General features: G+C 47.9%; 415 protein-coding genes, 3 tRNA genes, 14 pseudogenes, 3 riboswitches and 4 other annotated features (2 of these 439 only partly in view). Of the genes and pseudogenes, 136 read left to right on the top strand and 296 right to left on the bottom strand.

Annotated elements, in window-relative coordinates; genetic code table 11:
- The 3 genes from NYR52_RS05640 to NYR52_RS05630 all read right to left on the bottom strand — a co-directional run.
- A protein-coding gene (locus tag NYR52_RS05640; protein ID WP_132219993.1) for a B12-binding domain-containing radical SAM protein crosses the window boundary here: on the bottom strand, positions 1-1,512 show its 5' portion. Its footprint begins 246 nt before the window's first position; 1,512 of the gene's 1,758 nt are visible here — the first part of the coding sequence; the start codon lies at positions 1,510-1,512; the stop codon falls past the left edge of the window.
- 236 nt (positions 1,513-1,748) lie between these two features.
- Complete coding sequence (locus NYR52_RS05635; protein WP_132219992.1) at positions 1,749-2,306, bottom strand: GNAT family N-acetyltransferase; 558 nt, start codon at positions 2,304-2,306, stop codon at positions 1,749-1,751.
- A gap of 125 nt (positions 2,307-2,431) precedes the next feature.
- The gene (locus NYR52_RS05630) at positions 2,432-3,376 is read right to left on the bottom strand and encodes a hypothetical protein (protein ID WP_246026828.1); all 945 of its coding nucleotides are present in this window, start codon (positions 3,374-3,376) and stop codon (positions 2,432-2,434) included.
- 189 nt (positions 3,377-3,565) lie between these two features.
- On the opposite strand from NYR52_RS05630, the gene yyaC reads away from it, so the two are divergent.
- Together yyaC and NYR52_RS05620 are read left to right on the top strand one after the other, a co-directional pair.
- Positions 3,566-4,120: a spore protease YyaC gene (yyaC, locus tag NYR52_RS05625; protein WP_132219991.1), complete on the top strand. Its 555-nt coding sequence runs from the start codon at positions 3,566-3,568 to the stop codon at positions 4,118-4,120.
- Between the two features lie 129 nt (positions 4,121-4,249).
- Positions 4,250-5,866 carry a M20/M25/M40 family metallo-hydrolase gene (locus NYR52_RS05620; protein ID WP_132219990.1) on the top strand — a complete coding sequence of 539 codons (1,617 nt, stop codon included), beginning with the start codon at positions 4,250-4,252 and terminating at the stop codon, positions 5,864-5,866.
- Between the two features lie 59 nt (positions 5,867-5,925).
- Here NYR52_RS05620 and NYR52_RS05615 read toward each other — a convergent pair whose 3' ends face one another.
- Both NYR52_RS05615 and metA read right to left on the bottom strand, forming a co-directional pair.
- Positions 5,926-6,138 (bottom strand): hypothetical protein, encoded by a 213-nt coding sequence (locus tag NYR52_RS05615; protein WP_132219989.1) that lies wholly within the window; start codon positions 6,136-6,138, stop codon positions 5,926-5,928.
- Positions 6,139-6,395: 257 nt separating this feature from the next.
- On the bottom strand, positions 6,396-7,313 hold the full coding sequence (metA, locus tag NYR52_RS05610; protein ID WP_132219988.1) for a homoserine O-acetyltransferase MetA: 918 nt from the start codon (positions 7,311-7,313) through the stop codon (positions 6,396-6,398).
- A 285-nt stretch (positions 7,314-7,598) separates the two neighbouring features.
- Between metA and NYR52_RS05605 the strand changes: the two genes are divergently transcribed.
- Both NYR52_RS05605 and hmpA read left to right on the top strand, forming a co-directional pair.
- A complete protein-coding gene (locus NYR52_RS05605; protein ID WP_132219987.1) occupies positions 7,599-8,285 on the top strand; it encodes a Crp/Fnr family transcriptional regulator in 687 nt (228 codons plus the stop codon).
- Between the two features lie 117 nt (positions 8,286-8,402).
- Complete coding sequence (hmpA, locus tag NYR52_RS05600; RefSeq protein ID WP_132219986.1) at positions 8,403-9,629, top strand: NO-inducible flavohemoprotein; 1,227 nt, start codon at positions 8,403-8,405, stop codon at positions 9,627-9,629.
- A gap of 331 nt (positions 9,630-9,960) precedes the next feature.
- Here hmpA and NYR52_RS05595 read toward each other — a convergent pair whose 3' ends face one another.
- Positions 9,961-10,260: a hypothetical protein gene (locus tag NYR52_RS05595; RefSeq protein ID WP_132219985.1), complete on the bottom strand. Its 300-nt coding sequence runs from the start codon at positions 10,258-10,260 to the stop codon at positions 9,961-9,963.
- A gap of 565 nt (positions 10,261-10,825) precedes the next feature.
- On the opposite strand from NYR52_RS05595, the gene NYR52_RS05590 reads away from it, so the two are divergent.
- Entirely contained in the window at positions 10,826-11,158 is a 333-nt protein-coding gene (locus NYR52_RS05590) for a hypothetical protein (protein WP_132219984.1), read from the top strand.
- Positions 11,159-11,254: 96 nt separating this feature from the next.
- Here NYR52_RS05590 and NYR52_RS05585 read toward each other — a convergent pair whose 3' ends face one another.
- Both NYR52_RS05585 and NYR52_RS05580 read right to left on the bottom strand, forming a co-directional pair.
- Positions 11,255-12,085 (bottom strand): aldo/keto reductase, encoded by an 831-nt coding sequence (locus tag NYR52_RS05585; RefSeq protein WP_259436483.1) that lies wholly within the window; start codon positions 12,083-12,085, stop codon positions 11,255-11,257.
- A 127-nt stretch (positions 12,086-12,212) separates the two neighbouring features.
- Positions 12,213-12,422 carry a cysteine-rich CWC family protein gene (locus NYR52_RS05580; RefSeq protein ID WP_132219983.1) on the bottom strand — a complete coding sequence of 70 codons (210 nt, stop codon included), beginning with the start codon at positions 12,420-12,422 and terminating at the stop codon, positions 12,213-12,215.
- 148 nt (positions 12,423-12,570) lie between these two features.
- Here NYR52_RS05580 and NYR52_RS05575 point away from each other — a divergent pair, with 148 nt between their 5' ends.
- Positions 12,571-13,488 carry a DUF4349 domain-containing protein gene (locus NYR52_RS05575; RefSeq protein ID WP_259436482.1) on the top strand — a complete coding sequence of 306 codons (918 nt, stop codon included), beginning with the start codon at positions 12,571-12,573 and terminating at the stop codon, positions 13,486-13,488.
- Positions 13,489-13,721: 233 nt separating this feature from the next.
- Positions 13,722-14,141 carry a hypothetical protein gene (locus tag NYR52_RS05570; RefSeq protein WP_132219981.1) on the top strand — a complete coding sequence of 140 codons (420 nt, stop codon included), beginning with the start codon at positions 13,722-13,724 and terminating at the stop codon, positions 14,139-14,141.
- 42 nt (positions 14,142-14,183) lie between these two features.
- Here the strand turns inward: NYR52_RS05570 and NYR52_RS05565 are convergent, their stop codons facing one another.
- Both NYR52_RS05565 and NYR52_RS05560 read right to left on the bottom strand, forming a co-directional pair.
- On the bottom strand, positions 14,184-14,432 hold the full coding sequence (locus NYR52_RS05565) for a hypothetical protein (RefSeq protein WP_029071755.1): 249 nt from the start codon (positions 14,430-14,432) through the stop codon (positions 14,184-14,186).
- A 317-nt stretch (positions 14,433-14,749) separates the two neighbouring features.
- Positions 14,750-15,590 (bottom strand): IS5 family transposase gene (locus NYR52_RS05560; RefSeq protein ID WP_375163144.1). Its coding sequence is split into 2 segments (ribosomal slippage): positions 14,750-15,253 and positions 15,255-15,590, totalling 840 coding nucleotides; the frame shifts between segments, so codons are not numbered across the junction.
- A 94-nt stretch (positions 15,591-15,684) separates the two neighbouring features.
- Between NYR52_RS05560 and NYR52_RS05555 the strand changes: the two genes are divergently transcribed.
- Positions 15,685-16,746 carry an endonuclease/exonuclease/phosphatase family protein gene (locus NYR52_RS05555; protein WP_259436481.1) on the top strand — a complete coding sequence of 354 codons (1,062 nt, stop codon included), beginning with the start codon at positions 15,685-15,687 and terminating at the stop codon, positions 16,744-16,746.
- A 64-nt stretch (positions 16,747-16,810) separates the two neighbouring features.
- Here NYR52_RS05555 and NYR52_RS05550 read toward each other — a convergent pair whose 3' ends face one another.
- From NYR52_RS05550 to NYR52_RS05530, 5 genes are all read right to left on the bottom strand, one after another.
- Positions 16,811-19,486, bottom strand: a complete 2,676-nt coding sequence (locus NYR52_RS05550) for a S8 family serine peptidase (protein WP_310795334.1) — start codon at positions 19,484-19,486, stop codon at positions 16,811-16,813.
- Between the two features lie 305 nt (positions 19,487-19,791).
- Entirely contained in the window at positions 19,792-20,643 is an 852-nt protein-coding gene (locus tag NYR52_RS05545) for a 1,4-dihydroxy-6-naphtoate synthase (RefSeq protein WP_259436480.1), read from the bottom strand.
- A complete protein-coding gene (locus tag NYR52_RS05540; protein ID WP_022735973.1) occupies positions 20,640-21,344 on the bottom strand; it encodes a futalosine hydrolase in 705 nt (234 codons plus the stop codon). Before NYR52_RS05540 ends, NYR52_RS05545 begins: the two co-directional genes overlap by 4 nt.
- 330 nt (positions 21,345-21,674) lie before the next feature.
- Positions 21,675-22,046: a hypothetical protein gene (locus tag NYR52_RS05535; RefSeq protein WP_259436479.1), complete on the bottom strand. Its 372-nt coding sequence runs from the start codon at positions 22,044-22,046 to the stop codon at positions 21,675-21,677.
- A gap of 42 nt (positions 22,047-22,088) precedes the next feature.
- Complete coding sequence (locus NYR52_RS05530) at positions 22,089-22,535, bottom strand: protease complex subunit PrcB family protein (protein ID WP_132219977.1); 447 nt, start codon at positions 22,533-22,535, stop codon at positions 22,089-22,091.
- 900 nt (positions 22,536-23,435) lie between these two features.
- On the opposite strand from NYR52_RS05530, the gene NYR52_RS05525 reads away from it, so the two are divergent.
- Entirely contained in the window at positions 23,436-24,341 is a 906-nt protein-coding gene (locus NYR52_RS05525; protein ID WP_259436478.1) for a PhzF family protein, read from the top strand.
- Between the two features lie 20 nt (positions 24,342-24,361).
- Here NYR52_RS05525 and NYR52_RS05520 read toward each other — a convergent pair whose 3' ends face one another.
- Positions 24,362-24,778 (bottom strand): GNAT family N-acetyltransferase, encoded by a 417-nt coding sequence (locus tag NYR52_RS05520; RefSeq protein ID WP_132219974.1) that lies wholly within the window; start codon positions 24,776-24,778, stop codon positions 24,362-24,364.
- A gap of 290 nt (positions 24,779-25,068) precedes the next feature.
- On the opposite strand from NYR52_RS05520, the gene NYR52_RS05515 reads away from it, so the two are divergent.
- Positions 25,069-25,224, top strand: coding sequence for a glycine zipper domain-containing protein (locus NYR52_RS05515; RefSeq protein ID WP_259436477.1), 156 nt, complete (start codon positions 25,069-25,071; stop codon positions 25,222-25,224).
- 4 nt (positions 25,225-25,228) lie between these two features.
- On the opposite strand, the gene NYR52_RS05510 is transcribed toward NYR52_RS05515, so the two are convergent.
- Positions 25,229-26,069, bottom strand: a protein-coding gene (locus NYR52_RS05510) for an IS5 family transposase (protein WP_375163144.1) whose coding sequence is annotated in 2 segments (ribosomal slippage) — positions 25,229-25,732 and positions 25,734-26,069 — 840 coding nt in all. Because the reading frame shifts where the segments join, the coding sequence is not laid out codon by codon here.
- A 320-nt stretch (positions 26,070-26,389) separates the two neighbouring features.
- On the opposite strand from NYR52_RS05510, the gene NYR52_RS05505 reads away from it, so the two are divergent.
- The gene (locus tag NYR52_RS05505; RefSeq protein WP_132219972.1) at positions 26,390-27,151 is read left to right on the top strand and encodes a MerR family transcriptional regulator; all 762 of its coding nucleotides are present in this window, start codon (positions 26,390-26,392) and stop codon (positions 27,149-27,151) included.
- Positions 27,152-27,241: 90 nt separating this feature from the next.
- Here the strand turns inward: NYR52_RS05505 and NYR52_RS05500 are convergent, their stop codons facing one another.
- Entirely contained in the window at positions 27,242-27,805 is a 564-nt protein-coding gene (locus tag NYR52_RS05500) for a GDYXXLXY domain-containing protein (RefSeq protein ID WP_259436476.1), read from the bottom strand.
- Positions 27,802-28,905 carry a DUF2157 domain-containing protein gene (locus tag NYR52_RS05495; RefSeq protein ID WP_259436475.1) on the bottom strand — a complete coding sequence of 368 codons (1,104 nt, stop codon included), beginning with the start codon at positions 28,903-28,905 and terminating at the stop codon, positions 27,802-27,804. Before NYR52_RS05495 ends, NYR52_RS05500 begins: the two co-directional genes overlap by 4 nt.
- Before the next feature lie 237 nt (positions 28,906-29,142).
- On the opposite strand from NYR52_RS05495, the gene NYR52_RS05490 reads away from it, so the two are divergent.
- Both NYR52_RS05490 and NYR52_RS05485 read left to right on the top strand, forming a co-directional pair.
- Complete coding sequence (locus tag NYR52_RS05490) at positions 29,143-29,850, top strand: N-acetylmuramoyl-L-alanine amidase family protein (protein ID WP_158283209.1); 708 nt, start codon at positions 29,143-29,145, stop codon at positions 29,848-29,850.
- Between the two features lie 820 nt (positions 29,851-30,670).
- Complete coding sequence (locus NYR52_RS05485) at positions 30,671-32,143, top strand: protein adenylyltransferase SelO (RefSeq protein WP_259436474.1); 1,473 nt, start codon at positions 30,671-30,673, stop codon at positions 32,141-32,143.
- Between the two features lie 207 nt (positions 32,144-32,350).
- Here NYR52_RS05485 and NYR52_RS05480 read toward each other — a convergent pair.
- The 20 genes and pseudogenes from NYR52_RS05480 to NYR52_RS05385 form a co-directional block, all read right to left on the bottom strand.
- Positions 32,351-32,440: pseudogene (locus NYR52_RS05480) on the bottom strand (LuxR C-terminal-related transcriptional regulator); the annotation flags it as partial.
- 44 nt (positions 32,441-32,484) lie between these two features.
- Positions 32,485-32,973 carry a hypothetical protein gene (locus tag NYR52_RS05475; RefSeq protein ID WP_259436473.1) on the bottom strand — a complete coding sequence of 163 codons (489 nt, stop codon included), beginning with the start codon at positions 32,971-32,973 and terminating at the stop codon, positions 32,485-32,487.
- Positions 32,974-33,121: 148 nt separating this feature from the next.
- Positions 33,122-34,648: a tripartite tricarboxylate transporter permease gene (locus NYR52_RS05470; RefSeq protein WP_259436472.1), complete on the bottom strand. Its 1,527-nt coding sequence runs from the start codon at positions 34,646-34,648 to the stop codon at positions 33,122-33,124.
- A gap of 15 nt (positions 34,649-34,663) precedes the next feature.
- The gene (locus NYR52_RS05465) at positions 34,664-35,113 is read right to left on the bottom strand and encodes a tripartite tricarboxylate transporter TctB family protein (RefSeq protein WP_132219961.1); all 450 of its coding nucleotides are present in this window, start codon (positions 35,111-35,113) and stop codon (positions 34,664-34,666) included.
- 56 nt (positions 35,114-35,169) lie between these two features.
- Positions 35,170-36,219, bottom strand: a complete 1,050-nt coding sequence (locus NYR52_RS05460) for a Bug family tripartite tricarboxylate transporter substrate binding protein (RefSeq protein ID WP_375163179.1) — start codon at positions 36,217-36,219, stop codon at positions 35,170-35,172.
- Between the two features lie 130 nt (positions 36,220-36,349).
- Entirely contained in the window at positions 36,350-37,051 is a 702-nt protein-coding gene (locus tag NYR52_RS05455) for a response regulator (RefSeq protein ID WP_259436471.1), read from the bottom strand.
- Positions 37,048-38,664 (bottom strand): ATP-binding protein, encoded by a 1,617-nt coding sequence (locus NYR52_RS05450; protein ID WP_259436470.1) that lies wholly within the window; start codon positions 38,662-38,664, stop codon positions 37,048-37,050. Before NYR52_RS05450 ends, NYR52_RS05455 begins: the two co-directional genes overlap by 4 nt.
- Before the next feature lie 124 nt (positions 38,665-38,788).
- On the bottom strand, positions 38,789-40,273 hold the full coding sequence (locus NYR52_RS05445; RefSeq protein ID WP_259436469.1) for a recombinase family protein: 1,485 nt from the start codon (positions 40,271-40,273) through the stop codon (positions 38,789-38,791).
- 131 nt (positions 40,274-40,404) lie between these two features.
- Complete coding sequence (locus tag NYR52_RS05440) at positions 40,405-40,593, bottom strand: hypothetical protein (RefSeq protein ID WP_259436468.1); 189 nt, start codon at positions 40,591-40,593, stop codon at positions 40,405-40,407.
- A gap of 186 nt (positions 40,594-40,779) precedes the next feature.
- Positions 40,780-42,084, bottom strand: a complete 1,305-nt coding sequence (locus NYR52_RS05435) for an amidohydrolase (protein WP_259436467.1) — start codon at positions 42,082-42,084, stop codon at positions 40,780-40,782.
- Between the two features lie 265 nt (positions 42,085-42,349).
- On the bottom strand, positions 42,350-42,814 hold the full coding sequence (locus NYR52_RS05430; protein WP_132219955.1) for a VOC family protein: 465 nt from the start codon (positions 42,812-42,814) through the stop codon (positions 42,350-42,352).
- Positions 42,815-43,400: 586 nt separating this feature from the next.
- Positions 43,401-45,491, bottom strand: coding sequence for a UvrD-helicase domain-containing protein (locus NYR52_RS05425; protein ID WP_259436466.1), 2,091 nt, complete (start codon positions 45,489-45,491; stop codon positions 43,401-43,403).
- 81 nt (positions 45,492-45,572) lie between these two features.
- Positions 45,573-45,974, bottom strand: a complete 402-nt coding sequence (locus NYR52_RS05420; RefSeq protein ID WP_132219953.1) for a DUF3862 domain-containing protein — start codon at positions 45,972-45,974, stop codon at positions 45,573-45,575.
- A gap of 335 nt (positions 45,975-46,309) precedes the next feature.
- The gene (locus tag NYR52_RS05415; protein WP_259436465.1) at positions 46,310-49,438 is read right to left on the bottom strand and encodes a type I restriction endonuclease subunit R; all 3,129 of its coding nucleotides are present in this window, start codon (positions 49,436-49,438) and stop codon (positions 46,310-46,312) included.
- On the bottom strand, positions 49,416-50,687 hold the full coding sequence (locus tag NYR52_RS05410; protein ID WP_259436464.1) for a restriction endonuclease subunit S: 1,272 nt from the start codon (positions 50,685-50,687) through the stop codon (positions 49,416-49,418). Before NYR52_RS05410 ends, NYR52_RS05415 begins: the two co-directional genes overlap by 23 nt.
- The gene (locus tag NYR52_RS05405) at positions 50,677-52,215 is read right to left on the bottom strand and encodes a class I SAM-dependent DNA methyltransferase (protein ID WP_259436463.1); all 1,539 of its coding nucleotides are present in this window, start codon (positions 52,213-52,215) and stop codon (positions 50,677-50,679) included. The genes NYR52_RS05410 and NYR52_RS05405 overlap by 11 nt, the downstream gene beginning before the upstream one ends.
- Positions 52,216-52,229: 14 nt before the next feature.
- On the bottom strand, positions 52,230-53,822 hold the full coding sequence (locus NYR52_RS05400) for a restriction endonuclease subunit S (protein WP_259436462.1): 1,593 nt from the start codon (positions 53,820-53,822) through the stop codon (positions 52,230-52,232).
- Between the two features lie 207 nt (positions 53,823-54,029).
- Positions 54,030-54,932 (bottom strand): restriction endonuclease, encoded by a 903-nt coding sequence (locus tag NYR52_RS05395; RefSeq protein WP_259436461.1) that lies wholly within the window; start codon positions 54,930-54,932, stop codon positions 54,030-54,032.
- A gap of 328 nt (positions 54,933-55,260) precedes the next feature.
- A complete protein-coding gene (locus NYR52_RS05390) occupies positions 55,261-55,455 on the bottom strand; it encodes a helix-turn-helix domain-containing protein (protein ID WP_259436460.1) in 195 nt (64 codons plus the stop codon).
- A gap of 285 nt (positions 55,456-55,740) precedes the next feature.
- Positions 55,741-56,937, bottom strand: a complete 1,197-nt coding sequence (locus NYR52_RS05385) for a M24 family metallopeptidase (RefSeq protein WP_132219947.1) — start codon at positions 56,935-56,937, stop codon at positions 55,741-55,743.
- A 139-nt stretch (positions 56,938-57,076) separates the two neighbouring features.
- Between NYR52_RS05385 and NYR52_RS05380 the strand changes: the two genes are divergently transcribed.
- From NYR52_RS05380 to NYR52_RS05355, 6 genes are all read left to right on the top strand, one after another.
- Positions 57,077-58,681: an alkaline phosphatase family protein gene (locus NYR52_RS05380; RefSeq protein ID WP_259436459.1), complete on the top strand. Its 1,605-nt coding sequence runs from the start codon at positions 57,077-57,079 to the stop codon at positions 58,679-58,681.
- Between the two features lie 92 nt (positions 58,682-58,773).
- On the top strand, positions 58,774-59,520 hold the full coding sequence (locus NYR52_RS05375) for a hypothetical protein (RefSeq protein ID WP_259436458.1): 747 nt from the start codon (positions 58,774-58,776) through the stop codon (positions 59,518-59,520).
- A gap of 156 nt (positions 59,521-59,676) precedes the next feature.
- Positions 59,677-59,982 carry a winged helix-turn-helix transcriptional regulator gene (locus tag NYR52_RS05370; protein WP_102991951.1) on the top strand — a complete coding sequence of 102 codons (306 nt, stop codon included), beginning with the start codon at positions 59,677-59,679 and terminating at the stop codon, positions 59,980-59,982.
- 33 nt (positions 59,983-60,015) lie between these two features.
- Entirely contained in the window at positions 60,016-60,261 is a 246-nt protein-coding gene (locus tag NYR52_RS05365) for a DNA alkylation repair protein (RefSeq protein ID WP_310795333.1), read from the top strand.
- A 198-nt stretch (positions 60,262-60,459) separates the two neighbouring features.
- Entirely contained in the window at positions 60,460-62,001 is a 1,542-nt protein-coding gene (locus tag NYR52_RS05360; RefSeq protein ID WP_259436457.1) for a fumarate hydratase, read from the top strand.
- A 281-nt stretch (positions 62,002-62,282) separates the two neighbouring features.
- Entirely contained in the window at positions 62,283-63,188 is a 906-nt protein-coding gene (locus NYR52_RS05355) for a DUF1002 domain-containing protein (RefSeq protein ID WP_132219942.1), read from the top strand.
- Positions 63,189-63,297: 109 nt separating this feature from the next.
- On the opposite strand, the gene sdhB is transcribed toward NYR52_RS05355, so the two are convergent.
- The 7 genes from sdhB to NYR52_RS05320 all read right to left on the bottom strand — a co-directional run bounded on the left by sdhB (position 63,298) and on the right by NYR52_RS05320 (position 71,102).
- Positions 63,298-64,050: a succinate dehydrogenase iron-sulfur subunit gene (gene sdhB, locus NYR52_RS05350; protein WP_132219941.1), complete on the bottom strand. Its 753-nt coding sequence runs from the start codon at positions 64,048-64,050 to the stop codon at positions 63,298-63,300.
- Entirely contained in the window at positions 64,047-65,804 is a 1,758-nt protein-coding gene (gene sdhA, locus NYR52_RS05345) for a succinate dehydrogenase flavoprotein subunit (protein ID WP_259436456.1), read from the bottom strand. The genes sdhB and sdhA overlap by 4 nt, the downstream gene beginning before the upstream one ends.
- Positions 65,805-65,819: 15 nt before the next feature.
- A complete protein-coding gene (locus tag NYR52_RS05340; protein ID WP_281275208.1) occupies positions 65,820-66,470 on the bottom strand; it encodes a succinate dehydrogenase cytochrome b558 subunit in 651 nt (216 codons plus the stop codon).
- 298 nt (positions 66,471-66,768) lie between these two features.
- Complete coding sequence (locus NYR52_RS05335) at positions 66,769-67,776, bottom strand: ABC transporter ATP-binding protein (RefSeq protein WP_259436455.1); 1,008 nt, start codon at positions 67,774-67,776, stop codon at positions 66,769-66,771.
- Between the two features lie 12 nt (positions 67,777-67,788).
- On the bottom strand, positions 67,789-68,712 hold the full coding sequence (locus tag NYR52_RS05330) for an ABC transporter permease (protein ID WP_132219937.1): 924 nt from the start codon (positions 68,710-68,712) through the stop codon (positions 67,789-67,791).
- 1 nt (position 68,713) lies between these two features.
- Positions 68,714-69,643, bottom strand: a complete 930-nt coding sequence (locus NYR52_RS05325) for an ABC transporter permease (protein WP_259436454.1) — start codon at positions 69,641-69,643, stop codon at positions 68,714-68,716.
- 229 nt (positions 69,644-69,872) lie between these two features.
- A complete protein-coding gene (locus tag NYR52_RS05320) occupies positions 69,873-71,102 on the bottom strand; it encodes an aspartate kinase (RefSeq protein WP_259436453.1) in 1,230 nt (409 codons plus the stop codon).
- Between the two features lie 224 nt (positions 71,103-71,326).
- Positions 71,327-71,513: riboswitch (Lysine riboswitch) on the bottom strand.
- A 226-nt stretch (positions 71,514-71,739) separates the two neighbouring features.
- Between NYR52_RS05320 and NYR52_RS05315 the strand changes: the two genes are divergently transcribed.
- The gene (locus NYR52_RS05315; protein WP_259436452.1) at positions 71,740-72,354 is read left to right on the top strand and encodes an AAA family ATPase; all 615 of its coding nucleotides are present in this window, start codon (positions 71,740-71,742) and stop codon (positions 72,352-72,354) included.
- A gap of 33 nt (positions 72,355-72,387) precedes the next feature.
- Here NYR52_RS05315 and NYR52_RS05310 read toward each other — a convergent pair whose 3' ends face one another.
- Positions 72,388-72,711, bottom strand: a complete 324-nt coding sequence (locus tag NYR52_RS05310; RefSeq protein ID WP_259436451.1) for an SCP2 sterol-binding domain-containing protein — start codon at positions 72,709-72,711, stop codon at positions 72,388-72,390.
- 82 nt (positions 72,712-72,793) lie between these two features.
- Between NYR52_RS05310 and NYR52_RS05305 the strand changes: the two genes are divergently transcribed.
- Positions 72,794-73,018 carry a twin-arginine translocase TatA/TatE family subunit gene (locus NYR52_RS05305; RefSeq protein ID WP_281275207.1) on the top strand — a complete coding sequence of 75 codons (225 nt, stop codon included), beginning with the start codon at positions 72,794-72,796 and terminating at the stop codon, positions 73,016-73,018.
- A gap of 7 nt (positions 73,019-73,025) precedes the next feature.
- Here the strand turns inward: NYR52_RS05305 and NYR52_RS05300 are convergent, their stop codons facing one another.
- The 5 genes from NYR52_RS05300 to uvrC all read right to left on the bottom strand — a co-directional run bounded on the left by NYR52_RS05300 (position 73,026) and on the right by uvrC (position 78,559).
- Positions 73,026-74,546: a phytoene desaturase family protein gene (locus tag NYR52_RS05300; RefSeq protein WP_259436450.1), complete on the bottom strand. Its 1,521-nt coding sequence runs from the start codon at positions 74,544-74,546 to the stop codon at positions 73,026-73,028.
- Positions 74,507-75,274 carry a lysophospholipid acyltransferase family protein gene (locus NYR52_RS05295; protein ID WP_132219932.1) on the bottom strand — a complete coding sequence of 256 codons (768 nt, stop codon included), beginning with the start codon at positions 75,272-75,274 and terminating at the stop codon, positions 74,507-74,509. Before NYR52_RS05295 ends, NYR52_RS05300 begins: the two co-directional genes overlap by 40 nt.
- Before the next feature lie 5 nt (positions 75,275-75,279).
- Entirely contained in the window at positions 75,280-75,876 is a 597-nt protein-coding gene (locus NYR52_RS05290; RefSeq protein ID WP_259436449.1) for a TetR/AcrR family transcriptional regulator, read from the bottom strand.
- A 287-nt stretch (positions 75,877-76,163) separates the two neighbouring features.
- Positions 76,164-76,658, bottom strand: a complete 495-nt coding sequence (locus NYR52_RS05285; RefSeq protein ID WP_132219930.1) for a DnaD domain protein — start codon at positions 76,656-76,658, stop codon at positions 76,164-76,166.
- A 119-nt stretch (positions 76,659-76,777) separates the two neighbouring features.
- Positions 76,778-78,559: an excinuclease ABC subunit UvrC gene (uvrC, locus tag NYR52_RS05280; protein WP_132219929.1), complete on the bottom strand. Its 1,782-nt coding sequence runs from the start codon at positions 78,557-78,559 to the stop codon at positions 76,778-76,780.
- A 283-nt stretch (positions 78,560-78,842) separates the two neighbouring features.
- Between uvrC and NYR52_RS05275 the strand changes: the two genes are divergently transcribed.
- Positions 78,843-79,829: a hypothetical protein gene (locus NYR52_RS05275; protein WP_259436448.1), complete on the top strand. Its 987-nt coding sequence runs from the start codon at positions 78,843-78,845 to the stop codon at positions 79,827-79,829.
- A 39-nt stretch (positions 79,830-79,868) separates the two neighbouring features.
- Here the strand turns inward: NYR52_RS05275 and trxA are convergent, their stop codons facing one another.
- From trxA to NYR52_RS05240, 7 genes and pseudogenes are all read right to left on the bottom strand, one after another.
- Complete coding sequence (gene trxA / locus NYR52_RS05270) at positions 79,869-80,192, bottom strand: thioredoxin (RefSeq protein ID WP_132219927.1); 324 nt, start codon at positions 80,190-80,192, stop codon at positions 79,869-79,871.
- A gap of 150 nt (positions 80,193-80,342) precedes the next feature.
- Positions 80,343-81,329, bottom strand: coding sequence for an electron transfer flavoprotein subunit alpha/FixB family protein (locus NYR52_RS05265; protein ID WP_132219926.1), 987 nt, complete (start codon positions 81,327-81,329; stop codon positions 80,343-80,345).
- Positions 81,330-81,348: 19 nt separating this feature from the next.
- On the bottom strand, positions 81,349-82,128 hold the full coding sequence (locus tag NYR52_RS05260; RefSeq protein WP_022735909.1) for an electron transfer flavoprotein subunit beta/FixA family protein: 780 nt from the start codon (positions 82,126-82,128) through the stop codon (positions 81,349-81,351).
- Between the two features lie 12 nt (positions 82,129-82,140).
- A complete protein-coding gene (fadR, locus tag NYR52_RS05255; RefSeq protein ID WP_022735908.1) occupies positions 82,141-82,746 on the bottom strand; it encodes a fatty acid metabolism transcriptional regulator FadR in 606 nt (201 codons plus the stop codon).
- Positions 82,747-82,870: 124 nt separating this feature from the next.
- Complete coding sequence (locus NYR52_RS05250; protein WP_259436447.1) at positions 82,871-84,562, bottom strand: AMP-binding protein; 1,692 nt, start codon at positions 84,560-84,562, stop codon at positions 82,871-82,873.
- Positions 84,563-84,716: 154 nt separating this feature from the next.
- Positions 84,717-86,188, bottom strand: a pseudogene (locus tag NYR52_RS05245) (spore germination protein).
- Positions 86,189-86,316: 128 nt separating this feature from the next.
- The gene (locus tag NYR52_RS05240; RefSeq protein WP_132219923.1) at positions 86,317-87,624 is read right to left on the bottom strand and encodes a purine/pyrimidine permease; all 1,308 of its coding nucleotides are present in this window, start codon (positions 87,622-87,624) and stop codon (positions 86,317-86,319) included.
- A 231-nt stretch (positions 87,625-87,855) separates the two neighbouring features.
- On the opposite strand from NYR52_RS05240, the gene NYR52_RS05235 reads away from it, so the two are divergent.
- The 5 genes from NYR52_RS05235 (at position 87,856) to NYR52_RS05215 (ending at position 93,121) form a co-directional block, all read left to right on the top strand.
- Complete coding sequence (locus NYR52_RS05235) at positions 87,856-89,124, top strand: BaiN/RdsA family NAD(P)/FAD-dependent oxidoreductase (protein WP_259436446.1); 1,269 nt, start codon at positions 87,856-87,858, stop codon at positions 89,122-89,124.
- Between the two features lie 435 nt (positions 89,125-89,559).
- Complete coding sequence (locus NYR52_RS05230; RefSeq protein ID WP_132219921.1) at positions 89,560-90,000, top strand: hypothetical protein; 441 nt, start codon at positions 89,560-89,562, stop codon at positions 89,998-90,000.
- Between the two features lie 194 nt (positions 90,001-90,194).
- Positions 90,195-90,833, top strand: coding sequence for a YhbD family protein (locus NYR52_RS05225; RefSeq protein ID WP_259436445.1), 639 nt, complete (start codon positions 90,195-90,197; stop codon positions 90,831-90,833).
- Complete coding sequence (locus NYR52_RS05220; protein WP_259436444.1) at positions 90,826-91,557, top strand: bactofilin family protein; 732 nt, start codon at positions 90,826-90,828, stop codon at positions 91,555-91,557. Before NYR52_RS05225 ends, NYR52_RS05220 begins: the two co-directional genes overlap by 8 nt.
- A gap of 238 nt (positions 91,558-91,795) precedes the next feature.
- Complete coding sequence (locus NYR52_RS05215; protein ID WP_259436443.1) at positions 91,796-93,121, top strand: helix-turn-helix domain-containing protein; 1,326 nt, start codon at positions 91,796-91,798, stop codon at positions 93,119-93,121.
- Position 93,122: 1 nt separating this feature from the next.
- Here NYR52_RS05215 and NYR52_RS05210 read toward each other — a convergent pair whose 3' ends face one another.
- Positions 93,123-93,773, bottom strand: a complete 651-nt coding sequence (locus tag NYR52_RS05210) for a YdcF family protein (protein WP_259436442.1) — start codon at positions 93,771-93,773, stop codon at positions 93,123-93,125.
- A 145-nt stretch (positions 93,774-93,918) separates the two neighbouring features.
- On the opposite strand from NYR52_RS05210, the gene NYR52_RS05205 reads away from it, so the two are divergent.
- Positions 93,919-95,304: an RsmF rRNA methyltransferase first C-terminal domain-containing protein gene (locus NYR52_RS05205; RefSeq protein WP_259436441.1), complete on the top strand. Its 1,386-nt coding sequence runs from the start codon at positions 93,919-93,921 to the stop codon at positions 95,302-95,304.
- Positions 95,305-95,425: 121 nt separating this feature from the next.
- Here NYR52_RS05205 and NYR52_RS05200 read toward each other — a convergent pair.
- The 3 genes and pseudogenes from NYR52_RS05200 to NYR52_RS05190 all read right to left on the bottom strand — a co-directional run bounded on the left by NYR52_RS05200 (position 95,426) and on the right by NYR52_RS05190 (position 99,004).
- Positions 95,426-96,310: pseudogene (locus NYR52_RS05200) on the bottom strand (RNA polymerase sigma-70 factor).
- Positions 96,310-97,611, bottom strand: a complete 1,302-nt coding sequence (locus NYR52_RS05195; RefSeq protein WP_132219914.1) for a phytoene desaturase family protein — start codon at positions 97,609-97,611, stop codon at positions 96,310-96,312. The pseudogene NYR52_RS05200 and the gene NYR52_RS05195 overlap by 1 nt, the downstream one beginning before the upstream one ends.
- Positions 97,612-97,813: 202 nt before the next feature.
- Positions 97,814-99,004, bottom strand: a complete 1,191-nt coding sequence (locus NYR52_RS05190) for an MFS transporter (protein ID WP_158283203.1) — start codon at positions 99,002-99,004, stop codon at positions 97,814-97,816.
- A gap of 357 nt (positions 99,005-99,361) precedes the next feature.
- Here NYR52_RS05190 and NYR52_RS05185 point away from each other — a divergent pair, with 357 nt between their 5' ends.
- Positions 99,362-99,601: a hypothetical protein gene (locus tag NYR52_RS05185; protein WP_132219912.1), complete on the top strand. Its 240-nt coding sequence runs from the start codon at positions 99,362-99,364 to the stop codon at positions 99,599-99,601.
- Between the two features lie 123 nt (positions 99,602-99,724).
- On the opposite strand, the gene NYR52_RS05180 is transcribed toward NYR52_RS05185, so the two are convergent.
- A complete protein-coding gene (locus NYR52_RS05180; protein ID WP_132219911.1) occupies positions 99,725-100,339 on the bottom strand; it encodes a hypothetical protein in 615 nt (204 codons plus the stop codon).
- A 289-nt stretch (positions 100,340-100,628) separates the two neighbouring features.
- A complete protein-coding gene (locus NYR52_RS05175) occupies positions 100,629-101,633 on the bottom strand; it encodes an aromatic acid exporter family protein (protein WP_259436440.1) in 1,005 nt (334 codons plus the stop codon).
- A 309-nt stretch (positions 101,634-101,942) separates the two neighbouring features.
- On the opposite strand from NYR52_RS05175, the gene NYR52_RS05170 reads away from it, so the two are divergent.
- The 4 genes from NYR52_RS05170 (at position 101,943) to NYR52_RS05155 (ending at position 106,574) form a co-directional block, all read left to right on the top strand.
- Positions 101,943-102,137: a hypothetical protein gene (locus NYR52_RS05170; RefSeq protein WP_022735890.1), complete on the top strand. Its 195-nt coding sequence runs from the start codon at positions 101,943-101,945 to the stop codon at positions 102,135-102,137.
- Between the two features lie 728 nt (positions 102,138-102,865).
- The gene (locus NYR52_RS05165) at positions 102,866-104,029 is read left to right on the top strand and encodes a S8 family peptidase (protein ID WP_259436439.1); all 1,164 of its coding nucleotides are present in this window, start codon (positions 102,866-102,868) and stop codon (positions 104,027-104,029) included.
- A gap of 88 nt (positions 104,030-104,117) precedes the next feature.
- The gene (locus NYR52_RS05160; protein ID WP_259436439.1) at positions 104,118-105,281 is read left to right on the top strand and encodes a S8 family peptidase; all 1,164 of its coding nucleotides are present in this window, start codon (positions 104,118-104,120) and stop codon (positions 105,279-105,281) included.
- A 165-nt stretch (positions 105,282-105,446) separates the two neighbouring features.
- Positions 105,447-106,574 carry a S8 family peptidase gene (locus tag NYR52_RS05155; RefSeq protein WP_375163178.1) on the top strand — a complete coding sequence of 376 codons (1,128 nt, stop codon included), beginning with the start codon at positions 105,447-105,449 and terminating at the stop codon, positions 106,572-106,574.
- Positions 106,575-106,732: 158 nt separating this feature from the next.
- On the opposite strand, the gene NYR52_RS05150 is transcribed toward NYR52_RS05155, so the two are convergent.
- The 12 genes and pseudogenes from NYR52_RS05150 to NYR52_RS05105 form a co-directional block, all read right to left on the bottom strand.
- On the bottom strand, positions 106,733-109,093 hold the full coding sequence (locus tag NYR52_RS05150) for an endonuclease MutS2 (RefSeq protein ID WP_259436437.1): 2,361 nt from the start codon (positions 109,091-109,093) through the stop codon (positions 106,733-106,735).
- Between the two features lie 93 nt (positions 109,094-109,186).
- The gene (gene sleB / locus NYR52_RS05145; protein ID WP_132219907.1) at positions 109,187-109,975 is read right to left on the bottom strand and encodes a spore cortex-lytic enzyme; all 789 of its coding nucleotides are present in this window, start codon (positions 109,973-109,975) and stop codon (positions 109,187-109,189) included.
- A 160-nt stretch (positions 109,976-110,135) separates the two neighbouring features.
- A complete protein-coding gene (locus tag NYR52_RS05140; protein ID WP_132219906.1) occupies positions 110,136-110,624 on the bottom strand; it encodes a hypothetical protein in 489 nt (162 codons plus the stop codon).
- Positions 110,625-111,028: 404 nt separating this feature from the next.
- On the bottom strand, positions 111,029-111,241 hold the full coding sequence (locus tag NYR52_RS16725; RefSeq protein ID WP_375163177.1) for a deoxynucleoside kinase: 213 nt from the start codon (positions 111,239-111,241) through the stop codon (positions 111,029-111,031).
- Positions 111,242-111,318: 77 nt separating this feature from the next.
- Positions 111,319-111,531 (bottom strand): annotated as a pseudogene (locus NYR52_RS16720) (deoxynucleoside kinase); the annotation flags it as partial.
- A gap of 49 nt (positions 111,532-111,580) precedes the next feature.
- Positions 111,581-112,421, bottom strand: a pseudogene (locus tag NYR52_RS05135) (IS5 family transposase).
- Positions 112,422-112,621: 200 nt separating this feature from the next.
- Positions 112,622-113,056 (bottom strand): NUDIX hydrolase, encoded by a 435-nt coding sequence (locus tag NYR52_RS05130; protein WP_106342022.1) that lies wholly within the window; start codon positions 113,054-113,056, stop codon positions 112,622-112,624.
- A 100-nt stretch (positions 113,057-113,156) separates the two neighbouring features.
- On the bottom strand, positions 113,157-113,390 hold the full coding sequence (locus NYR52_RS05125; protein ID WP_259436436.1) for an NUDIX hydrolase: 234 nt from the start codon (positions 113,388-113,390) through the stop codon (positions 113,157-113,159).
- 24 nt (positions 113,391-113,414) lie between these two features.
- Entirely contained in the window at positions 113,415-113,573 is a 159-nt protein-coding gene (locus NYR52_RS05120; protein ID WP_154986167.1) for an NUDIX domain-containing protein, read from the bottom strand.
- Between the two features lie 52 nt (positions 113,574-113,625).
- Positions 113,626-114,027 (bottom strand): NUDIX hydrolase, encoded by a 402-nt coding sequence (locus tag NYR52_RS05115; protein WP_259436435.1) that lies wholly within the window; start codon positions 114,025-114,027, stop codon positions 113,626-113,628.
- Entirely contained in the window at positions 114,024-114,686 is a 663-nt protein-coding gene (gene tmk, locus NYR52_RS05110) for a dTMP kinase (RefSeq protein WP_259436434.1), read from the bottom strand. The genes NYR52_RS05115 and tmk overlap by 4 nt, the downstream gene beginning before the upstream one ends.
- A gap of 12 nt (positions 114,687-114,698) precedes the next feature.
- Positions 114,699-116,303: a B12-binding domain-containing radical SAM protein gene (locus NYR52_RS05105; RefSeq protein ID WP_259436433.1), complete on the bottom strand. Its 1,605-nt coding sequence runs from the start codon at positions 116,301-116,303 to the stop codon at positions 114,699-114,701.
- A gap of 26 nt (positions 116,304-116,329) precedes the next feature.
- Between NYR52_RS05105 and NYR52_RS05100 the strand changes: the two genes are divergently transcribed.
- Positions 116,330-117,170, top strand: a protein-coding gene (locus tag NYR52_RS05100) for an IS5 family transposase (protein WP_375163157.1) whose coding sequence is annotated in 2 segments (ribosomal slippage) — positions 116,330-116,665 and positions 116,667-117,170 — 840 coding nt in all. Because the reading frame shifts where the segments join, the coding sequence is not laid out codon by codon here.
- 4 nt (positions 117,171-117,174) lie between these two features.
- Here NYR52_RS05100 and NYR52_RS05095 read toward each other — a convergent pair.
- The 5 genes from NYR52_RS05095 to NYR52_RS05075 all read right to left on the bottom strand — a co-directional run bounded on the left by NYR52_RS05095 (position 117,175) and on the right by NYR52_RS05075 (position 120,857).
- A complete protein-coding gene (locus tag NYR52_RS05095) occupies positions 117,175-117,957 on the bottom strand; it encodes a phosphoenolpyruvate carboxykinase (ATP) (RefSeq protein WP_259436432.1) in 783 nt (260 codons plus the stop codon).
- Positions 117,950-119,755 (bottom strand): tetratricopeptide repeat protein, encoded by a 1,806-nt coding sequence (locus NYR52_RS05090; RefSeq protein WP_259436431.1) that lies wholly within the window; start codon positions 119,753-119,755, stop codon positions 117,950-117,952. The genes NYR52_RS05095 and NYR52_RS05090 overlap by 8 nt, the downstream gene beginning before the upstream one ends.
- Before the next feature lie 79 nt (positions 119,756-119,834).
- On the bottom strand, positions 119,835-119,984 hold the full coding sequence (locus tag NYR52_RS05085) for a hypothetical protein (protein ID WP_158283201.1): 150 nt from the start codon (positions 119,982-119,984) through the stop codon (positions 119,835-119,837).
- Positions 119,985-120,444: 460 nt separating this feature from the next.
- Positions 120,445-120,642, bottom strand: a complete 198-nt coding sequence (locus tag NYR52_RS05080; protein WP_132219903.1) for a hypothetical protein — start codon at positions 120,640-120,642, stop codon at positions 120,445-120,447.
- A gap of 8 nt (positions 120,643-120,650) precedes the next feature.
- Positions 120,651-120,857, bottom strand: coding sequence for a hypothetical protein (locus NYR52_RS05075; protein ID WP_132219902.1), 207 nt, complete (start codon positions 120,855-120,857; stop codon positions 120,651-120,653).
- 319 nt (positions 120,858-121,176) lie between these two features.
- Between NYR52_RS05075 and NYR52_RS05070 the strand changes: the two genes are divergently transcribed.
- On the top strand, positions 121,177-122,568 hold the full coding sequence (locus NYR52_RS05070; protein WP_259436430.1) for a helix-turn-helix domain-containing protein: 1,392 nt from the start codon (positions 121,177-121,179) through the stop codon (positions 122,566-122,568).
- A 458-nt stretch (positions 122,569-123,026) separates the two neighbouring features.
- Here the strand turns inward: NYR52_RS05070 and NYR52_RS05065 are convergent.
- A protein-coding gene (locus NYR52_RS05065; RefSeq protein ID WP_375163144.1) for an IS5 family transposase occupies positions 123,027-123,867 on the bottom strand; the annotation gives its coding sequence in 2 pieces (ribosomal slippage) (positions 123,027-123,530 and positions 123,532-123,867; 840 coding nt in all).
- Positions 123,868-124,258: 391 nt separating this feature from the next.
- On the bottom strand, positions 124,259-125,983 hold the full coding sequence (gene polX, locus NYR52_RS05060) for a DNA polymerase/3'-5' exonuclease PolX (RefSeq protein ID WP_259436429.1): 1,725 nt from the start codon (positions 125,981-125,983) through the stop codon (positions 124,259-124,261).
- A 376-nt stretch (positions 125,984-126,359) separates the two neighbouring features.
- Here polX and NYR52_RS05055 point away from each other — a divergent pair, with 376 nt between their 5' ends.
- Both NYR52_RS05055 and NYR52_RS05050 read left to right on the top strand, forming a co-directional pair.
- Positions 126,360-127,334: an ADP-ribosylglycohydrolase family protein gene (locus tag NYR52_RS05055; protein ID WP_246026826.1), complete on the top strand. Its 975-nt coding sequence runs from the start codon at positions 126,360-126,362 to the stop codon at positions 127,332-127,334.
- 267 nt (positions 127,335-127,601) lie between these two features.
- Positions 127,602-128,930 (top strand): MATE family efflux transporter, encoded by a 1,329-nt coding sequence (locus tag NYR52_RS05050; protein WP_259436728.1) that lies wholly within the window; start codon positions 127,602-127,604, stop codon positions 128,928-128,930.
- A 58-nt stretch (positions 128,931-128,988) separates the two neighbouring features.
- On the opposite strand, the gene NYR52_RS05045 is transcribed toward NYR52_RS05050, so the two are convergent.
- The 6 genes from NYR52_RS05045 to NYR52_RS05020 form a co-directional block, all read right to left on the bottom strand.
- Positions 128,989-129,513: a CvpA family protein gene (locus NYR52_RS05045; protein WP_132219899.1), complete on the bottom strand. Its 525-nt coding sequence runs from the start codon at positions 129,511-129,513 to the stop codon at positions 128,989-128,991.
- A 9-nt stretch (positions 129,514-129,522) separates the two neighbouring features.
- Positions 129,523-129,771 (bottom strand): cell division protein ZapA, encoded by a 249-nt coding sequence (zapA, locus tag NYR52_RS05040; RefSeq protein ID WP_022735876.1) that lies wholly within the window; start codon positions 129,769-129,771, stop codon positions 129,523-129,525.
- A 73-nt stretch (positions 129,772-129,844) separates the two neighbouring features.
- Complete coding sequence (pheT, locus tag NYR52_RS05035; RefSeq protein ID WP_132219898.1) at positions 129,845-132,259, bottom strand: phenylalanine--tRNA ligase subunit beta; 2,415 nt, start codon at positions 132,257-132,259, stop codon at positions 129,845-129,847.
- Between the two features lie 15 nt (positions 132,260-132,274).
- Positions 132,275-133,276 (bottom strand): phenylalanine--tRNA ligase subunit alpha, encoded by a 1,002-nt coding sequence (gene pheS, locus NYR52_RS05030; protein ID WP_132219897.1) that lies wholly within the window; start codon positions 133,274-133,276, stop codon positions 132,275-132,277.
- A 47-nt stretch (positions 133,277-133,323) separates the two neighbouring features.
- Positions 133,324-133,555: a binding site (T-box leader), on the bottom strand.
- A 61-nt stretch (positions 133,556-133,616) separates the two neighbouring features.
- Positions 133,617-134,429: a TrmH family RNA methyltransferase gene (locus tag NYR52_RS05025; RefSeq protein ID WP_259436428.1), complete on the bottom strand. Its 813-nt coding sequence runs from the start codon at positions 134,427-134,429 to the stop codon at positions 133,617-133,619.
- Positions 134,426-135,088, bottom strand: a complete 663-nt coding sequence (locus NYR52_RS05020) for a potassium channel family protein (RefSeq protein WP_102991892.1) — start codon at positions 135,086-135,088, stop codon at positions 134,426-134,428. Before NYR52_RS05020 ends, NYR52_RS05025 begins: the two co-directional genes overlap by 4 nt.
- 102 nt (positions 135,089-135,190) lie before the next feature.
- Between NYR52_RS05020 and sspI the strand changes: the two genes are divergently transcribed.
- Positions 135,191-135,400, top strand: a complete 210-nt coding sequence (gene sspI, locus NYR52_RS05015) for a small acid-soluble spore protein SspI (RefSeq protein WP_022735871.1) — start codon at positions 135,191-135,193, stop codon at positions 135,398-135,400.
- Positions 135,401-135,471: 71 nt separating this feature from the next.
- Here the strand turns inward: sspI and NYR52_RS05010 are convergent, their stop codons facing one another.
- The 3 genes from NYR52_RS05010 to NYR52_RS05000 form a co-directional block, all read right to left on the bottom strand.
- Positions 135,472-135,654, bottom strand: a complete 183-nt coding sequence (locus tag NYR52_RS05010; RefSeq protein WP_132219895.1) for a hypothetical protein — start codon at positions 135,652-135,654, stop codon at positions 135,472-135,474.
- A gap of 92 nt (positions 135,655-135,746) precedes the next feature.
- Positions 135,747-136,184, bottom strand: a complete 438-nt coding sequence (locus NYR52_RS05005) for a disulfide oxidoreductase (RefSeq protein WP_259436427.1) — start codon at positions 136,182-136,184, stop codon at positions 135,747-135,749.
- A 20-nt stretch (positions 136,185-136,204) separates the two neighbouring features.
- On the bottom strand, positions 136,205-136,897 hold the full coding sequence (locus tag NYR52_RS05000; RefSeq protein WP_022735868.1) for a DsbA family protein: 693 nt from the start codon (positions 136,895-136,897) through the stop codon (positions 136,205-136,207).
- Between the two features lie 183 nt (positions 136,898-137,080).
- Between NYR52_RS05000 and thiD the strand changes: the two genes are divergently transcribed.
- The 3 genes from thiD (at position 137,081) to NYR52_RS04985 (ending at position 139,454) form a co-directional block, all read left to right on the top strand.
- A complete protein-coding gene (gene thiD / locus NYR52_RS04995; protein ID WP_022735867.1) occupies positions 137,081-137,896 on the top strand; it encodes a bifunctional hydroxymethylpyrimidine kinase/phosphomethylpyrimidine kinase in 816 nt (271 codons plus the stop codon).
- Positions 137,886-138,524 carry a thiamine phosphate synthase gene (gene thiE, locus NYR52_RS04990; protein WP_022735866.1) on the top strand — a complete coding sequence of 213 codons (639 nt, stop codon included), beginning with the start codon at positions 137,886-137,888 and terminating at the stop codon, positions 138,522-138,524. The genes thiD and thiE overlap by 11 nt, the downstream gene beginning before the upstream one ends.
- Before the next feature lie 507 nt (positions 138,525-139,031).
- The gene (locus tag NYR52_RS04985) at positions 139,032-139,454 is read left to right on the top strand and encodes a MarR family winged helix-turn-helix transcriptional regulator (protein ID WP_022735865.1); all 423 of its coding nucleotides are present in this window, start codon (positions 139,032-139,034) and stop codon (positions 139,452-139,454) included.
- Between the two features lie 138 nt (positions 139,455-139,592).
- Here the strand turns inward: NYR52_RS04985 and rplT are convergent, their stop codons facing one another.
- From rplT to nrdR, 12 genes are all read right to left on the bottom strand, one after another.
- Positions 139,593-139,946: a 50S ribosomal protein L20 gene (gene rplT / locus NYR52_RS04980; protein WP_022735864.1), complete on the bottom strand. Its 354-nt coding sequence runs from the start codon at positions 139,944-139,946 to the stop codon at positions 139,593-139,595.
- Between the two features lie 43 nt (positions 139,947-139,989).
- Complete coding sequence (gene rpmI / locus NYR52_RS04975; RefSeq protein WP_022735863.1) at positions 139,990-140,187, bottom strand: 50S ribosomal protein L35; 198 nt, start codon at positions 140,185-140,187, stop codon at positions 139,990-139,992.
- 19 nt (positions 140,188-140,206) lie between these two features.
- Positions 140,207-140,665, bottom strand: a complete 459-nt coding sequence (gene infC, locus NYR52_RS04970; protein WP_375163176.1) for a translation initiation factor IF-3 — start codon at positions 140,663-140,665, stop codon at positions 140,207-140,209.
- An 83-nt stretch (positions 140,666-140,748) separates the two neighbouring features.
- Positions 140,749-140,889: a sequence feature (ribosomal protein L20 leader region), on the bottom strand.
- Between the two features lie 165 nt (positions 140,890-141,054).
- Positions 141,055-141,948: a putative sporulation protein YtxC gene (ytxC, locus tag NYR52_RS04965; protein ID WP_132219891.1), complete on the bottom strand. Its 894-nt coding sequence runs from the start codon at positions 141,946-141,948 to the stop codon at positions 141,055-141,057.
- Positions 141,949-142,053: 105 nt separating this feature from the next.
- Positions 142,054-142,692 carry a metal-dependent hydrolase gene (locus NYR52_RS04960; RefSeq protein ID WP_102991886.1) on the bottom strand — a complete coding sequence of 213 codons (639 nt, stop codon included), beginning with the start codon at positions 142,690-142,692 and terminating at the stop codon, positions 142,054-142,056.
- 123 nt (positions 142,693-142,815) lie between these two features.
- Positions 142,816-144,288 carry a flavin monoamine oxidase family protein gene (locus tag NYR52_RS04955; protein WP_259436426.1) on the bottom strand — a complete coding sequence of 491 codons (1,473 nt, stop codon included), beginning with the start codon at positions 144,286-144,288 and terminating at the stop codon, positions 142,816-142,818.
- Between the two features lie 238 nt (positions 144,289-144,526).
- Positions 144,527-145,639: a cyclic dehypoxanthinyl futalosine synthase gene (gene mqnC / locus NYR52_RS04950; protein ID WP_132219889.1), complete on the bottom strand. Its 1,113-nt coding sequence runs from the start codon at positions 145,637-145,639 to the stop codon at positions 144,527-144,529.
- 161 nt (positions 145,640-145,800) lie between these two features.
- A tRNA-Leu gene (locus NYR52_RS04945) sits at positions 145,801-145,889 on the bottom strand.
- A 10-nt stretch (positions 145,890-145,899) separates the two neighbouring features.
- Positions 145,900-145,974: transfer RNA gene (locus NYR52_RS04940), tRNA-Gly, on the bottom strand.
- A gap of 3 nt (positions 145,975-145,977) precedes the next feature.
- A tRNA-Phe gene (locus NYR52_RS04935) sits at positions 145,978-146,053 on the bottom strand.
- Between the two features lie 118 nt (positions 146,054-146,171).
- Positions 146,172-147,626 carry a replication initiation and membrane attachment family protein gene (locus tag NYR52_RS04930; protein WP_259436425.1) on the bottom strand — a complete coding sequence of 485 codons (1,455 nt, stop codon included), beginning with the start codon at positions 147,624-147,626 and terminating at the stop codon, positions 146,172-146,174.
- Between the two features lie 93 nt (positions 147,627-147,719).
- The gene (gene nrdR, locus NYR52_RS04925) at positions 147,720-148,217 is read right to left on the bottom strand and encodes a transcriptional regulator NrdR (RefSeq protein ID WP_022735855.1); all 498 of its coding nucleotides are present in this window, start codon (positions 148,215-148,217) and stop codon (positions 147,720-147,722) included.
- 298 nt (positions 148,218-148,515) lie between these two features.
- Between nrdR and NYR52_RS04920 the strand changes: the two genes are divergently transcribed.
- A complete protein-coding gene (locus tag NYR52_RS04920) occupies positions 148,516-150,120 on the top strand; it encodes a peptide ABC transporter substrate-binding protein (protein ID WP_259436424.1) in 1,605 nt (534 codons plus the stop codon).
- Positions 150,121-150,247: 127 nt separating this feature from the next.
- Positions 150,248-150,718, top strand: coding sequence for a GyrI-like domain-containing protein (locus tag NYR52_RS04915; RefSeq protein WP_022735853.1), 471 nt, complete (start codon positions 150,248-150,250; stop codon positions 150,716-150,718).
- 140 nt (positions 150,719-150,858) lie between these two features.
- On the opposite strand, the gene NYR52_RS04910 is transcribed toward NYR52_RS04915, so the two are convergent.
- The 18 genes from NYR52_RS04910 to citZ form a co-directional block, all read right to left on the bottom strand.
- Positions 150,859-151,881, bottom strand: coding sequence for a glyceraldehyde-3-phosphate dehydrogenase (locus NYR52_RS04910; RefSeq protein WP_132219886.1), 1,023 nt, complete (start codon positions 151,879-151,881; stop codon positions 150,859-150,861).
- Positions 151,882-152,011: 130 nt separating this feature from the next.
- The gene (locus tag NYR52_RS04905) at positions 152,012-152,626 is read right to left on the bottom strand and encodes a lytic transglycosylase domain-containing protein (protein WP_259436423.1); all 615 of its coding nucleotides are present in this window, start codon (positions 152,624-152,626) and stop codon (positions 152,012-152,014) included.
- On the bottom strand, positions 152,596-153,198 hold the full coding sequence (gene coaE / locus NYR52_RS04900; RefSeq protein ID WP_259436422.1) for a dephospho-CoA kinase: 603 nt from the start codon (positions 153,196-153,198) through the stop codon (positions 152,596-152,598). Before coaE ends, NYR52_RS04905 begins: the two co-directional genes overlap by 31 nt.
- Positions 153,199-153,211: 13 nt before the next feature.
- Positions 153,212-153,874 carry a sporulation membrane protein YtaF gene (gene ytaF / locus NYR52_RS04895; RefSeq protein WP_132219883.1) on the bottom strand — a complete coding sequence of 221 codons (663 nt, stop codon included), beginning with the start codon at positions 153,872-153,874 and terminating at the stop codon, positions 153,212-153,214.
- Positions 153,875-153,937: 63 nt separating this feature from the next.
- Positions 153,938-154,762, bottom strand: coding sequence for a DNA-formamidopyrimidine glycosylase (gene mutM, locus NYR52_RS04890; protein ID WP_132219882.1), 825 nt, complete (start codon positions 154,760-154,762; stop codon positions 153,938-153,940).
- Between the two features lie 93 nt (positions 154,763-154,855).
- Positions 154,856-157,504 carry a DNA polymerase I gene (polA, locus tag NYR52_RS04885; RefSeq protein ID WP_259436421.1) on the bottom strand — a complete coding sequence of 883 codons (2,649 nt, stop codon included), beginning with the start codon at positions 157,502-157,504 and terminating at the stop codon, positions 154,856-154,858.
- Positions 157,505-157,676: 172 nt separating this feature from the next.
- A complete protein-coding gene (locus NYR52_RS04880) occupies positions 157,677-158,888 on the bottom strand; it encodes a GTP-binding protein (RefSeq protein ID WP_259436420.1) in 1,212 nt (403 codons plus the stop codon).
- Between the two features lie 218 nt (positions 158,889-159,106).
- Positions 159,107-159,757, bottom strand: a complete 651-nt coding sequence (gene phoU, locus NYR52_RS04875; protein WP_259436419.1) for a phosphate signaling complex protein PhoU — start codon at positions 159,755-159,757, stop codon at positions 159,107-159,109.
- A gap of 27 nt (positions 159,758-159,784) precedes the next feature.
- A complete protein-coding gene (gene pstB, locus NYR52_RS04870) occupies positions 159,785-160,543 on the bottom strand; it encodes a phosphate ABC transporter ATP-binding protein PstB (protein WP_054096083.1) in 759 nt (252 codons plus the stop codon).
- Positions 160,544-160,565: 22 nt separating this feature from the next.
- Positions 160,566-161,471: a phosphate ABC transporter permease PstA gene (gene pstA, locus NYR52_RS04865; RefSeq protein WP_035951616.1), complete on the bottom strand. Its 906-nt coding sequence runs from the start codon at positions 161,469-161,471 to the stop codon at positions 160,566-160,568.
- 17 nt (positions 161,472-161,488) lie between these two features.
- A complete protein-coding gene (gene pstC, locus NYR52_RS04860) occupies positions 161,489-162,418 on the bottom strand; it encodes a phosphate ABC transporter permease subunit PstC (RefSeq protein WP_259436418.1) in 930 nt (309 codons plus the stop codon).
- A gap of 99 nt (positions 162,419-162,517) precedes the next feature.
- A complete protein-coding gene (locus NYR52_RS04855; protein ID WP_022735841.1) occupies positions 162,518-163,450 on the bottom strand; it encodes a PstS family phosphate ABC transporter substrate-binding protein in 933 nt (310 codons plus the stop codon).
- A gap of 120 nt (positions 163,451-163,570) precedes the next feature.
- Complete coding sequence (gene pnpS / locus NYR52_RS04850) at positions 163,571-165,328, bottom strand: two-component system histidine kinase PnpS (protein ID WP_022735840.1); 1,758 nt, start codon at positions 165,326-165,328, stop codon at positions 163,571-163,573.
- Entirely contained in the window at positions 165,325-166,038 is a 714-nt protein-coding gene (locus NYR52_RS04845; RefSeq protein WP_022735839.1) for a response regulator transcription factor, read from the bottom strand. The genes pnpS and NYR52_RS04845 overlap by 4 nt, the downstream gene beginning before the upstream one ends.
- A 182-nt stretch (positions 166,039-166,220) precedes the next feature.
- Positions 166,221-166,694, bottom strand: coding sequence for a hotdog family protein (locus NYR52_RS04840; protein ID WP_259436417.1), 474 nt, complete (start codon positions 166,692-166,694; stop codon positions 166,221-166,223).
- 120 nt (positions 166,695-166,814) lie between these two features.
- Entirely contained in the window at positions 166,815-167,753 is a 939-nt protein-coding gene (mdh, locus tag NYR52_RS04835; RefSeq protein ID WP_022735837.1) for a malate dehydrogenase, read from the bottom strand.
- A gap of 21 nt (positions 167,754-167,774) precedes the next feature.
- Positions 167,775-169,070, bottom strand: coding sequence for an NADP-dependent isocitrate dehydrogenase (icd, locus tag NYR52_RS04830; protein WP_102991868.1), 1,296 nt, complete (start codon positions 169,068-169,070; stop codon positions 167,775-167,777).
- An 88-nt stretch (positions 169,071-169,158) separates the two neighbouring features.
- Positions 169,159-170,274, bottom strand: a complete 1,116-nt coding sequence (gene citZ, locus NYR52_RS04825; RefSeq protein WP_310795332.1) for a citrate synthase — start codon at positions 170,272-170,274, stop codon at positions 169,159-169,161.
- A 535-nt stretch (positions 170,275-170,809) separates the two neighbouring features.
- Here citZ and ytvI point away from each other — a divergent pair.
- On the top strand, positions 170,810-171,949 hold the full coding sequence (ytvI, locus tag NYR52_RS04820; protein ID WP_259436416.1) for a sporulation integral membrane protein YtvI: 1,140 nt from the start codon (positions 170,810-170,812) through the stop codon (positions 171,947-171,949).
- 82 nt (positions 171,950-172,031) lie between these two features.
- On the opposite strand, the gene NYR52_RS04815 is transcribed toward ytvI, so the two are convergent.
- The 12 genes from NYR52_RS04815 to NYR52_RS04760 form a co-directional block, all read right to left on the bottom strand.
- Positions 172,032-172,424 carry an FxsA family protein gene (locus tag NYR52_RS04815; RefSeq protein WP_259436415.1) on the bottom strand — a complete coding sequence of 131 codons (393 nt, stop codon included), beginning with the start codon at positions 172,422-172,424 and terminating at the stop codon, positions 172,032-172,034.
- A 5-nt stretch (positions 172,425-172,429) separates the two neighbouring features.
- Complete coding sequence (locus NYR52_RS04810) at positions 172,430-172,870, bottom strand: acyl-CoA thioesterase (RefSeq protein WP_022735832.1); 441 nt, start codon at positions 172,868-172,870, stop codon at positions 172,430-172,432.
- A 489-nt stretch (positions 172,871-173,359) separates the two neighbouring features.
- The gene (gene pyk / locus NYR52_RS04805) at positions 173,360-175,114 is read right to left on the bottom strand and encodes a pyruvate kinase (protein ID WP_259436414.1); all 1,755 of its coding nucleotides are present in this window, start codon (positions 175,112-175,114) and stop codon (positions 173,360-173,362) included.
- Between the two features lie 28 nt (positions 175,115-175,142).
- Complete coding sequence (gene pfkA / locus NYR52_RS04800; protein WP_022735830.1) at positions 175,143-176,102, bottom strand: 6-phosphofructokinase; 960 nt, start codon at positions 176,100-176,102, stop codon at positions 175,143-175,145.
- Between the two features lie 136 nt (positions 176,103-176,238).
- Complete coding sequence (locus NYR52_RS04795) at positions 176,239-177,207, bottom strand: acetyl-CoA carboxylase carboxyltransferase subunit alpha (RefSeq protein WP_259436413.1); 969 nt, start codon at positions 177,205-177,207, stop codon at positions 176,239-176,241.
- Positions 177,208-177,222: 15 nt separating this feature from the next.
- Complete coding sequence (gene accD / locus NYR52_RS04790; protein ID WP_132219871.1) at positions 177,223-178,065, bottom strand: acetyl-CoA carboxylase, carboxyltransferase subunit beta; 843 nt, start codon at positions 178,063-178,065, stop codon at positions 177,223-177,225.
- 69 nt (positions 178,066-178,134) lie between these two features.
- The gene (locus NYR52_RS04785) at positions 178,135-178,812 is read right to left on the bottom strand and encodes a FadR/GntR family transcriptional regulator (protein WP_132219870.1); all 678 of its coding nucleotides are present in this window, start codon (positions 178,810-178,812) and stop codon (positions 178,135-178,137) included.
- A 15-nt stretch (positions 178,813-178,827) separates the two neighbouring features.
- A complete protein-coding gene (gene ystJ, locus NYR52_RS04780; protein ID WP_132219869.1) occupies positions 178,828-180,066 on the bottom strand; it encodes an NADP-dependent malic enzyme in 1,239 nt (412 codons plus the stop codon).
- A 171-nt stretch (positions 180,067-180,237) separates the two neighbouring features.
- On the bottom strand, positions 180,238-180,639 hold the full coding sequence (locus NYR52_RS04775) for a hypothetical protein (RefSeq protein WP_132219868.1): 402 nt from the start codon (positions 180,637-180,639) through the stop codon (positions 180,238-180,240).
- Positions 180,640-181,018: 379 nt separating this feature from the next.
- The gene (locus NYR52_RS04770) at positions 181,019-181,480 is read right to left on the bottom strand and encodes a hypothetical protein (protein ID WP_132219867.1); all 462 of its coding nucleotides are present in this window, start codon (positions 181,478-181,480) and stop codon (positions 181,019-181,021) included.
- 202 nt (positions 181,481-181,682) lie between these two features.
- On the bottom strand, positions 181,683-182,228 hold the full coding sequence (locus NYR52_RS04765) for a phosphatidylglycerophosphatase A family protein (RefSeq protein ID WP_132220899.1): 546 nt from the start codon (positions 182,226-182,228) through the stop codon (positions 181,683-181,685).
- Positions 182,229-182,318: 90 nt separating this feature from the next.
- The gene (locus tag NYR52_RS04760) at positions 182,319-185,756 is read right to left on the bottom strand and encodes a DNA polymerase III subunit alpha (RefSeq protein WP_132220897.1); all 3,438 of its coding nucleotides are present in this window, start codon (positions 185,754-185,756) and stop codon (positions 182,319-182,321) included.
- Positions 185,757-185,932: 176 nt separating this feature from the next.
- On the opposite strand from NYR52_RS04760, the gene NYR52_RS04755 reads away from it, so the two are divergent.
- The 4 genes from NYR52_RS04755 to NYR52_RS04740 all read left to right on the top strand — a co-directional run bounded on the left by NYR52_RS04755 (position 185,933) and on the right by NYR52_RS04740 (position 187,426).
- Positions 185,933-186,262, top strand: coding sequence for a YtrH family sporulation protein (locus tag NYR52_RS04755; RefSeq protein WP_022735822.1), 330 nt, complete (start codon positions 185,933-185,935; stop codon positions 186,260-186,262).
- Between the two features lies 1 nt (position 186,263).
- Entirely contained in the window at positions 186,264-186,803 is a 540-nt protein-coding gene (locus NYR52_RS04750; protein ID WP_132219866.1) for a sporulation membrane protein YtrI, read from the top strand.
- Positions 186,804-186,850: 47 nt separating this feature from the next.
- Positions 186,851-187,039, top strand: a complete 189-nt coding sequence (locus NYR52_RS04745) for a YtzJ family protein (protein WP_106342030.1) — start codon at positions 186,851-186,853, stop codon at positions 187,037-187,039.
- 66 nt (positions 187,040-187,105) lie between these two features.
- Positions 187,106-187,426 carry a YtpI family protein gene (locus NYR52_RS04740; RefSeq protein WP_132219865.1) on the top strand — a complete coding sequence of 107 codons (321 nt, stop codon included), beginning with the start codon at positions 187,106-187,108 and terminating at the stop codon, positions 187,424-187,426.
- A gap of 149 nt (positions 187,427-187,575) precedes the next feature.
- Here NYR52_RS04740 and NYR52_RS04735 read toward each other — a convergent pair.
- From NYR52_RS04735 to NYR52_RS04675, 13 genes and pseudogenes are all read right to left on the bottom strand, one after another.
- Positions 187,576-188,925: pseudogene (locus tag NYR52_RS04735) on the bottom strand (IS1182 family transposase); the annotation flags it as partial.
- 125 nt (positions 188,926-189,050) lie between these two features.
- Positions 189,051-190,361 carry a DRTGG domain-containing protein gene (locus NYR52_RS04730; RefSeq protein WP_259436412.1) on the bottom strand — a complete coding sequence of 437 codons (1,311 nt, stop codon included), beginning with the start codon at positions 190,359-190,361 and terminating at the stop codon, positions 189,051-189,053.
- A 197-nt stretch (positions 190,362-190,558) separates the two neighbouring features.
- Positions 190,559-190,828, bottom strand: coding sequence for a hypothetical protein (locus tag NYR52_RS04725; protein ID WP_132219863.1), 270 nt, complete (start codon positions 190,826-190,828; stop codon positions 190,559-190,561).
- Positions 190,829-190,875: 47 nt separating this feature from the next.
- The gene (locus tag NYR52_RS04720) at positions 190,876-191,061 is read right to left on the bottom strand and encodes a hypothetical protein (RefSeq protein WP_132219862.1); all 186 of its coding nucleotides are present in this window, start codon (positions 191,059-191,061) and stop codon (positions 190,876-190,878) included.
- Between the two features lie 58 nt (positions 191,062-191,119).
- Positions 191,120-191,734: a DedA family protein gene (locus tag NYR52_RS04715; RefSeq protein WP_132219861.1), complete on the bottom strand. Its 615-nt coding sequence runs from the start codon at positions 191,732-191,734 to the stop codon at positions 191,120-191,122.
- Positions 191,735-192,162: 428 nt separating this feature from the next.
- Positions 192,163-193,104 (bottom strand): primosomal protein DnaI, encoded by a 942-nt coding sequence (dnaI, locus tag NYR52_RS04710; protein ID WP_132219860.1) that lies wholly within the window; start codon positions 193,102-193,104, stop codon positions 192,163-192,165.
- Positions 193,105-193,455: 351 nt separating this feature from the next.
- On the bottom strand, positions 193,456-194,043 hold the full coding sequence (locus NYR52_RS04705; protein WP_132219859.1) for a hypothetical protein: 588 nt from the start codon (positions 194,041-194,043) through the stop codon (positions 193,456-193,458).
- Between the two features lie 489 nt (positions 194,044-194,532).
- Positions 194,533-194,847, bottom strand: a complete 315-nt coding sequence (locus tag NYR52_RS04700) for a hypothetical protein (protein WP_259436411.1) — start codon at positions 194,845-194,847, stop codon at positions 194,533-194,535.
- 173 nt (positions 194,848-195,020) lie between these two features.
- Positions 195,021-195,983 (bottom strand): primosomal protein DnaI, encoded by a 963-nt coding sequence (gene dnaI, locus NYR52_RS04695; protein ID WP_259436410.1) that lies wholly within the window; start codon positions 195,981-195,983, stop codon positions 195,021-195,023.
- 296 nt (positions 195,984-196,279) lie between these two features.
- Positions 196,280-196,729, bottom strand: a complete 450-nt coding sequence (locus NYR52_RS04690) for a hypothetical protein (RefSeq protein WP_259436409.1) — start codon at positions 196,727-196,729, stop codon at positions 196,280-196,282.
- Positions 196,730-196,973: 244 nt separating this feature from the next.
- Positions 196,974-197,567, bottom strand: coding sequence for a hypothetical protein (locus NYR52_RS04685; RefSeq protein ID WP_022735808.1), 594 nt, complete (start codon positions 197,565-197,567; stop codon positions 196,974-196,976).
- Between the two features lie 903 nt (positions 197,568-198,470).
- Positions 198,471-199,040, bottom strand: coding sequence for a hypothetical protein (locus NYR52_RS04680; protein ID WP_054096088.1), 570 nt, complete (start codon positions 199,038-199,040; stop codon positions 198,471-198,473).
- Positions 199,041-199,619: 579 nt separating this feature from the next.
- Positions 199,620-200,300, bottom strand: coding sequence for a metal-dependent hydrolase (locus tag NYR52_RS04675; protein ID WP_022735806.1), 681 nt, complete (start codon positions 200,298-200,300; stop codon positions 199,620-199,622).
- Positions 200,301-200,703: 403 nt separating this feature from the next.
- Between NYR52_RS04675 and NYR52_RS04670 the strand changes: the two genes are divergently transcribed.
- From NYR52_RS04670 to NYR52_RS04650, 5 genes are read left to right on the top strand one after another with little or no spacing between them, the layout of a single operon-like run.
- A complete protein-coding gene (locus NYR52_RS04670; protein ID WP_022735805.1) occupies positions 200,704-202,140 on the top strand; it encodes a YheC/YheD family endospore coat-associated protein in 1,437 nt (478 codons plus the stop codon).
- Entirely contained in the window at positions 202,137-203,234 is a 1,098-nt protein-coding gene (locus tag NYR52_RS04665; RefSeq protein WP_259436408.1) for a YheC/YheD family endospore coat-associated protein, read from the top strand. The genes NYR52_RS04670 and NYR52_RS04665 overlap by 4 nt, the downstream gene beginning before the upstream one ends.
- Positions 203,235-203,244: 10 nt before the next feature.
- Entirely contained in the window at positions 203,245-204,612 is a 1,368-nt protein-coding gene (locus tag NYR52_RS04660; RefSeq protein WP_259436407.1) for a YheC/YheD family endospore coat-associated protein, read from the top strand.
- A 15-nt stretch (positions 204,613-204,627) separates the two neighbouring features.
- Positions 204,628-205,920 carry a YheC/YheD family endospore coat-associated protein gene (locus NYR52_RS04655; protein ID WP_259436406.1) on the top strand — a complete coding sequence of 431 codons (1,293 nt, stop codon included), beginning with the start codon at positions 204,628-204,630 and terminating at the stop codon, positions 205,918-205,920.
- Entirely contained in the window at positions 205,902-206,372 is a 471-nt protein-coding gene (locus tag NYR52_RS04650; RefSeq protein WP_132219849.1) for a GNAT family N-acetyltransferase, read from the top strand. Before NYR52_RS04655 ends, NYR52_RS04650 begins: the two co-directional genes overlap by 19 nt.
- Before the next feature lie 28 nt (positions 206,373-206,400).
- On the opposite strand, the gene NYR52_RS04645 is transcribed toward NYR52_RS04650, so the two are convergent.
- Positions 206,401-207,441, bottom strand: a complete 1,041-nt coding sequence (locus NYR52_RS04645; protein WP_259436405.1) for a C40 family peptidase — start codon at positions 207,439-207,441, stop codon at positions 206,401-206,403.
- A gap of 184 nt (positions 207,442-207,625) precedes the next feature.
- The gene (locus tag NYR52_RS04640; RefSeq protein ID WP_132219847.1) at positions 207,626-209,041 is read right to left on the bottom strand and encodes a SpoVR family protein; all 1,416 of its coding nucleotides are present in this window, start codon (positions 209,039-209,041) and stop codon (positions 207,626-207,628) included.
- 556 nt (positions 209,042-209,597) lie between these two features.
- Positions 209,598-209,760, top strand: a riboswitch (M-box (ykoK) riboswitch).
- Positions 209,761-209,855: 95 nt separating this feature from the next.
- On the opposite strand from NYR52_RS04640, the gene mgtE reads away from it, so the two are divergent.
- The 3 genes from mgtE (at position 209,856) to NYR52_RS04625 (ending at position 214,095) form a co-directional block, all read left to right on the top strand.
- Positions 209,856-211,205, top strand: coding sequence for a magnesium transporter (mgtE, locus tag NYR52_RS04635; protein ID WP_022735798.1), 1,350 nt, complete (start codon positions 209,856-209,858; stop codon positions 211,203-211,205).
- A gap of 365 nt (positions 211,206-211,570) precedes the next feature.
- Positions 211,571-212,845 (top strand): M14 family metallopeptidase, encoded by a 1,275-nt coding sequence (locus NYR52_RS04630; RefSeq protein WP_132219846.1) that lies wholly within the window; start codon positions 211,571-211,573, stop codon positions 212,843-212,845.
- A 260-nt stretch (positions 212,846-213,105) separates the two neighbouring features.
- Positions 213,106-214,095 carry a zinc-dependent alcohol dehydrogenase family protein gene (locus tag NYR52_RS04625; protein ID WP_259436404.1) on the top strand — a complete coding sequence of 330 codons (990 nt, stop codon included), beginning with the start codon at positions 213,106-213,108 and terminating at the stop codon, positions 214,093-214,095.
- A gap of 65 nt (positions 214,096-214,160) precedes the next feature.
- Here NYR52_RS04625 and kynB read toward each other — a convergent pair whose 3' ends face one another.
- The 5 genes from kynB to NYR52_RS04600 form a co-directional block, all read right to left on the bottom strand.
- The gene (kynB, locus tag NYR52_RS04620) at positions 214,161-214,781 is read right to left on the bottom strand and encodes an arylformamidase (RefSeq protein ID WP_259436403.1); all 621 of its coding nucleotides are present in this window, start codon (positions 214,779-214,781) and stop codon (positions 214,161-214,163) included.
- A complete protein-coding gene (gene kynU, locus NYR52_RS04615; RefSeq protein WP_132220895.1) occupies positions 214,782-216,062 on the bottom strand; it encodes a kynureninase in 1,281 nt (426 codons plus the stop codon).
- Positions 216,063-216,078: 16 nt separating this feature from the next.
- Positions 216,079-216,918: a tryptophan 2,3-dioxygenase gene (gene kynA / locus NYR52_RS04610; protein WP_259436402.1), complete on the bottom strand. Its 840-nt coding sequence runs from the start codon at positions 216,916-216,918 to the stop codon at positions 216,079-216,081.
- Positions 216,919-217,071: 153 nt separating this feature from the next.
- Positions 217,072-217,566: a hypothetical protein gene (locus tag NYR52_RS04605; RefSeq protein ID WP_259436401.1), complete on the bottom strand. Its 495-nt coding sequence runs from the start codon at positions 217,564-217,566 to the stop codon at positions 217,072-217,074.
- 103 nt (positions 217,567-217,669) lie between these two features.
- Positions 217,670-217,834, bottom strand: a complete 165-nt coding sequence (locus NYR52_RS04600) for a hypothetical protein (protein WP_259436400.1) — start codon at positions 217,832-217,834, stop codon at positions 217,670-217,672.
- Between the two features lie 139 nt (positions 217,835-217,973).
- Between NYR52_RS04600 and NYR52_RS04595 the strand changes: the two genes are divergently transcribed.
- Together NYR52_RS04595 and NYR52_RS04590 are read left to right on the top strand one after the other, a co-directional pair.
- Positions 217,974-218,381, top strand: coding sequence for a hypothetical protein (locus NYR52_RS04595; protein WP_022735790.1), 408 nt, complete (start codon positions 217,974-217,976; stop codon positions 218,379-218,381).
- 1 nt (position 218,382) lies between these two features.
- Positions 218,383-218,682 carry a hypothetical protein gene (locus NYR52_RS04590; RefSeq protein WP_022735789.1) on the top strand — a complete coding sequence of 100 codons (300 nt, stop codon included), beginning with the start codon at positions 218,383-218,385 and terminating at the stop codon, positions 218,680-218,682.
- Positions 218,683-218,777: 95 nt separating this feature from the next.
- Here the strand turns inward: NYR52_RS04590 and NYR52_RS04585 are convergent, their stop codons facing one another.
- Positions 218,778-218,963 (bottom strand): hypothetical protein, encoded by a 186-nt coding sequence (locus NYR52_RS04585; protein ID WP_022735788.1) that lies wholly within the window; start codon positions 218,961-218,963, stop codon positions 218,778-218,780.
- A 248-nt stretch (positions 218,964-219,211) separates the two neighbouring features.
- On the opposite strand from NYR52_RS04585, the gene NYR52_RS04580 reads away from it, so the two are divergent.
- From NYR52_RS04580 to fakB, 3 genes are all read left to right on the top strand, one after another.
- A complete protein-coding gene (locus tag NYR52_RS04580; RefSeq protein ID WP_259436399.1) occupies positions 219,212-219,988 on the top strand; it encodes an SDR family NAD(P)-dependent oxidoreductase in 777 nt (258 codons plus the stop codon).
- Positions 219,989-220,235: 247 nt separating this feature from the next.
- Positions 220,236-221,531 carry an ABC transporter substrate-binding protein gene (locus NYR52_RS04575; protein ID WP_132219841.1) on the top strand — a complete coding sequence of 432 codons (1,296 nt, stop codon included), beginning with the start codon at positions 220,236-220,238 and terminating at the stop codon, positions 221,529-221,531.
- Between the two features lie 176 nt (positions 221,532-221,707).
- Positions 221,708-222,550 carry a fatty acid kinase binding subunit FakB gene (gene fakB, locus NYR52_RS04570; RefSeq protein WP_132219840.1) on the top strand — a complete coding sequence of 281 codons (843 nt, stop codon included), beginning with the start codon at positions 221,708-221,710 and terminating at the stop codon, positions 222,548-222,550.
- Positions 222,551-222,744: 194 nt separating this feature from the next.
- Here fakB and NYR52_RS04565 read toward each other — a convergent pair whose 3' ends face one another.
- From NYR52_RS04565 to NYR52_RS04555, 3 genes are all read right to left on the bottom strand, one after another.
- A complete protein-coding gene (locus tag NYR52_RS04565; RefSeq protein WP_259436398.1) occupies positions 222,745-224,619 on the bottom strand; it encodes a terpene cyclase/mutase family protein in 1,875 nt (624 codons plus the stop codon).
- A 136-nt stretch (positions 224,620-224,755) separates the two neighbouring features.
- Positions 224,756-226,303 (bottom strand): asparagine synthetase B family protein, encoded by a 1,548-nt coding sequence (locus NYR52_RS04560; protein WP_259436397.1) that lies wholly within the window; start codon positions 226,301-226,303, stop codon positions 224,756-224,758.
- A gap of 388 nt (positions 226,304-226,691) precedes the next feature.
- The gene (locus NYR52_RS04555) at positions 226,692-226,991 is read right to left on the bottom strand and encodes a hypothetical protein (protein WP_022735782.1); all 300 of its coding nucleotides are present in this window, start codon (positions 226,989-226,991) and stop codon (positions 226,692-226,694) included.
- Between the two features lie 274 nt (positions 226,992-227,265).
- Between NYR52_RS04555 and NYR52_RS04550 the strand changes: the two genes are divergently transcribed.
- Positions 227,266-228,591 (top strand): helix-turn-helix domain-containing protein, encoded by a 1,326-nt coding sequence (locus NYR52_RS04550; protein ID WP_259436396.1) that lies wholly within the window; start codon positions 227,266-227,268, stop codon positions 228,589-228,591.
- 202 nt (positions 228,592-228,793) lie between these two features.
- Here NYR52_RS04550 and NYR52_RS04545 read toward each other — a convergent pair whose 3' ends face one another.
- Positions 228,794-229,381 (bottom strand): LOG family protein, encoded by a 588-nt coding sequence (locus tag NYR52_RS04545; protein WP_259436395.1) that lies wholly within the window; start codon positions 229,379-229,381, stop codon positions 228,794-228,796.
- 234 nt (positions 229,382-229,615) lie between these two features.
- On the opposite strand from NYR52_RS04545, the pseudogene NYR52_RS04540 reads away from it, so the two are divergent.
- Positions 229,616-230,965, top strand: a pseudogene (locus NYR52_RS04540) (IS1182 family transposase); the annotation flags it as partial.
- 136 nt (positions 230,966-231,101) lie between these two features.
- On the opposite strand, the gene NYR52_RS16715 reads toward NYR52_RS04540, so the two are convergent.
- From NYR52_RS16715 to NYR52_RS04530, 3 genes are all read right to left on the bottom strand, one after another.
- Positions 231,102-231,794: a YheC/YheD family protein gene (locus NYR52_RS16715; RefSeq protein ID WP_375163196.1), complete on the bottom strand. Its 693-nt coding sequence runs from the start codon at positions 231,792-231,794 to the stop codon at positions 231,102-231,104.
- Between the two features lie 574 nt (positions 231,795-232,368).
- Positions 232,369-232,893, bottom strand: coding sequence for a PolC-type DNA polymerase III N-terminal domain-containing protein (locus NYR52_RS04535; RefSeq protein WP_158283192.1), 525 nt, complete (start codon positions 232,891-232,893; stop codon positions 232,369-232,371).
- Positions 232,894-233,012: 119 nt separating this feature from the next.
- Complete coding sequence (locus NYR52_RS04530; RefSeq protein ID WP_259436394.1) at positions 233,013-233,315, bottom strand: hypothetical protein; 303 nt, start codon at positions 233,313-233,315, stop codon at positions 233,013-233,015.
- Between the two features lie 216 nt (positions 233,316-233,531).
- Between NYR52_RS04530 and NYR52_RS04525 the strand changes: the two genes are divergently transcribed.
- Positions 233,532-234,449 carry a sporulation protein gene (locus tag NYR52_RS04525; protein ID WP_259436393.1) on the top strand — a complete coding sequence of 306 codons (918 nt, stop codon included), beginning with the start codon at positions 233,532-233,534 and terminating at the stop codon, positions 234,447-234,449.
- A gap of 291 nt (positions 234,450-234,740) precedes the next feature.
- Here NYR52_RS04525 and NYR52_RS04520 read toward each other — a convergent pair whose 3' ends face one another.
- From NYR52_RS04520 to NYR52_RS04510, 3 genes are all read right to left on the bottom strand, one after another.
- A complete protein-coding gene (locus NYR52_RS04520) occupies positions 234,741-235,508 on the bottom strand; it encodes an ABC transporter permease (protein ID WP_158283190.1) in 768 nt (255 codons plus the stop codon).
- Positions 235,501-236,430 carry an ABC transporter ATP-binding protein gene (locus NYR52_RS04515; RefSeq protein ID WP_132220891.1) on the bottom strand — a complete coding sequence of 310 codons (930 nt, stop codon included), beginning with the start codon at positions 236,428-236,430 and terminating at the stop codon, positions 235,501-235,503. Before NYR52_RS04515 ends, NYR52_RS04520 begins: the two co-directional genes overlap by 8 nt.
- 151 nt (positions 236,431-236,581) lie before the next feature.
- Positions 236,582-239,518 (bottom strand): insulinase family protein, encoded by a 2,937-nt coding sequence (locus NYR52_RS04510; protein WP_259436392.1) that lies wholly within the window; start codon positions 239,516-239,518, stop codon positions 236,582-236,584.
- A gap of 362 nt (positions 239,519-239,880) precedes the next feature.
- Here NYR52_RS04510 and NYR52_RS04505 point away from each other — a divergent pair, with 362 nt between their 5' ends.
- The gene (locus tag NYR52_RS04505; RefSeq protein WP_022735772.1) at positions 239,881-240,012 is read left to right on the top strand and encodes a hypothetical protein; all 132 of its coding nucleotides are present in this window, start codon (positions 239,881-239,883) and stop codon (positions 240,010-240,012) included.
- A gap of 109 nt (positions 240,013-240,121) precedes the next feature.
- Here NYR52_RS04505 and NYR52_RS04500 read toward each other — a convergent pair whose 3' ends face one another.
- The 10 genes from NYR52_RS04500 to NYR52_RS04455 form a co-directional block, all read right to left on the bottom strand.
- Positions 240,122-240,562, bottom strand: coding sequence for a Dps family protein (locus NYR52_RS04500; RefSeq protein WP_022735771.1), 441 nt, complete (start codon positions 240,560-240,562; stop codon positions 240,122-240,124).
- An 82-nt stretch (positions 240,563-240,644) separates the two neighbouring features.
- Positions 240,645-242,537 carry an FtsX-like permease family protein gene (locus NYR52_RS04495; protein WP_259436391.1) on the bottom strand — a complete coding sequence of 631 codons (1,893 nt, stop codon included), beginning with the start codon at positions 242,535-242,537 and terminating at the stop codon, positions 240,645-240,647.
- The gene (locus NYR52_RS04490) at positions 242,512-243,282 is read right to left on the bottom strand and encodes an ABC transporter ATP-binding protein (RefSeq protein WP_022735769.1); all 771 of its coding nucleotides are present in this window, start codon (positions 243,280-243,282) and stop codon (positions 242,512-242,514) included. Before NYR52_RS04490 ends, NYR52_RS04495 begins: the two co-directional genes overlap by 26 nt.
- Positions 243,283-243,368: 86 nt before the next feature.
- Positions 243,369-244,370: a sensor histidine kinase gene (locus NYR52_RS04485; protein WP_259436390.1), complete on the bottom strand. Its 1,002-nt coding sequence runs from the start codon at positions 244,368-244,370 to the stop codon at positions 243,369-243,371.
- Positions 244,367-245,068, bottom strand: coding sequence for a response regulator transcription factor (locus NYR52_RS04480; RefSeq protein WP_132219827.1), 702 nt, complete (start codon positions 245,066-245,068; stop codon positions 244,367-244,369). The genes NYR52_RS04485 and NYR52_RS04480 overlap by 4 nt, the downstream gene beginning before the upstream one ends.
- A 202-nt stretch (positions 245,069-245,270) precedes the next feature.
- Complete coding sequence (locus tag NYR52_RS04475; RefSeq protein ID WP_259436389.1) at positions 245,271-245,963, bottom strand: copper homeostasis protein CutC; 693 nt, start codon at positions 245,961-245,963, stop codon at positions 245,271-245,273.
- 199 nt (positions 245,964-246,162) lie between these two features.
- Complete coding sequence (gene rsgA, locus NYR52_RS04470) at positions 246,163-247,224, bottom strand: ribosome small subunit-dependent GTPase A (RefSeq protein ID WP_375163175.1); 1,062 nt, start codon at positions 247,222-247,224, stop codon at positions 246,163-246,165.
- A gap of 57 nt (positions 247,225-247,281) precedes the next feature.
- Positions 247,282-247,458 carry a hypothetical protein gene (locus NYR52_RS04465; protein ID WP_158283188.1) on the bottom strand — a complete coding sequence of 59 codons (177 nt, stop codon included), beginning with the start codon at positions 247,456-247,458 and terminating at the stop codon, positions 247,282-247,284.
- On the bottom strand, positions 247,455-248,330 hold the full coding sequence (locus tag NYR52_RS04460) for an AraC family transcriptional regulator (RefSeq protein ID WP_259436388.1): 876 nt from the start codon (positions 248,328-248,330) through the stop codon (positions 247,455-247,457). The genes NYR52_RS04465 and NYR52_RS04460 overlap by 4 nt, the downstream gene beginning before the upstream one ends.
- A 160-nt stretch (positions 248,331-248,490) precedes the next feature.
- A complete protein-coding gene (locus tag NYR52_RS04455; protein WP_132219823.1) occupies positions 248,491-248,919 on the bottom strand; it encodes an RrF2 family transcriptional regulator in 429 nt (142 codons plus the stop codon).
- A gap of 413 nt (positions 248,920-249,332) precedes the next feature.
- Here NYR52_RS04455 and NYR52_RS04450 point away from each other — a divergent pair, with 413 nt between their 5' ends.
- Together NYR52_RS04450 and NYR52_RS04445 are read left to right on the top strand one after the other, a co-directional pair.
- The gene (locus tag NYR52_RS04450) at positions 249,333-250,241 is read left to right on the top strand and encodes a R2-like ligand-binding oxidase (RefSeq protein WP_246026822.1); all 909 of its coding nucleotides are present in this window, start codon (positions 249,333-249,335) and stop codon (positions 250,239-250,241) included.
- A gap of 224 nt (positions 250,242-250,465) precedes the next feature.
- Positions 250,466-251,281 carry a polysaccharide deacetylase family protein gene (locus NYR52_RS04445; protein WP_246026821.1) on the top strand — a complete coding sequence of 272 codons (816 nt, stop codon included), beginning with the start codon at positions 250,466-250,468 and terminating at the stop codon, positions 251,279-251,281.
- Positions 251,282-251,327: 46 nt separating this feature from the next.
- Here NYR52_RS04445 and putP read toward each other — a convergent pair whose 3' ends face one another.
- The 4 genes from putP to NYR52_RS04425 all read right to left on the bottom strand — a co-directional run bounded on the left by putP (position 251,328) and on the right by NYR52_RS04425 (position 255,057).
- Positions 251,328-252,794, bottom strand: coding sequence for a sodium/proline symporter PutP (putP, locus tag NYR52_RS04440; RefSeq protein WP_132219821.1), 1,467 nt, complete (start codon positions 252,792-252,794; stop codon positions 251,328-251,330).
- 192 nt (positions 252,795-252,986) lie between these two features.
- On the bottom strand, positions 252,987-253,337 hold the full coding sequence (locus NYR52_RS04435) for a chorismate mutase (RefSeq protein ID WP_259436387.1): 351 nt from the start codon (positions 253,335-253,337) through the stop codon (positions 252,987-252,989).
- Positions 253,338-253,538: 201 nt separating this feature from the next.
- Complete coding sequence (locus NYR52_RS04430) at positions 253,539-254,561, bottom strand: NADP-dependent oxidoreductase (protein ID WP_259436386.1); 1,023 nt, start codon at positions 254,559-254,561, stop codon at positions 253,539-253,541.
- Between the two features lie 166 nt (positions 254,562-254,727).
- Positions 254,728-255,057: a hypothetical protein gene (locus tag NYR52_RS04425; RefSeq protein WP_132219818.1), complete on the bottom strand. Its 330-nt coding sequence runs from the start codon at positions 255,055-255,057 to the stop codon at positions 254,728-254,730.
- Positions 255,058-255,229: 172 nt separating this feature from the next.
- Between NYR52_RS04425 and NYR52_RS04420 the strand changes: the two genes are divergently transcribed.
- Positions 255,230-255,787: a hypothetical protein gene (locus NYR52_RS04420; RefSeq protein ID WP_154986780.1), complete on the top strand. Its 558-nt coding sequence runs from the start codon at positions 255,230-255,232 to the stop codon at positions 255,785-255,787.
- A 414-nt stretch (positions 255,788-256,201) separates the two neighbouring features.
- Here NYR52_RS04420 and NYR52_RS04415 read toward each other — a convergent pair whose 3' ends face one another.
- The 4 genes from NYR52_RS04415 to NYR52_RS04400 all read right to left on the bottom strand — a co-directional run bounded on the left by NYR52_RS04415 (position 256,202) and on the right by NYR52_RS04400 (position 257,556).
- The gene (locus NYR52_RS04415; protein ID WP_132219817.1) at positions 256,202-256,582 is read right to left on the bottom strand and encodes a DoxX family protein; all 381 of its coding nucleotides are present in this window, start codon (positions 256,580-256,582) and stop codon (positions 256,202-256,204) included.
- A gap of 139 nt (positions 256,583-256,721) precedes the next feature.
- Positions 256,722-257,015 carry a hypothetical protein gene (locus NYR52_RS04410; protein WP_132219816.1) on the bottom strand — a complete coding sequence of 98 codons (294 nt, stop codon included), beginning with the start codon at positions 257,013-257,015 and terminating at the stop codon, positions 256,722-256,724.
- 11 nt (positions 257,016-257,026) lie between these two features.
- Complete coding sequence (locus NYR52_RS04405) at positions 257,027-257,245, bottom strand: hypothetical protein (protein ID WP_102991797.1); 219 nt, start codon at positions 257,243-257,245, stop codon at positions 257,027-257,029.
- 2 nt (positions 257,246-257,247) lie between these two features.
- Positions 257,248-257,556 carry a hypothetical protein gene (locus NYR52_RS04400; RefSeq protein WP_132219815.1) on the bottom strand — a complete coding sequence of 103 codons (309 nt, stop codon included), beginning with the start codon at positions 257,554-257,556 and terminating at the stop codon, positions 257,248-257,250.
- A gap of 245 nt (positions 257,557-257,801) precedes the next feature.
- On the opposite strand from NYR52_RS04400, the gene NYR52_RS04395 reads away from it, so the two are divergent.
- From NYR52_RS04395 to NYR52_RS04385, 3 genes are all read left to right on the top strand, one after another.
- Positions 257,802-258,419 (top strand): YczE/YyaS/YitT family protein, encoded by a 618-nt coding sequence (locus tag NYR52_RS04395; protein WP_132219814.1) that lies wholly within the window; start codon positions 257,802-257,804, stop codon positions 258,417-258,419.
- 68 nt (positions 258,420-258,487) lie between these two features.
- Positions 258,488-259,207, top strand: a complete 720-nt coding sequence (locus NYR52_RS04390; RefSeq protein WP_132219813.1) for a YqjF family protein — start codon at positions 258,488-258,490, stop codon at positions 259,205-259,207.
- 169 nt (positions 259,208-259,376) lie between these two features.
- Positions 259,377-260,138 carry a DUF3800 domain-containing protein gene (locus NYR52_RS04385; protein ID WP_132219812.1) on the top strand — a complete coding sequence of 254 codons (762 nt, stop codon included), beginning with the start codon at positions 259,377-259,379 and terminating at the stop codon, positions 260,136-260,138.
- A 260-nt stretch (positions 260,139-260,398) separates the two neighbouring features.
- On the opposite strand, the gene NYR52_RS04380 is transcribed toward NYR52_RS04385, so the two are convergent.
- Both NYR52_RS04380 and NYR52_RS04375 read right to left on the bottom strand, forming a co-directional pair.
- Positions 260,399-263,947, bottom strand: a complete 3,549-nt coding sequence (locus NYR52_RS04380) for a hypothetical protein (protein WP_259436385.1) — start codon at positions 263,945-263,947, stop codon at positions 260,399-260,401.
- Between the two features lie 142 nt (positions 263,948-264,089).
- Complete coding sequence (locus NYR52_RS04375) at positions 264,090-267,128, bottom strand: hypothetical protein (protein WP_132219810.1); 3,039 nt, start codon at positions 267,126-267,128, stop codon at positions 264,090-264,092.
- A gap of 529 nt (positions 267,129-267,657) precedes the next feature.
- Between NYR52_RS04375 and NYR52_RS04370 the strand changes: the two genes are divergently transcribed.
- The 3 genes from NYR52_RS04370 (at position 267,658) to NYR52_RS04360 (ending at position 273,536) form a co-directional block, all read left to right on the top strand.
- Positions 267,658-269,493, top strand: a complete 1,836-nt coding sequence (locus tag NYR52_RS04370; protein ID WP_132219809.1) for an ATP-dependent nuclease — start codon at positions 267,658-267,660, stop codon at positions 269,491-269,493.
- Positions 269,490-271,355: an ATP-dependent helicase gene (locus NYR52_RS04365; protein WP_132219808.1), complete on the top strand. Its 1,866-nt coding sequence runs from the start codon at positions 269,490-269,492 to the stop codon at positions 271,353-271,355. Before NYR52_RS04370 ends, NYR52_RS04365 begins: the two co-directional genes overlap by 4 nt.
- Positions 271,356-272,012: 657 nt before the next feature.
- A riboswitch (SAM riboswitch) is annotated at positions 272,013-272,122 on the top strand.
- Between the two features lie 94 nt (positions 272,123-272,216).
- Positions 272,217-273,536, top strand: a complete 1,320-nt coding sequence (locus NYR52_RS04360; RefSeq protein WP_132219807.1) for a Na+/H+ antiporter NhaC family protein — start codon at positions 272,217-272,219, stop codon at positions 273,534-273,536.
- Between the two features lie 53 nt (positions 273,537-273,589).
- Here the strand turns inward: NYR52_RS04360 and NYR52_RS04355 are convergent, their stop codons facing one another.
- Positions 273,590-274,912: a 6-phospho-beta-glucosidase gene (locus tag NYR52_RS04355; RefSeq protein ID WP_259436384.1), complete on the bottom strand. Its 1,323-nt coding sequence runs from the start codon at positions 274,910-274,912 to the stop codon at positions 273,590-273,592.
- A 416-nt stretch (positions 274,913-275,328) separates the two neighbouring features.
- Here NYR52_RS04355 and NYR52_RS04350 point away from each other — a divergent pair, with 416 nt between their 5' ends.
- Positions 275,329-276,720 carry a S8 family peptidase gene (locus tag NYR52_RS04350; RefSeq protein WP_259436383.1) on the top strand — a complete coding sequence of 464 codons (1,392 nt, stop codon included), beginning with the start codon at positions 275,329-275,331 and terminating at the stop codon, positions 276,718-276,720.
- Between the two features lie 168 nt (positions 276,721-276,888).
- Here NYR52_RS04350 and NYR52_RS04345 read toward each other — a convergent pair whose 3' ends face one another.
- Positions 276,889-277,671, bottom strand: coding sequence for a class I SAM-dependent methyltransferase (locus NYR52_RS04345; RefSeq protein WP_259436382.1), 783 nt, complete (start codon positions 277,669-277,671; stop codon positions 276,889-276,891).
- 358 nt (positions 277,672-278,029) lie between these two features.
- Positions 278,030-278,164 carry a hypothetical protein gene (locus NYR52_RS16665; protein WP_310795330.1) on the bottom strand — a complete coding sequence of 45 codons (135 nt, stop codon included), beginning with the start codon at positions 278,162-278,164 and terminating at the stop codon, positions 278,030-278,032.
- A gap of 521 nt (positions 278,165-278,685) precedes the next feature.
- Here NYR52_RS16665 and NYR52_RS04335 point away from each other — a divergent pair.
- Positions 278,686-279,618 (top strand): CobW family GTP-binding protein, encoded by a 933-nt coding sequence (locus tag NYR52_RS04335; protein WP_259436381.1) that lies wholly within the window; start codon positions 278,686-278,688, stop codon positions 279,616-279,618.
- A gap of 97 nt (positions 279,619-279,715) precedes the next feature.
- On the opposite strand, the gene NYR52_RS04330 is transcribed toward NYR52_RS04335, so the two are convergent.
- Positions 279,716-280,135 (bottom strand): YugN family protein, encoded by a 420-nt coding sequence (locus NYR52_RS04330; protein WP_259436380.1) that lies wholly within the window; start codon positions 280,133-280,135, stop codon positions 279,716-279,718.
- Positions 280,136-280,223: 88 nt separating this feature from the next.
- Complete coding sequence (locus NYR52_RS04325; protein WP_259436379.1) at positions 280,224-280,634, bottom strand: DoxX family protein; 411 nt, start codon at positions 280,632-280,634, stop codon at positions 280,224-280,226.
- A gap of 1,382 nt (positions 280,635-282,016) precedes the next feature.
- Between NYR52_RS04325 and NYR52_RS04320 the strand changes: the two genes are divergently transcribed.
- Positions 282,017-282,532: a DinB family protein gene (locus NYR52_RS04320; protein WP_259436378.1), complete on the top strand. Its 516-nt coding sequence runs from the start codon at positions 282,017-282,019 to the stop codon at positions 282,530-282,532.
- A gap of 27 nt (positions 282,533-282,559) precedes the next feature.
- Here NYR52_RS04320 and helD read toward each other — a convergent pair whose 3' ends face one another.
- Complete coding sequence (gene helD / locus NYR52_RS04315) at positions 282,560-284,893, bottom strand: RNA polymerase recycling motor HelD (protein WP_259436377.1); 2,334 nt, start codon at positions 284,891-284,893, stop codon at positions 282,560-282,562.
- Positions 284,894-285,099: 206 nt separating this feature from the next.
- Between helD and NYR52_RS04310 the strand changes: the two are divergent.
- Positions 285,100-285,684 (top strand): annotated as a pseudogene (locus NYR52_RS04310) (IS701 family transposase); the annotation flags it as partial.
- Between the two features lie 122 nt (positions 285,685-285,806).
- On the opposite strand, the gene NYR52_RS04305 reads toward NYR52_RS04310, so the two are convergent.
- The 3 genes from NYR52_RS04305 to NYR52_RS04295 form a co-directional block, all read right to left on the bottom strand.
- Positions 285,807-286,424, bottom strand: coding sequence for a LysE/ArgO family amino acid transporter (locus NYR52_RS04305; RefSeq protein ID WP_022738361.1), 618 nt, complete (start codon positions 286,422-286,424; stop codon positions 285,807-285,809).
- A gap of 22 nt (positions 286,425-286,446) precedes the next feature.
- Positions 286,447-287,181 carry a B3/B4 domain-containing protein gene (locus NYR52_RS04300; RefSeq protein ID WP_022738359.1) on the bottom strand — a complete coding sequence of 245 codons (735 nt, stop codon included), beginning with the start codon at positions 287,179-287,181 and terminating at the stop codon, positions 286,447-286,449.
- A gap of 132 nt (positions 287,182-287,313) precedes the next feature.
- Positions 287,314-288,309, bottom strand: coding sequence for a fatty acid desaturase family protein (locus tag NYR52_RS04295; protein WP_259436376.1), 996 nt, complete (start codon positions 288,307-288,309; stop codon positions 287,314-287,316).
- A gap of 381 nt (positions 288,310-288,690) precedes the next feature.
- Here NYR52_RS04295 and NYR52_RS04290 point away from each other — a divergent pair, with 381 nt between their 5' ends.
- Positions 288,691-290,127 (top strand): NAD(P)/FAD-dependent oxidoreductase, encoded by a 1,437-nt coding sequence (locus tag NYR52_RS04290; RefSeq protein ID WP_259436375.1) that lies wholly within the window; start codon positions 288,691-288,693, stop codon positions 290,125-290,127.
- A gap of 60 nt (positions 290,128-290,187) precedes the next feature.
- On the opposite strand, the gene NYR52_RS04285 is transcribed toward NYR52_RS04290, so the two are convergent.
- Positions 290,188-291,066, bottom strand: a complete 879-nt coding sequence (locus NYR52_RS04285; RefSeq protein ID WP_259436374.1) for a LysR family transcriptional regulator — start codon at positions 291,064-291,066, stop codon at positions 290,188-290,190.
- Positions 291,067-291,239: 173 nt separating this feature from the next.
- Between NYR52_RS04285 and NYR52_RS04280 the strand changes: the two genes are divergently transcribed.
- A complete protein-coding gene (locus tag NYR52_RS04280) occupies positions 291,240-292,178 on the top strand; it encodes a DMT family transporter (RefSeq protein ID WP_022738354.1) in 939 nt (312 codons plus the stop codon).
- Positions 292,179-292,267: 89 nt separating this feature from the next.
- Here NYR52_RS04280 and NYR52_RS04275 read toward each other — a convergent pair whose 3' ends face one another.
- From NYR52_RS04275 to NYR52_RS04265, 3 genes are all read right to left on the bottom strand, one after another.
- A complete protein-coding gene (locus NYR52_RS04275; protein ID WP_259436373.1) occupies positions 292,268-293,239 on the bottom strand; it encodes a DMT family transporter in 972 nt (323 codons plus the stop codon).
- Positions 293,240-293,385: 146 nt separating this feature from the next.
- Complete coding sequence (locus tag NYR52_RS04270; RefSeq protein WP_259436372.1) at positions 293,386-294,555, bottom strand: MFS transporter; 1,170 nt, start codon at positions 294,553-294,555, stop codon at positions 293,386-293,388.
- Between the two features lie 87 nt (positions 294,556-294,642).
- A complete protein-coding gene (locus tag NYR52_RS04265; protein WP_375163195.1) occupies positions 294,643-295,377 on the bottom strand; it encodes a M15 family metallopeptidase in 735 nt (244 codons plus the stop codon).
- 829 nt (positions 295,378-296,206) lie between these two features.
- On the opposite strand from NYR52_RS04265, the gene NYR52_RS04260 reads away from it, so the two are divergent.
- A complete protein-coding gene (locus NYR52_RS04260; RefSeq protein WP_259436370.1) occupies positions 296,207-297,397 on the top strand; it encodes a glycine C-acetyltransferase in 1,191 nt (396 codons plus the stop codon).
- An 86-nt stretch (positions 297,398-297,483) separates the two neighbouring features.
- The gene (locus NYR52_RS04255; protein ID WP_132219799.1) at positions 297,484-298,449 is read left to right on the top strand and encodes an L-threonine 3-dehydrogenase; all 966 of its coding nucleotides are present in this window, start codon (positions 297,484-297,486) and stop codon (positions 298,447-298,449) included.
- A gap of 57 nt (positions 298,450-298,506) precedes the next feature.
- Here the strand turns inward: NYR52_RS04255 and trhA are convergent, their stop codons facing one another.
- From trhA to ald, 3 genes are all read right to left on the bottom strand, one after another.
- Positions 298,507-299,169, bottom strand: coding sequence for a PAQR family membrane homeostasis protein TrhA (gene trhA / locus NYR52_RS04250; RefSeq protein WP_246026819.1), 663 nt, complete (start codon positions 299,167-299,169; stop codon positions 298,507-298,509).
- 89 nt (positions 299,170-299,258) lie between these two features.
- Positions 299,259-300,866, bottom strand: coding sequence for a PucR family transcriptional regulator (locus NYR52_RS04245; protein ID WP_259436369.1), 1,608 nt, complete (start codon positions 300,864-300,866; stop codon positions 299,259-299,261).
- 231 nt (positions 300,867-301,097) lie between these two features.
- Positions 301,098-302,231: an alanine dehydrogenase gene (ald, locus tag NYR52_RS04240; protein WP_259436368.1), complete on the bottom strand. Its 1,134-nt coding sequence runs from the start codon at positions 302,229-302,231 to the stop codon at positions 301,098-301,100.
- 380 nt (positions 302,232-302,611) lie between these two features.
- On the opposite strand from ald, the gene NYR52_RS04235 reads away from it, so the two are divergent.
- Positions 302,612-302,857 carry a hypothetical protein gene (locus NYR52_RS04235; protein ID WP_022738343.1) on the top strand — a complete coding sequence of 82 codons (246 nt, stop codon included), beginning with the start codon at positions 302,612-302,614 and terminating at the stop codon, positions 302,855-302,857.
- Between the two features lie 147 nt (positions 302,858-303,004).
- Here NYR52_RS04235 and NYR52_RS04230 read toward each other — a convergent pair whose 3' ends face one another.
- Entirely contained in the window at positions 303,005-303,925 is a 921-nt protein-coding gene (locus NYR52_RS04230) for a proline dehydrogenase family protein (protein ID WP_022738341.1), read from the bottom strand.
- A gap of 198 nt (positions 303,926-304,123) precedes the next feature.
- Between NYR52_RS04230 and NYR52_RS04225 the strand changes: the two genes are divergently transcribed.
- Together NYR52_RS04225 and NYR52_RS04220 are read left to right on the top strand one after the other, a co-directional pair.
- Positions 304,124-305,488 (top strand): sigma-54 interaction domain-containing protein, encoded by a 1,365-nt coding sequence (locus tag NYR52_RS04225; RefSeq protein ID WP_246026818.1) that lies wholly within the window; start codon positions 304,124-304,126, stop codon positions 305,486-305,488.
- Between the two features lie 143 nt (positions 305,489-305,631).
- Positions 305,632-306,582 carry a class I SAM-dependent methyltransferase gene (locus tag NYR52_RS04220; RefSeq protein ID WP_022738339.1) on the top strand — a complete coding sequence of 317 codons (951 nt, stop codon included), beginning with the start codon at positions 305,632-305,634 and terminating at the stop codon, positions 306,580-306,582.
- On the opposite strand, the gene NYR52_RS04215 is transcribed toward NYR52_RS04220, so the two are convergent.
- From NYR52_RS04215 to NYR52_RS04195, 5 genes and pseudogenes are all read right to left on the bottom strand, one after another.
- A complete protein-coding gene (locus NYR52_RS04215; protein WP_259436367.1) occupies positions 306,579-307,349 on the bottom strand; it encodes a DeoR/GlpR family DNA-binding transcription regulator in 771 nt (256 codons plus the stop codon). The genes NYR52_RS04220 and NYR52_RS04215 overlap by 4 nt on opposite strands.
- A gap of 267 nt (positions 307,350-307,616) precedes the next feature.
- Positions 307,617-308,129 (bottom strand): annotated as a pseudogene (locus NYR52_RS04210) (mismatch-specific DNA-glycosylase).
- Between the two features lie 91 nt (positions 308,130-308,220).
- Entirely contained in the window at positions 308,221-309,114 is an 894-nt protein-coding gene (locus tag NYR52_RS04205; RefSeq protein ID WP_132219796.1) for a dimethylarginine dimethylaminohydrolase family protein, read from the bottom strand.
- Positions 309,115-309,339: 225 nt separating this feature from the next.
- Positions 309,340-310,029, bottom strand: coding sequence for a response regulator transcription factor (locus NYR52_RS04200; protein WP_132219795.1), 690 nt, complete (start codon positions 310,027-310,029; stop codon positions 309,340-309,342).
- Complete coding sequence (locus tag NYR52_RS04195; protein WP_259436366.1) at positions 310,007-311,500, bottom strand: sensor histidine kinase; 1,494 nt, start codon at positions 311,498-311,500, stop codon at positions 310,007-310,009. The genes NYR52_RS04200 and NYR52_RS04195 overlap by 23 nt, the downstream gene beginning before the upstream one ends.
- A gap of 379 nt (positions 311,501-311,879) precedes the next feature.
- Between NYR52_RS04195 and NYR52_RS04190 the strand changes: the two genes are divergently transcribed.
- Positions 311,880-312,407, top strand: a complete 528-nt coding sequence (locus tag NYR52_RS04190) for a DUF420 domain-containing protein (protein ID WP_132219794.1) — start codon at positions 311,880-311,882, stop codon at positions 312,405-312,407.
- 45 nt (positions 312,408-312,452) lie between these two features.
- On the opposite strand, the gene NYR52_RS04185 is transcribed toward NYR52_RS04190, so the two are convergent.
- Positions 312,453-314,072, bottom strand: a complete 1,620-nt coding sequence (locus tag NYR52_RS04185) for an FAD-dependent monooxygenase (RefSeq protein ID WP_158283186.1) — start codon at positions 314,070-314,072, stop codon at positions 312,453-312,455.
- A 54-nt stretch (positions 314,073-314,126) separates the two neighbouring features.
- Positions 314,127-314,759, bottom strand: coding sequence for a TetR/AcrR family transcriptional regulator (locus NYR52_RS04180; protein ID WP_132219792.1), 633 nt, complete (start codon positions 314,757-314,759; stop codon positions 314,127-314,129).
- Positions 314,760-314,919: 160 nt separating this feature from the next.
- On the opposite strand from NYR52_RS04180, the gene NYR52_RS04175 reads away from it, so the two are divergent.
- From NYR52_RS04175 to NYR52_RS04165, 3 genes are all read left to right on the top strand, one after another.
- The gene (locus NYR52_RS04175; protein WP_246026816.1) at positions 314,920-315,522 is read left to right on the top strand and encodes a winged helix-turn-helix domain-containing protein; all 603 of its coding nucleotides are present in this window, start codon (positions 314,920-314,922) and stop codon (positions 315,520-315,522) included.
- The gene (locus NYR52_RS04170) at positions 315,515-315,766 is read left to right on the top strand and encodes a hypothetical protein (protein ID WP_132219790.1); all 252 of its coding nucleotides are present in this window, start codon (positions 315,515-315,517) and stop codon (positions 315,764-315,766) included. Before NYR52_RS04175 ends, NYR52_RS04170 begins: the two co-directional genes overlap by 8 nt.
- Before the next feature lie 74 nt (positions 315,767-315,840).
- Positions 315,841-316,437, top strand: a complete 597-nt coding sequence (locus NYR52_RS04165) for an ATP-dependent Clp protease proteolytic subunit (RefSeq protein ID WP_022738325.1) — start codon at positions 315,841-315,843, stop codon at positions 316,435-316,437.
- Positions 316,438-316,526: 89 nt separating this feature from the next.
- Here the strand turns inward: NYR52_RS04165 and NYR52_RS04160 are convergent, their stop codons facing one another.
- From NYR52_RS04160 to NYR52_RS04110, 11 genes are all read right to left on the bottom strand, one after another.
- Entirely contained in the window at positions 316,527-317,378 is an 852-nt protein-coding gene (locus tag NYR52_RS04160; RefSeq protein WP_022738323.1) for a ParB N-terminal domain-containing protein, read from the bottom strand.
- Entirely contained in the window at positions 317,366-318,601 is a 1,236-nt protein-coding gene (locus NYR52_RS04155) for a type III PLP-dependent enzyme (protein WP_375163194.1), read from the bottom strand. The genes NYR52_RS04160 and NYR52_RS04155 overlap by 13 nt, the downstream gene beginning before the upstream one ends.
- Positions 318,602-318,609: 8 nt before the next feature.
- Entirely contained in the window at positions 318,610-319,395 is a 786-nt protein-coding gene (locus tag NYR52_RS04150) for an HpcH/HpaI aldolase family protein (RefSeq protein ID WP_259436364.1), read from the bottom strand.
- Positions 319,382-321,220: an IucA/IucC family protein gene (locus NYR52_RS04145; RefSeq protein WP_259436363.1), complete on the bottom strand. Its 1,839-nt coding sequence runs from the start codon at positions 321,218-321,220 to the stop codon at positions 319,382-319,384. Before NYR52_RS04145 ends, NYR52_RS04150 begins: the two co-directional genes overlap by 14 nt.
- Complete coding sequence (locus tag NYR52_RS04140) at positions 321,217-323,004, bottom strand: IucA/IucC family protein (RefSeq protein WP_259436362.1); 1,788 nt, start codon at positions 323,002-323,004, stop codon at positions 321,217-321,219. The genes NYR52_RS04145 and NYR52_RS04140 overlap by 4 nt, the downstream gene beginning before the upstream one ends.
- Before the next feature lie 29 nt (positions 323,005-323,033).
- On the bottom strand, positions 323,034-324,278 hold the full coding sequence (locus tag NYR52_RS04135; RefSeq protein ID WP_259436361.1) for an MFS transporter: 1,245 nt from the start codon (positions 324,276-324,278) through the stop codon (positions 323,034-323,036).
- A gap of 4 nt (positions 324,279-324,282) precedes the next feature.
- Positions 324,283-326,118, bottom strand: coding sequence for an IucA/IucC family protein (locus NYR52_RS04130; protein ID WP_259436360.1), 1,836 nt, complete (start codon positions 326,116-326,118; stop codon positions 324,283-324,285).
- 126 nt (positions 326,119-326,244) lie between these two features.
- Positions 326,245-327,264 carry a 2,3-diaminopropionate biosynthesis protein SbnB gene (gene sbnB / locus NYR52_RS04125; protein WP_259436359.1) on the bottom strand — a complete coding sequence of 340 codons (1,020 nt, stop codon included), beginning with the start codon at positions 327,262-327,264 and terminating at the stop codon, positions 326,245-326,247.
- Positions 327,265-327,294: 30 nt separating this feature from the next.
- On the bottom strand, positions 327,295-328,281 hold the full coding sequence (gene sbnA / locus NYR52_RS04120; RefSeq protein ID WP_132219781.1) for a 2,3-diaminopropionate biosynthesis protein SbnA: 987 nt from the start codon (positions 328,279-328,281) through the stop codon (positions 327,295-327,297).
- A 215-nt stretch (positions 328,282-328,496) separates the two neighbouring features.
- On the bottom strand, positions 328,497-330,026 hold the full coding sequence (locus NYR52_RS04115; protein ID WP_259436358.1) for a multicopper oxidase family protein: 1,530 nt from the start codon (positions 330,024-330,026) through the stop codon (positions 328,497-328,499).
- A gap of 459 nt (positions 330,027-330,485) precedes the next feature.
- The gene (locus tag NYR52_RS04110; protein ID WP_259436357.1) at positions 330,486-330,917 is read right to left on the bottom strand and encodes a hypothetical protein; all 432 of its coding nucleotides are present in this window, start codon (positions 330,915-330,917) and stop codon (positions 330,486-330,488) included.
- A gap of 417 nt (positions 330,918-331,334) precedes the next feature.
- Here NYR52_RS04110 and NYR52_RS04105 point away from each other — a divergent pair, with 417 nt between their 5' ends.
- On the top strand, positions 331,335-331,964 hold the full coding sequence (locus NYR52_RS04105) for a competence protein CoiA family protein (RefSeq protein ID WP_132219778.1): 630 nt from the start codon (positions 331,335-331,337) through the stop codon (positions 331,962-331,964).
- A 412-nt stretch (positions 331,965-332,376) separates the two neighbouring features.
- Entirely contained in the window at positions 332,377-332,838 is a 462-nt protein-coding gene (locus NYR52_RS04100; RefSeq protein WP_132219777.1) for a hypothetical protein, read from the top strand.
- 535 nt (positions 332,839-333,373) lie between these two features.
- On the opposite strand, the gene NYR52_RS04095 is transcribed toward NYR52_RS04100, so the two are convergent.
- Complete coding sequence (locus tag NYR52_RS04095; RefSeq protein ID WP_259436356.1) at positions 333,374-333,622, bottom strand: hypothetical protein; 249 nt, start codon at positions 333,620-333,622, stop codon at positions 333,374-333,376.
- Between the two features lie 318 nt (positions 333,623-333,940).
- Between NYR52_RS04095 and sigJ the strand changes: the two genes are divergently transcribed.
- Both sigJ and NYR52_RS04085 read left to right on the top strand, forming a co-directional pair.
- The gene (gene sigJ, locus NYR52_RS04090) at positions 333,941-334,840 is read left to right on the top strand and encodes an RNA polymerase sigma factor SigJ (RefSeq protein WP_259436355.1); all 900 of its coding nucleotides are present in this window, start codon (positions 333,941-333,943) and stop codon (positions 334,838-334,840) included.
- A gap of 95 nt (positions 334,841-334,935) precedes the next feature.
- Complete coding sequence (locus tag NYR52_RS04085) at positions 334,936-335,388, top strand: carboxymuconolactone decarboxylase family protein (RefSeq protein ID WP_132219774.1); 453 nt, start codon at positions 334,936-334,938, stop codon at positions 335,386-335,388.
- 216 nt (positions 335,389-335,604) lie between these two features.
- Here NYR52_RS04085 and NYR52_RS04080 read toward each other — a convergent pair whose 3' ends face one another.
- On the bottom strand, positions 335,605-336,906 hold the full coding sequence (locus NYR52_RS04080) for a homoserine dehydrogenase (RefSeq protein WP_132219773.1): 1,302 nt from the start codon (positions 336,904-336,906) through the stop codon (positions 335,605-335,607).
- Positions 336,907-337,450: 544 nt separating this feature from the next.
- Here NYR52_RS04080 and NYR52_RS04075 point away from each other — a divergent pair.
- On the top strand, positions 337,451-337,801 hold the full coding sequence (locus tag NYR52_RS04075; protein ID WP_132219772.1) for an aminotransferase-like domain-containing protein: 351 nt from the start codon (positions 337,451-337,453) through the stop codon (positions 337,799-337,801).
- A gap of 134 nt (positions 337,802-337,935) precedes the next feature.
- Here NYR52_RS04075 and NYR52_RS04070 read toward each other — a convergent pair whose 3' ends face one another.
- From NYR52_RS04070 to fadR (NYR52_RS04050), 5 genes are all read right to left on the bottom strand, one after another.
- Positions 337,936-338,361 (bottom strand): hypothetical protein, encoded by a 426-nt coding sequence (locus tag NYR52_RS04070; protein ID WP_259436354.1) that lies wholly within the window; start codon positions 338,359-338,361, stop codon positions 337,936-337,938.
- 126 nt (positions 338,362-338,487) lie between these two features.
- Positions 338,488-339,183 carry a lysoplasmalogenase gene (locus NYR52_RS04065; RefSeq protein ID WP_259436724.1) on the bottom strand — a complete coding sequence of 232 codons (696 nt, stop codon included), beginning with the start codon at positions 339,181-339,183 and terminating at the stop codon, positions 338,488-338,490.
- Positions 339,183-339,467, bottom strand: a complete 285-nt coding sequence (locus tag NYR52_RS04060) for a hypothetical protein (RefSeq protein ID WP_132219769.1) — start codon at positions 339,465-339,467, stop codon at positions 339,183-339,185. The genes NYR52_RS04065 and NYR52_RS04060 overlap by 1 nt, the downstream gene beginning before the upstream one ends.
- Before the next feature lie 133 nt (positions 339,468-339,600).
- Positions 339,601-340,260 (bottom strand): sterol desaturase family protein, encoded by a 660-nt coding sequence (locus NYR52_RS04055; protein WP_132219768.1) that lies wholly within the window; start codon positions 340,258-340,260, stop codon positions 339,601-339,603.
- Positions 340,257-340,961 (bottom strand): fatty acid metabolism transcriptional regulator FadR, encoded by a 705-nt coding sequence (fadR, locus tag NYR52_RS04050; RefSeq protein WP_375163174.1) that lies wholly within the window; start codon positions 340,959-340,961, stop codon positions 340,257-340,259. Before fadR (NYR52_RS04050) ends, NYR52_RS04055 begins: the two co-directional genes overlap by 4 nt.
- A 369-nt stretch (positions 340,962-341,330) precedes the next feature.
- Between fadR (NYR52_RS04050) and NYR52_RS04045 the strand changes: the two genes are divergently transcribed.
- Both NYR52_RS04045 and NYR52_RS04040 read left to right on the top strand, forming a co-directional pair.
- Positions 341,331-342,101, top strand: a complete 771-nt coding sequence (locus NYR52_RS04045; RefSeq protein ID WP_132219767.1) for a sporulation protein — start codon at positions 341,331-341,333, stop codon at positions 342,099-342,101.
- A complete protein-coding gene (locus tag NYR52_RS04040) occupies positions 342,098-342,718 on the top strand; it encodes an NAD(P)-dependent oxidoreductase (RefSeq protein WP_132219766.1) in 621 nt (206 codons plus the stop codon). The genes NYR52_RS04045 and NYR52_RS04040 overlap by 4 nt, the downstream gene beginning before the upstream one ends.
- Before the next feature lie 321 nt (positions 342,719-343,039).
- On the opposite strand, the gene NYR52_RS04035 is transcribed toward NYR52_RS04040, so the two are convergent.
- A complete protein-coding gene (locus NYR52_RS04035; protein ID WP_132219765.1) occupies positions 343,040-343,360 on the bottom strand; it encodes a hypothetical protein in 321 nt (106 codons plus the stop codon).
- A 264-nt stretch (positions 343,361-343,624) separates the two neighbouring features.
- On the opposite strand from NYR52_RS04035, the gene NYR52_RS04030 reads away from it, so the two are divergent.
- Entirely contained in the window at positions 343,625-344,482 is an 858-nt protein-coding gene (locus NYR52_RS04030) for a DUF6612 family protein (RefSeq protein WP_132219764.1), read from the top strand.
- An 85-nt stretch (positions 344,483-344,567) separates the two neighbouring features.
- Here the strand turns inward: NYR52_RS04030 and brnQ are convergent, their stop codons facing one another.
- Positions 344,568-345,914, bottom strand: coding sequence for a branched-chain amino acid transport system II carrier protein (gene brnQ, locus NYR52_RS04025; RefSeq protein WP_259436353.1), 1,347 nt, complete (start codon positions 345,912-345,914; stop codon positions 344,568-344,570).
- Positions 345,915-346,065: 151 nt separating this feature from the next.
- Positions 346,066-346,313: a binding site (T-box leader), on the bottom strand.
- A gap of 64 nt (positions 346,314-346,377) precedes the next feature.
- Positions 346,378-346,626 (bottom strand) — a binding site (T-box leader).
- A 185-nt stretch (positions 346,627-346,811) separates the two neighbouring features.
- The gene (locus tag NYR52_RS04020) at positions 346,812-346,967 is read right to left on the bottom strand and encodes a hypothetical protein (RefSeq protein ID WP_158283181.1); all 156 of its coding nucleotides are present in this window, start codon (positions 346,965-346,967) and stop codon (positions 346,812-346,814) included.
- 200 nt (positions 346,968-347,167) lie between these two features.
- Between NYR52_RS04020 and NYR52_RS04015 the strand changes: the two genes are divergently transcribed.
- Positions 347,168-347,974: a Cof-type HAD-IIB family hydrolase gene (locus NYR52_RS04015; protein WP_259436352.1), complete on the top strand. Its 807-nt coding sequence runs from the start codon at positions 347,168-347,170 to the stop codon at positions 347,972-347,974.
- Positions 347,975-348,151: 177 nt separating this feature from the next.
- The gene (locus NYR52_RS04010) at positions 348,152-349,384 is read left to right on the top strand and encodes a threonine synthase (RefSeq protein ID WP_259436351.1); all 1,233 of its coding nucleotides are present in this window, start codon (positions 348,152-348,154) and stop codon (positions 349,382-349,384) included.
- A gap of 359 nt (positions 349,385-349,743) precedes the next feature.
- Here the strand turns inward: NYR52_RS04010 and NYR52_RS04005 are convergent, their stop codons facing one another.
- Positions 349,744-350,370, bottom strand: a complete 627-nt coding sequence (locus tag NYR52_RS04005; protein WP_259436350.1) for a Piwi domain-containing protein — start codon at positions 350,368-350,370, stop codon at positions 349,744-349,746.
- 491 nt (positions 350,371-350,861) lie between these two features.
- Here NYR52_RS04005 and NYR52_RS04000 point away from each other — a divergent pair, with 491 nt between their 5' ends.
- Positions 350,862-352,169, top strand: coding sequence for an amidohydrolase (locus NYR52_RS04000; RefSeq protein WP_259436723.1), 1,308 nt, complete (start codon positions 350,862-350,864; stop codon positions 352,167-352,169).
- 78 nt (positions 352,170-352,247) lie between these two features.
- Here NYR52_RS04000 and NYR52_RS03995 read toward each other — a convergent pair whose 3' ends face one another.
- The 5 genes from NYR52_RS03995 to NYR52_RS03975 form a co-directional block, all read right to left on the bottom strand.
- Positions 352,248-355,352: an MMPL family transporter gene (locus NYR52_RS03995; protein WP_259436349.1), complete on the bottom strand. Its 3,105-nt coding sequence runs from the start codon at positions 355,350-355,352 to the stop codon at positions 352,248-352,250.
- Between the two features lie 92 nt (positions 355,353-355,444).
- On the bottom strand, positions 355,445-356,773 hold the full coding sequence (locus tag NYR52_RS03990; RefSeq protein WP_259436348.1) for a sensor histidine kinase: 1,329 nt from the start codon (positions 356,771-356,773) through the stop codon (positions 355,445-355,447).
- Complete coding sequence (locus NYR52_RS03985; protein ID WP_132219755.1) at positions 356,770-357,474, bottom strand: response regulator transcription factor; 705 nt, start codon at positions 357,472-357,474, stop codon at positions 356,770-356,772. Before NYR52_RS03985 ends, NYR52_RS03990 begins: the two co-directional genes overlap by 4 nt.
- 116 nt (positions 357,475-357,590) lie before the next feature.
- Complete coding sequence (locus tag NYR52_RS03980; RefSeq protein WP_259436347.1) at positions 357,591-358,994, bottom strand: sensor histidine kinase; 1,404 nt, start codon at positions 358,992-358,994, stop codon at positions 357,591-357,593.
- Between the two features lie 2 nt (positions 358,995-358,996).
- Complete coding sequence (locus tag NYR52_RS03975) at positions 358,997-359,677, bottom strand: response regulator transcription factor (RefSeq protein WP_259436346.1); 681 nt, start codon at positions 359,675-359,677, stop codon at positions 358,997-358,999.
- Positions 359,678-359,989: 312 nt separating this feature from the next.
- Between NYR52_RS03975 and NYR52_RS03970 the strand changes: the two genes are divergently transcribed.
- The gene (locus NYR52_RS03970) at positions 359,990-361,630 is read left to right on the top strand and encodes a SulP family inorganic anion transporter (RefSeq protein ID WP_259436345.1); all 1,641 of its coding nucleotides are present in this window, start codon (positions 359,990-359,992) and stop codon (positions 361,628-361,630) included.
- Between the two features lie 243 nt (positions 361,631-361,873).
- Here the strand turns inward: NYR52_RS03970 and NYR52_RS03965 are convergent, their stop codons facing one another.
- The 5 genes from NYR52_RS03965 to NYR52_RS03945 form a co-directional block, all read right to left on the bottom strand.
- Positions 361,874-362,533 (bottom strand): CBS domain-containing protein, encoded by a 660-nt coding sequence (locus NYR52_RS03965; protein ID WP_259436344.1) that lies wholly within the window; start codon positions 362,531-362,533, stop codon positions 361,874-361,876.
- 295 nt (positions 362,534-362,828) lie between these two features.
- Entirely contained in the window at positions 362,829-363,179 is a 351-nt protein-coding gene (gene spoVAE, locus NYR52_RS03960; protein ID WP_029071947.1) for a stage V sporulation protein AE, read from the bottom strand.
- A complete protein-coding gene (gene spoVAD / locus NYR52_RS03955; RefSeq protein WP_022737228.1) occupies positions 363,179-364,198 on the bottom strand; it encodes a stage V sporulation protein AD in 1,020 nt (339 codons plus the stop codon). The genes spoVAE and spoVAD overlap by 1 nt, the downstream gene beginning before the upstream one ends.
- A gap of 1 nt (position 364,199) precedes the next feature.
- On the bottom strand, positions 364,200-364,688 hold the full coding sequence (gene spoVAC / locus NYR52_RS03950) for a stage V sporulation protein AC (RefSeq protein WP_102991709.1): 489 nt from the start codon (positions 364,686-364,688) through the stop codon (positions 364,200-364,202).
- A gap of 11 nt (positions 364,689-364,699) precedes the next feature.
- Positions 364,700-365,560, bottom strand: coding sequence for a DUF421 domain-containing protein (locus NYR52_RS03945; RefSeq protein WP_259436343.1), 861 nt, complete (start codon positions 365,558-365,560; stop codon positions 364,700-364,702).
- A gap of 142 nt (positions 365,561-365,702) precedes the next feature.
- Here NYR52_RS03945 and NYR52_RS03940 point away from each other — a divergent pair, with 142 nt between their 5' ends.
- Positions 365,703-365,909 (top strand): DUF1657 domain-containing protein, encoded by a 207-nt coding sequence (locus NYR52_RS03940; protein WP_022737225.1) that lies wholly within the window; start codon positions 365,703-365,705, stop codon positions 365,907-365,909.
- A gap of 225 nt (positions 365,910-366,134) precedes the next feature.
- On the opposite strand, the gene cdaS is transcribed toward NYR52_RS03940, so the two are convergent.
- From cdaS to NYR52_RS03915, 5 genes are all read right to left on the bottom strand, one after another.
- A complete protein-coding gene (gene cdaS, locus NYR52_RS03935; RefSeq protein ID WP_259436342.1) occupies positions 366,135-366,752 on the bottom strand; it encodes a sporulation-specific diadenylate cyclase CdaS in 618 nt (205 codons plus the stop codon).
- Positions 366,753-366,860: 108 nt separating this feature from the next.
- The gene (locus NYR52_RS03930) at positions 366,861-367,292 is read right to left on the bottom strand and encodes a GNAT family N-acetyltransferase (protein WP_132219746.1); all 432 of its coding nucleotides are present in this window, start codon (positions 367,290-367,292) and stop codon (positions 366,861-366,863) included.
- Positions 367,293-367,445: 153 nt separating this feature from the next.
- Positions 367,446-368,966 carry a class I adenylate-forming enzyme family protein gene (locus tag NYR52_RS03925; RefSeq protein ID WP_259436341.1) on the bottom strand — a complete coding sequence of 507 codons (1,521 nt, stop codon included), beginning with the start codon at positions 368,964-368,966 and terminating at the stop codon, positions 367,446-367,448.
- A 277-nt stretch (positions 368,967-369,243) separates the two neighbouring features.
- Complete coding sequence (locus NYR52_RS03920) at positions 369,244-370,011, bottom strand: dioxygenase family protein (protein WP_259436340.1); 768 nt, start codon at positions 370,009-370,011, stop codon at positions 369,244-369,246.
- Between the two features lie 138 nt (positions 370,012-370,149).
- Positions 370,150-370,689, bottom strand: coding sequence for a superoxide dismutase family protein (locus NYR52_RS03915; protein ID WP_259436339.1), 540 nt, complete (start codon positions 370,687-370,689; stop codon positions 370,150-370,152).
- Between the two features lie 213 nt (positions 370,690-370,902).
- Here NYR52_RS03915 and NYR52_RS03910 point away from each other — a divergent pair, with 213 nt between their 5' ends.
- Positions 370,903-371,403, top strand: coding sequence for an NfeD family membrane protein (locus NYR52_RS03910; protein ID WP_132219742.1), 501 nt, complete (start codon positions 370,903-370,905; stop codon positions 371,401-371,403).
- A gap of 8 nt (positions 371,404-371,411) precedes the next feature.
- Positions 371,412-372,935, top strand: coding sequence for a flotillin lipid rafts scaffold protein FloT (floT, locus tag NYR52_RS03905; protein WP_132219741.1), 1,524 nt, complete (start codon positions 371,412-371,414; stop codon positions 372,933-372,935).
- A gap of 57 nt (positions 372,936-372,992) precedes the next feature.
- Here floT and NYR52_RS03900 read toward each other — a convergent pair whose 3' ends face one another.
- The 4 genes from NYR52_RS03900 to NYR52_RS03885 form a co-directional block, all read right to left on the bottom strand.
- Positions 372,993-374,603: an MDR family MFS transporter gene (locus NYR52_RS03900; RefSeq protein WP_259436338.1), complete on the bottom strand. Its 1,611-nt coding sequence runs from the start codon at positions 374,601-374,603 to the stop codon at positions 372,993-372,995.
- 105 nt (positions 374,604-374,708) lie between these two features.
- Positions 374,709-375,134, bottom strand: a complete 426-nt coding sequence (locus NYR52_RS03895; protein ID WP_259436337.1) for a MarR family winged helix-turn-helix transcriptional regulator — start codon at positions 375,132-375,134, stop codon at positions 374,709-374,711.
- 168 nt (positions 375,135-375,302) lie between these two features.
- Positions 375,303-376,661 (bottom strand): MDR family MFS transporter, encoded by a 1,359-nt coding sequence (locus tag NYR52_RS03890; protein WP_259436336.1) that lies wholly within the window; start codon positions 376,659-376,661, stop codon positions 375,303-375,305.
- 222 nt (positions 376,662-376,883) lie between these two features.
- Entirely contained in the window at positions 376,884-377,504 is a 621-nt protein-coding gene (locus tag NYR52_RS03885) for an RraA family protein (protein WP_259436335.1), read from the bottom strand.
- 231 nt (positions 377,505-377,735) lie between these two features.
- On the opposite strand from NYR52_RS03885, the pseudogene NYR52_RS03880 reads away from it, so the two are divergent.
- From NYR52_RS03880 to NYR52_RS03840, 9 genes and pseudogenes are all read left to right on the top strand, one after another.
- Positions 377,736-378,379: pseudogene (locus tag NYR52_RS03880) on the top strand (response regulator transcription factor).
- Positions 378,372-378,779, top strand: a complete 408-nt coding sequence (locus NYR52_RS03875) for a hypothetical protein (RefSeq protein ID WP_259436334.1) — start codon at positions 378,372-378,374, stop codon at positions 378,777-378,779. The pseudogene NYR52_RS03880 and the gene NYR52_RS03875 overlap by 8 nt, the downstream one beginning before the upstream one ends.
- A 20-nt stretch (positions 378,780-378,799) precedes the next feature.
- Positions 378,800-379,765, top strand: coding sequence for a sensor histidine kinase (locus tag NYR52_RS03870; protein ID WP_259436333.1), 966 nt, complete (start codon positions 378,800-378,802; stop codon positions 379,763-379,765).
- A 63-nt stretch (positions 379,766-379,828) separates the two neighbouring features.
- Complete coding sequence (locus tag NYR52_RS03865) at positions 379,829-382,129, top strand: glycoside hydrolase (RefSeq protein ID WP_259436332.1); 2,301 nt, start codon at positions 379,829-379,831, stop codon at positions 382,127-382,129.
- Between the two features lie 142 nt (positions 382,130-382,271).
- Positions 382,272-382,580, top strand: coding sequence for an ArsR/SmtB family transcription factor (locus tag NYR52_RS03860; RefSeq protein ID WP_022737210.1), 309 nt, complete (start codon positions 382,272-382,274; stop codon positions 382,578-382,580).
- 14 nt (positions 382,581-382,594) lie between these two features.
- Entirely contained in the window at positions 382,595-383,545 is a 951-nt protein-coding gene (locus NYR52_RS03855; RefSeq protein ID WP_259436331.1) for a cation diffusion facilitator family transporter, read from the top strand.
- A 121-nt stretch (positions 383,546-383,666) separates the two neighbouring features.
- Positions 383,667-385,175, top strand: a complete 1,509-nt coding sequence (locus NYR52_RS03850) for a spore germination protein (protein WP_259436330.1) — start codon at positions 383,667-383,669, stop codon at positions 385,173-385,175.
- A 25-nt stretch (positions 385,176-385,200) separates the two neighbouring features.
- Positions 385,201-386,292, top strand: a complete 1,092-nt coding sequence (locus NYR52_RS03845) for a GerAB/ArcD/ProY family transporter (RefSeq protein ID WP_259436329.1) — start codon at positions 385,201-385,203, stop codon at positions 386,290-386,292.
- On the top strand, positions 386,289-387,383 hold the full coding sequence (locus NYR52_RS03840) for a Ger(x)C family spore germination protein (RefSeq protein WP_259436328.1): 1,095 nt from the start codon (positions 386,289-386,291) through the stop codon (positions 387,381-387,383). The genes NYR52_RS03845 and NYR52_RS03840 overlap by 4 nt, the downstream gene beginning before the upstream one ends.
- A 96-nt stretch (positions 387,384-387,479) precedes the next feature.
- Here NYR52_RS03840 and NYR52_RS03835 read toward each other — a convergent pair whose 3' ends face one another.
- On the bottom strand, positions 387,480-388,325 hold the full coding sequence (locus NYR52_RS03835; RefSeq protein ID WP_259436722.1) for a YitT family protein: 846 nt from the start codon (positions 388,323-388,325) through the stop codon (positions 387,480-387,482).
- Positions 388,326-388,868: 543 nt separating this feature from the next.
- On the opposite strand from NYR52_RS03835, the gene NYR52_RS03830 reads away from it, so the two are divergent.
- Positions 388,869-389,021 carry a hypothetical protein gene (locus NYR52_RS03830; RefSeq protein ID WP_157053376.1) on the top strand — a complete coding sequence of 51 codons (153 nt, stop codon included), beginning with the start codon at positions 388,869-388,871 and terminating at the stop codon, positions 389,019-389,021.
- A 155-nt stretch (positions 389,022-389,176) separates the two neighbouring features.
- Here the strand turns inward: NYR52_RS03830 and NYR52_RS03825 are convergent, their stop codons facing one another.
- On the bottom strand, positions 389,177-391,369 hold the full coding sequence (locus tag NYR52_RS03825; protein WP_259436327.1) for a DNA topoisomerase III: 2,193 nt from the start codon (positions 391,367-391,369) through the stop codon (positions 389,177-389,179).
- Between the two features lie 579 nt (positions 391,370-391,948).
- Between NYR52_RS03825 and NYR52_RS03820 the strand changes: the two genes are divergently transcribed.
- The 7 genes from NYR52_RS03820 (at position 391,949) to NYR52_RS03790 (ending at position 399,509) form a co-directional block, all read left to right on the top strand.
- Positions 391,949-392,728 carry a hypothetical protein gene (locus tag NYR52_RS03820; protein WP_054096147.1) on the top strand — a complete coding sequence of 260 codons (780 nt, stop codon included), beginning with the start codon at positions 391,949-391,951 and terminating at the stop codon, positions 392,726-392,728.
- Positions 392,729-392,854: 126 nt separating this feature from the next.
- Positions 392,855-393,112, top strand: coding sequence for a pilin (locus tag NYR52_RS03815; RefSeq protein WP_022737200.1), 258 nt, complete (start codon positions 392,855-392,857; stop codon positions 393,110-393,112).
- Between the two features lie 84 nt (positions 393,113-393,196).
- On the top strand, positions 393,197-394,195 hold the full coding sequence (locus NYR52_RS03810; protein WP_259436326.1) for a conjugal transfer protein TrbL family protein: 999 nt from the start codon (positions 393,197-393,199) through the stop codon (positions 394,193-394,195).
- A gap of 8 nt (positions 394,196-394,203) precedes the next feature.
- Positions 394,204-394,563 (top strand): hypothetical protein, encoded by a 360-nt coding sequence (locus NYR52_RS03805; protein WP_022737198.1) that lies wholly within the window; start codon positions 394,204-394,206, stop codon positions 394,561-394,563.
- Positions 394,502-396,910, top strand: coding sequence for a VirB4 family type IV secretion system protein (locus NYR52_RS03800; protein WP_259436325.1), 2,409 nt, complete (start codon positions 394,502-394,504; stop codon positions 396,908-396,910). Before NYR52_RS03805 ends, NYR52_RS03800 begins: the two co-directional genes overlap by 62 nt.
- A 15-nt stretch (positions 396,911-396,925) precedes the next feature.
- Positions 396,926-397,435: a hypothetical protein gene (locus tag NYR52_RS03795; RefSeq protein ID WP_132219726.1), complete on the top strand. Its 510-nt coding sequence runs from the start codon at positions 396,926-396,928 to the stop codon at positions 397,433-397,435.
- On the top strand, positions 397,428-399,509 hold the full coding sequence (locus NYR52_RS03790) for a chitosanase (RefSeq protein ID WP_259436324.1): 2,082 nt from the start codon (positions 397,428-397,430) through the stop codon (positions 399,507-399,509). The genes NYR52_RS03795 and NYR52_RS03790 overlap by 8 nt, the downstream gene beginning before the upstream one ends.
- Positions 399,510-399,557: 48 nt before the next feature.
- Here NYR52_RS03790 and NYR52_RS03785 read toward each other — a convergent pair whose 3' ends face one another.
- From NYR52_RS03785 to NYR52_RS03760, 6 genes are all read right to left on the bottom strand, one after another.
- Positions 399,558-401,132, bottom strand: a complete 1,575-nt coding sequence (locus NYR52_RS03785; protein ID WP_259436323.1) for a hypothetical protein — start codon at positions 401,130-401,132, stop codon at positions 399,558-399,560.
- Between the two features lie 559 nt (positions 401,133-401,691).
- On the bottom strand, positions 401,692-403,512 hold the full coding sequence (locus tag NYR52_RS03780) for a VirD4-like conjugal transfer protein, CD1115 family (protein WP_259436322.1): 1,821 nt from the start codon (positions 403,510-403,512) through the stop codon (positions 401,692-401,694).
- A gap of 114 nt (positions 403,513-403,626) precedes the next feature.
- Positions 403,627-405,051, bottom strand: a complete 1,425-nt coding sequence (locus NYR52_RS03775; RefSeq protein WP_375163173.1) for an RtcB family protein — start codon at positions 405,049-405,051, stop codon at positions 403,627-403,629.
- 446 nt (positions 405,052-405,497) lie between these two features.
- Complete coding sequence (locus tag NYR52_RS03770; protein ID WP_259436320.1) at positions 405,498-406,460, bottom strand: trypsin-like serine peptidase; 963 nt, start codon at positions 406,458-406,460, stop codon at positions 405,498-405,500.
- Positions 406,461-406,758: 298 nt separating this feature from the next.
- On the bottom strand, positions 406,759-408,222 hold the full coding sequence (locus tag NYR52_RS03765; RefSeq protein WP_259436319.1) for an erythromycin esterase family protein: 1,464 nt from the start codon (positions 408,220-408,222) through the stop codon (positions 406,759-406,761).
- A 173-nt stretch (positions 408,223-408,395) separates the two neighbouring features.
- Entirely contained in the window at positions 408,396-408,596 is a 201-nt protein-coding gene (locus NYR52_RS03760; protein WP_132220873.1) for a cation transporter, read from the bottom strand.
- Positions 408,597-408,849: 253 nt separating this feature from the next.
- On the opposite strand from NYR52_RS03760, the gene NYR52_RS03755 reads away from it, so the two are divergent.
- From NYR52_RS03755 to NYR52_RS03740, 4 genes are all read left to right on the top strand, one after another.
- Positions 408,850-409,413, top strand: a complete 564-nt coding sequence (locus NYR52_RS03755; RefSeq protein ID WP_158283176.1) for a TVP38/TMEM64 family protein — start codon at positions 408,850-408,852, stop codon at positions 409,411-409,413.
- 486 nt (positions 409,414-409,899) lie between these two features.
- Complete coding sequence (locus tag NYR52_RS03750; protein WP_259436318.1) at positions 409,900-410,391, top strand: MarR family transcriptional regulator; 492 nt, start codon at positions 409,900-409,902, stop codon at positions 410,389-410,391.
- Between the two features lie 214 nt (positions 410,392-410,605).
- Entirely contained in the window at positions 410,606-411,811 is a 1,206-nt protein-coding gene (locus NYR52_RS03745; protein WP_259436317.1) for an MFS transporter, read from the top strand.
- 91 nt (positions 411,812-411,902) lie between these two features.
- The gene (locus tag NYR52_RS03740) at positions 411,903-412,025 is read left to right on the top strand and encodes a hypothetical protein (protein WP_259436316.1); all 123 of its coding nucleotides are present in this window, start codon (positions 411,903-411,905) and stop codon (positions 412,023-412,025) included.
- Between the two features lie 570 nt (positions 412,026-412,595).
- Here the strand turns inward: NYR52_RS03740 and NYR52_RS03735 are convergent.
- Together NYR52_RS03735 and NYR52_RS03730 are read right to left on the bottom strand one after the other, a co-directional pair.
- Positions 412,596-413,138 carry a hypothetical protein gene (locus NYR52_RS03735; protein WP_259436315.1) on the bottom strand — a complete coding sequence of 181 codons (543 nt, stop codon included), beginning with the start codon at positions 413,136-413,138 and terminating at the stop codon, positions 412,596-412,598.
- 285 nt (positions 413,139-413,423) lie between these two features.
- A complete protein-coding gene (locus NYR52_RS03730) occupies positions 413,424-414,839 on the bottom strand; it encodes a helix-turn-helix domain-containing protein (RefSeq protein WP_259436314.1) in 1,416 nt (471 codons plus the stop codon).
- 454 nt (positions 414,840-415,293) lie between these two features.
- Between NYR52_RS03730 and NYR52_RS03725 the strand changes: the two genes are divergently transcribed.
- The gene (locus NYR52_RS03725) at positions 415,294-415,629 is read left to right on the top strand and encodes a hypothetical protein (protein WP_022737942.1); all 336 of its coding nucleotides are present in this window, start codon (positions 415,294-415,296) and stop codon (positions 415,627-415,629) included.
- A gap of 342 nt (positions 415,630-415,971) precedes the next feature.
- Here the strand turns inward: NYR52_RS03725 and NYR52_RS03720 are convergent, their stop codons facing one another.
- The 13 genes and pseudogenes from NYR52_RS03720 to NYR52_RS03660 all read right to left on the bottom strand — a co-directional run bounded on the left by NYR52_RS03720 (position 415,972) and on the right by NYR52_RS03660 (position 427,331).
- A complete protein-coding gene (locus NYR52_RS03720; RefSeq protein WP_259436313.1) occupies positions 415,972-416,850 on the bottom strand; it encodes a DUF4097 family beta strand repeat-containing protein in 879 nt (292 codons plus the stop codon).
- 2 nt (positions 416,851-416,852) lie between these two features.
- Complete coding sequence (locus tag NYR52_RS03715; protein ID WP_259436312.1) at positions 416,853-417,407, bottom strand: DUF1700 domain-containing protein; 555 nt, start codon at positions 417,405-417,407, stop codon at positions 416,853-416,855.
- Positions 417,394-417,723, bottom strand: a complete 330-nt coding sequence (locus NYR52_RS03710) for a PadR family transcriptional regulator (protein WP_132219714.1) — start codon at positions 417,721-417,723, stop codon at positions 417,394-417,396. Before NYR52_RS03710 ends, NYR52_RS03715 begins: the two co-directional genes overlap by 14 nt.
- Before the next feature lie 275 nt (positions 417,724-417,998).
- Positions 417,999-418,859: an ABC transporter permease subunit gene (locus tag NYR52_RS03705; protein ID WP_259436311.1), complete on the bottom strand. Its 861-nt coding sequence runs from the start codon at positions 418,857-418,859 to the stop codon at positions 417,999-418,001.
- Complete coding sequence (locus NYR52_RS03700; RefSeq protein ID WP_259436310.1) at positions 418,843-419,793, bottom strand: ABC transporter ATP-binding protein; 951 nt, start codon at positions 419,791-419,793, stop codon at positions 418,843-418,845. The genes NYR52_RS03705 and NYR52_RS03700 overlap by 17 nt, the downstream gene beginning before the upstream one ends.
- Positions 419,794-419,977: 184 nt before the next feature.
- Complete coding sequence (locus tag NYR52_RS03695; protein ID WP_259436309.1) at positions 419,978-421,153, bottom strand: anti-sigma factor family protein; 1,176 nt, start codon at positions 421,151-421,153, stop codon at positions 419,978-419,980.
- Complete coding sequence (locus NYR52_RS03690; protein WP_259436308.1) at positions 421,150-421,692, bottom strand: RNA polymerase sigma factor SigX; 543 nt, start codon at positions 421,690-421,692, stop codon at positions 421,150-421,152. Before NYR52_RS03690 ends, NYR52_RS03695 begins: the two co-directional genes overlap by 4 nt.
- Before the next feature lie 227 nt (positions 421,693-421,919).
- Positions 421,920-422,864 (bottom strand): siderophore ABC transporter substrate-binding protein, encoded by a 945-nt coding sequence (locus NYR52_RS03685; RefSeq protein ID WP_158283174.1) that lies wholly within the window; start codon positions 422,862-422,864, stop codon positions 421,920-421,922.
- A gap of 12 nt (positions 422,865-422,876) precedes the next feature.
- Positions 422,877-423,635: an iron ABC transporter ATP-binding protein gene (locus NYR52_RS03680; protein WP_132219709.1), complete on the bottom strand. Its 759-nt coding sequence runs from the start codon at positions 423,633-423,635 to the stop codon at positions 422,877-422,879.
- Positions 423,629-424,579 (bottom strand): iron chelate uptake ABC transporter family permease subunit, encoded by a 951-nt coding sequence (locus NYR52_RS03675; RefSeq protein ID WP_132219708.1) that lies wholly within the window; start codon positions 424,577-424,579, stop codon positions 423,629-423,631. Before NYR52_RS03675 ends, NYR52_RS03680 begins: the two co-directional genes overlap by 7 nt.
- On the bottom strand, positions 424,569-425,522 hold the full coding sequence (locus NYR52_RS03670) for an ABC transporter permease (RefSeq protein ID WP_259436307.1): 954 nt from the start codon (positions 425,520-425,522) through the stop codon (positions 424,569-424,571). The genes NYR52_RS03675 and NYR52_RS03670 overlap by 11 nt, the downstream gene beginning before the upstream one ends.
- A 394-nt stretch (positions 425,523-425,916) precedes the next feature.
- Positions 425,917-426,068: pseudogene (locus tag NYR52_RS03665) on the bottom strand (hypothetical protein); the annotation flags it as partial.
- A gap of 195 nt (positions 426,069-426,263) precedes the next feature.
- Entirely contained in the window at positions 426,264-427,331 is a 1,068-nt protein-coding gene (locus tag NYR52_RS03660; RefSeq protein WP_259436306.1) for a carbohydrate binding domain-containing protein, read from the bottom strand.
- Positions 427,332-427,648: 317 nt separating this feature from the next.
- Between NYR52_RS03660 and NYR52_RS03655 the strand changes: the two genes are divergently transcribed.
- Positions 427,649-428,449, top strand: coding sequence for a hypothetical protein (locus NYR52_RS03655; protein ID WP_259436305.1), 801 nt, complete (start codon positions 427,649-427,651; stop codon positions 428,447-428,449).
- Between the two features lie 418 nt (positions 428,450-428,867).
- Entirely contained in the window at positions 428,868-429,509 is a 642-nt protein-coding gene (trmB, locus tag NYR52_RS03650; RefSeq protein ID WP_259436304.1) for a tRNA (guanosine(46)-N7)-methyltransferase TrmB, read from the top strand.
- A gap of 91 nt (positions 429,510-429,600) precedes the next feature.
- Here trmB and NYR52_RS03645 read toward each other — a convergent pair whose 3' ends face one another.
- Complete coding sequence (locus NYR52_RS03645; RefSeq protein ID WP_259436303.1) at positions 429,601-430,668, bottom strand: glycoside hydrolase family 64 protein; 1,068 nt, start codon at positions 430,666-430,668, stop codon at positions 429,601-429,603.
- A 407-nt stretch (positions 430,669-431,075) separates the two neighbouring features.
- Here NYR52_RS03645 and NYR52_RS03640 point away from each other — a divergent pair.
- Positions 431,076-431,654 (top strand): annotated as a pseudogene (locus NYR52_RS03640) (lytic polysaccharide monooxygenase); the annotation flags it as partial.
- Positions 431,628-432,785 carry a polysaccharide deacetylase family protein gene (locus NYR52_RS03635; RefSeq protein WP_375163193.1) on the top strand — a complete coding sequence of 386 codons (1,158 nt, stop codon included), beginning with the start codon at positions 431,628-431,630 and terminating at the stop codon, positions 432,783-432,785. The pseudogene NYR52_RS03640 and the gene NYR52_RS03635, both read left to right, overlap by 27 nt.
- 88 nt (positions 432,786-432,873) lie before the next feature.
- Here NYR52_RS03635 and NYR52_RS03630 read toward each other — a convergent pair whose 3' ends face one another.
- A complete protein-coding gene (locus NYR52_RS03630; RefSeq protein ID WP_132219700.1) occupies positions 432,874-433,419 on the bottom strand; it encodes a hypothetical protein in 546 nt (181 codons plus the stop codon).
- A gap of 232 nt (positions 433,420-433,651) precedes the next feature.
- Here NYR52_RS03630 and NYR52_RS03625 point away from each other — a divergent pair, with 232 nt between their 5' ends.
- From NYR52_RS03625 to NYR52_RS03615, 3 genes are read left to right on the top strand one after another with little or no spacing between them, the layout of a single operon-like run.
- On the top strand, positions 433,652-435,178 hold the full coding sequence (locus NYR52_RS03625) for a spore germination protein (protein ID WP_259436302.1): 1,527 nt from the start codon (positions 433,652-433,654) through the stop codon (positions 435,176-435,178).
- Positions 435,162-436,262 carry a GerAB/ArcD/ProY family transporter gene (locus tag NYR52_RS03620; RefSeq protein ID WP_259436301.1) on the top strand — a complete coding sequence of 367 codons (1,101 nt, stop codon included), beginning with the start codon at positions 435,162-435,164 and terminating at the stop codon, positions 436,260-436,262. Before NYR52_RS03625 ends, NYR52_RS03620 begins: the two co-directional genes overlap by 17 nt.
- Positions 436,259-437,371, top strand: a complete 1,113-nt coding sequence (locus NYR52_RS03615) for a Ger(x)C family spore germination protein (protein ID WP_259436300.1) — start codon at positions 436,259-436,261, stop codon at positions 437,369-437,371. Before NYR52_RS03620 ends, NYR52_RS03615 begins: the two co-directional genes overlap by 4 nt.
- A 93-nt stretch (positions 437,372-437,464) precedes the next feature.
- On the opposite strand, the gene NYR52_RS03610 is transcribed toward NYR52_RS03615, so the two are convergent.
- Positions 437,465-437,992, bottom strand: a complete 528-nt coding sequence (locus NYR52_RS03610; RefSeq protein ID WP_259436720.1) for a PadR family transcriptional regulator — start codon at positions 437,990-437,992, stop codon at positions 437,465-437,467.
- Positions 437,993-438,116: 124 nt separating this feature from the next.
- Here NYR52_RS03610 and NYR52_RS03605 point away from each other — a divergent pair, with 124 nt between their 5' ends.
- Positions 438,117-439,325: a cytochrome P450 gene (locus NYR52_RS03605; RefSeq protein WP_259436299.1), complete on the top strand. Its 1,209-nt coding sequence runs from the start codon at positions 438,117-438,119 to the stop codon at positions 439,323-439,325.
- A gap of 92 nt (positions 439,326-439,417) precedes the next feature.
- On the opposite strand, the gene NYR52_RS03600 is transcribed toward NYR52_RS03605, so the two are convergent.
- The 13 genes from NYR52_RS03600 to NYR52_RS03540 form a co-directional block, all read right to left on the bottom strand.
- Positions 439,418-441,823, bottom strand: a complete 2,406-nt coding sequence (locus tag NYR52_RS03600) for a heavy metal translocating P-type ATPase (protein WP_259436298.1) — start codon at positions 441,821-441,823, stop codon at positions 439,418-439,420.
- An 82-nt stretch (positions 441,824-441,905) separates the two neighbouring features.
- The gene (locus tag NYR52_RS03595) at positions 441,906-442,106 is read right to left on the bottom strand and encodes a copper ion binding protein (protein ID WP_022737913.1); all 201 of its coding nucleotides are present in this window, start codon (positions 442,104-442,106) and stop codon (positions 441,906-441,908) included.
- 210 nt (positions 442,107-442,316) lie between these two features.
- A complete protein-coding gene (locus NYR52_RS03590) occupies positions 442,317-443,231 on the bottom strand; it encodes a sensor histidine kinase (protein ID WP_259436297.1) in 915 nt (304 codons plus the stop codon).
- Positions 443,161-443,958 carry a response regulator transcription factor gene (locus NYR52_RS03585; protein ID WP_259436296.1) on the bottom strand — a complete coding sequence of 266 codons (798 nt, stop codon included), beginning with the start codon at positions 443,956-443,958 and terminating at the stop codon, positions 443,161-443,163. Before NYR52_RS03585 ends, NYR52_RS03590 begins: the two co-directional genes overlap by 71 nt.
- 121 nt (positions 443,959-444,079) lie before the next feature.
- Complete coding sequence (locus NYR52_RS03580; RefSeq protein ID WP_259436295.1) at positions 444,080-445,312, bottom strand: cell wall-binding repeat-containing protein; 1,233 nt, start codon at positions 445,310-445,312, stop codon at positions 444,080-444,082.
- Positions 445,313-445,552: 240 nt separating this feature from the next.
- Positions 445,553-446,170 (bottom strand): DUF2306 domain-containing protein, encoded by a 618-nt coding sequence (locus NYR52_RS03575; protein ID WP_259436294.1) that lies wholly within the window; start codon positions 446,168-446,170, stop codon positions 445,553-445,555.
- 289 nt (positions 446,171-446,459) lie between these two features.
- Complete coding sequence (locus tag NYR52_RS03570) at positions 446,460-447,089, bottom strand: DUF2238 domain-containing protein (RefSeq protein ID WP_132219691.1); 630 nt, start codon at positions 447,087-447,089, stop codon at positions 446,460-446,462.
- A gap of 240 nt (positions 447,090-447,329) precedes the next feature.
- Complete coding sequence (locus NYR52_RS03565; protein ID WP_259436293.1) at positions 447,330-448,832, bottom strand: PH domain-containing protein; 1,503 nt, start codon at positions 448,830-448,832, stop codon at positions 447,330-447,332.
- Positions 448,819-449,298: a PH domain-containing protein gene (locus NYR52_RS03560; protein ID WP_132219689.1), complete on the bottom strand. Its 480-nt coding sequence runs from the start codon at positions 449,296-449,298 to the stop codon at positions 448,819-448,821. Before NYR52_RS03560 ends, NYR52_RS03565 begins: the two co-directional genes overlap by 14 nt.
- A 198-nt stretch (positions 449,299-449,496) precedes the next feature.
- A complete protein-coding gene (locus NYR52_RS03555) occupies positions 449,497-449,775 on the bottom strand; it encodes a hypothetical protein (RefSeq protein ID WP_375163172.1) in 279 nt (92 codons plus the stop codon).
- Positions 449,776-449,819: 44 nt separating this feature from the next.
- Positions 449,820-450,536, bottom strand: coding sequence for an MFS transporter (locus NYR52_RS03550; protein WP_259436719.1), 717 nt, complete (start codon positions 450,534-450,536; stop codon positions 449,820-449,822).
- A gap of 323 nt (positions 450,537-450,859) precedes the next feature.
- Positions 450,860-451,186: a YnfA family protein gene (locus tag NYR52_RS03545; RefSeq protein ID WP_259436291.1), complete on the bottom strand. Its 327-nt coding sequence runs from the start codon at positions 451,184-451,186 to the stop codon at positions 450,860-450,862.
- Between the two features lie 730 nt (positions 451,187-451,916).
- Complete coding sequence (locus NYR52_RS03540) at positions 451,917-452,549, bottom strand: hypothetical protein (protein ID WP_259436290.1); 633 nt, start codon at positions 452,547-452,549, stop codon at positions 451,917-451,919.
- A gap of 179 nt (positions 452,550-452,728) precedes the next feature.
- On the opposite strand from NYR52_RS03540, the gene NYR52_RS03535 reads away from it, so the two are divergent.
- Positions 452,729-453,569, top strand: a protein-coding gene (locus tag NYR52_RS03535) for an IS5 family transposase (protein ID WP_375163144.1) whose coding sequence is annotated in 2 segments (ribosomal slippage) — positions 452,729-453,064 and positions 453,066-453,569 — 840 coding nt in all. Because the reading frame shifts where the segments join, the coding sequence is not laid out codon by codon here.
- Here the strand turns inward: NYR52_RS03535 and NYR52_RS03530 are convergent.
- Together NYR52_RS03530 and NYR52_RS16710 are read right to left on the bottom strand one after the other, a co-directional pair.
- On the bottom strand, positions 453,566-454,075 hold the full coding sequence (locus NYR52_RS03530) for a pyridoxal-phosphate dependent enzyme (protein ID WP_259436289.1): 510 nt from the start codon (positions 454,073-454,075) through the stop codon (positions 453,566-453,568). The two genes, NYR52_RS03535 and NYR52_RS03530, sit on opposite strands and share 4 nt — an antisense overlap.
- A gap of 69 nt (positions 454,076-454,144) precedes the next feature.
- Positions 454,145-454,351 (bottom strand): annotated as a pseudogene (locus NYR52_RS16710) (hypothetical protein); the annotation flags it as partial.
- A 96-nt stretch (positions 454,352-454,447) separates the two neighbouring features.
- Here NYR52_RS16710 and NYR52_RS03525 point away from each other — a divergent pair.
- Entirely contained in the window at positions 454,448-454,789 is a 342-nt protein-coding gene (locus tag NYR52_RS03525; RefSeq protein ID WP_022737893.1) for a hypothetical protein, read from the top strand.
- Between the two features lie 261 nt (positions 454,790-455,050).
- On the opposite strand, the pseudogene NYR52_RS03520 reads toward NYR52_RS03525, so the two are convergent.
- The 4 genes and pseudogenes from NYR52_RS03520 to NYR52_RS03505 form a co-directional block, all read right to left on the bottom strand.
- Positions 455,051-456,400, bottom strand: a pseudogene (locus NYR52_RS03520) (IS1182 family transposase); the annotation flags it as partial.
- A gap of 172 nt (positions 456,401-456,572) precedes the next feature.
- The gene (locus tag NYR52_RS03515; protein WP_054095863.1) at positions 456,573-456,935 is read right to left on the bottom strand and encodes a hypothetical protein; all 363 of its coding nucleotides are present in this window, start codon (positions 456,933-456,935) and stop codon (positions 456,573-456,575) included.
- Positions 456,936-457,109: 174 nt separating this feature from the next.
- Positions 457,110-457,688 carry a WD40 repeat domain-containing protein gene (locus NYR52_RS03510; RefSeq protein ID WP_259436288.1) on the bottom strand — a complete coding sequence of 193 codons (579 nt, stop codon included), beginning with the start codon at positions 457,686-457,688 and terminating at the stop codon, positions 457,110-457,112.
- Between the two features lie 659 nt (positions 457,689-458,347).
- A protein-coding gene (locus NYR52_RS03505; RefSeq protein ID WP_259436287.1) for a helicase-related protein crosses the window boundary here: on the bottom strand, positions 458,348-461,373 show its 3' portion. It continues 904 nt past the right edge of the window; only the last 3,026 of its 3,930 coding nucleotides appear in the window; its start codon lies beyond the right edge, outside the window; the stop codon is at positions 458,348-458,350.

Here is a 461,373-nt window from a genome sequence, read left to right as displayed (position 1 = left end):
ATGCGTGGCCTTGTCCATGGTAAAATCCCACCAAACCTTGCGGGGACGTTGTTTGTGGTTCAGGTAATAATCATATTTCATCAAGCCGAGGATTACATCCATCCGCTTGGTTCCGCGCTGTTGCAAAAAATCCCGCAAACGCGTAAACAAATCCTCCAACTGATGGCCGATCTTCCGCCAGCCGCGCGCTTCCCAATAATCACCGAATTCCTGGAAAAAATCAAACGGCGACGGGAATTCATGCCGGATCAAATAACCAATGGTGTGATCCATGCGGTGGGCATTCCAATATTTCTCCAAAACATCCTCAACTCGCTTGATCCGGACAATATCCGAAAACGGCAGGTGATCATTGCCCAAAATTTCATAAGGGGCCCGCTCCATAAAGACGTAATTGTATTTTTCCGCATCATGGCGCAAGCCCGTCCCCCGTAACATCTTCAAGAAACCGAGCTGCAACTCCTCTGGCTCCAAGGCAAACACATCGTTAAAGGTCTTTTTGAATGTGGTGTAATCCTCCAACGGCAACCCCGCAATCAAATCCAAGTGTTGAGCAATCTTGCCACTCTCTTTCACTTTGGTTACCGTCCGGGTGAGTTTGGTGAAATTTTGGCGCCGCTTTACCAGCAAATTGGTAGGATCGTTGGTTGACTGAACACCGATTTCAAACCGGAAGATGCCCGGCGGCGCATGTTCCGCCAAAAAGTCGAGCACTTCCGGGCGCATGATGTCCGCTGTGATCTCAAATTGAAACACGCAGCCTTGATGGTTATCAATCAGGAACTGGAAAATTTCCATCGCATAGTCCCGTTTGATATTAAACGTACGATCCACAAATTTGATCAGCTTGGCACCATGGTTGATCAAGTAAAGCAAGTCTTGTTTGGTACGCTCTATATCGAAATAACGGACACCCACTTCAATGCTGGACAGGCAAAACTGGCAACTAAACGGGCACCCCCGGCTCGTCTCAAAATAGACGACACGATTGGGCAAGTGAGCCACATCCTCCGGGAAGCGATGTGGTGATGGCAAGTGATTCAAGTCTAATTTGGGGCGCGGGGGGTTGATCCGCACCTCATCCCCAGCACGGTAGGCCAAACCCAATACAAAATGGAACTTCTGCTCACCGCTCAATTCGGTCAATAGCTGGTGAAATGTAGCTTCTCCCTCTCCGACGACAATGAAGTCGACTTGGGGCAGACGCTTCATCCAATAATCAGTGTCATAGGAGACCTCTGGCCCTCCCAGTACAATCTTTACATCCGGCTTCACTTTCTTCAGCATGTCGATCACGGTGATCGTCTCTTCTATATTCCAGATGTAACAAGAGAACCCCACCACATCAGGTTGTCGTCCATACAGGTCGGACACAATGTTCATCACTGGGTCCTTGATGGTGTATTCTGCAATCTCAATCTCAAAATCCCGCTCACTGTACGCCTTCAGATAACGCAAGGCCAATGAGGTGTGGATATATTTTGCATTTAATGTAGCCAGCGCGATCTTCATTCGATTCAACCTCATCACTTTGTTCTTAATTCCATTGTCTCCCTGTCTGGAAACAATCCTGCCCCTATTCTACACTGTTCCCAGTCAAAAAGGGAATCTCCAGCCATTTTTCATCATCCGTCCCTGCCATGGAATTTGCAGCAGCATGCACATTGCTAAAGCAGAAATGAAAGGTACGGAGTGAAATCATCCCCTGCCGGTTATGGCAAGGGATTCTTTAATGCCCGAATCACACATCACTTATCTTCTCCCAGTTCCCAATCCTCTCGGGTCAGGGCATAGATGAGGTGATCCTCCCACACTTGATTGATATATAGATATCGTTTGGACAACCCCTCATAACGGAAACCCGTTTTCTCAAGAACTCGACTGGACCGCCGATTTCGCGGCATCACCGCCGCTTGCACCCGGTGCAAATCCACTTCATTGAAGGCGAAACGAAGTACCAGTCGCACCGCTTCGACCATCAACCCTTTTCCTTGTTGCTCCTCGGCGATAAAATAACCCAAAGTGCAGTTTTGCCAAGCTCCGCGCACGACATTGCTCAAATTGACCCTGCCTGTCAATGAGCCCGTCTCATTTAGAAATATGCCAAACCCATACCCTTGATCTTGATCCCACTTCGCTAAATCTTGCTCAATCACTTCCAGTTGTCCGGCCATCGTAAAATAACTATCGGGAAACCTTGGTTCAAACGGCTCCAAATACTGCCGATTGGCCACCCGCAACTGCAACAGCGCTTCAGCATCTTCCCGTTCCAAACGGCGAATCGTGATTCGTTCTGTTGACAGCATGATTTATCTCCGCCCTTTTTTTCGTATATTCCCAATCATAGGGTTTACAGTATAAATGGGAAATGGTGAGATAGTCAAAAAACCCGGGTGCTGGATCAACCCGGGTGTGATGCATAAGCCTAGCTTCATCGGTATGCGTTTTTCACATAATCGGTACTAAATTGGCCCAATCCATCAAAGTAACTATCGGTCAGTCGGGCGGGATCGGTAGCCATCGCCCCACGAGCGACGGAATCATCTTTGTCATCCCATCCCCATGCAGCGTTGGCCGCGTTATCCTTGCCATTGTCTCCGGCAAACGTTCCCCAGCTGGCGAAGGTTTGACTGTCTGAACGGTGATCCCACAATCCCCCGGCTTCAAACGTGTTCACCAACCGATATTTAACATGGCGGTCATTCCCATGTTCCGGCACCTCTGCCACTGAACGGTCCGGATAGTAGATCACACCATCTCCACCCGGGAATTCTCCACCGTTCCACGCTTTTAGTCCATGTCCCTTCGCTTCTTGGAATGTAGCCGGGTGCAACGCTCCATCATAACTTACCATTCGCAATTGGCCGTCAATATTCTCTTCCCCATCGGTAAGCGGACTGCCTGCCGGAGTGAAAGAATAGAAGTTGGTGTGGAAGACGGTGACCATGCCTTCCAATTTGCCATAGGCGCTTCCATCCTTCCGAACAATCGCCATGGCTCCCTCCATATCATTTTCATGTGTGTCCAGCCCGAAATCGGGATAATCCACCCAATCACGTGGATGATAGAAGCTGTAGACGATATACCAGTGTGTGCCAGTCTCCACGACAGAATAGTATACAGTCGCCCGCAGGCGGCTCAGATCATCGTCTTGGTTTTCCCAATTGTTTTTGGCATTCCAATCTCCGTCAAAGTCGACCGCTGTCAAGTAATCAGCGTCCGCATCAGTATCATCCGTATCCTGATAGTGAACAGGAGCCCAGCGATAAGCCAAGTCCAAATCGTCGGCCGCTTTTGCTGGTTGGGGCCATACGGCCGATGTACACACTACCACCGCCGCACAACAAATCCATCTTCTCCATCGGCTAAAAGCCATGTGTTCTCCTCCTCCAAATCAATTGTCGCACTTTTCAATCTTACTAATAAATTCTTATTTCAACAATAAAATATACTATAACCCACAAAAATTAATCCATTCCCAGAAGAACATGATAAACTATTACCGATATTTAGAAGCCTGATCCCATTGACTGCACGATAGATCAAGTTTTTGTTGGAGGTTTTCATGGAGAAAGAAAAGTGGCAAATCCCTTTTGATCACCCAGATGCGGTATCTCTCCTCACTCAACGCTTAAATGAGTTGCTGGCGCCGCATTCTCATCGGCCGCTTCTATGCCTGTGCATCGGAACAGACCGCAGCAGCGGCGACACCTTGGGTCCCTTGGTCGGCACATTGCTAACGGAAGCGCCTTCACCCAACATCCAAATCTGCGGCACGTTGGCCCAACCAGTCCATGCTTTCAGCTTGAATCAAGTAGTCGCGGAAATCACACAACTCCCCAAAACGCCACTCATTATCGCCATCGACGCCAGCTTGGGCAAACAGAAAGAAGTCGGCATGGTTGAAGTTGGGGAAGGTGCGCTTGTTCCGGGAAAAGGCGTCGGCAAACAACTGCCCGCAGTCGGGGACATCCATATCAAGGGCATCGTCAACGCCGCCGGTGCGATGCCCTCTCACATTCTGCAAACCACCCGATTCCATGTAACGTATGAGATGGCAATCAAAATTAGCCGCGCGCTGTTAACCGTGGCCGCAACCCATAGCACGCCACCCATTTGAGGTGGCGTCTGTTCAATCATTTGTCCTCGAGAATATTTCCTGATACATTGAAATTATCAGCTAGTACTTCATGCTTGGCCATGTGCAAACATTCTTTTTAACTATCGTCGAAAACGGAGCGGATGAATGATGAAAAAATGGGAAACTAAGGCGCAATTAATCGATCTTCTATGCGAGCTAGTCCATATTCCAAGCATCACTGGCAGTGCGGGAGAGATTATGCTCCCCCGCTTGGTGACACAACAACTACGATCCCTTGCTTATTTCCAAGCCCACCCCGATCATATCGAAACTCACCCGACCGGCGATGGACGCGAATTTGTGACAGCGCTGGTCAAACATCCAAGCAATGTGAGCAAAACGGTCATCTTGATCAGTCATTTCGATGTTGTGGATGTGATCGATTACGGGATATGGGAACCACATGCGTTTGATCCAAAGACGCTCACTTCCCTGTTTCGCGACAATCGAGAGACCCTGCCCGACACGGTTCGGGCCGACCTCGAAACCGGTCATTGGCTTTTCGGCAGGGGCATCATGGATATGAAATGCGGCTTGGCCTTGCACATGGCCATGATTGAACAAGCTTGCCATCAAGCTTTTGACGGCAACGTATTGTTGTTGACCGTGCCTGATGAGGAGATCAATTCGGTTGGGATGCGGGCGGCAGTTCCCAAACTTTTGGAATTGGCTGAACGACATGGGCTCGTTTACCGCGCTGTCCTAAACTCCGAACCCATGTTCACTCGCTATCCCGGCGATGAAACAAACTATATTTACACCGGCTCCATTGGCAAAGTGTTGCCAGGATTCCTGTGTTATGGCAAAGAAACCCATGTCGGTGAACCCTTTGCTGGGTTAAACGCCAACTTCATGGCCTCCAAACTCACCAACGCTCTGGAGTTGAACACCGACTTTTGCGAAAGAATCGGAGAGGAAGTGACACCTCCCCCAACCAACCAGATGCAAACGGATTTGAAAAAAGATTACTCCGTTCAAATCCCGCACCGAGCAGTCACGTTATTTAATCTGTTCTTATATGATAAAGGCATTGATGAACGCGTCACACAATTACTCTCTCTCGCCCGGGAAGTGGCGGCAGAGATCAAAGAAAACGTACTCATGCAGGCGCAGCGGTATGGCACGTTCACACCGGCAGAAACGGATATAAGCGTGCTCACTTATGAACAACTGTATGCCTATGCGGCGCGCACGCACGGCCAGGAACGCGTGGAACAAATCCTGCAAGAAGCATTACGCCGAAGCGATCCGGGAGACCAACGCCAAACCACGATCAACCTGGTTGATGAACTGGCTATTTTGTGCAAAGAAATGGCTCCCATGATCGTGTTGTTTTTCTCTCCTCCGTATTATCCGGCAGTAAACAAGAGCGACCATCCCTTGATCAAGCGAGTTGTTGCTCATATGATCGACACCGCCCAGAAGACGCATGGAGTGACGCTGAAACACCAGCATTATTTCGGAGGAATTTCTGACCTGAGTTATGTCGGATTGCAAAGACCCTTGTCCACCCTGCTCCCGCTGGTGAACAACATGCCCCTGTGGGAGCGCGGCTATGATATTCCGCTGGGCGCGTTGCAACAACTCGATGTGCCAGTGCTAAACTTTGGCCCTGTCGGCAGGGACGCCCATCAATGGACAGAGCGGCTCAATGTCGATTTTGCATTCGGTCCAATGATGGAATGGTTACCTGAATGTATTCAACAACTTCTAGCCGATGAATAACCACTTGCCTCACATCACTCTGAAAAAACAAGCGGTCAGCCATGGCTGACCGCTTGTTTTCAATATTCCCCTTTATCCACGATTTCGCCCAAATGTCGGGACATCAAATACTCCGTCGCCGCTTGCACATCCCTTGTCAAAAACGGGGGCTTGCCCGGCTCATATATAATCCATCCCAGCAGTTCCACATCGGCCACATAACGATCAATCGTAAACGGACCATAATGAACGGGCTCACCGATCTCAATCCATTCCAAGCTCCATTTTCTCATCGGCGCCAACTCCGTACACCCTTTTACAATATTTGACGGAACACCTTCCTGTTTTGTTTCATTTATCGCAAAAAAATCCTTATTTTTTATCTGTTGTTACCAGGGTGTATCTGATGAATAGGCCAGCGGCTTCAAAACCATTTCTCATTCGCTTCACGCGTGGCGAAGCGCTCATCTAGAAAAGGTTTTTCCGCCGCTTCTTCCTCACCAACTTGATTGATTTGCCAGACACACCCTAGTGAGGGTTGGGCGCAATCTCATTTAATTTGATTCAAATCATATGGCGTTTCTTGGTATACGTAATAATTGAGCCAATTTGAGAACAACAAATTGCCATGGGCGCGCCAACGTTGCAACGGTTGCTGGTTGGGATCATCCTGTGGGAAATAATGTTTTGGAAGCGGCACCTCGATCCCTTTGGCCCGGTCGCGTTCATACTCTTCTTTCAATGTGTACAGTTCATATTCCGAGTGGCCCGTCACAAAAATCTGGCGTCCATCTTTGCTGATTATGATATAAACACCTGCTTCTGGGGATTCAGCCAAGATCTCCAACTCCTCGACCTTCTCGATCTCCTCTCTGCGCACCTCGGACAAACGGGAATGCGGCGCATAGAAACAATCGTCAAACCCGCGCAACAGCTTCGTATTTTGTTTACATATCACATGTTCAAACACACCAAAACACTTTTCCTGCAGTCGGTGTTTGGGGATGCCGTAATGATGGTACAAGGCGGCATGTGCTCCCCAACAGATGTGCAAAGTGGATGTTACATGATGCAGTTTCCAATCCATAATCTGCCGCAACTCGTCCCAATAGTTGACCTCTTCGTAATCCAAATGGCCGACAGGAGCGCCCGTGATGATCATGCCATCGTATTTTTGGTGTCGAATTTCATCAAATGTCTTATAAAACATGGCCAAATGTTCCGGCGGAGTATGCCGGGTGGTGTGCGTCTTCGGATGAATCAGGTCAATCTCCACTTGCAGGGGCGAATTCCCCAAAAGGCGCAGGATCTGGGTTTCAGTTGTGATCTTGATAGGCATCATGTTCAAAATGACGATTTTCAACGGGCGAATATCCTGACGAAAGGCATCCCGCTCCCCCATGACAAAGATGTTTTCCTGATTGAGAATATCGATTGCCGGCAATTTATCCGGAATTTTGATCGGCACCAGCCTCTCCCCCCGTTTCTCCTCGAGCGCACTCTTTTCCTTGCTCGTGGGAAATTTTTTGTTATTTAAACTTGTAAACCAACATACCGCCTAACGCAAGAGGAATGAATAGATTGCGAATATTGAGAAACGATTCATAATTCGCTGAAGCAGATAACCAAAAATTAACTCCTCATCTCCGCCACGGAAAGTCAACCAGACTCCCCCCCATTCTCTTCTTCTGACCACCTTCACGGTGTATAATCGAGCATACGAGCGTCATTCCACTTCAGGAGGAACTCAACTATGAATCATCTCATCGAATTATTGCAAGCAATCCCCTTGTTTCAGGGCCTCACGGAAGCAGAGTTGGAAAAACTGTTGGAAATCGTAGACATCCGCCACTGCCACAAGAAAGAAGTCATCTTCAGAGAAGGTGCTGCGAAAACGGCGATTTACATCATTCAAAGCGGCATGGTGAAAACATACAAAACGGACGACCAAGGGCATGAGCAAATTGTTTGTTTGCTCAAACAGGGGGATATGTTTCCCCACACCGGCTTCTTCAACCAGCTCCCTTACCCAGCAACGGCTGAAACCATTGATCATACCGTGCTGATCTCCATCCCGGTGGCACCGTTTGAACAGGTCATGCTGTCTAATCCCACCATGGCAGTCAAGGTCATGCGGGTGATGGGTAACAAAATATTGGATCTACAAAAACAATTGCACGAGTATGTCGGCCATGATGTACAACAGCGTGCGGTCACCTTTTTGTTGGATCTGGCGGACAAATACGGTGAAAATCAAGATGGCGCGATCCAGATCAACATTCCACTCACCCATCAGGACTTTGCCAGCGCCATCGGCACTACCCGTGAAACGGTCAGCCGGCTTTTGAGTCAACTTCGCAAACAAGGGTTGCTCCGTATGGGTCGGAATCAGTTTGTCATCCTGGACCTGGATGCTTTGCGCCATTGGGCAGGTTCTTAAACGATCCGGATGTGCTGTTCACCTCTTGTTCACACGATTTGTGATATCTATCACATACTTTCCCGGCAAATCCCTTTACCATGAAAGGAGAGCACACATCAGAAGAGAGGGATTTCCATGTTACAGAAGGAAACGATTCGACTGATTCAAGAATCTGTCCCTTTATTACGTGAATACGGGCACAAAATCACCGCCAACTTTTACAAACGTCTGTTCAACGAACATCCCGAATTACTGAATATCTTCAACCACGCCAATCAACATAAAGGCCACCAACCACAAGCCTTGGCCAATGCTGTCTATGCTGCGGCCGCGAACATCACACAATTGGAACAAATTCTGCCGACAGTGAAACACATTGCCCATAAACATCGGAGCATCGGGGTGCTACCGGAGCATTATCCCATCGTCGGCCAAAATTTGCTGTTAGCCATGCGCGACGTGTTACAAGACAAACTGACAGAACCGATGCTGAACGCTTGGCAAGAGACGTACGGGGTCATCGCTGACCTCTTTATCCAAATGGAAGAAGAATTGTATCAGCAAGCAGAACAGCAACCCGGTGGCTGGCGTGGATTCCGGGATTTGGTCGTAACCAAAAAAGTGCGCGAAAGCGAGCACATCACGTCCTTTTATTTGGAGCCAAAAGACGGCCAACCGCTGCCCACCTTCCTGCCGGGCCAATATATTAGTGTCAAAGTAGAGATTCCAAGCGATCCCTACACACACATCCGGCAATACAGCCTTTCTGACGACCCCAATGCGTCACATTACCGCATCACGGTGAAGAGGGAAGAGAAAGGCAAAGTATCAACTTATCTCCATCAAGAAATCGAAGAAGGAAGTGTGCTGTCCGTCAGCGCACCAGCCGGTGTGTTTACACTGGAGCAAACCGACTCCCCTGTCATCTTGCTTAGCGCCGGCGTAGGCTTGACACCGATGTTGAGCATGCTTAAAGCATTAGCCCAATCTCCCTCTACGCAGCGAGTCATCCATATTCACGCCACGCGCAACAGCCAAACACATGCACTGCGGGAAGAGGTACTCCGCATCGCCAACAGCCATGCCCATATCGAAAACTATTTCTGCTATTCTCAACCTACGGACACGGATCGGTTGAACCGGCTATATGACAAAGAAGGGCTCATTGACGCTGAGTGGCTGAAAACGGTATTGCCTTCCACTGGTCATTTCTATTTGTGCGGGCCGTCGGCGTTCATGCGCGATTGCTACCAAGCACTTCTGTCACTGGGCATTGATCCAGCCGCGATCCATCATGAAATTTTCGGTCCAGCCGGAGCATGGACCCCGCCTGCTGCTGCACGGATGGGAGCAACGCAATAAATGCGGTCGGGAACTGACTGCTCCCATCTGCCAACATGACCCTGTTTTCTCCTTGCTATGCCACACACACTTGCATCGTCCTTGGCTATGCCCGAACGCATGGCCAAGGACGTTTTGTGTTAGCTATCAACAGCAAATCTCGCTGATGCCCGAATCGTCGATATCTACTATATAGCCTGAGACGCATACTTGCTGAGAATTGGCTTGCGAGTTGGAATCGATTCTTTCTTATTGGCCCATTGGTCGCTTTCAACAGGAAAAGCCTCTTTTTGCAAAACCTTGCTTCATTAGTAATTTGTCTGTCGATATATTGTTTGCTCTACAAACATGTTTACATAGATTTTGAACCAGAAGCACCCCTTGCCCGCATCACTTTCCTCTCCCCCCTGCTTTTTTTGGTGTTTGATCGCGTTTTGAGCGTGACATCATCATCATCGTCCTCATCATCCAGGATGGTTTGATTCGTTTCCTCCTCCGTTTGTTTTTCCTCTGACACGACCGCTGGCTCCCGCTTCATTTCAGCGACTCGTTTGCGCAGCGTCTCTATTTGCTCTTCTTTTTGATCTAGCTCTTTCTCCAACTGCTCCAGCTGCGCTTCCATTTTCATTGCTTTGTCTTGTTCATAACGCAATCGGGTATAGCTTGGCCCAATGATTCCCGACTAAATGACCGCAAGGATGAAAATGGCTACATTCCACTTCCTCCGACCCAGGTCTATTCGCCGCTTCCCCAAGGGGATAATCAGCTTCCGATGCCAGCGGCTCGGGTAAACCATGCCAATCAAAGTGTACAACCCCACACACGCAAGAACAAATTCCATTAGCGGCTTCCCAAATGTCCAAAATGCAGACAAAGCAACCCGGAAAGTATTGGCCCAGGGTAAAAACGCATCTCCGTCCCAACAGCTCGGCCCTGCTTGGTCTGAATTTTCATTTACCCGAAAATGAAAAAATCAACTCTTTATCCATTCACAATAAACCATTTATTTAAGGCTATTTTTCATGTCTATTGGTTCACGAAAGCTTTGTTTCGTAAACCATTTATTTTTAAAGCGCATGTGATGCTGTATTCTGCACACAAAATTTCCTTTTCGCACCCGCCAAACTGACTACTTGCCTGGGTACACCTCTTCGCAAAACTTAGCCTCTGTTCAGCTTTGATTCATCTGCCATTCAGCTTTAAAGAGATAAAATTGAATGGAATCATCAAGCAATAGGTGGCACCACTGTAAAGAAACGTTTATGGCGGGCATTGCGCAAATCATTCCCAATGACGCTTCGTTGGTTATGGCGCTGATTTCTCTCTTATATGGAGAGTTAAACTGGTCTTTGGACAATGGTGTTGGTCATCATGAACCTCGTGCTCTTGTGGATGGGCCGACGGAAACTGTTAATGTTTTTTTGGAAAAACATCCCTGCGGATCAAGCATCAGAGAAAAGAAGGGAAGTAGCATAACTCCATTTATCACGAACGCACTAATTATTCTGTGTGTGGTGATCACCTTTTTTACTTGGTCAAAGATGATGTAGAAGAAAAGAAGAAAACCAAATCCTGAACCCTCGGGTATACTTACCAAAAGAAAAGAATCCCCAGCCGATTCAACAGCTGGGGATGCATGCTTCACATTAAAATTTGAAATGGTCGGGATGTTGCCCAAAGCGGTGATTTTGATTTAATCCATCCAGTCGCGCCATATCCTCAGGCGAAATCTCGAAGTCAAAAATATCCGCGTTTTCCTCAATCCGACTTGGTGTAACAGACTTGGGGATGGTCACCACTCCATGCTGTAAATCCCAACGCAATACCAATTGCGCCGGCGTCTTGCCATATTTTTGGGCCAACTCCACAATCACCGGCTGATTCACAACATTGCCGCGCATCAACGGACTCCATGCTTCCAACTGAATCTTCTCCCTCTCACAAAAGGCGCGCAACTCCTCCTGTGTCAACAAAGGATGGAATTCCACCTGATTGACTGCTGGCGGCACTTCACAGGCAGCCAGCAACTCCTGCAAATGATGCGTTTGAAAATTGCTTACGCCGATTGCGCGCACCCAGCCATCCCGGTACAACTTTTCCAAGGCCCGCCATGTATCCCGGAACATCCCCGGCACCGGCCAATGAATAAGATACAGATCGAGGTAGTCCAAGCCCAACTTTTTGCGGCTACGGTCAAAGGCAGCCAGCGTGGCTTCATACCCTTGATCCGTGTTCCACACTTTGGTGGTGACAAACAGTTTATCCCTTGCGATCCCCGATTGTTTGAGCGCATGGCCCACGCCGGTTTCATTATGGTAGAAAGCCGCCGTATCCACACTGCGATAGCCTGCTTGAAGAGCCGTTTCCACCGCCTGCTCCACTTCTTTGCCTTCTTGTGCCTTATACACCCCCAAACCCAACCAAGGCATTTCCACCCCGTTGTTTAGCAAAACACAATCCGTAATTTGACGCACCATCCTTCTACTTCCTTTCCATTCTTCTGATTTATTCCGGTTCACCCACCAGGGATGGCAAGCAAGTACATTATACCTACCCTCCCCTGCCCATGAAAGGCGCACCGCAAGCACGATTGTGCGTTAACGCTCATCCCGGCAAGTTTCCACGCTTATATTGGTCTAGGCAACTTTTGCAGATGCATGCCTTGTTTTTGTACGCTGATGGTACCTGTTCGAGCAGACCCGCAGGAAACGCTTCTATTCTACACCAACAGTCACCGATGCGCTGCTCCGCCAGATTGCCGCACTGGTTGTGTTTGCCGCACAGCGGACAAGTTGCCGGATTCACACCGCCCATTTCTCCCCATCCCTTCTTATCTTTTCACATCGCATAAAGTTACTGCCTTCAACCTGTCACACAATATTTTGCAACTATTTCAGAATAAGACACGTCACAATTGAGCAACAACCTAATCACATTAAAAGAAAAACCGGAGGAAACAAACATGCATTCAGGTAAGCGCCGATCTCAAGCACTCTTGTTCGGCCTGGCTTTCACCCTATTGGTCGGTTGCAGCTCGCATAGCATACAGATGGACACCAGCCAACCGCTCCAACACACATCTGGCAGCATGGCAAACCACTCGTTCGACAAGACGGCGGCCAACAACGCTTCCACCACCTCCAACCAATTGCCATCGACGCAAAAAATGAGCAAAAAAATGATCTACACCGCGCGCATCAACTTGACTGTGCCCAATTACAAGGACACAAAAACCAAGCTGGAAGCGCTGGTGGAGCAACATGGCGGTTACATGATAAACAGCTCGGAAAGATCGAGCCACACGATCCGGGGCGACTTCACCTACCGTATTCCACAAGCGCAGTTTGACCCATTTATCAAGGAGATACCCAAATTGACAAAGGCCCCCTCTCCTTCCATTCAAATCAATGGAAATGATGTCTCCGAAGAAATGGTGGATCTAGCTTCGCGGCTGAAAGCGAAACAAGTGATGGAAAACCGTTTACTTGATTTCATGAATAAGGCTACCAAAACAAGTGATTTACTTAGCATCTCCACCCAATTGAATCAAACTCAAGAAGAAATCGAACAAATCAAAGGACGGTTAAACTATTTAAACAACAAAGTGGATTTTTCCACCGTCCACCTCACCATCGAGCAAGCGGTCGTCTCACCCACCGCATCCAACCCATCTTTGGGCAAACAGATGGCTGAAGCGTTTTCGCTAAGCATCGCCCGACTAAAGGCATTTGGAGAAAACTTGCTCATTTTCCTTGCTGCTGCTTTACCCATCTTGTTTGTCTTGGGAGTGATTACGGTTCCGGTGATTTGGTTGGTGCGCCGAATGAAAAAGAAAAATAACCAGCCGACCCCACCCCCTGCTTCAGATTCATCCTATTAACAGGCGGCATAGGTACGCATGGTGTCGGTCAGCAATGCAAAAGAGCGGGACACGTAATGTAGCCCGGCTTTTTGCGTCTTGTGGGAATGCCAAATCAAGTCCTTACTCGCCGGACACCATCTTCCATCCTTTTTCCTTTCTCGCCAATTTTATATACAATGGGTAGGTTGAAGGGGAATCAAAGAAAAAGTGGTAATTAGTACAAGACAAGCTGTGAAAGGATGGAGATGGCAGTGGCGACCAGATCAAATGAAGAATTGCAGTTATTGAGCATTCCTTTTCGGAGCAGACTGAACCAATTTATGAGCAGTCTGACCAAAAAGCGGATTGTGTTGAATTGGCACAAGGACAAAGAGCGCATAAAGCGCAAACTGTATAAGGATGATGTGGACTGTGACACCCAGTTCCTGTTGTGCTTGGCCGATTATTATCATGAGATTAAACCCATTTTGCTGCAATCTTACCGGGAGGAATATCCCGAAGAACCGCCCACGCCAGCCAAATTGAAAGAATGGATGGAGGACTGCGCCATCGCTTCCAGCGTACTTGGCCACAAAAAAGCCCGCAATGTGTGGTTGGAAATCATCCGTGTTTTTGAATGGTTGATGGAAGCCAACCTGATCCCGATGAATGAAAAAAACGTATTGATATAAAAAGGCTGAGGATCCCCCTCAGCCTAATAACCGGCCACCCCATCAGCGTTTCCGTTTTCCCCGATTGGCCAACTGGATGGCTTCAAGAATTTTGCGCTGATATTCATCCTCTTCGGATTGGCGCGCTTCTTGAAGCCGTTTCGCTTCTGCTTGCAACCGCTTTCTCTTTCTGTCTAAAATTTCAAGATACTTTTGATCAAAATCATCCCCGCTGTACCCCGCAAACAGGGACATTTTGCTCGCATCACTTTGCTTTCTCCTCTGCTGCTGATTCCCACTAAACAATCCCATGTCAAGCCCCCCATCATTTTTTCTGTTTGGGGTGTGTAATATGATCATGATTATTTCCTATATGACGGAATGATCGTTCAATTCATTCCCTTCCCTTCTTACTATGCGATAAACGACCAGCGCAATTCAATAGGCTTGCACAAATGACATGGATCATTCACCGTTTTGCCCTAGTAGCGCCAAAAAACGTTTTTTCATCAGACAAATAATTCAATTGCTTGTTGCAATTTAGTATTCTTAAGCATAGAGATCATATCTGACAAAAGAATAAAGATATGTAATCCACATCGAGCAACTAGGGCGTGTCTGGTGAATGATTAATTGAGCCACATGATCAAGGAAATCAAGGTAATGGCGGCACAAAAATAAACCGCCCGTTTTTCATAACGAGTGGCGAAGCCACGCCATTGCTTCAGGCGGTTAATACAGCGTTCAATCACGTTTCGGCGTGAATATTGTTCTTTGTTGAAGGTCAGAGGACGCCCCGGCTTTTTGGCCCGACGCTCCGCCTGATCTCTGCGTTCGGGGATGGTATGGGAAATCCCACGTTTTTGAAGAAATCGACGACAAGACGGATAACTGTAGCCGCGATCGGCAATCAGATGATCCGGCCTCTTGCGAGGCCTTCCTTTTCCCAAACAGGGAACGGAAATGGAATCGAGTAATGCTTGTAATTGGGTACAGTCATGCTGTTGACCGGGAGTGATTGTAAAAGCAAGCGGTCGACCTTTTCCGTCACAAGCAAGATGGATTTTGGTCGTCAGACCTCCGCGGCTTCGTCCGAGTGCCTCATTCTGGAAGCGAGGGTCCCCCTTTTTTCGGCGCGCCTGCGGCGTGCTGATGAGCTCGGACAATCGTGCTGTCAACGAAAACAACCCAATCGACATCGGAAACGGCGTGGGAGTAAGTCTGAACATGCTTAAGCAAGCGATCCCACGTCCCATCCTTTTGCCAACGTGTAAAACGATAGTAGCAAGTTTTCCAAGAACCATAACGTGCAGGCAGATCCCGCCAGGGAGCTCCCGTCCCAAACTTCCACAGGATTCCGTTCAAAATGGTTCGGTGGTCTTTCCACTGTCCGCCTCGTTTCCCATTCGAAGGCAATAAAGGCTCGATCTTTTCCCAAGCCTCATCTGTAATCTCATAACGCCGTCTCATCATGATGTCTCCTTGCTTTTGTTGTTATGAACATTCTAACAGGAAATCATGATGGATTCACCAGACACGCCCTAGACAAATGGGAGGATTCGCAATGGTAAAAAAGACATTATGGGGATTGGCTTTATTCAGTTCCCTGGTCTTGCTGTGTTTTGGCGCGTTTTTGTTGTATGTGACGCTGACCGATTATGAACCTGAACCGATCCTGCCTCTCACCGTCAACAATAACGCGAGCCAGAAATTGACTACTGGTATCCCGTTCACGGTGACAACGTTTAACATCGGCTACGCCGGTTTGGACAAAGACCAAGACTTCTTCATGGATGGAGGAACCCGCTCCCGTGCCGCCAGTAAAGAGCAAACTACAAAAAACTTAAACAAGATCCTTGCCTTTTTGAAAAAAGAAGCTTCTTCGTTCTATCTATTGCAAGAGGTGGATGTGGACTCGTCCCGAAGCTATCATATCAACCAACCGGCCGCCATGCGGCAACATCTTCCGGACTATGGATTGGTGTTTGCCCAAAATTATTTGGTGCCATGGGTGCCAATACCCATCTTCGACCCCATGGGTTCTGTCAACGGGGGACTGGTCACCTTATCCAAGTATCAGTTGAAGCAAAGCACCCGCTTCTCCCTGTATGGCAAGGAAGATTGGCCACAGCAACCATTTGACTTGGACCGGTGTATTATGGAAAATCGGATCCCCTTACAAAATGGGAAAGAATTGATCCTAGTTAACCTGCATCTGTCTGCCTTTGACAAAGGCGGAAAAGTCAGAAAGCAACAACTGGCCTTTTTGAAAGAATTTATGCAACGCCACGTGCAAGCAGGAAACTATTTGATTCTGGGCGGAGACTGGAACCACCTGATCCCTGGCACGGACCCAAAACGATTTAAAGCGAAAGAATCTTGGCCTGAGTGGATACAAACGATCCCGCCCGACTTTCTGCCCAAAGGGTTTACTTGGGTGGCAGATGGCAGTGTTCCCACATCCAGAACGTTGGCACTCCCTTTTAAACAGGGAATCAACTTTCAGTCCAACATCGACGGTTTCTTGGTCTCCTCCAATGTAGAAGTGAAACGTGTATATGGCCATTCGCTTCAATTTGAATACAGTGACCATAATCCCGTTACCGCCGAATTTGTATTAAAATAACAAGCATGAAAAAAGCCGCCGGCCCGCCTGATTGGCGGATGTCAGCGGCTTTGTCCTGCCTATGTCACTGCGGCAATGCAATTTCCACCTTTTTGGTGGTCACATGACCCACAGCATCTTTCACTCGAAGGGTGACCGAATTTTTGCCGGGTTTCAATTGGCCCTTTGTAAACGCATGATGGAACTCAAATAATCCATCTTCAACATAGTTCAAATCTTCGATAATCTGCCAATCTTTCTCTCCAGCGAGACGCCAGCTCACCTCTTCCAGCCAAGCTTCTTTCACTTTGCCTGACAGTTGATCAACGTCGGCTGTTAATTCGGTGATAACCGGGGCTTTGGTGTCGATGAGGACGAAGAAGTTGGCTTCTGCTTTTTTCCCCAAGTATTCACATTCGACGATAATCACGTAATCTCCATCAGGTAACTTCTTCCCTTTGCTGTCTTTCCCATCCCACATCCAATCCGTGTAGCCAGCGGCCGGATTGTTGGTTTGATATAGCAGATACTTTTTCCCGCCTTCCGAGCTTTCGGCGGTGATTTTCAACGAAGATGGCACCACAGCCAAATAGTACGTCAAGAGCGTAAATTTGTGTTCATCTTTGCCGTCGGGTGAGATGATGTATGCAGATTGTCCCAAACTGGTGATGACTTCATAGCCCTTCGGTTCATTCAAAGCGATAAAGGGAACCTTCAATTCTTGTTTTCCATCTTTCAAAAATACGGCTCCCGTGTAAATCCCGCGGGGCAAAGATGTGTTAAAGCTCATCGTCACCGGCACCTGCCCCTGTGATTTAGCACCGACTACTAGGGTGGACGGAACAGTCACGCGAATTCCTTTTTTGCCATTGTCTAGCTCCGCTCGTACGGCATAGCGTTTCGCTTTGCCAGACAGGTTTTCTACCCGTAAGGTTCGATCGATCTTCTTCACCCCAGTTTTGGGTTGTAACAAACCAAAGCTGAGGCGGTTTGAAACGACCAGGGATTGTGTAGTGATCGCCTTGGGCAAATCAATACGCCCAGCTCCCTGCGAAATGGGGGAATACTCTTTCTTCTCCGTATCCTTCAGCTTGACCGCCGTATTAGACAAGGCCGATTTTACTTGTTCCGGATTCCAGTCGGGATGCTTCTGCAAAAGCAATGCGGCAGCTCCAGCCACGTGCGGGGTAGCCATGCTTGTTCCGCTCATTTTTCCATATCCCGTTTTCTCTAAGGAACGGGGCAAGGTGCTTACAATGTCGACACCGGGTGCTGTCACATCCGGCTTAACATCCCAGATGCCATTGGCCGGTCCGCGTGAACTGAAGTCGACCATTTTTTCCCGTTTGACTGAGCTGAGCTTGATCTCTGTTTTGCCAGCAGCTAGCTGATTCTTGATGTGGGTACCAAAATCGCCGGAAATCGTCACGATTGGCACAAAGCGCTTTGTGTCCGGTTCGTCATTTTCATTTGTTTCCATCGGGATGGCAAACCAGTCACCTTTGAGGTGATTATAGATGATTACAGCCATCGCTCCAGCTCGTTTGGCGTTTTCGGCAACCTCCTGTACATCATCACCGCTCCGTTGAACCAATGCGATCTTGCCTTTGGCATCGTTTTTTTTGAAGTCAGACTTTTTACCTTTTCCTGCATCTACCAGCTGATAAGTTCCCTTCAATGGAAATTGGGGCGATGAAGTGATTAAATTGGTCTCCATTTTCTTGTTGTCCCCGACTACCTGCACAACCGGGGAAGGAATAATCTTCGTTGAAGCCCCGACGGAGATGATATTGGGGGATGCGGCAGGTGCTCCGACACTCCAGGTTGCGGGACCCGCATTGCCGTTGGCAACAACAACCACAATCCCTTTTTTGACCGCCCGTTCAAGGGATTGAGAGACAGCTTCATCCGGCACATTGACATCCATCCCCAAAGAGAGGTTCATCACATCGGCTCGGTCTTTGACCGCTTGCTCGATCCCACTGATAACCCAGTCCGTGGTTCCACCGCCATGCGCCCCCAATACCCGGTAAGCCAACAGGGATGCTTCGGGAGCCACCCCTTTGATTTTTCCGTTGGCCGCGATGGTCCCGGCGACATGGGTGCCATGCCCCACTTCATCCTGCGGAATCTTGTCATTTTCTACAAAGTCATATCCGCCAATCATATTCTTTTTCAGATCAGGGTGATTCATATCCACGCCCGAATCGATGACAGCAACTTTGATGCCTTTGCCGGTAACCGCCTGTTTTCGGCCATCGCGCATCTTCCAAACATCCGGTGCTCCGATCAGCGGGGCGCTTTTAGACATCAAGGCTTTGTAAGTACGTATAGGGTGGATGCGTTTCACACCGGGCAAAGCCGCCACTTTTTGTAAATCATCCCCTTTGAGGGTGACAGCCATACCTGAGAAAACCGTATCATAGGTACGTTTCACCCGCAGGCCCGGAGAGCGTTCTTTCATTTCTGCAATCAACTGCTTTTGTTTTTGGCCCAAGTATTTGCGATATTCCCCTTCGTTTTTCAGCGGCCCCTTCTTGGTTTTAGACAAAGAACTGTACACCACGGTTGGCGCTTCGCTCATCTCAATGATGACAGAAGCTTGTTTCCCTTTGCTGGCAACAACACCCGGCGCCAACTTGTTTTTTTGCGCAGTTGCCGCAACATGAGGAGTAGGCGATGCGGCAACAGCCGGACTCCCCCATCCTCCCGTTCCCAGCACAAGAGAGGCACACAATACATAAGGGATAAGCTTTTTCATAGTGAATCCCCTCCATATAATCAAACATTTTAATAAAATGAAAATGTTCATCCTACAGACAATTAATTCACCTTTTCCCTTTAATCACCACCATTATAAAATTTTTAAATTTAAATTAAGTATAAATCTATACCCGAGAAAAGTTGTTTCGAAATCGTTACATAAATGCTACGAAAGTTTGCCGTTAACAAATTTGTCGTTTTTTTCCTTCCTGACTCCCCAAACAGTCATAAGAACACCCCCGCCATGTATCGTTGACGGGGGTGGGTAACACGTCCTGTAAGCCAATGGAGGTACCGCTTCTATCAGACTCTTTGCGGAAATGATAGTACCGCCGGATCGACTTTGGGCACCAGTCCTTCTTGTGCGGCCCGGCCAAGCAAAGCATTGGTTGCTGCATATCCGGTCTCGCCCAAATTGGCCGTGTATTCATTTACATATAGATTGATGTGCGCTTGGGCCACTTCCGGATCCAACTCTTGAGCGTGGCGCAACACATACTCCCGTGAAGCGTCGGGGTGCGCCCAGCCATATGCGACCGACGCGCGGATCCAGCCTGCGATGGCCTCAACGTCGAGAGAGCGCCGGGCGATAATCGCCCCCAGCGGAATCGGCAAGCCCGTGTCTTCCTCCCACCATTGCCCCAAGTCGACCACCTGTTTCAAACCATATGACGGGTAAGTAAAACGGGCTTCATGTATCACCAAGCCAGCATCGACTGCGCCGTCACGCACTGCCGGCATAATTTCATGAAACGGCATGACTACAATCTCACCCACGCCTCCGGGCACCTGTTGCGCCGCCCATAGCCGAAACAAAAGATAAGCGGTTGAACGCTCACTGGGAACAGCCACCCTACGTCCTGACAACATCTCTGGCTGACAGGCATCTTCTTCACCAGCCGTCAACACCAATGGCCCGCAACCCCTTCCCAGGGCCCCCCCGCATGGCAACAAAACGTATTCTGACATCACCCACGGCAAAGCCGCACACGATATTTTCAACACATCCGGTCCGCCCGGCTCGGCGGCTAACCCGTTGGTGATGTCAATATCGGCATACGTGACGTCTAATTGCGGCGCGCCTGGCACGAATCCATGCACCCAGGCGTGAAATACAAATGTGTCATTGGGACAAGGAGAAAAAGCGATCTTCATGTCAACACCTCCCGTAGTACTGAGCTGGCGGCAGTCAACGCCTCCAACGCTTCACTGATTCGCCAAGCATCCCGGTCGCGCGGGCCGACAGGATTGGAGATGGCGCGCAGTTCAAGAATTGGCACACCGCAACGGCTCGCTGCGGCAGCTACACCAAATCCTTCCATCCCTTCAGCGGTGGCTCTCGGCACCCGTGCAACCAGCTCGGCGGCAGTCTCTGCCGTGCCCGTCACCGTTGACACAGTAAGTACCGCACCAGTGGTGACCGGCAATCCAGCCTTGTGCAAAGCCTCAACGACTTGTCTCATCCAGTCTTCGTCCGCCCGAAACCGGGTTGAACCAAAGCCAAGCTCGTCCAGGCTGAGGAACCCTTCTGGTGATTGCGCTCCCAAATCGGCGGCGATGATCTCATCCGCCACTACAAGCGAACCCAGTTCAGCTCTACCTTTGAACCCCCCAGCGATGCCAGCCGCAATCACCAGGTCATACTTGCCCGTAGCCAATGCCGTCGCTGTACCGATCGCGGCTGCAACGGAACCAACACCAGCAGCCATTACATGAAAATTTGCGGTGTCGCCAATCCCACGCAACACTGCTTCTTTTTCAGCTGAAACAGCGGTGACCACGAGCACACGCATTCCTGCTCCCTGCTTCTTCGCATGAAACACTGTAGGCGTTTCTTGCATCTGATCAAGATTCATTTGCACTATCTCCTTTATTTCGCTTTCCTAATTATAAAGGGGATCAGCCATGACATCAAATCATGCAAACCGCGTACGTGCATTTGCCGTACCAGCCCTTTCATCAGCTTTCACACCTGATATTGGGCAACAAAAAAAGCCCCGCCTCAGGGCGTGTCTGATGAGTAGTTCAGCAGTTTCAAAACCATTTACTCATTCGCTTCACGCGTAACGAAGTGCTCCTCAAGAAAAGGTTTTTCCTCCGCTTCTTCCCACCAATTTGATTTTCCAGACACACTCTAGTCAAGGCGAGGATCTTTTAGGTGTACCGTCACAGGCGCATCAGCTGATTCATTTTGAATAATTCATGCATTGGATGCTTTGCAGTTCAGAAGCATGGACATAACGGAAACCCATCAATGTGTTAAAGAAGTACCAAATATTTGACCCGTTTACCAAATCACCCTTTACCATCCCGTTAAAACCATGGGTGGTTCCCCCCGGCCACGTGAGTTCCACCTCCGCGTCTACGCGTGGTTCAAGGCGGACTGATGCTCCTCCATCAACTACTGACGCTTGTAGCCGTCCATTCACACAGGCGGCATCACCCGACTGGCCGGCTGCGGCTTGCATCGGCGCCACCTGCTCATGTGCTCTGACCATGGACGCTTGCCCCCATATGCTCACTAAAACCAACGCTACAGATACCAACCACTTATTCATGCTCTTTCCTCCAACGAATAAATAAGGCAAAGGTTATTCTATTTAATTAATCCATACGGAAACATGCTTAATCTTGTGGGAAGGATCAGGCATTGACAGAACTTGGACGGGGCTGGTCAATTGCGGAGAGACTACGGCATGAGGCTGCGGCTTAATTTCATTAGCCCAAATGAGCAACCGAGTGTCATTGATCCGGACAACACTATCAACCTCGATCGCATAGCCGGTTGTCGGCCGAATTCCCAAAGACAAAATCACATAAGCAATTCCATCTTTATGAACCAATGCATGGCCATCAGTAACCCGCCACTGAAGTTCTTGCACTTTGCTTTTCACTTCATCCGGAAAATAATTAATATTTTCTGCAATTTTAAACGAGGTTTCAATTGTTTCTTCTGCAGACGCGTAAGAATTGGACGGAATCACTCCACACAATGCGGTGACCATCAAGAAAGCGAGCAAACAAACTCCCATTCTTTTCCCATCCACATTTAAAACCCCTTTCTAAAATTTACTCCTTTTCTATAATAACATACTCATCTGTATTTTTGCATATAGAATATAATAAAAATAAATATTATTTTCAATATAAAAAGCAGGATAACCCCCTACCAATCACTAAAACCCCACTTTACCTTTGTATTCACTCAACATGATCGAGACTCACTTCCACACAAATTCGTTTAATAGTAAAAATCTATATATATTTTTTATACAAAAACCCATCTCTACACTGCTATTTATTCTCCCATTATACCAGTCGTTTTACACTGGCAATCGTACGCTTGGCAAATCCTCCTCATCAACATCACATGATTTGCGACACTGGAAAATGTTTTTTTGCCTCCTCCTTGTTGGCAACCAGCCATCGCCAAATACATGCTCGCTTTCAAACGCTCTTAAACAAAAAAAACGGACAAGGCGGTCCGCTCTTACTCCGTCGCGCTCAAAGCAAATGAAGTCAAGCGTCACAATCTCCTGTCCAAGGCACTGAAAGAACCACCGAAAGGAAATTACACCTTGCGCATCAAGATTCCCAAAGGCATGAAAATCGATTTTGAACTTAATTACGGCAACCAAACAGCCTAAGAGGCTACCACGGTGTGTGGTAGCCTCTTAGGCTGTTTGGTTGCAACAATAAATCGCTTATCTATTTTTTAATTACTTGCGTCTGTTCATAACAAATCGCATAATTTTAATAGATGTGTTTTGATTGGATCCGATCCACCATTTTGAAAAACCTACAGCACGCTCCTTAAGTGATATTGGAACAAATGTTAGCCATCAATATCCACAAAAAGAGATCGATCATGTGATCATCCAGCTACAGGGTGGCGCATCTGTCTCAACCTTGTTTTTTCAAATAAATTCCAGAAAGGAGCCACGCAGATGGCAACGGTGGTGCAAACCAATGTATTCGGCTTGACTGCGGATAGTGGTAATCCCTGTCCCTTGGTATTGGGTGGGGAATCCCTGACAAGTGAGCAAATGCAGCAGATCGCTGCTCGTTTTGGTGTTGAAACTGCCTTTATATTGTCTCCTGACCGTCCGACTTCTCTTTTCAAACTGAGATACTTTGTTCCCAACCATGAGATGTCCATGTGTGTTCATGCCACTGTAGGAGCAGTCAGTTATTGGTGCATGTCACAACAGAGGAGCCAAATACAAGGAACGATAGAAACACCGCTGGGCGAGGTAAAAGTGCGGGCTCAAGAGAAGCACGAACGTTTGCAGGTTACTGTGAACCAATTCCCCCCTGAGTTCAGCGAGAAAAATCCGACACTCGCAGAAGTGGCACAAGCCTTAAGGATCAGCGAGGAAGCATTCGATCTGAGCGTAGGGCCAATTCAATCAGTCTCCACCGCCCGCCTCAAGCTGATGATCCCCCTTCGCAACGGCAACACATTGCAACGATTAGAACCTGACTTCACATTACTATGGGAATTGTGTGACCGATATGGGACAACCGGCTTTTATCCGTTCACATTGCGCCCCCAATTCGCCCAATGTGATGTTGAAGCCCGACAATTTCCCAACCAAGTCGGATACAACGAAGATCCGGCGACAGGCGTGGCTGCTTGTGCACTCGGTGCATACCTTGCTTTTTATTCCCCTTCTCTCCATCAGCAGAATGGGCGATATGCATATACCGTCGGACAGGGATTTGCCATGGGAAGGCCCAGTTTACTCGAAACGGCAGGCATTGTGAGTAAAAACCAAATTATCCAAACATGGGTAGGTGGAACGGCAACCATTTCGCAAATGAAAAAGGTAGACTTGCAATCTCTCCTTTGACAAGCGACTAACTTCGTTCTTCAGCTGTTAACAGGTCTTTTGTCCAATATCTCCCGCCGTTGGAACCCAAACTGCTCATACAAACCGTGCGCATCGCGCGTAGCCAGTATCATATACGTGTGACGCACGGCGGGGTGCTCCCCCAACACTTGCATCATCCATTTTGCCAGCCCCTGGCCCCTGTGGCGCGGATCAATAATCACATCGCAAATCCATGAAAAGGTCGCGTAATCTGTCACCACTCGCATGAACCCGACTTGCCCTCCCTCTCCGTAAAGGCCAAAGCATAAAGAGTGTTCAATGCTCTTTGCCACCGTTTCCCGCGAACGTTTTGCAGCCCAATAACTTGTCTGCAACAAGTGATAAATGGTGTCCAGCTCCAACAACTCTTTGTTATCACTGATACGATATGGTAAACTTGCGTGCTTCCACTCCATCTTTTCTTCCTCCAAAAAACATTTTTTTCAGTATAATCGAACAGGACGTATAGAAAAATAGTTTATATTTTACCTATCTGCACAGACACAAAAATGTTAGAAATAAAGAAAAATCAAACACAAAACGAGGAACGATCATCACGTGGATATCATGCGCACAGCATATCACTTGATTATATCCGTCTTAAAAAGGGTATATGGGAAGTGTCAGGAGAGAGGGACAACGGGTTCCCCACTCCCCACTCCCCACTCCTTCTCATCATGAGTCAATACATAGGGAGGCGAACATCATGAATCATCGTCAATCATTTTTTGCCATAGGCGTCGGCACCGGCTTCTCTGTGGGCATGGCCATCGGCTTAGCCCTTGACAATTTGGCACTTGGTATTGGAATCGGCCTTTCCATTGGATGCTTGTACGGTGCATTCCTAGGGCGTGTCTGGTGAATGATTAATTGAGCCACATGATCAAGGAAATCAAGGTAATGGCGGCACAAAAATAAACCGCCCGTTTTTCATAACGAGTGGCGAAGCCACGCCATTGCTTCAGGCGGTTAATACAGCGTTCAATCACGTTTCGGCGTGAATATTGTTCTTTGTTGAAGGTCAGAGGACGCCCCGGCTTTTTGGCCCGACGCTCCGCCTGATCTCTGCGTTCGGGGATGGTATGGGAAATCCCACGTTTTTGAAGAAATCGACGACAAGACGGATAACTGTAGCCGCGATCGGCAATCAGATGATCCGGCCTCTTGCGAGGCCTTCCTTTTCCCAAACAGGGAACGGAAATGGAATCGAGTAATGCTTGTAATTGGGTACAGTCATGCTGTTGACCGGGAGTGATTGTAAAAGCAAGCGGTCGACCTTTTCCGTCACAAGCAAGATGGATTTTGGTCGTCAGACCTCCGCGGCTTCGTCCGAGTGCCTCATTCTGGAAGCGAGGGTCCCCCTTTTTTCGGCGCGCCTGCGGCGTGCTGATGAGCTCGGACAATCGTGCTGTCAACGAAAACAACCCAATCGACATCGGAAACGGCGTGGGAGTAAGTCTGAACATGCTTAAGCAAGCGATCCCACGTCCCATCCTTTTGCCAACGTGTAAAACGATAGTAGCAAGTTTTCCAAGAACCATAACGTGCAGGCAGATCCCGCCAGGGAGCTCCCGTCCCAAACTTCCACAGGATTCCGTTCAAAATGGTTCGGTGGTCTTTCCACTGTCCGCCTCGTTTCCCATTCGAAGGCAATAAAGGCTCGATCTTTTCCCAAGCCTCATCTGTAATCTCATAACGCCGTCTCATCATGATGTCTCCTTGCTTTTGTTGTTATGAACATTCTAACAGGAAATCATGATGGATTCACCAGACACGCCCTAGTAAAAAACGCTTCTAAATCGACCGAAAAGAATAAAATGGACTCATAATAAGCCATTATTTAATGAAAATAATAACGGTGCAAAAAGAAAAGAAGGGGAGAGGCTCTTCTTTTCTTTTTTTGGCTGATCCGCCGCCTGCGTCATGAGTAAACCCGGCACACCTCACGTATAGCACAACTCTCAAAAAAATGATTGACATTGACGTATACGTAAAGGTGTACAGTGAAGGTGTCAGGAGGTGAGCACATGGAATACACGGTACAGAAGCTAAGTCAGTTGGCGGGGGTAAGCACACGAACATTGCGGTACTATGATGAGATCGGGATTCTGAAGCCGGCCAGAATCAACTCCTCAGGATATCGCATCTATGGGTCAGCAGAAGTCGACCGCTTGCAACAGATTTTGTTTTACAAAGAATTGGGTGTCAACTTGGACACGATTAAAAAAATCGTCACTTCCCCCGATTACGATGGCACAACAGCGCTTCGAGAACACCATGAGCGGCTCCTCGACAAACGCAAGCAGCTTGACATGCTGATTGCCAATGTGGAAAAAACCATCGCTGCGGCGGAAGGGAGAACCATCATGAGCGACAAAGAAAAATTTGAAGGTTTTAAGCAAAAGTTAATTGAGGAGAATGAAGCAAAATACGGGGAAGAAATCCGTTCCAAATATGGTGACGATGTCGTAAACCGGTCGAACGAAATATTAAAAAACATGACCCCCGAAGACTTTGAAAGGGCGAATCGGTTGGCGGATGAAATCTTGACCACGCTGGCCGAAGCTTTCGCCAATGGCGACCCGGCAAGTGACCTCGCACAAAAAACGGCAGAATTGCACAAGCAATGGTTGCTGCATTATTGGGCTGAATACACCCCGGAAGCCCATGCAGGCCTGGCTCAGATGTATGTGGAAGATGAACGATTCAAAGCATACTATGAAAAACAGCCGGGCATGGCCGAATTTTTGCGAGACGCCATTCACATCTACACCGGCGCCGTGAAATGAATATGTCGCACAGATGCAAGAAACCGGCAGGCTTAGTCCGCCGGTTTCTTTTGTATGCATGCGATATGTTGGGGTCCCTCAGCGTCGTGTTCATTGAGCCGGCTTAAGCTCAAGCATGACGCCATATCCTCCCTTCACCTTCACATCAGCCCAGACCTTGCCTTGCCGGGCCAGCTTTTCCCACTCCAGACCGCTGTCTTCCTCAACATAATAGCGATCCAATTGGTAATCAATAGCGTACTTGGCTCGCCGTTGGCCGTTTTCCCATTGCCAAATCGGCATCAACTCGCCCTTAAGATACAGGGAAGTGCGAGGCCGCTTTTCTGACACATGGGCAACAACCGCTGTTTGCCCGTTCTTCCGCAGGGAAACATACACAGGATAACGGTCGGCTTCTGGATTCTTCACCATTTTTTGCACCAGTGCTTTGTCGACCACGGAACCGTCCACCTCTTCAATCGCAAATCGAAGTTGTACATAATCACCGTAAAATAGATCCCTGGGGTCAACCGGAACAGTCTGCAATGTGATCCGTTCCCCTGCGTACAATGCCAGCAACGGCTGAACCGTCATTGATAACAAAATCCCCACCGGAACAAGGAGCGCAATCCAAAACCACCGAGTTGGATAAATGTGGCTTACGTTATTATTCATACTCGCTCCTCCTTTTTCTTCCGGCTTCTTTCAATCCAAAATCCACAAACGATCAGCAATCCTCCCGCCAGCAAGAAATAGAGCGATTTGGGCAAAAAGTCGTAAGACAGATCAAGATAAAAACGGAAAATGAGTACACAAGTAATGATGACAGCCGGAAGGCTTCCTTTTTTAAGCGAATACAAAATCAGAGCCAGATAAGCGGCAGCCACAAGCACGCCCAACCCCGCAAAACCAAAGGTCCGTTCCCATACTTGCCAATATTCCGGAAATGTGAGAAAAACGGCAGCCAAGCCATGAACAATTCCTCCCTGCCACTTTAGTACAGCCGCATACCTCTGGCCAGGGAGCAAAGCCATCGTGACCCCAAGCACCAACAAAACCGCTGACATGACGCCCCCAGACAGATTGAAATAACCCATCGTCGCCCAAACCCAATAGATCGCCAACCCATTGGCAAAGAACAACACGAGCTTCGATTTTCCCAACACCCGTTCATTCAACCAATAGCTCAACGGAACCATCGCCAATGTCAATAATGGATAATCAACCCCCTCATTCCAAGCAGCTGACGTGTATACACCCATCAACACCATAGCAAACAGAGCCACCCATTTGTCTTTCAAGTAAAAGATCAGCGGGATCGCCCCGATGGCCCACGCCAGAAAAGCCTGGGAATAATGTGATGAGAAATGAAACATTTGTCCAATCAAAAAGATGCCTGCTCCAAAAATCGCCAAACCAATACAATACAAACTTTTTGCCGTTTTGGGATAGGGCCGCTCCAGGCGCCAACCCGCTACATAAGCCCCTACCAAGCCACACAAGATGAGCATGAACTTCACGATTCTGGGCAACTCACTCCAGTTGCCGGCAATGAAACTTAACACCCCGACCCCAACCAACAATGCGCCAATAACCAAAAGAACTCGAATGAAATTGAGCCCGCCCCGCACTTCATAACCCGACAGGATCGCACGCACCTGCTCCGCCTGGATCCGTCCTTCTCGTTCATGCCATGTCAACTCTTGTTTCAACCATGCAAATCGAGAAGGAGAAATCATCCTGTGTTCTTTTTGATTCACATCATTCTTTTCCATTCATCAAACTACTCCTTTCTCCGTAATAATTCCCATGCATACGCCAATTTCCCTTCACCCCCAATCTCAAACCTCTTCCGTCGGGAAAACCAATTGGCCGCCGCTCTTTTTTAAAAAACAATAGGAAATCGTCATTGATTTATCTAATATATACTTATTAGCCACACTATATCACCCATTGGATGTTGCCGTCATCTCGGGACTTTTCAGCTTAACCCATTTTTCAGAAAGGGGAGGGTGACCCTGAGCAAATATATCATCATTGATCCCGGCCATGGAGGGAAAGACACTGGTGCAGTAGGATTCGGACTGCAAGAAAAAGAGGTTGTACTTAACATTGCCAAGCGAATGAATAACCACTTTGGCCAATATGATGATGCAGTGGTTTCTCTGACAAGATGGGATGACCGCTTTCTTGAGCTGAATGAGCGAGCCGCATTCGCAAATAAACGGAATTGTGATTTGTTCATATCTATCCATAACAACTCCGCCAGTGGTTCAGCAAGCGGATTTGAATCATTTATCCACCCCAATGCGGCTTCTGTGACGGCGCGTTATCAAGGAATTGTGCATGATCGCGTGATGGAATATTTGACGAAACACAATATTAACGATCGGGGCAAAAAACGCGCCAACTTTGCAGTGCTCCGAGAAACCAACATGCCGGCGATCTTGCTTGAAAATTTGTTCATCTCCAACGAAAAAGAAAACCAGTTGTTGCGTGACGCACAATTTTTGGATGGGTTGGCTCAATCCATTGTCGAAGGAATCGCAAAAGCGCTGGGATTGAGCAAAAAAGATACAACCCCGAAGCCGATGTATCGCGTCACCGTAAACGGCGCCTTTGTTGTAGATACCGCTTACCCGGCTATCATCAAAGAGAAAGTCGAAAAAGCGGTACTTGATCAAGCCGATGAAATCATCATTAAAAAGCGAGATACCTGATTTTTATTTCAGGCCCTTGTCGTATGAAAACGACAAGGGCCTGATCAACTTATTAAACAGTAAAGATTTCCTGGGAAATATTGACGCCTTGATCACCTGTTCATTCGCCGTAGCCAATTCCATCCTGTGGCAGGTGGACATACAACATACTTACATATCTTGCCATCTGGCATTTCAACAGCAATCAGTAACCCATCGAGTACGGGAAGATGATAATGGATCTCCCCGTCCGGCAACGAGGAGTGACAAAATCGGGATGAACAACTCTTCCAGCCACACCGTTCTTCAAACCAGCGTGTGCAGAGGATATCCATCGACGGAAGCACCAACTGCTGTGCCAAGCCATCAGGATCACATATGATCTTATGCCCCAACCGCAGCAACACAGCGCAAACAAAGTTCAATGGTGTTCACAATTTCCTTGAAACAAAGGGGTCCTAGCATAATGAATCTCCACAGTACCGAAGTAAAACCAAGAAGCCAAATTAATGCCGCAACGCAAGATTGTGGGCAACCCGGGCGGAGACGCTTCTCAAAGCGCTTACGTATCTCCTGTGTGACCGGAGTACAGAAAATCAGGGGGAGCCCGGGATTAGCGGGGAATTTTTTCTGTGCATGATGCCTCTCCTTTTTACGAATTGGTTATTGATCATTCATCATCAAACTACTTCTCTTAAACCGCTTTTTTCTTACCCCAATTCCCATTTTCACGATCCCTATAAGATGAAAAAAGGTATAATCATTTGCCAGCAGTAGACAATAAAAAGGGTTGATTGAACGATATAATAGGTGTGAATACAAAATAAAAAAAGGAGACACTATGACACCGAAAAACGAAATGGTGGCAGCAGGATGGAACTTTGACAACAGTTACGCCCGCCTGCCACAATCTTTTTTCACCTTACACGAACCGACGCCTGTGCGCTCTCCGAAACTGGTTATTTTCAACGAACAGTTGGCAACTTCCCTAGGATTGGAGATCAAAGCGCTCCAAAGCGAAGACGGCGTGGCGGTACTAGCCGGCAATCGAATACCCGAAGGTGCTATGCCTCTCGCTCAGGCGTACGCAGGCCATCAATTCGGTCATTTCACCATGTTGGGGGACGGGCGAGCATTGCTACTGGGCGAACATATCTCGCCCACGGGTGTACGGGTCGATATTCAGCTCAAGGGGGCCGGCAAAACGCCCTACTCCCGCGGCGGGGATGGTCGGGCAGCACTGGGGCCGATGTTGCGCGAATACATCATCAGCGAAGCGATGCATGGGCTTGGCATCCCCACCACCCGAAGTTTGGCGGTAGTGACAACCGGGGAATCCGTGTTCCGCGAAACGGAACTTCCTGGCGCCATTCTGACCCGTGTAGCCAGTAGTCATCTTCGCGTCGGCACTTTTGAATATGTATCAAATTTTCGCACACCTGACGAGCTTCGAAGCTTGGCCGATTATGCGTTGCAACGCCATTTTCCAGAGAACAGCGAGGTTGAAAACCGCTACCTGTCCCTGCTTCAGGAAGTGATCAAGCGCCAAGCCGCGCTGATTGCCAAGTGGCAATTGGTCGGATTTGTTCATGGAGTGATGAACACGGACAACATGACCATCAGCGGAGAAACCATCGATTATGGGCCATGCGCTTTCATGGACACATACGACCCGGCAACGGTATTTAGCTCGATCGATCTTCAAGGTCGCTATGCTTACGGTAATCAACCGCACATGGCTGCATGGAATCTAGCACGATTTGCAGAAGCGTTGTTGCCCATCTTACACGATAATCCAGCACAAGCCGTCGAACTGGCTCAAGAGGCTGTATCGGACTTTGCCAAGCAGTATCACTATTACTGGCTTCATGGCATGCGCGCCAAGCTGGGGCTTTTTAATGAAGAAAAAGAAGACATTACCTTGATCAAAGATCTCCTTAACCTCATGCAAAAACACCGTGCAGACTATACCAACACCTTCCGCGCGTTAACTTTTGATGAGACAGAAGACACCGCCCTGTTTCGATCTCAGGAATTCACCCAATGGCGCGAACAGTGGCATAACAGGCTGACACGACAACCAGAACCTAAGTCCGCTTCTCACCAATTGATGCGAAACAACAACCCAGCGTTAATTCCTCGGAACCATCGAGTGGAAGAGGCACTTGAGGCCGCTGTCAATGGAGACAGGAGCGTGATGAAGAAGCTTCTTAAAGCTCTTTCAAACCCCTTCGCCCACTCACCTGAACAAGCTCATTATTGCACATTGCCTCCGGAATCATCCCAGCCTTACCGAACGTACTGCGGTACATGATATAAATAACACTGGTGTGATATTGACAGGCTCCTCCGGCTTAGCCAGACATAGCCGGAGTTTTCCCTGTCTTTACCCTTGCGAGAGTGACAAGCATGAAATGGAATGGAATCAATACCGAGATATGATATGTATCAATACTCAGCTGAAACTGGCAACCAGGGACAGACAAAAACACCCCCACTTCACCGCAGGGGTATCCATCGATTATATCTTTAGTTCGCCCAGGCGCACCAACTCGACGACCGCTTGGGAACGACCTTTGACATTAAGCTTCTGCATCACGTTGCTGATGTGTACCATTTGCAAAAAAAGGGACGAGAGCTGAAATTAATTTTGTTTTAAAACATCTCAAACTCCCGCCAATTTAATGTGGGATGAAGCTCACCATCATGATAAAAAAAGTGTTTGACCGCTTGGATCATATGGTCCCAGCAAACACATACATTTTCCGGCATAACGGTAAGCTGCGAAATCGTAATTTGGCATTCCTTATCTTCTGTTTTTGTGTCATCTACTAACTCATAATGCATATCATATGGATACAATTCCTCGATTCCCATTTCTTCTTCCTCCTGGAAGAGTTGATCCGTTAATTCATACCAATAGTTTACGTAGTATATTTTTTTACCATCTGAAAAGTTTCCACCATGAATAATGATTTCACCTTTGGCCTTCCTACGAAGCAGGATCATGGATAAACGTTGTCCATCCATCTCGATGAGACAGTTTTGAATCAAGTCCCAATTAGGATTTTCAATATACGGATCGCGATTGATTTTTAATAACCATTGACTCGTTTTTCTGCTTTTGTATTTCATCATCTTCATTTAACACTCCAATAGTCCGAAAAAATCGTGTTGAAACAATTCTCTCTTTCATTTTACCCTTATCTAATCATACACACGTAGCCTCTAAAGCAACAAAAGCACTCCCTAGCCATACACACTAGGAAGTGCTACTTTCTTGTCCGTACCATCAACCCTCTTCATTTATCACCACATTTTTGCCTCGTAGTTTCATGATAAAGGGAATGATTAGCCAGAGGGCGGCGATGATAAGAAAAGTCAGGGAGAGAGGATGGGTGACAAACACGCTCCAATCCCCGTTGGAAGCGGTTAGCGCGCGGCGCAAATTGTTTTCAATCATCGGCCCAAGCACCAAACCCAGCACCAACGGAGCAAGCGGATAATCATGCTTCGCTAAAAAGTATCCGATCACCCCGAATCCTATCAATAAATAGAGATCAAATGTATTCACTTGTACCGCATACACACCAAAGAACGAAATCGCAATAATGATCGGAATTAAGTATTTCGCCGGAGTTTCAATAATCTTGGCAAACATCTTCACCAACGGCATATTGAGAATCAGCAACATCACGTTTCCGATAAACATACTGGCGATAAGACCCCAAGCCACCTGCGGATGGTCATCAAATAATAGCGGGCCGGGTTGCACGTTGTACATAATCAAGGCTCCCATCAGAATCGCCGTTGTTCCCGAGCCTGGGATTCCGAGGGTTAACAAGGGAATCATCGCTCCACCAGAAGCAGCGTTGTTAGCCGACTCCGGGGCAGCCACTCCTTCAATCGCACCTTTTCCAAATTTGTCGGGGTTTTTGCTCAGTTTTTTCTCTAAAATATAGGAGAAAAAAGAGGCCAAGGTAGCACCAGCTCCGGGAAGCACACCGATAAAAAATCCCAACAGTGAGCCTCTTGCAATGGGGCCTGCGCTATCTTTCAAATCTGTTGCTGTGGGAGTCACTCGTCCGATCTTCACAATTTGGTCATCATTGCTTTCTTTCTCCAATATCGTCTTGAACACTTCACCCAAAGCAAACAACCCCACGGCCACCGTCAAAAATTCCAATCCCTGATACAGGATCGGCATATCATAAGTAAACCGGGCCACTCCCGAAACATTGTCAATGCCGATAGTAGCAAGCAGGAGCCCGGCCACGGTCATAATCAGTCCCTTTGTCATCGACTTGCCGGCGAGGCCGCTTACCGCACACAAACCCAAAAGCATCAACGAGAAATACTCAGCCGGGCCGAATCGGATGGCAACTTCAGATAGAGGGACAGCCAGAAAAACAAGTGCGATCAGCGAGACAATCCCCGCGACAAAAGAGCCAATCGCCGCAATGGACAATGCGGAGCCTGCACGTCCTTGCTTCGCAAGTTGATATCCGTCAAGCACGGTGACAACGGATGAAGATTCCCCAGGCGTGTTTAACAAAATGGACGTGGTTGATCCACCATACATCGCTCCATAATAAACACCCGCCAACAAAATGATTGCACTTGCCGCCGCCTCTTCAGGAGTTGCTCCCGCGGTAAGCGTGGAGGTGATTGGAATCAACAACGCCACCCCACTCATCGGCCCGATTCCGGGCAACACTCCCACTGCCGTTCCTATCAACACTCCAACCAAAGCGTAGATCAGATTCACCGGCTGCAAAGCAACCAAAAATCCGTTGTACAAAAATTCCCACGTATTCATCAAGTCATCGCCCCTCTATAACAACGGGAAAGCGGGAAGAGTTCCCTGCAGGACATGTACATATACATAATAAACCCCGCCTGAAAACAGAGCGGAAATCACTGTCGACTTCAGCCATTTGCCCCGCTCCATGGTTTGAAAGCCAATAAGCAAAAACAGAAAGGTAGCCAGCACATAACCGATCCATTCCAGAATTAACGCATAGCCAATCGCCGCAATGAGCAAAATGCCAAACCTCTTCCAATCTAGTTTTGCCTTGTTAACATTGCCCGGCGGATATTTGAATGTTTCGTAAAAAAGCCGGATACTTAATAAGACCATGATGATACCAAGACATGTCGGGAATAGATCAGGGCCCACTCCACTCCCATACGCTGCGGTGGAAAACGCTCTGCTTTCTACGATAAAAAAGATGCCAATGAGCAAAAACACGACACTTGCATATCGATCAAACAAACGACTCATCTTGAACCCCCCCTTGCCAGAGGAAGGGGCGTACCTCCTTCCCATGCTTAAATCCGTTATTTGCTCATTCCCAATGCTTTTAAGAGTTCAAGAACCTGTTGATCTTGCTCCTTGAGGAAAGCAGAAAATTGGTCTGAATTTTTGTACTCACTCTGCCAGCCTTTCGCTTTCAACTCTTTTTGCCATGCTTCATGTTCAGACAACGCTTTTAACTTCCCATCCCAAAACTTCTTGGCTTCCGGTGTCATCTCTTTTGGGCCAAACACTCCGCGCCAAATGGTAAATTCAGCATGTTGAATACCAAGTTCTTTGAGGGTTGGAACATCTTTCAATTCCCCGCCCAACCGCTCGGGAGAAGTGACAGCAAGCACCCGCACTTTGCCGGCCTTCTTATATTCACCCACTGCGGAAGCATCCGTTGCGATCATGTCCACGTTGCCACCCAACAGGGCCGCAATGGCCTCCCCTCCGCCATCATAAGAGACATACTTAAGTTTTTTCGCATCAATCCCCGACTGGTATGCGGGTAAAATCGCGATCAGGTGATCCATGGAGCCAGGTGCAGAACCTCCAGCCAAGGTATATTTCTTTGGATTGGCTTTTAGTTCAGTCAGCATGGAGGGCAGGTCTTTCACTGGCGAATCAGCTTTAACCACATAGACACCATAATCTTTGGTCAATTGGGCGAGCGGTGTCACATCTGTATAGCCAAATGGGCTGTTCCCTTCTTTTTTCAGATGATTGATTAACAAAGGCGGAGAATTGACAAACAGTTTGTAGTCATTCTTTGCCTCTTGGGTAGCATACTCCGCCAAGAAAACCGCGCCTCCACCACCCGGTTGATTTTCAACAATCACAGATTGATTCACCAATTTACTTTCTTGCAACACCTTGCTGATGGAGCGTGCCGTCTGATCCCAGCCGCCTCCAGCTCCCGATGGAGCGACCATCGTGACTGCTCTGCTTGGATAGTCGCCAGAACCAGACCCACTTCCCGCAAAGTTGGGCTTTTGTGAACAGGCAGCAAGACCAAGGGCCAACACTCCCGCAAATAAGGCGGTGGAGATTTTTTTCATCGAAACCCCTCCCCATGTGAACGCTTTCATCGTTGTGCAAAATGGATTGCGTGATATTTCTACTGTACACGGAGCAGGGTCAAAAGCCTAGTTAAGGAAAATAAAGAGAATAAAAAAAATAAGAAACATTTTGTTCATATTGTTCACCAATTGTTCAAATTCATTCAGCAAAATACTTCCGTTCCGGTCTGCCAATCGTTCCATAAGTGTGATCAGCGCGTATACGCTTGATTGACACTAAATACTCCAGATATCGCCGCGCCGTGGTACGACTGGCGCCCAAATGCTTGCCAACCTGTTCCGCTGTCAAGCCCTGCTCCGAATGTGCTTGCACCACTTGCACCACCTTTTCCAAGGTTACCGGATCGATCCCCTTTGGAAGCGCTTTGGACAAGCTTCTTTCCGGTATGGGTTCCTGCACATGGCCTAATAGTTGATCCACTTGTTTTTGATCCAATCTTTGATGGGAGGATAAGGTTTGTAAATGCAACCGGTATTTCTCCATGCTCTGTTTAAAGCGGTCGAAGAGCACAGGCTTTACCAAATAATCAAATACACCACCACGCAATGCGTCTTGAATAACCTCTATCTCCTCTGCTGCGGTAATCATGATAATATCGATATCTTTGCAGTGCTGCCGAATATACCAGACGAGCTCGATTCCTTTCATATCGGGGAGATAAACGTCCAGCAAAACCAACTGGGGCCGCATCTCCTCCAGCCACACTATGGCTTCTTGCCCATTTGCCGCAATTCCCACCACTTGAAAGCCTTCGATTTTCTCCATAAAACGCCGGTTCACGTTAGCCACTCGCGCATCATCTTCTACGATTAAAACTTCAATGGATTTCAACTTGCTCATATCCTTTCCCTTTCCTGTTTGGGAAGAGCGACCGCAAAGACGGCTCCACCCCAGTCTCCTTGTTCGATCGTAATAGCTCCGCCCAGCTCGTCCGCCAATTGTTTCACTTTGGCTAACCCAAAACCCCGCCGCATCCCATCAGCAGAAGGCTTGGTCGAAAATCCCTGGTCAAAAATGCGAGCAAGATGTTCCTCACGAATTCCCGCTCCTGAATCTTCTACTTCTATCCAGATCGAATCGCCTATATCCGTGATAAAAAGCTTTACTTTGCGTTCTCCCTCTGCCAAACTCTGCACCGCTTCAAACGCATTGGTGATCAGGTTGCCCAAGATGGAAACAAGAGACGAAGGGCTGATAGATGGTGGAATTCTGCCCATACTGCTTTCACGTTCAATGATGAGATCGATCTTTAGCTCGCGTGCCCGGTTGTAGAAACCGATTAAAATCGCACCCAACCAAGGATCCGCTATCTTCTCCAGCACCCATAACACATGATCTTGGTGAACTTCGCTCTCATGGTGAATCAACTCAATCGCTTCTTGATAAGACTTGAGTTGAATCAACCCAGAGATGGTATAGAGAGTGTTTTGGTATTCATGGGTTTGTGCTCTTAACGCTTCGACATACCGCTTCACTTGTGATAGATTCTCGTTTAACTCATCCAGCTCCGATTTTAATCGAAAGCTGGCTACAACTCCCACCACCTGCCCATTGTTGCGAATGGGCAAGCGGTTCACTACGATTTCCCTACCATTAATCACCATTTCCCGATCCAGTTCTGCTTCTCCCGTATGTAACACTTCCAAAAGTCTGGTATTGGGAAGGATCGTCTGGATCGGAGAACCAATGGCCGGTTTGGAATCGACGAAACCCAACATGTCGAGCGCCGCCTGATTGAACAGAGTTAGATTTCCGTCTCCATCGATCATGATAATCCCTTCTCTGACTGATTCAATCACTGTATCCCGTTGTTGAAACAACTCAGAAATCTTTTCGGGCTCCAAGCCAAAGATTGATCTTTTCAACCGCTTTGCCAAGTACATAGCGCCAATCATAGCAATCGCAAATACCAGAATGATCACCGTAGCAATCCTTGTGAAATAAGTGTGCGACATCTGATCAATATCGCTCAACAAAATACCCACCGACACGATTCCAATCACTCTGCCACGGTCATCCCGAATCGGGGCTTTCCCCCTCAAGGATGGCCCCAAACTCCCAATGGACTTTGATACATATGATTCCCCGCGCGATAAAGCCCGCTCATTATCCCCACCGATCATGTTTTGGCCGATCCGCTCCTGAACCGGATGAGAGTAGCGAATTCCTTTTTTATTGCCCACCACGATAAACTCCGCTTTGGTTTGTTTGCGAATTTTTTCAACCAATGGCTGAATGCTCTGCGATGGTACTTCATCATCAAAAGCACGTCGGATTTCAGGCATTTCCGCCACCGTCAGCGCTATCCCAAGCGCCCGTTTGCCCACTTGTTCTTGGATATAATCAACCATTAAAAAATAATAAGTGCCACCAAGCAAACTAATAACCAAAATCAGCAACAGACTGATCCACCAAACCATTCGCGCTTCCAAAGACCACTTCCGTTTGCCCATCGTCGCCTCCACTTATACAATAACAATTAAAACTTCTGCATTTTAGATCCAAAGCCATGGGTTTTATATCAACATATATTTTTCCATATCTATTTCACTAGGAAGATAGTCCAGTACCTAAGTACTACTTTCCACCAGGCTCTGCAAACGCGTACACCACATCGATTTTGCCATGAGGATGGATGATGACTTCATGTAACAGCTTTTTAAACAGCTGATGTAAATCCCTGTGTTCACTGTCTATCGCTTCAAACGCTTGTTGCACATTGCAAATCTGTTTATGAGGGTACTCCTTTTGACTAAGTTCGGAAATCTCGGCCTCAAGTTGATAAATGTGTTCATCCAGTTCCTTTCTTTTCTCTTCAAATTCTTCTTTGGAGATCAGCTTCTCCAACAACACATTCAAAAGATCTTTCTTTTTCATCACCAATTGCTTCAATTGTTTCTGCAACTGTTTGATCTGGCGTTGCTTTTTCTGCTCCATGTCGTTGACGAAATTACATGTGATCGATTCCCCTTTTTCTTTCAGTCGCTCAATCAGAAACTGGCGCACATCTTCATAAAATATGGGGTAATGATTGACACAACCATGTTCCTCACCACTGCGCCGGTAGGCGGAACACTTCAAATAATTATATTGCTTCTTCGAGCCATCGGCCAATTTCCGTTTGGATTGAATAATCACCATGTTGCACCCGCACTCACTGCATTTGCAGATCCCGCGCAAATCATTCCAAGGGGTGATGGCGTGTTTTTGATCCTTGATGTGATCCGAGTTGGCTTTTTCCCACATGGTTCTTGAAACGATTGGCACATGGTGGTCTTTAAAAACGATCCACTTTTGCCTCGGATTGCGGATTTGCTTTTTCTTGCCCTCCGCTTTCACCTTGCTAAACTGATTCAGAATAAAGTCACCACAATAGATGGGATTTTGAATCAGCCGTTGCACTGAGGTCACTTGCCATTTGTTTTTTTCTTTGGCAGGAATGTTGAGCCGGTTTAATTCATGCGTAATTCTTCTGAATCCCCATCCGTCATTTACGTACCAACTATAGATTTGGCGCACCACATCGGCTTCTTCCTCATTGATCTGGAGAAATCCGTCTACACGGTCATAACCATATGGGATTTTACCGATATGCTCGCCACGTCTCACCTTGGCGGCTAACGCGGCGGAAACGCTGGACGACAGCGTGCGGCTGTACTGCGCAGAAAATAAAGACCAAAGCTCAAACGCCATGTCATTTTTGCCTGCTTGCAAGGAATCATATCCCTCTTCGACGGAGATAATCCGGACATTATGAGCGATAAACACTTCCCTGATTTCCAACGAATCCTTTAAATCACGAGCCAAACGGCTGATGGATTTAAAGATGACCATATCGATTTCCTTGCGTTTGGCCTTTTCCAAGATAAGCTGAATGGCGTGCCGTTCAAGAAAAACCGTACCACTGATTCCATGGTCTTTATATACGCACTGTTCGTCCCACACAAATCCGTTTCGTTCCAGCCAGTTGCGGCATATGTCGATTTGGTTTTCAACAGAAGAGATCTGTTCATCTTTCTCTGTGGAAACCCGGACATACACTGCATATGTATTTCGACTCATGATCTCCTCCCATCTTATACACGCTTCTTGTAATGTAAGAAAGCGTCCATGCAAAACGTTCAGGCGCTGATCCAGACCCGTTTCGATCTTGATCTCCCTACGGCATCCTCCACCACCAAGTCAACTCATGTCTACTGCGTGATCTTTAAACCTCTTTTGCCGTCATATTTCACAGAGCTTCTGTGCAAACGGCTCAATCGTTCCCGCACACCGTCCTTCACTTCATCAACAAAATAAGGAGCGAACGCTTCGTGAAATGCTACCTCCGGATTCTTATTGCCAAACGTCTCTTTTCCCAGCACCAGAGTTACTTTCTTCACGATCATCACCTCTCTCTTCACTTTATGCATAAACAACGGTTGTACGAGCCTAGAACTTCTACTTGAATCCTGATATGTCTTGTTCTCGAAAGTATGTGATCATGAAAAAGCAACGCACTACCGTTAAAGGCCCTTTCCACGGAGAGAGCGAAAAACAAAAAAAAACGGGGACCCGTTGGCCCCCAATTAAACCCCTTCCACAATCCGCTTTGCTCGTCTTTGCGCCTCGTATATTAATTTCTCTTCATCAATCGTCAGCAATTGGCGATGTTTCATCAAGATTTTCCCATTTACAATTGTTGTATCCACGTCTTGCCCGAATGCAGAATACACCAGCAGGGAAACCAGATCATGATGCGGTACCAAATGAGGCTGATTGACGTTAACCAAAATGATATCCGCTTTTTTCCCCTTCTCGATGCTCCCTACTTGGTCATCAATCCCCAAGATTTTAGCACCATTTACTGTCGCCATTTGCAAAATCGCATGCGCATCAATGATCGCCGGATCAAAGTGTTCCAACTTCTGCAAACCTGATGCCATCTTCATTTCTTTAAACAAATCGAGCGAAGTGGCGCTACCCGCCCCATCTGTGCCCAAGCCAACCAAAATTCCTTGTTCAATGAATTTGGAAACCGGAGCAATGCCACAACCTAACTTCATATTGCTATAGGGATTGTGCGCAATCCCGCCCTTCATGTTTTTCAGTAATGTAATATCCTGTTCATCTAAATGAACAGCATGCGCTAACAAAACATGATGCTCCCCATCAAACAAACCCAGTTCAGCCAAATACTCGGTGGGGCTTTTTCCATATTTCTTGTTGATTTTCTCCACTTCTTCATGCGTCTCGGCCAAATGAATATGAATCGGCACGCCTAATTCTTTGGCGATTTCCATGATTTCTTTCAAGTTCTCCGGGGGACAGGTATACGGTGCATGTGGCCCCATCATGGTTGTGATGCGGCCATCCCCTTTCCCCGACCATGATTGATCTAAATCAATGCCCTCCTTTAAGCGCAGCCCTCCATCATCCTCCAAAAACACGAGTCCCCGTGTCAACGATGCACGGATTCCTGAATCGTAGACAGCTTGTGCGATTTGATCCATATGGATGTACATGTCCGCATACGCTGTCGTTCCTGATTTAATCATCTCGGCGATTCCCAACAGGGCTCCCCAATAGATATCTTCTTGCGTCATGTTCTCCTCCGCAGGGAGCATTTTTTTATCAAGCCATTCCATCAAGCGCAAATCATCACTGAATGATCGCAACAAACTCATTGGAGAATGGTTGTGGGTATTGATCAATCCTGGCAAAGCCACCAATTGGGACGCCTGAATGATCTCATCAAAACCAGACAATTCCTCTGGCAAATCGGTGGTGATATCAGAGATCATTCCATTCTCGATCATGATGTGAGCCCGATATGTAACGAATTTCTCTTCCTTAAAATCTAAAATCAATGGATCTTTGATTAGAATATTCATAACCATTCCTCTTTTGCTTTTTTATATAATTTTATTGCATTTCACACCGTAAAGTACATCCCACCTATCGTCTAGCAATCTTCTATTGAGACCAATCCAACGGTGAGAAGAACAAGAACATGATTATTTCTAATTACTACTTCGTTTTACAATCTAAAAACAAAAAAAGAGAGGACCAACAGGTCACTCCCCCTCTTCACAGCCTTCACAAAGATGGATCAGATATCCGTTTTTCTTTGTAACTTAATCAGACCTACACTATTATTTATTCTGTTTTCATCTTATTATACCACTCGGCCAACTCCATCATTTCAAATTCCTCTTCCACATCAAGTCTGAGAGGTGAGATCAATTCCAACAAATTGCCGTCAGGGTCTTGAAAATAAATGGCTGCATGTGCTTGTGGATTATTTGGAAGTACAAGAGGTTGTCGTTCCGGAGAAAAACGAAAAGCTTCTTTAACCTCTATTCCCTTTTCTTGTAGCCATTTTTTTGATTTGGTTATATCTTCCAGACTGACATAAAAAGCAATATGTCGGATAGAGGGATGATAGGGCAGAGTTACTTGATCCGTTTCCCATAAACCAAGCCAACTCTTTCCTTTCTCAACCCATACAAATGCAAGCTTTTCACCTTTATATGCTAGTTCCAAACCAAGTTTTTGATAAAACGCAATGGATCTATCGATATCACTGACAGGCAAATGCGCTTCATATAACCCTTTTATCATTAAAATACCTCCTGATTGTATGCTCAGAAGAATAGCAAAAGGATATCCAGGAAAAAGATGACCAGATTAAAAAAAATCACCTTGCATATGGTTGATTCAAGTAAGTATGATTATCAAAGCAAAATTGGATCAGTTGGATGTGCTGGAATCACCCGCAGGTAAATGAGCAACCACTACCCCCGTATAAAGCTGATGATCTTGATTACTATAGAGATCATGATCAATTGGTTTTTGTTTTTTCTTTAATTTCGGCATAATTAATAAGGCAATTGCGATTATTAAAACAACACCTAGTACATTGAAGCCTAGAACCATATCTTTATCTATCTATTCACCTTCTTTCATTTGATTTAAAATGATCAATCTTTAAATTATTTACCCATCCTCTCTTCATTCGACACGTTTTTTAGAACGCAATAAAACAGTGCGACAAATCCTCCCATCCGTTTGTTTCATTAATTCCTATCCAAAATACCTTCTTTGTAATCCAGATATTAATATTTAAATAATCGATATTCTCGACAGCCAAATATGATGAGTTTAAAAAAATTGAACACCGATTTTTGAATCCTGTCTCTGTAAGATCTTAATTTCTTAAAAATGGCGACATTTTCCCATATGAGGTAATAAACAATTTCTCTCGCGCTCTGGTACTTGCAACATACAAGAGAGACCTTTCTTGTTTGATTTTCTCTTCTCTTTCTTCAACATCTTCAATTTTAGTAAAAGCATCGAGGGGAACGACTTTTTCATTGACCCCAGCCAGGAAGACCACGCGAAATTCAAGCCCCTTACTTCGATGCATCGTGCCGCAATTAACCCCTTTATTGTTTAAATGAGATTCTGTGGTAAGAAGCGAGACAGCTATTCCATTCTCCTCCAAAAACTTTTGATACCTCTCAACCATTTTTTTCGTTCTCGCAAAGAGACCAATCTCATGAGGCAAAATTCCTTCTCTTAATAATTCCTTCATCTGTTTCAGAATAAATTGTCTCTCAAGGTTTACCTTTGCAAAGTTTACGCATACAGGTTCCATTCCTGACATAAGCGAGATATCATCTGCAAAATTTTGCCCTCCATCTAAGTCATCAAATGGAATATCTCCAATCACTTGTATTGCTTGTTTTCGAATTTGTTCAGTAGTGCGATAGTTAATGCGTAAGCGTCTGGATCTTTGTCCCCTGACATCGATTCCGCAACGTGAAAGAACCACAAATCGGGAGTAAATCCGTTGGTGGGGATCACCCACAATAAACAAGTCATTTCTGTTTTTAGGGACCAAAGCCCTCAACAATTTAAACGACTCTTCTGTAAAGTCCTGAGCTTCATCAACAATAGCCGCACGGTAATTCAATTGGCCTGGGTTCGTTTCCAACCATTTTCGGGCCATGCGAATGATATCAGGATATTCATACCAGCCTCTTTCCTCCATCTCACTGCGGACATACTCAACCACTTTCCATATTTCTTCCCGTTTCCTTTTGCTGATTTTTGTCTTCCCTCCTTTGCGCAGAAGAGTTAAATATTCTTCCTTTTCATCAATTCCATAGGGTTGGATAAACCGGTCATATTCTCTCTTGATGAGCAGCAGTTGACTTGGGTCTATGTTTAAACAGCTTCCAGCTTGCCGCCAGATGATCTCCCGGTCTTGATCACTCTCAATCATTTTATTGATTTGTACACCACAATAAGTTTTAACAATTTCTTTGGCCAACCGGTCGATGTTAATGATATCTATTCTTTGTAACTCCTCAGCTGTACACATGGTGTTTAAGTGGTCTTGTACGATTGCTGCCATATTAACGTTAAAGGTTGTGAAGAGAAGTTTCTCATCTGGAAGCAAAAAATCTCTCACCAGCTTCCTTGCCCGATGCAAAGCAACCACCGTTTTGCCTGTTCCGGCTCCACCAAGTACTTTTACCGAGCCACTAAAATCTTTCTCGACCAATTCCTTTTGAGTGGAATGCAAAAACAAACGCCAACGGTCAAAAGGATATTTTAAAATCTCCTGTAACTGTGTGTCGGATGAAATCACAGCTACTTGGCTTGATGTATTTAACATCGCCTGGAGAAAAGGTTGATCCGATTTTTCTTGATCTTTCATTTGTTCTGCCTGGATCTCGGTTACAATCTGAAGCACATCTTGGTACGGCTCACCCTGAGCAATCCATAAAAGGGGTTCAAACGTGTCTTCTGGAATTTCATCCGCATGCTTGTACAACTCATCGGCTGTTTGAATACTGTATATCACCGGAATAAGCTCTTCTGGTACACCTATGGCAATTAATTGTTTTTCAGTATAATCAGAAAATACCCCTTTCACTGCATTTGAACTGTTTTTTCCCAAGCTTGTCCACATCTGCAAAAGACCTGTCGCCTTGTTAACTTCAAATCTCTTCTTTTCCGCCCATGCATATGCCTGATCGTGATTGCCAATCCACAAAAACAAATTCACATCTTCTTTTTCCGGCTTGACAAGAATCGCCCGGTATTTTTGATTCACACGAACAGAATGGACTTTAGGGTCAATCGCTCCTTTCACTCGTTCAAAATTTAGGCCATGAGCTTCCGGATGTTCGGTCAACTGATGAATCATCTCCCAAGCCGATTTTTGAACATGTGGCGGTACCTGAGCAATTGCATCGGTAAAAGATTTATGAATGGAAACAATGGACATAGAAATTGCTCCTTTAAGATTTATAGATAATGGGCTGTAGTAGGCAGAAGCTTTCTAACTTCCGCCTACCTCTTCTATCCGTTACTTCAAACCAAATTGTGCCTTTGTATTCAGCTTGTTGTTTTGAAACATCGCATTCATATTCGAACCGTCGTCATTTTGCCAAGAGTACATAATGGTTTTGATGCCGCCAATTTCAGAAGAACTCATTTCTGTTCCCTCAAAACCGATAATTTTTACAACCTCTTCATAGGTCATTCCGTTTTTAATCTTATTGAATTCTTCCATCGTCACTTCATCATTCTCTTTCACCGCTGGTTCAGATGTAGACATTGCTGGAGTGTCCACCTTTTCTGAAATTGTTTTTTTATCTGCCTGAAGATTGTCTTTTTCTGTGTCTACACTTGACATGAGTGCCACACATGCTCCCAACAATAAGAACAGTCCCATAAGAGTACCGCATCCAATCATCCATTTTTTCATCTTTTGTTCCTCCCGAAGAATGAAATGTTGGACTTGACTTGAAGGGAGCGCAAAGAGTTCGTTACAATGATAGAAAGGTTAATTTAAAGGAAGCATAGGTTGAAGGGGTTGCACAAACGAAGCTCTTTGCGCGTAAAACCTATGGAGTGATCTCATCTATGCAGTCTTCCATTTGGCGGTGGAAAACTGCATCTATGACTCTGCTGATCCTGTTGGCGCAGGTTCAGCAGATCAGATTCCGGATCTGCAGTTGGAACTGGCACTTCCAACCACAAATATTGCTTAATCCTGCTTTCGGGCATCCCCCCTCTCACGTTTTCATTGCTTTACAAAAATTAATCCAGTTCTTCGCCTAGATCTTCTGCCTCATTCTGACAGCTTAATTCCGCCTGTTTCATCACCATTTCAACCGCACTTTTCTCTTTGTCTGGCGGATAACCGTATTTTCTCAACAATTTTTTAACTGTTACCCTCATTTTGGCTCGAACGCTTTCTCGCAGATTCCAGTCCACCGTTAAATTTCTTTTAATCGAATCGGTCAGATCGCGCGCGATCTGCTTTAATACTTCATCTCCTAGGACTTCTTTTGCCGATTCGTTATTGGCCAAAGCATCATAAAAGGCCACTTCATCATCAGATAACCCCGTTTCCTCGCCCCGCTTGTGAGCTTTATTCATCTCTTTCGCCAGCTCAATCAATTCCATGATGACCTGGGTTGATTCGATCGTCCGATTTTGATACTTGATAATCGATTCTTCCAGCATCTCAGAGAACTTTTTTGATTGAATCAGATTCCGTCTGGCGACAGCTTTTACTTTTCCTTTTAACAATCGTTTAAGCAGTTCTACAGCAAGGTTTTTCTGTTTTAATCCTTTTACTTCAGATAAAAACTCATCAGACAAAATGGCGATGTTGGGTTTATTGAGGCCAACAGCACCCAAAATGTCCACCACACCTTCCGAGATAATGGACTTGGATACCAATTGGTTGATCTCGGCATCCAACTGGGAAGCCGTTTTTTTCTTGCCTGAAGCAGGAATCATCTTGATAATCCCGGCTTTCACCGATTTAAAGAACCCGATTTCCAAGTTCAATTTTTCCGCTTCGGAAGTGGTTGAACACAAGGCATAAGCTCTCTCCAGCTCAGTAACCAGTTGCAGAAACTGTTTTTTCTTTTCTTCACCGAGCCCCAACACATAATCAACGGTGGCAACGATGGTTTGCATCCTCTCCGATGGGCTTTCGCTTTTAAACTTGCTGTAATCATGACCGTGAAGCAAATCCTGGATCAGATCATATTTCTCAAGCATGAGGTCAACTGCCAATTCAGTATCCACACCCGCCGTTTTGCGGTCATTTTCGGTATACTGTTGCAAAGCCTTTTTCAATGAATCGGCGATCCCGATATAGTCGACCACCAATCCACCTGGTTTATCTTTAAACACACGGTTAACACGGGCAATGGCTTGCATCAGGTTATGCCCTTTCATCGGTTTATCAATATACATCGTGTGCATACAAGGAACATCAAACCCGGTCAGCCACATATCGCAAACAATGACTATCTTGAGCTCATCATGGATATCCTTCATCCGGTTAGCGAGAAGCTCGCGCTGCTGTTTGGTGGTGTGATGAGGATGCATTTTTGGCTCATCGCTCGACTCTCCGGTCATCACCACCTTGATGGCACCTTTATCCAGATCGCCACTGTGCCACTCAGGTCTTAATGCAACAATCTCATCATAGAGGTCAACAGCAATCTTTCTGGACATGGTGACAATCATCGCTTTACCGAACATGGCATTCTGCCTGATTTCGTAGTGTTCCACGATGTCTTTAGCGATTTGCTTGAGCCGCTTTTCCGCTCCGACTAACGCTTCCAAACGGGCCCATTTAGATTTGAGCTTCTCTTTCTCATCCAGTTCCTGATGTTCGGTGATTTCTTCATACTCCACATCGATCTTCGGCTTTTCATCCTCTGACAAGGAGAGTTTGGCAATCCGGCTTTCGTAGTAAATCTTGACGGTGGTTCCATCTTCCACCGCACGAGTCATATCATAAATGTCAATGTAATCACCAAACACTGCCGGCGTGTTTCTATCCGCCAACTCAACAGGCGTACCGGTAAATCCGATATAGGAAGCGTTCGGCAAGGCGTCCCGCATATATTTGGCAAAGCCAAACTTGATTTTCGCTTCGTCTTTTCCTTTCACCACTTCCGCTTTAAACCCGTACTGGCTCCGGTGCGCCTCATCGGCGATTACCACCACATTGCGACGATCCGTCAATACCGGCATCTGATCTCCTTTTTCCTCAGGAGCAAATTTGTGGATGGTAGTAAAGATAATGCCCCCGGATTCCACATTGAGTAGCTCGCGCAGTTCTTTGCGATTTTGGGCCTGTTTCGGCGTTTGGCGCAACAACTGCTTAGACTTGCTGAAGGTGGAGAAAAGCTGATCATCGAGGTCGTTACGGTCAGTGATCACTACAATGGTCGGGTTATCCAGCTCAGAGACCAATTTTCCGGCATAAAAGACCATGGACAAACTTTTCCCGGACCCCTGGGTATGCCAAATCACTCCAATTTTGCGGTCCCCTTGCTCATCAGTTGCGCGAATCGTGCTCTCAATTGCTTTCACCGTCGCATGGTATTGATGATATCCGGCTAAAATCTTGTAGACATTTTCTCCGTCCGTTTGGAAAAAAATGAAATGCCTTAAGATATCCAGAAAACGTTTTCTTTCAAACATTCCCTTGATTAAAACTTCCAGTTGCGGAATGGCACCCGGAGCGACATCCTCTCCGTCGATCGTCCGCCACATCATGTACCGGTCTTCGTCAGCCGTCAGGGAACCTGCCCGGGCGTTCACCCCGTCACTAATCACAGAGAAAGCATTGTAAGTAAACAGGGATGGAATCTTTTTTTTGTAATTCTGGATTTGATTGTATGCCTTGGTAATGTCGGTCTCTTCATTGGAAGCACTTTTTAATTCGATCACCACGAGCGGCATTCCATTGACGAAAACGACCAGATCCGGGCGCTTCTCTACTCCGTTTTCGACGACGGTAAACTGGTTAACCACCAGCCAGTCGTTATTGTGGGGATCTTTAAAGTCGATGGGCCATACTTTTTCCGTTTTGAAACTGCCGTCGTCCCGCTGGACCTGGACATCAATTCCATCGGTGATCATTTGATGAAACGCTTGGTTATTGATCAGAAGATTGGGACTTTGTGGAATCGAAATCTTGCGAACGGCCTCGTCAATCGCAGACAGCGGAAGGTGAGAGTTGATGCGGGACAGGGCATCCCGCAATCTCTCTTCCAAAATGACATCGCTGTACTCGTTCCGTTCCGGATAATCGCCTTCAGGGGAAATTTCGGGGCCGTAGCTCACATCGTAGGCTAACTCTTGAAACCATTCCAAGGAAGCTTGTTCCAACTCATACTCGTTGAAGCTGCTCATCTTGATGTCTCCCTTCGTTTTCCAGAGGTACGCGAATCTCACCGGACATGAGTTTGGGTAGGAGGGTGTCGCGGAGGTTGGATAACAAATCATTTTCCACTACATTTTCACGAATTTTGTCAAAGATAGGCTGGATTAAACTATCAAATAAGCTTAATACTCTTCTTTCAGGGACTATAATTTCCATATTCTTTAAAATAGAGGTGTTTAAATTTTTTTGAACCGAACCATCTGCAATGGAAAATAACTTTCTATAATTGTTAAGCAGATAATGATAAAGGTAATTTCTTGATATCTCTTGATAATTGTTAAACGCTAACCAACCGTCATGAATACAACCAGAAATGTTTAATATTTTAGGTATACCTACTGACGCACTATTTGAAAGAATTAAGGTTCCTTTTTCTACATATCTACTTTTTGCAATGGCAAGTTTAGTACAAAATTCTTTGGTAGAATTGATGTAAATACTACTTGATGCTGTAGCATCAGAAATTTTAATCCAATGGATAGTGCCGTTTGAAAAATACTTAGGATCTGTTATTGGTCTGGGTGAAGCCCCTCTAACAACATTGCATTGTTCGCCAACCAATGCTACTTTCCATCCTCTAGGAATCTCACCGTTTTGTGTATTTTCAAATTCCCCACCACTTGATTTATAAGGATCACCTTTTTCATTTGGAAATTCAAAGTCGACAAACCAGGATTTAAAGATCGCTTGTGCCATTTCTTCAAGGTTTTTGTTGATTTGGTTATTGAGTTCGATTTTGTCATCCAAAGCTGAGAGAATGTCAGCAATAGCTTTTTGTTCTCGCAGAGGTCTATCAGCTATTTCCAGTTGTTCTAATACAGAGATATATAAATTTTTCTGAACACTACCTACCGCTAAATTTTGTATATAATTCTGTTGATTCAATAGCCAATAAAAAACATATCTCAGATTCATTTTTTCTTGATTTACTTCTATATTTATGATCGCTCTATTACCGCACATGTAATCTTTAAGTATTCCAATCCTACCAATAGTACCAGACTTGCTTATAGCAATTGTGTCTGGTTTAAACAGGATAGAACTTTTACCTGCACTTTTAAATCCTTCCTCTGTTAAAGTCCTTGAAGTATTGTATACATAGGAGTTATTTAAGTCAGTCGCTCTTAACCATTTAATAGGTCCATCAAAATAACTTGCAATTTTTTGTGAAGGATTAACATAACCCTCCTTAAAAGTGCAAAAGTCCTTAAACTTCATACCCAATCCCCCGCAAATTCTTTCTAATCTCCTCTTCCAGCTCCCGCGATTTTGCAAACTGCTCCGCCAACTCACTGGTCAAACGTGCCATCTTATCCGCAAACGCTTCTTCGTCTTCCTCCGTCTCTTCGATCCCCACATACCGTCCCGGAGTAAGGATATACTCATGCTCCCTTACCTCTTCCAAAGTGGCTGATTTACAGAAGCCTTTGACATCCTCATACTCTCCCGCTTCTTCTTGCCCCCGCCAAGCATGGAAGGTCCGGGCGATCTTTTGAATATCTTCATCGCTTAATTCCCTGCGGACACGGTCCACCATATAGCCCAGTTTGCGGGCATCGATAAAGAGGATTTCCCCTTTGCGGTTGCGGTGGTTTTTGGCCGCTTTGTTTTTGGTCATCACCCAGACGCAGACGGGAATTTGGGTAGAGTAAAAGAGCTGTCCCGGAAGAGTGACAATGGCTTCTACCAGATCATTCTCAATCAAATTTTTGCGGATGGCGACTTCTCTGCTTTGGTTGGTAGACATGGAACCGTTCGCCAGGATAAAGGCAGCCGTTCCGCTGGGAGCCAGTTTGGAGACAATATGCTGAATCCAAGCGTAGTTGGCGTTTCCAGCCGGCGGAACTCCGTATTTCCAGCGGTGGTCCTCGGTTAAGCGCTCGCCGCCCCAGTCGCTGATGTTAAACGGTGGATTGGCCAAGATGTAGTCCGCTTTCAGGTTTTTATGCAGATCATTATGGAAGGTATCTGCATGGTACTCACCCAGATTATTGTCGATCCCACGAATGGCTAGGTTCATTTTGCAGAGGCGCCAGGTGGTCGGGTTAGATTCTTGCCCGTAGACAGCCACATCCCCAATTCTGCCTTGATGGGCTTTGATAAACTCCTGGCTTTGGACAAACATGCCGCCCGAACCGCAACAGGGGTCGTAAATCCGCCCTTTAAAAGGTTGAATCAATTCAACCAACAACTTAACAACGGTACGCGGGGTGTAGAATTGCCCGCCGTTTTTCCCTTCGGCACTGGCAAAGTTATTGAGGAAGTATTCGTATACTCGTCCCAGCACATCGTGGGCCTGACTGTCTTTGTCCCCTACTTTGAACGAGAATAAGTCGATAATCTCCCCCAATTTGGTTTTATCTAATTCCGGGCGGGCGTAATCTTTGGGAAGCACACCTTTTAACGAGTTGTTGTCCCGTTCGATAGCCACCATCGCGTTATCGATGATTTGCCCAATCTCCGGCTTCTTAGCATTGGCTTTGATGTAAGACCAGCGAGCCTCTTGAGGGACCCAGAAAATATTGTTAGCAAGGTATTCATCTGGATCTTCAGGGTCTGCCCATTCATCGTTGGATAGGCGTTCGTATTCTTCCTCAAACGCATCCGATATGTACTTTAGGAAAAGCAAGCCCAACACCACATGCTTATATTCAGCCGCGTCCATGTTGTTTCTCAGTTTGTCCGCCATGCTCCACAGACGTTGTTCAAATCCCAATTCAGCGCTATTGTTGTTGGATACTGCCATCAGTTAAGGCCTCCTCAGTCCAATAATTGATCGTAAATCTGCTGTCTTTTTTTCTCCCATCGTTCTTTGGCTTTGCGGACAGTTTCGAAATAGAGTTGATGCTCTTTCCGATACTCTTCGACAATCTTCCGCTGTTCTTCTATATCCGGAAGTGGAATCTCCATCTCGCCCAGATCGGCCGGGTTAATATTCATCACAGTGCTTCCGCGCTGGAATGTTTTTACCAATTGGGTGCCAACCGGACTTTCCAAAAAAACTTTCACATATTCGCTCATCACTTCTTTCGAAAAACGGACTACAATAATATTCGCAGAAGCGATCACTTTTTTGGGTAATTCCCGAACCACTGCCACTTTATTAACCGTTCCCCGACAGGTGATCACCAAATCTCCCGGTTCCAATGCATAACGCCTTACTTTCCTGTACTCTTCATCGATTGTATCCATCCCTTCCCAGATAATCTCCCCGTCTTCGATATTGGAAATATTGAGAACCGATATTTCTCCGGGTTGGATATGGCTTTTCATAATCGACTTTCCACGAAAAAGTTCGGCGATCTCTTTTAACTTGACCACTTCCCGGTTGGGCCCGGCCAGTCCACCAAGGAGATCTTCCTGGTCATCGGCCAGTAAAAGCTCGATTCGCCAGTCTTCCCGTTCCTCAAGCTCTTCCTGAAAAATCTCCTTTTGAACACGGGGAAGAAATTGGCCTTTTTTCAGCTCAAGGCTTCCCAGTTGGATGGAATCCACCGCTTGATGGGAGATCGTGAGCAAGTACGTTTTCATCCCCGTATACGGCCGCAGGGTTCCTTCAGGCAATGTAAAAATTGACTTTATATTGAAATGTTGGAGAATCCAGGATCTCAATTTCGCAAAGGAACCACCTGAAAACGTAAATCTTGCGGGGACAACCATTTGCAACTCCCCGAATTCATTCAGCCAGTCAAGCAAGTTTTCAGCGGCAATCCCTTCCGATTCCCGTGTCATAAACCGTTCCGTGTTTACTTCCGGTTTAAAGCCAAAGGCGGGTATGGCGATAATCAGGTCGAATTCTTGATCCAAAGGTAAGAGGCTGTAAATGGAAACCTGAAGCACTTCCACATGGTTGCAGTGTGCAAAAAGAAACTTTAACACTTCTGCCAACCACTTTTTTTCAGCGGTCAGGACAAAGGTTTTATCCAAGTTGGTTTCGATCAGCTCTATCAAACCATTCAGATGTTTATGTGCTTCTGCAATCAATACCGTCTCAATATGCCCGTCCATCAAAGATCGCGAAAAATAATCCACAAGATATGCAGGGCTGACCATCACTCCAGACCGGTCTTTTTGGAAAATTTGCTTGAGAGCCTGAATGAAGTTGATCTCTTTGCCTGCCTGAAAAAGTTCATAAAACCAGCTCGGGTCTCCCGGAAAATAGCCGAGTCGTTTTTCGGTTGTTTCTTTCATCAATTCATACAGAGACGCTTCATCTACACCCTGCAAGTGGTTGTATTTTTGTTCATAAGCTTTTTGAGTCAGGTGGATGCGCAATAACTCAACGGTGATTTGATCACGGTCGATGATATTTCTCTGTCTGAGAAGTTCTTGGAAGTGAAAAAGTGTTGCCATGTTTTGTGCCTCCTTTTTCCACCGTTCCCTCCACCTGAGAATAGTATAAACCCACTCATATGATATTTGCAACAACAAATTTAGTATTCGATTACTAAATTTCGATTTGATCTTATTATACCGCGATTCTCTCGTCAATACCAAATAAAAAAAGGTGTGTCATTTCCACACACCTTTGAGTCAGTCCACCTGTTCTTTTCTTAAAAATCATTGTTCAAAAAAGTCGCTGTCAATTCGTTTAACAATATAGCGCTCCTCTTCAGATACCTCTATATTATAATCGATCATCAGTTCAGCCAGATTATCCCCATCAATTAAAACAATATTTTTCGGAACCTTTTCTGCAAAACTGATCGCGCTGGCAGTAAATCTGGAGGTAGTGATAAAGACCCCTTTTTCAGCGTTTTTAGCCGTCAAAGCTCCGGCAAACTGTTGAATTTCGGGACTGCCAACCGGCTTGTCCCACCTCTTTGCTTGAATGTAGATCTGGCTCAATCCAAGTTTATCTTCTTTAATCATCCCATCAATTCCCCCATCACCAGTGCCTCCAACTCTTTGGCCCGCATCTGCCAGAGATCCTCCATATCCCATCGCTACCAACAACTTAACAACAAGATCCTCAAAAAAATCTGGAGAACATTTCATAACTTGTTCTAACAACTCTTCAGCTAATTCTTTTCTAATCAGTTCATAACTCTCACTTAATGTTTCTCTCGGGGGTTTAACAAGCTCTTTGGTCTGTGTTTTTTCAATCGCCGAATCTGCTTTTCCTTTTGCAAAAAATCCCCTGAACTCTTCAAACTGCAATAAAAATTGATTGTTAATGTCACTTGGATGACTATTTAAAACCTTTCGCCCTCTATACGTAATTTTTATGATTCCACGTTTAGGACTTTCAATTAATTTCGCTTTTTTAAGATATGTACATGCCCAACCCACTCGGCTATCAAAAACAGGTTGTCTTCCGCTGGGCAACAGTTGTTTTCTCTCTTTGGTGGTTATCTTAAACTTCGTTGCCATCGCTTCTCTAAGGTCTTTCGTTGTATGCTCTTTTCCATTGGATAGATATTTCAAAACAGGTAACATCAATGTTTGATAATCTGGAATCACATTTTCACCTTCTTCATTATGTCGGCCAGAGCATGTTGCGGCAATTTGTTCTAACTGTCATAGACGTGCTCATTTTAGTAAGGATGGTAAAGAATATAGTGATATGCTGATAGAAAAAATCAAACTGAAGGAAAATGTAACGAGATAGTCTAACCTTTTCTCTAGTCGAGCAAGGTATTTGAAATCAATTATAAATCAAATTATTCACTGATTGATGGATTATTAAGATATACTATGTTAGAAATTGTTGAAAGGTTAATGGTTAATTTGATTGACGATAGTAAACTGCATATTTCTCCAAAAAACCAAAATGATTAGTAAAAATTGATTAACTCAACCACTCCATATGCTTGTCCCCTTTTTTGCAAATACACTGCATCACGTTGCTGATGTGGTTGCGGACAGTTTTCTCACTGATGAAGAGTTGTTGGGCGATTTCTTTGGTGGTCCTGTCTTGGACTAACAGCTCGAATACTTCCCTCTCCCGATTGGTCAATAAGGGTTTGCCTTTTTGGTTACTCAAATGTTGACACCCTTCCTTGCTCAAGCACTGGAATACAAGGGTCAGGGACCAGTCAAGTTATACTATGAGCAGGGAGGTTGCGTGGTGAGCGGTGGCGGAGAATTTAGGCAGGTTTGCTTGGTATTTCTTTCCTCTGCTCCACTTTTCTCCCCATCTTATGTCGCCAAAGCGGCGTTGGTTCCTGCACTCTCTCGTCTTTGTTTGGTGACCGCTTCTCACCGCATATGGGAGTATCAACAAGCAAGCCCAGCCATCAAGCAGGCTGGGCTGTGCATACGATAAGGGTTACTCAGGAATCCGGACGATGTCTTCCGGAGTGGTGGTGATGGCTTTTAATCCCTGCTCAGTCACAACATAGGTGTTTTCAATACCGACGACACCCCGACCCGGGAAGGTGAATTTAGGCTCGATGGCGATGACCATGTTTTTCTCAAGGGGTTGCGCAAATCCACGTGCCAAAACAGGCAATTCGTCAAACTCCAATCCGACGCCGTGGCCGAGGAATTTGGCTTGGTCGTTTCCAAAGCCCATGAAATGTTGTTGCAGGCCAGCGGCTTCGGCCATCTCCAATGCCTTGAGGTATAAGTCCTGCCAGGGGACGCCCGGTTTTCCCATGCGCTCTGCTTCTCTTATGATAGACACAGCTACTTCATAGGCACGGGTCAACTCCTCGTCCAATTCGCCGATTACGGCCATGCGCGTCTGGTCAATGATATATCCTTCTACCACCGTGCTGATGTCAAAGAGGATGGGCTCTCCCACCGAAAATGTTTTACGGCTTGCACCTTGTGGACTGGCAACGGACATACCTAAGCCACCTGCTGGGCCGTCGAAGTAAGTTGGGGTAGCAGCTGCCTCTCCCGATGCGACCATGCCCAAGCAAAGTTCCTGGTTATAGCCGCGCATGCGATAAATGCCAATGTTTCCTTTCAATCTGAGCGCGTGTTCGATTTGCGCGGACAGTTCGACCTCACTCATCCCCACGCGTATCTGTTGCGGCAACGTGGCTACCATCTCCTGCACATGTGCAGCGGCGATTCTCAGCTGGTTGAGTTCGTATTCTGACTTCACTGCCCGGACCAGTCGAAGCATAAAGGCGACATCCACAGCTTCGGCATCCGGGAAAAAGCCGAGGTACCTTACTGCCAAACCATAAGGCAACACATCCATCTCGATCCCGATCCGCTTCACGTTCCCGAATGTTGACCGCAACCGCTCGCCAAGCTGTTTCATCCGGCCCATTTCCTCCACAGGAACGGATGCCTCAAATTCGGCCCGAGCGACGCTTTTCTTCACATAAAAACGGGGCTCCCCCGACTGTGGCACAAATAGCAGGCCGTTTTGCATCGACCCGGTCAAATAATATAAGTCCACATTCTGCGTAATCATGGCCCCATCGATCTGATTCTCTTGCAGTTTCGCCTGAAAACGAGCAATCCGCTCTCTTACTTCCGTTTCTGGTACTTTTGGCAATGGGTGCATTGAAATCCTTCCTTTCTATATGACAAGCCTCTATACTTCCATTCTCTTTCTCTCTCACTTTACCCTTTCCATTTAGCATAAAAAAACCGGTCCCAAGGCACATTAAGGGTTGAATCTGCGAAAACAGAGGTTGAAACATATGATTTGGATAGGGTTAATTGGTTTACTTATCATCTTGTTTTTTCTTTTGATTGGATACATGGGCTCTCAGTCTTCCAGCAACAAAGAGACTTTTGCCAACAAGGAGGCATTGGCGGAGGCGCCGGTGAAACCCGTAATCTTATTGATTATTGATTCCTTGATGGATGCACCGTTGCGTGAAGCCATACAACTGGGCAAAACGCCCGCGCTCCGATTCCTCAAAGAGCGGGGCCAATACCATCCCCGAGTGGTGACTTCGTTTCCCAGCATGTCAGTCTCCATTGACTCGACATTGCTGACGGGCACTCCTCCCAATCAGCATCAAATATACGGATTAGTCTACATGGACCCACAAGAACAGCGCATGGTCAATTTCGGCACTGGCTTGAAGGAAACGTTTAAGTTCGGTACACGAACCGTATTAAAAGACAGCCTGCAACGTTTGAATCAAGTCTGTCTTAGCCCAGATGTAAAAACGATTCATGAAGCGTTCGACGGGCCGACCGCTTCCATCAATGCTTTGATTCATCGTGGTCCCCACGAGCAAACGCTGACCGCGCCCTGGCTAGGCCGTCTCTTTCGCCTCCTGCCCAAAACGATTGAAACGATGGCCACCCGTTATTTTTCGTTTGGGGCTTTGGCCAAGATTGATCACAACAGCAGACCGACGGGTCCTTTAAGCCGCTTCGGCTTCCATGACACCTTCACGCGCAACGAGATTGCCCACCTGCTGGAATCCGGTCAATTGCCCCCTCTCACCATCGCTTATTTTCCTCGCAACGATGACTATGTGCATCAAAAAGGAACATCGGAGATCAAGGGGATTGTAAAAGCAGATGAAGAATTGCAAGCGTTGTTAAATCTGTTTCCGAGCTGGGAAGAAGCGGTGGATGACGTGATCTGGATTGTCATGGGAGACAGCGGGCAAGCACCCATCATCCCCAACCGCAAAGAAGCATATATCGATCTGCGCAAAAGCTTGCATCCGTACCGCATCATGCCCATCAAACAGAAAAAGCCACGTCCCGATGATCAGCTCGTCATCTGTTGCAATGAGCGGATGGCTTATATCTATGTATTGGACGAACAGCTCGATCTTGCGGAAGTGGTCATCACGCTCAAACAAGAGCCCAAATTGGACATCATCGCTTGGAATAATCAAGGCCGTGTTTCCTGCGTAAGTGGGCAAATTGAGGGCCACCTAAGCTTTAAAGAAGGCGGTTCCCTCGTCGATGAGTATGATCAAACATGGGATGTGATCGGCGATTTGGCTATTCTCGATTTAAGCGTGGATGATCAGAACCGAATTACCTATGGCATCTTCCCCGACGTGTTAGCCCGGTTGGGCGGGGTGATGGGCACATCAGAGCGAGTAATCGTGGTGACGGTATCACCCGGTTATGAAATGATTAGTGAAGCATCGCCCACTCACAGCGGAGCCTGCCACGGTTCTCTGCATCACCTGGACTCCCTCGTGCCAATGATTATCTGCGGAACGGACTCCTGCCCTTCCCATATGCGGGTGATTGATTTGAAGCCTTGGTTGCTCAAATTGTTAACCACTCCTCTCAAGCAGAAAAAGGAAAACGAACAGAATCCATGACGCTAGCTCATGGATTCTTTGTCCAGTTTGGGAATGAGTCAAGCCCTTGTCGACATAGAAGTGAGATAAACATGTCGAAATGGGGAAAAAGCATGAAAACAAATGCAGGCAAACCGTTTCGCAAGCCATTGGCAGAGATTCATCTCGACCGTCATTGGCCGTCTGTGGACCCACAAACGCTCTTCCAACTTGAATTGAAGCAAGATGAGTATTATGAGCACATCCCCCCCGACGCACTCCCCTATTATGTGGAGCAAGCCATGGAGAAAGGGCAAACCGTAGCTTCCCTTCACGGCCGCCCATTGTCGTTGCGGACATTGCTGAACCAGTTGCTAAAAGAAGGCGTTTGCATTCGTTTTCGGGATGCGCACCCCCATGACCCCTTTATTCGCGCGCAATACAGAAAAAAGCCAAAAACGATCGAAATCTACCGCCGCTCACTCCAGCAGATCGACCAATTTTTTAATGCCATGGGCGAATCCGTGGCTGAAGAGGAAATCATGTTGCTTCATCTGTACCACGAGTGGTTCCACCATTTAGAGGAAACGCGGTGTGGACGAACTGACGCTGACCTAGCCAAAGTCGTGGTCAAACGGATGGGACCTTTCAAACAGCGAAAAGGGATTTTACGGACAAGAGAGATCGCCGCGCATACATTTACTCAAACGGTCATGAAACTTCCTTGGTCTCCTCTGCTCTTGGATTATTTATTGGATTTCCAGCTGCGCGGATGGTCCAAATCGGAAATCCGCAAACACTTTCAGAGCCTGAAACAATCATCCCCACCAAATTCCCCTCCCCTACCGCCGTCAGAACATGTTACAATCAACAATAATTAGCATACGGCACCATCACGAGCATGGGCCCTAACAACGGATCCATGCTCCCTCTCTTACAACCACCTGCAAGCTGTCAGGAAAAAATCGAAAATGATGTCATAGACAGATGCCAAGCATCCACAAGATTTGTTAAGATATGAAGAGAGGTGAAACAAAATGGATCGTTGCATCTGCCCCAAATTTGAATCGGCAATTGAAATATTGGCCAAAAAATGGACAGGTTTGATCATTCGTGTGTTGCTTGAAAAAACAAGTCGTTTTCGCGATATAAGAGAACAAATCCCATTGATGAGCGAACGGATGTTGGCAGAGCGCCTGAAAGAGTTAGAAGCCCATGGGATTGTTGAACGGACCGTTTATCCCGAAACGCCGGTGCGGATTGAATACGCCCTCACCGAAAAAGGGGAAGCCCTCGCTCCGGTGATCGACTCAATCCAAAACTGGGCGGAAGAATGGATCTAAATCGTTTGGGGCAAGGTAAGGATGGAGGTGTCTATGGTGTCGTATCCTTATCTTTGTCCCGTATGCGGTACCAACCGCAGTCGGTTTAACATCATCGAACAAATCCCATTTGCCGTGAAAAAAGATGCCCGCTCAGGCATCATCACTGAGCAAGTGTCAGAGAGCGACCCCTTGCACCATCACTACCGCGGTGATGAATATCGCGTGCAATGCGGCATTTGCGGAGTAATCGAAAATGAACAAGTGTTTATTAAAAGTGCCCAACGCAACCCGTTATAACCATCGGGTGTTTTATTCATGTAACAGCCGTCATTAAAACCGTTTATACCCGTTCTGAGGTGACAGAACGGGTATTTATTCTTTTTAAGTTGACGCAATCTTCCAACATTACGATCGGATGAGAAAAATGGCAACACCCGTTATAATATAAAAGAGAAGCGATCCAAATAATCATGTGGAATAAAAGAGGGGTTACCGATGCAATCTTTTAAAGACTCGATTTTAAAGCTAATCACCGAAACATCAACCAACTTGCCACCTGATGTCCGCTACGCCATCCAGCAGGCACAGTTGCGTGAAGATGCCGGCACACGCTCGGCACTGGCGCTTGGCACCATCACCGACAATATCAAAAGGGCGGAAGAAAACGTATCTCCCATCTGTCAAGATACCGGGATGCTTACATTTAAAATTAAAGTACCAGTTGGCGCCAACCAAATCGAAATGGCCAAACAGATTCGCCAAGCCGTAAAAGAGGCAACCCAATTGGGGAAACTTCGCCCCAACTCCGTCGATTCGCTCACAGGTGAAAACAGCGGCGACAACCTGGGTGAGGGTGTGCCGGTGATCCACTTTGAGCAATGGGAAAACGATTACATTGATGTGCGCCTGATTTTAAAAGGCGGCGGATGTGAAAACAAAAACATTCAATACAGCCTCCCTTGTGAATTGGAAGGCTTGGGCCGGGCTGGTCGTGACTTGGACGGCATCCGCAAGTGTATCCTGCATGCTGTGTATCAAGCGCAGGGTCAAGGATGCAGTGCCGGGTTTATCGGCGTCGGCATCGGAGGGGACCGCACAACTGGTTATGAGTTGGCGAAAAAACAGCTGTTCCGTTCTGTAACCGATACCAATCCGAATCCTGATCTGGCTCGCCTGGAAGAGTACATTATGGAAAAAGCCAATACCCTGAGCATCGGAACCATGGGCTTTGGCGGCAACACAACGCTGTTGGGTTGCAAGATCGGCTCCATGCACCGGATTCCAGCCAGTTTCTATGTTTCCGTCGCATACAATTGTTGGGCTTTCCGTCGCCAAGGCGTCACTATCGATCCAGAGACAGGTGCAATCCGGGATTGGATCTACACTGATGACGCAGTGCCTGCTGATGCAAAAGAAGCTTCCGCTGTTGAAAAAGCCGAGGAAAAACCGGGCGGACGTCAAGTCGTCCTCACCACGCCGATCACCGAAGAGCAGATCCGCGAATTGAAAGTCGGGGATATCGTAGTGATCAATGGGTTAATCCATACCGGACGGGATGCGTTGCATAAGCACCTGATGGATCATGATTCCCCGGTCGATTTAAATGGCGGCGTCATTTACCACTGCGGCCCTGTTATGCTTAAAGATGCGGATGGCAAATGGAATGTGAAAGCAGCCGGACCAACCACCAGCATCCGTGAAGAGCCTTACCAAGGCGACATCATTAAAAAATTCGGCATTCGGGCTGTGATCGGGAAAGGTGGCATGGGTGCGAAAACCTTGGCAGCGTTAAAAGAGCATGGCGCTGTTTATCTCAATGCAATCGGAGGAGCGGCCCAATACTACGCAGAATGTATTGAGAATGTGGATGGCGTTGACTTCATGGAGTTTGGTATACCAGAAGCGATGTGGCACCTGCAAGTCAAAAATTTTGCCGCGATTGTTACCATGGATGCCCATGGCAATAGTTTGCACGCCGATGTGGAGAAAACCTCCCTTGAAAAATTGGCGGAACTAAAAGAGCCTGTCTTCAAATAAACTGTCGCCCTGTCACGCCATCTATCACGACAACGTGACAGGGCTTTTTATCATCTATTAAACAAAGTCAATCAATCCCCGGCAATACCCGCCCCAATTTCATCATCCCTGACCCGTACGGAAGCAATTTGATCCAGTTTGGTAATTTACCTACTTTTTTACTGTTCACAGATGCGATAATACACGATACAATAAAATCTGATATGGACTTTCGACCTTTGGCAACTTCATCCATTGCCGGAGGCGATTCTTTTCTCTTCTATAAGGGGGTTTCATTTCTAATGAAACATTTGAAGAAATTTAGCTTGCTGGCCTTGGCTATGCTTACGGCCGTTGCGCTCGCTTTGCCGCTCAGCGCATCCGCCGATGCCATCGCCGGTCAAACTGTGGTGACGTTGGGTAAAGACCTGACAGGAACCCAACGCGATGCCATCTTGAAAGAGATGGGCGTTGACGAAACGCAGGCGAAAATTATTGAAGTCACTAACCAAGAAGAATATCAGTACTTGGGGAAATACTTGAAAGCGGATGTTATCGGTCGTCATGCTCTGTCTTCTGCCAAAATCGTCTTGACTGAATCCGGCAAAGGCATCTCGGTGAAAACCAACAACATCTCTACCATCACCGACAGTATGTATGCGAACGCAGCCATTACCGCGGGTATCAAAGATGCGGACATTTATGTAACCGCACCGATCCGCGTATCCGGTACCGCTGGCTTAACCGGGATCATCAAGGCTTTTGAAACGGCCACAGGCAAAAAAATCGATGAAAACACCAAGCAAGTAGCCAACGAAGAGATTGTTCGCACGCAAGAGCTTGCCCAAGAATTGGGCGACTCAAATAAAGCCGTGCAATTCATCAATGCCGTGAAACAGGAAGTGGCGCAAGAAAAACCGCAAACTCCCGAGGAATACAGAGATATCATCATCAACGTTTCCAACGATTTCAATATTAATTTGAACGAACAAACGATCAACCAATTGATCCAATTCTCTCAGCACTTCAGCTCTTTGAACATTGATTGGGACCAACTCGCTCAACAATTTGAAAACTTGCGCGGGGACATCAAAAACATTTTGAATGCCGAAGTAACTCGAGGATTCTTTGACACCATTTTTGAATGGTTAGGCGACTTGTTTAGCGCGATCGGTGACTTCTTCACCTCCGCTTCTTCTCAAAAATAAACTTTGGCATTTTAAAAGCAGAACCGGCTTAAAAAGCCGGTTCTGCTTTTTTATCGAATGATTGTTTCCAAACAAAAAAACTGCCGGCTTTAAACCGGCAGTCAGTGCATTAATTGGATAGCCACTTTTTGAACATATGAACCGTTGCATCCCGGTTGCTCTTGGCAATCGCTGTCGTGAGCGGAATCCCTTTGGGACAAGCTTGCACACAGTTTTGCGAGTTCCCGCACTCTTGCAACCCGCCGTCATCCAACAGCGCTTCCAGTCTCTCTTCTTTGTTCATCGCCCCAGTCGGATGGGAGTTGAACAGTTGTACTTGTCCCACGACAAACGGGCCGACGAAGTTGGATTTGGAGTTTACGTTAGGACATGCTTCCAAGCACACGCCACAGGTCATGCACTTGGACAGTTCATAGCGCCATTGTCGATCATTTTCAGCAATACGCGGACCAGGTCCCAGATCATGGGTGCCATCGATCGGAATCCAAGCTTTCACCCGCTTCAGGGCGTTGAACATCCGGCTGCGATCCACAACCAGGTCGCGAATCACAGGGAACGTGCGCATTGGCTCAATGCGGATCGGCTGTTCCAACCGGTCGACAAGCGCCGTACACGCTTGGCGTGGCTTCCCATTGATAACCATGGAACAGGCGCCACACACTTCTTCCAAGCAGTTAGATTCCCACTGAACCGGTGCGACTTTTTCACCTTTCGCATTAACGGGGTTCCGTTGGATCTCCATCATCGCAGAGATCACGTTCATGTTTTTGCGATAAGGGATTTTAAATTCTTCTTTATACGGTTGGCTGTCTGGACCATCTTGACGTGTCACAATCAGCTGTACATATTGTTGCTCGCTCATTTTTTGTCCCCTCCCTTATCCACATCGTAACGGCGCGGACGGGGTTTGATCAGAGAAGTGTCAACCGGCTCATACTCGAACACTGGACCGTCAGGAGTGAATTTCGCTTTGGTCGTTTTCAACCAATCTTTGTCATTGCGATCCGGGAACTCCGGTTTGTAATGTGCCCCACGGCTTTCGTTACGATGGTATGCGCCAAGCGTGATAACACGCGCCAATTGCAACATGTTCCACAGATGGCGGGTGAACGGCGCCGCTTGGTTGCTCCATTTGCTGGTGTCGATCATGTTGATATTTTGGTACCGCTCCATCAATTCTTGGATTTTTTCATCCGTTTTCTTCAGACGGTCATTGTAGCGAACCACCGTTACGTTATCCGTCATCCATTCACCCAGCTCTTTGTGCAACGCATAGGCGTTTTCGTTTCCGTCCATCTTCAGGATGTTTTCGTACTTCTCTTCTTCCAGCTTTTGCTGTTTGTCAAAGATGTCCGTGCTGAGCGAACCGACATGTTTGTCCAGTCCACGCACATATTCAATCGCTTTCGGTCCAGCAACCATACCACCGTAAATGCAGGACAAGAGGGAGTTCGCACCCAGGCGGTTCGCACCGTGGTATTGATAGTCACATTCACCCGCAGCGAACAAGCCGGGGATGTTGGTCATTTGATCATAGTTGACCCACAGGCCACCCATGGAATAGTGTACGGCCGGGAAGATTTTCATCGGGACTTTGCGTGGATCTTCACCCATGAATTTCTCATAGATCTCAATGATCCCACCCAGCTTGATATCCAATTCCTTCGGATCTTTGTGGGACAAATCAAGATAAACCATGTTCTCCCCGTTGATGCCAAGCTTATCGTCCACACACACTTTGAAGATGGCGCGGGTAGCGATATCGCGTGGTACCAAGTTCCCATAAGCTGGGTACATCTCTTCGAGGAAATACCATGGTTTGCCGTCTTTATATGTCCAGACACGGCCACCTTCACCACGAGCCGATTCGGACATCAGGCGGAGTTTGTCATCTCCAGGGATTGCAGTTGGATGCACTTGAATAAACTCACCGTTGGCGTAATAAACCCCTTGCTGATACACAGCAGCCGCCGCTGTTCCAGTGTTGATCATGGAGTTGGTGGACTTACCGAAGATGATACCGGGTCCTCCTGTCGCCAAGATCACCGCATCAGCAGGGAAAGCGACGATTTCGCCACTGCGCAAGTTTTGCGCGACGATCCCGCGGCAACGTCCTTCATCATCTTTGACAATGCTCAAGAACTCCCAGTTTTCATACTTGGACACTTTACCTTCGGATTCGTAGCGACGCACTTGTTCATCCAACGCATAAAGCAATTGTTGCCCTGTGGTGGCACCTGCAAAAGCGGTGCGGTGGTGCTTCGTTCCCCCGAAGCGGCGGAAGTCGATCAACCCTTCCGGCGTGCGGTTGAACGGAACCCCCATGCGGTCCATCAGATAAATGATCCCGGGCGCGGCTTCACACATCGCTTTGACCGGTGGTTGGTTGGCGAGGAAGTCGCCTCCATAAATGGTGTCGTCAAAGTGTTCCCATGGGGAATCCCCTTCCCCTTTGGTGTTTACCGCACCGTTGATGCCGCCCTGTGCGCACACAGAGTGAGAGCGTTTCACCGGTACGATGGAAAATAGTTGGACGTGGGCTCCAGCCTCAGCTGCCTTGAGCGTTGCCATCAAGCCAGCCAGGCCCCCACCGACAACGATTAGTTTTTCATTCATGAGAAAAGCTCCCTTCTAATGCTGTGCCATTTGACCCATAAAGTCAGCTTGCGCGAAGGCCAACAGCGCAGAAATGCCGAGATAAGAAACAAGGACAAACACAACCGCCCACACATAGGAAGAGACGCGTTGCGCACGCGGCCCCACTGTCACACCCCAAGTAATGAGGAACGTCCACATACCATTGGAGAAGTGGAAAACAGCCGCAACCAGCCCGATTATATACAACGCCAAATTGACTGGATTTTGCAGGATTTCATGCGTCAAATTGGCAAGCTGGGGAGCGGTCATGTCATAAAGCGCCACTTGCACGCGAGTCTCCCATACATGCCATACGACATAAATGAGGGTGGCGACACCTGTGATCCGTTGCAAGGTGAACATCCAGTTGCGAAACGTATTAAAGTTGCCAACATTGTTTTTGGCTTGCAAAGCAATATACAGACCATAGACGCCATGGTAAAGGAGCGGCAAGAAAATAAAAAAGATTTCCAGAACAGTGAGGAACGGGATTCCCCAAAGCCATTCTACCTGTTCAACAAATGCTTGTGCCCCTTTGGTAGCAGCATAGTTGGAAAATAAATGTTCCACCAAAAAAAAGCCCACCGGTATCACGCCTAGCAAAGAGTGTAACCGACGGTTGAAGAAACTGCGTTCTCTGCTCATCATTTGCCTCCAATCTTGGACATAGTCGCAGTAGAGTCAGTGGGTTTCAGCACTCTCTCAAACTGCTGACAAAAAAGTTGAGAAAGGGGTTTCAACTCGCTATTTATTTTACTCCCATCCGGATGGGGGCGTCAAGGAATGTCAACCTTCCTCTCTTGGCTTAAGCCGTCCGGAATGCGCTTTATCTCCCACTTTCGACGACCACATCCGCCAATTCGGGACCAGAGTCAATCGCACAGGGGAAAACGCAAGAAACTCCCTCCAGCAAAAGCGGGGGAGTTTCTTGCGTGGCGATCGCCTACCAAGCAAATGGCCGATCCCTCTCCACTGGCGGCGCTTCGGGGTCTTCCAGCCAGCACTTGACTTGATGGGTATCCGACAGCCGGGTCTCCGGAGGCGCTTCTTCAAAACAGACATGCATCGCGTAGGGACAGCGGTCAGCAAATGGACATCCTTGCGGCGGTTCATACAAGTCAGGTGGCGATCCTGGGATGGGTTGCAACTCTCGATCCCGCGGCTGATCCAACCTCGGCATCGACTGCAACAACCCCCACGTATACGGGTGACGGGCCTGACGGAAACATTCATTGACCGTTCCCGTTTCCACAACTTGTCCGCCGTACATCACACAGACGCGATCAGCTGTTTCAGCCACCACGCCTAGATCGTGCGTAATCAGGATGATAGAAGTTCCCGTCTCCTCTTGCAGCATTTTCATCAATTCCAGGATTTGCGCCTGAACCGTCACATCCAAGGCCGTGGTCGGCTCATCCGCAATCAGCACCTTCGGGTTGAGGGCCAAGGCCATCGCAATCATCACCCGTTGCCTCATCCCGCCGCTGAATTCATGCGGGTATTGCTCCAATCTGCGTTCAGCTTGCGCAATGCCTACCCGTTTCAACATCTCGGTTGCACGCGCTTTGGCCTCATCCGTTCCCATCTTCCGGTGCCAGCGAAGCCCCTCGATGATTTGCTCACCAACTTTCATCGTCGGATTGAGGGAAGTCATGGGGTCCTGAAATATCATCGCGATTTCCGCACCGCGGATGCGAAACATCCCTTTCTCTTCCATCCGCGTCAACTCAATGCCATCATAGCAGATCTCCCCGCCCTTGATCCGGCCCGGGTGTTGGAGCAGCCGCATCACAGCCAAGGCTGTCACACTCTTTCCGCTTCCCGACTCTCCCACAATCGCCAACGTTTCCCCGCGGGCCAGCGAAAAAGAAACGCCTCGCACCGCTTGTACTTCCCCTTTGTCCAGCTGAAAAGACACTTCTAATCCGTTTACTTCAAGCAGCTTCTCCACCTTTTTCCCTCCTTATTTACGCAATTTCGGATCAAGTGCGTCGCGCAACCCATCCCCAAACGCATTGAAAGCCAACATGGTCAGGCACAGGAACAGTGCCGGGAAAAAGAGGCGCCACCACTCCCCTGACAACACCGTTACCAGCGCATCATTGATCATCGTACCCCAACTGGCTACAGGCGCTTGCACTCCCAACCCCAAAAAGCTTAAAAACGCTTCTGCGAAAATGGCGCTCGGCACCGTCAGCGTCAACATGATCAGGATAGGCCCCATCGCGTTTGGTATCAGATGTTTGACCAGCAGACGGGAAGTGGAGGCCCCCAGCGCTTGCGCGGCCAGCACATACTCCTGTTGTTTCAACTGAAGCACTTGTCCCCGCACGAGCCGCGCCATGTTCAACCAACCGGTCACGGTGAGCGCGAGAATAATCGTCCCCAATCCCGGCGGCAAAATAACCATGAGCAAAATCACAGTCAATAGATAAGGAAGACCCCACAGGACATCCACTATCCTCATCATCACTTCATCCATCCGGCCACCACGAAGCCCGGCAATGCCTCCATAAACTACGCCGATGCCCATGTCGATCATAGCGGCCGCCAATCCGATCGCGAGTGAAATGCGCCCACCTTCGCACACCCGCACAAACACATCTCGCCCCAAATCATCCGTACCAAACCAATGCTCAGCCGACGGCGGCAAATTACGACCCGTTTGCAGGTTTTGCTCATTGTATTCATATTCGGACAGCATCGGCCCGACAATAGAAAGAATCGCGATCAAGACAATGGTAATGAGACCCGCCATAGCTAACGCATTTTGACGCAACCGTCGCCAACTCTCCCGCCAATACGACACCCGGGGGCGACGAATCGCCTCCATCGCCGGCCTTGAACGGCTCACACGCTGAAAACGGGGATGATACACCGGTTCCATGTCACTCGCCTCCTTTGGCCAACTGAATCCGTGGATCAATCCAGCCATAAGCCAGATCAACCAGGAAATTGACGATAATCAACAGCGAAGAGTAGAACAGGGTGATTCCCATGATCAAAGGATAGTCACGGTTGGTGATGCTTTCCACAAAATACTTGCCAATGCCCGGTATGGAAAAAATGCTCTCAACCACAAAACTGCCCGTCAACACTCCGACCGTGAGCGGCCCCAATACAGTAACCACAGGCAAAATCGCGTTGCGGATCGTGTGACGGGCGATCACGAACAGAGGAGGCAACCCTTTGGCTCTGGCCGTACGCACATAATCTTGTGTCAAAACCTCAACCATGCTCGACCGCATCAGCCGAGTCACGCTAGCCAGAGGGAATGCTGCCAGTGCGATTGTCGGCATCACAGTAGACGCAAATCCTTCCCACGTGGCCACCGGCAAAAGTTCCCACTCGACCCCCAAATATTTTTGCAGTATCGGGGCCAGCACAAAGCTAGGCACAGAAATCCCTAACACCGCCACCATCATGGAGAAATAGTCCAGCAACCTGTTTTGTCTGAGTGCAGCCAAGACACCCAAAGCAAGACCCGCCACAACCGCTACCAACAACGCTTGCGCCCCCAACTGGGCCGAGACAGGAAAGCCTTCCGCCACAATCTCATTAATCGTGCGGGTTTCATATTTGAAGGAAGGGCCCAAATCCAGCATCACCAGATTTTTCATATAATGGATATACTGAACGGGCAGCGGATCATCCAATTGGTAGTATGCATACAAGTTACGCAACACTTCTTCGGGAAGTTTCTTTTCATTGCTGAACGGATCACCTGGAATCGCTTTCATCATCATGAATGTGACCGTCGCGATCACCCAGAGTGTCAACACCATCTGTAACAATCGGGACATCACATATTTGACCAACACCAACACCCCCTAAAACAAAAATAGATAGATCGATTCAATTATTTTAATCATCACCTAAACAATGATTTTCAGTCAATAAATAATTTTATCATTAATCAGTTTATTATAATTCCACTTAGCTTTCTCAGCGGAATAGGGATACTGATCTACTCCGGTCTATTATATGAGATGAAATTACAGAATAGAAAAGGCAGTCCGCCCTCCCCAGACAGACTGCCTCGCTTGTCTACACCTTCACTTCGATCCGGTCCAAACCAAACGCCGAATGTAGGCGGCGCGCCCCTTCCAGAGCCTGCTCCCGCTCCACTACGCAGGAAATTTTAATCTCGGAAGTGGAAACCATTTTCACCCGAATGCCCGCTTCGCTTAACGTGGCAAACATCTTGGCCGCTACGCCCGGGCGAGCCATCATCCCCACGCCCACCGCGGAAACCTTGGCCAATCCCCCTTCATACAAAATCTTGGCAAAGTCCAACTCACTTTGCGCCGCCTCCAATACCTGCCGCGCTTCCAAGCCTTCTTCTTCATTCACGCTGAAAGCCACATCAACCCGTTCATGATCATGTTCGCTCTGAACGATGATGTCCACATTGATATGCGCCTCGGCCAACAATCCAAACAGCCGCGTTAACGTTTCTTCATGATTCGGCAATCCCAACACCTTGATTCGTGCTACTTGCAGGTCGTGTGCGATGCCGCTGACATGATGCGAGGTTTCCATCTCATTTTCCCCCTTAATCCAAGTGCCTGATTCATTGACAAAGCTAGAGCGCACCACTAATTTCACCTTATTCCGCAACGCGGCTTCCACCGAACGGGGATGAAGCACGCCCGCCCCCAAGTGAGCCAGTTCCAACATCTCTTGGTATGAAATCTCATCCATCTTCTGCGCCGCCGGAATTACGCGGGGATCTGCCGTATACACGCCTTCGACATCTGTGTAGATTTCGCAATAATCGGCTCCCAGAGCAGCCGCCAATACAACGGCCGTCGTATCTGAGCCGCCCCTTCCCAATGTCGTGATCTCCCGTTGAGAAGAAATCCCTTGAAACCCGGCGACGACCACAATTTCCCCTTGATCCAACGCAGTAGTGATCGTCTCCGTATCCACATCATGAACCATCGCCCGGCCATGGACACAATCGGTGGTAATCCCTGCTTGCCAGCCAGTAAGCGAACGAGCTTTCAATCCTTTCCGATGCAAGGCCATGGTTAATAACGCGATGCTCACTTGTTCGCCTGTCGCAAGCAACATATCCATCTCACGGGGAGAAGGGTGTGGATGAATCTCTTTGGCCATCCCAACCAATTGATCCGTGGATTTTCCCATCGCCGACACCACTGCCACACAACGCTTCCCTTGTTCATAGGTACGAGCTATGATCTCTGCCACGGCTTGAATCCGTTCAATGCTTCCTACCGAGGTACCGCCAAACTTTTGCACCACGATGCTCATGCTTACTCTCCTCTCGATTCTGCATAGTCGGCTGGGGCTTGACCGGCAAAGCAAACTGACCCCTAAAAGCGGCGGACAAACCGGTTTTCCATAAACCGATGGCTAAAAAAACCGCAGATATGAATCAGACATGACCCAGAAAGGCCTGTAAAAAAACAGAAAAGGCCACAGCAGAGAATCGCTCGCTGTCGCCTTTGTTTTTTTTGCTCCAGCTCGCTCATCTACTGCGGATTAGCGCTTCACAAAAGCAACCCATGTACTTTTGTGACAGTCCTGTTCCTGTTCGGATACAGTCCCAGCCTGCTTTCTGTCGGGTCTTCCAGCAAACTTCGGCGGCGTTTCCCTTTCCTTGTCCATCAACGGCCCGTCCTCCGAACAAGTACTCATGAAACCCGCGCCTCTACTCCACAATGAGTGGCGAGAATTCAAATAAAATATTAATTTTTATGATATTAACACAGCTCGATCCAAATTGGCAAGGGCGAAAAAAACATTTGCGCAAAACATTTTCACACTGATTCTTTATGATAAACATATAAATCACAATATATTTGAGGGATGAAGCGGATGATCAAATATCCTCGCACACGCCATTTGTCGGGACTGCAACCCGAACTGGCTTGGCGGGAAGCGGGAGATGTTGGTGCAACTCGTCCGGCATAACGGTTTGCCACTATGTTTTTTTGAAAAGCCTGACCCCGAGAAGGCGGTGGTTGGCACCAGCTGGCAGATCCGCCTCGATTGGGTTGCCATGTTGACCGAAGCTGATGTGCGCGGGCGAATTTGCCCGGACCAAGCGGAATTATTGGATCGGATCGACGACTTGCTATATGACGATACTGACTTTGAAATCATCCGGATCTCCCAGTCGTTTCTTTGGATCGCATTCGGCAGCCGCATCCCCCCTACAGCCAATCAGAGGGAAGTGGTTCGCCTTGCCAAAGATGAAGCCAAATACCGGCTACGACGAAAACAACCATTTATCTGGAACGCCACCAATCTTTGTCGGCATTTGCGCGTACCACTTGTAGATCTATTCGCATCCTATAGTGCGCATGTTAGCATCGTGTATATCGTGTATATCGTGTATATCGTGTATATCGACGCGTCGCTTGCGCTGTTGTTGTCCCGTAATCGCGACCGGAAACAGGCCGTTCCCGCAGCAACGATCCGCAAGCTGATGCAAAGATTAGAGGTTTCTGCAGCCGAAGAAGCGCACCAAGTAAGGTGGATCGAAAGCAAACAAGCCTGACTCCCTATGGAAGCCAGGCTTCTCTTTCACCCGTTAGCTGGCATAATGCTTTAAAACCTTTTGCAAACGGAGCGAAGCTTCAATCGAGCCTTTTACTTTCAGCTTGCCCATCATCACTGCTGTCGTCGCTCCCAATTTTCCCGTGACGAGCTTCAGCAAATCCTCATCTTTGATCTGCAACGAACAAGTCGGCTCCCATTTGTTTCCTTCGGCCCACTCCGCTTGTCCATCTGCAAACCGCACCTGATACGTCCCACTGGTCACTTCCAACTGATATACATCGTTCAAATGACTGATTCCCGTTGGATCTTGATTGATTTTCTCCGCCAATGAAGTGAAAACCTGGATTAGTTCCACACCTGCCACTCCTTTTTGTTATGATAAATTGATTATAATGCAAAAAAAGCTTTACTTGGCATCTTTCTGGCGAAACGATATAATGGCTAAGAACAGACCAGGCTATTTTAGCCTGTTGGAGCGTGAAAATATGTTTAGTAGTATCGGTTTACCCGGACTTATTGTTATCCTCGTTGTCGCCCTGCTTTTGTTCGGGCCAAAAAAATTGCCCGAATTGGGACGCGCAACTGGACAAACTTTAAAAATGTTCCGCGATGCAGTATCCGGTAAAGATGATTCCAAAGAGAAAAAAGAGGATAAATCATGACGCAAGCTCACCCGTTTGGGGTGAGCTTGCTCTCTTTTTTCTCTTCTTCCTGCTTGATGAGATGAGCGGTATGCAGCCCGCTGATCGCCGCCATCGCTTGATCCCCTCCCGGATACGCTCCAGCGCCTGCATAATACAACCCTTGCCGCTTGCGATCCTTGAGCGGTTGGCGAATCGCCGCACGAAACCCATGAAAAGCACGTCCATTCAACGCCCCACCATAAGCCCCCGTCATTTCCTGCAAATCAAGCGGTCCCAACCACTGCTCTACTTCGATCTGCTCACTCAGCCCTTGCAGACCCCAAACCCGTTCCAACAAGTACAAAAGTCGCTCGCGGTACAATTCAAATTGGCCCGGCTTCAGCCCGAAGCTGGCTGGCACCTGCGCAGTGACACACAAATTGCAACCAGAGCTGGTGCGATCCGCTTCATACAAACAGGGGTTCCCCACATAAATCAGAGGGGCGTCAGGCCATTCCCGCTGTTCAAACAAATCAATATAGTACCGCTCCATCTCGCGCGGATAAAAATAATTATGATAATGCAACACAGGGTACGTTTCTTTGCAACCAAGCAAACCCACGACCTGCGAACAGCTGAGTTGCCTCATATCCGGCGTGTATTGCTCATCCTTCAACAACGACACCCTCGTTTGGATGGGATCGATGCAAGACACCACTATGTCCGCCTCCCATTTTTCCCCGCCTGCATCTACACCTGTCACTTTACGATCAGACCACAGGATTTCATCCACAGCGCATCCCGTGTGCAACTCCACACCCCGCGACTGCGCCAAGCGCACCAACGCCTCAATCAACCGCTCATTCCCGCCTTCTATGTAAGATACTCCCTGCACCAATTCCAAGTAGGCGAACATCGCCACCACCGCAGGCGCCTTATAGGGGGAAGAGCCAACATAGGTTGCATAACGGTTCATCATCGCCAGCATGCGGGCGTCGTCGAAAAAGCGCCGATGAAAAGCATCCAGCGGCTGCAACAGCTTCATCTTCCATGTCGATTTCACCGCTCCCGGACGAAGCAGATCTGTCCAACTTACTGTAGGACTGGCTAAGAGCGTTTCTTCCACCCACTCGTATATGGTTTGTGCCGCATACAGATAGTCCAAAAAACCAGTGCGGTTTTCCGGTGAAAATCCCGTCAGTTGATCGGCCATCGCCTCGCCATCTGCAGTTAAATCAACAATCGACTTATTGTAGAAAAAGTGCCGGCTGTTTACTGGCAAGGGAATGAACCTCAGCGAAGGGTCAACCGCTGAACCGGCTTCCCGAAAGATGCGTTCAAACACCCATGGCATCATCATCGGCGCCGGCTCCAAACCAAATCGATACCCTCCTCCCAATTGGATTGCGCGGCACGATCCACCCACCTTGCTTTCTTTTTCAAACAGGGACACCTTGAAATCCATCGTGGCCAATTTGATCGCCGTCACCAAGCCGGCCAAGCCGCCACCAATGATGATCGCTTTTTTCATTGCTGTGATCGCCCTTTCTTCCATCTTCGCCACCATTGGCCGGCCTGCTTCAGCCTGTCCCGCACGCGATTCCACTGCTCCGGAAATGATGAGAAACCCTGCCAAGCCAGCTCAAAACCGGTAAGCCGGTTGGCAATCACCCCTTCTCGCATAGCATCCAACTCTAGCGCCAACTCCTTTTCACAGGCAGCGACCCATTGCCGACGATGACCTTTGGTAAATGTGTCCGGCAGCAATGGATCCGCTAGGCGGATATAGACATCCGGCCGACTTTGGGTAAATGACGTGTAAATCGCCACCGGAACAACTTGAATCTGCCCACCCGTTTCAAGCAACGACCCCAGCCCCGGCATGAAGCGGATAGGGCGCGCGTCTTGATGGACGGCTTCTCCTTGGCCCAAAATCCACAACGAACGAAACCGCGAAGACAACAGCTCTTTTCCAGATTCCAGCGCTGACCGCCACTCCTGATAATCATCCGGGTCGACTTCGATGAATCCTTGATCTTTCAATAATGAAAAAAAAGGCCACGCCCGCTCTTGCAGCAGGACATAGGCGTCTTGGCGCAGATATGCGTGATTCAGCCACAACACGAACAATGGATCCCACCAATGGCTATGATTCACTAAATATAAGGTGGGAGTAGACACATTGATGCGTTCCGAACAGTTGACATACATCCGCGCAAAATGACGCCGCAACACACCTGTCACCATGGCATGCACAAGCGGCGTAAATCGTTTATTTTTCTCTTCCTCAATCATCCGGGTCACTCCTCTGTCCGCATATGACACCCTTCTTTGGCAATGCCGTCCATGAACACAGTGACTGCCATCTCCACCAGCCGTTCGATCTCCTCCACATCCGTTTCTTTGCAGCAATGTTTCGCCAACGTATCCAACATCCCCAGCCACAATTCCACCAGTATCGGAATCTGCTCGGCCTGCGCACGCACTTCCCCTTGCTCCACCCCCTCTTGAATCAGATCCTGCAACGGCTTCACGATGGCACGATGCAACGTGAGATGCACGCGTTGGGTCAAGTCAGGACGCAATTGTTCATCCACGTCGCGCATCAGCTGTTGCATCGACATGGCGGCATGGTGGAAAAATCCTGTCGCCAAAAAAATGAGGCGTTGCCGGACACTTCCCCCTTTCGCGATTCCCCGTTGGATATGTGTCCCAGCTAGTTCCAGTTTTTTGCACACCACCGCCGCAAACAATGTCTCTTTATCAGGAAAATAATGATACAGTGTCGGTTTGGTGATCCCCACGGCGTCCGTTATCATACTGATCGAAACAGCAGCATATCCGCTTTTTAAAAACAATTCCGCCGCTTCGCATAAAATCTTCTGTTCAGTGTCCATTGTACCTTCCAAATCTGAGCGCCTTGGCCTACCCGGCGCTCGCTTTACCCGGTCCTTCAATCTCATACCCCTTTTGATTTTAATTTCAATTCATGTACCATCATACCAATCACGATCAAAAATACAATCAACTTCTTTTAAGCCGATTCTACACGGTTTCTCCCCTTGTTTCCACCCTGTTTTTTCCAACAAAACAATGAAAAAACGCCTCTTCAAGGAGGCGAAACGCGACCGGCTGACGAGCAATCGTTTAAATATTCCAAATTAATATCCCAAAAAAACCCATTTTATTTCAACCAGTCTGCAACTTGAGACAGACGCCGCTCGATTTGATCCAGTTGTTGGTTCATCAAGCTAAACTTCATATTTACTTCTTTGCGAAGTTCATGCAATTGTTTTGCGATGAGGGCAATGTTGGTTTCCACATATTCCATGTTGTAATCAGCATCGTCCGACACATGCGGGCTGGACTCAGGTTGCCTCTTTTGATACGGTCTCTCCCGCAAATAACGGAATACCTCATGCGCGTTTCGCACACCCACTTCATCCAGCTCCTCAGCCAATTGCAATACATATGTACGAACGATTTTATAATTATTTTCGATGAGGCAATACTCGAACAACGCGTTGATGACGCCATTAGAAAAAGCGTGTTTCTTCTTCAATTCATATACCAGCTGGACCAACTGTTTGGACAAAGGTTGGCCTCCCGTATATTGGCGCAAAAATTCTACCGGTTCGGTATTCTCCATTTTAAGAATTTGTTTGTCAAGTGCTGTCATAAATACCCTCCCGCATCAAATATGTACCCTCATTATATCAAAAATTGCAAAAGAACGATTATAAATTTGAAAGATATGAACATAAATAAAGCCCTGCCCGACACTCTGACCGGGCGGGCTCATGTCTTCACAGGCGTTTTTCGCTTCAGGGCTTCCATAATTGTTTGGGCTAATTTGTCACTGATGCCGGCTTTGCGGAATTCTTCCAGGCCGGCTTCGCGCATCTTGTCAATCGATCCGAAATGGCGGAACAATTGTTGTTTGCGTTTCGGCCCCACGCCTGGAATATCGTCCAGCTCGGACTTGATCAATTGTTTGCCACGCGTTTGCCGGTGAAACGTAATTGCAAACCGATGCACTTCTTCCTGGATGCGTTGAATCAGATAAAACGCTTGGCTCCCTTGTTTGATACCTGTTTCTTGCGGCGGGTCTCCAAAAAGCAACCTTGCGGTACGGTGCTTTTCATCCTTGACCATTCCCCCGACCGGAACATAGAGGCCCAGTTCGTTTTCCAACACATCCAAGGCCGCGTTCATCTGCGTTTTACCTCCGTCGACCAAAATTAAGTCGGGCAACGGCAAACCTTCCTTCAACACGCGCGTGTATCGGCGGCGAATCACTTCCCGCATCGTCTCCACATCATTGGGCGATTGCACAGAACGGATTTTGTACTTGCGGTATTCTTTCTTCTCTGCTTTCCCATCGATAAAGCACACCATCGCTGATACGGGATCAACCCCTTGAATATTGGAGTTGTCAAACGCCTCAATCCGACGTGGCAAACCGATGCCAAGCGCATCCCCCAATTGGTTAAGCGCTTGAAACGTCTTCTCTTCATCTCTTTCCATCATCTGAAACCGTTCATGCAAAGCAATTTTGGCATTTTCCATCGCCATTTGCACCAAGTTCTTTTTCATGCCTCGTTGCGGAATGGCTACCCGCACCCCGGAAAGCAATTTTGCAATTGTTTCCCAGTCCGTTTCTTGCGGCAAGTCTACTTCTTTAGGGAGGGTAGGCGCTTCATGGTAAAATTGCGCGACGTAAGACAAAAAATCTTCCTCCGGTTCATGATAGTGAGGAAACACGGAAACATCACGCTCAATCAGCTTTCCTTGCCGCACATAAAAAACCTGTACGCACATCCAGCCTTTCTCCGCGGCGTATCCAAACACATCGCGATCCACATGGTCATTGAGAACGATATTCTGCTTTTGCATCACCGCATCAATGTCCGCCAGCAGGTCGCGAATCTCTTTGGCCCGTTCAAACTCCAGATTCTCAGCTGCCTCTTCCATTTTTTTGCGCAGATCTTGCTTTAATTCAGGGTACCCCCCGTTAAGAAAACGGGTCACTTTGCGTATAATATCTTCGTAAGCTTCCGCTTTTACCTCATATTCACACGGCGCCAAGCATTGGCCCATATGGTAATACAGACATACCCGTTTAGGGATCGTCTGGCACTTGCGCAACGGGAATAAGCGATCCAACAACTTCTTAGCTTGCTGGGCGGCTCCGGCATGGGGATACGGACCGAAATACTTCGAGCCGTCTTTTTTCACCTTGCGCGTCACTTCCAAGCGGGGATGCCGCTCTTTGGTTAACCGGATGTATGGATAAGATTTGTCATCCTTTAACATCACGTTGTAACGCGGCCGATGCTTTTTTATCAAGTTGCACTCTAAAATCAAGGCTTCCACCGGCGAACCGGTCACAATATACTCGAAATCGCAAATATCCATGACCAATCGTTGCGTCTTACCGTCATGGCTTCCTGTAAAATAAGAACGAACCCGGTTTTTTAAACTTTTGGCCTTGCCCACATAAATGATTTCCTGATCACGATTTTTCATCAGGTAACACCCAGGTTGATCAGGAAGCAGGGCCAATTTCTCTTTCAGCATTCCCCTCTCCTCCTTTCCGCGCGGCAGTGCTTTGTCCCATGCATACCCACAGCGGCAAAGGACCGCCCCTGTCGCCGTTTTAAGCCTTCAGGCTATCTTAGTCCATCGGTAAAGAAGGCCTAATATATTATATCAATTTGCAGAGCTTACGGCATGGTGAATCTTGCCTTGGGCCGACACTCTGGAACATTTGGTGAATCTTTCCTTCTTATTATAGACAAATATATAATTTATGTTTAATATTATTTAGTCTAGAAATATACAAACTGTTCAGGAGGAACCAATGGAATACATTAAAAAGTATGGTTTTAAATTAGCCTGGATCCAACTTCTTGGCATGATCGTCCTCTTTGCTATGTACTTGGGGGCCATGCTTGTAAACTATCTGATCTCACTAGCCCTCGGTTTGTCCAACATAATGGCCAATACCAATCCATTTGAATCGACAACACAATTGGATACGTTAGAATCCGCAGCACAAATGGGGACCGGCCTCATCATCCTCAGCATTGTTCTTTATTTGGGCCTGCTGGCAATCGAATTGATCATCGGCGCCATGTCGACAGGGGCCATTTATGGGATTAGCATTGAAGCAGTGTTTAACAATCGCGTATCTTTAAGCTTGTATTTCCAACACATGTTTCGCCACATCAAACGCTTGACTCTGTTGTCACTAACGACATTTCTCCTGCTGGTTCCAATTATCATCGCCATCGTGGTAATCTCCGCTATCGCAGTCGCAAACCCATCCGACGTCAGCGGCATCACTCTGTCGCTCTCTATCTTGGCGTTCGTGATCTATAGTTTGTTCATCATCGCCATCACCATCTTTGCCCCCATCATGATCATTCATGAAAAAAGACCGGTATGGGAGTCGATCAAGCTATCAGCAAAGCTGTGGAGTCGCTCCTTCGGCAAATCCTTCGTCACCGTGCTGGCCGCTTTTCTCACCAGCTCGCTCATCATCGTGGGGTACTTATTGCTCGTGGTGTGCTTCGCACTTCTCACGGGCGTCTCTTTCGATAACGGCTTGAACGGATTGGGCTCCATGTCAATGATCTTTTTGGTGATTTTCTGGATTTTCTTCTTTATCTTCATCCTTCCTCTGGCATCGGTCAGCTACTATCTGATCTTGATCGGTCGCTATAAAAAACGTCTGCGTCCTGTTCTATTCCCAGCGCAAAAACAAGAGGCACCAGCGGAAGCACAATCCGGTGAGGAAAAACCAGCAGACGCCGACGAACAGTCCAACCAATCTCCAGACATGTAAAAAAGGCCTTGGCATTATGCCAGGCCTTTTCTCTTGCGTCTACAGGTGTTCCTTCACCCAAGCAACCAATTGCTCTTTCGGTTGGACACCCAACGCTTTGTCCACCGCTTTCCCGTTTTTGAAAATCATCAGGGTCGGAATCGACATGATGCCAAATTGACCGGCAGATTCCGGGCTGTTGTCCACGTTTACTTTCACAATTTTCACTTGATCGCCGATCTCCGCATCAACTTCTTCCAAAACGGGGGCCAGTTGGCGGCATGGGCCGCACCACGGAGCCCAAAAATCGACCAAGACAACACCAGCGTCCGGACTCTGGACTTCTTTATCGAATGTTTGATCCGTAATTTCCACAATCGCCACGGTCAAACCCTCCTTCTATGTGCCTATGTAACAGGTTCTTTGCTAGTATACCACTTCATCAAAAAAAGTTCCAAGCGTTTCGTCTCACGAAATGAAAAGAAGAGCACAACGGTGTGCCCTTCTCGTATTCACCCAAAAACTCTTTTCTATTTACGCTTGATCAGCAAGCAACTTCTTCAGCTCTTCGGTCAACAGCGGTACAACTTCAAACAGATCGCCGACAATGCCGTAATCGGCTACTTGGAAGATCGGCGCTTCAGGGTCTTTGTTGATGGCGACGATCACTTTGGAGTTGGACATGCCTGCCAAGTGCTGAATCGCTCCGGAGATACCGCAAGCGATATACAGGTCAGGGGTGACCACCTTACCTGTTTGCCCGATTTGCAAAGCGTAGTCGCAGTATCCTGAGTCACAAGCTCCGCGTGAAGCACCCACTGCGCCGCCCAAGAGGTTGGCCAGCTCTTGCAGCGGTTTGAATCCGTCTGCGCTTTTCACACCGCGTCCGCCGGAAACGATGACGCGCGCTTCGGACAGATCTACCCCGTCAGTCGATTTTTTCACCATGTCTTTAATCAGTGTGCGCAGGGAATCTGCTGCAAACGTTACGGTCACCTCTTCGATGTCCGCTTGACGAGAAGCGTCGGGTTCTCCCGCAGGAATGTTGTTGGGACGCAAGGTAGCAAAAACGGTCCCCTCAGTAAATACCTTTTTGACAAACGCTTTGCCGGCATAAATCGGACGGGTGAGAACGATTTTGTCCCCATCCAACTCCACCTGCGTGCAGTCGGAAACGAGCCCCAATCCAAGACGCGCAGCCAGACGAGGGCTAACATCTTTACCCACGGCCGTGTGACCAGTGAAGATCACATCCGGCTTCACTTCTTCGATCACTTTTTTGTACGCTTGGAAGTATGCATCCGTCGTATATTGATCCAACTCTTTGTTCAACACGACAACCACTTTATCCGCACCGTGTTCGGCAAGGGTGCCGGCCAATTCTTTAGCTCCTGACCCCAACACCGCTGCCGTCACTGTTCCTCCCGCCGAAACTGTGCGTGCCGCTGCCAGCGCTTCCAAGCTAACATTGCGGAGTTTGCCCTCACGAACATCAGCCAGTACCAATACGTGTTTGCCCATGTTTCGCTCCTCCTCGCCGTTAGATCACTTTGGCTTCCGAATGTAGTAATTGCACCAGTTCTTTCACTTGATCAGGAATGTCGCCTTGCAACACTTTGCCCGCTTCTTTCTTAGGCGGCAAGAAGATCTCGGTGATCTCCGTTTTTGCTTTGATGTCTTCTTCATCCAAGTCGAGATCATCCAACTCCAAGCGCGTAAGCGGTTTCTTTTTAGCTTTCATGATGCCCGGCAGGGATGGATAACGAGGGTCGTTCAACCCTTGCTGTGCCGTCACAAGCAATGGCAACTTGGTTTCAATGATTTCCAAGTCCCCTTCCACGTCTTTCTCCACTGTTACCTTGTCGCCATCCACTTCCAGCTTCACAATCGTTGAAACATGGGGGATCTCCAATAGCTCTGCCAATCGGGGCCCCACTTGGGAAGAGCCGTCATCCACCGCCATCGACCCGCACAAGATCAGATCGTATTCCAAGTCTTCCTCTTCGATCGTCGCATGCAGAATTTTAGCGATGGTGTGTTCATCAACAGCGTCATCCAAATCTTCGATGTCGACAATCACGCCTTTGTCAGCTCCCATCGCCATCGCCGTGCGCAACGCCTGCTCGGCGCGATCTGGCCCGATGGTCAACACCGTCACTTCGCCACCGTGTTTTTCTTTCAGGCGAATCGCTTCTTCTACTGCATACTCATCGTAAGGGTTGATGACGAATTCCACACCCTCTTCGCTGATGCGGCCATTTTCAATGGTGATCCGCTCTTCGGTGTCAAACGTTTGTTTCAAACATACGAGGATATTCATGCGGCTTCCCTCCTAAGCGTTTGCATCATTTCGTTGGCTTCCCATCCCATTGACAAATAAGCGATGCAATTCATCCACTTGATCCATCAACCGATACTTGTGATCCTTCATGATCCAAGATGTGACGGTCTCATCCAACGTGCCGAAAATCATCCTGCGCGTGATCCGCACATCGAGATCCTGGCGAAACACACCTTCTCGCATCCCTTTTTCGACAATGCCGTCGATTACATCCAAATACCGTTTGAGAATTTCCCCAATCCCTTTGCGCACTTCGGGATTGGATTGCCTCAGCTCAATCTGCGTGACAATCGCCAGTTGGTGATCTTTTTCCAGATGCTCAAAATGCAAGCAGATCAGTTTGTACAACTGGTCGACAGCTGAATCGACTTGAGCCAGTTCCTCTTCTGCCCGACTGATAAAAGCTCCCATCTTCTCACTGAACAAGGAGATGAGCACGTCATCTTTATTTTCAAAGTAGAGATAAATGGTACCATCCGCCACCTTGGCTTCACGGGCAATTTTGGACACCTGGGCGTTATGATAGCCGTATTCGGCGATCACGCGAGTAGCCGCATCAATAATCGCTTCATACTTTTCTCCTGTCCGTTTAGCCATGGTCATGTTCCCCTCTGCCTTATCACTGAATGACTATTCATTCAATTTCAAGTGTAGTATGACATTATTCAATTGTCAATGTATTTTTATACTTTTGATGTCGACTTTACCAATCAACTCTTTATTACGCTCCTTCGTTCTCGTTTTTTTGCATTTCTTCATCTAATAATACCCTTCTTAATACTTTTCCGATTGTCGATTTTGGTAATTCTTTTCGAAATTCGACTAGTCGCGGAATTTTATAGCTGGCCAAGCGCTCCCGACAAAACTTTTCCAACTCTTTTTCAGACAATTGCATGCCTTCTTTTAACACAATATACGCTTTGACCGTCTCTCCCCGGTAAGGATCGGGCACACCGACCACTGCTGCTTCCTGAATCGCGGGATGCTCAAACAGCACTTCTTCCACCTCGCGCGGATAGATGTTAAATCCACCGGCGATGATCATATCTTTCTTGCGGTCAATGATATAAAAATATCCGTCTTCATCCATCTTGGCAATATCTCCTGTACACAACCACCCGTCAACCAGCACTTTGGCCGTCTCTTCCGGACGCTTCCAATACCCTTTCATCACTTGGGGTCCTTTCACTTGCAACTCCCCTGATTGGCCCGGCGGCAGCACTTCTCCCGTTTCCAAGTCCACAATGCGCGCCTCCGTGTCCGGCCACGGCAACCCGATCGTCCCGCTTTTGGTTCGTTCCCAAATCAAGTTGGCATGGGTTACGGGAGAAGATTCAGTCATGCCATACCCCTCGATCAACAAGCCGCCCGTTAACGCTTCAAACTGCTCTTGCACTTCGATTGGCAACGGAGCCGATCCACTCAGACAAGCGTTGATGGAAGATAAGTCATACTTTTTGATATCGGGGTGGTTGATCAATCCCACATACATCGTGGGCGCCCCTGGAAAATACGATGGGCGGTGTTCCGTAATCAGCTTGAGGATCAAATCGCGGTCAAACTTCGGCACAAGGATCATCGTTGCCGCCAAGCGCACCGCAAAGTTCATCACCACGGTCATCCCATACACATGAAAAAAGGGAAGCGCTCCCAAAATCGTGTCTGCCCCCCGTTGCGCTTGGTACATCCACGCCTCCGCTTGGCAGCAATTCACTACCAAGTTGCGATGGGTCAACATCGCGCCTTTGGCAAGTCCGGTCGTCCCTCCGGTATACTGCAACAACGCCACGTCGTCTCCGGAGTCATATGGAGCCTCCACCGGACTAGACGGGGCTTGAGACATGATCTTTTTCAATTTAAACACGCCAGGTGCTTCCGGAATCTCCACATGCGTGTTGTCAAAACGGTTCTTCAGCTGGAACAACCAGTTCTTCGGAAACGGCAAATAGTCAGAAATACTCGTAACTATTATATGTTTCAGTTTTGTTTGCGCTTTCACTTCACTGACTCGAGGATACACCATATCCAAACAAATGAGAGTCTCCACTTCTGCATCATTCAATTGGTGCTCGAGCTCCCGCTTCATGTAAAGCGGATTAAATTGCACCACGATACCGCCTGCAAACAGTACGGCGTAATAAGCGATAACGGCCTGTGGTGAGTTGGGCAACATGATGCCGATCCGCTCTCCCCTTGATATCCCCAGCGACTTCAACGCATGTGCAAGGCGGTAGGAATCTTCCAACACCTGGCGATATGTCATCCGCTTTCCCAGAAAGAAAATCGCGTCACGCTCCGGATAGTCGCGAGCGGCGTCCACCAAAAACTGCGTCAATGGAACATCCGGGTAATTCAGATGATGGGGCACTTGTGGCGGGTAATGTTTAAGCCACACTTTTTCCGTATCGGCCATCAGAACTCCTCCTCTTTTCGACTGAACAGTCATTCAATTTTGCGGTGCGATTATTAAGAATTAACACTATGATCACTATAGATTATTTTATCTAATTTTTGACCATTTTTAAATACATATAAAAAAATCCCTGTGACTTTTCACAAGGATTATTTCATTTACGGTCAGGATCCTGAGGTGACAGCACGCGCGGTCGCTTCGTCTTGTTGGGCATCGGCGTCCGAACGAGCACATCCCAGAGTGCTTTGCCATTAAAAGGAATCAACGGCCACAGGTAAGGCGTTTGCAACACTTCGATGCGCATCAGCCATACAAACCAGAACAACACACTACCAACAAAGCCGACCCATCCGAATAATGCCGTCATCGCCAAGAAGAAAAGTCGCGACAGCTTATTGGCTAACCCCAATTCATAACTGGGGGAAGCAAATGTACCAATCGCTGAAATGGCCACATACAAGATAACTTCCGAAGTGAATAGCCCCACTTGCACCGCGGTCTCTCCCAACAAAATCCCGGCAACCAAGCCCATGGCCGTAGCCAACGGTGACGGGGTGTGAATCGAAGCCATCCTTAACACTTCTACACCGATATCGGCAATCAATATCTGTAAAAACAAAGGAATCGCTGCTTTTTTGTCCGGCCCGATCACCGCGAGTTCGGCGGGGAACAGGTCGGGCTGGGTGGCGATCAGATACCACAAAGGCAGAAGAAACAGCGAGGCCAGCAAGGCCAACAACCTTGTCCATCGCAAAAACGCCCCGACCACAGGCTGTTGGCGGTATTCTTCCGCATGTTGTACATGATGAAACAGAGTAACAGGGGTAATCATGACACTGGGGGAAGTGTCCACATAGATCAGCACATGCCCTTCCAACAAGTGTACCGCCGCCACGTCTGGCCGTTCCGTGTAACGAACCATCGGATATGGATTCCAATACCGCTTGAACAGGTATTCTTCCAAGCTTTTCTCCGCCATCGGCAGACTGTCTGTTTTCACTTTACCGATGGCCCGCCGCACTTCTTCCACAACCCCCGGATCGACAATATCTTTCACATAAGCGATGCACACATCGGTCCGTGACCGCGTCCCTACTTGCATATATTCCATCCGCAAGCTGGGATCGCGCAGATGACGGCGTGTTAACGCCGTATTGAAGATGATCGTCTCTACAAACCCGTCACGCGCCCCCCTGACCACCCGCTCGATGTCCGGCTCTTCTGGACCGCGGGCCGGATAGGTGCGGGCATCGATGATGATCGCGGTTGCTTCCCCTTCCACCAACAACACCGTAGGGCCTGACAACACCGCGTTCACTGCTTTTTCCAGCTCATTCGTCGTCTCTACTTCGATATAGGCGATTTCCGTGTTTACCAACTTCTCAATCGCATCGGCGCGCAATTCCCTGGGACTCAAACGGGCCAATTGCGATTGAGGATATCGTCCTTGGCAAACCCGTCCACAAAATAAAATGCGCACGCTTTGCCCCCATATTCCGTCCGGCGGCAAATCATATCAAAACTCTCATTAACCCCCAATATTTCATTCAACCAGCGCACATTGGTTTCCAAATCAGCGGTCAATTTGGCTGTTTGCCACCAAGGCTTTTGCTGTTGATCGGTCATCGGCACCACCTGCCTTCCATGCTGATAGATTCCATTATGGTCACAATTGATGGCAGGCAAACAAAAAAAGGCGCGGGTGCCCATCCCCTCAATGGAGAATGTCCACCCGCACCCTATGGATTGCAAGGTCAATTCTTGGCCCGCTTGCTCCCGTTCGACGGCCACAGCTGTTCAAACAAAATGCAGATAACGGTTCCCACCAACAATCCATTGCTGAAAAATGACTGCAACACGGAAGGCATGGATAGGAATAGTGAAGCTGGCAAAAACATCATCCCGGCACCCAGTGACAACGTCAAACCCAATATACGTGTCCGCCTTGGATCAAGTGGCTCTTTTAACACACCGTGCAATCCCAATCCGAACATCTGGCCAAACGATGCCAATAAAGCGGCATAAGCAATCGGCCCTGGCAACTTGGACAAAAATCCGATGACCACCGGAATTAATGCCACCCCGGCCAATGCCAAACAAGCGGTCAAAAAAGGCCCTCTGCGCTTTTGGCCCGTCATTTCTACAAAGCCCGCCGCCACCGTCAAGGGAACCATTCCCACCGTGGAGAACAACGCCGACAAGATAGTGGCCACCCCCGACCAGATTCCTGCCCGAGTCAGCACACTTGGCGTGACCTTCGCTTCCCCTGTCAATACCTGCTGCATCGCGTTCGTGCTAGCAATCAGATTGGACAGCAAGATCAAGGCGACCACGATAGCGGATACCGCCATACCCGGTTCAAAAATAGGCCCTCCCCAAGCCATAAATTCAGGCAGGGTGAAAAAACCGCTATGGGTGACCGAATTGCTTTGATAGCCCAAGGCCGTAAATCCGGCCCAGCCAACCATAATCCCGATCAACACGGCATAGCTACGCATCCAGCCTTTGCCCCACGTAGTGAATGATAAGACCAACACAAACACCACTAAGGACACGCCGACGAGATCCCAGCGAACAGTTCCGCTCGCCGTTCGGATATCCATCATTCCACGTAAAAAAACGCCGCTCAATTGAATGGCCAATAACATAAGGAAAGAACCCGTCACCAATGGCGTAAATATCCCTAACATCTTTGGGATTAAGCGTAACCCGGCCAAGAGCAAGATCAATAGCCCAGCGATGATCATGCCGCCAACCATGACACGCAACACCTCTTCGGGCTGCTGACCCGTGTTGGCCGCCAACTCTCCCATGATGACAAAAATACCGAGCCAAATTCCGGCTGGCCCGTCTGATAGAGGAAAACGATGACCCAACCAGCCTTGTAAAAATGATGTCAGTCCTATCACAAAAAAAGTACGTTGCATCAACCCGGCGACTTCCTCCGGCGGCAAATGATAAATTTGCCCGATAACAATCGGCAAGGACAACGCATTGGCGAGCAAAAAAATAAACCATTGCGCCGTGGTGAAACCGAAGGAAAACCAACTTGTCTGTCTCATGGCATTACCATACCCTTCTAACCTGGCTATCACTGTTATCTCACAACTCTTTCGATTATAGAAACAATATCGCGGGAAATCCACCCTTTTTTCTTTCACCGGCTCTGCCCTTGTCGTATCGAGATGAACTAAGTGATGATGCCTGCTTCCCTTTTCAATGGCCACGCTTTCGCCTAAAATGAATAAGGTTGGGCAAAGATACCCCTAGAGGCGATGCAAAGGAGTTGGCATATGAATTACGATGTCATCGTGATCGGCGGTGGACCGGCAGGCTTGATGGCCAGCGCCGCGGCCGGTATGCACGGCGCCCGCGTCCTGCTCTTGGACAAAGGCGAAAAACTGGGTAAAAAACTGGCCATCTCGGGAGGCGGCCGGTGCAATGTCACCAATATCAAAGAGATTGACGAATTAATCCAGAACATTCCCGGCAACGGACGGTTTTTATACAGCGTTTTTTCCGTCTTCAACAATCGCGATCTCATGCATTTTTTTGAAGACCTTGGCGTGGCCTTGAAAGAAGAAGACAATGGGCGGATGTTTCCCGTGACGGACAGCGCCAAAACCGTGGTACAAGCTCTGGTGAAAAAAGTGAAAATGGTCGGAACGACGATCCGCGTAAATACGCCCGTCAAACGGGTACTTTATGAAAACGGCCGGGTCGTTGGCGTCGAAACACAAGACAAGGAAAGAATTTATGCACCCTCGGTCATTGTGGCAACAGGGGGAAAGGCAGCTTCCCACACCGGTTCCAGCGGAGATGGCTACGCTTGGGCAGAAGCGGCCGGACATACGATTACTGAACTGTTTCCCACCGAAGTTCCCCTCACATCATCTGAAGAACTAATTAGGCAACGGATCCTGCAAGGCTTGTCCCTGCGGAATGTGTCACTTAGCGTACTCAATCCCAAAGGTAAGAAAATCATCGAACACCGTGGAGACATGCTGTTCACCCATTTCGGCCTGTCCGGTCCGATCGCGCTGAGATGCAGTCAGTTTGTCGTCAAACAGTTGAAAAAAACGGGTGCACGTACAATTCCTGTGGCCATTGACTTATTCCCCGACCAAAAAGCGGGACCGTGGGAAGAAAAGCTGTGGGCGGAACTGAAAGCCAATCCAAAGAAAGCCGTGCGAAACGTCTTGAAGCACCTGATCCCCGAACGCATGGTTCCTGTGTTGATGAATCGGGCGCAGATCGACGAAGATATAAATGCCGCCAATCTTTCCCGGGAACAATTGCATCGATTGTGCCAAGTGGCCAAACAATTCATTATTGAAGTAAACGGCACACTGCCTTTGGAAAAAGCATTTGTTACCGGCGGTGGCGTACATGTGAAAGAAATCGATCCCAAAACGATGCAGTCGAAACGGATGGCCGGCTTGTATTTTTGCGGCGAGATTTTGGACATCCATGGATACACCGGCGGTTACAATATTACAGCGGCATCTTGCACCGGCTATGTGGCAGGCAAAAGCGCGGCCGAGCAGGTGGTAAAAAATTGATCTTGTTATCCCACTTTACAAACGAAATCGGCACCCTTGTTAGTTGACAAACCCGGCGTCAATAAAAACGCCGGGTCAAGCGATGCATAGATTCTCTCTCAGAGAACATACTATGGTCGATCATTGTCGTCCTGATCGGAAAGGGGTAGCCGTGTTAGCATGAGCATATTAAATTGGACCTTGTTAATCATCTTTATTTCTATTCCTTTTGTGGCTATCGCATGGTGGCAAATCAAAGCCGGCAAAGCGAATAAACAAAAATGACGGCAGCGCGAAATACACATTTTTTACATTTAAAATGAATATCTCTCATTTTTTATTTAATGATTAATTAATTTAAATTAATCATTCACTTCAAACATTTATTCATCCAACATGCTAGAATAAAACGGGGGCGCGGTTAAGCCCCCGTTTTATTCTACAGGAGGGATGGCAATGTTTAATATCTTACGTCAACTTATTCTCGCCTTCTTACTGGTCTTTTCCGTCATGCTGCCCGTCCAAGCAGAAGCCGGGGTGCCTGAACAGCAAACTGTCAGCGTCGAATCATGGCCAGTTGTGACCATCACCGGTACAATTCAATCTTTGCCCGGGTATGACTCCGACGGGGAACATCAATACGCGCTGATCAGCAACGTCCGCCGCGTCAGTGGGTCTGTATCGGTACCTAGCACGATCTTCGCGTCCATCCGGATCGATGAGCGGGGAACGGATGGAGTCCTTCCCTTGCGTGTTGGTTCTTCCATCCAAATCAAAGGGGAATTCATCCCTGAAGATGAGGCTTACAAAACACCGGAAAACTGCTGTTACGCCGTGATCCATTTCACACATGATCCTGTCGGCTACGTATATTACAATGGCGTCTATTACAGATGATTGCCTTCCCATGTGCTAGCGCACCTGATTGGTGGCAAGTGTACATTTGCCACCGATCGGGTCTTTTTTTATGCCCTGAACCCATATTTTCCCGCCACGTATGGGAATATAATGTGAAGCAAGCCCCATTCCACAAAACCTACTTCACAACGTAACAATGTTATGTTACACTAACAACAAAGGAGGGTGCCGCAATGGAGCAGGAACTTATTTCCAAAAAGGACCTACTGGAGCTGACCGGAATCTCTTATGGACAGCTTTACCGATGGAAGCGCAAAAACCTCATTCCCGAAGAATGGTTTATTCGCAAATCGACTTACACGGGGCAAGAAACTTTCTTTCCCAAAGAGCAAATCCTCGATCGGGTAGAGAAAATTAAAAACCTGAAAGATGATCTCTCTCTGGATGAGATTGCCGGCATGTTCTCCACCGTTCCGATAACCACCGCACTGGAGAGACACGAATTAATCGAACGTAACATTGTTTCAGATATTGCTCTGAAATTGTACACGCAACAGTTTGCTGAGCAACAACACTTTACATTTAAAGAAGTTCTCCACATCTATATTCTCGACAAATTGCTCTCCAAAGGTGACATCAACCTGGAGGAAGGAAAGACACTCCTCCAACTGTTGCACGATCACTTTGGGAAAGTGGAGCATGCCGGCGGGCAATTGATCTGCATTCGCAAAATGGGCATCACTTCATTTATTCTGGCTCAATCAGGAGACATCTATTTTGAAGAAGGCGTTCGCGTGGTATTCACCATGAATTTGTTGACCTGCATTGAAGAATGCAAATTGAAATGGCATGGAGGCGAGTCGCATGGATAAAGAAAACCGCCGTGATTTGACCATCTCTGGCACCGGGAGCGCCAATGGCGGCGTATACGACCGTTTAAGCATTAATGGCGAGGGACGCATCCACGGCGATGTGGACTGCAACAGCATCAAAGCTTACGGCGTAACCACATTTAAAGGCAACATCAAAGCCGAACGGTTTGACATCGTGGGGGAAACCACAGTCAAGGGCGAGGTACACACCAATGAAATGAAAGTGAAAGGGCAAGCGCACATTCACGGGCAAGCGCATTGCCAAGAGCTGAAAGTGATCGGGTCTGCCACTGTCAACGGCAATCTGACCGGTGAAGAAATTGAAATCAAAGGCGGTGCCACCGTCAATGGGGATTGCTCTGCGGAATCGTTCCAAGCTAGCGGAGGGTTTACCATCGAAGGCCTGCTTAACGCGGGGCAAATCCACGTGCGGCTATATGGCAAATGCCAAGCGAGGGAAATCGGCGGGGAAACGATCCGTGTCGAGAAAGACAGTTTGGATTTCTCCCTTGTCAAATGGCTTAAGTCCATCCTCCACTACACCAATGAACTGGTGGCCGACACTATCGAAGGCGATGATATTTACCTGGAGAAAACAAAAGCCAAAGTCGTACGCGGCAACAACGTCTTAATCGGCCCTGGTTGTGAGATCGAGCTTGTGGAATACAAAGATCACTTTGAACAAAAAGGAGATTCGATTGTAAAAGAACACAATCAGGTCTGAGATTCCCCGCCAGGCATCCGCCCCCAACGGCGGATGTTTTTTTGTAAATCCGGCGAGTGAATAACGAATCATTTTTTTAAACAATTTTTAAAAAACCGCAAAATAGAACCAAAATAGACTCAGATGTGCATTTTTTTAATTATTTATTTCAAATTATATAAACTTTGCGATTTAATACGAAAAAACGCTAGACAAATCATTATCAAAAAAATAAGATTAAAGCAAAGAGGTGATCACAGTGAACGTGAATGACTTAAAAACATTGGGTGAAGCCTTGCGCAAGATACGCAAAGAAAAAGGCCTGCGCTTAAAAGACTTGGAGGATGAGCATATCTCTTTTGCCACCATCAGCAGTATAGAGCGAGGCATTCCGACGGTTAAACCTCAAAACCGCGAATACTATTGTAAAAAACTTGGATTTAACATCGAAGACATTCCTCAATTGATCCATCGCGAACAAAGGGAACACAAGCAATTGGAAAACTTGCTCTTCCTTATAGAAACATGTATCAACCTTGATTGCGATGGCGCATTGGAGCGGCTTCGCTTTCTGCAAAAGCATACCCAAGGCGGGTATATGGATATCATTCTGTATCTGAAGGGCTTGTGTTACGTTAAGAAAAACAACTTAAAAACGGCTGAGAAGTTTTTCAAACAATCCATCCAACATATTAACTCTAAACAGTTCTTATCCAACAGCAATATTAAAGCCGCCTGTTACAAGGAATTGGGTCGCATTTATTATCAACGGGACAACTCGCTCCAACAAGCCCTTGAATATACCAACAAAGGTTTGGCCGCATATAATGAAAATGCCGACCGCCAAGAAATCAAATATTTCTTGATGATCGACAAAGTTTCTTTCCTAGAAAAACAATATCGCATTGATGAAGCTTTGCAAACTCTGGATGAACTGTGGGACTCCATCCAAGATATCAACAGCTTGGAAGTAAAGCTCAATATGTATGAGTTGAAAGCGACGCTGCTCAATCAGAAGAAAAAATACGAAAAAGCGTTGCAATATGCCAAAGAAGGATTATTTATCGCCCGTGAAAACGGAACCCATGAAAAAGGAGTTGAGCTGCTCACTGTTTGGGGGAATATCCGGCAAAACGCGGATGACTATATGACCGCCGAAAATTGTTACAATCTGGCTCTCCGCCTTGAAGGAAAACTCAAGGACAAAAAATATGTGTTAGTCTCCACCCATACGCAACTCGGGAAACTGTACAGCAAAATGAAAAAATATGATCAATCATATGAACAGCTGACCACAGCGGTAGCCAAAGGCCGCAAATACAACGACGCTCATCGCTTCTGCGAATCATTGGTCGCTCTTGGTGATTACTATCTTGAAACTGGGAAACACCAAGAAGCCATTCAACCATATGACGAAGCATTAACTATCACCAACCAATTTTCCTTCCAACGCCTGAAAGAACGAATCTTACTCAACTTATCTGAGTGTTGGAAAAACATCGGCAACAATGAGAAGTACATTTCGCTTCTCGTAGAGTTGCAATCAGAACTTCGGTTGCGCGAACAGGAAGTAGCTCAAGCCTGACTCACAAACCCGTAATCTCTTTTTCAAGCGGCGTCAGATGACCGCGTTTTCCATACGCCACCATGCGCAAATACTCACCGTACACCACCGCTCGGTGCGCCGACACTCGCGACCATCCCCAAGATGTTACGGGAATCTTGCCGATGGTCGTGAGTGCTGGGTAAGCCGCAAGGGTGATCCCCTCCGGCAAATTCTTCGTCAAGGTACGATGTTGCCTGCCCACAGCATACGCTTTGCTGACAAATAAAATCGCCGAAAGGCGACTCACGTCGACCAGTTGCAGTCCAAACCGAACATTTTCCAATGAATTGACCGATTGATCTTCCCAGACCATCTTCTCCCCAGGAATCCCCAACTCCACCAACTTGTCACGAATCACATGTGCTTCCGGCGTCCTTCCATAGGTCCAAGTAGGGTGTCGCGTGGCATTTTCCTTATACCCCCCGGTGATCAAAATCTGCTTGACGATCCCTTGCTGATAGGCGTGTGCCGCCGTTATCCAGATTTCGGGATGAGCCCCCCCAAAAACAAACAACAAATCATAACACGGCACGGTGCGCTCAGTCAGGTCAGGCCGAAAGACTAGCTCTGTCAACGCCCGGATGTGAGCCGCACTGAGCGGGGGAACACTGGGGAATTTCGGAATGCTCATCTCATCGCCTCCTCATCGCCGTCTGCCCAATTCATCTCCCCCTTTTCCCCTCTCCCCTTTCGTTCAAACCCTCTTGTCGCGCATGAAGGGAATCACGCCATTTTATGTTATAATTTCGTGTATCTAGGTTTTGAGGAGGACAAGCATGGTTTCACTGCCAGAAGACTACTTGAAGCAGATGCGTGAGTTGCTTCAGGTGGAGTACGAAACGTTTATCCATACATATGAAGAAGCGCCCACACGCAGCCTGCGCGTCAACACGCTTAAACTATCCCCCGCGCAATTGGCTGAACGTGTCGCTTTTCATCTGAAACCGATTCCCTGGTGCAAAGAAGCCTTTTATTATGATCATGAGCAGGATCGACCGGGCAAGCATGTCTACCATGCCGCCGGCCTCTACTACATTCAAGACGCCAGTGCGATGTCGCCGGCAGAGGCGCTTGCGCCACAGCCCGGTGAGACGGTATTGGATCTGTGTGCCGCCCCCGGCGGAAAAACAACGCAAATCGCGGCGAAGATGCAGGGCCAAGGTCTCCTCGTTGCTAATGAGATCGATGGCAAACGGATCAAGGCGTTGGTGGAGAACCTCGAACGATGCGGGGTGACTAACGCGGTTGTGCTAAATGAAAACCCGTTGCGTTTGACCGATCGTTTCGCCGGCTTTTTTGACCGCATCTTAATCGATGCGCCCTGTTCGGGAGAAGGGATGTTTCGCAAAGACAAAGATGCCCGTGAACGCTGGAGTGTGCGGGCCACAAAGAAATGCGCCGATCTCCAGTTAGAAATCGTGTCCGCCGCCGCCCCCATGCTAAAACCTGGCGGAAGGTTGGTCTATTCTACCTGCACCTTCAATCCGCAAGAAAACGAGCAGTTGCTGGTTCGCTTCCTGACAAAGCATCCTGAGTTCCGTTTGGTGCCGGTGCCGCAAGCGGAGCATTACCAGCCGGGACGACCCGATTGGACCACCACCGCCGACCCCGAATTGAGCAAAGCGGCTCGGCTCTGGCCGCATCACTTGCGAGGGGAAGGACATTTTGTGGCCGTCTTGGAAAAAAACCCCGACACGGAGGAAAGCAAGCAACGACCCGGCAAATTTCCGCCCGTCCATGCGCAAGCTAAAAAACTTTGGCAACAATTTGCCGCAGAGACATTTCGCGAACCCGATCACATACAAGGTCAATTCACCCTGTACGGCGAACATCTGTATCTTGTTCCCGATGAACTGCCTTCCTTGAAAGGATTAAAAGTGGAGCGGCCAGGACGTTATTTGGGGCAAGTCAAGAAGAGTCATTTGGCTCCCTCCCACGCCTTGGCCTTATCCCTTTGGCCAGATCAGGTGACGCAAACAATCGATTTCAACGCAGACGATCCTAACCTGTTGCTGTATCTACAGGGGGAGGCTTTGCCAGTTTCACTGAAAAAAGGCTGGACCTTGGTCAGCGTTGACGGTTTTGCACTCGGCTGGGGAAAAGTGTCGGGCGGTCTCTTAAAAAACCATTACCCCAAATGGTTACGCTGGGATAAATATTAATATCATGAGCAAGAGAAACGACAAGGCATTTGCGTCCGGTTGCAACCAAAACGCAAATGCCTTGTCGCATCAAATGCTCCTGCGATTAGAACTTGTCCCCGTGGTATTGATTAAGCGTACCTCAGGTCAGCCCCTGTATCTCCTTTTGCACAGCCATCAATTTATCCGGATTGACAACCATGTAGATCGCCTTGATGCGCTCCTCTTGCATGTGAAACGAAATGACACAAAAAACCTGATTACCATCTAGTGCAACGATGCCTGGCTGCCCGTTGACGTTTCGCATTTGGAGTGACGCACCCGCTGGCACCTTGGGCAAGGTTCCAGCAAAGAAACGAATAATGCGGTCCATGCCCATGATCGGACGGATCGCCGCTCTGACTTTACCCCCGCCATCGGTGATCAGGGTTGCATCTGTCGACAGCAAATCCAGCAATTGATTCACATTTCCGATTGATAACGCCTGGATAAACTGTTCAACCACTGCCCCCGCCTTCTCATGCATTTCCCCACCATTTGCAGGGACGCCATGGATGCTTCGTTTGGCCCGGCTGAAGATTTGCCGGCAATTCACACTGCTTTTGTTTACAATCTCCGCTATTTCATCGTAATCAAATTGCAAAACCCCCCGCAACAAAAACACAACACGCTCCGTCCACGATAGCTACTGCAACAGCAATAGATAGGCTGTGGAAATCGTCTCTTTCTGCACATACTGTTCCGAAAGCTCATCTGAATTTCTATCTGTAATGATCGGCTCCGGCAACCATGGGCCGACATATACCTCACGCTGTTTGCGGGCTGATTTGAGCAAGTCGATACAACGATGGGTCACTATTTTGCATAAATAAGACTTTGGATTGCGCACATGGGCTGACGGGATTTCATTCAAGGAATTAAACGCTTCCTGTACAATGTCTTCCGCATCCATCATGCTACCCAACATGCGGTATGCCAACGAAATCAGCAAAGGCTTCGTTTCTGTGTACAGTTTTTCTGTGTCCATCAGTATAGGCTGACCCCACTTTCGTCATGGTTCATAACAAATTCCTGAATGATGCGAAGAGCCGCCCTTTTCCCGCTGGCCAGTGCCGCATCCGCCAGCATTTCTCCATGTCCGCACCCATCGCCCGCGATGTACAAGCCACGCATTTCAGGAACTTCCGGTCCGGAAAATGATGTTTTATCCACCGTAACCGAATCATGTACAACGGTCATGTTTGGCAAGAATTGCCGAGCGACAACTTCCTTTCTCCACCGGGGATGAAGAAGGTCCATGACCTGCTCTAATTGTCTTTCATCCTCGCTGGGGTTGCCGGGCTCCGCACCGAGATACTTGACAAGATGCACCACTGTAATGCCATCTTCGCTCAACCTGGAAGCTGCGGAATGATTCGTGAAAAAGACAGGCTGGTCAATGCCGATAACAAAATGATGCTTGGGATTGGGCAACCGCTTAAGTCCCAGATCAAGGCAGGCGGCGATAATCGGGCGGGCTTGCTCTCTCCATTTTCGGAGCGAAGTGCGCTCTGCATCTTTAATGAGCCGGCAAGTCTGCGCGGGACCGACGGTGACGATCACATAAGGCACTTCAAGCATGGCGCCATCCGCAAAATGAATGCGATAAATCTTGCCACTTCGCTCGATTTGTGTTGCCGTCTGCCGGTTCAGCAATGTAACCCCGGCAACGACGGCTTGATCCCGCAGGCTATTGACAATAGACTCCCAGCCTCCGTCCACATAGAGAACACTCTCTTTCAAACCTCTCTGCAACTGTTCTATGGTCGCCCCAGCCAGCTGATGATCGGGATCGTTCGCAAAGGTTGTGGTTCGGCATAATGCATAAAAGATATGGCGTGCCATCGGATCCTGTATGGTTTTCTCCGCCCACTCTCGCAAACTGATTCGGCCGACGGCATGGGGCTCGATCCGGCTTAGTCGAACCATGAGGCTAACAAACTCTTTTTTCCCGTAAAAAGTTAACAGCTTGGAAGTTAGAAGCGACCCCACGCTGTCCGGCAAGGGATACATGTCATTCTTCCACATGGCGTAACCCTTTGCGTTAGGAATCCCGCCTTGAACCTCGACACCCAATTCCCGCAAAATAGAAAAAGCTTCACCCCCGCGATACAGCGCATGCCCACCTAGATTAAACAGAGCTCCGTTCTTGTGTACCGTGCCTGCGCGCCCACCTAGGCGATCGGATTTTTCCAATACAGCAACCGCTTTCCCAGCTTTGGCCAAATAAATGGACGCCGCCAAACCGGAGAGCCCGCCACCTATGATGGCTACATCATATTTTTTCATGTTATCACCTTATTCCCTGTTTTACTAATATGACGAGGAAACAGGTGACTTTGTGACAGAACCACTTAGGCACTCTTATGCATCTGCCGTTTCCCTCAGGTATTTCCGGGGAAATCACACATGCCAATTATCAAAAAAGGATGATTCCTGGCCGCATATCGCACCAAAAACCATCCCTTAATCATCTTCCTTCACTTTTCGATTACGCGCTTAAACGCGTCACATCCGGGTGACCAGTGCCCGTTTCCGCCCGCCGCGCCTTCCAATACAACAGTGCAGAAGCGGCGACAAAGAACAGCGCGAACAAAAACATCCCTCGGTAACCTAACCAAGCGGCGATCATCCCCAACAAGAAAGAGCCTACGCCAATTCCGACGTCAGCGGCGATGAAAAACGTTGCCGTGGCCGCACCGCGTCTTGCCGCTGTCACCTTTGAGATAACCATGGCCTGCAAGCAGGGCTGAATGCTTCCATAGCCAGCGCCGATAAACGCCCCCGCTGTGTAAAAAAGTGCCTGATCTTCCGCCATCGCCATGCAGATCAACCCGATAACATAACAAGCGATGCTGGGATACACGACAGAATCCGGCCCTTTACGGTCAAACAGGCGCCCCGACAACAATCGGGCGATGACCAAGGCCAGCGCATAGAAAAAATAAAAGCCGCCAGCCATATCTTTGTCTCCCAATTCAGCTGCATACAGCGAAATAAACGACACAATGCCCCCAAACACCATGGCAAAACCAATAATCGGCATTGAGTAGGAAAACGCTTTGCGCTCAATCATCTTTCCCCAATCCGTAAGACGGATGCGCATAGACGGAGCGGGATTGGCTTTTTTAGGAAACTTCACCTGCATGATTAACAACAGGCTGATCAATACAAATAAGCCGCAAAGCAGAAAGAGCCAGGTATATGACAGGGATTGAACCACCCAGAGTCCAAACGCCGGCCCGACAACCATCGCCAGCATGTTGGATGTTCCAAAGTAACCCAGCCCTTCTCCGCGCTTGGCTGGCGGAATGATATCATTCACCGCCGCACCCAAAGCAGTGGTAGCCATGCCAAACGCCCCGCCGTGCAACAAGCGGATCACCAACAGCAAGAGAAAGCTCATGGCCGCAAAATACCCGATCGTCGAGGCCAAATACAATCCGATCGTCCACACCAGAATAGTTTTTCTATCCAACTGATCGACCAGCAATCCACCGTAAGGCCGCATCAGAACAGAAGCCATCGTGAATATGCCAATTACCAAACCCACTTGCTGTTCCTGTGCGTGCAATTCATCTACGGCATATACCGGCAAGGTTGACAACAACACAAAAAATCCGCCAAACAAGAAAAAGTTTGCCAGACAAATCAAGATAAAATCTTTTGTCCACAATCTCATCCGTATCGTTCCTCCCATATCCCCCATCTGTCCGTATTTACTTGCGTGTGTTTCGCGCACGCCAACTGGCTGCAAACGTTTTTCCCATGCTTGCCACAGGAACTGGACGTATGAGAAAAACGTTTGCAGCCAATTCCATTGGAGTGTATCTAGCAAATAACGTAAAAATGACCTTTACCAGATGCGAAGCCTTTGGACACTTTATCCGTCACGACTCTGACCTGCACACGTTAGTTATTATATTTCGCAATCCGAAACAAACTCAATAAGAAAAATGCGGCAAAAAAACGCTTTCTTTCACATGGGGCAAGCTCGCACAAGCATATACTTGATTATAGGCATACGGAGGTGTTTTCTTTGACAAAAGAAGAAAAAATCCCAACCCATCCAAGATTTCTTCCCTATACGCAAGTGGCAATGGGCATGATTCAGCCGGAATGGATTTTCATGAACCATTTTTTTGAACGAGAAGATATGGAAGAAGAACAGCTGGATTCCACAACCCTCTCCATCTCCACAATTCCCCCGAGTGAAACCGAAAAAAAAGCCATCCAGATCCATTTCCACGCTCGGCGCGAACCCAGGGGAGAAGAGTGAGCAATCCCTTGACTCTCTCAGCATTTCACTGCTTACTCCACACAAAAACCGCTTCCCCCTAAGGGAAAACGGTTTGTATAGGGAAGATGGCTTTTCATTTCGCCCCATCACTTTTGAACATCATCAAATTTTTGCAAACAGCAATTCACACGTTGTGTCTTGCTCTATTCCCGAAAAAACAGCTTGTCCTTGATAAACAAATTCTTTATAACTGATCCCGCCAGCCACCGTGGCCGGAAATAACTTTCGAAAAATATGCTTGGAAGCTTCATTGGTGCATATCATCGCCACTTTGTTATACCCTTGTGATTGGCCTTGTTCAACAACGCGTTTCTCCAATTGTTGTACCAATCCTTGCCCAGTAAAATCGCTATGACTGGCCCCCATTTCCAACACAAGAGTATCAGGACCGAGACAAGAAGCAGCTTTTTTCTCTATTTCTTCAAATAAGGTAATGATCGGATCCAGTTCCGGACACACTTTCTTGGTTTCCTCTTTATTAAGAAAAGGCACCGTCGCTTTTCGACCAAGAACGACGGCAGCCAAATGCTCTCCTTCCATCGCCACAAAAGACATTTGTTGTTCCACAGCTTTAACCAATGTTAAATAACAATAACGGTAAAATGCATCCTCGGGAATCTGCAAGAAAGCAGCCATCGGTTCATTTTTAATAAAAGAATGGGTAAGTAAAATGCTTGCTTTACTAATATGTTGTGCTCCCAACTGTTTAATAATCATTTCATCATCCCGCTTCCTACAAAGTTTTCATCCTAGCGGTGGCAAAGGAAGTTGATTTGCCAGACACACCCCAGTAACATCGCACCGCAAAACGCGGCACAAATGCCCGCCAAGCGCCTTTTACTACGCTAAAGAAATCCCATCTCCCCCATCCCATTATATAGTAAATTTCATATCTTCCAAAAACATTTCGTGCGGTATTATATGATTTATTCTTAAAAACATAAAACACCGGGAAGAATAGGGGCTCACTTTGGCGGTCGAATCCCCATTTCCCTCCCGGCACGGATTACAAACATCCCTCTTTTTTCCAATTGAATTTGTTCTTTTTGGTCTCTTCCTTCTGCTTCTGCTTAATCCATAAGTCCCTTTTAATTTTCAAATAGCGCTTCATTTCACCGATAAAGTGATACACCGCTGCGCGCGTCTCAAATTCCTCAAGCGTTTGCGGCAAAGCCGACTCTTTAAAACGACGACTGATCTGCTCCAATTCCTCCAAATAATGCGATGCGGTATTGCCCGGATGAACCGCGCCGGCCAAGCGATCCAAGAATTCGCCGACGATAAGGCTCTCCTGACAACAATGATCCAATGAGGAAACACTGGGCGCGATTCGTTCCAGAATTTCAAACTGCCGCTCTCGCATTTCAAAGTAGCGGTAATAATACGCGCAGTCGTAAGGAGCCACATTTTCTATGTCACGCAGAGCCAACGCCTTAGCCTCTTTCAACAACTGGGCCGTCTCCGTGATCTCTTTGCCGTCCCATTGTTGATCCTTATCGCGCAAATAAGCGGCCAGTTCGCGCAAAATGGCCTTGAAGTTGGCTTCGATCTGCTGTTGAATCTCTTTCAACTTCTTTTCGCTGCTCGGCATATGCATATTGGCCAGCACCGCCATCCCGATCCCGATAACAATAAGTAGCCCCTCGTTAATAACAATGGGGAGGGACACCTCTTTCAGGATATACAGATGCAAAATGACCACGGTCGCCGTCGTAATGCCGTCCGTTGCTTTCAGCTTGACGCAGAGGGGGATCAACAATAGCATCAGGATGGTTAACCCCCAAGCATGGTATCCGAGCAGTTCAAAGACCAGTATGGCCAAGACCAATCCCAACACACAAGCGAGTACTCTCTCCCATGCGGTTTGGTAAGATTTTTTCTTCGTCGTTTTAATGCATAAGATAGTAATCACAGCAGCCGAACTATAAAATTGCAAACCAAGCCATTGGGCGATGGCTAAAGATAAACCCGTCCCAATAGCCGTCTTCACCGTACGATAACCGATCTTCATATTGCCTCACTTTTTCTTTTAAGGAATGTCTGATAAACATACCCGGTGTCACTCACACCGATTTCTCATTTGTTGGCGCTCATTAAAAAAAGCGTTTTTCACCGCCTTCATATAAGCCAACTTGATTGATCAGACGATCCCAGTTATGTAACCATTATAATACAACAGAATAATTTCTGTAATCCAAGTCCCTCCTTTTTTCATCTGTTTCATGAACAGCCTTTAGAAACGGACACCGTCATATTCCATCATCGCCAATGATTTGATATTATTTGAATTGTCTGGATCATTTCGCAAGGAGTGGTCAACATGAACACAACAACCACACCGGCTAAAATCTCTTATTATCGGCTGTTGCAAGCCAGCTACCGCAGAGCTGAGCAACTCTTGCGTGAAATCTCCGAACATCCCCACCGCTACCATCCAGCAAAAAAACAGGAAACGGCGGATTATTTAACCCAATTGCGCAAAGAGATGGGGAAATTTCACATCGACCAATCGTAGCGGGGCCTGATAAGGCCTTTTTTCTTTGCGCCGAACGCGCCATTTATAACCAAGAATGACCAGTCGCGCACAAGAGCTTTTGTTATGCTTTTTAAATTCTTATCATACGTATCTGCTTTCCCGATTTACATTGCTTCAGCATATGCCAATGCAAATATTTCCCATATCATTCCACATCTTCTAAGTTGAATATATATAATTCCATTTATTATCGGTAATAAATTTATTTATTTTTTTATCGATTAAAGAAGGAAAACTTAATTTGTTCACGAAAAGATAATATAACAAACTGAAAGGAGGCTGGAAAAAAAAGCACTCCCGCCTGTGCCATTCCTACACGAGCAGCCACCTCATCCAACCCTTGGTTTATAATGATCTTTGCCTTACATGACAATTGTCCTTCCACAGTACAACATCTACCCAACGGCAGGGAGGCGTGTTAGAAATTTGTATTCCCACCACATCCCGTCGAAGTGTTATGTCCGCCCCGCGTTTTGACTCATGCCATGTACTCACCTCCGAAAATAACTGATGAATCATATATTTCCGTATATTCTGCTAATTTCTACCTGCTAGCGCGTCGAGTCTCCTCGCCGGGGGACGGATCACTGACAGGCATCGCTTGACTCATGACAACAGGTGCATTGTGCTGACGCAAATCATGTTCTTTTGCATCAGAACCACTTACCCAACCAATCAAATCCACAAATCAAAAGGAGGATTTTTTCGTGAAGAAACGCGTTTCCCTCATCGCTTCCTTCGTTTTGATGGCAAGCGCCGCCCTGCCTTCCGCCATTTTCGCTGAGGAAGTAGATAGCCAAGCGGGTAAACTCTATGCTCCAGGGCAAGTCGTGGTGAAATACAAAGACAATGCTTCGGCCAGCGCCGTCAAATCTGCCCGCGCCAAAGCCAACGGTACAGTCATGGAAAAAAACAACAAGCTCGGCTTTGAAGTGGTCAAAGTGAAAGGCTCTGTGGAAGCGACCATCGAAAAGCTGAAAAAAGACCCCAACGTGGAATATGCTGAACCCAACTACTATCTCCACGCTACCTACACACCTAACGATCCTTACTTCAGCTCCCGCCAATACGGCCCACAAAAAATCCAAGCGCCGCAAGCATGGGACATCGCTGAAGGCTCCGGCGTGAAAATCGCCATCGTCGACACCGGGGTGCAATCCAACCATCCCGACTTGGCCGGTAAAGTAGTGGGCGGTTGGGACTTCGTTGACAACGACTCCACTCCGCAAGATGGCAACGGCCACGGTACACACTGCGCTGGTATCGCCGCAGCAGTGACCAACAACAGCACCGGGATCGCTGGTACTGCTCCGAAAGCGTCAATCCTCGCTGTGCGCGTGCTGGACAACAGCGGTAGCGGCACCTGGACTGCTGTCGCCAACGGTATCACCTATGCTGCAGACCAAGGCGCTAAAGTCATCAGCTTGAGCTTGGGCGGCACCGTTGGTAACTCCGGTCTGCAACAAGCTGTCAACTACGCTTGGAACAAAGGTTCCGTTGTCGTGGCCGCGGCTGGTAACGCCGGCAACACCGCTCCTAACTATCCCGCTTACTATTCCAACGCCATCGCGGTAGCTTCCACTGACCAAAATGACAACAAATCCTCCTTCTCCACTTACGGTTCCTGGGTAGATGTAGCTGCTCCTGGTTCCAGCATCTATTCCACCTACCCGACCAGCACCTACGCTTCCTTGAGCGGTACCTCCATGGCTACTCCTCACGTAGCTGGTGTGGCTGGACTCTTGGCTTCCCAAGGCCGTAGCGCTTCCAATATCCGCGCCGCCATTGAAAACACCGCCGACAAAATCAGCGGCACTGGCACCTACTGGGCCAAAGGGCGCGTCAACGCTTACAAAGCTGTTCAGTACTAAAAAAACGGCCACACCAAGCGCATGGTGTGGCCAACAAAAAAAGAAAAGTCTCACTATTAAAGCTTAACACACAAGGAGGACGTTTACCATGAAGAAACGCGTTTCCCTCATCGCTTCCTTCGTTTTGATGGCAAGCGCCGCTCTTCCTTCCGCCATTTTCGCTGAGGAAGTAGATAGCCAAGCGGGTAAACTCTATGCTCCAGGGCAAGTCGTGGTGAAATACAAAGACAATGCTTCGGCCAGCGCCGTCAAATCTGCCCGCGCCAAAGCCAACGGTACAGTCATGGAAAAAAACAACAAGCTCGGCTTTGAAGTGGTCAAAGTGAAAGGCTCTGTGGAAGCGACCATCGAAAAGCTGAAAAAAGACCCCAACGTGGAATATGCTGAACCCAACTACTATCTCCACGCTACCTACACACCTAACGATCCTTACTTCAGCTCCCGCCAATACGGCCCACAAAAAATCCAAGCGCCGCAAGCATGGGACATCGCTGAAGGCTCCGGCGTGAAAATCGCCATCGTCGACACCGGGGTGCAATCCAACCATCCCGACTTGGCCGGTAAAGTAGTGGGCGGTTGGGACTTCGTTGACAACGACTCCACTCCGCAAGATGGCAACGGCCACGGTACACACTGCGCTGGTATCGCCGCAGCAGTGACCAACAACAGCACCGGGATCGCTGGTACTGCTCCGAAAGCGTCAATCCTCGCTGTGCGCGTGCTGGACAACAGCGGTAGCGGCACCTGGACTGCTGTCGCCAACGGTATCACCTATGCTGCAGACCAAGGCGCTAAAGTCATCAGCTTGAGCTTGGGCGGCACCGTTGGTAACTCCGGTCTGCAACAAGCTGTCAACTACGCTTGGAACAAAGGTTCCGTTGTCGTGGCCGCGGCTGGTAACGCCGGCAACACCGCTCCTAACTATCCCGCTTACTATTCCAACGCCATCGCGGTAGCTTCCACTGACCAAAATGACAACAAATCCTCCTTCTCCACTTACGGTTCCTGGGTAGATGTAGCTGCTCCTGGTTCCAGCATCTATTCCACCTACCCGACCAGCACCTACGCTTCCTTGAGCGGTACCTCCATGGCTACTCCTCACGTAGCTGGTGTGGCTGGACTCTTGGCTTCCCAAGGCCGTAGCGCTTCCAATATCCGCGCCGCCATTGAAAACACCGCCGACAAAATCAGCGGCACTGGCACCTACTGGGCCAAAGGACGTGTCAACGCTTACAAAGCTGTTCAATACTGAACTACCAACCGCTGACCATACCCAACTGGGTGTGGTCAGCTTTCCGCATGCATCCAGCTTTCCTTCTGGGATTTCGGCACGATGATCAATCTGAAACCATCCCGCACCGGCCCTATGAAGTGAGGATACAGGAGCCTCACGCTTTTCCCGACCTTTTGTCAAGAGGTGACCATCTTGAGAAAATGCGCAATGATTATTTTCGTCATCCTGTTGGCTCTGGCATGGCCGGTTCCCTCCCCCGCGCAAGCCGCTTCTCCGCCCTACGCACCCGGCCAATTGATAGTCAAATTCAAACCCAACTTGACCATGAAAGCAAAGGCAAACTTCCATCAACAACACGGGGCTGTCGTGCTGGAGAAAAACGCCCAGTTAGGGTTTGAAGTCATCCAATTTCAAGGCACATCGGTTCCCGACATGATGAAACGGTACCAACAATCGCCATATGTGGAATACGTAGAGCCCAATTACCTCGCACAAGCCCTGGCTGTTCCCAATGATCCCCTCTATCCGCAACAGTGGGGCTTGCAAAAGATCGGTGGCCCATTTGAGGGAACCGCAAACGCGGTGAAACTGGCAGTGATTGATACCGGCGTTCAATCCGACCACCCAGACCTCAGTGGAAAAGTCATACAGGGCTGGGACTTTGTCGATGATGACAGCATCTCGCAAGATGAAAACGGTCACGGCACCGCTGTCGCCGGAATCGCTGCAGCCAAAATCAATAACGCCATCGGCATTGCAGGAACGACCAACACGGCGCAAATCTTGGCCATTCGTGTACTGAACAACAGCGGAAGTGGCACGTTCGCCGATATCGCCAGTGGAATCACGTATGCCGCAGATCAAGGGGCACGGGTGATCAACCTCAGCTTGGGCGGGTCCACCAGTAGTTCCGTCTTAGAAAATGCGGTGAATTACGCTTGGAACAAAGGCGCTGTTCTCGTCGCCGCGGCAGGCAGTTCCGCCAACACGTCTCCCTCCTATCCGGCTTACTATCCCAATGTGATCGCCGTTGCCTGCACCGATCCAAACGACAACAAATGCTCCTTCTCCTCATACGGAAATTGGATTGACATCGGCGCTCCTGGACTAAATATCATCACTACTTACCTTGGCAACACCTACCAAACGATGTCCGGCGTATCCCTCTCCACCGCGTTTGTCAGCGGAACTGCGGCCTACCTGGCAAGCCTTGGCAAGACCAACTCCCAGATCCGCCACACCATTGAAGACCAATGTCCGGCCCCCGTCGCAGGACATTCCTTTGGCCGGCTGCGCATCAATTGCCCCTGAAAAAAGCCCGGCGATCACTCCATGATCGCCGGGCTTTCCCCATTTTAAGCGTTGATGATGAACCAAATAACTCCCACCAGAAAGAAAAGCAGGGCCACTGTGCCCAATATTGGCGGTAAATACTTCATATCGTCCCTCCGTCGCAACCAACCTCGTTTCTAACGCAACTCAACAACTGTTACTCCCGATCCACCTTCACCGTGGGCTCCCAGACGGAAAGTCTTCACTGCCCGGTGCCGGCGCAAGAATTCTTGCACTCCTGTGCGCAAAGCGCCAGTACCTTTACCGTGGATCAAAGAGATTTGTTTGTAACCCGATAGAATCGCTTTGTCCAGATATTGATCAATCTCCATCAACGCCTCTTCCACCAATTTGCCCCGCAAATCCAATTCCGGTTTGACATCAGCCGTTGACCGCTTCACCGTCGCATGGCTTTTCGCTTTTGGTTTTTGTTTCGGCGCCGCTTGTTTCTCCAGTTGATCACGATGCACTTTCATTTTCAAAAAACCGATCTGCACTTGGTACTCGTTCTGACCCAGATCCTCCACGACGGTGCCCTTTTGGTTGACGGTCAAAACGAGCACTTCATCCCCCACTTGGATCTGTTGCGGCTTGGGCGGACGGGAGGCCTTTTTCTTAGGCAACGCCGCTTCGGGAATGGAAGCGTCCAATCGTTTTTTTAGCTCAATCAATTCGTGTTCCTTGATATCCTGCGGACGCAACTTCGCCCACTCCCGCAACTCTTTCAGCACGTCTTCCGCTTCCGTTTTCGCCTTGGCCACAGCCTCAATCGCTTCTTGGCGCGCTTTTTCCTTGAGCCGTGCCTTTTCTTCTTCCCATTGATCCATCTGTTGCCGTAAGTCTTCATACAATGCTTCCGCTTCATTGCGCAACGCTTCCGCTTGTTTGCGCTCTTCCTCAGCCCATTTGCGCTCATTGGTCAAGCTGGTGATCATTTCTTCCAACTTGTTCTCCTCGCTGGAAATGTGCCGTTTCGCCAAGTCAATAATCGGTGCCGGCAATCCGAGTCGGGTCGATATGGCAAAGGCGTTGCTCCGCCCCGGCACGCCGATCAAGAGGCGATAGGTGGGCCGTAAGGTTTCCACATCAAATTCCACGCTGGCATTAATCGCCTGCGGATGCGTGTGAGCAAACAGCTTCAATTCACTGTAGTGAGTGGTCGCCACCACCATGGAACCGCGCTCAATCACATGTTCCAAAATAGCCATGGCTAAGGCTGCCCCTTCGGTGGGGTCAGTCCCCGCCCCCAGTTCGTCGAACAGAACCAGACTCGACTCATCTAGTTTCTGCAAAATGCCAATGATATTGGTCAGATGACCGGAAAATGTACTCAAGCTTTGTTCGATGCTCTGCTCGTCCCCGATGTCGGCGAACACGCCGCTGAATATCGGCATCACGCTTTCTTCCTGAGCGGGGATCGGCAGGCCCGATTGCGTCATCAATGCCAGCAAACCGACAGTTTTGAGAGTGACCGTTTTCCCGCCGGTGTTCGGCCCCGTAATAATGATGGCTTGATAATGTTTTCCCATCTCCACATGGATTGGCACCACTTCTTCGCTGGGAATGAGCGGATGCCGCGCTTGTTTCAACACCAGCACCCGATCTTCGGCAATCTTTGGGCACACCCCTTTAACAAGGTAACCATAACGGGAGCGGGCCACGATAAAGTCAAGCACTCCCAGCCGTTCGATATTCTGGCTCAGCTCTTCCGCCACTTCTGCGACTTTGGATGTAAGCAGGCTCAGAATTCGCTCTACTTCCTTCTGCTCGGCCATCTCCAACTCGCGCAATCGGTTTCCCAATTGCACAACGGCTTCCGGTTCAATGAACAAAGTGGCTCCCGAAGAGGACTGATCATGCACAATGCCGCCAAACTGTCCCCGGTACTCCTGTTTGACGGGAATCACATAGCGGTCGAACCGTTGCGTGATCAACGGCTCTTGCATCATTTTGGTGTAATGGGAACTGCGCAACATCTGATTCAGTGTTTGCTGGATTTGTTGTCGAACACCGTCCATTTGCTGTCGAATGCGACGCAACTCTGGGCTGGCTTGATCTTTGACTACCGCATGTTCATCAATACAAGCCAAGATCTCCGCTTCCAGCTGGTCTAGACTTTCTATTTGTTCAGTCAGTTCACGCAACCGCGGCAAAGGCGCCGTCTCCACTTCAAGTTGGCGCAAGTGGGACTTCACCTTGCGACCGCCTGATATGGTCGTGGCGATATCCAAGCACTCCGCTTCATTCAACATGCCGCCCACCTTGGCTCGGCGAATGGAGGCGCGAATGTCGCGAATGCCGCCAAAGGGGACATCTCCTTTGAGGCGCAACAGATCCATCCCTTCCCGCGTTTCAGCGAGCCACTGCTCCACCATGTCGCGGTCAGCGGACGGCGCCAATTGATCTATTTTTTCTTTTCCTAAAAACGTCGCCGCTTGTTCTTTGACGATTTCTTTCACTCGATGAAACTCCAATGATTTCAGCGTCCACTGTTCCACGCCGACAACTCCTCTATCGATAAAATCCTCTACCATTATAACATGTTCAAACAAAAGGAAACATCGAGCCCCGGAAAGGCTCGATGCCTGACTTTATCGACAGAAAATGTGTTTGCCGATGGTCTTGATTTGAGGGCGGCTCCAAATCCATTTGGAAGTCGCGCGAGCCGGATTGAAATAATACAACGCACCTCCTGATGGATCCCATCCATTCACCGCATCCATCACCGCTTTTTTGGCCGTCTCATCGGGCTCCATCCAAATCTGGCCATCAGCAACCGCTTCAAATGCCAATGGTTGGAAGATAATTCCAGATACGGTATCAGGAAACTTGTCGCTCTCAATCCGATTAAGAATCACCGACGCGATGGCCACTTGACCCACATACGGTTCACCACGCCCTTCGGCATAAACGGCCTGCGCCAACAATTTTAAATCGTTTTGGCTAAAGCCGTTAGAAGAACGCGGAAGCTTGGTTCCAGTAGTTGGTGCCGCTTTTTTGGCGATTTGTTTTTTGGGTTCCGTCATGGACGGGGTCCAATGCTTCGTCGCTTTCCATAACATCAGTTTCGTTTTGGGTCCGACCGACCCGTCCACTTTTAAACCAAAGCGGTACTGAAACAACCGCACAGCCAAATAAGTGCGATGGGTGAACACGCCGTCAATCGGACCCGTGTAAAATCCCAACAACTTCAAACGGCCTTGCAATTCATTGACATCTTTACCCTTAGCTCCCGGCTTTAGCACACCCGGTCCGAAAGCGGGCACCGCAGTTTCGTCTGGCGGTGCAGCCATCGCGGACAATGAAGTCGCCCCGCTAGACAACATGAGCGCCATCGCTAGCACGCTGAGAAGAATTCGATATATGGTTCGGCGTTTCATAAGCAAACAACAACCCTTTCCCAGGTTGGTATTTTTCGTTATTATGCCGAACCAGGCGCCGATTCATTCCTGTGGTGGAAAATTCACTTAGCCAGCTTTTTTTCAACTCCGCCAACTATAAGCACCTACACCCAAGCCATCAGCAATGATATACCTACGTTCAATCTTTAATAAAGTTAATCTTTTCTTTTTTACAAAAACTTTTTTCTTCCATATCCTCTTTCATGTTCATAAACATACGATACATATACTCTCCCTGCCTACGATCTACACTAGCCAAAAGAAGTGACCACGGAGACTCAGCATAGATATTGTCGTGATCGTCTCTCTGCTTTACCAAAGGCATACTGTAAAAAACATAATTCTTATCGTTCAGTTCTACATCCCATATCCATTTCAACTGCTTCACATAAACTTGCCCAACATATCGAAGCATACCATCAAGTACTGCTGCCTTTTCATTTTTCACTAAAGTTTGGGGAGATGAATGCCGATCTAAAATCCATTTTTCCAGTCTAAGTAGTGATTCTGGAGAATAGTCCAATTTTAAGTGACGAAACTCATCAATAAAGTTTTCAACTGCATCCGATTGAAAAAAAAGCCATTCCTCAAATTCATCTCTTGAAGAAAAAAACTCCTGTCTTGACATAATCAACACCTACTTTTCTTGAATTTTCAAATTTGATTTTTATGCCGCTTTTAATAAGCTCCTGTTTTAGAGGCTCACTAGCAGCGGCATCTTCAAATACCCAGGTTATATCCCATCCTCTTCTTACGAGACCGGAGGAAGATGTTACAATCGAAATCATTTACAGATAAAAAGGGGACAGTCGCTTTGACTGTCCTCTTATTTTTAAATATGTTTTGTCCAACAATTAATTTAATAGGTCTCGATATGCTTCAGCGATGATTAGTGGATTTGGCTCTCCGACGCTGATTAACGTGATTTTCGGTTTTGTCTTTTTCAATTATATCCCCTCTTCCCAGATAGTCGTTTGATTAAGCGCACCATCTGGTAAAAAAGAGACATTATTTAAAAAACCTCTTATACCCCTAAATCCTTAATTTTATTCCTATTATTTTTAATACAATCTGCTTATCCGACTCGTTAACTATGTCATATTTGTCTGCATCGATGACTAATATTTCAGAATAATGGTAATGGTTAAAGACCCATTCATCATATCGGGAGTGAAGTAGTCTAAAATAATCAATATTGTCTTCGAATTGTTCAAAACTGCGACCACGCTTTTTTATTCGTTTCAATACATGCCTTCAACATCATCTAAAACCTCAGCAAAGAGCTTGTCATAGGTATGTTTCTCTTCTCGGCTTACTTGACCTCATTCATAAATAACTTGACAAATAAGTGCGTCTTCGTAAATACTTCTATCCAATATATTGAGAGGATGTTTTTTAGCTTCCTTGATGTTTCTCAATCGGGCAGCAAGAAAATAAATTTGAAGTAAAAATCCGTACCTATAAGGGTCTTGATAGAACAAACTGAGAATAGGATTATCATTCACCGATTCAAATATGACCTTACTACCTAAATATTCGCCTAGGGCGTGTCTGGTGAATGATTAGGGCGTGTCTGGTGAATGATTAATTGAGCCACATGATCAAGGAAATCAAGGTAATGGCGGCACAAAAATAAACCGCCCGTTTTTCATAACGAGTGGCGAAGCCACGCCATTGCTTCAGGCGGTTAATACAGCGTCCAATCACGTTTCGGCGTGAATATTGTTCTTTGTTGAAGGTCAGAGGACGCCCCGGCTTTTTGGCCCGACGCTCCGTCTGATCTCTGCGTTCGGGGATGGTATGGGAAATCCCACGTTTTTGAAGAAATCGACGACAAGACGGATAACTGTAGCCGCGATCGGCAATCAGATGATCCGGCCTCTTGCGAGGCCTTCCTTTTCCCTAACAGGGAACGGAAATGGAATCGAGTAATGCTTGTAATTGGGTACAGTCATGCTGTTGACCGGGAGTGATTGTAAAAGCAAGCGGTCGACCTTTTCCGTCACAAGCAAGATGGATTTTGGTCGTCAGACCTCCGCGGCTTCGTCCGAGTGCCTCATTCTGGAAGCGAGGGTCCCCCTTTTTTCGGCGCGCCTGCGGCGTGCTGATGAGCTCGGACAATCGTGCTGTCAACGAAAACAACCCAATCGACATCGGAAACGGCGTGGGAGTAAGTCTGAACATGCTTAAGCAAGCGATCCCACGTCCCATCCTTTTGCCAACGTGTAAAACGATAGTAGCAAGTTTTCCAAGAACCATAACGTGCAGGCAGATCCCGCCAGGGAGCTCCCGTCCCAAACTTCCACAGGATTCCGTTCAAAATGGTTCGGTGGTCTTTCCACTGTCCGCCTCGTTTCCCATTCGAAGGCAATAAAGGCTCGATCTTTTCCCAAGCCTCATCTGTAATCTCATAACGCCGTCTCATCATGATGTCTCCTTGCTTTTGTTGTTATGAACATTCTAACAGGAAATCATGATGGATTCACCAGACACGCCCTAATATTTGAGCATAAGTCGTCTTTCCGATACCAAACATTCCGCCAAAACAAATCATATGAGTCTACCTCTCTTTTTAGAAAAGGAACCCCCAACAGGCTTTCGCTGAGAGCTCCCTTTTCTGATCCCCTACCAACCGTAACTATCAAACCATCTTCCTTCTTTATAGTTGTCGATCGCCCGAAGAATATAGGGAATGATATTTGTAGGAAGTTCATTCAACGGGAAAAACCGTAGATCATCGCATTTGTGGGGCTCCAGATTTTGAATCTCTCCTTCCCAGTTTTTAACGACCGCGAAGAAGTCTACCCGCTCATCACCTGCTTTTCTGTGCATGACCCCAACGATTTCCACGTCGTCTTCTTTCAACTGAACTCCGGCTTCCTCTTTTGCTTCCCTAACTGCCGCTTGTTTGACGGTCTCCCCACCATCCAAATGCCCCGCAACTACAGAATAATTCCCATCCTCGTATCCGGTATTGTAGCGGCGGAGCAAGAGGATTTTATTATCTTGTACAAAAAAGAGATGAATCGTTACTGGAGCAGTAAAACGTTTTTTTGGCATATTGCACAACTCCTTTATTAGGAACTTTCAATAGATACCCCTTCAAGAGGATAGGTAATAAGCATAGCTAAGGTGTTTAAAGAATTAGCGATTAACCATTTCAAACAGGCGGAACCGCTTTAAATCCGCGAAGAATCGAGTCTTGCGTTTCGTCGGTAATGAGATAATTCTGAACATCTTTTTCGGAAATCCACTGGTAAGCAGAATGGTCTTCACTCAATTGGATCTTCGCCGAATCATCGGTCAATCGAACCAGACACACGATTTCGACTGTGTGACTGTTTCCGTTCTCTGAGACATAGGAAAAGACTTTGTATGGTTTGACGATTTCCACGTTTACATTGATTTCTTCACGAAATTAGCGTTTCAGTGCTTCTTCCGGGTTTTCACCAAAGTCCACTTTTCCTCCGGGCAGTTCATAAAACCCGGGCAAAAACGCTTCTCGTAAAGACCGCTTTATAATGAGCGTCTTTCCTTGATGATAAATAAATCCTGTACAAACGATTTTCTGATACATTTTAGTCCTCCAATTATTACATTTGAATAGATCACCAAGTCATTTCCGAAATCTACTTGACTGATCCTGTCAATAAAAGATCAGCTATTTCTCTTGGTCGAACATCATGATCAGCTAAATCCTCGATCTCCATCCATACAGGTTCAAACGTACCACGTTTTCTATCCGGCTGAGTAAATTCTTTTCCTTGGCCTGTACCAAAAGTACCTCCAGTAATCTCACCGAGGAAATAATATTGCAACCCGCCATTAAATTCTATTATGGCTACCCTTTCTTTTATAGCGATGGTAATACCTAATTCTTCATATGCCTCGCGTATTGTTGCATCTTCTGGCGACTCCCCTTCTTTAATTCCTCCACCAGGGATAACATAAAATGTCATCCCATCACGAACTCTTTTTATTAAAGCGACACGGTTGCCACTAATCAAAATCACTGATCCTCGATCTTTCATTTGAAACTCTCCTCACAAGCAATTAAGCCATTGCTTTTCAAATGCTCGAGAGCTTGGTGCAAAAGATTTTCCGAAGACTCAAGCCCATCCAATACCACAAAATTTTCTTCTTTCGCAATCAGGGAGTAATGCTGGGTGATTTGTTGATGATAAAGAAGAAACGCTTCATCTTTAGTACGGTCGGGCCAAATATCAACCCCGGCATTGTAGCCAAAGAAAGGCTTGGTTTGAATATGCCGTTGAAGTGCTATATCACTGGGAACCTCGATATAAAAAACACAATCAGGCTTCTTTGCGAATTGGTAACATTGACGAACATATTCGTTCTCAATTCCTCTCACGCTGTCTCTCGTCCATGCTGTGTAAACCCAACGATCCGCCAGAACTACATCCACCTTTTTTAGTGCAGGCTGAATAATCTCTTCATAGCGAAGGGCAAATTCCGCTAAATGTAATAAACAGTAGGTTAGCGGAGTAAAAGAGGAATCGACCTTTTTTTGATTGATAATGCTTTGTAGCGGAGGATAAGAATTCCACTCCGTGAAAAATGTCTGCAATCCTCTTTTTTCAAGCGCATTCTTAACCAGATGAATTAATGTACTCTTACCGCTTCTTCCTGCACCTTCAAAGACAATGAGTTTCGCTTGCTTCTCATCCACATTGGTTCCCCCCTATTCCCAACCTTGCGAATTTTGATTCAACAACACTTTAACTTCAGCAACATGAAGAGAGTGGGGCTCTTTTTTCACTAAACCTAATTGGCTTTCCAAAACTGAAATCCGTTCAAATAGAGGAAGAGTCAACTGTTCAGCTTGATGAAACTCCTTTTCCGATTTTCTCATCCATTCCTGTTCCATAGAAGGAGTCATACCAGATTCAATTGCCTCGATCGTTCCTTCCACCAATTGCAACATCATTTCACCATGATCCTGAATAAACCTCTCTATATCTCTTCTTAGCGCGAGATAAGATTCTTTATACTCATTTTCCTCGCTATTCAAGCCAGGTTGCATCACACGTCCTTCAATTTTCCTCATTCGGTAGTCCATGTGATAAATGTGCTTTAAACTCGGTTTTGCATGTCGAAAATAGCTCATGACCATGTGATAAAGTTGTCCTACTCTCGGGTCTGTAAAGTCGTAGTCCCCTAAGTGATACCAATTTTTACGTTTAATACGTCCCTCCGCCAAAAGTTTCTCTGTAAGGGGTGTGCCGGAATAAGGCTTGAATTTGCCCGTTACATCACGAATGTCGAAGGTCCCGAGCTTCTTCAAAAACTCGATGTTTTCCTTGATCCCTTCTAAAGAAACCTCAGGTTCAAACGGCATCATTCCGATGGATATTTCAGGAATGCCTACTTTCTTGAGAATCCGAACTGCCTCGACATTTTGTTCTGGGGTAATATCTTTTTGATACCGCTTCAAGCTGTCAGCATGACCTGATTCCAGACCAAGAAAAATCTTTTTAAGACCTATTTCTTTTAACGCAAGGAATATGTCTTCCCTTACACAAACAGCACGAACTTGTAACCACAAATTTAAATCATTCATGCCAGCTTCCTTGATTTTTTCGCAGAACGATAAAATCCAATCCCGACTTTTTTTACTTGGGTCGATAAACAAATCATCAACAAACTTAAATTTGCGAACTCCGTATTTTTTATAAAGCTGAAGCATCTCCCCGACAACTTGCTCAACTTTTCTCACTCTTCTGGGACGCCAGTTGAAGAACGTTTGAATAGAGCAGAAAGAACATCGAGCATAACAACCACGGCTCGCCAGCATCGAAATCCTACGGTTCTTTTCCAAAAGAATGCCAATTGTATCTCGATGCGGCAGCGGCAAGGTGTCCAGGTCTTCAACAAGAGGGCGGTCTGGATTGACAACAATTTCCCCGAAGCAGTTTCTGAACGTAATGCCTTTTACATCGTCTAATGGGTTTCCGTCTTTTACATATTCGGCAAGTTCAACGACAGTAATTTCGCCTTCTCCACGAACCACGCTATCGATCCCTGGAACATGAGTCAATATCTTATCATGTTCATATGTGGGAAAATGACCTCCAATGGTAATATGTCCCGCGTACCCATTTTTTCTTAATAATCCAACCACTTCGAACGTAGCTGTGATATTATCTTGTGCCGAAGCCGATATGCCAACCATCCAAGGGCGTTTATCAAGTATTTCTTGTACCGTTTGCTCAGGTGTCAACATCAATAAGTGAGCGTCTAGGGCGTGTCTGGTGAATCCATCATGTTTTCCTGTTAGAATGTTCATAACAACAAAAGCAAGGAGACATCATGATGAGACGGCGTTATGAGATTACAGATGAGGCTTGGGAAAAGATCGAGCCTTTATTGCCTTCGAATGGGAAACGAGGCGGACAGTGGAAAGACCACCGAACCATTTTGGACGGAATCCTATGGAAGTTTGGGACGGGAGCTCCCTGGCGGGATCTGCCTGCACGTTATGGTTCTTGGAAAACTTGCTACTATCGTTTTACACGTTGGCAAAAGGATGGGACGTGGGATCGCTTGCTTAAGCATGTTCAGACTTACTCCCACGCCGTTTCCGATGTCGATTGGGTTGTTTTCGTTGACAGCACGATTGTCCGAGCTCATCAGCACGCCGCAGGCGCGCCGAAAAAAGGGGGACCCTCGCTTCCAGAATGAGGCACTCGGACGAAGCCGCGGAGGTCTGACGACCAAAATCCATCTTGCTTGTGACGGAAAAGGTCGACCGCTTGCTTTTACAATCACTCCCGGTCAACAGCATGACTGTACCCAATTACAAGCATTACTCGATTCCATTTCCGTTCCCTGTTTGGGAAAAGGAAGGCCTCGCAAGAGGCCGGATCATCTGATTGCCGATCGCGGCTACAGTTATCCGTCTTGTCGTCGATTTCTTCAAAAACGTGGGATTTCCCATACCATCCCCGAACGCAGAGATCAGGCGGAGCGTCGGGCAAAAAAGCCGGGACGTCCTCTGACCTTCAACAAAGAACAATATTCACGCCGAAACGTGATTGAACGCTGTATTAACCGCCTGAAGCAATGGCGTGGCTTCGCCACTCGTTATGAAAAACGGGCGGTTTATTTTTGTGCTGCCATTACCTTGATTTCCTTGATCATGTGGCTCAATTAATCATTCACCAGACACGCCCTAGGCAGAAACAACCAACTAGTTCTGCCGACCGTTTTAGCGAATTGGGATAAAACTCCCATAAAGGAACAAGCGCCTTTGTGTGAGGAGAGCTAGTCATTTGAAACTCGGGGTACATTCTTAATTCATCAGAACGAATAAACGTAATCCATGGTTCACCCCAAATTGTGTTATCTCGAACACTTAAATGGCGAATGACAAGATCATCTGACAAATAGTGAAAACCTCTTCTCAAACAATGTAGAGCTATCGTTGATTTCCCTGCACCTCTTGGTTCTAAAAGAAGGATTGCTTTATTGTTGAAGCTGATCGCTGAGGCATGAAATGCACAAACGTCCATCCGTCGATAAACGAGATACATCAACAATCGTCTCATAAAATGACGAACAAACCAGTATTCATTTTCGAGATCATCGTAGGAGATAAATATCGTGATCTTACTGATATCCCCTTCGCAAATTCCAATGGTAGAACCATAGATTTGAATGTACTTGTTTTCAAGGAAATATTCCGCTTTGGGTTTCGTTCTTTTGTCACCTGCTGGTTTATCGTGGACAAACATATTGATCATTATAGGACGTGTTGTCACTATATCTGGACCATGATCGCCAAGGAAATAACATAAAAATTCTCCAATACCATCGGAGTTAGAAAAAACGTGTACAGGCAAACCATAGAAAGAGTAACGGCCCTCATGAGTGATAGGATAATAGAGTTCATTTCCTTCTGGTAAAGCAAAGGAAAACTCATCTTTTTGAACCTCAATCATGGCAGTCCCTCTCTCGTATATATTCTTCAAAGATACGTCGGTTGTTGATCGCTATAGGGTTATCGGGATCAAGCTTGATTGCTTGATTAATCGCGGTCAAAGCCCCATTAATATCTTCTTCTTCAAAATAAAGTGTAGCCAATTCAATCCATGCTTCTTTGCATTCCATGTCAATGGTTATTGCTTTTTGAATATGACACTTTGCTAATTCTGTTTCTCCAAGTTCATGATAAGCTCTTCCTAATTGAAACAAATACAACGGATGCTTGGATTGATAAGACTCTCCTTGAAGTAGCAGATGTTTTGCCTTTTCAGGCTCCCCAAGGTGATCAAGATAAATCATCGCTGAATCAACAAAACCCTCTATCCGTTCAGGAAACTTCATGCGCAACTCGGTTAATGTTTCAAGTGAGCTTGTTAAATCCCCCATCATATACTGTGCATTGGCAAGTCCAATCAACAATTCTGGACTAGGCACACCCATTTTTTTTGCGGATTGATAAAGGGAAATTGCATCTTCATAACGTGTTAAGTGGCATAGATAATTAGCATGTTCGATTTGATAAATAGAGAAATCGGGTTCTAATTCGCGCGCTTGTTTGATCCATTCAATCGCTTCTTCTACATTATTTTCTGCAACCAAGAGTTGTGAGAAGTTGTAGCAAAACGTAGCTTGCTCCATTCTTATATGATCGTGATCTAAAAAAGGCTCTAATATTTTTTTTGCTTGGTTTAAATAGTCCTTGGCCTTCTCTGCTTGGCGTAGTTGAAAGTAGGCAAATGCTTTTGCGTTTAGACAGAATGCGTACACAAAAGCAACTTTGATGTTTTGGATCTCATCTTCTAGAAGGTGTGATGTCTGGCAGAGGTGGAGTAACGCTTGTCTGGGGTTTTTGTTGACTCGTAACTCATTCATTGCAAGATTATAGCCAGCATTGGCTATTTTTACGTGATCATTTAACGAACAAGCTACTTCGAATTGCTGACCAGCCGTTTCACTTGCTTCTTTTCCTTTATAATGAGTCACTTCACAGAGGTATTTTGTGTGTAACAACCTATAGAAGATGTGAGATTGGGTTTGATTGAGTTTCTTGGCCAGCTCAATTCCTTCAACAGCATATTGAAGTGCTTCTTTATAGTAGCCACCATTTGCATACTCAAAAGACGCTTCTGAAAGAATAGACAACAATTCCTGAGGTTCTTGTTTATTGCGCGCTTCTTGAATAAGAGCAGATAAGTTTTTTCTCCTCTCCAATCCAGTTAAAGGTTGACCATTAACCTTTTGATGGAAGGTAGAGAACTGTTCTAGTCCAGAATTCGACTCAACAGTTAACAATTTGCCTTTAACCAATGGCCCTTCACAAGTGAGCTTAAAAGGACACGGTTTAAAATAAATCAACATTACATAACAGGGCTCCATACGCAACAGTGCCTCAATAAAACGAATGGATTGATCGTCTAAGTAATTTGCACCCGTTATCACAAGAAGGAATGTTTTATTTTGATCTTTCAGCAAACGATGGACAAAATAAGCCCCGTCTATTACAACATTTATTAAATGATCTTTAGGGTAAAAACGAAACGGGCGCTCCCACTTTGTTTTTTCCATCATGGATGGTTTAATCTCATCTCTAGTGCCAACCCATAAGTCCCGAAGCATTGGGGCATGCTCATTTTCTAAAGGCGACGACTGGTAACGCTTACTTAGGCATTCAACTAGAGTACGAGCGACAAACCCTTGTGATGGAAAGGGACATTCGACTTCTACTTGGATTAGATGATCTGACTCATAAATCATGAGCATTCTCTCCTTGAAAGATTCGACCCCTAGGTAGTGGACTCAACAAAACATGGGGTCGAATCTTTACTTGACCTATTTACTTACCTTCGCCATCATCTTCGTTCCAACCATACCACATGACAATCGGCTTCTTTGGAGACATCAACTTAATTGATGTCTTTTTGAGTTGTCTTAGCTTCTTCTTGTTATCCGATTTTTCAATCGGTTGAGCAATCGCAGCACTCATATTCTCACCTCCCCTACAGGAAAATCAAGGGATCTTGATCATTATTGAGTTATGAAAGGAGAATCTAGGTTGTTGTAGAAGCCAAAACCATTACGTTTCATGGACTCTCACCTCCTTACGCTATATGTTTTTATGTCATGCCCTATCCACGGAGGGAAATCAGGCTGGACACCAATTTCACTAAGTCTTTCATGAGTTTCTTTTGGTGTGAGATAGTGAGTATACCTTCTGGGTCACAGTAGACTTCATTTAAAGTCCAATACACATCTTTTATTCCTGCAGGTCGTGAATCTGGTCCGCTGCCACCTATTCTGTATGATCTTAGATTGGAATAAAATAAAGAATAAGCTCTACGGAGACTCATATTATTGGTAAATGTTATTGACTCGCCTTTTGATGGGCCATTATCTTTAATCCAAAAAGTAAACCAATAAGCTCGCTTTAGTTGTTCCATGATCTTTCATTCCCTTAGTTGATTCTCAGCTGAAAGTTCGAGGATCAGCGGTCGGTAGATATTTTTTACTTCAAGCTTAATATCTGGAAATAGTCTGTCGATCTCGTCACATATTTCTTGTACCTGCTGAGCAGTTAACCCCTTACTAGCTAAAACATGGGAAATCGCGAGCACTACTTCTGTCTTTTTTACCCATTCAGACATAAGCCCTCTCACTCCCCCGTTTCCAGTAGCTGAAAGCCAGTACCGCGAATACATATGGTTTGAGTACCATCGATTTGAGTACCTTTGAGAACAGTTCCTTTTGATCCAATAGAAAAAGTTAACCTTGTAGATTGAGTTGTATGAAAGGTAATTTTTTTCAGAGGCTGGAATTGAAATTTTACAAGTGGTTTGCTACTTTTTGCAAAATGTTCCACTTCTAGCCCTCCTCGCGATAAAATTCGAATAGCACATTTAGTCTGAATATATCATCCGTACAAATATTAAACGAATATCAAGTGCATAAAAGAAATTGTTGATGTTTTTCTTGACTTTATTATGTAATCTGCATTAAGCGGATGTAAATTTTCTAATATAGCGAATTCTCTAAATGAAATATATTAGAATATATGACTAATTCACTCTAATATAAAGCACGATACATTTAATATTCAGAACAAGGAATGAAATAAATTCGAAAACAGGCTATTTCACTCCGCTTTCTCCTTGAAAAAAAATTTTTTTGAGGTGAATATAATGAATATAATTGATCGTGCTGCTTTTGGAGAGCACATCAGAAGGATACGCAAACGGCAGAAGTTACAACAGAAAGATCTAGTTGACGATGTTCTGACTCAACCACTGTTGAGTTTAATCGAAACAGGGAAACCAGGTGTTAGCGAGGATAAAATGAGGTATGTACTTAAAAAGCTAAATTCATCTCGGGATCTATCAGACTTTTACATTATTGAAAATGATGAAGAAAATAAGGATACTGGTGAAGAAATAATTATCAAATTGAATATTGCTGAAAACTTAATCGACTTGTTAGATCCTGATGAAGGACTTGAGATGATAAGGAAGCTAGATCTTTCGGATGACAATCCGTTTATAGTTTATAGCAACTACCTAAAAGGGAAAGTATTTATGCACAAGAAGAACTGGAAAAAAGCGCACAAATATTTCCATGACACTATTTATAATATTCAGCATCAGTTTGAGGACCTAGCTTATTCAAACTTGCAAGCAGCTGCCTATCATGAGCTAGGGATTATAGCGTATTTACAGAATAATTATCGTGAAGCACTGGCTTGTTCCCAAAGAGCATCAATGTGTTTTTTGCCAGATGGAGAACGAGAATATTATCAAGAAATGATCTTAATCAGTAAAGCAATTTATTTGCAAAATCTGAATGATATTGATGGTGCACAATCAACCCTTGATGAAATGGAAAACATAATCTTTCCTAAAGAGAGAAATCATCGCAAATGCTTTAGTAAAGAAGCCGCACTAAATATGTATGATGTTCGCTCAAGTCTTTTTATGAAATCTAAAATGTACAAACAAGCTATCCAATACGCACTTAAAGGCATAGAGCTCGCTCGTATTGATAAAATGTACAACCGTTTATGTGAACTTTGGACCACTTTGGGTAAAATCCACGTACAAAAAAATAAGCTTGACTTAGCTCAGCTTTGTTTTGAAACAGCGTTAAAGTTCGAAAAGCTCATTGACAGTCAATCTCTGCTATCGTATATTTACAACCAGTTAGGCCTGTTGTACTCTAAAAGTAGAGAAAACAAAAAAGCAATAGACAATTCACTAAGGGCAGCAAAATTCGCCAAAAAAGCCAATAACGCATTTAGATATTGTGAAGCACTTATCATGTTAGGACAGCTTTATTTTAGGGAACATCAAAACGACGAGGCCATTCAAATTTTGAATGAAGCTCGGGAATTAAGTAAGCAACATTCATTCCAAGATTTAAAGAACCGAATTAATCTAATTTTGGGTAAACAACTAGTGAAATTAGGTGACCCCAATGCGAATAAGTTTATACGAGAGTTCTTTGATGACTATGTTGATACTCTGGAGGGAGGTGAAGAAAAGATGATCCGTAGATCTATCGGTGAACCGCCATCTGGCTAAGAAAAAATAAAAAAACTCAGAGAAAACACCTATTATTTTCCTGAGTTATAAGAGCTGATCCATTTTTTATTAGTCCTCATTACCTTTTTTAAAGGTTCTGAGGATTATTTATTTATCTTTTATCAAACAACCATCATTATTATATCCTATATTTAAAATAAGTGTAAACTCCAGTTTTTTACGATCCAAGAAAAATTAAAACCAAAGCAATTTCCTCGTTTGGGCGCAATTTAGTCGGAGTCTTTTTAAACATTCTCTTTCATAATAACAGGCCGCCATTGAGTTAGCAAAAAAAAGTGATGATATTGTCCGTTATCATCACGCGCTGGTTGCTCTCAGTGACTACTAAAAAATGAACGATTCCAAAACTGCCATTATTCATTACGAAAAAGCGCTAAACAAGCGAAAAAAAGGTGGCTAGTGACATCCCTTTCGACTAGGGCGTGTCTGGTGAATGATTAATTGAGCCACATGATCAAGGAAATCAAGGTAATGGCGGCACAAAAATAAACCGCCCGTTTTTCATAACGAGTGGCGAAGCCACGCCATTGCTTCAGGCGGTTAATACAGCGTTCAATCACGTTTCGGCGTGAATATTGTTCTTTGTTGAAGGTCAGAGGACGCCCCGGCTTTTTGGCCCGACGCTCCGCCTGATCTCTGCGTTCGGGGATGGTATGGGAAATCCCACGTTTTTGAAGAAATCGACGACAAGACGGATAACTGTAGCCGCGATCGGCAATCAGATGATCCGGCCTCTTGCGAGGCCTTCCTTTTCCCAAACAGGGAACGGAAATGGAATCGAGTAATGCTTGTAATTGGGTACAGTCATGCTGTTGACCGGGAGTGATTGTAAAAGCAAGCGGTCGACCTTTTCCGTCACAAGCAAGATGGATTTTGGTCGTCAGACCTCCGCGGCTTCGTCCGAGTGCCTCATTCTGGAAGCGAGGGTCCCCCTTTTTTCGGCGCGCCTGCGGCGTGCTGATGAGCTCGGACAATCGTGCTGTCAACGAAAACAACCCAATCGACATCGGAAACGGCGTGGGAGTAAGTCTGAACATGCTTAAGCAAGCGATCCCACGTCCCATCCTTTTGCCAACGTGTAAAACGATAGTAGCAAGTTTTCCAAGAACCATAACGTGCAGGCAGATCCCGCCAGGGAGCTCCCGTCCCAAACTTCCACAGGATTCCGTTCAAAATGGTTCGGTGGTCTTTCCACTGTCCGCCTCGTTTCCCATTCGAAGGCAATAAAGGCTCGATCTTTTCCCAAGCCTCATCTGTAATCTCATAACGCCGTCTCATCATGATGTCTCCTTGCTTTTGTTGTTATGAACATTCTAACAGGAAATCATGATGGATTCACCAGACACACCCTAGCACCAACCTAGCAAACCCTATATTCGCCTATATTTTACGCTGGTATGTCGCAGTATTTTTAACGCGCTTAACCGATAGTCAGTCGAACATTGAACCAACCGAAAAACCAATTCTATCGCATCGTTTACATTTACTTTTTTTCCCTGAACGAAAGTAAATATTATAATTCTGCTGCGCCTACTGGACTGAAAAGTCTCGTAATCATTATTCTAGTTTTAATTCGTTCTTGTTTAAGATAGTTCTTGTTAGTGCCAAGCTGAACGGTGTCGGTTAGACCTGACACAGACCAACTTGGCATGGTTTCTGATATTAAACATTAATTTTTGGCTAAGACGGTTCTTAATTGATCCAATGTATATGTATTAATCACATCTTTCTTTTCCAACCAACCCCGACGTGCTGTAGCAATTCCATAAATAATATAATCATAGCCCTCGGCCGAGTGTGCATCCGTGTTGATGGTAAATTTTAATCCATATTCTTCTTTGGCTTTCTTTAACAACTGGTCATTTAAATCCAGACGATGGGGATGAGCATTTAATTCCAAAAAAGTACCGGTTTCCTGTGCAGCCTTAAATAATTGATCCACATTGACTTCATATGAATCCCGCCGCAATAACAGTCGTCCTGTCGGATGTGCAATGATATTTACATAAGGATTTTCCATCGCTTTGATTATTCGACGTGTCATGGTTTCTTCGTCTTGTTTAAATTGAGTATGTACAGATGCAATAACTAAATCCATTTGTTTCAGCAATTCATCTGGATAATCAAGTGTTCCGTCTGCTAAGATATCTACTTCAGCACCTTTAAGAATGGTGATCCCTAAACCTTCTTGGTTCAGTTGATCGATTTCAGCCCATTGTTCGTATACCTCATCCACTGTCAAACCGCTTGCTACCTTCAGCGACTGAGAATGATCCGTAATCGCAATATACTCATATCCTTTTGCTTTTGCGGCTAACGCCATGTCTTTGATCGAATGAGAACCATCACTATAGAGTGTATGGGCATGTAAATCTCCTCGATAGTCTCTTAACTGAATTAATGCAGGTAATGCTCCCAGTTCAGCTTTTTCTATTTCACCACGATCTTCACGCAGCTCTGGTGGAATAAAAGGCAACTCCAGCTGAGCAAAAAAATCAGCCTCATCTTTAAAAGTCATTGTTTGATCTGTATCAGGATCATAAATGCCGTATTCACTTACTTTCCAGCCATATTGCTTCGCTCGTTGCCTGATGAGTATATTAAATTCTTTAGATCCTGTGAAATGACTTAAAGCACTACCGAATTGATCTGAGGTAACTAGCCGTACGTCTACTCCCATCACCATACCCTCTACGTCAACAACAATGCTAACCTTGGTTTCACCTTGCCCAACAATTTGTATTACTTCAGGTAAGTTAGCAATCTGCTCAGCCACTTTTACAGGATGATCTGTTGCTACAACAAAATCAATATCTTTGATTGTCTCCTTATATCGCCGTATACTCCCTGCTAACTCTATCTTCTCAATTTCAGCGATCCCTTCCAATCGTTTTCTGATTGCAGAAGCAACAGCCATTGCCACATGAAGATGCGCTCGTTTAGGGCGATTCGAAAATTGTTCAATTGCTTCGAGTATTTTTTGTTCCTTTTTCGGTCCAAATCCAGCCAAGCTGCGAATTTTTTCCTGTTTAGCCGCTTGTTTCAATTCCACCATATTGGTAATATGTAATTTTTTATATAAGGTATAAATGGTTTTCGGACCTATTCCCGGCAGTGCGAGTAAGTCAGGCAGTTCGGGAGGCAGCTGTTGTCTTAATTCATCTAGTTGTGCTAAACGTCCTGTCTCAATAATCTCCCGAATCACAGATGCAGTTCCTTTTCCTATTCCTGATAGTTTTTCCAATTCGTCACTCATCTCAACTATTGGTGTACGACTATTTTCCACTGTGCGTGCTGCTCTACGATAAGCTTGAACTTTAAAAGCGTTCTCACCGCTTAGTTCCATCAAATCAGCCAGCTGGTTTAATATTGCCACGATCTGTTTATTATTCATCTAATTCCCTCCTACCTTTCCTTATTCTAGACAAAATCATCACTAATCGCTCCACTTTGTGTACTTTTTTTCTATTATCAGAGTACCTCTATGCTTCCTCCGTTTTTCTCAGTTCTACACTTATTCTTTCGCAACCCACTTGGGATCAACAATATGGTACCTTTGTTTTCATCAGGATACGTTCGATAACCATGATACCACCATAATCCATTTTATAGTAAATCCACTGCAAATTCCTTGACATCAAACACATAACCTCTCCTGGTAGCTGAATGCAATTAGCCACTTTCCAGACGGCGTTCCGATTTCATTCAAATCGCTTCGGCATACGACCGCCCGTTCCCTTTTTGATTTATAATATAGGGGAATTCATCTAATGGAAAGGAACAATGCCATGGCACAAGCTCAAATCAACATAGAAGACCGCATCTTAGGAGGCTTGTGGGGTCTCTTGATCGGCGACGCACTCGGAGTTCCGTACGAATTTAAGCAACCACGCGAGCTACCCCCGGCTAGTCAGATCGACTTCCACCCGCCAGCCGGGTATCCCCGCACTTATCCAACCGTTCCGCCAGGCACCTGGTCAGATGACGGTGCGCAAGCCTTGGCTCTGCTCGATTCCTTGCTCACATGCGAACAATTGGATCTTGACGACTTTTCGTCACGGTTGATCGCTTGGGCTGAGCGTGGGGAATATGCAGTCGATCACCGCGTCTTTGATATCGGTGTGCAGACCAGTGAAGCATTGCGCGCCATTCAACACCACGGGGTACCCCCGACTCGAGCAGGATATCTCCGTCCTGAAGGAAAAGGCAATGGATCATTGATGCGCGTATTGCCACTCGCCCTGTGGCATCATGGCACAGATGAAGACTTGGTACAGGATGCACATCTACAATCCGTCGTCACGCATGGGCATGAGACCAACCAAGCTTGTTGTGCCCTGTATTGTTTGTGGGCACGGCGCCTTCTACAAGGCCTGGCATGGGATGAAGCTTACAGTGATGCTGTACGCACGTTGCGCGACCTATACCGAAACCTGCCGTCACATGAACAGGCCTTGGAATGGGAAATCCGCCCCGACAGCGAACCATTCAGTGACGGAAGCGGCTATGTTGTCGCAAGTCTGCACGCTGCCCGCTTAGCATTAAAGGAGAAAACATATCCCGATGTGGTGAAGGCGGCCATTCTCTTAGGACGGGATACCGACACCAATGCAGCGATCGCCGGCGGCCTGGCCGGATTGCGTGATGGCATCCAATCGATTCCTGTTAATTGGCGCTCCGAACTTCGCGGCCAAGAACGATTAAACCCGTTGATTAAAAAATTGTTAGAGCATCGTCATGCCTGAATCCAACTTCCGTCATTTGACTTTGACACCCTAGCTGAGAACGGCTGGGGTCTTTTTTTGTTTAAAAAAGCGCCCACTGCCGAAAAGACAAGAGGGGAAATTCACCCATTCCATGAAAGGGTAGAAAGCATTGGTAACAACATCTCGTTTCAGTCACGCTGTCATCGGGAAAAATATGCTCGGTCGTAATAATAAAATAAAGGATGTATTAAAGTGGAATCAGTGCACGAAAATCACAATCAACCAGATACCCCCGTCTGGCGCGCAATGTTTATCTTTCTGATCCCGTTGATCCTCAGTAATGCACTGCAATCAATCAACCAGTTTGTGAACAGCTTGATTGTAGGTCGTTGGCTTGGTGTGGAAGCCTTAGCCGCCATCTCGTCCTTCTTTCCACTATTTTTTCTACTTGTCTCATTCACCATCGGAATCGGTTCAGGCAGTTCGATTCTGATCGGTCAGGCACATGGCGCGAAAAACGAAGAGCGCTTAAAAGCCATCGTCGGCACTACGCTCACCTTTACTTTTTTTCTCGGCGTGGTGTCATCCGTAGTTGGCAGCTTGTTCACTTGGGAGATCATGCGCTTCATCGGCACACCCGAGAATATCATCGCCGTTAGCGTACATTATGCGCGCATCCTCTTTTGGTCTCTGCCGGTCATGTTTTTATATATCTCCTACACCACGTTTATCCGAGGGATCGGGGACTCCAAAACGCCATTTTACTCACTGATTGTCAGTACGTTGCTGAATGTGGCGCTGATGCCGTTTCTCATCTTCGGATGGTTGGGTTTGCCCCGTCTGGGCGTCTACGGCTCTGCTTACGCGTCTGTGATATCCACCGTACTGACGTTTATCATTACGCTGATCTACCTTAGCAAAACCAAACATCCGTTGCAATTTGATGCCTCTGTGCGCAAACACTTGCGGATGGATTGGGATTTATTGAAATTGCTCCTTCGCCTCGGGATTCCGTCCAGTATCCAAATGATCCTCATTTCACTGTCGGAAATCGCCGTCATCTCCTTTGTGAATCAGTTTGGCTCCAACGCCACTGCCGCCTATGGCGCAGTCAATCAAGTGGTAAGTTATGTATCGATGCCAGCCATCAGTTTGGGGATTGCCGTCTCTATCTTCGCAGCCCAATCAATTGGTTCTAAGCAATTGGATCGCCTGAAACAAGTCATTCGAGCCGGTGCGTTGCTCAACGTCGTCATGAGTGGCATATTAATCACCTTGGTCTATCTGCTCTCCAAAGAAATTTTATCCTTATTCCTGACCAACCAACAGACGCTAACCATCGCCCATGATCTGCTCATGATCACGCTGTGGAGTTATTTGATTTTCGGCCAGGCCATGATTATCAGTGCCACCATGCGCGCCAGTGGCACCGTCTTTTGGCCGACCGTGTTCAGTGTCACTTCTATCTGGTTAGTGGAAGTGCCTGTTGCTTATTTCCTATCCAATTTCACCAGTCTTGGCATCATCGGGATCTGGATCGGCTACCCTGCCGCATTCATCGTCAACTTGGGCTTGCAATACGCCTACTATCGTTGGTCTTGGAAGAAAAAGAGCATCACCAGTCTGATTCATTAATCAGTCCATGTTGAACACAAAGAAAAAACACCTTGCCACAAAGGCAAGGTGTTTTACTTTACCGTTTCAACCAACTCGTCAGCTCTTCAGCCAACATCGGGGTCATTTGGATACAAGCCTGAGCAACAACCGATTCTTTCATCGCCGTTTGGCCAGTCTCCCATGGCAAGACCGTCAGCATGTGCACGATCACCACAATTATCACCATGAGTTTGGCCACCGCAAACAGCACGCCTCCGGAACGGTTCAAGGTGGACACCACAGGCAGTTTGGTCACTTGATTGATTAAGGTAACTACCAAAGACAACACAAGCCGAATGCCGATCATCAGGACAAAAAACGCCAAGACCGTATACAACAGTTTATCCACCTTCAGGAAAGTAAGCAAAGCGGTCTCGCCCGTCTTTGGCAAAGGCCACTTTTCGGCCAAGACAGGGGCCAAATCATCGGCAAACAGATACGCAAGCCAAATGCTTACCGCATAACAGACGAGCGAGGCGGCCTGCAGCACCAAACCCCGCCTGTAACCTTGTAACACAGCCCCGATCAAGAAGAGCAGTACGATCAGATCAAACCATCCCATATGATCCTCCTACGGTTCTTCATCTTCGATCAGGTGCATGATTTCATCATGTTCTTGTTTTAATTTCAAAAACTCGTCGGCAATGTTGACCGCGGACAACACGGCCAGTCGCGTCGTATCGAGCCGGGGGTTTTTGTCGGCGATTTGCCGCATCTTCTCATCCACATGGCTGGCTACTTGGCGCATGTGCCCCGGACTCGCTTTGCCGGTTAAATTGTATTGCTGACCGTATATCTCCACACTCAGTCTATTTTTCATCTTACGCCTCCTTCACAGAAGGTGAAGGCCTTTATGCCCAATGGATTCACAGGTCCAAAAAAGCCGCAATCCGTCAACGCAACTTGGCGCCAAACGTCTCTTCCAGATGGCAAATCACACGCTCATGCACTGCCGAAACTTCCTCATCAGTCAACGTGCGGTCCGCCGCGCGATAAGCTAATGAGAAGGCGACATTTTTCTTGCCGACTCCAATCTGTTCTCCGGCGAAAACATCAAACAACACCACAGACTCAACCAATTCTCCGCCAGCTTGCCAAATTCCTTCTTCCAACAATCCGACTGGAACGGCTTCATCGACAACGACGGCCAAATCACGCGTAACCGCTGGAACACGCGGAATCGGCTGATACACCAACGGCCCCTCGATTGCTGCGAACAATCTCTCCACATCTAGCTGGAATGCGACAGGGCGCGAGAGATCATGTTTTTTGGCCAGCTGCGGATGAAGTTCACCAAGCAGTCCAGCAACCTCGCCACCAATCAATATCTGGGCGGTACGTCCCGGGTGGAAACCGTGGGGTGCAACAGCTTGATATTCCACATCAACCACACCCAAGCGAGCGAACAAAGCATCCAAAATCCCTTTGGCCTTGTAGAATTCACCGGCAGGCAACGGCTGCTCTTTCCAGATGCTGGCGGGTTGCTTCCCTGTCAATAACCCACCCAAGAACAACCGTTCTTCTGGCAACGTCTCGTCCGCCTGTCCAGGCAAGTACACATGAGCCAACTCAAAGATTTGCACGCGTTCGTTTCCATGGCGGTGGTTGTATGAAGCAGTTTCAATCAAGTGTGGAAGCAGGTTGCTACGTAATACAGCATGCTCCGCACTCATCGGCATGGCCAAGGATACATGGTTCTCCACCGCAAACAAAGAGGCCACCTCTTGTTCCAGCTCCGTTGAAGTCAAGCTGTACGTCAACACCTCATGCAATCCCAAATCCATCAATGTGTGGCGAATCACCCGACGCGCCTTCTGTTCCTCAGTCAAGCCCCCAGGCGGTTGCTGACCCCACGGAAGTGTCGTCGGGATTCGGTCATATCCGTACAACCGAGCCACTTCTTCTATCAGATCCACTTCAATCGTGATATCCGGACGCCGTGTCGGGATCTGCACAGCATATCCCTCATCGGTCACTTCGGTCGGGAACTGCAAACGACGGAAAATATTAAGTACTTCTTCCGGATCTATTTGCACTCCCAGCAGATTGACCAAACGTTCATGGCGCAGATTGATCACCATCTCCTCAACATCGCCCACTTTTTTCACGATCGCTTCAGAAGCTACCGCGCCACCGGCGATTTGGCAGAGCAACTGCACAGCCCGCGCCAGTGCTGGCAAAATCCCTTCCGGATCGACCCCCTTCTCAAAGCGAGCGCTCGCCTCGGAACGCAATCCCACTTTGCGGGAGGTTTGCCGAACCATTTGCGGATCGAAGAACGCCGATTCCAACAAGATGGTTACCGTTTCGTCGGTCACCTCGGAAGATTCTCCGCCCATGACTCCGGCCAAAGCCAGAGGCTGTTCACCGTCGGTGATGAGCAACATTTGATCGTCACACGTGCGGGTCACACCGTCCAATGTCACGATTTGTTCGCCGGACAGCGCGCGGCGGACAATAATTTGCCCTCCTTGTACGCGGTTGTAATCAAAGGCGTGCAACGGCTGGCCCGTCTCCAACATCACGTAGTTGGTAATATCCACAATATTGTTGATCGGACGAATACCCGCCGAAATCAAGCGGTTTTGCATCCATTGCGGGGATGGTCCAACTTTAATGTCATGTACCACTTGCGCCGCATAAAAAGGACAATCTTCTTCCGATTCAATGTACACGTTGATGGGTGCCTCGTATTGTAGCGGCATATCTTGTGTCATGGGCAAACGCAACTCACGGTCAAAAATAGCCGCCACTTCATAAGCAACTCCGATCATTCCCAAGCAGTCGGAACGATTCGGCGTCAATTGCAATTCGATCACCTGGTCATTCATGCCCAGGAATTCTTTGATATCGATGCCAATCGGCGCGTCGGGCTCCAACACCAAAATGCCTTCCGTTTGTTCTTTCATCAGCACTTTTTCCGGGAAGCCCAATTCTTGAGCGGAACAAATCATACCATTTGACTCCACCCCGCGCAGTTTGGCTTTTTTGATGTGCAAACCGCCCGGCAATTTGGCTCCGACCAAAGCGACGGGCACCCGTTGTCCGGCGGCCACGTTTTTCGCGCCGCACACAATCTGCAACACTTGCCCTTTCCCTACGTTGACCAAGCAAACATTGAGCCGATCCGCTTCGGGATGGCGTTCCACTGACATTACTTCCCCGATGATGACACCAGACACGCCGGGATCGCGGGTGTAGATTACTTCCACTTCAATCCCCGTCCGATTCAGCTCTTCAGCGATATCTTCCGGAGAAATCCCTTCTAAATCCACATACTGAGACAACCATTCATAAGATACTAGCATTAGATGTCACTCCTCTCACTCAGAACGAAATTGGCGCAAGAAACGCAGATCATTATTGTAAAAATGACGAATGTCATCAATGTCGTATTTCAGCATGGCGATCCGCTCTACCCCGATGCCGAAGGCGAAACCAGAATAACGTTCCGGATTGTAACCAGCTTTCTCCAACACGCGCGGATGAACCATGCCCGCTCCCAAGATCTCTACCCAGCCTTTTTCCGGATGAAAGATGTCCACTTCCACACTCGGCTCAGTGAATGGGAAATAACTGGGGCGCAACCGCATTTCGGTTCCTTCGCCAAACATCTTTTCAATCAGAGCCAACAAGACACCGTTTAACTCACTCATCGACACACCGCGGTCAACTACCAAACCCTCAACTTGGGTGAATTGATGTGAGTGTGTCGCATCGTCATCATCGCGGCGGTACACCTTACCAGGACAGATGATTCTTACTGGCACATGCCCTTCTTTTTTCTCCAAGGTGCGCACTTGCACCGACGAAGTGTGTGTGCGAAGCAACGTCTCTGGCGTTATGTAAAACGAATCTTGCATGTCGCGCGCTGGATGGTCTTTGGGCAGGTTTAACGCTTCAAAGTTGTATTGATCCGTCTCCACTTCCGGCCCTTCGGCGATTTCAAATCCCATGCCGATGAAGACGTCTTCCAGCTGTTCAATCACCAGATTCAATGGATGAATCGAACCCAACTTAACAGGGGTTCCTGGCAACGTGACATCAATCGTTTCCGTGGCCAGCTGCTCATTGAGCGCCGCCTCTTCAAAGGCTGCTTCTTTCTCCGCGATCAACAGGTCGAGTTGTGCCCGAATCTCATTGGCCAATCCGCCAATCACCGGCCGCTCTTCCGGGGGCAAACTCCCCATGCCGCGCAATACACTTGTTAATTCGCCTTTTTTTCCCAGATACTTTACTTTTAGTTCCCTCAGTGCGTCCAAGCTCTCCGCATTAGCGATCGCAATGGCCGCTTCATCTTGCAAACTTGTTAAACGTTCGCGCATCATTGATACTCCCCTCTTTTTGATGGAAAATAAAAAAATCCCGCGTCCAAAGGGACGAGAGATTCGCGGTACCACCCTTTTTGAAAAGAAGGCAGTCTTCTCCTTCTTTTCCACTTACAGAGATAACGGTCAAACCGGTTCCCCCTACTCGCGTTCACGTCCGTTCAGGGGACAGCTCCAGAGCGAACTTCAGCAGCCAGTTCCTTAGGAACACTTCCAGTCATGGTGTCCCCTCCCTGAAAGGATGCACTGCTTACTCTTCTCTGTCATCGCTTTTCAAATCCATTGTCAGATTAAATTATTTAATATTATAAGCCATGGCAAAGTCAACCTGCAACAGTTACCTTGCCTGAAAATGTTGCCTGATTCGTTCATACAGCAAAATCGCGCCGGTGATGGATACATTTAATGACTCGGTTCCACCCGGCATGGGGATGGTGACGTCCGCATCCACCAGCGGCAGATATTTCTCATCGACACCTCGGCCTTCATTGCCCAATAACAGTGCCACCCGCGCTGGAAAAGCATAATCAAAATGGTGTGTGCCAGCATGTGGAGAGGCATTCACAACTGTCACTCCCCGGGACTGCAACATGGGAATCGCTTCCGCCAAATCAATCTGGATAAGCGGCATGCGAAACAACGCACCCATCGCCGAACGAACCACTTTGGCGTTGAATGGATCAACCGTCCCTTTCCCCAGCAGGATGCCATCCACTCCCGCCGCTTGAGCTGTACGGATGATTGTCCCCAAGTTGCCAGGGTCTTGGACAGCATCCAGCAGTAGCACGGTCAAATCACCATCTTTGTCCAGCCAAACGTCATGTGGCCAAACTGGCGCAGTGATGACAGCTGCCAACCCTTGCGGCGTTTCAGTATCCACCAGTGCGCCAAATACAGCAGGAGCCAGTTCGTACACGGGCGCATCGGGCGGCAATTCCCCTTTGATGCGTTGGTAAACCTCTTCTTTATCCCTGTGGACCAGCACCGCTTCAAACTGTGCAGATGCCCGCGCCGCTTCCAATACCAGGTGTTCACCTTCAATCAACAGCGCCCTCTCTTGCGCCCGCCCTTTTTTGGTGTTCAACTTTTTCCAGCGTTTTACTTGCTCATTATGAGGAGATGTAATGGAAATGCGTTTTTTTATCGTCATTGGTCATCTGTCTTTTCCTGTAATTTTTTCAAATCGTCATTATGGCCGATCACAACTAACGTATCACCTTTATGTATCATATCGGTCGCCGCAGGATTAATGTTAAACTGCGACCCGTTTTTGATGGCCATCACATTGCAGCCGAATTTCGCGCGAATATTTAATTCCTGCAGTGTTTTCCCATTGAAAAATTCACCGGCGATTACCTCAATGATGCTATAGTCATCGGATAGTTCGATATACTCCAGGATATTGGGTGAAATCAAGCTGTGAACTACGCGCACCCCCATGTCGCGTTCCGGGAACACCACGCGGTCGGCTCCCAACTTATTCAATACCTTACCATGCATCTCGTTGATCGCTTTCACCACGACTTTCGGGCATCCGATCTCTTTGAGCACCAACGTGGTCAAGATGCTGGCCTGGATGTCATTGCCGATGGCAACCACCACTACGTCAAAATTGCGTATTCCCAGCGCTTTCAACGCGTTTTCATCGGTCGTGTCCGCTTCCACGGTGTGCAACAGGACTTGGGACATATCCTGAACGCGTTGGTGGTCTTTATCAATGGCCAACACTTCGTATCCCATGGAATGAAGCGTTTTGGCCACGCTCCCTCCAAATCGGCCCAAACCAATAATTGCAAACGTTTTACTCACTTTTGTCGCCTCCGCAATGCCTCTGCAAATTAGCTTAACCCAAATCGTTCAGGGATAAAGTTATTTTTTACGTACAGACTTATGTAAAAGGGGGTTATCAGGATGAATTTTGACATTCGCGGTGCAGTAATACACAACATTCATACCATGAATCCGCAACAACTGCAAGAATTAGTGGTGGACTCTATTCAACAAGGCGAAGAAAAATTGTTGCCCGGACTGGGTGTGCTGTTTGAAGTCATCTGGAAAAACAGCTCAGACGCCGAGCGCAATCAACTCATCGAAACACTGCACGAAGCGCTTCCTAAATAAGGCTTTTAAAAAAACAGGCAAGCCCGTCGTTCGTTTTTGACGAACAGGCTTGCTTTTTTCGTTGTTATGCGTTACAGGCAGAATCCGGGGAAACCACCACAGCCCCCACCGAAACCCCAGCCGCCTCCGAAAAAGCCCCAGAAGCAGAAGAAGGCGATGATCAGGATGACGATGATCGCGATGGCGATTGCCGACCCTATCCCGCCGAAGCCGCCAAAACCTATGCCGCTTGTCTTCAACGTTCCATTTTTCACGGATACGATCTCCCTTCGTTGTGACTTCAGTACTAGTCTATGTACCCGCCGTCACAACAGGCTCCGGCAAATGCCAAGGGAAATACGCCCGTTTATTCTGAAGCTTCGTCTTCAACTGAACCACTGCGGGCAAATGAGAGAAAGACAATGATCAAGATGAACGCGACCAATGCCAAAAATGGAATCGTGATAAATCCAAACCAATCAATATAGGCTTGCGCACAAGGCACGCCGACGCGGCAAGGCAGGATCGTCGCAAAACCCGGCACTTTCTGCTCCATATAGTGCCAGAGCGAAACACATCCCCCTAACACCGACAACGGCAAAACATAAGGGATAATACGATGGTCGTTGCGATAAGAGGCGATTCCGAGCAGAATCACTTGCGGATACATTAAAATCCGCTGATACCAGCACAGGGTACAGGGAATGAAGCCCAACACTTCACTGAAATACAGACTGCCTCCTGTGGCCACAAGCGCGACCAACCAGGCAAAGTAAAGACCATATGTAGACAACATCCGCTTCATCTTGGATCAGTTTCCCTCTCTCATTTTTTCTTCAGCTCGGCGTCAATCGCTTTTTTCAAGGCGGCATAATCCATCGCGTTATCCATCATGACACCGTTGATAAAGACGGTCGGAACACCATCCACTTTATAGGTTTGCGCCAATTGGTTGTCCGCAAGCACATCTTTCTCGTAAGCTTTGCTTTTCAAGTCTTTGCTCACTTGATCCGCATTCACTTCCGGAATGTTCTTCTTGACCAATTCAGTCAAAAACTCAGGAGTGGCCCAGGTTTTTGCTTCATCCCCTTGATTTTTGTAAATTGCGTCATAAAATTTCCAGAAAGCTTCCGGATTTTGCTTGTATACCGATTCGCCCGCAATGCCAGCAGTCACGGAATCAGCACCCAAAAATTGATAATTGATAAATGCCATTTGCACTTTGCCGGTGTCGATATACTCTTTTTTCAGCAGAGGATAAATCTCATCGTGAAACATTTTACAGGTCGGGCATTTGAAATCACCGAATTCAACCAGCTTGATCGGCGCATTGGGGTTCCCGACAACCGGTTGACCGTCAAGCTTGATGTTCACTTTTTCTTTCGCCTGTTCACCGCTTTGGGTGATGGATTGGATCACCGCAAAAATGCCCAAACCCAAAAAGACCAGCAAAACGGTAACCATGGTAATCATGCCCATTCGATCAGACACGCTTTTCTTCTTGTGCTTATTGGCCATGTTTTCACACTCCTTCTTCTAGATGGTACAATAAAAACTTGTAAATTTCTATATATGCCAGTTGCCCACTTTCGCTATAGACAAACTATTCAAATTAATATTGAACCCCTTTATTTCTGATAGAATGTGGTTGTATAAATGAAGACACCGGATCTCACACAACTGATAGAAAGGGGAACCCAGATGACTCAACTTGCACGGGCCCTGACCATCGCCGGTTCAGACAGTGGTGGAGGCGCCGGCATCCAAGCGGATTTAAAAACGTTCCAAGAACTCCGGGTTTTCGGCATGACCGCGATCACGGCCGTGACGGCACAAAACACCCTGGGGGTCTTTGATGTACAAACCCTCCCTGCAGAGGCTGTCGCCAAGCAGCTAGATGCTGTGGCAACAGACATCGGTGTGGACGCGACCAAAACCGGCATGCTGGCCAATGCCGAGATTACAGCTCTTGTCGCCCGCAAGGTGAAGGAGCACCAATTATTTCCTTTGGTGGTTGATCCCGTGATGGTCTCGACCAGCGGGCATCTGCTGTTGGATCAGGCGGCCAGAAAACAATTCATAGAAGAACTGATTCCGCTCGCTACGGTAATCACCCCCAATATCCCTGAAGCCGAAGCATTGACGGAAACGCCGCTTACCGATCTGAACGCACGCAAACAGGCGGCGCAAGCCCTGCATGCGCTCGGTGCCCAATCCGTGGTAATCAAAGGTGGGCATCTTGAAGATGATGAAGCCGTCGATCTCTTTTATGATGGCAAAGAGTTCGTCTTTCTCCGTTCACCCCGATTTGACACCCCCCACACTCACGGAACAGGATGCACGCTTTCGGCTGCGATTGCCGCCTATCTGGCCCGCGGCTTCACCTTGGCCAACGCCGTCTCCCAGGCAAAGCAGTTCATTTCGGCTGCCATTTCTCACGCATTTCCTCTGGGAAACGGCCATGGGCCAACCAATCATTGGGCTCATCGCCTAGGAGGTGAGCTGTATGCCGATTAAAGCAGAAGATTTGCGCTTATACCTGGTGATGGGCAGCCAAGATTGCCTCGACCGCGATCCGGTTGCCATGCTTCAGTCCGCCATCTCAGGGGGCATCACCTGTTTTCAGTTTCGTGAAAAACATTCCGCGCGCAATTTGCGTGAAACGGTGGAGTTGGGTCACAGCCTGCGCGCCCTCTGCCGCACACACGGAATTCCCTTTCTGGTGAATGACCGGGTGGATTTGGCTTTAATCCTCGATGCCGACGGAGTTCATCTCGGCCAAGACGACTTGCCCGTGCCCGAGGCCAAACGCATCCTTCCCCCGTCTTGCGTCATTGGGGTATCCGCCCGCAGCATCCCTGAAGCACGACAAGCACAGCAAGAAGGAGCGGATTATATCGGCATTGGTCCCATGTTTGCCACGACGAGCAAGCCAGATGCCAAACAGCCGATTGGGCCAAAGGCATTAACTGAGATTCGCCAAGCACTTGGTGACTTTCCGATCGTCGGCATCGGTGGCATCACCGTTGATAACATGGCTGCGGTGCGTCAAGCTGGGGCAGATGGCATTGCCGTCATCTCCGCCATCACTCGCGCCGACTCCCCCAAACAGGCCGCGCAACAGTTGCGACAATGCTATCGTTAACGCTCATTCGCTCGGTCATTTATCTCGCCCGCCGACTTGACATGGCGGGTGGGCATATACATCCGCTGATTATTCAATAAATTATGTATATTCAATTTACAACAGCAGAGAAATATAATAAAATGAAATGTAGCAACCAGGATACCTGTGTGGAGGTGAACCATATGAACATCATTGTTGAACCCCGCACTTCCAAATGCGACAAATGCGGCACTCCCGATTGCAAATGCCCCGACTGCGATTGCAAAAAATAACCTAAATTCAACTTGACGATCATAACCAGTCCCACCGGCTGGTTCTTTCTTTAGTCGTAACAAGGCATCCCGGCGACCGCAATCTCTATCGTGGGCATGCGCATTCATTAGCTTTTGCTACTATAAGCATAGAAATTTTGCAAAACGCACTGACGTTTACAAATTTTCCATTTGCCCAAACATCATCAGAACGTTATAATACAGCACAGCGCAATTACTCGACTTTATGAAACAAGCATTAAGGAGATCCGACATGCCAGATCGCTTAGAAATGATTTTAGAGTTGGAACAATCTTTCCGCCACATGTTCCGCCAAATGCGCAAAGATATGGCGGACATTTGTGAAGAACAAATCAACGGTGCCGAATTCAACGTGCTCAAAAGTCTGCAAGACAAAAGTCCGCAAATCGTGACAGCTCTGGCGCAAGAATTTGATTGCTCCGTCAGCCACATCACTCACGTCGCTGACCACTTGGAGAAGAAAAACTTGGCTTACCGCAAGCGTTCGCAGCTGGACAAGCGCGTGGTGGAGCTTCACATCAGCAAACAGGGGCAAGACGTGATTGAAAAATTGGCACAGCGGAAAACGGAATACTACAGGGAAAAATTTGAACACTTGGCTACCGATGAAATTGAAACCCTGCTCAACCTGCTTAACAAAATCGACTGGAGCTAACGTTCGCGGTTGCCATCATAGGTGAAAAACCGCCTTTGATGATCGGTTTAATCCTCATCGGCTCCGTTTCTGATACAAAAGACAACCCCCCCGATTCATGATGAACCGGGGGGGTTTTGCATGATGATTGCTGTATGATTACTTCGCGTTTTTTGCGATGTTAGCCAGATCAGCAAATGCTTTTGCATCGGTAACAGCCAATTCAGCCAGCATTTTGCGGTTGATGTCGACACCAGCCACTTTCAAGCCGTGCATGAATTTGCTGTAGGACAAACCGTTCAGGCGTGCCGCAGCATTGATCCGTGTGATCCACAGTTTGCGGAAGTCACGCTTGCGTTGGCGACGATCGCGGTAAGCGTACATCAAGGATTTCATCACTTGTTGTTTCGCCGTTTTGAACAGTCTGTGTTTGGAACCAAAATATCCTCTAGCCAGTTTCAGTACCTTTTTGCGACGAGCGCGAGTTACGGTACCACCTTTTACTCTTGCCACTGTAAATCCCTCCTGAAGTAAACCTTTCCTATCTAAGCGAACCTTACATGTATGTGATCAGTTGTTTAATGCGCTTCACATCGCCGGAGTGCATAACAGCGTCTTTGCGCAGATGACGTTTGCGTTTCGCCGTTTTCCCTCCGAGCAAATGGCTTTTGAACGCGTGATTGCGTTTTACTTTGCCGGTACCCGTTTTCTTAAAACGCTTTGCTGCAGCGCGTTTCGTTTTCATTTTTGGCATTGGATGCTCCTCCTTGCAACTACTGTTTCGGTGTTAAGATCATGATCATTTGGCGGCCTTCCAATTTTGGTTGGCGCTCAATATCAGAGATATCTTTCACTTCGTCAGCCAAACGATCCAAAATGCGGCGACCAATGTCTTGGTGGGTGATTTCCCGACCGCGGAAACGAATCGACAATTTGACTTTGTTTCCGCCTTGCAAGAACTTGCGCACATGGTTTAGCTTGGTCTTAACATCGTTTTCCTCGATGGTCGGACTCAGGCGCACTTCTTTGACCTGAACGATCTTCTGGTTCTTGCGCGCTTCTTTCTCCCGCTTGCTTTGCTCGTAACGGAACTTACCATAGTCCATGATACGACAAACCGGCGGTTTTGCTTGTGGGGCTATGTTCACCAGATCCAAGTTCGCTTCTTGCGCCAAATGCAACGCCTCTCTGAGCGGTTTGATACCCAATTGTGAGCCGTCGACTCCAATCAAGCGAACCTCACGAGCGCGAATCGCCTCGTTGACTTGGTGTTGTTGATCCTTGCTGATAACCTGCCACCTCCAAAAAAATTTTAGGCAAATAAAAAATGTGGGCGTCAGATAACGCCCACATTCAATTTCCCTGCGCAAACATAGGAAATGTGTCTTCCGAACCATTAACCTGCCAACTGCGTTCGCGTCGACCAGGTGAGAAGCGGGCGCCTCTGCTTTGAACAATGTCATTATGTTAGCACACTGACAAGTCATATGTCAAGGATACGGCTTATTGCCTTCCTAGAATCAACGAGTATTAGCTTACCGAAAAACAGCACCGGCGTCAATTGGAAAAAATTCACCCACTATGTATACCAAGCTGATCACTTCTGCGTCTCACGCCGGAATCACGCATCTTCCTGACAATGCACCGGGCGTCTGCAAAGATGACATCCTTCGCATAGGTGCAGGCGCCCCTCAAAAATCTGAATCAGGGTGCGGATCACATTTTCTTGAGGATTCTGCGTATGCAGGCACATTTCTTGTGGAACGATCGACAACAGGGTGCTGACAATCATATCCTCACGCGAAAGGGAAAATTCAAACATCTCGTTTAACGCTTCGGTTCCCTCTTTCCATGCCAACGGTGTACCATCCGCTTGCATCAACCGGAATGCGCCCCTCCCTTCATGGATCAGGTGGACGAAATCCAGTTTGGGTGGTTGCACCTCCACAAACGAACGCAACAAGTGGATGAATTCCTTGTATTCTTGATCCAACAAATAGTCGTGTAACGCTTCTTGCACGCATGTTGCCAGCACGTAACGATAGGTTTTCATCCTGAACCGAGCGAATCCATCAATGGCCAATTCCGCCGATCCTTTTAAAAAAGAGCTGACTTGACGGGCGATTTTATCCCGGCGGTTGGCATACACCACCTTTGCGCATTCCCAGGCACTTGTTTCAAGCAAGCGCCTCACTCGACCCTCAATTTGCTTCACTTCTTCCTGTTGTCGCAAGCCGTGTTCGTGTTGAATGATTTGCCGAATCATTTCCGGTTCCATGTGTTCGCAAATGAATTCGGCCACTGCTCGCCCCAGCCGTTTGCGAAATTCCCTCTCCTGAAACCGGCTACGGCGTTCCAGTCCGATGGTACATCGATACCGCGTTCCCCATATGGATTCATCTATATGGCAACCCAGCACATTTTCTTGGAAAAGGGCGACACATTCCTTCAAATGGGCGCTCAGACAAATGATTTTCGCGCGATCATGATGATCTAGCGAGATCACATAAGCCACCTGGCTCCTCCTTCCTCCTCCCTTAAATTGATAATAGTATATGGGAGATAAAGGAAGTGTATACTTCAATTGACCAAAGAAAGACCTTGTCCGGCCCAGTCTACCTTAGGGTGAGATCCACCCGGCCGTCAATGCCTCATCATACAAGACCTGTCCTACCAAATACACAAAGCCCAAGGCCGCCACAATGATGGCTACCGTGCCGATGAGGCGGTCCCCCGCCCCTCCTGTTTTTACTTTCACGCCAAACCCTTTGAGATTGAACCGCTTCTTGTACGGCCACAAGTAAGGAACCCCGGCGCTGGTCATGGTGTCGGCAATTAAATGGGACAAATATCCCAATACCACCGCCCATGTGTATGTGGGCGCGATCGTGTAGACGACCCAGCCCACATACGCGCAAGCCAACAGCGAATGCGTGACGGTGCGGTGGGGGACATAAGCGACCGCCGCGGCGTACAGCCCCAACCAAAGCACCCATGCGGGCAAACCCTTGAGGAAATAAAACAGTACCATCACAGCACCCAAGGCAGCCAGCGCAAACGAGCGGTATGTTCGTTTAAGCGAAGGAAACAAAAAATTATTGATCATGCTCCCATCTTCATCTATGTCTGGCAAAAGCGATCCGATCACCGCTGACACTACTGTTAAGCCAAGCACCGCCACATCAGCTGATTCACCCATGCCACACGCCAAACCCACGCCGGTGGCCATGCCAATCGCCGCATGTGTTTTTCCTTCCACCGATCTTTCCCTCCCTCTCTCTGTATCAAGGGGCGAACAGTTGGTAAACGTTACTATTTGGTTTTATATTAAAAATATCAAATTCAAAAAATCAAATCTATGAAATAGAGATATTTTATTGTCTCATCCTTTAAATTGATGTACTTCGACCGCTGCTCTTATCGCTGACTCGATCGCCCCCTGAATCCAAGTCGGAGTGGAAGATACATGCTCACCAGCAAAAAAGACTCTCCCCTCCGGTTTGGCCAAGTGAGGACCCAGCTCATTCTGCTGCCCAGGCCGGTACAACACAAACGCGCCACCGCTGTATTGATACTGGGACCAACTCCACGACGTTCCGGAGTCAAACGCGCGAAACACCTTTTTCCCATGCAACTTCGCCCAATCTTCCAACGCTTGTCGCACTCGGTCTTCCTGTCTCAACGCATCCCAGGGCAAAGCATCATCCTCCCATGTATAACTGGCCAGTACCGCGCCTGGTCCCCGCTTGCCCAAGCCATGGCTGGGATAAAATCCATAACGCACCGGCAAGTCCGTCACAATCTTGCCACCCAAATGCCCCTCCTGCTCCCAGAAACGGCGTTTAAACTGGATTCCAATCTTGGTGGCTGGCGCGTAATGCAATTCGCGAATCGCTTTACGTTTGCCGTAGGAGAAAAGGTGCTTGGGTTCTACTTCCACCAATTGCAAAAGCGAATAAGGAACCGTGATAATCGCCACATCCCCCATCGTTTTAACCGGCTGTTTCGTTTTCGTATTCACTGAATGGATGGTGACCGTTCCATTGCGTTGGGAGATCTTCGTCATCTTGTGGTTAAACAAGATATCCCGCCGCAACTGGGGTAAAAACGCTTTGGGCAGTTTATCGTTGCCACCCGTGATTTCATAAAACCGGATGTTTGGTTGATAAAGTAGCTGAAATGCTTGCAGGGTCTGAATGTATGAAAGTTGCGAAATGCCTTCGGTATCTTGCATGATCTGAATCATGTCGATCGCCTGATGAGAGAGTTTGGGCCCCACTGGATTATGTCTTAAAAACGTGTCGAGTGAATAGTGATCAAACCGCTTCACGACAATGGGCCAGTTGCGCTTCGGATTGCGCTTGACGAAGTCGAGAATTTTCCGCGAAGCAGCCAGGAACAATTCGTCCGCGGACTTGCCCTTTTCTTTCGCCGCTACGGGAAACCGCAGGATATTGGGATTGCGTTCAGCCTCCTTGGCCGTTGTCCGCACCCCGTTGGTGTAAATCAGGTCATTGGGGGTGGCATTGATAAACGGATTGATCGGCAAACCAAACTTCTTGATGTAAGCCAGTGTCAACTGATGGACATTGGGGATGCGCATCGCCCCCGCTTCCAAGTATTCCCCTTGAGTAAATGGACTGCGGAGCGTGTACACACGCCCTCCTACCCGAGAGCTGGCCTCAATGATTTTTACTTGATGCCCCGCCTGTTTTAACAGCGAAGCAGCGACCAACCCGGCCATACCGGCCCCGACAACGATCACTTTTTTGGGTTGCCTTGTTTTCCGCAACCCGTCACGAATGATGGACAACATTCGTCCTGTGCTCATATCAGTCATTTGTAACACACTCATGTCGTTTCCCCTTTGCGGCTCTGCCAAACGAGCCCTCTGGATTTTTCCAAAACAATTTATTCATCCAAAGAAATGGCGGTCGCGGCATCTGCCACAATTGAGCAATTCACGCGGACAAGCCGTTATTGAATACAAAAAAACTCCGCAACCGTTGCGGAGTTTTTATAAAGCATCAGCGGTTTTAGCATGTGTCTGATGAAGACATCTTTTCCTGATGAGCACCTCGCTACACGGCACCTTAGTTCTGCATCACAAAGTCATGCTCAAATTGCTCATCATCCTTAAACACGCGCAAAATGCGATAGTGGGTATTGCGTTGCGCCGGAATTTTACCGGCTTCCCGAATCAGCCGCAAGATGAGGTTGTTGTTCACCTTGTGCGTGGTTCCCGCCGCCGAAACAACATTCTCTTCAATCATCGAGCTACCAAAATCATTGCATCCGTATTGCAGGGACAGCTTGCCCACTTCTGGTCCCATCGTTACCCAGGAAGACTGCAAATTGGGGATGTTGTCCAACATGATGCGGCTGACAGCGACTGCTTTGAGGTATTCTTCCGCTCCCAGCTTTTCGCGCTTCAAATTGGTGTTATCCGGTTGGAATGTCCAGACGATGAACGCCAAGAATCCCTTGGTCTGATCCTGCGCCTCCCGAATACGCAACAAATGCTTGACGCGGTGCTCCAATGTCTCGCCAAAACCGATCACCATGGTGGCGGTCGTTGTCATGCCGAGGCGTTGGGCCGTCTGCATCACATCCATCCAATCCCGCCAAGAGCCTTTCAAGCGGCTGATTTTCCGTCTGATTTCATCATCCAGAATTTCCGCTCCGCCTCCGGGAATAGAGTCCAGCCCGGCTTCCTTCAATTCCCGCACAACCTCTTCCAGCGACAAGCCGGAAACCTCTTTCATCTTCATCACTTCCGCTGGCGAAAAGGAGTGCATATGGATCGTTGGAAACCGCTTTTTGATTTCGCGAAGCAAATTAGTATAGTAGGACAGCGGCAAGTCTGGATTGGTTCCACCTTGCATCAGAATTTCGGTGCCGCCGACGTCGATCGTCTCTTGTATTTTTTGGAAAATCGTTTCATTCGGCAACACATAGCCTTCTTTGGAGCCTGGTGCTCGGTAAAAAGCGCAAAAACGGCAATAAGTGTCACACACATTGGTGTAGTTAATATTGCGTCCGACTACGAAGGTGGTAATCGGTTCGGGATGTCTTCTTAACATCAGCTGATTGGCCACGTGGCCCAGCTTCTCTATCTCATTGCTTTCCCATAAAGCGATCCCATCCTCAAGCCCGAGACGCTCTCCGTCCAGAGCCCGCTTTAAGATCGCATCAATGTTTGACATGCTATCCACCCTCCAACCATTCGGTCGAAACTCGATTCAATATGCTAATGTTATCACAAACAGAAAACCTTGTCTGCCCGTGCCCACAATCTGCTCCATCAACAATCAAAGCCCACGAATTCACAACGGCATCAATCCGTGTGCATTCGGGGGCACGCATTTGGTGCTGAGGGTCGGACTCGAACCGACACGGTGGTCACCCACCGCAGGATTTTAAGTCCTGTGCGTCTGCCTATTCCGCCACCCCAGCATATTGAAATTGGAGCGGAAGACGGGATTCGAACCCGCGACCCTCGCCTTGGCAAGGCGATGCTCTACCCCTGAGCCACTTCCGCGAATGGTGGTTCGGGACGGAATCGAACCGCCGACACGAGGATTTTCAGTCCTCTGCTCTACCGACTGAGCTACCGAACCATTTAAGAATAAGAGAATCATTTGCTGACAAAAAAGATTATAGCACGGGGGTTGATGCAAAAGCAATACTTTTTTAATGTTTTTTTGATTTTTATCAAACCCCCGGCCAAACACATGTTTATGGCATAGGTTCCTTGCCCGTCTTGTTGGCTTGCAACCGTTCATTCATCAGGCGCAACTTGGCTTGAATCGCTGCCTGTTTGTCGGCAAGCTCTTCCGAGGCGGGAAGTGCCGTTTCATCCTCCTGGTTGGCGTCCCATTGCGATTGCAACGCTTGCGGCAGTTTTTCTTCTCTTTTGTTGGCTTTAGACTTGGATTTGCGCGGGGCTTCTTTTTTCTTATTTGTCTCCCACGTCTCTTTCCGGGCTTGCTCCAACGCCTCTTGAATCGTTTTGATTCCCCGTCTTTTCCAATGGCCGGCGATCTTCTCCACCAGATTGCGCGGCAGGCGGTAATCATATTTCAGGAGGACATATTCTAACAGCACATTGATCACTTCAGGCGGTAAACCGTAGTCCCTGACCAATGTCTCCACTAATTCCACATCACTGTCGGGAATACGCGAACCGCCTTGGTAAAAAGCCAATAACTCCAACGGGGAGATCTGCGCCAATTGCTGAAAATGCTTTTCTTCTTCAGACAGCGGCTCCGAACTGGCAGTTGACACAGTTACCGGAGCGGTCGCTTCCACTTCTTTGGGAGCACGATGCGATACAATCGGTGCTCCCCCAAATCGCAAGCGATATTCGCTCTTGATGTAAGCACGCAACCGATCTACATCAATGCGCCCATGTCTGGTCACATAGGGATTTTGCAACGCTTTTAACAAGGCCCAATCGTCCAATTGATACAAAAAGCGAATCTGCATTAAATCCCGCATCAATTCGTTTGTCCAACAATCATCGTCAACAATGGAAGAAAGTCGCATTTTCAACATCGCAAAATCAATGTCTTCCCACAGTTGCGGTTCTTTTCCCTCCGTCAAGCTCTCATCGCCTTCCACGCCTGACCAGACGGTGTCGCGGTTTTGTTCCGCAGCCCTAGCCAAATCTGCGGGAGAAAGGCTTTCAAACACTTCTTGAAACGACTTGGTAATATCTTTTACTTGGCTGCCATCCGACTGTTTGGCAACCGCTTCTTTATCAATCAACAACTCCCGCACCGCAAGGTAACCTTCTTTTCCCAAGAAATGATACAGCGTCATGCTCAATATGTCACTTTGGAAAAATTTCACCGGAGAAAGCGGCGCGATCAACTCATACTCATAGAATAAGCCGTGTTGGGAATCTTTTCTTTCATATACATTGAGCAACCCCACTCCTTCCAGCAGATGGCGCGCTTTTAAGAGTTGCTCTGTATTAAACGAACATAGCTTTAACAGATAGGCGTGGCTGTGAATCTCTGATACCCCCGCACGGGTCAGGGGAAGCTGATACGCCAAGGTCATGTATAACGACATGGCCGATGCGCCGATCATCGGTTGATACAAATGGATGAGACTCATAAGATCAGCACTGTGGACAGGGCGTCCCGAGCGGCAGCGCCAGCCGATATCTTTCCAGAATATCGCCATCAACCGGCCTCCTCGAACCAATGTTGCCTCAGTCAGGTTGTATCATTGTAACATACAACCAACGCTTGAAGCCAAACCTTATTTGGCAATGAATTATACGGCGCCGCCCCGCTTTTTCTCTTCTGCCAACGCATTTCTTGAACGGTTTAACAACTCTTCCAGTTCATTTACAAAAACATTTATGTCTTTGAATTGCCTGTAGACCGATGCAAACCGGACATAGGCCACTTCATCAATTTCCATCAGCCGCTCCATCACCATTTCCCCGATCTCTTTGGAAGGCACTTCCGTCACTCCTGCCTGCCGCAGAGCCCGCTCGATTTCAACTACGAGCGACTCCAGTCGTTCCAAGGGTACCGGACGCTTTTCACAGGCGCGAATCAAACCCCTAAGCAACTTCTCTCGGCTGAATTCTTCGCGGCTTCCTTCTTTTTTGACAACTATCAACGGTTGCTCCTCCACCATTTCAAACGTGGTGAAGCGCTGCTCACACTTTTCGCACTCCCGGCGGCGGCGAATGGCACGTCCCTCATGTACTGGACGCGAATCCAGCACCCGGCTGCCATTGTGATTGCAAAATGGACATCTCAAGAATCCGTTCCTCCTTTATCCTACCTGCCTTGGCAACGGAAGGAATGCGATACCTAAAAATCACAAATATCGACTATATTATCATTTTAAAGATAAACGTCAGCAAATCAATGCTATTTTGTCAACAGAAAAATCCTATCCCCTTCGTTATTCGCTCGTCACATGTTCTCTGTTTATCCTCAACCATAAATTAACCAAGGCTTAATGAAAACACGCATGCTCTACCATTTGTCATTCAAACCCGCACTCTATAATAACTCATATGCTCTGGTTCCATGCAAGTGAAGGAGGGAATCCCATGTCTATGTTGCGCAATTGTTTACTTCTCTTCTCATTGTTTAGTTTGGCCGCATGCCAATCGACCACCGCCGCGGACGACATCTTAACCAATCGGCAAACCCTGCGGCTGACGATTCCCCATGAAATCTGGCGATTGGACGCTTCGCTCGCCGTGGACGCCAACGAGACGCTGATCCTGAATCAAGTGGCTGAAGGCTTGATGCGGTTGGATCGAAACAACCGGCCCATCCCAGCTTTAGCAGAAAAAGTGAACGTCAGCGCCGACCAAACCGTATATACATTTCAGCTTAGAAACGCCGTGTGGCAAGATGGGGAACCCGTTACGGCGTACGATTTCGCCCGGGCGTGGAAGCGCACCCTGCACCCGAAAACCGATTCACCCAACGCTTACCTGTTTTATCCGATTGTCAACGCGCAGAATTACCATCGCGGGGAAGTGAGCGCCGATAAAGTGGGCATCACTGTGGTCAACGAAGAAACGCTTCAAGTCCGATTGTCCCAACCTACGCGCAACTTCTTGACATTGCTGGCTCTCACTCCCTTTTTGCCGCAACGCGATTCATTTACCCAGCCGCCAAGCACAAACAGAAGCACCCTACTTAGCCTCAAGCACAACGGCCCGTTTGTCATTCTTGATGTGTCGGCCGACGGCACCATCGTCCTGAAAAAAAACGAACTGTATTGGGATCAGGAACAGGTAAAGCTGGATTATATCATCTTCTATGTGTCCAACCACCCCACGCGAACGATTAATTTGTACAATGCCGACAAAATAGACATCACCCGCATCGCTCGTGAATTCGCCCAAGCTTACGCCAATACGCCCGAATTCCATTCCATCCAACTATGGACAACCCAATATATTCGGTTCAACAGTAAAAACAGTTTTTTTCAAAATGAAAAGATTCGACAAGCGATCAGCCTGGCCATAGACCGGGAACAGTTGGTCTCTGTACTGAAAAGCCAAGCGCAACCCGCAGGCGGACTGATTCCACCGTCTGTGAAAGGCTTCCGCTCCGCGTTTCGTGAAGAGGCTCCTTTGCCACCAGATAAGGCCAACTCAGGCCAAGCCCGCATCCTATTGCAAGAAGGCATGCAAGAACTGCGGATCAGCCAACCGCCTTCTGCCCTGGTCATGCTCAGCTACGAGGATGACCGCATGCAACTGGCAGTTGAACTGAAAAAACAACTGAAACAGGCGCTGGATCTTAACCTGTTGCTAAACACGACATCGCGGGCTGAAAAGTATCGATTGGAGAAAAGGGGAGAGTTTGACCTCACCTTGTCCGATTGGGCAACCACTTATCCCGATGCTTACACTCTGTTGGATACATTCACCAGCGATCATCCCGCCAACACCGGAGGGTACAAAGACAAACCCTATGATGAAACATTAAAACGTGCCGCCCATTCACCTCAAGTTCAAAAGCAAGTAAAGTACCTGGCCCAAGCGGAAAAATTTCTGATTGAGAAAGACCATGCTGCCATCCCGCTCTATTATGTGAATGACACCATCCTCATCAAACAAAGAGTGAAAGGACATGTCCACCATCCGTTTGGCGCGCCGTACTCATTCAAATGGACGTATATCGAAGAGCCATAAGCTTTGACTTGACGCCCAATTTCGCGCTGATATGGGAATATCGCAGGAATCTTGTTCGTATTCTGAATATGATTTACAATAATCCTGAGAACATATATTCTTTCCTCATATACCAAGGGGGGCGCTCATGCAAGGAAGGATCATTACCAAAGAATCTTTTCAAATCGTCGGATTCGGTTGGACGGGACCGTACACCATGTCCAGGGAAATCCCCAAAGTGTGGGAGAAATTAGTTAAACGAATTCACGAAATCCCGCATCAGGTACGCCCCGGTTCTTTTGTCTGCCCCTGCCATGACCGGGTGACAGATTTTACTTGTTATATCGCAGTTGAAGTGAAGTTGGCCGAAAATGTGCCTGAAGGAATGTTGTCATTCACCGTTCCCTCCCAACGTTACGCAGTTTTCACCCATCGTGGTTCGATAAGAAACGTCCCCGCTACCTATCAGCGGGCGTGGAAATGGATTGAAAAGATGGGGTATCGCAAAGATCACAGTACATTGGGCTTAGAGATGTACGATCACCGCTACACGCCAGTCACCCACGATCCTGATGCGCCGGACAACATGTATGACATCTACATCCCCATCAAACGATAGACGCATATGGCGTACGCGCCGCCAGCATTCCTTTTTACATTCAGGGATGCAGGCGGCGCGTTTAAGGCTACATCTCCTTTGCATTCGGCATGTGGCACACAAAAACCCTTCTCCGACAGTGGAGAAGGGTTTTTAACAGGTTAGACAGTCACTTCCAATGCCAATCGCTCACCCACATATTTCGCCAAATCAACCACGCGGCAGGAATAACCCCATTCGTTATCGTACCAAGCGAGCACTTTCACCTGGCGCTCGCCAATTACCATCGTCGACAGAGCATCAACGATGGAGGAGTGCTCATTGCCGTTGAAGTCGGAAGAAACGAGTGGGTCTTCACAATATTGCAGAATGCCTTTCATCTTTGTTTCGGCCGCTTCTTTTAAGACTTGATTAACCTCTTCCGCTGTGACCTTCACTTTCAAATCGGCGACCAAATCAACTACAGACACGTTAGGGGTTGGCACCCGCAACGCAAAACCGTTCAACTTCCCTTGCAATTCTGGCAGCACCAATCCCAACGCTTTTGCCGCTCCCGTCTTCGTCGGAATGATGGATTGAGCGCATGCGCGAGCCCGGCGCAAATCCTTGTGGGGATTGTCCAAGTTTTTTTGGTCATTGGTATATGCATGCACCGTCGTCATCAAACCGTATTCAATCCCGAACGCTTGATGCAACACTTTGGCTACAGGGGCCAAGCAGTTGGTGGTACAGGACGCGTTGGAAATGATGTCGTGCTGTTCAGGAATGTACGCTTCTTCATTCACACCCATCACGATGGTGATGTCCTCATTTTTGCCCGGTGCCGTAATAACAACCTTTTTCGCCCCGGCTTTCAAATGCTTCGACGCACCCTCGCGGTCGCAAAACTTGCCTGTCGCTTCGATCACGATATCTACACCCAGTTCCGCCCAAGGCAGTTCTTCCGGGTTGCGGTTGGACACCAGGCGAACCAGTTTGCCGTTCACCATCAACCCTTGCTCAACCGCTTCCACTTCACCAGCAAACATGCCATGTATGGTATCATATTTCACTAAATGTGCTAACGTTTCCGCTGGATAGCTCGCATTGATCGCCACTACTTCCAAAGCAGGATCAAGTGCCGCTTTGCGAAACACCATCCGTCCAATTCGTCCCAAACCATTGATTGCAATACGCACAGCCATGTAGCCGCTCTCCCCTCCGCTATATGTTACATACCATCTCTCTTTTTTATTATAAACAGTATAACACATTTTTCAATATAAAAACGAAAACCTGTCCCAAATCCGGAACAGGTTCACATATTTAAACAAATTATTGTTCTTTGAGTAAATCATAATAACATTCTTTATATTTCTGATAGTAATGACTAACCCGGTACACATATTCCCGGGTCTCCTTGATCGGAATCCGTACTGCTCCTTGCCTCGTTCCATCCCAAACACCTTGGTCCAGCCAACGTGAGACACGGTTGTGTCCACCATTGTAGGCAGCGATTGCCGCCACTTTATTGCCATGGTACCGCTTGGTCAAATATGCAAGATACCAAGCGCCCATATGGATGTTGATCGCCGGGTCGCGGATGTGCTCCTTGAGCGCCGGCGAAAATCCGCCCCGGCGGATCATCCAATCCATGGTTTCCGGCATGAGCTGCATTAACCCTTGTGCACCCGCCGCCGATTCTCGATCCAGCTGAAATCTGGACTCCACTCGGATCACAGCCATAATCAAAAACGGGTCTGCACCGGTGGCTTCGGCACTGTTGAGGATCAACTCCTCATACCGCAAGGGATAAATCAGGCATTCCAGCCTCTGGACAACAATCAAGCACAACACCCACAAAAGCGCTAGCAACACCCAGACCTTTTTCCGGCCTGGCCATATTCCCTTGACCGGATTCAGCCAACTTTTGCGCACAGTTCGCTCCATAGGCGCGCCACCTGCATCGCGGTCTCTTCCCGTGTTCCGCTGTTGTCGATCACATAATCGGCCCACCGTTTTTTTTCATCAATCGGCAGTTGGGCCGCCAAGCGCGCAGCCGCCTCGTCACTATCAAGATGATCTCGCGCCTGCAACCGAGCCAATTGAACCTGTTGCGGCACATAAACCAGAATCACTTCATCTACCAGGTCAGTCATTTTTTCTTCAATCAATAGCGGCACATCCCAAATAATCACCGCGTGCGGCTCAGTCTGCCTCACCTTTTCCGTGTCCCGCCGCATTTTATCCATGATGAGCGGGTGCAACAACTCATTCAGCTTGCGCCGCGCCTTTTCATCATGAAAAATGATGCGACCCAGTGCAGGTCGGTCAAGCGTCCCCTCCCGGCTTATCACCTCGTCGCCGAAAACAGACGCAATCCGACTTAAGCCCTCTTCTCCTGGCTCGACGACTTGCCGGGCTACCTTATCCGCATCGACAATCACTGCCCCGTGCCGTTGCAACATCTCGGCCACAGTGCTTTTTCCCGTCGCAATTCCACCGGTCAATCCAAAAATCATCCACACCGCTCCTCTAAATTAACCGTAACAAGCCCAATATGATCAAAAAAACGCCGGGCGCGTATCCCATCCAACGAAAACGGGCGCGTTCGGCGTACTTGAAGCCGAACCACATGCCCGCGCGCAGGCAGACTGCGCTCATCAACCCAATCGCCAGCGCCGCCACCAGTGGGGACATCCCGATGAACGCAGCTCCTACCCCCGCGGCAAAAGCATCCAACGACAAGGCCGTTCCCAACAAAACAGCCTCATAACCTGAAATGGTGCCGGATTCATCCATATCCGCAACCATGGGCGTTTTCAATATTTGCACAACCAATCCCCACTTCTCAAGCTGAAACGTCCAAATGGTGGGCTCGACAGGTTGGGCTGGCAGTTGGGCGGCCGCCTTCGTTTCCACTTTCTTCGGAGCCCCCCCTGCTTGCGACAGCGCAAATAAGCCAATCGCGATAAAGAGAACAGCTCCAATCCCATGGGTCAACGCAGGTGGAAGGAAATGAGAAATCCCTTGTCCCATCAACATCGCTAAATAAATGACCATCCCCGAACAACCCGCAATAATCAAGATGGAGCCAAAAGGAATGCGAACTTTTCTCATCCCATAAGTCGTTCCAGCCCCAAACCCGTCCATGCTCACCGCCAGTGCTAACCACATCACCGATAACCCGTGCCACATAATTAATCACCTCTTTAAGATGGGCTGATACTTCCCATCTTATGAAAGAGGATCAGGGCGGGGTTACCTTTGGCAAGTCCGGCAGATGTGAGTGCCTCGTCCACCTACCACGATCCGCTCGATCGGCGCGCCGCATTTTCGACAAGGTTCACCTTTGCGGCCATACACTTGGATTTTGAGTTGAAACATTCCCATCTCGCCCTCGCCGTTCAAATAAGAACGAACCGAGGAACCACCCGCTTCTACCGCTTCAGCGAGGATTTTCCTGATGCTCTGGTGCAACCGCGCCACTTCCTCCTCCGTCAACGAAGACGCGGTACGCTCGGGATGTATCCCCGCGGCAAACAAGGACTCGTCCACATAAATATTGCCCAAGCCGACGAGATATTCCTGATTTAGCAAAACCACTTTCACTTTAGCCTTGCGCTTGACCAGCGTGGATTGAAACCATTCCAGGGTAAACGCGTCTGACAACGGCTCCGGCCCCAGTTTTTTCAATGGGTTGCGTTGCTCCTCTTCACCCATGGCAAATAAATGCATCGTGCCAAATTGGCGCACATCGCGATAACGCAACTGCGTACCGTCCGTAAAATGAAATATCACATGCGTATGCTTCTCCAGCGGCTCCGTTTCCTCCGCTAACCGATACTTTCCCTCCATCCGCAAATGGGATACAAGCACCCACGGCGGACAAATGATTTTCAAAAATTTCCCCCGGCGCTGAACGGCAGTAATCGTACAACCCATCAAATGATGGCGAAATTGTTCCACATCATCAGGATGTTGGATAATGCGGCCCAGCTTGACCGTCACATCCTTGATCGTCTTGCCGACCACCAACCGCTCCAATGTTTTTCGTACTGTTTCTACCTCTGGCAATTCAGGCATGATCTACTCCCTCCCCAATGCAATAATCAACGCAAGGCCGCCACCCTGTCAAGGATGACGGCTTGTCTCATCTTCTATGTGACTGATGCCAAATCACTTTGCTTCATACCAGGTCTTGCCACTGTTCACATCGACGGACAGTGGGACCGACAGCGGCAACGCATCTTCCATCACCGCTACAACCAGCTCTTTCATCTCCTCCAGTTCAGCTTCCGGCACTTCAAAAATCAATTCGTCATGCACTTGCAACAACATCCGGCTCGCCAGCTTCCGCTCGTTCATCGCTTGGGCTAATTTCACCATCGCCAACTTGATGATATCCGCCGCCGTACCTTGGATGGGCGTATTCATCGCGGTCCGCTCCGCAAAACTGCGTTCACCAAAGCTTTTCGCGTTGATCGCTGGCAAGTAACGGCGCCGACCAGAGAGCGTGGTAACAAATCCATCCTTGCGTGCCCGCTCCACAATGGAATCCATGTAACGTTTTACACCAGGGAATGTTTCAAAATAGCGATCGATGAATTCACGCGCTTCCTTTTGAGGAATGTCCAACCCTCTGGCCAAGCCGAAACCACTGATCCCGTACACGATCCCGAAGTTGACCGCCTTCGCTTGCCGACGCATCAGCGGCGTGACTTCGTCTTCAGCCACCCCAAACACATCCATAGCTGTTTGCGTGTGAATGTCTTTATCTTCTTTGAAGGCTTTTTGCAACTGCTCATCTTCGGAGATATGGGCCAGCACGCGCAATTCGATCTGTGAGTAGTCGGCGGCCAAGATGTGCCAGCCCGGCTCGGATGGGATAAACACTTGGCGAATACGCCGCCCTTCTTCCATCCGAATCGGGATGTTCTGCAAATTGGGCTCGGTCGAACTCAAGCGGCCCGTCGCAGTGACGGTTTGGTTAAACCGAGTGTGAATTTTGCCGTCGGCGCCAATCTCTTTCTTCAACCCCTCGATATACGTGGAATACAATTTGCCCACTTGCCGGTAATGCAGAATCTTGTCAACGATCTCATGTTGGGGCGCCAGTTTTTCCAGTACATCTGCACTCGTCGAATATCCCGTCTTCGTTTTCTTCAGCACAGGTAGACCAAGTTTGTCAAACAGAATCTCTCCCAGTTGCTTGGGAGAGTTGATGTTGAAAGTTACCCCCGCCAACTCGTAAATCTCCTGCTCCAGCCGATCCAAGCTTTGCTTCAGCTCCACCCCTAACTCCTCGAGACGGGCTTGGTCAATGAAAACACCTTGGCGCTCCATCTCTGCCAGCACACTGGCAAGCGGCATCTCCAACTCAAACAGCAATTGATCCAGGTCGAGTTTTGCCAACTCTTGCTTCAGCACCGGCGTAACGTGATGGATGGCTTTCGCTTTGGCAGCCAAGTGCCGAGCCAACGTTTCTCCGGTAATCGCCTTCCGCTTGGCCCCCTTTCCATACACATCTTCATCCGCCGGAATCGGCTCATTCCCATAACGGGACACGATGTCACTCAACTCCAATTGCGATTCGGAAGGGTCCAATAGATACGCCGCCAACAAGACGTCAAAGGTGAGACCCGCGGCTATAATTCCTTTGTTCGCCAACACAATCTGCGTTTTCTTCATGTCATAAACCAGCTTGTCGCGTTCCTCATCCGCGAGCCAACCCCGAACCGCATCGCTTTGCTCAGCCACTTCCCAAGGCAGGTACCACTGGGTCTGACCATCTGAAATAGCCAAGCCAACGATATCCGCGTGATGGGGATTGTCCTCCGATGTTTCGATAAACAAGGCAAGCGATCCCGCATTAAACACGTCCACCATTTCTTCCAAGCCGGACAGGGATGCCACTTCCCGGACATCTACCTCGTTTTTGACCGCCTCACCTTTTTCGGCATGGTCTTGCTTGTGCACCCTCGATAACAGCGTTTTAAACTCCATCTTTTTGAAAAACTCGACGATGCGCTCTGTATCCCGTTCAGGCAATTGCAAGTGATCCAATCCGAAATCAAGCGGCACTTCCGTATAGATCGTGGCCAGCTTTTTGCTGAGCAATGCCTGTTCTTGATGTTCGCGCACTTTTTCTTGCAGTTTTTTGCCGGGCAATTCATCCACATGCGCGATCACTTCTTCTACAGTGGGAAACTTCGCCAACAATTTCAACGCTGTTTTCTCGCCTACACCAGGAATGCCGGGGATGTTGTCTGATGAGTCCCCCATCAACCCTTTTAAATCGATGATCTGGGCTGGAGTCAACCCGTATTTCTCCTTGATGGCAGGGATGTCGTAAGACTCAGTCTCTGTCACCCCTTTGCGGGTCAACAAAAGCCGAACATGCTCGTCCACCAATTGCAACAAATCTTTGTCGCCGCTAACGATCAATGTCTCAACACCTTGGCTTCCACTCGCTTTGGCCAAGGTGCCGATAATGTCATCTGCTTCATAGTTTTCTTTTTCATAAGCGGGGATTTGAAAGACGTCCAACAGTTCTTTTACAAGCGGAATTTGTTCCGCCAACTCACCTGGCGTTTTCTGCCGAGTTCCTTTATATTCCTGATAACTCTCATGGCGAAAAGTCGTTTTTCCCGCATCGAATGCCACCAACATATGAGTGGGCTTCTCTTCTTCAAGGATTTTCATCAGCATCATCGCAAACCCATACACCGCATTGGTATGGATGCCGCTTGAATTTGTCAATAGCGGCAACGCATAAAACGCGCGATAAGCAATGCTGTTGCCGTCCACCAATATCAACTTGCTCACGAATGCATTCACACCTTTTTCCAAAATTCGCTACCTTATGCCTCTTTCATTCATACTTTTCTATTGTAACATGAGCAAAAATCACGCTTCCAGTTTTTCGGTAACAAAAACCGAACAAATGCTCGAGGCATATAAAAAGCCCAGTGACGTTGATACGTCACCGGACTTTTATTTACTGCTCAACTACCCATTTTTCCTCTACCACTTCCTCCTGTGGCAAGGGATCATACAAGAGACACCAATCCATCTCCATCTCTTCATCCGTCAATAAGATGGCGTCCAACTGCGCTTCGATTTGTGCATGATCCATATCGATGCCGATCATCACTAACTCTGTCATCCGGTCTCCAAACTTTTCATCCCATTCCATTTGAATCTCAGGATACTCCGCCAACACCTCACGCCGTTCTTCTTCTGGCAGAGCCGCGATCCAATGTCCTTCCGCACCCAGCTGGATCGACGGGCCTGCTTGGCTGAATTGCACAGCGAATTCATTCCGCGAAGCCAGCCACAGGATCCCTTTGGCTCGCACCACTTCTTCCGGCCATTGGTGCAACCAATCGTTCAGGCGCGCTGGGTGGAACGGTTTGCGCCGGCGGTACACAAACGAGGTGATGCCGTACTCATCCGTTTCCGGAGTGTGCTCCTCTTGCAACTCTTTCAGCCATCCGGCCGATTGGCTGGCCTCCTCAAAGTCAAACAGGTGAGTATGCAAAATCTCTTTCGGGTCGATTTGCCCTTGCACCGCTCGAATAAATCGAGCTTTTGGTTGCAGTTTGCGCAACACTGCTTCCAACTGATCCGCCTCTGCCTCGGAGATCAAGTCGCATTTGTTTAAGATCAACACATTGCAAAACTCAATTTGATCAATCAATAAACTGACCACATCGCGCGTATCCTCTTCTCCCAAGGCCAGCTTGCGGTCCAGCAGGCTTTCCCCAGAAGAGAAGTCATGCCAAAACCGGTTGGCATCCACCACGGTAACCATGGTATCCAACCGGCACAAGGAAGGAAGATCAACACCATTCTCTTCATCGGAGTAGGTAAACGTCTGCGCAACCGGAATCGGTTCGCTGATCCCCGTCGACTCAATCAATATGTAGTCATAGCGCTGCTCCCTGGCCAGTCGTTCCACCTCTTTCAGCAAATCCTCCCGCAATGTGCAACAGATGCACCCGTTGGACAATTCCACCAGCTGCTCTTCGGTGCGAGATAGATTGGCTTCTTTTCCGATCAAATCTGCATCGATATTGATCTCACTCATGTCATTCACAATCACCGCCACTTTCAACCCTTGCCGGTTATTTAGCACATGGTTAAGAATCGTCGTTTTGCCTGAACCGAGATATCCGCTCAACACGGTCACTGGAATCTTCTTTTGCATTACCTAATGCCCCCTCACTCTTTTCCCAAACCTAATATATCGTAATGATTACGATTTGCAAACGATAATAAACCATAAACTCTCATATAAAACGTATTTATTCGTATTTATGGCAACCAACTTCTTACCAGCGGGACTATATTTGCATGCAACATAAACAGCCCTCCTCATCAGAGGGGGCTGTCTATCTCATGATCGCTTATGTTGAAAAAGGGGGGTTAATTCAAGTCAACTTGCTTACCCGTCTCAATATACACAACGCTTTCCGCGATGTTGGTCGCATGATCGGCGATGCGTTCCAAATAACGGGCGACGAAACAAAGCTTGATCGCCACTTCGACATGTTGCTTCTCTTGCATGTAATAGCTGAGCTCTTTGAGCAGATCGTAGTACATCTGGTCAACCTGATTGTCCGTCTTGGCCAGTTGTTTCGCCAAATCGGTATTGCCGTCAATGTAGCTATTGATCCCATCATTCACCATCTTCTGCGTGATCTGCGCCATTTTGGGAATATCGATCAACTCTTTGAACAGCACCAAATTGCTTTCTTTCATCTCAATCGTGACTTGGGCGATGTTAACCGCCAAATCGGCCATCCGCTCCATGTCGGACGCGATTTTGATCGCGGCGATCAACAGGCGCAAATCCTTAGCCACCGGTTGCTGGGTCGCTATCAGTTTGGCAACTGTGTCATCGATCACCGTCTCCAGGCGATCCATCTCTTTATCTTCTAACACCACTTGTTTGGCCAAGATGTCATTCTGCGTAGCCAGCGAACGAACAGCCTTGTCCACGGCGATTTCCAATCTTTCCCCCATGGTGAGCAACACGCGCTTCACTTCATTAAGTGACTGGTCAAATTGACGCATGCCAAACGCCTCCTTATCTGCCGGGCATTAGCCGAAACGGCCAGTGATATATTCTTCCGTCTGTTGATGATCCGGATTGGAGAACAGCTTATCCGTGTCGTTGTACTCGATCAGGTCGCCGTTCAAGAAAAAGGCCGTCTTGTCGGAGATGCGCGCCGCTTGTTGCATATTATGGGTTACAATGACAATCGTGTAATTCTTCTTCAGCTCTTGCACAAGCTCCTCAACTTTCAGGGTGGAGATCGGGTCCAAGGCTGAAGTGGGTTCATCCATCAAGAGGATATCCGGTTCTACCGCTAGGGCCCGCGCAATACACAAGCGTTGTTGTTGTCCACCGGACAATCCTGTCGCCCTGTCCTTGAGGCGGTCTTTCACTTCATCCCACAAGGCCGCCCCGCGCAAACTCCGTTCAACGATCTCATCCAGCTTCTTCTTATCGTTTAGTCCATGAATCCGCGGACCGTACGCGACGTTCTCATAAATGCTTTTGGGAAAAGGGTTGGGAGCTTGAAACACCATACCCACCCGTTTGCGAAGCATTTCCACATCTACTTCGTCAGAATAAATATCCGTGTCTTTAATCAGAATTTGCCCTTCAATCCGCACATTGGGAATCAAGTCGTTCATGCGGTTCAATGTACGCAAAAAAGTGGATTTTCCGCAGCCGGAAGGCCCGATCAACGCCGTGACCGACCGTTCATCGATATCGATATGAATATTTTTTAGCGCTTGTTTCTCGCCATAATATAAATCCAAGTTCTTTACTGAAATTGCCGTTGGATTCACCACAATCTCTCCTTCTTACGGTTTACCGCTGAAATTTGTTACGCAGGAAGATCGCCAGCCCGTTCATTGTGAGCAAGATGACCAGCAAGACGATGATTCCGGCCGCAGCCAAGTTGGAAAACTCCGCTTTGGGTTGCGCCACCCAGTTGTAAATCTGGATCGGCAACGCGGAAAACTCATCAAACAGACTGCCCGGCGTAAAGGCCAGGAATGTGGCAGCCCCCACCATAATCAGCGGTGCCGTTTCGCCGATCGCACGCGACAAGGCCAAAATCGTGCCCGTCATAATCCCCGGCAAGGCGTAAGGAAGAACAACCTTTTGGATGGTTTGCCATCTCGTTGCTCCCATTGCAAGTGATGCATGACGCAAGGAGTTGGGTACACTGGCGATGGCCTCGCGTGCCGCCACAATCACCACTGGCAAAATGAGCAAAGTGAGAGTTAAACCGCCGGCCAGCACGCTTTTTTTCAACGCCAAGATTTGCACGAAGATGGTCAGCCCCAGCATACCGAACACAATGGATGGGACTCCCGCCAAGTTGCTGATGTTGACTTGAATCAGCGTGCTGATCCACCCTTTTTTGGCGTATTCTTCTAAATAGATCGCAGCACCCACGCCGATGACAAATGTCAGCGGTGCCGTGATTGCGATCAACCAGATCGAGCCCCACAGGGCACCTTTGATTCCCGCCCGCGATGGAAACCTGGAGGCGAAATTGCTCATGAAATCAGCTGTCACATAAGACCATCCGCGCTGGAAAATATCAAACAGCAGGATGGCGAGCACCAGCACCCCGGCCAGCGTCGCCAAGAAAAACAGCCCATGTGCCAATCGGTTTCGGCCGCGGCGTTGTTTGGCCCGGGATGCGATTTTGCGCTCTTCGTCGAAGGCCCGTTCGTGATTTAGAGCCGTTTTGTGTTTGGACATCAACTCTTCAGCCGCCATCAATATTCCTCCTTATAGCGACGCGAGATATACAGCGCCAACAAATTCATCGTGAGCGTGATTACAAACAGGGTGGCACCCACCGCATAAATGGAATAATAAGGAAGGCTGTGATAAGAGACGTCCCCCGTCGACGCCTGCACCATAAATGCGGTCATCGTTTGGATCGATTCCAAATAACTGAAAGACATGTTCGGTGTCGACCCAGCAATGATGGTCACCGCCATGGTTTCACCCACTGCCCGGGAAAGCGCCAGCACAAAAGAAGCCACAATACCTGATAACGCCGCGGGCAATACCACTTTCAAAGAGACTTCCAAACGGGTAGAACCCAACCCGTACGCCGCTTCGCGGATATTGCGGGGAACCGACCGCATCGCATCTTCGCTCAAGCTGGCGATCATCGGCAGAATCATGATCCCGACCACAATGCTTGCGCTCAGCGCATTAAAAAAATCCATATCAGGGAAAACATCGCGCAATAAGGGCGTGACAAACGTAACACCAAAGTAACCAAACACAATCGTCGGGATGCCCGCCAGCACCTCCAATACCGGTTTGATTACCTGGCGGATGCGCTCCGGTGCGTATTCGCTCAAATAAATGGCACTGCCGATACCGAGTGGCACAGCGACCACCGTAGCGCCCAATGTGATTTGCAACGATCCGATCAGCAAAGGCAAAATCCCGAATTCGCGCTGATCTTCACTGAAAAGCGCCGTCCATTTCGTTCCAGTAATAAAGTCGACAAACGGCACTTCCGCAAAAAATGAGGCGGTCTCTTTGATAAGGGTGAACACGATCCCCACGGTGGTCAGTACCGACAACAGCCCGCACAGGAGTAAAAAGCCGGGGATCAGGGCTTCCATCTTCTCTCGCCAAGTCTTGTCCTTGCGAAAAAAATTCTTCTTTTCGGCCAACTGGGACATGATTACTCCCCTTTCTATCGTTAAAACGAAAGAAAAACGGGTACCCCTTTCCCGTGTGAGAAAGAGGCCCCAACTTCCGCATGGTGTTCCCATACCGGATTATTTCACTTTACTTAGACCCTCTTGATATTTCGCATCCGGCAGTGGGACATAGCCTACTTCTTTGACAAGTTCTTTCGCCGTTTCCAGATAGAACTTCACAAATTCTTTCACTTCCGGCTTTTGCAACGATTTGTTGCTTGGGTAAATGAACACCGGACGGGACAGAGGAGAGTAAGTTCCATCATTGATCGTTTGGTCAGTCGGAGCAATAGCGCCTTTGCCCGCATCGATTGGAACGATTTTCAGTTTGTCTTTGTTCTCCAGATAGTAGGCATAACCAAAGTAGCCCAATCCGCCTTTGTCGCCTTGCACCCCTTTGACCAGTACGTTGTCATCTTCGGATGCAGTATAGTCGGTGCGGCTTTTCCCTTCTTCACCAACGATTTCACCTGTAAAGTAATCAAACGTACCCGAAGCGGTTCCAGGTCCGTACAATTTGATCGGCTCCGCCGGGAAGCTGTCACGGACGTCTTTCCAGGTTTTCACTTTGGAGTTGGGCTCCCAGATTTTTTTCAATTCATCAACGGTCAATTTGTCGACGAAGTTGTTTTCTTTATTTACAACTACCGCGATGCCATCATAAGCGACAGGAATTTCAACCGGTTCGATTCCGTTTGGCTTCGCGGCTTCTTTTTCTTCCTCTTTGATCGGACGGGACGCGTCAGAAATGTCGATTTCACCGCTGGCCCACTTTTTGAAGCCCCCGCCGGTGCCCGATTCGCCAACGGTTACATTCACATCTGGATTGGCTTTCATAAATTCTTCCGCCACTGCTTGGGAGATCGGATATACGGTGGAAGAACCATCGATTTTGATCGCTCCGCTCAGTCCTTTCCCACCGCTATCGTTCTGTTTTTGCCCCCCGCAACCAACAAGGGCACCAAAAGCGAGTGTGAATGCTGCGCCGAGAATAAGCCCCTTCTTCAACATAAGCGTTTTCCCCCTAAAAGAAATGAATAATTTCCTTTCGACACTTGTACTATAAGCCTTTACTTTTATTGCAAAATAAATTGGATGTAAACGTTTTGTAAATGAAAAAGACAGGAACACCTAAGTATTCCTGTCTTTTTTCGTCATTGGGAAAGAGAGGGTGAAAGTGGTGCCTTGCCCAATTTGGCTCGTCACCTCGATTTCTCCTTGATGGGCTTCAACCAGATGCTTGACAATCGCCAATCCTAACCCGGTGCCGCCGGAGTCGCGCGCACGGGCTTTGTCCACTCGGTAAAACCGCTCAAACACGCGGGGAAGGTCTTCCTTGGGAATGCCGATGCCCGTATCAGACACTTTGCACAACCAGCTCTCGTCGCTCTTTTCCACTTCGACGGTGATGCGCCCGCCGGGGGGTGTATAGTTGCTTGCATTGGACAACAGATTCAGCAGGATTTGCCGGAACCGGTCCTTGTCAACCTCTACCTCAAATGGCTCTGCAATCTTGACACTCCATGCTTGTTGTTTGGCGCGGAACCGTTCCTCCATGGTCTTCATCACCGACTGAACCATCTGATCGATACGGATCCGTTCCCTCTTCAAGTTGATCTGTTTTGACTCGATTTTGGACAAATCCAACAACTCCCCGATCAACCGTTGCAAACGCAAGCTTTCTTCGTTGATGATTTGCAAGAACTCGCGGCAAGTGTCGGGATCGCCCATGGCCCCGTCAAGAAGGGTTTCCGAAAACCCACGAATGGAGGTGATGGGCGTTTTCAATTCATGCGACACATTGGCCACAAAATCCTTGCGCAACTGTTCCAGGCGGCGGATCGCCGTCAAGTCATGCAAAACGACAACTACTCCCACTCCGTTTCGCTCCACCCACATGGGCGCCAAATTGGCTTCCAGCATTCGTTCTTCCGGGAAATAAATCTGGATTTCATGTCTCATCCGCTCTCCCGATTCCGCGCACTCTGTGATCCAATCCGTCAAATCGTACGGATAGGTCAATTTCGTATAGGAGCGGCCGATGATGTCTTGCGCCGGCACGCCAAACAGCCGTTCAAAGGAACGGTTGACCAAGCTCACTTTGCCTGTCGGGTCAATCATAATCAATCCAGATTCAAGTGACTCGATGATGCTGTGCAAGCGGCGTTCGCTTTTCCTGATCGTCTCCATCTGTTTTTGCAAGCTGTGGGCCATGCGGTTAATCGCTTGCCCCAATTGGGCCACTTCGTCATTCCCTGTCTGTTGTACGCGCCGGTGGAATTTCTTTTGTGCGATATCCCTGGCCACTTGGGTGATTTCCTCCAGCGGGCTGGTAACGCTGCTGGCGATGCGAGAGCTGAAGAAACCTGCCAAACCATACGCGATCATCAGTCCCAAAGCGAGGGAAACCCACACCTTTTCTAATGACTGGTTCACCTCTTGAATTTCCAGTGAAATCCGGATGGCACCCACTACGTCACCATCCCGCTCCACTGGCAGAGCCGCGTGCAAAAAATTGTCTCTGATAACCGTCGGATCTTTCTTTTTCTTTTGCAACGCGCTTTCCACTTCGGGATACGCCTTGTAATTCAACGACAGATCGCCCGAAGAATCACCCAGTACACGCCCGTTTTTGTCGAAAATGGTGATCTGTGCATCTAGCGCTTTCCCATAAACTTCAGCGACCTGTTGAAACTGACGCCGTGAAGAGTGGGAGTCTGTCCAAGTGATCGTTTCTGCCAACATCCTCCCTTCCGTCTCCAGCCTCGTAGTCAAGGAATCGATATAGGAGGAACGGAGCAACAGTGCAACAAAAATCCCCGTCCCCAAGACGGAGCAACCGATCAAAAGGAGAAAAGACCAAGTGATGCGAGCGCGCAGTGACCTCATCCCCGTCTGGGCCCCTCAAATTTATACCCGATCCCGCGGACGGTTTTAATATAGACGGGGCTACGCGAGTCCGTTTCAATTTTTTCCCGCAAATGGCTCACATGCACATCAACGATACGGGAGTCGCCAATGTAATCATAATTCCAAACCGCATTCAACAACTGATCCCGCGACAACACCTTCCCCCGGTGGTTGGCCATGTACAACAATAACTCAAACTCCTTTGGCGTCAAATCGATCTCTTCTCCGTTCCTGGTGATGACATAACCTTCGGGGTCGATCACCAATTCCCCAATACGCATCAACGCTTCTTTCTCTTCCGTCTGCTCCATTCCTTTTAAAGCGTCAATACGGCGCAAAATCGCCTTGACCCTGGCGGTCAATTCCCGCGGACTAAATGGCTTGGTCATGTAATCGTCCGCACCCAATTCCAATCCCAACACCTTGTCAAATTCGTCCGTTTTGGCGGTTAACATTAAAATGGGGATGTGCTTCTTCTCCTGGCGCAGCCGGCGGCACACTTCCAAACCGTCCAGCTTGGGCAACATCAGGTCCAAGATAAGCAGGTCGGGAAAGCCGTTTTTCATCATATCCAAAGCCATTTCGCCGTCATAAGCTACATCTACTTGGAAACCCTCTTTTTCAAGGTTGAATTGCACAAGTTTCACGATGGAAGCCTCATCATCCACAACCAAGATTTTCTTGCCCATCTTATGCCCTCGCTTTCAAAAATGCTTGCTTAATCATCGTGCTTCTATTACCAAAGAAAATCATAACACAACAAAGTTAAGATTCCGTAAAGATGCATCCCCACCATAAAAAAACAGCATGGGTGTGAAACGGAAGAAACCGCCTTCTCCCTCTGTTTCACCCCATGCTATAAAAAAGCCTACTAGAAATTTTCAAACGCATCTTTGAACAACGGTTTCAACGGCCGCGGCGGAAATACTACCAGTTCCCCTTCCGCCACAATCTTGTCCCCGCTCATCCCCTTGGCCACCAACTTGACTTTCTTGTCATGATCTAGTTTGTCGCTAATTTCCAACATTAATACCACTTCATCCTGGATAAACAAGGGAGCTGGAAAATCAAACTGCATGGATTGTACCAAGCTTCCCGGACCAGGCAATTTCATCGACACCAAGGCGGAAAACCAGTTGACGAGCAGGCTCGGCGGCACGACTACCTGTTCAAATTCGGTACGCTCAGCGTAAACACTCTGCGAAAACAACGGGTTCAAGTCGTCCGCCAATCCGAGATACGAAAACACATCGCGCCGCTCTACCGTTTTGCTCTCCTCGATCCGTTCCCCTATCAACAATGTTTCATATGTTTTCCCTTGGGATTTCATATCTCTTATACGCAAGTTGGCAACCCCTTTCACTGGTGTATCCGCTTTCATTTTGCCGTATTTTCTCAATCTTCCATATACAATTTGGTCAAATACGCCCGGGAAACTTCCCGGGCATGATATTGCCTGTGGTTATTATTTTAATACTTTCATGACGTTGCGTACAGATTCGGCCGAACGATCCAACGCCGCTTTTTCCTCTTTGGTCAATTCCAGCTCGATAACCTTCTCTAAGCCGTTTCCGCCCAGAATGGTCGGCACGCCGAGAAAGAGATCGGTATAGCCATACTCCCCTTCCAGATACGCCACAGCTGGCAGAATCCGCTTTTTATCCTTGAGGATGGCTTCAGTCATTTGCACCAAGGATGCAGCTGGCGCATAATAGGCACTACCCGTTTTCAGGAGGTTGACGATTTCGCCGCCCCCTTTGCGTGTGCGCTCGATGATCGCGTCGAGCCGCTCTTGCGGAATCAGGTGTTGCAACGGAATGCCTCCGGCGTAAGAGTAACGGATGAGCGGAACCATATCATCGCCATGTCCCCCCAACACAAAACCGGTCACGTCTTCAACGGACACATTCAACTCTTGCGCCACAAACGTGCGGAAGCGAGCTGTATCCAACACACCGGATTGCCCAATCACGCGGTTTTTGGGGAAGCCGGAAGTGCGGTACGCCTCATACACCATCGCATCAACCGGATTGGACAACACAATGATGATACACTCCGGGGAATACTTGACGACCTGCTCCGTCACAGAACGGACGATCTTCGCATTGGTGGTCACCAAGTCATCGCGGCTCATACCTGGTTTGCGGGGCAAGCCAGCAGTGATGATCACGATATCAGAACCCTTGGTGTCCTCATAATTGCTCGTGCCGATGATGTTGGCGTCAAATCCTTGCACAGGACTTGCTTCCAACATATCCAACGCTTTGCCTTTGGTTGGGTCTTCGGCTTGCGGAATGTCCACCAACACGATGTCACCCAGTTCTTTTTGCGCCAGCATCAATGCTGTCGTGCTTCCGGTGAAGCCGGCGCCTACCACAGTTATTTTCCTACGACGGATAGCCATAGTCATTGCCTCCTGATTCTATTACATATTTTTGATCAGATGGTCGGCAAACTCAGAGCATTTCACTTCCGTAGCCCCATCCATCAAGCGGGCGAAGTCATACGTTACCGTTTTATCCGTAATCGTTTTGCTCATCGCTTGATAGATCAGGTCAGCCGCTTCTTGCCAACCGAGATGTTCCAGCATGAGGACGCCGGAGAGAATCACAGAACCTGGATTTACTTTGTCCAAGCCTGCGTATTTGGGGGCAGTTCCATGGGTTGCTTCAAAGATGGCGTGTCCCGACACATAGTTGATATTGGCTCCCGGCGCGATACCAATGCCGCCCACTTGTGCCGCCAGCGCGTCGGACACATAGTCGCCGTTGAGGTTCAGGGTGGCAATCACATCGTATTCCGCCGGTCGGGTCAGGATTTGTTGCAAGAATGCGTCGGCAATCACGTCTTTCACGATAATCTTGCCTGCTTCAATCGCAGCTGCCTGCGCTTGATCTGCCGCTTCGGTGCCTTGTTCAGCCTTGATGCGGTCATATTGAGCCCATGTGAACACATGGTCTTTGTAATCCCGCTCAGCCACTTCATAGCCCCAGTTTTTAAACGCCCCTTCGGTAAACTTCATAATGTTTCCTTTATGTACCAAGGTCACGCTTTTGCGCTTGTGGCGAATCGCATACTCGATCGCCGCTTTCACCAGACGCTCTGTCCCTTCGCTCGACACAGGTTTGATCCCGATGCCAGAGGTTTCAGGGAAGCGAATCTTCTTGACGCCCATTTCCTCCTGCAGGAAACGAACCACTTTCTTCACTTCCTCCGATCCGGCTTCCCACTCAATACCGGCATAAATGTCTTCGGAGTTTTCACGGAAGATGACCATGTCCACATCTTGCGGCCGTTTCACTGGAGAAGGAACCCCTTCAAAATAACGGACAGGGCGCAAGCACACATACAGATCCAACTCTTGACGCAAGGCCACATTCAAAGAGCGGATACCTCCGCCAACCGGCGTCGTGAGCGGCCCTTTGATGGCTACCAAATATTCGCGCACAGCTTCAAGCGTATCTTCCGGCAACCATTCGCCAAATTGGTTGTACGCTTTCTCTCCGGCAAACACTTCAAACCAGGCAATCTCTTTCTTTCCATTATATGCTTTTTCGACTGCGGAATCGAGAACCCGTTTAGCAGCACGCCAAATATCCGGACCGGTACCATCCCCTTCAATGAATGGAATGATCGGACGATCCGGTACATTCAATTTGCCGCCTTCTACCGTAATTTTTTCCCCGTGTGCAGGAGCTACAAGATTTTTGAATTGCGCCATGGAATCATAACACCCCTTTTTATTTATCACGAGCCTGGATGGACAAAGGGAGCGGGATCAATCGCCCCTCTCCCCATTGTATACGATTTCACTTTCTTTGGTCGATTGGAACATATGCTTGATTCGTTTCCCCGGTATACTCCGCACGCGGACGGATGAGACGGTTGTCAGCGTATTGCTCCAACACTTGCGCGGTCCAGCCCGTCACCCGGCTCATAGCAAAAATCGGAGTAAACAGATCCCGCGGAATGCCCAGATAAGTGTACACAGAAGCGGAATAGAAATCCACGTTGGGTTTGATGCCTTTTTTATCCACAACGATTTTTTCGATTTCCACTGACATTTCGTACCAGAGTTTGTTGCCCGTCTGATCTGCCAGTTGGCGGGACATTTCGCGTAAATGTTTGGCGCGTGGGTCGCCATTTTTATATACGCGGTGCCCAAAGCCCATGATTTTTTCTTTATTGTCTAATTTTTGTTGAATAGACGAAGCGATGTTCTCCAACGAACCGATCGACTCCAGCGTCACCATCACTTGCTCGTTGGCGCCGCCATGCAATGGCCCCTTCAGTGTGCCGATCGCAGTGGTGATCGCTGAATAAATGTCGGACAAGGTACCTGTGGTCACGCGGGCGGCGAATGTGGAAGCGTTTAACTCATGATCGGCGTGCAACACGAGCGCCTTGTCAAACGCCTTGACTGCCACATCGGAAGGTTCTTGCCCGTTCAGCATGTAGAGGAAGTTGGCCGCGAATCCGAGCTCAGGCTTTGGCGCCACTGGCTCCAGCCCTTGTCTAATGCGCGCAAAAGCGGTTACAATTGTAGGAATTTTCGCAGTTAATTTGATTGCTTTGCGCTGATTCGCCTCTAAGCTGTTGTCTTCCGCTTCCTCATCATATAGGGCCAGTGCGGATACGGCCGTTCTAAGCACAGACATCGGATGAACATTGTTGACATTGATTTTCAACAATTGATGCAATTCATCCGGGATGTCGGCATGGCGGGCTAACTCGCTTTTCAGTGCTTCCAGTTCAGTGCGGTTCGGCAAATGACCGTACCACAGCAGATGGGCGACTTCTTCAAAAGAAGCGTGATCGGCCAAATCATCGATGTTATAGCCCCGGTAGGTAAGTACTCCGTCAATAATGGAACTGACCGCGGAAGTACAAGCAACAACACCCTCTAAACCTTTAGCAATCGTCATCACTATCGCTCCTCTTATTAGATTTCTATATGAAAGGGCACAACATTAATAACAGATATTCATTTGTAAAGCAGAGGAATGAATGAATCGTCATTCTGTGCCGGGCACCACAGATAACTGGCGGCAAAAAAGAACACGCTTGTTCTCACTTACACAAATTTAATCCCCGCAAATTTTCAAACGCTGTAAATATATTCACGTTTTAGTGCAAGATTAAACATGATCATGATTAGCGTATGAAGCGGGATATGTGCCCATTCTTCTTGTCGTTTTTATTTTAACATAAATTGAACAAATTCGCACATAATGTGTTTTTATTTATTTCAAACGAAGCCATTGCTTTGTTAGAGTCTGTCTAAGACGACGAGCACTTCAAAGCCCTTTTCTTCGCTTCATTTGTGCATCGGCGCTCCTAGAGAAAAAGTTTTTCCATCGTTCTCACACAGCCTGATGTGCGGCTATCTTTTGGTTTCTCTAAAAAATGGTATAATTATTGGGAACCTAAAACGGATTTTAGTTGATGGGAGGTTATTCCATGTTATTTCCCGCCTGGTTGGGGCCCATCGCACGTGCAATGATCGTCTTAGCCTCAATTGTGGCCGCTTTTTACATCTTGTCCTTTTTGCTCCCGCTCCTTTATCCGTTTGTGTTGGGCTGGCTGATCGCCCTGATGATTGAACCCATGGTGAAATGGCTTGAGCGTCGAGTACGCCTTCCGCGCTGGGCGGGCGTTACACTCATCCTATTCTTATTGCTCACTTCACTTCTGTCGCTACTGATTTTTATCATCGCGGAGTTGGTTGTGGAACTGACCCATCTCGCCGATTTTCTCCCCGCGTTTCTGAATAAGGCTGGCAATCTGTTTGTAGACACCTTCACAAAAGAAACCACCGGTGTCAGCCGCTTAATTGAGAGCGTCCAAGCATATCTGGAGAAAAATCCGGAACACCAGCAACGCATCTCCCAGAGCATCCAAGAGAACATCGGCATCATCGCCAACAAAGGGACGGAGTCGATCACTGAAATCGTAGCAGCCATCGGCCGGTTCCTCGGGGACTTGCCGTATTACATCACGGTGTTGGTCTTTATCACGTTGGCCGCTTTCTTCATCTCGCTCGATTGGCCCCGGCTAAGCCGCAATCTGTTGGTCTGGGTTCCTGAGCATTTCCACAAAACGGCCAGCCTGATCTCAGCGGATTTGAAAAAAGCGCTGTTCGGCTTTGTCAGAGCTCAGCTCACCTTGATCTCCATCACCGCTGTCATCATGTTTGCAGGGCTGATGATCTTGCAAGTGCCATACGCATTCACCATGGCGTTCATTATCGGGTTGGTGGACCTGTTGCCCTATCTGGGCGTCGGCGCCGTGTTGGTGCCTTGGGTCATTTATCTGTTCCTTATCGGAAACATCCAATTGGCCACTGGCTTGAGCATCGTCTATGCGATCATCATCATTATTCGCCAGTTCTTAGAGCCCAAATTGGTCGCCAGCAACGTGGGCATCGACCCACTGCTCACCCTGATCTCCTTGTTTGTCGGTCTGAAACTTTTCGGGATCATCGGATTGGTCATTGGGCCGGTGACCGTGGTGGTAGGCTTGGCTCTCCACCGTACCAACGTGTTTCGGGATATCTGGAGATATATCATCGGAGCACCAAAAAACAATATCCCCGCATAGCTTTAATCAAGCCGAGGATATCACAGTTGCAGCTCTTGGCACCGCTTTGGAGCGGATTTGACCAAGAGCTGCGTTCATGTTATCACCAACGTCTGATGTGCCAGTCGCCACGGGCTAATTTCGTTTGAATCCATTTTTTGAGAAAGATTTTCACAAATGTACGCGTGTATGGAAAAACCAGCACAAACCCGACAATATCAGAGAAAAACCCCGGGGTGATCAATAATACCGCTCCCGCCAAAATACATGCTCCATCCAAGAGCGCTTCGCCCGGCAACTCACCTTTTTGCAATTGCAATTGAGCCAACCGGTATGTTTGCCATCCTTCCTTCCTCGCCAAATAGCCACCGAGTACGCCTGTGGCAATGACCAAAAATACCGTCGGCCAAGGCCCGATCCACTGACCAACCGTTATTATCCCCCACAATTCAATAGCAGGAACTACGATGATCAATCCCAAAATCAACCAAAACACGCACCTCATCCTCTTTCTACCGCGAAAATCTGTGCAAGCGTACCATACAGTTCTGGATACGCCTGTTTCAAATTCACTCTTTTCATCTCTTTATTCACCCATAAATGCACAGAACTCCCCTTGCATAGCACCGTCTCTGTCTCCGCATGAACCACGTCGTACTTAAACGCGATTTTCCCACCGGACAAGTCGGCAATGGAAGTACGAACAATCACTTCGTCATCATATCTGGCTGGATGCATATACTTACAGTGGATGTCCACAACGGGAAGCAACAATCCTTTTTGTTCCATTTGTTGATAGGATATCCCATATGAACGAATCCACTCTGTTCGGCCGACCTCAAACCACGTCAAATAATTGGCATGATACACGACTCCCATCTGGTCTGTTTCTTGATAACGAACTCGGATCTTAGTCTCACTCACATTTGCATAGTTGGCCATTACTCCTACCTCCACGCTTTGGGTCTTTTTTGGGATGGAATGCGATGGCGAGTCTTTCCCTGAATGGAACTAGGGACAAAGCCAGCGCCATGCCGCTTGGGTTCAATGTTTAAAATGACACTTTGTTAACAATCCATGACTTTTGGCTCATTGTTAAAAAAACGAGTTGTTCTTTATAATAGCAATAGCTCAGCTGGCACATATTCCGCAGTCATTTCTCACATAATGAGAATGACTCGTTGATGGATACCATATTTCACGTGTTGATTCGCCATCGGCTGATCCCGCTGCTCAACACCGTTGAACATATACGTTGCAACGAAAGGAGAGACAAACACATGAACCTCAGAAAAAGAAAGAAAATACGAAGAAAACTACGTTGGTGGATTTATCCCCGTCTTCGGTTACTCTAACATCCAATATACCAATAAAACCCTGCATCTAAAAGATCCAAAGAAAAAGCGCTGGACACTTCCAGCGCTTTTTTCTTTACAGGACATTGGCTTTGCCTGCATAGATATGGCCACGATCCACATTCACCGTGATTTCTTTCTCATTGGCAAGCAGCTCACATGCATTTTCCACGCCTACGACGACCGGCACGCCCAAACTTACGCCAACCACAGCTGCATGAGAGGTAAGCCCTCCCTCTTCCGTGATGACCGCAGCTGCCCGTTTGAAGGATTCGATCATCTCTTTATCCGAAGCTTTCACCACGATGATGCCGCCATCCACCATATTTTCGTTGATCTCAGCCGCTGTGCGCCCCGTGACGACAGGTCCGGTGACTACCTGTTTCCCTATACCTTGCCCCCGTGCCAAAAATCCGCCGATCACATGCACTTTCATCAGGTTGGTGGTACCGGATTTGCCGACAGGTACACCTGCCGTGATCACAACCAAGTCTCCTTGGTTGACAAATCCATGCTCCAGTGCGGTAGCAATCGTGGAGTGGAACATTTCATCCGTGGTGTTAGCACGCGTACCCAACAGCGGATATACTCCCCAGACGAGCGCCAATTTGCGGGCCACATCTGGATTCCGCGTAATTGCGACAATCGGGGCTTGTGGGCGATACTTGGAAACCATCCTTGCCGTAAACCCAGATTCGGTCGGGGTCAGCACTGCGGCACAATTCAGCATTTGTGCAGTGTGTACCACAGCTTGGCTGAGTGATTCAGTGATGGTGTAATCGATCTCTCTCATCTTCTGCTTGAAATTCTCTTCATAGCGCAATGTCGCTTCCGTCCGCACAGCGATACGGGCCATCGTGCTGACAGCCTCAACTGGATATTTCCCTGCTGCGGTTTCACCTGAGAGCATAATCGCGTCGGTGCCATCCAGAATCGCATTAGCCACGTCGCTCGCTTCGGCGCGGGTCGGACGGGGATTGCGTTGCATGGAGTCTAACATCTGCGTAGCCGTGATTACCGGTTTGCCCAATTGGTTGCACTTACGGATCGCTTCTTTTTGAACCACGGGCACCTCTTCCACCGGGATTTCCACTCCCAAATCACCGCGAGCCACCATCAAGCCATCGCTCACTTCCAATATCCCGTCCAGATTATCTATACCCTCTTGGTTTTCGATCTTGGAGATGATTTGAATGTCAGCGCCGTGTTCTTCCAGAATTTCGCGGATTTCCAATACGTCTTGCGGTTTACGCACAAACGAAGCCGCGATGAAATCCACCTTTTGCTCGATACCGAAGCGGATATCGGCGGCGTCTTTTTCAGTAATCCCGGGCAAATTGATTTTCACTCCGGGCACATTTACCCCTTTGCGGCTTTTCAACGTTCCCCCGTTCAAAATGGTGCAAGTGATTTCCGTGCCCTCTACGCTCTCCACTCGCAAACCGATCAAACCGTCATCGATCAAAATAATTGAACCTGGGTGAACATCGGCAGCCAGGCCCGCATAAGAGATGGAAATCCGTTTCGCATCTCCCTCAATCTGCTCAGTAGTCAAAATGATCTGTTCGCCCGCAATCAATTCGACTGACGGATCTTTCAATTCGCCTGTGCGGATCTCCGGCCCTTTGGTGTCCAAAAGAATCGCCACCGTTTGCCCCAGTTCGGCAGCCGCTTGACGAATGTTTTCAATGCGTTTTCCATGTTCTTCATACGATCCGTGCGAGAAATTGAGGCGAGCCACATTCATCCCATTGGCAATTAATTTTTTCAGTGTGGCCACATCTTCACTGGCCGGACCAATTGTACATACGATTTTTGTTTTGCGGAGCATTTCTTTGTCATCTCCTCTAGCTTCTCAATTATATGGACAAAATCTTCGCCAAATCATACAATTCCATGCGCGGTTGGTGTTTTTGGGAAAGGGCTTCGTCAAAATCGATTCCGATGACGTCATTGTTGCGGATAGCCACCATCATGTCTCGTTGGCCACTCAGCAACAGTTCCACAGCTTTGGCGCCCATGCGGCTAGCCAACACCCGGTCGAACGCAGTTGGAGAACCGCCGCGTTGCACATGCCCAAGCACCGTCACCCGCGTCTCCCAGCCCAATCTGTCCGTAATCTTATCGGCTACATCCAGACCGCTGCCAACCCCTTCGGCAACGATGATGATGCTGTGCTTTTTCCCGCGTTCCGAACTTCGCTGCAAACGCTCCACGATTTCATCAATCTGGTAAGGTGCTTCCGGAATCAAGATGGACTCAGCCCCGTCAGCCAAACCGGCCCAAAGAGCAATATCTCCGGCATCGCGACCCATCACTTCCACAATATACGTACGTTCATGCGAAGTCGCCGTATCCCGAATTTTATCGATACATTCAACCACTGTATTTACTGCGGTGTCAAAGCCGATCGTGAAATCGGTCGCTGGGATGTCATTATCGATTGTACCCGGAACACCGATCGTTGGGAAGCCGAGCGCAGTCAATTTTTTGGCGCCTTGGAAACTTCCATCCCCACCGATGACTACCAATCCGTCGATTTGATGTTTTTTCAGTTGCTCTACCGCTTTTTGGCGCCCTGCTTCAGTTTTAAACTCTTCGCAACGCGAGCTGTAAAGCACTGTGCCTCCGCGATGGATAATGTCTCCTACCGTGCCCAATTCCATTTTTTCAATATCCCCTTGGATGAGGCCTGTATAACCACGATAAACTCCATACACCTCTAATCCATGATAGTACCCGCTACGCACAACGGCGCGGATAGCCGCATTCATTCCTGGGGCGTCTCCACCGCTAGTTAAGACCGCGATCCGTTTCATCCTAATCACCTCAACATGTAAAATTCCCTATCCCATAGGGACAAAAAACGTCCAGTCGGGACAAAAAGAGAAACCGTGCAGAACGGTTTCAACTTGGACAAGCATCCTAATTAACCTCCTCTGAACCTTTCCCGGTTCAGACGGTAACAAGTGATGTGAAATCACCTATGCTCGCAAACTTTTGGTAGCGATCTTCGACAAGTTCTACTGGACTCATCGGAGACAATTCATCCAAATGGTCAATCAATGCTTGTTTAATATATTTTGATTGTAACATGGGATCTCTATGAGCTCCACCTTTTGGCTCTGGAATAATTTCATCAATCACGCCGAGCGCTTTTAAATCGTCGGAAGTAATCTTCAATGCTTCCGCTGCCTCTTGCGCTTTCGTAGCATCACGCCATAAAATAGCCGCTGCGCCTTCTGGAGAAATGACTGAGTAATAGGCGTGTTCCAACATCAACAAGCGGTTGCCCACACCGATTCCCAGGGCTCCGCCGCTTCCGCCTTCCCCTGTCACTACGCAGACAATCGGCACCTTAAAACCGGCCATTTCACGTAAGTTGCGGGCGATCGCTTCACTTTGGCCGCGCTCTTCTGCTTCGATCCCGGGATGGGCCCCTTGGGTATCAATGAAACAAATAATAGGCCGCCCAAATTTATCTGCTTGTTGCATCAAACGCAACGCTTTGCGATATCCTTCGGGATGGGGCAAGCCAAAGTTGCGGGCGATTTTGTCTTTGGTGTCGGTTCCGCGCTCATGGCCGATCACTGTCACTGTCCGTCCGTTTAATTTGGCAATGCCCCCGATAATCGCCGGGTCGTCGCCATAAAGTCGGTCGCCATGAAGTTCCATGAAATCGTCAAACACCGTTTTCAAATAATGCAAGGTGGTCGGCCGGCCGGCATGGCGGGCGATTTGGATTTTGTTCCAAGTGCTGAGGTTGCCGTAAATCTCATTTTCCAGACGAATGGCCTTAGCTTCCAACGTGGCAATCTCTTCGGACAGATCAATGTCCTTCTCTTTCGTAAATTGTTCGAGCTCCTCGATTTTGTTTCTCAATTCCATCAACGGTTTTTCAAATGGCAAATAACCCTGTTTCATTGAAAGCTTCCTCCTTTACGCGTGAAACTCCAAGATTTTGATAAGAGTGTCACGCAATTCCCCCCGGGGAACGACCATGTCCAACTGCCCATGCTTCAACAGGAATTCAGCCGTTTGAAAATCATCCGGCAGTTTTTGCCTAACCGTCTGCTCAATCACGCGGCGCCCCGCAAAGCCGATCAACGCTCCCGGCTCGGCGATATTGATGTCGCCCAGCGATGCAAAACTGGCCGATACGCCACCTGTGGTCGGATTGGTCAGCACAGACACAAACAATACTTTCTCACGATGCATTTTTTCCAACGCGGCGCTGGTCTTGGCCATTTGCATCAACGACAGTACGCCTTCTTGCATACGTGCCCCACCCGATGCACAGAACAAAATAAATGGAATTCTCTTGGTCGCTGCCCGTTCTGCCGCCCGGGCGATCTTCTCACCAACCACCGAACCCATGCTCCCCATGCGGAATCGGGAATCCATCACCCCGATGATGGCAGGGTATCCGCCGATTTTGCCTTCCGCCGTCACGACTGCTTCATTCAGCTTAGTCTTGTTCATGTCGGCTTGTACCTTTTTGACGTAATCCGGAAATTCCAGCGGGTCTTTGGAGATGAGCTCTTGATCGTATTCGTGGTATTCACCATTGTCAACCAACGATTGCAAACGCTCGGGTGCGCTCATGGGGAGATGGTGTCCACACGCTTTGCACACCTTTAAATTTTTCTCCAGCTCTTTTGTGATCAAAATGGTTCCGCACTTAGGGCACTTCTGCATAATCCCTTCGGGGATGTCTTTCTTCACTTGCTCAGAAGGGATCGTTGCATACTTCTTCGGTTTTCTGAACAAATCACGTAACACGATAACACCTCATCTGAGTCCTTTAAATTTTTTGCTGTCCGATATGAATATCATACCATTGTTGACCGATCAGTTATATGCGATCATGTCCAATATTTCTACCAATAACAAAGAGGCTTGCGCTTGGCGACGCTCTTTGAGGGCCTCAATCAATTGTTCGTATTTTGGCAATAACCGGTGCCAACAGGCCTCGTCCAATTCCCAGTCCTCTGGCACGACGGCTTGGATAAATTTCGTAATCGGCACCCAGATGCGTTTTAACAAATAATTGTCTGCCATCTGGATGATCCGCTTGTGAAACTGTTCAATATGCGCGGAGGGGTTGGCATTTTGCTCTACGGCCGCTTTCATCTCAGCCAACAGCTTTTCCAACGAAGCGACCTCTTGTTCAACCCGTTTGCTGAACGCCAATCGAATAGCGCCCAACTCGAGCAGTTCCCTCATCTCCAACAAGCCCTGTTTGGACTTGTCATCCTGCAAAATAAAGCGCGCCAGAAGATCAACCATATGATGAGCATAATAAGGTTCCAAATAAGTGCCTTCGCCTCTTCTGGTGCTGATCAAGCCCAACAGTTCCAAGGATCTGAGAACTTCACGGACGGATGAACGACCCGCTCCCAACCGTTCGGACAATTCCCGTTCCGAAGGCAGCCGGTCTCCGGGGCGCAATCCGTCTTCTTCAATGATGTCATGGATTCGTTCCAATATTACTTTGAATTTGCTGTAACTCGTTTCCGCGCTTGCCACGTCTTCTTATCACCCTTATCGTACCGTTGTTGCAGATAAGCTGAGTGTTTTTGCATACACTTCTTGCGGATCTATATGGATGCGCGCTTGACCTGTCTCCATCGCCACCCGCGCCACCTCTCTGGCGACAACGGCGGCAACCCGCTTGTCAAAAGGCGAAGGGATTACATAATCAGGACGCAATTCATGTTCCTGGATCAAGCCTGCGATCGCATACGCGGCCGCTATTTTCATCTCTTCGGTAATCGCTTTCGCCCGGACGTCCAACGCGCCACGGAAAATGCCCGGAAAGGCGAGCACATTGTTCACTTGGTTTGGATAATCAGATCGGCCGGTTCCGATCACTTTCGCCCCGGCCCGCATGGCCTCTTCCGGCATGATTTCCGGAGTAGGATTAGCCATGGCAAAAATGACAGCATCTTTGTTCATGGAGCGAACCATGGCTGGTGTTACCGCGCCGGCCACCGACACGCCGATAAACACATCCGCGCCTGTAATCACTTCTTCCAATTCACCTTGGCGTTTCTCACGGTTCGTCGTTTTGGCGATCTGTTCCTTAATCGGATTCATCCCAAACGGCCTTCCTTCATAGATCGCCCCTTTACTATCGCACATAATCACGTCTTTTACTCCAAGCGACAGCAACAACTTGATGATGGCGATACCGGCTGCCCCCGCCCCATTGGTGACGACACGGATCTCATCCATCCGCTTGCCCACCACTTTTAAGGCGTTGATCATTCCTGCCAAGGTCACAATGGCAGTGCCGTGCTGATCATCATGAAAAACAGGAATGTCCAACTCCTGCTTCAAGCGCTCTTCGATCAGGAAGCAGTTGGGAGCGGCGATATCTTCCAGATTGATCCCGCCGAATGTGGGCGCCATCAACTTCACCGTGTCTACGACTTTATCGACATCCACCGTATCCAAGCAGATGGGAAAAGCATCCACTCCTGCAAACTCTTTAAACAACACCGCTTTCCCTTCCATAACCGGCATGGCCGCATGCGGACCGATGTTGCCCAACCCCAGCACGGCGGTTCCGTTGGACACAACGGCTACCAAATTCCCCTTCATCGTGTAATCATAGATTTTCCCTTGATCATCGTAAATATCGCGACAAGGTTCGGCCACGCCTGGTGAATATGCAAGGCTCAAATCATGTGCGTCATGCACCGGCACTTTGGAATGCACTGCTAACTTTCCTTGCATCTCCTGATGCAATTTCAGTGCTTCATCCCGTATTGTAGACAAAACATCTCGCTCCTTTTTTACACGCTTGGTGGTCTGACCACCGGTAAATCACATTATATCAAAACTGTAACCAGGAGAAAACGGACGACCAGGCGCGCCTAATAGAAAAAGGCTACTGTTTTCCCCTCCAGTAGCCGTTTAACACACTTTTTCGCTTGTCTGGTACGTTTATTATTTTAAGGAAACGACTTCCTTAAAACCGTTCCATTGCAATTCTACTTGCACATTTTTCTTTTCGGGATTAGCATTTGGCTGCACGACGCTTTCAATGATAGCGGTTCCCTTTTCATCCAACATGACATTTTGATGATTGGTAGTGTTGTTGCTGTCTTTAACCATGACCAACACATTCCCCACCACTAACACATCTTTGCCTAAGTATTTCACCGTAACCTTTTCGGAACCGTCGCTATCATCGTGATACTGATAAGCCAATGCCACTTCCCAATGTTTGCTTTTCCCCGACAATTGCCCACTTACCGATTTATTCGCGCAAGCGCTCAACAGCACCCCCATCAAGCATAAGAGAAAAGCGGAAACACGGTACTTTTTTCCCCATTGTAACTCCATCATCCCATTTCCCCTTACTCTTTGAAAACTATGCCGCCCTATGCAGTCGTGGCGCAGCCGCTTCGACAACAGGCTGGCACCATCTATAATTTAACATTTATATATATCAATTAACCAATAGCACAAACTTACCAATTCCTTAATAATCCTCTTATTTTCATTATTAATCTTCGTGTTTTCTATATTAATCTTACATAAATTTATTTTCTTGTTCTTTTTTGTTGTCGATTTCCCTTTTTTCCGGCACCGATTTTGGCCATGACCACAGCAACAAAAAGAAAAAAAAGGAATCCTGCAAGCACCAAACATTGGTACAAAAACGCCAACAAGCGACCTCCCCCTTTCTCATGCTTCACCACAGAAAAAAAGGGCTTACGCCCTTCTATTGAAATATGCCCACAGCTTGCCTATGCATTTGTTGCAATTCGATTTCCCGTTCGGTGTTTAATTCCAGAACCAGCCCCCGCAGATAAGCCAGCAATTCCTCAGGGTCGGCGGACAGCAAGCTGAGGTCTTCTCCCATCCACACCTGCCATCCCCGACCCGTTTCGTCCAGCCGGACAATGATGTCCATTGCAAAGGTAACATCAAAAAAGCGCCATTGGGCATCAGATTTCACGATTTTTTCCAGATAATAGGGCATGTCTGACCGAAACCGGTCATAGATCGGCTCCAAGTGGCGCATCGCCTCTTCACGATCTTCACAGAGCGCCGAAGTTGTTCCCATGTCAATGAGAATATTCCCGTCTTCCAATCCCGAAACGGCTATTTCCTGATTGGTAATGGGATCCACAATGTTTCGTTTGGCATGGTTGGAAATCAACCATTTCAATGCGCTTCTCATACCCAGCTCGCTCCTTGACAATATTTTCATGTTAAATGGAAATAATAGAAATATACCAAATTTTTATCACAATTTTATTATAATCTTAACTCATGAAAAAACGAACCATCATTCACTGTTTTCACATAAAAAAGCCCACGCCGGCAATCATCATTGGGCGTGGGTTACTTGCCCATTGGGGAAACACCAAACTATCAACCATTTACTCCGTTAAAGCATCCGGTGTTTCCAGCTTCCCCAGCGGGCCCATCTCGCTTGCGCGGTCAGCCGCATAGCGGCGCACATCCGGGTTCTGGTGCGCGATACGAGCAGACGCGGCCGCCGCGATACCTGCAACGAGATCATCCAGAAAAACATGGATCTGCTCGTCGTGATTGTTCAATTTTTTCATCAGACCAATTTTGTTTTTATCCAAGTAACCAAAACTGGTCAAACCAATCGTCCCATATACGTTGGTAATGCTCAGCGCGAGAATCTCATCGATCCCGTACAATGGTTCATCCGCTTCCATGATGCGCTGGAACGGTTCCGGCAACAGCTTCTTCTCCGCCAGCACATCAAGGGACACCCCTGTGATGACAGCATGTTGCACCTCGCGTTTGCGCAAGACCGCATGCACGTTGTTCACGCATTCTTCCAAAGTCAGATTTTTATTGTAAGGCGCCTGCAACTGGTACACTATATGGGAAATCCCTTCAATGGTCACACCGCGCTCATTGAGCAGCTTAATGACATGATCGTAGAATATGGTTCTCACCTTCTTTGGATATCGACTCGTTCAGGTCGGTGCCGAAAAGAGCGGAGTCTTAAAAGATATGCCACCCCGCCAGCAGGTATGTCACTTTTGCGTGACGCGAAAACTGTTTGCTCCCATGATAACTTCCACTTGTTGGCGACATGCAGGAGTCGGTGTGATCGCGTACCGTTCTTCGGAAAGCGCCAGCACTTTCTTAGTCCGTTCATAATAAAGGTAAACGGGCGTCTCCCCCTTGTGTAACTTCAGCACCTCTTGCAAGCGCCGGAGCCGCTCCTCGGTCTCCCGCTGGGGGGGAATGCGAATATACACCTTCTGCGCCGGACCGACCAAAGGCGGCGCGGGACGGGATGCGAACGCGACACGGGACAGGTCGGCCACTTCATCGGCGATGAGCTTCACTCCTTCATCTTGCAGTTGCACTTTCGCGCGGATGAACACCGGTTGTTCCGGTTGCAACAATGTACGAGCAGCGCGGAACACTTTGGGGAACACCACTACTTCGCAAGTACCGCTACGATCCTCGATCTGGACAAAGGCCATCGGTTCACCTTTTTTGGTTTGAATCGGTTTGACATCCGTGATCCAAGCGCCCACTTTGACCTCTTCCCGGTCCCGGCATCCCATCAAGGCATGCAAACGGTGCGTGGCCCGCTCTTGGATCACCGGAGCGTACTGGTCAAGCGGATGACCGGATAAAAATAAGCCCAATAATTCCCGTTCACGATCCAACTGGTCGCGTTCTGTCAGCGAAGCGGATGGCGCCTCTTCCAACAAACGCGCAAAATCAAACGCTTCATCGGCCAAGCCCAAGCTCAACTGCTGTTTGCCTGAACGCGTTCGGTTCGCCGCAACCCATTCCAGCACTTCGTCTAGCAAATACAAGTTTTGCGAGCGGCTGCCTGGCATAGAATCGCAGGCTCCGCACTCAATCAACGACTCCAACACGCGCCTGTTGCACACCCGCAAATCCACCCTGGCGCACAGATCGGCCAAGTTTTCAAATGGGCGTCCTTGCCGCCCTTTGATCAACTCCCGAATGGCCAAGGTGCCAACATTTTTGATGGCCGCCAAGCCAAATCGAATCGCTTTCCCTTCCACCGAAAAGGCTTCTTCACTTCGCTGCACATCGGGCGGCAAAACAGCGATCCCCATCCGGCGGGCTTCCTCGATGTACTCCGCCAATTTGCCTTGGCTCCCCATCACCGATGTCATTAATGCTGCCATAAACTCGACCGGGTGATTAGCTTTCAAATAAGCCGTCTGATAAGCCAACACACCATATGCGGCCGAATGGCTACGATTAAAACCGTAATCGGCAAATCGCACGATCAAATCATAAATCTGATGCCCGGTCTGTTCGTCATATCCCTTGTCCACACAGCCTCCTACAAAAGCGTTTCGTTGTTCATGCAAAAGTTCCTTCTTCTTTTTCCCGACCGCGCGCCGCAATAAATCAGCCTGTCCAAGGGAAAAACCAGCCATTTTGGCCGCTATTTGCATGATTTGCTCCTGATACACGATAATCCCGTACGTGTTTTTTAGAATCTCTTCCAGATCGGGGTGGGGATACGTCACTTTTTCCAACCCGTGTTTCGCTCGGATATATCGCGGAATCTGCTCCATCGGCCCCGGTCGGTACAAAGCTAAAACAGCGATGATATCTTCAAAATGCGTCGGCTTCAACTCTTTGAGCACCTTGCGCATGCCCGGTGATTCCATTTGGAACACCCCGGTGGTGTCCCCTTTGGACAACAGCGCGTACGTCGCCGGATCATCGAAGCGAGCACCGTCAAATGAAACGATGGTCCCGGAATTTTCCCTCACCAACTCACGCGTCTTCTCGATCACCGTCAAGTTGCGCAAACCTAAAAAATCCACCTTCAGCAATCCGATATCCTCCAGCACCTCCATCGGGTACTGAGTCAATGGAATTCCATCGTTTCCCGCCTGGAGCGGCACATGATCGGTCAGGGGTGTGCTAGCGATAACCACTCCTGCGGCATGGGTGGAAGCATGCCGGGGCATCCCCTCGATCTTGGCTACCGTCCGCATCAGTTGCGCCGTTGCCGGATTCTTCATCAATTCCTTCAAAGCGGGCTCCTGCTGAAACGCTTTGGCCAAGGTCATGCCGGGACTTCCTGGAATTAGCTTGGCCGCGCGATCCACTTCTCTGTAAGGCAATCCCATCACCCGGCCCACATCCCGCACTGCGGCCCGCGGCGCCATCGTCCCAAAGGTGATGATCTGCGCTACCCGCTCAGCTCCATACTTGTCCACCACATACCGGATCACTTCATCGCGGCGTTCATAGTTGAAATCGATGTCGATATCCGGCATGCTGATCCGCTCGGGATTGAGAAACCGTTCAAAAAAGAGCCGATACTTCAGCGGGTCGATATCGGTGATGCGAAGGACATAGGACACCAAACTCCCCGCCGCCGAACCTCGCCCCGGTCCCACTGCGATCCCCCGCTCATGGGCGAACCGGACAAAATCCCACACCACCAAAAAATAATCATTAAAGCCCATCCGGTCGATAACCGACAGTTCATAGTCCAACCGCTCAACCACCTCGGGGGTCAACTGGCCAAACCGCTCAATCGCCCCCTGGCGGCAAAGCTCCCGCAAATAAGCTCCAGCCTCCACACCTTCCGGCAAGGGAAATTTGGGCAACAGGCGGCCACCCAAAGGGATCTCAACCTGGCAACGTTCGGCGATATCCACCGTGTGATGCAAAGCCTCGGGTACATGTCCAAAACACCGATGCATCTCTTCCGCCGATTTCAGGTAATATTCTTTGGTCGGAAAACGCAACCGCTCTTCATCGGCCAATTTGCTGCCAGTCTGAATGCAAAGGAGGCAATCATGCACTTCATGATCACCTTGGTGTGTATAATGCACGTCATTGGTCGCAATCAGCTTCACTCCCAGCTCTTTTGACCAAGAAATCAGCTGGCGGTTTACCCGTTCTTGTTCCGGAAGCTGATGGTCTTGCAATTCAAAAAAGAAATGATCCGGCCCAAAGATGTCTAAATACTCCATTACCAATCGTTTCGCTTCCGCCAAATCGCCCGCCAAAATCGCCTGCGGAATCTCCCCTCCCAAGCACGAACTGGTAGCGATCAGCCCTTGCCGGTATTGGCGCAACAGCGCTTTGTCAATACGGGGCTTATAATGGAACACCCGCAGATGGGCCTCGCTTGTCAAACGCAGCAAATTTCGATACCCTGCATCCGTTTCGGCAATCAGCAACAGATGGTAATTCTTTTGCTCCCTGAGCGGCCGCTTATCATGGAGCGACCCTGCTGTCAGATACATTTCACAACCGATGATAGGCTTGATGCCGGCTTCCTGACACGCTTTATAGAAAGGCACCACGCCGTGCATCGCGCCATGATCTGTGATGGCGAGCGCCTTCATTCCCAGTTGTTTGGCGGTTCGCACCAGCTCTTCGATCCGGCTGGCCCCGTCCAGCAAACTAAATTCCGTATGCACATGAAGATGAACAAAGTCTTTCAACCGATCCACGCCGACCCCTCCTCTTTCCCTCTTATTATAACGAAACCGGCTTGTCCGAACATCCTTTCCCCCTACCCATTGTCCACATAATTGCTCTCGCTCCTTCATATTCTTTAGGAAAATCAGTCAATATTTACCAAATACACACTTTTGCTAGACAAAGGCGGTTATCGGCTATGGGACAACAATTTTGGACAACGGTCATCCTCGATTTCCTGATCGCGCTCGGCGTAGTATTGGGCGGTGTGATGCTAGGCGGTGTGGGGGCATTTCTCGCCGACGACTATCCGATGTTTAAAATGCTGCGCCTCGCAGAACAATTAAAGATATGGGCAATGGTAGCGGCCATCGGCGGCACATTTGACATGATCAAAAACATTGAAATCACCATTTTAGGCGGTCAGATCAATCTCGCCCTGCAACAATTGTGCTTTATCATCAGCGCGTTTTTGGGCGCCCACACCGGCACCGTCCTGATTCGCTGGATGATCCAAGGAGAATACTGACATGGTGCGCGGCGTCATTGCCGGCTTGAAAAAAAACCGGCGTGCATGGGTGATGCTCCTGCTGGGCTTTCTTTTCGGCAACGGCTTGTTTCTTCTGCTATACGGCCAAAAAATCGACGGCCTGCTATCAGAGCGCAACGCTCTGTATTACGCCAACAACCAAAAGTACAAAGAAATCCTGAAGTTGCAGGAAGAAACATTGCAGTTGGCCCGCAAAGGAGAGCGACACCAGGAAAACAAAGATCGCATCCAAAAAATCATCGTAGAAGTGGACAGTGAACAATCCGTGATTATCGATTTGGTAAAAGAACAGCTTGAGAAAAAACTGACTCCCTTTCTCGGCAAATCGATGCAATGGATCAGCAACAATCCTGATCTGATTGAATTAATTTTGGAGAAAGAACAAATAGTGATAGATGAAGCACAAAAATTAAAAGTAGAAGTACACCTTAAATATGTGTCTTTTTATGACGAAACATTAAAAATCTGGGTTCAAACAAAAGACGTCTCTAGTGATGATGTATCTGATATAGTAAAATAGTTGTATGCAATTACTACTCGACACGACTAAGGGAAGGGGGAACCACCATGATCATCAATCGCAAAGAAATGGCCCGCGCCAAATTGGAAAAGCTGAAAAACGGATATTCCGCCTTTGCGGAAACACAAGAAGTGGCGGAGTTCATTGAAAAAGAATTGGAGAAGTTGGACCTTCACGTGCATATTGACCGCACTGAACACGGATGTTGGTTCATCCCGGAACAATCTAAATCGTAATTCACGTATTTTTGAGCGCCTCCATCATTTGATCGAGGCGCTTATTTCCAGGAGGGTTTTATAAACATGCAAGCCATTGGCATTATCTTGGTTTCCGTCATCTGCGTCACCGTCTTCGGCACTTTCTTCAACAGCATGCTGGCACGCAGAACGGACGGCCTGCCCAAACGGATCTACCAAGCGCGAATGAACATGTTTATGGGGTTGATGTTCTTGGCCATCGGGTCATTGCAATTTCTGATGCCGAGCGATTCAGTGTTGCGCCTGTTCTTCATCGGTTTGATCCTCGCTGTGGGCCTATTTAATCTTTATTACGGATTTAAACACCATCGCTTTTACAGCAATCAAGTGAAACAGCATCAAGAGCGCACTTCCCCGGTTTCATGAGAAAAGCCGGTGACGATAATGTCACCGGCTGAGAATGTTGACAAACCCTGCGAATCAACTTTGTTGATCGCAGGGTTTTTGTATATAAAAGGGATATAAACAATTAATGGATGAATATCAACCCATATAAACTTAAAACCACCTCCCTTACCTGCTCTCGAAAGCAGCATAGCCAACTTTTTTATGTTTTGAGCCACAGCAGTTAGGAGGCATTGCTCTTGAATTTTTGCAAGCCCCCTGTAGCGTGCGTATCGAAGACCATGAAGTTCCTTCGCGTCAGCGAAGCTACGTTCAATCGTTTCTTTTCGACGCTTATATAAAGTTTTTCCACGTGGGCTCAAGCGATTTTGTCTAACCCACTCTTTTGCATCTTCCCATACATGACGTGTTAGGATTTTTGTGTGGTTCTTTGACTTTGTGCAATTCTTAAGAAAAGGACATTGCTTACAAATCTCGGGATTGGATTTGTACTGTCTGTATCCTTCACGGTTGGTCGTTCGATATGTAAGTTGATGCTTTGCTGGACAAAGATATACATCTTGCTCAGGAATATACTTAAATCTCCATTTCGGAAAGAGGTCTTTATCTGGTCGAAAACTCCGATGTGCAATAACCGTAAAGATTCCTTGTCCTCTCAATTCACGACAAATAGGCATAGTTAAATAACCAGAATCCAGAGCAACAGCTTTCACCGAAAAGCCGAAGCGGCTTTTCTGACGATTTAACCTTTCTAAATAAGGAACTGAATCATGGACATTTCCTGGTGTAACAAATACATCTGTAATGAAGTTATGTAAACCATCGACAGTACGATGATCGAGATAGAAAAAGCCTTCGGGTTTTCCATCTCGAACCATATAACCACTATCTGGATCGGTCGTACTTACACGAATTTCTTTCGTTTCAACCTTTATGGGCTTTTTTTTTAAAGGCTTCTTTCCGTGCTCTTCTCGATCTTGCTCAATTGCTTGTTCTAAATCATCCATATATCCTTTGGGAGTAACTTTAACTAATTGTTTTTTGAACTTTCCTTTATTGGCATTGGCTTTAAGAAAAGTGGAGTCACTAAAAAGCTCTTTTCCTTGAATAAATCCATGTTGGATCGCCTGAATGACAATTTCATCAAATATTTCCTGATAAATAGTGGAGCTTTGGAACCGTCTTCGACGGTTTTGACTGAAAGTAGATGCATGTGGGACTGGGTCGGTTAGAGATAACCCTACAAACCAACGGTAAGCGATGTTAACTTTAATCTCCTCAATGAGTCGGCGTTCGGAACGAATGCCGAACAAATATCCAATGAGTAGCATTTTAAATAACATAATTGGGTCAAGACATGGACGCCCATTATCTTGGCAGTATAATTCTTTACATTTCTCAGCAATGAAGGAGAAGTCGATCGTTTCATTAATTTTCCGTAACAAGTGATCTCGTGGAACTAATTCTTCTATGTTAACTAGTTCTGGTTGATGTTCTTTACTCGGGTTTGTTCTAAACATAGAAAAAACTCCTTATAGAGTGTTTTTTATTGATTCGACAAAAAAGGCTGCTGACCCTGCCTTTCAAGGCAGTTTGTCAGCAGCCTCAGCCGGTGACGATAATGTCACCGGCTTTTCTCATGTTATCAGCGCTCCATGGTGTAAGCAGTAACCAACGCCTTGGCCACCACTTGATTGTCGATCATCATCTCCACATCCATTTTGGCCTGCTTTCTTCCCAAGTCAAGAATGCGCGGCGAAATGTCCACAACTGTATCAATCTGAATCGGCTTTAAAAAATACAGGGTAAAGTTCTGAATCGCCAAATCCCCACGCCGTTGCCGACGCAACATCCGCATCGCCGTTTCGGTGATCAGCGTTGTGCACACCCCTGTGCTGAGCCGACCTAAAGCATCTGTCATCTGCGGGGTAATCCGGCCACGGAACAGCGGCTGTCCCGATTTTTCCACTTCATGAAAGCCGCGAAAACTCAACTCTTGAATCGTTTCCCCGATCTGCGGCTGTTTCTGCATGTATTGCAAGGATTTAATCACATCTTGTCGGCTGATCACTCCGATCAGCTTACGATGGTCATTTACGACGGGTAACAGCTCGATACCTTCCCACACCATCTCATGCGCAGCCGAAGCCAATGACGTTTTGGTTGTCGCCATGATCGGATTTTTGGTCATCGCCCGCTCGATGGGATCTTGCGGCTCATACCCCATCACATCTTTGGCCGTCACCATCCCCACCACCCGACCATGGTCATCCACCACCGGATAGCGGCTGTGCGCCGTTTCCCGCACAAACTGGTGGAAGCGGGCGATCGTGTCATTGTGGTGCAAATAGTAAGGCTGGTGGTTCTTAGGCAACACATCCTCCACCATCAAAATCTCTTTTTTAATCAGCCGATCATAAATCGCCCGGTTGATCATGGAAGCGACAGTAAAGCTGTCATAACTGCTGGAGATCACGGGCAGTTCCAACTCATTGGCCAACTTCTTCACATTTGGCGTTGTGTCAAACCCACCTGTGATCAAGACCGCTGCCTCATTCTCCAATGCGATCCGATGCACATTGTCCCGATTTCCGACAATCAACAGGTTTCCCGGTTCTATGTATCTCATCATAGCTTCCAGCTTCATGGCCCCGATGACAAAACGGTTTAGCGTTTTATGCAATCCTGCCTTTCCGCCCAACACCGTCCCATCCACAATGTTGACCACTTCAGCAAAAGTGAGTCGTTCAATATCCGAGCGTTGCTTTTTCTCCACCCTGACCGTGCCCACGCGCTCAATTGTGTGAACAAGTCCTTGCGATTCAGCCTCTTTGATCGCACGATAAGCGGTGCCATCGCTCACACTCAAATCCCGCGCGATTTGTCGAACAGATATTTTGTGGCCGATCTCCAATTTTTCGATATACTGCAAAATCTGCTCGTGCTTCGTTGACAATGGCTTTCCTCCCATCTACTCTGATTGTCCACTTCATTTTCATATTACAATAATTTCCGTACAAAACCTATCTCTGGCCTTAATAGAAAAACAAGCCAAAGATCCCTGCACCGGGTTCTTTGGCTTACTTTTACAAAATGAGACTACAAAGCCGGCGCTTTAAAAGGTTTAAGTCCCGCCGGCCTTCTGTGCAACTATCAATGGTGGACCGTCAACCGCTGCCGCCGTCTCCACCGTTGTTCCGCTTCCAACCACTGCCGTCTGCGCTCCGCCTCTTTTCTCCGCTGTCTGATGCGAACCTGCCGCATCAGGTCGTTCAAATTGGCGATCAAGAACAAACCCATCACTGTCAACCATACCACCACAAACAGCGAAGAAAGCCCGGCTTGTAGTTGGAGGGGGAACTTGGCCAGCCCCAGGCAGAAGCAAGCCGCCCCGCACAACAAATAAATACCCCGTTGTCGCATCGTCGTCACCCCTTCTACTCACTATATTTATGAAAGGGTTGGACACTTCATGTGCGAAAAAAGCGCTCCAGCGGCCGCCGCTGGGGTTTTAGCCTGGCACAAATGTGAAGATGATTCCAGAAAACATCAACCATATTCCCTAACCGCCGATCCCCCGAAACGACGGTCAGGTTGCACACAGCCATGGTCAAACCCACGATCATCAGGATGACGCCAGACACCAGCCACATCATACGCATCCCTCACAACATTTCCCAAACCGGGCGCTACAGAAACCCGTAGACGAAAACCTTATGCTTTTTGGGAACGGTTGCGACGGAAGAACCACACCGCACCCACAATCAGCAGTGCACCAACGATGACAATGACAATATCTTGGTAGACGCTCATATATTCCAGCACCTTGGACCAAGAAGCGCCAAGGGCTGCACCCAGATTTACCAGAACCATGTTCCAAATCAACGATCCGACAGTAGTGAACAACAGGAACAACGGAAAATTCATTTTCGCCATCCCCGCCGGAATTGAAATCAAGCTGCGCACGATCGGAACCATCCGGCAGAAAAACACAGTCCAGATACCATAACGGTGAAACCAAGCATTCGCTTTATGTATGTCCTCTTTATCGGTTCTCAAGAGATGCCCCCAACGCTCAACAATGCGTTCCAACCGCTCCACATCCAACAACCGACCGATATAGAACAGGGCAATCGCTCCGACCACAGCTCCCAGCGTCGAAGCAATCACCACACCCGTAACCGTCAAATCAGATTGCGTCGTCATGAATCCGCCAAACGACAACACGATTTCCGATGGAATCGGCGGGAAGAGGTTCTCTAGCGCAATCATCAAGAAAATTCCCAAATAACCAAACTCCTCCATGAAATCTGTAATCCAGCTTTCCACATTGATCCCCTCCAGTTGCTCAATTCTTCCTTTGTTGAATGCCCACAAGCATTCGCATTAGCTCATATATGTCGATGTTGGTTAAGCCGCTTCCTGTTCCCGGCTCCTGGTACGTCGCAGGGCGTTAGCAGCCCTTTGGCGCAAAACGCGATATTTTTGATGATTTGGCTCGTGATTCATCCCCCATTACCTCGATGTCATTTTCTCATTGTAACAAGAATCCGCTCATTTTTGTCATGGAATCCGCCATGCTCAAAACATATTCACAAATCCTTTTTCAGGTAGATGGAAAGCGGACTCAAGCCGGTCCATTTCGTAAGTGCGGGGCAAGTATAGTGCATCCCCTCCCCGCACCTCATTTCTATTATTCTGTCAATTTTCAGCTATAATCACTTAATAAAAAACCAATATCATTCAGATATTGGTCATCAAGAATACCTTCTATTTCTCCCTTTTACCTCAACCGGAATCACATATGGCCGAATTCTTTCCATGATCCGTTTCCCTTTCAACGGTTCATGCTGGTCATATCCGTTTACCTGGGTGTAGCAAAGCCACTCCTCCAGCTCGTCCAATGTGAGATTAGATGTGTAGATCGTGGGAAGTTGATTGGACGCTCTGCTGTGAAGCACCACCGACAGCACTCCATCTCTCAACCAAGGGGTTAAGTTTTCCACGCCGATATCATCCATGACCAAAATGGGCACGCTGCTCAACGCTTCAAGCTTACTGTTGACCGAAGCTTTATTGTTGGCGACCGCATCCCTCATCTCCGAAGCAAGCGCGGACATATGCACCATCAGCGACGAAATGCCATGTTCGGCAAGGGTGTTTAATATGGCACTAGCGATGTAGCTTTTGCCCGTCCCAAACGGTCCCCACAAGTAAATCCCTTTGGTGGGTTGACCATTGGCCACTTTCAAACAGAACTCCAGCGCCACGTCAAGCGCCTTGGCCCGGCCACTGTCCAATTCGATCGCTTCAAATGTCGCTTTCTGCACATCCAAAGAGATGTCATGGCATTGGATCAAACTCTTGCGCCATTCTTCCTCTTTTTTGGCCTTCAATTTGCTGCACTCGTGCATGGCCAATTCCACATATCCTCCGTACTCCCGCAAGGAAGGATAGTGCCCTTTGATCAAGTTCGGACATGCGTTCAGACTGAAGCAATGCTTGCAATTCTCATTTTCCTGTACAAATTGGCTAAGCTGGGAATAGGAGTTTTTTAAAGATGACTGGGGAACATCATTTTCAACCATATACTTAACCACCAGCGGATGTTTCAGTAGCGTGCTTAATTGTTTTTCTATTTTGCTTGGGTCGATCCGCTCTTTCATCTTTGAGGAAATCACGTTGCCTGCCTTTTTCAACGCTTAGCTTCCTCCCCTCGTTCCCGATTATCCTACATAAAATGTATAAACAGACGCAAGATGTCATTGTTTTATCCAGATGATAAGCAAGACTTATCTTATCACAAAAGCAACGAGGAAGCATCAGCGAACATTTGCCGCATTTTGCCTCCTCCGCTATCTATTGGCCAATGTTTTCTTCTAATTTATATAAATCTATCATTAAACCTGAGTCTTTACTCCATTCTAACTTACCATCTATCCTATCAGGCTATGAAAATTCTAGCGTAACTCCTTACAACGTAAATCACTTTTTTAGAGCAATCAACTAGCACATGACAATAAAATATAGCAAATTGTGTTCATTCATTCCTACGTTTTTTCTTTCATTATGAGGTCTAGTTTCCGTTTCTTCACTCGTTCCAACTCATCGAAGTCATACGGCTTAACATCATAAAACCTCACAATGTTATCTTCAATCATTCCGATTTTAAACGGTTCATCCTTGATGTAGTACCGTTCCCATAACCAAACGCTATTTTCTACTAAGTCATTGACATGTCCATTACATCGGATCCCGGAGTAAACGAAAGATACTTTGTGCTTAAACAGTTCCTCGTATTCGTTTATGCGCTTTTCCACTTCTTCTAATCGGCGACACTCAGCAAAATATTTCGCCGCTAGCGGTGGATAACCTAGGGTAATGCCTAATAACTCGTGAAATTCCGGTGAGAGATGGTTTACAGTAGCCAGCTTCATTAAAAATTCTTCTTTCATTTGCTCAGTTTGAAAGAAAAGGAAAAAATCAGCTTCTTCGTGTAAATGAATACCTTCTGTGACACATGGGTAGTGTTTGTATAGGTGAGATACTTTTTGAAATGTAACACAATTGGAACTATCCAATAGTGCCGGTTTTAGCCCCATTAAGAACGCTTCGTAATCGCGTAACGGCTTTTTCATTACATGTACCCCTTTCATACACTCAATTAAAGTATACATTAAAAAGGGCGACTACCTATAAGTGGAAAATACAACAACCACCGTAGCCGCCAATCGAAAAACAATTCCTTTCCAAAAACAATCTCATCTGATCGTTAATAGATCTGATCTATACTCGGATAACTCACCGCGTATTCATTGTCGTGCAAAAAAAAATTAAGCCACATACGGCTTTTATACATGCGTTTGTTCCTTTGTTATGAGCTCTAGTTTCCGTTGCTTCACTCGCTCCAGCTCATCGAAGTCATACGGCTTAACTTCATAAAGCCTCACAATGTTATCCTCAATCATTCCGACTTTAAACGGTTCATCCTCGATGTAGTACCGTTCCCATAACCAAACGCTATTTTCTACTAAGTCATTGACATGTCCATTACATCGGATCCCGGAGTAGTAAAAGGATACCTTTTGTTTAAACAACCGCTCATACTCGTCTATGTGCTTTTCCTCTTACAATCGGTGGCATTCCGCAAAGAATTGTGCAGCCAGGGGAGGATAACCAAGCGTAACACCTAATAATCGATGAAATTCGGGTGAACGTGGTTTAACATCGCGTAACTTAGATAAAAACGTCTCTTTCAACTCTTCATTCTGAAAAAACAAGTAGAAATCCTCACCGTCAAATATATCGATGTTTTCCGTAACACATGGGTAATGCTCAAACAAATGAAGATTTTTCATGAATGTCGGACTACCTGTGTTTCCATACAATGCCGGTTTACGTCCTATCAGAAACGTTTGATAATCGACTAGTGGCTTTTTCACCATATGCCCCCCTCTTTCACGGTATAAAGTATACGCTAAATAACAAGGAACAGCCTGCTAATTAGCAGACTGTCCCATTGAATTATCTTCGGTATGAAATATGTTTTGTAAGAACTTTCCGACGTACATAGAGAAAAAAATTACTGCCTGATGGCAGTGTCAATGGACGCTTTTTATTTCTTGTCATATCTACGATTTCTTCCGCCCACATCCACCGGAATCACATAAGGACGAATACGTTCCATTATCCTTCTAGCGCCTACTTTATCCTCATATGTTTGCCCTTTATGGCTAATCCACGATAATGCCTGCTCCAATTCATCTAGGGTTAGATTAGAAGTGTAAATAGTAGGTAGTTGTTTTGAAACGCGATTTTGCAAAATCACGCCAAACACATTATCTCGTATCCAACTAGAATACGTTTCAGTGCCGATGTCGTCTAATATTAGTACAGGTGTAGAGCTTAATAACTCTAGTTTTTTGCTAACTGTCGCACTTAGTTTGTTTCCTCGCATGGCTTCTGCAATTGCGTCCCGCATTTCGTTAACGAGAGACGGGGTATGCACCATGAGAACAGGTATGTCGCCATCAGCCAACGTATTAGCAATAGCTCCAGCAATGTGACTTTTCCCTACCCCAAATGCCCCGTGCAGATATAGCCCACCTAGTTTGCTCCCCATAATCAGTTCATTACAGAATGTAATGGCAAGGTCAATTGCTTTCAGTCGATGGTTATCCATTTCTATTGTATTAAAAGTAGCTGTTTGTACATCTTTCGGTATAGCATGGCATTGAATGAGTGTTTTTCTATTTTGTTCAGCATAATCGTTTTTCAATTTCACACATTGATTCATAGTAATATCAATGTTTCCCATATATGCTTTAAGGGACGGGTAATGGCCACGCATCAAGTTAGGACACTGTTCAAGACCAGGGCACTCATTACAATTGTCTAGCTCACGAATGTACTGATTTAATTTGGACAAAAAGGGTCTGAGCTGTGATTGAGAAATTTCACCCTCGTTTTCTATTAAAAACTTAACCACATATGGATGTTTCGTTATAGCTTCAACCCGCTTATCAATTAATTTAGTGCTAAACTTGTTTTTAGTTAAAACGTTATTGATGCGCTTCATTGGCCTACGTCCCCCTTCCTGTCTGCCAACCTCTAGCTATTACACTCCACACTCATATTTCTTCTGAACCATTTATCATTATTTCATTGATGGAGATTAAATTTTACGTGAATTTTCCGACAGTCTGCTGGTAAAAAATAACTGTCATTTAGACAGTTTACCGTATTGATTGATTTATACCGGCACAACGCTGCTTTGTTGCATTATGTATTCGTGAAACTCTGTCAATTCACGGTAACTACCGATTGGAACCAACAAGCGCGATTCTAAACCAATTCGTACAAACATGCCATCTTCTATTCGAACGGATACTTGTCTAACAGCCAAAGCGCGTTTTCTACGAAATCGTTCACGTTTGAACCGAAACTGCAACCGCAATAAATCATACCGATTTTCCTGTTTTTCATCCGTTGAAATGCGTCTATGTTGCCGTTTCTTTTTTCCGTCATCATCCGAACGTAGAAATCAATTGCTTTAGGCGGAAAACCCAGAATATCACCTAAAAGCCTGTCTATTTCTCCCTTCGTAAACGAGATACGTTCTATTTCCGTTTGAAACTGTGCATAAACCGATTGATTTTGAAAAAAAAGATAAAATACATTCCCATTTAGCAGGTCATACGCTTTTTCATCTACGTAAGGGTATTTCGACAGTAGTAAATCTAATTTTTCTGTTGTGAATTTGGTGTGCGGGATTTCCAAAAACGCTGGCTTGTACCCTTTTAAGAAAGAGTCAACTGTTCGCAATTTGTTCGCTCCTTCATCGTATGGCATAGGTGTTAATACATATTCAATATTATATCGTCAATTCCTTGAGTACAGACACATCAGTCATGAAATACACCTTAAAAAATGGGTTAGATGCAAACAAAATGATCATTACAAACCAGTATTCCGCAATCAATACTATCCGTTTATGGTAAATCCACGTAACAAACTATTTATAGCACTCCAAAAAAATAAAGCCACATACAGGCTTTTATACAGGCTTTTATACACGCGTTTGTTCCTTTGTTATGAGCTCCAGTTTCCGTTGCTTCACTCGCTCTAGCCCGTCGAAGTCATACGGCTTGACTTCATAATGCTTCATAACGTCTCCTTCAATTATTCCGATCTTAAACGGCTCATCTTTAATGTAATACCGCTCCCACAACCAAACGCTATTTTCTACTAAGTCATTCACGTGTCCATTACATCTGATACCAGAATAGATGAAAGATACTTTGTGTTTGAACAATTCTTGGTAGTCATCCATCCGTTTTTCTACCTCTTTCAAGCGTCGGCACTCCGCGAAATATTTCGCCGCTAATGGTGGGTAACCAATGGTAACCCCTATTAGTTCGTGAAATTCGGGTGAAAGACGTTTTACTGTAGCTAGCTTCCTTAAAAAGTCTTCTTTCATTTGTTCCGTTTGAAAGAAAAGGAAAAAATCAGCTTCATCATGTAAATGAATGCCTTCTGTGACACATGGGTAATGTCTGTAAAGGTGGACAGTCTTTTGAAACGTAACATTGTTTGCACTCTGATATATCGCGGGCTTTAAACCCATTAAAAACACTTCGTAATCAAGTAATGGTTTCTTCATTACAAATACACTCCTTTCACCACAATTAGAGTATACAATAAAAAATTGCGACTACCTTCAAAGATAGCCACAATAATAAGATTTTACCTGTTATAACTTCACCGACGAGAACAATGTGATACGACTAACTAATTTTTAAAAGCCATTTCCAGCGCTATGGAGATGGCTTTTTCCCTTTTTGAGCTAAAAGGATCAGTTGAATTTGCAGAAATAACACAAGACAGAAAAAGTAATCTAAGTAATCGTTGCTAATATCCGAAAATTTTGATAATATGTATCTAGAAAACTATTGGCTTAAGACGGTCAGAAAACGGCAACCTTTAATATTGTTTAACAGAGAGGACTGATTTTATGATGTTGTTTCATTTATACCTTGATGGTGAAGATGACGGAGACACTGACCGCTAAATAACATCACTATTAAATTACATCAATTAAAAACGGCTGTTTTGATAACTAATTAATTTTCACTTTCAATGAAGCAGAAAGACTGTCAGAGGAAGACAAATTTAAGCAACGGCAACACACGGCCTTTTTCCATTTAACAGAATGTTATGATAACATGCAATAGGTGTATAAGTATGTATAAGCGAAAGAAAACTCATCAAAATCCAAACACAATTAAACCTAAGAAGTGAGGGTGATTTATATGTTGTATAATACCTTCGTTGGCGGAGATGACGATACAGAACAATAGTTTTTTAAAACTAAAGCGGCTACCCGTAAACGCGGTAGTCGCTCATTTATATGTCGCATCATCCTGTCCTGTGTGCCATAGCCGTCAACCAACCATTATGCACAAAAAAAGCGACAGTTTCTGAGAATGTGCGACGTCCATATATATGTTTTGTAAGAATTCCCGACGGTCTACTGACAAAAAATAACTGTCTAAATGACAGTTTATTATACGTTGATCGGTACCAAATTTCTTTTTTCCTTAATAAATTGTACTGCTTCATTAATTGCATCATAATCACCATATGTCATTTCCATTGCGTCTATATCTCTACTCCACAGACATAGCGGATTGTTTACCGCTTTTGGATGTTGGTATGTGTCCCATAACCATTTAATTTCACTTTCAATAAAATCTAGATATGTAGTGAAATAAAAACCAGCCCAATCCACGCTTACAGCTTGCTTACGCTCTATTTCCGGGTACTCCCCTAACTCATCCTCCAATATACGCATCTCAGCATACCTTTTTACTGACTGCGGTGGGAAACCCAACATTTTCCCCAAAACAATGTGTTTCTCATACTTGTTTTTTGCGGCTTTCATGCGTTCTAAATACGTCTCTTTAAGTCGGTCGTCTTGAAAAAAAATATACCCATTAGCGTTGCCCTCATACGGATTGATGTATGGGTAACGAATAAGCTGTTCATAGTAAATTTCGTTGAATAGCTTACCTTTCCAACCGAGTACCACTGGTTTGTAACCGTCTAAAAATGCTTGCTCGTACCTTTTACCCAAAAGAAGACGCCTCCCTATTAAGAGTGTAAAGCTAGTATAACTTAATAGGGAGTGTATTATCTACAGAATATTTTGTCTAATGAGTGGTTAATCTGGCTCAACTACAACAGAACACCGGGAACACTTCCACTCTCCGTTACTCCAAGACAGTTGGTCATCTTTTTTACAAACGTGACATTGTGACGGTTTAGGTGCTTTATTACGAACCAGAACAAATTTTCTACTCATACCTATTACCTCCCTTCTTCCGAAGTCGGCAAATTAGGTAGGACAGATAGGTTTTTGTTATTTTCTGCATATCCTAATTATAATATATTCTAAATATTCATGCATAATCTGGATACAGTTCGATTATGAGATCGTTCTAAGTTGGAGGTTAACTTGGAAATGTTCCACCCACTTTCCGCTTATTCTTCCTATCTCATGGGCAGAGTACACCACAGCCTTTCACCAGCCATTTTTGCACAAAAAAAAGAGACGGTTTCCGGGGCCGTCTCTACCAAAGGGGGTTTTCATCCTGTAATCATTTTAGATGAAAACCATTACAACCATGTTACAGAACAGTTACAAATAGATATGTCACAATTCAAACGATTGGCCTGGTGCGAGAGCATGGCCTTCGATCCCCTTTTCGGCGAGCTGCTTGACAAAGTGCTCCCCATCTTGCTCGATCAGCGGGAAGGTGTTGTAGTGCATCGGAATTACCCGTTTGGCGCCAAGCCATTCAGCCGCCAAGAGGGCATCGTCTGGTCCCATGGTGAAATTGTCGCCGATGGGCAACATAGCCAGGTCGATCGGTTTGCGGCCAATCAGCTTCATGTCAGAGAAGAGCGCGGTATCTCCGGCATGGTAGATGGTGGTGCCATCCAAGGTGAGTACGAAGCCGGCCGCAGGTCCCATATAGATGATTTGATCGTCTGCTTCATATCCTGAACCATGCAGAGCCAGAACCATTTTCACATGGCCAAACGGAAAGGCGTGCCCGCCGCCCAATGCCAAACCATGTGCTTTGACGCCCTGTTTCCCCAACCACACCGACAGTTCGTGCGAACAGATAACGGTAGCGCCGGTGCGCTTGGCGATGGCCACCGTGTCCCCCACATGATCGCCGTGGCCATGGGTGACGAGAATATAATCAGGGTTGAGCTCCTCCGCCTTCACTTTGGCCTGTGGGTTGCCAGTGATAAACGGATCGATCAACAAACGTGTGCCACGATGTTCGATTTCAAAGCATGAATGGCCGTGAAATGTTACTTTCATGCCATCGTCCCCTCCTCTAATCTGGTTACGCTTCTTCCACAATTTTGCACTGGTGCGATGATGTTGCGTTTGATATCCGACAGGAAGACTTGGAAACGCCGGTCTGTTTCGAGGTATGCCCTCTAAGCCAACTCCCTGAATCGCCAAGCCCAGTGTCTTCATCTCCGCTCACATCTTATGTAAGATGCTTGGCATGTCCACGCCAGCCGATGGGCACTATCGTATGGATAGACCATGGGTTTCCATCTCCCTTGCCCATCGTAACACGTTTTTCACAATGGCGCCAAGTGACAAGCCGTGATTCGCCAAACGCACAAACCCGCGTTGCCAAGCCTGTTTTATTCACTCCCGCATATTGGCCTACATACCATACATTAGTTAATTCAGGCGGAAGGGGATTACCATGGGGCTGGCAAAAGTTCAAATTCAGATACTACCCAATCAGCAGTTTCCCGAACACATCAATATCATGATGAGCGATCAATTGGCTAAAAAACTGAATATCCACACCGACATGCTATGGGTCTCTTTCGGCAGCTCCGTCACCACAGGTGTTATCGGCCGGCTGAGACGCGCCAACCACAAGGTTATCTTTATCAGCAGTTATTTGGCCAACAAATTGCTCCTGCCCGCGCAGCCGCACACGGTTGTGCATTTTGACTCCCGTTCTCTCCGTTTGCGCCTCGCTCCGTTGTTCGGCATCTTAATCAGCAAAATCCCCCAAACAGATAACGACGACCAATTGTTCGGTCCGATCACCCGTTTCCTGGACGAATGCGATGCCGCCGCAATGAATCAGGGGATCCGAGTAGCCGTTGTGTTGGCAGACATGATTGATCCGGACCGTCGTGGAATCAAAGGGTGGATTAAAGCGAACAACCGTTGGCTGGCTGCCGCACTCCCGCTGCCTGATGTCATCTACAACCGCATCACTTCACGCAAGATCGAGGAAAAGGAATCCGTTCAAGCCAAATTGGCTCGCTTGAAACACCAGTTTCACATCCCCATCTTCAACGAACGGTTTCTCAACAAGCTGGAAGTGTACCAGATCCTGTCCAAAGACGAGCGCATGCACCAGTACCTGCCAGAAACCTACACCTACCACACCGACAAATGCAGAGAGTTTCTTTCCCGCCATCCCGTCGTTTACCTAAAACCGACCAATGGCAGTCTGGGGCAGGGGATCATCCGCGTGGAGCGATCCGGCGGCGGACAATGGCTCTACCAATCAGCGACGCCCAATGGCACGCTTTCCAAAACGGTGCCTTCCAAAAAAGAACTCCTCCACCTTCTTGACAAAAAAATAAGAAAACAACCTTACATCATGCAACAAGGACTGAACTTGGTCAAACTCGGACGGCGGCAAGTGGATTTCCGCGTCCTCGCGCAGAAAAACATTCAAGGCAAATGGCGCATCACCTCTTCTGTCGGCCGCATCGCCAACGATCAACACATCGTGTCCAACTTGGCGCGAGGCGGCACCATTCGCAAAACTGGCGAATTGCTGAATGAATTGCCTTTGGCCACCAAACCCAGCATCAACGACATTCAGCACGCCGCCTTGTCAATCATCCACTCGTTTGAAGAGTGGGTCGGCGGGCATTACGCCGAATTGGGCATCGATCTCGGTATCGACACCAAAGGGAAAATATGGCTAATCGAGATCAACTCCAAACCGTCCAAAACGGACGACACAGTCATCAATCCCACTTCGCAAACGAGGCCTTCCGTCGCCAGACTGATCGATTATGTGCAGTATCTTGTGTTGTACCGGCGCCATGCACATGCCCCTCCTTCACATGCGCCCCACTGGACATCACGAAGGAGGAAACATCAATGATGAAACAGACGTTAGGCATCATCGTGTGCCGGGAAACGGGCGTGAAGAAAACGCCTCCGTTTTACGAAACGCCTTATTTTCTGCAACTCGCGCAAGAGGCCCGCAATTGGGGGATGGATATTTTCGTATTCGTCCCGACGGACATCAGGTGGGATGAACGAACCGCGACTGGGTGGACTGTCCGGTTCGACGACACATGGGTCAAGGCAGTCAGACCGCTCCCCCATTTGATATACGATCGTTGCTATTATCACAATTTGCGAGAATACCATTTTTATCAACCTTACATCAAACGCCTCTGCTCCGACCCAAAGGTCCGGTTGCTCGGCACACCGCTAAAAGGGAAGTTGCAAACATATGACATACTGAAACAAAACCCGGAGCTTCATCCTTTCTTGCCTCCCACCCGTTTGTACCAATCCCCGGCGGATGTGTTCGAATGTATCGCCAAATATCGTGGGGCTGTGACGAAGCCCAACGGTGGAAGCCATGGCCGTGGTGTCGTCGCGATCATCCCCGCTCAGGAAGGATATCTGGTGCGCGGCCGCGACCAACAGAACCTGATTGTGTCCCGCTATTTCAAGAACGATAGGGAACTGTCGAGTTGGCTGGACTCCTTCATCCGGCAGTCCCGTTACATCGTTCAGCCTTATCTTTCTTTATACACTTCCGATCGCCGCCCCTTTGACATTCGCATTTTGATTCAGAAAAACGAACACATGCAGTGGGAAATCACCGGCATGGCCGTCCGTACCGGCAAACCGAAATCCATCACTTCCAACCTCCACGGTGGCGGGGAAGCGATGAACATTCATAGTTTCTTGGAAACCCACTATGGACAGCAAGAGATGGATCTTATTCTTACTCAGTTGCACCAGATCAGCGAAACGGTGCCACACACAATTGAAGCCCACCACGGAACATTGGTCGAATTGGGCTTAGACATCGGTATCGACCGGCTAGGACGCATTTGGATTCTGGAAGTCAACTCCAAACCGGGCCGCACCATTTTTTTAAAAACAGGCGAGTTGCAACTTCGCCAGCGAGCTGTTCAACTTCCCATCCGCTATGCACGCGCTTTACTCGAGCAGTAGGAGGGTCACCATGAATTCAATCATGTGCAACGTCAAAATCTCAACTCAAGGGCTAAATCAAGCGATCGGCCTCAGCCAATCACTCATGGAGCGATGGGGTTGTATAAACGGGCAGTCCATCAAAGTGGAATTAGGAAATCGCAGCATCATTACCCAAGCGCGCCGTATTCCCCATCAGGGCGAAAAAATTTTGATTTCCAGGGACACCGCCAAATATTTGGCCCTCCCCTATTCAAATGAGTTTCGCGCGCGTTATGAAAACCGCTCCCTGAAGCTGGGGCCTGTGATCGGCATTTTTACCACCAGTTTCTCAGGTAACGCGGATCAACCTTTTGGAAAGCGTTCACCTCTGTTTAAAGAGTTTATCAAGGCGGGGTTGGAAGAACATCCGATCATCTATGCATTCACCCCTGATCTGGTGGATTGGCAAAACCGCCTCATCTACGGTTGGCATATCGTCGGAAACAAGTGGAAACAAATCAAGGCTCCCTTCCCCGATGTCATCTATGAACGGATACCTAACCGTACCATTGAAGCGCGCGGTTATGTGCAAGCATGTCTGAACCGATTCAAGAAAGAATACAACTGCCCGATCTTCAACCAGGGCTTTTTTAACAAATGGAAAATTCACCAGTGGCTAAGCAGTCACCCACACACCGCAAACTTGGTGCCGGAAACGTATCTGTCCCCATCCATCTCCACCATCAAACAGATGTTAGATCGGCACCAAATGGTGTACCTCAAGCCGAGCGGCGGGAGCTTGGGTTTAGGGATCTTTCGCATCACCTACGATCCTGAATTAGGCTACTATTGCCGCTTCCGAGAAGGAGACCGCAATGTCCTGCACAGGTTCCGTTCCTTGCACAGATTGGTGCACCATTATTTTGCAAAAGAGCCAACCCGTTTTCAAAAATATATCGTACAACAAGGGATTCGCCTGATTAAGCACAGAGATCAACGACCCGTCGATTTCCGCGTCCATCTGCACAAAGACCGGTTTGGGGAATGGACCGTGGTTGCCATCGGCTCCAAAGCGGCCGGTCCAGGCAGCGTGACTACGCATGTGCGTACCGGCGGGAAAATCATCCCTACCGATCAGATTCTACGCGATGTGTTCCATGAGTATGCGCCAATGGTCGAAGCTGGGGTGAAGAAAGCGAGCATTACCATCGCAGAAACGTTGGAACAACACGTAAACGGTCCGCTCGGGGAGTTGGGCATGGACATGGGCGTCGACAAAAGCGGGCGGGTGTGGTTGTTTGAAGTGAATTCCAAACCGGGACGCCACATTTTCCACCATCCCAGCTTAGTGCATGCCGGCCACCGCTCGGCGAAAATGGTCACCGAATACAGCCTGAACTTGGCCAATTTCATCTAAAAAGGAGGAGGTATCGTGAACCCCCCACACAAACGCAAACGCACCACTGCGACATCGAAAAAAAAGAGGTCTTCAGTCTTTCCGGGCATGCTTGGCGCCACGCTCAACTATCAGTCTCCCCCCTCCTCCTCTGTTGACGAAAGCCGTGGAGGGGCACAATTGGAGCGACTTTACCAAAGCAAGCAATCGTTGGGCCCATTTATCGCCATCTTGACCTCTGACGGGGGCAAACCATTCCAAGGTAACCACGCCAATTTTGCCGACCTGATCCGAACCGGGCGCAAAATGGGAATCACCGTCTATGTCTTGACCCCAAGCGGGTTGGCTTCCCGAACCGAAACCACCGTGACCGGCTATCTGCTAGATCCCGCAACACCAGGGTTGAAGTGGATTCGGGCCAAACTTCCCATCCCCAATGTGGTATACAATCGGGTGCCCAACCGGCGCGCTGAACAAAGCCCTGCCGTGCAAAAGGCGATAAAAGCTATTTCCGATATGCCAGGCGTCCATTTGTTTAACCCCCACTTTTTTGACAAGTGGACCCTCCATCAGCAACTAGCCGCGTCAGACACATTAAAAAAGCTGGTTCCCTACACCTTGAAGTGGACACCCAACTTGCAACTTGACGAACTTCTAAAAAAATATCCCCGCTTGTACCTAAAGCAAGTGGACGGAAAAGCGGGGATTGGCATGATGCGCATATCTCGCATGAAAAATGGAATTGAACTCATTTACCAAGACAAAAAAGAGAAGACGCGAAAAACATTTACCAGTGTTGATGCATTGAGCCAAACCGTTCAGCAGTTGACACAACAACTTCCTTATTTGATCCAACAAGGGATCCCCTTGGCCACTTTTGAAGGACGGCCGTTTGATGTGCGCATGCTGTTGCAAAAAAACAATCAGGGAGAGTGGGGATTGACGGGGGCCGGGGTTCGGGTCGCTGGACCAACGTCGATCTCTACTCACGTCCCGATGGGTGGCCGCATTGAAAGCCTGCATCGGGTAATCCGTCATACCTTTAAGGAAAAAGCACCTGAGATATTGAGCAAAATCAAAATAACCGGTTTGGAGCTAGCCAAATACATCGAATCCAAACAATCCTCCGCCTTAGGGGAAATGTCAATTGATTTAGGTATCGAAGAAAACGGCACCCTCTGGTTTTTTGAAGCCAATGCCAAACCGATGAAATTCGACGAACCCGACATTCGGCGACTCTCCCTCATGCGCATACTTGAATATGCACTTTACTTGAGTGGTTACCAATTGACAGGGGAGGCCATGAAAACATGCTCATCCGAAACTTGACCCCCCGGCAGTTGGCGGCCAATCTGCCAGCCGTGTTAAACTTCATGAAACGTTATGGCGATGGGCGCATCACTCATCGCGCGCTGCGGTGGCTAAAACAGTTAAACACGGCGGCTCAGCCGGAAGGCACTCTTATAGCAGTAGCGCTACACCAACGGAAACTGTCCGGGGTTATCGCCATCGGGCACTATGGCCTACAAGAAGCCATTATCGCCGTACACCCCGACTTCCGAAAACAAGGGGTGGGCGAATCCTTGGTGCGCCACACATTGGAGCGAATAGGCAAACTTTATACTCGAGTCGCCTGTGACAACACAGCCAGTTTAAAGCTTTGCTTTCGTTGCGGGTTGGTTGCCTTCGACCTCTTCAAAGGGCCGACCGGAAAACCCACGTTATGGCTGGGTGGTGGGAACTTTGATCCGCAAGAAATAGAAAACAGCCCTTTGCCGTAAATTGGCAAAGGGCTGTTTTGTATCCGATTTATTTAATTACACGTTTAGCGGTAACATACGATTTAGCCAACCATTCTGTGGACAGGCTGTCATAACGCACGCCGCCTTTACCGTAGGTGTGGAGAATCTTGCCATCCCCGACATAGATGGCTACATGGCCTACATTGGGTGCAGTATCTTTACGGGTGAAGAAGACCAGATCCCCTTTTTGCAATTGGGATTTGGATACCGTTTGACCAACTGTCGCCTGTTGGCGGGAAGAACGTGGCAAGGAAATACCGTGTTGCTTGTACACATATTGAACAAAGGAAGAACAATCAAACGTGGCGGTTTGTCCCGCTTTGGCACCAAATTCGTATGGTGTGCCCAAATACTTATGCCCTGTTTGAATGATTTTGTCTGCAAGTGTAAGTCGTTGTGCTTCTTCATTTGATTGTTCTAGATTTGTTCCGGGCTTGTCCGCAACTTGGTTGCCCGCATTGGTATTATCCACGCCAGCTGGTGCGACACGCTTCGCTGAAACAAGACCCCATTCCAACCATGGAGTAGACAATGAATCAAAGCGCACGCCACCTTTACCATAGGTGTGCAACACTTTGTTGTTACCTGCATAAATACCCACATGGGCGATTTTTCCGCCAGAAGAACGGAGTTTAAAGAAGAGGAGATCCCCTTTTTGCAGTTGGGACTTGGCTACACTCTTGCCGACCGTTGCCTGCTGACGGGAAGAGCGCGGCAAAGAAACGCCATTTAGTTTAAACACATGTTGCACAAAAGAAGAGCAGTCAAAATACCGGGTGTCACCGGAACGCGCCCCGTACTTATACGGAGTACCCAAATATTTTTGACCAGTCTGGATAATCTTGTCACCAAAAGCTTGAATATTCTGAGTTTCATTACTCGCAGCATTTGCTTTTTGAATGCCAATATTCACTAAAACATTTTGCCAAAAACCTTTTTCTCCTGTTTCTGTGACGACATTAGATGCACTAAACGGAACCGCAACCGAAAGCATGGTCGTTACCGCAAGTGTACCTGTGACTTTGGTCAGATGTTTTTTGGTTAACATCGAATCCCCCTTGTCAAATTTAAATTGGACAGGCTGTTACCCTGCGAACGACCTCATGTTAACACAAAAGACAAATTTAGGATTATGCAATGATTTCCTTTTCAAAACCACAAACAAAAGAAAAAACCCTGGAGATTCCCTCCAGAGCTTGATGACGCTTGGCTTTTACAGCAGTGACCAATAATCACACAAACCTGCGCGTGCATTTTTTTCCATTGTAACAAAAGACCACTTTCCGCCCTTCAACTACCGTTTCCAAGTGAACAGAACGCCCCCAGCACGCATAAACATGCGGCAAGGTGTTCTCGAGATACTTCAAATCCAATTCAACCCCTTCATACCGGTGCACCAGATACAACTCCCCGTTTTGAAGGTAGTCGCCATCTTGAACCACGATCACCGGATGCCCCCCGTTGATCCGGCTCATTACCAACTCATCCCGCACATGCTCCCAGTTTTTATCCGTGATCGTCCATTCATTTCCCTGCCGCTGATACACGTACAAATCCAATTCTTCAACCAGTTCCTTGGTCAAATAATTGCGCAAAAAGGAGATATCCGACTCCAATTCCCGCACTTCAAACAGCTTTTCCCGCCCTTGGCCGGGCACCCTTCCTAGTTCCCGCAGTTCTTCCTCTGTCGGATGGTTGTAGCGCTTCTCGATGTCCTCAAACATTTTTAAACCAAGGTAATACGGGTTAATCGACGTTTTCGACGGCATCAGGACAGAAGCGTTCAACTTGGCGAATTCAATCGTTTCCGCCTCATCCAAGTCCAATTCCCGCATGATGCGGATGTGCCAATATGAAGCCCAGCCCTCGTTCATGATCTTGGTCTCCAGCTGTGGCCAAAAATACAACATCTCCTCCCGCAACATCGTCATGATATCCTGTTGCCAATCTTCCAAAATGCGACTGTGATGCATCAGGAACAACAACAAATCCTTTTCCGGCTCCTCTGGAAAACGCTTTTTGCGGGGGAGAGGACGCGTTTCCTGTTGGACGTCGCGATCCAGCTTCCACAAATCCTCATACGGGGAGGGAGGTTTACGCTTGGATTCCGCCTCCGCTTTTCGCTCCGACCACCGGTGGCCCCGTCTGGCATCAAGCAGGCTGGGATTGATGTGTTCTTGGATAGCTAAGACATGATCCAAGAAATCTTCCACCACGTCTTTGCCATATTTCAATTCATAAAACCGAATCCGCTCCGCAGTCGCTGCCATGCTTTCCACCATGTCTCGCGAGGTATTTGAAAAGCGGCAATTGTTTTTAAAGAAGTCGCAGTGAGCCAGTACATGCGCTACAATCAGCTTGTTTTGCACCAAGCTGTTTCCTTTGAGCAAAAACGCGTAACATGGATTGGAGTTAATCACCAGCTCATAGATTTTACTCAGGTTTAAATCGTATTGCAGTTTCATCTTGTGAAATGCTTTCCCGAAGCTCCAATGGGAAAACCTTGTCGGCATGCCATATGCGCCAAATGTATAGATAATGTCTGCCGGACAGATTTCATATCGCATGGGATAAAAGTCCAAGCCAAATCCTTTGGCGATCTCCGTAATCTCAGCAATCGACCGTTCCAATGCTTTTCTATCCTGCATCAACGCTCATCCCCTTTCCAACAATCATCGTCTTAGCCGCCTTACGATCCAAGCCTTCGCATTGTCCGTTCATCCATCCATTTGCAAAATACGAATCTAAAGACGGCGCACCCTCCCTTATATGACTCTATCTTTGCTTTTATCTATTAAATGCAATGGTGTGAGAATTGGTATATGCACTTGTGCTAAGGCGCGTCTGCTGAATCAAGTTGGTAGGAAAGAAGCGGCGGAAAAACCTCTTCCCGAGGAACGCCGATGCACATATGAAACGAAGAAGAAAATGGTTTTGGAACCGTGAGCCTGTTCATCAGACACGCTCTAGAGCAAACCGGTGATATGATGGAAAGAGGGAGGTAGGTGGGAAACCGGAAGTGCTACGATGAGGGGTATACGGTCGTCCAATATAATTATACAGAATTTTCTATTAAAATTCAAGCGACCGCCCTTCCGCTCGCCAATCCACGATGGACACATTTACCTCCGCCGTCATAAAATAAATTGACAATTTGATTTCGCGGAAGTTATACTGACTACGTTGAATAACTACATCCTTTTTTCTTATCTCTATTAGGTGAGGCTCCTGATCGGAGAGACGCTACTGCCCAAAAATGTCGAGAGACACCAATGGGTCAGCAGGAAAGATCGGAACGAAGGTCTTTTCTAACGTAGCTGGCTTAGCCTATGCCGTTCAGTGCCAAAGCTCAATGAGGGAGATAAGCAAAGCGAAGCTCATTTTTGCTATGGGCTTATTTGCCTTGCACCCCTCTTCCTAATGGAGTGGGTTTTTTTATTGTTTGAAAAAGGGGGGGACTGCATGAACAATGCCCTGCTGAGAAGCGAAATTGAACTAACGCTCAAAAGCCCGCTAGACACGGAACGTTTGCTCGGTCTGTTGGATCAACTCCAACCTTTCGACCTTGCGGAAGTGTTGCGGGAATTGGATGAAGCGGCTCGCTTGGAATTGATTACCCACTTGCCCTTGACGGACGCCGCAGAAGCCATTGAATACTTGGAGCCGGAATTGCAATACAGCCTCTTGAACCGCTTGTCCGATGACATCGCCTCGCCGCTGTTGAAACAGATGTCCAGTGACACGGTAGTAGACATGTTGCTTGCGGTGCATCCGTTGCAAGCGGAAAAAATGCTCCGCCTGCTTCCCGCCGATTATCGGGAACAGATAAACAACTTGATGAGCTACCCCGAATACACCGCCGGAAGCTTGATGACGGTCGACTACATTTCAGCCCGTGCTTATTGGACTGGAGAACACACGATCAACCATATCCGCAAAGTCGGACACGAAGCGGAGATCGTCTCTTACATCTATGTCACTGGCACGCGCGGGGAATTGATGGGCATCGTCTCCTTAAAAGAAATCATCCTTGCCCCACCACAGACACACCTCATCGACATCGCCACCACGGAGTTTATTTCCGTGCCGGCCGAGATGGAGCAAGAAGAAGTAGCCCAAATCTTGTCACGCTATAACTTCTATGCCCTACCTGTCGTTGACCACCAACGGAGATTGATCGGTATCATCACTTACGATGACGTGGTAGATGTCATTCATGAAGAAGCCACCGAAGACATCCACAAGCTGGGCGGTAGCCAACCTTTGGATGAACCCTATTTCAAAACGTCCATATTCAGCTTGTACAAAAAACGGATTGTCTGGCTGATGATCCTGTTTGTCGGAGGCGCTTATACCGCGACCGTGTTGGAGAGTTACCAAAGCACATTGGATCAAGTCGTCGCCCTTTCGTTTTTCATTCCATTGCTGATCGGCACTGGCGGCAACACCGGTTCTCAGATCGTGAGCACCCTGGTTCGAGCCCTTGGCATCGGCGAAGTCAAATTTGGCGACCTTTTTCGGGTGATGCGCAAGGAGATGTTGACCGGCCTGTTTTTAGGGCTTTCCCTCGGCGTGATCGGCCTCATCCGTGCTGCGATGATGGGTGTGGAAACATCGATTGGCTATGTGGTGGCTTTGTCCGCACTGTTTATCGTCTTGTGGTCTTCCATCGTTTCCGCGATTTTGCCCTTGGTTCTCCACCGGCTCAAAATTGACCCGGCTGTCGTCTCGGGACCGCTGATCACCACGTTGGTTGATGGCACTGGCTTGATTATTTATCTCAGCATTGCCAAAGTGATTCTCAACATATGAAACTTAAACGAATTGAGGTTGATGAACCTTTGAGTACTGAGCAGAAGAGTAAGGCAGGTACCGCTTGACCTTTCCGATTGGACGGATAGGACGCAAGCCGTACCTGCCTTATCTGCATTTAGAAAGCAATTTGCACGTCCTGTTTTATCTCTTAATTAAAAGGATAATTTTTTACTCTAAAGAAGGATTATTTAGAAATGAGATAGAAATTCATTTTATATTCAGAATAATATATCTATAGTAAATCCCCCTTAACACACAATTTATCCATTCCAACAATGTCTACCGATCGACCAACTCCTCACCGGAAAGGAGTGAATTTTCAACTTTTTGTTCATCACTTTATTACTTCAGGAGGAATCAACATGAGAAAAAAATGGCTTTCGTTGTCATTGGTGCTTGTGTTGATCGTCGCATGCGTGCCCGCGCTCGGTTTCAGCCAGAATATCGAAAACCCTTCCATTTTCGATTTGGGCATCAAGCTCTATAAAATTGACGGCGTCAGCACCAAAGAACAGCGTTCAGCGATCGCCTCAACCGGTGCGGCGATTGAAGAGGTGGGCAAAAATTACGTCAAAGTGCTGGCTACGCCCGCCGAAGCCAAGCAGATCAAGCAAAAAGGATTTACCGCTACTGTAGACACCTCATTGACCACACAAGATTTTCCCTCTTACGACTCCGGATACCATAACTACAACGAAATGGTCAACAAGATCAACACCGTAGCTTCCAATTACCCAAACATCGTCAAAAAGTTCAGCATCGGCAAATCTTATGAAGGGCGCGAACTGTGGGCTGTGAAAATCAGCGACAATGTCGGCACAGACGAAAACGAGCCAGAAGTGCTGTACACTGCCCTCCATCATGCCCGTGAACACCTCACTGTCGAAATGGCACTTTACACCCTCGACTTGTTCACTCAAAACTACAACCGTGATTCTCGCATCACCAATCTGGTGAACAACCGCGAGATTTATATTGTGTTTAACATCAATCCCGACGGTGGAGAATACGACATCTCCAGTGGCAGTTACAAATCCTGGCGCAAGAACCGTCAACCCAACTCCGGGTCCAGCTATGTAGGCACCGACCTCAACCGCAACTATGGTTACAAATGGGGTTGCTGCGGCGGTTCCAGCAGTAGTCCTTCCAGTGAAACCTATCGCGGGCGCTCAGCCTTCTCCGCACCGGAAACCGCCGCCATGCGTGACTTCATCAACAGCCGCGTCGTCGGTGGCAAGCAACAGATCAAAACACTGATTACATTCCACACCTACAGCGAATTGATTTTGTATCCCTACGGCTACACCTATACCGATGTCCCGAGCGACATGACACAAGACGACTTCAATGTATTCAAAACCATGGCCAACACGATGGCACGGACCAACGGATACACCCCACAACAATCGAGTGATCTCTACATCACCGATGGGGATATGACCGACTGGGCCTATGGACAGCACAAAATCTTTGCCTTCACCTTTGAAATGTACCCAACCAGTTACAATCCTGGATTCTACCCGCCAGATGAAGTGATCGAGCGGGAAACCAGCCGCAACAAAGAGGCGGTCTTGTATGTCGCTGAAAAGGCAGACTGCCCGTACAGCGTCATCGGTAAATCCTGTAGCACCAAATGACCTTTCGACGGCCAATGCCGGGCTCCTAATGGAGTCCGGCGCATTTTTTGTGGGGAAGAAGCGACGACAAAAAATTTTTTGTCTGAGAGGGAGCGCAGATGCACAAGTATAGTGAATGAGAAAAGGGGATTGGAGCCGCCGGCCTATGCATCAGACACGCCCTAGCAAGTAAAAGTGGTAAACAACCTATGTAACCATATTGAATGAGGATGGAGGCAAAATGTGTGCTATATTGAAAAAAAACGGAGGAGGGATTTTCTTTGCGCGCAATGGTCATCCGTCACTTTGGTGGGCCAGACGTTTTTGAAGAAATGACACAGTCGCGACCCACGGTCACGCCGAATTCCGTTCTGATTCGTGTCGCCGCCACCAGCGTTAACCCCATCGACACCAAAATTCGAGCAGGTGCAGTGCCCCATCTGGCTCCGCCGTTCCCTGCGATCCTGCATGGGGATGTGGCAGGAGTAGTGGAAGAAGTGGGGGAGGGCGTCACCCATCTGCAAGAAGGTGATGAAGTCTACGCCTGTACCCGAAACGGAGCTTTGGCAGACTATCTCCTCGTCCCAGCCGCTTCCGTCACCAAAAAACCACCTTCCCTCTCATTTGAGGAAGCGGCCGCCTTGCCCTTGGTGACGCTCACGGCATGGGAAGCATTGTTTGACCGATTAAACTTGCAAGCGGGCCAACGCATCCTGATTCACGGCGGAACGGGTGGTGTCGGCCACGTCGCCGTGCAATTGGCCAAAGCGGCAGGAGCTGTGGTGCACACGACTGTCTCCACTCCCGAGAAAGCGCAAATCGCCAAGGAACTGGGTGCTGACGCAGTCATCAACTATCGTGAGGAAACGGTAGACGAATATGTCAACAAATACACAGACGGCACCGGCTTTGACTTGGTTTTCGACACGGTGGGAGGGGAGAATCTCGATCGTTCCTTCGCCGCGGTAAAAACGGGCGGTTCCGTGGCAGCCATCGCAGCGCGGTCGACGCATGACTTGACCCCGCTTCATAACAAGGGCCTTACGCTGCATGTCATTTTTCTGATGTTGCCCCTCCTCTCCGGAAAGGGATTGGAGCGGCACGGACAAGTGCTGCGCGAGCTCGTCCCCTTGGTGGAACAAGGGCAGGTGAAGCCCCTGCTCGATGGCACATCCTACACATTCCGCGATGTCGCTCAGGCGCACCAGCGCTTGGCTAGTGGACAAGCTTTGGGCAAAATCACGCTGGTCAATGAACGGTTTCACGCATAGGCCACCACACAAACAGACATCCCCCTATAAGCCAAGGGGATGTCTGTTTATTTATGAGTTATGATTCACTTCACCCGGAGTATGGCCCGCACTGGACTGGCGTCGCCGTCAATAATCGGCAAGGGTAAGGCGATAAGTTCGTAATCCCCGTCAGGGACGTGGCTGAGAACGATTCCTTCCAATATGTGAATGCCTTGCTGATGTAACGCGTGATGCGCCTCCAACTCCTTGCTATCAATCGGATCGACTGAAGGAACGTCCACCCCCAGCAACCGTACGCCACTTTCTTTCAAGTAATGCGCCGCGTCAGGACTCACATGAGGAATCACATGGGGAAACGTCTCCTTCTCCTGCCAAGCGTCCGTACGGATGAGCAGCCGCTCCACTCCCCGCAAGTCATGGGCGGACAACTCCGCTTTGCCGATGCGGGCGCAATCCGGCAGATAGATGACGCGCGCTGGCCCCATATAAACGGACAAATCGAGTTGATGCGTTTTTTTCCCATCTTCATCAAAATGATAAGGTGCATCGATGTGCGTACCGGTATGGGTACTGAGTGTCAACCTTCCGACATTGACCGATCCGCTTTCCTCTTTGGTCCATTGTAAGCCAAACTGATAGGGGGTATCCCCCGGCCACACCGGCATGCCATTGACAAGGGGCGCAGAAATATCATACCAATCCATTTATGCCACGACTCCTCGCTCGTTGGGAAATTGTTCGTATGTCTTATCTGTCATGATTCGCTTCAGCCGATTGACCGCTTCCCATACTTCCACGAAAGAGGTGTACAGGGCCGTCGGTGCCAAGCGAATCACATCAGGCGCGCGAAAATCGGGGATAACTCCCTCCTCTTTCAACGCTTTGCAAATCCGGACGGCATCAGAATGCACCAGTGCAACATGGCCTCCCCGCCGCTCATCCTCCCGGGGGTTGGCAATCTCAAACCCCATCCCCGTAAGCCACCCATCTACCAATGCCATCAAGTAGCCGGTGAGGCGGAGCGACTTAGCCCGAATCCGATCTATGCCTGCCTCAGCAAACAATTCGAGCGATCCCGCCATGGGCGCCATGCTCAGGATATGGGGAGTGCCAATTTGAAACGCTCCCGCATCCCCTGCCGGGATAAAGGTGTGCTCCATGTCAAATTGGCGCTCTTTATCTGAGCCGAACCAACCCGCCAAGCCTGGCAATGCCGGCAAATGTTTTTCATGGACAAACAACCCGCCCACGCTGCCGGGACCACTGTTTAAGTATTTATACGAACACCAGACAGCGAAATCGACACCCCAGCGGTGAAACTCATGCGGCATGGCTCCGATGGAATGGCAAGCATCCCACCCGATCACGATTCCTCGCTCATGCGCCGCTTTTGTCACCCGCTCGATGTCCAAACGCTGACCACTCCCATACAAAACCGTGGGCAATAAGACCAACGCCACCTCATCTGTCAGCTGGCGAATGATCTCCTCTTCATCCAACAGGCGGCCATCCCTGCTTTGGACTTGAATCAGATGCGTTTCAGGGTCCAACCCAAACAGCCGCAGTTGGCTTTGTAGTGCATAAATGTCCGAAGGGAACGTGAGGGCATCGGCCACAATTTTGGTACGTTTGCCTTGTGGGCGGTAAAATGTCGCAAGCAATTGGTGAATGTTCACCGTCGTCGATCCGGTTACAATCACTTCATGCTCTTTGGCACCGACGAGGGGAGCCAAGCCGCCCCGCAACGATTCAGCCAGGAAAAACCAAGGTCGTTTGCCCTGCGTCCAACCGTCGATGCCGTAGCGTTGCCATGACTCCAACTGGGCATGCAAGGAAGCTTCCGCCCGTTTGGACATCAGCCCCAACGAGTTGCCGTTCAGATAAATGGTGCCTTCTTGGATGTAAAATTCTTGGCGAAAGCTGGACAGCTCGTCTGTCTGATCCATTTTCTCCGCCCATTCGCGTGTCAGCGGATCTCTTGCCATGCGATCACCCCGCTCGTTAGAATTGTGTCCGAACATCCCACAGCTCCGGAAAAATCCGTTGTTCCAGTACCCCTTTAAGATAAGGAACCCCGGATGATCCACCGGTTCCCCGTTTAAAGCCGATGATGCGCTCCACTGTCTTCATGTGGCGGAAGCGCCATTGCTGCAATCCGTCTTCCACATCCATCAATTTTTCCGCCAACTCATATAGCTCCCAATACTGTTGTACATCTTGATACACGGCCATCCAGGCGGCAGCGACGCTCTGGTTTGCTTGATACGGCTGAGTGACATCCCGCTCCAACACGGCGCGATCGATGGAAAATCCCGCTCGTGCCAAAGCCCCAATCGCCGCGTCGTAGATGGACGGGTCGTGCAAAACCTGGGTCAACCGTTCCAGCAACGCCGGGTCTTTCTCATATATCCGCAATAGTTCGGCGCTTTTGTTGCCCAAGCGAAACTCGATTTCCCTATACTGAAAAGACTGAAATCCCGACGCTTGACCCAATTTGTCGCGAAACGCCAGATATTCGGTCGGCGTTAAGGTGGACAGCACATCCCATGCGTAGATAATTTGTGACTGGATTTTGGATACGCGACTCAACATCTTGAAAGCGGTGGCCAAGTCATCCTCATTGATCCGGGTGATTGCTGATGTCAATTCGTGCAAAAACAACTTCATCCACAATTCACTGGTCTGATGGATAATGATGAACAGCATTTCGTCATGATGCTCCGACAACGGAGTCTGGCTGGACAGCAAACGGTCCAATCGAAGATATTCTCCATAAGTCATGCGCTCTCTGAAGTCGATGACAATCTGTTCGTCCAACGTATGTCGCTCCCTGTGTTCCATATCTTCGTCTCCCCGGTTCATCACTCAGCTTCCACTGACTCTTCGTTCTCCATCAACTACGCTATGCTACGCTCCACCCTATTTTACAATATTGGCAACATTCCCTCCAAACACAGGCGATGACACGTTAAAGCGGCAACGCTCCCCTTCACGTCACTTGATCCCCGAATCCAGCAACGTGATTTTACATTGAGCGACCGGAAAAAGCTGAATCTGAAGCGTATCGGGGTCCCGAAGTGCCAAAAAACTCCCGTCATTGGAAAAGTTGACGATAAACCCTTTCACCACCGTCCCAGCATATTCAACAGACACCATATCATAAGGTTTCACTAATTCCCCCAGCGCAAACGGCTTCTTCTCCAGCGGCGTATCCAACGCAAACTGCAACTGGTAACGCTTGTCGTACATCTCCATGCACCGCGCCAACCCTCTGATCCGGTAAAATTCTTGCGTAACGCAGGCAACAGGCAGCTTAAACTTCTCCTGATGCTTTAGGACGGTTTGGGTTTGATCTGTCACTTCGTCCAACAACACTTCCACATGTCCCGACCGCTCTTTGTAGTCATAGATCAATTGTGCAAACAAAAAAGGGATCTCCACATCCGACACAAACAACCGCCGCAACAGATACGCTTCTTTTTTCCACACAGTATCACTTCTACTTCCTGTTCGTTCTGTCTTCTCTCTCCATTATAATGAAAGGCAAGCCCAAGATGTCCATATTGAAGTAGGTGCCCTGCCGACCCCGCTGTTATTTCCGTTTGCTACTGCTCCATAGTCGGCCAATGATCCAGCCTCCCCCAATAACCAAGAGCAACAACAAAATTAGAAACGCGCTGAGGCGCAGTAGCTTCATCACCAGCATGAGCAAGATGAGCAGAGTCACCAATGACCAAGTAAACCATCTCCGTTCCATCGATTCCCTCTTTTCTTTCGCGAATTTCCCTCCAGATAGCGACGACTTCAGTAGCTCGCCAAAATAAATTGAATAATTTGGATATTATCACTTAAAATAGGATTAGAGAGATATCCATCCAATGTTAGGGCGGGGAGACATGAACAAACTTCTTTTATTCACTACTTGGGATTACTGGAAAAGCTGGCACGCCCATGGCTCGGCCATTCCGGCCTGGACTGAGGAGCATGCCGGTCCTTACGAGGTGTCGGTTGAATTTGATGCTTCCTACATCGGCGAAATGACGGACAAAGGCCTGTTTATCATCAGCAAAAAAAAACCGAATGCAACCAGCCAAATTCACCTTTTCACCAAGTGGGATGCGTTAGACCTATGGCGGCGCGGGGAAATCCAGCGCCTGAATTGCTGGACCAAAGACCATGCAACCCAGTTTGAAGTATTAACAAGCTTCACCTTTGATGAGATCCATGAACATACATATGGTGGCATGTTTATCGCCAAAAGACAAGAAGAAATCTTCACTTATCCCAAATTGGAAGAGGTATGATATGTTCACACATCGATTTGAACAAGAAATCTTGCTCATCCAGCGCGATATCCAAGACTGCGAGCGGCAGATCGCCTTTCATCAGGATGAAATGCAACGCGCCCACCGGCACGGAGAAACGGAAATCGAACGTTTTCACAGGCAGGAGCAATTGCGTTGGGAACGCAAACTCCGCGAATGCACCCGCGACCTGATTCAAGCCGAACAACGCCTTGAACTGGCCAAACAAGAAGAAGCTGCTTTTCTCGCCCGTGACTCCGACGCCAGACAAGCCGGCCGGAGCCGCAATACGTGGAGTTGACAAAACCCCCTTCACCCGCATGTGAAGGGGGTTTTGTCAACTGAAAGCAATTTGGCCCGCTTGAGACCAGCAAATACAACATCACAGGGTTATGTCTATATGCCTAGCTCTGTTTCGCTCATTACCGTCTCGCAAATGTGGCACAACCATTTTTCTCCCACTTTTTCTACTTGGCCACCTGGCGCATGACAACATGGACACAAGTCGACTTTTTTCTTTTTCCCCACCCCGTCGCGATCCCAAAACGCAATAACTGCCTGTAATCTCACTAAGCCTGTCATTACGTTTCCCCCCTTGCTTTTCCTGATATAATTATAACATTCTGACAATTATGGAAACAAGTGGGAACTGTCATTTTTTGTAAGTTACTGGACTCGCGCCATCGATGACAAAACCTTACACCCGCCAACAACAAATGTGGTAAACACCGCTCCATATGAAAATTGTTGAAAGTCAGCGAAATGTAGTAAGATGACTGCGAGAATCATATCAACATCATTTAGAAAACCTCAAAGCGGAGGAACAGATAATGGGTATCGCTTTAATCACTGGAGCTTCAGAAGGCATTGGCAGAGAATTGGCCACACTATTTGCCGCCGCCGGACATGACGTGGTCTTGGTTGCGCGCGATCAAGCCAAATTGCACGCTGTGGCCCAATCTTTAAAAAAGAGCCATCGCATTCAAGCACATATCATTGTCCAAGATCTCGGCCAACCGCACGCAGCAGAAACAGTGTATCGAACATGCCAAACAAACGGGTGGGCCATTGATTATCTGGTGAACAATGCCGGATTTGGTTTATTAGGCCCTTTCACAACCACCGATCTGTCTGTGGAAACCGACATGATTACAGTCAATGTGACCGCCCTGACGCAATTAACCAAACTGTTTGTGCCACATATGGTGGCATCCCGATCCGGCCGCATCCTACAAGTGGCATCGCTGGCATCTTTCATGCCGGGGCCGCTAATGTCCGTCTATTACGCGACGAAAGCGTACGTGCTCTCTTTTTCCGAGGCGCTACAAGAAGAGCTCCGCGGCACGGGTGTTACTGTCACCGCGTTGTGTCCCGGCCCCACTGATACGAAATTTAAACATCGCGCCAAGATGAACAACCCACCGCATGTGGACAAAAGCGCTCTCGATGTCCGCCGGGTGGCACAGGCGGGCTTTAATGGCATGATGAAAGGGCAAACTGTGGTTATCCCTGGACTAGCTTACCGCTTCTTTATCTTCATCTGCCGGTTTCTGCCACGCGGTTGGGTCGCTCGCATTGTCCACTTTAATCAAAAGCAACGCCTGTAAAATATGTCTGATGATCTTGCAAGCTGACGCAGGCAAGGCGGCGGAGACATCTTTTCCATATCAGCGCCAAACAAGGAGCAAGAAAACGATGTTGAAGCTGCCAGACATACTTATTTAGGCATGCCTTAGGCCAAAGGCAGATCAGCCCTACCAACAAAACTATATACTTTTATTCCGAAATATTAGATAATAATTCTAGTTTGATAATTGAAAACTTTCCAGTAAACCGCACAAGGAGGGTGCTCATTTGCGAAAGGTGAAGTTCAATCTTGCTCTTCTCGTTGCTTTCACACTGGTATTAACAGCTTGTAGCCAACCGGCGGCCACTTCTGCTCCAGAATCACCTGAGCAGTCGAAAGCATTGGAATTGTACAGTTGGTGGACCGAACCACACGAAGAAGCGAGCTTAAATGCCTTGTTGCAGGTGTTCAATCAGCAACATCCCGATGTCAAAGTAACCAAGTCGGGGGTACCGGGAAGTGCGGGTACCGGTTTCCAAACGAAGATCGCTGCCCGCATAAACAACAATCATCCTCCTGATACTTTTCAAGTCCATGGTGGGGCGGAGCTGACCGCTGGCTTGGCGGCTGCTGGCAAACTGGAGCCCCTTAACGAGTTGTTCACTCAACAGGGCTGGATCGACACCTTTCCTGCTTCCCTTGTTCAAATGGTCAGCAAAGAAGGCAATATCTACGCTATTCCCGTCAATGTCCACCGTAGCAACGTGCTTTGGTACAACGCATCCGTTTTCAGCCGATATGGATTGAAACCACCAACTACATTTGATGATTTCTTCGAGGTAGCTGAGCAACTCAAGCAAAAAGGGGTGACACCCTTGGCCTTGGGTAGCAAAGAGACGTGGCCTGCCACCCAGCTATTTGAATGCGTCCTGGTGGGTACCCTGGGTCCGATTGATTACAATAAATTGTGGAGCGGTCACATCCCCTTAGATGATCCCCGTATCGAACAAGCATTCAACACTTACAAAAAGATGCTTTCTTACGTCAATCCCGATCACGCCACCCGTGATTGGCGCGCCTCGGTACAGATGGTAGGCAAAGGGGAAGCCGCGATGACCGTCATGGGCGATTGGGCCAAAGCGTATTTATCCCACGAGCTAAAATTAAAAGTAAACGAGGAGATCGGCTTTGCCACCGCCCCCAACACCAAAGGAATCTTCGTAGCTGTCGTGGATGCTTTCGGGCTGCCCAAAGGAGCCAAGCACCCCGACGCCACCAAAAAGTTCCTGGAAGTGGCTGGGTCGATCGACGGGCAAGACGCACTCAATTTGCACAAAGGATCGATTCCCACCCGTTTGGATGCCGATATGAAAAAGTACGACGCCTACAGCAAACAAGCCATGGAAGATTTCAAACAGAATCATTTCTCCCCCAGCCTCGCTCATGGATCGGCCGTTCCCCCTGCGTTTTTAACTACTTTGAACCAATTGCTTCAACGCTTTGCAGCCGACGGGGATGTAGACGTTGCGCTCTCCGCCTTCAAACAAGCGGCGCGCGCAAACCAGATTGGCACAACGAAATAAGCAAAAGCCAAAGCGATTCAAATTGGGATCGCTTTGGCTTCTTCCACTGTCCCCATCGTTTCCGATTTTTATTATTTTTACATATAATAATATATATTTCATAATAAAACCATTCTATTACGCTTGCATACCACTTAAACTAGAAGTATACTGGATGTACCAAAAGGGGGATTCTAATGCAAAAAATCGCAGTTGTGACGGATAGTTCGGCAGACCTATCGACAGAATTTGCAAGAAAATTCAATATACATGTTGTTCCGTTGCGCGTCATTTACCAGCACGGCGAATACCGTGATGGGATCGACATTACTCCTGAAGATGTGGTAGAACGGTTAGACCAAGAAATACCTACCACCTCCATGCCCTCGCCTGCAGACATGGCCCGATTGTTCCAACAATTGGAGCAAGACGGATTCACCCATTGTATCGTCATCCCCGTGTCCCCCAGCTTAAGCGGCACATACAATACCTTCCGATTGATGGCTAATGATTACTCCATGAAAATCGATGTAATCGATTCCAAAGGTGTTTCCTGGATCATCGGCTTCCTCGTATTGGAAGCGGCCAAGCTCGTCCAGGAAAATTGGCATTACCAGGATATTCTGAACCGTTTGGAAGAAGTGAAAGAGCGTATTAAAGGCATCTTTATCGTCGATTCACTTGAGTATCTGCAAAAAGGCGGACGGATCGGCAAAGTGGCCGCGGCGCTTGGTTCCATGCTCAATATTAAGCCAATCATCACCTTTGACCATGAAGGGAAGCTCACCCCGCTCACCATGGCGCGCGGCAAAAAGCAAGCGTTGAAGAAAATGTTGGAGCCGATTACTGAGCAGATCAAACAGGCCAAAGCAAGCATCGCCATCGTGCACAGCAAAGCCGAACAAGAAGCGGAGGCGTTAAAAAAACAATTGCAGGAATACGAGAACATACTCCATCTGCACATCAGCTCCATCGGCCCCGCCTTGTCCGTGCATGCCGGTCCGGGATTGCTCGGCATCGTCATCAAAGGCGAAGAATAGCTGAAGCCTTCTGCCTTTTGCGAACGAAAGGGATGGTCAGGCCTACCTCCGCAAATCGGGAGGCAGTTCGTTCATCACTTCGCTCACATATCATATCAGACCCTTTGTCAGGGTTGTTTATCGCCTGAACCATCCATCTCTGTGAGAGAAAGGATGGTTTTTGTTCGTTCACTCACCCGCTTTCCACCCAAATGTCAGCCCCATTTTTCAAGATACCGGGTCAGTGTTTGCAACGGCCAGATCAAGGGGTAACTATGGTACGTTGCATAAAATTGTCCCGCAAGCCCCGCTCCCACCGGATACCGCCACTGCCATGAGTTGGGCTGTTCCAGTAGCGACAGCAAACAGGCCATTCCGCGCTCAATCACCGGAGTCGGCTGTTCATGGTACGAGATCAAGGCATCAAGGGCCCATGCCGTTTGCACCACGGTTGATCGCGGCAATCGGATGTAAGTCCGTTTCACATCGCTTTTGCAGGATTCTCCCCAGCCACCATCTTCGTTTTGTTTAGATACCAGCCATTTGAGTGCTTTTTTAATCATCGGCTGATGACGTGGCACACCCACCGCCGCCAGTCCAGTCAAAGCCGCCCACGTGCCATACAGATAAGCGATCCCCCAACGGCCAAACCATGAACCGTCCAACCGCTGATGGTGATACAGCCAACTCCAAGCACGACGCACCTCGGGCCGGTCAATCGTCCAACCGACATGCTCGCCCAGAAAACGTAACACTCGTCCGGTTATGTCTGCACTAGAGGGGTCTCCCCACACTTGTTTCCCTTCTTTCAGTGGTATCAGAGACAACCACCGTTTATCCTTATTCTTCTCAAAAGCCGACCAACCGCCATCATCATTTTGCATCGACAAAAGCCAAGCCAAGCCGCGCTCCCACGCTTCTCCCTCGGCTCCTTTCCCACGCAACGGAGACAAAGCGCTTAGGCTCGCCAAAGTGTCGTCAATATCGGGATTCATGGTATTACTGCGAGAAAATCCCCACCCGCCCGGACGGACACCGGGATTGTCGCGCGCCCAATCTCCAAGGCGATCCTGTTGCATGGACAACAAAAAGCGGGCACCGCGCTGCCACGTGTCGCTGCCTTGCTCAAGCCCGGCCATTCCCAAGCTTTGCAACACCAATGCCGTGTCCCACACCGTCGATGTCGCTTCTTGAATATGTGTTCCAGTCGGTGTTGAACAAGCAAATGAAGCCAATCCTCCCATTGCGCGTCGCACTACAGGATGGTGTTTTGGAAAGCCCAAGGACAACAACGCAAAAATCATCAGATAGGTGCTGGATAGGTAACTGTACAACGTGCCGTCCCCTTCGATTCGGCTCAACATAAAATCCCGTCCCCATCGCACCGCCTTTTCATGCAACTCTCGCCGAAGCGCCGCTTGTCGACGAATCTCTCGCATCGTCACTTCCAAACTCCACCCATCCGGTAGCAGAGCTTGATCGCTTGGCAAAGACGGTGCTTGCGGCAACCACTCATCAATCTCCTGTTTCCCCGGCAACTGGACAGAAAACCGACGATCCGCCGCCAGGATGGCCGGAGCTACATGTACCCGAGCGTAACCCACCAAATCAAAAAATTGAATCGGACTCCAGCGGGGCATCAAAAAAAACTCCACCGGCACTCTCATCCTGAACCCCCATTGTTTGTGACCAAACAAACTGAGCGTCACCTTGGTCAAACTCCCCGCACGGCTCGACCCGCTTTGCTCCAACAAAAACTGGCGCGCCCGCTTCATCCGTGGATCGCTCGGATCTTTGGCTCCTGTATAGAAAAGAGCCAAACACGCCTCCAATGTCGCCGACACGTTACCCTCCGACTCATCGGGATAGGTTTTCCATGTTCCCTCATCGGTCTGGTTGGCTAACAGACGTTCAATCAAAGCCGGTTGTAACCCGTCTGCCTCCATCCCAAGCACCTTAAGCAACAACAGATAATACGCATCGGTCATCGGCCCGCTTTCAAAGCAAAAGTTCCAACTCCCGTCCGCGGACTGGGCAGCAAGCAATTGCCTTTTTAATCTCTCCCTTTGTTCTCTGATCCGTTCTATCACGAACCTCCCCCCTCTTCCACCATCCCTCCTCTCTAACTTATTCACAGAAAGCGAAAAAACCACTCACTCCCCCTTATAAGGGGTTCTGGAGGCAAGCTTTGTTATGGCAACCGCTTGCCCCTCTTGTCACCCCGGCTTAAGAAACAGTGAGTCGTTCCAGTCCACTCAACCACTGTTCAACCTGCTTCATCCACCGCATTTCCTCCCATAAAGTCGCCATATTCCCTCTCTCTGTCCACAGCCGCATGACTTGATCCGGGTCGACCCATTGCCACTCCACCAAATGGGGATGCTCTTCCAACCATTGTTTGCCCGTCCATACACGCAAATGCGACGGAATCCATTCTCTGCGGCCAACCGTGGCCGGAGAGCTGGCGAACGGCGCGGGAAGATTAGCGGAAAGGCCCATCCATCCGCTCAACAACTGCAAGGACAAAGCATGCTTTTTGGGAACGGAAATAGCCACTTCCAACCATTCCCGACTCAAAGCCGGATACAAAAAGCGCAATCCTTCTTCCCGCCAAAACGGGGTGTAAAACAAAGCATCCTCCTCATTCAACCAGCTTTGAATCGGCCACAAGCGAGAATGACGCGAACGCAACTCAAGCTCACGCGCAAGCAACTGTTCTTTGGCTCTTTTACTGAACAGCGTCAAAGCGGGAAACAATGCTTGCGACCACGGCTGGTTGTTGCGCCACCGTTCCCAGTGAATAAAAAGTGCAGGCCTTCTCGCCTCCGTGCTACCTGCGGCAAAAACCGCATCATAACACAACCGTGTCACCCGATCATGTACGCATTGTTCTCGCCAATAATGAAGATGTGACGCCGCGAGACGAAAAGATGGAAGCCATGTAGCAGGCAGATAAGCCTTGGCAGTGGCCTCCCATTCCAAAATAACACAGGGCACTTCCGCCAATTGTGAAATACGCTGAGCTTGCGCAAAAGCAAGCTGTGTGTCCCGTTCATTGATCATATAGGCTACCAACGGGCCGGAGAATGGTTTCAACAAGGAAACGGTAGCTGGCCCCTGTTCGCCGTCACTAAGCAGTACGCCCATTTTCTCTTCCCGGCGCCCTGGTTCACGCCAGAGCAACCGTTTCACCATCGCATCGTGCAAGTAAGACATCAGATCTTCGGTACGCCATTTCATCAGATGCGGTTGCGGAGAAGGAACGTCAAACGTACGAACCCGGATGCGTTCATTTTCATACTCGGCCAATCCCCCGGCGGGAAGGCGGTGTATGTCACGGTAGAAAGAAGCCGTTTCCGGCAAGCCCCCGTGCAAATAAGAATCAAGCACCCGGTCGGAATCCACCTGCGCCAACACCGAACGCCCTGCTTCAAGCAGATCGGGCACCGCCATGCCCCACAGCCATTGCCGCCCCCTCCGCCGATAATATAAAGGGGATTTGCACAAAAAACTGCGATAGAAAAACCCTTTTCTCTGATGCCGGTTAAAGTAAACCAATATGAACGGCCCATCCATTTTTTTCAGAAATCCATATCCCCGTTCCACTAAATTGGTCAATGCACGCCAAGCTTCAGCCTTGCATCCCTCGTTTAAATATTTTAAAAATAAATGAATTTCCGGCGACTGGCAGCTCCAAACCTCACCAAAAAACTGCACCTCGCTCCGGAAAAAATACGGGTCGACGATTCCCTTCACCACTTGCCCATCATCCATGGCGACTCAATCCTTTCGCACGCGCTATTGCCGCACCTCTTCGCCTTGATGTTATGAAACCGCAAAAAAGCACAGCCAACTTTTGCGACTGCACCTCCCTCCCTTCCATTATATCAAATAAAAAAAGACCTATGAAAAGGTCCTCATCAATTCGCTATATTCTATTATCTTCTCTATGTAACCCATCGGTTTTGGTCGGACCTGCCAGAGGATACGTTGCCAAGATTTATATCAAAGGATTTTTTCGTTTCGCGCTATCATAGAAGCAACAGTGGTAAAAAGGGGAAACGTTTCAGAGATGAATGGATGAATGGCTTGTGGAGTTTGTTCTTGCGTTCCTTGCAGTCTAGTAATCAAAATGATAAAACATCAATGCCTTATTAAAAAATCAACCAAAAATATCGAATGAACGCCCAGCAAAGATTTTTACACCGTCTTGCACTTCTGCCTCGATCAAATCCATCAGCGGCAAACGAATCACTTGCCCGTTTTCTGTTTCAAGTTGCAGGGTTTTGACGGAACGCCGCGAATGATGATGAATATAGCAGGTGACCTTGACATCTGCGCACTGGCTTTTTTCCTTGTCCATCGGCTGATTTTCCAGTAATTCAACCTGTGAACGCTGTTTTAGATCCGACAGAAACGGTTGGACTTTTTCCATTTGACCCTCTACTTGTACCTTCAACATATGAAACACCCTCCCGGTATATTCTCTCTTTGTTTTTCTCACACATATTAATAAACTGTTACTGATACCAGTTTATAAATCTCTAAGACAATTTGCAAATTAATAAAAAATCACAAATGAGGGCAGGGTTTATGAAGATATTTGCCTAATTAAATAAATATCCCTCAATTTAGACAAACATATGCATTGGCAAGTTGCACATTTGCATAAAAAGGAAGGGATTTTCCTCCTAATCCACAAAATAATTTTTTTTAAAAACCAGGAGGTGAAGCTTTTGTTACCGCTTGATCACGAACACGCCGCGCGGCTGATCAAGAAAAAACGCAAAGAACTAGGGTTGCGACAAAGTGATTTGGTGGATGACTGCTTAAAACTGCATGCCATCAGAAAAGTGGAGAAAGGGGAAATTGTGAGTGAGGATATCATTATCCGCATTTGCAACAAACTGTCCCTCGATCCTGAACATCTCTCCGAATCGTATGAAAACGTACGCGATGGCGAGGAACAACTGAAGTTTAAGCTATTTGCCATCGAACATGACATAGACATGGTGGGACCAGAAGAAGGATTGGAAGAGCTTCGCAAACTAGAAATCGACAATGACCACCCTTTGCAGGCTTGGCATTTGTTTTTAAAAGGCAAATACAATGACCGCAAAGGACACTGGAAGAAAGCCCAAGCCCAATATCTGAAAGCACTCAGCATCATCAACCAACATCCTGAATTGGAAACGTCCAACCTGAAAGCTTCCACTTATAACGAGTTGGGCCGTTGCTGTTACTATCAAAACGACTTGGAACAAGCATTGGCATACATTGAAAAAGGATTGGAAGCCTACCATCCAGACCCAGACAGCGACCGCGATTATATTATATACATCCTCAAGACGTCGAAGGCTATTTATTTGGAAAAGCTAAACCGCAATGAAGAAGCCATGCGCACCTTGGAAGAGATGTGGGCGGACATCGGCAAGATCGACAGCATGGAAATCCGGCTGATTATGTACGAAGTGCATGCCCAGCTTCTCATCAAGCAACAATTGTATGAAAAAGCCGTCGAATATGCCACCAAAGCGATCCGCATGGCGCGTTTGGACCAAAACGTGGATCGGTCATTTGAATTATGGACAGCTCTGGGTGAAAGCTTCAAAAACGCCAATGAACCCTCCAAAGCGGAAATATGTTTTCGGACTGCTTTAAAATTAGAGAAAAAAGTCAGAAAAAAAAATATCTTGGTATCTACCTATACCAAATTGGGTGTGCTATACTTAGAGTCAAAAAAAATCACCCTCGCACAACAAGCTTTGGAAAAGGCCGTTCAGCTCGGGCAACGGACCAACGACGCATTGAAATACTGCACTGCACTCACTGCGCTGGGAGATTGCTACATGTCGCAGAAGCGAACGAATAAAGCGCGGGAATGCTTTCAACAAGCCCTTCATCTTGTTGAACGCCACGCGCTGAAAGCCAATGAACCCGAGGTTCTGGTAAAGCTGGCCCAATGTTGCGAAGGGGAAGATCATGAAAACTACGAGAAATACAAAAATAGGGTATTTCAGTATTATGTGGAACATTATGTGAAAGGAGGGGATTCGACATGAAGCTTCGCGGCCACGGCGAACCACCTCAAGCATAAAAAGCATTTCATAAAGAAGCAGTCATGTCTCTATGACTGCTTTTTATACATTTATAGTATAACATTACCGACCATAGAAAATGAATACATCCTCACAATCTTTTTGAAAGCATCATGCAGAGCACCCACCTAGTAAAGCCCAGCAGGTTGGTGGGTACTGCTGAAGGTTATTTCCGCTCAGCCAACTCCGTCCATTTCGTCTGCAACGCTGGTGGCTGATATTGCTCCATCAGCGCCAACAACCGAGCGGGATCACTCTCGCAAATCACGATTTGCCCATGGTCTTTCGGAAAAAAGCCCTCACTGACAGCCTTTTGGATCATGTCCAACACCGGTTCATAATAGCCGTCAATATTTAGCAAACCAATCGGCTTCTTGTGAATGCCGAGTTGTCCCCAGCTCAACACCTCAAACACTTCTTCCAGTGTGCCGTAGCCGCCAGGCAAAGCGATAAAACCATCAGACAGCTCCATCATCTTCGCTTTTCGTTCATGCATATCCGCTACTTCGATCAATTGGGTGAGTGATTGGTGAACCATTTCACCCCGGAACAAGGCCGTCGGCATCACGCCGATCACTCGGCCCCCCCCTGCCAATGCGGCTTCGGCCACTGCCCCCATCAAACCTAAGCGCGAACCCCCATAGACCAACTCGATTCCCCGCATCGCCAAGCATTTTCCCAATTCCCGAGCCGCTTCGCGGTAAAGCGGTTTGTTGCCGGGATTAGAACCTGCATACACACATATCCGTTCCATTTGCATCCTCCTCCGATTTCCCATCATATCTTGCTGTCTCTGTACTGATTTCTAAATTCTACCAAACCACTTTCTGATTGACAACCATAAAATGGAAAATGACTTCCGATGCTTACACAACGAAACAAGAGGCGGAAAATTCCGCCTGAGGCTGCTGACAAACTGCCTTGAAAGGCAGGGTCAGCAGCCTTTTTTGTCGAATCAATAAAAAACACTCTATAAGGAGTTTTTTCTATGTTTAGAACAAACCCGAGTAAAGAACATCAACCAGAACTAGTTAACATAGAAGAATTAGTTCCACGAGATCACTTGTTACGGAAAATTAATGAAACGATCGACTTCTCCTTCATTGCTGAGAAATGTAAAGAATTATACTGCCAAGATAATGGGCGTCCATGTCTTGACCCAATTATGTTATTTAAAATGCTACTCATTGGATATTTGTTCGGCATTCGTTCCGAACGCCGACTCATTGAGGAGATTAAAGTTAACATCGCTTACCGTTGGTTTGTAGGGTTATCTCTAACCGACCCAGTCCCACATGCATCTACTTTCAGTCAAAACCGTCGAAGACGGTTCCAAAGCTCCACTATTTATCAGGAAATATTTGATGAAATTGTCATTCAGGCGATCCAACATGGATTTATTCAAGGAAAAGAGCTTTTTAGTGACTCCACTTTTCTTAAAGCCAATGCCAATAAAGGAAAGTTCAAAAAACAATTAGTTAAAGTTACTCCCAAAGGATATATGGATGATTTAGAACAAGCAATTGAGCAAGATCGAGAAGAGCACGGAAAGAAGCCTTTAAAAAAAAAGCCCATAAAGGTTGAAACGAAAGAAATTCGTGTAAGTACGACCGATCCAGATAGTGGTTATATGGTTCGAGATGGAAAACCCGAAGGCTTTTTCTATCTCGATCATCGTACTGTCGATGGTTTACATAACTTCATTACAGATGTATTTGTTACACCAGGAAATGTCCATGATTCAGTTCCTTATTTAGAAAGGTTAAATCGTCAGAAAAGCCGCTTCGGCTTTTCGGTGAAAGCTGTTGCTCTGGATTCTGGTTATTTAACTATGCCTATTTGTCGTGAATTGAGAGGACAAGGAATCTTTACGGTTATTGCACATCGGAGTTTTCGACCAGATAAAGACCTCTTTCCGAAATGGAGATTTAAGTATATTCCTGAGCAAGATGTATATCTTTGTCCAGCAAAGCATCAACTTACATATCGAACGACCAACCGTGAAGGATACAGACAGTACAAATCCAATCCCGAGATTTGTAAGCAATGTCCTTTTCTTAAGAATTGCACAAAGTCAAAGAACCACACAAAAATCCTAACACGTCATGTATGGGAAGATGCAAAAGAGTGGGTTAGACAAAATCGCTTGAGCCCACGTGGAAAAACTTTATATAAGCGTCGAAAAGAAACGATTGAACGTAGCTTCGCTGACGCGAAGGAACTTCATGGTCTTCGATACGCACGCTACAGGGGGCTTGCAAAAATTCAAGAGCAATGCCTCCTAACTGCTGTGGCTCAAAACATAAAAAAGTTGGCTATGCTGCTTTCGAGAGCAGGTAAGGGAGGTGGTTTTAAGTTTATATGGGTTGATATTCATCCATTAATTGTTTATATCCCTTTTATATACAAAAACCCTGCGATCAACAAAGTTGATTCGCAGGGTTTGTCAACATTCTCAGGCGGAAAATTCCGCCTCATCCATGCTTCCGCACTTTTTTTGCCGCTTCTCGATATTGAGTCATATCTTTTTTTTGCAACTGTTCCAAAAACAGGGCAAGGGAGGGTTTGGGAAAAGCCTCTAGTAACCACACCCAGCCTTGAAAATCCACTGCAAAATCAAATCCCAGCATGCGTTGTCGCGGAAACGACGGCGACAATCTTTCTGCCGCACGAATGGCCAGCCGAGTCATCGTGTCCGTCAAACGTTGCACATCGGGAGAACAGATGTTGGACTCTTCCAGCGCCGTTTGAAGGCTGAGGCGATCTTCCTTAAGCTTCTTGCGCTCTGTCGCTTCTTCCGCCATTACCACGATCATCCCCAGCACTTGCCACTCTGCCTGCTTAGGTTCTATGCGGTGCGTCAGCACCCGTACCTCAAAGGGTTGTCCGCGCACTTCCGCTCGGGGTATGGCCTGTTGCAACAAATAAGGAGTTCTGGATTTATGCATCAGCCGTTGCAACCGTGGAAGCAACTCTTCCGTCGGAATGCGAACGGATTTCATGTCCATGCGCCATTCAGCCCATTGGCAGTCGATCCTCTGCAAGCGGATCTCTCTTCCGCCTTCTTTTCTACCTGTCGGTTTCAGCACCAATTCCGGATACCGCCCCCACATCCAATGAAAACTCTCCGCATTCAACAACCAGGTCTCCGGCAAATGGTCTTCCATGATCTCATCATGAAGGAGAAGCTGATAAACCCCATCCCATTGAACCCCGACCTTTTTCAAATGCATCCTCCCTTTTCTATAAACCTATTAATAGGATATGCATCCGTTTGCTGACGGCGACGGACAGGCTCCCAGATACAGGGCCTGATTTCTATGCGGCAGGATCACCAACTTCCAACCAAGTGAAGACCATGTCCCCAGCCTCTTTCATCTCAATTGCTGACACCAACAAAAGCTAACCTCATTCCTGCACTTGGGGGGCTTGTCCTTTTGTCAATCCATGTCGTTTCAAGAAAAGTAAGCCTCCGACTCATTTGGTCCGTGCATAGGATTGTCTCCATCGGGTCGTCACCTGAACCATGATGATGTTTGAAAAGCCACATAACAAATGAAAATGATCTGACCACTTGTCCTTTGGTGTAAGCCACGTTTTCAAGGAGAATGCACGGGTGGTCTTATTACAATGTAGTTGCTCCCCCTAACTCTATTCCCAAAAACACATGGTCGTGACACATCTTTTCGGTGTTTCTGCTGCCCTCAAGAAGCGAAAACACGACGCTACCCGGTAAGCTACTCACGGGTGGTCGTTTCCGCTTTCCCCTCGGAAAGTCAGGCGCACGGGCACCTCTTGACCGGTGATGCGGCGATAGTACTTGGCGATGAGCGAATCCAACTCACGCTCCCGGGCCATCTGCCATACGGCCGGATTGGCAAACACCACTTCGATCTGTTGCCGTTCCACTCGCCATTCAGCTTGCCCGAACCAAGTCGCCGCAGCAGGCGTGTGCGCTTGTTCGATCCATTTTTGAATCCAAAACCGGTATTTGGCCAAGATGACCTCATGGTTTAAACGGTCATACTGAAAAAAAAAAGAGACCTTCACTTCCGGTTCAAAGTGCTGTCTCACGCGTTGTTGCAAGGTTTGCCATATCTCCGGCTCAAGCGGTTCCCCCGCGTGGAGGTGCACGTGCCACGTCCGCTTGGCCTGATCCACCCGCACTTCTTTGATGCGGGCATGAGCCAATTCGCGTTCCAACCATTCCGGCGGCAATCCCACTTCCGTAAACAATTGCCGCAATGCTTTGCGCCCTTGGTCCATTCTCATCCCTCCATAAGCGCTTCTTATTTTCATTCTAACAGATGTTCGCATGCCGAAACCAGAACACGCCCACACCCTCTACCCAGCCATGAAAAAAACCGCCCACAAAGGGCGGAATGCTACGATCTTTTTACCCACTCGATCTCATCCACATGGCACGGATGAAATGCATGACACTCGCTCACCCGGTTGTGCTTGTCATAAATCACAACCATCCGCCCCATCTGGCGGGCCAATTCTCCATACACAGAAACCGTGTGCGCTCCGGTTTCCGATTTTTCCCACATACAATCCATCCCTAGCTGTTTTAATGACCATTCGACATCGCTTTTCTCCCGACCCACCGGTGCAACTCGCATCAACTTCCGGCTTTGTACTTCTTCTCTCAATCTCTCCTGCCTCTCGTGCATGAAACTTCCCATCCTGCGTCCCTCCTTGATCCGAATCAGAGAATGATGCCCGGTCAACTCTCTCATCAAAGATCAACCATCGGCAAATTCATAAGATTCAGCATTATTCCGTCATGCGTAAGGCCAATGCTTTGCCAAACCATCAGCGCTTGTGCAAGAGCACATCAAGCAATCGGTTTTAACAGCGGAATAATCAGGTATATTTATTTAAAAAAAGGAGACAGACCCATGGTATTCAAAAAATTTATGGCCAAACTCGGCAAAGGCGGAGCCAAAGTTGATCTTATTCTCGATAAAGAAGAATATGCTTCAGGTGAAACGATCCACGGAGAATTAATGATACTTGGTGGGGCTGTTGCGCAGGAAATCAACAAAATCGATATTGATTTTGTGGTTCAACTCCATGGCAAAGAACAAATTTTCACTCATCTGATTGAACGTTTCCCTTTCCACGAGGCGTTCACCATCCAACCTGGGAAACAGAAAGTGTTGCCTTTTACTTATTCCTTACCCACCAATCTCTTGCTGTCGGGCCACGCTATCTCTTACACCTTTATCACCCATTTGGACATCGCTGAAGCGATTGACCATAAAGACCATGATCCCGTCATCATTCAAGCTCCTCCTCGATTGAAGCAGGTGTTTGCCGCCCTGTCTGAACTCGGATTCACCGAAAAGTACAGCTCGCGCTCCTTCGACGGGCATTTGCAAGAGTTCAAGTTCGCACCCACCTCCCTATTTTGCGGCGACATCAAAGAGCTTGAGTTTGTCGCCAAAATAGAGGATGAGAGCATCCATATGTTGATTGAAGTAGATATCCCTTCATTTATGGCCAAAAAAGAGGTCAAACGGGAAATCTACCTGGACAATCGTCTATTGGAACAGGGCTCAGAGTTGACCGATCAGCTGAAGCAAATCATCGCCGAAATGATTTCCTCCCCTTTATCATTTGCACATGACAAAAAAACGTTTTACCACAACTACCACCAAAAGTGGTCCCGGTCTACGGGAGCGATTGGCGGCTTTGCGGCGGGTTGGCTTGCAACCGAACTGTTGGAGGATTTGTTTGAAGACGCTCTTACGGACGGCTCGGAAGCAGATAAAGACGGCTTGTTCGCTTTTTCAGCAGAAGAGGAAATCGATTAGAGAGTAACGCCACGGAAGCCTTGTTGCCGGCCCGATCACGGCTTCCGTTTACGGCGGTTCTCCGATTGATCCGTTCTCAGGCTTGTCCTTGTTGCAAATGACTTGAACCATGTTTGCCAAGGCATTTGTGACAACGATGTTTGACCATCCGCATGCATCCCCAAAAACAACATATCTTTTATAAATTGATTAACAATACTATAAATTCCTTCTTGTTTTTCGGAAAAACCAAAGATTCCCCTGTCACAAAACAAACGACCATTCCCCTGCCCGGAGAACAGTCGTTTTGTATTACACAGCCACGTCCCGCTTGGTAAAAGACACCCAAGCCACTGCATGAAACAATAAAAAATGCAGTACCAAGATGACGACGGAAAAACCGACGCTCATCCCCGGGAACGGGATCGGCTGTCCCGCCTCATACTGCCCCAGGTCCAGATTGGCCGCCAACAGGTATTTACCCCATTCCATCTCAAATGATTGGAGGATTCCCACCAAGAACATACCAATGAACTTCAGGAATATGCTCAAGCCGATTCCCAGTGAACTGCTGCGGGAGACGGTGGAAACAGCAAAGGCCAAAGTTACCATCATCACCGTTTCAATCAAATAATATCCATACTCAGCCAGGATCTGACCACCGATCTGATCGAGGGGACCCCATCCGAAAAAGACTAAACCGAACAATAAACTCGCGACAAAAAATAAAACAAGACAAAACACGCTGAACAACACCGCGGCCGCATACTTGGCGTACAAGATTTTGGTCCGGTTGGCGGGGCGAATGAGCAACAGCTTGATTGTTCCCCAATTGAACTCACTGGAAACGATATCCCCGGCAACAATCATCGACAAAACCAACGGCAAGATAAGCAGATAACTACATTGATACGCAAACCCCCACAGGTCGGAACCAACTTGGGATGCAGAAGCCACATATGCCAAAAACAGGGCTGTCCCAAAAACCAAGGCGATCAGGGTTGCCAGCAAGACCGCAGTCCGGGGTCGCACAAATACTTTGAGCCACTCATTTTTGACCAACCGTACAAACTTACCCAACCGTCTCACCTCCCGTGATCTCCAGGAAACGGTCCTCCAACCGTTTTTCCAGAGCCTTGATGGCATATACTTTTACACCGTTGGCCACCAGTGCGGCATTGAGATCGGCGATCTGGGCTCGTTCCAATTCCATAGCGAACCCGCGCGGCGCTTCCGTCCACGGTTGTGACCAACCTAATTGGCAAAGCACATCCGCCACACGGTCCAAACGGTCCACTTCAAATTCCACCGGCATGGCGCCTGTCTGCTCCGTTCCCCACTCATCCACTTTTTTCACATCAATCAACCGGCCATGCTGAATAATCGCGACTCGGTCACACATTAACTCCATTTCAGACAATAGGTGGCTGGAAACCAAGACCGCAATCCCTTCTGACTGGGCCAACCACCTCAAGTAGTCGCGCAACTCGCGAATGCCAGCGGGATCCAACCCGTTGGTCGGTTCATCCAAAATCAACAGCGATGGCCGATGCAAAATCGCTTGTGCCACACCCAGCCGTTGCCGCATACCCAGCGAGTACGTTTTGACCGGTTCATCAATCCGTTCGTCCAGCCTCACCAGCGCGATCACTTCTTCGATCCATTCTGGAGAGACCCCTTCCACCATATTGGCAAAATGCAGGAGGTTTTGATAGCCAGTCATAAATTTGTACAGCTCCGGATTCTCCACAATCGCTCCTACATGTTGAATCGCTTCTTCAAACTGTTTTTGTAGACTGACTCCGTTGATGAATACTTCCCCTTCAGTCGCGGCCATCAACCCGACAATCATGCGGATGATCGTCGTTTTTCCCGCTCCGTTGGGACCCAACAGACCAAAAACCTCACCTGGATTCACATCAAACGAAACGCGGTCGATGATGGTTCGTTTACCGATGGTTTTAGTTAAGTCTCGTATGCGAAGCACCGGAGTCGTCGGCATGTTGTCACCTTTCACTTTTATTTCCACTCCTTTGTCCACGACCTCCATCATCAACCCTACAGGAAAATAAAAAATATTATCAAGACAAATCTTTCAAAATCGGTACAATCAGGTTCTTTCATAGTTCAATGAGAGAAGATCTTGACCGCTATCAAGTAAGCGGTTCAATCCGGTCAAACAAGTCCGCGTGGGCTTTAATCTTCCCTTCACCGCCAATGACGCAGGCAGCCCCCTCTTTTAACACTGCTTCTACTACTGGCGCCAATTCCCGCACATCATTGACATTTGTCTGCAATACCTGCGCCCATTCTTCCCGCACCATCTCCTCCGTGATTCCGCTGAAATGGCGTATCAGTGCCGCCTCGCCCTTTTGGCCGGCAGAACGAGCAGGGTCTAACTTACGGAGAGTGCCGATCAGCAGGCGGTACCATTCTTCCCGACTGGGGTTCAACCGCCGCAAATAAGCCGGAATCTCTTGATACACCTGCAAAGTCTCTGTCAGATTTGGATCTCGATAGGAGACGAATGCAAGCGCACCCGTGCGGCTCAAACTGCACATTGCGCCATACGCCCCTCCCCGTACCCGAATCCGATTCCACAAATACTCCGTCTCTAACAACGTTTTTAGTACCATCCACCGCCCTTCATAGCGTCCGCCGGCCGTGAACAACCCGCCGCCCTTGGCGACATACTGCACCCGTCCCGGGCCGAAAAATGCCTCGTTTTGTTTGTGGTTTACCACCTGATGCGCTTGCTGGTGCACTTGCGGAGCAGCCGCCTCCATCCCAAGGGTCGGCACCCACTGTTCCAAAAAACGCGGCAGATGCTCTCCAGCTTCCCCTTCCGCCGCCACCCGATGCACCGTTAGCGCGTCGCGCCGGAAAATCAAGCGCGCAGTCTGTTGCAACCGCTTGGCAATATCGTCAGCCCGTTGCGCAAACTCCCGTTCCAACCGGCTCAAGAACCGATGCAAACCGATGCCGTGCAACAGCTCATCGCACCGTCCTTTGTACGACAGCGAGGAAGCGAGGCGCATCACTGCAAATTGGTGGCCGCTACGCAAAAGCAGTGTCTCCCGTTGCGCTTTAAACTCCCTGATCAATTGCAACAAGCGCCCATGATCAGTAAAGTGGGTCAAACTCAAAATTTCATGTAACAGATCTGAGAGTGTCGGCCATTGGTGGGACAAGAGCTTCACATTGACATGAAACACCGTCGCAACCGTCGGCGCCGATTGTGTTTGCTGGTACGTTTGCACCTTGCATTGCAAACCGCCGGTCAACAGGTGAACGGCATTGGCCAATTGACCGTAGGTATATCGCTTGGTGCCCATTTTTCCCAGCACATAAGCCAAGAGCGCGATATAGGGGAAATGCTCTTCCGGTACTGCTTTCGTGTCAAACGAGAGTTGGAGATAATGGATGCCTTTGGTGTCATGCGGCGTGAACAAAACAGGTACCCCTTGCACAGCGGTTTGCTCCAACGGGATGGGGTTCGGATGAGCCGGGAGTTCATTTAAGCTCAATAAGGGTAAGCATGCCAAGGCTTCCGCCGGATCGGCCGCCTGCTGCCTCGCTTGCAACCGCTGAGTTTGCTCAATGAGCCGCTTGATATCCGCCGCCGACAAAGTATCTTTGATCCGCGCAAGCTTCTGCCTCTGTTGCCGTTCCCTCTCTTCTGCCAGTGTCACACTGGGCTCCAACGTCAAAAACGAAGCATGATGGTTATCCAACAAGTTCTTTTGAATCCATTGTTCGCCGCCACCTTTTTGCACATAAGCACGCAAGGCCGAAAGTGTCTTATCATGGCGCAAATGGGCCAATGGATCACCGCCGTGCAACCAACTGCTCATCACTTTGAATAAATAAGTGAGTCCAGCCGGGCCGCCTTGATCCGGCTCCCTTAACGTCACTTCCAGCCAGTTGATACCCGCATGCAGCAAGTCAGGATCGATGCCATCCTCCACTAACCGACGCAGTGTGTCCGTCAACACGCGACGGAAAAGATCCAACGCCCCTGACTCCGCATGTTTTACAAACACGCTGAACATCGGTTTGCGCATGGAGGAATCGATCTGTCCGGATACCACTTTGCCCACGCCAGCATCCAACAGTGCCTGCTTCAACGGAGATGCCGGACTGTGAAAAAGGACATACGCCATCAGGGTCAGCATCATCATCTGGAGGGGGTCCGTCGCTTCCCCGACCGCATAGGAAGCACTGTACATGGTTCGCCCCGCGGTGCTCGCCGCCGGATAGGCGACCGTTTTCACCACTGGAGACGAAAAGGGCGGTTGCACCAACGAACGGTGGGTCAATACTTGTTTCTCAAAGGATGCGAGCGCTTCTTCTTGCAACAATCGCAACACTTCCTCCAGTTCACCGTCGCCATACAAATAAAAATAACTGTTGGATGGATGGTAATGGGTGCGGTGGTACATCAAAAATTGTGATAATGAGAGATCAGGAATGCGGTCCGGGTTCCCTCCTGAATCAAACCCGTAAGGGGTGTCCGGATACATGATGATTTTGGCCGTCCGTCCCAACAACGAATCAGGGGAGGAATAAACCCCTTTCATCTCATTGTATACGACGCCGCTGATCGTCAACGGAGCAGACGGTGCAGATAACGCGTAATGCCATCCCTCCTGTAAGAAGATTTCCGGCGTCTCATGAATCTTCGGAAAAAACACGGCATCCACATACACCGAAACCAAGTTGAGAAAATCTCGCCAATTGCGGCTGGCCACCGGATACACTGTTTTGTCTGAGAAAGTCAAGGCATTGAGATAAGTGGACAACGATCCTTTCAACATCTCTTTGAATGGTTGCTTCACCGGATATTTACGGGAACCGCACAAGACGGAATGCTCCAAAATATGCGTCAACCCTGTATCGTCTTGTGGCAATGTTTTAAAACTGACTGCAAACACCTTGTTGGGATCTCTATTCGCCAATTGCAACAGCTTCGCACCAGTCTTTTCATGCTCAAACAGCCTGGCAGTGGCATCGATTGCTTCCACCCTTTGTTCATCGCGCAGGACAAAACCGTGCAAACGTGCGCCCTTTTTCCAGTTTTTTGCCGTCATAAGCCCTTCTCTCCCTTACTCTTCGTCTAGCCGGCGGATGCAATCAAAGCCTGCCATCGGCATCAACCGGCAACTGAACCATAGAATGTGTTCCGTTTCGATGGCTTTCAGAATAACTGCTTACCCTCATTTTTACACAGAAAGGGGCGATCTGAGTATGGGCGGTATCAAAAAATAGAGTGCATTGCTTTTCATGCCAAACAGCGACGCAACAGTCAACGCTTTTTTATACGCCATTGTTGAAAGAGATCTCAACTTAAAAATTTTAAATGGCGACGCTTCTCCAACTAAAAACAACAAGCATCGGGTGATATAATATGGGTGAATAGTGATCTGTGCCAATCATCTTGGAGGGTTCTTCATTGAAAAAAATATTGCTCATCTATAGCCTCATCATGTTTGCCATGTTGGCGGTGAGTCTATCTTTCGTCATCGAAAGCGAACAAAACCAACCGTCGAGTTTACTGGCAATTTTGCTCTCCATTCTCCATTAAACCTTTGCATTTCTTTCATCCCACTGCACCAAACGCAATCCAGCCCCTCTTAAAACAGAGGGGCTGGATTGCATTTGGTGCTCCACTTGATTGCAAGCTGCCACATCAGTTATGCCATATATGCATTCAACATCCAGAGATGTTTTTCCAAGCTGGTGCGAATGTGCGTCAACATATCAGCAGTAGATTCATCACCGGCTTGATCCGCGATATCGATGCCTTGTTTCAATTCATCCACCAAGGTGTTAAAGTCGGTGATCAGGTTATTCACCATTTGCTCAGCGGTTTCATTGCCCGTCCCTTCCGTGATGGAAGCTAAGCTGAGATATTCTTTCATCGTGGCGACCGGTTTTCCGCCGATCGCCAGCAAGCGCTCGGCCAACTCGTCGATATAACCGGCCGCCTCCGTATAATACTCCTCGAACTTCTTATGCAGTTCGAAGAACTGATCCCCTTTGACAAACCAATGGTAATTGTGCAATTTGACATAAAGCACCGACCAATTGGCAACCTGTTTGTTTAGCACGTCATATACTGCTTGCGTCGTCATTTCCATCCCTCTTTCATTGTGGCTAATTCTGACTATAGTATGGCCCATTCCGCCACAAATCTTGAGAGAAACAACAGACACATCAGCTTAACACGCGTTTCAGTGATTTTAAATAACTGCTCCGCACAATCAGGAAATATACGAACTGCAACAAGAAAAACGAGCCGATACCGACTGTGGCCGGCCCGATCACCGGCGTTTGCAGATCTTCCTGCAATGCCATCAACGCAACGATCGAATGCACCACAGCCACAATAAAGGGAACGAAGAACAACAGCGCCATCTGCACAGTGTTGGCTCTTGCCAGCTCACGTTCCGTCAACCCCAGCTTGCTGATAGCCTGATACCGTTTGCTGTCTTGGTCCAAGTCGGCGTAGAGGCGGAAATACAAGAAACTACCTGCTGCCATGAAGAAGATAAACACAATAAACATCCCGATAAACATGGACACACTGGTAAATTGCTTAAATGTCAGATATACTGTCGCCCGCTCCAACAATTCCCCTTTCGCCTCTATGTTGAAGGGGAACATGCTTGCCAATTTTTCACTCACCCGATGTTCCACAGAACCTGCTTTGGGTTCCTGCCCCATCCATTTGTCGACAATATAGAAAGTAAATATTTCTTGTTTGGCCGGTTTCGTCAATTTGGTAAATGCTGTGTCAGCAACCACCAAATCGCCTGGGGAGTAAGGCAGAATAGTGCCAACGATCGACCGATCAATGTGAAAGACGTTGCCGTTCTCTTTGAAGGTGATGCGCTTCATTTCCTCCAAATCGTTTTCTTTATCTTTTGACCGCAAAAGCCAACCCGCCTGTCCGCGCACATGTATCGGGTCCCGGTCAAGCAGACGAGCCAGGCGGTTGTAGTCAGATTGGCGGATAATAGCCACTCTTTTATCTCCTTGTGTGGGCATATAATAGCGAACCGGAAGGGTGATTCTCTCTGCCTGCACCTGCTCTCGGGACAATTCACGGTCAATCCGGGCCAAATCGGCGTTAGCCTTTGGATTGTCGGGACTTGATACATAAATGAACGGATACGGATTTACTTCCAACATCATCCGGGCCTGCTGTTTGAAGTACAGGAATGTACCTGTTGCGGTAAACGCAACTGCAGACACGATCGTCACCAAAAACAACATCCGCGCATTGTCTTTCATACGATAGGCCAAGTCAGACAACCATAATAAATTGGTACCACGCTGATAAAAGCTTCGGCGACGCTTCAGCCAGCGAATGACAAACACGCTCAACTGCGTGAATAAGAAATACGTGCCGACAATGGCCAATCCCAATATCAGCAACATGGTGTCGCTTGAAAACTTAGTGAGCGCAATACCATAGGCACCAGCTAGGCAGGCAAACGCCACCAACGCCAAGAAAATGGACGCTTTCGGTTCCGGCTTCGGTTTGTTCGCGCTCTGCAATAATGCAATCACCTGCTGATTGCGCACCAAAAACAGTGTCATCAGCGAAATCACCACAAACATGCACAAGAACGACAAGATGGTCAGCTTAAGCGCATCCGCCGGCCAGTAAAATGGTAGCTCCGGCATTTCTAACGCGTACGCGGCAAAAATAAAGAAAGCTTTCACCACCAGCAAGCCCAACATCACACCCATCCCGACGGATAACAGGCCAATCAGCATGTTTTCAAGAAAGACGAGTTGGTTCAGCTGCACCCGTGTCATGCCGAGCATTGCCAACAAGCCAAACTCTTTTTTGCGGGCCTTCAAAAATCCGCCCACCGAGTAAAGTAAAAACAAAAATGAAAAACCAAATATGACATATTCCGCCGCCTGCATGCCGATTTTAACCATCCGGCTGACTGAGCCATCTGCCAATTGCGGATGGTAAATGAACATGGCATAAACAAAGAAAATCATCACCGCAAACGTGCTACTCAACAGATAGGCACTATACGTACGGATATTGCGCCGGACATTGTTATACGCGAACTGATGGAATTTCATGCGCATTCCCTCCCAACAATGCCAACACATCAATTATCTGCTGATAAAACACCTTTCGATTGTCACCGCGGTGGATCTCATTGTACAGTTGGCCGTCTTTGATGAAAATAACCCTGTCGCAGTAGCTGGCTGCCATCGGATCATGAGTTACCATCATCATGGTCGCTTCTTCGTCGCGATTAAGGCGCTCCAGCGTCTCCATCACGTCGCGCGACGCTTTGGAATCAAGATTACCCGTGGGTTCGTCCGCCATCACCAAGGACGGGGAGTGGATGAGCGCGCGTGCGATGGCCGCTCGTTGCCGCTGACCGCCCGACACTTCATACGTGCGCTTGTCCAGAATGGTGTCAATTCCCAACTTGGCGGCAATCTCCGCCAACTTGCGATCCATTTCAGGAACAGGACACCGATCCAAAGTTAGCGGCAAGACAATGTTTTCACCCAAGGTCAAGGTATCCAGCAGATTGAAATCCTGAAACACAAAACCTAGTTCTCGGCGCCGAAACATGGCCAATTGGTTTTTCTTCAACTGATGCGGATTCTGCCCATTGATCCAGACTTCGCCGGAACTGGGATGGTCGATGGTTGAGATCATGTTGAGTAATGTGGTCTTCCCACTGCCCGAAGGCCCCATGATCCCGAGGAATTCACCTTTGTCAATCGATAAGTTGATATCTTTCAAGGCGCGGAATGGCATGCTCCCGCCATATGTTTTGCTCAGATTTGATACTTTCACGATTTCCATGCGTTGCACAACCCCTTTCAAAAGCCGTTTGCTCTTGAAACAGAATAATGGGTTTTGCGCGGGCTTGCTATGGATCTGTCTTAATCCTATCTTACATTTGTGTAAGGTTGCCGACCAAAGGTGATCGTCACCTTCGTCCCCACGCCCACTTGAGATTGGAGCGTCACAGCATGCCCCAGCTTCCGGCAGATTTCCCGGACCAGATAAAGTCCCATCCCGGTGGATTCCTTGTATTTTCTGCCGTTTTCTCCTGTGTAATACGGCTCAAATACGCGCGGCAAGTCTGCGGGCGGAATGCCTACTCCCTCATCCTTGATGGTGAGTTCCCAAGCACCCCCTGCGCGCTGGATAGACACGTGCAACTGCTCGCTACGGCCACTGGAATACCGCACCGCATTGGTCAACAACTGTTGCAAGACGAAGCCAAGCCATTTCGCGTCAGACATCACCCGGGCTTCCGGCGCCAACGTCAACCGGGGGAAGACGCGCTTGCTGATAAATAGCCGTTTGTTCTCCTTAATCACTTGTTGCACCAACTCGGACAGCGGCAGGGATTCGATGCGAAAATCTTGTTCAAATGCTTCCAAACGCGAGGTGTACAAAATCATCTGAAGACCAGCACGCAAGCGATCCAACTCTTCCCGCACACTGTCCACCGCCAGCGTCTCTTCCTCTTGCAACAGCAAATCAGCAACGGACAGCGGCGTTTTCATCTGGTGAACCCATTGGTTGATAAAGGTGAGATGGCGTTGTTGCCGCTGTTCATAAGCATGTAATCGGTCTTGGTACAATCGGTATTGATCATGAAGCAACTGCGCGAACGCTTCTGCCGCCGGTGTGGATGGTTGATGATCGACAAGGGCATCTTCCATTGACGCAAGCGATTGGGACAAGCGCCGATACATACTACGTCTCCGCAAATAAAAGAATGTGAGAAAAGCGGCAAATGAAACCACGCCCAACAGCCAAACATACCCCAAGATGCGAATCGACCGATAACCGGCCAGCCAAATCAATCCCAACAGTGCCACCCACTGGAGCAGGGTAAAGGCGATGAGCGAGCCATGCTCCCTAATGAACAGCCTCATGCCCCTTCCTCCCCGGGAGGTTTCAAGCGGTAACCCGTTCCCCGCACGGTTTCGATCAGGCCTGTGATGCCGAGTTCTTTCAGTTTGCCGCGAACACGGTTGATATACACATTCAGCGTGTTATCATCCACAAACGCTTGCTCATTCCACAGGATTTCCAATAATACATCCCTGGTCGCCACACGCCCAGGCCGCTTCAATAACGCTTCAAGCAACAAAGCCTCTTTGCCTCCCAATTCCACTTTCCTGCCCTGCCACGCCAACTCCAGCCGTTCCGGGAAAAGAGTCAATCCATTCACTTCCACCCGCCGTTCTACACCGCCCCCCGCGTATTCACCGTAGGCGCGGCGAAGATGGCTACGAATCTTGGCGATCACCACTTCATAATGAAATGGTTTGGTTATGTAATCGTCGGCGCCGTTTTCCAAGGCCATCACCTGATCCATTTGCCCCTCTCTAGCAGAGATAAACAAGATAGGGCACGTCGAGTGGCGGCGGATTTGGCGACACCAGTAATATCCGTCATACATAGGCAAGTTGACATCAAGCAACACCAATTGCGGTTGGATATCCAGAAATACATCCAGTACCGCAGTAAAATCAGTAACGCGCTCAGCTTTGTATCCGTAGCGGAAAAGATGTTCTTGCAACAGTGTCGCAATTTTCTCGTCATCTTCCACAATCATGATGGTCGTCATGCGCTTTCCTCCTCTGTGTAACCATAAAAAGCCGACCTTGGATTAGGATCGGCTTTGTTTCCATTCCCTATGAATCAGCTTACCAAACCGCCTCCCCTTTCTCTTCGGTTTTTATGAAAACCAAACAGTTAAGGCTCCCACGGCGATTGTGCCGGCGGGAGCCCTTGTTTGCGACCGCTTGTCGCCTTTCTTTATGCTTCTTTTATATGCTTGAATCAGCTATTGCTTTTAATGCCTCCAGCTTGGCAGGATCAATCGGAGCCAAAGACTTGCCGCCCACTCGCACCCCCGAGCCAAAATGAACTTCCTTCACCCCTGTTTGCGCGCTAAATGCAGGCAACGACTCAACGGTCAAGCCACTACCCGCCAGAATGGTCAGGTGGGTTCCCTCAGCCAAGCGCACCAGCTTCGCCATCTGCGGAACCGCATCAAGCACGCTACGCTTGCCGCCGGAAGTCAACACCCTCGTCACTTGCGGATAGCGGAGCAACACCTTTAGCGCCGCTTCCTGATCGACCACCTCATCAAATGCGCGATGAAAAGTGATGTCTAACCCTTCCGCCGCCTCAAGCAAAAGTGACAGCGCCGTTTCATCAATGGTCTTTTCCTTGGTCAGCGCCCCCAAGACCACTCCTGGCGCGCCTAGGCGTTTCACGGTTTGGATATCTTTAATCATCGTGTCCAGATCATCCTGACTGTAACAAAACGAACGGCTGTGGGGTCGGATCATCACATAAGCCGGAATTGTGACGCGACGCACTACTTCCTCAATCAACCCGTAACTGGGAGTTAATCCCCCTTCCGCCATACCTGTAACCAGTTCAATCCGGTCAGCTCCATGCTGATCCGCCAATTTGGCATCAGTCAAGTCTGTTGCTATGACTTCTATTCGCATGCCCTACCCTCACTCAATCTCTTCATTTTTCCATACGCCTCTAACTTTCCGGCAGGGTTTACCGCCACCGTTTACGAGATAGAGGCCCTTTCCAATAACAGAGATTTTACCATACCACCCCAGCGAATGCTTAAACGAAATGCAAAAAAGCGCCCAATCCGGTTATGTTCCGCCGGATTGGGCGCCGCATACGTATTAATCACTTGCGCGCATGTATCTTCGCTTGTCTGCTTCTTTTCTTCCATATCTCTTTTTCCGCGTGAGCCAGCTGCCGGTTTTCTTTGCGCTCATAATACGCCAACTCCCGAAGCAACTTCCGGTAATTAGCAAGGCGTTTCGGCGCCAAGCGCCCTTCGGCCAACGCGAGCTCCACTGCGCAACCTGGTTCACCCTGATGCTGGCAATCGGTGAAACGGCAAGAGAGCGCCAACTGCTCAATCTCCTCAAATGTCTCTTGCACACCGTGTTCCTGGTCGACAAGTTTGATTCCACGCATACCCGGCGTGTCAATCAGGCATCCCCCTTGCGGCAAGAGAAACAATTCTCGATAGGTGGTTGTATGTTTCCCTTTGTCGTCCCCAGCGCGAACCGCTTGCACTTCTTGCTGTTCCGTCCCCAAAAAGCAATTGGTCAAGGTGGATTTGCCCACTCCGGAGGAACCAAGCAAGGCCACTGTTTTTCCCGGTTGCAAATACGCCATCAATTCATCCAATCCCTTGCCGGTCAAGCCACTTACCACATGAATCGGCACACCCAAGGCCACCGCTTCGACTTGCGCCACCTTGTCAATCACGTCAGGATACAAATCCGCCTTGTTCAACACAATCACCGGCTGCGCACCGCTTTCCCAGGCCAAGGTAAGATAACGCTCGATCCGTCGCACATTAAAATCTTGGTTCAACGCGTTGACCAAGAATACCGTATCGACGTTGGCGGCAACAATCTGTTCCTCCCATGTCCGGCCAGCCACTTTGCGGGAAAACCTGCTAAAGCGAGGCAAAACAGCCTCAATGGAGGCTCTGCCCTCCGCCACTCGTGGTCGAATGACCACCCAATCGCCCACGGCAGGATACTCTTCCACTCTCGTTGTCTCATAGCGGAATTTGCCAGTCAATTCCGCCAATAGCTCCCCGTATTCGGTCTGCAAACGATACAAGCGTTTATGCTGAAGGGTCACGCGCCCAACTGCGAGCCCGTCCTCTTTGATCTGATCAAATGCTTCCTCCAAGGCAGGGGTCCAGCCCCATGTCCATTTATTCAATGGTGAGTCCTCCTATCATCAGGATCTGCGGCAGATCATGGAGAACCCCCGTCCGCACTAACAGCAAAAAGGATTCTCCACGTCTTGTCCTGTCGTGTTCAGCTTGCTGTTCATCACAATCATCGTCACCACTCCTTTTTGCAACTTGCTTTTATTATATTTCAAATGATCCGACATAAGCAACGATGCCCGCAAGGCCTTATATTGGCCATTGCGGGCATCCCATCTATTCATTGGCGCTTTTTCTGAATCGGAATCCATATCTCGCTACGAAACTTGGGCGATGAAATATCTTTGTGCTCGTTCCACAACATTTCCGGCCCCTCAGCCAGTTCATAATCGGAAGATGGGAACCATTCGGAGAAGATGCGCCCCCATGTCTCTTGCAATGTATTTGGAAAGGGACCGACTGCTTCAAATACCGCCCAGGTCAAAGGAGGCACTTCCAGCTGCTCCAAATCTTCCGGGCACGCTTGCGTCGTTGCCACGCCAATGTAATGATCCAGTTCCCCTCCCTCCTTTCTCCCTTCAGAAAAATTCGTAGATGCGCTAAGCAAACCAACCGGCTCGACATTGCTGAGATTTTTCAACCGAGTGATCTTCGCCTCATCCAAGCTGGCCCACATGGAGGCAATTTCCGGGTTAACCCCTTGATAAATCAGTGGAACTCTTTTTTTGATGCCGACAATGCGAAACGCACTTTTCTCCTCGATGCGATAATTCATTTCGTTTCCCCCTTTGACAGTCAATTGAAAAGTCATCCGCGGAAAAGCTTTCAACGGCTTTCCATTGTTTCTGGCTTCGGATGGTGTCACACCATGCATGGCTTGAAACGCCCGCGCAAACGCATCCGCAGAGCTGTATCCGTATTTGATCGCAATATCGATGATCCGCACATTGCGATCCTTCAGTTCAAATGCGGCCAGGGTGAGCCGTCTGCGCCGAATGTATTCGGACAACGTCACACCGGCGAGAAAAGAAAACATCCGTTTAAAATGGTACTCCGAACACATCGCCCGCCGGGACACTTCTTTAAAGTCGATGTCGTCAGCGAGATGGTCTTCAATATAGCTGAGCGCTGCATTCATATGTTGCAGCAGGTTCACAAGCACCTCACCCCCTCATCAATAGATTAGCAAGATGCGGCTGGCACCATCCGACATTTTCAAGCACAAAAATGAAGGGTACCCACTCCGGCCAATATAAAAAAGCCATAACCATAGTGGTCATGGCTTTAACATCCCGAGAGGGAAGTTCATGTTTTATTTATCCTTTTGCCGCCTGAGGCACTTTGCCGCGCAGCAGATCTTCCAACGTGGTCTTCTCCAATAGATTTGCGACGGTTTCCCTGATGGACATCCATAAGGGTCTGAGCAAGCACATCGATTCCAATTCACATGACTCATAAGCAGTCACACTCACGCAACCCATTGGTGCCAACGGCCCTTCCAACTGGCGGATGATCTCTCCGATCACAATCTGATCCGGCGGCCGGTTGATCCGGTATCCGCCACGACTTCCACGCCGGCTGACCACATACCCCAGATGTTTGAGTTGCAATAAGATGTGTTCCAAATAACTTGTCGGCACCAGCGTTTTGTCCGCAAGGTCGCTAATCGTCATCACTCGCGCCGGTTCTTGCCCCAAGATGATCAGCGCGCGCAATGCGTATTCGCCTCTTGTCGATATTTTCATGCCTATCAGCCTCCGTCTTCCAGCGTCGTGGGGATCGGATATGTTAAGCTATCGTCGGTAAAAAGAAACATGGACCGACAACGCACCGTTTTTTTCTATAAAATCAAGCAGAATAGTCGGTTTTGGATGTGCAAATTCCCATTTTCCTCACCCATAGCAACGATGAGGGCAATCTCTAATCTGTTAATTTAAATTTTATATAATTATCTGTAATTTGTCAATCCCCCTTTCCATTGCCTCGCTCGGAATGCGATATAAGCAACGCGTTCCCACTCGCCACACAAACGGAAGGGAATGGTAGAAAAATCGCATTTTTCGGTATAAAATTAGACTCGATCCCATTCTTCAATGGGTGTAGTATGGGTGGCACCGACTGACCCGCCGGTTCATATTTCATGATTGGAGGGGTTTCCTTGACACGACATATTATTACGTTGAGCAAAGGACTGGATATGCAGTCTGTTCCTTACCGCCTGTATCAAAAAGCCAAACGACTGGGCACCTGGAATCCGGAAGATATCGACCTGACACAGGATGTCAAAGATTGGAGTCATTTCACTGGGGAGCAAAAAAGAGAGATCCTGGGGATGATTGTTAATTTCTTGGCTGGGGAAGAAGCAGTGACGGTCGATTTGCTACCGCTTCTGATTGCTGTAGCCCGTGAAGGAAGATTGGAAGAAGAGATGTATTTGACCACGTTTTTGTTTGAAGAAGCCAAACATACGGAGTTTTTCCGCCTTTTCATCAATACACTCGGTGTCACCGAAGATTTGACCCCCTATCTAAATCGACGTGGCGTACCCAAGCTTTACTTGTATGACACAGATGCGGCCCAACAGGATAGCAATACCCTCACTCGCACCATGAACCGGCTGTTGACTGACGACTCCCCCGAAGCATTCGCTGATGCTGCCGTGTTATACAACATGTTGATTGAAGGCGTTGGCGCGGAAACCGGTTATTGGTTTTTTGAGCAAGCACTTGAAAAGCGGGGGCTCATGCCAGGCTTGATGGAAGGCATCCGCCTGATCAAAAAAGACGAATCCCGGCACATCAGTTACGGCACATATGTTCTGCACCGTCTCATTCAAGAACATCCCCATCTCTATGAATATATCATGCAACGCATGGACGAATGGAACCCTGCAGAACAGCCTACACCCACCATGATCGCCAATTATCCTGACGCATTTGGCGTCGGATTAGAAAGACGCTTCGCATTTTCTCAAAAGCAATTTGCCATTCGCAAACAGATCATCGCCCGCGCCAAAGATAAATCCTTAGAAGAAATTTATCGCCAATTTAATCTGGAATCGCTTTAACACCCTGTCGACACATACGCTTTCCCCAAGCATTGGTTTATCGCCAAGCAGACCTCCTCTTCTCCCCTTCACACGTCCGTGCCCAACGCACGGACGTTTTTTGAAACCAATCCGTAAAAAAACGTCCACAAAATCGTCAAGTTCAGCTCAGCAAAGTAGATAAATTTTATCTTAGATTAATTTATTATTGATATAAATAGATTTATAGGGATTGGAGATTTACCATGCAAAAAAAAATATATGGTCTTCTTGCGGCAATACTTATGAGCAGTGCATTGCTCAGTGGTTGCTTTAACCAACAATCCGCAGAACCCGGATGGCAAGCAGACCATTCACACCTCGCCAAGCTCTCACCTATGCCTAAGCGCATCAAATTGCCGCCAGAATTGACCGCACTACAAAAAACCGTGATCAAATCCGAATCGAAACATATGCATTATCACGGTCCGCGCGGGCTGAAATGGGTCGCGTTGACATTTGACGATGGGCCAAATGATCGTTATACCAATCAAATTTTAGACATCTTAAAGCAAAACGGAATTCGCGCCACATTCTTCGTATTGGGTCAGCAAGCCAAAGCCCATCCGAACATGCTTAAGCGGATATATGATGAAGGACATGTGATCGGTAGCCATACATGGCGGCATCCGTACCTTCCCAGCTTGACCGATCAGCAGTTGGTGCAAGAAATGAATCAAACCAATGCCACCGTCAAACAAATCATCGGCAAAGACCTGCGCTTGATGCGCCCGCCATACGGAGCGGTCAAAGGCAAGATCAAACGCTTGGAACAAATGGGTTATGAGATGATCCAATGGGATGTTGACACGCTTGACTGGAAAAAAGGAAGAACGGCAGAAGATATCGTTCAGACAGTCAAGAATCATGCCTTGCCGGGAAGCATCATCTTGCAACATGATGCCGGTGGACCACGTGACGCAACCGTCGCATCACTCCCCCGCATCATCAAACACTTGCGGCAACAAGGCTACGAATTCGTCACCATTGACCAATTGTTGCAAGTTCCTGCATATAAATAAGCAAAGAACCCACCGCCCTTGATAGGAGGCGATGGGTTCTTTTCGATTACACTTGCGTCTGTCTCACCATTTCATCAAACTCAGCCTCAATCTCAGCCGGTGGTTTCGGCGTAAGCAGGCTCACGATGATAATAGCCAACGTACACGCGATAAAGCCAGGAATGATCTCATACACTTCGCTGAGCGCTTCAATTTGCTCCCATACGATGACGGTAACCGCCCCGGTAAGCATGCCGGCAAGCGCTCCCCATTTGTTCATCCGTTTCCAGAACAGGCTGATCAACACCACCGGTCCGAATGCGGCCCCGAAGCCGGCCCACGCATAACCCACCAAGTTGAGAATGGTTTCGTTGGGGTTCAAGGACAAATACAAAGCGATCAAAGATACACCCAAGAGTGACAAGCGTCCGACCAACACCAGCTCCTTATCTGTGGCCGAACGGCGGAAGAACGCTTTGTAGAAGTCTTCCGTCAACGCGCTTGAGGTCACCAACAGTTGGGAAGAAATCGTACTCATAACTGCCGCCAGGATAGCCGCCAGCAAGAAACCGGTGATCAGCGGATGGAACAGCACATCAGCCAATTTGATAAACACCGTTTCCGGATTTTCCAGCTTCATACCGGCATTGTTAAAGTAAGCGATTCCAAACAGGCCTGTTAACATCGCGCCAATGATCGAAAAGATCATCCAGCCCATGCCAATACGGCGCGCGCTTTTCGCTTCTTTTACCGAGCTGAGCGCCATAAAACGCACAATGATATGGGGTTGTCCGAAATATCCCAATCCCCAAGCCAGCAAGGAAATGATGCCAATCATGCTCGTCCCTTTAAACGCATCGAGCAAGGCCGGATCGATACTTTTGATCTCGGCCAGCGTCGAACCGAGGCCACCCGCCTCCATCACTGTAACCAATGGCACTAAGATCAAAGCCACAAACATGATGGTTCCTTGGACGAAGTCTGTCCAGCTGACGGCCAAAAATCCGCCAAACAGCGTGTACAGAATTACGACACCCGCAGAAATGAGAACTCCCCACAAATAATCCATCCCAAACGCAGTTTTAAACAACTCCCCGCCAGACACCATCCCAGAAGAGGTATAGAAGGTGAAGAAAACAAAAATAACCAATGCAGATACTACGCGCAAAATACGGGATTGGTCTTTGAAACGGTTTTCAAAGTAGACTGGAATGGTGATCGCGTTCTGCGCCACTTCCGTATATGTTCGTAAGCGCGGGGCCACGTACAGCCAGTTGAGATAAGCACCCACACACAAGCCCAATACAATCCAGCCGCTGCTGATCCCTGTTGCATACATAGCACCGGGCAACCCCATCAGTAGCCAGCCGCTCATATCGGAAGCGCCCGCACTGAGGGCTGTCACCGCGGGACCCAGATTCCGCCCGCCCAACATATAATCAGAGAGGTCCGAAGTTCGCTTATAGGCGAAATAACCAATGATCAGCATCGCTACCATATAAATGCCGATTGAGATAATCACGCCATATTCCATCCGCCAATCCCCCTTCAAAATATTTACAAAAATTAGTTATAAATACAAAGAAAATACTAACTTGGTAACATAGTATGACACATGAAGCAATTTTCGTCAATTTCTTGACAATCCGGAAAGAACCCCAATTCTCTCTCCACCAGGACAAAAGCCCCTGCTGTCCGACCGCAGACAGCGGGGCTTTTCGTTAGGTTAACGGCGAACCGCTTGCAATTCTTTGGCGATTTGGAATAAATTGCCGAAGAAACGCGCTACTTGTTCATCTGTGACAGGACCCTGATTTTCCTCCTGCATTTTGGCGATGATCTCCCTTTCTCGTTTTTCATCGACAATCGGCCGGTTTTGCCGTTTTTTGATTTCCCCGATCTCAATGGCCACCCGCGCCCGTTCATTCAGCAGGTGTAGCATTTGTGCGTTGATGCGGTTCATCTCCTCACGCAACACTGACATGTTCCGCAGATTCTCAACTATCCCTTTATCTTGACTCGCCTGTTTATTCACTGGCTCTCTCCCCTCATCTCCACTGTCTGTAATTAACGCCATAACGCTTAACCCTGTTAAAGCAGGGAACATGCTACGCCATCAACCACTGTATTTTCACATGCGTCAATGGTTCCCTTACTAGAATATTTTATTTATTTAACCACCTTTCCGACTTTTATGTCAACGGGTGATTCCTTACCACACAAAAACCCGTTTCCCAGTCACGGGAAACGGGTCATGTTCCATGCTCCTATTCAGCCGTCAGCGCTTGGAAGGCTCGGCTACTTTCACCAATTGCTTGCCCAGGTTCTCACCGGTGAAGAGTCCCAAAAACGCTTGGATGGAGTTTTCAAATCCGTCCACGATGGTTTCCTCATACCGGAGCTTGCCTTCTTTGACCCAAAGAGCCAGCTGGCGGGTACCCTCTTCAAAGCGCTCAGCGTAATCGCCAACGATAAACCCTTTCATCAACGCCTTATTGATCAAAAGCAACGGCTGGATACGCGGCCCTATCGCCACTTTCTCCATATTGTACAATGCGATTTGACCGCACAACGGAATTCGCGCATGTGGATTGATTAAGGTTATCACCACATCCGAAATTTCCCCACCCACATTGTCGAAGTAAATGTCCACTCCATTGGGGCAAGCTTCTTTCAACGCCGCTTTTAAATTCGTCGCCGTCTTATAATTGATGGCTGCATCAAAGCCCAGTTGCTTGACCAAATACTCTACTTTTGCATCAGACCCGGCAATACCCACCACACGGCAACCTTTGATTTTGGCAATTTGTCCAACCACCATGCCCACCGCTCCGGCAGCTCCGGAAATCACGACGGTCTCCCCGGGTTGTGGCTTACCGATGTCAAGCAGGCCGAAGTAAGCGGTTAGTCCAGGCATACCGACCACTCCCAAAGCAGTCGTGATCGGCGCGACGGTTGGATCAATTTTTTTCACTCCTTGAACGGAAACCGTTTGGTACTTTTTCCAATCCAGCATACCAACCACGATATCCCCAGCTTCAAGCCCCGGCGCTTTGGATTCAACCACTTCGCCAATCACGCCGCCGGAAATCGGTTGGTTCAGTTCAAATGGAGCTACGTAAGATTTACTATCATTCATACGACCTCGCATATATGGATCGACTGACAAATAGAGCGTTTTGACCAACACTTCCCCCTCACTGGGTTGGGGGACCGGAATCTCTTCCCACTTGAAATCCGCTTCAGTCGGCATCCCTTTAGGTCGGTTAATCAGCAAGATTTGTTGGTTGTGATTGCTCATGATGCCATTTCTCCCTTCTCGATGGAAAAGAACTTATATACACCTCTACTATTTTACTCTATTTAATTGTACTCAATCAAATTACTTCACTTTTAATGCAACAAAGGCGCCTTCGCTCTGTTGTGAAGCGAATGCGCCTTTATCGGTTTATCATTTGCTAACACGGTCATGAAATCCGCACATGGCAATAAAAGCCTGTTTTTCCATCCATTGACGAAAGAAAATCATACTGGGTCCAATCAACGCCCCCTGTGGAGGAGAACACTGCGAAGTGAGCATAACTCATATAAGCCATAAAAGACATAAACAAAGCATTGGCGGCGGTAAAACCATATTCGTACATTTTCACGTCAATCCAGATATGTTTGTGGTCATCCACTTTATGTTGATAACTTTCAATCTCTTCATTGCTGAAAAAGTCCACGATTTCGCAGGATATACCCATATCTGCATCGATTTTCAGCTTGTTCGCCAATTCATCGATGAAAGATTTCATCTCGCACCTCCACATTGCATGAACACAAGTCTCCAATCATTCATTATAGCAAGAACAATATTTTATATTTAATCCTGTATCTTAATTTTAAATGAAATGATTGACTGAAAAGCGCAAACCCTCTATTATGAAATCATCTTCCTAATTAATTGAACGAAAAGGGGAGCGCATCATGCTCATTCAACAAGGACTCTCCGAATTGAAACTCATCAAAAAACGTATGGCCAAGATTCAAGAAGAATTAAGCACCTACTCAGCTTGGTCCTCCAAAAAGAAACACCCTTGGGGGATTAAAGGGGCTAACCAAGAATACAGTGTCAAGCAGGCGGAGAAAGAAGTGCAAGCCAAGATTCAAGCATACCATGATCTGGCACAGCGCTTTTTCATCATCAAATCGGCGATTGATCGTACCAACTTGGAAACAAAAATCACCGTTGCCGGCAAAACGTTCTCCCTGCACGAAGCATTGCTTTATAAAAACCATCTCATCGGCATGAACCAAGACTTGGTTGAAGCCTGCAACACGGCGATTCGCCGCGCTGAAGCCGAAGTGGAGCGGTATAACAGCAAGAAAGAGCGGGACTCTGTCGACAACGCTGACTTGCTTTACCTCTTCCCACGGCAAGAAGTGGAGAAAGTCAACCAATTCAACATTGAATTCATGGAACAGGTTGATGCAGCGTTGCAAATTGCCAACGCCACAACCCATTTGATCGGTATCGACGAATAAACAGCTATTTCCATCTCATTGCTTTCATGGCGTAGTAAACCCCAAAAAATGCCTTGAGATTAGGGTCCTTTGATATGACTATCCTTTCAAGATAGTTCCATATCATGGACTCCTCTTAAAAGATTGAGTGCTCAGTGAGCCACGCAGCTACGTAAGCGGCGGTTGGCGTCCAGTGTTCACGTGCTCAGTGTTCTTCTAACCTAGTGTTCAGGGCTTAGCCTTCAGTGATCGACAAAACCCAGCTCTGACTTTCCTGACCGAGGGCAGTTCGCAGCTGTTGGGGTTTGAGGTGCTGGCTGCCATGAAAGCAAAACCTCCCAACCAAATTGGCTGGGAGGTTTTTTATGTTTTATGACCTGAAACGAACAAAGACGTCCGCCCATATGGGCTCCGCCATTTGTCAGATCGATGCGCTCAACCTTTGCCGATGGGCACTTTTAGTGCGCCAGGCCCAGTAAACAGGAGCGACGCGGCGGTGAGCAGAATCAACAAGTCATATTCATACCCGCCCGCAAATCCTTTGCTCCCGTTCACAAACAAGATCGCCCCCGCCATGATCGCAACCGCACCCCCTGCAGCGACAGAAGTGAACAAGCCAAGGATAAAGGACACCCCGATCAACACCTCCAAGCCCGCTACCGCGTAAGCCGTGAACGACGCCATCGGAATGCCTGCCTGGCCGAAGAATCCGATCGTCTGTTCCATGCCCATTAATTTCTGCGCACCATGAATAAGAAAAATGAGAGCCAGCCCAATCCGTAGGAACACAGGGCCGTAACTCGCCTGTAATTTCATGTTGTTTCCCCTTTCAATCTCTTATCCATGCCATCATACCCCTCAGTCCTAAACCCCTGATAAACAGAGATTAAATCTTTCTTAAGTACATGTGTCCAAATTGCGAACGCTACGGACAACATCCACACCAACCCGGCTATCAACCGCACTTCCGCCGCAACCAATGGAGCGTCATAACACTGGTGCAAAGCGACAGCATCATACCGCCATGGGTCAACCACATTGCGGTTTCTGAATGAATCGAAACAACCGCTGGCAACCCCCGGCTGGCCATCGCTAAGGCAACATGGAGGCACAATCCGGTCAAGATGCTTAAGCTCGCTTCCCGCTTGCCCATACGCTCCTCCTCCAGCCATTTGCCCAACAAGCACACATAATAAACAGACCCCATCCCTCCAAGCAGAGTAAGTAATGACGAAACCAACCACACCATCCACACCTCTCCTACCGCTTCAACTGATGCACCTGCATCCGTTTGAACAAATGCAACCGGTCATCTCCATGGCAGGGAGCAACCGCCTCTTCCAACTCCCTTATTCCATAAGCCGACAAAAACCGGATCATCGGCTGCAACTTATGTATCACGCGCATCTCTCCCGTGGGACAATGTCGGATCACCAACCGCTCGCGCGACCGATCATACCAAAAACAGATTTCAGCCATCCTCATCCTCTCCTGTTGCGCGATGTTCCAAAAATGTCATACGACCATCCGCAGAATAAATGTTTTCCTTTTTCCCATTCCACCTGCATCACATCCATCAGTGGAATGGGCACCACTGCGCCTGACTCGGTATGAAGCCGAATCACCTGCACACGCTTGCGCGGCTGGTGATCGACCGTCAATGACAGTTGCACCATCTCCCCCTCTTTCTCCATCTCAGCATCAACGACTGTCACATGCGGCTTTTGTTGTAACTCCCCAACAAACGGCAAAACACGGTCCTTTTCTCCACGCAAGTGCATCACAAACATTTTTTATTCCTCCTTAAAATGACAAAGTCGATCGTTGCAATAACAAGGATACATCGCTAAAAATTACATTTTGCACTTGAATTATAATTCAGAAATCATCATTTTTCAAATATTTTCCATTGGACATGATGAAAGGAACCTCTGTTGCACGCCAGCTCCGCTCCTTATAAAAAAGCAACTTACACTTCTGCCAGATAACTTGTACACATATATTAGAACAAATCTCTCCGTAAGGTTGGTATGCCATGGGTAAAACAATGACGAGAAGCCTCTCATATATCTGCGGCTTAATTATCAAATCGCTCGGCATTTCCTTGATCCTGCGCTCTGAATTGGGTGCTGACGCGTGGAATGGGTTCTTTGTAGCAATGTCGGAATGGATCGGCTTCACCGTCGGGTCCTGGCTCATCACCTGCGGGATACTGATTACGTTGCTAAACGGATTTCTGTCCAAAAAACCTCCCAATCCACTGTCCTTGCTAACTATTTTTGTTTTGGGTTTTTGCATTGACTTTTGGTTGGGCATAATCGATTTTCATCCCGTCCAATTTTTCTGCCAAGTGCTCACTTTTTGGGGAGGTTTTTTGCTCGCAACCATCGGCATATCCATCTATGTGCAAAGCAAATACGCCTTGACCCCCGCTGACCAGTTGATGTACATCCTGACTGAACGATATGCGATGAGCCTCACCGCCTCCAAAACGGTGATCGACGGCAGTGCCTTGTTGTTCGCCTTGATGTTGCATGGTCCACTCGGCTTAGGAACCTTTATTTACACCTTTTTGTGCGGACCCTTCATCCAATTTTTCATCCCCAAGATCGAACGGCTTCTCTTCACCGACTCCCCAACCACCCGTTCCTAACGCGCATGGGAACCTCGCTCCTTCTCCATACTACGAATATCCGCCTATGAAGAAGGAGATTGACAATAATGAACCATCCCCAACCTTGGCTCATTGCGCAGACGTTAGCTGATGTCTGCTTCTTTCATTGGCCTGTCCCCGCCGCCTCCCTGCAACCGCACATCCCTGCTCCGCTTTCATTGGATTGCCATGATGGCTCCGCTTGGATCAGCATCGTGGCCTTTCGGGTACAACAGGAGCGGTTGCGGTTTCTCCCTCCCATACCAGGGCTCTCTTCGTATATGCAACTTAATTTACGCACGTATGTGACATATGACGCAGAACCTGGCGTCTTCTTTTTGAGTTGCGATGTCAGCAGTTGGTTGCACGCTCTGGCCGCCCGGCTGATGTGGCACCTGCCCTACCTTCCGGCTCGCTTGCAATTCACCGCGCGCGACCAACGTACTTCCCTTGTCTGTGAACGGCCAAAGCTGTTCACACCCGCGGCCCGATTTGAGGCGCAGATGCACCCATCCCCCACACCCGCTGCCATCCAACCCGGATCACTGGCCAATTGGCTGACTGCACGTTTCTCGCAATACCTACTCATCCGTGGAGCCCTCCACCGTGGGGATATTCGGCATGCCCCTTGGCCTTTGCAGCAAGCAGAGGGGGTTATTCAGGCCAATACTTTTCCAGCCTCCATCCAGCTTCCCATCTTAGACGAAAACCCCCTATGCCATTATGCTCACGGCGTAACTGCCCATGTGTGGCCATTCGTGCAGTTGGACTCCGGCAACCATCAATAAACCCCGCAACCGGTTGGAGCGAGGAAATATCTCTCGCATCAAGCAACTGGGGCGGGGCACCTTTTTTGCACATAACCAGCATTTTCGGCAAGGATAAAGATTGATTATTCAAATAAAAATTAAAAGAATATATAATCAGTATATAATCTGTGAAACGGAGCCGATCACTTTGAGTCTAATCGTGATTTGGGGAGATGAAAGCAGTCAAAATGCTCACAAATACATGGTGTTGGGCACAATCTGGCAGCGTGCGGACACTTACGAAGCATTAGAGGCAGAAGTTGCTGGCTTGCGGCGGCAACTCGGATTTGAACGCGAGTTTCACTGGAATGAAATGAAAAAAACCCATCGAGATGCATATATTGCTTTCATCGATTTGTTTATCAAGCACATGAGGCAAGGGAACTTAAAGTTTCGAGCCCTCATTGTAGATATGACGGACAAAAAAAACGTAAAAACCGGCGACAACAAAGAAGCGCATTTTTACAAAATGTTTTTTTGGTTGATCTATAAATGGTTGGCTCCTGAACATCATTATGACATCTTTTTGGATCGCAAAAGCAATTCCGTACCCGGAAGGTTGCAGGATTTGGAATATTATCTGAACCGCAAAATGGCAGCCGACTATATCAAGCTTATTCAGCAGACCTCAGGGGCCAAGGAAAAGCAAACCATTGCCTATCCCTTGATTGTGGTACGCCGCGTCGAATCGCGGGACGGCACCCAAACGCCTTTGCAAATGGCTGATGTCCTGGCCGGGGCAATCGCCTATGTCCGCAACGGACACTACGAAAAAGCCGTCGCCAACCGTTCGCGCAATCCCAAACGGGCCGTGGTCAACCATCTCGAGGCGCAGCTCGGCTTCTCGCTCAAAGACTGCCATGCCCGCAATGAACATAAAGGATTTAACCTCTTTTGCTTCAAAAGATAAAATAACGGCGCCCCATTCCCTATCCTGTGCCAGGCGGTTGGACCCGCACATCGATTTCCGCACGACCGAAAAGTCATGGTTTCGGGAGATGGTGGCGCCGACGCTCCAGTATATGCACTCAGTAATTTTATTATACGTTAATTCCAAACCGTTTCAAAACGATTTTTCCGCAAGCAACGTTGAACGGGTGTATTTACTTTGCCTCTCACTGTCCCGTTGATGTTTTTATTGAAATCCGTCATTCTAACGAATGAAATAATCTATATTTCTTCAAGTAGAAGTAAATTCAAAATATTTGTCTCCGTCGATGTTAAAAGGTAATTCTGTTGAAAACGGCTTTCAAACATTTCTTCTAAAGTATCACTTTTAAATGTAATAAAAGGAATATTTTGATAATCCCCTGAGATGGGGGTCACTGATGTAACATCTGTAAATGTACGTATCAAACCATAAAGGGCTTCTAAAAATGTCTCTTCACCATCATATGGCTTATAATCCTTCAAAGATTCAAACATCGTAAAAGCTAGCACAGGAAATGCCACATATCGTTTTTCATCACGAGAGCATTCCACATAGGCATTCGGAAGTCTTCCTTGCATTTCACGCTCATACTTCAATAATTCAATGGTACGAACAAGCTTTTTTCGTAGATCATCCGTAATATCTTCTTTCATAGCCCATTCAATTATTTTCATGAGGCGCTCACTATGCTCTCTCTTATTCACAAAAAATGTAAACCGTTCACTAATAAAATCATTCATACGAAATATAAGCATCCCGTTTAAAAAAAGAAAAGAATGAAATGGCTGAAATTCTATCAACTGGGACAAGTTTTGACGAGCGCGTTTCAAAAACTGTGAGAAGATATTTTTCTCGTTATATCCTGGTCGAAAAATTTGTTCATTCGTGTGTACAGTCATGCTACCAAATACAGAATGAAATTCTTGTTTGAATTCCTGAATCAATTTAAAACGTTCTTTACCTGTTAGTTCTTTTGCAAGGAGTTTTATGCTGTCTGCTACATCCTGTATCAGATTAGATTTTACTGGCGAAATCCCTCTGCCTCCAAGTGGTACAACACTATAGGAGCGCGTTCCAATTTCGGCCTTTCCAAAAATTCGGCTCACCAAGCAAGAGCGCACTAATGTCAGAAACGATAATAAATGGATCAAAGTTTTATTCTTGTGCCATTCTTCATCAGTGTCCTTATGAACATATGAATCCACAATAAAAAACTCGATGCTTTTATCTTTTTCTATATCCCAGTCTGTATCGCCTCTCATCCGATAATAGAGTTGAACCTGTTCCATCAGTTCTCTCTCGATACTAAACGATTGTAACACAACAAAAATTTTGGTTGCTCTTTTAAACGAAATACCCCGAGACGCCGAGCTAGTCATAAACACACATCGTACATGATTGGTTGCCTCAAGCGCTTGTGCCCTCCCTCTTATTGTCAATTGCGACGTAATCGCCATATAGTGTTTGTACTCTACCGCTTCTTCTCCAAAAACATCACGATATCGTTGTTTAAATTCGCTTTTCAACTTTTCAATCCGGTTAATGTTTTGCACATAAACAATCACTTGTTCTTCTTGGTTGGCAGACAAATATTCAAAAACGCGCTGTAAAATCACTTTATCTTGCTCTTCCGATAGACTCCTTTCTCGGTCCAACCGATCCCTCCCAGGTCGCCTTCCAGAAAAATACTCTTCCTCTGATATCCCCTGAACACAAATGTGATACATAAGATGTAATTCTTTTGCTGGATAGGAATTGGTATTCACAAACCAACCATTAAGGGGCGCTGTTCCGTGTACTTCAACTTCCTTAGCTTGAATGGGTAGACTTTGTTCCTCTCCACTTGTGATATATATTTTGGGATGATCAAATCGAACTGCTGAAGCTAGACATTGCTGCATAATTGTCTCATTCGTAATAGAGGCATCCGCTACAATCAGCTTCAAATTCCACTTTGCTTGTCTTTCCGGATCTAGTCTTAAATAAATATGATCAAATAACCATATTTTCAACAATTTATAAAGTTCTGCCCCTTCATCCGTTCCAGTAATTTCATCTATCATGATCCAACAAACTGGATACCTTTCCACAAATTGATCAAAAGCTTCAGGATCAAGCCGAACCCCCATCTCTTCAGAGTAATGTACAAATGGAAACAGCTTTTGTATGTGATGCATAGTGGTTCCGTCTTTTGTACTTTTTAACGCTTGAATGGTAAACGTCCCAACGATCTTCCTTATATTGGGGTTTTTCATTTGCTCTTGGATTCCTTCACACAACCGCTTCAGCACGCCACCCGTTTTTAATCGAATATCTTCTGCAAATTCGTTATCTCCGGTTTCTCGAAAGTTGATTACCTCATTTCCATAATGGCGAATTCTGTTTTTCTGAAGATATGTTAATTTAGGGCTTGTTTGTAATCGGTCCATCGAATTGATAAAAACATTCACAACATTCACAGGTACACCATTGATTACTTGCTCATCCGTTGAACTAGTATTCAATGCTACAAGATCGTCAGCAAATAAACGATTTCCTTCTGAAAACTTTAGCAATATATCATCATTTACTGTTCTTCTACAGCTTGTATACAAAAACAGAAATCGCTCATGCTTTTTCAGCTCGTCTACAATCACTGATGTTTTTCCGATACCGGGATTGCCTGTCAAGAAAAGGATATGCTGATTACCATACAATCCCTTCTTAACATACGAGGAGTGATCATCCCTAAATGTTTTTCCCTCCCCATATTTACCAGCCGTATTCTGAAAGCCTTTAATTCGGTCAGTGATAACAAAATACCCCTTCCCTTCCTTTACAAACGCAGACAATGCTTCGCGATCCATATTTGTATGACAGATTGTGTTATTAAGCAATATTTCTTTAGCGGCTCGAGGGATCGTTTTCCTATCCGAATCAGACCATGCGCAATGACCAGCTACATATTCTTCATTGCATCGTTTTAATAAGACTCCCTCTTTCGAATGAATCCAATGGTTCAATGATAGAGTAAGGTTTATGATAGAGTAGTCATAATCGACCATCCCCATAATAGAAACATCACATTTTCCCTCTGTTTTCTTTACTGCTTCTGTCATAAACCGTAAAAATGAATAGGCATAAGAACCTGCTTGTACGATTTTTCCCAACGTTTTATCCTTGGCGATACTGGCGTATTTCAGCAGTAAAGAATCAAGACGAATGTTTCCAATGCCTGATGTATTTACTGACATGTGGCTAAATTTTGTTTTCCTGCCCATGTCACTTCGTATTTGTTGTAAGCTCTTTAAAAGGCTTTGAGGGGTAAAAATCCCTTCCAAACGATGGAGGTTCAAGCTAGTATCAATGATCAGCAAATAAAACCGTTTTCCCTGTCTCAATAAAACAAGGCTATCTGCTCTCAGGAAGTGTCCCTTTTTCTGATAGTACCCGATCTCCCCCGCTTCCATCTCATAGCCAAAAGCTTGTTTAATATCGTGTATCACCGCTTGCTTCACTTCTTCTATATGAACACTTCGATTTAAAGGATCCAAGACATTCATCTGAAAATAAACCACTTCCGTTTTAAGCAGTTTATTAAGAGGTAGCGATTGAATATAATGCCTCATTGTATGCTGACCTTGCAAAAAGCCGAAGAAAAAAATATTTTCGATATTTTTTCGTATTTCCTCAAAAACCGCTTCATCTGTCATGCCATTCTTTTTTAAAAACTCATCGATAAAACGCGAAAAGCGCCGCTCTGGACTTGCCAACCAATCAGTCAAACGTTGCTGTAAACCAGAATTCATCTTCAACTTCTTGCTGGATTGTAATTGGACTAATGCCGAAAAAAGACCGATGTTATATCCATACTCATACACGAAGCCATAATCGTACCTATAAGTTGCTTTCATCTTTTTTAGGCGTGTTTTAACGCCCTGCTACCTCCTTTCAAGCAAATACCTTTGTATGAAGATATGCAAAGTAGGCAATCATGTTCATCTTAAAAAATTTCCCATTCCAAGTTATATCTATCAGGGATTTTTTTGCTACCCCATCATCCCCCAACAGTCGGCTGTATGGGTTCACTTTAATCGTAATATTATAATTCGACTCAAACCTGCTAGTATGAAAAAGCAATAAGGCACGAATAAGGTTTGGTTTAATACCCTCCGGATCGATGAGAGCTAATTGAATTTTGTTGTTAAGCAAATCATCACTGTATAAACGATTCAACGTCTGGTAGGTAATGAGACTATTGTACACATGACGTTGCTCGTTTCCTTTTAATCCGTTACCACTATAAAGTTGCAAAATAGGGACAATTCCTTCGTGGTCTTCATAAAGGTTCCTTTGAATATGGCTGGTGTCATCCACAAAAAGGGCGACCTTTCTACTTTTTCCATCCAAACGCGCTTCGTACGCACGCGTGAGAGTAAAATGCATCGGATATATTGCCATATCTTTTGCAACATACAATGATTCAATCAATTCCTGATTCATGAAATATAACTCTTTTTTGTCATCTTTTTTGTCTAGAAATTTCGTGGTATATGGAGTTTTTGCGACATATAAGATATGTTTATATCCCTCGTTATACAACGTTTGCACCACACTAACCAATACATCCGATTGCCGATAGATCGTCGTCTCATTGTCATGATCAAAGAACGTACCAAAGCGACTGAAAATGCTTTCTCTCCCTTCACTGTCTACTGTATAAACCTCACCGAAAATTCCTGCTCGGTATTGATCACTCTTCTTATGGTCATCCGATTTCATAGAGGTAACAACAATCATCGCGATTTTGGGAATTTCTATAGGAACGTCCAATATAAATTTCTTTGGGACATTTGCATACATTGAGTTTAGGGTATTAGCGACTTTATATGGTTTTGTTTCAAATCCAAAATCAAACCCTTGAGACCCTGTGTTATGATTCATTCCAAATAAAAACTCTAATTCTTTTGCAAATTGACGGATATACGTATCCATACTTAGATATTCTTTCCTTTTATCTTTTGTTACATGAAAATGCCAAAAAGCAATAAACAAATCTCTTCCCTTGTCCTCTATCTGTTTCGTATATGCAATCAAAAACAGATAGACAAAAAGCTTATAAGTAAATAAAAAGACAAACCGATCCACTGGCGTTTCGAAATCACAATGATCATATATAGGAAATAGAATACATACTTTTCTTAAATCCGGGCAATGTTTTGTAAAATCAACTACTTGCTTTTCTATCCTTTTTGTTGTTGCATCGTATGGCAAAAACATGACTGCTAAGGTTTCGTCTTGCTCCCCCACTTCATATTTAAATTGAACCTTTTCCTGATGTTGTGTCGAGCATAAAAAAGTATTACTAAACTCAATTTCGTACTCAAAGCTAAACAAACTATCTTCCAAGATATCTTTTGTTAGAATGATATATTTGTAATTGTGGGTATCCAACTCATGTTGTAACAAGCTGGTTCGGTTCGGATCAAATAACTTTGGTGCTAAAATACTTTTTAGAAATGTCAAACGCCGTTTATACGTTTGCATTGATATGTTTTTTTGCATTTGATTCAATTTAGGATCTAAACACAAACGAAGCATCTTCCGAACTTCATCTAATTGTTGCTGAATTTGTTTGATAGCCTCTTGATTATTTAGCAAGGTTTTTGCCAATTTACAATACCACTTATATCCCTCTTCTTGTTTAGGGCTACCATTATACCCAGCTATATAATCCAAATCTTCCTTCAACACTAAAGAGGGATCATATGTTTCATCTTCAAGATGAAGCAAAAAGTATTTGAGCAGAACTACCTGTATAGAACCATACCAAAATCGATCTACCATCTCTTTCTCATCTTGAAAATAACCTTTTTTTCCACCATGCTTAACAAGTGCCTTTATCTTCTCGATGTGATAAAGAAACGATTGTTTTCCCTGTCCTTCAAGAACCTTAGCGTTTTGCACTTCTCCATTTAACTTCAATGAGATCCCATATTGTTCCATGTTTTTATCCTCATCATGTGTTGCAACCATGATTTGAGAAAGGATCCCAACAAAAGGCAAAAAATTATATACGTCTTTATGACGAAATGTATTTAAAATATCACGTGTTTCTCCCAAAAAATCTACTGGTGAAAACCTTATCTCTTTTAAAAACTGCGTGCAAAGGTCTTCAAGTTGTTCGTATCTTTCTGTATATCGTTTTAACCACTTGACTGCTTTTTTATGTCTTTTCATAAATCCAGAATCCATGTTCTTAATTAAATAATCCAAATATAAAAAAGCCGAAGCCCGCTTTACGGCGGCAAAGCGATTTTCTTTTATAAATGTATAAATTGTCTCTGCTAAAATGCCTTCAGAACGAATTTCGTTAATGATGTCCTCTTTATGAAATTCATCCACTTGGGGGGTTGATTCAATGTAGCGAATCAATGACTGTTTGATTGACTCCATTAAAGAATCAACCTTATAACTGATTTTTACATTATCATGGCGAAGAATATTTTTTTGACCGATCGAATCAAATGCATTATATTCCAATTTCCCAAAGGAAACCTGTTTTTCTTGCTTCTGCAATCTTACCGAAAAAGACCCTGTGCCTTGCTTTGGCCTTTCTTGTGTAAGAATCTCACTTAACGGATTGGTTTTAGGAGAGATTCCATTTGCCTCCAGCAATTCTTTCATTTGATCGATTAATTTTTGCAAATCATTATGTTCTTGTTCTTTATCCTGAAAGTTGAGCGTTACCTTGTTTTTATATATCGCTGTCTCATCCATCTTCATCTCTGCAAAAAATTGATTAGACAATTTTGGTTTCAACTCATCAAGCACATCTTTGCATAAGGAATTCAAGTTTTTCGCAAAAAATACATCTCCATTTTTCTCAATCACTTCGATTTTTGATATTTTTTTGCTTATCGCATCATAAATCACCTTGTAGCTAACGGTACTAAGAGGATTTTTCTTATCATTCAATTCGTTGGCCATGGATACAACCCCCCATATTTGTTATCAATAGTCGCCTATTATGTTCAAACAGCACAATAATATAACAACAAACTACCAAGAAGAATTTTAACTCCAATCACAGGGATGTACACACTCTATGTTAGCTAATATGCCATATTAGCATCTCTATTTCGATCTATTCCTCGAATTTCCTTTATTTTTTTACCAAAAAAGTTTATTTTTCGACTGGTCATATAATTATATGTCACAAAAAGTTGCATCAATGGATAAAGATTTTACTGCCGATTTCAGATGAATATATATAGATATTTGATTTTTGATCGCAAGGTTCTTTAAGTCCGTTTGACATACAGAACCTGAAGTGTAATACTATAAAAAATACTGCAAGGTATTAATTGGATCAATTATGATTGATTTGATTGGGTGTTTTTTGGATTTTGGTATCAGGCGTTCCCATAGAGAAAAATTAAATTATACTTGAAACTCCAACCAATCATATATCAGACAACAATTTTTAGACAATCTTATTAGAACATGGAGGTAACAAATGAGAATTAAAGATCTGCGAATAAGCAACTTTCGAAATTTCAAAGATGAAATTCGAATCGTACCGCAAAAAATTAATGGCCACGATATCGTAGTGCTCATTGGGGAAAACAATGCTGGTAAATCCAATGTGTTGTCAATTTTGCATATGCTCTTTAATCCAGAGAGATCAATCAGAACATTGGAATTTGAGGAAACGGACTTTTATGACTTAAACAAGCCCATTAAAGTAGAAGTTGTACTGGAGGATCTTAGCGAAGAGCTCTGCGCAGAGTTTATTGGCCTGGTCGATGCCGAGCAAGTGGGAGGACAAAACAAATATTCTCTCTCACTTAAATTTTCCGTTATTTATGATAAAAACACACGGGAAGCTGAGCCGTCGTTGGTATATGCACGCCAGCCAGATCGTTTAGTTTCGTTTGGGGAGAAGAAACTGATCTCGTTCTTTTTTCAGGATGCAATGCGCGATTACAGGGCTATCAAACCCAATAAAGGTAGCTTATTCGGTCGTATCTTAAATCAAATCAATCTTACTGAGCAGGAGGAAGCTATATTATCCAAACTCAATGAAGCGAGTGATTCCTTAAAAAATAACCCTGAAATTGTGGAATTCACAAATGTCGTTGCTGACATCACCAAGCAAATAATAGACTTGCCAAGGATCGATGATCTTTTGCGCCTTACCATTGCAACATCAACTGCTGTGGATGTAAAAAAATACATTCAAATGCAACTTAAACATCACGCAGCTGACAAATACCTCGATGTTGATCAACTAGGTTTAGGGCTTCAAAGCGTACTCACTGTCAGCATATTTAGAGCCTTTGCAGGCATTGGAAAATTACGGGAAGGGATATTTGCCATTGATGAACCTGAATCTCACCTTTATCCGCATGCCCAGCGCAAAATGTACAGGGAAATCTTGCAATTATCCCGCACAAGGCAAGTGTTTGTTGCCACTCATTCGCCCTCATTAATTGAGCTTATTAATCCAAGGCAAATTTGTTTAATGCGAAAGGATGCACAAGGAACATCAACCAGCGTGCAATTGCCCCAGAATTTCCCCGAAGAGTTTGTATCCTCTTACGAAAAACACCTTGATGTTGGAAAAGCGGATGCTTTTTTTTCCAAAGCAGTCTTGTTGACGGAAGGGCCAACTGAGCAAGGGTTATTTCCTGAATTGGGACTTTCTCTTATTTATAAGGACAGTAACTATGACTTGGATCGTATTGGTGTATCCGTGATTAACGCTGGTGGAAAAACAAACATAAAAGCATTTATCAGGCTTTTAAATAATTTCGGTATCCCATGTGTCACCGTGATTGATTACGATTCTAAGGATAAAAACCACGAAAAAGAGTTAAAGGAAATCAAAGAGATCTGCCCCAATGTTTATGAATTACCACGGAAACCTAATATGGGAGACATTGAGGGATATGTTTGTGACAATGTACCGATTGATAAGTTAATAATGTTCTTGGAGGAAGTACTTTCTCCAGAAAGGAAAGAAGATCTTTTTTCAGATCTCAAAGGGGCAATAAAAAAAGCTGATGTGGAGAAGTCCAACGAGCTACGTGATATGCGAAAAAACAACAAAAGTTTAGAGGAAGCGATTCCAATATTAAATGAAGTTATTACCCATACCTCTGAGGTTGAGTCGAAAATAAGAGAAACATTGGCGAATTCTTTTCGAAAAATAAAGGGTAGGACAACAGGAAGACTGATCGGGGAGAAGTTCAGTGATCATTTTACTGAAAAATTTATCGAAAACACACTCGACGCCGTTATACAGCTAGCAGGATATTGGGATGATATTGAAGGAGAGCAAGAAAGATGAAAAGTCTTGAGGGATTAAACGAAGAGCAAATTGAAGCGGTAGAAACAATAGACCGAAATACCATAGTTTTCGCGGGTCCGGGTACAGGAAAAACCCGTATTATAACCCAAAGAATCGCCTATTTGTTCGAAAGAGACTTGGTTCCACCATCTCGGAAGGTACTAGCAATAACGTTTACCAATAAAGCAGCAAACGAGATGAGATCAAGAGTGCAGAATCTTGGAATCGACAGTCGTCGTATTCGTTTGGGAACATTCCACAATTTATGCCAGTCCGTGCTTAGGGCATATGGAGATAAAATAGAGGTTCCGCGAGATTTTACTTTTGTGTCTCCTGCACAAAAAAATAAGCTAATCCTTTCTGTTTTAAGGAATAATAATGTAAGAAATATGAGAGAAAACGCATTCGCTAACTGGATTAGCAAATTGAAGAATTCATCTGTTGATTATGGAGAATATTTAAGGAAAACCGAAAAAACAAAAACCATAGGTCTTACGTCCGCCGCAGTCGAGTATGAGACACGTTTGCGCGAAAATAATATGATTGACTTTGATGACGCTATATTACTTACGGTAACACTATTAAAAAATCATTCCGAACTGTTATGGTTATATCATAACGCCTTCCCTTATCTGCTGATTGACGAGATGCAGGACACCAATCGTATGCAACTTGAGCTTATTCGCTTATTAGGCGAAGGTGCAAGAAATGTAATGGCTGTAGCGGACGATGATCAATCCATATACGGATGGCGGGGGGCTCTTCCGACAGTTATTGGTGAATACATTGAGCAGTTGAATGCACATAGTATTACACTGGTTCGTAATTATCGCTCGCCTCAGATTATCTTGGACGCGGCAAACTCGCTAATAGAGCACAACGATAAAAGAGAAAAAAAGACTCTTTTAGGCCGTGAGACGGAGCCTGATGACTGTTTGGAGATAAAAGGCTTCACCACAGCCATCCAAGAAGCTGAATGGGTAGCCGATAAGATAAAAGAGATTCACAAGGAGGGGATTGAATATAAGAAAATAATTGTACTTTATCGAAGCAGGCACCCTGGACTTAAGATTGTCGATGATATGTTTATCCAAAAAGAGATACCGTTCCGTCATTTCGGAAAGAATTTCAACAAGGTGGAGCTCTTTTCTGATCTGATGAAGGAATCATTAAAATTGATAGTAGAGCCTTCAAATGACTTAATTCTGGAATCGATTTTGGAGTCGCTGATTCCTCGCTATTCAAAGCTTTACCGCTCTAATAAAACAGTAAATCATTACGAGGAGCTTATTGAGGGTAAGTTGTCGGTTACAAAGCTTACCGAAATCACACCAGAGGATGAGATGGATGACGCGGTAAAGCAGTTTGCGAAATTCTGTGCAGAGTACAATCACACACAAAGCTATCTCAAGATATATAATGATTTGTACGACTTATTGAAGATTAGTACCTTGCTTTTGCTTGAAAAGAACGACGCTTATGAACAAAGTAGGCATCTAGAATTGTTGAAAGAGAAAATGATAAAATCTCGATCAAGAAACATCATCGATTTGGTTGGCGAGCTTGATCTCCAAGATGAATCTAACTATATAGAAAATTCGATTGATGAAGTTGGCATTTCCACGTTCCACGCGGCCAAGGGTTTGGAATATAAGGCTGTGTTTATTATTGCCCTAGAGGACGACATTGTTCCCGCAAGGTATGATGAGGCTGAAGAGAGGCGTGGACTTTATGTCGCAATGACTCGTTCAGAAAGCAAATTGTACATGTCTTATGCACAGCAACGCGACAGACAAAGAAAACAACCAAGTCGCTTTTTTGAAGAAATAGATGTAAAGAGATTTGCCCACAAAATCCGCTGAATATGTGCTTGATGATGAATAACTATAAGGGTGTAATATATTATACTTGATTGTCATTGAAGTTTTTACACGACAAAAATAACTAGCTTAATTTGCCGAAAATATTATATCTTACTTCCCTTATTTTGATTCTCGAATAATATCTTGGCATTAACACTGTTATTCCACAAAGGTTCATGCTCTACCTCAGCATCCGATCTAATTTTTGTCATTTTAGGGCGCACTATTTATTTAAATGAAACACAATTATCTAGAATTATGGTATTCATTAAAGAATTGTACGTGACTTAAGCCAGTACTAAAACTGTCATGCCACTAACATAAACTCGTAATGCTGGCCGAGGCTCTCTACTGCCATAGGGAGCCTTTTTCAATTGTTTACTAGGGCAAACTATCCGCAAGTTCTTTTACTCCTTCGATTTCATCCACATTCCCTGTACGATCACTGACTTGATTAACCCACCCCGTGTTTTTCCCCTATAAGCCGCAACTCATCCAATATCTGGCGTAGATGTCCTGTCAATTGTGAATCCCCCCTTTCAACCAAAACCTGACAACCAACAAATCGTTGACATTTACATATAATCATTTTACTATGGCATAGGGAAATCGACACGCAGTTAGTATGCATGTAAAAACGGAATAATGAAGATCGTCTTCTTATCAAGAGAGGCGGAGGGACTGGCCCTGGGAAACCTCGGCAACGGACTCTTCTCATGGAGAGTGCTGTGCCAAATCCAGCAAGCGATAAGCTTGGCAGATAAGAAGAGTGCGCTTATAACCATAAGACCTCTTCTTCCTGTTGTGTGTAGAAGGGGTCTTTTCAGTTTTCCGTTCAAACCACAGAAAGGGGTTATAAGCATGAAACAAGCCAATCCATGGGCATTGTTGCCCTTTGTCATATTCCTGGCCTTGTTCGCCGGCGCCGGACTTGTAACCGGGGACTTCACCAAATTCCCCGTGTTGGTCGCCGTCCTGATCGCGTCCGGTGTGGCATTTCTGATGAACCGTTCCTTATCCTTAAACGAAAAAACGGCGCTTTTCTGCCGTGGAGCAGGACACGACAACATTATCTTGATGGTGATCATTTTTCTGCTCTCCGGCGCTTTTTCGGCAGTAGCCAAAGGGATGGGAGCTGTCGACGCCACCGTCAACTTAGCTCTTTCCATTCTGCCGCAAAACCTGCTGATCGTCGGTATGTTTGTGATTGCCTGCTTTATCTCCCTGTCGATGGGAACTTCCATGGGGACGATTGTAGCTCTGGCGCCCATCGGTGTCGGCATCAGCGGACAGACAGACATTCCGGTGGCATTGGCCATTGCGGCCGTGATCGGTGGTGCTATGTTCGGGGATAATTTGTCCGTCATTTCCGACACAACCATCGCCGCAGTCAACTCGCAAAACATCAATATGAAAGATAAGTTCAAAGTGAACTTTTTCATCGTGTTGCCCGCCGCACTGGTCACCGTAGCCTTCCTCACCTTCTTAACATTGGGCGGACAAAGTCATGTCGCCACCGACCAAGTGGTGTGGGTTAAAACGTTGCCTTACTTGGCTGTATTGATCGCAGCGTTGGCCGGCGTCAATGTGCTGCTCGTATTGACGGGCGGGATTGTGTTTGCCGGAGCGATCGGTCTGGTGGACGGTTCATACACCGTGATGAGCTTCATCAAAGAGATCGGCAACGGATTTGCCGGAATGCAAGAACTCTCTATTTTGGTTCTCCTGATCGGGGGCATGGTGGAATTAATCCGTCACTATGGCGGCATTGACTTCTTGTTGCAGGCGATCACCCGCAATATCCGTTCGAAAAAAGGCGCTGAATTCGGCATTGCCGGTTTGGTTTCGGCCACCAATCTGGCCATCGCCAACAATACCATCTCCATCATCATTGCCGGGCCACTGGCCAAAGAAATCGCTGAACGATATGAGATCGACCGCCGCAAATCAGCCAGTTTGTTGGATATTTTCTCTTGTTGCATCCAGGGCTTGATCCCCTATGGCCCACAACTGCTCGTGGCCGCGGGTGTGGCTTCGATCTCCCCGCTGTCCATCTTACAGTACAATGTTTATCCGCTGTTGATCGGCGTCTGCGCATCTATCTCCATTTTGATCGGCTATCCACGCGCCAAAGGAGCTCAACCCGCTGTACAAAAAACAACATTGCCGGCCAACCAATAATATTTACCCCACCTCATGACGAAGGTGGGGTTTTCTTTTGGTTTGAACCTTCCTCAATCACCAAAGAAACGCGGCAAATAAGCCCGATGCGCCTCCAACAACTCATCCAAGATCTGTTTGGCAATCGCATCCGAAGGCACCAACGGATTGATGACCATCGCCAACAACGCAGTACGATAATCGCCTGACACTGCGGCTTCGACAGTGACGCGTTCAAATGATTTGATCTGTTGTACCAATCCGCGGACGGCAACCGGCAACTCACCCATCACGAGTGGGCGTGGCCCTTCTTTGGTGATGACGCAACTCACTTCCACCGCTGACTCATCAGGGATGCCGGCAATCGCCCCCTGATTGCGGGTGTTAACTACCTGAATGTCCCGCTTATCCGTGTAGATGGAACGCATCAACTGCACCGCCGCTTCACTGTAATAGGCACCGCCACGCCCCTCCAATTGCTTCGGTTTGACGTTCAGATTAGGATCTTGGTACAACGCAAACAGTTCATCCTCCAGCCGTTTGACCACCTCCGCCCGGGTGCCGGTTTGTGCTGCTTCTCGCTTCATCGCAGCCAGCATGGTGCGCGGTTGATAATAATACCGATGATAACCGCAAGGAATCACCCCTAGCGCTTCCACAAACTCCGGCACCCACTCGACACCAGTCAATTGGCGGATCATCTGTCCATCTTCGCCACGCCCGGCCAGCATAGCAATCACCCGGCTAGAAATGTCTTCTCCATCAAGGGCGGTCTTTAAACCGTAGGACATGTGATTCAAACCGGCGAAGTCGATGCGCACCCGTGCTGGCTCCACATTGAGCGCCGCGGCGATCCCTCTGCTGATGCTGATCGGGCCGTTGCACAAGCCGATCACTTTGTTGATCCGGCTATGCCGCAACACCGCTTCTGTCACAATCCCCGCCGGATTGGTAAAGTTGATCAGCCAAGCCTCCGGACACAATTCCTCCATCTCTTCGCAAATGTCCAGGATTACCGGAATGGTGCGCAAGGCTTTAAACAGACCGCCGGGCCCATTGGTCTCTTGTCCGATCACATCATATTTTAAAGGAATCGTCTCATCTTTGATCCGTGCCGCCAACCCGCCCACCCGAAACTGGGTGATGACGAAAGCAGCTTCTTTGAGTGCCGCTTGGCGATCCAATGTCCAATGAATCGTTATTGGCGCTCCCGCTTTGGACACCATGCGCTGGGCTAGACGCCCAATAATAGTAAGCTTTTCTTTCCCTTCTTCCACATCTACCAGCCAAACCTCGTTCACCGGCAACTCATGTTGCCCCTTGATGAGCCCATCAATCAGCTCCGGCGTGTAGCTTGAACCCCCGCCGATTACCGCGATCTTCAGCCCATTACGCATACAGCAGCATCCCCTTTCATCCGCTTCATATTTCTTCTCAGAGTCATCCCACTTGCCTTTGGCCAACCAACTAAATTAATCAATCTTACAATCTATTCAAATAATAGATAAATTTAATTATTTGATATAAAATTAAATATATTACGATATCAGCAATTTTTTTAGGGGGGTGAGAAGCCAAGTTTTCAATACACCTAACAACACCACTATGCCCGCAGGCTACTGCATGAAGAAGTCGTAAATAAGCTGTAAAAACTTTTTTGATCGGCTCCAAAACCACTTTCTCATTCGCTTCACGTATGACGAGGCGCTCCTCGAGAAAAGGTTTTTCCGCCGCTTCTTCCCTGCCAACTTGCTTTGCCAGACACACTCCAGTGTTTCATCACCGTGAATCCACATCAGAGAGAGGGAACATCATGAGAAAAAATAGGTTCAAATGGCTGTCGCTGTCAACCGCCGTCTTGCTGTGCGCGTCCGTCCTCACCATCATGGGCGGCGGCCAATCTTCGGTTACGGCGAATGAATCAAACCCGCACCAAAAACGGGTTGTTGTCAAACTCAAAGATCACCTCGTCCCATCCTATCAAGATGGCGTGGAAAAAGCGATCCGTGCGAAAGATAAAACCAATTCCCTGCCCAACTTGAAAATGGAGCGCTTGTTCCGTTCCATCGAGCCGAACCGCTTGCACAACATGATCCATGCCAAGCAGGCGCGACCCGATCTGATGCAATATTATGCGGTAACGGTTCCCAAAGGGATGGATGCCGAGCAATTAGCCAAGCAGTATGAACGTTCTTCCTTGGTGGAATTGGCTTATGTCGAAGGCACCCAAGTGCAACCGCCGGCAGTCACTCCCCAAGACGACCCTCGCTCGGGCAACCAAGGATATCTGAAACCGGCCCCGGAAGGAATAGACGCTCATTTCGCTTGGACCAAAGCCGGCGGGGACGGCAGTGGCATCACTTTTGTCGATTTGGAGCAAGGGTGGGAATTGAACCATGAAGATCTGGCCGCCAAAAGAATCCAGCTGATCTCCGGGGTGAACAAAGCGTACCACAGCCATGGCACCGCCGTGCTGGGTGAAGTGGTGGCGGTGGATAATACCATCGGCGATATCGGCATCACTCCCAACGCTACGGCCAAAGTCGTGTCACAGTGGCGCACCCAATCCACATACAGCACCGCGGACGCTATTTTGAGCGCGGTCAATACCATGAAGCCAGGAGATGTGTTGCTGTTGGAAGCTCAAACAACCGCGCCAGGCTACAATACGTATTTGCCCGTGGAAGTGGAGCCGGCTGTCTTTGACGCCATTCGCACGGGAACGGATCGAGGCATTACGATCGTTGAAGCGGCCGGCAACGGCGCCAATGACTTGGACGCTTATAAGGATAGTCAGGGAAAATACGTGTTAAACCGCAACAGTCCCGATTTCCGTGATTCGGGAGCAATCATGGTGGGCGCCGCCAGCTCCGGCACCGTGCACAAGCGCTTGTCATTCTCCAACTACGGCAGCCGCATTGATTGCTACGGTTGGGGGGAAAACATTGATACCACCTATGGCAACCTGGGTGAGACCAACCGTTATACCACCAGTTTCAATGGAACTTCCGGCGCTTCACCCATTGTGGCCGGTGCAGCTGTCGCCGTACAAGGGGCTGCTTATGCCAAATATCAGAGTTATTACTCCCCGGCCACCTTGCGGAGTATCCTGAGCAATCCTCAGTTTGGTACGCCATCAGCCAATCCGTCTACTGACAAGATCGGCGTAATGCCTGACTTGAGAAAAATCTTATATTCTTTCTAACTCAATGAATATGACCCCTTAACAAGGGGTGATTAATGACAAACCCCTGGATCTTTTCATGAGAAAAGGGCCAGGGGTTGTATTGATCTTTATTTCAATTCATTACGACAAAAAAGCTGTTGTCCGGTTGACGGATTTGCCTGATGGTTGTAATTCGTTGACAGGCAATTATTCCTTTTTGGCCACCCAAATCGTCCAATAATCTTGTTCGACAATTTCCTGTGTACTGCGATTGCTCAAGCGTTCGCTTATATACTGAACGAGATATTCCAATTCCGGATCTGACAGTTCGTGCAAAATGGACCGACCTGTTCTCGCTAATAGATCGTTCTTTAGTTCTTCAAGATCGGTGTAAGTTTTTCTTGTCTCACATAATGGATGTTCATCAACGGATCGAAAACCCACCTTTAGCAAAGCTTCTTTAACTGCTTTGCCATCATGCCTTCGTTCGGCTTCTATGTCGATAAGTCTTGGGTATACTTCGAAGAAATACCCTCGAATATGATTCTCACTCGGTGGTTGCAATGCATTCTCGATGGTGCGATTCTGCACGATGAAAATGCCGCCGGGTTTCAATAACCTGTAAGTCTCACGGAAACACGATTCCAAGTCCGACAGATGGTGAATGAGTGCCCTTGCCAAGATCACATCATACGTTGAACTTGGCAGGTTCGTATCAAGTGCATCCCCTACGACAAAGGCAATTTGGGGATAGTCCTTGCAGTTTTCTGTGGCGCCTTTGATCATCTCCTTAGAAAAATCAATTCCGGTAACATGTTTTGCGCCCATCTGGGCAAACGCCTTGCAGTAAATCCCGCCACCGCACCCCATATCCAAAACGCGTTTGCCTTTCACATCCACGATATTTTGGATGGTGGATATCCAGGATAAGTAAGCCTGACGTGCAGCATATGTGAAACGGTTGTTCTTAGAATGAAAGTCAATCGGCATGAAACACTCCTCCTCGAGCGGCTCTGTATGAAAACACAGACGAAACAAAGTTTATAAGGCTCACGCCTCCATTTTCTGCGAAAAAAAACAGTTTTCTGACCTTTAAAATACGTTCGTGGTCTAGCATGCTCTTTCCTTTGGGGTAATGGGAAGCTTTGTATTGCAATGATTTTTGGAGTAATCTATGGAGTGTTCTATTTCATTGTCAGTTTTTTGCCTCTTCCCGGCTGATGTGAATTTATGGTTTCTGTTTCTATCCATTTAATGTTTCACTCTCTACGTCCTTTGCCCTTGATGTTATCTTCTTATTCCGACAACTTTTCTACCTTTGTCAGCTGTCTCATCCCTTAACAAGGGGTCACTTTTTCTTTCCAAGCGGCGCAACCTCACTTCTAACAAACTTTCCGTCTACCAAGATGTGGCGAACATACTCCTCAAACCCTTCCCCCGTCCACACCCGCTTGAGCAACGCTGGCGCATGCTCCGGACTCACATCGCGAAACCACGTCCCTTGGGGATAAGCGATGACAACACAAGCGCCTTGGCAACGCCCATTGCATCTCGTCCGTGACGTATGTATTTGTCATTTTAGTCCCAGGCGGGAGATTTCTGCACGAATCGCCTGCGTCACCTCTTCCCCTTGCCGTTTATATGCAACTTCCACCATTACAGATCAGGAGATGATGTTGCAACTCCGAAAAATCCCATGTGCTCACTCAATCACCTTTTCGCACCAACTTAATAAGAATGATTATGATTTAACCAACAACCTCTATCTTTCTTTTTATCGCAATTACATTATAACTTTGTAATTAATCCTATCTCAACAAAACATTATCAATTATCATTCACATAGATATCAGAACAAGTTATGATAAACCTAATTTGACGCGGCGAAAGCGTGTCAGGCAAATCACGTAGACATATGCAAAGCGGCCGACATTGAAGCCGCCCGGCATATTGAAGAGCATGCCCTTAGTCACGCGTCTCGTCTTGGTTGAGGTGAAATAAAACATGACCACAAAGCCAGTAGAAATCTATATTTTAAGCGGATTTCTGGGTAGCGGTAAAACCACGCTCCTTACCCGGCTGTTGGCCTGGGAAAAAGAGCGCAACCGCCAAGTGGCCGTATTGATGAACGAGATTGGCAACATCTCCGTCGATTCGCGCCTCCTGCCACCGGACACCCCATTGAAGGAGTTGTTAAACGGCTGCATCTGTTGCACGATCCAAGCGCAACTGTCGCATCAACTGCTGAGTTTGTGCCAACAGCATGCGCCTGACGCCATCTATATCGAGGCGACCGGAGCGGCCCATCCCATTGAAGTGCTGGAAGCTTGCATCACGCCACTGATGGCTAAACAACTCAAAATGTGCAAAATCGTCACCACCTTGGACTTGCCCCGCTGGCGTGACCGGGATCGGCTCAGCTTACGGGTGAAACGCCTGATGGAGGAGCAGGTGCGGTTTACCGACTTTTTGATCATCAACAAAGCCAGTGATGTCACCGAGGGTGAACGCGAGCGCCTGACTACTGACCTCACCCGCATCAACAGCACCGCGCCCCAGATCGTAACCGATTTTGCGCGATTTGACTTACCGCTCCTTTATGACGCAGTCGGCACACACACCTCGTTTTACCGCACAGAAACACACCAACCGGCGCATGCCGCGGAACACTTGCGCGTCCGCGCCTTCTCCTACACATGGGACAAACCGATCGACCGCAACAAGTTTGAAGCGTGGCTCCGCACAACGCCAGACACACTATACCGGGCAAAAGGGTATCTGCGCTTTCACGATCAGCCCCAGCAAACCATGTTGTTTCAATACGCTTACGGCATGCCGATGTTTACGGAAGAGCCATTTCCCTATCCCAGCACCGTGGTTTTCATCGGCGAAGACTTGCCTGAAACTGAATTAAAAGCACAATTGGCCAAGCTCTAAGGCCAGCTTCCAAACGCGGGACACCCTCGTGCACAACGCACAAAGGCAGGGCGGAAGTTCTGTTCCGTCCTGCCTTTGTTTTCTTACACGCTTTGCACTAGGTAAACAGTGACTCCAACCGAGCAACCTTCTGGCGAGCCCGGTCCACCCACTGCGGTGCGATATCAGCCGCTTCTGTGGGAATCGGCTTGCTAAACTGATTGACAAGCGCACTGACCACGCCGCTGTCACCGACCGGATCATTGCCGGTGCGAAACTCATGCTTGATGACAAACGGTTTACCCAAGTCCACCACCGTATCCCCGCGCCCCATCTCAATGTCGCCCGACACGGCGTACACTGGCACGCGCAAGTAATAACGGTGGCCATGTTCCGCTTCCTCATCTAAGGCATAGTCAAAATAGCCATGGTCATATTGATGCCCGCCACCGAGCACAAACCCTTCCGGAGCCAAAATCTGCTCCACCTTCCCCAACGTCAGCCGAATGCCCTCAATGGTTGAATCAATCGGTATCATGGATGAGTCTCCTATCTGCGCATATTTCTCATCCTAGTATGCGCGGAAACCGCATGCCTCATCCATCTACTAAAGGAAACATGCCGTTTTAGCTAAAATGTTCTTCTTTGTCAAAGAAACGGTCCAATGCCCACCGGCCACCCCCAGTGAGAAGCAAGGACACCGAGATCGCCAACAGCGCCAGATCAAACTCATATCCGGCCACTTCCTCATTTCCCACAAAACCAACAGACCATTTAACCGTCACAATCGCACCCACCATCACACAGGCAAACAAAAACGCGACCACCCGCGTACCCAGACCGAGAATCATCGCCGCGCCGCCCACCAACTCAATCACGGACACCGCGTACCCCAGGAACCCGGGAAGCCCCATCCCTGCAAACATCCCTGCCACGGCATCCAAGCCCATGGTAAACTTCATAATCCCGTGCACCATAAACGTCACACCGAGCACAATCCTCAAAATCAACACACTCACTGCTGTATTCAAACGCATGTGATACATCCTTTCTCAAATGGATATAGGACATAAAAAATTCAATTAAATTACTTAATGTAAGTTAGCATAAAATAGTAATAGATGGTTGTCAAGCAAATGGGTTAAACCATCCGCCTGTGGAGGGATGAGCAGTTAATGTCTGACTGTATACAGTGAGAAACCCCGCCGGCTGAAATCCCTTTCCTTATTGTATAACAATTCAGATATTTAAGGTTGGATTTATTTTGCAAAGATCGCTGGGAGGATCTTCTTCATTGGGATCATCGATTGATGTGTGGTGCGATGTAAGTGGTCAGGGAACAGGAAAGTTTTAATACAATTATGGATTTAACTAAACCGTTCGGGGACAAAAGTGATCCAGATAATGATGAGCTATTTCAATACCACTACGGTTCCAACTAAACAGGCGTATGCAGCCTTTCCCGAGATCGAATCATGGAATTTCAATACCACTATGGTTCCAACTAAACCCGTATGTGAACGCCAGTCATCTCAAGCACTTTCATTATAGCAAAAGCCGAAAATGTCTGTGAACCTCTGATAATGCAAAAACCCCGGGAGGTTCACAGACTTTTTAGCGAGTGAAAGCGTCTCTAAGAAGCGGCTCCAAAACCATATCTCATTCGCTTCACTCACACATCGGCGCTCCTTGAGAAAAGGTTTTTCCGCCGCTTTACTTCTTTCATAAAATCACCATTACAAATCAATGGAAGCAAAAGCATTGTATTTAATGGCTGAATGTTATGATAAGATGAAAGAAGAAAAAGAATTTACTGATTCGACCAATCTTTTGTTCTTCCTGTTGAAAGAACTAAACTTTAAGGAGGACGAGGATGACATCTTTGACGTTTGCTAAATTTTCCAACAGCAGATACGGTGATGATGATACAGATACAGATTGAGTGAACCTGCACCAAGCAAGGGCTTGGTGTTTTTTATGTATATAACATGATCCAACCCCACCTATTTACAATGCACACACCCAAAAAGAGGACATTTCATGCTCGATGCATAATTCCTTGCGACAAACCGACGAAATATAGGTTACAAAACGCACATTTTGTTACGCTGATAAATATAATCTTGCATAACACCCATTAAACCACCTCATTCATGACATTCAAACACGCGAATCGTTATTTAACCAACCCGCTATCAAAAGATAGTGGAACATGAGAAAGGTTTTTATAAACCTAAAGAAGAATAGTCCATATGTGCAGACGGCCATCGGCGGAACCTCCTTTTTCCCTAGAAGTGAAGAGAATGGAATACGGCGTTGGCCTGCGGACCCTTAAGCAGGCGGGGCGGCTCATCGCTTACAACCTGCACGATGAGAAGACACCAACATTTAAAAACGGCACAAAGGAGCCAGATCTTTTATGAATGAAAACACACGACAGCTCTACGATTATCATACCTGGGCTAATGCAAAGATGTTTGAACATTTGAAAGAGTTGCCCACTGACCTCTACCGCCGGGAGTTTGAGACGGGATTCTCTTCTCTGTCAAAGGTGTTGGCACACATGTATGCGGCTGATCAGATTTGGTTTGGCATCATGTCTGGCGGCGACATGATGTCGGTGCTGGCGATGGGGGAAACTTTTCAAGAGCAGGCTGAAGCGGCTGGCATGGCTGAGCTGGAAACGATGTTTGTGGCGTTGAGCCAGCAGTATCGCGCATTTTTTGAACGTCAAGGCGATCTGACTCAATCCATCGTGCTTGAACATGCTCATATCGGGAGAATGGAAACCCCACTCTATGAATTGGTGCAACATACTGTCAATCATGACACCTATCACCGTGGCAACATCATGACCATGTTGCAACAATTGGGGCATACATTCACCTCGATGGACTATATTTATTATCTGCATGCCAAAGCAACAAACGGATAGCGGCTTCTTCGCCACTATCCGTTTGTTTCACATCCAGGTAAATTTGTTTGGGTCCACTTGGGCCAAAAACGGGGAAACTTCTCCCTGCACATAGAGGAATAGCCGGTGCATGGCCCGTGTGCAAGCCGTGTACAAACGTTTCCGGTCGCTTTCTCTGCTGTAATTCTCCTGCGAAAAGTTGTAAATCACCACCGCGTCAAATTCAATGCCTTTGGCCAGGTACACCGGAAGGATCACCACGCCGGATGCCAACTCCTGGTCTTCTTTATCAACCAAAGTGATCGGCACATGCCCTTGCAGCCTCGCATACGTTTGCACGCATTCTTGATGGCTTTTGCAAATGACGGCCAGCGATTCATATCCCTCAGCTCGGATGGCTGCGATATCTTCATGCAGTTTGCGCGCTAAATCCTCCGGTGCTGCCAACTTCCGCACCACTGGCAACGGCCCTTCCCGATTAAACGGCGTCACGGGTTTAGCATCAGTCAGCAATTCACGGGTAAACGCGACGATTTGCGAAGTGGATCGATAACTACGGTTCATCTCGTATTGCTGGGCTTCTCCTTCAGCAAATAAGCTTGTCATCTGCTCCAAACCTGATTGACGCGTTTGGTGCGGCAAGATGGCTTGGTTCCAATCCCCCAAGACCGTCAGCTTGGCCATCGGAAACAGAGTCCGCATCACTTGCAATTGGAACGGCGAATAATCTTGCGCCTCATCGATCAGCACATACCGGATATCCATATACCGGCGGACGCCGTGAATCAATTCCTGCAAATACAAAAGAGGCGTAATATCCTCATAGGGAATGGTGCCTTCTTGAAAACGGCGTCGCGTATAAGCGCAAATTTCCGGCCAATCCGTAGGGATGTCCTCCCTTTTCGCAGACCGCTCCACCATGCCTTCTACAAAGAGCTGTTGATACACGCCATATACATCAACAAACGCGAGCTGCTTTACCTGTTTGCGAAGCGGCGCGAACCGCTGACGAACCACTTTCTTGCGCAAAGTCGACTCTGCTTTGTGGTGCTCTCCCGGATCAGCATCGCCCCAGATGCTGGACTTGTACGCCCGATAATAATCTTCCTTTTCGAGGAATTCGACTTCCTCTCCTACCCAATCGTCCCAGATGCATTGTTCCGCCAGCCGCTCCAATTCATCTAACAACCAGGCGCGCATCATCTGCACCCGGCTGGCTAATTTGGCATCGGGGGCATGTGTGTAAAATCGCTCTTCCATCTGTTCACGGGAAACCAGCACCCGGCCGTTTAGCATGATATCCCGAAATTGCATACCGTCTTGCTCCAACCATTGTTTGTACCCTTGCAACAAGTGGAAAAAGCAAATAGAAGACTTATACCGAATCCCACTCATGCGGGCGGGTAGCGCTGGATCAGATTCATGGGTGAGCACATGTTCCAGCTGGTCAAATGCGTCTTCGATGTGAAACGCATTTCCCAACCGGTGTTCCGCATACTTTTGAAACGTCGTCTGCTTGATATTTTCTTCACCCAACTCCGGCAAAACATTGGAGACATAGCTCATAAAGACCGGATTGGGCGAAAACAGAAGCACTTGCGAGTGGGACAGCCAAGAGCGGTGCTTATAGAGCAAATAAGCGATCCGTTGCAGGGCGACCGATGTTTTGCCGCTTCCCGCAGCCCCTTGCACAAACACCGCCTTGCTGCGGTCGTCGCGAATGATGCGGTTCTGCTCCGCCTGGATCGTCGCGACGATATTTTTCATCTGTGTGTCGGAGCGTTGACCCAACACTTCTTTGAGAATGGTATCGCCGATCACTGCGCCCATGTCAAATGCCGATAACAGCTTGCCGTCTTTAATCAGGTATTGCCGTTTTAAGTGCATGGTTCCCTGAACCGTCCCCATCGGCGTCTCATATTCAACCGGCCCCGGCATCCCGTCATAATACATGTTAGCAATTGGGGCCCGCCAATCGTAAACCAAATGGGCATCCGTCTTTTCATCAAAATACGAAGCGATGCCGATGTAAATCTCTTCCGTGTCGGTTTCTCCCGCTTCGGTGAAATCCACCCGGCCAAAATACGGCGATTTCACCATGCGCTTCAGCACATGAAAGCGGCGGCGATCCCGCTCTTGTCTTCGTTCTTGTTCAGACATCACCCGCGCTTGCTGGGTGATACTCGCCACCGTTTCCAAGGCGTCCTCCGCAGTGGCCATGTTTACGGTCACATCTTCCCAAAATTCCCCACGCCAGACGCGCAAATCTTCACCTTGGGTAGATAGCTGCTTGCTCAGCTCGGAGATCGCCTCATTCATTTCTGTGAGCACATGTTGTAAACGCCGTTCTTCCAATTGCCATTCCTCTTTGCCTATGGACATCCTATCCACCGCCTGTATTTGCCGAGGCGCATCTTTTCTCAACCCACTTTTCCAGACGCTCCCCGGTCTCAATCTACAAATCAAGGTTTTCACAACAAGTTCGCTAAAACCCATACGCTTCCTTCTAGTACTATAGTTGTAATTTTTTGAACTTAGTATAATATAAAGATAATGAATTCACTACAACTAGCTGATGAGGATTTTTTATGGACTTTCAAATGGATGAACAACTTGTTGAACATAATGGAATAGATGCTTTGAACTGGTCTGCTGAATTTGAAGCATTAGCCAACCGGATTGGTAAACAGTTTCCACGTGTGGAAGAGCGGCAACGTTGTCGCGCTTATCTATTGGGATTGCTGAGTTCTGTTGAACGAAAAAACGGTTGGCAATTAGCTGAGTATACGGGTGTCTCGACTCCATACGGCATTCAGCATTTGCTGGGAAGAGCGCGATGGGACGCTGAAGCCGTTCGCGATGACTTGCAACAATATATGTAAGAACATTTATCTCATCCTGAGGCGGTTGTAGTAATAGACGAAACGGGTTTTCTTAAAAAAGGTCAGAAGTCTGTAGGAGTTCAACGTCAATATAGCGGAACCGCTGGTCGGATTGAAAATTGTCAAATGGGAGTATGCTTAAGTTATGCCAGTCCAAAAGGAGCCACCTTGATTGACCGTAGTCTCTATCTTCCTAAAGCTTGGATAGAAGATCCACAACGTTGTGAAAAAGCTGGGGTACCAAATGATACAGAATTTTATACCAAACCTCAACTTGCACGCCAGATGTTGCTCAGCTGTCCGTAGTGGCCCCGACCTGCAGCAAGATTACACGGAATGATACTTGAACAAAGCGCCAACATCATCGTTGGCGCGTTTGCTGGACTGAAAGACGGTGAATAACAATTATTTTTTTATGTTCCGCTTATGAGATTGGCGATTAAGTAGACCGCCACACCCCAGATGATCAGGGCGGAGATTTTGTTGATGACGCCCAAGACCCTGCCGGATGAATCCAACTGTCCAACCAGTTTCCCACACAGGGCCAGTCCAAAAAACCATATCCATGAAACGGCTACACAGGCGAGGCTAAACACCCATTTCTCCATACCCTCATATTGGATGGAACTGGTTCCAATGACCCCGATCGTATCAAGGATCGCATGGGGATTCAACAAGGAAACGGAAGCGGCAAAGGAGATTTGTTGCTTGGTGGACATCCGTTCCGCTTGGCCCCCGACTGGATTGGGTTTAGACTTCCATACGGTCCAACCCATATAGAGCAGGAACAGGATCCCCACCGAGAATAAAATGAGTTGGAGCCATTCGATGGTGAGAATGATGACAGAAACGCCCAACACCGCCAAAGAAATGAGCAACGTATCACAAATCGATGCGGTGAGGATGACTGGCAAGGCCCGGAAGAAGCGGGGTTGGGTTGCGCCTTGGTTAAATACGAACACGTTTTGCGCGCCCAACGGCAAAATAAGGCCGAACGCGAGAATCATGCCATGGATCAATGCTTGAATCATAGGTGAAAACCCTCCAGTTAATTTAAAAAGAACAGGTTGAACCTGTTTCTTCACATTCATCTAATGGAAGCATTAGGCTGGCCGATGGTTTGTGTTGGTCCAGTGAATACAGCGAAGAGCAGATCACACCGGAGCCGAGTAGGTCCGCCAATTGGCGCAGGGCCAGGGTGGCTCGGGATCGATCCTCGGCTTTTGCCCCATCCGCAAAGAAGATAGCGGTGCGGGTCGCCTCGGTTATCTTGGTCGCTTCTGCATCGCGATGATTCCAATAAGCGCAGAGGATGCGCTTTTTGTCGGCATACACCACGGCATCCGCATCCAGTGTGAGAGGAGTCTGCATGCCGATGCCATAAAACAACTCACCCCCCGCGCTCAACCGCAGGATGATTTCATCCCGCACCGTATCCAAATCATACGCGCCCATGCATAGTTGATAGGACAAGGAAATGGCATTGTACGCATCCACCACCGGATGGATCCCAAAGACCGGCTTTTGTTTCACCGCCCGTTTATAAAGGCTTTCAAACGAACACAGATATTTGCTGGGTTTGATGCCCATAGATTGATAAACGGCCCGCCAACCCGTACTCACTTCCTTAGCCCGGTCGTGGTCGATGCGAGTTTCCACCGTGGCGAGATAATCTCGAATCAATTCGTGGTTCACGCGATGCAGGTTGGATGCCAGCATAAAATGAACATTGGCGTCGGGATAGCGCTGGACTATTTTTTCATCCAATGATACATGAAAGGACTTCATTGCGGTTCAACTCCATCTTTCATAAGAGTATGATTGATGGCCGGAAACCCTTGTCCCCATGAGGGCCAACAATGAGCGAAACGCATGGGAACATTCGGATTTGGGGCCATCGGTTATTTGGTGCAAGGTTGCTTAATTCAATTTTGCAAAGCGGCCCCCGATGTCTTCAATGACGGAACGCACCCCCGGCAGCAATGACTTGAAGTATCCTGAACAATGGTGCGCTTCCCTGTATTCAGGCAATTCCATTAAAATCAAATGCGCCTTCCTCAAATTGTAGTGGGGAACGGCAGGAAACAAATGATGCACCAGATGATAATTGTCATGATGCGGATGAATGAGAAATCGTTCAATGGGGTTACCAAACGTATTTCTGCTGGATAAGAGTAAATTTGTGCTTTTTAAACCGGAATGTTCCGCCATTTCCGCCCAATACCGAAGCACCTGAAAGGTTGTTAACAGGGGGACAAACCAGAATAAAATCAAGTCCATCCAAAAGTCAAACAGAATGGAGCTTCCTATGATTACAATCCAGTAGAGAAAGCGACTCCATTTTTCCGTCAAGCTCTCATCTTTGGAAAAGAGGTTCACACGAATTGTCCCATATATGTATTTGGGCACATGAAGCAAAAAAATAGGTTTGACGACATGGGCAAACAAAAACTTCCATGGGTCTTCTTGGGGCTTGTCCAAACCAACTAGCTCATAGCGCTTAGTGTCAGGGTCTTTCTCGGTATCCCATAAATACTTGTGATGAGAGAAATGGGACTTGCAATAAGTGCTGTAAGAAGTGAATACGGGATAAGCGGCAAACAACGAACCGATCCAACGGTTAAGTACGCGGTTTTTAAACAGCAGGGCATGGCTTGCCTCATGCATTAAGTTATCAAACGCCCTCATTCTGCTACCAATGATGAGGATGGACAAGAAGTAGACCCAAACCGAGGGGAAAAGCTTATACATGATGATAGAAAGGGCAATGAGGCCCCAATCATAAGCCAACGCAAAAAAATTGTACCAATTGTTTCTCTCTTGAAGTTTTTGAATCCGTGTTCGAATTTCTTTGGGAAACTGCACTCTTTTGATAGCTAAATCTTCTTGGTTGTGAGCTAGCTTTATAGACCTCATTGTTATCATCTCCTTCAACCTTTAAATATATTATATATTTATAATTTAATAGATCAATGATTTAGACTTTAAAATCAAATTCAAATAATGTTTATTTTGTATTGATTGTCATAACAAACTCATGGATATACATTTTAATGATTTGGATTAAAATGCAACTGTAGTACTAGATTACCCGTTTCTCCGCATTCACAGCACAAAATGGATATGATGCATGGGGTAGATTCATTCCCCACATCCGTTACAGAGCCAGGACATACGCTTATTCGGTCAAAATCAACGATTCTCGATATGAGTCTGATAAAGCGACTCCCATTTTGGGTAAGATGACATGAGAGCAACGCATTTGACATCCATTCTGGCAAACACGGAGGCGTTCGCATGAAAAACCGCTATGATGTGATTGTTGTGGGTGCTGGGCCCGCCGGAATCTTCACTTGCTACGAGTTGACATTGCGGTGCCCGGAAGCCAAGGTCTTGCTGATTGACAAAGGGCACGACATCCACCGTCGCAATTGCCCTATTTTGCAGAAAAAAATTCAGAAATGCCCGCCCGCCGCCGGAAAAAAAGATTTCGCCGGTTGTGTGCCGGCTTGCTCCATCACCAATGGTTTTGGCGGTGCCGGGGCCTACTCCGACGGAAAGTTCAACATCACCAGCGAATTCGGCGGCTGGATGACGGACTATCTGGATGCGGAAACGGTAGTTGAGTTGATTAAATATGTGGATCAAATCAATCTGAAACACGGAGCCAGCGATGTGCTGACTGATCCTCTGACTGAACGGGTGCGCGAGATCGAAAAGCGCGCATACTCTGCCGGACTCAAATTGCTCCGCGCCCAAGTACGACATTTGGGCACGGAACAAAACCTCAAGATTTTGACCAGCATCTATGAATACCTACAAGATAAAATTGAGATGCGCTATCAAACAGAAGTGGCCGATCTGGTGACGGAGAAAGCCGAAGGTGTGCATCATGCGTGCGGGGTCGAGCTTAAGGACGGCACCACCCTGCTTGCTGATAAGGTGGTGATCGTCCCCGGACGAGATGGCTCGCATTGGCTAGGCAATCTGCTTAAAAAACGGCGCATCAAAATGAGTGCCAACCAAGTGGATATCGGGGTTCGGGTGGAAACCTCCAACCTGGTGATGGAAGAGATCAACGAACATCTGTATGAGGGCAAATTTATCTTCAACACTTCTGTCGGCACCAGAGTGCGCACATTTTGCTCCAATCCGTCCGGCCACGTAGTGGTTGAGAACCATTCAGGGATCATGCTGGCCAACGGACATGCTTACAAAAACCCCGAACTCGGCAGCAACAACACCAACTTCGCGCTGTTGGTCTCCCATCAGTTTGCCGATCCATTCGACCAACCGACCGAGTACGCCCACGCCATTTCCCGATTGGCTAACCAATTGTCCAATGGCGGGGTGATCGTACAAAAATATGGTGACATCAAAAAAGGGCGCCGCTCCACTCCCAAACGGATCAAAGAAGGGTTTATCTCCCCGACATTGAAGGAAGCGGTGCCCGGCGACTTGGGACTGGTCCTACCCTACAACACCATGAAAAGTTTGATTGAAATGCTGGAAGCCTTGGATAAAGTCACCCCTGGTATCGCCGCAGAACACACTCTCTTCTACGGAGTCGAAGCAAAATTTTACTCCGCCCGCCCCAAACTAAACCGCCATTTCGAGTCGGAGATTGCCGGCTTGTATTTGGGCGGAGACGGAGCGGGCGTCACGCGAGGATTGGCCCAGGCTGGAGCGTGCGGGGTTTGGATCGCGCGCGATATCGCCAGCAAGTTAGGGTAAGATAAAGCTTTTTAGACCCATATACAAAAGGCCCCGATGAAGGGGCTTTTGTTTTTAAGTTCAACTCCCCGATTGTCCTGCTGGCTGGGGAGCACCCCACCACTGCCGGATCACCCGCTCCCATGCCGGGGTATACACTACGTCAATGGAGCGGCAAAATTGTGCATCTCGAACAGGTTTGGTCACCAACGCGGGCATATGCAAATGCTCGGCCATCATCCGCGGCACAAACGAAATGCCAATGCCCCGCGCTACATACATGGGGATGGACTCATTCGCATCCAGCTCCAGTACCGTCTTTGGCGGAATTCCCCACCGTTCGCAACACCTGAGCCATGATTCCCGCATGTCGCACGGTTCTTTGTACACCACCAACGGCTGCGTCAAAAAATCTTGGGGCGCAAGCGACGGCAACTGAGCCAAAGGATGCGAAACAGGCAATACGGCGACGTAAGGCTCTTCCAACAAGCGCCGGGACAACATCCCCGAACCGCCGACAAAGTCTTGCACAAACACTACATCACACCTTCCCTCCCGCCATTTGGCAATCAGCTGGTCGGTGGTATCTGCCACGGTCATCTCCACTGTTTGGCCGCGGGTGTGGAGATCATGGATAAACGAAGGGAGAAAATAGCTGACCAGGCTGGGCAATCCTCCCATCCGTAGCGGCGCCTCCTCGGCAAACTGCCTCATTTCCCGCTCGATTTGTTCAGCTTCCGCCAAAATGGCACGCGCCCGGCTATATAAGTGCCGGCCTGCCTCTGTCAAGACCACTCCCGTCGTTTTCCGAATTAACAATCGGCATTGCAGCTGTTCTTCCAATTGGCTCATCTGTTTGGTGAGAGCCGGTTGGGAAACGAATAACGCATCGGCCGCTTTGTTCAAACTCCCTTGTTCCACAACAGTGGCAAAGGCATGCAATTGTCGCAACGTAAACACGATTCGCTCTCTCCTGCCTTGCAAAAGTGAAGACAACAACATTTTGATTGGACACGGTTATCTTATACACGGGATATAACTTGAGGTTATAACGGTATCTCTTTTTGATCATACCATGGGTTCCCGCTTCCTGATATCCTATTCCTCATCAACACACGAAAGCGGGGATCATCATGACTTGGATCACTTGGTTCGGTTACGCACTGATGTGCCTCATCTACGGTACTTCCTTTCTAGCTATTAAACTGGGGCTTGGTGACGGCATGCCCCCCTTCTTGGCGGCCGGCCTGCGCTTTGCCATTGCTGGCGGCTTGCTCTGCCTATGCCTCGGTCTATCCAAACGGTGGCAATCCCTTGACTGGCGAACATATTTGGAGTTAGCGTGGATCGGATTCTGCATGACAACCGTTCCCTTCGCCGCGCTGTACTGGGCGGAGCAACACATTGATTCAGGGGAAGCCGCCCTGTTGGTGGCGACATCCCCCCTCTTCAGCGCCATCCTCGCCCTGCTCTTCAGGCAACTCACTTTTACATGGATGCTGGTGGCAGGCTTGCTCTTGAGCGGTGGCGGGATGGTGTTCGTCATCGGCGAGACTCCCTCGGCCTTCCAACTCGGCTCTCTCCCGTTTTATGGAAAATTGGCCATCGTCCTGTCTGAATTTATTCACGGACTCGGTGCCATTCACGCCAAACGGCTCATGGACAAGGTGTCACCCGCCACACTTAACGGATGGCAAATGGTCTTCGCCAGTTTCGGTCTGTTCGCGCTTTCTTTGTTGATAGAAAGAAACGCGCAAGTCGATTTCACGCCGGTTACTCTCCTGTCCCTGCTCCACTTGAGCATCGTGGTCTCCATCGTCGCCTCTGGCCTGTTTTATTGGTTAATGCGTGAAACCAATCCGCTGTTCCCTGTCACATGGACCTATGTGTCACCGGTGATCGCCGTAGCTGTGGGAGCTCTGTTCCTGAATGAACGCGTCACGCTTGCCCACATCATCGGTGGCGCATGCGTCCTGATCGGTATCATCGTGATGAATCTCAAAACCAAACAACCCAGATCTGACTCCTCAACCACATCTCTGTCAAACGCAAACAAGCCGACCAGCGTCTAGGTCGGCTTGTTTTCAATGCAGGGCGAAACGCGATGTTCATGCCACCGGGCATACGCTTACATGCTGACAACAGCAGAGCCGCGCTTGGCTTACAACTCCGGCTTGGCCGATGGGCGGGGGGCATGCTTTCGGTGGGACAGATAACTATGGAAAATCATGCCGATCACAACCAGGCCCATGCCCGCCCAAGACCACAGTGACGGCAGTTCCGCTTGCAACCAAACCACTTCCATCAACACGGCAAACAGCACCTCAGCTGATTGCGTCGCTTCGACGGCGGCCAATTGTTGCATATCTCCCTTCACCATATCCGTCGCCTGGAAAAACAGCACCGTGGCCACCACTCCCGAGCACAGCGCTACCAATAACGACTGGAAGAGTTGGCTTTCGCTCGGCGCTCCAACCGTCAACCCGCCATAGATGGACAGCGCCAACCAAAACGGGAGACTCGCCAGCGTCATGCCCAATACCCGCTGATATGCGTCCAATTTCCCTTCGCAAACCTCCATCATTTTCCGATTGCCCAGTGGATAAGCGAATGAGGCCACCAGCACCGGGAGGATTCCCCCGACGATCTCTGTGAGGGAGAGTTGGCGGGCATGCTCCAACTGCATCAGCGCAATCCCTACGACGATCAACATGGAGACACCCAGAGCGAGCCATGGAATCGTTTGGCGGACTTTTCGCACGCCCGTCGGCGTCTGCACCTCCTCCCAAAAGAAGGGCGCCAACAAGGTACCCGATATAATCGTCACCTGCCATGTACCGGCGATCAACCAGCCGGGGCCGTATGCCGCCGCAAAGCACATCGGGGCGTAAAACAAACCAAACCCCACCATGCTCCATCCCAGCCAAGGGAGGGGATGAGCCCGCATATGGGCGAAGAGCGGCTTCACATTTCGACGCAAGCCCACGATCAGGAACAAAAAGGGCACCATAAACCAATATCGCAACGACGCACTCAAAATCCAGCTCCCTCCGGACAATTCCATCGCCCGATTCAACACAAAAGTAAACGCAAAAAAGAATGCCGCGATCACACCTAACAGTATCGGCCGCATCTTGCCATCCTCTCCCATCCAAACAAGGTCGTATTCTATTAAAAACTGAATGGTATGACTCCTTTACACAAAAACATTCTACCACACACCCGTGGTAGAATGCCCTATTAAAAAACATTTATAGAAGAAATTGATATAAGAGGTCTTTAGCTTGACGTTGACGCCGTGGGCAATGGTTGCCGTTTCAAGGCACCATGTAACAAAAACACCAGCCCGAAGCTAGGCATCGTCAACGCCGCCATCAGCAAGAAAGGCAATTGCGGCGACACTGCGTAGGCATATCCGCACAAAATCGTCAATAGCCCCGTGCCAAGCCCCATCGCCAAGGAAGCGTACGCTCCCTGCGCGGAAGGGATATATGCATTGGGTACCCATTGGTTGACGAATCGCATATAAGCAAAATGAGTCAAGCCAAACGTAATTGCATGCAACACTTGCGTGATGATAAACACCGTTGCATCGGGAAACAGGTAAATCGCTCCCCAACGAACGACGGACGACACCGCAGCAATGAAAAACATCACCGCAATCGGCACGTTGGCCATAAACCGGTCAGCAACATAGAAGAACCCGATCTCAGCGACAACTGCCACAATCATGATCAAGCCAATCTGGGAGTTATCAATCCCCAGCTTCTGCAGATAAACGACACCATAGCTGTTATATGCGGCATGTGCCCCTTGCAGCAAAATGCATATCAACAGGCACCAAATGAAAGCACGTGACTTGAATAGCTTGCGCATGGACACGTTGTCCCTGGTGGACGCTTTTGTGGCGAACTGGTTGGACACCCCGACAAAAGAGTGCAGATATACAATGATTAGTCCAATAAACAAAACATATAGGGTGCTAGCATCCCCCAGCCGGGATGTAATCCAGCCCGTCACATACAGGCCGACGATGTATCCCACCGAACCCCACAAACGGCTTCGTCCATAATCAATCTGTTTCTCTTTGGCCAACATGTTGGCGATGGTTTCATTCATCGGCAATAACACCGGATATGTCCAAGCAAACAACACGGTCAGAACCAAGATGGGCACAAAGCCTTGAAATGGAATAAATCCGAGCAAGATGACCGCCGACAAGAAAGGAAGCCATCGCGCCAGCTGAGACAAAGGGGCCACGCGGCATAAGGCTGGATAACCATACAACGTGGACACAGACCGCACAATCAGACTGAGAGAGACAAACCAACCGGCTTCTTCAATCGAAAAGCCTTTCGTCTTAAGCCAAGCTGTCCAATATGGAATAAAGACACCCCAGGTGAAAAAAAACAAATAAAATTGCACTGACATGCCTGCTTGTTTATTCATTCCTCCAACTCCCCAAACAGATAAAGCCGACCCAACATATTGGGTCGGTTGTTTTATATATTATGATCTGTCATCAGACCACATCTGTTATTTTGGTGATACTGAATAATACTCTTCCAAGACAATGCCTCTGCTCTTGATCTCTTGGGCTATTTCCTTGCCAACATAGCGGATGTGCCAAGGTTCGTATCCATAGCCAGTCACATCTTCTTTCCCTTTGGCATAGCGAATGATAAAACCAAATTCGTGCGCATGGTCCGCCAACCAACGCCCTTCCGCAGTTGCGGCAAACGACTCGATCAAACGGAAGCCCACACTGCGGGCCGACACGTCCATCGCCAAGCCAGTTTGGTGCTCGCTATGACCAGGCACAGCGTTATATTTGTCTGTGCTCTCTTTCCCTTTTCTCCTTAACGCCGACTCATAAGTCGCTTGTTGCCTTTCATAAGAACGGTACCCTGATACAGCAACCAGCTCAATCCCTTGTTTTTTTGCTGCGGCAAACAATTGCTCCAGCGCTTGGGCCGCCTCTTTGCGCATCAACTTTTTCTCATCCTTGCCCCATGAAGAAAACGGCACATCGGGCTGTATCAAGTCTGCAGGCTTATACCCCGACGGCAAAGCACGTTGTTTGTTGACCAGTACCGCGAGCGAAGCCGGGTCTGACGGAATCGCAATCACCTGTTTGGCTGGCGGTTTGGACACAGGTTGATCTTCCGGCTTGGCTTGTTTGGTTGCCGTCTCTTTGGAAGGGGTTGGCGTCGAATCGTTAGCAGCCAGTGATCCCCCGCAACCGCCCAAAAGAAGAGCCGCTCCTAACATCAAAGTAGCCAGGTGAATCGATTTTTTTGTCTTGCGCACTCTCTCCCCTCCTACGTAACGCATATTATCTCAATCAATGTAAACCTCTCTTACCTCTCTCTGGAGAACATGGCTAAGGTAGAGCGAAACTCATCTTCCATACCCTTCATGCGCCAAGCGCGTGCATGCGGAAAAATTGGCTCCGCTCATCAACAGCATTAAAAAAAACAATTTCGTTCTAAGCTATTTCAAAACCATCTTATGGACAAAAATAACGAGAGGACCGTGTTTTAACACGTTTCCCCATTCGCTTCTCGTCCATCGACGATCGAGACGACATTTGAAAAACACGACGCAAAACATGCCTGTGATTCTCCAATATAAAATAATAACTTAAAATGAGCAGAGATATAAGGGGCAATCCCCAACGTTAGCAAAATAACCATATCTTCGGAAAAGCGAAAGCTATCTTGTTTGCCCATTGAGATTGTAGAAAGAACTTGAAGCAATCGGAAATATTTGCCACCAACAGCTGGATAAGACCTGGTCCGAACAGGCCCACCCACATTCCGAACAACATGTATCCATTCATCATTTATTTGGTTCATTTCAACATATAAACCCAATAAAACCTTTTTATAACAAATTCATGCTTACGGGACCAAATGCCCATACTTATGAAGAAAGAAAAAATATTTTGTCCACCTGGCATAAACACAATGAAAAAAATATGTTAAAGTAATGGTGTAAACCGCGTCATGACAGCGCTTGCATGCGATTCATTTGTCCATTCACCATGGACAAATGTTTACGAACAAAAGAATACCCGGGACTTTGGAGGGATTTTATCGTGTCAAGCAAGGTATTATCACAATTCTTACAGGAAAATTTACAAGAACTGAAAGAAAAAGGACTTTATAATGTGATCGATCCTCTGGAAAGCGCCAACGGACCTGTGATCAAGATTGATGGACGGGAATTGATCAACCTCTCTTCCAACAACTATTTGGGTCTGGCCACCGATCCGCGGCTTAAAGAAGCGGCCATCAACGCGATCGAAACATACGGGGTCGGTGCTGGTGCCGTTCGGACCATCAATGGTACCCTCCAACTTCACGTCGAGCTGGAAGAAACCCTTGCTGCTTTCAAAAAGACGGAAGCAGCCATTGCCTACCAATCTGGATTCAACTGCAACATGGCAGCGCTTTCAGCTGTAATGGACAAAAACGACGCCATCTTGTCTGACGAGTTGAACCATGCTTCGATCATTGATGGTTGCCGCCTCTCCAAAGCGAAAATCATCCGCTTCAACCACTCCGACATGGATGACCTGCGCCAAAAAGCGAAAGAAGCAAAAGAATCCGGCCTTTACAACAAAATCATGGTCATTACCGACGGTGTCTTTTCTATGGATGGGGATATCGCCAAACTTCCGGAAATCGTGGAGATTGCCGAAGAATACGATCTCATCACCTATGTGGATGACGCACACGGCTCCGGCGTGTTGGGTGGTGGCGCTGGTACAGTCAAACACTTCGGCCTGTCTGACAAAGTGGATTTCCAAATCGGCACCTTGTCCAAAGCAATTGGCGTAGTCGGGGGATATGTGGCTGGGAAACGAGAACTGATCGATTGGCTCAAGGTACGCAGCCGTCCGTTCCTGTTCTCCACTGCCTTGACGCCAGGTGATGTGGCCGCGGCGAAAAAAGCGATTGAAATCCTGATGGACAGCACCGAACTGCAGCAAAAACTGTGGGATAACGCCAATTACCTGAAACAAGGCCTGAAGGAGCTGGGCTTTAACATCGGCGACAGTGAAACACCGATCACGCCTTGCATCATCGGGGGCGAAGTGGAAACGCAGGCATTTAGCAAACGCCTGAACGAAGAAGGTGTTTACGCCAAAGCAATCGTGTTCCCAACCGTACCACGCGGAACCGGACGGGTGCGCAACATGCCTACTGCCGCACACACCAAAGAGATGCTGGATCGCGTCTTGGAGATCTATGCCAAAGTGGGTAAAGAAATGGGAATCATTTAATGGTTTCACAACGCAGCAATCCTTAGCACTTCATTAGATGCAAGTCACCTGATGACAAATCGTTCCATTTGGTTGGAGGAAGACTTATGAAAAGAATCCTTGTTACTGGAGCCTTGGGGCAAATCGGATCAGAACTCGTTATGCGTTTGCGGGAAATCTATGGCGCAAGCCATGTAATCGCCACTGACATCCGGCGGACGGATAGTCCCGTCGTGGAATCGGGCCCCTTTGAAATATTGGATGTCACCGATGCTGAAGCGATGTACGCCGTCGCCAAAAAACGGCAGGTGGACACCATTATCCATCTGGCAGCATTGCTGTCGGCAACCGCCGAAGCCAAACCCCTCTTGGCTTGGAATCTAAACATGGGCGGATTGGTCAACGCCCTCGAAGTAGCCCGCGAGCTGGATTGCCAATTTTTCACCCCCAGCTCAATCGGTGCCTTTGGCCCTTCTACACCCAAAGACAACACTCCGCAGGACACTATTCAGCGTCCTACCACCATGTACGGGGTAAACAAAGTATCGGGCGAATTGTTGTGTGATTATTACTACCATAAATTCGGAGTGGATACCCGTGGCCTCCGTTTCCCGGGATTGATTTCCTATGTGGCTCCCCCCGGCGGCGGCACGACCGATTATGCGGTGGAAATCTATTATGAAGCGATCAAGCAGGGCCGGTACACTTCTTACATCGCACAAGGCACATACATGGACATGATGTATATGCCCGACGCCTTGAACGCCATCATCACCTTGATGGAAGCCGACGCCGCCAAGCTGAAACATCGCAATGCCTTTAATGTGACGGCGATGTCCTTTGAACCGGAAGAGATTGCCGCGGCCATCCGCAAGCATATCCCCTCCTTTACCTTGGACTATGATGTCGATCCAGTGCGCCAAGGAATCGCCGAAAGCTGGCCCAATTCCATCGACGCCACGGCGGCCAAGGAAGAATGGGGTTTCAAAGCCGCTTATGATTTGGAAAAAATGACAGCGGACATGTTGCAAAAGCTGAGTGAAAAACTTACTCCCGCCAACTTGCACCCGTAACGGCAACATCATAAACAACAAAAAACGTCTCCCCATCTATCCGGGGAGACGTTTTTGTTATGATTGCATTCCCAGCGGAATGATATATGCAACCATCATGGCGAAGTGGACACCGGAACCGGCAGAGACAAACAGATGGAAAATCTCATGAAACCCAAATTTTTGGGGAAAGAAATCAAATATCTTGGTGGCATAAATGATAGAGCCGATGGTGTACAACACACCGCCCACGATCATCAGGATGATTGCCCCCAGCGGTAGCACTTTCACCAGTTTGACAAAAGGAATCACCGCGATCCATCCAAGTGTGACATAAAACGCAGTCGACACGTTACGCGGAAGGTGGATGAAGGCAATTTTCAAGACAATACCTATGACGCACATCACCCAGATCACCGTTAACATGACCGTTCTCCACAGTCCGTCCAACCCATGATAAAAAACTGGAGTGTAGGAACCGGCAATCAGCAGGTAAATGGCGCAGTGGTCGATCTTCTTCAGGATCAGTTCCTTCTTTGGTGTCGTTCTCACCCAATGATAAATCGAACTGGCAGCATACAGCAAAATGAGACTAACTCCGTAGATGGTCATAGTGATCAAGGTAGAGATGTTTTCACGGCTCAACAAGATCAGGTATACCAAGCCGACAACCGCCGCCAAACAGGTGACAAAGTGGGTCCAAGTATTGACGGGTTCTTTCATTTTCAACGCATTCCACATATTCACATCTCTCCTTGTAAAGGTCGTGCCTGGCAACTCAGGTTGACGCGTAAAAGCAGCAGAAAAACCATGTTAATGCGCGGCCGCCACTACCAGTCTCTTTTCTTTTGGCGCGCTGACAAGAATCGATAGCCGGAGACGGCCGTTTCCAACGCGAGGCGTCGGGCGGGTGCTTCCCAATCATCCCCCAGCATGGCAGCGATTTGTTCCAGGCGGTAGTACAAGGTTTGCCTGTGGATGAACAAAGATTTGGCCGTCTGCTGTTTTTGCAGGCCAGTTTGAAAGTACACTTCCAAGGTGCGCACCAAGTTCGTCTTGTTTCTGGCGTCGTATTGCAACAATGGGCCCAAGTGAAGGTCGACAAAAGATTGCACTGCCGCCGTGTCCATATGCAAAAACAGTTGCCATGCCCGCAACTTCTCATAATGGATCAGCGTATGCGTACCCATGACGGCGCTCCCTTCCTCCTCATCCTGGAGATCATCCCGAGGCACTTCGTCCATGGACAAAGCCAGACAGGCTTCTTCCCACGCTTTAGCCATCCGGTCAAGATGGTCAAGCCGATGGCTGACCCCCACTTTCCATCGGGTCGTCAAGCGCGGATGGAGTCGACGGAATTGTGCGAACAGCATGTCAAACCCTTTGTCAACACGAGCGATAAAGGGGTCAGCAGCAAATGTTTGCTGTTCGGCGAGGATGATCGCCAAGCGGTTCTCCACCGGAGCCACCCAGACTTTGATCCCTTTCTGCTCAAACACATGTTGCATCATACGGATCAGCTGCACCAAAAACACTCGCCCCAGTCCGCTCTCATCCGCAAACGTCCACTCGTCTTGGCTCAGCGCACACAGCACGCAATTTTTCCGTTTCTCAAACACCCCGAGCAGGCTCGACGGCACCTCGCCCCGCTTGCCGCCTACCAAATCGACCATCCACCGCTTGCCTTCTTCCAGCTCCCACTCTTCGGACAAAAATTGGCGCAAATACTCTTGGGCGATGGCGATCATCACACGATCGATGATCAGGTTCAAATACTCCGTCAGCTTGCGGGTGGTTTTGATGTAAAGTTCGCCGATGTTCACTTCTAACACCGTGATTGGGCGACGAAGCGCGTTCTTCTTCATCGGCGTTTCCGTCTCGGGGTAGATGAACGTCTTGCCCAGATAATCTTCAATCCAGACCACAAAGCCGGTTTCCTTGTGCAGGAGTTGCAGGATTTTTCTCAACCCCTGCGGTTGCAAAGTCAATTGCAAAAATTGGGTCGAGATGCGCTCCAACGACAACAGCTGGTCTTGATGCCGCGCGATCAGCCAAGTGTGGATGTCCTGCGTGATCTCCACGAATGAGACCGGCTCCTCAAAGATGATGATGGGAAACTGGCTTTCATCGGCAAAGCGCTTGACCGCCTCCGGAATGACGACGAATTGGTGTACCATCTCAATCGACAATGCGGCCACTTTGCTTTCAACGAGCTCACGGACATAATCCAGCTTCAGCTCTTTCTCCTCACCTATCCCTACCCCGGTCATCAGCACCAACTCCCCGCCTTTGACATAGGAAGAGCCGTCAAGGATCTCCAGCACATGAACCCAGCGAACGGCGCGGTTCAACCCGCCTTGCCCGGCAATAACCTTTGCCTTTTGAAACAAGGGGCGTTTTAACATTTCTGCTACGGTGAAAGAATCAAGGATATTCATCTTATCTCACCCCCTTGCCACTGATTATTTCCGTCATAAACCCAATAATCCTATTGTAAAGAACTTTGCTGTGAAATGATAGTGATGACTAATAACTCCATCACCTTTTCCCATCGCTTCTCTTATAGCAGAGCCGCACACCAGCAAATCACAAAAAAACAAGAGAGGCGGCATGTTCGCCACCTCTCTTGTTTATCTGCGTGTGGTGTTTTAGGAGTGAATCGGTTTTTATTAATGAACGACGGATTCTTTGCGCAGGACTTCTGCCAACTCTTGGAAAGGCAGTCCATGAGCTTCCGCTACCGCGCGGCAAGTCAACACACCATCCAGCGTGTTTACCCCTTTGGCGAGGGCTTTGTTTTCGGAAACCGCCTGTACTACCCCTTTATTAGCAAGCTGCAATCCGTATGGTACCGTTACGTTGGTCAGGGCCAGCGTGGAAGTACGAGCGACCGATCCCGGGATGTTGGCCACTGCATAATGCAAGACGCCGTGTTTTACATAAGTTGGGTTGCTGTGTGTGGTGATGCGGTCAACCGTTTCAATGGAACCACCTTGGTCGATGGCCACGTCCACGATCACCGATCCTTCTTCCATGCTTTTCACCATGTCTTCCGTCACCAACCGCGGTGCGCGCGCACCAGGGATCAGCACGGCGCCGATCAGCAGATCCGCTTTTTTGACTGCATTGGCCAAGTTGTAAGAATTGGACATCAATGTTTTAACCCGTCCTTGGAACAGATCGTCCAATTGGCGCAGACGATCGGCGCTGATGTCGAAAATGGTTACACTTGCGCCAAGGCCCACTGCCATTTTTGCGGCGTTTGTACCTACAATACCGCCACCGACAATCACGACTTCCGCAGGCAACACGCCGGGCACGCCACCGAGCAGAACCCCTTTGCCGCCTTTCGCTTTCTCCAGGAATTGGGCACCGATTTGGATCGACATCCGTCCTGCCACTTCACTCATCGGAGTCAACAGTGGCAATGAACCGTTGTCCAGTTGGATCGTTTCATAAGCGATCGCCGCCACTTTGTTGTCGATCAGCGCTTTCGTCAACTCCGGTTCCGCCGCCAGGTGCAGGTATGTGTAAAGAATGAGGCCTTCACGGAAATAACCGTACTCTTCCTTCAACGGCTCTTTCACTTTCATCACCATATCGGCCGACCATGCCTCTTTGGCGCTGGAAACGATTTTCGCACCCGCTTCCTTGTACGCTTCATCACTGAATCCGCTTCCCAGACCAGCGCCTGTTTCCACCCACACTTCATGCCCTTGGCCGATAAAGGCTGCTACGCCGCCCGGGGTCAAACCAACCCGGTTTTCGTTGTTTTTTATTTCTTTAGGTACACCAATGATCATCGCCATCACCTTTACATTCAGTATGATAAAATAAAGTATAAAACCAAAGGAAAACGATTACATTAGACAACATGTATAAACTCAAGCCGTTTTCCTTCAACATCCTGCCAACGTCACCCATTTGATGCGCAAACCTGCTATGATAGAGTTGGTTTATTCATATCAACCAATGTCCATTCCATTTTCAGCAATGCATCCGGCGCTGTCCGGATGGGACTAGGGCGTGTCTGATGGAAAAGGTTTTTGCACCGCTTCTTCCCACTAACTTGATCTGCCAGACACACCCTAACCAGTGGCCGCGCTTGGAATGGGCATCGACTATCGTAACACGCACCATAGGTCATAATCATCGTTGTTACGCATCTTAGGAGGAGACCTACATGAAGGTACTAGGTGTTGTCTTTAAAGATCGGATTGATCTAAAACTCTTTTTCGTCGTCATGGAAAACCAAGTTCATCTGGAAGTGTGGGACATTCTACACAATTATCACTTTGAAGCGTTGGATGTCTGCCATCCTCTGCATGAACCCCTGACATTTGATCTAATGCATCAGATGTTGCAGGACATGTCTCACAAATTCGATGAACTTTATCCCGACTATCTCGAAAAATTGACGGCGTTATAGTAGTAGCGAGAATAAGAGAGGCTAGCTTTTGGGGTGAAGAGCGAGGGGCGGGTACCAAACCCATTTCCCAGCCGCTCACGGAAAGGTTATCCATCAAAAAACCGGCCCACAGACAAACGTCCGAAAGCCGGTCAGTAAAACGGAATCTTATTTTTTGAACATCGACTTCAACACAAACGCGACATTGGCCGGACGCTCGGCCAAGCGGCGCATGAAGTAGCCGTACCAATCGTTGCCATAAGGCACATACACCCGCATCGTGTATCCTTCTCTAGCGAGTTCCAGCTGTCTTTGCACCCGGATGCCATACAGCATTTGGAATTCAAACTGCGAGAAGGGGATATGGTGCTCTTTCACAAACTTTTTGACGTGTTCAATCACGTTATCATCATGTGTGGCGATGGCTGCGTAGTTCCCGTAAAGAAGGTGTTTCTCGATGATCTTGATGAAATTGCGGTCCACATCTTCTTTGGCCGGGAAAGCCACTTCTGGCGATTCTTTGTACGCACCTTTCACCAAGCGCAGGTTTGGCTTGAACTTGTTCAACTCATCGATATCCTGCTCTACTTTGTACAGATATGCTTGCACGACCAAGCCTACGGTTTCACCGTATTCTTCCCGCAACTCACTAAAAATGTCCATGGTGATTTGATTGTGTTCGTAATCTTCCATGTCGATCCGCACAAAGTTGTTGAGGCGTTTGGCGCAATCAAGAATGCGGCGCATGTTTTTCATGCACAGTTCTTTCGAAATGTCCAAACCCAACTGCGTCATTTTTAATGACAGATTGGACTTTACACCCGCTTCTGCAATCGCTTCCAAAGTACGGATGCAATAATCAGCCGATTCGATTGCTTCTTCTTCACTAAATACGAATTCGCCTAAATGGTCCAACGTCGCAACAATGCCTTTTTCATTCAGCTCTTTGACTGTGGAGATCGCCGCTTTGATGGTTTCACCGGCCACGAATCGGTTCGCCCCAAACCGAAGCCCCCATTTTTTAGCCGCTTTATTGGCTACTTTGTTTTTTGACAAGAATAAAAACATATCCCGCATCAATTGTTCCATCATAATCTCCCCTTGTGCCTTTCCTGTTTTAGTAATAAACAATCTAGCAAAAATCATACCAACTTATTTTCACAGGATTTGGCGGCCATTTATTCACTAAATGTACACAAAGGTGTTCAATCACTTGCACATCTATGTTTAATCGATTACACTTTTGTTCATGATTATCAACCCGGCACTGGGTAGGAGGAAACGCCATTGTTACACGCGGAAACGATTTTAAACACCTTGTTGGACATGGTCAGCGAAGCGATCACCATTGTCGACACAGACGGGACGGTGCTTCACTGGAACAAAGCCGCAGAACAGCTGTATGACATTCCCGCGGCAAAGATCGTCGGCAAAAACATATCGGACTTCAGCTGGAATTCCCTCATGATTTCACGCATGTTGGAAGAAGGGCAACCAATTCAGGAGGCCTACCATGAACCACGCCCCGGCGTGTACGTCTTGGTGAACACATCCCCTATTTTCCGAAACGGCACCATGATCGGAGCCATTTCTTGCGAACAGGATGTGACCAAATTGGTCCGCTTGGGGAATGAATTGTTTTCCACCACTTCCCAGCTCCACACTCTGGAAGAAAAAATCAGCCAACTGGCCTCTGCCCCGGACCCTTTCCACCGCATCAAAGGAAACGGCCCGGCCATTTTGCAAGCGGTGCAAGTGGCTCGCCGCGTCGCACCAACCGACGCGACCGTGCTCATCACCGGCGAATCGGGGGTCGGCAAAGAGTTGTTCGCCCATGCCATTCATCATGGTAGCCAACGGGCCAAACACCCCTTTGTCGCCATCAATTGCGGAGCGATCCCGGCTTCCCTATTTGAAAGCGAGCTGTTCGGCTACCAGGGGGGCGCCTTCACAGGCGCGGATCGAACAGGAAAAGCGGGCAAGCTGGAGTTGGCACATAAAGGAACCCTGTTTTTGGATGAGATCGGCGAACTTCCCTTGGATATGCAAGTAAAATTGTTGCGCGTGTTACAAGAGAAACAATTTTACCGCGTGGGAGGAACCGAACCCGTCAAAGTGGACATCCGCATCATCGCCGCCACCAACCGGAATTTGGAAGAGCGCGTCAACGCGGGCGCTTTTCGTGAAGATCTCTTCTACCGCCTCAATGTGGTGTCAATCGAAGTGCCTCCCCTCCGCGATCGGATCGAGGACATTCCCGAATTAATCCAATTGTTCGCCAGGGAAATCGCTGTGCAATACGGCAAGCCCAATCCTGAATTCAGCCCGGAAGTACTGGTTACCTTAATGAACTACAATTGGCCCGGAAATATCCGTGAGCTTCGTAACATCATCGAACGGCTGGTAATCCTGACCGAAGATGGACCGATCAGCCGTGAGCATTTGCCAACCGCCGTGCAAGTACCCCGTCTCCATGCTGAAGCACCACTCCCCCCTACTCTCCCCAGCGGCATGGGGGAAGAAATCTCCGAATATCACGCGATACAAAATGCACTACGCACCACTTATGGGAACAAAGCGGCTGCCGCCAAGTTGTTAGGCATCTCCCGGGGAACGCTCTACAACAAAATGAAAAAGTACGGGTTGCGATGAGGCTTGTCCATCACCACACAACAACCAGCCGCCCGCTTCATTCCGGACGGCTGGTTGCCTTTTGTCAAAATGAAAGAGACATATCCATAGAAATATCGAATATATAGAAAGAAATATCGGTGCTTAGAGGTGAGTTCACTTTCATGATCCGATCGACCAACGAAAGGCGCCAGTCAGGGCAGGCCAGTTGGACTGCTGAATTTGCCGCTTGGTTCCGCGCATTGGAAAAAAGCTTCCCTAAAGAGCGCCGTCTGTTTGAAGACCCTTTTGCTGTGCGGTTTATTTGCACCCCTTTGCAAGCGGCCACCCAGTTTGCCCGCCTACCCTTCATTGGCAGAATTGTGCCGATGTTGCTGGATCGCTTTGGCCCCGGTGCTCGAACCTCAGGGGTGGCTCGCACCCGCTTGATTGATGATCACCTGACCCATGCCTTGGAACAGGGCATAAACCAAGTGGTGATCTTAGGATCTGGCTTCGATAGCCGTGCTTACCGCATCCCGCGCATGCGAAACGTGCGGGTGTTTGAAGTGGATCAACCGCACACGCTCTCCGCCAAGCGAAAAAAGCTGGCCGGCTTGCTCGGCCAATTGCCCACAAGCGTGACGTTTGTCGAAACCGACCTCAATGTGCAGCAATTGGAACGAACCTTGAGCGCCGCCGGCTTCGATCCATCCCAACCCGCTTTTTTTATCTGGGAAGGCGTGACCCAATACCTGACTGAACAAGCGGTTGACAGCACTCTGCGCTTTATCAGCACCACCGCGCCCGGCAGTTTTCTGCTGTTCACCTATGTGCACCAACACGCCATCAAGCAGTTGGCAGCAGACAAAAAAACACGGCGCATCCACCGGTTGTTGGAACGTATCGGGGAACCGTGGACATTTGGGATGCTTCCCGAACAGTTGCCTGCTTATCTGGAGGCACGCGGATTGGTTTTGGTAGAGGATGTCAATGCCGTCACCTACCGGCGGAGATATCTAAACCCCGAAGGCCCCCATCTGGCGGGTTACCCGTTTTACCGCGCTGCCTTGGTACAAGTGAAGCAACGGGAAGCAGAGCCGCAGATCCGTTTTTTCCGCACCTATTTCTCTTAGCTCCACGCACCCGGCATCACCCTTATCACTTCCACCTCCGCCTGCGCCAATCTCTCCTGCCACTCCTCGGGCACATCGTCGGCAATCAGGACATCGATTTGTTCCAACGGGCACACTTTGAAAAATAGTTTTTTGTTAAACTTGGTGCGATCCACCAACACAATCACTTGTTCTGACTGAGCAATCATTTGCCGCACCACTTGCCCATCATCTTCACTCGGAAAATAAATGCCGTCCTCGGCCACTCCGCCCCCTCCCATAAAACACTTGTTAACATGGTATTCCTGCAACTTTTTTACCGTGCCCACCCCGTACAAATAGCGGCTGTGCGCATGGAACACTCCCCCGAGCAAATGAACGGTCACTCGCTCTTTCGTCGATAGAATATCGGCGATGTCAATGGAATTGGTCACCACGGTCACCTCTTCCGCCTGCAACGCTTGAGCGGCGTGTTGCACGGTGGTGGAGGTATCCATCAGCACCACATCCCCATCTTTGATGTGGCGGGCCGCCTCTGCCCCGATCCTACTCTTCATTTCACTCTTCAAATCGAGCCGTTTCTTGTAGCTTTCGATCTCCTTTTGCAACACGGGTAATACTGCTCCACCCCGTGTCCGGATGATGGCGTTTTGTTCGCTTAATTTCACCAAATCGCGGCGGGCCGTATCGCGTGATACACCAAACCGTTCACAAATCTCCTGCACACTCATGCGCTGATGTTCTTTGAGATACCGCATGATGGCGACCAATCTTTCTTCTTGGTACATGAAATCCTCCCGCTCGATCAGTATTCTTACGTAAATATAAGCATATTTAAGTTATATGGTCAAATATATTATAATTTCACTTACAATTACTTATACAGCGTTTTGCTTGACCGCTTCCGCTCGGGGTATAGTGGTACAAAGAGAGAGACGGAAATTGATGAACGGGGCGATAGCGTTACTCCAGCATGCGGGAGGCGTGATATCGCCGCCGTTCATCCCTATGTCATCTGCTGTGGCGCCTGACTTATTGCGCGTTCAGCGGATTTTTTATTGAGTCTTGATCAACCGCGCCAATTCAGCATAAATGGCCACGATCTCATCCAACTTCATGCGGACCAACCCGCTGGAAGAAGGGGCCACAAACTCCTACACCCCTGGAATGACGGATGATTCCTGCAATCCCCATGCGGCGCTTTTCTTGCCGCTATATTGGAGGTACACGCCTTTGCCCACGAAGCAGACCACTCGAGGGCGCCAGTCCGCAATCTTCTGCATCAGCCGAAGTCGCCCGACACGGTATTCCTCTTTCGTAATCTGGTCCGCCCGCTGGGTCGGACGCTCAACGATGTTGGTAAAGCCATAACCCAGCTTTAACAACTCCCTGTCTTCTTCCGCACGGTACAACCGCGGGGTTAATCCCGACAAGTGTAAGATTTTCCAAAATCGGTTGTGCGGATTCGCATAATGATGCCCGGTTTCCCCCGATTTAAGACTGGGGTTGAATCCGACGAACAAAATATCCAAATTGGGAGCCAAGTGGTCAGGAATAGCGGTTGGCAATCCCGCTCACCTCCGTTAGCGTGGTTCTTCGCGCTTGGCTCAGCTGTTTAGCGAACTGGCTCCCGCGCGCACTCATATTATGGCATAACCGTCAGTCACCGACAAAAACCCCGCCGCGGCGCAAAGGAAAGGTGATACACCGAAACGAACCACCCGATTTCGTAATTTCCGTGATGTCGATTTCATACACTTCCAACCCTGCTTTCCCCAACTCTTCATTGACACGTCTGTTTTGCGGCAAGCTGATGATACGTCCCTCACCTAGCGACAGCACATTGGTCGCCAGCCGAAACTGCTCTTCTTCAGTCACCTCGATCAATCGATAAAACCGGCGCAACGTTGCCAAGGACTCGATATCAAAGGCATCCACATACACCAATGCCACCCCAGGTGCAACCACATTCAAAATGCAGTCCAAATGCAGATACCGTGGTCGCACGGCAATAGTCGAAACCTGGTGGTGGGGAAACCATGCCTGCAACTCGTCCACCACCTCAGGGGACGTGCGATTGCCAACGCCAACCCAGATCTGGTGGCCGTCTATCATAATGTCTCCCCCTTCCAAGCTTCCACTCTGTACTTTGGTAAATGGGATGGCTTGTTTGCGAAGCCAAGCTTCTAACGCTTTCTCCTCCCCCCGCCGAATGGATTGCTCCATCCTTGACAAAATAAGGCGATTTCCAATCACCACGCCGATATCCCGAGTAAACACTTGTTCAGGAAGGGTGGGTACAGGCGACAACAACTCCACCCGGATGGACATATTAACCAAAAATTCAATAAATTCGTTAAATTGTTCGGTTGCCCGCGCCACATCAATGTTTTCCCGGAAATAATGTTGTTGCGTATGATTGATCACTTCTTTAATGGACATATAAGCAGGCGGACACATCAGCACCTCCTGCAATCGGTCATACTCGCTTTCACAATATACAGACCGCTCGATAAAATCACCCTCACGTTGTCTGCTTTTTGTGGTCGCCATCGGCGGTGTTCACTCCTTTCCGCTTCTTTGAACAGCCAACCATCCATCCCACCTGCCGCTCGCTTAACAGACGCACAACCGCATCGGCTGAACCTCTGTACTAGGTTCAGTTCCCACTTCATTTGCCTTTCAAACAGCCTGTCCCGTGTGATAGGCAAGGAGTGGTGCCCATGCGCAAAACAGCCCTTGCGCCGATATCGATACCAAACGCAAGGGCTGTGTTGGTCAGACGTTCAAACGGTAACCGGCCCCCCACACGGTTTCAATCAACTGCGGGCGGGAAGGGTTGGCTTCAATTTTTTCACGCAATCGGTGCACGTGCACCGTCACGGTGGACAGATCAGCAGTCGCATCCACGCCCCACAGCCGATCAAACAAATTTTCTTTGCTAAACACCTGGTTGGGATGGTTGGCAAAGAAGCACAACAGCTCAAATTCTTTACTCGTCAGAAACACTTCCCGCCCCCTGACATGGACGCGGTGTGAGGATTGGTTGATGACCACATCGTGCAGGTGAATCTCCTGCTGCTGTTCTTCCCGTTTTGCCAAAAGGCGTTCATAACGCGCCAGATGCGCTTTCACCCTGGCGACAAACTCACCGGGGCTAAACGGCTTGGTAATATAATCGTCGGCACCGAGGCTGAACCCTTTAATCTTGTCGATATCCTCATTGCGAGCGGTCACCAACAAGATGCAAACGTCTTTTTCCGCTCGAATCCGACGGCACACTTCAAATCCGTCAATGTTGGGCAACATCAAATCCAGCACGATCAAGTCATAATCGGCGCGTAGTGCGGCCTGCAACCCCTTGTGCCCCGAATGCTCCACCTCCACCTGAAAGCCGTTCACCTCTAAATAATCTTTTTGCAATTGCGCAATGCTGGTGTCATCTTCAATGATTAACACTCGTTTCACCATGTTCACCTGCCATCGGTAGGGTGAAGAAAATGCTTGTTCCCTTGGATTTTTCACTCACAGCCCAAATCCGCCCGCCATGCCCCTCCACGATCTGTTTGGCGATCGCCAATCCCAATCCGCTCCCCCCTGTCTGGGAGCTACGGGAAGGCTCAGCACGATAAAAGCGTTCAAACACCCGAGACAGACTAGGCAGCTCGATGCCCGCGCCATTGTCCTTCATTTCAATGGTCGCCTTGCCGTCACCACAAGTGACGTTGATGGCCAACCACTTCTCTTCTTTGTCCCCGTACTTCACACTGTTGTCCAGCACATTGCCCAACACCCGGGCTAGTTTTTCCGGATCGGCCCACACGTAGATGGGTTCCGACGGCCAGTCATGGCGCACCACAAACCCCGCTTTGACCAAATCAACCGCCCGTTCTTCCAGCACATCCCGCAAATACGCTTGCAGATGAATCGATTGAAACGAAAACGGAGCTTGCTTCAAATCCAATTTGGAGAACAACGCCAATTCATCAATCATGCGATCCATGTAGCGCGCCTTGGAGGCAATCGTCGCCAAATATTGTTCCACTTTGTCAGGCGAATTGGCCACTCCGTCTCGAATGCCTTCCACATAGCCGATGATGGAGGTGATGGGGGTTTTCAAATCGTGAGAAATGGACGAAACCATTTCCTTACGGCTTTGCTCAGTCTGCACTTGTTGTTCGACTGAATCTTTGAGTTTGGATCTCATCTCTTCAAAAACGCTGGCCACCCTGCCAATCTCGTCCCGGGCCATGGGCGCGATGCGAAAGTCCAATTCCCCTTCCTTGATCCGGTTGGTAGCCTGCTCCAAATGATTGAGCGGACGGATGACACTGCGGGAAACCAGGTAATACACATACCCATTGCTACCGACAAACAAAATCAGCAACATCACCAAAAAGAATGGCAGGCATTTGCGAACCAATTCGGTGAAAGGATTAACCTTTTTCAGTAGATACAAACTGCCATCGCCTTGATCAGGACAATCATAATCAAATTTGATAAATGAATAATATTGCCCGTTCACTTCCAAGGTATCGCGCACCTTAAGATTGGCCGGTTCGTATGGCGGCAAGACCTGGGCGACCTGTTTGTCTTTCAATGTGGGCGACTGATACAAAACGGTTTGCCCTTTGCGTACAACCAAAGCCATCTTCACCGAAGCCAGCCGCTCTTTCTCCAGATTGTGCCATACCTGCTTTTTTTCGAGCAGATCCGGCTGTTTCTTGGCCATGTATTTTAAGTCAAGATATAGATTTTCCTCTTGGGCGCTGAGCGGTTTTTGCGCGATGTAGTGGGTGTAAAAATGGCTTACACCGGTGATGTCCCCGGCCAGCGCCACCATGCTCACCAAGATGCCGGACACGAGTAGTACCAGGGAAAGGATGAATATGGATGTGAAAGTGAGCAAAAACCGGAGGCGCAGTGAGGTGTTCTTCAACTTCCCCTTCCCCCTTTTGCGACGGACAAGGTCTTTTTCCGCGACTTGGTTATTTCCCTGCCATCATACCCGCGCATGGATAAAAAACAACAGAAAAAATTGTACAAATGCCAATATCATTGTGACGAATTGATGAACAAACGCAATGACCAGATGGTACGTCCCTGTCACGTAACCATCGGCTTCATTGACTATCCCAAATCGAATCTCTAAAATAGCCAATGAGAGTATTCGTGTTAGTCGGAAGCTGAGCCAAGCGCATACATCAACCAAAATGACGCATGACCAAGCGAACCCCTGCCACAGCCTAGCTGCCAGGGAGTCGCTTTCGTCTACAAATTTATTCTTATATCGCACGCACAGATTGGTGGGAAGTAAAATGAAAGTGAAAACAGACAAATACACCCCCTGGATTGTCGGCATTACCATCCTGCTCAATTCCGTCATTGCCCTGCTTTTTTTTATGCCTAAGTATGAAGGGCTCTCCCATTTGGATTTGACGTTTTTGCCCGCGCTTAACGCCGTCTTCAACAGCTTCACCACGTTGTTTCTGTTGGGGGCGCTGATCTTCATCAAACGGAAAAACATCACCATGCATCGTCGCTTCATCTTCGCGGCGTTCACCAGCACTTTCTTGTTTTTGATCACTTATGTGTTTTATCATCTCAACGCCGAATCAACCCCCTTTGGCGGCGAAGGCGTAATCAAGGTGATCTATTACATCGTGCTGATCAGCCATATCGTGCTGGCCGCGCCAACCGTGTTCTTGGCACTGTACACAGCGGTGTTCGGTTATAAGATGGATGTAGAAAAACACCGCAAAATCGCCCGCTACACCATGCCGATTTGGTTATATGTGAGCATCACCGGCGTGCTCGTCTATCTGATGATCTCTCCATATTATTGATGCAAACAAGCCCGCCTTCCCATCTCGTCAGAAGGCGGGCTTTCCTTATTCCATCCCTGTCGGCACAACCCACTGTGCCACGTCATCCCAAACGCGCTCCGGAGACGGCCCCACAGCCAAGGCGATATGCCCATCGGGGCGGATCAACAGTGCACCCCCTTGCTCCAGACCAGCCATGGCGTGGATCACGCCTCCGCCATCGTGTACGGTGCATGAGCTTGAGCCATCCCAGCCAATCACCTGCACACGAATCTTGTCCCCATAGCGGTCCACTATGTTTCTCTTCAATTCCCCCCACTGCTTCACCAGTACATCTCCCGATTGATTCCCTTGAAACAAGAGAAGAGTGTGACCGGTATCATGCAAGAGATCCCAGAGGCGTACCTGCACACCATTCGCATTCAGCCACCCGGCAGGCAAGCGATCTCCGGCTCTCAGGCTGCCTTCACTTCGGCCTGGCCGTTGGTCGCGTACGATCGGACTGTTTCGGTAAGAGTGGGAAAGTTGCGCCAGCCCGTTTGCCATCTTCTCTTGCCGCTTTCGACTGGCAGCTACAAGCGGTACCAACCGGTCGCGTATCCCCCTGGCCACGGGGTTTTGAATAAGCATCGCGCGCGTCGCCAAGGCCGTCAACTGCACAATCCGTTTGCCGATCGGCTCCCGCTCCGCCTCATAACTGTCCAATAATGACGCTGGTGCCTCTTTTTTCACCACCATCGCCAGTTTCCAAGCCAAATTAAAGGCGTCTTGGATGCCTGTATTCATCCCTTGCCCACCGATCGGCGAGTGGATGTGGGCCGCATCTCCAGCCAAAAACACCCGTCCTTGGCGATAATGTTTCGTTTTCCGTTGATTGATACTAAACCGCGACAGCCATGTGGGTTCAAATACCCGCGCCCGCCCGAGGCCACATCGCGCTAAAGCATGTTCCACCTCCGACAAAGTCACCTCTTCCTCCGCTGATGGCAGGTCGAACACCAGGCGGTACCGACTCTCCTCTCGCATCGGGAAAATGCCGACAAATCCCCCTTTTACCCAAAAGGCATGTAATTCATCCCGGGGCAGATCAACATCCAGACCAACATCGGCCAAGGCAAACCGGCGCGCGAAAGCACGCCCATCAAACGACATACCTAACTGGTGGCGCACCGTACTATGCGCACCATCACAACCAATCACCCAATTGGCGATCACTCGCTCCTCCTTACCGTTTCCCGATCGCAACGTGACCTCCACATGCTCTCCTTCCGCGGCCAACGACACCAGTTCAACTCCGCGCTCTACCCTCGTTCCCCACCGAGCCAATCGCTCCAACAGTGCAATTTCTGTCACCGACTGCGGCACAATCAACAGAAACGGGTATTCACTGTGAAAAAGCGGCGCCAACTCCAGATGAACAAGGCGTTTTTCCCGACTAAACAGATTTACCCCTCTCACTTTGTTCCCTTGATCCACAAGCGATTGGCTTATGCCAAACTTCTCAAGTATCTCCAATGTCCTGGGCACCACACCCAGCGCTTTGGAATGAATGGACGGCGTCAGGGCGCGATCAATGATCCGGCAGTGCACCCCTTGCCGAGCCAGTTCATTGGCTAACGTCAAACCAGTAGGGCCAGCGCCGACAACCAGTACCTCGGTGACATGTGCAGATACCGCTTCTGCCATTCCCCTCATCCTCTCTTTGGGTGAAAATAAATCAGACGGTAGCGCTCTTTCCCTTTAGACAGATTCCACCGCCATCGCTTTCATCGCCAAATCGACAACCGCTTCGATCTGTTGCGGTGATGGGGCCTGTGGCTGAGTAGCAGGCGTAAACAGCCCATCAAGCAACACATACGTAAGTAAGGGACCGACGAACATCCGCGCCGCACTCTCAGCATCAGGAAATTGGGCCAAGCCCCGCTCCTGCGCTTGCCGCATCAAACTAGAAACCCGCTTCAACATCTGCTCAGGTACCGTGGTTCGAAACAGTTGGCCCAATCGTGGAAACCGTGGGGATTCGGAAATGATTACCCGCACCAGCGCCAAATACTCAACCTGCATCAGACTGGTCACCACTGCTTCGGCGATCTGTTTCAATGCTTCCCGAAGTTGCGTACGATCCGCCAATGGCTCTGGCAGCGCAAAGAATCGCTCCTGCGCCAGATTTTGAATAAGTTGCTCTAACACATCGACGAGCAATGCCTCTTTGCCGTCATAATAACCGTATAGCGTCTGCTTAGAGACACCCGCTTCTCTGCTGACGGCATCCATGCTTGTAGCAGCAAAGCCTGACTCCAAAAACAGCTTTTTGGCCGCTTCACAAATCTGCTTTTTCTTTGCTTGGGCGCGCGGACTGAGTGGACGTTCCATGAGGCACCTCCAATCAAACTAGACTGTACAGTTTTATTATACAATAATTCCAAACATTGCACACATTTATCACAACATCCGCAACCGCATCATTGACAACGATCTGTTTACGTAATAAAATATTTTTACGTAATACAATTGTTTTGAGATGGTGGTCATTTTGAAACAACCAATTCGCGAAACCTATGTAGTTGAATCTCCTGAGCAAGCCTCCGCTCTGATGAACCCACTGCGAGCCGAAATCCTGTCTCATCTGAAGGAACCTGCATCCGCGACAGAGGTGGCAAAGCTTCTCCGCGAAACGCCACAACGCATCAATTATCACTTGAAAGCACTGGAAAAAGTCGGGTTGGTTCAACGCATGGGCACCCGGCAGGTGCGCAATTTGGTGGAAGTGCTTTATCAAAGCATAGCCCGCACCTTTATATTGTCCGAAGCATTGTCCTATGGAAAAAACACCCTAAAAAAAATGAAAGACCAAAGTTCCCTGCTTCATTTGATCCACACTTCGGAGCGCATCAAAAAAGATGCTTTGGCCTTGATGGAGCAAGTTGACCAAGATGAAACCGTCCCCAGCGCCTCCATGCACATGCAAGTCTATTTGCAAGACGAAGCGGAACGGCAACAGTTTGTGCAAGATTATGTGGAGCTGGTCAAGCAATTGATCAGCAAATACCAGACCAAAGCGTCGGGTTCCCACCCTTACCAAGTGTTGCTGGCGGTGTACCCCGACCTTGACCCCGGGAGTGATAAAAGTGAATAAAACACAGGAGCAAACATCTCCGCGCCAAGCGGAAGAAAAGAGTGACGCAACCATCGTTTGGGAATCTCGCGCAACCGGCACCAACGGGCAACAAGTCGTCCCCTTTCCTATCCAAAGAGAAGTGCTCCACGAAGAGCGGACCATTCGGCAAGCAGATGCAGTCGCTACCATCCGCATCATCTCTTCTGGGTTTGGGGGCGTGCATACTTCCGCCTCCCCCCGCGCGATGCTGTCCGCAGCTTAAAGCGCCCCTGTACCGACAAACTCCGCATGGATATCATTCCATGCCATCCCCATGCTTAGAAAGGCGGAAAAATCATGCACATTCCATATGTGGTTGAACAGACGAAAGTGGGAGAGCGGTCTTATGACATTTATTCACGGATGTTAAAAGACCGGATTGTATTCATCGGTTCAGTCATTGATGATGCATTGGCCAATGCCGTCATTGCCCAGTTGCTGTTTCTAGCCGCCGAAGACCCCGACAAAGACATCCATATGTATATCAACTCCCCCGGCGGTTCCGTCTCAGCCGGCCTCGCTATCTATGACACAATGCAATACATCAAACCGGATGTATCCACCATCGCCATCGGATTCGCCGCCTCAATGGGCTCAACCATTTTGGTCGGCGGGGCACCGGGGAAACGGATGGCTTTGCCCCACACCGAAATCATGATCCACCAGCCTTGGGTGCAACAAATTCAAGGGCCAGCATCAGACATTGAAATTCGGGCCAAACACATCTTGCACAGTCGGGCTGTGCTCAACGGAATTTATGCCGAGCGTTGCGGCAAGACACTTGAAGAAATCGAACGGGATACCGATCGCGACAACTACATGACCGCAGATGAAGCCTTGCAGTATGGAATCATTGACAAAGTGATTCAACCAGGGAGCATGAAGTCGGCTTGATCCTGCGCAACCAAAAAACCCTACGGTCACCTATGCCGCAGGGTTTTTCTCTTCGTTGCCCCCAAAAGCCACATCGTCTCGTCCCGTCCTCAATTTGCGGATAGGATGGGAGCGACGTCACCAACCACATTTGGCGCCTGCCCAGCTTTCTCTCCCATCAGCAATGCACTGGCAGAAGCCTCACAGAGATACACTTTCTCCGTGTAACAGCGCAAATGCGAACGCCAATGAGCCAAAGCATGCTCCCAAGCGCGCTTCGCAAATGGATCATCGGCCATGAGCGCAAGTGGAATACATAAGTTCAGCAGGCGCCCTTCGATCAAGAAGCGGGTAACCCCGGCCGGATACACTTCTTTACGCATCACCGTTTTCATCACGTCTTCCAGATCACAGACGGCATGCCGTATGCAAACCATCTTTTCATCTGGATACACCCCTGTCCCGTAAGGCAAACGGATCACTTTAAACCGGCGGCTGTAGTTTTCCACCAAGCTCCGCCACAGGGACAAACGCTTCCCCGCCGCATTCTCACCCGCAGGCAACAGCAGGGCATAAGGCTTGCGCTGGCGAATCAGCGTGACCACCACTTCCTCGTTGGCCGCTTCCATTTCCGGCACGCATCGCACCTTGGCCTCGTTCATCCAGTCATCAAGCCACTCTCCGTCAGGTACCACATGATCCCATGCGGAAAGGGAAAGATGTTCCCGCTCGATGATTTGCACCGGTGCATAAACACAACCGAGACGGCGCAACGAAGCCAAGCGGTGTGCCCCGTCCAAGACCAGGTATCCCCCGTCCATCGGAGTGGCCAGAATAGGATGGCGCAGCATCCCTTCTTGGCGGATGCTGTCGCATGTCTTTTGCAATCGCCCCGGTTCATGTGCTTCATGAAGATGCAAATTCTGGATAGGAATGCGCTCTAACGCGGCTATGATGTCCATGCTTCCCCCACCTTTCCCGTCACGCTCCACTCGTTCTCTGACGGACGAACCCAGACATGAGCGGGATGGGGATGGCTGAGGAAATCGTGGTGGGAAATCGACCAACTATAAGCACCCGTATATTGAAATGCGATCCAATCCCCAATCCGGATGCGGCTCACTGGCACTTTTCTGGCCATCACATCTTTAGGCGTACACAATTGGCCTACCACCGTCACATCCACCGCTTCCCACTCCTTTCTGGCAAATGGGTATGCCCACTGTTCCACTGGCACGATCTCAAAGGGATGATTATGCTGCCAGGACGAAGGCAAACGGAAGTGATGCGTCCCCCCGCGGACGACAGCGTAACGTTCGCCATGGTTTTCTTTCAAATCCAGCACTTCAGTCACATAACAACCACAGGAAGCCGTCAAAAACCGCCCGCACTCAAACATCAACTTCCAATTTCCAGGCACTTCGCGCTCTACGATCTCTGCCAATAGCGACGCGAACAAAGACCAATCGAATTGCTCTTCCAACGCTTGGTAGTTGACCCCGATGCCGCCACCCACATTCAACCTCGTGATCTCCAGTCCGTATTCGCCTGCCCACTGTTTGGCCTTTTGCACATAGATGCGCAACAGGGAGATATGATTCGATTCATGCAAGTGATTGGAGATGGAATGGAAGTGAAACCCTTCCAGCCGCACATGCTTACACCGGGCCAACTGTTTCATGATCTCCGGCACTTCACGCTCATTGATCCCAAACTGGGTAGGGCGGCCAGCCATATGCAATGTGGCCGCGTCTGGAAACGGGCCCGCCAAGTTGATCCGTAATAAGATAGACACGGTCGCATCTATCTGTCCCGCCAGATGATCCAAACGCATCAGCTCATGCATGCTCTCCACATGGATCAACTTCACGCCAGCTTGTATCGCCTCCACCAACTCTGCATCCGTCTTGCCCGGCCCGCCGAAGATGATTGGAATCTGGCTGTCCACTTGTCGTGCCTTTTTCACTTCACCAGCCGATGCTACTTCAAACCCCCGTACCAATGGCGCCAACTCCTCCAAAATAGGGCGTTCGGAATTGGCTTTCATCGCATAATACATCTCACATCGTTCAGGGAGTTGGGATACCACCCCGCTCACATGCGCCCGCAAACGATCCAAGTCATACACATAGGCGCACACCGGTTGGCCGCTGGTCTCTTTCAGCTGCGTGAGAATCGCTTCCATCTGCTTATTCATTGCTTTTCCACCTGCACTTGATCAACATATTCACTGAGCTGCGCTTTCAAAGCCCGGTAAAAGATCCCCCGGTCGTCGCCCACTACGAACACGCGAACCCCTTTGTCCCACCATCTCTGCCGGTCAGCCTTGTTCCTTGGTATGGCACCATACGGAACCCCGTGGTGAACGGCCCGTTCATGCAATGTCCGCAATGCTTCCTTCACCTCTGGATGCCGAGTTTGCCACGGCACTCCCAAAGAACCCGACAAATCAGCGGCCCCTTCCAGCACGAAGTCGATGCCTTCCACTGATAAGATCTCATCCAAGTGTTCCAAAGCTTCCTTGTCTTCAATCATTGGGACAAACATCACTTCCCGGTTGGCTCGCTCCATCACCTCACGCAGATCATCCGCGCCAAAGCGCGCATTTCTGCCTCCGTTCAAACTGCGCTTGCCTTTGGGCGTGTAGTAACAGGCTTCCATGGCCTCCATCAGTTCCGCCCGGTTTCTGACATGGGGAACAACCACCCCTTGGGCGCCAGCGTCAAGCACTTGCAGGATGACACCCGGCGAACGCTCAAGAACGCGTACCAACGGCGTAATCTCAAATACCTCCGCAGCGCGGATCATATGTTGAATCGTCTCCGGATTGGTCAAGGTATGCTCCATATCAATGATCACAAAATCATATCCAGCCGCTGCGATCATCTCCACAGTCAGCGGCGAAGGGTTGGAACAAAACAAACCGTACACGGGCTCGCCACGAGCGATTTTCTGTTTGGTGCGGTTAATGAATCGCATGGTTTTCCTCCTGTCGGCGAATGTCCGCCAGTGGATTGGGCACAGCGTGGACACGCAATTCCGTGTCGGGATAAAGCCGTCTTTTGGTCAACTGCTCCACTTCAATCGTCTCTGTGTAAAGATCAAACAAGCGGTATCGCTCTGCTTGGTCAGGAAACGTCTGCATATACGCTTGAATGGTCTGGTGAACCAAGCTCCAGAACGTCTCCTCCGCCAACCTGTAATGCTTGTCCAGGAACAGCGCCAGCTCACCCAAGTTGATGAAGAAAAAGGCATCCAGCATAAAATCTCGTACCTGCAACACATCATCTGTTTCGATGAAAGAGTTGCGGTTGACGCGAGCATGGTATTCAGGGGTTCCCTGCAATGCGGGACACCGCTCGGGTTCGGTCAAATGCTGGCGCGAAAAGCGAAGGCCGTCATGGAAATCCTTTAAGGCCAACCGCTCCGGCATACCATCTTTTAAGACCAGCACCATGTTTTGCGCGTGGGATTCCATCGCAATTCCATGGGCATACAACAGATGAACCAACGGCAACACACTGGTGTGGAGAAGTTTTTTCACCCACGCTTCCAGTCCGGACTGCTGAATATAAATATCGATAAACGGTTTGCCGTCCACATCCAACGCCGTCAACGCGTTGAACGGAATAGCTCGTTCACCTGGAAGGAGTTTGGACTCCAAGCTCTCCCGCCAAATGCAACCGATCACACCATAAGTGTCAGCCTGCAACAATTCCGGCGCAGGTGGATGATAAGAGAGTCCCGCCACTTCCTTTAACAAAATCAAGCGGTGTTCATCTCGCAAATATGGATCTCTGCTGACAATCCCTTCCAGCCACAAGGAGATAGGCGCAGCGTTTTGCACCGTGTGTGGGGCCAAAATTCGCCCGGTGGAGGTGTTTACAATGCTAAGCGCCAACTTGACATATGGTTTCTCCGGATGCGTCCGGTTGGCCAGGGTGCGGATGGATTGTTGTGCCCCGTATTCTTCCGCCGATTCGCCCAAATACAGAATAGACCCGGCCGCAAGATAATCTTGAAGATGATGCACAATGTGCTTCTCCCATTGCCACGGATGCACCGGCACCATGGTGTAATCCTCAGGTCGCCGCCCTTTGGCCCGGATCTGCGCCTGCATCTCTGCAAAACGCTCTTCTCCCACCTGCTCCATCATAAATTGGACTGGATCAGCCTCTCCAAATGACAGAAGCGCCTCCTCCCGCTTCACGGCCAACCACACCAGGCGGATGCCTTCTGCAAACTCCGGCCCGTACCGCATATTGTCATCAAAGTCAAATCCGATACGCGACTTGTAGGACGGGTGATACGGGTGGCCATCCATAATCCGGTGTTCCAAGAGATTGTAATCCGATCCTGCCAAAGCCAACCCATCCCGATGTCGGACGAATTGGGCCACACTGTCCTTCAACCACGTCTGTTCCAATTCACGGATGAATTGCACCAGTTTGCTTTCGTCTACTTCTTTCAAGATCGGGCGCAAATCAAGCAAAAACTGGCGCAAGGAAACGGCTTCTGCTTCCTCTTCACCTAGACGGCGGCGCACAGAGCCAGAGGTCATGCGGATGCGCCCAAATGTTTTTGTCCGCACACCCCGGAACTGATAGCTTACCTCTTGCCCGTCTTTCTGCTTTGTCTCAATCACATATAACTGTTCTTCTCCTTGGAACCGTTCGCTACGGCAGGGAATCACCTTTTCATAGACCAGCGACTCCACCAGCTGCCGGAAGATGCGGCGGCGTACCTCAGTGGCTAGCGGCGATTGCAACGCTTCGTCCAACCAGGCATAGGATACATTTTTCATTTCGCCTTCACCTCGCTGTGCATGGGGTTGATCAAATCCAGATAAACGGCCGAGTCGGACCGGTTTTGGAACCGGCTGAGCAGATTCGCTTTGGCCCGGATGACAGGCGCTCCCAACAATCGCTCCAGCACTTGGCGCATAAGCGAGGAAGCAACCGCTTTCTCCCGTTCCAGGCGATCGCGCACCACCGCCCATGCTTCTCGTTCACACCAGCGTCCATAGTACGCGATGACATGCAAAAGATGGCCCAAATGATTGGTGATCAGATAATATTGCAGTCGCTCCCATGCCTGCTCCCCGGAGTAGAGAACGGGGCTGTCTGGAGTGATCGCGCCATCGTAATACCCTTTGGCCTCAGCCAAGTCCCGGTTGATGCTGACCCCTTCCATATCTCGCACATAAAAATGATCGGGCCATCCCTGTTCCAAATGAAGTAATGAATTCTGCACGTGGGCTTCCAGGCTAACCCCTTCATTGGCAAACAGATCCAGTGCTGGAAGGAACACCACTTCCACATACTTTCTCAGCCAGGTTGCCAGATGCTCCGACGGGATCGTCCCTTCCGTCACTCCACCCGCCTGCCGAATCGCCTGCAAGAGCGGCGGTTCACTTTGGTTGGGCCAACATTCCAGCAGGGAAGCCACCACCAACGGCGTGCGCCCTTTGGCCAAATCAGGATTTTCCCGCAATAGCACATTGAAGCTGGCCGGTGAATACTCTCCGTCCAAGTCTGCCGGAGGGTGGAACCGGATCGCACCCGCCTCAGCCAATACGGACATGGACGCATGTGGCCACGCCTGGCGCAACACGGCCATCACGCGACTAGCATCAAGGGATCGCTTCACTTGTTCCGCCGTGTTTTCCCTCACAAAATGGGTGATACGCACATGAAGCGGCAATTTGAACGAATAAGGATAGCGGGCGCTCCACACCGTCCGCACTGACGAGGTAGGATACACCTCCGGCCCCAGCTGGCCTAAATCGATAATAAAACCTTGTTCCAGTCCCGTGCGCCAAGCTAAAAACCGCCGCACATACGCTGCCTGCCATGGATGCATCGGCAACAGACGGTAGCCCTCCGGAATGGCACGAGCGGTGCGCTCAGCCACATCCGGCGGCAAGATGGCCGCCTTGGCCGGAGCGATTTCCTCCGTCCACTCTTCATCGATCCAGTTCGGGTGGAGCGCAAAAAAGTGCAACGGAAAAGACGCTTGCAATTCCGGGGAGAATCGCCGCAAATCTTCCATACTGAACCCTTCTGAGCTTTTGGGCGTGGGGTGAAAAGGATGTCCGCTCAACAGGCGCTGTTCCATCCATTTCAGCCTTTCTTCCGGGTGCAATTCCCACCCGTCCCGCACCCCATGTGCCAACGCGTGTTCAAGATAGAGAGCCGTTTTTTCGATGCTGTTTTGAATTTGAGCCAACAGTTCGTCAACAGGCTCCGCCTCATCCTCTCCGGCCAGCTCCTCCACCAACCAAGTGATTAATTGGGTGGCGGATGGTACGGGAGTCACGCGCTGATCTGCGTCCGCAATCCAAAACTGCTTCCCATACCGGTGGTGGCCAAACACCGATGAATATGTAACGATTCCCAACAATTTCCCCAGCCGTTTCGGCAGAGGCAAACTCAGCCACGTCGCCCCCGGCTCCTGTGCGTCCATCCAACGAACAAGTGCGTCATCGCTCTCAGCGAAAAGGGACGCATCGCCCCGTTCCCGGATGAAGGCGTTCAAAATGCGTTCCACTGTTTGATGTTCTGCAATCTGATACAGATTTGGTTCCATCTCCGTCTACCTTTCTATTGATGATGCGATCAGCTTACCTGATCATTGCGCGATACAAAGGGCAGATGGAAAGTCCGGTCCGAGTTTGTCGGCCTGCCGCTTGCAACGGCGCACGCGCCCAACACGAACAGGCTTCCCATACAAAAAAGCACCGTCGGCAATGATAGAAATCCGGTTAGTCCGGCACCGGCCAAAGAGCCCATAACCTGCCCTCCGACCAAGCAGCTGTTCGTCAATCCGATGTTCATCCCTTGGTCTTGGCGGCGGGATGAACGGCTCACTTGAAAATACACAGAAGGAAGCAGTGCCGCAAAGCAGAGCCCCTGTACCATTCTGAGTGGGATCAACCAGACCGCAGATGTGGGTAACAGTTGGAGCCAAATGCTGATCCCGCAACCCAACGCAGCGACAAAAAAGTTGAGCCGCACCGGTTTGTGATCGTTTTGTTTCCCCCACCACGGTGAGGCTACCATCGTCGCCAACCACATCACCGCCTGCAACACGCCCACCCATGTCGCGGCGCGCTCCCCTCCATCGGTCATGCTTTGCACATAAGGCGCAAAGATCACCGTCAAACCGTAAATGCCCGATTGCACGCAAATCCCGGCCACAATAAAGGCTCGCGTTTCTTTCTTCTGCACAAGCGATCGCAATGCGGAGAAGAGAGGGAGACGTGGTTCCGCTTGACTGGCGGTGGAAGCGCCCTTGCTCTCGTGCAAGAGCCAAGCCGCTACCAGAGCGCTGACACCTGTCAAAGCCGCCATCGCTACAAACAGGGTGCGATAACCGAACGTATCGGCCAGAATCCCTCCCAACAGCGGGCCCAAAAAGGAGCCAGCCGCGGTCGCCCCCTGCAAGCTTCCCAGCGTTTTCCCGTTTTTTCCTTGCGGCGCCTCCGCACTGGCAAAAGCCGCCGAAGCGTCCACTACGCCGCCAAACGCTCCTTGCAACAGCCGACATAAAAAGAGTTGCAAAGGTGTCTGCGCAAACCCCATGAGCAGAAGACTGAAAGCCAGTCCCATCAAAGCCCGAACCACCATCATTTTGCGGCCGATCCGATCGCCGATCCGCCCCCAAAGCGGGGAGAAGATAAACATGGTCAGCGCCGGCGCCGCCAAGCATAGCCCCATCCAGCCATGCTGGGCGCCGGTTTGTCCACCTAGTTCTCCCAGATAAAAGGGGAGCAGGGGCACCATCACCGTCAAGCCAGCGGTGGAGATGAACTGTCCGGCCCACAACGTGACAAAGTTGCGCTTCCAGGCAAGTCCGTTCATCCCATCACCCCTCCCACCGCAATGGATTGGCAATGCTTCCTTGACCTGACGGCATACTTCCGCCGCCGGTGCCCTTCCGGCGCAACAGGGGAGCGATAATCTCCTTGACCGGCCAATGTTCGGCTTCCAACAACACCTCAGCCATCTCCGTCATCACCCCGGCCGGCGCGGCCTGTTTGATAGCCCGCTCCAATTCCTGCCGGATCATGAGCCACCCTTCATCCTCAGACAGCCATCCGCACGCGGCGAATGCCTGCAGGATCGACGCCAGATTTACTTGGATGCCTAACGTCTGCAAATAGGATAAAAAGTCGGCCGCTGTACCCAGGATCAGCGTGTTTCGCGTGTTGGGTTTCACCGTGTATGGAACAGGCGGCAGGCCGGCGCGCTCCATCCATTCGGGATAGACGCGTACCGTATCATGATCCCGCAACAACAGTTGCTTAAGCTGTCCCTGTTCAAACAGGAACACGACATTTTGTCCGTGCATCTCCGGCAAGATGCCCACCTTGGCAAACCACACTGCGCGCCCGATAAACGCTTGACAAATGTCACGGAACAAGGCTCGTCCGTCCGTCTCCTGCCGTTGGCGCAATAAATGCTCGATCAGAGGAGCCTCTCTCCGCTTCGTAAATACCGCAAGTGCAGACATCGGACAAACCACATCCGCTTCCAGCATCGTTTGCGGATATCGCCGCACCAAACAGCCGAGATGACCCGGCTTGTCAGCAAACGGATCTTCACCGGGGGCGGTGTATGCCACCCAGCTTTCCTCATCGCAGACAGCGATGGAAGGAGTCGCTTGCGCCTCGCCCGCGCAAAGCCGCTCCACCATTTTCTGCCCTTTCACCCCGTTTTCCAAATAGCGCGGCGGCATGATCCGAATGGCACCCAACGCATACACACCTAACGGCACTTTGACGTGCACAGTCGGATTGTGTAGCGGAATCAAGCTGCGCACCGAAGAACTCGGCGTAAACTGCCCCAGTCCGGACGCCACTGGAATGATAACCTGCTCCGCCAGCTCCTGTTCAAACACGCGAGGAAGCACATGCTTCATCTGCCAAGGGTGAACAGGCATCAGACAATAATCCGTGGGTGACAAGCCTTTCGCTTGGAGGGAACGAAGCAAACGCTCTTGATCCTCACCGGACAACAGCTCAGTGTAAAGCGGGGATTTTCCTCTATCCCCCCAGCGCACCCGATCGTTGCGAACAGCGACCCAGTCCAATCCGAACACCTGACCAAACTCCGACCCATACAGGGAATAATCGTCTTTGTCCCACCCGTTTTTCACTCGGGAAGTAGGGTGGAAAGGGCGATCCCGCAAAGAAGCGTAACGTTCAGACTCCCGCAAGCTCACGACACCCCTCGTGATCTCCAGTGCCGTCGAAGCTTGTGAAGAAAGGATGGTCTGCTCAACTGCCAATTTCAACTCGTCACAAAATCCAGCCAGATTGGGGAAGGGACCAGCCTCCGCCTCCTCGGCCAACAACCGCACGTATTCATCCATTTCTAGCGGGCGAAACCTGGTTTCCCCTTCTTCCGCCCCCGCCAACAGAATCGGGGGACGGCTGAAACGGTAAGATTGAAAACGGCTGTCTGGAATTACGCGAAAATGCAAGGTTCGGCCATCCCGAAGCGGAAACGCAAGCAAACTCTCCGCTTCAGCTAAAGTCATACCCGTCTGAGCCAGTAATTCCTGTGGATCGCGAAGTAGCATGCTTCGACTCCTCATCCCCATGAAATCCTCATAGATCAGGGCATTTACCAAGTCGGTAAACACTTGTTCCTCGGCATCGGCTTTTTGTGTAGCATGGGGGTTATCTGAAAGCTTCATTGCCTCTACGTCCTTTCCCGTCCAATCATGTTGTCGTTTCGTTTGCTCTCCTAAAAACATCCCCGGTCGCGTTCAAATCCACTCGTCAACCGGGGAAACGGCGAGAAATCTCTCTTTGATGAGCGTCTAGTAAAGGCTCAATTTGGTACCGATCTGCTTTTTGACTGCCTCACGATAAATTTGTTCCGCGCAGGCGATATCCTCAATGGCCATCCCCATCGGATTGAGCAGGATGATCTCATCGTCGCGCTCCCGTCCGGGTTTTCTCCCCACCACGATTTCACCCAATTCTGCATGCAACTGCTCACGCGAGAAGCGCCCTTCCAACACGAGCTGATTGATCACTTTTTTCTCGCGATTGCTTTGCTCCCAATCGTCCACAACCACTTTGTCCGCTTGCAAATATACTTCTTTATGCACATCCATGATGGAGACGTTGCTGATAAACGCCCCTTTTTGAATCCAAGCGTACGGAATATAAGGCTTGTCCGCCACAGTACAAGTAATTACTACTTCCCCTTGCTTAACCGCCGCTTCTACCGTGTCGCAACATTCGACTTCCACTTCCGGGGCTTTCTGCCGAATCGCCTTGGACAATTTCACCGCGGCCTCTGGGAATACATCATAAAGATGGATGGTTTTGATTTGGGGGAACTGTTCGATCATCGAGAACAATTGCATTTTTGCGATAACACCGCATCCAATGCTCGTCACATGGGTAAAGCCTGGCTTGGCCAAATGTTTGGAAGCGACCACTGTCACAGCCGCCGTTCTCATCCCGCTGATCAGGCTTCCTTCCATCACAGCGACGGGGTAGTTGGTTTCGGGATCATTGAGAATCACCAACGCACTGGCCCGTTCCATGCCCCGTTTTTTGGGGTTGTCGTGCTTGCTTCCGACCCACTTCAACCCTGAAATGCCCGGATTTCCGATGTGCGCCGGCATAGCGATGATGCGGTCGGCGATATGCCCATCCGCGCCCTGCGAGCGAAGATATGGCTTTAGCGGTTGCACAAAGTTCTTTTCCGCATGCAGGGTGAGCGCCCGTTCAATCGCCGCTACATACAGATTGGAATGATCTCCGCCCAGCTCCACAATGTCTCGCTTGGACAGATACAGCAGTTCAGGTTGTTGCGTTTGTGTCATGTTGAAACACCTCTTATGTTTATGATTGGTTTAAGTAGTTGGCAAACGGTCTACCCAGTCCTCGTCATACACCATGTCCAGATACCGGTCTCCCCGGTCGGGCAAAATTGTACAGATGCGAAATGGTTTGGGTACAGTGGGAATCAACTTCTTGATCGCGGCGATTACCGAACCAGAAGATCCCCCTGCAAAAATCCCTTCATGGTACAACAAGTCCCGGCACCCCTCGACCGACTCCCGGTCATTGACATGGATCACATCGTCAATTTCTTCCCTGACCAGGATCTCGGGAACACGACTGGAGCCGATACCCGGTAACTCGCGGCGCTTGGGTGGTGTACCGAAGATGACAGAACCAACTGCGTCCACGGCGATCACTTTGACATCGGGATACGTTTCTCTCAGCCGTCTAGCGCACCCCAAGATGCTGCCGCTCGTACTCACCGCCGCAATCAGGCAGTCCGGCGCTTGAGGCAGCTGTTTTGCCATCTCGCTCCCCGTTCCATAATAATGAGCCTGCCAATTCCGCTCATTGGCATACTGATTCATCCATACTGCATTCGGAATACTATGTAACAACTCTTGCACGCGACGAATTCGCGTCTTGAGATAACCGCCCTGATCATCAGCTTCTGTCACCATCTCGATCTTGGCGCCCAACTGACTTAAGATTTTGAGATTGCTTGGCGCCGTTTTGGGATCGACGACACAAGTAAATGGCAAACCGTACACGCGAGCCACCATCGCGATTGCCACACCCAGATTGCCGGAACTACTTTCGATGATGTGCGAATCGGCGGTGATGGTGCCGTCGCGCAACCCTTGTTCAATCATGAAGCGGGCGGGACGGTCTTTCATACTACCTCCCGGGTTCATGTATTCCAGTTTGGCAAATACCTCCACACCGGTTCCCGCAAACAACCGCCGCAAACTAACCAACGGCGTATTCCCCACGCACTCGATGATTGACGAAGGGAGAGCCTTGTTCTCATCCTGTTTATGGATGGAGACGGGCATGTGTCTCACCCTTTCTGAGATGATAATGATTTTCAATAACAATACTAAATGATAATCATTATCAGGTCAATCCATTTCGTAAGAATTAATTGCATTATTTTATATTCCTGGCAACAACCCGCTTGGCGCCGCTTTCTAAAATGCTTCTTTCAACAAATTCCTGATAAAAGGCGACCTATAGAGATTAGGTCGCCTGAAAGATTCAGCATTTCATCTTATTCATGTGCCTTATTTCGATTAGGTTGATATTTTGCTTGATAATCACTGTATTTAACGTCGGTCATCATTCCTGCCGCGGCGTGATGAAGATCATGGCAGTGGAACATCCAGTGTCCGGGATTGTTGGCTGTAAAGCCAATTTCATAGGTTTCACCCGGTTTCACAACGAGGGTATCTTTTTTGATGTTCTCAGAAACAGACTTACCGTTTTTAGTCAGTACTTGGAATGTATGACCATGGAGATGCATCGGGTGATCCGATTTGCCCTCGTTAATCAGCTTAATCTTGACTTTTTCTCCGGATTTTACTGGAATCTGATCTGTATTGGGCCAAGTCTTGCCATTAATCGTGTAAACTTGCTCCCCATTTTCCATTTTGGTATTTAAGCGAAGTATATAAGAAGATTGGAAATCCCCCGATTGATAGGTTGAGTCCTTGTTATAATTTACCATATCCCATGTTGGTAACTGAGACTGGTCGGATTTGAATACGGCTTTGTTGTCTCCTTCCACTTGTACCGGAATCAAAAGTGTTTTTGCCCCGGCAGTTCCGTCATGAAGATCAATGGCAAAACTGTTCTCTCCTGCAATAAAGCTGATGTCATACCTTTCCGAAGCCCCGATGGCAATGATTCGATTTTTAATAACAGCCGGATTTTTTATATTATTTCCGTCACTGGCAATCACCTGGAACTCTTGATCTTGAAGATGGATTTTGTGAGTTTGAAAGCCGGCATTAATAAAGCGGATGCGTACGCGTTCTCCTTTTTTCACTATGATTGGTTTAACAGATGAACCGGTTTTACCGTTTACCGTGTACACGTTATACATTTTATTCATCATTTCATCGCGATCCATATTGGAATGATCCATATTGGAGTGATCCATATTTGCTGAACCCTCCATGTTCATTTCTCTACCGGTCTCTTTATCTATCATCCACTCATCCAAGGTAAGAACATATTCACGGTCATATTTGGGGGTCTCTTGTTTTGGCAAAACAATGAACGCTCCGTAAAGGCCACGATCCATCTGATTTGAACTGTCAAAGTGGGAATGATAAAAATAGGTTCCGGGAACGGTAGCAACAAAGTCGTACGTAAAGCTTTTTCCAGGTGCCACCGGATCTTGAGTAATATCAGGAACGCCGTCCATTGCATTTGGAACCGGGTAGCCATGCCAGTGGATCGAAACGGGCTCTCTCATCTCGTTTTTTAGCTTAATTTGTACCCGATCCCCTTGTTTAACCTGAATGGTCTTGCCGGGAACTGTTCCATCGTAAGCCAAAGCATTTACCTCAATATCAGAGTCAAGCAACCATTTTGTCTCTTTAGCTACAACGGTAAATTGTTTTAAAGTACGGCCTTGTTGATCCTTAGAGACTTTAGCAGTTGCAAACTGTCCACCTTCTTTATTTTCGGTGGTTACTTTAGTTTTCGAGTTGTATATAAACACCGAGACGATAATACCCGCAACAAGTAGAGCTGCGATGCTCAATAAAGTCCATTTGTTAATTATTTTTTTCATTATGTTTCACCTACCCTCATCATATCTAACAATTATCATAAAGACCGGTTATGTAGATGTGATGAAGATAGGAGACGATGAAATAATATTATTATTCAATTATTACTACAAAACATCTTCATAAGGGTAGGAGCATCTGGCAAAGTCGGTGCCGCCAATCCAATTAAATGGAACCAACATCAACAGATGCTCCGTCCAATTTGACGATGATTGGCAAATGGCCTGTATCTGATCGACCCATGTAAAAGCCGATCAGAAAACAGTCAAACCCAAGATTACGAAGAGGATTCCCCTCCTTTCTCTTCTTGAGCGATCGACAAAAGAAACGTCATCCGATCTTAAAGGGAGCAACATTTCATATGAACTAACAAAAGTAAAAGAACCGTCGCAATGACCGTTCTTTTACTTTTGTTTTCTTCGATTGTTCCCAGGCACCAGTATCCCGACTAGCTGGCTCCTTCAGCTGATCGGCACCAAGTGCCATGTCAACGGCTCTGTCGACAAATGAACCCACTTTCTGTGCGAATGGGGTGGTTGGAGCCAATTCCAATAGCCCAAGCAACCTGAAATGACGTACAGATTGTCCCCTTTCTGCTCAAAGTGCCAAACCGTTGACTCCCGTTCCTTGTCAAGAACCAACCAACGCTTCAGCCCCCTGACCCAAGTCACCGACTCTTCCTTATCCAACATTAGCGCTTGGATGCGATATCTGGTATCATCAAACCGATGAAGCCTGATCGGCGTCCCACCCAATGGATCAGACGCGTAATTCAGCAACACCGCTTGCTCCCAGCCAGACATTCTTTCAAAAGTCAACGGCCTTTGGCCATTGTTTCCAGGGACCAATTTATACGTTTTGCTTGTATCAATCCCATTCGACGACCCATTCATTTGTTTGTTCTCCACTAATTGCAATGAAATTGGTCAACTCACCTCAAATTCCGTTAATACAGATAAATTCTTCATCATCCCAATATATCATCCATCTTTTTCCATTAATTTGTTACCAATTTATTTCATTTCTGACTTGTGACACGATCTGGACTAGGGCTTACATTGAAAATAGGATTGGACACCCGTGATAAACGCTTTCATATCAGCCGGGCACATGTCGATCTTTAATCATAAAAGTCTGCGTAGCAAACAAATTTACATTTCAAATAAAAATATAAGTTTGAATTCCAGCAATATACCATTTGCAATGTCATGTCTATAGCAACGAAATATTCCTTTCTCCTTTTATTCATCCCGACGTTAGGTGTATAATATTTACAAATAGTATGATAAAATTTGAAAGGAGGAAGGGATATGCCAATTCGAGCCAAACATCGGAAACGATATAAACTCGTCCCGTGTGCGCTGGCCCCCGATGGGCAAGTCATCTCGCCCGAAGAAGCAGTACGTGGTAACCTGCATCGGTGCCCTGAATGCAATAACGCATTGAGCCTGCGCTTAAGCAAATTGCAAAACCCCTATTTCGCGCACACGACCAAAGCCAAGTGCAAACTGGAGCATTCGTCAGTCGTCCTGGCCAAACATGTTCTCCATTGGGTGTTGACCCGTTGGATAAAGGGAAACGGTGATCCGGTAGAAGTGCAACCCTTCTGCGAAAAACGTTACGAACTCCCACGGGAAGAGATTCATCAAATCAAACTGAATCACAGTATTCGCATCTACCCCAAACGGACGCTCCACTCCCACCTGTCTCTGCTTGATCGGCACGGTTATCCCATCTTGCACATCGAAATCCGGGATAAGCCCCGAATCCGGCACATCAAACATCCCTCTTGGCTGGAAGTCTCCGCCGAAGAAGTCTTATCTAATCCCTACCTACTTTCATCACTCAACCCACATATGAACTTTTCAACATCCATGCCAACCCAATTGAATTTATTTGATTTCGCTCCGCCCTATCCTTCCTTGCCTAACCACCATTAAACACGACTTTGCCTTTCTATTAGAGGAGTGCCATTTTTCATCGGCTCACTATCTTGATCGATTCTGGTGAAAAAACCAACGAGTGATTTCACAAATCATCAGCAAATGGAACATCCTTTTCCCAATGAGCATTCGTTGCCGCGCACATAACACGGCTAGGAGGGCTTGCTTGGAAGAAATCAGCAAACGAACCAATGCATCACTAGGGTGTGTCTGATGAATAGGTCAGCGGATCCATAACCATTTTCTCATTCGCTTCACACGTGACGAGGCGCTCATCGAGAAAAGGTTTTTCCGCCACTTCTTCCTCATCAACTTAATTTGCCAGACACGCCCCAGACAAAAAGAAAATACATGCAAAACCATCGATGAAAAAACATGGCTTCATACCATAACGAATGGGGAGATTCTTATGAATAGAAAAATGAAATCATTTGCAATCACAACAGCGGCAACCATCCTTTTCTCAACTGGCATGTGCCATACCAATGTTGCCTTTGCTTTCGCAAGCAATACAAGTATCGAACGGCAAACGCAAACCCTTAATCAAGTAGACATAAGTGCTTATTATGAATCAGTCTGGATTGCAGATGGCAAGTTCCTCCGTTTTACTGGCAATCCAAACAGCCGGATTGACGGCACGCTTTATTTGATTGACAACCCTGACCTCCCACAACAGCCAGGCGGCAAATATATCGCTGTTCAGTTTTATGACAAAACCGGCAAGCTGGCGTACGAATCCAGACATGATGTGACCGACATCCCCGACATCGGGAAAAAGCGGTATGTCCACTATTACGAAAAAGTAAAAGGCAGCTACAAAGTGAAGGTTGTCGCACACAACTTGGGTTTTGACGGTGTGCTAGCCCATTAACTCTGCTACACTAAACAGCAAAACTAATAAACCCTTAAAAGCATTCACGCCGTTGCTTTTAAGGGTTTTATCATGCCCACGGCTACTACGAATAAACTTATTTCTGCTAACGCTTTTCGACGATCTGCACCCATTTCACATAAAAAAACTGGTATGGACAAAGCCTGCTATTATGCGCTCTGGTTGCACTGCGATAAAGGATGGGGGATACATGCAATCACTTGGAAGGAAGACTCTGCACCATTGTGTGCCTAGCAAATCAAGTTGGTGAGAAGAAGCGGTGGAAAAAACCTTTTCTCGATGAGCACCGATGCACAAGGGAAGCGAATGAGAAAATGGTTAAGGAACCGCTGGCCTATATATCAGACACGCCCTAATCGAAGAACTCAGCCAAATCGGTGTTCTGAAGGCAGTGGTTTTGGTCGGCCTGAAAACCGACATCGGCAATTGGAACTGTGAGTCGCGTAAACCCATTTTGAGCCGTAGCATCCTCTCGGTCAGCATAGGGATGATGAAATCAACACTCCGGCGCGGATCATTTATCTCCAGCGACAAGACGGATGCCAAGGGTTTTCACGGCAGAAGCGGCGGTGATCACGATGTTCGCGGCGACAGGATGGATGCCAGGGGTTTTCACGACAAAAGCGACGGCGGTCACGACGATCACGGCGGCAGGATGGATGCCAAGGGTTTTCACGACAGAAGCGACGGCGGTCACGACGATCGCGACGGCAGGACGGATGCCAAGGATTTTGGCGGCAAAACCAGCTTTGATATTGATCAATATTGGCTTCCTCTTCCAACATCGCTTCTAACTCTTCCCATTCACCCATCATTTCGTCATTCAGCATATCCGGATAGAAATCCAACAAATCCATATGTTATCCCTCACTTTTGGCATTGTGTAATTGTCATGAAAAAATATATGTGGCACTTTCCTATTCCGCTCTGGGTGAATCAACCATTTACTCTATATTCAGGCCGATGCCCCACCGGACCCACATGTTCCGGAAAGATTCACAGACCTCTTCTGGTTCGCCCACATCCATTGCATATGATGAGATTGGAACACGTTCATGATCAAAGGAAGTGGCAACCCAACATGGAATATGAAACACTCTATGAAACTTACAAACCCTTGCTGATCTCAGTCGCTTACCGGATGGTAGGCACGCTCGCAGACGCCGAAGATTTGGTTCATGATGTGTTTGTGAACATCCAGCGCAACGATATCGGACTGATCCGCCATCCGCAAGCTTATCTCATCAAGTTGGTCACCAACCGTTGTTTGAACTTCTTAACATCCGCACGCCATAAAAGGGAGACCTATGTAGGGCCATGGTTACCTGAACCCCTGCAAAGCTCCGGCGACCACGCAGACCCAGTGACGGAAGTGATCCAGCAGGAAACCATGGCCTACGGCTTGCTGGTGATGATGGAACAGCTCTCCCCCGGGGAACGGGCTGTGTTCGTGTTACGGGAAGCGCTTGGTTACACTCATGCCGAAATCGCCCGTGTCTTGGGCAAATCAGAAGCCAATTGCCGCAAAATATACAGTCGTGCTAAAACCAAATTGCAAACGTCCTCCGACCTCCCCTCTTATAAATCGGCTCAGGCCGAGGCACTGGCGCAAGCATTTCAGCAAGCGGTTCATACCGGAAAGTTTGACCGCTTTATCGACTTGTTGACCGAACATGCCGTCTTGTTGTCTGATGGTGGCGGAAAAGTTCGTGCCGCCATTCAACCGATCATCGGCCGCGAACGCATCCGCGCCTTCTTGGAAGGCATCACAAGAAAAGGAGCCTTCAATGGCACTTTGTACCAAGTGACCTTGAATGGGCAACCCGGGCTGTTGTTGATAAAGAACGGACAACAAGCTGTCAGCATGGCTATCAGCTTCTCCCCGCATGAGAACGGGACGCAAGCAACGCACATCTTTTTCGTCAACAATCCCGATAAATTGCAGCACCTCAGCCATCCTGCAATATCGTCCCGGGAATAAATAAAAAAATTATGGCGCCGCAATGTCACATTTCCCCATTGTCCGTTGTCCATTACTATGCAGTACCCAATCTATGGACAAACGGAGGAGATACGATGAAAACGAGAATGAATTACCGCCAAGCCAATCCCGGTGCATTGGCAACGATGTTTCAGCTGGAAAAGTTTATCAATAGCTCAGGGCTCGATAAAACATTGATAGAACTCATCAAGCTTCGCGTTTCGCAACTAAACGGCTGCGCGTACTGTGTAGCCATGCATACCAAAGACTTGCGCAAATTGGGGGTGGAGGAAGAGCGCATTGACCTGCTCCCCGTATGGCGTGAGGCCCCTGTGTACACTGAAGCAGAACGGGCGGCTCTGGCCTTGGCAGAAGCGGTCACGCACATCTCCGAGGCTGGCGTGCCTGATGATTTGTATGAACAAGTTCGAGCTCACTACGACGAGACACAGTTCGTAACACTCATCATGGTGATTAACACCATCAACAGCTGGAATCGCATCGCCATCTCTACCGGCATGTTCCCCGGATGTGATCGGGATTGGTAAAAAAAGAGCGGGATGGGGTAACACACCCTATCCCGCTTTCTTCTGCACACTGCCTCGATTCCATGTCACGGCAGATCTGCTTGACCGTTTGATACTTAGACATATGATGTATGACCTCACTCTCTCCTCTCGTCCCGGACACGGTTGAGCTACTTCTTGCGAACCAACCAGAGCACGATCTTCAAACGTTACTAAATCCTCTTATTGCGCTAAGGGTTATTCGTCGCCGCCCTCCACCCGGTACCAACTTTTTATCTCCTTCGTCACATCCATGTCCGCCAACGCCAGCAAAACCTGCCGCAAATCATGTTTGGTAATCTCATGCGTCACCAACACAATTTCCGCTTCTTCACTTTCTGGAAGCGGCTGTTGGATCACTTGGCCGAGAGAGATGTTATTGTCAGCAAATAACTGGGTGATACGAGCCAGCACCCCGCGCTGATCCGTCACCACCATGCGCATAAAGTATTTGGACAACTTTTCCGTTTCTTCTTTCATCCGTTTTTCTTTGTATGGGGCAACCATCCCCTGCCCATTCACATGTAGCTTCATATTTTTAACCACCATCACTAAATCTGATACGACCGAAGTAGCCGTGGGCAATTCGCCCGCACCTGGTCCGTAAAACATCGTTTCGCCTACTGCTTCGCCATACACATACACGGCATTAAACACCCCATTGACAGAAGCCAGGGGATGGGAGTGATGAACCATCGTCGGCTCGACACTCACTTCGATCTTGTCATCGTCACGCTGAGCGAGTCCCATCAGCTTAATTTCATAGCCCAGCTTTTTTCCAAATGCGATATCGTCTTGGGTCACTCCGCGGATCCCTTTCACATCCACTTCTTCCAGCGTCACCGGTACCCGGAATCCCAATGTGGACAGAATGGTCATTTTACGCGCAGCATCAATCCCGTCAACATCGGAAGAGGGGTCGGCCTCCGCGAATCCCAGAGCCTGTGCCTCTTTCAGCACCGTCTCATAGGAGGCCCCATCTTGGCTCATCTTGCTCAAAATGTAGTTGGTAGTGCCATTGACAATCCCCATGATTTTGGTGATGCGGTCAGAGGAGAAACTCTCTTCCAGCGCCCGCAGAATCGGCACGCCTCCAGCCACACTGGCTTCATAAAAAACGTCACTCCCCCGCTCTTTGGCCAAAGTTAAAATCTCCGCTCCATAAAGCGCCATCAGATCTTTATTAGCCGTGACGACATGTTTCCCTTGCTCCAACGCTGCACAGATGTATTCTTTGGCCGGATGGATGCCCCCCATCACCTCAATCACCACATCAATGGCGGGATCTTGCAAAATCTCTTCCGCCCGATCGGTAACAAGATGCTCCATGCCGGGAACGCTCCGCGGCTTGTCCCGATCGCGGACGAGGATCTTATGGATGTTCACACCCATTCCCGTTTGTTTGACCAAGTCTTCCTGATGGGCTGAAATAATCCGCACCACGCCTGTTCCCACTGTTCCAAACCCCAACAAGCCGACATTGACTGATGTCCGTTGCATCTTGAACCTCCTCTGTCAAAGTGGAAGAATAATAAACTACGCAAACCGAATGTCTCTATACAATGGACAAATGTTTACTGGATGCGAATAGTATAACGAAGTCGAGTGCCTATGACAATACCTAAAAATCAAATTGTTTTGTAAATGTTTCATAAAGCCCACGGATCTAGGCTAGTTCTTTGCATGCGTGGTACCTTAGCCCATTGCAAAAACCCACCCTTTCACTCAGGAAAAGGCGGGTTTTTGTGATCGGCGCCCCTGATAAGTAATTCTTTGCACCTTGTCCATTCAACGGCGGGTGAAGCTGATTGAATGCGCACGGCTTCATGACTCCTATATTGTCGAAGACGATTAAGACAGCGAATTTTGTTTTGAAGGAACTCCGGTGCCTTCTTTGCAAGGCATGGCCCCGGAACGAGTAATCTATGTCGGCGCATTTAGCAAAATCCTGTCCCCTGCAATCCGGATCGGATATCTGATCCTGCCGCCACCACTTGTATCCCCGTTCCGCAAGCACAAATGATATTTGGATCGTTACTCGCCTTTGATGGATCAAAAAGGGCATTTGGACCGCCACATACGCAACATGAAAAAGGTGTATCACAAAAAGCGCAATCATTTGATCAAAGCACTTACCCGCCACTTCCCCCAAGTCAACATCTTGGGGAGCAAAGCGGGGATGCATCTGGTGGCGGAGTTCCCCGGCTTGGCGTTCACCGACGAGTTGCTCGCTGACATTCACCAAGCAGGGGTGTTTGTGGAATCCGTGGAACATTACGCCTTACAAAAAGGCCGGCACCAGCATCAAATCGTGTTGGGATTCGGTGGGCTGTCAGAGGAGGAGATCGACAAGGGGATTGCAGTGATCAAAAAAGCGGTGGATCACAAGAGATAGAACCATGCCCGACGATTCTGGGGCTTGTACGGACAAGCGCAAAAAGGGGAGGCCAATGACCTCCCCCTCTTTCTATGGGTATGCGTATACAACTTCTAGGAAGGCACTGAAACCGAGCCGTGTTCACTCCCTATTCAGTCACGAAGCTTAGCAGAGAGGACATTCATCTCCGGTGATGACAGATTAGTGATTTGCACCTCATGAATGCCTGTTTTCACTCCTTCCAAATAACACTCTCCCGTGGTTTGGAAGTTGTAGTTGTCTCCCAAACAAGAATCCACTACTTGGCCTCGGCGGTTTAACAGCTTAATCTCAAAGGAACCTTGCCAGGGATCTTCCCCATCCCGCCCGGAAGCGATTTGCGTGATCTCGAGTACTTTGGTTCCTTTTGGCAAAAACACTTTTCCGGAATGGATCGACTCGCCCGGATGCAATACGCCTGCACCGGACCAGTACACATGGCCGGATACGGCCGCTCCGGCTATGGACGGAAATGAAAACCCAGACAAGAGCATCGCCGTAACCAATGCGTAAGTGAACCCTTTCCCTTTTTTCAACATGAAAACCATTCCTTTCAACGAAAATAGTCCTTCTAATTAATTGTATATTAAAACAAAAGAGTTTATCCATAATTATTAATTATTTCATATTTGTAAATAAACGGAATGGAATTAATATATTCCCCATTAGGCCGTTTGCAATCCTCCCCATACGGCTAGCGCCAACAGCGCCTGCGCCAAAAAATACAGCGCCATCAGCACCAGTTCCGCCCATGGGAACGGACGCACAAACCGATTCCACGCCAATACCGCATCCGACAAGTAAAAAGCGACAGCACCGGTGATGAGGAGAGGGGAACCGGTCTGCACCGCCATCGCCAACATCCAAGTGATCACGGCGATGTAGCATCCAACCGCCACCAACAGGAGGGTTCCTCCCTCCCGGACGACGCCCGCCCGCAACACCAACATATACCCTACTCCTACGCACACCAATGCGGCCAACAACCCTCTCGGCAGTGGCGCATCTCCCAACGTGGAAAACGCGGCCACATAACAAAGATGCGCCAAGAAGAACGCACCCAATCCCTCCAAAAAACGCTCCTTCGGCAACATCAGGCAAATATCCCCGATCAAGGAGCAGCATAAGCCGATCAGGATTAGCCAACCCGCCCGATCTCCCCCATCCAAACCAGCCACCGCCATGGCGATGATCAGCCCCATCGTACCGGGCTTGAGCACATATTTCCCCGTCTGGTACCCCTTGGCCAACACCGTCAGATACGCCAAGCTGGACAGCATGATAACCCCTAACCAACTGTATGGCATCACCTTTTCCTCCTCTTCTTTTTCACCGTAAGCCAAATAAAGTGCACACAACATCACTCAAAAACACCCCGTGCGGCCCAACCCCGCCCGCGAACCCTTAAAAAATCGGCCCATGTTTTCCACGCGAACCAAGTCCGGTCTGGCATCGGGAGTGACTCCGGCCGATCCAACCATTTTTCACATGTACCCTGTCGGTGTGGGGAAACCAAAAAAAACTCAAAATGGGGATGTGTCTGGTTGTAATAATCCAGCTGTTCCAAACACTGGTGCAGGGGCATGCGGGCGCTCCGGTAACGCAAATAGTGAACCGGCACCACCTGCAGATCAATCCAAGCCACAATTTCCAGCACCCCCAATGAAACCCGAGTCGCTTGAAGCTCTTCAGGATGCCGGTCCGGTGAGCAAGTGAGAACCTGTCCATCTGCAGTAACCAGCTTCAGCGCCGCAACCTGGCTGATAAATTCCCCGGGCTTATTCCTGTTCCATGCGTCCCTGTGCTGATTGCACCTTCCTTTGCCGCGCATGGTGTTCCAGATCACGGACGGTATCGCTTCGCCCCACTTCCTTTTCGCTTTTAAACGTTCCTAACAGCAAATCAAACGCCGGGCTGGTAACCCCGTACCAGTAATGCTCATTTTTGAAGTGATGGCGCAAGTGGAGTTTTTTCATCCACCGCCCCCAAGGAGTGAGCGGCGTGATAGGGCGATGAGCAACATAGTGACACCATTCATAATAAAGCAGAAAACCGATCACGCCTGTCACATAAGACACCGTCCACGACAGACTGGATGTGATCGAATAGACCACCCCCGCGGCCATCGCGATCAACGGCAAGCTGTACCAAGCAGGTAGAAACAACAAATCCAGCTTATGAGGATCCGCATGATGGTCATAATGAAGCCGTTTGAGCCATTTCAACAATACTGGATGTTTGGGGGGCGGCAGATGGAAAAGAAAGCGGTGAATAAAATATTCGCTCGCCGCATAAGTGAGCATCCCGATTCCCAATGGCCCCCACCCTTTAACCGAAGTCAATTGCGGCGCTGTCACGATCAAGCCGCTCACAAAGAGCACACCCATCAGCAAAATATCCGGAAACAGCCAAAACTCTTTCACTGTCTTCACATTCATCGTCTCTCCCCCGCCATGGCGTTTTGCCATTCCTCTAAGCTTTGAGCCATCATTGCGCGTACCAGCTGTTCCACAGACGTCGCCTCTTGCGCCAAGGCCGCCTCCAGCAGATCGTGATAATAACGCCGCGATGCCTCCCGGCGCGCTGGCTCGGCAAAATAAAGGCGAGCCATCTTTAGGTACACCTGCTCGAAGCTGTTCAATATCAGCACATAAATGGGATTGGGCGACAGACTGGCCAGACTCTTCTGCAAATGCCAATCAAATGCCGCAAACGCATCCGCATGATCTTCCAACAGCTCCAATGTGGACAGAAGCGCAACTACTTTGGGGCGCTGATTCGCCACTGCATCCCTGACATATGCCGGAGTCAGGGAGATTCGCAATTCCAGCAAGTGGGTGATGACTTTACCCGTTATTTTCTCACTATTGCGTACAATGTTGACAAGCGTGTTGAGTGTTCCGTGTTGCCAGAAATCCTTTACAATAGCGGGTTGCCCTTTACGCACCTCCAACCAACCATCCCGCTCCAAGCGCTGAATCACTTCCCTGACGATGGGTCGTCCCACACCAAGGCGATTCGCCAGTTCCCGTTCCGACGGCAAGGGGCTGCCAGCCGGGTATTCCGCCTCCAAAATCGCTTTGATCAGCTGCCTCTCCACCCGGTCCGACGAACGGTAGGGTCTTACCAGTTCCTGCACGCTCCCGCCTCCCATCATGGTCTTACCAGCATACACTTGCGGTATTACTATTATTTTATTTAATATTCTAATTATTGTCTATGTAAATAACAGAATATTTGTATCTCCTTTTTTCATTAACCATTATGGTAAACTATCCCTGTGCAACTGAAAAATGGAGAACCAGAACTCCTTTAAGATATATGTAGAAAATTGTTCACAAACGGGTAAATAAATGATGAAGAAACAAAAAGCGAACACGGGAGCGGCTTCACCCTTTCATCGGGCTGGCAAGCAAGCGACAAGGCCCGGACGTGCCGCTTCTCCGCACATGCGAAAGGCGTTGCTTTAAGCCTTCTACGATACGAAACAGAGAATGGGGGAGTAACTATGGTCTTATATCGTCCGCTTGCCAGTTTGGGAATTGGTGCCGCAACGGTTGACACGCAATTGGCGGATAGCCAAGCCAGCGCCGGAGGAGAAGTAAAAGGGAAAATCGTGATCAAAGGGGGCAATGTTCCCCAACAAATCGATCATATCTATCTCTATCTTGTCATTCAGTATCTAAAAAACGACAAAAAAACATCCCATACCTTGGAAAAGTACCAACTCGCTCAACCGTTTGTCATCGAACCAAACGAGAAAAGAGAAATTCCATTCCAAATCAGACTGCCACTGTCGACCCCGCTGTCGACAGGAAGCTATCCCATCTACTTGAAAACGGGACTGGATATCAAACACGCCATCGATCCTAGCGACACAGATAAAATTGAAGTGTTTCCCCACCCGCTGGTTCAGAAGTTGCTAAAGCAAATCGAAGATGCCCAATTTATTCTTTATCGCATCTATAATGAATATGACCCAACCCTTAAAGCGCAACCCTTCGCTCAAATATACGAATTCCGACCAATCGGCAAATACCACGGTTATTTGGATGCGCTGAAGGTAAACTTTCATATGAATGAAACGCACTTGGTCATGAATATTGAACTCATTCGTTCGACGCAGTCGTACATGACCACTATGGAATGGCAGTATCAAGGCACCAACCAGGCCGTTTACGTGGACAATCATCAAACGTTGACAGACCCCATGGACAAGGTGCAACAAATACTGACCCAACGCCTTGACAATCAACCAATGAGAGGACTATTACCATGAACTTGTTACTATTGGGCGCTACCGGGCGAGTAGGTGGGCATGTGCTTCGCCTCGCCTTGCAAGACGGACATCATGTCACCGCCCTCGTACGCAATCCGGATCGCATCCCTTGCTCACACCCAAACCTGACCCTCCTGCATGGGAATGCACGGCGTCCGGAAGACATTAGCCGAGCCGTCGCTGGGGCAGAGGTGGTCATCAGCGCCCTTGGCACAGACGGGACAACCACCCTGACCGACAGCGTGCGCGCGCTCGTGCCAGCCATGGAACAGGAGCACATCAACCGGATTATCACAGTGGGAACGGCCGGCATTCTGCAAAGCCGAGTCGACCCCGCCCTGTTGCGTTACCAATCATCCGAATCCAGGCGCCGCATCACCTCCGCCGCCGAGGAACACCACCGCGCCTATCAACTTCTTTCCCAAACAGCGTTGGCATGGACGATCGTGTGTCCAACTGCTTTGAAAGAAGAGCCATCGCCGGCACCTGTTCGGGTGCAACGCGATTATTTGCCTGAAAACGGAACCTGGATTTCCTTTGCTGACACAGGGGCCTTCGTCTATCGTCAAATCAACGATCTCACCTACGTCCAAGCCCGCGTAGGCATCGCTTACTAGCAGACCGCTCCAAAACCATCGACAACTTGCCAAGCACGCATCAACCCGCCTCAGGTACCTGCATACCCAGAGGCGCGTTTTATTATGCCTGCTCCATCCACCCTCCATTTGAAAAAGATTATCCCCTGCGCTGCATGCACAGAAGGATGTTCCCCGTCTCAGTGTTTAGCTTCGTCTGTAATCCCAGCATCAATGGGCAATCGGCGTAGATAAACCGAAACGGTTCACCAAGACTCTTAGAAGCGCCACAAGCCGGCAACCGAACATGAAAAAGCGGAAGTGTCAGGGTCATGACAGCTTCCGCTTTTTCATATTCTTTCCCTATGCTTTATACCGATCCACATCGCTATCTTCGTTGCCCCGGTGCGGTTTCCACGGTTTGATTTGCGCCAGAAAGCTTCGTGTATGGCTTTTGTGCTCTAAATACTGAGCCAAGGTGATAAAATGCGTATTATTTGTGCGCAAAAATTCATTCAGCAAGGCTTGATGGACCAAACGCATCGCCTCTTCATCAAAATAGATTTTATTCGCTTGTAGCCCATGCTTGAGAAAGTATTCGTTCACGTACATTTGCTGCAAACTCATCTCTCTCACCAAAGAATCCATAAAAGTGGTTCGCGGGTTATAATCTAACGCGTTCATATTCTTTCCTCCCTATCTATTACATTTGTTCCAGTTCTTTCTTTTGCTTGTCGGTTCCTTTCTCTGGTTTTGACAAGTTTTGACGAAACATCGTCAATTAGCGCGTAAAGGGCTCTTACGGTTATCTGAATATTTTTACTTTTTATCGAGACGTGTTGATTCTGGTATTCCGGGTATAAAAAAAGGGTCCGTTTTAAGTCATCACTTACGATGAGACTTGAAGCGAAGACAAACCACATTTTTAACAAAATGAGGAGATAGCACATGTTTAACAAACGATTTGCCTTTATTCTCGCACTCATGGTACCATTCTCTATTTTTGCAAGCGGATGTGGTGTGCTGACAGGGAAGAAAAACGAAGAAGCAGCTGATAAACCGCTCACGGCGACGGAAGTGCTCACCAAGTCGCTACAACAATTGCGCAAAGAGAAAGGGCACAGTATTCGTGTTAAGTACGAGTCGACCGCTGTGCGCACTGAAACAAATGAAGAAAATCCATTGGTCAATGTCAGCAAAAAGTCGGTATCGAGTTATGAGGGCACCCAAGATTTCACCACCACCCCTTTGACCGCTTACCGTAAAGGTCAATTGGTAAACCAGACGGACAACGGTTTAAATGTGACCGGAACTGATGAGGGGTATTATGCCGAAGGCATCAGCTATTCTCGGATGAGCGATGGATGGAAGAAACACCACAAAATATCAGCCAAGTTTTATCAAAAGCCGGATGACACCCTGCAACTGATTCTGGACGGAGCAGGCAAGGACGGCAAGGGCTTGAAAATGACCAAAGAGTCCGGTACATATGTGATAACCGTCGACCAAACTGCCGGCGAACCATTCCAAAAAGAGTTTTACACTGCGGCTGTTTTCTCTACCACGGGCATCATCGACATGAGCAAAGTGAAAACCAAATCGTTTGAGTTTAAAATCTGGATCGATGAAAAAAGCTTCAATTATATCAAAAGCACTCTGAAAATCAAATATGACGCCGACTTGAGCACCAGCGACAAAACCAATCAGCATCTGGTCGACGACCAATACGAGTTCATCTATAACGGTCCGTTTACGCAAACCATCCAAGTGCCTGACGAAGTGAAAGAAAAAGCTATTGACATGTAAGGAGTCGCCAGGCCTCTCGTGCGTCACAAAACAAAAACGGCACCTGTCCACAAAGACAGGGCCGTTTTTTTATCATTTCCTCATATTAAGATGGGTTAATTCGTGTCCGTTTCACTGCACGGCTTTCGACCATCACTGCCAAGGCCAGCCCGATGGCAGCGCCAACCAAAGCCGGGGCCGTCCACCCCAATCCTTCCTCATAAAGAGGCAACAGGCTGAGCCATCCTGCCAGGCGGCCGCTGAAAAAATCCGCCTTTACACAAGCGTCAACAACACTGACCACTCCGGCACACACCATCGCTCCCACGTACACCATCCGGCGGCCATGAATCCAACGGTCAATTAAAGCCAGCATGATGAGCGTGATCGCCATCGGATAAACAGCAGACAGAATCGGTACGGAAACCGCCAAAATCCCATCCAACCCCAAGTTGGCAAACAGCATGCTGACACTGGAGAGAATCGCTACCCATCCCTTGTATGAGATGCGAGGCGTCAACGAACTAAAATACTGACTGCAAGAGGTGATCAAGCCGACGGATGTAGACAAGCAAGCCAGCGTAAACACGAGGCCCAACAATACAATCCCTGGTGTGCCAAACAGATACAAGACCACTTGCGTCAACGTATCAGCTCCATTGGACGCTCCAGCTGCCAAGCTGGAACCCGAGGCTCCCAGATACCCCAACAACACATAGATGCCTGCCAGCAAAACTCCCGCAAATATGCCAGCATAAATCGTATAGGTGATGAGCGCTTTTTCACCCTTAACTCCCTTCTGCTTCAAAGCCATCACGATGACCATGCCAAAATTTAGAGCCGCAATCGTATCCATCGTCATATACCCTTCTAAAAACCCTTTGAAAAATGGGCCCGTTACATATCCGCCTACCGGTGGGCCAAACGAACCCAGCGGATTGACCAGACTGCACACGAAGATCACACCCAATAGCAACAATAAGAGCGGAGTGAGAAACTTCCCAAGCCTGTCGCTCAATTTGGCCGGGGATAAACACAGCCAAAACGCAACAGAAAAATACACCAATGAATACATAAACAAGGCCATCCCGCTTTCTGGCCACGCCGAGGGCAGGTAGGGAGAAACCCCCATTTCAAAGGCTAACCCTCCGTTACGCGGAATCCCCAACAACGGCCCGATTGACAGATAAACCAGCAAAGTGAAGACCAAAGCGAAGACAGGGTGAACACGTTTGGCCAAGGACTGCAACCCGCCCGACTTGGCTACTGCCACGACACCCAATATCGGCAAACCCACCGCCGACACAATGAATCCTCCCAAAGCTGGCCATAATTGCGTTCCTGCCGTTTGCCCCAGAAACGGAGGAAAGATCAGGTTGCCGGCGCCAAAAAACAAAGAGAAAACCATTAAGCTTACCCATAAGCATTCTTTTTTCGTCAATCGCTCCATCATGTAACCTCCTCAATCCATTTTGCATTTCCCTACTAAACATATTGGTTTACACTGTTTTACTATCGAGACAGAGCGCCCACTGCTGTCATTCATCGCATAAACCAACCGGGCCATAAAAAATTCTCCCGCCCCAACGATCGTTCATGCCGATCGCTGGGGCGGGAGAATCGCGGTACCACCCAGCTTTCCCATCCCCCTCACGGGAAACGGGCTCTGTGAGTCCATGGTCGGACTCCGGTCTGATAACGGGACCCACCGTCACCCGCTACTGCACATCAGCCTGTTCACGGATGAAGCTCCAAGGTGATCTTCAACGATCGGTCGCCACCGCCCTTCCAGCCTTGGGGCGGCTCTCTGTCGACTCCCTTGATCGTCTACTCTCCTTGTCATCGCTAATCTATCAAATGAACTTTTTACCATCATAAAAAAATTCTCACGCCCCAACGATCGAACGCTTGTCAATCGCTGGGGCGTGAGAACGCGCGGTACCACCCAGTTTCCCCGTCTTCCTCACGGAAAGCGGGCTCTGTAAGTCCATGGTCGGACTCCGGTCTGATAACGGGACCCTCCGTCACCCGCTACTGCATATCAGCCTGTTCACGGGTGAAGCTCCAAGGTGATCTTCAACGATCGGTCATCACCGCCCTTCCAGCCTTGGGGCAGCTCTCTGTCGACTCCCTTGATCGCCTACTCTCCTTGTCATCGCCAGCATTAGATGAATCATCCGGGATTTGTTATACGAATTATAATTCCATTCTTTTTTATAGTCAATATATTTTTCAAAATAAAAATGTGACAAGAAAAACCATCTCCAAATGAGATGGTCCAGCGGCAGAAAAACGTTTTCTCGAGGAGCACCGATGCACCAGTAAAACGAATATGGGCCGCACTCCCTAGTCATGATTGGTTTTCCTCTTCCTCAATGGGATGAAGATTGTACGCTTCCTGAATACCAGCCGTGACATGGGTATCAGGATCATGATCGGCGGGATAATCGGCCAATTCCCCATCCGTCCATTCTGCTTGAGCCTGCAAATCTTTTTCCTTATTCATCCAATCCCTCTTTTCTCACTGAAATGATGTTGCCCATCGCTATCAAACCCTTTCTTAGCTTTTTAATCCAGCGCACAAAATATGCAAGGGCCTCGTGAGTGTGTCCAATTAGTCTTCAGGTGTGGAACACAGCCATCTTTCGTGAGATGATAGAGAGAGACAGGCAGATTTTCCGCCGATAGCAGGAGGGAGAAAAACCATTGAAGCAACCATACTTAATTGTGATCGACTTAGATGGAACCACGTTGAAAAATGACAAAACCGTTTCCGTCAAAACGAAACAAACACTGCGCCGCGCCGCCGAAGAGGGACACAAAGTTTGCATCGCCACAGGCCGGCCACATCATCTTAGCAAAGCGTATTATGAAGAGTTGGGGCTCGACACTCCCTTGGTCAATTTCAACGGGGCATATGTACACCATCCGCACGATCCCAACTTCGGCCCTTATCATACAACGTTGCCTTTGTCCACTGTCAAAGAAGTGATTGCCACCTGTGAACGTTTCAACGTACGCCATATCATGGTTGAATTGTTAGACAACGTATACATCCGCGAGAAAGACATCATCAAAGACCATTCATTTTTCATTGCCGATCGTCCCCTCCATCAAGGCGATTTAAGCCAATTGTTGACGGAAGATTGCACTTCAATCCTAATTCAACCGCAAGAATCCAACATGAACGACTTGTTCCACCAATTGCAAAACGCACACGCCGAAGTGATTGAACAGCGCAGTTGGGGAGCACCTTGGCATGTGATCGAAATCATCCGGCACGGCGTCAACAAATGGGTCGGTATAGAACGGATCGCCGCCTATTACGGCATTCCTCGTGACCGCATCATTGCATTCGGCGACGGAGACAATGATCTGGAAATGATTCAGCATGCAGGCCAAGGTGTCGCCATGGGAAATGCCATCGACGCCTTGAAAGAAGTGGCCTACGCCGTCACATCGAGTAATGAAGAAGACGGGATCGCCCAGTACTTAGAAAAAGTGTTGTGGTAGTGACACTTCCCTTTGTCAAACATGATCGATGAACACCTCGCTTCACAGACAAAAAGCTCGGCTCTTCAGCCGGGCTTTTTGTTGCTTGCACCAAAAGCCATCCATACCACGAATCCCTCTGCCCACTTGTGACATAAGGTGTGAATGTGAACAACATTCTCATACGGAGGTGATCCAGTGTTCAGTTACGCCACCCACTTGTCATGCTCCAAGTGCGGAGGCACAAGCGAAATCAACCAGATCATGCAACAATGTCGTTGTGGAGCTCCGCTACTCGTCCAATATGATTTGACGAAGTTGCGCAACAGATTAAGGCCGGACGACTTGCGCAATCGGGTATACAGTTTGTGGCGATACCATGAGTTGTTGCCTGTACAGGATCACACACACATCGTTTCGTCTGGCGAAGGGATGACACCATTGCTCCCCTTGCCCCGACTTGCCGATGATATGGGCATTTTTCGTTTGCTCATGAAAGATGAGGGCATCAGCCCTGGCGGCACTTTCAAAGTGCGAGGTGCAGCGGTTGGCGTATCCCGAGCCAAAGAACTGGGCGTCAAAGAGTTGGCCATGCCGACAAACGGCAATGCCGGAGCGGCTTGGGCTCTTTATGCGGCCAAAGCCGGCATTCAGTGCCATATCGTGATGCCACTGGACGCGCCCCACACCGCAAAGGTCGAATGCGCCATCGCCGGTGCCCATCTGACCTTGATTAACGGACTCATCAGCGATGCAGGCAACACGATCGCCCAAAGCATTAAGGAACATGGGTGGTATGACGCTTCCACGCTCAAAGAACCTTATCGTATCGAAGGCAAAAAAACGATGGGCTTCGAAATTGCGGAACAACTGGAATGGCAACTTCCGGACGTGATTTTGTATCCGACCGGCGGCGGCGTGGGATTGATCGGCATCTACAAAGCCTTGCTGGAATTGCGTGAATTGGGATGGATAGGAGATCGTCTCCCGCGCTTGGTCGCCGTGCAAGCAGAAGGATGCGCACCCATTGTCAAAGCATGGTCTGAACAGAAGCAGACCTCCTCTTATTGGAGCGGTGCCTCCACTGTCGCGTTTGGGATCAACGTCCCCAAAGCGCTTGGCGACTTCTTGGTGCTGGCAGCGATTTATCAAACTGCGGGATGCGCATTGGCAGTGGAAGATGATACCATCCTGCAAGAACAAAAGCGGATCGCCCGACTGGAAGGCGCCTACGTGTGCCCTGAAGGAGCGGCCGCATTTGCAGCAGCGCGACGATTGCGCGACAGCGGTTGGATTGGCGCCAATGAGACAGTCGTTGTGCTCAACACCGGGGCTGGCATCAAATATCCGGACAGCGTCAAACTCAACTTGCCAATATTGCAACCCGGCCAATTTCTCCCTTCCTCGCACCTCACCGACAACAAGGATTAACTGAGCCTTCGAAAACAGTATCAAACCAAATCATAGAGAAGCATGGTTTTAAAAACAGAATGACATGATTACAAATTCAGGCTAAGCGGGCAAATGGAACATTTTATGACAGAAGTAATCGCTGCCCGCTAGCGGCGATTCAAAAGGAGGATGTATGAGATATTGCATTATCCAATTTTTCTGCATAACAATCTCCACAATCTTGTTTAGAGCGCGTCTGAAGAATAGATAAGCGACTCCAAAACCTTTTTCCCATTCGCTTCACGCGTGACGAGGCGCTCATTGGGAAAAAGTTTTTCCGCCGCTTCCACTCACCAATTTGTTGCGCTAGCCATGCCCCTTTCAACATATCTTGATTTCTATACAAAAGGCAGGCTGTTATCTGCCGGCAAAAGAGGAAGCCAGTTTTTATTGTAAAACTTTGAACTCATATCCGCATAGTTTGTCGTTGCTGGAAGTCTAGATTTACGCATAGAGTGGATGTTCATAAATGATAGATAAAAAATATCTTTAGTGATTTGTTCGATAGATCTTGAACCGACATATTTCTCCACCTTGATAGGATCCGCCATACCGACAGATGTAGAAGGATTAGTACTGCACAGATATGCGTAATTATCCTTCATATATACTAGTCCTTCTGAGGTCATCCATTCTTCATTATTGGTATTAGGATTTATACCCCTGAAAGCCATTCTTCGATTTGTATTTTTTATGATCGAGACATAATCGAATTCAATACCGTGCTGCTGTAGGATTGATCTAATAGCATCGACTTCTTTCTGAAGTGGTTTTCCATCACGATGAAACGTGATATGCTTCAAAGGTTTATCAGGATAGTGTTTAGTATAAGCAACAATAGCTTGGTTAATGATCTGTGATAGTGTTTCTCTACTAATGATTTCACCCGACTCTTTTCCTTCATATGGCTTTGAGTTTAAAAATCTCCCATCACACCCCGCTTCGGTTGTCACCAGCAATTTCATGATGAATATGGTTCAATCAATACACCTTTTCAATTTTTAAATTGGTATGTTGATCAATTGCTTGCTGATAAGGCGATCAATGAGACTCAACTAATAGCCGTGATCGAACGCTGTCATCTTGCATGCAAAGCTTACGAATCACTCTGTCTACAGGATGAGTCCATGAAAGAAGCGGCATTAGCGAAGGAGATGTCCCTTATTGGCAATTGATCAACATATCAACGAAAAGTTACAAGAAACGTGTGATGAGGCGCTCGCCGGAAAAAGGCCGGCGCTTTCACTCACCCACTTATTGCACCAGTCGTACTTAAGCTAGTAGTCCTCTCCCCTCACCGTGCTGTCCCCCGGCGACAAAGCCAATGGTGTCCATCCAAAGCAGAGAAGCCTTCTTCCAAACATTACTCTTTCATTCAGAAGAAAAATCATATATGATATCAAATTAAAACCATACCATTGTTGCCAAGCCATTTTAAGACAAAGGAGTACGCATGATGAAGAAGGCATTTACTCATTGCAATATTTTCACACTGGATGAACAGTGCACCCAATATGAAAACGGCTGTATCATCGTCAACGACGGCACTATCGAATATGTCGGTGAATACCACGATGCCTTCGTTCAAGCATGTGATGAGCAAATCGACTGGACAGGTAAGTGGGTGATGCCCGGCTTGGTAAACAGCCACGTGCACATTGTCATGAACATTCTCCGCGGCGCCGCGGAAGATTTGAGTCTGCATCGTTGGCTCAACGAAAAAATCTGGCCGCTGGAATCCAAATTCACCGATGAGATCGCTGAAGTGAGTGCTCAAGCGGCCCTGATTGAAATGATCAAGTCCGGCACCACCACCTTTAATGATATGTACAATCCGATCGGTCTGGATTGTATGCGACTGTATGAAACCGTCAAACAAGCGGGATTGCGAGGATATTTTTCTTACACACTGTTCACTCCCCCGGACGGAAGCAGTGAAGCCGACACCTTGGCCAGAGCCAGAGACGTCGCCAACTGCATCCGGCGGGACAACTCACTGGTCTCCACAATGATTGCACCGCATAGTCCTTACGCTTGTTCGACCGAGCTCTTGCAAAAATCGGCCGAGCTGGCGGCGGAATTGGGGTTACGCCTTCATATCCACGTATCGGAAACGGAACATGAAGTGGATCTCATCCGTTCACAACATGGACTGACCCCGGTGCAATATCTGCGGGAAATCGGTTTCTTCCAAGCTCCGGCCGTCTTCGCACACGGTGTGGTACTGGATGAGCAGGATAAAGAAATCTTGCGCGAGACAAACACCACCATCGCCCACAACCCCGTCTCCAACTTGAAGTTGGGATCAGGGATCGCCGATGTTGCGGCTTTGCTCGAGGAAGGAATCCATGTCGGCATCGCCACGGATAGCGTCGCATCCAACAACAATCTGGACATGTTTGAAGAGCTACGGATTGCAGCCTTGCTACAGAAAGGAACGCACCGCAATCCTGAATTGATTCCAGTGGACACCATTTTGCATATGGCCACACACCAAGGGGCCACAGGGTTGGGCCTAGCGAAAACAGGCATGCTCAAACCTGGATTTGCCGCCGATTTTATCACTATCCAACCCGCCGGCAAAATCCACTTCACCCCCTCCAACCACGCGTTGTCGCATCTGGTATACGCCACCAACGGCCGAGATGTAGAAGACAATGTGGTAAATGGGCAGTTTCTCATGAAAGACAAGCAATTGCTAACATTGGATGAAGAACGCGTCAGCCGGACACTTAACCGGCTCTATGCGGAACATCTGCAATAAAAACAAGGCCACCCCTACCCAAAGGCGGGGGTGGCCTTGTCACACATAGAAAGAGTAATGCCCAGTGGCTTCTGACATCTACAGTTCAATTCCGGCAGGTTCCGAAACGGTGCTCTTATTCACCTTGGGCTGAGCCAGTCGCTCGGCGAGCGCAATAACCGCCGGAATGAAGAGTGGCAAAATCCATGCGGATAACAAAATCAGCGCCAAGATGACCACGGTAGCGATTTGCAACAGAGTGACCACCCCGGACGGAAGCATGGCCGCAAAGGTGCCACACAGAATAACGGCGGCGGAGATGACTACACTGCCGGTGTGTTTCATCGCTTCCTTGATCGCAATCGTGGGTCGATGCAATCCATACTCCTTATACCGCATCAAGACAAAGATGCTGTAATCAACACCCAAAGCGATGATCATGATGAAGGAGAAAAACGGCACCGTCCACGACAAACCCGGGTATTGGAACAAGTGACTAAACCCGAATTCGGTCACTGCCAGCGAACTAAAGTAAGCCAACACCAAGGCCGCGATTACGCTGAGAGACAACCAGAAGGAGCGGAACAGCACAATCAGCATCAGGCCGATTCCGACCAACATCAAGATCACAGTGCGACTGAAATCCTCGGCAGACATCCCTTGCAAGTCGCGGTTGATGGAGGAAACCCCGCCGACACCGAATTCCGCTTGTTCATATGGCGATTGTTTCAATGTCGCGCGTACGGTCTCTTCAATTGCTTTCGCCACTTGCATCGCCTCTTCGCTATAAGGGTCCTCGGCCAGCGCCACCGTCCATTTGGCCGATTGGCGGTCCTTGGACATGTACATATCGAGCGCTTTCTGGAAGTCTTTGTTTTTGCGGGCCTCCTCCGGAACAAAGAAGGTACGCGTCGCACCGGAACCAGTCACTTGGCCCAGATACTTGTTTGCTTCAGACAGCCCAGCAGAGATTTTTTCTACCCCTTTGGCGCTGGAAGACAAGCCTGACTGCAATTGCTTGATGCTGGCGGCAAATTGCCCCAACCCTTGATCCAAGCGTTTCTGGCCTTGATTGATTGCGTTCAATCCATCTTCGATTTGATCCACTGCATCAACGGCTTGAGCCTGCCCGCTGGCCAATCGTTTCGCTCCTTGCGTCATTTGGTTTGCCGCATAACTCATCTGTTTTTGGGCAACGGCAATCTCTGCCAAACCGCCATTGGCCGCTTTCAATCCTTGCGCCGTGCGAGACAGGGAACCTTGCAATTGGTTCATCCCCGCTTCCACACCGCTCGCCTGCGCTAACAAGAGATTGGCTTTCTCTTTGATTTCTTGCACATTGGGATCATTGGGGTCCAATTTATCCGCGGCTTGGTTGATCTGGGTTGCCAATGCTTTGATCCCGGCTACCTGCTGCCGCAACCCGTCCGCCCCGGCGGCCAATTGATCCAACCCACCGGAGATTTTCATGTATTCACCCACCAACTTTTCATTGCTGGATGAGATTTGCTTCAGTCCACTCTCCAGTTGCGCCAATCCTTTGGCCAATCCTGGTTGCTTGGCGCTCCCTTGGCCCAATCCGGCTTGAATCTGCTTCATCGCTTGTTGCACTTGATTCAGCCCATCCCGCGCCGCTTTTGTGCCGTCCACCAATTTGCTGACTTGATTCAAATCGCCTGTGGTGGCAGCACCCATTTTTTCTGAAGCTTGGGATAGTCCAGCCGAAATGGCATCCAGCCCATCGGTCGATTTGCCGATCCCGTTTTCCACCCCTTTGGCTTGATCGTTGAGGTAGAACTGGTCGATCGGCTCCCCACCTGGCTGCGTCGGGCCATACACCGTCTTCACACCGGGCAGGCGACTCAGTTTCTGATGGAGCTGGTCAAGAAAAGCGAGTGCTTCCGGCGAGTCCAGCCGTTCATCGTTCTTTATAACCACCGTTGTCGGCAAGGTCTGACCCGGGCCAAACTGATCGGCCACGATACGGAAGCCGCGCACCGAATCATAATCCGGGTTTACTTCCTGCAGGCTGTCAAATGACAAGCGCCCTTCATGGAAAAACCATGAGCCGGCCAAGACCCCGACCAACACAATGGAAATGACGGGGCGTTTGACAGAGAAACCGCCCAGCTTGCGCCACAACCCGTTCTCCCCGTGACTGTCCAGCTTCCGGGAGGGCCAAAAAATGGCGCGACCCATGACAGCCATGAAGAACGGAACCACTGTGTATAGAGCCAGCAACAGGAAGGCGATTCCGATGGCCACCGCCACTCCTGACTGGTAAACGCTAAACTTGGAAAAGCCGAGCATGCTAAACCCAATCAGCACAGCCAGCCCGCTGAAAAACACCGTTTTGCCCGCGGTTTGATAAGTGGCGATAATCGCTTCCGCCACATCGTCCCGCTTGGCTAGTTCTTCCTTGAAGCGCATAAACAACAAAATGTTATAATCCGTGCCGATGCCAAACAGCACCAAGATTAAAAAGGTTTGCGTCGTATTGGCAAACGGGAAGTCGACTGCCTCCACCAAGTGGGAAACCGTCGCCATCGACACGAGGTATGTCAACCCTACGGTAAGCAGTGAAATGAGAGGCGTCACCGGAGAGCGGAATATAATGACCAATACCGTAATGATAAACAGCACGGTCAACAATTCCGTTTTCTTCACTCCATCGAGAGACGTTTGGGCAAAATCCTCGTTGATAAACTCATTGCCCGTCAAATAGGTGCGAACGCCTTCGACTTGCACCGCCTTGGCGAGTTGTTCCCGCAATTCGGCCACTGTGCGCTCGCCCTGTTCAATCTCTGCGATGGCCATTACCGTCGTCTTGTCTTTGGAAATCAACTGCTCCTCCGACTCTTTGTTGCCAAAGGGCTGCAACATGGAAGTGACCCGCAGTTGTTTGCTCTTTTCCAGCGCAACCAGCTTCCGCTCAATCTCCATCATTTGCGATGAAGCCAGTTGTTTGTCCGCATGGAATACAATCAACGCTTGCACGTTTTTATCGCCATGGTCATCGCCATCCATCTCGGCGAGCAATTTGGCGGCCTTGCTTGACATGAATTCATCCGCAATGTGCGGTTGCCCTTTTTCGCGAACCAATTTATCAGTGGAGGGCATCGTCACAAACAGAACAGCGGCGGCCACCACCCATAACGCAAAGAACAACCACTTGCGTTTGAGAACCCACTTCAATCCTTTCATCTCTCCTTCCTGAGTTGACTCACTGGTCACACTTTAGCAAGGAAAAATAAATCAAATCTAAATCAAATATGAAAAAAGATAAAAAAAGTGGGTCAATCCGATGACTGGGCAATCGGGATGGCAAATCTGACCGCCAACCCGCCCAAACGGGCCGGAAAAGCCTCCATCTCTCCGCCATGCCGCTCCACAATCGTGCGACAAATCGCCAACCCCAAACCGGTACCGCCGTTTTCCGCTTGCCTGGCCCGATCGACAGTGTGAAATTTGTTAAACAGATGCGGCAGCTCCGCTTGCGGCACACCCACGCCGTTGTCTTCGATCAGAAACTGGGCCATGCCCGCATCGATATAGCCCGTAAAATGGATCATCAAATCTTCTGTTTGCGCATAACGAACCGCATTGCTGATCAAATTGGCCACCACCCGGCGCAGCCATTCTGGGTTGGCGTCGAGGCGCGTTTCCTCTGTAAACAAGTGATGAGCGCGAAAGCCGATGCCCAATCCGGCGCACTCGGCTTCATATTCAGTAGCGATCGAGTTGAAAAAAGCATCGGCACGAATCAACGAAGTCTGCATCTCGATCAGGTCTGCTTCATGTTTGCCATAGGCTGAAAACTCAGCCACCAAGTTTTGCATGCTGGCGGCTTTGGTCTGCAACAGCCGGATGGTCTCCTCCTGTTTATGCGGATCTTTGATCACCCCAGACGCCAACAATTCCAAAAACCCCTGAATAGTGGTCAGGGGTGTTTTCAAATCATGCGCAATCGAAGTGATCATGTGCAACTGTTCCCCATAAGCGCGATCCAACCGTTGTTCCATGGCATAAACATGGCGGTACAGATCACCGATTTCATTGTTTTGCCGATAATGAATCGGTTGGGGGCGCCGCCGCAACCGGATTTGGGACAAGCGCTTGTTCAAATTTTGAATGGGTTTGGTGATGAAATGATGGAAATGAATCGTCATACCGATGAGAAAAATGACCAATATGGAAACAAACGCAAACGCCGTCCAATTGATTAACCGTCCCACCCCAAACTCAACCAATCGCGGTTGGCGGATGATCTTCAACTCCCCCACCTTTCTCTGGCCGTCATTCACGGGCAATGATAAAGCCACGGTGAACCGGTTGGGCGCAAGGGTTCCTTCTGCGAAACGACCCACCTCGCCACGGTATTCCAATCGGATGCCCTCCTCGGCGGCCATCCGACGCAACGCTTGCTTCAAAGCCTCCGGTTGGCGGTGAAGCTTTTCCACTTGTCTCACCATTGCGATATTGTCCTGAACATCCTCTTCCGTCCGGTCAGCCACTTGTTGGATGAACACATGATGTACATAAAAAACCAAGAAACCTACTACCCACAAAAAAACCACCACGGCCAACACCAAAAAGAGACAAGGAATCTTATACTTCAGTTTCATTTGTCCTCACCATGCAACAGCAGCTTGTAGCCCACGCCCCAGATGGTTTTAATCATCGCATTACCAGCGCCCAACTTCTTGCGGATGTTTTTTATGTGCACCGTGACCGTATTCATGTCACCCTCGTCGTCTCCCCAGACGCGCTGGTAGATTTGTTCTCGCGACAAAACCTGATTTTGATGCTGATAAAGAAAATAGAGAATCTGAAACTCCTTGGTAGACAGATCCAATCTCTGTCCATCCAAGAACGCCTCATAGGTGTTTTCATTCATGGATAATCCGCTTTGAGACGGCACTTCAGCGGCACTCACATCGCCTTGAAGTTGGCTAAGCCGCTCCGAACGGCGAAAGTGTGCTTTGATCCGAGCCACCAACTCCTGCACCCCAAACGGTTTGGCGACATAGTCATCAGCACCGATCTCCAGACCGATCACTTTGTCGATCTCCCGATCGCGCGCGCTCAACAGAATAATCGGCATGTGATATTTCCGTCGCAACTGGCGGATCGCTTCTAATCCATCCATCTCCGGCATCATGATGTCCATCACGATCAAGTCGATGGATTGCTGTTCTACCAATTCCAGCGCCTGTCTGCCGTTGCTGGCAGCGAACACGAGGTATTGTTCATAGGTAAGGGCTTCGGTCAATAGTTGAACAATGCCCTGGTCATCATCCACGATCAGGATACTTTTTGCCGACATCGATTGCCTCCTGTCTTTTGTGTTTGTGATTAGGGTCTCGTGTGTACTCAGAACTGGCAACCCCTTTCTAAGAGTAACACATCCCGCTCCCCTTCCTACTGCCAAACAGTCAGGGGTCATGAAGCGCATTCCTCTTCCGCATCGGCCAACGGAAATCGCATGACAAACGTGGTTCCCCGCCCCAACTGGCTCTCCACCTCAATCGATCCCCCGTGCAACTCCACCAGGTGTTTGACAATCGGCAATCCCAAGCCCGTACCACCATGCTTGCGCGAACGTGACTTTTCCACACGGTAGAAGCGTTCCCAGATCCGGTTCACTTCCACTTCGGAAATACCGATGCCTTCATCGATCACTTTTATCACCGCTTCTCCCCTCTGCCTGAACAGTTCGACCAGCACCTTGCCTTGTGGCTTGGAGTAACGTAGCGCATTGTCCACCAAATTCATGATGATTTGCCGAAAGCGGTTCACATCAGCCTGGATGCGGATGGATGGTTCAAGGTTTCGTTCCAAGCGAATTCCCCACTCAGCAGTGAAGAGCTCCATCTCCTCCAGCGTTTTACGGATCACCGGCGCGATGTCAATCCTTTGCTTACTTAGCGCGAACTTCCCTTCATCCAATCGGCTCAATACAATTAAATCCTCAACAAGACATTCCAACCAATCCGATTGGTCATAGATAATCCCCATCAAACGGCGGGCATCCTCCGTGGGAAGGTTCTCGCGCCGCAACAGAGCTGCATACCCTTTGACATATGTGAGAGGCGTGCGCAACTCATGGGCAACATGGGTCAAAAATTCCTTGCGAGAAGACTGGTAATACAACAAACTCTCCGCCAGCAAATTCATTTGCCTGCCCAATGCGGCCACTTCATCCTGCCCTTTGATCGGGACGCGCACGTGGTAATTGCCTTTAGCTAATTGCTCCGCGATTCTACCCATCTCGATAATTGGACGGCTGATCCGCCACGACAGGACCATGCCCACTCCCATGACGATAACCAAGACACCAGCGGCAGCCAGCACAATCATGAATTTAAAAGAGTGAAGCGTGCTCTCCAGCAAGGTCAACTCAGCGCCCATAGCCACCATCCCCGACAAGGTTTGATCCTTGATGATGGGGCTTGATGCCATCATGTACACCCGCCCGTCCACCTCCAACAAGCGAACGAGCGATCGTTCTACTGAACGCGCTCTTTTTCGCTCGGCCTTCGCGAAGGCGAGCAACCGCTCCCGCATCGCAACGGGGGCACTGACCCAACTTCTCCCGTCAGTGGTCAAGACACATAGGCCGGTAGTCGGGCCATTTTCCATCCCTAGCACATGCCTGAGCGCGTCTTGACTAAAGTCATGAGCCAGAAAAACGGCGTAAGAGCGGGAACGATCCCCCAAAAAAGTTTTCATGTATAATTTGTACTCTTCCTTAATGATCAAGAAACACAAAAACCCCAACAGCCCGAGGCCGGTGATCATAATGACCAGGATCATCGCCATCCATTTGGTCGTGACATGCTTCATCTTCACATCACACCCCATTTATAACCAAATCCCCAGACTGTCTGTATCACTTCCTCCCGGAGCCCCGCTTGGCGCAATTTGGTGCGCAAGTTTTTAATATGGGTGTCTACCGTGCGGGCGTCGCCGTAATAATCGAACCCCCACACTTTCTCCAACAGTTGCTCTCGGGAAAAGGCCTGTTTGGGATGCTGAGCCAGTGTACGCAACAAATCAAACTCAATCGGGGTCAATTTGATCTCTTCCCCGCCATGCCAAACTTCCCTTCTCGCCCAGTCGATGTGTAACCCATTTGCCAGCCCTTCTTGTTTCTGGCCGCGCTTTCGCGTCCGTCTCAACACCGCGTGGATGCGGGCCACCAACTCCATGGGTTCAAAGGGCTTTGTGATATAATCATCCGCCCCCAGCTCCAATCCCTCCACCCGATCCTCCAAATCAGAACGCGCGGAAAGAAAGATGACGGGCAAATCCGTTTGCTCTTTCCGCAATTGGCGCAACAACTCTCTTCCCTCCATGCCCGGCATCATGATATCCAGCAGGCACAAGTCAAAGGAGCGGCTCCGAAACAAGCGCAAAGCCTCCCGGCTGCAACTGGTCACGGTCACGCTGAACTCCGGCTCCAAAATCATGGACAGCAATTCCAGCATGCGTGTCTCATCATCAACAATCAACACGGACGCTTTCATTCACCACACCCACCCAACCACTTGACGGACTATCTACCAATTCCACTCAACTCCTTCATCGTTTCTTCAAAATTTTCCATTACCCTATGTTAATGACGGAGCGAAAAGCCAAAGCCCTTCGCCTGTAAACCCGCAAATCGCTACGGCAATCATCGGAATAATCAAAATGATTTGATGTGATGGTATCACAGACCTCTTTTTTTGTCGAAACAGCGACAATCCCCCCAATCACTGTGTTTGCACTATAAAATACTACTGTGCACCGAATGATTATTTCATGAAGAATGATTATTTCATGAAGGAGGAATAACCATGTTCAAAGATGAAAGATTTCATGCTTACACGATCCAATCTTTTCACAAAGATGTCATGGCCGGCATCGTTGTCGGCGTTGTCGCACTCCCATTGGCATTGGCATTTGCCATCGCCTCGGGCGTCCGTCCCGAATACGGCTTATACACTACCATCATCGCCGGTTTCATCATTTCCCTGTTGGGCGGTTCCAAATATCAAATCGGAGGGCCGACCGGCGCGTTTGTGCCGCTGCTGTTGGGTATCGTGGTCACACATGGATATGAGAGCTTGTTGATCGCCGGATTTATGGCTGGGGCAATACTCATATGCATGGGGATATTCAAACTGGGCAATCTCATCCATTACATGCCCCGTCCAGTAACCATCGGCTTCACCACGGGCATTGCCGTCATCATCTTTTCCGGACAGATCGCCTCATTCTTAGGCCTGCATCAATTGAAAAAGGAATCAACCTTTCTGTTGCAAATGAAAGAGCTCATCAACAACCTCATCCATGTCAATCCATATAGCGTCATCACCGCTATCATCTGTTTGATCACGATACTGATCACCACCAAGTGGTTTCCCAAGCTACCCGGTGCGTTAGTGGGATTAATCCTATCCACCTTGGTTGCCACCCTGTTTTTCCCGGGTAAAGTGGCCACCATCGGCACCGTGTATGGCGGCATCCCCAATGAGTGGCCCACTTTCTCCTTTCCCACATTCACTTTGGAAAAAGGGATAGAACTCTTCATCCCGGCGGTGGCCATCGCGATGTTAGGTGGAATTGAATCACTGCTGTCCGCGCTGGTCGCAGACAACATGGGAAACACCAAGCATCACAGCAATCGGGAATTGATCGGTCAGGGAATCGCCAACATGGTCACTCCTTTGTTCGGGGGCATTCCAGCCACCGGAGCCATTGCGCGCACCGCAACCAATATTAAAAACGGCGCCCAATCCCCCATTTCAGGCATCATACATAGCCTGTTTGTCTTGCTCGTCTTGCTTGCGCTTGCGCCGCTCGCCTCTCAAATCCCACTGTCCAGCATGGCACCTGTCTTGATGTTTGTCGCTTGGAATATGTCTGAACGGAACGAATTCGTCCATATCCTTAAAAGCAAATCCGGGGATGCCGCCGTTCTTCTGCTCACCTTCACGCTAACCGTACTGACGGATTTAACCTTCGGTGTGTTAGGTGGCATCGGCTTGTCCGTCATCCTGTTTGTCATCAAAATGAGCAAAGCATTGATCATCCAACCGCAGGCCACCTCCGATCCCACGGCGTTAAAAGTGAAATCGTCCTCTCACCCGTACGTGCATGTGGTGCATGTTGAAGGGCCTCTTTTCTTCGGCTCGGCAAAACGGTTCATGTCATCCATTCAAGACCTCCCCGACCGTCAAACATTGGTCTTGTGCATGAACCATGTTCCCTATCTGGACGCAACCGGAGAAGCGATATTCGCCAAACTGGCCGAGAAATGCCATAAGCAAGGCAACACCCTGCTCATCAGCGGCCTCAATGACCAACCCCGTCAAGTGCTGGAACGCGCCGGTTGGATGCGCAAAATCGGTTCAGCGCACTTTTTCAGCCAATTGGATGACGCGCTTCGGTTTGCTGAGCAACAAGCCAACATCCCTCAGCGAGCGGCCAGATGAGTACCAAGCTCCGCAATCTCTTCATCCTTACAAGGTGGCCATCGCATACTTGGTGGGTAAAAAAATCACAATCATTTAAGGTAGGAGTTATGACATCCTCCTTAAATGATTGTGATCTTAAATAAAAAAAGGGTCTGTCTCCTTGTAGCGATAACCCGAAGTTTACGCCCCATGCGCACTCCGGGTTTCCTTAACAACAACGTCTCTCTGCACATTCTTTCTTACATGCATGGGGATGATGATTTACGAAAAGAACTTCTTATGTTTGACTTTCCATTTTCTTCCCTCATTCGCTTTGTTTACCGACAGGCTGGCACCCATCTCCGATTCGGCCCCAAAAAACTCAATCACTTGCTCCATCATCACTTTTCGGGTCAAAATACCCAAAAAACGCCCTTTGACATCGATAATGGGTATGTAGGAATGATTGAGCAACACTTCAAACGCAAACGAGAAGATGGAGTTGGCCAAGATCCCTAGGCAAGTTTTGTTCATCGCTTCTTTTACCGCATGTTCTTTCAATCCGGAGAAATCGCCTTCGCGTTGGTTTAATTGTTGGACAAAATCCAAGATGTTGGTTTTACTTATCACTCCCTCCACCTCACCCGCATCATTGATGACCGGAACGGAGCTCAGCTTTTCCTTTGTCAACACCCGCAGCGCTTGATCCAGTGACAACTCAGGATGAACGGTAGTCACACATTCTTTGGGAATGATCAACGATTCAATGCCTTGTGAAAATAGGTAAGCGTTTTTGGCAAACATATCGGTAACCCCTTTTGCAAGATAGTGTAAAAAGGCGTTCTCTTTTAAATATGAAAAAACCGCAGGATCATGTTCTGCGGGCCTTTGTCGCTCTCCCGTCCCTTCTTCGGCCAAGCTGGTAGGATGGGTGACTTGCACATACTTCCCAACATCCAGAGATTCTTGCTAGCACATGTCTGATAAATAGGCCAGCAGGTCCAAAAAAACCCCACTCTCTAGGCGCAAGCGGTCCACCTCTGTTCGCGACGGGGGAAGATTCAGCAAATAGCGACATATATATTTAACGCAAATCATACCTTTATGAATGTATCTTTGCAAGACTTTTTTCTCGACAATGTGTATCTGTCTGTAGGTCAAGCATAACCATCGAAAAGGACGGCACACTCATACTTTGGAGCGTGTCGTCCTTTTGCTCTTAAAAACGAAGCTTTGATTACCCTTTTGGTTTCACAAACAACGCGGCAAAAAATGCAAAAAAAATCGCCGCCGTGATCCCCGCGCTGGTGATCTTGAAAATACCAGTGATTGCGCCTGTCCATCCATCCAACTTCATCTGCTGAATGGCCCCGTGCACCAATGAATTGCCAAAACTGGTGATCGGCACGGTTGCCCCTGCACCAGCAAATTTGATCAACGGTTCATACAAGCCGAGACCGTCGACAATCGCGCCCGCAACCACCAATGTCGCCATGGTATGGGCTGGCGTCAACTTAGCCACATCAAACAAAAGCTGCCCCACTACACAGATGGCTCCACCAACTAGAAAAGCCCACAGATATTGCATCATCCGCTTATGTTCCCCCTTTCTATTGAAACAGCATGCGCAATGCAAGGAATGGTCTCCCCTTGCTGATAAGACAGCGGAGACAGCAGTGCCCCAGTCGCCACAACCAAGATGCGGTTAAATTCTCCCTTTTTCATGCGGTTCAACAAATGGCCGTATGTGACCACCGCGCAACAAGCGCACCCGCTCCCTCCCGCTTGCACCATTTGCTTATCATAGTCGTATATCATCATGCCACAATCCCAGTATTTCGCCAGATCGACCGGAATCCGGTGTTTCTCAAGCAAATCGCAGACAATGCCATGCCCCACCTTTGCTAAGTCACCGGTCACAATCAAGTCATAATGGTCTGGCGTAATCTGCAAATCGCGAAAATGCGCTTGGATGGTATCGACGGCTGCCGGCGCCATGGCCGCACCCATATTGAACGGATCGGTCACCCCCATATCGACCACGCGGCCAATCGTGGCCGAGGTGACGATCGGGCCTTCCCCCTGCTCGGAGATGACTGCCGCCCCCGCGCCCGTCACTGTGTATTGCGCGGTCGGCGGCTTTTGAGAACCATATTCTGTGGGGTAACGGAATTGCTTTTCCACCGCTGAGTTGTGGCTACATGTCCCTACCAGCACGTCGGTGGCCGCCCCCGCATTTACCAGTAGCGAACCCAGTGCCAAGCTCTCCATCGAGGTAGAACATGCCCCAAAAACCCCCAAGTAAGGCATCCCCAAGGTTCTCGCCGCAAAGCTGGTGCTGACAATCTGGTTCATCAAATCTCCGGCGATGAAAAACTGAATCTGCTCTTTTGTGAGCCCTGATTTGTCAATGGCCAGTTGCGCCGCTTCCTCAATCAGCATTTTCTCCGCTTTTTCCCAACTGTCTTGGTTTAGCGTGGACTCACCATGGATTACGTCAAAATCTTCGCCCAATGGCCCCCGCCCTTCAAAGGGGCCAACAACTGTGGCCGTCGACTGGATGACCGGCTTTCTTTCAAACACCCAACTCTGATGACCTTTTCGCATGTTATGAACCCCCACCTGCAATATTGGGATTGAATAACAAATGCAACAACGCAATAATCACGGCGGCAACGGTACCAAACACGATGACTGATCCCGCCAATTTGAACATTTTTCCTCCAACCCCCAAAACCATCCCTTCACTGCGATGTTCAATCGCAGCCGAAGCCATGGAATTGGCAAAGCCCGTCACGGGTACCGCTGAGCCCGCTCCAGCCCATTGGCCGAATTTATCATATACTCCCAAGCTGGTGAAAATCACGGACAACAAGATCAGCGACGCCACCGTCGCGGTGGACGCTTGGTCTTCGGGAAGGCCAACCCATTTCATGTACATATCTTGCAACAATTGCCCTACGATGCACACACCTCCCCCGGCGATAAAGGCACGCAGGCAATTTTTGCCGACAGGGCGCGGGGGTTCATGTTTTTTAGCCAGCTTTTGATATTCTTGTTGCACAGGTGTCAGTTTCTTTTTTTGATCGTTTGCCATTGTTTCTCTCCCTAACTGATTAACTGTGGTTTGATTTCCTTGATCACTTTTTGCAATTGATGCGAGCTTTGCTCATACAGCTTTTTGGCTTGCTCATCGTCCGTCGACAGGCTAAACATCTCCAGGTCGGCCTCACATTTTTTCAGTGTGGCCAGCAACTTCGCTTTTTCTAGTGTCGGCTGGATCTGGATTTGATCATCATACAGATCCAGATACAGCTGGCCGTCTGAGTCGACTTGGCCGATGAACACATTTTCCAATGCCACCCCTTGCTTCTCCAGCTCCGTTTGCAACCATCCGCGATTTAAACCCCGGGTGGCCAATTCTTCATCCAAGATCGCGCCGTCCTCGATTACCACATGGGGTTCGTCCTCATGACCGACCTGAAGCCCCAACATCTTAGCCGTGACTGGCCGCCTGTCCTTATACGGCAATACGTTGATATTTCCGTTGGCTTCCATCACGGCAAATTCAACATCACTCACATTGAAAATGTTTTTGTTCCGCAGTTGTGCCATCATCTCTTCAATAGTGATCCGTTCTTTTTTCAGGTTATCTTCCAGCACTTTTCCGTTTTTGATTAAGATGGTGGCTTTGCCGTCAAGCCATTCCCTCGCTTTTTTGCTTTTCAATTGAAGAAGTTCAATTCCGAACGCTACCGTTGCCCAAATGGCTAATGAAACAATGCCCAAGTGCCATTTTTCGCCCATTTCCAGAGGAATATAGGCCGCCAAGCTGCCAATGGTGATGCCGGTTATGTATTCAAAGAGTGACAGTTGGTTCACTTGCCTTTTTCCTAGCAACTTGGTTAGCACGAAAAGAATGATGATCGCCACCAACGTCCTTAGCGCCACTGCAATCCAATCCGGCATGAAGCCCGCCTCCCCTTGATTGGTGAAATCATTATTGCTTAGTATGATCTCTTTCCGGACGGATATGCATTTTTTTGGCATCATAATCAGATGTTCATTGCGCAGATTAAGCCTATGACAATAATGAAAAGGAGGTTTTCCTATGACGATTGCATCCGATGTCAAAACCTGTGTCGCCTCGCTTAAAAGCGCCCAAGCCAGCTTAGAGCAATTCGCACTTAGCACCGAAAACAAACAAGCCAAACAGCTTTACACGCAAGCCGCGCAACAGACCCAACAGATCATCGATCAAATCACACCACGTGTACAACAATTGGAAAACGAAGAACCCCAATACAAAGGATTTTAAGCGCGTAAAGAAAAACCCGCCCCCCAGAACAGAGAATGGGAGCGGGTTTTTCTTTTATTGCGTTTGTTGATATGTTTAACTCATGCTTAACCAATTACCGAAGTACTGCACATGACGGTTCAGTTAAGAGCCTCAGACTTCCAGGCTTGGCGACCGGCGCCAAAAAGAAAAGGCCCGCTTGGATCTGAGAGGCGACGAACATCTGTGAGACAGGCGGTAAGCCATTCAAGCGGCCATTCCAATCACATACAGCCGACCGTTCAAGGCAAACGAAGCGCGCCCGGTTTCTTCGGACACCACAATCACAATCGCATCGCTCAATTCGCTCAATCCCAGAGCCGCCCGATGCCGAGTACCCAATTTTTGGTCATTCTCCACCTCTTTGTTTGACAAAGGCAACACGTGAGCGGCGGAAACAATCTTGTCATCTTGGATCAACACCGCGCCATCATGCAAGGGGCTACCCGGATAAAAAATCGACTCCAACAGCGAGCTGGAAAACTTCGCCTGAATCATCGTCCCATGAGAAAGAAAGGAAGATAGCGGGTCTTGGCGTTGTACCACGATCAACGCTCCATGCTTCCGCTCTGACAGATGGGCGACACTTTGTAGCAAGCCTACATATTGCTTAGTGAAAGGTGACAGATAGCATTGCAAGTAAAAAGATGAAGCCAACGCTTCACTCATCACGATTTGATTTCTTATGCTTCTAAACTCGCCCAACAAGCATTTGTCCTCATCATCAACCACTTCCAAAAAGCGGTTGATCTGATCGGCAACAGCCAACAAATTTCGGACAAGCTGTTTTTTCAAAACCGACGTATCGCAATCGTTCACACTCATGTTTACACCTCAAACATAACAGATGGGAAGGGATGCACCTGATCCACTCATCAACCAGCGTTCCCCGGCTCCTCCCACCTTATCCACAAGCACAGATCGTCACCGCAGCTAAGCTTCTGACAGAGTCTTAACCATCAGCACATGGGGAATACCGTCTTCCATGAACACAGCTGACTTAGTGGTATAGCCCAACTTTTTGTAAAATCCTTCCGCATGTGTTTGCGCATGCAATTTGGCCGAAGTGGCGCCCTGTTCTCGCGCCACTTTCTCCAGCGCATGGATGATCACTTTGCCCAATCCGTGTTTGCGGTACGCGGGTAAAATGCAGATGCGTTCCAATTTGGCAACGCCCTCCACCATTCGCACCCTTCCCGTTCCGACCGGTTTCCCCTCGGCATGCACGAGGATGTGCTCGGATTGTTCCTCATGCTCATCAAATTCATCTTCTAACGGCACACCTTGTTCTTCGACAAACACGGTTCGCCTAATCCGAAATGCCGCCTCCAATTCCTCTTTTCCGACTACCCGTTTCGCTTGCATCAATGCACCATCCTTTCAGCTACATACATGCCCGCAACTACCTCAGTATAATCCATACCCATTTTTTTGAGAACGTGACTGCCAGCTGCTCGCCAAACTTTGACACGTAAAAAACGCGCCTGCTTGATGCAGACGCGTTTCCTAACCATCCCTTTATGCTTTAGAGGGGCTCTCATTGTTCGCATGGGCCCGCAACACATACTTCAACACTTTGCCCATGCTGTTTTTTGGCAACTCATCGATAAATTCCACATCGATCAACTTATAATCGGCCAGATGGCGCCGCGCATGGGCCATAACGTCATCCTCTGTCAACACGGCACCCTCGGCTTTAACCACATATGCCCGGGGAAGCTCACCCCACACAGCGTCTTTGACCCCTACTACAGCCACTTCCGCAACGCCGTCCAGTTGCTGGATCACGTCTTCCACTTGGGCGGGGAACACTTTCTCTCCTCCACAGATCACCATGTCCCGCAGGCGGTCGATCACATACAGGTAGCCGTCTTCATCCAATTTCCCCACATCTTTGGTATAATACCAGCCGTTTTTCAGCACCTTATCCGTTTCCTCTTGATTGTTCCAATAGCCCGCAAACACCGAGTCGCTGCGCACCACAATCTCCCCGACCTCCCCCGTTGGGCATTCTTGGCCTGTCAGCGGATCAAGGATTTTGATTTGGGTCAGATACACCCCCTTGCCGGCCGAATGGCATCGATTCAAGTCCATCTCCGGCAAGAAGTACGTAATCGCTCCTGTGTATTCCGTCGCGCCGTACACTTGGATGATAGAGAAGCCCAGATCGTCAAACTCCCTGATGAGTCGTTCGGGAACCCGGGACCCGCCGCAGACAATTCCCCGCAGGCTGAACAAGTCCTTGTCGATCGTTTTCAACATTTCCAACATAAACGGCAACATCGCCGGCACCGACATCATGTTGTTGATCTTCTCTTCATCAATCAGCTCCCACAATTGGGAAGGGGTGAAGTTGGGCGCCATTACCAACGTGATACCGCGAATCAAAGCGTTGACGATAAACATCATCCCACTGATGTGAAACAGTGGCGTCACAAACAAAAAGCGGTCAGCAAAACGCAAATCGAGCGTGTTGACATTGGCTATTCCCGCCGCGTACACATTGGCATGGGTACACATCACGCCTTTGGGTTGACCAGTGGTACCAGATGTATAAATGATCATGGCCGTATCCCATTCAGTGACCGTCGCGGCCGGCTCTTTAGTGGAGGCGATTTCAAAGATGCTCTTGAAATGCTCGTCCATCTCTTCTCCCACCGCTGCGCGGATCACTTTTTCGACACAGGGGGGAAGCGAGGTCAGTGCCTCCCTGAACTCTTCATCGTAAAACAGAATTTTCGCTTGGCAGTCCTCGACGATATATCGAACCTCTGCCGGTTTCAACCGTGTGTTGATCGGCACGGCAATGGCACCAATCTTGACTGCAGCCAAATATATGATGGGAAAAGCGTATGTATTCTTGCAAATAAATGCAACACGGTCACCAGGTTCCACGTGCAAATCCAATAGATAGTTAGCCAATTGATTAACCTTTTCTTTATATTCCTGGAACGTTATTCGTTCACCGTGACTCACCAAGGCTTCTAATCTTGGTGATAATGCAGCACGTGCATCCAACAGTTTTCCAATTGTTGTCATGTTGTTAACCTCCCCCAAGATGCATGTCAGATATAAATGATAATAATACCTATCCAAATAATATACAAACCAGAATCTTTCCGTTCGATGGACTGAATTCTATCACGATCATCTATACATACAAAAAAGTCCTTTTTCCGAAACTTCTCGAAAAAAGGACTTTTAATTTAAGGTATAGTTGATAAAAAGTTTACCATTTACTTCATACCTGATAAACGCACCCACTTGCATTGCCAGACAGTCCCAGTCTCTTCCTTGGTAATCAGGTAATTGCTCCCTAGAATTGCAGACACAAATAGCTCAATGTTCCCAAGTCATAACCACGGTGTAGCACTTTCGCTTCCGCCTGCGGACTTGCACTACCCATAGCGATGAAAAACGGGACAAAGTGTTCTGGTCTGGGGACAGCCATGCCGGCATAAGGGGCCAACTCTGCGTATCGGAACAAGTCGTCCCAATCCTTGGCTTGCACCTTTTCCACCAGCCAATCGTCAAAGGCGACGGCCCAAGGCTCAGGGGAGGTCTGTTCCCACTTGAGCGCCCGTAAATTATGCACGGTCACACCGCTTCCGATCACCAAGATCCCTTGGTCTCCGATTCCGCGCAAACATGCCCCTATATTGAACTGTGTCTCAGGAGGCAAAAAAGGATTGACAGAGAGCTGGATCACCGGTATATCGGCTTGCGGGTACATGCGATGCAACAGCGTCCATGAACCATGATCCAATCCCCGTGAGCGATCTTTACGAACCTCGATCCCACCATCAGCAAACATCTCAGTCAACCGCTCAGCTAACTGTACCGATCCTTTGGCCGGGTAGCGAATGGCATATAGCTCTTCTGGAAAGCCATAAAAATCGCAAATCGTTTCATACACGCCGTCAGTGTAAGAAATGCTTTGCACTTCACTTTCCCAATGCGCTGAAAAAATGACAATCGCTTTCGGTTTAAACGTCTGGCCGAGCTGCTCAAGAAACTGCGTGTAATCTGTCTGTTCGATTGCCAACATCGGCGATCCATGTGCCAAAAATAAGGTGGGAAGCATGAAAACCCCTCCGAACGTACGATAAGTTCAAATTACTTTATGTTAGTTACTTTATATAAATAAATTTCCTGCGTCAAGAAAGAGCGCTGCTCAGCTTCCCTCTATTGTGCCCAAAACGAACCGGTGAGCAAAACCCAATCATGGCTGGATAGCGCCACAGGCAACGCGTTTTCCCGAATTTCCCGCAGGGTCGGTTTTCAAATCATCTGGTCCTTCATGGATCACCAAGGACGTCCCCCCGCTTTTAAATAACGAATGCAGTTGGCCTTTGGCCAAAGTGACTCCCTTGGCCACTTGCTCGCTGTGCACATTACCCTTTGCATCAGCGACGATATTATCCAAATCGCCGGCATGGGCGCCGTTGGTGTTTAACTTTCCATGCGCTTTGTGATGAGGATTAAAATGTCCGCCCGCCGATTTGAAATCGGGCGGTGTGCATTGACCCGTTTCATGAATGTGGAAGCCATGTGGCCCTGGAGAAAGCTGGCTCGCCTTGAGCTGGATTTTCACCCCTTCTCCGACCTTCTCTTCTGTTAACACCGCGGTGCCGATCTTGACTCCTTGCGAATTCAACAGGTTGACAGTGACAGACGGCTTGTCATCGCTAACGGGTACATTGCCGGCACAACCAGTCACGGCTAAGCAAGCCAAAATGAGACAACCCCATTTGATATGCAAACTTCCCACTCCCCTTGACTTTTCCATTTATTCATTATTTTAACAATATCGATCGCGTGTCAAGCGAGAGCTGGGAAATCACACTCACTACAAAGCAGCTGTCCAGACCTTTTACCAAGATTATTTTCTATAAAATAATATTTCTAAAATTGACAAGCCTCGTTATTTCTCCTTTTCGTATAATAAAAAGAGAAGCTGCAAAGGAGGCGCCGCATGGATCTGCACATTATTTTTTGGGGGTGTCTGGCCGGCGGATTCCTGTTCGCCATTATCATGCTTTTGATTGGAGACGGCCTTATGGATGTCGACATCGGCATCCCAGCCATTCATCCGGTCACCCTGATTGGGGCGATCACCGTATTCGGCGGAGCTGGGTTAATTCTAAGCCAATTCACTTCGCTCTCCAGCATTGCCAGTCTAGCCGGGGCGCTCATCTTAGCCGTGATTTCCTCCATTCTGTTATACATCGGGATTGTGCGGCCAAGTAAATTGGCGGAAAATTCAACTGGGTTTCGCTTGACCGATTTACGGGGTAAAAAAGGAGAAGTGACCGTCACCATTCCCAGCCATGGTTTTGGAGAAGTCATGATTCTTACCGCCTCTGGCCAAACCAATCAAATTGCCGCAAGCTACGAGCAAACAGAAATTCCGATGGGTTCCACCGTAGTCGTCATCGACGTGAAAGACCAAGTATTATATGTAACTCCACGCTAGCGATCAAAATGGAAAGGAGATCGATTCTTTTGGAAATTTTTGAAATTATTTCGGTTGTTTTCGTTGCATTGGTTTTTCTAGGAATAGCCTTTTGGGCCCGTTACAAAACCGTAGGCGCAGATGAAGCCATGATTGTCACCGGAAGTATGTTGGGAAGCAAAAATGTGTTGACCGATGGCGATAACAAGAAAATCAAAATTATTCGTGGCGGTGGCGCTTTTATCGTTCCCATCTTCCAACGAGCCGAAAAATTGAGCCTGCTGTCCCATAAGTTGACGGTTTCCACCCCTGAAGTCTACACCGAACAAGGCGTGCCGATCATGGTGGACGGCGTCGCCATCATCAAGATCGGCGGGGCTTTAGAAGATGTGGCGACAGCAGCCGAGCAGTTCATGGGCAAAAGTGATGATGTGTTAAACGACGAAGCCCGTGAAGTGCTGGAAGGGCACCTGCGTGCCATTCTCGGTACGATGACCGTAGAGGAAGTGTACAAAAACCGGGAGAAATTTGCCCAAGAAGTGCAAACCGTCGCCGCACGTGACCTGAAGAAAATGGGCTTACAGATCGTGTCGTTCACCATCAAAGACGTGCGCGACAAAAACGGCTACCTCGAAGCGCTCGGCCGTCCCCGCATCGCCATGGTTCGCCGCGACGCCGATATCGCTGAAGCCAACGCCATCCGCGACACGGAAATCCAAACCGCCAAAGCGCGTGAAGAAGGAACCAAAGCTTCTCTCATTTCTGAAACCAACATCGCTGAAGCGCAAAAGAACAAAGAACTGCGCATCTCCGAATTTAAAATCGAACAGGATATGAAACGGGCGGAAGCAGACCAAGCCTATAATTTGCAAGAAAACCGTTTTAAACAGCAAGTGGTTCGCGAACAGATGGAAATCGAACTGGTCAAAAAGCAAAAAATGATCGAATTGGAAGAGAAAGAAATTACACGCCGTGAAAAACAATACGATGCCGAAGTGCGCAAAAAAGCGGACGCTGACCGCTACGCCAAAGAGCAAGAAGCCAAAGCTCTCCGCTTTGAACAGGAAGCCCGCGCCCTAGCAGAAGCTTCTACCATTAAGGCCAAAGGGAATGCCGAAGCGGAAGCAGTCAAAGCCAAAGGGTTGGCACAAGCGGAAGTAGAGAAATTGGAAGGGATTGCCCAAGCAGAAGTCATCCGCGCCAAAGGGTTGGCAGAAGCAGAAGCCAAACAAAAGCTGGCGGAAGCGTTTGAAAGTTACGGGCAAGCCGCCGTACTTGATCTCATCGCCAAAATGCTGCCTGAGCTGGCAAAACAAGTCGCTCAACCGCTGAGCAACATCGATAAGTTGACCGTGGTTGACGCTTCTGGTGAAAACGGTCAAGGCGCCTCCAAAGTAAGCAATTATGTCACCAATCTGATGGCACAAACCCCAGAAATGCTGAAAAGCGTTTCCGGCATCGACTTGAATCAAATTATTCAAGGGTTGATCCAAACCAACAAGACTCCAGGCAAATCGGCAGAATCGACTGCGAAATTAACAGAAAAAGAATAAAACAAAAAACTCCAGGCACTGTCGCGTGCCTGGAGTTTTTTTCAACTATTGTTCGGCTTAAGCAGCTTGTTTGTCTTCCCGTTTTTCACTTAAACGAATTCGTTTTAAAAACAGCGTGAACATAGCTCCTACCACAACAAAGATCAATCCATACAAAAACACTTGATGGAGGGAAGAGACAAGTGCGTCCTTCAGAATGGGGACAATCATGTCTGCCACCTGCGCCGGCATTTGCCGAAACATATCAGGGTTTAACAAGCCAGAGTACAACCCTTGCGGGTCCGTCTCCACCATCTTTTTGAAGTGAGCCGTCAACTGGCTCGCCCCCGCCGGCAACTTCTCCAAATGGGGCAATAACTGGTCACTCAGCGTTTTAGTAGAGTGATGGTTCATAATCGCCCCCAACACCGTCATGCCAAAAGTGCCGCCAATCTGACGGAAAAACTGGCTGGAAGAGGTAACTACCCCCAACTGGTTTTTGGGAAAACTCTCTTGTAACGCCAGGGTAATGGTTGGCATGACCAGACCCATCCCCAAGCCCATCACCATCATATACAAAGTGGCCACCAGCTGGGTAGTGGTTTCGGTCATGGTCGTCATGAAACCAAAGCCAATGGCGATGATAATCATGCCCGTGACAATCTGCGCCTTGACGCCGATTTTATAAACAATGCGGCCGCCAATAATGCTGGACACGATCATCGTAATCATCATGGGTGTCATGATCGTCCCTGATTTGGTCGCACTCACACCCACTACACCTTGCATGAATAACGGCACAAACATGATGGCCCCAAACATGCCCACACTCATGAAAAAGCCGATTCCGTTGAGCAAAGTGAACAGCTTGTTTTTAAACAAGTGCATTGGCAAGATTGGCTCTTCCACTTTTGATTCAATTACTAAAAAAGCGCTAAGGGAGACAAACGCCAAAGCAAACATCCCTAAGATCTGCCAGGAATCCCAATCATAATCGACTCCCCCCAGAGTCAGGGCCAACAACAAGCTGACTACCCCGATCACCATGGTGAAAATACCGCCCACATCAATCTTGACTGGGCCAGTTGCCTTATGCGATTTCAAACCCTTGGCGATCAAGATGGTCGCTACAATGCCGACAGGCAAATTAATATAAAACACCCAGTGCCAATCCCAATAATCCACAATCCAACCGCCCACTTGCGGCCCGATCACAGAAGAAATCCCGTACAATGCGCCAAAAACACCTTGCCATTTGGCGCGTTCTTTACCGACAAACAGATCCCCGATGATAATCATGGCCATAGGCATCATGATCCCGCCACCAAGGCCTTGGAACGCACGGAAAATGATCAGTTGTGTCATATCCTGCGCCAGTCCGCACATAGCGGAGCCGATCATAAATATCACCAAACCGGTGATATAAATCGCCTTTCTCCCCATCAAATCCGCTAATTTACCGGCGATGGGCACAATCGTGGTCGATGTCAACATATAAGCGGTGGTCAGCCAAGTCATCAAGCTCAAACCGCCCAAATCTCCTACGATCCGCGGCATCGCCGTCCCCACAATCGTGCCTTCCAATGCTGCGAACAGCATGGCGATAATCAGTCCTGCAATCAACCAACCGCGGTTGGCCTCTTTCGATTGCGGCGACTCAATCGTGGCTTGCTGAGAAATTTCTGCCATATGAGTACCTCATTTCAAATATATAAATTTGACAAACAATGCTTTTTAATCGTTCGCGGATGAGGAAAAACATCTTGTTTTGTTCTTCCTCTTGCGAACTCCTTTCTATTCAGGCGTAATGCCTGCGATTTTTTCACACAAGTCCGTAAGCATCCGAATCTCGGCCTCAGACAGATGCGTCAACTGCTCTTTAAGAATATTTAACCGCTTGCTCTTGATCCCTTCCAATCGTTCCTTGCCACCCTCAGTCAAACGGATACGAACAATTCTGCGATCCGCCTCATCATGCTCACGCGAGACAAACCCATGGTGTACCAGTCGGTCGGTAATCGTCGTCACCGCACTGGGTTTCACCTCCATCCACTTGGCCAGGTCGGACACTTTGCTTCCCCCATTCTTCAGCAGATAGAGCAAAATGTAAAATTGGGTCGAAGTCACACCTTCCTCTTCCAAGCTCTTTTTCAACCCAGGCTTCATTTGCTCCATCGCCAGCAAGATGGCTCGGAACAATCGGTTGATGTAGGTGTCCATATTTTTTGATCATCACCCCAAATATTAAACCGCACAATTAATTATATGACACAAATATAACACAAACCTAAATATTAATGTCAGTTAACCTTTTTGTCAAGAAAATATCTTCACTCCAGACAGAAAAAACCCCGTGCGGCAAAAGCCAACACGGGGCGTGCTCATCGATTAGGGGGATTTATGTATTAGATGCCAGATGATCCCAGAGAAAACGGCAAATGGAATTAATTTGAGAAACACTTTGACAACAAACACGAGCTTGAGATCCAACAACACCCGGTAGACAATGTCCACCACCGCCACCTGCCGCCTGGAAGTATATTTCCGATAGCCCATGGCGTAAAACCACAAGATCAGGATGGAAATAACCGCGGTAATGTTCCACATAGTCAAGCCATCAAACTGCTTCAAGAGCCACCCACCAAGAATCGGGCCCACGCACAAACCAAGCTGTGCAAAATTGGCTGCCCCATAATAAGCGCCGCGGTATCTCTCATCTGCCAATTGATCCGTCAATTGGTTGGTGACGGGAAAGATAAACATCTCGCCAAAGGTGAGAAATGACATGCCCGCTATAAACATGATTGGATTTTCATTTACTGAAAAACAATAAAAGCCCAGTGTATACAAACAAGAACCCAACACGATGCTGCTTAGCGGATGTTTCTTTTCTGACCATTTGGAGATCAGGCGTTGCATTAAAATCACCAGACCCGCGTTAATCACGAGCAAAATGGGATAAATCTTGCTACCGTCCGGAATTTCATTGGACAAATAGATGGGCAAATTGGATTCCATCTGGGCGTACACCATAAAAAACAGCATGCCTCCCAAGATATAATAACCCAATGCCCGATCTCGGGTGATAACCCTGAGGCAGTTGACCAAATGCGCCCTCCGTTTGGCCGGAGGCTTGTTTAGCCGATGGCGGTAACGGGAAAGCCGAGACCGAAGCATCACGCTATACAAGGCAAAAATGGATCCTGCGACGGCAAAGGTCTGAATGCCGAGCCAGTGAAACAAATACGCCCCTAGCATGGGACCCGTCACCATCCCCACATTCAGAGCCACATAACGGTAACTAAATACTTGCAACCGCTTTTCTTCTGACGTCAAATCTGACATACATGCTTGTGAAATCGGGTCAAAAAATGACCGAAACAATCCATGCAAAAAACTTAACACAATAAAATGCACATACTCCGACGCAAACAAATACATAAAAAAAATGCTTGTCCACCCGATCATGGTCAGGTTTAATATACGCCTACGCCCGAACAGATCGGATAATCCTCCGCCGATGATCCCCCCGACTGCCCCTCCAAGGCCGGACATACCGATGACAACCCCTGTTTGAAAGGAGTTAAAATGGAATGTCGACGTCAAGTAAAAGGCTAAAAACGGCAAACTCATAAAAGCGGCAACGCGGATGAGCGCCGTTCCAAATAGGAGGAAAATAACCAGCGGATGCAAGTGTTTCTGTAAATATCTGTCTGCGCGCGATGGGTATGATTTCGTTTCAATCATTACAAATATCACCCCGCAGCCCCTATTTCAATTTTAATGTTCCAATAAAAAATATCGCCGATGATTTTTTCATTATTTGTGAACAGTAAAATGAAATTCGATGACAGAGAAACTTTTTCCCCCTATTCTCACAGCGAAAAAACCGCGCTTCTTCTAAAATTCTTCTTATCAATGAACCGAAAAGAACACCCAACCACCAGGGGATTGGATGTTCTTTTCAGTTCATTTTGCATCCAGCATGCGGTCGATGTAGCGGATGACCGCATCGGGATTTCCCAATACAGAACGGGCACGTTCTTCATCTTTTGCCAATTTGTTCAACGCCTTTTGCAATACCTCCTGTTCCGATGCGCGCGGAATCACGATCACCCCATCCGCATCACCAACGATCATGTCCCCCGGATGGACCGGAGCCCCTCCACAGGAAATAGGCACACCCGTTTGTCCTGCTCCCGCTTTGCCGCTGGCGGCCACAGTCGTCCCCCGACAAAAGACGGGAAATCTTAACGCCTTGATGTCGACCGAATCGCGAATGACACCATCCACAACCAGCCCGCCCAACCCCATCGTTTGGGCCATGCCCACCACAAAATCACCAGCTATGGCATTATTCATGTAGCCTTTGGCATCAATGACCACAATATCCCCAGGCTTTGCCTCTTTGATCGCCTTCAGAACGGCCAAGTTGTCGTTCGCCGGCAGATTGACCGTATACGCCCGGCCAGCGATCTTATACTCTTCTTGCAACGGTTTGATGGCAGGATCAAGGCTGTTCATCCCTTTCATCGCATCGGAGATGCAAGTGGTGGGAATGTCTTTAAATTGGTTGACGATCGACTCCATCCCGCTTCCTCCTTGTCTGGTCCATGATGAGAAGTCGGTAGATCACAACCGAAACGGTTTCTCTATTATAACATTTTTCAGAAAATATATTTTATTTTATCCAACATGACTTTCTGGATGTCAAAAGAAAATTCACCGATCAAGGCGTTCGTTTGCGGTAGACTACGATACGTACCCTATTTTGCCAAACAGGTCTATGTATGAAATATTTCTCAGCAAAGGAATGAAACCATGCGAGTGTTGATAGCTGATGACGAAAAGCCGATGCAATTGATTTTAAAAGCTTATTTTGAAAAAGAAGGATATGAGGTGATGACAGCGGGAGACGGTGAGACCGCCATGCACCTGTTTTATAGCAAGCCGATCGACCTGGCCATTTTAGATTGGATGATGCCCAACGGCTCTGGGATTCATGTGTGCCAGGAAATGAAAAAAATCAGGGAAACCAAAGTGTTGCTGTTAACTGCCAAGAGTGAAGTGGAAGATGAACTGTTGGCTTTGGAAGCGGGGGCAGATGATTACCTTCGCAAACCCTTTGATCCGCGCATCTTGTTGGCCAGGGCCAAACGGCTACTCGGCGCCAGCGATTATGCTATGGAGCGCTCATGATCGATTTGGGGGCAAATAAAATTTACTGTGACGGGGTTGACGTGATGGCGACCAAAACCGAATTTGAACTGATAAAATGCTTGGCTACTCATCCGGGACAAATTTTCGGGCGCAAGCAACTGCTGGACACGGTGTGGGGACTTGATTACATCGGAGAAGAACGAACCGTAGACACGCACATCCGCCGTGTCCGCGAAAAGATCGGAGCAGGCTGGATCAAAACGCATCGCGGCTTGGGATATAGTTGGGAAACGACCAATGAATAAGCTGGGTGCAAAGATCGCCATCAGCGTGTCAGCGGTCATTTTAAGTTTGCTGGTGTGCTTGTTGCTTGTCTCCCATTTCTTCCTTCGTCCCTATTACCTGCATCAGACCAAACAACGATTATTGCAAATCTCGCAAGAACTGGCTGATACGTCCACAGAAAATCTGCCACGCAAAATCGAATCGCTCAACCAACACAGTGACGTGGCAATCGTCGCCGTTCCCCGGTCACAGTCACTTGATGCATTAAATGAATATGCGTCCCGCCTGCTTTCACGGCAGGGCGTTTCCCTCAATCGGTTTTGGATCACAACTGAAGTGATCAGTCAACTTGATTCAAGACACTCCGTCAAATTTATGACCAAAAGAAGCAAAAATCCAGCTTTTATGTGCGATATATAACAAAAGGAAATGACATCATCTTGATTGGCATTTCCTTGGCCCACATCAACGAAATCATTCAGATGGTAAATCAGTTCAACGGATTATTGTTCACCTTGGCGCTTGTCGTCACGTTGATTTGGGTGTGGGCCTTCTCTCGGCGCATCACCAAGCCATTGGATCAGCTTAAACAGGCAGCACAGGAGATCGCGGACCTGAAATTCCAACAAGTGGCCATCCAAACCAACGATGAAATTGAAGAGCTGGCCCACTCCATCAATCAGATGAGCCAAAAGCTGCAACAGGCACATCAGGAGCTGACCCAGAAAAACCAAGACTTAAAGCGCCTGACAGCGGATGTGACACATGAATTGAAGACCCCCTTGGCTTTGATTCAAGCCTACTCCATGGGCATCAAAGATGATTTGGATGACGGCACCTATCTCGACACGATCGTTTCCCAGGCTGAACGGATGTCCAGCTTAATCGATCAATTATTAAGCTATGCGAAATTGGAACAAGACCCCCTTCACTTAACCCTCTGTCATCCGGTAGCGTTGTGGGAATCCTGCCTGGCTCAGCATCGGGTCATCTTCAAAACGGAGAAAATCACCTGTCATTATGCTGAGCCGCCTCAGCCAGACCAATGGCACATTCGGGCCGACCCGGAAAAATTGAAAATCGTTTTTCACAACTTGCTACGCAACGCAACAAAATACACCGAAAACGGGCAGATTGAAATTCACTGGTCTGCCGGAGAACAACACCTTTTCCTGCATATTGCCAATGGGCTGGCGAAGGAACCAAAACACTTGAACCATATTTGGAAACCGTTTTTCGTCTTAGACGAAGCAAGGGACAAAGGCCGTTCCGGAACCGGTCTAGGGCTAGCCGTAGTAAAAACGATTTTGGAACGCCATGGCTATAGCTACAACGTCAAGCAACACGATGGTTGGATCACGTTTTCAATCGGCATGACCCTGGTGCCTCACACGGACCATAATTAATCCGGCGAATGTCAAACTGATGTAACATTCACCGCTTAAAGTGGTCTGGCAGGAGGTGCTGAAATGAAAAAGTTGATTTCTGCATGTCTGAGCGGTGCACTGGTTACAGCCCTGCTCAGCGGATGCCAGACCGTTGACACGATCAATCCAAAAATAGAGGTGCATGATTACGATTTTACATTTCAGGTTCAGCCTGAAACCTTTGACATCACACTCACCCGGAACGGCGTAAAAGAAAGAGTGTCCAAGCCACTTACCCCGATGCGCGTCACCCGGTTTGAACAGAACCAAACGCAGGCATCTTGGGAATACCCAGATCAAAAAATCCGTGTAAATCTGACCAAACAAAAAACTTATTTAGATGTACGCATTCAATCAACTGGCGCGTCAAAATTTGAATGGCCCATGTTGAGAGGGAAAAGTTACACCCTCCCTCTGTGGGAAGGGAAACAAATTCCCAGCCGAGACCCCCATTGGCAGGCGTATCTCGGCGGCGAAACCTTACATTTCAGAGAGGATTTCTCCATGCGATTTTTGGCGGCCAATCTAAACCGACATGCTGTTGTGTTTATCGCTGATGACATTTTCAACGATCAAGTGACGTTCCAAAACAACCCGAACCTGGAACTTCATTTTTCACATGAATTTCCAATCATCAACAAGAAAAAGACGTATGGTTTCCGCTTATATCTGACAGATCAAGACCCAACGCAAATCGCCAAAATCTATCGCCGGCATATTCAGGAACTGGGCCAGTTTAAAAGCCTTGCCCAAAAAGCAAAAGAAAACAGCAACGTAGCCAAGCTATTTGGCGCTCCCCACATCTATCTGTGGAATGATGGGATACTGACCGACTCCGATTTGCGCTGGCAGAAACTCGATTCGCTCTTGAAAGGCCCCACCTTCGGCCGGATTGTGGAAGTGTTGAATGCCAACGCTTCTGACAGCGGGCAAGAACTGGCCCAAGTTATAAAAAGCCATACCCCCGGAGCTTGGGATCGTTACCAAAAGCAAGTCATCATAAGAGCGTTAAACACCGCCTTGAAACTGAAAACATTATACGAACCCAACCACTTCCCACATCCCGATAAAGAGGCCCGTGCCCTTTTGGCCAAAGGGATCGACAAGTTAAGCGAGCAAGAGCTGTATACGTTAAACAAGCACTTGCTAAAAAGCGCGTTGGGAGAAAGTGTGACTGATGTCCAGACATGGGGGGAAAGCATATCTGATCTCATGCGTGACATGTCTCGCTCAGGGCTGAACCGGGCATGGATCGGACTGCCCAACTGGGCTGACGGGCTCATGAATCCGGTTGCCGTGAACACCGCCAATAAAACAGGTTATCTAATCGGCCCTTACGATTCTTACCACTCGATTCATAAAGAGCAAAACATGGATTGGAACACAGCCAGTTTCAAAGACCACACTCTGTATGAACGAGCTACCATCACAGATATAAACGGACAAAAAGTGAAAGGGTTCCTGGGCCGGGGCCGCAAGTTGAACCCCACCCTCTCCCTGCCCGCCGTAAACCAACGTGTCCGTGACATTCTCAAAAACGGCATCGCCTTTAATTCTTGGTTTGTGGATTGTGATGCCACTAGTGAGATATATGATGATTACACTCCCGAACATCTCACCACGCAAGCGCAAGATCTACAGGCGAGATTGAAGCGGATGAATGTCATCGCCACACGCTATCACATGGTGGTTGGTTCGGAAGGTGGAAACGACTTCGCCAGCCGGGTCATCGCCTTCGCGCATGGAATCGAAACACCCGTGATCGCCTGGAGTGACAAAGATATGCGCCAACATAAACAAAGCCCGTATTATATCGGCGCATATTGGTCTCAGCAAGGCGGAACCCCGGATCGGTTCGGCAAACCCGTACCCATCAAGAAACGTTATCAACACATCTACCTTGATCCCGTCTACTCCATTCCGCTGTATAAGTTGGTGTACAACGACTCCGTGATCACCACGCACCATTGGGAATGGGGAAGCCTGAAGATTAAAGGAGAAATCTCTGACCGCATGTTAAAGGAACTACTCTACAATGTCCCGCCCCTTTATCATGTGGATGAACGTTCTTGGCAGAAAGACAAAGAACGGATCAGCGCCTTCATCAAAGTGTGGTCTCCCTTTCACCGAGAAGCCGTACAACGTGAGTTAACCTCTTTTAAGACATTGAGCCCGGACCGTCTCGTGCAGGAGACTCGCTTTGGCAAGGACATGCGGGTCATCGCCAATTTTTCCACCCATGCCTACACTTATCAGGGCGAGACCATCCCTGCCAAATCGGCAGTGATTTACACCGAAACAGAAAAACAGCTCTTCAACGCCGCCCAATTTGACAACCAATGATCTCACCCCCATGATCCTTGTCGATCATGGGGGTTTTCAATGGCAACCGTTTTTTCACTTGAACTTGTTTCCGTTGACCTTTACAATCATATATGAACATATGCTCATATATTAAAATATTGGAGATGAAGGAGTGTGCATCATGCAAAAAGAGGAGCATAAGACGCTGGCAGCACGATCCGTGGAAGATGCTGTCATGATCTTTAAAGCTCTTGCAGATCCCACTCGCATCCGGATCTTGCACCTACTGTCCGAAGAAGAGTGCTCCGTCAGCCACATCGCCGAAGTGTTAGGTCTTTCCCACTCAGCCATCTCCCATCAACTCAGCTTCTTGCGTTCCTTGCGCTTGGTCAAAACGCGGCGCGAAGGACGCATCATTTACTACAGTTGTGACGATGAGCATGTGGTTAACCTGTTGCGGCAAACAATTAGCCATGTTGAACATTTATAAAGGAGAGATGGCCGATGCACCATCATCACCACCATCACCATGCCCACGGGCACGATCACAGTCATACTCACACCCGCAATGCCAATCGAAAAGGGCTGACCATTGCCTTGGCCATTACGGCCGGCATCATGCTGTTGGAGTTTGTTGGCGGACTGTGGACCAACAGCTTGGCTCTCTTGTCCGATTCAGGGCATATGTTGAGCGACGCCGGCTCACTCGCCCTCAGTCTTGCCGCCATGTGGTTCGCCGTGCGCCCTCCTTCCGCCCGCAAAACATACGGCTATTACCGCTTTGAAATTTTGGCCGCTCTCTTCAATGGCCTATCATTGTTCGCCATTGCCGGAGTGATTATGTGGGAAGCATTTCACCGCTTGCTGGAGCCTCCGCGCGTGGCCAGTGGTTCCATGATGGCCATCGCCGCCGTCGGGTTGATCGCTAACTTGCTGAGCGCTTGGGCCTTAATGAAGGGAGACACGGAGGGCAATGTCAACGTGCGAAGCGCTTACCTGCACGTGCTAGGTGACGCCTTAGGCTCGGTCGGAGCCATCCTCGCCGGCTTGTTGATGCACTCCTTTTCCTGGTATATAGCCGATCCACTGATTAGCGCGGTGGTAGCCGTCTTGATATTGAAAGGCGCCTGGGGAGTTATCGCCCACTCGGTGCACATCCTGATGGAAGGCACTCCCATCACCATAGATCGCAAAAAAGTAGAAGAAATCTTGATGCGCATTCCTGGTGTGGTTAATGTCCATGATTTGCACATCTGGACGATCACTTCTGGCTTTGATTCCCTGTCATGCCATCTGCTCATCCAAGACACAGCCGACAGTCAAACTGTTTTACGGCAAGCCATCCAACAAATTGAAACGCATTTCCTCATTCGACACACTACCATCCAAGTAGAAACTTCTGACTTCCACCAAGCGTGCCAACATGACATTTGCGGACAATGCGCGAGCACCTGAGTGCTTTGCGCCAACAAGCCCACTTTCCATCAAGGCGAAAGTGGGCTTGTTGCGTTTTAGCCATTTTAGCTTACCGAACACAAATAAAAAAACGCCAACCGGGCAACGATAAAGGATAATCATGCGTCGCGAGGGGGTGACCGGCATCAGAAGACCGAGAAAAAACAGACAGGAAACGGCTGAACCGCCATCCACGTGGGCTGAACCTTTTTGGGAACGCGGTGATTTCACCCATACCCATCATACGAATACAACCCATCCGTACTGGATTACACACATCACCTCGTTGGTGGACCCGGAAGTGTTGCACCGGGACATTTTGCCTTACTTAAACAAACTATCTTTTCCTACCTTGCAAGAAGTCGAATCCGTGATTCCCATTGAGGAGAAAGAGATTACGGATGATCTTGAAAAGATCCAAGACTTGTTGTTGCGCGGGTACGTATGGATTCGATTTAGTGACCGGGTTCTGGAAGGAGTGTTGGCGCGCGCCGAATTGGACAAATCGCGGGCCGTCTCCATTCCCCAAGAAGAATTTTCCGTCGTCGGCCCGAAGGAGTCGTTTGTCGAGTCATTGACAACCAATCTAAATATGGTTCGCAAACGCTTGCCCATCAAAGAGTTACAGTTACAAGAGTTCACCGTCGGAACATATTCCAAAACCAAAGTGGCAGTGTTGTATATCGACGGAGTGGCCAATGAAGAAAATGTCAACACGGTATTACAACGAATCAAAGCGATCGAGTTTTACCAAATCCTTGACAGCTCCTACATTTCCCAACTTATCACAGACAACAGCAACTCTATTTTTCCGCAGCTGTTGGACACGGAACGGCCTGAACGCGTAGCCGCCGTTTTGGCCGAAGGGAGCATTGTCATCATGGTGGACGGTTCCCCCCATGCCCTGATCGCTCCTACCACGCTAGTCGAATTTTTCTCAGCGTTTGAAGATTACTTCATTAATTGGCAAATGGCATCCTTCTTCCGGATTGTCCGGTTGTTTTCCGTCTTGTTTTCCATCCTGATCACCCCCATTTATGTCGCGGTGGTCACTTATCATTACGCACTGATTCCAACTGATTTGATGGTCACCTTGGTTACGTCGCGGAGCATCGTCCCGTTTCCCCCGATATTGGAAGCGTTGATATTGGAATTGACGATCGAATTGTTGCGTGAAGCAGGGGCCCGCTTGCCGACAAAAGTAGGCCAAACCATCGGTATCGTCGGCGGGATTGTCATCGGAACCGCTTCCGTGCAAGCGGGTCTCACCAGCAACGTGCTGTTGATTTTCGTCGCGCTGGCGGCGCTGGCATCCTTCACAACACCGGTTTATCGCATGGGCAATGCTATTCGCCTGCTCCGGTTTCCGTTTCTTTTGTTTGCCCAGTTATGGGGATTGATAGGGGTGGCGATTGCGTTCATCTTTGTGATGGGGCATCTGCTGCGGCTGACTTCGTTGGGGCGCCCTTATCTGGAGCCCATCTATCCTCTCCGCTTGAAAGACTTGCGCGACTCTTTCATTCGGTTACCTTTCAATAAACAATCTTATCGCCCTGCATATCTCCAGACACAGAACAAACAGGGCCTCACACCCCCATGGAGGCAGAAACCGCGGGATATAGATGAATGATTCCGCAAGAAGGAAGGCTGATCCGATGCAAGCGCATGTGAATCGACAATATCGCGTTTCACCCTACCTAGCATTTTTCTTGATATATAAAACGCAATTCGGCGTGGGAGTGTTGGGATTCCAACGCTATATCGCAAAAACCTCCGGGCATGACGCATGGATTGCCGTCATCCTGTCCGGGCTCATCATCCATTTGCTTTTATGGATGATGTACCAAATACTGAACAAAGAACAAAACGACTTGATCTCCATTCATCAAACCGTCTTTGGCAAATGGATCGGCAACCTGCTTAGCTTTCTGTTTATCCTCCAAGTATTTATCTCCGGGACGACGGTGTTACGGACTTTCATTGAAGTAATTCAGGTGTGGGTGTTTCCCCTGTTCAAAACATGGCCGTTCGCCCTGGTGTTTTTGACCTCTGTGTACTATATCGTGAGCAATGGATTTCGTGCCGTTGCGGGAGCTTGCTATTTTGGGGCCATCATTCCGCTCATTTTGATACCCACTTTTTTGGCCCCATTGGAATTCGCCAATTTCCGGAATTTGCTACCGGTTATGGATCACTCCGTCACAGATTTGCTTAAGTCCGTGGAAGAAATGACATTCACCATTTTGGGATTCGAGTTGTTGATGCTCTATTACCCGTATTTCATCGAACCAGAGAAATCGCAAAAATGGGCGCATTACGGCAATCTGTTCACGACGTTCATTTATGCGGGAGTCGCTATCGTCACCTTCGCCTATTACGGCGAAGATCATTTACAAGTTGAAATATGGCCCACCCTGACCATGTGGAAGGTGATTAAGTTGCCGGTGCTTGAGCGGATTGAGTATGTCGCCATATCTGCGTGGACCATCATCATCCTACCCAATATTTGCACCGCGTTTTGGGCTGCCAGCCGCGGGGTGAAACGGATTTTCCAAATCACTCAACGCAGTGCCTTGCTCATTTTGCTTGCAGGGAGCTTCATTATCACCTGCCTGTTAAACAACCGGATGCAGATTGACCATCTCAATTCCCTTGTCTCCATGATCGGCATCTATCTTTTGTACGCTTACATCCCCATTCTGTTCATCATCTACCACATCCGACACAAAATGAGGAAGAGATCATGAAGAAGTGGATCAAATGGATGAAACCCATCACATTGATTATCATTGCGATCTGTATTATCATTTTCGGCAATGTAAGAAAAAACGTATTGGATGAAATTCAACTGGTCACCGCCGTCGGTTATGATTATATCGATGAACAAACGGCAACAATGACCGCAGTTACCCCCGTCTTCAGATCCGACGCCTCGATTGTAAACAAAACGCTTTCCATTACCGCCAACTTAGGCAAAGAAGCCTTGACCTCATTGAACAGAGAAAGTAGCGCCAACCTGGCCAACGCAAAATTGGAAGTCGCCCTATTCAACAAGGAAATGGCCAAGCGCGGGATCCTCCACACGATCGACACCTTGCATCGCGATCCCAACATCGGAACCAGCCTCAGCTTGGCCGTGACGGATGAAAACACCAAAGAAATACTGAACCAATCGTTCGGCACACGCGACACGGGCCATTACATCGCATCCATGCTTGAACACAACACCCAAAACGGCCTGATCCCCCATAACAGTCTGCATTATTTCTTGTCTGCGTATTACACCAAGGGCAAGGACCCCTTCTTGCCGTTATTGAAATTAACTGATGGGGAAATCATGCTGACAGGGTTGGCCTTTTTTAAAAAAGACCGTATGGTCTTCCAACTGAACCGTAGTCACCAGTTTACCTTCAACACCCTCTATGGTAACAATCGCTTTCCCGGCATCAAAGTGCAAATCGGGGATAAATTCGTCGCGATGCGGGTGATCAACTCAAGCCGAAGAATCTCCATCCGCAATACGCAAACAACTCCCGAAATCACCATCGACTTAAATATCAGAGGTTCGATCAACGAATTCTCCGGGAAACACTTGAAGCCCCAACATGTGAGCCAGACGGCACACGCATTGAAAAAGCAGGTTTCGCAACAAGGACATCAGCTGATCCGCACGTTTCAACAATTGGGGATCGACCCCCTGGGGCTCGGGGATTATGTGCGCAGCCGCACCCGAAATTGGGACTTTAAAACATGGCAAAAACAGTATCCGCGGGTCAAAGTGCGAATTGTTCCCCGGGTGAACATCGTTGAGATCGGGGTGGTTGACGGATTGGATTAACCCATAAATACGACAAATCGCCTGTTCAAGACGTCGCTTGAACAGGCGATGCTTATGAACCCGTTCCCGGATGGGAAGGGAAAAGAGCTTGTTGTGTTAGTGAATATCTTTCTTTTTAAACCTTCCGCCTTGTACATCATGAATATGGCCGATCGCCAGAAAAGCTTGGGGATCCACATCTTCTACAATCAACTTCAGTTTGGCTTCTTCCAAACGGGTCACGACGCAAAAAATCACTTTTTTGGAGTCACCAGTGTAGGCGCCTTCACCGTTTAAGTAAGTGACGCCCCGACCCAGACGTTGCAATATGCAATTCCCCAGCACTTCCGGTTTGTCACTGATGATCCATACGGATTTCGTTTCATCAAAACCTTCGATCACTACATCGATCATTTTAAAAGCGATAAAATAAGCCATCAAGGAATACATGGCCCGATCCCAACCAAACACAAACCCTGCACTGCCAAGGATGAACAGGTTGAAAATCATCACTGTTTGACCCACGGAAAGCGGCAATTTTTTGTTAAACAGAATGGCCAAAATTTCCGTTCCATCCAAGGAACCTCCGTTGCGGATGACCAAGCCGACGCCAATCCCCAAAATGATTCCTCCGAATACCGCCGCCAACAAAGGATCATCTGTTAAACCCGGTACCGAGTGGAGCAAGTTGGTTCCAACAGACATGACAATAACGCCCAACAGAGTAGACAGGGCGAAGGTTTTCCCGATTTGTTTATATCCGATAAAGAAGAAGGGAAGGTTGAGTACAAATAATAAGACCCCTAAGTTTAAACCGGAAAGGTGGGCAAAAATGATGGAAATACCCACAATCCCTCCGTCAATTACATCATTGGGGACCAAAAAAATCTCCAACGCCACGGCTACAAGAATCGCACCCAGCAAAATGAAGGTGATCCGCTTCAAGCTTTTGAGCCATGCCAACTTCTTGCGTTCTTCTTCTTTGGTTCCTTCATTTCTTTTCTCAGCAACAGCAATCAAATGCCATTCCTCCTTTGACTAGTGGTTTGGTTAGATTTGGGGCGGACGGCACCACCCATATTTTGCCATCACATGTCCACAGTGCATCCCTCGGACGCAGGCAGCATGGGAATCCCTCGAGGGGGTACCATCAGCACACCTTCTGTATCCAAAAAACACTTAACATATTACTTTCTTTTGTTTTAGTTTAACACAAATTTGCACTTGACGCTGGCTACAATCGGTACAAAATGGCTCGTGATCCCTTTTCCGACCGTGCCACAGACTTACAAAAAATCCTTTGATTACACGGGTTTTCGCCAGACATCTCTTCATAAAGAAATTTTTTTCTCCGCGATCCACAGTTGTTCCAGCATTGTCACCAATTCACCCTCCTTCACCGCTATGATTCTCTTCATTACGGGTGATATAATGTTTTATATAAATATAAATACACATGCCTATAGTCCAATGTATTGCTTTATTCCGCAAGCAGGAGAGTGAAATATGAAAACATTCACACGCATCTTACGGGTGAACACCCATGGTTGTAGCCACGCGGTGCAACGATTCTTTGCCTGTGCCTCGCTCACTTTGTCTTCTACTGCCTTCTTGCTGTCATTGTTCGCCTTGCGGCAAATTCTTAAAAAATTCAGCTAGTGCCATGATACCTGAGTAAACCAACCAGTTATCCAGGACAAACTCGGTTTCGACGGATCGCCGATACAATCAGTGATGAAACCGCCCGCCTCCACATCAGATGACAGAAGGCGAGCGGTTTTTAATTAGTTAACGGCTTCTTGTGCCAAACGAAATTAATCTTGTTTAAACAACTTGGACAACGCTTCTTTCAAAGCAGGATGCCCTTCTTCTTGTTGCTTGTTTTGCTGTTTGATATAGTTGGCAATCTCCCGACGCGACACCTTGCCTTTTTTCTCTTTCTCCTTGCGTTGTTGGAATGCTGCGTACTTCTCGCGGTGGCCGCAGATGCAGACAAAGATCCGGCCCTCCCCTTCTCCACGCAGTTCCAGCTTCTTCTTGCATTCAGGGCATCGGGCATTGGTGATGATAGAGACACTCTTGCGATACCCGCACTCCCGATCTTGGCAAACCAGCATCTGCCCTTTTTTGCCCTTCACTTCCAATAACCGTTTGCCGCAGTCCGGGCATTTTTTGGTTGACAGATTATCATGCCGAAATGTTTTCTCGCTTTCTTTGATCTCGTTGACCACGGCCTTGGCATAACCCCTCATCTCCGAGACAAAAGCGGCTTTGTTCAGCTTTCCTTTAGCAATGGCACTCAACTTTTGCTCCCATTTGGCCGTCAATGCCGGCGACTTCAATTCTTCCGGCACCAAATCGAGGAGTTGCTTTCCTTTGGAAGTGATGCGGATATGCTTGCCGTTTTTTTCGATCAGGAAGCTGTCAAACAATTTTTCAATGATGTCGGCACGGGTAGCCACTGTACCCAATCCACCGGTTTCCCCCAATGTTTTAATCAAATCTTTCCGCTCATTGCCCATGAATTTGGCTGGATTCTCCATCGCCGCGAGCAGACTGCCCTCCGTAAACAGTTCCGGCGGCTTGGTTTCCCCTTGGGTCGGGTTGATCGCGCGAATGGCGAGTCGCTGTCCTTCCGTCAGATTCGGCAGGATTTGCTCTTTGATGCCTTCCTTTTCTTCTTCCTCTTCCACCAAATCGCCATACACCTGTTTCCAACCCTGCGCCAAGATCACTTTCCCTTTGGCGACAAATGTCTCGCCACCAATCTTTGCCCGCACCGTGGTTTGCTCATATTCAAACGGCGGGAACATCACCGCCAAAAACCGCTTGACGACAAGATCATAGATCTTCCGCTCCTTGACACTCAACTTGTCCAGAAACACCGGTTCTTCTGTAGGAATGATCGCGTGGTGATCCGATACTTTGCTGTCATCCACAATATGTTTGCCCGGTTTCAGATGAAGGCGGGCCTGTTGGGCCAGCTTGGCATACGGCCCGACCCGGCAAGCCTCGATGCGATCCTTCAAGGTGCTCACGATGTCTGAGGAGAGGTACCTGGAATCCGTACGGGGATACGTGACCACTTTATGATATTCGTACAGCGATTGCAGGGTGGACAGCGTTTCCTTTGCGGAATAACCAAACCGCTGATTGGCTTCTCTTTGCAATTCGGTCAAATCATAAAGCGATGGGGCAAAACGCTTCTTTTTGCTCTTCCGCACTTCGGCAACAATCGCTTCCCGATCACCTAACATGGATAGCAACCGATCGCGCTTTTCTTGCGAGAAGATGCGCCAATCCTTCGATTTGCCATCCTGCCACACCAGTTTGAGGCCATTTTCGGCCACCGCTTCCATCCCATAGAAAGCTTTGGGCTTAAAGTTCTTGATTTCCGCTTCGCGTTGGGCGATCATCGCCAGCGTGGGTGTCTGCACCCGTCCGCAAGAAAGCTGGGCGTTATACTTGCAAGTCAGGGCCCGCGTCGCGTTGATTCCCACCAACCAATCGGCTTCCGCCCGCGCCGCAGCAGAATGATATAGGTTCTCGTACTCTTTGCCGTCCTTGAGGCGTTGAAATCCTTCCTTGATCGCCTTGTCCGTCACGGATGAGATCCACAAGCGCTTAATCGGCTTTTTGATATGCGCTTTCTCAATCACCCAGCGCGCCACCAATTCCCCTTCGCGCCCTGCGTCAGTGGCGATGACGATCTCTTTCACATCCGGCCTGGACATCAATTGCTTCACCTGTTGGAATTGCCGGCCCGTCTTCTTGATCACCACCAATTTCAAGCGATCAGGGAGCAAGGGCAAGTCCTCCAAGCGCCATGTCTTATATTGCTCTCCGTACGCTTCCGGGTCGGCGTGGGTAACCAAATGGCCAAAGGCCCAGGTCACCACATACCGGTCCCCCTCGAAATACCCATTGCCTTGTTTATGGCAGCGCAACACCTTGGCTATATCTTTACCAACAGAAGGCTTTTCAGCCAACACCACTGTTTTGCTCATCTATAACATCCTTTCATGCATCCGCGCCTGCTGTTTCTATCATCTTGTGAAGTCATCAACAATCAACATTGTATAACAAAGAAAAGCTGGAAACCAAACCCCATCTGCGTCTTCCCCTCTTTTCGACCGGCGATTGATTTTCATACATTTATAAAAATTCAATCCCTCACTGCTGCTCTCTTTATGATTCCTTCCCCTGTGCTTTCCATCGATTTAGCGTAATGATGCCGCATCAATAAACAAATCGATGTGATGACCAAGACAACATATCGCCACATGGATCTTCGCGATCAATGTTCAGTTGCGCACATGTTCCAGCGCAGTCATGGCAAAGCCGACCGCCTTTCCCACTGGTTGCAAGGGGGATCTATTGTATAAATCCAAAATATAATCTAATTATTTTGTTGTTAATTTAAATTATCTATTTATCGTCAACAATAAATATTTACTATTTTTTTATTCGTTTATATAATGGGATTAACTCAGCAAGGATATGGTTGACAAGAGTCATCCAATCTCCTCTCCTTTCTGCATTACTCTGGTAGGGGAAGAGAATCCAAAAAAGAAAAGGAGGAAATCGTGAAAAAGAACAACCGCCGTCACCAGCAGGATCCGTCTTCCGACAAGAAATTTGACACGATAGCACTATTCACTAAACTGGACACTTCCAAAAAAACACCTCCTTCACCCCAACACACACCCGAATCGACATCAACTCGTAGCTACAAATTTTGGATTCTCCTGACGGGCGGTCTCATCTTGTTCGCCCTGCTGGCCGTTGGTGGCTATCTTTTCTTTTTGGCGCCCAACACGCAAACGAAACCGACCACCATGGGCGAGAAGCCGCCAGTCTCCAAAGAGAAAACGACAGAAGAATCAAACCGCTCGACAGAACCTCCATTGCGGCAAAACCTCGTGCAAAACCCCAGCTTTGAAAATGACCTACAGGGTTGGCGCAGATGGGCTCCCGACGGGCAAAATCATGTCACTAGCATTGTAAAAGATTTCCCACACACCGGAAAAAAAGACCTGAACTACTGGTCGGACAAACCTTACAAGCAAAGAATATACCAAAAATTAGATAACCTGCCAAACGGCGTTTATGAAGCAAAAATCTGGTTGCGCAGCGGAGGCGGGCAACGCCACCTGGAATTCGGCGTGAGAAGTTACGACCGAAAAGAAAAAGGTGAAAAGGCGTCCATTGACCTCAAAAACAAAGCAATCCCCGATGTCTGGACGGAATTCACCGTACCCGACATCAAGGTCACCTCGGGCACAGCCACCGTGTTCATCTACAGCGAAGCCAAAGCGGAAAACTGGGCCGATTTTGACGATGTGCAATTTTACAGGATTAAGTGAAGCGCTTTGTTCACATGGGTTTACAAGCTAATTAAAAAATCATTCGGTTTCAATATTTCGATATCATGATATTTGTATTCCTATTAAAAATGTTCATTTGTGTCACACACATCAGGAGGGATTATCTTGGGCGGAACACCACAGTTTGTTAACGGACTGCAACAGATTTTACAATCAATCAGCAGTTGGATGCTGTTTTTGGTGCCGGGGGTCATCATCTTGACATTGGTTATCGGTGGCCTGATGCTGGCCAAAGCGGAAGACGGTTCAGAGACCAACGCGATCAAGGAACGGATGACCCGAGCCATCATCGGCGCTGCGCTGGCTGGGAGCGCCACATGGCTGGGAAACTGGATTTGGAAGATTTTAGGCGGCGGCCAATAACGGGGATACTCCATTTTCTCTTCCCCTCATCCCATGAGCCGGGATGGGGGTTTGTTTTTCCTCTGCGGAAGGAGGCATGAAGACATGTGCAAAAGCGGATTAAGCTTTTGGAAAATTTTCAGCGACCCGATCGGATTCGTCGTCGACTTGCTCGGGTTCGTCTTAGACAAAATCCTGATCGTGTTTGTCGATCCCATCAGCACATGGCTGACCACCGCTTTGGCCACGTTTGTGCAGATGGACGGCGCACACGGCGGGGGCAACAACTACTTCATCAACTCGATCGGTACCATCTTCACCAAAGACAAAGCCATCTTCACCACATTGGACAAATGGTTTGTGACGGGAGGGTTTACCCTCGCCACCATCTTTTTCATCGTCCGCATCTTGAAAGGGTTGCGCGATAACTTGACTGGAGAATCAGAGCCCAACTTCGCCGAAATCGTGGGCTCCTATGCAGTCAGTCTGGTACTCGTGATGGCGACTCCATACATCTTCTCCAATTTCCTGCTGAAACTGAATGTCGACATGTTGAACAGCTTTATCAGCATTTCGGGCACCTATAAGATTCAATCCGGCGAGAGCTTGTCCAAGATGGTCGACTTCTGCGCCTTGGAAGACCCGTGGCAACGCGTGTTTACCCGCATCATTCTGTTCATCGCCTTCGCTATTTTCGCGTATGCGAGTGCGATGCGCTATGTGGAGTTGATTTTGCTGTATTTCTTGGGTCCGTTGTTCGCCACATCCTACACCAATCGCAGCAATCTGTACACCACTTATTGGACGGAAAGCATTGCCGTCATTTTCACGCAAAGCCTCCACTTCTTTTTGCTGACCCTGTTGTTGATGCTGATACGCAATATGGAACTGGGATTGAACGGGGCCTTCTTCTCGAAACTGATTCTGGCGGTCGCCATCGTCATGGTGGCTTTGCAAGGGCCGAAAATCCTGCGCCAATACTTGCAAGGCGCTGGCCTGGGTGGAGCCGGTTCAATCGTCAGATCAAAAGCCAGCCAGGCGATGACTAGGTTCAGGTATGCGAGAGCAACCGCGAAAACAAATAAAGCAGCAAGCGGAAAGTAGGTGAAATCATGCGGTACACCATTCCGCGCAATGTGAAAAAAGGGCAGAGCTTTCTCGGATTGGAGTTTAAGGGGTGGATTTACTTCGCCCCGACCGCGGTGGCATGCGGTGCGATCGGCTGGGGATGCTACCTGCTGACCCAAACGCCGGTCGCTGGCGTGATGGTCGCCGGCACACTTGGGGGCATGTTCTTCTATCTGTTCATGACCGATGAACGGAGCGGCGCAATGAACGGCGCCTTCTTGATTGACATCTTAAAGTGGGCCTATTCACAAAAAGTGCGACTTTATTGGGGGGAACAACATCATGGCGAAAAAATCGATACTCTCAAAATTAGGGTTGACCTCAAAAAAAGGGAAAGAGAATGAGGAAGAAGTCCAACAGATACCCATTCAAAGCATTGAATCCCATTACGTTCAAACGATAGACGGATATTATAAAATGGTGCTGAAAATCACAGACACCATCAACTCTGATTTGTTGTCGGATGACGACATCGTGTTAGCGGTGGAAGCGATCCAATCCTGCCTCAATGCGGTGACGATTGACAATGCCGTGCAAATCCTCATCTCATCCGAGCGGATCGACATCGAGCAATACTTCGAATATCTGGACAAAAAGGCGGAGCAAGCAGAAGAGGAGGACGACAACTATCTGTTGCAACGCATTTTGTCCAAAAAACTGTTTTTGCAGAACTATGCGCAAAATGCCCGTAACATTCACAACTTTTACCTCATCTTGCATTCCAACGTCAAAAATGCCGTGGACGCGCACGACCAGCTGTACGACATGTCCCTGTCCATGATGGAATACCTGGAGTCCGGGGGCATGGGAGCAATTCCTGCTTCCGGGGATGAAATCAAAAAAGTTTGTTATGAAAAACTGAACCCTCAAACATCGCAACGACAGCCTTACTATCCCGATATGAAGCTGTCAGCAATCGCTCCCCTTGCAATCCGGGATCACCAAGGGCGCTACTTGGAAATGGACGAGATGTACCACAGCTTCTACACCTTTTCCAATTTCCCCGATGAAGTGGGTGCCGCCTGGCTTAAACGCGTTGTCAGTACCAAGGCTAACCTGGATTTGTCCATCATCTTGCGCCCGACTGACAAAACCCTGTTCGTCCGCTCCACCAGTGCCAAGATCATTGAGCTGGAGAGCAAATTGATGGGCTCCCTTCCCCCCATGTACCAGCAAAAATATGAGCGGGAGCGGCAGAGCTTGGAAGAATTGATGCAAAGCCTGCAATCCGATGCAGAAAACTTATTCAGCACCACCTTCATCATCTGTGTGAAAGAGGAGAACATGGATGAGCTGAAGTCCGCCGAAAAAAGGTTGGAAACGGCGATCGCATCCAGCCGCTTCCGCGCCAAAAAGCTTTTGTACCAAGGGCATAAGTTGATGTGGTATCTCCTGCCGATCTGCTATGCCGCCGATCTGGAATTTGAACGCCGTGTCGGCTGGCCGATGCAATCCACCTTGGTCGCATCCATTTTGCCATTCAACTCTTCCGACCTGAACTTCAATGAAGGGGTCTTAAAAGGCATGAACGGCAAAACGGACAGCCCGGTCATCTATGACCGCTACAACAACCTCTTTTTCAACAACCCCAACGAAGTGGTGTTTGGGGAGTCGGGTTCGGGGAAAAGTTTTTACTTACGTCTGGACATGTTGCGCCACATCACGACCGGGCGCAGCGAGCGCATCTTCGTGATCGATCCCGAGCGCGAATATTTTATCCCTCATGCCGAGCGGATTTTGTTCCGGTTGGGGTCAGAATTCACGACCAACCCATTTCACATCCGTTCCACAGTCGTGGACAGCGATGACAGCACCACTGACGGAAAAAATGACATCCAACAATACTTGCGGCGAAAAATCGCGGAAATGATGAGCTTCTTTTCCTGGATCTGCCCCAACTTAAGCCCGATTGAAAAAGCCCTGCTGACAGAAGGGATCCAACGGGCCTATGAGGAGAAAGGGCTCACCTTGCATGGCGATGATGCGAAGATGCCCGACCAATTCCCCATCTTGAGTGACTTGGTTCGGATCTTGGAAAAGCAAGAGGGATCCCAAGAGATTATCGCCACCTTGAAACCATACGTGACCGGCCCCTATTCCAGCATGTTCAACGGGCAGACCAACTGGAACATGGATGGCAAGGTTACCATCTTTGACATCCACGAGTTAAGTGATGAAGTAAAACGTCCCTTGATGGACTTGTTGTTGAAAGAAATCTGGGAAGAGATGAAGATTGACCGTTCCGAAAGAAAAGGGTTGTATGTTGATGAAGCCTGGCTTTTAGCGGATGAAGACAACCAGCAGACGATGAAATTCCTGCGCGAAATCGCCAAACGGGTGCGTAAATACGGCGGCTTCCTGACCACGGCGACGCAAAACGTCGACGACTTCCTGACCATCGGGAAATACGGCACCGCCATCTTTAACAACGCGTTTATCAAAACATTTATGCGCATGTCTGAGAAGGACATCGAAGAATTATCCCGCTTCATGAATTTCTCAGAAAAAGAGCTCAGCATCCTCGGCAAGCGAAAACAGCAAGGATATTGCATTCACATTGCTGCGGGGAAACGGATTGAAATGAAGGTGAAGTCTTCGCCGGATGAACAAAAAGTGCTCAATCTGAAAGTGACAGAAAACAAGCTTAGCCGCAAAGAGCAAATGGAACGCGCACTTCACCAATCACTGTAGAAAGGGAAGGCGACCATGAACAAACATGTCAGAATCCTGCTCGTCATTGGCATCCTCGGGCTGTTCGGCTTTGGATTCAGCCATGTCAACCTTTTCTCATGGGTGATTGGGGGTGGCGGCTCCCCCGCGGAAACCAAACCGACAGCGACGGAGCAGGATGCGATCAAGTCTCGAGAGGTGGCAGAGTCATTCGTCCGTCACTATGTCCCTTATGATGCGGACAATCCCTTGGCCTACATCGACAAGATCCAACCGTTTGTCACCAACGATTTTTTTAAGCGATTTGCAAAAACCGGCTCATTGACCGGTTCCGAAATTACCAAAAAAGAATTAAAAGCGTTGAAGGTTTTTCCCGTTGACGGGGGCAATGCGACCGAAATGGAATGGAATGTGGTGACAGTTCAGGCACTCACCCTGAAGAGCGGAACGACCATGGATGATGAAGAATGGTTTTGGGTCACCGTGGTGAAGGACAGCGATGGGAAATGGCGCGTAAGCGAGTTGCAGGTGAGCTCCGATGGGTGAAAAAGTCCTCGCCAGACTGTTCGCAATGGTCTCAGCCGCGATCGCCGGATCGGGCATGATCATTTTCTTGATCCCTTTTCTGCTGATCGTCGCCTTCGTCGCCTTTTTGGCCATGATCTTAGGCCCCATCTTCACCTTGATCACTGGTCACAGCATTGACATTCCCAGCGATGTGGACCGAGAAGCAGATCAACAGGCGGAATCCCAGATCGGCCCCTTGGGAATGACCGGCACCTTGCAAGCATATTACCAAGGAGCACAACAGCAATATCAAGTGCCTTGGGCCTTGGTGGCCGCCGTCCATTACAAAGAATCGGGATTCGGAGGCAAAGTAACGCCAAACTCCGACAATAAAGTGGGGGAACAACTAAACGATAATACACATCTAAGTTCCTTCAACCTGCGGCGCAAAATCTGGGTCGGCTCCAATTACACCCCGTACAAACAGCAAGATGTGGAATATTTCCCAGCAAAGCGTATCAGTGATGCTGGTGGTTATGGTGTTGATGCCGATCAAGACAGCTACGCCGACCCAAAACAAACTTGGGATGCGGTATTCACCGCCGCCCGCTACATGCAAGTGAAAGGCATTGCTCTCAACCAATCGGATGATCAACTCAGAAAACATTTGATCGCTTACTATAAGGATAATCGCGACGGTACCGATCTCCAGGCCCAAGAATATACACAAGATGTGTTGTACTACTACCATGAGATCGAAAAGCAAGCCTCCGATGCAAACAGTTACACCATCCGACCAATTGATAGCGGAGTGGTAGACGTGCCTGGCTATGGCAACGGCTCAGATCCGGTTTCTGATATCCCCACCGATATCAATCCGCCCGAGAACCTGAGCTGGCCAACCCCCTTCACCCGCACCATCACCTCTCCCTTCGGTTACCGTGTTCATCCTATCAAGAAAACCCGGCGGTTGCATACTGGTGTCGATATTGCGGCACCGGGGATCGCCGGCAAACCGGCGGCGGCTGTCGCCGATGGGAAAGTGGTATTCGCCGGACAGATGGGCGGCTATGGCAACACGGTGGTGATCGATGTCGGTGGCGGCATTTCCGTACTATACGGCCATCTGCAAAAAATCTTGGTAAGCAAAGGCTCGACGGTGCGCAATGGTCAAACGGTCGGGCTGATCGGGTCCACTGGCTGGAGTACCGGGCCGCACTTGCACTTTGAAGTGCGGATTCGCGGAACTCCGGTGGACCCCATGCCTTACCTGACCGGGAAAGTCGTTTTTCCAGGCAACGAGCAAACGGACAAGCCGAAGCAGCCTTCGCAAAAGACGGACAAGCCGTCTGGTGAAACGAAACCTCCCGCCAAATCCAACCTGCCACCTTCATCATCAGCGCAGAAAAGACGGACGGAACAAATCACCAGTGTCTTTGAAAACGGCACAACCGAGATCCAATATGACTATGTGGAATATTTAAACGACGGACGGGGATACACCAGCGGGAAGGCCGGATTCACCACCGGCACCGGTGATGCTTACGAAGTTGTCCGCCAATATACCAACCGCGTCCCTGACAATCCGCTCGCCCGTTTCCTACCGGAGCTAAAACGGCTCATCTCAGCTACTGCCCCCGATGATATCTCCGGTTTGGTCGGGTATGAAAAAGCGTGGAAACAAGCCGCCAAAGACCCCCAATTCCTGGCTGCACAAGACGCGGTTACCGATCAAATGTATTACAACCCAGCCCTTAAGCACGCCGAACGTGTGGGTGTAACAACCGCGCTGGGAAAAGCAATTTTCTACGATTCAATCATCCAGCACGGGGAAGGGGACGACCCAGACGGATTTCCCGCACTGATTGAGAAAACCAGCAACAAAGCCAACGGCACACCCAAATCTGGGGTCAATGAAAAAGAGTGGGTCACAATGTTTCTAACGGTACGTCAAGATGTCTTGTCCCATGCGCACAACCCCGACACCCGCGATGAATGGTCTCGCTCGGTGGGCCGAGTTCGCTCCCTGATGCAAATCGTGAAAAGTGGCAACTTTGACCTGAACGGCCCTTTCACCTTTGAGTGGGAAAACAAGCCATATACGATTCAGTAATCTCAGCGCACAACGTGAACAGGGCGATCAGATGATCGCCCTGTTTTCTCATTCCTTATGTTCTTCTGTTGAATGGCTATTTGCCTGTTTGGCATTTCTCTTTTTCTTCCGCGGTTTGGTGCCCGTTGATGGCCCGCTCTCCTCTGGATCTATGCCCAGTTGTTGGAGCAATGCCTGTTTACGCTGTTCATATTCTTTCTGCTTCAAATCCTGCTTTTCTTTTTCCTGTCGTTCCCACTCCAACCGTTCCTTCTTGAGCGCCTCCAACTTCTGCCGTAGCTCTTTCTCCACGGCACGGCGTTGCTCCCGCTCCTTCTCTATCCGCTCATGCTCTCTCGCCTTCCATTCTGCCCATTCCTGTTTCAACCGTTTTAACTCTTCACTCGCTCGCTCTTTGTCATCGGCAGAGGAGTGACTCGTTTCTGACGACTCCGCCTGGGCATTTGGCGTTTCGGACATCGAGAGAATCTGCGCCTCCTGTTCCGCTGGCGCTTTTTCTTTGGTTGGCCGTTTTTTCTTCTCCGATTTCGCCCGCTGCTGCTTCTCTGCCGGCTTCACCTGCTCCGCATCCCGCACTTGTTCCTTCTCAGGTGAGCTATCAACCTGCGATGCTTGGCTCGGTTTTGCTTTCAGTTTGTTCCTCTGCTCCTGTTGCAATTTCTCAAGCTCCCGCTGCTGTTGTGCCAACATCTCCTGCATTTGCCGTATCTGCTGTTCCATCTCCAAGCGTTGCTGTTCCAACTGTTCATGCCGCAGCAGTTCGTATTGGAGCCGCAATTGCTCTGCATAGTCCTGCTGTAGCGGTTCTTCCTCAAGCACCATCTCACTTTCAGCTGGCGGCAGCGTTTGTGACCCGCTCGACTCAATCTGTTTGGTTGCCGGCATGGGCGGTACGGGTGGCGGTGACTTCACCCCCGTCGGCTCACTTCCACTAAACCAGCGGCTGAACAGGGTTCCGCTTCCTTGATTCTCCTTTCGCTTCTCAAACTGGTCGATCTGTTCCAATATTTGGTTAAACGATTTCTCGCCCAACGTTTTTTCAATAAGCCGAATCATCGGCCTGGAAGCGGAAAACCCCCGCGGCAACCGCTTAAGTGGCGCATCAGGAAACTCACCTGACAGGGCGCTGAACAAAAAAGTGCCCCAACTCATCGGTGGTTGTGGAGAAGTGATTTGCTCTATCCCGCAAAACAACACCCGCAATTGATGATGCTGGTTCAAGCCAATATTGCGAGGATCGGGCAACAAATACATCGGCAACGATTTTTCCTTTAACTTCTTAGCCAAATCGAGCAACTGCTTCGTCCATTCAATCAACTGGGATTCATCCCGCTGTTCGGCCACCGCTTCATACAAAGGATGGATCGGTTCATACGGACGAACCAGCACCAGGTAGTTTTTATCAGCAAACACTTCCTCGCAAGGAATCACCAATGGATGATTCAATGATCGATATTGTTGAATCGCCCAAGAAGAAGCTGGCTTCCGCAAGAGAACGGCTTGCAGGTAATATCGCTTAGATTCGGACTTGGCAATGGCCAATTGCCCATCAAAGAATGAAACGGTCTGTTCGATGTGATAACAACCTCTATAAGCATGTTCGTCGCGAAACAATGACAACATCTCTCGCCTCCAGCTCTGTCGCATACATCAAGCAAAAACCAAAACTAACATCCCTTTCAAATTGAGAATATCACAAATTTTAACAACATCGATTTGCCGCTAGTTGATTTTCACTAAATAGAAATAATCCACTTCAAACAAATAATACCCTTTCACTTCAGCCGTCCAGCTCAAATGAAGACAGGAAAAACCTTATCAACCATTGATCCATGCGAATCAATCCTGTTGCATGCATCCACCGTTGATAAGGTTTTTGTTGTCTCTTCTTTCTCATCCCACTCGAATTTGGAATGGATAGGGATGGTAAGGTGTGTCTGGCAAATCAGGTTGGCAGGAAAAACCTTTTCTCAAGAAGCGCTGATGGACAAGTGAAGCGAATGAGAACATGGTTTTGGAGCCGCTGGCCTATTCACCAGACACGCTATAGAAGTGATTTGTTTGAGTTTGAAAAGGGTTGTGTCATTGTTGCAAATGGTTGTGGTGATAAAAGCGCCTTAATTATAGCATAAATTTATATATTATCAACATACGAAACCTTTCCACCTCTCTTTCGTCGATGTCAAAACGAGGTCGTTTGGTGAGATTGAAACTCCCTGAGAGCAAGATAATCAAAGCGGCTCGTCAAATTGGATTCATTTAAAACCCCTTTGAAAAACTCATATTGGAATGCCTTGCGCAATCGGATGCCATGCATGCCGGCGACCAACAAGATTGCTTCTTCCCTCGGTAATCGCGTTAATTCATCTGGTGTCAGCAAGTTTCTGGCCGAATAACTTTTCGATACCGAACCCGGATCTCCCAGTTGGATGGACGAAGAAGTGGACGACGTTCTAACAGTCGTTTGTCCTATCAATTGGCTGAAATATTCCGCCGTCAGCTTGTCCCCCACTCCCAGCAAAAAGCGTAAGCTGCAATTGCCCACAATCGCTTCGGCTTTGTCCTGGCTGTATTTGTCGATAAGCTGACCGATCGACTGGATAATCGTGCTGGCACTGATGCCATAACTGCGGCAAGTGGCCAAGATTTCCTCATAGCCGGGAATCGTACCCAGATTGGGGAACTCATCCAACAACAAATTCACTTTGACTGGCAGCCGGTTGAAGTTTTTGTCGGCCACATCATACAAGCGCTGAAACATTTGGCTGAAAAAAGTGGAGATAAGTGGTTCCCAGGTGGCATCAGCCACAGGCAAGATGCAGTAGACGATCATTTTGCGTTTGCCGATGTCATCCAGTTTGAAATCGCTTGTTTCCGTAAACTTGCGGACATCGGTGGGATCAAACTTGGACAATGTGACGCCCAAAGAAATGAAGATGCTGGCTCGCACCCGCTCTTCTGCCATCTTCACCACCAAATAGGCTTGATAAGCCGGATGGTCTTCTTTCAATTTCCTAAACGTGCTGTCCATTCGCTTGGGATTGGCCCCTTGTACCGTCAGGATCTCCTTCACTTTGGCCATCGTCGCCTCTTCCGGATACTCGTACTTCACGTACAACAACAGCGTTTTCAACAAGGCGATTTCAGCCCGCGTCCAAAAATCCGGTTTGATGTCAGTCTGAGAGTTTAAGACAATCGTGGTGGCGATTTGCTCCGCATCAATCTCTTTGTGAATATAGTCAAGGGGATTATACCGGTCGCTGATAGTCATCTCCTTAAAATTGACCAAACGAACTTCATAACCTTGTTGCCGTTTTAACTCTGCGGTCGCCTCGTAAATCTCTCCCTTGGGATCGGTCACCACAATCGACCGCTCTCGTTCATGTATGATATTGGTAAGGATATAAGACTGTGTTTTGCCCGAACCGGGAGAACCTACAATAAACACGTTACGGTTGGGAATCTTTGTCGTCTCAGGCAAGATCACCGGTTTGTTGCGATACAAGCCAAAGATCAGCCCGGCGGGATTGTTCATATTTTTGGGGCCGCTCATATTTTTAGTGCGCTTGGCAAACGTCTTGTCGTTAAATATCTCACGGCTGTTGGCAAACCGGGAAGTTCCGTACGCTCCATATGAAGAAGCTTCCTTGTACACAGTATCCCTAGCAAAAAAGCGATAAACCAAGTAGGCCAAGATCAACGCGATAACACAAGCAAACGCCAAAAACTCTGTAAAGCTTTCCTGTTGCCAAGCTTCTTGAAAAACCCTGACCGGGTTAGACATGTAACTCCAAAACACTACCCCATCCGGAGGCCCCTGCTTGCTAAGGCGCGGCCCCCAATGCATAATTCCGGCGCCAAGCCACCCGATTGCACCCCACATCATCAAAAACACCACCAGCGCGCCCACCGCCGCGCCCGGAGAAATGTTCAGCTTTTTTAGCATGCGCTTCACCTTTTTCGTTTTATCATGAATGGTTGTGATTTGACGCGCGGTTCGCATTCACGCGATCCCCTCGCCTCTGATTTTTATTTAACAGCATTGCATTATTTATTATAATAGTTACTCTATAAAAAATGATTTGAAATCAAATCAGTTAAATAGTCCCCCCTCCGGTCACGTTCCTTTCACCACTGCCATTGGGCGGCATACCGCTACTACCGAGGCTAGTCCCGCTCCTACTACCGAATCGATGATTTGATCCACATCTTTATACGCTTGTGGACACTCTGTCAAAATATGCTCCAGCGTCCAGCGGTTGACGACCACTTCTTCTTCCGTCCCCACATTCATCGAATGGGCGAACGCATCCACAGACACATGTTCCCGCACCGCATCCCGAGCGTAAATGCGCCCCGCACCATGGCAGATGGAATAAAAATTCTTCTCCCCGCTTTTCGCTCCCACCATGATATACGACGCCGTTCCCATCGAACCTGGGATCAAAGCGGGATGCCCCGTTGCCCGATAAGGTTCGGGATTCAATTCATGTCCGGCAGGTAATGCGCGGGTCGTTCCTTTGCGGTGAACCAACATCGACTGGCCACGATGTGTTTCCTCCAACGCATAATTGTGCATCAAATCATACAAAACGGGCATTTCCAGATCGGTGCCGAACACCTCTTGGAACGCTGCTCGCACGCCAAACGCGATCATGTGCCGGTTGGCGACGGCATAATTTAAAGCCGAATACATCAGATTGAGGTACCATCTCCCTTCTTCTGCATGAATCGGGACATAAATAAGCCTGGGATCACGGGTGCCGATGCCCCACATCTCCATCGCGTCTTTGATGCGGTTCGTATATTCCGACCTCAACATTCGCCCCCAAGCGCGAGACCCGGAGTGGATCATCACTACCACCTGGCCGTCAAACAACCCCCACTTCTCAGCTATCTTCCGTTGCCCTTCATCCACCCGTACATGCTGAATTTCGATGAAATGATTTCCCCCGCCCAACGTCCCCAATTCCCTGCCTGTTTGTTTCCATATACGCTCAGGAAGGATCTCCAGCGCAGCCATATCATACGCAAACCGGGCATGCTCCAAATGAGTAACGGAGCGAACGGCACTCACGTCACCCCGTTCGGGCAGATACTCCGCAGGCAGACCGTAAATCCCCTCTTTCACCACCCGTTCCAGCTCAATGTTGCGAAAAGGAGAGGCAATCCGTTTGGTTGGAACGTATTTTTCAATCCTTTTAATCAGCTTGCGCCGCACCTTTTTATCTTGCAGATCCCGTTTATGTAAGGGGGTCAAATGAACCCTGATGCCACAACCAATATCTGAGCCCACAATGGACGGGGACACGAAACCATCGCTCATCTTCCACACCGCCGTTGTGCCTACGCACGCACCAGACGACACGTGCGCATCCGGCGTATAACTCATAAAATGATTGCGTGGTATGCGCAGATTGTTATCCGCCATCTTGTATACTTTTCTGTCCAACGAAGCGAGCACTTCCGCATTGGCAAACAGATGCAACACCCCGTTGCGCAACTTTACCGTCTGATGGTATTTCCCAACTTCCCTGGCCATGCTCATCGCTCCTGTCTGTGATTTCGCCGCACATCGTCAGAAAGACTGATGTTCACCTCGACGACCCTTCAGCCTCTGGCTCATCAGCCTTTTACCACCAGCCGCCCAATACATTTCATACAACATAAAAGGTATATATCAATATTAAATAAAAACGCACTTCTGATTAAACTTATTTTTATTAAAAATATAAACGATCCTTTTGAGAAAAGGGTCTTCCGTCGCTTCTTCCCTGCCAACTTGATTTGCCAAACGCACTCCAGGTAGTCAAACAGAAAACACCACCTGTCGAAACAAGTGGTGTTTCTCTTACGTAATGTTATCCATTGCTCCGGTAGCTGGTAGCACATGGCTCCCTGCTTCAAATACAATCTCCATACCACACGGCTAAAACAACCCTTCCCTAACAGCACCACTCAGGGAAGGGAAATTATATTTATATGGAATTATCTGTTTTTCCAAGTGTTCAGATTATTAAATACCTCTTGAGTAATACGGGTTCCTCGATTGTATGGGTTGCCGCCGTATACACCATTGGTGTGGATCGCGATGCTGCAAGTGCCGCAACTGCTGGAGTTGTAAACCGGTGAGCCGCTTTGTCCACCGTAGGTGTCATTAGCATAGTGCACTTTATACGTGTACGTTTCACGTACTTGGTCGTCATCCTCCCACTGGGTGCCGTAGGTTTTGTCACCGGGGTACCCGCTGATGTTTTGCGCCATCCCATTCAACGAACCGGATACCACGCGCAAACCAAACCATCCCGTGCTGTCGCCGATGGGCTTATCCAATTTGATCGCACCATAATCATAGTTGGTGTCGCCATTTTGCGTCCAGCCCGTGACGGAGAAGAAATTGACCGCATTGGCATAGCCATACGGAGCGGTACTTCCATTGCGCCCAGGGTATACTTTTGCCCAAGAAGCCCATTTGCCGGAACCCGGATCATAAATGCAGTGACCCGCCGTCGCCACAGTGTCAGCGTCAATCATCCAACCGGTACAACCACCGATATCGCTTTCAATATGAGCGATAGCGCGGTAGGGATATGTAGTCGTATTGGTCACCCGGGTGCGTTCATCCGTGCCGATCACGGATTCGGTGCTCACGTCGCCTTCGTTCCCCTCAGCGGAACGGACGGGAGCCACTTTGCCACCTTTGATCTTTACCGGGGACTTTTTGCCTGTTCCTTCATACCCTTTCACATAGGAGCCATTGGCCTCGGTCACAACACCGCTAAAGGTCTTCGCCGCTTCAAAAACGGTGCCGTCACTGGACACAGGCGTATGTGGTGAAAGCTTGCCCGATGTCGCACTTGCGGTTGGTGTCCCCACTGCAAACGGCATAGCGAGAACAGCCGAAAGGGACAGAGAAACAATCGAAAGCCCTATGCGCTTCTTTTTGGCCAATATATTCACACCTTTCTAAAATGTTAAACTCAACTTCCAAAAATATTATTCATCAGATAACTATTATTGTCAAGATATATTCTATAAATTCTAAATGAATTAACTGTTATAATAATAAATTAAGCTAAAAAACAAACATCTCCTTTGTACTTTTGGTATTTTATAATGAAATATATGGATAAAATTATTGAGTATTTAGCTTGATCCACCTTTTTTTGTTGACTGGTTTATGCTATTCCAACGACAACCAGCGGCCCAATCCCTTGCTTTGGGATTGGGCCGCTGGTTAAGCATGTATTTATCTGTGTCCCCAAATCGATCCGTAAACCCAAGGCTCCATCCCGGATGCAGAACGAACGGAGGGCGCGGACTTAAGAGATTTGTTTTGATTGTCTATATATGCAGGCATGTGCGTCTCATCGATAAATAAAATTCCATCATACTGTTCGCGTGGCACCAACTTCTCATCCCACAGCCCCCAGTCTAAGGCTTGACGTTCCGTGTACATCCATTTGGTACCTGGTGTGTTGCCTTGACGCAACAAATCCACAAACAAATTGGTGTGTCCGGCTTTCTCCAGAATGGACTCCAGATTGCCTTCCGGATGAGGATAGCGCACCGGCGCAGGCTCTCTGTTGTTAAGTGCGGATACCCCACGATTCATGTACAGACCCACCACATACGATTTGTTTTTCAGGTGGTGTGGCAACAGCTGCCCCATAGTGGGTACGGAAGCTCTGTATGGGTTAACGGTCTTGGTGTTAGCTTTTCGAATATGGATATTATGCGCCCATACAATGATCTTTTTGTCAGGATACAGCTTTTCGGCCAACCAAGTGAGGTGCTTCGCCATTGCTTGATCCCGCAACACGGAGGCTTCATCCAACGCTTTTTGAGCTTCTTCGTATTTCTCCTCTTGCATATACTTGGCAAACAGGATATATTTCTCCAAAATGTGATCGATGGTGTGAATGCGGTCTTGCAGAGCATATTCAGTAATTGTGATCAACTTGGGATGTTTCGGGTAACGGCTGGACAAGGCTCGCTTGTTGTCCCGAACAAACTTCAGCAACTCCTTATAATTATTGATCAATGACCCTTTTTCAGCGCGGAACCGCTCCACATCGGTTTCCGTGGCATAGGTTTGCAGAAAACGAGTTTCCGTTTGATACGCTTTTTCCGCCATGGCTGGATTGACAGACTCAAACCATTTCTTCAAAAATTCTTGATAATTGCCTTGTGGTTGCATGTCAAATCCAGCAAGCGTGAGCGGATCTTTGCCGCTTTTCTCCTTTTTCAAATATTCAAATAGCGGGAGTGTTTCTTTTGTGTGCCATATGCCATAAATGGCGTTCTGCATTGTATTTAGCGGAGTCGCTTGTCCTGCGTGCAAATCGGCGGCGGCCGTTTCAACCAGACCCGATTCAAAAGCGATGACATCATAATCTAGCTCTTCATGCAAATACTGGATCAATCTCGCTTTAGAGGAGTTAAACTCAGCAGCACCATGTGAGCTTTCCCCCAACATGACGACTCGTTTGCCTTTCAGAACCTTTTTCAAAAAGCGTAAATCGCGAAAGGTGTCCCCTTGGCTAGGAGCCAGCTTTTCCACAGCATGAGAACGCTTTTGCAACCAGGTTGTCCATGCAGGAGCTTCTGTCGAAGCAGTCGTTGCAGCAAAGCTGATGTTACTTGACAAGATCGTTGTTACAGACAAACAGGCCGCCATGGCAAGAGCAAATCTTTTTCTCTTGTTGTTCATGAAAGCACCCCTTTCCGTATCCTTTATTACCCGAATTTCCTTAATATTAAATAAACAATAGTTGAACAAATGGTGAACCCGCGCTACAAGACGATACAAAACGAGCAGGCCGTGGGCATTACGATTTGTGAATACCCACGGCCTGACTATTTCACTTTACAGATATCAAGCGATTAAATCACATCATACCCTTGCTCTTCAATTGCCGCTTTGATTTGTTCGATATTGGCCCGACTCTCATCGTATGCCACAGTAACCATGCCGGCTTTTAAATCAACCGTCGCTTCCTCTGTCAAATCCTTAAGCGCCCCGGTGACAGCATTGGCACAATGATTACAAGACATGCCTTCCACCCGCAAGGTTTCTTTGATCATGCGCATGCGGAATCCGCCTCTTTTCTTCATTATTTTCAATAGGAGCCCAACGCTCAACACTCACTCTGCCGCATATAAAACAGATCGCATCGAGTGACTTATCAGCTCCTTTTCACCCATGGTACTATACCCCACCATAGTATGTAAAGGACGTTTTTAGGCAATGGCCGACGAAAGGCGATGTTGGGAACGGTTTTATGTTATAACAAATCAAAAGGCATGTAAGATGGAAGTCTTGGATTGGAGGGTTTTAATGGAAAACTCATTGGCGCACCTGTTCTCCGAGCTCGGATATTGGGCGATTCTCGCCAGCTTGTTACTCAATGGCATCATTCAAGTCCTCGGTTTTATCCCTTCAGTGTTTCTCACCACCGTCAATGTGTTAATTTGGGGGCCTTGGCTTGGCGGATTATTATCTTGGCTGGGGGAAGTGATCGGCTCGGTCGCCGCTTTTCTCCTTTACCGCAAAGGTATTCAACTAGCAAAGGTGGAGCGGCATACGCATTGGCGATGGATGCAGACCTTAAACAATCTATCTCCCCTAAGACAATGGCTCGCGCTCATCCTGGCCCGGCTCACTCCGTTCATTCCTGCCGGGGCCGTCAACCTCGTTGGTGCGCTGACCACTGTTTCCTTGTCGGTGTTTTTCTTGTCCACCGCGATCGGCAAGATTCCGTCAATGGCTTTGGAAGTGTGGTTTAGTCACGGTCTCATCCACATCGAACAAAATGCGGTGCAAGTCACACTCACCCTGATTGCCGTCGCAGTGGGATACGTGGTGTTAAAAAGGCGCGCCAAAGCCAACGACGGGCAATAAAAGACATGCGGGCTCCGCTCCTTCTACTCGCACCATCAGCGAGACGATGGACAGGCCAATGCCCGCCTCTTGATATACAGTCTCCCTCGCGAACTTGCCCCTGTCTCGATCCTAAGCGCCATGCATTGCTTGGTGGACATCAACTTTCACCCCTCCCGTTCAATCACCTGGTACAAAGTATCCACTCATCCACTTAAGCTAGTCATTTTCCATCGTTGTATTCTTAACGGGAAAAGTCTATGTTCTAACGACAGAATCCAAGTATTGACAACTTGAAATATAAGAGTTAGTATTTTGTTAACCGGTAAACATTCCTTACCTCTCTCAAGCTTCATTTCAGTCTGTAAGTTGTACAAAATTTGTTTGTGTAACCTAACTTCATCATGTAAGAGTAGGTTTGGTTTCTTACTTACCTTTCTTCATATCACTATCGCATTATCATTAACAGGTAAACAAAATTTATTGTAGAGAGGAGCAAACAAGACAATGTCTGATCTAACCAAACAGCTGATTCATGAAATGTATTCAAGGTTATTACACCTTAACGAGCAGCGAATGGATACGGAACTCCACCTATTTCTTAAACAAGCGACAGTGGATCAAATAACTTTTATTCCAAAAAATATGACAGCCATACATGTCATTGACTGCATAGGTGACAATGAACCCATAAATAATACGACAATTGCTAAGCGAATGAACTTATCCAAAGCCAATATTACCAAAATCAGTGCGAAGCTATTGGATGAAGGATTGATTAAACGTTTTCAATTGAACGACAACAAGAAAGAAATATATTTTCGGCTCACTTCCAAAGGAAAACACGTGTATGACTTGCACAAAAAACTACATAAGAGAAAGGAACAACAATTTTATCAGTTTCTAGATTCGTTTTCAGAGACAGAACAGGAAGTCATATTAAAATTTCTACAGAAACTGACGACTCGCATCGCGGAGGAACAAATAGAAACAACCTAGTTAATTCATTCATATCCCTCGTACACCGTTATACAGCTGACAACAGCCCTCTTTTACTAATGCATTCAGAACTTAAACACTTCTCCCATTGTATTCTTCCCTTGTGAATATTATTGAATTTGGTCTGCTGGATTTTTGTGTGTCCCACCAACGGGATGGTGAATCAATGTGATACATGAATTGTACCTATTTAAAAAAGGTAGGAGATTTCATTATGGAGCATAGTAAATCGGGTTCTGCTTTTATTTTATATTTGGTTTGCATAAGCGCTTTTTTTGCATCTTTAAACCAAAATATTTATTCACCCATCATCCCTTTAATCAGAGACTCTTTTCATGTGTCTGTATCCATGGTTAATGCTTCGGTCTCAATGTTTATTTTCATTACCGCAATCATGCAGATTGTTCTTGGGTCAGCCGTTGATTTTAAAGGTGCCAAGTTCGTATTGATTCCCGGAATAATTTTAACGGTCATTGCCAGTATTGGTTGCGCCGTCACACAGCATTTTACGCTTTTCCTTGTGTTCAGAGCCTTGCAAGCAATAGGAACCGCCGCCATCCCACTTATAGCAGCAACAACGATTGGCCACCTGTTTAAAGGTAGCCAACGCGGAAGTGCTATGGGAACTTACCAAATGCTACTATCTGTTGCACCGGTGATCGCACCAGTCCTCGGAGGATTTATAGGTGACCAATATAGCTACCCTGGGGTTTTTTGGTTTCTTGCCGGAATCTCAGTTATCTTGCTTTTGACCAACGCTTTCTATTTTCCCCAAGATCACGTTGATAAGAAAAAAGAAATGAACCTAAGCACATGGTTTAGCCACTACAAAACGATCTTCAATAGCAAGGCGGGAAATGCCATTTTGATTTTAAGCTTCTTTATTTTCTTCATCTATTTTTCAATCATTGTATATTTGCCTATTTTATTGACCGATCACTTTCATTTGAGCCTAAAAATAGTGGGATTGCTTTATTTGCCAGTGGCTGTGAGCACCATGGCAGGAAGTATGATCTTCAAATATATTCAATCCAGTATTCCGCTTAAGAAGCTATTTACAATAGGAAATATCATGATGGCTTTTAGTATGCTGTTGTTTTCCTTTACGCATTCGCTTTCTTTGATTGCTATATCGATTGCGTTAGTTTTACATGGGATATCTGTGGGCCTTATTACCCCACTGTATTCAACCATGATAACAAATGAGTTTGAGCAACAGAAAGGTAGCGCAATAGGGATGTTCAACTTTGTCAGATACATTGGCATGGCCGCTGGACCAATCATTTCTGGATTATTACTGGCAGAGTACACATCTAAACTTGTGTTTGGGTTGTTGGGTGTATTGTTTGCTTTGTTAAGTTTTTTTCTAGGTTCAAAAGGACTAAACAGCGCTAAGAAGAAACTTAAAGTCAGGGATTGAGACGAGAGGGAAAACCCTTAGGCCTAAACATGTAAGTATTTCTAAGGAATCAAGTTTACAGGAAATATGAAGATAAAACGGTGATCTGTGAATGGTTGTGGACCAATGTTCCGGCACCAGCGGAGCGGTTGAAGTAAAATATCAAAAGGTAATCAAACAGGTTCAACCAGTACATGGCTTCAATCAACTGTATATCGCTGATATCCACCAATAAACACATGATTATATGCAACATTCAATATAAAAAAGGGAATTCGGCAATTATCCGAATTCCCTTTGATATGAATAACACTTAATCTTCAATGGGTGGATCATTTAGGTTAAATTTCGTCCGCATTTTCGTTTTACCTCCCCTTCTATTACGTAATGATAGCGCAGACAGCCTGATAAAGGTTGTTCATTTCTGTTAATTGGCCCTTTTCTGATAAAATGAAGCAACCCTCTGCCAAGACGATTAAGACTTTGACTAGAGCGTGTCTAATGAGTAGGCCAGCGGCTCCACCCTTTTCTCCTTCGCTTCACTTGTGCATTGATGCTCCTTGTGAAAAGGGTTTTCCGCCGCTTCTTCCCCACCCACCTGATTTGCCAGACACACCCTGATCGGATAGCTATCTTTATGTTTTTCCCTGTCTGACTGCCTCTTCTAAAGCAATGTGAACCATTTCCTTCTGCCCTTAATCTAAGTATAACAAACCTGATTGGGTATAGGTGGTGATTGTGATTTGTATTTGCTGTTTGAAAGCAAAAAAGAATGGCCAAAAGACCAACCTTTTAGGCTGTAAGTTTAGCCGGATTTAGCTACATTTAGTTGATCAATCAGCTTATTTCGCACTTCTCCGATTACTTCTTTCAACTTTTCATAATCACGGAAACCGATGTAAAACAATTCAGAACCGACGCCGATCCGTGCTTCTTCCTTCACTTCATATTTATCCCACATGTGGACAATAATGTGGTGAAGGTCATCTACATGAGCTACAAATCGGTAACCGGCATAACCAACATTCACACTATATTGATACAATACCTCGTTGTCTCGTCTGGCCAAATAAAATGTTACCGCTTCTGGTGGATAACCTAGCGTTAGCCCCAGTATCCGATGATGTTTCGCTGAACCCCATTCCACATCGACCATTGATGCCAAATAGTTTTCCATCAGCTCTTGATTTTGAAAAAAAAGGTAAGAGCCATCGGCGTCGATCATATGGGGATACTTCTCCAATTGTGGCATCAGCTTTTCCAACTGTGGAATCATCCGTCTACAAATTGCAGGCTTGATTCCAATCAGAAATGCTTCATGATCTACCATGATTCGTTTTTCTTCCATGTCATTCACCTTTTTTACGGCTCGCCACTTGCCTTAAAGTATATACCACATACTTGATGCCCATCATGGTCACCAGCAGGTACGACTACAACCCAATTATAGGAGTCATTTGCAAAATATTCAAACAAAAATAATTATACCCTAGCGAAATTCAGTTTAAGCTGTATTACGAATATGGTCTACTTAATACATCATTATCAAATATATTTAACATCAGCCACCTGTAATATCAATATAAAAAGGGAATTCGGCAATTATCCGAACTCCCTTTGATATGAATATCACTTAATCTTCATCCGGCGGCTCACTTATAAAAGATTGTGTTTTGATTTGTTTCATTCTCTTTCTACCTCCTCTTCTATCTCGTAATGATAGCGCAGACTGTCTAAATTCGTCTATATATTTTTGATAGGTGGGAAGATTATTTCTTTCAGTTATTTCTGTGATTTCTAACAAAATATCGAATCGCAACATGTCAAATGAGTGTTTTTCAGTTAACTTGAGCGCTTCTTGATAATGTTCTAGTGCTTTCATATCATGCCTTTGCATCAGTCGACAATCTGCCAGGGCTATTAAGGCTTTGACTAATCGATAGCTATCTTTATGTTTCTTTCCCTGTCTGACTGCCTCTTCTAAAGCAGTGTGAGCGAGTTCCATCTGCCCTTGATCTAAGTATAGCAAACCTAATTGGGTATAGGTGGTGATTGCGATTTGTTTATCCTTGATTTTTGGCTCTAATTTTAGTGCTGTTTGATAGCACAATTCTGCATTTGCAAGTTGGCCAATACTGGCATAACTTTCTCCCAAAGAAGTCCAAAGTTCAAAACAACGGTCATATAAGCGATTTAAACGGGCATCATGCAAATCCGCGAGTGCATATTCTATCGCTTCATCATACCTCTTTAGCTTGTTAAGCAATTCAATTCGGATCTGAGTGATATTTAGACGAGCAGAACCGCTTTTTAATTGATCTTTCTCATTCCATATTTCTTCGATAATCTTTAACGCTTCCCCATCTCGATTTTGTTTTTCTAATACAATAGCTTTTGTAATTTGTAAATGAGCGCGAATATGGGATCGAGCACCACCTTCGACAAACGAGTCCAATCCTTTTTGGATATAATAAAGAGCCCGATCCAAGTGGTTCATTCTGTTACATACACACCCCAGCGCATTATAACTGGCAGCCTTGATGTTGGTCGGCAATAGTTCAGGATGAAGATCCACATATTTTACTGCGAGCTCATAATGTTCAAGTGCGTCATTCCATTCCTTTTTCCGTTCATAATATTTCCCTTTAAGATGGTAAGTGACGGCACGAGTCGGATCAAAAGTTGTGTCCTTGCTTCCATTTTCAATTTTCTTTTCCTCTTCAAACTCACGCAGTTGGGTGTACCCGCTTTCTCTATCCACGAGTAGAACGTGTTCAATCGCAATCAATCTCAGACCCGAATCAAGTTGATCTCTATACTTACGCACACGATAGTTTTCTAAATCGCTCACTTGCAGGCCGTAAAATCGACATAGCTTTTCTAACCGACTTGGTTCTGCTTGATAAGCTCCACGCTCAATATTAGAGATAATCCCTTGGTGCACACCAATTTCGGCCGAAAGTTCGAGCTGGCTTAATCCTCTCTCTTTTCTTGCGCTACGAAAAAACTCCCCCAGCTCCGTCGAAACAAAAATGCGATTTTTCCCCATTTCGTCTCTCCCTCATCAAATCTTTTTCCAAAAAAAATTTTGTGCATCATAGTTGGAATTTAACGGTGTTATATGAAAATCCTGCAACAAAAGGTTGGTCTATCTCCAATAAAATGAGCTTACTCACCATTTATTCATGATAATAAAACGCAATCGAAATAATCATTTATCCCTTCAAGGTTTTTGATCGACTCTTCTGAATATGCGAAGATGAGGACAAGAGGCACATTTTGAGGGGGTATGACGGATTTGATCACCAGGCAGATCACCTTGGAACTCACAAACGAAACAAAAAGAGCACTTGTGAAATCACTTGAACAACAAATTCAACATGACAATGAAATCACCAATCATCATCACACCCTTTTATACACCCAATTGATTAATCAGATTAAGTCACAGTGGAATGCATGGTTACCAACAGCAACAGAAGCATCCCTAAGGGCTGAGTAGCATGAACCGCATTGTTTCATATGAATATACCTTTTGGAGAAAAGACGGTCACAATCCCCAGGGAAAAACATTCACATTTTATACGGCACGCGGTTTGCAGTGGTCTTATATTTTGTTTTGCGAATGCTTGCGAAATTATCGTATCCCAATAAACCGCACTGAATTCCGCGTTGTAATGGTAAACGATGTCTTTTGGCTGTTAAGAGAAGGTTATTTTAACAAGAATAAAAAGCTCATTTATCTACCATTTGAAGAAACTTGCCAACGCCTGTCAGATATCGGCATCCAACCAGATGTTCCTCCGTGGATCATCAAGGATGACATAGAAACGGAGTGAAAGGAGGTGAAAGAGTATGGTGAAACGTTACCAAGGGGAGCCACCCCAAGCGTAAGCTTCTTATGTTTTAAAAACATTCAGGCATGTGTCACGACTGCTAATTAGACCAGGTTCGATCAATCACACCCATACAACCAACGCCCTGTCCGTTGCTCCGCGCTTCGGGTGGGGCGTTTTATCCTGTGTGATCTCTTATGTGCTTATTCTTGATTCATTTTAAGTGGTCATCTCAGATGCGCAAAAAAACAACCCGCTTGTCAACAAAGCGGGTTAAACCATGGTTGGCAATGCTCTTGCTTGATGAAAGGATCTTTCTATTCATGGCGGTGTGAGCATCAAGGGTCATTTTTGCAAAATGACATTGCCCGAATCTGTTTTCACATGCAACTGTGCGCTATTGTCAGATTGCTCCCCGATATAACCCTTCAATCCTGCATGGACTTCAACCAATTCTTTTTTGCCGCTCGTCACGGCAGTCACAGGAAAGTCGGTATCAATACTGCCCAAGTTGGTTGCCAAATCGACATACAGCGATTTTGGAAGCGATTGGAGTTGCACAGTCACATCACCGAGTTTGCTTTGAATGCGGTTATCCTTTTTGGCGTTGAGAAGCGGGCGAACTGTGATATCGCCACTGTCCGCTGTCACATCGACTGTCGCGTCGATCTGGCCTAACTCGATGTCGCCGAGATTGGAGCGGACGTTCAATTGGTCGCCATGGAAGCCAGAAAGCGAAATATCGCCTGATGCGGTATTTACGGTCATTGTTTTGGCCAACAATGCATGATTCCCATGGATATCGCCAAGGCGAGTCTTTACATACAGGGACTCATACATTTTTTCGGGAATGTAGACATTGAGCACAGGCGGCTCACTTATTTTTCCAAATGAGAAATCAAATAAGCGTTTCTCTCTTTGCTCCATGGTAACCGTGATTTTATGATTGCTTTCAGATACCTCAAACTTCACTTCATTCCTTTTCGGCACCTTGCCCGTCATTTCTGCCAACACTTCATCCTGCTTGTTGAGATGCAGGTTGATGTCCCCAACATTGGAGTTGATCTCGATCTGCGTAGCCTCTTTCGCATTAACTCTTTTATGCAAATTCACGTGTTTAACATCATCCAAAAAAAAGTTATATCCCAGGAAGAACACCATGCTAACTACTCCGATGATGCCGACAGCCATGGTGATCGCTCCGATACGAACGATTTTATTCATACTCATTTTTCCCCTTTAATTATTTTCAGGTTGGCTTGCAGATAACGGGTAAACCATCGAATCACTGCTTTGGAAACGCGATTCATGGCAGCATATAGCATCATCCCCGCGCCTGCCAGAATCAGTGTCACAAACAGGTTAAACATTGCTTTGGCTACCGAGCTTTCCCAGGCGAAAGCGGCAACCGCCACCAGCGGCGTCAATACAAAAGCCCCCGACAAGACATACAACGAAAAAATGAAACCGACAACGGCAACAAAAGGCGTAAGCACCAAAATGAGATTAAACAGCCCCAATCCAAGCGAAGCGAACACTGCACGCGTCAGGCTGGGCAATGAATGATTGGCCTTCGCTTCTCCCAGATGGTAGTCGGCGGTAAACTCCTTCGCAATCGTTTTGGGATTGCCGAGCCTTTTGATCACTTCTTCATCCGTTCGGCCTTTTTCCTTAGCATGGCGGAAGTGCTCTTCATAATCAGAGATAATCTCTTCCCGTTCAGCCGCTGGAAGATCCTTTAGTTGGGCGCGGAGCTGGTTGATGAACTCATTCTTTTTCAAGTTGGAGCCCCTCCTCTATGATTTGGTCGACAGCACGGGAAAACATCTTCCACTCCTCAACCAATTCCTTCAAATAGTTATTGCCGGCCTCCGTCAGCTGATAATATTTGCGTGGAGGACCTTCTTGAGACTCGACCAAATAAGTAGTGAAGTACCCTTCTTTGGTCAACCGTCTCAGGAGCGGATAAATGGTTCCTTCCGCAATCATGAATTTCTCGGAGATCCGGTCTACCAATTCATATCCATACCGGTCTTTACTGGAAGTAAGCACCATCACGCACAACGTGAGGACTCCCTTTTTAAATTGCACATTCACATGATCACCCAACTTCCCCGAGGTATTAATTAATAACAGGTACTGATCTATGACTAGATTGTATCATCAGCTATTAATCAATGCAAGGTACTATATAAAATTTTACCCCAACTTATTCTCCTTGCTACAACAGCCGACAGGCCCGCTTATCAGCTAAACCCGTCGGCTGATGCAGTCTGCGCAGGTGGCGCAGTACTTTTTGATTACGATGCAAATGTTCCTCTGTACATTACGATATCAACGCTGGATGGCATCAGCGCAACAGCCCTTGGGTTTCAGATGTCCCTGGCCGCGAACGTGCGAATCGCCAAACCTAAAGCGATGAGGCCATATAAGCAAGCGTAAATGATCATCAAAGCATTGGGCACAGACATGCTGCCCAACAGTCCTTGGGAAACAAAGGAAATCGGATTATCCGCAGAGTCAAACAGGCAGACCATCATTTTGCGGAACACAGAGTCCAAGGGAAAGATCAAGCTAATCACAATGCCGGTGTCAATCAACACCTGTTTTTTCAGCACAGCACCAAATTGCTCAATAAACCCGCCGATCATGCTGATGATATACAACATGATCATGATGATGCCACTGTTCAGCGTCGATATCCGCGCACTAAACGCCAGCGAAACGGCCGTTAAGAACAGAACTTGCAGAAGAAACAATCCGGATGCCTGCATGAGTTGGCCAAAGTCCAAAACGATGCGCAATTGTCCTCCAAACCATTGATTGATGAGCAGGACGCCGGCAAATAAAAACGCGGCGAACAGCAGAAGAATGCCACCCAATCCGATCAGTTTCCCCAACACAAATGCATGGCGAGGAAGAGCACGGCACAAGACCGATTCAATCTGGCGGCTCTCTATTTCCCTGGATAAGCTGCCTACACTACTGAAAATCGCAAGCAAGGATGTGATAAACGCGGCAAAATACAACCCCATGCCCAAAAATTGCGTCGCGAAAAAATTGTTTGCCAACACATTCTGGATGTTTCCCATTCCTGAAGACGCCATTTCTTTCCCCGCATAATGCGTTCCAATGCCATAAAAACAAAGAAAGGCTAAAGACATCAAAAAGATCACAATAAAAATGCGTTTATACAAGATTTCCTTTACCGTTATTTTAGCGATTGTCCACATGTTCCGCGCCTTCTTTCTTGTTGATCCAATACATGAAAATCTCTTCGAGGTTTTGTTGTTTCGGGGTGACTTGATACACATCTATTTGCCGGGAAGTTAAGGTCGAGACAAGAGCCGGGATCTGGGAGGGCTCAGACAGGGTTAACAGCCACGCACTTTTGCCATCCCAGCGGCTTAACCGTTTCCACCCGGTAACCAGGTCAGACAAAGAGGCCCACCACTCGTCCTCTACATCGGAGATCGTTACTTCCACCTGCGCCTGCACGGTACGAAGCTCCCGCCAATCTCCTTGGACAACCAACCGCCCTTTGTTGATGATGGCAACATGGTCACACACATTCTCCACTTCGCTCAACAAGTGGCTATTTAAAAAGACCGTTTTCCCCTCTGCCCTGAGATCGCTGATCAACTCGCGCACCTCTTTGCGGCCGATGGGATCGAGCGCCGAGGTTGGTTCATCCAGAAACACAAGCGCCGGGTCGGAAACCAGGGCACATGCCAAACCGATCCGCTGTTGCATGCCTTTGGAATAACCACGAATCTTCTCCTCTCCACGTTGATGAAGACCTACCCGTTCCAACAAGTGATGGATTCTCGCTTTTTGTTCGGTGCGCGGCACCTTGCACAAGTCGGCATGGAATTTCAGCAGTTGCATTCCGGCCATCCAATCCGGATAACGAAACAACTCCGGTAAATATCCGACTTGCTGCCGGGATGCGACAGATGAAATGGGATGTCCCATTATCGAAGCTGTCCCGCTGGTCGGCCGGATCAATCCCAACAAGGTGCGCACAAATGTACTTTTCCCCGCTCCGTTCGGCCCCAGAAACCCATACACCACGCCACGCGGCACCTGAAGAGTGATCTCGCGGCAACCTTTGTCGCCAGCATATAACTTGGTCAAATCCTGGGTTTTAATTACATAATCGCTCATGAGCATTCTTCCTCCTGAAACAGCAAGCAGAGCCACCCCATATTCGGAGTCACTCTGCCAGCCTGCGTTCATAAATTCGTGTATATCTACTGGGCTTCCATATTCTTTTCCCATTCATTACACACGTAACAAAGCACTCATCGGGAAAAGGCGTTATTCACCAACGTGATGACCCAGACATACCCTAGTTCATTTGTTGCGCAAGTCGCACCAATTGTTGGGAATCGCCATTAGTTTGATAATTGGTTAAGACACGGAGCTTTCCGTCTTTTTCCCAGAACACGGAGCTTCCCATTTGATCCGATTGTACCATACCATTGGCACCATTGATTTTCACTTCTTTGATTTTCCCTCCTCTATCAAAGACGGGAACAGGTAGCGTACTATCAAAATCATTAATATCGATCAACTGTTTTTTGATGTTTTCAGGAAGGAAGGGAAGCGAAAGCAACGCTTTGCGCAATTCCGCAAGATCGACGCCTTTGTCCGCTCTCAGATTCACCGGGTTGATCTCCGCAAATTCGATATATGCACCACGCTCATCTTTGATCTGCATCTGCACTTGCTTCGGCACATCCAGTGCAAATACTTTTCCATTCAGCTTCGCATCGAGGCTGACACCTGTTTGCAATTGGCGCAACATCTTATTCACTGCATCGGTGTTCAGTTTTAAATTCACCGTAACAGGCTGTTGCACGTTCACCTCAATCACTGTGTAGCCTTTGGGCAGGCTTGGCACGGCATGGCCCACTTTCATCGCTTGCTCAGCCGTTTGATAAGTTTGGTTTTGCCCTTGTTTCGCATCACCCGCATTCGTCCACACTTTCCCTAACCCTTTCAAGTCCAGCGTGCCAGCCTTCCGTTCATCAAGCCAGTTTGCCATTTGGCTTAAATCGTCTTCCGTCACCTTGACGAACTCCACCTGCTTCACGCGGAAAATGGATAAGAATTCACTGGCGGCCGCTTGCACTTGTGGAATGCTGAAGCTCCCCACGATGATACCTGCTGCGGCAATACCGGAAATCCACCGTTTTGTTCCTTGTTTCATGTTTTTCCATCCCCATTTCATTTTTTTATGTGTTTGTGTTGTGTGCGGCAACGGCTTCTTCGCCTCTGATTCTTGCAAATGGCGGTTGAACCGCTCCCAAGCTTGATCGGTTTGGATGGTCAGCGGTTGGGATGGAAGCGCAAAGCTTCCCTCCAGGCGAAGCCGAACCCAATCATCCAACGTTTTCATTTCCTTCAGCAATGTTTGACACTGCCGACAATGCTCCAGGTGGACGGCGATCTCTTTCCGCTCTTTGCGTGAAACCTCTCCATCCAGATAAGCTTGCAATCGCCCTTCATCCAAGCATTTCATCCCCCATCCCCCCTCACTTGTTGAAACAACTTGCGAAATCTGCTCTTCGCCCGAGACAAAAGGGTTCCTACATACCCTTTTTTTATTTGCATCACCTGTGCTAACTCTTCATAACTAAAGCCGGCGTACTTCATCAGCAAAAGGGTTCGCTCCCGATCATCCATCTGAAGCAGCGCGCGGCGAACCATCACCACATCTTCCCGACTCAACCATTCGCTTTCTGTTGAAGGAAACGAATCGAGCAAATAAAGCGATTCCTTTTTCACCCGAGCCAGGTGCCTTTTTTCTGAGCGCAAATGATTATACGTGGCATGGATCGTTGCTTTGGCCAACCAAGCAGGGATATTCTCAATCACGGTACGGTCGGTATGATAAAATTGGACAAACACCTCTTGGGCGATATCCTCAGCGATCGATGGCGACGGCAGGATTCGCATCACTTGCCGCACCACAAAAGGATAATAAGTCCGAAACAATTCTTCAAATTCGTTATGATCTTCCAGGGTTTGGTCCGTTTCTGAAGGAGATGGCTTTCCCATAGTTGGAACCTCCTTTCTACCGCCTTCATTTTATAGAAACCACCAAGCAATTTTTTATGACACCTTAGCCCAATCATTTTTCCCAACCCCTCTGAACCGATATCACGCCTACCTTCTTTTAAAAAACCACTTGTCTCCACCCAAACCTTAACCAGAGACCACCCTTTGCTACGGACAGCATAAAAAATCCTCCTTGTCGCCAAGGAGGATAGTAAGGATATGGGTCATCACTTCAGACCTTGCTCTATTTCCCGTACCATCTCAGCGACAGAGGCGAGCCCCCCGCCGGAGAGATACCAATAGTTCGGATCGAGGTAGACGATGTGACCTTCTTTAAACGCAGTCGTCTTTTTCACCAATTCATTTTCAATCACTTGTTTCGCACCGGATTGTCCACCGACGACCGCACTCCGGTCAATGACGAATAGATAGTCCGGATTTTTGTCCACGATATATTCAAAAGAAATGCTTTGTCCATGTGTTGAGGCCTTAATGTTGCTGTCCACCGGTTTCACTCCGAACACATCATGGATGAGCCCAAAGCGGGAACCTGGACCATATGCACTCACTTTGCCTTCATTGGCCAACACGATCAAGGCCTTCTTGTCGCTGACGCTAGCCTTTTTATTCAGATTCTCAATCGCACGATCAATGTTATCAAGTTCTTGCTTCACAACAGCTTCTTTGCCAAAAATCTTGCCAAGGGTATCCATATTCTCTTTGAATGAATCCATGTAGCGAGTGGAGTCCACTCCCAGATAAATCGTTGGCGCAATCTCGGAGAACTCCTTGTACGACTCCGCTTGTCTTGCGGAAATCACAATCAGATCAGGAGCAATTGCGTTGATTTTTTCAAAATCGGGTTCCTTCAAGCCACCCACATTTTCAACTTTGGCGTCTTTGAATTTTGCCAGGTAAGATGGCAAATTGTTTTTCGGGGCACCGGCTACTTCGATCCCCAGCTTATCCAGCGAATCCAACACCCCAAAATCAAATACGACCACTTTTTGTGGGTTTTTCTTCACTTTTGTTACTCCCAATTGATGCTTGATGGTCAATGTCTCTTGCGCCGTTGCGGATGAATTCCCTTTGCCGCTGGTGCTGTTTGCATTGCATGCCGTTGCCATCAAGGCTAACGCCAATGCGAGAAAAATTGCGCATAATTTTTTCATCACTATCACCTCTTATGAAAAATAAATACAGATTTTGTCCTGATTGATGGTCTCCACTTGAATGTCCAGATCATAAATCCCTTTCAAGACGGCGGGATCAATGATCTCATCAACAGGACCTTCTCTGATCACCTTGCCATCCTTCAAGGCCACAATATAGTCGGAGTAGCAGGACGCAAAATTGATATCGTGTATCACGATGATCACGGTTTTGCCCAGCTCGTCTGCCAACTTCCTCAACACTTTCATAATTTGCACCGAATGCCGCATATCCAGGTTGTTGAGCGGCTCATCCAACAAGATATACTCCGTATTCTGGGCGATGATCATGGCGATGTACGCCCGTTGCCTCTGCCCTCCGCTGAGCTGATCCAAGTACTTGTCTTGGATGTCTTCCAACTCCATATACTTGATCGCGTCATCTACATGCTTCCAGTCTTCTTCTGTCAAATTCCCTTGCGAATAAGGGAAACGCCCGAACGAAACGAGTTCCTTGATCGTCAACCGGATATTGATATGGTTGGATTGCTTGAGAATAGACACTTTTTTGGCCAGTTCATTGCTTTTCCATTCGCCGATTTCTTTCCCGTCAATCAGGATCTCCCCGGCGTCTTTGCTGATCAGGCGACTCATCATGGACAAGACGGTGCTTTTGCCCGCGCCATTGGGGCCGATGAATGAAGTGATTTTCCCTTTGGCAATGTTTAACGTTACCTGATCGACCACATATTTGTTACCATATCGTTTGCTAATTCCCCGCACTTCTACCATGCTCTGTTCTCCTTTAATAGAAGATAGAAAAAGTAACTGCCCCCGATAAAATTGATGATCACGCTCAACGTCGTCGAAAACGTAAACACTCTTTCTACAATCAGTTGTCCTCCAACCAAAGCAATCACACTGATCAACATCGAGCCAGCAATCAGATATGTATGGCGATACGTTCTCAAAAACTCATGGGCGAGATTGGCCACCAGCAATCCCAGAAAGGTGATTGGCCCTACCAGCGCCGTTGAGATGGAAACCAGCACAGCAACCAACACCAACAATCTTTTCACGATGAAATCATAATCCACCCCAAGGTTAACCGCCTGTTCTTTGCCCAGTGACAACACATCCAAATATTTGAGGTACCTTGAAGCATAGATAGAAATGAGCACCAAGGCGACAAAAGTGATGATGAGCAGATCGGTATGGATGTTGTTGAAGCTGGCAAACATTTTGTCTTGTACGATCAAGAACTCGTTTGGGTCGATCAACACCTGCATAAATGATGACAAGCTGTTGAACAATGTGCCAAATATCAACCCGACCAAAAGCAAAAAGTAGATCGTTTGCCCTTCTCTTTTGAAAAGGATTTTGTAGAACACCCCCATAAACAAAATCATGAGACCCACAGATAAAAGAAAATTGATTTGCTTATTGGCAATGGTCAGGTTGGCGGAGCCAAACGTAAAAATAATGACGGTTTGAATCAACATGTAAAGCGAATCCAATCCCAATACGCTTGGGGTCAAGATCCGGTTGTTGGTAATGGTTTGAAACACCACCGTTGCAAATGCGATAGAGGCCCCCGTCAACATGATGGCCAAGACCTTATATATTCTTCTCGGTAGAATATAATCCCAATTGCCACCAGCATTGAGAAATAAGAACATGGCGATCAACATAGCTGAAACAATGGCCAGAACCCCGATCTTCGCTTTATGATGCATATTTCTTGCTCCTCATCAGTAAATAAAGGAAAATTGCGCTACCAATCACCCCGACGGTCAGACCGATGGAGATTTCATACGGGTAAATGATGACCCGGCCCAGAATATCGCAAAACAGCACAAACACGGCACCCAGCAAAGCGGTGTGGGAAAGGTTTTTTTTCAGATGGTCTCCTTGGTAGATGCTGACGATATTGGGGATGATCAGCCCTAAAAAAGGAATCATGCCCGCAGTAAGCACAACCACACTAGTAACGAGGGCGACGATGATCAAGCCGATGTTTACGATCTGTTTGTAGTTCAACCCCAGATTGATGGAAAATTCCTCCCCCATGCCGGCCACAGTAAAAATGTTTGCAAAGGCATAGGCGATCACCACCAGCGGGACACTCACATAGATCAGCTCGTACTGCCCTTTGATGACCAACGAAAAATCTCCTTGTAGCCATGAAGAGATGTTCTGGATCAAATCATACTTATACGCGAAAAACGTGGTGACGGAACTGACGATATTCCCAAACATCAAGCCTACAAGCGGAATAAAGATGGTGTCTTTAAATTTGATTCTCTCCAGTATTTTCATGAACACCCATGTTCCAACCAAGGCGAATCCAAAGGCCACCAACATTTTTTGCAAAGGGCTGGCTGAGGCGAACAGCATCATAGACACCAAAATCCCCATCCTTGCGGCATCCATCGTTCCAGCAGTCGTCGGCGACACAAATTTGTTTCTGCTTAATTGTTGCATGATCAAACCGGCGATGCTCATGCTCACCCCAGCAATGATGATACTGGCCAAACGCGGCAACCGGCTGATCAGCAATATTTGCGTTGCCTCTTCGTCTAAGCGGAACAGATCCAACGGATTTACATCTTTGACGCCGATGAATACGGAGCAGAACGACAACACAATCAACGCTGCGATCAAATATCTTTTTTTCATTCTTGGGCATACTTCCTTACAACATTTTTTGCGAAAGAGAATCATTATCAATAACTAGCCAAAAAAAATAACTTTCTGGCTCAAGTTAGATGAAGCATTCAACAATTAAGATGATAGTGGTAATCATTATCATTTGTCAACCTGATTTTCCGGATACTAACAAGTTCTCCTCACATAACCTGGAAAAGGGTGGTTCATTCCCCTTTGTTTTCTCTAACCAAATCGATGGTTTGATTGCTAAAACACAACCCTTTTTTCTCCAATCATTGAAACGAGTCGATGATCCCCATCTCAAGCTGAAGAGCCAATCTCCCCCCCTGCCAGAGATTGGCTCCCACACGCAGAAACTATCCACAGTCCATGATCTTGTCGCCTTCATCCTTTTTCCCCATCCGTCGTCAATCCACTTACTCTCCCTTGAGCGAACACCCCATTTTTCATGGGCATGTTTCGGTTTAGGGATATAAATCATTTCTCCCTGAACATACTTTTGAATTTCTAAAACAGCTTTTCTGGCAAAACTGCCTCCGCTTTGATGTAGGCCACTTGCGCCACTCCTTATTCTTTGATAGCAAATAACAGGCTTTGCATGTGTCGGCGCCGACTCCGGCATCTTCTTTTTCCTGCCTTGTCCAGCACCTCCTTGCCAATAAATAAAAAACGCCTAATGAATCTTTCTCAAAGATTAATTAAGCGTTTCATTCCCATCTACATGACGGGCCACCTTCGCTTGTAGTGAAATCACTCCACACGTACAAACTCCAAGTTGTCAAAGTCGGCCCAATTACCGGCTTGAGCGTCGGAATATACCCCGACATGTACCGTACCACCCCGCACCTTGATTTTGGGGGAGGTCATCTGTTTCCACTTGTCGGGCAAGGCATTTCTTCCAATGTCGGTTACCACGGACCCTTCACCATGATTGTGACGGGTCACCTCCAAGGTCAATTTTCTTTGCCCGCCGCCAGAGCGCACCCACACGCGTGCAACATACGTTCCATCCGGCAAATTAGTGATTATTTGATATGTTTTATGTTGGTAAGCACGGTCAGACCAATGTACCAAATCGCCCTTGCCCTTATAGGGATAATCCGTGGCAATGGCGTGAATCGGCCCTTGGCCCGCAGGATTCCAACTGAGCCAGTTCGTAAGACCATTTTCAAACCCGCTGTTTTTCAACACGTTTACCCCGATGAGCCGCTTGGAAGCATTAGTGGCAGGCTTTTGCACCGTTGAAGCTTTTGCCACCGTCGCACTGCTTGTCCCTGCCGGTTGCGTTCTTCTTTCTGCTTGGTCGCGGCTTAGCGCCTCCGCTGTCGTTTTTGCCTTGTTCGCGACCATCGAGTCGGTCTGTTCAGCTGCGGATTTCTCGCCTCCCTCCACTGGGGTTGTATCTTTCATGTCTTTTGTTTTTTCCGGTTCACTTACTGCCGTCAACTTCCCCTGCGCTCCCGTCTCGATCCCCATTCTGTACACCCAGAGCTTCGGGTGAAACTGTCGGTTTTGGGCGATGACCGGCTTAGGTGGTGTTTGCGATTCAGGCGCCCTTGCTGCTTGTTGACTGGCACTCTTCCACTGCATGGCAAAATACCCTCCACCAGCCACAACTGCGATAGCCACTGCACCAATCAACACGGGTTTCAGTGGGATCGCCGCCAATCCTTCCCCCACCTTTCCTATCACGTCCAATCCGGAGAAAGGAGCCGATTTTTTACTCGTTTCTTTGATAAGATGGCCTGCACCTTTTTGGGACGTATCAAACCCCTTCAAGGAGGAGAACGCTGTTTCCTGTGGTGCCTTATTCCTCACAAGGCTCCTCCTTTCTTTCATCTAGAGTTTCTTACCAATTAATATTCATTATAATATTTTTTCAATAGGGAATAATTCGATCGTTATTGACAACCTGTTGTCATTTCTTCAATGCACCCCATCCTCAACCAGCGGATAAGAGAAAAAATTTTTTCCTCCGAATATTATAAATCAATTTACTATATGCATTTTATCATTTATAATACAAGTGTCCAAACACTAGCTTTCACATCTGCAGACGCGTCAATCCGTTCCAGTCAAAACACCGCAACCCAATCTATCACATCATCTCAGCTTTTCACGCAGCCACCATCAACATGAATCACCAATCTACCAATCCTGAAGGAACCAACATTTCTGCTGACGTTGCGAGAATCGTCGAGACTCTCCAACGCCTTGTCCAAGACACTGCCAAAGCCGAAGATGTTCAACAAAAGTTGGACGAGGTCGTTAAATCGACCCAACATCTCTCGGCACAGGTGCAAAAGTTGTCCAAGGAGTCTGGCGATGGGCTCCAGCAGCTGACCAAGCTGCTTGGAGACGTTCGTGCTCAAATCTCGGAACAGGACAAGCAACTGACCGAGATCATGAGCAAGCTTTCCCAAGCGTTCATTTCAATTGGGAACAGCCTCGCTCCGAAACCTGGTGCCAGTGGTGCGAACGCTTCAACTGCAGCCAAGCCAGCCTCTGGAAAAAAACTCGCTGACTACGAAGCGTTTTTCAGAGGAATTGGTCAGTGCAACTCCGTCGAGCAGATCACCGAGCTGATGCTTCAGCACTTGGGCAATTGCGAAGTAGATGAGGTCACCAAACTTCTTGAGCTTCAGAGCAAGCTTCTGACGCTCAAGAAGACGGTGGAGGAGACCAACAAGGCCGCAGTAGACACCGCCAAAGGCCAACGGGATATCCAAAAGATCGATGTGGACATCCAAAAGGCCCATGTGGACATGGACAAGGCCCGAAAGGATATGCAAAAGGCAGATCACGACATGAAGTACACCAAACGGAACTTGATGATCGCTGTCGCTACCGTATTGGTCGCGATTGTCACTGCGATCAACCTTTTCATCTACTACCATGTCACCTGGCCCAAGGTCTTTGGACAGAGAAACACCTGAATCACAACAGCATCAAGCTGTGATTCTGTTGAAATGCGCACGTTCCTTCAGTGAGTATGAAGATGTAGCAAATCGTTTCAGCAATCGTTTCTTGTCTTTTTTCAGCAAACAAACATAACAAAAAAACAAAAAAAAAGTGCCTGCGGTGGAACATTCGATAAAAGAATGGACTGCTCGCAGGCCAAACTTATGTCTTCGTTTCCCAAAAAATACAGCTCATTTTTGCACGATTCCTTGGGAACTGCACTCCTTACTCATTCATTTAATCTTTTTTCTTTCAATCAGGCATTCCATTAACCCTCATTTACATCCACCTTACGCAGCTGCTCCGTTATCAGCAGTCAAGCGCGTTGCCATCCTTCAGAACCCTGGCAAAGCTTATCACTGGTAAAATTTATGGGAAGAGTGGTAAAACCGTATGACATTCTCCAAAAATCCTTTGGCCGATCCGGTGTTGGTCACCACCCCTTACAAACAGGGACAAACCCTCAGCAAAGGCGAGGTTCGCGCTTTGTTCGCCCATCCGAACCGCCCCCTTCATGTGGACTTGGGCACGGGAAAGGGACGATTTTTAACCCAATCCGCCCGGAAACACCCCAAAACCAACTGGATCGGCATCGAGAAAAAACCAGAACACCTATTCCAAGCCCTACGACAAAGAAAGATCACACCGTACAGCAACCTGCGTTACATATGGATGGATATCGCACAATTGCCACAAATCTTCACACCGGGACAGGTAAACCGCTTCTACTTGAACTTCAGTACACCGTGGGAAGAAAAGGTACACGCCAAAAAACGATTGACCCATCCTCGCTTTTTAAAGATTTATCGCGATCTGCTATCCAGCCACGGAGATCTCATCTTCAAAACGGATCATACCGGCTTTTATGACTTCTCCATGGAAGCGTTCGCCAAGTCAGGCTGGGAAGTGTTGGAACAGACGGATGATCTTCTTCACAGCGAGTGGTACGATCCGGATGTGATGTCGGAGTGGGAAGAGATCTCCATTGACATGGGTTATAATATTTTTTACGCCCGAGTGGTTCCTCCGCGATAAAAAAACATCCTACCCCACTATCGTCCCCAAGAAAAAACCACCCTTCTCCCAACGGGAAAAGGATGGCTTCTGTTAAACAATTCTGTGCAACTTACCACGCAACCCGGATAATCAACCCTTTGGGATCGCCGACTTCCAGATACGCAGCTTGATTGTTCACATCATCATAAGGGAATCCGTAAGCCAAACGGTCGATGCTGTGATTATGCCAAAAAGCCGCATAATGGTTAGCGGGAGCGGGATTTGCGGGGTTTTGCGGCCCGTTCCACTGGTCATCGTAGCCATTGCGGTTCAGATTGGCGCAAGTCCGAGGATCGGCGGCTGCACCAATACAGCGGAAAATGTCCTGTGTCGGTATCGGAGTAACACTGGCGAAGTAATTGCTATGTTCACGTCCAGGAGCAAAAGGTCCGTAAATGGGGGCAACAATGCGATAAGGAGCTTGCAATGAGGCTAACGATTTGAATTCTGAAGGCACTTCATTCACATATTTGCTAAATAAGCCTGCACGGGTCTCCGACTCAAGTTCACCGACTGTTCTGTCATAGTTTCCTGCTTTATTCACCAATCTGTGTTGAATAGGGAATCCAAATCCGTCCACACGAGTGGTATTGCCATGATAGCCGGCATCATCCACTGTAAACTCTACAAAATCCAAGAAAACATCTAAGTTGGGATCAGTGGGGTTGTTGAAGTCCGGTCCAGCAAAGCCGTTGTCATATGTTTTGATGTAACACGGCGATCCTACGCAAAGAAACATTCTACCAGAAGTGATTTTCGGCAGGCTGACCCACTCGGCATCACTCACTCTGTGATAAATGTTGGCATAGTTCACGCCATTTTTCGTCAAATGCCCAGGGGCGTCGTTCAATGCAGTGGAGATTGGATGCAGATAGCCATTCAAGTCCAAATAGCTCCAACGGCCTGTGGCCGGATCAATACCAATGACACCCCAATAAATTTGATCGTCACTATAAGCACCATTGGTTCCATTCATCACTTTCACTGTCATGACGCCATTGCCAGTCGGAGCAGGAATGGAAGACGCCGGAATCGATCCGACTGAAGGAGATGCGGCTGACGTAGGGGAAGTGATGGACAAACTCATTCCTAGCAAAGCGAGACCCAAACAGAGCGAGAGGAATCTCTTTTTGAACATCCACTTGACCTCCTTGTGATTCTCCTTGAAGAAATGCTTCATCCATGATTAAACGCATAGATGCGAATAACCATGAATCAGTAAAAAAATAATATGATATTCCAAATAGTTAGTCAATAATTTCTTTTTAAATATCAATAAAAAAGTGATCGTTTTACAATTTTTGCCGACGATAATCTGCATTTTTTTGTCATTCTCGCCAATTATGCCAAAACACCATTTTAATTTTTAATGGTTTCTTCACAAAAATTTGATTTAGAATATTTATAACAAAATCTTTTTATGATATATTTTCCTTATTTCAAAATCATATCTTTCAAGATTGTTGGGAGGCAGTAATCATGGCGCAGCAACCAATTAGAAAAAAACTGTTGTGCAGAGGTTCGCAACTCCTTACGGCGTTTGGAATGCTTTTGCTAACCGGAGCCGGGATGCTTTTGTTTGCTGAAAGCACCTTTGCTCACGGTTATATCGAGGCACCTGCCAGCCGTTCTTATCTGTGCAAACAGGGCCAAAACGTCAATTGCGGCCAAATCCAATATGAGCCGCAAAGCATCGAAGCGCCAAAAGGATTTCCGAACGGCGGGCCGGCAGACAACAAAATCGCCAGCGGCGGTGTCCGGGGAGATTTTGCAGAGCTGGACGTTCAAGCGCCGGATCGCTGGACAAAAGTCAACTTAAATGGTGGCGAACAAACCTTCAAATGGATGCTGACCGCAGCACACGCCACGTCAAATTGGAAATACTACATCACCAAAAAGGGCTGGAAGCCTGAAATGGGCTTAACCCGAGCCAATCTCGAATTGTTTTGTACGCATGACTTCGGTGGCAAACGCCCCTCTGCCATCGAAGAACACAAATGCAATGTGCCGACTGACCGCAGCGGTTATCACTTGATCCTCGGTGTTTGGGAAATCGCCGACACGTCGAATGCTTTTTATCAAGTCATTGATGTAAATTTGAATAACAACGGCACCCAAGACAACCACAAAGATCAAACGAACAAACCCGACGAAAAAAAGGACACAACTCAGCAACCACCCATACCACCTAATACAAATACCCCTGAGAAAAAACCGACCGATTCCGTTAAAACAGATTGGAAAGCGTACCACGATTACAAAGTGGGCGATATCGTCACCTTCAATGGCACCACATACGAATGCATCCAGGCCCATTCCTCCCTGCCAAATTGGCAACCGTCTATCGTACCAGCATTGTGGAAACCCATTGCCGACAATCAGACCCACCATCATCACAACCATCAAAAATACCAGAAGCCTGCAAACACAGAACCAGAAGATAAAGAGCAAGGACTGTTAGAAGAGATTAAACGATTGATGAAGAAAATCAATGAATACTTGGCAGATAAAGAAAAAACACCGGCTGAAGATACACAGCAAAAGCCAAATCCCGATGAAAACAAAAAAACAAACACGGATGAAAACAAACAGCCCAATACTGACGAAAATAAAAAGCCATCGACCTCACCCGTTCAACCAGCCACCGTTATTGAGAATGGACCCCGCACCGCCAAACGGATCGCCCTTACTTTCGATGACGGGCCAAACGCGCAATTCACTCCGCAAGTTCTTGATATCTTAAAAGAACAAAAAGCGAAAGCAACCTTTTTCGTGCTGGGAAGCAGTGTCAAGAACCATCCCGACCTTGCCAAACGAATTGTGGATGATGGTCATGTGATCGCTAACCACTCTTGGAATCATCCTCATCTCCCACAAATCGCCAAAAAAGACGTTGCCAAGGAGCTGGATCGCACCCGAGACATTGTAAAAAAGGTGACGGGAAAAGAGATGAACCTGATGCGCCCACCTTATGGGGAAGTGAATGACGAAGTATTGTCCACGCTTGGAGAAAGAAATTTATCTGTGATCAAATGGGATGTGGACACCGAAGATTGGAAGGGCAAATCACCAGAAGAAATAGTGCAAACAGTGATTTCCAATGCACAAAACGGAAGCATCATCCTCATGCATGATGCCGGAGGCGACCGTACAAGCACCGTACAAGCCTTGCGTACCCTCATTTCCCAGCTCAGAAGCCAAGGGTATGAACTTGTCACCGTGAACCAATTGCTGGGCAAACCGGCTTACAAATAAAAAACTTCATCGGATATCCCTTCATTGAAAACAAAACCCACCTCTTTCGCATAAGCGAAAACGAGGTGGGTTTCGGCGTTTCATCCGGTCAAGGTTGCAGCTTTTGAATCAATTCAACCAGATCGTTTAAACCGCTGATCATGGCAGATATGGTGACCGCGACAGCGGCGATATGTCCATAGTTGATCTGGAATTCACCCAATTTTTTATTTAGCTTGATCAATTGGTCCTTATCGATTTTTCCATGCTTCAACTGCTGTTCAACCTGCTCGGACAAATGGTGAAGCTCTTTGATCGCTCCCCTTGCCTTGGATTGAAGGGCTCCAGATGATGGATGCTCAACCATGCGAGCCCGTTTAAACAACTTAACCGGACGTCTATTGAAAAACACGGGTTCCTGAACCGGTTCATCGGCTTGGCAATCCTCATTCAGAGTGTGAAAAGCTAATTGATCTACCACATCTACCGACTCGTTTGGTTCATGCATTCTTTTATCTTTTTTTAACGTGCATTCAATTGATCTATTCTCTTCCTCTTTTATGTATCCTGAGATTTGCTCCAGTTCCACACGAAACTGCGCCAGCCGTTCACACCAAGCCAATCCCTGATCTGGATCAATGGTAATGCTGCTCATATTGCACACCCCGTTCATCTATCTATATATGGTAAACAGCCCGATTACATTATATCAGAAGAATATTCTTATTCGGATAGTTTTACAGCCGTAAACAAATTCATCCATTAAGTATACCAACAAATTCAACCCACTTAGATAAATGATTTTATAACCCACGACGAATTGTCATCTCCAAATTGGGTCACAATTTTATTATAAACAACGTTTTCAACGCAAATGGGGAGCGACAATGAGATCCATATTTAGAGGAAGAAAAAGACGAAAAAGCGAGCAAACTGCCAAAGTGGAGGACACTGCCACGCGCGTGTCTTCTTCTTTGCAGGAAAATATCGATACCATAAAAGAAAAACTTTGTCATTCGCAGGATTTGGTTTTCCGTTCCATCGAGTTCAATGGCCAAAAAGGCGTTCTTGTGTTCATTGAAGCCTTAACGGATCAAAGCCAGGTGCAAAAATCAATCATTAAGCCTCTGGTAAAAGTCCGGGAAGGCAAGCTGGAAGAAGTGATCATCGCAACTTATCTGCAACAAACGGAGAGCTTCGATAAAATCATTGAACATTTGGTGCGCGGAGACAGCATCTTATTGTTTAGCCGATCCGAACAAGCCTTCATCGTCGGAACAGACGCCACTGAAAAAAGAAACATGGCTGAACCCGACAACGAGACCGTGGTTCGCGGAGCGCACGACGGATTGGTGGAAAACATCAGGGTAAATCTGTACAATATCCGCCACCGAATCCAAAATCCAAATCTCACGGTGAAATTTTTCCGCGTAGGAACGGAGACCCAATCCAAACTAGTTATGCTCTATATGCGCAATCTGGCCCACCCTGATTTGGTGAAAGAGGTTGAAAAGAGGATCAAAGCGATTCGGACTGACACCATCATCTCACCCGGTTTTATGACAGAATTTATGGAGGACCGCCCGGCGTCCCCCTTCCCTCAGGTATTGTATACGGAAAGGCCCGACCGGGTCGTCTCCAACCTAATGGAAGGGCGCGTTGTCATGTTGGGAGAAGGTGATCCCACAGCCGTCGTGCTTCCCGTAACATTATTCGCTTTTTACCAAACACCGGACGATTATCACAGCCGGTGGATGATCGGATCGTTTGTCCGATTTGTAAGGCTGATGAGTTTTTTGATCGCTTTTTTGCTTCCTTCTTTATATATCGCCATTGTAGAGTTTCATCCCGAAGTTCTCCATATTTCATTAATTTATAGCATGAAAAGCTCGATTGAACATGTTCCGTTTCCCGCCATCATCGAAGCTTTATTGATGGAGTTAACCATTGAATTGATACGGGAAGCGGGAATCCGGCTCCCCAGCCGTGTCGGGCAAACGATTGGTATTGTCGGCGGTCTGGTCATTGGGGACGCGGTTGTCCGGGCGGGATTAGTTTCCAATACCATGTTAATTGTTGTCGCGCTCACGGCGATCTCTTCGTTCGTGGTGCCATCCCACGAGATGAGCACAGCTATCCGGGTGTTGCGGTTTCCACAAATGCTGGCTGCATTCTCCTTCGGTTTTTTTGGCATTGTGGTAGGAATGGTCATTATCTTCATGCACCTGGTTAAGCTTGAGTCTTTTGGCACGCCATACTTAGCACCCTTTGCGCCGCTTCGCGTCAAAGACATGAAGGATACCTTTATCCGGCTGCCTATTTGGAAATTGAATCAACGCCCACATGACCCCCATCCCCAACGCATGAAGCAAGAGGAGCCATCGAGAGGATGGAAAGATGATGAAGATAACTGATAACACCATTACACAAGGGCAATTTATGTTTTTGGTTTTGCAAACTCAGATTGGGGTGGGTGTGTTATCCCTGCCCCATCAAGTCCAATCTGAGGCGAAAGGTGCTGGCTGGATATCTATTTTAATCGCTGGGTTGATCAGCCAACTGGTCATTTTGCTCCTCTGGGCATTGGTCAAGCGTTTTCCTTACTCAACGATCTACGAATTTCTCCCAAAACTGTTTGGAAAGTTCGCAGGCACCATTCTGGGATTGGCATATGTATCGTATGCCCTCTTTACCGCAGCGGATATCCTCGTCTTGTTCAGCGACATCGTCAGCCGTTGGATATTGCCTGCAACCCCGAGATGGGTAGTCATATTGATCGTGATCGGCACTTGCATGTACATGGCGGTGGAAAACCTGCGCACCATCTCCCGCTTTTTAGTGGCAACAAGTATTTTGATTCCCGTTTTCTTGGCATTGACCATTTATTCGCTGACGGTTAACATCCATCCGGATTACATCTTCCCGCTGACGGAAGCAGGGTGGCTCAATATTATCAAAGGCTCGCAAAAAGCGTTCTTTTCCATGGTGGGGTTTGAGCTGATCCTATTGGCTTATCCTTTTGTCGAAGGGAAGAGCGGCGGGAAACTGAAAGCCATTTCCTTGGCAAACTTGATCGTCACTCTCTTGTACGCCTTTATGACATTCACCAGCTTAGTCATCTTCAGTCCCAGAGAGATCGAAGTGATTCCTGAACCCCTTTTGTACATATTAAAGAGCTTCACTTTCAATGTTATTGAGCGCATTGATTTGATCTTTTTGTCCATCTGGAGCGTGAGCGTATTCACCACGTTCATCTCTTACATCTTTATGAGCATGATGGGCCTGGGACAATATTATCACAAAGGGAATCATAAAAAAGCGGCGTGGTGGGCGGGCATTATTTGTTTCATACTTGCCATGTGGGCTGGGCAACCTGAGAAGATCCAGTTGTACGACAAAATCTTCTCGATTGGGAGTTTCATCATGATTATTGCGGTGCCGCTTTTGCTACTGGGATGGTCTTATCTGTTCAAAGTGAAAGGGGAGACAAATGCATGAAGCGAATCATGTTGCTTTTGGTCAGTGTCAGTCTCCTGTTTTTGCCCGGATGTTGGGATCGATCCTCTTTGCGGGACGCCCGTTTAATCTATGGGATGGGATTTGACCAGGCGCCGCATGGAAAAGTGAAAACAACCATCGTGATCCGCAACATGCCCTCTGGGGATATCAAAGCTCCTTCAAATGAAGTTCACAGCGTGATTGGAAACACGGCACGCCAGACACGCGATCTGCTGGACAGCAGTATCTCTGAAAAACTGGAAACTTATAAGGTGAGGGCATTATTGTTCGGGGAAGGAATCGCTAAAAAAGGGATTTTCCCCCATCTGGATGTGTTTTACCGTGATCCCCGCGCCTCCCTCAACTCCCGGATAGCCATTGTTGACGGAGAAGCCAGCGAAGTATTCTACCTGCGCCGCGTGGGTGATACCTTGATTGCCGAGCATGTGGACGAAGTGTTGGAAAGCGAAGAAGAAGCCGGTGTCCTCCCCAGGACCAATGTGCAAAGCATTTGTTCCCTGCTTCTGGAACCGGGGCAAGACTTCCTGATCCCGCTGTTGAGAAAAACAGGGAATGGCGAAGTGGCCGCAGTGGGAACGGCCCTATTCCACGGGGACAAATGGACAGGCGAGTTAAACCGGAGAGAATCCGTTTTGTATTTGATGCTGATCAATGAAATCACAAAGAAGGCACAACTGACGTTAAAAATTCACCCCCAACACGGGGAAAACCCCACCAGTTACATCACGATCGACATGCTCAAGCCCCGACTGAAGAGAGAAGTGAAAATCTCCTCTAGCGGAGGGATCGATGTCACTTATTCCGGCACGGTCTATGCGAAAGTGGCCGAATTTCCGGAAGACCGTTTGGCTGATTCGGGGCGTCTGGAACAGCTTAACCGTGAGTTGTCCCGCGCATTGACCCTTGAAGTCAAACACATGTTGGACAAAATGCAGCGGGCGAACTGTGATGCCTTGAGCATCGGGCGTCATCTCGCTGCATTTCATCCCGAATTCTGGAAGAAACAAGATTGGGAAAAAGATTATGCCAAGGTTCGTTTCCATCCTCAAATAAAAGTCAAAATCCTGGAAACAGGGATCATTTTTTAGCTGCCTAAATCAGGCGGCTGTTTTTTTTTGCTAAAGGTTTGTTCTCCCCGTTGGATTTCGCCGGGAGGCATCTGATCGACGATGATGCTGACATCAACCCTTTATCTCGAGCGTTTCCCCTTTTTGTCGCAATGCCTCAATCCAGGCCAATTCATGTTCAACCTGGGACTTTTGAAAACGAATGACTTCAATCACAAAAGGCTTTTTAGGATGGGTAGTTTCAATATGGCGGTAGAAGTCAAGCTTTTTCTGCAACACTTCTTGTCTCTTCATAAGAATCTCCTGTTGCATATCTTGTTCCAACCAGTCAAACAATGCCACTCGCACCAAAAATTCAGATTGGTTGGCAGCCAATTTGCTTGGGAATTCCCGGATCATTTCATTAAATATCTCTTCCCCGACATCAGTTATAAAGTAGACATGTCGATTTGGTTTGCCTTCAACCTTGACAACTTCTTTGGAGATGGCTCCCATCTCCAGAAATCGGCGCAAAGTAGGGTACAACAGGTTATTATTGATTTCAAATTCCTCACCGAGCGCCTCTTGAATGTTTTTCTTTATCTCATAACCATGTTTGGGGCCTGTCAGGAGTTGTCCCAAGATTAAAATCTCTGCATACACTGTCATCACCCATTCTGAATTCTTTGTGAAAATGGTTTTCTGGCACTTATTTAATATGTTAAATTAACATAGGTTGGCATATGTATATTTAACATAGGTCATTTTAACACAAGGAGGGATTGTCATGCGTTCAACGAGTAAAACCATCCTTTTGCACGAAATATCCAAGCTCAATTCAAAACTGGACCAATGGAACCCTTTTTCCTGGTATAAACAAATGAGAGAACATAACCCGGTGTTTTATGATGCCGAACAAGACGTCTGGAATGTGTTTTTGTATGATCATGCCAAACGCGTGCTTTTTGATCACCAGCTATTCTCCAACAAAAAAGAACGCAGTTTAATTCCCGTTCCCAGAGTGAATAACCGAAGCAATGTCAATTTTTGCGATCCACCGGAACACCGGCATCGCCGAGCCCTCCTCGCCCAAGCGTTTACACCTCGAAGCCTGAAAGAATGGGAACCGCGGATCCAAGCCATTGCTGACGAGTTGGTCGCAGATATGGAAGGTCAGACGACGGTGGACATTGTGCAACAGCTGGCTATTCCCCTGCCCGTGATTGTCATCGCCAAATTGTTGGGTGTCCCTTCCCAAGACAGAGAAAAGATCAAAGCCTGGTCAGACATTCTCTTTTACCCCTATGAGAGAGAAACGTTTGGTGACATCGCCGACCAGAAAGCGCGAGCCATGAAAGAATTTCAAGAGTACTTATACCCTATCGTGCAAGAAAAACGGAAACATCCCGCCGATGACATCCTCTCTGACTTAACGAAAGGCGAACAACTGACAGATATGGAAGTGGTGATGTCCGGCATAGGACTCTTAGGCGCGGGAAATGAAACCACAACCATGCTGATATCTAATATGTTTTACTCCATGTTGTTTGACCAACCAGGCATCTATCAGGAGATGCGAGCCGATTCAACAGCGATTCCCAAGTTGGTTGAAGAAGTGTTGCGCTACCGGTTTCCTGTTGCCATAGATCGCCAAGTGGCTCAAGATACCACCGTCTTTGGGCACAAGATGAAAAAAGGACAGATCATCATCGCGTGGATGGGTTCCGCAAACCGAGATGAATCGCAATTTGCCAATGCAGAAACATTCGATATTCACCGCCCTAACAATCAAACGCATCTAACCTTTGGTGCCGGCCCGCATTTCTGCTTGGGCGCTCCGCTGGCTCGTATGGAAGCGAACATCGCTTTGTCCACCTTTGTAAAACGGTTTGCCGACATTCGCCCGGTGGAAGCGTTTGACGTGACCGAACACCTGATTCAATCGGCCACAGGCCAATCCCTGAAGAGTTTGCCGATCTGCGTAGAAACGGCTTAAACGCTTGTTTGTCCGTATAACAATCACTAGTCAACTACTCCAAACCATTTTGTGAATGCGGGATCACTGGCTGGTGATCCCGCTTTACAACTTCACAACTTCACTCTTTGCAACCTTAATGCATTTAACACAACCGAGACAGAACTAAGCGCCATGGCAGCACCGGCAACCCAAGGTGCGAGGAACCCCAACGCGGCCACAGGGATACCGATCACATTGTAAGCAAAGGCCCAGAATAGGTTTTGCTTAATGTTTCTCATCGTTTTCTTGCTCATTAACATGGCGTCGGCGACACTGTTTAAATCTCCGCGGATCAGCGTGATGTCAGCTGCTTCCATGGCCACATCTGTGCCTGTCCCCATCGCCATGCCGATATCTGCCACAGCAAGAGCTGGTGCGTCATTAATCCCATCTCCGACCATGGCCACTTTCCTTCCGCTTTGTTGCAGCTTTTTCACTTCTTCGGCTTTCCCCTCAGGCAACACCTCAGCCAAGACCCGGTCAACTCCCACTTCCTCACCAATGGCTTGCGCCGTCCGCTGGTTGTCCCCCGTGATCATGATCACTTCGGCTCCCAAGTCTTTTAAACGGCGAATAGCTTCTTTGGAAGTCGCTTTCACCGTATCTGCAACAGCCAGCAAACCGGCATACTGCTTGTCAACAGCGACCAGCATAGCTGTTTTTCCAGCGGTTTCAAGCTGAGACATCCGGGGTGAAATCTCTTCTACATCTACTTGATGTTGTGCCATCAACTTCCTTGTCCCGATCAAAACTTCTTTGCCTTGAACTGTTGCACGCACCCCAAAGCCGGGGAGCGCTTCAAATGCTTCCGCACGTGCAATAGAGATTCCCTTCTCTTGAATCCCTTCCACAATCGCCTCCGCCAGTGGATGCTCTGAATGTTTTTCTGTCGCCCCAACCAAGGCTAGAAATTCCGTTTCGTCCATTCCTTCAGCCAGAATCACATCCGTCAGTTGCGGCTTGCCCATCGTGATCGTCCCTGTTTTATCAAGAACAACCGTATCGATTTGTTGGGTCATTTCGAGATGTTCCCCGCCTTTGAACAAAACACCCAGCTCCGCCGCCCGTCCGGAACCTGCCATGATCGAGGTGGGCGTGGCCAAGCCCAAGGCGCAGGGGCAGGCGATCACCAGCACAGCAATCGCTTTTTCAAGAGCATTGGCGAATTGCCCTGGATCGACAAGCAAAAACCACACCAGAAACGCAACAGCAGCTATCGCAACCACAATCGGCACAAACACCCCTGAAATCCGGTCCGCCACCCGTTGGATCGGCGCTTTTGATCCTTGGGCTTCTTCTACCACTTTGATGATTTGCGCCAATGATGTGTCCTTCCCCACCCGGGTCGCCTTCACAACCAAGCGCCCATGTTTGTTGATCGTGGCACCGATCACGGAATCTCCGATCCGTTTTTCAACGGGGATGCTTTCCCCTGTCAACATGGATTCGTCAACAGCTGATAAGCCATCAACTACTTCCCCATCAACCGGAATTTTCTCTCCCGGCTTGACAATCAGCAGGTCACCGACTCTCACTTGTTCTATCGGAACGCTTTCCTCTTTGCCGTCACGGACCACCAACGCCGTCTTCGCTTGCAATCCCATGAGCTTCTTGATCGCTTCGGAAGAGCGACCTTTGGCTCGAGCTTCAAACAGTTTGCCAAGAATGATCAGCGTGATAAGAATCGCGCTGGTTTCATAGTACAATTCCATCTGATGCGTGCCGTGCCCTATCGATTGAACCGTTAGATAGATACTGTAAAAATAAGCAGCCGACGTACCGAGCGCCACCAACACGTCCATGTTGGCGCTTTTGTTTCGCAACGCTTTATACGCACCAACATAGAAATGTCCGCCGATAATAAACTGCACCGGTGTGGCCAGAGCAAGCTGAAACCATGGATTCATAAACAGCTCAGGTAACCAAATCCATGAAGTGAACGTAAAGTGGCTCACCATCGCCCACAATAACGGAAAAGAAAGAATAACTGAGAATAAGAACTTTCGTTGCTGTTTTTGGATTTCTTTCTGCCGCTGATCCTCTTGATTGCCTTCATCTTTAACCTTCGCTCGGTAACCCAATTGTTCTACTTTATTGATGAAGTCTTGTACATTTGCTTCATCGGGTTGATACTCGATTCTGGCTGTTTCCAAAGCGAAATTTACTGTTGCTTTGGTTACGCCAGGCACTTTGTTTAATCCCTTTTCGATCCGATTTGCACAAGCGGCGCACGTCATGCCGCTTAACTCGAGTTCAGCCGTTTCCTTCACTGTCTCAAAACCCAGGGACGCAATCTTTTCTTCCAGTGCCAAGAGGCTGACAAGCTCCGGATCATAAGAAATAGTGGCCTTCTCCAAAGTGAAATTCACATTGGCTTCAGTCACTCCATCCATTCGTTTCAGGACTTTTTCGATCCGATTGGCGCAAGCAGCGCACGTCATGCCAGATATCCGTATGTTCGCTTGTCTAGTGGACATGCTCCAATCCCCTTTCGCGGCTCCAACATACCGCTATGGGGTATATTGGAGCCTAAAAAAATGAGCCCTCCAATAAGAGGCGTTACATCACATCGTATCCTTGCTCCTCAATCGCCTCTTTAATCCGATCCACGCTTAGGTCATTCTCATCAAATTCCACAGTTACGATCTTGCTGGCCAGATCAACCACGGCATGCGCATGCAGTTTCTTCAATGCGCCTTCAATCGCATTGACGCAATGGCCGCAAGACATGCCTTCTACCCGCAATTCAACTTTTTTCATTTTGCTTCTCTCCTTTTATCTCATCGATAACGTTAGTGTCTCCATCCTACCGGTCTACTACGCAACTTTACACATGAATTCAAGCAGAATGCTCCCCACACTGTTTCTTGCAACTAGATTTCACTAGGTCAAATCGGGTACGATTCATTGCGTGTTCTCTGCTCACCTTCAATATACTATACCCCCATAAGGTATGTAAAGGCGTGTTGTTCAATTCGTATGTTGTCCATGCCCTTCCTGTTTACAATCAGCAGGCTTCTCCTTGTTCAACATGATTACCACACGCGTTCCTTCATTTAGGTTACTTTGGATTTCTACCGTCCCTTCATGCGCTTCGACCAGCTTTTTCACGATCGTAAGGCCAAGCCCGCTACCACCCGACTTTCGGCTACGCGACTTGTCCACGCGATAAAACCGCTCAAACACTTTTGCCGTCTCTGAAGCGGGAATTCCCACACCTGTGTCTTTCACAATGATGTATGCTTTGCCGTCCTCTTCTTTCACCTCGATGGAAACCGTTCCGCCTGGTGGTGTGAATTTCAAAGCATTGGACAACAGGTTAATCAATATTTGCATGATCCGGTTCCGATCGACACATACGGGGATCTCAGTCGAAATTACCTTCTTCAATTGAATGTTCTTTGTCCGAAATGCGGTTTCCATCGCTTTCATACTTTGCTCGACAATCTCTCCCAAACACTCTCTTTTTTTGCGCAATGTGAATCCGGGTGATTCCACATTGGTTAATTGCTCCAAATCTCCAACCAGATGAATCAATCGCTCCAATTCTTCGTGGCAAGACCGGATTCGTTCCGGCGTCGGTTCCCAGATGCCGTCCTCAAACGCTTCCATGTGGCTCTTTAGGGTCGCAAGTGGCGTCCGCAGCTCATGCGCGATGTCCGAGGTCAGCATGCGCCTTAATGCTTCTTGTTTTTTCAGTTCCTCCGTCAAATGATTCAATGCTTGTCCCAGCTCAGACAATTCGTCTTTGCCTTCCAAATGGACCCGCATCTCCAAGTTCCCCTTGGTGATTTTCTCCGCCGCCTTTCTCATTTCAATCAAAGGGGCAGCAATCTTTTGGGCGACATAAAAACTGATCACTACGGCCAAGATGATCGTGCCCACCGACGTCCACACAATCGATTGAATCAAGGCCTGTTCGAAGTGATGGCTTAAATTGATCACTTGCGGATTGGGCAACGGAATCTCTTTTAAAAACAAGGACAAATGATAATGCATGCCCATGATGAATATGGCAGCAGACAAACAGATCATTCCTGACGCCACCCAAACAAAGGCCCACGCCAAACGCTTTTTCAATCAACTCCTCACGGGAAAAGGAGCGATCGGGATGACGGGCAAGGATCAATAACAACTTAAACTCAGCTGGTGTTAAAGAAACCGCCTCTCCTCTTATTAACACTTCTTTCCTGTCCGTGTCTATCATCAACTCCCCGTCCCGGTAAGAGATACGCGACGCCAACAAGTCCTGATGCGAACGGCGCAAGATGGCTTTTAGGCGGGCCACCACTTCCCGGGGACTAAACGGCTTAATCACATAATCATCCGCACCTAAAGCAAATCCCTCAATCCTGCTCCCTTCCGAGATTTTTGCCGTCAACATCAAAATCGGAACAGGCGATTGCCCGCGGATGCGCTGACAGACCGTTTCCCCGGAAACATCCGGCAACATCAGATCCAGGATTACCAAATCAGGCGCTTCTTCATTAAACAACTTTAGTGCCTCAGTCCCGTTTGCCGCCTCCAGCGTTGCGTAACCTTCCTTCTCAAGGTAGGAAACCAACACTTCACGTATCTTTTCCTCATCATCCACAATCAAAATTTTTCTCATTTCTGATTCCCCATCTCCTTTTTTGCATTGGACAGCGGATCAGTTTCTCGCAAAAACGGCCCTGAAGCTACCATCCGCTCCGGGCCAAATAAACGCCTCTTTATTTCATCCACTGATCGCTTCAGTGATGGCCACCATGGCCGCCTCCATCCTCAGATGTAATTTCAAGCATTTGATCAATCATTCCTTGCGTGACAAAAGGAATCGTTTTGCTCGTACCTATCACATAGCCATGGTTGTACGGACCCACGGTGGGATCATCCTTGAATTTGGGTTGCAACCGCATGAGATATTCGTGCAGTTTATTTGAAAGACCTTCTCCATCCAAGATCAGCATCGGAGCATGTTTCCCCAGATGGGCAAAAGCGGCTGTGGGGATGGCCGCATCCACATGGTCAGCTCGATGAAACGTAAATCCATGCCCCGGCTCCGTCACACCCCAACCAAAGCCCGTATCCTGGTCTTTATATTGGGCAAACGCAATCGCATTCTCTTCCGGATTGGCCCCGCTGATACGAGTCACTTTGCCGTATTCTTTTAATTGCTCTTCCACCGCTTTGGATATGACTTGTTCTGGCCCCAATATGTAAATATTAGCTTTCCCCGCTCTTTTCTTCAATGCATCGACCGTCGGATTGGGGATGCTGTCTTTCTTCACATAAAGGAGGGATTCCGGCATGTGTGCAATCCAGTTGGCCGCAGGCAAGGTGTATTGCGGTGCGTCCAATGAGCCGACAATCACTCCTTCAGGGAGCTTGCCGCCGCTTGCTTCGGCGTAATATGCATCCAGTTTGTTCGCCATTTGCGCCGGTTCATTCCCGGCAATGCTGTCCACCTTAAACCCTTTTTCCACCAACTGCTGCTTTACATTGGTAGCGAAATCACCAATCAATATCACCTGAACGCCGTCATTTGCTGGGCTTCCCAATGGCTTTAATCTTTGAATCTCTTTCATCGTATCGGCCGGGATGCGGTCTTTCTCAGCATAGAGCAACGGACCGTTGTTAGGATGATGGATTAAGGTGACAGAAGGCAAATTCACATTCCAGTCCCCTTTCAATCCCAAAATCACGGTACTTGGCCGATTCTGATCCATGGTCGCCGGCCAAACGGTTTGTGAGGTTGTTACAGCCACCTTGACAGGATCATCATGGTTGACCCGTGTCACATTTTTCGTGTTTAGCGTAAGGAGGTTTTGCGTTACTCCTTGCTCCGTCACTCCGCTACTTCCATGACCCATCTTGCTATGATCCGTTCCTTGCATGTTGTTAGTATGGTTTCCATTATTGCAAGCCGTCAAAACGACAGCCATGCCCATCAGCAATTGAACGGACATGAGAGTGAGTCGTTTCATCTGACAGTTCCCCCTTTGGCATCATTATCACCACTGTATATATTCATGAAAACATCTTAAAACAAAAATATGAGATTCTTATGAAGATGAAGGTCATGGAAAGAAAGCAAAAAAAGGCGCCCGACAATGAAGTCAGGCGCCTTTTGGGAAGTGGGAGTAACCCAATATCTATTGGAGCCATAACGCAAGGAAACCGACTAACCTGTAAGACAGGAGTCGGTTTCTTTGCATCTGCACATATTAATAAATCAATTTTCTCCTGATTGTCCATTCAGCAATGAGCAAATTGACCATCCAACTCAGCCAAACGGCAATAGAATAAGCCAACCCATATTCAAGCTTAAAACCATGATGCGTGACGGCCACAATCATATAAATGGTCATATTGGCGAAGGAAAGAAATAAGCTACGAATGATCCACTTGGTGTGTTGAACCATGTTCTTCTTTCTGATCGATGTGTACCCAAGCACAGTGCTTACTACCCAGAGAGTGTTTAGCAATAGAAAGCCGATCGTGCTGGGCATGCCACCAGAAGCAAAGAAAGACACATATATGCTTGGAAAGAAATTCAACAGAATGGATAAGACATAGATTCTCCCGCTCCACGTGTGAACGGGCGCAAATTTGACACGAATCCGTTTGCTCAACCCGATCGGCCCCGCAATCAAGGCTACCAGAGCGAGCAGGATATGAGCCCGGATCATCAAGATCCAGATTTCTTGATTGGTCAATGCGACATCTTTTTTAGCTAAGAAAGAATGAAACGACGGGTCAACCATAAAATTTTTGGACAGAGTATGAAGTACCCACATCACTGCAATGAAACACAAGATGGCTATAAACAGTTTGCGCTTCATGAACACGACTCCTTATGCAAATGGGATTCATCATGATCAAGGCAACGCCATATCAGGACATCATACTCAATGATAAAGAAAATCAAATAGTTTAGAAAGTGTTATTTAACACCAAAGCATATACCACTTATACAGCATACCTTTTCATTTCTTCACCAAAAAGAAATGCTGTTTGGTGAAGAACATCAAAAAAGCGCCTTCTTATGTTTAAGAAGGCGCTTGCTTTGGTTGACAATATGGCTCGAAGCCGAATCTCTGTTTTTGGAAGGGGCGAACCCTTCATTTATTTTTAACCAGAGACGCGCGTTGACATCTGTTTTTCTTTTTGAATAAGCCGATCCTGCCACCCACTCAAAAATAATAAAACAAATGTAGAGCCCAACATGGCAGAGATGATATCCCAATGCGAATCCCACTGGTCCCCTTGCGTTCCCAAAAAGTCTTCCATGTTTTCGCCCATCAACCGTCCATAGAGAAATTCGAATATCTCATATCCTGCACTAAAAAACGTACTGATGCTGATAATAAAAAACCAGACCCAACCTCTGTGAACCAGGTTTCTTCTGATCAGGATTTCTCTGAAAAAAAGAGAGGGCAACACCCCTTGCAAGAAATGCCCCAACCGATCAAAATGATTCCTCGAAAAACCACAGGCATCTTTCAACATGTCAAACAAAGGCATGCTACCATATGTATAATGCGCCCCTATCAGCATTACGATCATGCCAACCCAAGCGAAAAAGTAAGTTAAGGGAGTAAAGGGCAGTGATCGATAAGTAAAAATGAGTGCCAACAGCAACAACACAGCCGGAATCATTTCATAAAACCACAGCTTGCGATCAGCCGGCTGAATCGCAGACCAAATCCACACCCCCAATACGGAGATGATCATCAAAATATACAAAACTCGCTCTCTCATCCAGCCGTCCTCTTCTATCCTCAGATTCAGTATTATATTGGGCAAAAAAGCAATAAATCATACAATTTTTCCTCCACGGCATGCAGAGCCATTTGCGCGATTTTGACAACCGGAGACAATCCATTGTCAATTGATGCTGTTAATTTCATTCATCCAGCAGGCACAAAAAGAGAAAGTCTACAAATCCGTAGACTTTCCTAAGCGAATCACCAATCTATGTCTTAGCAACAATCAATGCTATCACCCATTTGCCTCGCGTGACGCACTCTGATCCACACTGGCCACGTTGGTCTCTCTCTTTGGTTTGAGCGTGTATCGATAAATCCTGTCTGCTTCCGCCAGAGGGATATGACGCAATCCCATGCTTACTTTCACTTTCCCAGAGGCCACCGCAACCCGCACAGATGCCAAGTGTTTTTTTGCTTGCAACGCTGTTTGGCGCAGGGATGCCCATTGAACGCGCCCGCGTTTAATCAACGCCGTTTTGCGGGTCACCTTTCCAAATTGCAAGGTTAAAAAGTTCTCACTTTGATTCCAACCGATCTTCCGGTATTCCATCCACCCTGAGAAGAACAATCCCAGCGGGATGAGCGGAGCCGCATAATGATACAGGCCTGGTACAAACAACCAGACTGGAATGGCAAGAAGGCATCCCAGGATCAATGGAATCCCCATGTAAGAAAACTTCGCTTTCTTTGTGAGACGGTGCAAATGACTATCCACATGATATCCTGTTAAAGGTTCCAGCATGGACAGGGCCATATCTTTTTGAACAAAGGGAAGAAGAGTGATGTTTTTTTGTGTTTCTTTATCTTGTCCATTGCGAATAACAACCGCTTCGATTGACACATATCCCAAGAGGCGAGGCAATGGCCGCTCGATGATCCACAGGGCCTGAATACGGTTTTGGGCAATCGTCCGCTTTTTCTTTTCAAACAGCCCTTGCGTGATTTCAAGTTCCCCTTTGTCATTCTTATGCAACGTGAAGTCATAATCACTTGTAAAAGTCGTCAGCAAAGAAATGGCAAATGATAAAAACAACAGAATGACAAGCGTCAGGATGATCCAGTTTGCGCCAAACCAGCTAGATAAATAATGAATCAAAAGGTTGCGATCCGCCTCTTCCGTCACATCCAAATACTTGAAGAACCCGACAGACAGGAGTGTAAACACAGCCCCGAATCTAGGGGAGAAAAGGCTGTGCAAAATCAGGTCATTCTTAGACAACCGAATCACGGACTCCCCAAACGGATCAGCGGGCTTGTCTCCGGCTTGCGCCCCCAAAACCCCACGGATGCGCTTTTCTTCTTCGCTGGAGATGCAGCTGAGAGTGATACTGGACTCCTCTCCTCCGGCGAGTTCAATGGTTAAGGTTCGCGTGGAAAAGAAATGGTCATACACGCGCACGGTAGAATCGATCGATTGAATGCGATCTGGCGTCACCCATCTTTTCTTCGTTACAAACAACCCCGATTCAATATATATCGCCTGTTCGTGAATTTCGTAAGTAAATGATCGCCATCTTAAAAAAACAACAATCAAAAACAACATCAGCAGGACCACAACAGAAACAATCCCGATGGCTAAGGAGGAAATTTGCTCACTGATGTGTTGGTGCACATATAAAACGATTAGCGGAAACAGCCAAATAAATGAGAAAGACTCCTTCACAACGGTAACCATAAAATAGAGCATAGAAACAGGATGGAGGCGGTGCTTCACTACCTTTTCAGACTTGTTCATCGTCTAACCTCACATGCTTTTCGATCTCTTTACGGATAGAATCGGCTGTTTCTTCCGCTAGCCCCGGAATTTCATGACTGCCTGCAGCTGTCGATAAGATCACGGTGGACAAGCCATACTTTTTTAAAATAGGCCCTTGTTTTGCATCAACATGTTGAATTTTCCCCATGGGAATTAATATTTTCCGTTTAAAAAAGATGCCTTTTTCGATTTGGATACTGGTTTCGCTGATGCAATACCTCCATCGCTGATATGTCCACCTCGGCACAAAATAAATATCAAACGGTGCAGAAGCGATGGTCAAACTTATTGCAACAACGAAAATCCACATCGGCCAATCCCACTGAAACGTGCAGTAAAGCAATGCAAGGCAAATCAATCCATATACAAACAAAGTAATGACACCTTCTTGCTTTTTAGCCGCCACCATTTTTGGGTCCAATCGCTTAAATTGATCGTTACTCACTTAACCCTCTCCTCGATAGGCCTTTTCTTGTTGCAAGATCGAAGTTTTTCGACATTTACAACATGATTTTCCCTATTGTTTGCAATCTTGGTTTACACCTCGATCATCCCACTTTGTTTGCAATATTCCCGATTAAAACCGTTGCATAACCACTTTCGACAAGAATATCAATTTATAAATACATAAATATTTTAAAATCTATTTTTCCGCCGTCTCCAAAAACATATGAAACTTCCCTCTCATTACTTGAGACAACCATATCACCCCGCACAACATCGACACCGCTCCACTGACAGCTCCAACAATGGGAACGCCATAATGTTCATAAGCGTAACCACTTCCTAAATATGAAACTTGCATCACACCCGTATAGGAAGAATCATAGACAGCGAAAACCCGACCGCGGATCTCATCGGTGGTAACCAGCTGAACCATATAAGTGCTTAAGGGAATAATGACTCCACCGCAAACTCTCATTAAAAATAAACATAGAGCCCCATAATAAAAATCGGTGGTTTGTGTTAACAACACAAAAAAATGGATTGGAATGCATAGGCTATACCAAAACTGGTTAAGGCCCGTTTGATATGACTGTTGATATATTTTTTGACGAAATAGGTTCCCAACAAAATCCCCAGCCCGTCAATCGCATACAGCGCCCCAATTACCAGTCCGCCCATATGATAAATGTTGTTTCCAAGATAGGGGATCAAAATGTAATATCCGCCACCAACTAACCCCCAAGTCAATCCAATCAAAATGATGTAGCGAACCAGATTATTCCGTTTCGTTTCCACAAACCCTTCTTTCAATGACTGGAGATACGGCGTTTTTTGTTCCTCCACTTTCTTACTTTCCTGGTACTTGATTTTGTATACGTAAAGCGCTGACCAGAAAAAGGACAAGGAGTTTACAATAAAACACGTCACTGGGCTAAAACCGGCCGATACGATCCCACCCAAGACCGCACCAATAATATTTACCACTGCGCTTGTTGCAGAGGAAAAAGCATTTGCTTCTGCCAAATCCTTACGGTCAACGATCAATGGCAAAAAGGCTTGTTTGGCTGGATTAAATAACACACTCATCAACCCGAAGACAAATGAACTAACATATAAGATCCATACACTTTTGAAGTAAATTGCTAATATAAAACTCAACACAAGAAAAGCTCGGACGATATCTGTCACGATCATGATGTTTTTTTTAGACCATTTGTCTACAAGTGGACTGGCAATAGACCTAAGATCACATGAGGCAATGCGCGAAATAAAAGCAACATGCCGACGGCCGAAGCGGAATTAGTCAGCTCAATACCGTTTGCGTGATCGCCACTTGATTAAACCAATCCCCCAAAAAACTACCTGACTGTGCAAACCATAGATAACGAAAATATAGATTTCGTCGTAGCAGCCCACTCTTCACCCCATGCACCTCTTTCCAATTTGCTTAATTTCCGAAAGGCTATCTTTTGGTATTGTCTAAAATTCTATTTTCTAAATATATCCCCCAAATCCTTTCAACAAGCTTTTAGGGCGCAACATAATCTGAGAGAGATCTCTTAATTCCTTGGAGCCCAGAGTATAACGCTCACACCGATTAAACAAATGGCTGCTCCTATCCAATCATAGAGATCAGGTGTTTTCTTATCGATCCCCCAACCCCATAAAACTGAGAGCAGAATAAAAACGCCACCATAAGCTGCATATACTCGGCCAAAAGACGGAAAGGATTGGAGCGTGGCAATTACGCCATATAACGCAAGAACTACTCCTCCAAAAACACCCCAATACAATGGTTTGCCTTCTCTTAACCATAGCCATATAAGATAACCTCCACCGATTTCCGCCAAACCCGCAAAAAGAAATAATATCATGGCTTTTAACATGCTAATCTTCCCTTTCCCTTATATTGGTTCGGAATAGACTAAAACCTCCTCAAAAATTCAGAGGAGGTCTCCTTGTCAGACTAACGTTTGGGATCTAAGCGATGCAAGCCTGAATGGGTACTCATCTTTTCATTTAGGTTTCTTGCAAACACCCATTGATATTTTACCGATATTGAAGAAGTGAGCTATGTGTCGGTATCATATAAAATATAAAAAATTCCTAAAGGAACGTGGTTCAATGATCAAACATATACTAAGTAAGTTTATTCTCAGCTCTGTTTCTCTTGTTGCCCTCTCTGTCCTTGTAGGCATAGTGATTGGACAAATCCATCTAGGTCCTACAGAAAATCCATCTCAAACGCTACCCGTCTATTTGGAGAATTATTTAGTTAATTACCTTGTCGCTTTGATTATTTTTTTACTCCCACTTATTATCGTTAAATATATATTCAAATTAAGTGATTGGGTAATTATCATAACTTTCCATATGAGTTTCATCCTATTCTTTTGGGTTGTAGGTATCCCTTGTTTAGCTACCCATGCGTGCCGCTATGTTATGGAAGAACAAAATATTGTGAGTAGCGTTGTTATCCTCTTGAGTGATTTGTTGGGCAACATCCTCTAAACAAATTGGGTAATTTTCACTAATTCCAAAATCCCCGCCTCCCTAAGCTTCTCTGCTTAGAGAGGCGGGTTCAAGCCTTCATCCACATACAGCGATATTATTATCTCAAATCTTTACATTAACAATCGCAGATAAAAACCTAGCTAATTGATGCAATTCCATAAATTCCAGCTCATTGGTAATTAACTCTAAATATAGACCATCGTAACCAGCGATAATATATGAACTGGATTCTAGCATATGATAAATCGGCACAACTGCATTTACAGGAGATTTATACACTTTAAAATCCAGATGCTTATCATATGATAATTGGTAAAGGAAATGAATAGTAGCCAAATTGTAAGTTCTATTAATAATATGTCGAAGGACAGACTCATTATCAATTTTTACTCGCAAAACCTGATAAAAACCAACAAATCGTTCTCCTTCATAATCGCGTTTTTTAAAGTCCTCCAAGTGTACTACTTCAAAATCAATATTTTCTTGTTTAAATTCAACCATCAAATCAGGATAAACTTCAAGATACAAATATATAGGAAATTTATTTTTTTGGATAAGGAAGTTTGTAAGCACATGCTTAACTGCTTCTATTGGTCTTTTCTCATGATCAGCAGGACTAATTTGGTAAATTTTCACTCCGTTTCTTTTACTTAATAAATATAATGGTGGTACATCATCTTCTGATCCAACATCTATTGATATATCATCTATTTCTTCAACTTGCACTGTGATCATATAACATCCCTCCACCTTCACCATAACCGCTGTCATCGTGGACTTGATCCCTTTGCTTCACTTAGAGACTACGAGCTACTAGAGAAGGATCAACATTTCCACCACTAGGGCGTGTCTGGTGAATCCATCATGATTTCCTGTTAGAATGTTCATAACAACAAAAGCAAGGAGACATCATGATGAGACGGCGTTATGAGATTACAGATGAGGCTTGGGAAAAGATCGAGCCTTTATTGCCTTCGAATGGGAAACGAGGCGGACAGTGGAAAGACCACCGAACCATTTTGAACGGAATCCTGTGGAAGTTTGGGACGGGAGCTCCCTGGCGGGATCTGCCTGCACGTTATGGTTCTTGGAAAACTTGCTACTATCGTTTTACACGTTGGCAAAAGGATGGGACGTGGGATCGCTTGCTTAAGCATGTTCAGACTTACTCCCACGCCGTTTCCGATGTCGATTGGGTTGTTTTCGTTGACAGCACGATTGTCCGAGCTCATCAGCACGCCGCAGGCGCGCCGAAAAAAGGGGGACCCTCGCTTCCAGAATGAGGCACTCGGACGAAGCCGCGGAGGTCTGACGACCAAAATCCATCTTGCTTGTGACGGAAAAGGTCGACCGCTTGCTTTTACAATCACTCCCGGTCAACAGCATGACTGTACCCAATTACAAGCATTACTCGATTCCATTTCCGTTCCCTGTTTGGGAAAAGGAAGGCCTCGCAAGAGGCCGGATCATCTGATTGCCGATCGCGGCTACAGTTATCCGTCTTGTCGTCGATTTCTTCAAAAACGTGGGATTTCCCATACCATCCCCGAACGCAGAGATCAGGCGGAGCGTCGGGCCAAAAAGCCGGGGCGTCCTCTGACCTTCAACAAAGAACAATATTCACGCCGAAACGTGATTGAACGCTGTATTAACCGCCTGAAGCAATGGCGTGGCTTCGCCACTCGTTATGAAAAACGGGCGGTTTATTTTTGTGCCGCCATTACCTTGATTTCCTTGATCATGTGGCTCAATTAATCATTCACCAGACACGCCCTAATAATAATGCCAACACGTTTATTCTTAAACGGTAACCGTTTTGACAGTAAAGCTGCCAAAGTAACTGCACCAGATGGCTCTACCACCATTTTTAGCCTGGTCATAGCAAATCTCATAGCTTCGATGATTTCATCATCATTGACAGTAACTATATTTTCTACATGTTTTTCTATAATAGGAAAGGTAAAACGACCTGGAATCGTGGCACGTAGTCCATCGGCAATCGTATTTGAAGGTGGGATGGCAACCCTTTTTCCCTCTTTTAACGATAAAAGAGTATCATGTGCACCTTCTGGCTCCACGCCAATCACTTTAATACGGGCATCAAAACCATGTGCAGCAATAGATGTCCCGGAAATTAATCCGCCTCCACCAATAGGAACCATCATTACGTCAAGTGTTCCTACATCTTGGAGCAACTCAAGTGCAGAGGTACCTGCTCCCGCAACCACTCTGGGGTCATCAAAAGGCGGAATAATAGTCATCCCCTTTTTATCGTTCCAACGCCTCTAGAACATCAGAAAAACTAACATTTCGTTTCATATGGTACTCCCTCATTTCCTCGGAATAGTTATATTATAGATAATTATTCGAAGTTTGAAGTGGTAGAGTACTGAAATCACGGGGGGACAGATATACAAAATACAGAGTAAGGTATTTTCAGCAAAAATGGCCATCCAGAGCGTAAACCAACCTAGTACGATGAGTAAGCGGGTGACTCCTTTTATCGCCAATGAGAAGGTGATGTTTTGGTTAATGATGATAAAACCATAACCTTAGAAAAATATATTTTATCGCGTATTTATTATATAATATAATGTTTAAAAACGAGATAAACACAAGGAGAATCTCAAATAATGATCGTTGGAAGAAACATTTACGACAACCAACCCCAAGATGGTACTGTCATCGCTAAAGCTACAGTAGATGAAGTAAATGAATTTCGCGAACTACATACTGAACATATTGCCATCCTTCGATTGTCGGACATCCAACTAAAACTGGATCCCGAATCGATTCAAACATGCTTATCTCAATTCAAAGAACATGAATTGAAAATAATGGACTTTTGGAGTCGAGTCCATCTGCGACTGAGGGTTCCTTATACTTGGGATCTTTGTATTGATATTGTCACCGGTGATATCTTTGTTAAAAATGAAAACTGGCCATACTACGACTCAATAGAACCTGAAAGTTGATCATGATCTCTGTGAATTCCACCTTTCTAGCAACGAATTGTTGTTAAAAGCAGCTATCTGCATGGTCATAATTATATGCCACAACCACTTTTCACAACTATAAAGAAAAGCAACAATTCTTGTAGAGAATTGTTGCTTTTTTGAGAATGTTGACAAACCCTGCGAATCAACTTTGTTGATCGCAGGGTTTTTGTATATAAAAGGGATATAAACAATTAATGGATGAATATCAACCCATATAAACTTAAAACCACCTCCCTTACCTGCTCTCGAAAGCAGCATAGCCAACTTTTTTATGTTTTGAGCCACAGCAGTTAGGAGGCATTGCTCTTGAATTTTTGCAAGCCCCCTGTAGCGTGCGTATCGAAGACCATGAAGTTCCTTCGCGTCAGCGAAGCTACGTTCAATCGTTTCTTTTCGACGCTTATATAAAGTTTTTCCACGTGGGCTCAAGCGATTTTGTCTAACCCACTCTTTTGCATCTTCCCATACATGACGTGTTAGGATTTTTGTGTGGTTCTTTGACTTTGTGCAATTCTTAAGAAAAGGACATTGCTTACAAATCTCGGGATTGGATTTGTACTGTCTGTATCCTTCACGGTTGGTCGTTCGATATGTAAGTTGATGCTTTGCTGGACAAAGATATACATCTTGCTCAGGAATATACTTAAATCTCCATTTCGGAAAGAGGTCTTTATCTGGTCGAAAACTCCGATGTGCAATAACCGTAAAGATTCCTTGTCCTCTCAATTCACGACAAATAGGCATAGTTAAATAACCAGAATCCAGAGCAACAGCTTTCACCGAAAAGCCGAAGCGGCTTTTCTGACGATTTAACCTTTCTAAATAAGGAACTGAATCATGGACATTTCCTGGTGTAACAAATACATCTGTAATGAAGTTATGTAAACCATCGACAGTACGATGATCGAGATAGAAAAAGCCTTCGGGTTTTCCATCTCGAACCATATAACCACTATCTGGATCGGTCGTACTTACACGAATTTCTTTCGTTTCAACCTTTATGGGCTTTTTTTTTAAAGGCTTCTTTCCGTGCTCTTCTCGATCTTGCTCAATTGCTTGTTCTAAATCATCCATATATCCTTTGGGAGTAACTTTAACTAATTGTTTTTTGAACTTTCCTTTATTGGCATTGGCTTTAAGAAAAGTGGAGTCACTAAAAAGCTCTTTTCCTTGAATAAATCCATGTTGGATCGCCTGAATGACAATTTCATCAAATATTTCCTGATAAATAGTGGAGCTTTGGAACCGTCTTCGACGGTTTTGACTGAAAGTAGATGCATGTGGGACTGGGTCGGTTAGAGATAACCCTACAAACCAACGGTAAGCGATGTTAACTTTAATCTCCTCAATGAGTCGGCGTTCGGAACGAATGCCGAACAAATATCCAATGAGTAGCATTTTAAATAACATAATTGGGTCAAGACATGGACGCCCATTATCTTGGCAGTATAATTCTTTACATTTCTCAGCAATGAAGGAGAAGTCGATCGTTTCATTAATTTTCCGTAACAAGTGATCTCGTGGAACTAATTCTTCTATGTTAACTAGTTCTGGTTGATGTTCTTTACTCGGGTTTGTTCTAAACATAGAAAAAACTCCTTATAGAGTGTTTTTTATTGATTCGACAAAAAAGGCTGCTGACCCTGCCTTTCAAGGCAGTTTGTCAGCAGCCTCAGAAAAGCAACAATTCTTGTAGAGAATTGTTGCTTTTTTACGCCTATGTTTCTCTATTGATTGTTCTATTTCATCAAAGTATCCATCACTTCCACTCAATCACTTGCAGTTCCTGATCTGTCGCCACCCGGATTTTATCCCCATCACGATGCCAACCAATGGCGTAAATGTAATTTCCGTTCACTTTCATCTTCCGCTTCAATGTTCCGTTTTCCATATCAAAGAATAGCAACTGACCACCCGGGGCTGTACAAACCACTTCCGTTTCTCCAACCAACACTTTTGCCCCATATCCATAAGGTTCATAATTTCCCTCTACAACTCCCTGTTCCCAGCCGGTCAAGCTAGCATCGATCGTTACTCGCCACAACTCTTCCTGATGTGTGGTTGATAGGGCAATCAACTCTCCTACCCATCCGGGGGTGTAGCATTCGGGATATTCATCCAACTTCCAATCTCCCGGTTTCATTGTCTTAAAGCAGACCATGCGGGTGGAATCGGCATGATAACATAAGTCAGACAGGTTGTCAGCAACCCAATAATCTAATGGTGTCTCTTCAATCTGTTGGTCTTTATGATGTAGATTCTTAAAGAAGTGTATTACCGAAATATAAACATCATATCATATATTCACCGCCAACTGCTTTTGGTCAGGAGAAAACTTCATTTGACCGATAAAAGTAGCATATTCATCTTCTAGTTTAATATTATTATTCATTTCCTCCCATGTACGAAAAATCGTTTCTCCCGTCTGTAAATCAATCCAAGCAGCTCCATCTTCTGCACCTCTCTTGTCATAATTTTTACATGCATCCAACACCAGCCAGCGTCCGTCTTGACTTAGACACATTTCAGAAGACTCATCATATATGAACTCTTTCTCTATTTGACGCAAACAGCTCAAATCATCTGTGCTTCTTATCTCTATCCGACCAAGTGATGGAAGCAATATTACAAACCACTCCCCATCAGGGGAAAATCTTAAGCATCTCATCTCAGCTAATTCATATCCATCCACATATGTGAGTTCCGGTGTATAACGCCAACGTCCTAGCTGACCAGCTTGTCTTATCACAAACAGCTCATCTTTGAACGGATGTAGGTATATCTGCCGTATTATATCAAAATAACATTCACACCATGCACCAGGTTCCATTTCCTTTGGGGAGGATAAGGGTTTTTCTGTGTCATGCGCTTTCATTTTTATGCAACTCCTCCTTTGAAGAATGAAGCCGTATTAGCTACGGCTCCTTGCGCTCACCACGGTTTAGTCTTTTATAGCTATTGTTCTCCTATTTCCGTATTTTGGGCATACTCTTCCTTTAAGACTAAGAAGCCATAGTCTGCTTATTATATCCTTTTTCTATTTATACGTATCATAAATTTATTTTATGGTCTTCTAACATTTTTTATATGCTCAAAAAACTTGGTACCAAACTTCTTAAAATACTGTCTTTCCTCTTATCAGAGCATATTGTGCACATGAAGTGAATGTGAAAATGGACTAGAGATCCGCTGGCCTATTCATCAGACTCGTCCTAATTAAGAAACAGAGGATGAAGAAAAGAAAAATCGCCTTCTCAAGTCTGTACTTCAATTCATTTGTGTTATGTATTTTTAAAGCAATATATATTGTCAATATAGATAGTAGTACTCATTGCCTATCACAAAAATAGCTATACATAATTAATCTACGGTTCAGTGAAAGAATGCCGTTTTTTCGAGCTCGATTTATATTCGTCATTAAACAAACCCACGCTCCTTTAAGCCGTGGGTTTGCTCATATCGAACATTTTTATTGGCATTAATTCACTTACAATAGAAAAGCTTATAAATCATTCATTAAAACCATGTTTCTCTTTAAAAAATCGACTCCATTCGATTTTTGGCTTCGCGTTTCAAGGTGGTTATCATACTTTTTACCTTGATATCTTTTTCCTGTCTCTTCATTCGATCCGCCATGCGTTTAATAGAATCTACTGATGTCAGACAGAAAAGAGGGGGGACCAAAACCGTAACATTTTGGCCGGATTTGGGAACATGGAGCGGGAATAGCACTTCATCCTTTACTTGACGTAGCACATCTCCAGGCATCTCAGCAATATGGATTCCTTCCGTGCGTTCTTCAATTAAAGAAATTACATCACGAAGGACTGAGCCAAACCGTGCCTTGGTTCCCGCGACTTTCGCTCTTTCTTCCAACAAATGATGACCAGTCAAGAAATTCATCATTTCTTGAATCATTGCAGCGCGAGTGTTTTCTCCCTCGATTCGTTTCACCGATGCAGTAAAGGTGAACTCATCGAGTGCTTGACTGTACAATTGCTGACGAAGTGGTTCAATTTCAGGATCATTAAGTATCTCTCCTTCAGCAAGACAGATTCCTTTCAAATCATCCCATTTTGTGATAAACCGCACTTGGCGGCTTCCATCTTCCTTTTTGCATAAAACCGCATACCCAACTATCTCTACATGAGGAAGGTCGGGGATATCTACTGAAATTCTCCTGACGCAACTAGGAAGCTTCATTTTCTCTGTTTTACGAAGGATCGCATCGAAATACGGATCGCCATATGAAGCAAAATGCACACGGGTTTTACCATCAGGGAGACCCGACTCATAGAGTTCTCTCGATACCGTTAAAACAGACCCATCAGGCACTCCATCTACATGATTAATTTCAAGGATGAGGTTATTTTCATCAAAGATCTTACATCCCAATTCCTGAAGATATCGGGATTCGGTTAACGTTGACCAAATGGACTGAAGATCGATCGGGGCTTGCCAACGCCGATGGAAGCCGTTCATATTTTTATAAATCTCATATAGGTCTTTGGGATTGATCTCCATATAGGCCAGATGTTTACGTTGCTCTTCAATCCGCTCTCGAATACGGTATTCCAGCTCTTCAGGTGTCAGCGTACCTTGAGCCAGTTCCTGAAAATCCTGTGGATCTACCGGAAGTAAGGCAAGCTGCTGCGTACCAACGATCAGGTTAGCAGCCTTCAACCGCTGAAGCAATCGTCCATAAACGATGGATTCCACACTGTCTACATAACAAAGATTCAGCACATAAACTACCTCGTGCTTCTGTCCAATCCGATCGATCCGTCCAATTCGTTGCTCGATCTTCATCGGATTCCAGCCGAGATCGTAGTTGATGAGCAAATCGGCGGTCTGAAGGTTCAACCCCTCCGCAGCGGCATCCGTACAGACAAGGATATCGATTTCACCGCGCAAGAATCGTTCCTTGACCTCTTCCCGCTCCGTATTAACCCATGTCTGGGCTTGAGAATCATAATAACCCGCACCCTTTCCGGAGTATGTCCCGATTCGCATTTCAGGATCGGCTCTTTTGAGTCGCTGAACGATATCCACCAGCGTATCATAGAATCTGGTGAAAATGACCGTTTGCCGAATCCTCCTCGTCTGACGGTTCCTACGGTTATCCAGCTCTCTAAGCAAGAACAGCATCTTGGAAGACTGACCGTGTAACTCTTCCATGTCTTTGAGCATTTTTTTGAGCCGTTCCTGCTCCCACCGAAGGTCAACAGGCGTCCGATTTTTCAACAGTTTGTCAGTGATTCCCGGGTCTTCCTCCTCCACCTCATCATTAAAGACAAGATCTTCTATTCCACTTCCGTCATATTCTTCTCCATTGGTTTTGTACTGATGCCGAAGCGTCTCTTCCACTCTCTTGAGACGCCGTTCGATTGTTTTCTGAAATGCATATAAACTGGAGGCAAATCGAAGCCTCAGGAAGCTGAGGAGGAAACTGATCATCTGCTTGTTCTCTTCTTGGGGGCCGATCTGTACCACCAGACCTTTGCAGTACTCTTCCAACTGATCATAGATCTTCCGCTCCAGTGCATTAAAACGGATTTGAGGAAGATCACGGATTTCCCTCTTAGCTAGGTTCTGTTGCAGTTCACCGTTTTCCCGATAAATCTCAAGCAATTGACGGGTATGGCGGAGCATGACCCGGGACAGGGGTGAGGCACTGAAGATTAGACGTGACATCAGTTGTTGGTTTCTGGTACCGCGTGGAACCCGGTTAAATTCCAACCACTGGCGAGCATCGCTTCGAATCCGACCGCTGATAACCACGTCGGTCAAAAACTCCCAATATTTATGATCCTGACGCTGGGTTCCCAAAATGGATCGCCGCAGGAAATCCCAATCAGCCGAACCAATTTTCTCGCCTTGTAGCAGCCTGCCGAGAATATCGTAATATTTCATGGTCAATGTAGGATCGTACTGAAATGCTCCCACCCGATTCGTCAAAGCGATCAAATCGCTAACCTCCACCGGGTGAATCTGCATCGGTGTAGCGGTGGCCAGCCACAAACTGCGCGTCCGCCCCCGTAAGTGATCCCGGATCGTCGTATAAAGATGACCGAACTGAGGATTGGCCTCTGCTCCCTTGGAAGGGTTTTTCCGCCGGGCCATATGGGCCTCATCCACCAAAACGATGTCAAATTCTTCAGCCATTTCCAGTTGCTTGATCCTCTCCCGCCGCGACATAAGGCCGGTTGACACAATGACGAGATTCGGCTCATAAAACGAACCAGAAGTGAAGTCCTCCTCAACAGGCAAGAGATAGTGATGCCGTATTCCCGGTGTCATCACCCGGCCAAAAGACAACAATAATTTGGAGGCAAGCTGACGCTGCCATTGGGTGGTTAAACTTGCAGGGGCAGCAATTAAAATCCGTTTGGCCCATCCCGCCAAATGCAAACAACGAATGGCCAGTCCCGCTTCGATCGTTTTACCTAAACCCACCTCATCACACAGCAGATAAGAATACGGCCAGTTCTCCACTAATCGACGGACAACCATGATCTGATGGGGCCACGGTTCAACCGGTGCCGTTTCCAACCCAACAT

The organism is Laceyella sacchari, assembly GCF_024927925.1.
In the GTDB taxonomy this organism is placed as follows: Bacteria; Bacillota; Bacilli; order Thermoactinomycetales; family Thermoactinomycetaceae; genus Laceyella; species Laceyella sacchari.
Note: the sequence above shows the minus strand (reverse complement) of the source record. Positions and strands in the feature narration are given on the sequence as shown.

Bases quoted from the DNA above. Each gene is read 5' to 3' on its own strand.
- NYR52_RS05635 (WP_132219992.1), bottom strand. From the start codon at position 2,306: ATGCTGTCAACAGAACGAATCACGATTCGCCGTTTGGAACGGGAAGAT.
- NYR52_RS05630 (WP_246026828.1), bottom strand. From the start codon at position 3,376: ATGGCTTTTAGCCGATGGAGAAGATGGATTTGTTGTGCGGCGGTGGTA.
- yyaC (WP_132219991.1), top strand. From the start codon at position 3,566: ATGGAGAAAGAAAAGTGGCAAATCCCTTTTGATCACCCAGATGCGGTA.
- NYR52_RS05620 (WP_132219990.1), top strand. From the start codon at position 4,250: ATGAAAAAATGGGAAACTAAGGCGCAATTAATCGATCTTCTATGCGAG.
- NYR52_RS05615 (WP_132219989.1), bottom strand. From the start codon at position 6,138: ATGAGAAAATGGAGCTTGGAATGGATTGAGATCGGTGAGCCCGTTCAT.
- NYR52_RS05605 (WP_132219987.1), top strand. From the start codon at position 7,599: ATGAATCATCTCATCGAATTATTGCAAGCAATCCCCTTGTTTCAGGGC.
- hmpA (WP_132219986.1), top strand. From the start codon at position 8,403: ATGTTACAGAAGGAAACGATTCGACTGATTCAAGAATCTGTCCCTTTA.
- NYR52_RS05590 (WP_132219984.1), top strand. From the start codon at position 10,826: ATGGAATCATCAAGCAATAGGTGGCACCACTGTAAAGAAACGTTTATG.
- NYR52_RS05585 (WP_259436483.1), bottom strand. From the start codon at position 12,085: ATGGTGCGTCAAATTACGGATTGTGTTTTGCTAAACAACGGGGTGGAA.
- NYR52_RS05580 (WP_132219983.1), bottom strand. From the start codon at position 12,422: ATGGGCGGTGTGAATCCGGCAACTTGTCCGCTGTGCGGCAAACACAAC.
- NYR52_RS05575 (WP_259436482.1), top strand. From the start codon at position 12,571: ATGCATTCAGGTAAGCGCCGATCTCAAGCACTCTTGTTCGGCCTGGCT.
- NYR52_RS05565 (WP_029071755.1), bottom strand. From the start codon at position 14,432: ATGGGATTGTTTAGTGGGAATCAGCAGCAGAGGAGAAAGCAAAGTGAT.
- NYR52_RS05555 (WP_259436481.1), top strand. From the start codon at position 15,685: ATGGTAAAAAAGACATTATGGGGATTGGCTTTATTCAGTTCCCTGGTC.
- NYR52_RS05550 (WP_310795334.1), bottom strand. From the start codon at position 19,486: ATGAAAAAGCTTATCCCTTATGTATTGTGTGCCTCTCTTGTGCTGGGA.
- NYR52_RS05545 (WP_259436480.1), bottom strand. From the start codon at position 20,643: ATGAAGATCGCTTTTTCTCCTTGTCCCAATGACACATTTGTATTTCAC.
- NYR52_RS05540 (WP_022735973.1), bottom strand. From the start codon at position 21,344: ATGAATCTTGATCAGATGCAAGAAACGCCTACAGTGTTTCATGCGAAG.
- NYR52_RS05535 (WP_259436479.1), bottom strand. From the start codon at position 22,046: ATGAATAAGTGGTTGGTATCTGTAGCGTTGGTTTTAGTGAGCATATGG.
- NYR52_RS05525 (WP_259436478.1), top strand. From the start codon at position 23,436: ATGGCAACGGTGGTGCAAACCAATGTATTCGGCTTGACTGCGGATAGT.
- NYR52_RS05520 (WP_132219974.1), bottom strand. From the start codon at position 24,778: ATGGAGTGGAAGCACGCAAGTTTACCATATCGTATCAGTGATAACAAA.
- NYR52_RS05515 (WP_259436477.1), top strand. From the start codon at position 25,069: ATGAATCATCGTCAATCATTTTTTGCCATAGGCGTCGGCACCGGCTTC.
- NYR52_RS05505 (WP_132219972.1), top strand. From the start codon at position 26,390: ATGGAATACACGGTACAGAAGCTAAGTCAGTTGGCGGGGGTAAGCACA.
- NYR52_RS05500 (WP_259436476.1), bottom strand. From the start codon at position 27,805: ATGAATAATAACGTAAGCCACATTTATCCAACTCGGTGGTTTTGGATT.
- NYR52_RS05495 (WP_259436475.1), bottom strand. From the start codon at position 28,905: ATGGAAAAGAATGATGTGAATCAAAAAGAACACAGGATGATTTCTCCT.
- NYR52_RS05485 (WP_259436474.1), top strand. From the start codon at position 30,671: ATGACACCGAAAAACGAAATGGTGGCAGCAGGATGGAACTTTGACAAC.
- NYR52_RS05475 (WP_259436473.1), bottom strand. From the start codon at position 32,973: ATGAAGATGATGAAATACAAAAGCAGAAAAACGAGTCAATGGTTATTA.
- NYR52_RS05470 (WP_259436472.1), bottom strand. From the start codon at position 34,648: ATGAATACGTGGGAATTTTTGTACAACGGATTTTTGGTTGCTTTGCAG.
- NYR52_RS05465 (WP_132219961.1), bottom strand. From the start codon at position 35,113: ATGAGTCGTTTGTTTGATCGATATGCAAGTGTCGTGTTTTTGCTCATT.
- NYR52_RS05460 (WP_375163179.1), bottom strand. From the start codon at position 36,219: ATGAAAGCGTTCACATGGGGAGGGGTTTCGATGAAAAAAATCTCCACC.
- NYR52_RS05455 (WP_259436471.1), bottom strand. From the start codon at position 37,051: ATGAGCAAGTTGAAATCCATTGAAGTTTTAATCGTAGAAGATGATGCG.
- NYR52_RS05450 (WP_259436470.1), bottom strand. From the start codon at position 38,664: ATGGGCAAACGGAAGTGGTCTTTGGAAGCGCGAATGGTTTGGTGGATC.
- NYR52_RS05445 (WP_259436469.1), bottom strand. From the start codon at position 40,273: ATGAGTCGAAATACATATGCAGTGTATGTCCGGGTTTCCACAGAGAAA.
- NYR52_RS05435 (WP_259436467.1), bottom strand. From the start codon at position 42,084: ATGAATATTCTAATCAAAGATCCATTGATTTTAGATTTTAAGGAAGAG.
- NYR52_RS05430 (WP_132219955.1), bottom strand. From the start codon at position 42,814: ATGATAAAAGGGTTATATGAAGCGCATTTGCCTGTCAGTGATATCGAT.
- NYR52_RS05425 (WP_259436466.1), bottom strand. From the start codon at position 45,491: ATGTCCATTGTTTCCATTCATAAATCTTTTACCGATGCAATTGCTCAG.
- NYR52_RS05420 (WP_132219953.1), bottom strand. From the start codon at position 45,974: ATGAAAAAATGGATGATTGGATGCGGTACTCTTATGGGACTGTTCTTA.
- NYR52_RS05415 (WP_259436465.1), bottom strand. From the start codon at position 49,438: ATGAGCAGCTTCAACGAGTATGAGTTGGAACAAGCTTCCTTGGAATGG.
- NYR52_RS05410 (WP_259436464.1), bottom strand. From the start codon at position 50,687: ATGAAGTTTAAGGACTTTTGCACTTTTAAGGAGGGTTATGTTAATCCT.
- NYR52_RS05405 (WP_259436463.1), bottom strand. From the start codon at position 52,215: ATGGCAGTATCCAACAACAATAGCGCTGAATTGGGATTTGAACAACGT.
- NYR52_RS05400 (WP_259436462.1), bottom strand. From the start codon at position 53,822: ATGGCAACACTTTTTCACTTCCAAGAACTTCTCAGACAGAGAAATATC.
- NYR52_RS05385 (WP_132219947.1), bottom strand. From the start codon at position 56,937: ATGCACCCATTGCCAAAAGTACCAGAAACGGAAGTAAGAGAGCGGATT.
- NYR52_RS05380 (WP_259436459.1), top strand. From the start codon at position 57,077: ATGATTTGGATAGGGTTAATTGGTTTACTTATCATCTTGTTTTTTCTT.
- NYR52_RS05375 (WP_259436458.1), top strand. From the start codon at position 58,774: ATGAAAACAAATGCAGGCAAACCGTTTCGCAAGCCATTGGCAGAGATT.
- NYR52_RS05370 (WP_102991951.1), top strand. From the start codon at position 59,677: ATGGATCGTTGCATCTGCCCCAAATTTGAATCGGCAATTGAAATATTG.
- NYR52_RS05365 (WP_310795333.1), top strand. From the start codon at position 60,016: ATGGTGTCGTATCCTTATCTTTGTCCCGTATGCGGTACCAACCGCAGT.
- NYR52_RS05360 (WP_259436457.1), top strand. From the start codon at position 60,460: ATGCAATCTTTTAAAGACTCGATTTTAAAGCTAATCACCGAAACATCA.
- NYR52_RS05355 (WP_132219942.1), top strand. From the start codon at position 62,283: ATGAAACATTTGAAGAAATTTAGCTTGCTGGCCTTGGCTATGCTTACG.
- sdhB (WP_132219941.1), bottom strand. From the start codon at position 64,050: ATGAGCGAGCAACAATATGTACAGCTGATTGTGACACGTCAAGATGGT.
- sdhA (WP_259436456.1), bottom strand. From the start codon at position 65,804: ATGAATGAAAAACTAATCGTTGTCGGTGGGGGCCTGGCTGGCTTGATG.
- NYR52_RS05340 (WP_281275208.1), bottom strand. From the start codon at position 66,470: ATGAGCAGAGAACGCAGTTTCTTCAACCGTCGGTTACACTCTTTGCTA.
- NYR52_RS05330 (WP_132219937.1), bottom strand. From the start codon at position 68,712: ATGGAACCGGTGTATCATCCCCGTTTTCAGCGTGTGAGCCGTTCAAGG.
- NYR52_RS05320 (WP_259436453.1), bottom strand. From the start codon at position 71,102: ATGAGCATCGTGGTGCAAAAGTTTGGCGGTACCTCGGTAGGAAGCATT.
- NYR52_RS05315 (WP_259436452.1), top strand. From the start codon at position 71,740: ATGTTGGTGCAACTCGTCCGGCATAACGGTTTGCCACTATGTTTTTTT.
- NYR52_RS05305 (WP_281275207.1), top strand. From the start codon at position 72,794: ATGGCTAAGAACAGACCAGGCTATTTTAGCCTGTTGGAGCGTGAAAAT.
- NYR52_RS05300 (WP_259436450.1), bottom strand. From the start codon at position 74,546: ATGGTGGCGAAGATGGAAGAAAGGGCGATCACAGCAATGAAAAAAGCG.
- NYR52_RS05295 (WP_132219932.1), bottom strand. From the start codon at position 75,274: ATGATTGAGGAAGAGAAAAATAAACGATTTACGCCGCTTGTGCATGCC.
- NYR52_RS05290 (WP_259436449.1), bottom strand. From the start codon at position 75,876: ATGGACACTGAACAGAAGATTTTATGCGAAGCGGCGGAATTGTTTTTA.
- NYR52_RS05285 (WP_132219930.1), bottom strand. From the start codon at position 76,658: ATGACAGCACTTGACAAACAAATTCTTAAAATGGAGAATACCGAACCG.
- uvrC (WP_132219929.1), bottom strand. From the start codon at position 78,559: ATGCTGAAAGAGAAATTGGCCCTGCTTCCTGATCAACCTGGGTGTTAC.
- NYR52_RS05275 (WP_259436448.1), top strand. From the start codon at position 78,843: ATGGAATACATTAAAAAGTATGGTTTTAAATTAGCCTGGATCCAACTT.
- NYR52_RS05265 (WP_132219926.1), bottom strand. From the start codon at position 81,329: ATGGGCAAACACGTATTGGTACTGGCTGATGTTCGTGAGGGCAAACTC.
- NYR52_RS05260 (WP_022735909.1), bottom strand. From the start codon at position 82,128: ATGAATATCCTCGTATGTTTGAAACAAACGTTTGACACCGAAGAGCGG.
- fadR (WP_022735908.1), bottom strand. From the start codon at position 82,746: ATGGCTAAACGGACAGGAGAAAAGTATGAAGCGATTATTGATGCGGCT.
- NYR52_RS05250 (WP_259436447.1), bottom strand. From the start codon at position 84,562: ATGGCCGATACGGAAAAAGTGTGGCTTAAACATTACCCGCCACAAGTG.
- NYR52_RS05240 (WP_132219923.1), bottom strand. From the start codon at position 87,624: ATGAGACAGACAAGTTGGTTTTCCTTCGGTTTCACCACGGCGCAATGG.
- NYR52_RS05235 (WP_259436446.1), top strand. From the start codon at position 87,856: ATGAATTACGATGTCATCGTGATCGGCGGTGGACCGGCAGGCTTGATG.
- NYR52_RS05230 (WP_132219921.1), top strand. From the start codon at position 89,560: ATGTTTAATATCTTACGTCAACTTATTCTCGCCTTCTTACTGGTCTTT.
- NYR52_RS05225 (WP_259436445.1), top strand. From the start codon at position 90,195: ATGGAGCAGGAACTTATTTCCAAAAAGGACCTACTGGAGCTGACCGGA.
- NYR52_RS05220 (WP_259436444.1), top strand. From the start codon at position 90,826: ATGGATAAAGAAAACCGCCGTGATTTGACCATCTCTGGCACCGGGAGC.
- NYR52_RS05210 (WP_259436442.1), bottom strand. From the start codon at position 93,773: ATGAGCATTCCGAAATTCCCCAGTGTTCCCCCGCTCAGTGCGGCTCAC.
- NYR52_RS05205 (WP_259436441.1), top strand. From the start codon at position 93,919: ATGGTTTCACTGCCAGAAGACTACTTGAAGCAGATGCGTGAGTTGCTT.
- NYR52_RS05195 (WP_132219914.1), bottom strand. From the start codon at position 97,611: ATGAAAAAATATGATGTAGCCATCATAGGTGGCGGGCTCTCCGGTTTG.
- NYR52_RS05190 (WP_158283203.1), bottom strand. From the start codon at position 99,004: ATGAGATTGTGGACAAAAGATTTTATCTTGATTTGTCTGGCAAACTTT.
- NYR52_RS05180 (WP_132219911.1), bottom strand. From the start codon at position 100,339: ATGATTATTAAACAGTTGGGAGCACAACATATTAGTAAAGCAAGCATT.
- NYR52_RS05175 (WP_259436440.1), bottom strand. From the start codon at position 101,633: ATGAAGATCGGTTATCGTACGGTGAAGACGGCTATTGGGACGGGTTTA.
- NYR52_RS05170 (WP_022735890.1), top strand. From the start codon at position 101,943: ATGAACACAACAACCACACCGGCTAAAATCTCTTATTATCGGCTGTTG.
- NYR52_RS05160 (WP_259436439.1), top strand. From the start codon at position 104,118: ATGAAGAAACGCGTTTCCCTCATCGCTTCCTTCGTTTTGATGGCAAGC.
- sleB (WP_132219907.1), bottom strand. From the start codon at position 109,975: ATGAAACGCCGAACCATATATCGAATTCTTCTCAGCGTGCTAGCGATG.
- NYR52_RS05140 (WP_132219906.1), bottom strand. From the start codon at position 110,624: ATGTCAAGACAGGAGTTTTTTTCTTCAAGAGATGAATTTGAGGAATGG.
- NYR52_RS05130 (WP_106342022.1), bottom strand. From the start codon at position 113,056: ATGCCAAAAAAACGTTTTACTGCTCCAGTAACGATTCATCTCTTTTTT.
- NYR52_RS05120 (WP_154986167.1), bottom strand. From the start codon at position 113,573: ATGTATCAGAAAATCGTTTGTACAGGATTTATTTATCATCAAGGAAAG.
- NYR52_RS05115 (WP_259436435.1), bottom strand. From the start codon at position 114,027: ATGAAAGATCGAGGATCAGTGATTTTGATTAGTGGCAACCGTGTCGCT.
- NYR52_RS05105 (WP_259436433.1), bottom strand. From the start codon at position 116,303: ATGAACATTCTAACAGGAAAACATGATGGATTCACCAGACACGCCCTA.
- NYR52_RS05095 (WP_259436432.1), bottom strand. From the start codon at position 117,957: ATGATTGAGGTTCAAAAAGATGAGTTTTCCTTTGCTTTACCAGAAGGA.
- NYR52_RS05090 (WP_259436431.1), bottom strand. From the start codon at position 119,755: ATGATTTATGAGTCAGATCATCTAATCCAAGTAGAAGTCGAATGTCCC.
- NYR52_RS05085 (WP_158283201.1), bottom strand. From the start codon at position 119,984: ATGAGTGCTGCGATTGCTCAACCGATTGAAAAATCGGATAACAAGAAG.
- NYR52_RS05080 (WP_132219903.1), bottom strand. From the start codon at position 120,642: ATGTCTGAATGGGTAAAAAAGACAGAAGTAGTGCTCGCGATTTCCCAT.
- NYR52_RS05070 (WP_259436430.1), top strand. From the start codon at position 121,177: ATGAATATAATTGATCGTGCTGCTTTTGGAGAGCACATCAGAAGGATA.
- polX (WP_259436429.1), bottom strand. From the start codon at position 125,983: ATGAATAATAAACAGATCGTGGCAATATTAAACCAGCTGGCTGATTTG.
- NYR52_RS05055 (WP_246026826.1), top strand. From the start codon at position 126,360: ATGGAAAGGAACAATGCCATGGCACAAGCTCAAATCAACATAGAAGAC.
- NYR52_RS05050 (WP_259436728.1), top strand. From the start codon at position 127,602: ATGTTTATCTTTCTGATCCCGTTGATCCTCAGTAATGCACTGCAATCA.
- NYR52_RS05045 (WP_132219899.1), bottom strand. From the start codon at position 129,513: ATGGGATGGTTTGATCTGATCGTACTGCTCTTCTTGATCGGGGCTGTG.
- zapA (WP_022735876.1), bottom strand. From the start codon at position 129,771: ATGAAAAATAGACTGAGTGTGGAGATATACGGTCAGCAATACAATTTA.
- pheT (WP_132219898.1), bottom strand. From the start codon at position 132,259: ATGCTAGTATCTTATGAATGGTTGTCTCAGTATGTGGATTTAGAAGGG.
- pheS (WP_132219897.1), bottom strand. From the start codon at position 133,276: ATGCGCGAACGTTTAACAAGTTTGCAAGATGAAGCGGCCATTGCGATC.
- NYR52_RS05025 (WP_259436428.1), bottom strand. From the start codon at position 134,429: ATGACGATAAAAAAACGCATTTCCATTACATCTCCTCATAATGAGCAA.
- sspI (WP_022735871.1), top strand. From the start codon at position 135,191: ATGAATTTTGACATTCGCGGTGCAGTAATACACAACATTCATACCATG.
- NYR52_RS05005 (WP_259436427.1), bottom strand. From the start codon at position 136,184: ATGAAGCGGATGTTGTCTACATATGGTCTTTACTTTGCCTGGTTGGTC.
- NYR52_RS05000 (WP_022735868.1), bottom strand. From the start codon at position 136,897: ATGGCCAATAAGCACAAGAAGAAAAGCGTGTCTGATCGAATGGGCATG.
- thiD (WP_022735867.1), top strand. From the start codon at position 137,081: ATGACTCAACTTGCACGGGCCCTGACCATCGCCGGTTCAGACAGTGGT.
- thiE (WP_022735866.1), top strand. From the start codon at position 137,886: ATGCCGATTAAAGCAGAAGATTTGCGCTTATACCTGGTGATGGGCAGC.
- NYR52_RS04985 (WP_022735865.1), top strand. From the start codon at position 139,032: ATGCCAGATCGCTTAGAAATGATTTTAGAGTTGGAACAATCTTTCCGC.
- rpmI (WP_022735863.1), bottom strand. From the start codon at position 140,187: ATGCCAAAAATGAAAACGAAACGCGCTGCAGCAAAGCGTTTTAAGAAA.
- NYR52_RS04955 (WP_259436426.1), bottom strand. From the start codon at position 144,288: ATGAGTGTGTTACAAATGACTGATATGAGCACAGGACGAATGTTGTCC.
- mqnC (WP_132219889.1), bottom strand. From the start codon at position 145,639: ATGTCAAACATTGATGCGATCTTAAAGCGGGCTCTGGACGGAGAGCGT.
- NYR52_RS04930 (WP_259436425.1), bottom strand. From the start codon at position 147,626: ATGGCGATATTCTGGAAAGATATCGGCTGGCGCTGCCGCTCGGGACGC.
- NYR52_RS04920 (WP_259436424.1), top strand. From the start codon at position 148,516: ATGTCTATGTTGCGCAATTGTTTACTTCTCTTCTCATTGTTTAGTTTG.
- NYR52_RS04915 (WP_022735853.1), top strand. From the start codon at position 150,248: ATGCAAGGAAGGATCATTACCAAAGAATCTTTTCAAATCGTCGGATTC.
- NYR52_RS04910 (WP_132219886.1), bottom strand. From the start codon at position 151,881: ATGGCTGTGCGTATTGCAATCAATGGTTTGGGACGAATTGGACGGATG.
- NYR52_RS04905 (WP_259436423.1), bottom strand. From the start codon at position 152,626: ATGGAGCGAACTGTGCGCAAAAGTTGGCTGAATCCGGTCAAGGGAATA.
- coaE (WP_259436422.1), bottom strand. From the start codon at position 153,198: ATGATTTTTGGATTGACCGGTGGAATTGCGACGGGAAAAAGCACTGTG.
- ytaF (WP_132219883.1), bottom strand. From the start codon at position 153,874: ATGTGGCACGGGTTATCGGTGATGTGGTTAGCACTGGCGGTGAGCATG.
- mutM (WP_132219882.1), bottom strand. From the start codon at position 154,762: ATGCCTGAATTGCCAGAGGTAGAAACAGTACGAAAAACATTGGAGCGG.
- NYR52_RS04880 (WP_259436420.1), bottom strand. From the start codon at position 158,888: ATGCAAAAGAAGATTCCAGTGACCGTGTTGAGCGGATATCTCGGTTCA.
- phoU (WP_259436419.1), bottom strand. From the start codon at position 159,757: ATGCGTCAATTTGACCAGTCACTTAATGAAGTGAAGCGCGTGTTGCTC.
- pstA (WP_035951616.1), bottom strand. From the start codon at position 161,471: ATGTCCAAACACAAAACGGCTCTAAATCACGAACGGGCCTTCGACGAA.
- pstC (WP_259436418.1), bottom strand. From the start codon at position 162,418: ATGTCCCAGTTGGCCGAAAAGAAGAATTTTTTTCGCAAGGACAAGACT.
- NYR52_RS04855 (WP_022735841.1), bottom strand. From the start codon at position 163,450: ATGTTGAAGAAGGGGCTTATTCTCGGCGCAGCATTCACACTCGCTTTT.
- pnpS (WP_022735840.1), bottom strand. From the start codon at position 165,328: ATGAGGTCACTGCGCGCTCGCATCACTTGGTCTTTTCTCCTTTTGATC.
- NYR52_RS04845 (WP_022735839.1), bottom strand. From the start codon at position 166,038: ATGGGCAAGAAAATCTTGGTTGTGGATGATGAGGCTTCCATCGTGAAA.
- mdh (WP_022735837.1), bottom strand. From the start codon at position 167,753: ATGGCTATCCGTCGTAGGAAAATAACTGTGGTAGGCGCCGGCTTCACC.
- icd (WP_102991868.1), bottom strand. From the start codon at position 169,070: ATGGCGCAATTCAAAAATCTTGTAGCTCCTGCACACGGGGAAAAAATT.
- citZ (WP_310795332.1), bottom strand. From the start codon at position 170,274: ATGACGATTGCTAAAGGTTTAGAGGGTGTTGTTGCTTGTACTTCCGCG.
- ytvI (WP_259436416.1), top strand. From the start codon at position 170,810: ATGTTATTTCCCGCCTGGTTGGGGCCCATCGCACGTGCAATGATCGTC.
- NYR52_RS04810 (WP_022735832.1), bottom strand. From the start codon at position 172,870: ATGGCCAACTATGCAAATGTGAGTGAGACTAAGATCCGAGTTCGTTAT.
- pyk (WP_259436414.1), bottom strand. From the start codon at position 175,114: ATGCTCCGCAAAACAAAAATCGTATGTACAATTGGTCCGGCCAGTGAA.
- pfkA (WP_022735830.1), bottom strand. From the start codon at position 176,102: ATGAAACGGATCGCGGTCTTAACTAGCGGTGGAGACGCCCCAGGAATG.
- NYR52_RS04795 (WP_259436413.1), bottom strand. From the start codon at position 177,207: ATGAAACAGGGTTATTTGCCATTTGAAAAACCGTTGATGGAATTGAGA.
- NYR52_RS04775 (WP_132219868.1), bottom strand. From the start codon at position 180,639: ATGATGGAGTTACAATGGGGAAAAAAGTACCGTGTTTCCGCTTTTCTC.
- NYR52_RS04770 (WP_132219867.1), bottom strand. From the start codon at position 181,480: ATGAGAAGCGCATTGAAATGGTTGATTTCCAACCATGCCAAACGAAAC.
- NYR52_RS04755 (WP_022735822.1), top strand. From the start codon at position 185,933: ATGGGACAACAATTTTGGACAACGGTCATCCTCGATTTCCTGATCGCG.
- NYR52_RS04750 (WP_132219866.1), top strand. From the start codon at position 186,264: ATGGTGCGCGGCGTCATTGCCGGCTTGAAAAAAAACCGGCGTGCATGG.
- NYR52_RS04745 (WP_106342030.1), top strand. From the start codon at position 186,851: ATGATCATCAATCGCAAAGAAATGGCCCGCGCCAAATTGGAAAAGCTG.
- NYR52_RS04740 (WP_132219865.1), top strand. From the start codon at position 187,106: ATGCAAGCCATTGGCATTATCTTGGTTTCCGTCATCTGCGTCACCGTC.
- NYR52_RS04725 (WP_132219863.1), bottom strand. From the start codon at position 190,828: ATGCGACAACGGGGTATTTATTTGTTGTGCGGGGCGGCTTGCTTCTGC.
- NYR52_RS04720 (WP_132219862.1), bottom strand. From the start codon at position 191,061: ATGATGTGGCTGGTGTCTGGCGTCATCCTGATGATCGTGGGTTTGACC.
- NYR52_RS04705 (WP_132219859.1), bottom strand. From the start codon at position 194,043: ATGAAAAAGCCGTTACGCGATTACGAAGCGTTCTTAATGGGGCTAAAA.
- dnaI (WP_259436410.1), bottom strand. From the start codon at position 195,983: ATGAAGCGCATCAATAACGTTTTAACTAAAAACAAGTTTAGCACTAAA.
- NYR52_RS04685 (WP_022735808.1), bottom strand. From the start codon at position 197,567: ATGAAGAAACCATTACTTGATTACGAAGTGTTTTTAATGGGTTTAAAG.
- NYR52_RS04675 (WP_022735806.1), bottom strand. From the start codon at position 200,300: ATGAAAGTAACATTTCACGGCCATTCATGCTTTGAAATCGAACATCGT.
- NYR52_RS04670 (WP_022735805.1), top strand. From the start codon at position 200,704: ATGGGGCTGGCAAAAGTTCAAATTCAGATACTACCCAATCAGCAGTTT.
- NYR52_RS04665 (WP_259436408.1), top strand. From the start codon at position 202,137: ATGATGAAACAGACGTTAGGCATCATCGTGTGCCGGGAAACGGGCGTG.
- NYR52_RS04660 (WP_259436407.1), top strand. From the start codon at position 203,245: ATGAATTCAATCATGTGCAACGTCAAAATCTCAACTCAAGGGCTAAAT.
- NYR52_RS04650 (WP_132219849.1), top strand. From the start codon at position 205,902: ATGCTCATCCGAAACTTGACCCCCCGGCAGTTGGCGGCCAATCTGCCA.
- NYR52_RS04645 (WP_259436405.1), bottom strand. From the start codon at position 207,441: ATGTTAACCAAAAAACATCTGACCAAAGTCACAGGTACACTTGCGGTA.
- NYR52_RS04640 (WP_132219847.1), bottom strand. From the start codon at position 209,041: ATGCAGGATAGAAAAGCATTGGAACGGTCGATTGCTGAGATTACGGAG.
- mgtE (WP_022735798.1), top strand. From the start codon at position 209,856: ATGAACAATGCCCTGCTGAGAAGCGAAATTGAACTAACGCTCAAAAGC.
- NYR52_RS04630 (WP_132219846.1), top strand. From the start codon at position 211,571: ATGAGAAAAAAATGGCTTTCGTTGTCATTGGTGCTTGTGTTGATCGTC.
- kynB (WP_259436403.1), bottom strand. From the start codon at position 214,781: ATGGATTGGTATGATATTTCTGCGCCCCTTGTCAATGGCATGCCGGTG.
- kynU (WP_132220895.1), bottom strand. From the start codon at position 216,062: ATGGCAAGAGATCCGCTGACACGCGAATGGGCGGAGAAAATGGATCAG.
- kynA (WP_259436402.1), bottom strand. From the start codon at position 216,918: ATGGAACACAGGGAGCGACATACGTTGGACGAACAGATTGTCATCGAC.
- NYR52_RS04600 (WP_259436400.1), bottom strand. From the start codon at position 217,834: ATGGAACGGAGATGGTTTACTTGGTCATTGGTGACTCTGCTCATCTTG.
- NYR52_RS04595 (WP_022735790.1), top strand. From the start codon at position 217,974: ATGAACAAACTTCTTTTATTCACTACTTGGGATTACTGGAAAAGCTGG.
- NYR52_RS04590 (WP_022735789.1), top strand. From the start codon at position 218,383: ATGTTCACACATCGATTTGAACAAGAAATCTTGCTCATCCAGCGCGAT.
- NYR52_RS04585 (WP_022735788.1), bottom strand. From the start codon at position 218,963: ATGACAGGCTTAGTGAGATTACAGGCAGTTATTGCGTTTTGGGATCGC.
- NYR52_RS04580 (WP_259436399.1), top strand. From the start codon at position 219,212: ATGGGTATCGCTTTAATCACTGGAGCTTCAGAAGGCATTGGCAGAGAA.
- fakB (WP_132219840.1), top strand. From the start codon at position 221,708: ATGCAAAAAATCGCAGTTGTGACGGATAGTTCGGCAGACCTATCGACA.
- NYR52_RS04560 (WP_259436397.1), bottom strand. From the start codon at position 226,303: ATGGATGATGGGCAAGTGGTGAAGGGAATCGTCGACCCGTATTTTTTC.
- NYR52_RS04555 (WP_022735782.1), bottom strand. From the start codon at position 226,991: ATGTTGAAGGTACAAGTAGAGGGTCAAATGGAAAAAGTCCAACCGTTT.
- NYR52_RS04545 (WP_259436395.1), bottom strand. From the start codon at position 229,381: ATGGAACGGATATGTGTGTATGCAGGTTCTAATCCCGGCAACAAACCG.
- NYR52_RS16715 (WP_375163196.1), bottom strand. From the start codon at position 231,794: ATGGAAGACCATTTGCCGGAGACCTGGTTGTTGAATGCGGAGAGTTTT.
- NYR52_RS04535 (WP_158283192.1), bottom strand. From the start codon at position 232,893: ATGGACCAAGGGCGCAAAGCATTGCGGCAATTGTTTACGGAAGTGGGA.
- NYR52_RS04530 (WP_259436394.1), bottom strand. From the start codon at position 233,315: ATGGGAAGTTTCATGCACGAGAGGCAGGAGAGATTGAGAGAAGAAGTA.
- NYR52_RS04525 (WP_259436393.1), top strand. From the start codon at position 233,532: ATGGTATTCAAAAAATTTATGGCCAAACTCGGCAAAGGCGGAGCCAAA.
- NYR52_RS04515 (WP_132220891.1), bottom strand. From the start codon at position 236,430: ATGCCGACGACTCCGGTGCTTCGCATACGAGACTTAACTAAAACCATC.
- NYR52_RS04510 (WP_259436392.1), bottom strand. From the start codon at position 239,518: ATGACGGCAAAAAACTGGAAAAAGGGCGCACGTTTGCACGGTTTTGTC.
- NYR52_RS04500 (WP_022735771.1), bottom strand. From the start codon at position 240,562: ATGACGACGCAAGCAGTATATGACGTGCTAAACAAACAGGTTGCCAAT.
- NYR52_RS04495 (WP_259436391.1), bottom strand. From the start codon at position 242,537: ATGAAATTCCATCAGTTCGCGTATAACAATGTCCGGCGCAATATCCGT.
- NYR52_RS04490 (WP_022735769.1), bottom strand. From the start codon at position 243,282: ATGGAAATCGTGAAAGTATCAAATCTGAGCAAAACATATGGCGGGAGC.
- NYR52_RS04485 (WP_259436390.1), bottom strand. From the start codon at position 244,370: ATGAGGCTGTTCATTAGGGAGCATGGCTCGCTCATCGCCTTTACCCTG.
- NYR52_RS04480 (WP_132219827.1), bottom strand. From the start codon at position 245,068: ATGACGACCATCATGATTGTGGAAGATGACGAGAAAATTGCGACACTG.
- NYR52_RS04475 (WP_259436389.1), bottom strand. From the start codon at position 245,963: ATGCGAATAGAAGTCATAGCAACAGACTTGACTGATGCCAAATTGGCG.
- NYR52_RS04465 (WP_158283188.1), bottom strand. From the start codon at position 247,458: ATGAATAGATGGGATGCCCGCAATGGCCAATATAAGGCCTTGCGGGCA.
- NYR52_RS04455 (WP_132219823.1), bottom strand. From the start codon at position 248,919: ATGAAAATATCGACAAGAGGCGAATACGCATTGCGCGCGCTGATCATC.
- NYR52_RS04445 (WP_246026821.1), top strand. From the start codon at position 250,466: ATGCAAAAAAAAATATATGGTCTTCTTGCGGCAATACTTATGAGCAGT.
- putP (WP_132219821.1), bottom strand. From the start codon at position 252,794: ATGGAATATGGCGTGATTATCTCAATCGGCATTTATATGGTAGCGATG.
- NYR52_RS04435 (WP_259436387.1), bottom strand. From the start codon at position 253,337: ATGGCGTTAATTACAGACAGTGGAGATGAGGGGAGAGAGCCAGTGAAT.
- NYR52_RS04430 (WP_259436386.1), bottom strand. From the start codon at position 254,561: ATGAGCAATCACAACCAACAAATCTTGCTGATTAACCGACCTAAAGGG.
- NYR52_RS04425 (WP_132219818.1), bottom strand. From the start codon at position 255,057: ATGAAATCTTTCATCGATGAATTGGCGAACAAGCTGAAAATCGATGCA.
- NYR52_RS04420 (WP_154986780.1), top strand. From the start codon at position 255,230: ATGCTCATTCAACAAGGACTCTCCGAATTGAAACTCATCAAAAAACGT.
- NYR52_RS04415 (WP_132219817.1), bottom strand. From the start codon at position 256,582: ATGAAATTACAGGCGAGTTACGGCCCTGTGTTCCTACGGATTGGGCTG.
- NYR52_RS04410 (WP_132219816.1), bottom strand. From the start codon at position 257,015: ATGGTGTGGTTGGTTTCGTCATTACTTACTCTGCTTGGAGGGATGGGG.
- NYR52_RS04405 (WP_102991797.1), bottom strand. From the start codon at position 257,245: ATGGCTGAAATCTGTTTTTGGTATGATCGGTCGCGCGAGCGGTTGGTG.
- NYR52_RS04400 (WP_132219815.1), bottom strand. From the start codon at position 257,556: ATGTTTGTGATGCACTTGCGTGGAGAAAAGGACCGTGTTTTGCCGTTT.
- NYR52_RS04395 (WP_132219814.1), top strand. From the start codon at position 257,802: ATGGGTAAAACAATGACGAGAAGCCTCTCATATATCTGCGGCTTAATT.
- NYR52_RS04390 (WP_132219813.1), top strand. From the start codon at position 258,488: ATGAACCATCCCCAACCTTGGCTCATTGCGCAGACGTTAGCTGATGTC.
- NYR52_RS04380 (WP_259436385.1), bottom strand. From the start codon at position 263,947: ATGAATTCTGGTTTACAGCAACGTTTGACTGATTGGTTGGCAAGTCCA.
- NYR52_RS04375 (WP_132219810.1), bottom strand. From the start codon at position 267,128: ATGGCCAACGAATTGAATGATAAGAAAAATCCTCTTAGTACCGTTAGC.
- NYR52_RS04370 (WP_132219809.1), top strand. From the start codon at position 267,658: ATGAGAATTAAAGATCTGCGAATAAGCAACTTTCGAAATTTCAAAGAT.
- NYR52_RS04365 (WP_132219808.1), top strand. From the start codon at position 269,490: ATGAAAAGTCTTGAGGGATTAAACGAAGAGCAAATTGAAGCGGTAGAA.
- NYR52_RS04360 (WP_132219807.1), top strand. From the start codon at position 272,217: ATGAAACAAGCCAATCCATGGGCATTGTTGCCCTTTGTCATATTCCTG.
- NYR52_RS04355 (WP_259436384.1), bottom strand. From the start codon at position 274,912: ATGCGTAATGGGCTGAAGATCGCGGTAATCGGCGGGGGTTCAAGCTAC.
- NYR52_RS04350 (WP_259436383.1), top strand. From the start codon at position 275,329: ATGAGAAAAAATAGGTTCAAATGGCTGTCGCTGTCAACCGCCGTCTTG.
- NYR52_RS04345 (WP_259436382.1), bottom strand. From the start codon at position 277,671: ATGCCGATTGACTTTCATTCTAAGAACAACCGTTTCACATATGCTGCA.
- NYR52_RS04335 (WP_259436381.1), top strand. From the start codon at position 278,686: ATGACCACAAAGCCAGTAGAAATCTATATTTTAAGCGGATTTCTGGGT.
- NYR52_RS04330 (WP_259436380.1), bottom strand. From the start codon at position 280,135: ATGATACCGATTGATTCAACCATTGAGGGCATTCGGCTGACGTTGGGG.
- NYR52_RS04325 (WP_259436379.1), bottom strand. From the start codon at position 280,634: ATGCGTTTGAATACAGCAGTGAGTGTGTTGATTTTGAGGATTGTGCTC.
- NYR52_RS04320 (WP_259436378.1), top strand. From the start codon at position 282,017: ATGAATGAAAACACACGACAGCTCTACGATTATCATACCTGGGCTAAT.
- helD (WP_259436377.1), bottom strand. From the start codon at position 284,893: ATGTCCATAGGCAAAGAGGAATGGCAATTGGAAGAACGGCGTTTACAA.
- NYR52_RS04305 (WP_022738361.1), bottom strand. From the start codon at position 286,424: ATGATTCAAGCATTGATCCATGGCATGATTCTCGCGTTCGGCCTTATT.
- NYR52_RS04300 (WP_022738359.1), bottom strand. From the start codon at position 287,181: ATGAAGTCCTTTCATGTATCATTGGATGAAAAAATAGTCCAGCGCTAT.
- NYR52_RS04295 (WP_259436376.1), bottom strand. From the start codon at position 288,309: ATGAGGTCTATAAAGCTAGCTCACAACCAAGAAGATTTAGCTATCAAA.
- NYR52_RS04290 (WP_259436375.1), top strand. From the start codon at position 288,691: ATGAAAAACCGCTATGATGTGATTGTTGTGGGTGCTGGGCCCGCCGGA.
- NYR52_RS04280 (WP_022738354.1), top strand. From the start codon at position 291,240: ATGACTTGGATCACTTGGTTCGGTTACGCACTGATGTGCCTCATCTAC.
- NYR52_RS04275 (WP_259436373.1), bottom strand. From the start codon at position 293,239: ATGCGGCCGATACTGTTAGGTGTGATCGCGGCATTCTTTTTTGCGTTT.
- NYR52_RS04270 (WP_259436372.1), bottom strand. From the start codon at position 294,555: ATGAATAAACAAGCAGGCATGTCAGTGCAATTTTATTTGTTTTTTTTC.
- NYR52_RS04265 (WP_375163195.1), bottom strand. From the start codon at position 295,377: ATGTTAGGAGCGGCTCTTCTTTTGGGCGGTTGCGGGGGATCACTGGCT.
- NYR52_RS04255 (WP_132219799.1), top strand. From the start codon at position 297,484: ATGAAAAGAATCCTTGTTACTGGAGCCTTGGGGCAAATCGGATCAGAA.
- trhA (WP_246026819.1), bottom strand. From the start codon at position 299,169: ATGTGGAATGCGTTGAAAATGAAAGAACCCGTCAATACTTGGACCCAC.
- NYR52_RS04245 (WP_259436369.1), bottom strand. From the start codon at position 300,866: ATGAATATCCTTGATTCTTTCACCGTAGCAGAAATGTTAAAACGCCCC.
- ald (WP_259436368.1), bottom strand. From the start codon at position 302,231: ATGATCATTGGTGTACCTAAAGAAATAAAAAACAACGAAAACCGGGTT.
- NYR52_RS04235 (WP_022738343.1), top strand. From the start codon at position 302,612: ATGAAGGTACTAGGTGTTGTCTTTAAAGATCGGATTGATCTAAAACTC.
- NYR52_RS04230 (WP_022738341.1), bottom strand. From the start codon at position 303,925: ATGGAACAATTGATGCGGGATATGTTTTTATTCTTGTCAAAAAACAAA.
- NYR52_RS04220 (WP_022738339.1), top strand. From the start codon at position 305,632: ATGATCCGATCGACCAACGAAAGGCGCCAGTCAGGGCAGGCCAGTTGG.
- NYR52_RS04215 (WP_259436367.1), bottom strand. From the start codon at position 307,349: ATGTACCAAGAAGAAAGATTGGTCGCCATCATGCGGTATCTCAAAGAA.
- NYR52_RS04205 (WP_132219796.1), bottom strand. From the start codon at position 309,114: ATGGCGACCACAAAAAGCAGACAACGTGAGGGTGATTTTATCGAGCGG.
- NYR52_RS04190 (WP_132219794.1), top strand. From the start codon at position 311,880: ATGAAAGTGAAAACAGACAAATACACCCCCTGGATTGTCGGCATTACC.
- NYR52_RS04185 (WP_158283186.1), bottom strand. From the start codon at position 314,072: ATGGCAGAAGCGGTATCTGCACATGTCACCGAGGTACTGGTTGTCGGC.
- NYR52_RS04180 (WP_132219792.1), bottom strand. From the start codon at position 314,759: ATGGAACGTCCACTCAGTCCGCGCGCCCAAGCAAAGAAAAAGCAGATT.
- NYR52_RS04165 (WP_022738325.1), top strand. From the start codon at position 315,841: ATGCACATTCCATATGTGGTTGAACAGACGAAAGTGGGAGAGCGGTCT.
- NYR52_RS04160 (WP_022738323.1), bottom strand. From the start codon at position 317,378: ATGGACATCATAGCCGCGTTAGAGCGCATTCCTATCCAGAATTTGCAT.
- NYR52_RS04155 (WP_375163194.1), bottom strand. From the start codon at position 318,601: ATGGAAGCGATTCTCACGCAGCTGAAAGAGACCAGCGGCCAACCGGTG.
- NYR52_RS04150 (WP_259436364.1), bottom strand. From the start codon at position 319,395: ATGCGATTCATTAACCGCACCAAACAGAAAATCGCTCGTGGCGAGCCC.
- NYR52_RS04145 (WP_259436363.1), bottom strand. From the start codon at position 321,220: ATGAAAAATGTATCCTATGCCTGGTTGGACGAAGCGTTGCAATCGCCG.
- NYR52_RS04140 (WP_259436362.1), bottom strand. From the start codon at position 323,004: ATGGAACCAAATCTGTATCAGATTGCAGAACATCAAACAGTGGAACGC.
- NYR52_RS04135 (WP_259436361.1), bottom strand. From the start codon at position 324,278: ATGAACGGACTTGCCTGGAAGCGCAACTTTGTCACGTTGTGGGCCGGA.
- NYR52_RS04130 (WP_259436360.1), bottom strand. From the start codon at position 326,118: ATGAAGCTTTCAGATAACCCCCATGCTACACAAAAAGCCGATGCCGAG.
- sbnB (WP_259436359.1), bottom strand. From the start codon at position 327,264: ATGACACAAACGCAACAACCTGAACTGCTGTATCTGTCCAAGCGAGAC.
- sbnA (WP_132219781.1), bottom strand. From the start codon at position 328,281: ATGCCCGTCTCCATCCATAAACAGGATGAGAACAAGGCTCTCCCTTCG.
- NYR52_RS04115 (WP_259436358.1), bottom strand. From the start codon at position 330,026: ATGAAAAAAATAATTAACAAATGGACTTTATTGAGCATCGCAGCTCTA.
- NYR52_RS04110 (WP_259436357.1), bottom strand. From the start codon at position 330,917: ATGAATGGGTCGTCGAATGGGATTGATACAAGCAAAACGTATAAATTG.
- NYR52_RS04105 (WP_132219778.1), top strand. From the start codon at position 331,335: ATGCCAATTCGAGCCAAACATCGGAAACGATATAAACTCGTCCCGTGT.
- NYR52_RS04100 (WP_132219777.1), top strand. From the start codon at position 332,377: ATGAATAGAAAAATGAAATCATTTGCAATCACAACAGCGGCAACCATC.
- sigJ (WP_259436355.1), top strand. From the start codon at position 333,941: ATGGAATATGAAACACTCTATGAAACTTACAAACCCTTGCTGATCTCA.
- NYR52_RS04085 (WP_132219774.1), top strand. From the start codon at position 334,936: ATGAAAACGAGAATGAATTACCGCCAAGCCAATCCCGGTGCATTGGCA.
- NYR52_RS04080 (WP_132219773.1), bottom strand. From the start codon at position 336,906: ATGCAACGGACATCAGTCAATGTCGGCTTGTTGGGGTTTGGAACAGTG.
- NYR52_RS04070 (WP_259436354.1), bottom strand. From the start codon at position 338,361: ATGTTGAAAAAAGGGAAAGGGTTCACTTACGCATTGGTTACGGCGATG.
- NYR52_RS04065 (WP_259436724.1), bottom strand. From the start codon at position 339,183: ATGTTGTGTGCACTTTATTTGGCTTACGGTGAAAAAGAAGAGGAGGAA.
- NYR52_RS04055 (WP_132219768.1), bottom strand. From the start codon at position 340,260: ATGAATGTGAAGACAGTGAAAGAGTTTTGGCTGTTTCCGGATATTTTG.
- NYR52_RS04045 (WP_132219767.1), top strand. From the start codon at position 341,331: ATGGTCTTATATCGTCCGCTTGCCAGTTTGGGAATTGGTGCCGCAACG.
- NYR52_RS04040 (WP_132219766.1), top strand. From the start codon at position 342,098: ATGAACTTGTTACTATTGGGCGCTACCGGGCGAGTAGGTGGGCATGTG.
- NYR52_RS04035 (WP_132219765.1), bottom strand. From the start codon at position 343,360: ATGAACGCGTTAGATTATAACCCGCGAACCACTTTTATGGATTCTTTG.
- NYR52_RS04030 (WP_132219764.1), top strand. From the start codon at position 343,625: ATGTTTAACAAACGATTTGCCTTTATTCTCGCACTCATGGTACCATTC.
- brnQ (WP_259436353.1), bottom strand. From the start codon at position 345,914: ATGATGGAGCGATTGACGAAAAAAGAATGCTTATGGGTAAGCTTAATG.
- NYR52_RS04020 (WP_158283181.1), bottom strand. From the start codon at position 346,967: ATGAATAAGGAAAAAGATTTGCAGGCTCAAGCAGAATGGACGGATGGG.
- NYR52_RS04005 (WP_259436350.1), bottom strand. From the start codon at position 350,370: ATGAAATTGCTGGTGACAACCGAAGCGGGGTGTGATGGGAGATTTTTA.
- NYR52_RS04000 (WP_259436723.1), top strand. From the start codon at position 350,862: ATGAAGAAGGCATTTACTCATTGCAATATTTTCACACTGGATGAACAG.
- NYR52_RS03995 (WP_259436349.1), bottom strand. From the start codon at position 355,352: ATGAAAGGATTGAAGTGGGTTCTCAAACGCAAGTGGTTGTTCTTTGCG.
- NYR52_RS03990 (WP_259436348.1), bottom strand. From the start codon at position 356,773: ATGAAACTGAAGTATAAGATTCCTTGTCTCTTTTTGGTGTTGGCCGTG.
- NYR52_RS03985 (WP_132219755.1), bottom strand. From the start codon at position 357,474: ATGTCGGCAAAAAGTATCCTGATCGTGGATGATGACCAGGGCATTGTT.
- NYR52_RS03980 (WP_259436347.1), bottom strand. From the start codon at position 358,994: ATGAAGCATGTCACGACCAAATGGATGGCGATGATCCTGGTCATTATG.
- NYR52_RS03975 (WP_259436346.1), bottom strand. From the start codon at position 359,677: ATGAAAGCGTCCGTGTTGATTGTTGATGATGAGACACGCATGCTGGAA.
- NYR52_RS03970 (WP_259436345.1), top strand. From the start codon at position 359,990: ATGTTCAAAGATGAAAGATTTCATGCTTACACGATCCAATCTTTTCAC.
- spoVAE (WP_029071947.1), bottom strand. From the start codon at position 363,179: ATGCAATATCTGTGGGCTTTTCTAGTTGGTGGAGCCATCTGTGTAGTG.
- spoVAD (WP_022737228.1), bottom strand. From the start codon at position 364,198: ATGCGAAAAGGTCATCAGAGTTGGGTGTTTGAAAGAAAGCCGGTCATC.
- spoVAC (WP_102991709.1), bottom strand. From the start codon at position 364,688: ATGGCAAACGATCAAAAAAAGAAACTGACACCTGTGCAACAAGAATAT.
- NYR52_RS03945 (WP_259436343.1), bottom strand. From the start codon at position 365,560: ATGCCGGATTGGATTGCAGTGGCGCTAAGGACGTTGGTGGCGATCATC.
- NYR52_RS03940 (WP_022737225.1), top strand. From the start codon at position 365,703: ATGACGATTGCATCCGATGTCAAAACCTGTGTCGCCTCGCTTAAAAGC.
- cdaS (WP_259436342.1), bottom strand. From the start codon at position 366,752: ATGAGTGTGAACGATTGCGATACGTCGGTTTTGAAAAAACAGCTTGTC.
- NYR52_RS03930 (WP_132219746.1), bottom strand. From the start codon at position 367,292: ATGCAAGCGAAACGGGTAGTCGGAAAAGAGGAATTGGAGGCGGCATTT.
- NYR52_RS03925 (WP_259436341.1), bottom strand. From the start codon at position 368,966: ATGACAACAATTGGAAAACTGTTGGATGCACGTGCTGCATTATCACCA.
- NYR52_RS03920 (WP_259436340.1), bottom strand. From the start codon at position 370,011: ATGCTTCCCACCTTATTTTTGGCACATGGATCGCCGATGTTGGCAATC.
- NYR52_RS03910 (WP_132219742.1), top strand. From the start codon at position 370,903: ATGGATCTGCACATTATTTTTTGGGGGTGTCTGGCCGGCGGATTCCTG.
- floT (WP_132219741.1), top strand. From the start codon at position 371,412: ATGGAAAGGAGATCGATTCTTTTGGAAATTTTTGAAATTATTTCGGTT.
- NYR52_RS03900 (WP_259436338.1), bottom strand. From the start codon at position 374,603: ATGGCAGAAATTTCTCAGCAAGCCACGATTGAGTCGCCGCAATCGAAA.
- NYR52_RS03895 (WP_259436337.1), bottom strand. From the start codon at position 375,134: ATGGACACCTACATCAACCGATTGTTCCGAGCCATCTTGCTGGCGATG.
- NYR52_RS03890 (WP_259436336.1), bottom strand. From the start codon at position 376,661: ATGATTGAAACGAAATCATACCCATCGCGCGCAGACAGATATTTACAG.
- NYR52_RS03885 (WP_259436335.1), bottom strand. From the start codon at position 377,504: ATGGAGTCGATCGTCAACCAATTTAAAGACATTCCCACCACTTGCATC.
- NYR52_RS03875 (WP_259436334.1), top strand. From the start codon at position 378,372: ATGAATAAGCTGGGTGCAAAGATCGCCATCAGCGTGTCAGCGGTCATT.
- NYR52_RS03865 (WP_259436332.1), top strand. From the start codon at position 379,829: ATGAAAAAGTTGATTTCTGCATGTCTGAGCGGTGCACTGGTTACAGCC.
- NYR52_RS03860 (WP_022737210.1), top strand. From the start codon at position 382,272: ATGCAAAAAGAGGAGCATAAGACGCTGGCAGCACGATCCGTGGAAGAT.
- NYR52_RS03855 (WP_259436331.1), top strand. From the start codon at position 382,595: ATGCACCATCATCACCACCATCACCATGCCCACGGGCACGATCACAGT.
- NYR52_RS03850 (WP_259436330.1), top strand. From the start codon at position 383,667: ATGCGTCGCGAGGGGGTGACCGGCATCAGAAGACCGAGAAAAAACAGA.
- NYR52_RS03845 (WP_259436329.1), top strand. From the start codon at position 385,201: ATGCAAGCGCATGTGAATCGACAATATCGCGTTTCACCCTACCTAGCA.
- NYR52_RS03840 (WP_259436328.1), top strand. From the start codon at position 386,289: ATGAAGAAGTGGATCAAATGGATGAAACCCATCACATTGATTATCATT.
- NYR52_RS03830 (WP_157053376.1), top strand. From the start codon at position 388,869: ATGAAAACATTCACACGCATCTTACGGGTGAACACCCATGGTTGTAGC.
- NYR52_RS03825 (WP_259436327.1), bottom strand. From the start codon at position 391,369: ATGAGCAAAACAGTGGTGTTGGCTGAAAAGCCTTCTGTTGGTAAAGAT.
- NYR52_RS03810 (WP_259436326.1), top strand. From the start codon at position 393,197: ATGTGCAAAAGCGGATTAAGCTTTTGGAAAATTTTCAGCGACCCGATC.
- NYR52_RS03805 (WP_022737198.1), top strand. From the start codon at position 394,204: ATGCGGTACACCATTCCGCGCAATGTGAAAAAAGGGCAGAGCTTTCTC.
- NYR52_RS03800 (WP_259436325.1), top strand. From the start codon at position 394,502: ATGGCGAAAAAATCGATACTCTCAAAATTAGGGTTGACCTCAAAAAAA.
- NYR52_RS03795 (WP_132219726.1), top strand. From the start codon at position 396,926: ATGAACAAACATGTCAGAATCCTGCTCGTCATTGGCATCCTCGGGCTG.
- NYR52_RS03790 (WP_259436324.1), top strand. From the start codon at position 397,428: ATGGGTGAAAAAGTCCTCGCCAGACTGTTCGCAATGGTCTCAGCCGCG.
- NYR52_RS03785 (WP_259436323.1), bottom strand. From the start codon at position 401,132: ATGTTGTCATTGTTTCGCGACGAACATGCTTATAGAGGTTGTTATCAC.
- NYR52_RS03780 (WP_259436322.1), bottom strand. From the start codon at position 403,512: ATGCGAACCGCGCGTCAAATCACAACCATTCATGATAAAACGAAAAAG.
- NYR52_RS03775 (WP_375163173.1), bottom strand. From the start codon at position 405,051: ATGGCCAGGGAAGTTGGGAAATACCATCAGACGGTAAAGTTGCGCAAC.
- NYR52_RS03765 (WP_259436319.1), bottom strand. From the start codon at position 408,222: ATGAACAACAAGAGAAAAAGATTTGCTCTTGCCATGGCGGCCTGTTTG.
- NYR52_RS03760 (WP_132220873.1), bottom strand. From the start codon at position 408,596: ATGATCAAAGAAACCTTGCGGGTGGAAGGCATGTCTTGTAATCATTGT.
- NYR52_RS03755 (WP_158283176.1), top strand. From the start codon at position 408,850: ATGGAAAACTCATTGGCGCACCTGTTCTCCGAGCTCGGATATTGGGCG.
- NYR52_RS03750 (WP_259436318.1), top strand. From the start codon at position 409,900: ATGTCTGATCTAACCAAACAGCTGATTCATGAAATGTATTCAAGGTTA.
- NYR52_RS03745 (WP_259436317.1), top strand. From the start codon at position 410,606: ATGGAGCATAGTAAATCGGGTTCTGCTTTTATTTTATATTTGGTTTGC.
- NYR52_RS03740 (WP_259436316.1), top strand. From the start codon at position 411,903: ATGGTTGTGGACCAATGTTCCGGCACCAGCGGAGCGGTTGAAGTAAAA.
- NYR52_RS03735 (WP_259436315.1), bottom strand. From the start codon at position 413,138: ATGGAAGAAAAACGAATCATGGTAGATCATGAAGCATTTCTGATTGGA.
- NYR52_RS03730 (WP_259436314.1), bottom strand. From the start codon at position 414,839: ATGGGGAAAAATCGCATTTTTGTTTCGACGGAGCTGGGGGAGTTTTTT.
- NYR52_RS03725 (WP_022737942.1), top strand. From the start codon at position 415,294: ATGAACCGCATTGTTTCATATGAATATACCTTTTGGAGAAAAGACGGT.
- NYR52_RS03720 (WP_259436313.1), bottom strand. From the start codon at position 416,850: ATGAATAAAATCGTTCGTATCGGAGCGATCACCATGGCTGTCGGCATC.
- NYR52_RS03705 (WP_259436311.1), bottom strand. From the start codon at position 418,859: ATGTGGACAATCGCTAAAATAACGGTAAAGGAAATCTTGTATAAACGC.
- NYR52_RS03700 (WP_259436310.1), bottom strand. From the start codon at position 419,793: ATGAGCGATTATGTAATTAAAACCCAGGATTTGACCAAGTTATATGCT.
- NYR52_RS03695 (WP_259436309.1), bottom strand. From the start codon at position 421,153: ATGAAATGCTTGGATGAAGGGCGATTGCAAGCTTATCTGGATGGAGAG.
- NYR52_RS03690 (WP_259436308.1), bottom strand. From the start codon at position 421,692: ATGGGAAAGCCATCTCCTTCAGAAACGGACCAAACCCTGGAAGATCAT.
- NYR52_RS03685 (WP_158283174.1), bottom strand. From the start codon at position 422,864: ATGAAAAAATTATGCGCAATTTTTCTCGCATTGGCGTTAGCCTTGATG.
- NYR52_RS03680 (WP_132219709.1), bottom strand. From the start codon at position 423,635: ATGGTAGAAGTGCGGGGAATTAGCAAACGATATGGTAACAAATATGTG.
- NYR52_RS03675 (WP_132219708.1), bottom strand. From the start codon at position 424,579: ATGCATCATAAAGCGAAGATCGGGGTTCTGGCCATTGTTTCAGCTATG.
- NYR52_RS03670 (WP_259436307.1), bottom strand. From the start codon at position 425,522: ATGAAAAAAAGATATTTGATCGCAGCGTTGATTGTGTTGTCGTTCTGC.
- NYR52_RS03655 (WP_259436305.1), top strand. From the start codon at position 427,649: ATGAATCACCAATCTACCAATCCTGAAGGAACCAACATTTCTGCTGAC.
- trmB (WP_259436304.1), top strand. From the start codon at position 428,868: ATGACATTCTCCAAAAATCCTTTGGCCGATCCGGTGTTGGTCACCACC.
- NYR52_RS03645 (WP_259436303.1), bottom strand. From the start codon at position 430,668: ATGTTCAAAAAGAGATTCCTCTCGCTCTGTTTGGGTCTCGCTTTGCTA.
- NYR52_RS03630 (WP_132219700.1), bottom strand. From the start codon at position 433,419: ATGAGCAGCATTACCATTGATCCAGATCAGGGATTGGCTTGGTGTGAA.
- NYR52_RS03625 (WP_259436302.1), top strand. From the start codon at position 433,652: ATGAGATCCATATTTAGAGGAAGAAAAAGACGAAAAAGCGAGCAAACT.
- NYR52_RS03620 (WP_259436301.1), top strand. From the start codon at position 435,162: ATGATGAAGATAACTGATAACACCATTACACAAGGGCAATTTATGTTT.
- NYR52_RS03615 (WP_259436300.1), top strand. From the start codon at position 436,259: ATGAAGCGAATCATGTTGCTTTTGGTCAGTGTCAGTCTCCTGTTTTTG.
- NYR52_RS03605 (WP_259436299.1), top strand. From the start codon at position 438,117: ATGCGTTCAACGAGTAAAACCATCCTTTTGCACGAAATATCCAAGCTC.
- NYR52_RS03600 (WP_259436298.1), bottom strand. From the start codon at position 441,823: ATGTCCACTAGACAAGCGAACATACGGATATCTGGCATGACGTGCGCT.
- NYR52_RS03595 (WP_022737913.1), bottom strand. From the start codon at position 442,106: ATGAAAAAAGTTGAATTGCGGGTAGAAGGCATGTCTTGCGGCCATTGC.
- NYR52_RS03585 (WP_259436296.1), bottom strand. From the start codon at position 443,958: ATGAGAAAAATTTTGATTGTGGATGATGAGGAAAAGATACGTGAAGTG.
- NYR52_RS03580 (WP_259436295.1), bottom strand. From the start codon at position 445,312: ATGAAACGACTCACTCTCATGTCCGTTCAATTGCTGATGGGCATGGCT.
- NYR52_RS03575 (WP_259436294.1), bottom strand. From the start codon at position 446,170: ATGAAGCGCAAACTGTTTATAGCCATCTTGTGTTTCATTGCAGTGATG.
- NYR52_RS03570 (WP_132219691.1), bottom strand. From the start codon at position 447,089: ATGAGAGAGCGAGTTTTGTATATTTTGATGATCATCTCCGTATTGGGG.
- NYR52_RS03565 (WP_259436293.1), bottom strand. From the start codon at position 448,832: ATGAACAAGTCTGAAAAGGTAGTGAAGCACCGCCTCCATCCTGTTTCT.
- NYR52_RS03555 (WP_375163172.1), bottom strand. From the start codon at position 449,775: ATGAGAGTTTGCGGTGGAGTCATTATTCCCTTAAGCACTTATATGGTT.
- NYR52_RS03545 (WP_259436291.1), bottom strand. From the start codon at position 451,186: ATGTTAAAAGCCATGATATTATTTCTTTTTGCGGGTTTGGCGGAAATC.
- NYR52_RS03540 (WP_259436290.1), bottom strand. From the start codon at position 452,549: ATGATCACAGTGCAAGTTGAAGAAATAGATGATATATCAATAGATGTT.
- NYR52_RS03530 (WP_259436289.1), bottom strand. From the start codon at position 454,075: ATGACTATTATTCCGCCTTTTGATGACCCCAGAGTGGTTGCGGGAGCA.
- NYR52_RS03525 (WP_022737893.1), top strand. From the start codon at position 454,448: ATGATCGTTGGAAGAAACATTTACGACAACCAACCCCAAGATGGTACT.
- NYR52_RS03510 (WP_259436288.1), bottom strand. From the start codon at position 457,688: ATGAAAGCGCATGACACAGAAAAACCCTTATCCTCCCCAAAGGAAATG.